Source organism: Vibrio kasasachensis (assembly GCF_050337565.1).
Lineage (GTDB): Bacteria > Pseudomonadota > Gammaproteobacteria > Enterobacterales > Vibrionaceae > Vibrio > Vibrio kasasachensis.
In genome coordinates this window covers 230,686-553,698 of record NZ_JAKJTB010000008.1, presented here as the reverse complement: position 1 = coordinate 553,698, position 323,013 = coordinate 230,686, and the positions used below count along the sequence as shown (strand labels likewise).

Genomic DNA, 323,013 nt, shown 5'->3' with positions numbered 1-323,013 from the left:
GTACCAGAAAAAGGTAGCGGAGAGTGGGTTAACGCAAAGCATGTCGAGAAAAGGTAACTGCTTGGATAATGCTGTTGCTGAAAACTTTTTTGCTTTACTCAAAACAGAGATGTATCACAACCAAAGCTTTGAAGATGCAGATGATTTGATAGAGCAAATTAAAGAATACATCGAGTACTACAATACCAAACGTATAAAAGTGAAACTAAAAGGCCTGACTCCGATAGAATATCGAACTCAGGCCTTGAAAGCCGCTTAACAGAAATGTCCAACTTTACGGGGTCACTTCAATTCGGCTGGCTTTTCTTTTTACAGCTAGAACAGACTTAACGCTTGGCAATAATATCTCTTACCGCTTCTAGATCTTCAGGCGTATCAACCCCCGCAGACGGCGCTTCTTTTGCCACGGCGACATGGATTTTTTCACCATACCAAAGTACACGTAGCTGTTCGAGGCATTCAATCTTTTCTAAAGCACTAGGTTGCCAATTGATATAGGTATTGATAAAACCTGCTCGGTAGGCATAAATGCCTATATGACGAAGTAGAGGCTGAACAATGGTGTTGCTCTTAGCGAAATTATCACGATCCCATGGAATCGTTGCACGGCTAAAATACATCGCGTAGCCATCTTTGTCAGTCAGCACTTTCACCGCATTCGGGTTAAACACTTCAGCTTCATCGGTAATTTCCAACGCTAATGTTGCCATAGGTGCTTGGCTATTGGCGAGGTTGTCGGCTACCTGAGCAATAATCGATGGTGGAATTAATGGTTCATCCCCCTGCACATTAACAATAATGTGGTCATCAGCAATACCCATCAGCTTAACCACTTCTGCCAAACGCTCAGTACCTGATTCATGATCTGGTGAGGTCATACAAACTTGGGCGCCAAACTCTTTTGCTGCAAGTTCAACACGCTCATCATCAGTGGCAATAATTACATTATCGGCCCCCGCTTGAATCGCTTGTTCATACACCCACTGGATCATTGGCTTACCAGCAATATCTGCCAGCGGTTTACCCGGCAATCGCGTTGATTGATAGCGAGCAGGAATAACAACCGTAAACGACATTATCTGCCCTCATCCATACCCATAGTGCGTGCTTCAGGTTCTAGCAGCACAGGAATACCTTCTTTAATCGGGTAAGCAAGACGATCAGCCTTACAAATCAATTCTTGGTTATCTTTATCATAAGTCAATTTGCTTTTGCATACTGGGCACGCAACGATTTCAAGCAGACGGTGATCCATAATATTCCTTTGTTCGTTTAATTTGTTCTAAGATGCGGTTCTCATCATGTTGAGAAAAACTTGCTGAAACAGGCAAATACCACCAATTCCCCTCAGCATACTCAGCACATTTGACTGCATCTTTTTCAGTCATAATTAGATGTGTACCACGCGAAGCTAGCTCTGCCAATTGTGATACTTGGAAATCTTGATGATCGGCAAAACCTTGGCAATGAACAAGATCGGCACCCAACTGGGTCAATGTATCGAAGAATCTTGGTGGATGACCGATACCAGCCATAGCTACCAATTGTCTTAACTGAGTTACAGGTACTTTTTCGTGCGTCTTTAAATTCACAGCCAAGCTTGGTTTAAGCGTCATTGCCGCTTCATTTTCCTGTGCTTGACCGCCATTAGTAACGATAAAGTCAACCTCGTCGAGGCGTTCAACACACTCACGAAGGGGACCTAAAGGTAACAATTGTTGATTACCAAAACGACGTTTTCCATCAACGACCGCAAACTCAATATCACGTTCCAACGCATAATGTTGCAAACCATCATCGGTAATAATAATGTCGACACCTAAAGGCAAAAGCGCTTGAACCGCGTTGGCTCGAATAGGATCAACCGCAACGGCTGCGTTAGTGCGTTTAAAAATCAGCTTTGGTTCATCACCACAATGCAATGTTGAGGTTGTTTCATCAACAATCAATGGGTAAGTCGGCGCTTTCGCGCCATAACCACGCGATACCACGCCAGGGGTATACCCCAACGCTTGTAGCTTTTCCACCAGCCAAATCACCATCGGCGTTTTACCATTACCACCAGCGGTAATATTACCAACAATGATCACCGGAACAGGTGCTCGATAGGTCTCTTTGCTTCCTAACTGGTAGCTTTGGCGTCGTGAGCGGCTGATTATTCCAAATAGCTTACTGAGCGGCCACAACAGTGGCCACAATAAATACCTAAGCGGATGATTTTCAAACCAGATTTTTTCAATCATGGTTTAGCCACCAAACTGAATTCGATGCAGTTGAGAGTATGCACCTTCTGGCATAGCAATGAGCTCTTGATGGCTACCACACTCAATGATTTCACCTTCGTCAACCACGAGAATTTGATCCGCTTTTTCAATGGTCGATAGACGATGAGCAATCACTAATACCGTTTTGTCTTTTTGCAGTTCATCTAGCGCCGCTTGGATCGCTTTCTCTGATTCAGTATCAAGTGCTGATGTTGCCTCATCTAGAATCAAAACTGGCGCATCGCGTAATAACGCTCGCGCAATGGCAATGCGTTGGCGCTGACCACCCGATAGGCTTGCACCATTCTCACCAATTACGGTATCGAGACCGTCATCCATCTTGTCGATAAAATCCATCGCATGAGCTAAACGAGCTGCGCGCTCAATATCTTCACGGCTGTATTTTTCCGTCGCGGCATAGGCAATATTGTTCGCAATAGTGTCATTGAAGAGGTGAACGTTTTGAGACACGAGCGCAAAATGACTGCGCAGATTCGACAGTTTGTAGTCACGCACGTCATGATCGTCTAAGTAAATTGCCCCTGAATCAACATCATAGAAACGAGTGAATAGGTTGGCAATCGTGCTCTTGCCTGAGCCAGAACGCCCTACCAGCGCCAATGTTTTGCCTTGTGGAATAACAAATGAAACATTCGAAAGCGCCGGTTTTTCTTTGCCTTCGTAAGTAAAAGTTACCTCTTTAACTTCGACCACACCACGAGTAACAGCTGTCTCAAATTTACCATTGTCTTGTTCTGTCTCTAAATCCATTAGCGCAAACAAGGTCTGGCTCGCTGCCATACCACGTTGGAAATCAGAGGTCACGTTGGTCAACGCTTTCAACGGACGCATCAAACCAAACATTGCAGAAAACACCACGGTAAAGGTACCTGGCGTCAAGGTTTCACGAATAGAATCCACACTAGCAAGGAACAGTACCGTCACCAATGCGACTGAAGCAATAAGCTGAATGACTGGGTTGGCAATTGCCTGCGCACCGACTAACTTCATTGATTGTTGGCGCATTTTGTTGCTCACCACATCAAAGCGTCCACGCTCAACGTCTTGACCACCGTAGCTTAATACCACTTTGTGACCTTTGAGCATCTGCTCAGCGGATGAAGTCACATGCCCCATCGCCTCTTGCATGTTCTTTGATACTTTTCTAAAGCGCTTAGAAACAAAGCCTATCGCCCACGCTACGATTGGCGCAACCACGATCAATACAAGCGATAACTCCCAACTGTTCCAAAACATCAACGTTAGCAAGCCGATAATACTTGCACCTTCACGAACAATACTCACTAACGCACGGCTGGTAGCCCCCGCTACCTGCTCTGAATCATAAGTAATACGAGAGAGCAAACCGCCCGTTGATTCTTTGTCAAAATACGATACAGGCATATGCATAAACTGGTTAAATATGCTACGGCGCATTTCCATAACCACATTGCCCGAAACCCAGCTCAAGCAGTAGGTTGAGACAAAACCGCTCAAACCACGAACAATCATCATGCCAAAGATTATCATCGGTAAAATACGCAGAAAATTGGACTCTGCGTTACCGAAACCTTCATCCAAAAGGGGTTTCAAAAGCGATACCATATAGGTATCAGCGACAGCATTAATAATAAGCGCGACAACTGCCGCAGATAAACCTAATTTGTATAAGCGAATATACGCCCACAAACGTTTAAAGGTTTGCAACGTAGTTTCATCTTGGTCAACAGACATAAAATTGCTTTAATCTTTTTTACAATAATCTTTCTATTCTACTCGCTTACGCAGCATCTGCCTATACCAAGCCCGTCCTTTCGCTATTCGCATAGTTACAATACGCAAGTTTTGCCCTTGGTAAAACAAACTGGTTTGTCCCTCTGCACCAGTTTCTAACCATTGTGCCCCTAGATCGATGTAGCGCTGTTTCACCTTCGGATGCGGCAGCGTCCAGCGTCCTTGATAAGCGGTTGAAGCAATCGCAACATTGGCATCCACAGCTTCAACAAAATCGGGCAATGAAGAGCTTCTGCTACCGTGGTGTGGTACCAAAATTACATCATTTTTAAGCAGATTTGGCTCTCTAAGTAGCAACCATTCAGCCACACCTTCAACATCGCCAGTAAGTAATACACTATGCCGATTCACATTATCCATTATTCTAATCACGCAAGAGTGAGGATTGTATGCACGAGTAACAGCTTTCGGCGGCCAAAGCACCTCAAAGGTCAATTGCTGCCAATACCAACTGTCGCCTTTAATGCAGAATATCGATTGAGCATTCTTTTCATGGAAAACTTGGCTTGAAATAACCTTTGCTAACGGCCAACTTTGTAGAAGATCCCGCAAGCCACCAGCATGGTCATTGTCAAAATGACTAATGATAATAGTATCGAGCGTCAAACCACGTGAATGCAGATAAGGGACGATGACGCTCTTGGCATAACTACCATGTTCCCATGACGCACCTGTATCATAAACTATCGCCCTTTGATTACTTTCGATAACGACGGCAAGACCGTGCCCTACATCTAACACATCTAACCGCCAATCAAAATCATCTCGACGGGCGGCAATGCCCAATATTGTCAATAGCAAGGCGACAGCAATAAAGCGTGAATCAAAGAATGCCCTCATCAGCGAGAAGACCGTGATAAACAGTATGCATGAAGCCGTATACATTGATACCGGAAGCCATGAAAAATGACTTAGATTAGTCGCACTAATGACGGGAATTAAACTCAAATCAGCAAGAGAATAGAGCGGCGCTGCTACTTGCGGGGCAATAGCGGAAATTGCCATCGTCGCTAAAAGCAATGGAATCACGAACAAACTGAACCAAGGCACAAACAATATGTTATAGATGAACGAGCCCAAACTGACACCATGAAATATCAGCGCAATGACAGGGCTCATCAATAACACTAACCCAAATTGAATTAAAAGCGCTTGCTTAAACTTGGAGCCTTGCCCTAGCCGCAACGACAGCATCAAAAACACAATCGCAACTGCACACACTGAAAGCCAAAAACTATTTGAATAAACAGAGAACGGATCATAAAGCAATAAACCAGCAAGCATTAGCAGCCATTTGTAGCGATTACTTGCGGCAATATTCAACAGTCTTAAGCAGACAAAGATCGTCAGTAAAATTACCGCTCGTTCGGTTGGTAATGAAAAGCCAGAGAGCCATGCATAACTCCAAGCAAACAGCATCGAAGCGATCGTTGGAACCCACAAACTGGTGACACCAAAGCGAATAAACTGAAAACCAACTAACCAACCAAAACCAAAGGCAATACCAATATGTAATCCTGAAATAGCCACTAAATGGCTTAATCCACTTTGCTGTAGCCTCAACCATTGATTTTTGTCGACATAAGCCCTTTCACCAAACGTCAACGCCAACAATAGACCTCTATGCTCTAAGCCATTGGTTAACTCGATTGCTTTTGCAAATAATGTTTGCCGCCAAGACGTTGTACTTTCGATAATGATAGACGCCTTCGAACCTATCGAAACCTGACCGACAACTCGTTGGCTAACCACATATTTTTCTTTATCAAAACCAACTCGATTGAGGACACCAATGACAGGCTTCAACTTGACTCGCGCGGTAACATTTTCGCCCAATTTAAGATGATGTGGCGCAGTGAGGTACACTCTTGGTCGTGAAAAATAGTCTATTTTATTACCATTGATTGATCTGATCACGACTATGCCGTGAAAGCCATGATTTATTGGTTTAAAAAGACTGTCAACTTCGGCATTTATGGTAAGATCTAAACTGGCATTGAACAGGGTGTTCGTCTGATGGCGCAATAGATTGCCGCTCACTATCACGACCAATAGCGCAGCGATCAACCCACAGCCCCATCTCAGCCATCTAAACTTAATACAAAGCAAGAGCCACACTAGGCATGGAACTGACCAAAACCACCCCGGTAACTGCCACCAGTGAGGAGTGGTTATGATGAGTATTGCGAACGACGACAACGTCCAATAATTAACAAAGAGAGTCATATTCCCTTATGCCAAGAAAATTCATAAAACGCTTTATGCCTGACCACGAAGTAATAAAACGTCAAAAGGCATTAAAGATTTTTGGCAACGTGCTTTATAACCCAAACCTATGGTGTCTCAACCGACGCTCAGCCGCGGGCGCTTTTGCGGTAGGTTTGTTTATGGCTTTTGTTCCATTACCAAGCCAAATGCTTATGTCGGCAGGGTTAGCCATCCTCTGCGGCGTAAACTTACCCCTCTCCGTTGCATTAGTGTGGGTCAGTAATCCAATTACTATGCCCGTGCTGTTTTACTTCGCCTACAAAGTTGGCGCTTGGGTAATGCATGTACCGCCACAACCTTTTCACTTTGAACTTTCGTGGGATTTTATCCTGCACCAAATGAGCACCATTGGTCCTCCATTCTTACTTGGTTGCCTCATTTGTGGCGTTATATCAGCAATGGCAGGCTATTTTGGCATTAAAGGGCTTTGGCGCTATTCGGTAGTGCGCAGTTGGCAACAACGTCGTTCAAGATAAAACGCCTTTGCTTGTGTATCCACTGTTGAATACCAATTTGAATAGTCACTCGTAGCTCACGCCACAAAGACTGAAGAACAAGTATGAAAAAAGGACCAATAGGTCCTTTTTTCATACTTGTTAGGCTAAGCGCGTTGAAGTTACTTTGAACTAAGCACAGTTGCAGGATTTAGCTGACTAGCTCTAGACGCCGGGTACCATGTCGCTAATAGGCTTAAGATAATCGCAGTCGAAGATACCAATATCACATCTCCCATTATTACTTGAGAAGGCAAGAAATCGACAAAGTAAATGTCTCCTGACAAGAACTGATGCCCCATCAATGACTCTAGTCCTTTAATAAGACTAGTCAGGTTCAACGCTACCAGTACACCAAGCACGCTACCGACAATACTGCCCAATACACCAGAAAAAACACCTTGCCAGACAAAAATACGTTTAATCAAACTATCCGTTGCACCCATGGTTCGTAAAATAGCGATTTCTGCCGCACGATCTTTTACTGCCATCATTAAAGTAGAAACAATATTGAAACTCGCTACGCCAATGACTAAAACCATCACCAAATACATAATGGTCCGGACCATTTGGATATCTCGGTATAAGAATCCATATTTAGTCTGCCAGCTACGTAAGTAAACAACCACATTTAGAGTGTTGCCCACTTCTCGCACTATTTGATGGGCATCCAACACGTCAGTAACCCGCACTGAAACCCCTGTCACCGCCTCACCCAACTTGGCATAGCTTTGCGCATCTTCCAGTGGGATCAACGCCAAACTATGATCTATCTGCCCATTAAGCTTGAGTAACCCAGCAATTTTTACGCGAACACGTTTAGGTGCCTGTACTTGGCTCGTTCCACCCGTTGACGGGATCATCAAGGTCAAATAATCCCCTCGCTTAGCTTTGAGCAAATCGGCAACACCTTGTCCTAGAATGACCTGCTTTTCTCCAGCGCGGAAATTATGCCAAGTGTCGCTATCAATAAATTGGCTTAAATTCGACACCGATGATTCTTTAGTCGGATCAATACCTCGTACTTCTATCGCTTTGAGTTGCTGCCCACGCTCTGCCAAAGCCGTCATTTTGATATAAGGAGCAGCCGCTTCAATTTTTGGATGTTTTTCAACTTGATCGATCACCTGCGACCATTCTTTGATAGGCGCATTCACTCCTTCGAACTCACCATGAGCAATCACAGACAACACACGATCTTTTAGCTCACGCTCAAAACCATTCATCGCAGATAGACCAATAATGATCACTGCTACACCCACTGCAATACCAATGGTTGATGATAGTGAGATAAACGACACCATTTTGTTACGCTGCCTTGCGCGGCTAAATCGTCTACCGATAAATAACGAAAGTGACGAAAACACTAAGCGTCCCCCACATCGACCAATAGCCCATCTTGCATGTGCAGTTTTCGATCCATTTTCCCTGCCAGTTCACCGTCATGGGTCACCACCAAAAATGCCGTACCCGATTCACGATTTAGCTCACGCATCAAATCGTAGATCGCCAAGGCTGTTTTATGATCGAGATTACCAGTTGGCTCATCAGCTAATACCAAATCAGGGCTATTGACCAACGCTCGAGCGATGGCGACACGCTGACGCTCACCACCAGACAATTCTGAAGGTCTGTGTTCTACACGATGTGACAAGCCCACTTTTTCTAGCAAAGCTTGCGCTTTTTGCTTCGCTTCAGCGACTTTCATGCCACCAATTAGCAAAGGCATAGCGACGTTTTCTAACGCACTAAAATCAGCTAATAGGTGATGAAACTGATACACAAAGCCTAAATGACGATTACGCAGTTTTGCTTGTTTATTCGAGCTAAGTTTAGACAGTTCTTGTCCTAGAAATGTCACCTGACCTGCGCTTGTATCATCCAATGCGCCGAGTACATGCAATAACGTGCTCTTTCCTGAACCTGATGTACCAATAATTGCGACCAATTCACCACGTTTAAGATCAAAACTGACGCCTTTTAATACTTGAGTCTCTAGCGCGCCCTCGTGGTAGATTTTTGTCACATCACGACACTGTAGTAGATCACTCATATCTTAATGCCTCAGCAGGTTTTACAGATGATGCTCGATAAGAAGGGAACACAGTTGCAATTAAGCTGAGCATCACAGCTAAAGTTACTACAATCATAATTTGAATTGGGTTAATCACGACAGGCAATGAGCCGCCAATAGAAAAGAGTGCAATACCAGCGCTTTCCAAGAGGCTATTGAGATTACTGGCAAGTAATACGCCAAACACCCCACCAATACAGGCTCCCATGACACCACTACTGGCGCCTTGCACCATGAAAATAGCCATCACTTGTCGATCGGTCATGCCTTGTGTTTTAAGAATCGCCACTTCAGATTGCTTTTCCATGACGACCATGATCAAAGCCGAAATAATGTTAAACGCTGCAACACCTACAATTAGTCCAAGCATTAAGCCCATCATATTTTTCTCCATCCTTACGGCTTGGAAAAGCTCACCACGCTGAGCGCGCCAATCTTGCCATTGCCAGCCATCGGGCAAAGGCTGCTGGCTCATCTCACTAACCACAAAAGGGTCATCAAAGAATAAGCGCCAACCTGTGATAGTTTGCTTATTAAAACGCATAAGGCGCGCAGCGTCATCAATATGAGTCAGCATAAGCTGCCCATCGACGTCAGAACCTGTATTGTAGATACCAGCTACAGTAAATAGACGTTGGCTAGGAATACGACCTAACGGAGTAAATTGGCTGGCACTGGTCACCATCAAGCGCACTTTATCACCTGGACCAATATCCATTGAACGTGCCAACGTACTACCAACAAAGACTTGATATGTGCCCGCTTTGAGATTTGAAAGTCGACCAGCGATCAAGTGCTGTTCAATCGGATCATGCTCATTTGGCTCAATACCAATCAACAAACCAGCACTCAACTGTTTTGCACTTTGGATCACAGCTTCACTTTGCACGATCGGCTCAGGTTTGCCTGCGGTCGACATAGCTTGAATAAAATCAGGTGCTTGTTCAGTTCGAAGCGTTTTACCATCATTTTGGGAAACAATGGCTTGCGGTAACACACCTAAAATGCGACCTTTTAACTGTGCTTCGAAACCATTCATAACCGATAACACAGTAATTAGCGACATCACACCAATAGTGATGCCAGCAGTAGACATATAAGAGACGAAACGGCTGAACCTATCACCGGAGCGGCCTCTAAGGTAACGCAATCCGATATAGGTCGACACTGGATGAAACATAAGAAAAACCAAAACCTATTAATGGCGAATACTGTAACGGTTAATTTGAGAGGCTGATACCCCTAAATGGTCATTTCGCGGTGAAATGAGTAATTAAGTCTGCTATTAACAATGACATATCTTGATTAGTTGGTGTGTATGACGATAATCAGAACATCAATAGAAGGAAAAGTTCATGTCTGACCAAGAATACTTCACTGTACATCACCAAATGACCGTCAATGTCGAACCCTTGGCTAGCGATTTTGCTTATCCGACTTTCGAGGCATTTACAGATGAAATTCCAACTCCGTTTCTCGTCGCCAGTGAGTTCAGTTCACTTGACCAGCTAAATGATGCTGCACGTGCTGAACTCAAATCAAACGATTTCAAACACGTTATCAACCTACTTGATACTCAAAATGCGAAACTCAATCTTCTGCTAACCTTTATGTTATCGCAGCAAGATGATTCTGCTGTTCGTCATCAAACCGTATCATTTGGCGCGAGCCAATTTAACTACCGAGCTCTAGAGCCATTGGCTGTCGATCGCAAAGTACGAGTAAAGCTGTTTCTTGACCATCCTGCGGCCGCGATATATTGCTATGGTTCCATTTTTGACTGCACAAATGAAGATGAACAGTATACGATTTCAGTCAAATACGACCTGTTACGTGATATAGACCAAGATCTACTCATCAAGGCAGCTCTATATCAGCAACAAAAACTGCTTCGTCAACGCTCACTGAATCGCGAAAAATAAACTAAGATATGTCAAAATCATCATTACTCAATCTTATCAACCCTGCCGGTGCTGGTGATAAAAAGCACGTAGGTAACTTACCGGGTTCTGCGCTTGCGCTCGCCATTGCAGAACTGGCAGAGCAGCATAATGGACACACACTACTCGCCACATCTGACCCTCAAAGCGCACTGAAACTGCAACAAGAGTTGGAACAATTTTCTAGCGAAAGCGTTACCTTGTTCCCCGATTGGGAAACACTCCCATACGATAATTTTTCACCTCATCAAGAAATTATCTCCGATCGTATTGCCCGCCTCTATCAACTGCCAACACAAAATAGCGGCATTACGATTGTGCCAATTAGCACATTACTCCAGCGTCAGTCGCCGCGTGACTATTTGATGCAACATACGCTCATGGTCAAAACAGGAGATCTGTTTTCGTTAAACAAACTCCGCATACAGTTGGATAAATCGGGTTATCGACATACTGACCAAGTATTTGGTCCTGGCGAATACGCCAGTCGCGGTTCGATCATTGATCTGTTCCCTATGGGCTCAACCGACCCATACCGTATCGACTTCTTTGATGATGAAATTGATACCATACGTACTTTCGATCCAGAGAACCAACGCTCTATCGATGACGTGAGCGAAATTCGCTTACTGCCAGCCCATGAATTCCCAACCTCAGAGACAGCGATTGAAGACTTTCGTATTCGCTGGCGCCAACGTTTTGAAGCGCGCAGAGAACCCGAATCAATCTATATGCAGGTAAGTAAGGGCACATGGCCTTCAGGTATCGAATATTGGCAGCCACTATTTTTTGAGCAAACAGAAACGTTATTCGACTATATTTCCGATGACACTCAATTGATCAGTGTTGGTGATTTGGAAACGGCGATTGATACCTTCTTAACTGATGTCGACTATCGTTATGATCAGCGCAATGTCGACCCACTGTGCCCGTTATTGCCACCGCATGAGCTTTGGCTAAAGAAGGACGAGCTGTTTAGCTACTTTAAAACGCTGCCGCAGGCAGTGCTATCAGTTGACTCTATCGTAGAGAAGCAAGGTCGTATTAATCCAAATATATCACCACTGCCAGAGCTCAAAGTTCAGCATCAAAACAAAGAACCAATGGCGGCACTTCGTCAGTTTAGTGAAAGCTACCACGGTAAAATCATCTTCTCTGTAGAATCAGAAGGTAGACGTGAAGCGCTGTTAGAACTTTTGCAGCGTATCAAATTGCGTCCAATTGAATGCGACAGCTTCTGTGATGCCCTAGCCCATAAAGAAGCATTCACTTTGGTGCTAGGCGCTGCCGAACATGGCTTCCTCTATGGTGATGAACAAATTGCGTTTATCTGTGAAAGCGATCTGCTTGGCGATCGTGTTATTCAGCGCCGTCGTAAGGATCGAAAGGCCACCAACAGTGATGCGGTAATCCGTAATTTAGCCGAACTAAAACCAGGGCAACCTGTAGTACACATTGATCACGGGATTGGTCGCTACCTAGGGCTACAAACCCTAGAAGCTGGTGGTATGACTACCGAATACGTAACTCTCGAATACCAAAATGAAGCGAAACTCTACGTTCCGGTAGCCTCACTAAACCTAATCAGCCGCTACTCTGGCGGCGCTGAAGATAGTGCACCGCTGCATAAATTGGGTGGCGAATCTTGGATAAAAGCACGTCGTAAAGCCGCAGAAAAAGTTCGTGATGTCGCCGCAGAACTGCTGGACGTATATGCCAACCGTGAGTTAAAGACCGGCTACAAATTTGCTTTAGATCGCGACCAGTATGCAACGTTTAAGTCAGGTTTCCCATTCGAAGAAACCGACGACCAATCAATGGCGATTAATGCCGTGCTGTCCGATATGTGCCAAGCCAAAGCAATGGACCGCTTAGTCTGCGGTGACGTCGGCTTTGGTAAAACTGAAGTTGCCATGCGTGCCGCTTTTGTTGCTACCGATAACGGCAAACAAGTTGCAATTTTAGTCCCGACAACCCTACTTGCCCAGCAGCACTTCGAAAACTTCCGCGATCGTTTTGCAAATTTACCAATCCGAGTTGAAGTTTTATCACGATTTAAAACCGCCAAAGAGCAAAAAGTAGTGCTGCAAGATCTCGCGGACGGCAAAGTAGATTTAGTTGTCGGCACGCACAAATTACTTTCTAGCGATATTGTATTTAAAGATCTCGGTCTGTTGATAGTCGACGAGGAACATCGATTTGGCGTACGCCAAAAAGAAAAAATGAAAGCGATGCGTGCAGATGTCGATATCCTCACACTGACAGCAACACCTATTCCTCGAACATTAAACATGGCGATGAGTGGTATGCGCGATCTTTCGATTATTGCCACTCCGCCTGCGCGAAGACTGGCAATCAAAACTTTTGTTCGTCAGCGAGAAGACGCTGCAATCCGCGAAGCCGTATTACGTGAAATCATGCGCGGGGGACAAGTTTACTTCTTGCACAATCAAGTTGAAACGATTGAAAAAATTGCAGAAGATTTGGAAAAACTAGTCCCAGAAGCGCGAATCACTGTCGCTCACGGTCAAATGCGCGAGCGTGAACTTGAAAAAGTGATGAACGATTTCTATCACCAACGCTTTAACTTGTTGGTGTGTACCACCATCATAGAAACAGGGATTGATGTCCCCACCGCCAACACCATTATTATGGACAGAGCAGATCATCTCGGCTTAGCACAGTTACACCAATTGCGAGGGCGCGTTGGTCGATCGCATCATCAAGCATATGCATATTTGCTTACTCCACATCCAAAAGCGATGACGAAAGATGCAACTAAACGATTAGACGCCATCGCATCACTTGAAGATCTCGGTGCAGGCTTTACACTTGCGACTCACGATTTAGAAATCCGTGGCGCAGGTGAACTACTTGGTGATGAACAAAGTGGTCAAATTCAATCCGTTGGCTTTACTTTGTACATGGAAATGCTTGAGCAAGCTGTTGAAGCTCTTAAACAAGGTAAAGAGCCTTCACTCGATGATTTACTGCGCGAGCAAACCGAAGTCGAAATGCGTATTCCATCTCTGCTACCGGAAGATTACATTCCTGACGTTAACACTCGCCTGTCTATGTACAAGCAGATAGCGAGTGTTTTGGAAAAAGACGAGTTGGACGGTTTGAAGGTGGAGCTTATCGACCGATTTGGCTTGTTACCTGATGCGACTAAAAACTTACTTTCAATTTCAGAGCTGAAGCTTTCAGCCGCAAAATTAAAAGTGAAGAAAATTGAAGCTCAAGATAAGGGCGGATATATTGAGTTCTACCCAAATGCTGACATTAATCCAATGTACTTAGTTAAACTGTTACAATCTCAGCCACAAAAATTTGCGATGGAAGGGCCGACTAAATTTAAGTTTACGGTACCATTAGTAGATAGGCGTAAAAGAATTCAGTTTGTTACTGACATGCTGGGAGAATTCCAGCAAAACTTATTACCAAAACAAAACTAAATATTCCGGGTGGCTACTCACCCGTATATGGAGATGTAATGAAAAAGCTGATCCCACTGCTTCTCTTCTTCGTTGCGCTGCCAAGTTGGGCACAGCGACAATTTGATATAGAAGTGATCATTTTTAAACGTGCAGTGGATGCAGAGCAAGTGACCGAGTCATGGCCAAATACTCTGCCTGAAATTAACATGGAAAAAGTAGGTAGCTTTGCCGATAGCAACTACCGTGCTCGTAAAGGTGTACAAATGCTGTCACGTTCAAGCTACCAACTTGATAGTGAAGCACAAAAACTACGCAATCATGCCGGTTTCCAAATACTTATGCACAAGGCATGGCGCCAAGGTGACAAAGGGCGTTTGTCTGCACCTGTTTTCCAGATCACAGCGGGTAAAAACTATTCCGGTCAATTCAATCGTAATGGTTCACCAATAGGCTCTCATAACGAGTCAGTGATTGAAGGTGTTCAAGAGCAGAGCATTCCGGGACCTCTCTACGAGTTGGACGGCAAGCTACAGATTTATGTAGAACATTACTTATACGCCGATGTTCAACTCGATCTGAAAGAACCAAGTGTACGGGATGTTATACTTGAAGACCGCCAAGTAGAGATAACTCAAGATATTGATTTTAATAGCAATAACACTGTGCAAGCGGGTTTAATGACAGAGGTAACACCCACGGTACATACTGAAGAGTTTTTAAAAAGCTACCGTATGGATCAGAAACGTCGAATGCGCAGCAGTGAAACTCACTTCCTTGATCACCCTCTAATGGGGATGATCATTCAGGTACGCCGAGTTAACTAGTTATCAGCTTATCATTTTGATAGCCACTCAATACTCTAAACGCCCAGTCTATCTGGGCGTTTTTCTTTCTAGAAGCTAGCTTTAAATCTTTCTATCATCTAACTTTTCACCACTGAATCTGTTGCGAGCAAAATCAGTACTATATACTTTAAACTCTGTATATAGTTACCTGTAGATAGCATGAGCCCAGATTATCAAATCATTACTCAAGAATTTATATTGCGCTTAATTGATGCAGAGGAAGGCAAAAAGTTGCAACAACTAGTCAGCAACTCTCCCAGTCTTCATCGTTGGATTGAGTGGTGTCACGAAGATTTTACCTTACAAGAGGCAGATCGATTTGTACTAGCAACCCGATTAAATTGGGTAAAATCTGAAGCTTACGGATTTGGCATCTTCCGACGCGGCGATGACAAATTACTTGGAATGGTAGCCATTAATGAGCTATATCAAACATTCAATATGGCTAGTTTAGGTTATTGGCTTGCGGATGAATTCCAACATCAAGGGTATGCGCGCAAGGCAGTACTGGCATTGTGTGAATTCTGTTTTGATGTTCTCAAGCTTACCAGGTTGGAGATTGTCTGTGATCCCAAAAACCTTACCAGCCAAAAGTTAGCTATCGCTTGCGGAGCTCGATTTGAAACGCTCGCAGATAATCGATTTATATTCAATACTGAACCCCAGCAAGGGGCGGTTTACTCAATTATCCCAACCTAAATCGCTCTCTTTTTCACTCCACGAGAACGAATACATCGCCAGATAAATTAGAGCCCCTAAAGGGGCTCTTAGTGCTTCATATTAATATGAAGGTATCAATTAGTGCAGCTTAAGGTTCGGGCGAAGCACACGGTTAATACGTCCCATCAGGACAATCAGCGCCGTTTTAAACACACCGTGTAACGCCATTTGATGCATGCGATAGAGCGAGATATACACGATACGTGCAATACGACCTTCAATCATCATTGAACCCTTAGTCAAATTACCCATCAAGCTACCAACGGTAGAGAATTGGCTTAAAGAAACGAGTGAGCCTTTATCTTGATAAACATATGACTTCAGCTCTCGCCCTGCCATCATGGCTACAATATTTCCAAACGCGCGGCTAGCCATTTGATGTGCTGCTTGAGCGCGTGGTGGAACAAACGATCCATCGGCTTGTGTACATTGTGCCAAGTCACCAATAACAAAAATGTTGTCATCACGAGTCGTTTGCAACGTATCTTTAACAACTAATTGGTTGATTCGGTTACTTTCAAGCCCACCAATCTCTTTCATAAAATCAGGAGCTTTAATACCCGCAGCCCAAACCATAATTTTTGCTGAAATTTTCTCACCATCTTTGGTTGTAAGACCGTCATTATCCGCTTGAGTCACCATAGTTGCGGTACGGACATTGACACCCAATTTAGTCAGCTCTTGGTGCGCAGAACCAGAAATGCGAGGAGGCAATGCAGGAAGAATACGCTCTCCAGCTTCAACAAGGTTTACGTTTAGCTTGCTTGAGTCTAGATCCCCAAAGCCATAAGTACGTAGTTCTTTCACCGCATTGTGCAGCTCTGCCGACAACTCAACGCCTGTCGCACCTGCACCAACAATCGCGATATCGACCGTACCTTGGCCATTTTTGGCATGCAGCTTCAAAAACTCATTATTCATTTGAGTACGGAAACGATGTGCCTGTTCTGGGCTATCTAAGAAAATACAGTGCTCACGAACACCTGGAGTGTTGAAATCATTGGACGTTGAACCAATAGCCAAAACGAGAATATCGTATTCAAGATCTCGATTTGGCATCAACAATTCGCCTTGCTCATCCTTCAATTCTGCTAATGAAATGACTTTGCGCTCGCGATCAATCCCTTCCAAACTGCCTAATTGGAAATCAAAATGATGATTCTTAGCATGAGCGCGATAACTTAATGCATCAACTCCCTCATCTAATGAACCTGTCGCAACTTCATGCAACAACGGTTTCCATAAATGACTGGCTTTACGATCAACCAAAGTAACCTTTGCACGACCTTTACGACCAAGAGTACGACCTAGCTTTGTTGCAAGCTCTAGGCCGCCTGCGCCGCCACCTACTACGATAATTCGTGTCACAACAACTGTCCTCTAAAATAAAAAACGTATAAATTGGTTTAGCTCGCTTGGCGAACTAATAAAAATTTCTAGGGCTTCGCACATTGAATGCGATAGAGGTTCTTTCCGTAAACACGCGATTAGCAATAGTTTGCAAAGTGCAAACTGGCAGTTGACCACGAAAAACACGTGCTAAACTGCAAATTCTGGGCAAGTTTTTCACTCGCTCTCAATTTTTTTTGATTTCAATCAAATAAATTTTATGTAAGTCATTATATATGGCAAAAAGTACGACGCAACAAGAGATTGCAATAAACTCATTAGAAAATGTATGGATTTTTAAAGACCTACACCTCATTGGTTATACCCAAGTAACCTCAAGATGCTTGGATATATATTACGTTTTGACAGCGAGCGAATTGAACATAAAAAAACGGCACCCTCAGGGTACCGTTAGAACTCAGTGCAGCTAAACTCTATTGTTAAGGGAACTGAGTGTTAGTGAGCCTCTTTAAAAGCTTTCATTACTTGTAGGTGATGAGAGATTTTTTTGAACTTATGCGTTTGCACGTCATCCCAAACAATATCGTAATAACTGTTAAGCTCTTGCGCAGTATTTTGATTGTTATTAATCTCATCTTCTTTCGATAAAATGACTAAACAGCGCTTACTATTACTAGTTCGAAACTCTGCCACACACTTAGTGGCTATATCTTCGTACTCTTCCGGTCGATCAATACGCCCTTGCATGTTTTGCTCTGGGTGTAAATTCGGATTAAATAGGACTTGCTTAATGCCACATAAATAACCGATCCGTTCTGACCAATAACCGCCCAAACCGACACCACAAATAATCGGATTGGCATCGTCCGATTGCTCGATCACCTTATGCACTTCTTTAAGCAAATGCTGCATATCATGTTTTGGGTGTAACGTACTGTAGTTGATGAAACGAACGTCATCATCAATAAACTGGAGTTGAAGTACCTTTTCGTGGTTGCCTGGGCTGGTGCTATCAAATCCGTGTAAGTAGATAATCATATTTAATCCCCGATTGAACTGCAGGCTCGTTGTTAAAGACTAGTTCGGATTGACTAACTAAATCGCAACAAGCTCAATTTAATCTAACATGAAAACAAGGGTTTTAAAGGGCTAGAGAAAACATTCTAACTAGCTTTCAGCAAAACAGTGATCTCACGAGCAAAACTGCTGCTTTAATTGTTCTGCTTGATGTAGATAGTATTCATCTCCCCAAAGCTGATACGCTAGCAAATACCAAAGCATCGCCATCGTATTCGCTCTGGGACGCCAAGCCTGAACGCCTTCAAACCAATCATCAATCCCCTCCAACTGCCGCAGTTTGCAGTAGCGATGAATCGCATCCATTTCATCCACACCCGCCACGTCAATGCTCAATGTTAAGTCCAGCCGCGGATCACCGATGGTTGCGTATTCCCAATCAATAATCTGCACCCCTTGTTGCGCATCAACCATGTTGTAACCAGCGAGGTCAAAATGGCACAAGGTATACCCGACATCGGCTAAGCTTGGGGCGTTACGCCAATCGCGATAGATTGATTGATACTCTTCATTTTTCAGATCAGATCTTATCTGCATCCAATAATGGTCAACACGTGCAGTATAATTAAATGGAGCAACAGGTATACGTGTTGTCGGGAGGGTATGTACGGAGACGAGCGCTTCAAGAATTTGCGTAAAGGTTATTTCTTCTGAGAGTGATGTCCCTTCAAGCCATTCGACCAACAAGCCCTTTTCGTTAATAAAAATAGGTTTAGGGCTGATACCCGAATCTTGGATGGTGGAGAGGATCTGATACTCCTGGAAACGTGAGATAGAGAATGCTTGAGTAATCGCTGTTGTTGGTCGCCACACATAAGCTTGACCATTATTTTCAACTACTTTCCAGCAACGATTGGTTAACCCACCAGTCAAAGTTTGGGCGTAGTCAGGGGGTACAGTAAAGAAACGTTCTAAAGCCACTAATGAACCGTCGAGCTGACAAGCTTCACGCCATGACATTCGCGCCATATAACGTTCCTTCTACTGTTTAGTTTTTATAAGCCCAAAAAGCTTTTTGATTCTTGTTTACGAATCTCAGTTTCATCGGCCCATTCAATAAGACCGCTCTCAAGATCCATCAAGCGCATAGTCATTTTGTAGTAAACATCTTTGTCGCTACCAGCGTTTTTGGCAATGCTTGATAGGTTGCCATAAAGCATGTATTGCGCACCGACCATTTTACCAAACTGAATCGCATTACTTTGATTGACTAACTCATCGTTGTTTTGGAAGTTCAGTTGATCACGAACAGCCTCTACTCGCCCCATATCAACAAAGCGGAATTTACCCGAATTAAGCATCTTAGTACTGATGGTATCAGTAATTGACTCCGTATCAATGTGCTCGCTAGTTTTGTTTTTAACTCGCTCAACAAATACGATTGGGCGAGAATCACGCGTAATCGCAGATACGGAACCCGATTGCAGCATGCTGTCTACCATTTCGCCAGCGATAGTTTGTAGATCCGTAGAACCAAAATCTATCGTCGTTGTTTCCACCGCCTGCGCATCACCGTAGTTCACTTGACTTGAACAGCCACCTAACATGACAGCAAGACCGAGTAGTGCTATTACACTTTTGTTCATTCTATGTTCCTTCGCTTTTAACCGGTTTGACCAAATCTATTAGAGATTGGTTCCCAAAATTTTTAGTCGTTGTTATTTCTTATTTGAACTCGAAACTGAGTGGCATTTGGATTAACTGATATTTCGGAAATCGATACCGTTTCTTCACCGCGAATGATTAATCGTCTCCAATTTCCCAGCTTACTCACTTCCAACCCTTGAGCGTCATACCAATAAAATCGGTACAGCAAATCGTGATCAGAGCTAATGTTACTCGTCAGACTGACGATACCTTGTGTATGGTCATCTACCACCGTGGTGGTAATATCGTTAACTTCGAGACTCCGAGACATCGAATCATTGGCAAAAAGTACTTTTTGCGCGTTGCCATCAATGCGCAACCCAGAGGTATTGGTGGTGCACCCCGCTATTGCAAATATTGATAAGATCACTAAAACGAATTTCTTCATTACAATCTTCCTAATTGCTTATGCCACACCGTGGCACTGTTTCCTTGTCTAGATAGCCAAACCAAAACTGTATTTCCTTCTGAAACATTGAATTGATATGACTGCCCCCCGATATCTAAATTTTGCGCTCCCGCTTCTACCATCAAACTGCTGCTGTAAATAGCCGCTGGCAGAGTTTGCCAACTGCGAGTATCCGGCTGTTCTGTAAGCGTATTCCATACATTAAAAAGCAAATTACCCACATCATCTTTGCTTGCGGTTTCTTTGCGGATCCGATCTTTAGCCACAACCCTTAATGCTTGTCGAATAACGATATTCGGCATGCGCTCTGACAAATTCTGCTGCGCCATTAAATTGGTATCTGCAAGCAGATCTGATGCTATTGCTTGTTGGTTAACGCGTAAAGATGAAAACGTTACCAAACTTGCAGACGGGTAATAAGGCAGTGCTAAAGAATACACTGCTCCGTTACCGCGACTGTCAAAGAGCGGTAAAGAAAGCTTCCAGCCCTGCATCGCCTCAACCACATCTTGCTCTTGCAAAATAATGACACGCCCGCTTCCGGGAGTGTTTGCATCAAATTTTCCATAACGCTTCTCTAAAAGACGTAAATCGTCACTCATTCCGAGGCGCTTTGCGGTTCGCATAGTACTGTCAACAACCGCTCGGTTATCTGGCATTACTGCAAGTGCTCGTCGATAATCGACATACGCACTATTAAGATCCTTATCGGCTTCAAACAACAGCGCAGAAACATACAACAAGTATGCATTCTGAACCGCCTGCAGTTTTTTCCCCGCATCAGGATACTTTGACAACACACTACCAAGATTGGGCGTTAAACCTTGCGCTTGCATCTCGGATTCAGCGGCGTTAAGTTGGCGTTCCCGCTCCGCTTTTGCGCGCTCTTGAACCTGATTTGCTCGACGCATTTCCACTAACGCATCATCTAACTTATTCTCTTTAACGTAGTTTAAACCTAAGTATAGATGGAGAAAACCAAGTTCATAATCGGCAGGTTGGTAGACATTGAGGTTATCGTTGACCGCAAGCGAACCAATACTAGTCGCTGTGTCTGAAATTGAAACTGTGGCTTTGTCTTGCTCTGTTCGAACAGCTTGATCACTTACTTCTAACGCATTTAAGCTTTGCTCATCATCATTATTAAGCAGGTATACTCGACCTTTTTCAAAGTTATCGAGAATATCACCTGCAACTTCATCTGGCAGCGCTTGCTGTGCGGCAAGATAATCGCCTTTTTTTACAGCTTGATACATCGTTTGATTTTGAGCGCTGTAGTGGCTAAATAGATTACCAGCAGAGAAGTTGGCACACCCCGCAAGAAGAATAATGCTACAGCTTAATACTATGAGTCGAATAGTTATTTTCAATTCGTACTCCATCTGTGTTTGTGTTTGTGTTTAACAAAAAGCACAATCCGAACGATTGTGCTTTTATGTAGACCTTACAAAGTCTAGTTTAGTTCATTAGCATAGGACCCAAAGGACGACCACCTACTAAGTGCATATGAATGTGGTAAACCTCTTGCCCGCCATGCGCATTGCAGTTAATAATCAGGCGATAGCCGTCTTGATCGACCCCTTCCTCTTTTGCCAATTTCTTAGCAACCGTAAACATGCGTCCCATTGTTAGCTCATCATCAGCTTCAATGTCATTAATCGTGGAAATCAGTTTGTTTGGTATAATAAGGATATGACTTGGTGCTCGCGGATTGATGTCGCGAAACGCCGTTACAAGATCATCTTGATAGACAACATCTGCCGGGATTTCTTTGCGGATAATCTTACTAAATATGGTCTCTTCAGCCATGCTGGACTCCATCATATTTGACCTAACTTAATGATATTACGAGTATGCGTCATGCGTCACTAAATCACAATTAAAAACAATGTTCGGTAAGATTGACGAATTAAGAATTACCGGCCGTAGAACTTATTTTTGTCTTGTGCGTCATAAAACGTATGTATCACTATCAAAACAATCGTCCTAACTCTGATAATTTGCACTACAAATTATCAGAGTAAGGAGAGATCCATGAAAGGCTCAGTGATCCGACGAATGTACGCTGGCTTTGCATTGATCATATTGATGTTTGCAGTGTCTACGTTTCTGGCAGTGCGCAGCATGGAACAAATTCATGTTAATTTTGCGAGTGTCACTAATACTTCTCTACCGCTCGTCTCATTGTCTAACGATACCAACGTTGCATTGCTTTCTGCAGACAAGCTTTTTAAAGATTACCTCACCACACAAAGCTTTGAGCGCATGGATAAGATCCACACACAGTTCATCGAATCACAAGTCCACTACGATCAAACCTTACTACAACTTGAGGCGGCTAGCGGCAATAACCCTGAGCTGGCTGAACGAATCGAGCAAGTCAAACAACTTAAACAACGCTACTTCTCAGAAGCCGATGAGGCCATGGGAAATTATCGCAGCATGTTTGAATCCCAAGCCCAAGTTCAACTATCAACTCGACAATTTCAACGTTTGCACTCAGAGCTGAGTGCTGGCATGAAAGAGTACGTCGATAAGCAAGACAATATTGCCGTCAAGATAATGTCCAAAAGCTACTTCGTTAAATTAACAGATGCAGAAGTGATCACGTCGGATGCCCTCGCCAGTAGTGATACTGAATTTGTCGCGGAAGCGGTAATCAAAAACAAGAAAGCAGTTACACACCTCAACTATGCATATCGCGGGCTAACGTCACAGATGCCAGAGTTGAAAGAAAAATTCGATGCACCGGTTGCTCAGTTCACGATTGATATTGGTCGCAAAGGTGGCGTACTTGATCAACACAATAGCTACCTAATTGCACGTAAAGCCTTGTATGAAAATATTGCGAATTTGACCAACGAAGTCGACACTTCACGAACTTTACTACTGTCATTTAGTGACAATGCTCAACAGAGCCTTAACCAATCGCTAGTTGAAGCTGGTAAAGTTTACGATTCAGGCTTAATTCGTTCTATTTTCCTTTGTATTTTCGTCGTCGCTTTGGCTGCTAGTATTGGCTACCACATCGCCCATAGTGTGCGTACGCCACTTCATAGCATACTAAAAACGTTAGAGGCACTGAGTGATGGCGACATGACTCAACGAATCGACATTCGCTACAACAACGAATTTAGCCGCGTAAGTGGGCACATCAATACTTTGGCTGATAACTTGCACAATATCATTATACGCCTGAATGATGCCTCTGATGACCTCACCAATACTGCCAATACCAACCAGCAAACACTGTCAGGTGCACAACACCAGTTGAATCAACAAAGACAACAAACCGCTAGTGTGGCAACGGCAATGAATGAGATGAGTCAATCAGTCGATGAAGTCGCACAAAGTGCACAAAGCTCATTGCAGATGGTCGAACAAGTTGAGGTCGCCTCTGAGCAAGGTCGTAGAATAATGAGCACCAACATTACTACCATCAATCAGCTTGAACTTCGATTAACCGATTCGGTCAGTGCGGTAAAAGAATTGCAAAACATGAGCAGTAAAATTGGCTCGATACTTGATGTAATTCGTAATATCGCCGAACAAACCAATCTACTAGCGCTTAATGCGGCAATTGAAGCAGCTCGAGCCGGTGAGCAAGGTCGTGGTTTTGCAGTCGTGGCCGATGAAGTTCGCGTGCTTGCAAAGCGCACGACCGAGTCCACATCTGAAATTGAAAATATGATTAGCGCGCTGCAAACCAGTTCTAGTTCCGCTAACAGTGTGATTCAAAGTTGCATGGATGATATGACCTTGTCTGTCGATCACGCTTCCGAAGCCAACAGCGCTATGGAGGAAATCCAATCTCTCATTATGCAGATCAGTCAGATGAGTGGTCATATTTCAAGTGCCGCAGCAGAACAGAACAATACCACTACCGAGATTGCACAGAGTATTGAGGAAATTAATGAAATTGCAGACTCAAGTTATCGGGCGATGACTGAGATAGCAGAAGCTAGCAGCAACTTGACTCATTTAGCGAACCAGCAAGGAGAGTTAGTCCATCGATTTACTGTCTAATGTCAATTTCTGGCTAAATAATTGAACAAGGGCGATTAAATTGACTAATCGCCCTTGTTTTTTATACGTCTGAACATTATATGGATATTAAGGCTTGCTCGTTGATTCACCTTAATACCCCGTTTTGCAAGCCAACCATGAGGAACAACTATGGCAATTCATGTTGGCATAATCGACCAAGACCCAATCCGGTTGGTCACACCATTATTAGACAATCGAACCCTTAGCCAACACATTGTGTTTATCGGCACTGAAACTCAAAAAGAGATTTATGATCGTCTACACAGTGTGTTAGCAAAGCGCCAGATCACCTCTGAGTTCTTCGAAATACCCAATGTAGCAAATACTTCTCGAATTAAGCACGCAGTAACTCAACTGGCTGAGGAACTAAAAAACCGCGGCGAAGCAATTAAACTCAACGCAAGTTGTGGTCTGCGTCACCGTCTACTCTCCGTTTATGAAGTATTTCGCAGCTACCACTGGCCAATTTTTGTCGTTGAACCAAATAGCGATCGCCTGTGCTGGCTTTACCCTGAAGGCAAAGAAGATACCCAAGTTGAAGACCGCATCACTATTGATGACTACCTTACTATTTTCGGTGCGCGTGGTGAGTTTTCCGAACATAACCTCCCCCCACAGCTCGATAAAAAACTGTATGAATTAGGTGAACGATGGGCGAGCAACGCGCTAGAGTTGGGACCGGGGCTTGCAACACTTAACTATCTTGCGACCACTTGTCGTAAAGAGCAGCGCCTCGATGTAGAATTATCTGAAAAGCAACAAGGCTACCGCGAGTTGAATATGTTGCTTTCCGATATAGTTGGAGCGCAAATCGCTACCTATCAAGACGGTATACTCACATTTGCCAGTGAGGAGGCGCGTCGTTTCTCTAACGGTGAATGGCTAGAAACTCTCGTTCACAGTACGGTTCGTCAAATTCAACAAGACATGCCAACCATTCAAGATCGCTCACTTAACGTTCAGGTTTATCGTCAACTCGGCGAGCGTGAAGTACGCAATGAACTTGATGTTGCGTCGGTTGTGAACAACAAACTACATATCATTGAATGTAAGACGAAAGGTATGCGTGATGATGGTGATGATACCTTGTACAAGTTGGAATCTCTACGTGACCTTTTAGGCGGCTTACAAGCACGCGCTATGTTGGTGAGTTTCCGTCCGTTACGCTATAACGATATCACCCGAGCAGAAGATTTAGGTTTAGCTTTAATTGGTCCTGATGAACTGAAAGACCTCAAAAATCACTTAAGTCAGTGGTTCGCTGAAGCTGGCGGTTCGGAAGACTGCTCTGACTGCTAGTCTAATCTACCGTTTGAAAAGCCTCGCTCGTGCGAGGCTTTTATTTTTGATCACTGTCAAACGTACATCATTCCCCTCTATCTTGTGATGTAATTTTCACATCATCCTGTTAGCATGCTGGCTCTTTAATCAATAAGAGCTTTGTTATGCCTTCTCCTGTCGAGCAAACACTACTTAATATCGCCCTTAACCTAAGCGCTAATCTTACTAGTGAAGAGCAATATCAACACTTGGTCGATGGGATCAGTCAAGTTTTTCCTTGTGATGCTGCTGCATTGTTTATCCTTGATGAACAAGGTTTTCTGACCCCTGTGGCGGTAAAAGGGGTCTCAAATTCAATATTAGGTCGACGGTTTTTTCCCAGTGCTCATCCTCGATTACAGCAAATAATGCAAACTAAAACACCCGTTCGTTTTGATGCAGACTGCGCACTACCCGACCCTTTTGATGGCGTCATGCTAACCGCAGAACAAACGATTGATGTACATGACTGCTTAGGTTGCAGTTTATACGTTGAAGGGCAATTGGTCGGTGTTTTAACAATGGATGCACTTAACGTTGGCGCATTTGATAAGCTCGATACCGTTATGGTCGACACTTTCGCCGCCTTAACCGCTGCTACTCTGCGCAACATCGCACAGTTCAATGCACTTAAGACTCAAAACCGAAAGCACCGTTCAGTCACGCAAACACTGATTCAACAAGCGCGCACCCAACAAGGGGAAATGATTGGACTCAGTCCACAAATTGAAAAGCTGAAGAACAATATTGCCACGGTTGCCAAATCAGATTTCGCGGTTCTGATTTGGGGGGAAACGGGGACAGGTAAAGAACTTGTCGCTCACAACCTTCACGCTCAATCACATCGTGCCGATAAGCCGATGATTTACGTAAACTGTGCCGCGCTACCGGAAGGACTAGCTGAAAGCGAACTATTTGGTCACGTAAAAGGAGCGTTTACTGGTGCCAACAGCCACCGTTCAGGTAAATTTGAGCTCGCAGATGGAGGAACAATTTTCCTCGATGAGATCGGTGAATTACCTTTAATCTTGCAAGCCAAACTATTGCGAGTAATTCAACAAGGTGAGTTGCAACGCGTAGGTAGCGACCAACACTTAACGGTAAATGTCCGAATCATTGCCGCAACAAATCGCGAGCTAGACGTTGAAGTGGAACAAGGACGATTTCGGGCTGACCTCTACCATCGTCTCAATGTTTTTCCTATTTACGTACCACCACTTCGCCAGCGCGAAGGCGATATAGCGGTGTTATCTGGCTACTTACTGGAAAAAATGCGGACTCAATTCAATGCACCTAATTTGCATGTTCACCCTAAAGCTCTACAAGTATTAGAGAGCCAGTCATGGCAAGGCAATGTTCGAGAATTAGAGCACAGCTTAACTCGCGCCGCGCTCCATGCGATACAGAACGAGCAGACAACCATTACATTGCAGCACTTCGACGACATACAAAATCATGACGATGTAAAAATAACATCGCACTTTTTCCCGTCAGAAAGCCAACCAATGCGTGAATTAGTCGAGCTGTATCAAAAGAACCTCATTGCTCATGCTTTAGACCGTTCGAACAACACTTGGTCACAAGCCGCTGATTTTCTTCAAATGGATCGCGGTAATCTCTATCGAATGGGGAAAAAACTCGGCATTAAATAATCCAGCCACGCCCCCTTTGTTGTCATAAATACATCATCGTCGTTGTATTTATGACAACAAGCACCTGACTAACAATCAAAATATCTATTATTTATCAACAAGATACAAACTGGCACACTCCATGCTTTACAGCCTCATTGCAACATCAAAACGGCGATGAGCCGTATGATAATTATTACAAGTAAACTGGAGAATCAATATGTTCTGTATTCAATGTGAACAGACAATTCAAACACCTACAATTAAAGGCTGTTCATTTACTCAAGGCATGTGCGGTAAGACTGCTGAAGTTTCAGATCTACAAGATGTTCTGGTTTACACACTTCAAGGCGTTTCTTACTGGGCTGAACAGGCACGCCAATTTGACATTATCGATCACGAAATTGACACGTGGGCACCACGCGCTTTCTTTGCAACGTTAACCAATGTTAACTTCGATCCTGAGCGAATCCTTGAATTCACTCACCAAGCGGCTCTTTACAAAGCACAGCTCAAGCAAAAAACCATCGCGGCGGCTCAACTTAGCAATATCATTCTAGCAGAAGCGCCTCCAGTGGCTGAATTTGAGCTACCGCAAAACGCAGAACAAATTCTGGCATTCGCACCAGATGCAGCAGTAAACCGTGGCAAAGAAGAAGTAAATGAAGATGTAATTGGCTTGCGCCTATTATGCCTATACGGTTTGAAAGGCGCCGCTGCATACATGGAACATGCGTATGTACTTGGTCAAACTGATGTTGCTGTTCATGGTCAGTTTCACAAAATAATGGCATGGCTTGGCACAGAACCAACAGACCTAAACGCACTATTGGAGTGCTCAATGGAAATTGGTCTGATGAACTACAAAGTCATGGAGATACTTGATCTTGGCGAGACGGTAACGTTCGGTCACCCTGAGCCAACCACAGTCAATGTAAAACCGGTAAAAGGCAAATGTATTCTAGTATCGGGGCATGACTTACATGACCTAGAAAAAATCCTTCAACAGACCGAAGGTAAAGGCATCAATGTCTACACTAACGGTGAGATGCTGCCAGCTCACGGCTACCCTGAACTTAAAAAGTACCCTCACCTTGTAGGGAACTACGGTAGTGCGTGGCAGAACCAACAAAAGGAGTTTGCTAACTTCCCGGGTTCAATCGTAATGACATCTAACTGCCTACTTAACCCAGATCTTGGGCAATATTCTGAGCGCATTTTTACTCGTAGCATCGTAGGTTGGCCAGGTGTTAGCCATATTGAAGGTGATGATTTCTCAGCAGCAATCGAATCGGCACTGGCACAACCAGGCTTCCAGCACGACGAGATCGAGCATATGATCACTGTTGGCTTTGGACGCAATGCATTAATGAATGCGGCTCCAGCCGTCATTGACCAAGTGAAACAGGGCAATATTCGCCACTTCTTCCTCGTTGGCGGGTGTGACGGTGACAAAGCTGAGCGTAGCTACTTTACTGATTTCACAGCAAACACCCCTGAAGATACACTGATTCTTACTTTGGCGTGTGGTAAATTCCGCTTCAACAAAAATCAGTTTGGTGACATCAATGGCATTCCTCGTCTATTGGATGTAGGTCAATGTAACGATGCTTACTCAGCGATTCAACTTGCGCTTGCACTAGCCAAAGAATTTGACTGTGACATCAATGAACTGCCTCTTACTCTTGTACTATCATGGTTTGAGCAAAAAGCGATTGTTATTTTGCTGACTCTGTTTGCACTCGGTGTAAAAGGTATCTACACAGGACCAACCGCTCCTGCGTTCTTAACCGACAACCTACTCGCTATCATCCAAGAAAAGTTCGACATGCGCTCTATCTCAACCGTTGAACAAGATCTTAACACTATTCTAGGTTAAGCCACTGCCGCGCAAGACCTATCCGCCATACTTTGCAAATCACCGTATTGTATGGCGGTTCTTTTCCTATCATTTAATAGAGATATGTTATGCCCTTTTCGTTGAATCCAAATCAACCGATCAAACTTCGCTGTATCGAAAAATGGTTTGAAACTGAAGATTGTGTTTCGATTCTTCTCAGCGCTGAAGGTGAACAAGCTTTCCAATTCAAACCCGGCCAGTTTGTTACCCTTGGGGTAAAGATTGATGATAAGACGGAATACCGCGCTTACTCAATTAGCTCACTAGCAGGTGAAGCATTTTTGCAGTTAACGATTAAGCGAGTTGTTGACGGTGTCGTATCAAATTATATCGTCGATACACTCTCGGTTGGTGATGAAGTAGAGTGCCTAGCGCCTACTGGTGACTTTAACTGTGTCGACCACCCACCTATTGAAATTGATCAGCAGAAAAAAGTGTTGTTGGTAAGTGCAGGCTGTGGGATCACACCTGTCTACGCAATGGCAAATGCTTGGTTACGTGAAGACACCCCAGTTGATATTACTTTCTTACACATCGCTAGGTCGACTCAGCAAACGATTTATCTTGATAAGCTTGAAGCGTTCGCAAAAAATCACTCTCAATTTAATTTGAAACTGTTGCTGAAAAACGCCGAGTCTAGTGGCTATCCACAAGGTCGTTTAAGTGCGGATTGGCTAAAGACGCTCGTTCCGGACATAAAGCAACGTACAGTTTATCTATGCGGACCTAGCCAATTTATGTTGGATACAGCCGATTACTTACAGCAAATCGATTTTGATATGAGCCAGTTTTATCAAGAGAGCTTTACACCGCGCGTAGAATCCGAAGAAGCAAGACTAGTTGATGAATCTGTGTCCATCTCTGTACCTAGTTTCGGTAAAACCCTGCAAGCAAACAAAGGTGCGCTTCTCGCGGATGCTCTAGAACAAGGCGGAGTGCCTTTAATCGTCGCTTGCCGCAGCGGCATCTGTGGTTCATGTAAATGCAAGGTGACTGTTGGGCTGGTAGAAAGCAGTAGCAGTTCTCCTCTAACCCCAGAAGAGATTGACCAAGGTTATGTGCTTGCTTGTTCTTCAACACTAAGCAGTGATGTAAGTATCGAACTCTAAAACGCAAAACGCCCATCTTTTGATGGGCGCTTTGTTATTGTTTGGCTTTCTAACTGTCGTCTTCAGTGAAGTTAGTTGGCAAGGTTGTTTTCATCTCAAGCCAAATTTGTCCGCTATCAATACCATAATTACGGACAATAACCAGAATCTGCTCACGATTACCTGATTCACACACTTCTAAAAGATCACGATAGAATTGCAGTGCAAGATTTCGTGCTTCCGGTTTGGAGAAGTAGTAACTACCAACACGATCATAAAGCTTTTTCAAACCATTAAAGATCAAACCATAGATTTGATTGCCTGAATGGAAGGCTAAACGTTGAAACAACATGTAGTCGTAAAAGTTAAACGTTTTAGCTATCAAGATCTCTTCACGTTTTGCTAAATCTTTCTCACCATCATCTTTAATGTTTTGTGTGATTTTTTCTGCGTATGGTGAAGTTTGCTTAAAGTGGTCCCACGATTCTGCATTTAAAAGCGCTTCACATGAATCAATAACGTTTTGAATCGTTTTTTCCGAGCTCTCTTTATTCGCTTTAAATGCATAGCGCATAAAAATAGGACTGATATTTGTACGTGCTGCAAGTAAATCTTCAACAATAGATGTCGCATTACCAGCATCAAGCGTCATTAAGGTGTCGAGAATATGCAACCCTGAGGTCTCCATAAACTGGTTTACCTTAGTTGGTTTCCCGTGTTGGATCGTCAACCAGCCATCTCGAGCCAAGCGCTGTAGCACCTCACGCAACGTCGTTCGTGTGACACCGATAAGCTCAGACAGCTCTCGCTCAGCTGGTAGAATGGAACCTGGAGGGAAGCGCCCTTTCCAAATACTCTCAATAATGTATTTTTCTGCAAATCCTGCAGGGCTCTTTGCCTTAATGACCATTAAACTGCGTCCAATATTCTATTATAAGGGGGTTCAATAAGACTCATCATACCACTAGTTATTACCTAGCGGAAACAAACTGATAGTAAACTTCTCGCAAAACATAAGTAGAGTAATAACACTATTTCTATCAATACCAAAGTGAGTAAGATCCATCGCATAAACACAGGAAAAAGTAAGTTTTCTTTTTTTAATGCAATCAAAGTTCCCGCCAATGCAGACTCAAAACAGAAATCTAATTTTCCATAATACGCAAACTTTATGGCTGTATTGTGCTTGATATGTGAAAGTTAGCTTCTTTATTCTTTGCTTTCGCTTACCATGAGAATAAAAATGGATTTTATTACAACTCTTATGTTATGCATACGTAACTTTGATCGCGTTTTCAGAAGAAAAGCACCACGTGCCTTATCAATGAGAACATATTCATTGACTCTATAATCTTGCAAAGAGTAGAGTGACGTTCAAAGAATTGGAGTGCTTGTCATTCTCAGGGAGTAGCTTGGCAAGACCACATTGCAATTACGGAATGTTGTTTTTCTAAGTAGCTGTTAGTCCGGATTATTTCTCATCTATCCCAAAAACATAGACTCAAATGCAAGCAGTGTTTAGTTGTAACAATAATTAGAGTAGTTGTATTATGCCAATGTCTATCGGAAATGCCTTTATCAAGAATTTCCTTGGTAAAGCGCCAGACTGGTACAAAGTCTTAATTATCGCTTTTCTCATCATTAACCCTATCGTATTTTTCTTCGTCGACCCATTTGTCGCGGGTTGGTTACTGGTAGCAGAATTTATCTTCACTCTGGCGATGGCGCTTAAATGCTACCCACTTCAGCCTGGTGGTCTTTTAGCTATTGAAGCTGTCGCCATTGGCATGACAAGCGCAGATCAAGTGAAACATGAGCTTGTGGCGAACATTGAAGTATTGCTATTGCTTGTCTTCATGGTTGCTGGCATTTATTTCATGAAGAATCTTCTGCTATTTATCTTCACTAAAATATTGCTAGGTATTCGTTCAAAAATTTGGCTTTCTGTCACGTTCTGTTTCGCGGCAGCTTTCCTATCGGCATTCTTAGACGCACTAACCGTAATTGCGGTTGTTATCAGCGTCGCTGTCGGGTTCTATGCTATTTACCACAAAGTAGCGTCCGGCAACACTATCGGTGATCATGACCATACCCATGATGGGACGATCCCTGAACTGACTCGTGACAACTTAGAGAACTACCGCGCGTTTTTGCGTTCACTACTAATGCATGCAGGTGTCGGTACCGCACTCGGTGGTGTAATGACCATGGTAGGTGAACCACAAAACCTTATCATTGCCGATCAAGCAAGTTGGCAATTTGGTGAATTCCTAATTCGTATGTCTCCTGTAACTGTGCCAGTTTTTTTCTGTGGTTTGATCACATGTGCATTGGTAGAGAAGTTTAAAGTGTTCGGCTACGGTGCAGAACTACCCGATAATGTTAGGAATATCCTTGTCGATTTTGACGCAGAAGAACGCAAAACACGTACCAAACAAGATGTGGCTAAACTTTGGATTCAAGGTGCTATCGCAGTATGGCTAATCGCCGCACTTGCACTTCACCTTGCAGCTGTTGGTCTAATTGGTCTGTCAGTAATTATTTTGGCAACAGCATTTACTGGTGTTATCGAAGAACACTCAATGGGGAAAGCCTTTGAGGAGGCACTGCCGTTTACAGCGCTTCTTGCGGTATTCTTTGCTATTGTTGCAGTAATCATTGACCAAGAGCTATTTAAGCCTGTTATCGATGCTGTATTAGCGGTTGAAGATAAAGGAGCTCAACTTGCGCTGTTCTACATGGCAAATGGTTTGCTCTCAATGGTGTCAGACAACGTATTTGTTGGTACGGTTTATATCAATGAAGTTAAAACTGCGCTGGTAGAAGGTGTGATCTCTCGTGACCAGTTCGATATGCTTGCAGTGGCGATTAATACCGGTACTAACTTACCTTCAGTTGCAACGCCAAACGGCCAAGCAGCATTCTTATTCCTACTAACTTCAGCGTTAGCACCGTTAATTCGTTTGTCGTACGGTCGAATGGTCATCATGGCGCTGCCATACACTATCGTTCTAGCGCTAGTTGGTTTAGCGGGCATCGTATTCTTCTTAGAGCCAACAACAGCTTGGTTCTATGATCTTGGTTGGATTCAACATCATTCAAGCAAAGCTCTCACTGATGTGATTACAAGTGGGCACTAATATTTTTTCTTGATTAACAGACCGATCCAAGCTAAAAAGCTCTGAGCAATCAGAGCTTTTTTTATTTCTGAACAAGGACACTACTTTGAACTTTCTAGCAACATTGAAGAGCTTCTCTCAAAGCCGCCTTTCTTGGGCGGTACTACTCGGCTTTATCATTTTCTTTGAAGCTTGTGCCCTTTTCTTTCAACACGTAATGCTATTGCCACCCTGTGTGATGTGCATTTACGAACGAGTTGCAATGATGGGCATTGCTGGTGCAGCTATTGTTGGCTTACTTGCACCGCAAAATTTGGTTATTCGTTGGGCTGGATTAGCGGCATGGGGCTACAGTGCTTATCGTGGTTTAGAACTCGCGATGCAGCACGTTGACTATCAATTTAATCCATCACCTTTCGCTACGTGTGATCTGTTTGTGCGCTTCCCTGAATGGGCACCATTAAATAAATGGGCACCTTGGATGTTTGAAGCAACTGGAGATTGTTCAAAAGTTGTTTGGCAATTCTTAACCTACTCAATGCCTCAATGGTTAGTGGTTATTTTTGCCGCCAATTTAGTGGCTCTTGCAGTAATTGTGGTTTCACAGTTTGTGAAAAATAAATAGCGCAACGACCTTAACCAATTTGTGGGGAAGCTGGTCATCAAGCCAGCTTTTTTACCCATTCAATATAAAAAAGGTCACACCGTTTCACCGGTGAACAAGACATGAGATCCCTCAGGAACGATCACTGGTAAATCCGTACAACCAAAATCCAATCCCAATTGACTCAACACGCAAGTTAGCTGTCCTCGATGATGAGTTTGGTGATTGAAAATATGTTGATAAAACTCGCCCGTCTTTCTTTCAATTAATCGCCCTTCAGTAGTGGTGTAACGCACTATTTTCGAACAATCAAGATCAGTTAAATCCGCCATAATTTGTAAATAGATTAAATCAATCAAAACTCGTAACGACTTAAGCTCATCCATATTTGAGACAAACTGATCATTTACTGATTTCGATTTAGGCAAGGTTTTTAGCACGGCAGGGTCAACGCTAACTAAGTCGTTATCCACTAGGCGTTGAAGCATGATTAAGTCAGCAAACAGAATATGATTCCAATGAGCCATAACACTAGGAAAAAACGATTGAGTCTGTTGGTGTAACTGCTCCATAGAAAGTGGCTCACATACCGTTAAAAGCTGTTGATTCATTCGCTGATTGTATAGCGCTAACATTCTAAAATTTGAGGATAAGTCCATTTTTGCCTCTATTACTTTCTATAACACGAGTGACACATGAGCCAGCGTCAGTCTAACTCGTAAGCCAACTAAAAGAGCGCAGGATTAACCTGCGCTCTTTCCTAATCCAATGCCACGTTAGTTCATATCTCTACTCGGTGCTGGAGCCAATACTTCTCGATTACCATTGTGACCCGGAGCACTTACAATCCCTTGCGCCTCTAACTGCTCCACTATACGAGCGGCACGGTTGTAACCAATCTTGAAACGACGTTGCACCCCGGATACTGAACCACGGCGTGACTGCACCACATGTTCAACTACTTGGTCAAACAATGGGTCCATCTCTTCATCACCGTCCATTTTTTCCCCCGGAAGCAAGGTGTCTGGAGATTGATCGCCACTGATAATATCTTCAATGTAATTCGGTTTACCACGCGCTTTCCAGTTGTTTACCACCGCATGAACGTCATCATCGGATGCAAACGCACCATGAACCCGTTCAGTGTGGCTTGAGCCGGGCGCTAGATACAACATATCACCCATACCCAGCAGTGATTCAGCGCCACCTTGGTCAAGGATAGTACGTGAGTCAGTTTTGGTCGATACTGTAAATGCTACGCGCGTTGGAATGTTAGCTTTTATCAAACCAGTAATAACGTCAACCGAAGGACGTTGTGTCGCAAGGATCAAGTGAATACCCGCCGCACGTGCTTTTTGTGCCAATCGAGCAATCAGTTCTTCAACCTTCTTACCCACAACCATCATCAAATCAGCAAACTCATCAACCACAACAACGATATACGGTAGTTTCACTAGCAAGGGGGCTTCTGCATCCATACTATCACCCGGCTTCCATAGCGGGTCATGGATAGGATGCCCCGCATCTGCAGCCATCTTGAGCTTGTCATTAAAACCTTTGATGTTGCGTACACCAAGCAGCGACATCAATTTGTAACGACGCTCCATCTCGCCAACACACCAGCGAAGCGCATTGGAAGCGTCTTTCATATCCGTTACGACTTCAGAGAGTAAGTGCGGGATACCTTCATAGATTGATAGCTCCAACATTTTCGGGTCGATCATGATAAAACGTAAATCTTCCGGTGATGCTTTGTACAGCATACTTAGGATCATGACGTTTACACCAACCGATTTACCCGAACCTGTGGTACCGGCTACAAGCACATGCGGCATTTTGGCAATGTCGGCTATCACGGCTTCACCCGCAATATCTTGGCCAAGCACAACGGTTGTCGGTGAGGTAGCATTAATAAAGGTTTGGCTCGCGACTACATCAGAGAAGTACACCGTCTGACGGCTCATATTTGGCAATTCTAAGCCTATGTATGGCTTTCCAGGGATAACTTCGACTACACGTACTGCCATCGCCGACAATGAGCGTGCTAAGTCCATAGAAAGGCTAGATATACGGCTTACTTTTACGCCCGGCGCCAAATCCAACTCAAAACGAGTGATCACAGGTCCAGGGAAGATGTCGACAACCGTTGCTTGGATTTTGTAATCAGCAAGTTTCGATTCAACTAAGCGTGCAATCGCTTCCAACGCATCACGATCAATAAAGTTCTCACGTTTTTCTGGGTGGTAAAGCAAGGCAAGTGTTGGCAAGGGTTCAGCTGGCTTTGGTAAGTTTATCTCACGCTGCACTAAAAATGGGTTGTGGTGCGCCACCACTTTCGCTTGAGCATCAGCCACCAATGACTGGAAAGTTTCCACATCTTGATCTTGCTCTACTTCATCACCTTGCTGATGCGTTTCTGAACTTGCCTGTTCAAGCGATAACGGATCTTGCGTATTCGTGCTTTCTTCAACGTCAGCGACCTCAAATGAGCTGATTGTTGGTTCAACGTGGTTAAGATCTGGCTCAACGTGTTCACTGATCGACTCCAGTGTAGCTTCATCAATGAGAGGTTGCTCCACAGTAACCACACTGTTCCATGGCAGTTCTTCAGCAGGCATGGACTCTGGTGCAGGCGTCAGTTCAGTTTTTGGCTGTACCGCTTCGTCTTGTTGCCAAGTAGATAATTCTTGGTCAGCCATATCATCTGAATTCAATGCCGCTTCTTCTAGCTGCTCAATCGTTGCATCCAACTGGCAAGTTCTTTCAACTAGGTTATGTGGTTCTTCTAATGGCGTCGTAGGCTCTGACTCAGAAGATTCAGACACAGCAGACTCAAGTTCAGAATAATAAGGAGGTTGAGCAATTGGCAACGGGTCCACTGATTCAATTTGTTCAATTGGCACTGCATTGGTGAGTTGGGCACTTGCAACCGTATTTACCGCCTCTGGCATATGAATGTTGTATCGACGAGGCTCTGCTGTTTGCTCAATTGGCGTAATATCGGGTTGGACAGAGGCAGAGTTTGTCACATCAAAATCTTCAACCTCTTTCAATTCTGCTTCTATGGTTTCATCACGCTCACCTCGAATGAGATTAACTAAGCACGTAAAACCGCGAATGGTCAGCTCACCCAAACGGTCAACAATGGTCAGCCAGGAAATTCCAGTTAGAAGAGTTAATCCCGCACCCCATAGAAATAGCAGCACCAAGGTGGAGCCAAGTACATTCAATGTTGGTAATGCCAAGCTCGTTAGAACATCACCAATCACACCACCGGATGAGAAGAACCAAATGTCATCGAAGTTTATATCGGCTAATGCACAGCTGGTTAACATTAGGACCGTTAAGCCAAGTAAACGAGTACCCCACAGCATGAAATCAAGAGGTTCGTCTTCACCACGTTTACGTAGTAATACCCATGAAGCAATGGTAATGATGATGGGCAAAGTATAAGCCAACGAACCAAATGCAAAGAAAAGTGAATCAGCTAGCCAAGCTCCAACGACACCACCTGCGTTCGCAATCTCGCCGCCCCATGCCGTTTGAGACCATGACGGATCGGCAGGGCTAAATGAAAGTAATGCAATAGAAAGTAAAATAGAGCCAAGCACAGCTACGATTAGGCTGCATTCCTTAAGGCGCTCGGGACCAGTCAAACGAGAAGCTTGGGACTCTTCTCCAGTCTTAATTATTGTTTCGATTTTATTGCTGTTCTTCTTGAACATAGCCCACTTATCTTTAATAGAAAAAAAATAGCCCGAGCGGTACTACCACTCGGACTATAGATTTAACCATATCAAGGTCAAAAACCCAATTGTCTAACGTCAGAATATGGGAAGGATTTTATCCTGACACCTTATTTGATTCGAATAAAGTGAACTTGTGCCATAAAGGAGTTCAGTTAAAGGTATGGCGTTCCATCCCTATCACTCAAAATTAGAAGGCGGTTCACTCTATTTTTCACAGACTATCGTGTTTTGATTACCAACTGGTTTGTTTGCTTCACTTCTTCCATTACTACGTAAGTACGAGTGTCATTTACACCCGGCAAACGCAACAACGTATCGCCTAACAGCTTACGGTATGCACCCATATCTGCTACGCGAGTTTTTAATAAGTAGTCAAAGTCGCCGGAAACAAGGTGACATTCTTGTATATCATCCAATTTTTGAACTGCTGTATTAAATTGTTCAAATACGTCAGGCGCACCACGATTTAACGTAATTTCAACAAATACCAATAGTGACGCATCTAGGTATTGAGGGTTAAGAAGAGCGGTATAACCCGTAATGTAACCTTGACGTTCTAAGCGGCGAACGCGTTCCAAACATGGTGTTGGTGAAAGCCCTACACGCTTAGAGAGTTCGACGTTTGAAATTCGACCATCTTTCTGCAGTTCATTAAGAATATTGCGATCGATACGGTCTAGATCCTTGGACGGCTTCTTATTGTTGTCTGCCATTTTTTATTCCACCTTATTACTTCCTTGCAAAAATATATACTACATCTTTTAAATATTTAGTAACAAATGTCAAACATTTGTTTATATACTAGATATTAACTCGACAATACTACCCCACACACAGTCATTACAACCAAAAAAAAATGAGGAGTCAGGATGATCATTGGCGTACCTAAGGAAATCAAGAACCATGAGTACCGAGTAGGCATGATTCCAGCTAGCGTTCGCGAGCTAGTATCTCAAGATCACCAAGTTTTTGTTGAAACCCAAGCCGGCGTAGGCATCGGATTTTCTGACGATGATTACATCGCTGTAGGCGCATCCATTCTTCCTACGGCTGCTGACGTTTTCACGAAAGCAGAAATGATTGTTAAGGTCAAAGAACCACAATCTATCGAGCGTTCAATGCTTCGAGAGGGACAAATATTATTTACATATCTGCACCTAGCACCAGATTTTCCACAAACTGATGAGCTAATCAAGAGCAAAGCGGTCTGCATAGCCTATGAGACTGTAACAGATAATATGGGTCGCTTGCCACTACTAGCTCCAATGTCAGAAGTTGCTGGTCGCATGTCAATTCAAGCTGGCGCGCAAACATTAGAGAAATCTCATGGTGGTCGTGGGCTTTTACTGGGTGGGGTTCCGGGCGTTGAACCCGCCAAAATTGTCATAATTGGCGGGGGGGTTGTTGGTGCTAATGCAGCTAGAATGGCAATTGGTTTGCGTGCAGATGTAACGATTCTCGATCGAAATATCGACACGCTTCGCAAATTAGATGAAGAATTTCAAGGACGTGCAAAAGTCGTTTATTCCACCGAAGATGCCATTGAAAAACATGTACTAGAGGCAGATCTAGTGATCGGTGCTGTACTTATCCCTGGAGCAGCCGCGCCAAAACTTGTAACAAAACATCACATTACCAAAATGAAACCTGGTGCGGCGGTGGTCGATGTGGCGATAGATCAAGGCGGCTGTTTTGAAACTTCTCACGCAACGACTCACGCTGACCCGACTTATATTGTTGATGATGTAGTTCATTACTGTGTGGCAAACATGCCTGGAGCAGTGGCACGTACCTCAACTTTCGCTCTTAACAATGCGACGTTGCCTTATATTGTCAAACTAGCAAACAAAGGCTACCGCCAAGCGTTGCTTGAAGATAAAGGCTTCTTGGAGGGGCTAAATGTGATTCACGGTAAAGTCACTTGTAAAGAAGTGGCTGAAGCATTCAACCTTGAATACATTGAACCAACCACTGCAATTGAGATGTATAACTAAACTTTCTCTCATATAAAGACAAAAGCGCTCACTTTATTAATGAGCGCTTTTTTTAAACTTCAGGTTTTTATCGTCGCGTTTAATTAAAACCAGCGTTCCAGCGAGGTTTTATCCAATTGGCGAAAGGCGCGATTTAGAATCTGCGCTAGCTCTTTATAACGAGGGCGAGATTTCATTGGTTCAAGAGCGAACCCACTTTCAACAATCTTCTGATAAAGCTCTCTGTACCATCCAGCTAATGCTGGTGGTAGCTGCGTATTAGAGCGGTTACCAAGCCACCACATACCTTGAATTGGCATACTAATCGCGAACAAAGCGATGATGACAGCCTGCGGCAGGCTTTGATAGTTAGTAAACACCATTTGAGTAAGCACACTTATTGCGGCAACTGCAGGCATAACCTTCATACCAAACCGCGTGGCTTTAATAATGCGCTGCTCCAAAAATATTGGCGCTAGCTCTTTACGCATCGGCCAAGTATCCATGTACTTTTGTCCGTCACGCAAGCTGTGAACGATACCGACTTTATTACTCATATTACTCTCTCACTTCCAGTACAGGGCGACTTACTAAAAAAGAGTTGAAAGTTTCAACTAATCACGTAAAAATTTGACTAAAGTTAATATTCTTCCAAAATTTTTTTGTTATATTGCTTTATTATCGCTATCCTTTGCACACCCTCAATCACATTGTTGCTCTTATTTACAAATTAGGCAACTTTGAGAGACGTCTGCAAGGATTGCACAAGTTGATTGCTTGGTAAAGCAACCTCTTTTTATATACGGATTTTAAAAATTTTTAGTCACAAGTGGCACGCAGTTAATTATAAGAGACTCGGCTATTCTTGTGATATTTTTCATCCCAACTGATTTGATATCCAACGCAAGTGGAATCAAAGCTAGGCAACAAGAGTTCAGGTTCACGCCTTTGGTTGTGAACCTTTTTCAAGTTTGCCAAGTAATGAACTCTATTGCCTCGGATATTCCAGACGATTAACAGGTAGTCATACATGTCTAAGCTAGTTTTAGTTTTAAACTGTGGTAGTTCTTCTCTTAAATTTGCTGTTGTTGATGCAGAAACTGGTGCAGAGCACCTAACCGGTCTTGCTGAGTGTCTTGGTCTTCCAGAAGCTCGCATGAAGTGGAAACTTGATGGCAAGCACGAAGCTCAACTAGGTGAAGGCGCAGCTCACGTTGAAGCACTATCTTTCATGGTAGAAACTATTCTTGCTTCTAAGCCAGAGCTTTCTGAAAACCTTGCAGCTATCGGTCACCGTGTAGTTCATGGTGGTGAGCAATTCACTCAATCAGCTCTAATCACTGACGAAGTTCTAAAAGGTATTGAAGACTGTGCAACACTAGCTCCTCTTCATAACCCAGCAGCAATCATTGGTATCAAGGCAGCTCAAAAAGCATTCCCTAACCTACCAATGTCTGCAGTATTTGATACAGCTTTCCACCAAACAATGCCTGAAGAAGCGTACCTATACGCTCTTCCATACAACCTATACAAAGAGCACGGCATCCGTCGTTACGGCATGCACGGTACTTCACACCTATTCATCACTCGTGAAGTTGCAACTCTACTAGACAAGCCAGTTGAAGAAGTAAACATCATCAACTGTCACCTAGGTAACGGTGCTTCTGTATGTGCAGTTAAGAATGGTCAATCTGTAGATACTTCTATGGGTCTAACTCCTCTAGAAGGTCTAGTAATGGGTACTCGTTGTGGTGACATCGACCCTGCTATCATCTTCCACCTGCATGACAACCTTGGTTACTCTGTTGAAAAAATCAACAACATGCTAACTAAAGAATCTGGTCTAGCTGGTCTAACTGAAGTGACTTCTGACTGTCGTTTCGTTGAAGAAAACTACGGCGAGAAAGAAGCTGCAACTCGTGCGATGGATGTATTCTGTCACCGCCTAGCTAAATACGTAGCTGGTTACACTGCTTCTCTAGAAGGTCGTCTAGACGCAATCACTTTCACTGGCGGTATCGGCGAAAACTCTGGTCCAATCCGTGAAATGGTTCTTAACCGTCTAGCTATCTTCGGTATCGAAGTAGACAGCGAAGCAAACCTAAAAGCACGTTTCGGCAAAGAAGGCGTTATCACTACTGAAAACAGCCGTATCCCAGCGATGGTTATCTCTACTAACGAAGAGTTAGTTATCGCAGAAGACACTGCTCGTCTAGCAGGTCTTTAATCGAATTAACTGGTTAGCCATTGGCTAGCCAGTTTTTCTTAGGATGGAAGGTAACGGGGGCACAAGTGTTTCTTCTCCTTGGTCCCATGCATGGAATGCACATTTAAGCTTTGATCACAATAGCAAAAGGTACCCATACGAATGTCTCGTACTATTATGCTTATCCCTACTAGCGCTGGTGTTGGTCTAACTAGTGTAAGTATGGGCGTACTTCGCGCCATGGAGCGCAAAGGCGTAAAAGTTTCTTTCTACAAGCCTATCGCACAGCCACGCAGTGGTGGTGACGAACCTGATCTAACTTCAACTATCGTTGGCTTTAACAGCGATATGAAGATTGGCGAACCAATGATGATGTCTGTAGCTGAACATATGATCGGCAACGACAACATGGACGAGCTGCTAGAGACGGTTGTTGAACGTTACAACAGAATCAATAAAGATGCAGACGTAACGCTAATCGAAGGTCTTGTACCAACTCGTAAACACCCATTCGCTAACCAATTGAACGCAGAAATTGCTGCTACACTTGGCGCAGAAATTGTTCTAGTTGCAACGCCTGGCACAGATAACCCATCTCAGCTAAAAGAGCGTATCGAAGTAGCATGTTCTAACTTCGGCGGCACTAAGAACAAGAACATCTCAGGTGTTATCATCAACAAGCTAAACGCTCCTGTTGATGATGCTGGTCGTACTCGTCCAGATCTTTCTGAAATCTTTGATGATGCAGATGTTGCGAGCCAAAACCAACTTGAAGTAATGCAGATCTTCAATACTAGCCCAATCCGCGTACTTGGTTGCGTGCCTTGGTCTATCGATCTAATTGCTACTCGTGCAATTGATATGGCACAGCACCTAAATGCTGACATCATCAATGAAGGTGACCTTAACACTCGTCGTATTAAGAGCATCACTTTCTGTGCGCGTTCTCTACCGCACATGATTGAGCACTTCAAACCAGGTTCACTACTAGTTACATCAGCAGACCGCCCAGACGTTATCGTTGCCGCTTCTCTAGCAGCAATGAACGGCGTGGAGATCGGTGCTGTACTACTAACTGGCGGTTACGATATCCCTGCTGAAATTGAAAATCTATGTAAGCCAGCGTTTGACACTGGTCTACCAATCTTCAAAGCACAAGGTAACACTTGGCAGACTTCGCTGAACCTACAAAGCTTCAGCCTAGAAGTTCCAGCAGACGATAAAGAACGTATCGAGTTCATCAACGATCACGTTGCAGGTCACATCGACGGCAACTGGATCGAGTCTATGACTGAAGGCACTCAAAAGTCTCGTCGTCTAAGCCCACCGGCATTCCGTTACCAACTTACTGAGTTCGCTCGTAAAGCTGGTAAGCGCATCGTTCTACCTGAAGGTGACGAGCCACGTACAGTAAAAGCAGCTGCAATCTGTGCAGAACGCGGTATTGCTGAATGTGTGCTTCTAGGTAACCCAGAAGAAATCAAACGCGTTGCAGCACAGCAAGGTGTTGAGTTAGGCGCTGGCGTAACGATCATCGATTCTGATTCAGTTCGTGAAAACTACATTGCTCGTCTAGTTGAGCTACGTGGCGCGAAAGGCATGACTGAAGTTGTTGCTCGTGAGAAGCTACAAGACTCTGTATTCCTAGGTACAATGATGCTTGAAGCGGGTGAAGTTGACGGTCTAGTATCTGGTGCGGTTCATACCACAGCAAACACTATCGTTCCACCGTTCCAGATCATCAAGACTGCACCTAACGCGTCTATCGTTTCTTCAGTGTTCTTCATGCTACTACCTGACCAAGTATTGGTTTACGGTGACTGTGCGATCAACCCTGATCCTACTGCTGAACAGCTAGCTGAAATCGCAATCCAATCTGCTGACTCTGCAGCTGCATTTGGTATCGAACCACGCGTAGCAATGATCTCTTACTCAACTGGCGAGTCTGGTAAAGGTGCTGACGTAGATAAAGTACGTGAAGCAACCAAACTAGCTCAAGAGAAACGTCCTGATCTAATCATCGACGGTCCTCTACAGTACGATGCAGCGATCATGGAGAACGTAGCGGCTTCTAAAGCACCTAACTCTCCAGTAGCAGGTAAAGCGACTGTATTCGTATTCCCAGACCTAAACACTGGTAACACGACTTACAAAGCGGTACAGCGCTCAGCAGACCTAGTTTCTATCGGTCCAATGCTGCAAGGTATGCGTAAGCCTGTAAATGACTTGTCTCGTGGTGCTCTAGTAGACGATATCGTGTACACAGTAGCTCTAACGGCAATTCAAGCTGATCAAGCTGACCAAGCGCAAGAGAAAGTGGTTAACTAATCACCTCGCTTCTGCATAAGTTCGAAACCCTCGCTCTTGCGAGGGTTTTTTTATATCCGAATCAGTAAACAGCTAAGAACATCAACCCGCCGACTCCAACGCAACTTATCATCACGGGTGCAACGCGCTTCCAGAGTTGTTTATCTCCAATACTCACCACCATCCCCATTTTAACGATCGTATTGACCGAAGCCGCGATAATAATGCCCAATGCTGCTGTAGTAACACTTAAGTGCTGAGTACTTTGTCTCCCTAACGCCAATGAAATCGCATCGACATCGGTAATACCCGAGAGCGCCGCCAAAATCAGAGTACCTGCACTGCCAAACCAGTCCGACAATGCGTGAGAAAGCAACATAATTACCGCCAAAACTACGCCGAAAAACAGTGCCGATTGAAGAGCCAAAGGATTCGATTTCTGATTTAACTGCTCTACTGTACTCACATCGCTCGTTCGCCATATCCACCAAGCTGGAAAGTAAAGCGCAACCATCATTGCCAGGACAATTGGCCACAACAACTTAACCAATTGTGGATTTATCACCGTGAGAACGATAAGCAAACGAGGAAACATAGTGCCACAACTGATCAATATTCCACTGGCGAGCAGAGGGCTAATATTGGGTTGCTCTCGCGAGAGATGAGAAAACTGTAAAGTTAATGCGGTTGAAGAACTTAAACCAGCAAACACAGAGGTAAACAAAATCCCCCGTTTTGCACCTCCAATTTTAATCGCGAAATAACCAACAAAAGAAATACTGGCGATCAATACTACCATCCACCAAATTTCATATGGGTTAAGCGCATTCCACGGACCAAAAGATTGATTTGGCAATAAAGGCAGTAATACGATCGAAATTAGCAGTAATCTTAATGCCGCATCCAATTCATATTCTTGTAGTTTTTGTAATGCTTGATGTAACTCTTTTTTGTTATCCAACACCATCGCGGTGATCACCGCTGCTGCTGCGGCTAAAACCGCCTCACCAGAGACAGCTAAGGTGCCCAAAACATAAGTAACAATAAGGCTGACCACACCCGTGATACTGATGTCTTCGCTCTTTTTTTGCTGAATTACAAACGCGATACACGCTAAGATAACCAAGGCAATTAAAGCAAAACCAATCAACAACGGCGAGTAATGTTTCGCAAGAATACCCACTAAACCACCCAGCAATCCGACAAGTGAAAATGTGCGAATACCCGCAACTCGGCTACCATCCTCGTTATTACGCATCACCCAGCCACGCTGCGTTCCGACTATCGCACCTAACAGCAAGGCAATAATAAGGTTCCAAATAGTGTGTTGTTCACCGACAAATGTACTTAACTCCATAGCCACCTCGCCAATTCACGCTGTTACTTAGGAAAATAAAACACTCTCGTTATCTTTAGTTTAAGCCTATCGCCAAATTGAACTGTGAATTGGTTAATAGTTTGTACGATGATGAGCCATTTGTTCGCCTATTTGGTTGGCGCGTCACTAAATATTTAACCATACTAAAATTGTGTACTTTGGCGAGGAAATCACGATGAAAAACGAGCTGGATCCGAGAATTGTATTGCAGGCGTATGAGTGTGTAATGAGTAACGGCACACCAACTGAATATGGCAAAATTTACGAGGGTGTAGAAGCGTTTTCAGATTTTGATGGATACAACGTCTTTCTTCGCGGAAATGGAGTAGAGCTTAAAGTAGGCTTTCATAATACCTACCATTTACAATACGACCAAGAACACCTCAGAGATAGCTTCCTCAAAAAAGTAACCACGCTTGCTAAGTAGAGCGAAGAATTGATATCACTCAGACGAGTATTAGCAAAAGAAAAGCCCCAGTACTTTACGTGTTTGGGGCTTTGTCCTATAGGGAGCTATTATCGCTTTTGGTTATAGCTATGGGTTATGTACAACTACATACCAGCTGTCATGTGCATGCCGTAAAACACTCCACGACCAATCAGCTCTGATGCCACTATCATTACAAATGCAATAAACATTGGTGCGATTGTTACTGAAGTACGGCGCACCAGTGGCAATAACCACAATGCAACGCCCACAGAAAGTAACACTAAGCGTGTTGTTTGTAGCGAGGTGTAGTCTGGTACAACAGCCAATGCCGTTGTTACGCTGGTTTCAATTGAACCTAAGTGAGCAGAAAGCTGCACAACTATAATCGCAACTGCAAACAAACCAACAAGACCAATCATTGGCAACGCTTTGCCTGCACATGCGCTATCGTGTTTAGCAATCGCGAGTAACAGTTGTGCTAAAGCCGCACCACTGACCACCATTGTTGCAACAAACGCTGCTGGCGTAAGGCTTGTATACCAAGTAGGCACGGTATCAATCATATACACCATTGCCATTGCATACATAAACACAACACCAACGACCATTGCGCCTAGCATTAAGCCTTTGCGAATCGCTTCGCTGCCTTTATCTAGCACTGATAGCAACCAGAACAAACCACCTAGGGCGAAAAATACGCTACCGGAAGCAATCTCGTTAGACAACCAAGAGCTACCAACCATATTCAGCGAATTCATTGCTCGCAATGGGCTACCTAAGTGCATAATAGATGCTAAGAAACCTAGCCCCATTACCGCCCAAAGACCGAACATAGCTTTATGAAGGCGCTCTTCCGCGCCTGTCGATAACTGCTTAGTTAGCAACATTGTTGCCAACACCAAAAACGCACCAACTGAAGTTTGAGCCAATACCGTAAAAACGATGAGCGGCCATTCATGCCATGCCATATTAGACCTCCTTCGGGTTAGCCAAGTAACCAGTGGTATCTCCACATGGTCGAGCATGGCGGTTTGGTTTAATCACGATATTAGGTTGAGTCAGTGATGCTTTTGGTAATGGTGCTACTTCAGCATTGTCACCGTACTTAGCACGCAGTTCGTCAATTGGACCAAATTCTAGTGCACGTAATGGGCATGACTCGATACAAATTGGTTGTAGACCTTCTGCTACGCGCTCATAACAACCATCACACTTAGTCATGTGACCTTTTGCTGCGTTGTATTGCGGTGCGCCGTAAGGACAAGCCATTGAGCAGTACTGACAACCAATACACTTATCGGTATCAACCACAACGAAGCCATCTTCACGCTTGTGCATTGCACCACTTGGACACACTTTGGTACAGGCTGGATTGGTGCAATGGTTACATGCCATTGATACATAGTATGAGAACACGTCTTGACGCCAAGTGCCGTTATCTTCAACCCAGTTGCCGCCAGCGTATTCATACACGCGACGGAAGTTAACGCCTACATCTAAATCTTTGTTGTCTTTACAAGAAAGCTGACAAGTTTTACAACCGGTGCACTTACTTGAATCAATATAAAAGCCGTATTGTTTCATGGTTTAACCTTATGCCTTCTTCACCAGTTGAACATCTACTAAGTTAGTGTGCTGAGGGTTCCCCTTAGCCAGTGGACTTGGACGCTGTGACGTTAGAACGTTAATACAGCCGCCTTTGTCTACTTTGTTCTTATCTGGTGCGTACCAAGCGCCCTCACCCAGAGCAACAACACCTGGAAGAATACGCGGTGTCACTTTGGCTGGAATATGCACTTCGCCACGGTCATTGAAAATTCGAATTAAATCGCCATTGTTGATACCACGTTGATTAGCATCGACTGGGTTAATCCACATTTCTTGTGGCGCAGCTTCTTTAAGCACAGCAACACTGCCATACGTCGAGTGGGTACGTGCTTTGTAGTGGAACCCGGTTAGCTGCAGTGGGAATTTGTCACGCAGTGGTGCATCCCAGCCTTCAAATTCTGACACTTGGATCGGCAGAGGATGAATGACGTCACCTTCAGGTAATTCCCATGTCGCGGCTATTTCCGCTAGACGCTCAGAGTAAATTTCAATCTTGCCTGAAGGCGTACCTAGTGGGCTGGCTTCTGGATTGATGCGGAAGTCTTCATAGGCGACGAATGTGTCTTTCGGCGCTTTTTGACGGAAGATACCCATCTCGCGCATCTCTTCGTAGCTTGGTAATGCAGGGTTCATCTTCAAGCTTTCAGCGTAAAGATGCTTTAACCACCCTTCTTGATCTCGTCCTTCAGTAAATTCTTGACCTACTCCCATGCGCTTTGAGATTTCCGCACACATTTCGTATACACCACGACATTCGAACTGCGGTTTGATAGCTTGGCTGGCAAAGATCATAAACGGCATGAAATCCGCTTCAGAAGACATCAAGAAATCCGATTGCTCTGAGGTGGTTAAATCTGGTAGTAAGATATCTGCGTACTTCGCCGATGCTGTCATGTGGTTTTCAATCACCACAATCATTTCACAGTCATCTTCTTTTTGCAGAATGTCGTGGGTACGGTTGATATCTGAGTGTTGATTGACCAAACAGTTACCTGCGTAGTTCCAGATAAACTTAATTGGCACTTCTAACTTTTCGCGTCCGCGAATACCATCTTTTAGCGCCGTCATATCATCAGCACGATGAATGGCATCAGACCAACCAAACACAGGAATCGACGTTTGGATAGGGTTGGACAGTGTTGGGAATGAAGCAAAGTTAAAGTAGTATGAACCCGGCATACCACCTGTACCACCTCCTGGAATGCCAACGCTACCAGTAAGAATCGAAAGCATTGCCACTGAACGTGCTGCTATTTCACCATTCGCATGACGTTGAATACCTAAGCCTTGGTGAATTGCGCATGGCTTAGTAGTAGCGATCTCGCGACCGGTTTGGATGATGATATCCACCGGTATACCCGTAATTTTTGATGCCCACTCTGGTGTTTTTTCAATGCCGTCAGGACCTTCACCAAAGATATAAGATTTGTAGTCACTCTTCGCAGGAGCTGATGCTGGCAATGTTTTCTCATCGTAACCAACGCAGTATTTATCTAAGAATGGCTGATCAACCAGATTTTCGGTGATCATCACATGTGCCATACCAGCGATGAACGCCGCATCTGTTCCTGGACGTATAGGAATCCATAGGTCTTCACGGCCACCAGCAGTGTCGGTATAACGAGGATCAATGATAATTGTACGCGCTTTCGATTGTTCTTTGCCTTCCATGTAGTAATGGATGATACCGCCGCCCGACATATTCGTTTCAGCAGGGTTATGACCAAATTGAACAATCAGTTTACTGTTCTTCATATCAGAAAAAGAGTTGCCGTATGCCCAGCCACCACCGTATGTGTAATCAAGACCATGGGTATACTGCGTTGAAGAATAAGTACCGTAGTGATTTAAATAACCACCCACAAGGTTCATCATACGAGCGATAGGGCTTGCACCTGGAGGCCATGATTTAGTAACCGTACCACCCAGAACACCAGTGCCGTAATTGATGTAAACCGCTTCATTACCATAGTCTTTGATTACTCGTTGCAGATTTGCAGCAACTTCATCGTATGCTTCTTCCCATGTAATGCGCTTAAACTTGCCTTCACCACGCTTGCCAACACGTTTCATTGGGTATTTAAGACGATCAGGGCTGTAAACACGGCGGCGCATAGAGCGGCCACGTAAACATGCGCGCACTTGGTGGTCACCATAGACATCATCGCCATAGGTGTCCGTTTCAAGCGATTTGATTTCACCATCTACGACGCGCATTTTCAGCGGGCAGCGGCTACCACAGTTTACTGGGCACGAGCTCCATACCGTCTTTTCTTCATGTGAATCGGGGGATGCAGCCTCTACAGAAGAGGATTTAAATGGAAGGGACAGGGCACTGGCGGTTGCTGCCAGTCCACCAGCCGCACTGGAAGACTTGATAAAATCACGTCTTGTCAGTCCACCGGTCATTAGTGCTTTCAGTGTGTTTTTCATAAGACAACTTCTCATTGGTTGTGAGAAAAGACTCTTTGGTCTTTGCTGCCCCTCTTTTACCCCTTAAGTAGTAGGGTTAATATTGCGCTTAATCAATAAATTTCATGTGTTCATCGCCAAAGCGTCAGATAAGTTTCAAACTTGAGATCTTGGTCATAAATTTGATTTAGTTAACATATTTGGAAATATTAATTAGAAATGAGTCTCATTTTTAACTGATATATCAGTAACGAATCATTGATCTATCTCCTTTCTTTAAATTTTTGAACTGGTATGCTCAATTAAAAATAAAATAATTAAAGTGAAATCATGCAAAATGAATCAACTGTTTTTCGCCTACTAGGTGGTCTGTTCTTCTATTCACCAAACTCAGAAAATGGCAAAACCATCCTCAGTGCATTTGAGTCACAAGATGACGAATTATTAAAAAATCTTGCACAACTGGCTATGGGGGGCGACAGCGAAGAATTAGACGCTGATTACTTCAATCTATTACAAGGTAGCGGTGACATGCCGTCTCCACCTTGGGGTTCTGCGTATTTAGATAAAGAGAATGCTCTTTTTGGCTCGTCGACCATGGAGTATCGCGAGTTTACTCGCGCTCATGGTTTGGCTTGTGATACTGGCATGCGTGAACCGGAAGACCACATTGGTTTAATGCTCATGTTAGTATCATTACTACTAGAACAAGACCATCAAGCAGCAGCCAACCAATTGCTATCCGAGCATCTGATGCCTTTTGCACCCTATATGCTAGAAGGTATGCAGCGCCACGCCGCAACAGCTTTTTACCAACAATTAGCTGTTTTCATGTTGGGTTGGTTGGAATTCTACTGCGAAGAACATCAGCTTGCTGTTATTGAGCGCCGCAATTACTGGCAAGAGAGCGAATAATGAAACCAGATAGCACTGAATTAGCCATTGAACTTACTGAGATAAACAGCAGTCGACGAGGTTTCTTTGAAGCCGTGTCGCGGGGTGTCACTCATGCTATTGGAGAGCCCAAAGCTGCCGATGTAAATCCGGGTAGACCATTGGGTGCTGTCGAGGAAGCATTGTTTGCACGCTTATGTAATCAATGTGGTAATTGCGTTGCTGCCTGCCCACAAGGAGTGCTCAGTATAGGTGACGGCGGTGCTGTAATGGATTTAAGCCTAAGTCACTGCACGTTTTGCCAAGACTGTATTTCTGTTTGCCAGACCCATGCCCTAAACCCACTCAACACGACCGATACTGGGTGGCGACCAACATTCAGCCAAAGCTGTAACGCCCGTTTATTTAATAACTGCCAAGAGTGTATCGATGATTGCCCAAGCCAGGCAATTAGTCTCACAGCTAACAGTACTCCTACTCTTTTGGAAAACTGCAACGGCTGTGGTGAGTGCTTATCAAGCTGCTACATCGGCGCGATCACTTTAGTTGAAAAGCATTAGGCTCCCCATTTAAAAGCATTCGATAAAAAAGCCACCGCAATTGCGGTGGCTTTTCTTTTCTCGGCTCTATCAACCTTATTGGCGCTCTACTTTGACTCTAAAAAAGAGAGCATAGAACAACGGGATCACCACAAGAGTGAGGATGGTAGCAAACAGCAAACCAAACATAATAGTCACCGCCATACTCTTGAAGAACGGGTCAACAAGAAGCGGTGCCACCCCCAAAATCGTAGTTAATGCGCCAAGTAATACTGGGCGCGCGCGACTCGTCGCCGCATCGATAATCGCAAAGTACGGCAGTTTACCTTGCGCTACCTCAACATCAGCTTGATCCACCAGTACGATGGCATTTTTCACCATCATTCCGATCAAGCTAAGGAAGCCTAAAATAGCCATAAACTCGAATGGAGTTTGGAATACAATCAAACCAACCGTGACACCTATGACCGCTAGCGGTGCCGTTAGCCAAATCACTAATGGCTGGCGAATAGCATTAAACATAAAGATCACGGAGAGAATCATCGCGGCAAAACCATAAGGCGCGGAAATAACCAAGCCTTCGTTTGCATCTTTTGAGGCTTTGTATTCCCCATACCAGATCAGTTTATAGCCCGGTGGCAGTTCGATTGCATCAATCTTACTGCGCACGTCACTAAACGCATCAGCGGTAAGTACTCCCGGAGCGGGATCGGCTTGCACCAAAATCGTCGGCATACGGTCAATACGTCGTAAAATCGCGTCTTGCCACACCACATCAACAGAATCGACCAATTGGCTAACAGGGACAAATCCACCTACTGATGCACTGTATACTTCGGTATTCTCAACTGCACGCTGGTGATCACGCTCATTTTCAGGAGCACGCACTACAATTGGGATCAAATCGTTACCTTCACGATACACACCAACATTACGACCAGATAATGTCTGAGCAATCGCTTGGTTGATCTCCTGTGTGGTTAAACCAAAACGCTGAGCTTCTTCAGCTGAGTATATTGGGCGAAGTACTGGCACTTGTTGACGCCAATCGTCTTGTACTGCTATTAGGTTACTATCAGCGTACATGATCGCTTTTGCTTGCTCTGCCAACTGGCGTAAAACATGACTATCCGGACCTTTAAAACCAGCTTCAATCTTCTTACCGCCACCGCGACCTAGCATGAACTTCCATACTTTGATCGATGCGTCTGGGTATTTCGCTGATAGCTCTGCTTGCAACTCCACCAATAATGGTGCGATCTTTTTATAATCGTCAATATCAATCAATAATTGCCCATAACTGGTATTGCGGGCTTCTGGGGCATAAGTCAGCATGAAGCGCAAACCGCCACCACCTATGAAGCTGGTAATATTAGTCACACCCTCTTTAACTTTTACATCTTGCTCGATGCTGGCAATAACACGCTCAGTACGACTAATATCTGAACCTTGTGGTAAGGAAACATCCACCACAAACTGAGGACGTTGTGAATCTGGCATAAAACCTGGTGGCACAAAACGTAAACCAAAAATTGCTGTAGCCATTAACACGAATAGCATCATGAGGCTGGCAATACGATGTCTCAGTACCCATGCTAGCAGTACTTTGTACATTGCCATCATACGACCATCTTTGTGCTCGCCATCGATCGCTTTCACTTTCAAAAAATCAAAGCAGAGCATCGGTGTTACGGTAACGGCGAATACCCAACTTAAAAACATTGAGTAAAGAATTACCCAAAATAGCGAGCCGGCATATTCCCCCATATCAGATGGCGAAAGACCAATCGCACTGAAAGCAAAGATACCAACCACTGTACCGCCAAGTAGTGGCCATTTCGTCGCATCCACCACTTCTGTAACAATCGTTTGTTTGTCTTCATCAGGGTTTTGCTGCAAACGAACGAGAATACCGTCGGTTACAACGATTGCGTTATCCACCAGCATACCCAGAGCAATGATCAGCGCCCCCAGCGAAATCCGTTGCATGGCGATATCTTCGATCAGCATGATACAAAGCGTACCCGCGACAGTGAGCAAAAGGACAAAGCCGATAATCACGCCCGAGCGAACACCCATAAAGACCAGCAGTACGATAAACACAATCACCACTGCGGCGATCAGGTTATCGATAAAGTTTGCAACCGAGTCACGCACCGAGTCTGACTGCATCGAAATAATCTGCAGTTCCATACCCAAAGGGCGTTGACCTTCAAGCTCTGCTATACGTGCTTTTACTGCATCCCCCATATCGACGACGTTACCGCCAGTGATATTAGAAATACCAAAACCAATCGCACGTTGACCGTTATAGCGCATCAACATACTGGCAGGTTCTTGATAGCCACGTGTCACCGTTGCAATATCACCAAGCCGCATTACGGCATTGTCTTGCCCAACGCCTATTTGCAAATTGCGTAAATCGTCAAATGAACGAATATTTGAGCTGGGGATAACGGGAATACGCATGTCTCGCGTTTCAATCGCACCTGATACGGTTACCAAGTTTTGCTTTTGCAGCACTTGGAACACTTGCTGTATCGAAACACCAAATGTGGCAAGGCGCTCACTGGAGATTTCAACAAAAATAGTTTCTTGTTGTTCTGCCAATGTTGCCGTTTTCGCCACGCCCGGAACAAGGACTAACTCTCGACGTAAACCATCGACATAGTCTTGTAACTGTTTGTCAGTAAAACCTTCACCCGTGACAGCAAAGAAGAGTGCATACACATCGGCAAAGTCATCATTAACGATTGATGGTCCTGCTCCCGGTGGTAATTGACGTTGTGCATCAGAAACTTTTCGGCGTAATTTGTCCCAAACCTGTTGCAGCTCTGCTCCGCTTTTGGCGAACTCTAGCTTTATTTCAACCGTCACTTCAGACATACCCTGCTTGGAAACTGATTTGACTTCTTTCAGTTCTTGCAGAGATTGCACTGCGCCTTCGATCACATCCGTGACTTCATCAGACACTTCTTGTGCCGTTGCGCCAGAATAAGCGGTATTAATTACTGCCTGACGAATAACAAATTCAGGGTCTTCAAAGCGCCCAAGTTTAAGGTAGCTGATGTAGCCACCGAGTAAAATCAATGCGATAAATACCCAAACGCTGGTACGTTTGGCTATTGTATAACGAGCAATATTCATCATTGAGCCTCGCTGTTACCGTTGCTCATAGGGCGGATTTGCATGCCTTCCTGTAAGCTAGACATTCCTGCAATCACCACTTGCTCGCCGACCTTCAAATGGTCTTTGATTACAACTCGATCTCGGCTAAGTGCTCCTACATCGACGTAGCGCTTACTCACTTTATTATCAGCGCCTACTACCCACACGTACTGCTTGCCCTGATTATCAGGAACAACAGCAATAATAGGCAGGGTAATCGTGGTGCTTGTCTGCTGATCATCTGAATCCGCTGGAAGTACTTTCACCGCCATGCCCGGTAGCACTCGGTAACCTTGCAAGTCATCAAAACCCAGTACTACTGCATAGGTTTGACTAATTGGATCAGCTTGAGTGGCATAGGTTCTTAGGGTCAAATCAAACAGGTGATTTGGAATCGCATTAATTTCTGCTTTCGCTTTTGTGCCATTTACTGATGACAACATCACGCTATCTGGAATATAGATAACCACTTCCAAATCATCTAAGTCATGCAAAGTAAATACGGGTGTATTGGCTTGAATTTGTACGTAATTATCGACAAATCGACGACCGATAATGCCATCAAACGGCGCTTTAATTTCCGTGTAATCTAGCTGACGCTGCGCATCATCACGACGGTTTTTCGCTAAGTTATAACGCGTAGTAATCTCATCAAGTTGGCTTTTAGATATCGCCTTACTTTTCTCGTAAATCGCCTTAGCTCGTTGGTATTCTACTTCGGTATTTTTCAACTCGAGCTTTGCCGATGCTAATGCGGTTTGCGCATCACGTGAATCTAAACGCGCCAATAATTGCCCTTCGCGGACACGATCGCCTTCATTAACTAACAGCTGTGTAAGCATTCCACCGACACGAAACGATAAATCTGCTCGCTCAGCGGCTCGTACAACGCCGTTAAAGCTTAGGCTGTCGCCACGGGTAGCTGAGACAAGTTCTGTTAATGCCGGCTTCACCACGGGAGCGATTACCGTTGGTTTAACTTCTTCGCCACAGCCAACAAGAGCCAAACTAGCGATTGATAAACTCACTGCCATCGCTAGCGCCTTTAACGAAACCATGACCGATAATTTGTGCGCGTTTTTCACAGAATTCTCCAATTAGGAAAGTATTGACCCGCTCTTTAACGAGCGTCTCAAAGTAAACTTATGTGTCTATTTTAGGATTCTATTTCAGGACTTCAACAAAGTAAACTCTCAAGTTTACCTTTTATTAAACTATTGCTAAACTAGCCCTAGATTCAACTAGGAGTGAACCTATGACACGCTCAGAACAGAAGCGGCTCGCCATCATCAACGCGGCAAAACTGGAATTTATAGAAAACGGATTTTCTGCTGCCAATATGAATAATATCTGCACTGTGGCTGAAGTCTCAAAGCGCACCTTATACCGACACTTTGAGAGCAAAGAGTTGCTGTTTGAAGAAGTATTAGCTGACGTACAAGAAAGTACAATTCGCGATGGGTGTTATCCTTTCAATGCCGATCTCCCTCTCGAACAGCAGCTTAAAGCCATCACTGTACGTGAAGTGGATGTGATGTATAACACCTATGGAATTGCGCTCTCACGCACTATTGTTATGGAGTTTTTCCGTCAACCTGAGTTAGCAAAGAGCATTACCCATCGTTTGTATCGTAACCGTGCAGTGAATCGTTGGTTTGAACAAGCGGTCCAAGCGGAGAAGCTAATCGCTCCTGATGTGCAGACCATCACCAGCGTTTATTTCAGTGTTTTCCAAGGATTACTGTTTTGGCCACAGGTACTTGATCTATTACCATTGCCAGAAGATGAGATGTTGGAACAAAAGATCGACATCATCGTAAGCACAGTATTGCGAGCTTTTGCCCCACAAATAAATTAATTTTTTTAGATGCCAAATACAGAAAAAGCCCCGAAGGGCTTTTCTTATTGATAGCGTTCCATAAAGTAAATCACATTGTTAGAACCGCCTGATACGCCAAATGTGGCTAGCGCTTTTGGTGGCTGCCAGAAACCACTTTGCCCAGTACATTCACTTGGTATCGCTGTACTTAAATCACTATCCACTTCCCAGCAGTACCCTAACCATTTCTCTACGCCCGCACTAAATTGCATTGGCACTAGCGCACTACCTGGTGCATCGGCACCTATATTGGTGCTCATTCTGCGATTCGAGGATGGATTACTTTCCATTGAACTACCCATTAATACAGGCATTGCTTGACCCACAACAGCAGGTTCAGTCACGACGTCATTCACCTCTGGCAACTGGGCTTGATTACTTTGACCTATTTGCGTCCAGTCATCCCAATCATTGATTGAAAACTGATTGCTATTCCAATACTCGGTTTGAATAGCCATTGGGAATAGTTGATTAATCGGACCTGACGCATTTTTAATCACCAAACGCCCAAAGCGCACATCAATTGGCTCACCCAACAGTATCTCTTGCCCACTGAAATCTTCTGTCATGTCACTTTGTTCATAAACCGGCACCGATAATCCAGCAATATTATCTTCAACCGTCGCTTGTAGTTGAACATTGCTCAGCTCTTGCTTGCAGCCAACATCACGATAGAACTGATAAGGCTGGCTAGATAACTGCCACTGTCCATTTGACCAAGTATCATCAAATTCGATCGACTTCATCTCTTCATCAACCAATAGAGATCGGCTACAAGCGGGCAAAGAAGAGTCGCCATAATCAAAGCTGAGATCAGCTAAAGCAGGCAACTCGTTACTCGCCAATTTAGATGCATCATAAAAACTCAAATCTCGGTTGTTTGCGCTTTTTGCTTGCAGGGTAAAAACCACGTCTACATCTGGTTTGCCAAAGTAAGTCCACGGTTCACCACTGTGATCCATAGGAACCTCATAGCGGCGAGTCATTGAATAGTGATCAGGGTAGAAATACCCAACGACATCATGATTCGCCAAATCCGTCACTTTGCTGGTATCAAGAAAACTATTTAGATTGGTTAATCCATTATAGCTACCCACAACCCAACGAGTTTGAAGCGAACCCACGTTGTCGTACTCAAACTTGTTCTGCAATATGCCATCACTAAATTCACGGTTAAAGCCACTTGGCGAAGTCAACGCTGGTTTGGTTGCCGACTGACTAGCCGGTACAGTAATACTCGCGCTGTGACCTGTTGCACCTGAAGACAATTGCGCATCGAAGTTTTGCGTAATCACGCCATCTTTGGCAACGGCTGCCACCTCTACTATGAATGGTGTTCCAGCTGAAACAAATGGAGAAGAACCATATTGGCTCACTACATTCTCATCATCGGCTTGATAATTTTGTCGGACCACCAAAGCGTAAGGAGCAAAGTTCTCGCTAAATTCAGCTGATTTCAAGGTTCCTTCTTCTGGCAAATAGTCAGCCTTGATATTTAGTCTCCCTGACTCTGAGTAGCTGGTTGGCAAAACCTCACTGACACCATTTGAAAATGAGATAGTGCGATCTTCACCGCTTGTATTGAGTGCTTTACCTTTAAGCGCAAGATTGCCGAGTACTTTCTCTAACCCTTGGTCGTAACGGAGAGTAAAAGTTTTATCGCCTTGGTAATCTGGGTCAATACGACATTGTGTTTGATCTTCTAACGCAACATTACGCACAAGTTGGATGTTAAATTCCTCACCCGCTTTGTAATAGCTTGGCGCTTGGTACGGTATTATCTTGAAACCTTCTTTGCTAAACCGCGCAGAATCACTATCAGAGCCGACATTGACGGCATTAGCTGTTAGCGTGACATTTTGCAACTCTGAATCTGTCGCCACCCAAATCGTACGTTCCAAATTACTGCCTTTGCTGAACAATATGGTTTTGCCATCATTACAATGTGTTTGTGATGTTGCATTGCCTCGATAAAATGGCGCTGCATTGAACCAACAACCTGCGGGAGGGGTGTCAAAGCTCACATCAACATTGATATCTTCAGATAGTTGACCACCGTCGACATCCAACAAAATTTTGTATTGCGCGACTTCACAGGTTAGCGGCGATCCCGGAGCGTTAACTTGGATACCTTTAACTGGATTACCGATTTCGAAGCTGTGGTCTTCAACTTCACCATCATAAGCTTCGCCATATGGGCTTTGAACTAGCGAGCTTGCATATCGAACACGCAAATAACCTCGACTACCATGACTGGTTGGTAAAACTGGCACACTAATGCCGCGACTTAGGTCATTGATCACGTACCATTTGCTGTCATTGCCCCAATTTACCCAAGCAGATACATGACCACTACCACGCTTATCAACATGAATAGAATAGTTGCGACCAGGAATTAAAGGCTCTTCATCAATATTTATGATTGTGCCAGTTGTTCGATCTGAAACTTGTACGCCGTCATCAGACAAATCCGAAGCTGCTTCAGGATCATGACCCGGTCCAATATCCGCTGACCACGTATTACCCAATTTCAAAAATTCTGAACTGCCTAGATGACGAGCAGGGTTACCACCTTCTAACGCTTCTGGTACATCACCATAATCGGCATGGATCGCACAGCCCCCCGCATCATTGCTGGTAGTGGATTCATCGACGCCTTTTAGTTCAAAGCGAATCTCTTGCTTGGCGATATCAATAGAATAGAGCGCAGTGGTTGGTGTTCTCTGTTCAAATGAATCTCGTTTGCCATTTTGGTTCAAATCATGAATACCACCATTGGTCATGGCAAACATGATACCGCCTTTGTTGATGGCAACTCCGCCGGCACCAAGCTTGCCAGTACTGCCCTCAACTGGCCAGACTGGTTTCGCGGCACTAGAACTGGAGTTAAGCTTAAGCTCTAAGCCTAAGTATGTATAACTACCCGCGGGTTCAGAGCTGGAAACATCTCTGATTGCAATACGATAAAGCCCTCTTAAATTTCCTGCCAAAGCATACACATAAGAACTATTCGATTCTTTTGGATTAAAAGCAAAATCGGCGCTCCAAGGTACATTCTCTCCATTGGGAATATCTAGCTGAATCGTATCAAATAGACCGGTAGCGAGATCAATTCGAACCAGGCTATGCCAAGATCCTCTCCCGATGATCATATAGCGACCATCAATACTCACATCGCCTGCGTTAGCACGAGACAGGCGTCTACTGGCGTAACTAGCCTGCTTTTTAGTATCCAAGACTTCATTTTGAGCAAAGGTATACGTGCTGCCTAACTTGTCACGAATAACAACATCACTACGAGCAGCTCGAATTGGTGTTAGATGATGAAACTCAGCACCTTGACTTTGGTCGGCGGCGAATAGATGAATCTCGCAACCAAAACGGCTACCCGAAGCACAACCATAACGACTATCTGAGCCAACACCATAAGTCAAACCATCTGCTTGGCTCAAACCAACCACTTTAATCTCATCGGTAGATAGTGACGCATTGATATTTTCAATTGCCAACTCACCGCCACTCGCTACCCACTTAGCGTATTGGTAATTTCCATCGTGTTCCTGAGCTTTCACTTGAATGAAACCATCACAGCGGCCGGGTTGCGGAAGTAAGTCACCATTTGTGACATACACTAAATGGTCTTCAACTTCACCATATGTAGCTTGCCCTTCCTTTAATTCTAGGGCTAAGCGTAAGTAGGTATTATCAATTTCATCGGGCCATTTGTGGTTGCCATTCCAATTAACCGAAACGCTCTGCATCTGATTACTGGATTGAATAATTACTTGTTTCCATTCGTCTTTGCTCATTGCCTTATTAGAGTCAAAGTCAATCCAAGCGTGAAGCTTTGCGTTCCGCCCCGTATTGTTAAAGATTTGAATATCTTTAACCTCAACCAGATTTTGTTTTTTGATAATAATCGGCGAATCAAAGGTTAACTCATCATTAAAACCGGCTTGGTCATCACCAATAGCATAGTCAGAACTGTGTGCAGAACGTTCTACATCTGGCGCTTCTTTACCAATATAAAGATTTGGAACCACACGATATCCTACCGATAATTCTTTGTGGTACTCACTTGGTAAATCACCGTAATCTAATCCCACTTCACAGCCGAATTTCACATTATCAAGAATATTACCTGAAGAGCTTTTGTCTGGCAGATTACCTCTAAACGCAATGCGCGTGACGTACTGACCTTGGGGAACAGTATAGACTTCGGAGTGGTTCACCCAACGATCCTGACCGTCAATGATTTGATCTTCCGTTAGCTCACTATTTGGGCTACCAAACAATAGCGATATCTGATCGTTATTGGCACTGTTTGGATAAGTACGGTTTGAATAGTCAAACGACCAACGAATCTTATCTCCCGGATTGGTCACTATGTCTTGATACAACATAGTCGGATTGTAGACATTCATTTCAGCCACATTAGCACTGCCATCAGAAGATGGAGTATTGACGTAGTAGTCATAACGGTTAAATTCGATATGGTTACGGCGTGGCTGAGGTGGAAGGTAGTTTTGAGGGTTTGCCGCAGGATCTAATTGTTGAATAGACCAACCGGCCACTGAGCTTTCAGGGGTATCCCAACCATTGTGGTCACGCTCGACAAAAAATCGCTCAAACGAGCCGTTTTGCAAACCGGCTTCACAGCCGACCACCTTCAAGGAAGGCGCGGCAAGCCATACTTGGTAGTCTTCTACTTCACCATCTGGAGCGACCCCTGTAGGGTTGGAAATCGACTCTTTATCCGTTGAATAGCGAACTCTTAAAAAGCTTTCACCGTGTACGTCATAAGCTGATAGATAAATATCATCAATTAAGTTATCACCCGCTTGAACAGCCAGACGATCAACGATTTTTTCCGAAACAAACTGTTGGTTGCGCTGAAAACCTTGCCAACTGCCATCTTGATTTTTATCTAACCAAATAGAGACATAGCCCGCTTTTGATGTTCTGACCGAGATCTGGTTGGCTACTTGCTGCTCGACACCATTTTGCTCGAGATAGCTTGTAACTAACACTCTCATTGATGGCAAGTCCGACTCATCATTAAAAGGGGGAAGTTCTGTATGATTTGGGTTAATAACAATGCCATCATCCCCCTCATCACTAGTCGCATAGCGAGATGGGGTTGCCTCACTCTCTTCCGTAATGTGAGGCGAACAATAGCTTGCTGCCATCGGTAACAAACAAACACCTGATTTGACTGTATGTCTTGCACCATTATCGGTCTTCGTCACTTCGAATCGAGCATCATCCCAACCTGTGAGTAGGTCTTCGTTCGGCGCATCACCGTAATCATATTTACCACCGCCAGCAATGACCGTCTGCCCCATTTCTGAGGTATTACCGCATTTATCAATCGCAATGGAGGTGATTGAATCACCACTATTGAACCGTGACGTGTCTAAATTACAGCTGTTAATATCACCGTTATTGTCTAACCCACAGGTACCAAGGAATATGGTCCCTTCCAGAGTATTGTTGGTTGCTTGACCGTCGGCTTTGTAAAGTTCAATGGTGATATCGTCGATACTTCCATCACACTGTTTAGTAAAATGATCAATGTTAGTTAAGGTAACTCGACCAATCGTAACCCCTTGAGTAGAAACACTTTGTAAGATTGGATAGTCAATACCGTAGTTACTGATCCCTCCCGACCAAAGATACTGTTGATCATTAGGCGAGTGGTGACCAATCATGTGAGTCATACGCAAATCAATAGCTAGACCGCTCGTGTTCGAGAAGGTGTTATGGCTGATTCGGTTACTGTTACCTTGGTATATACGAACGGCAGACGCAACAGGGTACGAATCACCCACAACTTCGCCACCAGTACCTGTATGATAAAACGCATTTCCCTCAATCGCATTACCTGAACCACTATATATAAACAGTGCAGCATCTTCATACGGGGACGTTTCATTATTAACCGTATCATTAAAAATATTGCGGGCAATGATATTGTCTTCGCCGCTCACAATCTTTACGCCAGAATCTTTCGTGTGATTAAAGCTATTCCCAATCAACTTTATTTCATCACTGCCATTTATATAAATGGCATCATCAAAGTAGTCCCAATTAGTCCCTGAAATACGAATGTCTTCACTGCCAATGATTTCTAAGCCATAGTCACCTTCAACTGGGTTGGTTCGACCATTTCGCATGGTAAGTGGTCGTGACCCTCCTAGTCTTACCGTGGCATCTACATTAGTATCCTCAGTATCAATGATTTGCAGCTTAGACTGCAGAACAATGTCGTGGATTTGGTTAACGAAAATCGCGTTATCGACCTTGATTAGATGCCCTTCTTGACGAAGTTTCTCTTTAGTAAGATAGCTACCCTTGCGACCATTAACCAAGTAACGGGTATTAATTAGAAACTGGCGTAATGTACCAATACCAGCATCATGGTGGTTGCTCACTACGCTATAGCTAAATCCAACGCTAGCATCGACATCACGACCTCGAACATGTACTTCACGCTCGTATTTTTCACTCAGCGACGGATAAACCCGAACAGGTAAGCATGGGTTGCAATCACCACGTTCAGAATAAAGGTCGCCATCTAAATCATCCCTGCTCGAACCTTTACCTGGTAACGTTAATGTATATTTACCATTAGGAATGTCATCAAATTCGAAGTAGCCATCGGAACCCGTATATGCTGTCCAATAATAATTAGGATGGTTCTTTCTAGCTAAACGCACCTCGATACTAAAATCACTCATGGCTGACATACCATAAATTGGATTAAAGTTACGCGATATCCCACCATAGTCATAGTGTTCGAAAACAAAGCCTCTAACATCACCATTATTGTCAGCAAACGAAAGCGGAGAAATAAATAGTGCTAGAACGAATACAATCCATTTGTTTTTCATGGTCTCACCTCTACTTCAAATTTTCGGCTTACTCGGTAGGCTTGTTCTGAACAGGTTGCAGTGGAAGTCACAATGGTGGCATCACCATTGAGTGTGCAGGTAGCTTCAATTCGGCAACCAGGAAATGCATCTAACTGATATAACGGTAAACATGATGCGGTTCGTGTCCCCTCAACGGGCACCAGTTCATAAACTAATCGTTCAACCAAAGAGCGGGATGCCCAGTAAGCACGAGTACTGAGTACTTCATAGGTATTGGCTTGGGCACTTTGTTGGTTCATGTTGATAAGTTGTCCGGCAAAGAAAGTCGCGATAATCATGACAAATAAAATCACCACTAACGCACTGCCTTCTTGCGCTTTATTGGCTATTGAGAATTTGCGCATTTTGCATAAACTCCACGGCTTCTTTGCCTTGATTAATGTTCAGTGAGAATCGTAAATTCGCGGTGCTCGAATAAGTCCCATTAAAACCCAAAGAAAAAACGTTCTGTGTTTCATTTACTCCTTGGGCAAATTTGACTGATGGTTGGCCGTTGTATTGTCCAAGCCCCGCAAATGAAATGGGGTAACTCGGGTAATAACGCAATTGCTTATTCTCAACACAAAACTGCCGCGCAAACGGTTGATACACAAATAAGCGGTTTGAAGGCGTTAAAGGAAGGCGAGAAAGAGTTTCAGCTATGGTTAACGATTGAGCCTCAGCCGATTTTAAGGTGTAGATTTGCTTTTCATCATTAGCACCTTGATAAAGATCAGCCGATGCTGTTGGGTAGATGCTGACAAAACAAGGGCTCGCAGGGTCAATAAAACAGCTTGCGAGTTGGTTTTTAACGGGATACGCCATCGGGAACGCTGCATCAGATTTGGTAATATCAAGTTCCATCTGTTCAGGTAAAAACTCACCGACATACAATAATGGTATGTATTCCATACAACGGCCATCATCAAGCATTCGAGAGCTTAGCGGCACGGTGTTCGCCAATTCACGCCCAAAACGAGCCAATACGAAGCGTGCCTCTTCTAGAGCATGAAGGCGGTATTTATTCTCAACAAATAGCGAAGAACTGATCACGCCAAAGTTAATTAACCCTAGAGAAATAATTCCAATGATGATCATGCTGACCACCATCTCAATCAAGGTAAAGCCTTTCACTTTCATTAGTAATTACTCCGAAAGGCGTTAAAAGTAAGTGGTTGCCCACTCGCTCCATTTGTAATCGACAACGTCACTTGTTTGGTCGGTGTTGGCGTACTTCCCGCTGGTAATGCTTGGAACTGGTCGTTTGCGTAGCGAACCGTAATCGTGACGAGGAACCCTGCAAACGGTCCATCGATATCCAAACCAAAATCGACGATAGCGATAGCCTTGCCGTCTGTATCGTAGTCATCAAAATCGTCACGGATGCGGTTTAGATCGTTACTATCTAAGCCAAGCTGAGTGGAACAAGGTAAGTCCACACTACCGCAGCGATCAACATGCTGAATGTTCACTTCGTCAAATTCACGTGAATACATCTCTTGCAGCAACCACGTAGCGACTTGTGATGCGCGCTGTTGCGTTAGCGCATCGGCAGTCTGTGCTGTTGTGGGAGCTAAAAGTGAGGAGAATGCGAGCATTAAAAAACCCGCCAACGTAATGGCGATGACATTCTCAATCAGAGAGAAGCCTTTAGCTCTAGTTGCAGCCATCTACATAACCCTCTCTATGGACTGTTATGCGTTTATCGCTGCCTTGTGCTGCTGTGATATCAATAGTGATGGTTTGATTGCTTTCGGTGGCGGCACTGACGTAGCGCCCCATCGAGTCAAAATAAAATTGATTGGGTGAAAAGCGAATCCCTCGATTAATATCTTCGTCGCTTAACTGCACTAATTGGCTACATTTAGAACCAATACAGCTTTCACTGTGATCGAGATTTAAGCTGCTGTTGCGCCATTCCACCTTAGTTGGGCTGACGACAATTTGGTAAGCAGACGTTGTAGCGACGTCATTCATTGCCTGTGTTTGCACACGACGAATGGCTGATTTCGCTGTCGCGCAATAAGCTGGAACAGAAAAACCAGAAAATGACGGAAATTTGGTGTACGCAACTACCCCTACAATTGAGAGAATGATGATAGTCACGACTAACTCCACCAACGTGAAGCCAGTGGTATAACGATTATTTGACAGCATGGGCAAGTATATTGAGCGTTTATTGTTCTAATTTTTTCCGTCTCAATTGTAACCTTATTAGCCAATTGTTACATTTTATTTTTCGGCGAATGTCACATAAATCATTCGTACGTAAACAATTCCGGTTAGATTTGTGTGTGTGATAACATTTCTACATATTGCTTATATTTTCAACACCCTACCTCTATAAAGTAAAAAACTCGCACAAGGCGAGGTTTTTTCATTATGTCACCAGTCAATCTCTTATAGGTGGTCGCGATCATGCGGCGACTCTAAATCAAGTTCCGGTCCTTTTGGAACAACTTGAGTTGGATTTATCCCTGTATGACTGAAATAGTAGTGACGCTTTATGTGGTAAAAGTCCGTTGTCTCTTTAATCCCTTCCACTTGGTACAACTCTTTCAAGTAACCTAGCATATTGGGGTAATCGGCAATTCGCTTTTTATTGCATTTAAAATGCCCCACATAAACCGCATCAAAGCGTATTAGAGTAGTAAATAATCGCCAATCTGCTTCTGTTATTTGATTACCCGCTAGATAGCGATGCGTTTGCAAATAGCGCTCAACTTTATCTAAGGCATTAAACAAATTATCGTACGCTTGTTCATAGGCATCTTGCGAAGAAGCGAAACCACAACGATAAACGCCGTTATTAATATTGGGGTAGATGTAATCATTCCATTCATCAATCAAGCTGCGCAATTTTTCAGGATAGAAATCAAGATAATTATCCGCGACTTGATTAAATTCAGAATTAAACATGCGGATGATTTCAGAAGATTCGTTACTAACGATGGTGCCAGTCTTTTTATCCCATAATATTGGCACTGTAACTCGCCCCGTATAATCAGGCTTTGCTTGCGTATATAATTGATGTAATCGAGTATGACCAAAAAGCGGTTCTGGCAACCCCATCTGCCAACCTTCTGACAGCATGTCTGGGCAAACAACTGTCACATCAATATGCTTTTCTAACCCTTTTAAGCTACGGAAAATAAGCGCTCGGTGCGCCCAAGGACAAGCCAATGAAACATAAAGATGGTAACGACCACTCTCTGGTTGAAACTCCGCTTCCGAATTGTTCTCAACCGATTGTCGGAAACCGGCGTCTTCTCTAACAAACTGTCCACGACTGGACTTTGTGTCATACCAAACATCGTGCCAAACACCTTCAACTAGCTTTCCCATATTTACCTCCCCTCTATCTATTAAACTCAGTATAGAGCGCTACAATAATCAGTTAAGGGGAATAAATTGCGGGAGATGTTCAAGTTTTTCTAACGAAATATCCCCGTCATACTTGAAGTTGCAGCGGTGTTGGCTGTATTCGTGCGCCCCAATCACATAGTTCACCTATGCTCAGGGGACTTTCTTACTTGCCGCCTACCTGCATCTTCAAATTTTTGGGGTTTAGAGGATGAGAAACGCCCTTGCTTTCCTCAAGTAAGGGCGTTTTTTTTGATTAGTTCATGAAGCCATCAAGCACTGCAACTGTGTTGTATCCAAGGTCTTCTACTGCGTAGCCACCCTCAAACACAAACAAGGTCGGAATACCTAGCTTACCCAGTTGCTCACCGATCACTTGGTAGTCTTTGCGCTTGAGCTTGAAGTAACTAATTGGATCATGCTCGTAAGTATCCATACCTAATGAGATAACTAAAGCCTCTGCACCAAACGAGCGAATTTTATCAAGCGCAGTGCTTAATGCTGGGGCATACAATGACCAATCTGTTTTTCCTTGGGGTAACGGTAAGTTAAGGTTGTACCCTTTGCCCTTCCCTTCACCTGTTTCGTCAGCAAAACCCAGATAGTGCGGATAATCGTAATCAGGGTCACCATGAATCGAAACAAACAATACATCATCACGATCGTAGAAGATGCTTTGTGTCCCATTGCCATGATGGTAATCCAAATCCAATATCGCCACTTTGTGCTTGCCATTGCGTCGCAGTGATTCAGCGGCAAGTGCTGCATTATTAATATAACAATAGCCACCCATCATATCAGGTGCAGCATGGTGACCCGGCGGACGACACAGTGCAAAAGCCGAAAACTCACCGTTACTAATCAAACTCGCCCCCGTCAACGCACAATCTGCCGCTGATTGAATTGCTTCCCAGCTGGTTTTAGTGATGGCAGCCGTCATATCAAAGCTGTAATAACCCAACTTACCTTCAATATCTTTGGGAATTCGGTGACGTAGGTAGCGAGGGCTAACAAAACAATAAGGTGACGCGTCATGCTTGTCACCAAAACGCTCTTCCCACTCAGACCAAGCAGATTGCAGAAACTCGACATAATCTTGCGTATGAACCAAAAGCAGAAGTTCCGTTCCATAGCTATCTGGTTCTCTAACCGTAAAACCACCATGTTCGTTGAGTGCATTTAGCACCATATCAGCACGTTCAGGTTTTTCAAAACATGCCGTTGGCTCCCCAGAGAGGAACTCATACTTAACACTATGAAGGCGCTGCTTCTCGGTATAGATAACTTTCACTATTTCTTCAGCTCCATCCAGTAGCGCTCATATAAACTGACTGCTTCACCAACACTACCTAAAAACTGACCTTTTTGCTTAACATCAGCAGGTGGGAAAATAATGTCACTTTCGCGAATATCTGATGGTAAGAATTCCATCGCTTGCAAGTTTGGAACAGCATAACCAATCTCTTTTACTATGATAGCTTGGTTTTCTGGCTCTAACAGGAAGTTGATGAATGTGTATGCCGCCTCTTTATTCTCTGATTGCTTTGGAATCACAATGTTATCCATCCAGAAGATTGCTCCTTCAGTTGGGTAAACAAAGCGAATCGCAGGGTTCTCTTTCTGCGCACGGTAAGCCGTACCATTCCATTGCATACCAACGTTCACTTCGCCCGTAACAAGTGGAACATGAGGCGCATCTGAGTTAAATACTGTCACGTTTGGTTTAATTTTCTGCAAACGTTCAAAAGCTTGTTTCAGTTCATCTGCATCTTGAGAGTTTACTTTATGACCATCAAGAATCAACGCCATCCCCATAACATCACGCACATCATCAGTAAGTAATAGTTGACCTGCATACTCGCTATTCCACAAATCAGCCCAGCTATCAAGCTGGCTACCGTCAATAAAATCAGCGTTATAAGCAATGGCCGTGCTGCCCCACATATATGGGATAGAGTAGCTATTTTCACGATCAAAACTTTGATTCAAAATCGTTGAGTCTAGCTGTGAAAATTGCTCTATTTTTGATTTATCTAACTTATGTAGCAAGTCATCATTTGCTAATTTAGAAACGTAGTAAGTTGATGGCACGACAATATCAAACCCTTTGCCATTGAGCAGCTTTAGCTTGGCATACATGGTTTCGTTACTTTCAAAAGTCGCGTAATTAACTTTGATCCCAGTTTCTTTAGTGAAATCTTCGATAATTGATTGTGGTAGGTATTCAGACCAGTTGTACACATTAAGTGTGGTTGAAGCAAAAACTGGAGAGGAAGCAATTAAGCCAGTTACGGCTACTGAAACAAGTGATTTTTTCATTTACGTTAACATACTATCAGTGAGTCATGACGCAGGATTACGCCAAGAAAGATTAAATAGCATGCATGACTTTAAATCAAGAAAGCATAAATTAAACAGCTGACTCAAATCAAGGTTATCACTTTCTTGACCAAAAACTAGCCAAGCAAAACCTGCGAACATAAAAAAAGCGCGACCTACTAAGAAGTCGCGCTATAGCCCGTCACAGGCTGAATTTAATTAAAGATTGACATGTAAGCAGGAGACCGAATGAACGGCTGAGCCTTGAATACTTGGTTTCTGGTTAGCACACAACTCAGTTGCCTCTGGACAACGAGTGCGGAAAACACAGCCTGATGGCGGATTGATCGGTGATGGTAAATCCCCTTCAAGCATCTGAATCTTTTTCTTACGTTCAAGTGCTGGATCAGGAATCGGAACCGCCGACATCAATGCACGCGTATATGGATGCTTTGGATCAGCAAACAATGCGTCGGTTTCACCAAGTTCTACCGCGTTACCCAAATACATCACTAAAACACGATCCGATATGTGTTTAACAACCGATAAGTCATGGGCAATAAATACCAGCGACAAACCAAGCTCTTTTTGCAATTCCTTAAGAAGGTTAACCACCTGAGCCTGAATCGATACATCAAGTGCAGATACAGGTTCATCACAAATAATCATCTTAGGCTTTAGGATCAAGGCTCGGGCAATACCGATACGTTGACATTGACCGCCAGAAAACTCGTGAGGATAACGATTGATAACGTTAGGCAATAAGCCCACCTTCATCATCATTTCTTTAACTCGGTCTTTCACTACTTGCTTTGAAAGCTCTGGGTAGAAGGTTTCTAGCGGTTCTGCAATGATGTCGCCCACTGTCATACGCGGGTTCAATGAAGCCAACGGATCTTGGAAGATCATCTGAATCTCTTTACGAGTTTCACGGCGCTTCACTTCTTTCATTTTCGTCAGATCTTGACCTAACCAAACGACTTCACCATCAGTGGCCTCAACCAAACCGATAATCGCTCGCGCAAAAGTTGACTTACCACAACCGGATTCACCAACTACACCAAGTGTTTCGCCCTCGTACAGGCGCACATCAACACCGTCAACGGCTTTGAGATTTAGTGGTTTTGTCCATGGCCAAGCAGACTTAGGAGCAATACTAAAGTGTACTTTTAATGCTTTTATATCTAACAATAAATTTTTATCTACGCTCATTTGCTCCAAGCCTCCCATGTAGAAAAACATGCTCTTTGGCGACCATCACCAAATGGCGTCAAAATTGGTGCGTCACGTTTACAACGATCTAATACGCGATGACAACGCTCTTGGTAAGGACAACCCGTTGGTAAACGCAGCAAGTTAGGCGGATTACCTGGAATGGTTGGCAAAATCTCACCTTCCATGTCTAAGCGTGGAATCGCTTTTAGTAGACCTTCCGCGTACGGGTGGCTAGGGTTGTAGAAAATATCATCGACAGAACCGTATTCCATGGTACGTCCTGCATACATAACTAAAACCTTGTCACATGAGCCCGCAACTACACCCAAATCGTGGGTGATCATGATAATCGCGGTATTGAACTCACTTTTTAGTTCATTAAGCAAATCCATGATCTGCGCTTGAACTGTTACATCAAGCGCTGTCGTTGGTTCATCAGCAATCAGCAATTTAGGGCGGCACAACAACGCCATTGCGATCATTACACGCTGACGCATACCACCTGAAAATTCATGCGGATACATGGTGATGCGCTTACGCGCTTCTGGAATTTTTACCGCTTCCAGCATGCGTACCGATTCTTCAAACGCTTCAGATTTACCCATGCCTTTGTGCAGCATTAACACTTCCATAAGCTGATCGCTTACTTTCATATAAGGGTTAAGTGAAGTCATCGGATCTTGGAAGATCATTGCAATCTGCTCTGCACGAACTTTATTGAGTTCTTTCTCGCGCAGATTGAGAATTTCTCTACCTTCGAACTTTGCGCTACCAGAGATGATGCCGTTCTTAGCCAGCAAACCCATAATAGCGAAAACTGTTTGTGATTTACCTGAACCAGATTCACCCACGATACCTAAGGTTTCACCTTGATTCAGTGAAAAATTCAAATCATTTACTGCGGTGACAATTCCATCTTGAGTGGTAAATTCTACGCGCAGATCTTTGACATCTAATAAGCTCATCATTGCTTCCTTAATCTTAGAATTTTAATTATCTGTCTTTAGGATCAAGCGCATCGCGCATGCCATCACCAACGTAGTTAAAGCAGAATAGAGTCACAACCATGAACAGCGCAGGGAATGCTAACTGCCAAATTGCCACTTCCATTGTTTGCGAACCTTCTTGAAGTAACGCGCCCCAACTCGTCATAGGCTCTTGAACACCAAGACCAAGGAATGAAAGGAATGATTCAGTCAGAATCATGCTTGGGATCAGCAGCGTAGAGTAAACCGCAACAATACCCAAAACGTTCGGTACAATGTGACGAGTAATAATTTTCCAATTACTCACGCCCGATACATGTGCCGCTTCGATGAATTCTTTGCTGCGCAAGCTAAGCGTTTGACCACGCACGATACGAGCCATATCTAGCCAAGCGATCGCACCGATTGCAACAAAAATCAAAATGATATTACGACCAAAGAACGTCACTAGTACGATTACTAGGAACATAAATGGTACTGCGTAAAGTATTTCCAGAATACGCATCATAATTCGGTCAACACGCCCGCCAATAAAGCCTGACGTTGCACCGTATAACGTACCAATCAATACCGCCACAAAGGCGCCCATTACGCCAACCATTAGCGAGATTCTACCGCCAATTAATGTGCGTACAAATAGGTCACGACCGAGAGAATCGGTACCAAACCAATGCTCAGCATTAGGTGCAACGTGCATTGCGTACCAATCGGTATCATCAAAAGCATACGGTGCCACCATTGGTAAAATAATCACTGCTAGTGTCATTAGTACCAGAATAAACAAGCTCACCATCGCCGCTTTATTGCGCATAAAACGAATACGGGCGTCTTGCCATAAACTGCGACCTTCAATTTCTAAGTTCTCTGAGAACTTCTCGATCGCTTCAAGGTTTTCTTTTTTAGTTAACATAACAATACGTCCCTGTTTAGTAGCGAATTTTCGGGTCGATCATTGCTAGTAAGATGTCAACGATAGCGTTGAACAGAATGAAGAGGAAACCAATCAAAATGGTTACACCCATTACTAGCGAATAATCTCGGTTAAAAGCTGCATTGACGAACAACTTACCGATACCAGGTAGACCGAAAATAGTCTCAACCACAACCGAGCCAGTAATGATACCGACAAATGCAGGTCCCATATAAGACACAACAGGGAGCAATGCAGGTTTTAACGCATGCTTAATCACGATGTAGCGATAACTTAAACCTTTCGCACGTGCGGTACGTATAAAGTTACTATTCAGCGTTTCAATCATCGAACCACGGGTAATACGTGCAAAAGTAGCAACATACAGCAGTGACATGGCAATCACGGGCAGAACAATGTATTGCCAACCTCCGTCATTCCACCCCCCCGCAGGTAATATCTTCAAATTAAGGGCAAAAATATAGATCAAGAGTGGCGCGAGAACAAAGGAAGGTAATACCACGCCCAACATGGCAGTAGACATAATGGTGTAGTCTTTCCACGTATTTTGTTTCAACGCGGATATGGTTCCGACTGTGACCCCAAGTAATACGGTAAAAATAAACGCGATTACACCAATTTTTGCCGAAACAGGTAAAGCAGCAGAGATCAATTCATTTACTGAGTAATCTAAGTACTTAAATGACGGTCCAAAATCACCTTGGATCACGTTAGTTAGGTATGTGAAGTATTGCTCCGATACAGGTTTATCAAGCCCATATTTAGCCTCGATGTTAGCCATTACTTCTGGTGGTAAAGGACGCTCACTTGAGAATGGGTTACCCGGTGCGAAACGCATGAGAAAGAAGGATACGGTGATCAAAACCAACATTGTTGGGATCGCCTCAAATATCCTTTTTGCGATAAATTTAAACATAAATTCGCTCTTTCAGTCTGTGACAGTTAAATGTAACAAGACCCTGCGCATGAATAATCACGCGCAGTGTCTGTATTTTATAGTTCTATTTATTAGATCAGTTACTTAATGAGGTATAGATCTTTAGAGTAGATTTTCTCTTCTGCGTTTCCGACAGGGAAGCCGCCAACTTTTTCAGATAGTAGACGCGATTTCACGTATTGATAGATAGGCGCTAGTGGCATATCTTTCGCTAGCATGATTTCAGCTTCGCGGTATAACGCGGTACGCTCTTCTTCTGAAGTAGAATTGATCGCCTGCTCCATCACCTTATCGTATGCTTTGCTGTCATAGTGGATACCACCTGTAGTGTTACCGCTCTTCATCAAAGTCAAGAAAGACGACGCTTCGTTGTAGTCACCACACCAACCAGCACGAGCAACTTCGAAGTCACCTGCATCTTTAGTAGATAGGTATGTTTTCCACTCTTGGTTTTCTAACGTTACGTCAAGACCAAGCGTTTTCTTCCACATAGAACCCAGTGCTACTGCAATCTTTTTGTGGTTTTCAGAAGTGTTGTAAAGTAGAGAGAACGATAGTGGATTATCTTTCCCGTAACCCGCTTCTTCAAGTAGGCGAGCAGCTTCTGCGTTACGTTCTTTTTGAGTCAACTGACCATACTTTGGTGCTTCTGGAGCAAAACCCGCTGTAATTTCAGGTGTTAAGAAGTAAGCAGGCTTTTGACCTTGAGCAAGAATAAGATCAGTGACTACGTTACGATCAATTGCGTAAGAAATCGCTTTACGTACGCGAACATCGTCAAATGGCGCTTTCTTAGTATTGAATAGGTAGTAGTAAGTACATAGGTTACCTACTACCGAAACAGATTCAGGATGCTCTTTCTTCAAGCGTTTAAAGTGCTCAACAGGCAATTCCATTGTAAAATCGATTTCACCAGACAAGAAACGGTTCATTTCCGATACTGGATTTTCAATCGGCAGGAAAGTCACTTGATTGATAACCGTTTTGTCGTTATCCCAGTACTGCTCATTGCGCTTAAGCACTAGTCGCTCATTCACAACCCACTGATCAACCACGTAAGCACCATTACCAACGAAGTGCTCCGGTTTGGTCCATTGATCACCATATTTTTCAACGGTCGCTTGATGTACAGGCGAAGTTGATTGGTGGCCCATCATCATTACGAAGTATGGTACTGGCGAATCAAGTTCAACAACGAGAGTTTTATCGTCTAACGCTTTTACGCCAAGCGTTTCTTTGTCGGCTTTACCAGCGATGATCGCTTTCGCGTTCTTCATCTTGGTGTATTCCATGTACCAAGAGTACGGAGACGCGGTATTAGGATCAACTAAACGTTGGAAGCTGAAGACAAAATCTTGCGCAGTCACAGGGTCGCCATTTGACCATGTTGCGTCTTTTCGGATATGGAAAGTGTAAGTTTGGTTATCAGTCGTTTCCCAGCTTTCAGCAGCACCTGGGATAGTGTTGCCGTCAGCATCTTGGTTCACCAAGCCTTCTAGAAGATCACGAATAACGTGAGATTCTGGAACACCTTGCGATTTATGCGGGTCAATTGTTGCTACTTCCGTACCGTTACCACGAACTAAATCTTGTGTATCAGCTAGCTGAACACCTGCTGGAACTTCAGCAGCAAGAGTAGCGGTAGAGGCCATTGCTAGACCAGCACCTAAAAGAAGGGCTTGAGTGATTTTATTCTTATACATGCGTAAAACTCCAAGTTTTTCATTTGCATCCATGACTCCTCTGCATGATTTACTCAACGGCAGTGATTTAAAATTACCATGCTCACATTTGAAGCAGATAACTCTAAAAGCATACAGAGATTGCCGCACACATTATCAATCATCGAAGTAATTTGCCATTAAATTGTATTAAAAAAAAGAATAATTCTTTCAATAACGCCAATGAATAGCGAATAATTCTAAATAATGTTTAATGAATAATATTATTCATTAATATTACTCACACCAATAGACTGAACTGCCAAATAGTCTACAAAAATACTTTTTCCTAGCATTTTATACCACACAAACGGCAATAAAATTAACAACCCACTTACATCTAGCTTCACAGATAACATAATCAATTGTCAGGAAATTAATTAATGCGAGGTGTATCACTACTAATTTGTTGGCTAACGTAGCGTGTATCTAGCTTATCAACATCTCTTTTCTGCCAATATTCTGGCTCCAAACGAAAAAGAGCCCCTTAAATTTAGGGGCTCTTTGTACAAAGGATTCTATTACGGTTCTTGGCGAGTTGGTGCAATCACAATTTCACGTACACACACACCTTGTGGCTGCATGTAAGCATATTCAACCGCTCTTGCAATATCGTCTGCAGCTAGCACACCGCCCATTACTTCTTTCCAACTATCGTAACCGGCAATGATTTCACTAGAAGTGGTATGAGAAAGAAGTTCAGTTTCCACCGCTCCTGGGGCAATGGTTGTTACTCGAACATCGAAATTCGCCACTTCTTCACGAACATTTTCTGAAATTGCGTGTACAGCATACTTAGTACCGCAATAAGCCGCGTGGTTAGGGAATGTTTTTCTACCAGCAACCGAACTGATATTAATGATGGTACCACTGCGGCGTTGCTTCATTGGTGCGAGTACCGCCTGCATACCGTTCATCAATCCGATCACGTTCACATCAAACATGCGCTTCCATTCGGCGGGATCTTGCACATCCAATTCGCTAAGCAGCATCACACCTGCGTTGTTAACAATACAATCGGTTGGACCAAACTTGACTTCTGCTTTCTCGATTGCCGCTTCAAATGATGCCTTATCTAACACATCAACCTTCTCACATAAAGTGTTCGGTAAATTCAGTGCTTCAAGACGCTCCATGCGACGTGCAACGAGTAATAGTGGGTGCCCAGCATCACTCAAACGACGAGCAATCGCCTCACCAATACCCGAACTCGCACCTGTAATCACAATTAGCTTTTTCATTTTGATCTCCAATCATTATTGAATAGCCGAAGATTCTCTGCGGCAATAGCGTTATCTTACTTAGCGCTTGATCGTTGATATATAGCATTTAAGTTCAATCACTGTTGCACCAGTGCAACAATCTGCCATACTTGGAAAAAATTTGGCGTCTTCTCATGATAAACCACATCAACCTTTCAGATATCCGCTCTTTTATATTGATAGCTCAATTAGGTAATTTCACCAAAGCTGCAGAAGCACTTGAAGTCTCTCGTTCACACGTATCTCGCCAAATAGGAGCATTGGAGAAACAGATGGGGGTCACCTTGCTGACGCGCACAACCAGAACCTTACGTTTAACTCAGGCTGGTGAACGATTCTTCCATCAATGTGAAGCCGCATTAAAGCAGATAGATCAGGCTCTGATCGCTGCGGTTGATGATACTCAGCAAGTTCAAGGGTTAATACGAGTAAACTGCGTAGGCGGATACCTAGGTGAAGAGATGATTGCACAGGCTATCGCCGAGTTTATGAAACAATACCCTCAAGTAACGGTCGATCTTGATTTCTCCAGTCCAAGAATCGATTTAATCGAAGACCAATTTGATGTCGCCTTTCGCATGGGTGAACTAGAAGACGCTGGTTTTATTGCCAAGCGCTTAATGAATGTAGAAATGGTGACACTAGCAAGCCCCTGCTATATCAAAGCTTATGGCGCGCCATTGCACCCTAGAGAGTTGTCGCAGCATCGCACGCTTACTGGCTCTGTTACTAAATGGAGTTTCGTCAACACTGATGCCGAAGGCAAGCACTACGATGTCCATATAAAAGGCAAGTTCACCTGTAAAAATGGTCGAGCATTAATAAAAGCAGCGCTTGTTGGCAACGGATTAATTCGCGTCCCAAAAATCTACTGTGAGGATGAGATCTCCAAGGGGGAACTGATTGAAGTCATGCCTGATTGGAATATTGCGATTATCCCATTCTCTACGATATTCCATAAAGATCGCTATCAACCAAAGCGTATTAGGGTCTTTGTCAATTTTGTAACAAGCTGGTTTCAAACAAACGTTGATTAGCCATGACTAGACTCTCGATAGAAACTATTACGACAGCAAAACGTGACAATATAATCCCCTATCCATAATGAGCATTTGTGTTTATCTTGTTGAATATTGGTTGATTTTAATACATATGCAATTTGCTTTGACAGCCAGATAAATGCTGCTAAAATCGCCGCCTTTATTGTTATCTAAACAACTCTTACCGTGTCGACATTTGTATTAATAACCTTATTATTTCCTAATACAATTGCCTTTTCCGTTGCCTGCATTGCATCAAACACTCCTGACAAAGTGTTGGTTATTGGCATAACCGAAGGTATCGCAACGGGAAAAATCACTGTATTTCAGTTTCCTAGCTGCAGTGGTACTTTAGCCAATCGATACTTCCCCATTCATCATCGAAAGAGCCCCCCAACATGGTTCAAAACGTAATAGAACCATAATTGATAGCAACCTAGTAACACTAATCTCGTAGCATGAAAGCCCTCAATGTTGATCCAAGTCGATCAATACAGAAGGGTGTTGCCTCTGAACTATATACCATACAAACCAACACTAAACTACGGCTCAACGAAAGGCAAAACATTGAAAATACTGATTATTGAAGATGATATTATTCAAGCAACAATGCTGAAATTATCTATTAACGCTTTGGGTTATCAGCAGGTTTCAATTGCGAGAGAAGCGAGTGTCGCCCTCGACATTTGTAAAAAACATCCTATTCAATTCATTATCTGTGACATTAACTTACCGGATATGGACGGCATACAGATCCTATCTAAGCTTTCGGTATTCTCAACCAATGTTGGCATCGCCATCCACAGTGCAATGAAAGAAGATGTTATCGAATTGACCAGTAACATGTGTATAGCCGCTGGTTTTAAGTTCGTTGAAACCATCTCAAAACCTCATACTATTGCTGGGCTAGAGAAAATGTTTGAACGATTCAAAAGTGGTGCAGAAAACTCGACTGAAGACGCAAAACATATTCAGTTAAGTGAGCACGAAATTGTAGCTGCTTTCGATCAAAACTGGTTTGCGAATTTTTATCAGCCTCAATTTAATGCTAAAACTAAACAAATAGTGGGGGTAGAAGCACTAATTCGCTGTAATCACCCTCGCTATGGGGTGCTCACTCCAGCGAGTTTTCTCGACACCATCCACCAGCTTGAACTCACCGAACGTTTGTTTTGGCATGTTGCAGAAAAAGCGATTTCAGCTATCGCACTATTAGGACGAGACATCAGTCTTTCGATTAATTTAAGCCAATCGAATTTTGAGCACGATATGTGTGACGATTTGCTCGAACTATGTCGTCGCCATGATTTTGCTCCATCACGCTTGATACTCGAACTAACTGAGCACGAAGCATATGCATATTCACGAAATTCGCTCGCAAATTTGGCGCGCCTTCGCATGCATGGCATATGTTTATCGATTGATGATTTTGGTACCGGGCATGCGTCATTAAGCCAATTATCACTACTTCCTTTTACTGAATTGAAAATCGATCGCAGTTTCATCACTAACCTTACGACCAATTTCCGTAACCAACAACTAACAAGCATGTGTGTCCAATTGGCTAATTCACTCGGTTTAAACTGTGTAGTTGAAGGGATTGAAGACGAAGCGACATTGCAGTACCTGATTGGGCTTGGCATTGATTGCTATCAGGGTTTTTATGCATGTAAACCCCTGCCAATATCTGCGCTGTGGGAATATATAGGGCAATCGGTGGATACAATCTCATTAGAACAGGCACAGAACCAACACAATGCCACTATTCTTAGCCCTAATATCGCGTCCGCGCATGCGATCAGTAAAACCATGGAAAAAGATGGCTTGTTTGGTTCGGTAAACACAGTTAAGTCTGTTTACCAATTACTCGATTGTCATGATATCCAACAGATTAGCTTAGTGGTGCTTGACCTTGATTTTATCGACTCAGATGCCAATGACATACTGTCCCAATTAAGCTCAACTAATTTTGTTGGTTCAGTATGCCTACTAGAAGGAAGCCAACCAATTCAAAGCGTGATCACCAATCAAACGTATTATTGCTTTGTTGCAAATAAGAACCCTCGCTATATCAATACTATCTCTTCAATTCTTTTAGACCGAGGCAAAACAAGTCTGCAAAAGATCTATCAGATGCTTTCAACTCAAGAGATTAACGTCGCTAATCTACTTCTAAATGGACTTAATAATAAAAAAATCGCTGCCACTTTAGAAATCAGCGAGAAGACCGTTAGCACATACAAAAATCGTATATTTAAGAAGCTGGATATCCAGTCTGTAGTTGAATTGGCACAATTTAGTAAATAATGAAAACCTTCTCTAATTTAAAAGTATTGATCATCGATGATGCCTCTATTGTTGTCGTGACATTAAAGAGCATGCTGATCAAAATCGGCTTCAATGACCGATTAATTAGCTATTGCTCCAGTGCAAAAGCAAGCATTCAGCTTGCTCGACAAGAGCCCTACGACCTCATTTTATGTGACTATAATTTGGGTCGCAGCATGAATGGTAAACAGGTGTTTGAAGAAATGAAACACTTAGGTTTACTGCATGAAAAATCAGTATTTGTTCTAATTACCGGAGAAAACTCCTCGACTGTTGTGCATTCGATAGTCGAACTGAAACCCGACGACTATCTGCTCAAACCCTTTAATGTACTGTCACTTAAAGAGCGAGTTAACGCAGCGATTAATCGAAAGCACGCCTTGTATCAAATATACCAAGCGCAAGCCAAACACCAATTTGAAGAAGGGCTCGAACGGTGTGATGAACTTCTACCGTTTTATCCAGAATATCATTTCATTATTGCTCGCTTTAAAGGTGAATTCTTAAATCGTTTACAGCTACACGATGAGTCTAAAAAACTCTATGAGAGTATTCTCGAACGTAAGCACTATGATTGGGCTACGATTGGACTTGCGAATTCTTTGATGCATTTGGGTGAGAAAAATACCGCGCACAATATGCTAAGTAAGCTGCTCGCTTCTAAACCCAATAGCACGGTTTTACGCACAGCTGCAGCCAATTTAAGTCTAATCAACAATGAGATTCCTGCGGCTATTCGCCATTTTGAACTGGCCAGTAAAATTGTACGAGGTAACTCAGAGCGAGAATTAGTGATTTGCAACTTATGCTTAGGGGTTGGTGACTATCAGAATGCACTGCAACGCTATCGTATCTACATGGAGATCAATAAAGAGACTTTCCGAAATACAATTTTCGCTAAAATCAATTTGGTCCGAATTATTTTGTATTCTTGCTACGACAACTCTGCTGAAGAAAATGTCGCACGTTTGAACGAAGCAAAAACCTTATATAGTCAAATCATCGGCATGAAGGAAGCGGCAAAACTACAAGTAGAACTAGACCTCATTCTCGCGCATATCGCCATGCAAGAGCAACAATATGGTCTGGCAATTAGTAAACTCAACCAAGTGCATCGACAACTTGATTTAGCGCATTTCTACCCACTGTATCAATTTGCTTGGCTATTAAACCATATGAATTTTGATACCGAATTCACTAAGCTGATACCTAGATGCAGTGAGATAATTCAGCGTAATCAAAGTGAAAATGTCTGCGCAAGCCAAATAACAATGCTGAATCAATTGCAACAGACAAATACGGAAAAACTACAGTGGCTTGAAAGTAAGCACCAGTACATCAAAGCCAATAAAATGACCTTGAGTGAACTGCTTAAGATCTACATTGAAATCAACCGCCGCTGCCCATTTTTGCAATCGGTGTGTATGAGTATCATTAAATTACTTGCTCGCCGACTGCCAAAAGATGCCGATGTAAGTGTATTACTCAAGGTAGTGCACCAATGTGATACGGTAATCCGTCAACTGGTGGAGCCGGAAGAGTTGGCGAAATCCGACTATGATCAACTCTATAACTCGATTATCACCAATTACATTGTCGTCTAAGTCCCTTCGGGGACTTTTTCCCAGCCTCGCTTCACAAGTAGACATGCTGCTCACGCCATCAGCACACCGCTCAATTTTTGTAAGGGATTACCTACAAAATACACGTATTTTCACGTATTTCCCTTATCGAAAAGACAAATTCTATTGATTAGTTAAGCGTGTGCTACAGATGTAAAATTTCAACAGATACAATAACTTACAAGAATAAATCTTTGGAATGAATATCAAAATTTTTGCCACCATAATATCATCAGCCCTCCTGTTTGGCTGTAATGATGACAGTTCAAATATCACCTCTGACGAGCCTGAATTAGTACTACCAACCCACTTTAATGCGGTGGTTAAAAGCGGCTTACAAATAATCACAGGGGATGTGAAATGTAATGGTATTCCATTGGATCATGAAGGCAGAGTTAAACTCGCTTTTGATGAACCAATCAACTGTACTTTCGTCAGTATCGAACTAGCTGATATGGACGCTCAAACTTATCAGCCACCTTCAATTCGCTCTACCTCACTGCCTTTTATCGAACTTACTTTTAAAAAGGGTGAGCACACAACGCAAGCGCAACAAGTTTTACAAAAATCGATGCTTGCCCAACAGAAAGTAAAATTTGCCTTGAAACCTTCGACAGCTATGACATCGAAAAGGTTTATAGCAATCTTAGTAACGCTGAGATCGTCAACGAATTTCTAACACCAAAGCCCGAAGATAATGCAGGTGAATTGCCTTCATCACACGTTGATAGCACGGTTGTACCGGAAGTTTCTACCGGTACTGAAGATAGTAGTTTTGGACAATCAGACGCTTTTGTTTCTGCAAACGTAGAAGAGAGCTTGGCCTACAAACCTAGCGCAGAAAGTGCGGTCGCTACCGTTGCCTACCTTAAAGATACCAATGGATATCCGATCGCAGGAGTACAGTTTTATACTCGTAGCAAGCAAGGTATTACCGATGAAGCGGGAAAATTTCAATATATCTGGGGTGAAGAGATCACCTTTGGTATCGATACATTTACCTTTGGCAAAGTAAAAGGTAATCAACTTGAGTATAAGCTGACCGATGTCAGCAACAATGAAATCATCAAACAGAACATTCAGCACTTAGCGGAACGTTATGATACAGACAACGCACCAGATACCATTACCTTCGGTCCCAAAGTACATGAAGTATTTGCCCTATACCCGAACGTCATCAATGAAGCGATCAGCTTCACCCTGCCCAATGGTGCTGAGCTTCTAGATGATAAAGGGCAATCTACTGGTTTTAAAACCCCTGATGAATTCAATGCACAATTTGAAGTTGGCATTGCTGCTTTAATTGAAGCAGATTTAAAAGCATCTGATGAATATTACTTCAGCCAATTATTTCGCCAACCTCAAACGATTCCAATGAGCACTGGTGGTTACGTAACAAACACATTGAAGGCTCTTTACCAAGGCGTAAATCAATTCCACGTATTCCACGATAGTTACTCATGGTACGGCGCAAGTGGTGATCCTCGCGGACAACGAGCCCTCAACCTTTCCAACCGTGCCTTCCCTATCATGATGGCACGTAACGACAACAGTCATTGGCTAGAATTTGGTAGCGAAGCGGCATGGACTCGTGGTTCAGGGACGGATAAAAAAGCCTACTTCGTCAACGCAACCGTACTCGACGAAAACTCCACAGCAACACTAGAGCGCCCAATCACATTAGACAAAGACAACGTGACTTTCAACTTACCGTTTGTCACCGCTGGTGAGATTGGAGCTGGCAAAGTTGTCTATATGGGTAACTCCATGTACCCAAGCATTTTGTCGTGCCCTAGCAATTATTGGGCAGGAGCAGAGCTTAGTATCAACGGGGAAGAAAACACCTGTACTTACAGCAGCTCCGATAAACAGCAAGCTGACGATTCACGTAATGATGACGGTGCAATGGCACAGTTCTTTACCAACATGTTCAAATGGCTCACACCTGATTACCAAGGAAAGAGCATTGCTACGAACATCGAACTTGCTTACGCATTTGAAGCATGGAAAGCAAATAAAACCTATCCATTCTTCATCGACCCGAGTTTTGGTTTTAGTCAGTTAGAGCACTATACATCGAAGCAATACGGCTCGCTCAACCCTACGGTGACTCCGATCATTATCCTTCAAGGGTACGAGCAAATAACTGAAGGTTACGATACCAAATTAACCCACGCGAATATCAAACTTCCATTGCTTAACCAAGATGACATTACTGACCTAATTCGATATGTATCAAAGGGCGGTAACATTGTCATCATGGAAGCAATTGGTCCGCGTAACCCCGAGCCGATTGCTCGCCTCTTTGACTCTGCTGGCATGGTCGTAGGTGAAGCAAACACTATTATTACACGCCAAGCACACTGTGGTTCTAGCTATTATTGCCCCGATAAAAGACCAAACCTGCACGCGCAATTACAGACAGGTTTAGTGGTTTACGAACGCTACGATGATACCTCTAAGATCACCATCGAAAACACAAGCAATGATGAAAGCTCTGTCGTATGGCCTGGCCCCGTCGATATGCCATCATTAGAAATCGCGCGTTTCAAAGACAAAAATGGTGAAGCCAAGGGAGAATTCGCCTTCTTCGCGGTCAACAATGAACAAGAAAAACTCGATGCGATTGCCAAGATTCAACAAGAGTTTCCTCTGGTTCCCGTCTGCACGGATAACTATCAATACGAAGTAAACTGTATCGAATATCGCGAAGGGCACGGCATTCAAACTCGTGGCAATTACGAGCGCCCGGATTTTACTCGTATTCCTATGAATAATGACGTTGTGGAAGCCATGGTCAAAGCGGCCAACTTAGGCGATAACATAGTCTCATTGTACAACCATGAACTGTATTACCGAACCAAAGCAGCACAAGGTCATCGACTGGCAAGTGCCGAATTAAATGCTGTCTATGACAACCTTTCCATTTGGCTTTGGAATAACGAAAACTATCAATACGATAGTCAAGTAACAAACGATGAACTCGGTTTTAAAACACTCGTTCAATTCTTAAATTGTTATACCAACAACACACACCAAACTGATGACGCAGAAGTATTATGTCCAACAGAACTAGGACAATCATTGGTTAAAAACAACTTAATACACGGAAATGGCGAGCTAAATCCGAGTTACCCGCTGAACTATATGGAGAAACCTCTAACACGCATCATGCTTGGTCGTTCATTCTGGGATCATGATATTGTGGTTGATACTACCGTCTATCCGGGGCGACCAACACAAACTGGAACAACGGCTGAAATTGATATTGAAACTTACCGTAACCCGGTGACGTTTGCAGCAGGTAACCGACAAGCAACGGGGTTATGGGCTCCTCAACTTCAAAACGTTGAAGTCTCAGGCGGTGTTGCAGCAACCATTACCGTAGCCTTGGTTGATGATTTAACTGGACGCAACAACCATGAGTTAGCGTTGAACCGCCCACCTCGTGTTGAGATGAACTTTACTTACAACGGAACCGGTCTAACACTTAAAGTCCCTTATGGAGGCTTGATTTACATCACGCCGGCGGCAAGCAAGGAATCAAGCGTTGAAACCTTCACCTTCTCTAACGTAATTAAAGGATCTTATTGGAAAAAAGGGGCATGGGTTCACGGTTACAACTCTGACGTACCTTTAGCAGACATCGATACCGGGCATTTCATCTACACCACTCCGGTGCTAAATGCAGTTGATGCTACAAATGTTGCTCAGTTTGCAGAGCAAATCAATGCGTTTGCAGAAGCGGCAAGTGATTTCTATGGGCGTGATCAGAGAGAACTCACGGGTGATCATCGTCGATTTACGGCGCCCGATGTATTGTTAGAACATCGCCATCACTTTGTTAACGATAAGCAAATTTCAATTGGTGCTGCTCACTCAGGCTACCCTGTGCAAAGTTCCTCATTTAACGTTAAATCACAAACGATCCCGACCAACCCAACCGATGACTGGTTACTATGGCATGAGGTAGGTCATAACTTAGCAGCAGCGCCGTTCAGCCTGACTGGTTCAACAGAAGTCACCAACAACATCTTAGCCTTGTACATGCAGGAGCAACGTGCTGAAAAACCAACTATGGAACGTATTACCGCCGATCTTAAAAAGATCCCACTATGGATGACAAACCACAGCGGGCACGCTTGGAGTGAAGCTGACGCTGGAATACGTCTGGTAATGTTTGGGCAACTTAAACTTTGGGCTGAAGAGCATTTTGAAATCAACAAATGGTATGACGTAAATGCTATTCCACATATTTTCGATACTGAGAAACAAGGCTGGAACCTGTTCAAGCTCATGCATCGTATGGCGCGCGGTGAAACCTTCAATCAAGGCAGTAATTACTGTACAACCCAAGCGACAGGGCTTAACGCAAATGACACGCTAATGGTGTGTGCATCTTATGCTTCTGGTTATGACTTAAGTGATTTCTTCGAACAGTGGAACCCTGGTGAAACGAAAGCAGACATGCCTAATGGCGAAAGCGACTACAGTGGTGGTATCACCTCACAAGGTCTAAATCTACTTCATAGTTTGGAGCTGCCTACACCCGCAAAGTCACCATTAACCTACATAACGCTATCAAATAACTAGCTTATCTATCGCTGCCAATGAGCCATGCTCGTTGGCAGCTGTTTAACTAGGCTACACTTCTATTGCCAACTGCCTCAGATACGCCTTCATAAATTCGGTTCTCTTGGTCGCTTCTATTCTCGCGGACGTTGTATTCATGGTATCTGCCAGTTTTAGGAGCTTTACGTAAAAATGGTCAACCGTATTGTGGCGGTCATTCGGTTCGCGTTCAACGCAGAATGGGTCAACATCATTGTAAAGCTCTACCCCCAGGCTTACGCTTACCTGTATGCAACGAACAATACCAATCGCACCTAACGCATCAAGGCGATCCGCATCTTGCACTATCTGAGCTTCTAAAGTTCTAGGCTTCACATTGGCACTAAAACTATGGGCAATAATAGCGTGACTTATCTCATCTAAATGTTGTTTTGGGTAACCAATAGACTGTAGGAACTGATTGGCTTTTTCGGCTGCTAACTCTGAACTTTTGGCACGCTCAGGGTGATTTTTGGGCAAAGAGAAACAATCATGCAAATACGCTGCGGGTAAAACAACCTCAAGTTTTGCACCTTCGCTTTTGCACAAACTTTTCGCGCTCTTTACAACTCGGCTAATATGGTGGATATCATGCGCTGGGTCTTGATTCATTTCAGACTGAATATAGACAAAAAACTGACTTTCAAATTGTTCAATCATTTCTATCGCTCAAAAATGTATACCCAAGAAACTTGAAGATGCAGGTAGGCGGCAAGTAAGAAAGCCCCCTGAGCATAGGTGAACTATGTGATTGGGGCGCACGAATACAGCCAACACCACTGCAACTTCAAGTATGACGGGTATAAATGGTTAATGGAAAATTCACAGTGACCTTAAAGCATTATACTGGGGCGGTTCTTGTCAGCTCCGTGATTCCCCAGAATCCGCTATTATTAGCTTGTACTTCCCAGCCACGACGTTTGAGCTCTTTAGCAATAAGCCTGTTGGCGACGCCATGCCCAAATACCGCTATGTTTGGTGTGATCGAAGCTTGCTCGATAATTTGCTCAGTGGCGCGCACCGCTCGTTCGCGACCAGAGAGAAAAGACTCACTCTTTGCTGAAAAGCCGAGTAGCCAACAAACACGAGACAACACAAGCCACTTATTAATCGACATAGTTAAGGGCCATCTAAACCTTGGAATATCCATTTCCCTCAACTCACTCATAATTGCGTCGGGTTGCTTACCCAAACACAATTGAGCGGAATGATGCGCTCGATTTAAATCACTGGAAAAAATATAGTGACCCATCAATTGTTTAGCCAACTGATCCGGTGGCAGGCTAGTTTCCTCAATGTAGGAAAGATTATAAGCCCTTACCCATTTTGCAAACCCAGATGAAGTCACTCTCTCATTCGAACTCGCTGCAGGCTTACCATGCCGTACTAACGTAATTTTCACTCAACCTTCCTTGTTATAACCGCATAGAGTTAAATCGGTTTATCAAAACGGATAAAATGCATTTCCAAGTCAACATCGTTATCCAATTCGATCTTAAAATCATCTCCAACAATATCACTCACCGCAGACTGCCAAAACGCGAGAGCGCCGCTGTTTTCTTTGAGCACTCTTACTTGCCAGCAGCCTGGATGCCGATCGACTACCTGCAAGAAGGCATTTCTCCCTACGCCTTTCCCCTTAAATTTACGTAATACAAAAAACTGCTCCACATCGAAAATCGCTTGCTTGGTCGGATATTTTCGCACCAAAACAAAGCCCGCCAATTGGTCACGCCAGTAGATAAAATAAGGCGTATGGTCATGCGCTTGCCAATACGGGTCTAAACTTTCAACTTTAAATGTGTAGCATCCATCGGCGTCAGGGTCCCAGCCCATAAACTCCGACATATCGTAAACATAATAGGGAAACAAGTTATCCAATATATATCGCGAACCAATATCAACTTGTTTGAGAAATACGTCCATTTTGCCTCTATCAATATCGTCCTATCATCCTGCTGTTAATATACAGGTTACAGCGTGTTGTTCATCCTTAGAGCAAAGGAAAAACTCACCAATAGAGAAAAAGAAATATAGAATTTGGACCAAGTAGGCAAACTACTCTAGATTTATGGGAGCAGAAGAGAAGATTACAAATTTTAGATAGCAAAAAGCCGCTATGACAGCGGCTTCTTTAAATTGGGTGGGAGCCCCAGCCACATCCCGGCACACAAGTCACTCGCTGCGGCTGCTTCCTTCCGGATCTGACCGAGTTCACGAGTTATTGTTGCGGGAGGACCAGAGCCCCCATAGAGCATCTCTGTGTAACCAGAGAGTGATGCGATTATCTGGCATCATCGCAGGTATTGCAAGCCCAAGCGGTGATAAAAATAAGGTTTTTAAACCAAGTGCCTAGCAATTAATCGATTAAGCCCATATTTAGCGCTAGAGCGCCAAAAGACGACTTACATTTCAAATTACTAGCTTACGCTTAGGCTCTCTTTGATGCTGCTATTAGAATGCTGAAAAGATTCCATTAAATTCACTTTGCGCTTATTCGCGTACATCGACAAATCCGCTTCGTGCATCACATCTTCTAACGACATGTACTCTCCACGTGGTTTCGAAATACCAAAAGCTAGCGATATATTTAACGCAATTGCATTCTGATTTGAAATAAATTTGATATTCTGTAAATGGATTAATGCATGGCACAAATCCACGTTATTTACGGTGCCGACCAAGATAAACTCATCACCACCTATACGGTAACTCTGCCCTTTCCAATATCGCACTATGTTTTTCGCAATCTCTTTCAATACTTGATCGCCAACTTCATGCCCGAAGGTATCATTGATAGGCTTAAATTTATTCACATCCAAATAAACTAACGTAAGTTCAGGGGGAATGCCCTTACTATATCGACGTTTGAGTGCTCGGCGATTTTTAAGCCGTGTCAGGTTGTCCGTTTTCGATTGTTGATTGAGATAGAAACTGACCCATATTGATGCGAACAACACCAAGACAATAATAGAGATACTCAAACGAGCTAATCTTTGCTCGCTTTGTAATGTTTCCCGCCAATCTGGCAAAACATAGTAGTGACTAATAATCCTATCCAGATCAAGCATTGTTATCGCTTGTGTGAATAGTGGTGCTAACGCCTTACCTGTCTCAGTCTTAGAGAATCCTACGGTTATATCAGTGTAGTAAAACTCGCCTATCAAACTGTCTTCTACTAAGGGCAACAAGGTTTGGGACTCTCTCAGTACCTTATTAAAGCCTGAGCGACTAATCACAATATAATCAATTTCTTTTTCGAGTAGAGCAGTGACGCGCTCACCATCATTTCTGTAGGTATAGAGTTTTTTTTGCGGCAATAACTCTGATAAAACTTCATGATATATATCATCTTTCACAACGCCAATTCGTTCAACAATTAGCTCTGAAACGTTGCTATACACATTTTTTTTGTAACCTTCACGTTTTACGATGATTGCGGTTGAGGTGTAATACGGCTCGCTAAAATAAGCCACCTGCTTACGCTGCTCAGATATCGCGATCGGTGAAATAATGTCGATTTTCTTGGCTAAAAAATCTCCATACATTTCTTCCCACGTCTCATCGGCATAGCTCACCAACTGGCAATTAAGCTGCAAAATGTTACACGCAGAAAAAAGTACTTCCGGCGTTATGCCGGTTACTTTACCTGTACCATGATACGTAGCGTATTGCCCAATCTGCTCAATTTTAACTTTAAGAGGTATTGTTCTATCAATACCTACTTCCGCCACCATCGCCCGCAATGCCTCACGGCGTAAGTCAAACTGATATTGACTAACCGACTCACGTAACGCTTTTTGAACTTTCGCAGAATGGATGTGTGTCTGGAATTTTATCAACGCCTCTTTGTGCTTGTTTTTAGTTGCAATCATAGAAACAGGTTTGATAGAAATTTGATGGTTAAGTAGCTGCGCATCAAACCCCGCCAATAGCATTGGTTTTAGTTGGTTGATCGCATCGACGACACCGTCAACGCGACCTTGCTCTAGCAATTGGCGAGCTTCAATATGCCCACTGTACTCAATCAACTTTAGTTCGGGGTAATTTTTAGCTATGAGTTCTCCGTAAATAGTGCCATGCGGCACTCCCACACTTTGAATGGTATCAAGCGTTGCGCTAGTTGAACTATAAAGATAAGTGTATTCAATATTGGTAGGGCTAGAAAAATCAAATCGCTCTGCACGTTGCTCGGTGTAAGTAACATTTACTGCGAAGTCACTCTCTCCGGTTTCAACCGCGATTAGAATATCGTTAAAGCTCGGATAATAGATGAACTCAACAGGAACCTGAAACTGCTCTGAAATCGAATTGAATAGAGTACGCGTTACAATATCATCAGCCTCCATACCAACTCTGATACTATTGGCTGCATAGAGGGGGAACGCGAAGCTGAATGTAACAATCAGAGAGAATAAATATTGTCGCAATCTTGACCTAACCACTGTTCAAATTATAGTGATGGTTTTACTGGCACAAGCTCACTAAAGATACATCTAAAGCCTATACGCCAAGTCCATTTGAGCCTTTCAGTGTCTATTGTGTCATAAGAATGTTATATACCACAAATTTTAAACGCCATGTAATTCATATTTCTTCATTATATTCAGCATTATGTAATATGTAATCTGTTATCCAAGCGGTACCCAGTAGGCATAGCCAAACGACAAACACAGGGTTGGGAACTTCAACCTGCGGGCTAACGACTAAAGCGGCAAATCCCACGGTAGGTAGCGTCCAACACAGCAATTTACCCCATTTAAAGCTTTTGATTTTTAATAAATTTTCCAATACTGACATGATGCCAATGGTCGAAAGAGCAAACAAAATTCCGTAAGTAAACTGAGCAACCCAGAGCGGGATCAGCAACAGCAAGACCCACCATCGATGGTAAGAACTTGGCTTCCAATGACTTGCAGACCACCACATCAGGACAACCGAGAGAGTTTGGAACATCGTCATAGTCGCAGAGCCATCAAGTTTTCCTGAATTTTGCGTGGTGATAATACCTAGTTGCAAGGTAATGACGATTAGCATCACAATGGCAACAGCAACCCTATTCGATCGGCGTGAGAAAATAACCATTAGTAATGGGAAAAATATCCAGACACTGACGGATAGCGCTATCGGCTGATACGGTAAAGTCTGCCCATAAGCGAGAATCGAAATGAAAAAGACAGCGGATGCAAAACTGAGTTTTTTAATAAGCCATAGCGCTGGCACTATAAATGCCACCAGTGGGATATCTCCCTCACTGACACCAAGCAATCTTGCACACAATACAGCAAGTAATGTGGCTATGAAAAACTGTATAGTTGAAAACAGCATTCCCGCTCCTTGTTCCATCCTGGAATTTTCGAAATCGGATATTGATTTAGATTGCAATCATTGCAAAATAGTATCGATGCATCACTTCGCTTTTTCCGACACCCTAAAACCAATGTTATCAATAAGTATGGACCAATTCTTAGCGCAAATCTTTGCAGTAATTCAACAAATTCCATTTGGACATGTAACGAGTTATGGAGAAATTGCCAAAATGGCAGGTTATCCAGGGTATGCTCGCCAAGTCGGTAAGGCTCTAGGTAAGTTACCAGAAGATTCAAAGTTACCATGGCATCGAGTGGTCAACAGCCAAGGAAAAATATCATTAAAAGGAGTGGATTTACAAAGACAGCGAAAGCTATTGCTTGAAGAAGATATTGAATGCAGTGAGCTAGGGAAAGTTAATCTACGAATGCACAAATGGCAGCCCTAAATTAGGCTGCCATTAATAATCTATTTAACTTAACGTACGCCAATAAGCATTAAATCACGACGATGAGTTAGGCTTTCGTCAGTGATCACTGGGTACACGGTGTCAGTGATAAAACGCAGCTTGCCGTTAACTTCGATACGCGCGCTCACACTATAAGTGTGACCGGGTTTAATTGTTTCTGCATCGTAAGATAGTTGATACGGAAACGGAACTTGGGCGCCTTTCGTTTCCATCACTTGCTCTGCCAGAAGGACCGCAGGTGCATCCGCTAGGGAAATATCTTGCAAACGAACAGTTACGACTGCGTTATCTGGTAAAAGAATACGTTCACGGTAAGCAACGGTACCAGTCACTGACTGCTGGAATTGCTGTTGAGATGTTGGTTCGCTTTGACAACCAATTAGGGCGGTCCCAAATACAACCGACGTCATTAACATCAGTGCTCTTTTCATAATTCCTCTCTATGAGAATAAAAAACGGTGTACTGCGAAATTATAGTGGTGTTCATGCATAGTGTCATGGGGATTCAACTATTCTTAACCGATTCCTGACTGTGTAAATTCTTGTATCAAACAACTAGGAAATAGATGGCTATTCCACGTCGTTGTTTTCCTTGAACTGGTACCAGTGACAATACTCTGAATCCTGCACCTTCAAGTCACTTGGGTATACACTGACGTATATTTTTGTAGAATACACTCAGAACTTTTATTGGATAACAACACTATGAGTAAACCACTAAACGAGCTGCTTAGTCTGCTTCAATTGGAAAAGCTAGAAGAAGGCTTATTCCGAGGTCAGAGCGAAAACCTTGGGCTACCTCAGGTCTATGGTGGTCAAGTTATTGGACAAGCTCTCTCCGCTGCGCGTTATACCGTTGATCCCGATCGAACGGTTCACTCATTCCACAGTTACTTCCTCTACCCTGGCGACTCTGAAAAACCTATTATCTACGATGTAGAAAATCTACGAGATGGCAGAAGCTTTAGCACGCGCCGCGTAAAAGCCATTCAAAATGGTCGACCTATTTTCTACTTAACGGCCTCTTACCATGGCGAAGCTCCAGGGTTTGAACATCAAAGCACCATGCCTACGATCCCAGGGCCTGAAAATTTTGCTTCTGAATCTGAACTGGCAGCTAAAATTGCTCACTTCTTACCAGAAAAAGTGCAAAAAATATTTTGTGGTGAAAAGCCAATCGAAATGCGCCCTGTCACGGTTGTTAACCCACTTAAACCAGAGAAAGCCGAACCTAAACAATACTTGTGGGTCAAAGCCAATGGTGAAGTACCTGACGACCAGTTAATTCACCAATACCTACTAGCGTACGCATCTGATTGGGGTTTTCTTGTCACCGCTTTGCATCCGCATGGAGTTTCTCTACTCACACCAAAACTCCAGGTGGCAACCATTGACCATTCAATCTGGTTCCACCGTCCATTTAAGATGGATGAATGGCTGTTATATGTCATTGAAAGCCCAACCGCGAGTAACACTCGGGGATTAGTCCGTGGAGAAATCTACAACCGTCAGGGCGATCTTGTGGCAACCGCAGTACAAGAGGGTGTGATGCGTTTTACTAATTAGCCTGCAACGACATCACGCTGCAATCACTTGTCGTGGCGTGATGTATTTCTCTTATATCGCCCTCTAACTTTGATTCATCAAAATACCTTAAGGAGAAAATTATTCTCCTTTCGTGCTAAATCACGCTATATTTAGCAAAGGTTTTCTCTCGTTTTATAGGTAAATTATTAACATAACGAACCTTAGGAGATAGCCGATATGTGTACTAACTATGACTGGATTAACCATGCTATTGGTAAAATCGAAGCCGACTACCAACGATCAGCTGATACCCACTTAATCAAACTCGATTTACCTTGCATAACCGGCATTGATGTCTATCTCAAAGATGAAAGCACTCACCCTACTGGCTCGCTTAAACATCGATTGGCTCGCTCTCTTTTCCTTTACGCTATTTGCAATGGCTGGGTTGGTCCAAAAACGACCATTATCGAATCATCGTCTGGCAGCACTGCGGTATCTGAAGCCTATTTTGCTCGTTTGCTTGGTCTCCCATTTATCGCTGTCATGCCTAAATCGACTGCTCGTAGAAAGATTGAACAAATTGAGTTCTATGGCGGCAAAGCACACCTCGTTGACCGTTCTGACCAAATCTACGCAGAATCACATCGTTTGGCGCAAGAGTACAACGGTCACTATATGGATCAATTCACTTACGCAGAACGCGCGACTGACTGGCGCGGTAATAACAACATTGCCAACTCAATCTTTAGCCAAATGACGCTTGAGAACCACCCTATTCCAACATGGATAGTAATGAGTCCAGGCACAGGCGGTACGTCTGCGACTATTGGTCGCTTCATTCGTTTTCAAAAACACGAGACTAGATTATGTGTGGTCGACCCTGATAACTCTGTTTTCTACGATTTTTACAACACTCGCGATACCAAGCTAACGGGTGAACTAGGCAGTAGAATTGAAGGCATCGGTCGCCCACGCGTCGAACCAAGCTTCATTCCTGGCGTGGTCGATGAAATGCGCAAGGTACCTGATATCGCATCCGTCGCAACGGCTCATTGGCTTGAGAAGATATTAGGTCGCAAAGTTGGAGCTTCAACTGGTACTAACGTATACGGCGTACTGCAACTTGCATGCGAAATGAAACAACGTGGCGAGACAGGATCCATTGTTACGCTGTTATGTGACAGCGGTGAGCGCTATCTCGAGACTTATTATAATCCAGAATGGGTAGCCGAAAATATTGGTGATCTACAACCGTACCTGGCGAAACTTGCAACCTTTGAAGCAACAGGGTCTTTAGAGTAGCGCTATTTAGTAAACAGTAAAACGGGCATCAGTTGAAGCCCGTTTTTATATTCGATAACCAAACAATGTAGAGATAGATTTGATACTACGGCAATATCAAAGTAGCCAGCAGAGAGGATTACTTTTTCTGGCGCGCTTCAAAAGCAGCTAGCTGCTCCGGCGTTGCCGCAGGTTGGTGATTTTGCTTCCACTCATCGTAAGTCATGCCATAAACACGCTCACGAGCATCATCAATGTCTAATTCCAAATTCTGAATTTCTGCTTCAGCTTTATACCACTTACTAAAACAATTGCGGCAGAAACCAGCCTGAATCATCAGGTCAATATTTTGCACTTCTTTATTCTCATCAAGGTGCGCTAACAGCTTACGAAATACCGCAGCATCAAGCGAATCTTGTTGCTGTTGAGTCAGACTTTTGTATTTAAATTGAGCCACTTTGCTTTCCTTATTATTGGTTTTTCTCTCGCTATTATACGCGCCGGATAAAAAAATGCCCAAGCAAGTTACTTGGGCATTTTTTCTAATCGTTCAGTTCAATTAACCTTGAATACCCACGATAAGCCATGGCGCATTCGGAACTGTTAAGTCTCGCTCTAAGTGCCAAATATCATCAATATTTTCTTCAACACCTTCTACCGAATCACGGTAACGACCACTGAACTGCAAGCTAAGTTGAGCTTTACTTGCATCGTAATCTGCGCGAACAATTTCAGCATCCACATACATCACGTCGGTATGCTGGTCACCTTCCAATTTAGAGCGTTCTTCTATCAAGTCTGCTAGCAGACTTGGAGATACATACTCTTCAATGGTGTCTAGTTGATTGTGGTTCCATGCACCTTGTAAAATTCGGTAATGCTCACGAGAACCATTAACAAATGCCGCTTGATCAAAACCTGGTGGGTAATTGTGTGGAACATCTGACTGTGTACCAAAACCGCCGAAGCCACCTTGGTTAACATTTTGTGGTTGCTCAAAGTTATGAACATTAGGTTGTTCAAACTTCGGTGCAGAACCGCTGTCGTACGCATGCTGCTGGCGATGCTGATTCATACTACCCTGCTTAGAACCAAGCATTCCGCGCATCAATTTGAAGATAACAAAAGCTATCAAACCCATGATCAGAATATCCATGAATTGGATACCCTCAAACGCACCACCAAAGAAGGCAGCAAGTAAACCACCCGCTAACAGACCACCTAAAATACCACCCATCAAGCCTTTTTTGCTTGACGCTTTTTTCGTGGTTTGCTCCTTACCAATCGAACTAGTGTTCTGTTGTTGCTGTTTTGGTGCCGGCGCCGTCTTAAAGCTTTTACCAAAAGACTTACCACCACCAAACCTTTTAGCTTCAGCTATAGGCGTAATGGCGACTGAAACCATCAACAACGCCACGAGAGAAAAAAGTCGTTTCATGTGTTTCCTTTAGGGTACGAGGCTGAGTCTGTAACCCACTCGAATTAGTTTTAGTTAGGATCTTAATCTTAGCTTTATAGCTACAAGAAAGATAGATTCCGCAACTGATATCATGTATCAGAATATTGCAAATTTGCGGCGCTGTTTAGTTGACGCTCTATCAACTGCCCCATAGAATATCGAACAATGTTCATTTTTGTCTATTCACTATGGCTCGAAGAAACGATCACACTCGCGAACAACTCGTTGCACTTACGCTAAAAGCCGTTAAGCAATTCCTTAACGAAAGCTCACACCACGAATTGAGCTTGCGCAAAATTGCCCAGATGATTGGTTATGTACCAAGTACGCTGGTGAATGTTTTTGGCAACTATAATTTACTTTTGCTTCATGCTGTTGCTCAAACTCTTGACGAGCTTTCCGGTGAAGCTAAAGCTGTGGTGCGGAAAAGTAATGACCCAAATGAAGCTTTGTATCAACTGGCGTACTGCTACCATGACTTTGCCCAACGACATCCACACCGTTGGCAGCTCATTTTTGAGCACAATATGAATGGTGAGCCATTACCTGATTGGCAAAATGATCGCATAGATAATATGACAGGTATGCTTGAAGGTCTACTCCGACGACTTGCGCCAAATCGCACAAACAACGAAGTGATTCAGGCTAGTCGTGTTTTATGGTCTGGCGTGCATGGCATTACGCTATTGAGTGTCGATGATAAGTTTTTTGCCTCTGAGCCAATCGACGGTAAAGAACTGATCAAAAACCTCCTCTCTAACTATTTGAAAAACTGGTAACGCAAAGGGAAATGCAATGCCCCATCAACGCCAAACGTCACTGCTTCGTCAACGACGTTTTCTTCCTTATTTTGTAACTCAGTTTTTTGGGGCCTTTAACGACAATATCTTCAAAAATGTCTTATTGTTGTTTGTTGCCTTTGCTGGAGTAGGGGTACTTCCCGTCTCAAGCAACTTGTTCATTAACCTTGCTGCGGGCTTATTCATCCTGCCATTCTTTTTGTTTTCTGCTTCTGCTGGCGTATTAGCCGATAAGTATGAAAAGTCCGGGTTTATTCGTAAAGTAAAGTTGGCTGAAATTGGCATTATGACGCTAGGTGCCATCGGGTTTATAACCGAAAGCTACATAATCTTGTTGATATTACTGTTTTTGATGGGTACGCAATCGGCCTTTTTCGGACCAGTGAAATATGCGCTATTGCCTCAACAATTAAAGCCAAATGAACTGGTACCCGGCAATGCCTTGGTCGAGACTGGGACCTTTCTCGCGATCCTAATGGGGACAATTGGCGCAGGTATTATTGCATCGCTGGAACACGCCAACTACATCGCTGCAGTCTGTGTGGTACTGTTCGCTCTATTGGGTTATGCCGCTAGCCGTCAAATACCCAAAGCGCCAACTGCCGCACCTAATCTGACTTTTCGTTGGCGGCCCATCCAACACACAAAGCAGACAATTTCGATAGCTAAATCCGACCGAGTGATCTTCCAATCAATCATGGCAATTAGCTGGTTTTGGTTCCTTGGCGCGGCCTACCTAACCCAATTTCCTAACTTCACCAAGGTTTACCTCAATGGCAATGAAAGTGCAGTTTCGTTTTTGCTTGGGCTCTTTTCCATTGGTATTGCTGTAGGCTCATTAACTTGTGACAAACTTTCCCGCCACCGAATCGAAGTTGGGATTGTGCCACTAGGAAGCTTGGGGATTACTCTTTTTGGTTGGCTGATGGCAAGCTCTATCCCGGGCAATTTGCCTCAATTTGACAGCTTTTCACAGTTTATTGCCTACCAAGAACTCTGGCCATTATTTGCTTATCTATTATTGCTTGGTGGATCTGGCGGTGTCTTTATCGTTCCACTTTATGCTTTGATGCAACAGCGAGCCAAAGTGACCGAGCGTGCCCAAGTTATTGCAGCGCTCAATATCTACAACTCCCTCTTTATGGTCTGTAGTGCGGTCCTTGGGATTGTGTGCCTTTCTCTACTTGAGCTCACCATTCCACAACTTTTCTTACTGCTCTCGACACTCAACTTTCTCGTCGCTTGCTATCTATTCTTCCAAGTGCCCGTGTTCGTAGTACGCTTCTTAATGTGGGTTGTCACCCATACTATGTACCGTGTTAGACACAAAAACTTGCACCATTTGCCGGAAAAAGGCGGTGCATTGATCGTGTGCAATCATGTCAGCTATATGGATGCCTTATTGATCAGTGCGATATGCCCACGCCTAATTCGATTTGTTATGGAAGAAGACTACGCCAACTTACCGCCATTGCGCCGTTTCTTAAAACGTGCCGGTGTTATCCCTATCTCCGCAACGCGCAAAGGCAGTATTCGCCGCGCGTTTGCTGATGTTGAACAAGCCTTAAATGATGGTCATATCGTTTGTATCTTCCCTGAAGGTCGATTAACCAGTGATGGTGAAATGAACGACTTTATGCGTGGAATGGATATTGTCTTGCGCCGCAGTCCTGTTCCCGTCATACCTATGGCTCTAAAAGGTCTATGGGGCAGTTATTTCAGCCGATATAAAGGCAAAGCCTGTCAAGGACGACCAAATCGCTTCTGGTCAAAAATTGAAATTGAAGTAGGTGAACCCGTTTCACCACAAGACGCAAATACACAATTGATGCAAAAAACAGTGGCCGAACTGCGTAGTAATAGGCGTTAGCAAGACATTCATCATCTCACCTAGGAAGTTGTTCAGTTTTTCTTAACGAATGTTCAAAACATTCAGACTTACTGACCTCATTAAGTTGGTTAGAATGCCATCCTTTATGCAAGTGAGGCTGTTCTCGCTTGCGGTCACCTTTGAGTTTTCTTCAAATAATGAACAACTATAAACACTCTTTTGTTTTTTTCCTGGCTCTGCTTGCCTGCTTAACGCCTTGGGTAACCTCTCCAACCGCATTAGTTATTGGTTTTTTCCTGGCTTCGTTTGGCTTAGTTCCTAGTCACTTTAACGTTGCTAAAATCACCAAAAAACTGTTGGCATATTCGATTATTGGTCTTGGCTTTGGTATCCATTTCGAACAAGCTTTAGCCGTAACCTCCAATGGTATCGGTCTGATTATCACCTCAATTGTTGGTACATTGGTCATTGGTTGGTGGTTTGCAAAACTACTCAAAATTGAGAAAAAACTGGGCTATCTGATCTCTGCCGGTACCGCTATTTGTGGGGGCAGCGCCATAGCAGCTATCTCCCCTGCGATTAAAGCCAAAGACGAAGAAATCGGCTTAGCACTGGCTACCGTATTTGTGCTGAACTCAATTGCGCTATTTGTGTTCCCGGTAATTGGGCATGCATTAAACTTAGATCAACAAACTTTTGGGACATGGGCTGCGATTGCCATTCACGATACGTCATCAGTTGTCGGGGCTGCATCTGCATACGGTGAAGACGCGCTTACCACCGCAACAACATTGAAACTCGCTCGTGCTTTGTGGATCATCCCTGTTGCGTTTGTCAGTGCCTTTATTTTCCGTAACGATTCAAAAAAAATCACCATCCCTTACTTTATACTTTTTTATTGTGCAGCCATCGCGTTCAGTGATCTGCTGCCGCAGTTTGAAGCTGCGTATAACATCATTTTCGATGCGGCAAAGCGCGCATTAGTGGTGTGTTTATTCTTGATTGGCTGCGGTATTTCTGTTTCTAAATTAAAGGCTGCGGGCATGAAGCCGCTTATTTTTGGCGTGACACTGTGGGTACTGATTTCAACCAGCTCGCTAGCATGGCTGATGTTGAAATAAAAATAACCGACGGAAGAGTCTTTGTATTAAAGCTCTTCCGGTTCTATAACGACCTTTCTAAGCTTCTGTTTACGATACAGAACCACCAGCGCGATAACACAAACAAACGCGCCCAGTTCAGCTAATGCTCGATAAAGCCCGTCAGTTTGGAGTGCTATCCCAATTTGCAAAACCACAGAAAAAGTGAGTAAGAGCTTCATTTTTATATCCATATAACCAGTATCTAAAGCCAATTATGATTTACCAGCATATGAATTAGAAATTCAGTTTCGCTCTATCAAATAACTTCAAAGTCTGTATGGTTTGAAACCCACCGTTTCAACTCGCTTCGCGACATCTTAATTCCACTATTTAGCACGCTTGCAGGTAATGACAAGAATTGTTGTGGATGCTTAAAACGCTCCAAGCGATCCGATAGCCATACTGAAAAATCAATCTCTTCTCGTGGTTTATTGGTACTCACAAATGCAATTGGGCGAGCGCCATATTGAGCATTCACAACGGCAACAACCATCGATTGCAGTACATTAGGGTGAGCATTGAGTACTTGTTCAATCTCCTCACAGTGAATATTCTCACCACCTGAAATAAACTGATTATCCGCCCGTCCTTGAATGACTAACTCACCATTCTCTATCCAGTAACCCAAATCCTTACTATCAAACCACCCTTCCACATCCTGAATTGGGGTTATCTGTCCCTGACAATAATAACCACTAGCTAGCGTCTCCCCCCCAATAAAGACATGCCCGTCACGAAGTTCAACCTTTCGCTTTGGCAGCACTCTACCTGCACTGTAATTGCCATCAATACGTTTTGCAGTGACGGTCGAAGCCGCTTCTGTCATACCATACCCTAGCCAAGTCTCAATGCCTTTCTTAGCCGCTTGCTGGCTTAAGGTTAGTGGCACGTGACTTCCGCCAAGCAATACATGAGTAAGGCTTAGTGGGGTATTCGCATCAAGCAGTCGATTGAGTTGAGTCGCCACCAACGAGACATGGGTAACGTCTTGGATATCTTGTAGCAAGTCACCGATTCCAACCTTTAGCGAAGCTCCTGCATGCAGCCAGCGATAAACTATCGCTAAACCCGAGACGTGGTACATAGGTAAGCTCAATAACCAAGTATCATTCGAGCGAAAATGAAATCCTGCTAACAAGCCTTGAGCTGAAGCCAAGTGTTGCGCATGAGAATGAGCCACGGCTTTAGGCTTACCCATCGAGCCCGAGGTAAAAATAATCGACGCGAGCGCATCCACTTGGTAAGCACTCTTAACACATGGATTACGCAGCATAGATGTGTGGTTAAAAATTATCGCCCCTGCGAAGCCCTGACCGTCAGAACACCACAGGTGTTGGCTTCGATTGTCGGCATAGAGTGTATTGAGTTTCCCGTGTAGTGTCGCTTGTGGTTGAGGCATTGTTATCGCACAAACAACACCAAGCTCCATACACGCTAGGTATATCAACACTAATTCAGCTGAGTTTTTACCCACGCAAGTAACGACATTACCGGGTTTCACATCCTGTTGGGTAAGAGTATCTACGTATTTTAGAACTGTTTGATAGAGTTCTGACCAAGTATATCGCCGGCTTGGTGTGATAAGTGCTAAATTATTTGGGCTCAATTGAGCCCAATTTCGTAGTGGTGAGTATGGCATCACACTTGCCAAATCAAAGCTTGGTCGGTGAGTTTGCGTAGAGGTAACTGACATTCAGGCCAAGGGACTTCAAGCTGTTCAGCAAATAGACCTACCGTATCAAGCCCCGGCACTTCGTCCGGCAATTGCCACTTAGCAAAGCGTGCTAGCTGAGTTAAGCCTAAGCTTGACTCGATACTTGAGCTAATCACGGCTTTAATACCGAGTTCCTTCGCTCTCGCGATTAACTCGATACACAGTTGCACAGAACCTATCAAAGTTGGTTTGATGATAATAGTTTTAACCCCATTGAAATCATCCAATTTAAAGTCTGGCTTGCGTACTGAGTGCTGTAGTGTTTCATCCCAAGCTATAGCAATCCCCGTGCTAATAGCAAATGAAAAACTATCTCCTGGTGTTTCACAAGGCTCTTCAATAAATTCGATTCGTTGGCGGAAAGAGGGGGTTATGTAGCTAGCAAATTTAAGCGCTTTCTCTTTAGTCCACGCTCGATTAGCATCCAAGCGTAAATTCAAATCTGGAATCGATTCTAAAAATAGGTTAGCAACCATGCCATCTCGAATCGGTTCATACAAACCCACTTTGATCTTAGCGACTTTCTTGCCTTCCATTGCCATCAATTTTGGCAGCAACTCATCAGGATCTCCGCTGCACAGGGGCGCGGAACGATACACGCCTTCAATTGGCAAGCCACCCTCTAATTCAAGTAACGCCATTGAAAGCCCAAAGGCTACCGAAGATGAAAGCAGTTGGTAGTCAGGCGTATTGCCTTGCTTCCAACTAGTAAGTTGTTCGACCAACTGAGTGTACACTTCATCCATAGTTTCGGTACTGAAACCTGGCAGTGGGGCTATCTCTCCTCGACCTACCCGACCATTATCGGTCAGTTCGATAATAAACCCTTCACGTTCTTTTAAACGGTTATCACGTAGAATCACACCACTGTCCATCGGTAACGCATAGCGATACAGCTTGGCTGATTTCATTCCAATATTTCCCTTACTCATCGTACTTCGCAACCTTTCTCATCGGTCATCAAAAATGAGCCATCAAAATAGATTTTTATTCATTGTTTGAATGATGGCTTTAGACCATTGAGCAACAGCAAACAATAAAGCGTGCGTACCTTGAATACACACCTTTACCTCCGCTGCCGCTCTAATGGTGACAGAGACGAAACGAAATTATGGATTACGAGGAAACTTATTGAAGTCCGGACGACGCTTCTCGTTGAATGCATTGCGTCCTTCTTGACCTTCTTCAGTCATGTAAAACATCATAGTCGCATTACCGGCAAGCTCTTGTAGACCCGCTTGACCATCACAATCCGCATTCAATGCAGCCTTCAAGCAGCGCAGTGCCATAGGGCTATGTTGGAGAGTTTCACGACACCAACGAACGGTTTCTTTTTCAAGGTCTTCAATAGCGACAACGGTATTCACCAGCCCCATGTCCAATGCTTCTTGTGCATCGTAAAAACGACATAGGAACCAAATTTCACGCGCTTTCTTTTGCCCAACGATGCGTGCCATATAAGAGGCACCCCAACCGCCATCAAAAGATCCGACTTTAGGACCAGTTTGACCAAATTGAGCGTTTTCTGCAGCAATCGTTAAATCACACATCATATGCAGAACATGACCGCCACCCACCGCCCAGCCGGCAACAGAAGCGATTACTGGCTTTGGACAAGTTCGGATCTGACGTTGAAAGTCCAGCACGTTTAAGTGGTGGGTACCGCCGTCATCTTGGTAACCGCCGTAATCGCCGCGAATTTTCTGGTCACCACCAGAGCAGAAAGCGTTTTCACCAAGACCGGTTAAAATGATCACACCCACTTGCTCATCATAACGAGCGTCAGCCAGTGCAGTAATCATCTCTTTGACGGTTTGAGGACGGAATGCATTGTGTACTTGCGGACGCGCGATAGTGATTTTTGCAATGCCGTCATCCGATTTATGATAATGAATATCTTCATATTCACCGCTGCAGTCATTCCAGTTTACTGGTGCGTATAGTTCTTCTTCTGAAATACCTACTGTTTTAGCCATGGTGATTCCTGTTGTTGTTAATTACTCGCCTATGCGAGCTTTGATTTGATTCAGTATGTCGATTGCAAAAGCTTTCGGGTGCTCGAAATGAACGTTATGCCCAGCCTGCGCAATTTGACTAAAAGACAAATGACTCTGCTCGGCCATCTGGCAGAACTTGCTGTCTTTCTCGCCACAAATATAGTGTATATCGATACCACTGCTACTCAACTCAGGTAACAGTGATGGTTGTTTAGCTAAAGAGGTCGCGAGCAACATGCGACCAATTGATCCGCCTAGATTAGCACTGCGCTTAGTAATCAGTGTTTGTCTTTGCTCATAATTTAATGAAGAAAATACCGATTGTTGATACCAATCGTCTAATACCTGACCAATCGGCTCAATGCTAAAGCGGTTTGCCCAATGACAATCATTTTTCCAACGCTCAGCGCGTGATGCTTCATCCTGTAAGCCAAAATTACCCCCTTCGATGATTACCTTGATAAGGTTTAGTCCATCAAAATGATGCTTGGCAATACCATACATTGCAATTCGGGCTCCTAAAGAGTAGCCGATAATAATGACAGTTTGATTGGGCGATAAAACAAAATTTAAGGTATCTATGATTTGCTGACAAACTTGATCGAAATCTTCACAGACAATATCTTGGCTGCGTCCGTGACCAGGGAGATCAAGAGTAAGGATTGAATAGCTTTTAAGATGTTTCGTGCAGGCTTGCCAATCATCACCACAGCCCAATAAACCATGAAGAAAGACCAAGGTTGGCATATCTTCTGTCTGGTTCGTTGAACGATGGTAACTATAAGCTAGCATGAAGCCCCATCACCACGGCTTTAATCTGTTGTGAAGCTTGCTCGGGTGGGGTTTGTACTTCAATTATCAAACAGCCTTTGCCATTAAGTAAGTGCTGCTCCAATTTTGCTTGATAGACCTTCAATGAATCAGCTAGATAATAATCGAGCTTAAATTGCTGCGCCGCTGCGGAAAACTCGTAGCCGTGCGGCATCTGATACAAACTTTGCTTTTGTTCTAGAGGAACCGGCAACAAATCGAAAATAGCACCACCATCGTTATTGGTGACGACGATGACGCATGGGACCTCATGGGCAGTAAATAGTGCTAACGAATTGAGATCATAAAGTAGCGATGTATCGCCAATGTAAAGCACACTTGGTTTGCCTGTTGCTCTCGCCGTACCCGCAGCGGTCGCGACTAAGCCATCAATACCGGATGCGCCACGATTGGAATAGACCTCACTGCTAACTTGCCCAAACATATCCACCAAGCGAACAAACAAACTATTGCCCAAAAACACATTGGTATTGGTTGGCAGCTTAACCAAGGTTGTTGCTAACGCGATTTCGCTCAAATGGCTATCAGTCTTGATCTGATTATCCACCGATTGCCGAACTGATTTGCTCAATTCAAGCGCGAAACTCGCCCAGGAGTTACTGGTACTGGCTTGAACGTTCTGCGACAGAGCCTGTTCCAACCATGTTGTCACTTCACAAACGTGCTGCATTTGCATCAAGTGATCTTGATTATTGCGTGCCAAACTCGGGCTAACATAATGATATTCAACATCAGCGGTTGCTAACCATTGATTGAATCGTTTCGAAACAATACGCGAGCCAATCTGCACAACCAAATCAACTTTTTCTACCAGAGACTTACCCGATTGTGTCTGTAGCCACACATCATAATGCGCCCACTCGCTACTCTCTCCTGACTGTGGGTCACACAATACTGGCCACCCCAAGCTCTTCGCCAATTGTTTTGCCAGCTGAGCCTGCCGACGACTTACACTGCCGACAATGATCACGCCATTGCGTTCTTGCCAATCATTCACATCAAACGTATTAACTGCGCTTGGCACGACCTGCTGGCTATAACAGCCCTCAGCCATCTGCCATTTAGCCACTGCATCAATATAGTCTTGATAGATTGATTTAGGCTGATCTGAATACAAGGGTTCTGGAAATGCACAATTGATGTGAACAGCACTGCCTTCACGCGATTGTTTAAACATCACTTCATCAATCGAAGTCAGTAACCAGCGCAGTGACACATGATGTGACGGACTTGGTAGTTGTAGTTCTGCACTCACGTGATTTGAGTAAATACCCTGCTGAACAATCGCTTGGTTAGCCCCACAGCCAATCAATTCAATCGGACGATCTGCGGTGAGTACTACCAATTTTTCGCCGGTCAGCTTTGCTTCTGCAATAGCTGGCAATAAATTGGCAACCGCGGTACCGGAAGTGACGATAAGTGCAACTGGCTTATCACTGGCTTTTGCTAAACCCAGCGCAAGGAAACCCAAGCCTCGCTCATCAAAATGCGTATGCAGCGTGAGTTTGCTATTAGCATCGGCTTCTAATGTTAAAGGCGTTGAACGAGAACCAGGTGCGAGACAAATATGCTCTACACCAAAACGCGTCAACTCTTCAAGTAACGTTTGGCACCAAATACGGTTCAATACTGCTTGGTTGTGCATTACGACGCCACTCCAAGCGGTGGGTGATCAGTAATCAAAGAAAGTAATGTCGACATTTTTTTATCCAGTTCTTGCCATTCATGTTCAGCAATTGAGCCAGGAACAATCCCCGCTCCCGCATAAAGTTGAATGTTGTCACCCACAATTTGTGCACTACGAATAGCGACACAGAATTCCGCTCGTTCAAGGCTAATGTAACCCATAGAACCAGCATACCAACTGCGCTCAAAAGGCTCATACTTCTGAATGAATGCCATCGATTCTCGGCGAGGCAAGCCCGCGACAGCCGCGGTAGGTTGCAGTGCTGATAAAAGTTGAACACCATTAACACCATCATACAAATGAGCATGAATACTGCGCTTCAAATGCTGTACTTTGCGTAGGCGTACCAAACGGGCATCTTGCTCTACTTCGACTAAATCAGAATATGGACTGAGACGATCAATAATGTCATCCACCACATATTGGTTTTCATTGAGATTTTTTTGGTCTTGAGACAACCAATTAGACAACGCCATATCGTGGCTAGCGTTGTCACCGCGCCCAATAGTGCCAGCCAGTGCTTCGGTATAAAGATCTTTGCCTTGTCGGCAATACAAACGCTCTGGGGTCGAGCCGATAAAACTGTGGCTTTCATTTTGCGCCAACATAAAGTGAAAACTATGTTGGTTATGTTCAGTACTGGATTTCAATAATTGGGCTGCGCAAATCGCGGCATGCAGTTCAATTGTCGTTTTACGTGCTAGAACCACTTTTTTAAATTCATTTGCTTGTATACCATCAAGCACTCTTTCGACTAACGCATCCCACTCAAATTGAGTTGGCGTGTGCTCGATATGATCAATATGTGCGGTAAGTGGCAGTAGGCGTGGAACATCACACCTTAGTTGTTGTAAGCTTTCAATCACACGCTGTTTTGAAGCGTTAATATTAACCATCAAAGACCATTTGTGATCTTGGCGGATAAGTTCGATTTGCGGCAAAAAGAAAAAAGATTCCGGGCAATGCGGGTTTTTTGCACTTTGTCCATCAAATGAACGCCCACCCCAAATTCGCTGCTCGCCTGATAAAAAAGCATAAGCAGGAGCGGGATCCGTAAATGTGTGCAGTTGTCCTAGCGCGACAACTTCTTCTCGAGTATCACGAGATTGCCAATAAAACTTTGGATAAATCGGCTGAGCTTGCAACCAATCAATGAAAGCAAAATCAGGCTTGTACTCCAGAACTTGAACCAAACGAGTCACCTCGTCCGTTGCATCCTTTACTCGTTCAATCAGTTCGGTAACGGCTTGCTGAAAATATGACAAATAAACCTCGTTGACTGGAGATTTCTAAAATTACGGATTAATTGAGTAATGTATTTCTACCGGGAGTCCAAATCAAGGTTGTACTCAATTTTTTACAGAATCCTGTGATAACACACAAACCTATCAAGATGAAAAAAAGCGACTTTTATAGATTTTAATTCTACCAAACCCTGTTTTGGTGTACTTTAATAAAAGATTTTAATTATTTTTAGGTTTTACACAATGCAAAATATCGGGATGTCATCAAAACTCGATAATGTCTGCTACGACATTAGGGGACCAGTACTCAAACATGCTAAGCGCATGGAGGAAGAGGGGCATAAAATACTAAAGTTGAATATCGGTAACCCTGCCCCATTCGGTTTTGATGCCCCAGATGAAATTTTAGTTGATGTAATTCGAAACTTGCCAACTTCACAAGGTTATTGTGACTCGAAAGGTATCTATTCAGCGCGTAAAGCCGTTGTTCAGCACTACCAGAAAAAAGGCATTCGCTCCCTTGATGTTGAAGATGTGTATATCGGCAACGGTGCGTCTGAGCTGATCGTTATGTCAATGCAAGCGCTGCTAAACAACGGCGATGAAATGCTTGTGCCATCACCTGACTATCCACTATGGAGTGCGTCTGTTGCGCTGTCAGGCGGTAAAGCAGTGCATTACATGTGTGATGAAGAGTCGGATTGGTACCCAGACCTAAACGATATCAAGAGCAAAATCACGCCTAAAACACGCGGCATTGTACTGATTAATCCAAATAACCCGACAGGTGCGGTCTACAGCCGTGACTTCCTATTGGAAGTGATTGAAATCGCCCGTCAACATAAGTTGATCATCTTTGCCGACGAAATCTACGACAAAGTTTTGTACGATGGCGCAACACACACTTCCGTCGCAACACTGACCGAAGATGTGTTAGTTGTTACGTTCAACGGGCTATCTAAAGCCTACCGTGTCTGTGGTTTCCGCGGTGGTTGGATGTTCCTTACAGGTCCAAAACATTGTGCTCAAGGTTACATCGCTGGTCTAGAGATACTCTCCTCGATGCGTTTATGTGCCAACGTACCAATGCAACACGCAATTCAAACAGCACTCGGCGGATACCAGAGCATTAACGAGCTCATCCTTCCGGGCGGTCGTTTGCTTGAGCAACGTGACCGTGCGTGGGAACTGATCAACCAAGTACCCGGTGTTTCTTGTGTGAAACCTAAAGGTGCGATGTACCTATTCCCTAAGATTGATACCAAGAAATACAAAATCCATGATGACCAAAAAATGGTATTCGATTTCTTAGTTCAAGAAAAGGTACTCTTGGTTCAAGGATCTGGCTTCAACTGGCCAAAACCGGATCATTTCCGTATCGTGACACTGCCGCACGTTGAAGACTTGGAAACGGCAATTGGTCGCTTTGAGCGCTTCCTATCGACTTACAGTCAGTAGATATTTAAGTTCAAATTACATATTCTTAAAGGCACTCGTTGAGTGCCTTTTTTATAGATATAAGGAAGTACTATGCAAGAAAGTCATTTTTTCGCCCACCTAGCCCGTATGAAACTAATTCAACGCTGGCCTTTAATGCGCTCTGTTTCTAGCGAAAATATCTCAGAGCACAGTTTACAGGTTGCGTTTGTCGCCCACGCACTCGCGCTAATCAAAAATAAGAAGTTTGGCGGTACGCTGAACCCCGAGCGTATTGCAATACTTGGTATGTACCATGACACCAGTGAGGTTATTACTGGCGATTTACCAACACCGGTAAAATACTACAACCCTGAGATTGCCAAGGAATACAAAAAAATTGAAGCTGCAGCAGAACAGCGATTACTCTCAATGCTACCCGAAGAATTTCAGCAAGACTTCGCACCGTATTTGCTTACCCAATCTGCTCACCAAGACGACGCCGAGATTGTTAAGCAAGCCGACACTATTTGCGCCTATCTGAAATGTTTAGAAGAACTCAGCGCGGGGAATCATGAATATGCACTGGCGAAGAAACGCCTTGATGTAACGCTAAGAGAACGCCATACAGCAGAAATGGAATACTTTTTGAACACCTTTGCACCGAGCTTCGAGCTCTCTCTCGATGAGATAAGCTAACCCAGATAGCACTCAACCGCGCTGTTGAAACGCATCTAATAGGTAATCGATCAACGCCTTTTTGCGTTTCGGCATCAATTGTCGGTCTGCGTAAACCAGACTCACTTCGACCTCAGGCATCTCGTAACTTGCCAATAGACGAACCAAATCTCCATTAGCAAAGTGCTCTCGGCAAATGAATTCTGGCAAAATCGCCACACCCAATCCATCGAGACAAGCCTTTAGACAAGCGGTAATAGTATTCACCTTAAGACGATTTGGCAGTTCGAACAGGCAAGTTTCGCCATTATCCGCTTTAATCGTCCACTTAGGGATCCGTGCTGCCTTATTAACTACCTCAACTTGTTGGTGTGGCAACGAGAGATCTTTATGAGTGTCGATCGCACCAAATTTTCGCAAGTATTCCGGACTAGCGACTAAGACTCTAGGAGACTTGGTTAGGTGACGAGAAACCAATGTTGAATCCACTAATTCACCAATTTGAGCATAGAGATCAATCCCTTCTGAAATAATATCCACCTCTCGGTTTGTCAGTTCCAAGTTCATTGTCACTTGTGGATATTGATGCAAAAACTGATGAATGTAAGAGCCAAGGACTTGATGCCCCAGCTCGACTGGCAATACTACTTTCAAAGGGCCTCGCACTAAATCCTGATTGGCAGAAACTTCCAGTTCAGCTTGATTCAATATCTCCAACATCTGCAAGCTCGATTGATAGAACTTTTCTCCTTCTGCAGTGAGCACTAAACTGCGGGTAGATCGTGTGATCAACTTAACACCTAAATGCAGTTCGAGTTCGGCAACTTTTCGGCTTACCGTTGACTTAGTCATATTGAGGGTTTCAGCCGCTTGAGTAAAACTCCCACAATCAACAACTTGGGAAAAAACAGTAATCGCATTTAAGTCCATACGTTGGCTCAATTTCTTATTGGTTATAATTTTGCAACAGTGTTTCTTTTTTTTCCTATCTTATCAACCAATGTTGAACAAATTACACTTCGGTCCCTTCATAATAACGTTAGAATGAGACACGACATGGCTGATATCAGTGCTGCTACCCAATCAGTAACCACTCCCAAAAGGAAAAAAGCACCACTTGTTGCCACCGCAATTATGCTATCACTAGGTCTTTTGGGCTCGGGTTATTGGTTTGGTTACGGTCAATACTTTGAGTCAACCGACAATGCTTACCTACAAGGTGATATTACTAATATTAGCCCCAAGGTGTCAGGCTATATCGCTAAGTCTTACGTTTCAGATAATCAGCCTGTCACAAAAGGCGACTTGTTGGTCGAAATTGATGATCGGGATTATCAAACTGCATTGGATCAAGAACTAGCGCACATTAATGTCGCCAAGGCCAGTGTTGATAACTTGTTGGCTCAGCAGAACCTGCAAAGAAGCCAGATCAATCAGGCACAAAGCCGGGTAGATTCAGCCCAAGCGGAATACGATAGAGCAATTCAGCAAGTCGCGCGTTCTCGCAGTCTTTTAACACGTAATTACGCTTCACAGGATGAAGTAGACAGTAAGCTAGCACAACAAAAAGTGACGCTTGCCGAGCTTGAAGAAGCCAAAGCGAATTGGGTCGCAAGTAATGATCAGCTCGTGGTGATCGCTAGTCAAATAAAGCAGGCAAAAGCCTCTGTCACCGAAGCGAATGCGCAACTTGAACAAGCACAACTCAATCTCGACTACACCAAAATTTATGCACCAGCCGATGGCATTATCGGCAAACGCAGTGTGCGCCAAGGGTTACTAGTGCAAGCGGGAACACCTTTGATGAGCTTGGTACCAAACAATGAAGTTTGGATCGAAGCCAACTTTAAGGAAACCCAATTAAATGGTATTCACAAAGGGCAAACAGTGAAAGTCGAGTTAGACGCTTTTCCAGACCAACCTTTAGAAGGTATTGTTGATAGCTTTTCGCCGGCGACTGGAGCAAAATTTGCGCTACTACCACCTGAAAACGCCACTGGCAACTTCACCAAAATAGTCCAACGTGTGCCGGTAAAAATCATACTGCCGACACAAAATGCATTAACAGGGCGACTATTGCCCGGGTTATCTGTTGTAGCAACGATCGATACTCGAGGCTAAGCCATGAGCAGTACGATCAGTATGAATAACTCCCTTTCTGGCGACGCCGTGCCTCTGGAATCAACACAAGTGCCTTTGCGCAATTGGATCGCCTTGTTTGGCGGTTTGATTGGTGCCTTTATGGCGATCTTGGACATTCAGATCACCAACTCATCATTGAAAGATATTCAGGGAGCTTTATCGGCAACATTAGATGAGAGTTCGTGGATCTCAACTTCCTATCTTGTCGCTGAAATGATTGCAATTCCGCTAAGTGGTTGGCTATCAAAATCGCTAGGTAAGCGTCGATATATTACATGGACGACTGTCATTTTCACGCTGTCATCCCTACTGTGTTCGTTTTCGTGGAACATGACATCGATGATCGTATTTCGCGCCATGCAAGGCTTCAGCGGTGGCGCTCTGATCCCTCTCGCCTTTTCATTGGTTATACAGCTTCTGCCCGTTAATAAGCGCGCCATCGGCATGGCCTTGTTTGGCATTACAGCAACTTTTGCACCATCAATAGGACCAACCTTTGGTGGTTGGCTTACTGAGAACCTGTCTTGGCACTATATTTTCTATATTAATATTCCACCCGCTTTGCTGATGGTTTCAATGGTCCGCTATGGTCTAGATGATGAGAAGGTCGATCTAAATCTACTCAAAAAGGCTGATTGGCTAGGCATTGCTACCATGGCATTAGGACTTGGTTGTTTGGAGGTAGTACTTGAAGAAGGCAACCGCGAGGAGTGGTTTAGCTCTGGTTTTATCGTCGCTTTAAGCATTATTTCTACGGTCAGCTTGGTCTATTTCATTATCAATGAACTGCAACATAAAAAGCCATTGGTCAATTTGCGGCTACTTGCTAATAGGCAATTTGCCATGGCTTGTATCGCCTACTTAATTTTGGGGATGGCGTTATTGGGGTCGATTTACGTCTTACCTTTATATCTCACCCAAATCCAGCATTACAATGCCATGGAAATCGGTGGTGTATTGATGTGGATGGGGTTACCTCAATTACTGATTTTCCCATTGGTACCCAAGCTAACCCAAATTATTAAACCTAAGTATCTGGTGACATTTGGCTTTGTTATGTTTGGATTTAGCTGTTACGTCAATACTCATATGACGGTCGATTATGGTGGTCAGCAACTCATTCTATCGATGGTATTACGCGCGATTGGTAGCCCATTCATTATGGTGCCACTGTCTCTTGTAGCGATGAAGCATATTAGCAAAATTGACACTCCTGACGCCTCTACACTAACCAATGTGATGCGTAACTTGGGCGGAGCATTTAGTATTGCTATTATCGCCACCTTATTAGACAACAAAACCCGTGAACACCTCGCTCATATCAGAGAGTCAGTCACATCGGTCAGCCAGTTAGGTTGGCAAACACTGCATCAGCAGCAAGCATTCTTTATTCAGGCTGGTAGTGATGCCGCCACCGCAATGCATCAGGCGCAAGCAAGCTTGCTTGGTACCATGCAGCGAGATGCCGCAATAATGGCATACAATGACGTATTCCTCGTCATGACAGCCTTTTTGGGGCTTGCAGCGGTAATGATCTTATCAATGGAAGATTAATGATTACCACTGTGTGATAATTATACTCGTTGGCTTGAACTCCTTTGCGTATGGGTGTACGTTAAGAAAAAACAAGGGAGAGCAGCTATGACGTTTAAAATCAGTCCCTTATGGACACAACGTCATGATGACGAGCATAAGATCCGCCGCGATGATCATCGCAGCCCGTTTCAACGCGATCGGGCGCGTATTCTCCACTCTGCGGCATTCCGACGACTGCAAGCTAAAACTCAGATCCATGACACCAGTATTAACGACTTTCATCGCACGCGTTTAACCCACTCTCTTGAAGCCGCACAGTTGGGGACTGGCATCGTTGCACAAATCAAGAAAAAACAGCCGGAGTTCCACTCGCTATTGCCATCAGATAGCTTGATCGATTCATTGTGCTTAGCCCACGACATTGGGCACCCTCCGTATGGGCATGGCGGCGAAGTGGCACTTAACTACATGATGCGCGACCACGGTGGCTTTGAAGGCAATGCACAAACTTTTCGTATTGTGACCAAACTTGAGCCATACACCGAGCACTTCGGTATGAATCTCGTTCGGCGTACCCTTCTTGGCTTAATCAAGTACCCAGCACTCATTAGTGAGGCTCAAGCGCAGAGCAAACCAACACCTGTCACCCACCAACGTAAGCTGCGTGCGAAGGATTGGTCGCCTGCGAAAGGCATTTACGACGGTGATAAAGCTCTATTTGAGTGGGTATTAGAACCGATTACGACTGAAGAAAAACGGCTTTTTTCGCAAATGCGTGAAGAACATGTCGACGATCATCAGCATCAGAAAACGCGCTTCAAATCACTCGATTGTTCAATCATGGAATTGGCTGATGATATTGCTTACGGTGTGCATGACCTAGAAGATGCGATTGTACTCGGCATGGTCACTCGCCATCAATGGCTTGAAGCAGCAGCGAGCCAGCTTGCCGAATGTGGTGACCCATGGTTTGAAAAACACATCGCCTCCGTAAGCGACATGTTATTTGCGGGTACACACCACCAGCGTAAAGATGCAATTGGTGGAATAGTCAATGCATTACTAACGAGTATCTCGATAAAACCCATTGATGCGCCATTTTCAACCCATCTATTGGCATTCAACGCCGTTTTAGAGCCAAGCATGGCTAATGCACTTGATATCCTAAAACGTTTTGTTAGCCAGTACGTTATCCAAGCGCCACACGTTCAGGTTATGGAGTATAAAGGTCAGCAAATTATTATGGATATCTTCGAAGCACTCAGCGCCGACCCTGAGCGTTTACTGCCTGTCGAAATACGTAAGACATGGCAAGCCACCGAGTGTGAGGCACAAGAGATGCGTATCATTGCCGATTACATTTCTTCTATGACTGATGGCCATGCAAAACGGCTGCATCAGCAGTTATTTTCGGCCCATTAACAAACCGGTCCAACGTTGCTTAGGCGGTTTTTAAAACCATCAAAGCAACGTTGGCATTATGTTTCTATCAAAAATTTGTCATCAACCATTAAGCTTGAGCGATATAATTCTCAAGTTTTGTCATCAAAAGGTATTTTTCGGCTTCACTGATAAAACTCGCTTCTATTGCATTGCGAGTAAATTGTGCCAACTCCTCATAAGTCAAAGGATGGCTTTGGGCTACAGCAAGAAAATTGTCCGTCATATACCCACCAAAATAAGCAGGATCATCCGAGTTTATCGTTACTTTGACGCCTTGTTTAAGCAACTCAACAATATTGTGCTGCCCCATCTCCTCAAATACCTTCAGCTTAGTATTGGACAACGGACAAACAGTCAGTGGCATTTGGTTGTCAATTAACTTCGCAACAAGCGCTTCATCATCGGAGCAACGCACACCGTGATCAATGCGCGAAACTTTAAGTAACGTCAAGCTATCATAAATGTTGCTAACTGGTCCTTCTTCTCCCGCGTGGGCAACGGTTAGATATCCCTTTTCACGTGCTTTCGCAAAGACACGCGCAAATTTCTCTGGTGGGTGACCAAGCTCTGAAGAATCTAGCCCAACAGCAACGATTTTATCTTTATAACAAAGTGACTGTTGCAAAATATCAAACGCACTTTCTTCATCAAGATGACGTAGAAAACACATAATTAGTCGGCTACTGATGGAGAGCTTTTCTTGCGCATCATCAAGCGCTCGAGAAATACCATTAATCACGATCGAAAACGCAATTCCGCGGTCTGTGTGCGTTTGTGGATCAAAGAAAATTTCGGTATGTATGACGTTATCTTGGTGGCAGCGCAGTAAATAGGCCCAAGTAAGATCATAAAAATCTTGCTCATGCAGTAACACGTTTGCACCTTGATAGTAGATATCTAGAAACGACTGTAAATTGGAAAACTGATAAGCAGCTTTGATTTCTTCTGGTGTGGAAAAAGGCAGTTTAATTTGATTACGCTGGGCAAGAGCGAACATCATCTCAGGCTCTAAAGATCCTTCAATGTGCAGGTGAAGCTCAACTTTGGGCAGTTGTTGGATAAAATGAGTTTGGTTCACGCTTGTCTCTCCATTCAATACGATTGGTATATAACAAGCACTTTTCTCGACAAAATTTTGCAGCATACAAAGAGAAAAGCGCCATGCACTTTACTCTTCGTAATCTGGAATTTGTGGTTCCAGGTAGAGACTCCCACCCCATATCAGCAGGATTATACGAAGCACCGCTAATAAACGTAATACCTTAGAAAGGATTGTCGATTAACGGTTGCGCTGGAGTATAAACAGAGTACGCAAGGGTTACAAGCTTCATATACCCAAGTGACTTCAAGATGCAGGATTCAGAGTCTTGTCACTGGTACCAGTTCAAGGAAAATAACGACGCGGAATAGCCATCTATTTCCTAGTTATTTGACGATAATCCTCATGGCATCACGAACGGTAATTTTTTTCAAATACACCTTGTGGCATCTGTTCAATTTGAAATTGAACCATGTTATCAAATGCAACCAACAAGGGCGTAAAATCACCTTGGGGTTCGAATAAACTCAAAATATGGTAACCCGCCTCTACCGTAGAAAGTGCATTATCACTCGGCGCTTTGCGAATCCGATAGTTGCCTTTAAGTAAAGTGGGTAAACGCAGTAAAGGCAATGATTGCAAGTTACTCGACAATTGCCACATTTTGTAAGCTTTCTTCCATGTGCCATCGAGCAGTATCACACGAACTTTTTGGCACGAATCGGCGAGTCCCGGCGAGACTTCTTGAGATGCCTCCCCCGGATAAAGAACAAAGTGCTGCACATCGCTCTGCTCAAGCAACCTATTTAGCTCAGCATGCTGGCTAAAATTCTCACCAACGAAATGGTGGCTGTTTGGCAACGAAAGCGTCAAAATACGAGCGGTACCCATAGGTCGCTTAGTTTCAGACTCATGTTGAAGGATGATTAACTCAACATTCGATGTTAGGCTTTGTATCCATTGACAAATACACGCTTTGAGTGACTTTCTACATTGAGAACAATATCGAGACATGATGTGCAGTTAATCTTTCTGTTATTGGCGGTTAGTTTACTGTGCCTAACACTTCAGTTGCCTAGCCTCACCGCTTTGGCTGAGTGGCGGGCTGATTATATTGAGCAAGGACAGTGGTTGCGCATCCTATCAGGAAATTTTACACATACCAACTCTGCTCACTTAACAATGAATCTTGGCGCTCTATGGATTATAGCGTTTGTCTTTCGCCCCAGTCCTCGTTCATATGCGGCGTTGCTGATATTTCTGAGCATTGGTGTTGGTATAGGCATTCTTTATACTCCGATCCAAAGCTATGTTGGCTTGTCTGGAACATTACACGGCTTGTTTGCTTATTATGCTTTAAGAGAAGCACTGCAAGGTAGGCTTAGCAGCTGGATTTTAGTCTTAGGAATAGTCGCAAAAGTTGTTTGGGAGCTCACCATAGGATCGCCAATATCAACAGCTGAACTCATTAACGCACGAGTGGCGGTTGAAGCGCACCTTTTGGGTGTCGTTAACGGGATAATTTTTGCGCTAATCTCCTACCCACTATATAAAAATGCACATTGAGTCGCAGCTATTCTGGTGTTTCTTATTGCCTTAGATTGAAAGCTTGATATGCTTTTTGTCCCATAGCGACACGTAATTAAAAATGACCACCACAGCACAAAGACGTGAAGAGATTCTTCACTACATTCAAAACCACCAAAAAGGTGAAGTAAACTTTTTTTCTGAACACTACAACGTATCAGAAGTCACTATCCGAAATGACCTCAATCAACTGGAGAAAAAGGGGTGCGTCACTCGCTGCTATGGCGGTGCATTGCTGAACAACCAATTTGCATTTGACCAACCACTTAATGATAAGAAATTGATCAACTGTAACGTCAAAGCAAAGCTAGGCGAATATGCCGCCTCTTTGATCAAAGATGGTGACAAAATCATTCTTGATTCAGGATCAACCACCGAACAAATTGCCTATCATCTAAACGACAAGCACAACCTTGTCGTCATGACTAATGGTATCAATATCGCCTACCACCTCGCCAATCAATCCAATGTATCAGTGATGATCACCGGTGGGGCGATGCGTGAAAACTCATACTCTTTACATGGTGCTGGCGGTGAGGATTTTTTATCCGGCTTTCGTTTCAATACACTATTTTTGGGCGTAGATGGGTTTGATAGACACGCTGGTGTGACAACGCCTCATAGAGGTGAAGCCGACATTAACCGAAAAATGGTGGAAGCAGCACAAACTGTTATTGCAGTGACCGATTCATCGAAATTTGAGCGCCAAAGTTTCTGTTTGATTGCTCGCCCAGAACAACTCAATATGCTGATCACTGACAGCGGTATCCCTCAGGACTACGTGACCACGCTCCGTAAGCTAGGTGTGGATGTTAGGATCGTAGATGTGTAACAAAAGCAGTAGTTTGCTGACCCATGCTTTAAGCAAATGAATCATGACAAGCAGGGTTGGGTTAAAAAATAACCTCAAAATCACCAATCACTTCATTTTGAGTGTTAATGATTTCGCCATGTTGCGCGATTTCGTCATAGGTAAAACTGAGGTTGATATCTGACACTTGCCCTTTCGCAAGTACATTCCTAATTAAGATATCACTATTGATTTGGTGAGAGATTGCAGACCAATTTTTATTCCCGGCAAAAATTTTAAACTCTATTCTCATTTATATTCCTGTAATTTGTTAGACGAGTGACTCTTTACTTTTGCTTTTTGAAACCAAAAACGGTGACGACCAGATGATTTAGACATATGTATTCCTTATGTTTTTACTTTTTGTACCAGATTTAGCCAACGAATACGCGGCACTCTATCGAAATGACGATAAGCACTATTGAGATCGATGATTAAAGGTATGAACGAAGCGGTATATTTCAGATGCGCAGTAACTCATCACAATTTAAGTGCGTGACAAGGCGACTAATATAGAAATTTATTAACGGGAGGCGTTGAAATAGAAGGCTTAGATTATCAGAAGAAGAAACGCAAGCTAGGCAAGCTAGCTCGCGTCATCAAAAGTTATGCAGGTACTACGTTAGCAGCCTGAAGACCTTTTGGACCTTGCTCAATTTCAAAAGACACTTTTTGGCCTTCTGTAAGAGTCTTGAAACCTTCTGAAGCGATTGCACGGAAGTGTACAAATACGTCTGCACCGCCGTTGTCTTGAGAAATGAAACCGAAACCTTTCTCTTCATTAAACCACTTTACAACACCTGTAGATTTATTAGACATGTAATGCCCCTTTTTTAAAATTTGATTGATTATTACTATAGCTATAAAAAATAGCCATATATAAAAAACTGTGTGAGGTATTATTTAATTTACATATGAAGCGAAGGGAAGAACAGAGGTTTACAATGAAGAAATTTTCTGAAGACTTACTTTACTAACAAACTTTAAATAACTCTACCTAACAGAGCTTGAAGACATAATACACCGTTGATTCCGTTTGTAAAGCACTAGTTAGCATAAAATATCACTTTTCTATCGCCCCCATCTTAGGCGATTTACAACCGTATCTTTTAACATCGCCGCAATTATTAACCTACATTTCTCATTTTGTGATCTCTATCGTGTCACAGTTCGAAACCCGTTCAACCAGATGCATTATACACTCGCTTTCGGTATAGCAAGATTGAAAACCAGTCTTAATGCCACTTTCAATGTGAAAACCAGCCTTTCAATTGAAAGTGACACCTTTCACTTATCATCAAACGAAAGCATTAAAGCTCTAGAAACGAAAGGTTCTCTTGTGTGATCTAGCATTCACTTTTGTTTCGCTTGCCCTGCTTTAATACCAATCAAAGGAAATCGAAACATTTCAAGGACCAAACTGAAATGCAACGAAAGAGGATTCGGTAAATGACGAGTGCAGAACGAAGACAGCAAATCATGGTGCATATTCGCACCCATGGCTCAGGCAAAGTCGATGAGTTTGCTCATCACTACAATGTCTCTGCTGTAACAATTCGCCATGACCTCAATCTGCTTGAAAAAGAGGGGTGTGTATTTCGTTGTTACGGTGGCGCAACGCTTAACCCTAATTTTGCTTTCGATCAGCCGTTATACCGAAAAGATCAACTTAACCGCAGTGCCAAACAGAGCATTGCTCAAGCCGCTGCTAAGTTAGTCAATGATGGTGAAGCCATCATCTTAGACTCAGGCACTACCATCGGCTTAATGCCTCAATATCTCGCAAATAAACAACAACTGGTGGTGATGACCAACGCCCTCAATACCGCTTACCAACTTAGCAATATCGAAAGCATCGACTTGCACGTTGTTGGTGGCAGTTTACGCCGTGCTTCGTGTTCGCTGATTGGACACCATGGCGAGCAACAAATCCGCTCTTATTTGTTCGACAAACTATTTTTGGGCGTGGATGGTTTCGATCTGCAAGCAGGCATCACCACACCAGACAATTACGAAGCTCAAGTCAACCGCGCAATGTGTGATGTTGCACGCCAGGTCATCGCCGTTACCGACTCAAGCAAGTTTGGCCGCAAAAGTTTTTGCATGATTCGTGCGGCCAATCAAATCGATGTGTTAGTGACCGATAGCAATATCCCTCATGCCACACACCAAGCTCTAATTGAAATGGGTGTTGAAGTCATTCTCGCCGACCAAACTGTTAACTAGGAATCACCATGAAATCGTTACTTTCTCTCATCGAACAACACAGGCTAGGAAGCGCGACTGGGATCTACTCGGTCTGTTCTGCGCACCCTCTGGTTCTTGAGGCGGCAATCAAACAAGCGGTTCAAGACAATCAGCTTGTACTGATTGAAGCGACATCAAACCAAGTAAATCAATTTGGTGGTTACACAGGTATGACACCAAAAGACTTTGCCCAGCACGTGTTTGCACTGGCAGAGCGTTTAAACTTCCCTGCGGAACACATTGTACTCGGTGGCGATCACCTTGGTCCTAACTGTTGGCAAAATCTTGGCGTGACAGAAGCGATGGAATACTCAGCGCAGATGATTCATGACTACGTTTGTGCCGGTTTTAAAAAGATTCATCTCGATTGCTCAATGCCTTGTGCAGGTGAACAAACGCCACTGAGTGAAGCCGTTATGGCAGAGCGCGCGGCGCAGCTTTGCTTAGTAGCAGAAAATGCATGGAAGATTGTCGGTGGCGAATCCCCTGTTTATGTTATCGGCACCGAAGTACCCACTCCGGGTGGTGCGCTGGAATCTTTAGAAGATGAAGGTATTGAAGTCACTAAACCGCAAGAAGCGTTAGCTACGTTAGATGCCCATCACCAAGCGTTTAGCGATATGGGCTTAGGTTATGTATGGCCACGCGTCATCGGTTTAGTCGTCCAACCCGGCGTAGAATTTGACCATCACAGTGTTCATCATTACAACAGCGCCGAGGCACAATCACTTAGCCAATTGATTGAGAGCCAACCAAACCTAGTGTTTGAAGCGCACTCAACCGATTACCAAAACCCAACCGCATACCACCAATTGGTTGCTGATCATTTCGCGATATTGAAAGTCGGTCCCGCTTTAACTTTCGCTTTGCGCGAGGCGCTCTACGGGCTAGATCGTGCAGAAAAAGAATGGCTGGGCACGCATCACGCATCACACCTACGCGACACCATTGAACAGGTTATGCACGAGCAACCGAATTACTGGCGCTCACACTACTCAAGTAAAGGGCACCAGCAATACCTTGATTGCAGTTACAGTTTGAGTGATCGAATTCGTTATTACTGGACTCATCCAGAAGTAAAAGCGGCACAGCAAACCCTGTTTGACAACCTCACTGCCAAGCCGTTGCCAGTGACTCTCCTTAGCCAATATCTACCAAATCAAGCTAAGGCTATTTCTCAACATCAAATTCAGAATCAACCCGCTGATATTGTCATGCACAAGATTATGGAAGTGACCGAAGTCTATTCCCAAGCTTGTTATGCCAACACAGTGGCTCGCAAGGAGACTATCAAATGAGTTCGTTTTTAGGCTATGAGTTACCGTGGCTAGAACAGCACAACGGCGTTCACACTGCTCAGGAAATCAGCCACCAGCCTCGTTTATGGCGTGCTCTTTCCACCATCTTGGAGCAGCAATACGATACGGTTAGCGCCTTTCTTAACCCGCTATTGGCTCGACAAGATTTACGCATAATCTTAACGGGTGCTGGAACATCAGCGTTTGTTGGTGATGCCGCTGCGCCCTTTATTCAAGCGGGGTTACGCTTCCAAGTAGAAGCAATCCCAACCACTGATTTGGTGTCAAACCCTGAGCAATATTTGGACCCGAGTCGCCCAACACTACTCATCTCCTATGCTCGTTCAGGCAATAGCCCTGAAAGCGTGGCAGCGGTCGCGCTGGTCGATCAGCTTATTCCTGATTGCCACCATCTATTTTTAACCTGCAATGCAGAAGGCAAACTCTCTCAACATGCGGAAGAGGCACAAAACGCTTATTGCATGCTAATGCCAGAAGGCTCAAACGATAAAAGCTTCGCTATGACATCGAGCTTCAGTTGTATGCTGATGTCAACGCTAGCACTATTAGGCGGTCAAACACCAACGCAATGGCATACTCAAATTGAAACGACTGCCGCATTGTGTGAAACCAAATTAGAGCAGTGGCAACAAGCAATCAAAGCATTGGCAGACCAACCTTATGAGCGCTTAATCGTGTTAGGCAGCGGCGGTTTTGCAGGTCTAGCTCGCGAAGCCTCTCTTAAATCCTTGGAATTGAGTGCAGGCAAAGTGATGACCGCATTCGACTCATCGCTTGGTTTCCGCCACGGTCCTAAATTCACCATCAATGATAAAGCGCTAGTTATTCAACTGCTTTCTAGCGATAACTACACCCGTCAATACGATATGGATCTATTCAACGAAATCCGTCGTGACAAGCAGGCACTTGCTCACGTCGCTATCACGGAAATAACCCTCAATGAAGAAGACGTCTTCGAGCTCGGTCAACTCGGTCTTGGCGACCAATGGCTCTGCTTCCCGTACATCTTATTCTGCCAAATGTTGGCATTTGAAAAGTCACTTCAGCTTGGCTTTGGACCAGATAATCCATGCCCGACTGGTGAAGTAAACCGTGTGGTGCAAGGCGTCACCATCTACCCACTTGATAAATAAAGAATCTTATAAGGAATTGACCATGCCAAATATCGTTTTAAGTCGAATTGATGAGCGCCTTGTTCACGGCCAAGTCGGCGTGCAGTGGGTAGGTTTTGCGAATGCCAACATCGTTGTTGTGGTTAACGACGAAGTAGCAGAAGACACGATTCAGCAGAACCTAATGGAAATGGTACTTGCCGATGGCATTGCTATCCGTTTCTGGACAGTGCAAAAGACCATCGACACCATCCATAAGGCAGCAGATCGTCAACGTATTCTATTGGTTTGTCGTACACCAAAAGACTTCCGTCAATTAGTGGAAGGCGGCGTACCAATTAGCAATATCAACGTAGGTAACATGCACTACGTGGAAGGAAAAAAACAAATTGCCAAAACAGTTTCAGTTGACACTGAAGACGTTGCGGAGTTTGAACGACTAAAAGCGTTAGGAGTGAAGTGCACCCTTCAAGGTGTACCAACTGAAAGCGCAACCGACCTCTTTACTCTTATCTAACTAATAAGGACACCAATCATGGAAATAGGACTCTTACAGGCGTTGATGCTCGGCATCCTGGCCTTCTTTGCTGGCCTAGATTTATTTAACGGTCTCACTCACTTCCACCGCCCTGTGGTACTTGGTCCACTCGTTGGTCTAATTTTAGGCGACTTGCAAACCGGTATTTTAGTTGGTGGTACGCTAGAACTGATTTGGATGGGGCTTGCACCTCTTGCAGGCGCTCAGCCACCAAACGTAATCATCGGTACTATCGTCGGTACGGCTTTCGCTATCACCACCAAAGTTGAGCCTAATGTCGCGGTTGGTGTCGCGGTGCCTTTCGCTGTCGCAGTACAGATGGGTATTACCCTACTCTTCTCAGCAATGTCTGCGGTGATGTCTAAATGTGATGAGTACGCGCAAGACGCTGATACTGATGGTATCGAACGCATCAACTACATGGCGCTTGCTGTACTAGGTACTTTCTACTTCTTGTGTGCGTTCTTACCTGTCTACCTTGGTGCAGAACACGCTGGGAAAATGGTTGAAATTTTACCTAAAGATCTCATCGACGGTTTAGGCGTTGCCGGCGGCATCATGCCTGCTATCGGTTTTGCTGTACTGATGAAGATCATGATGAAAAATGCCTACATTCCGTACTTCATTCTTGGTTTCGTTGCCGCAGCTTGGATAGAGCTACCAATCCTTGCTATTGCAGCTGCAGCCACGGCTATGGCAATCATCGACTTTATGCGCAAAACCGAACCAACCCCTGTAACTGCACCAGCTGAGGACTTTGAAGATGGAATCTAATGTAAGCAACGAACTCGACCTCCGTAGCCAAAACGCTGATGTGCAACCCGCTCCAGGCGTGGCTCAAGATGAATACGAAAATAAAGAAATTGGTGCAGAGCTAACCAAAGCGGACATTAACCGCATGGCATGGCGCTCACTACTGCTGCAAGCATCTTTCAACTACGAACGTATGCAGGCTTCAGGCTGGCTATATGGCTTACTCCCTGCACTGAAAAAAATCCACACCAATAAAGCTGACCTATCAAAAGCGATGCAAGGTCACATGGGCTTCTTCAATACCCACCCATTCTTGGTGACATTCGTTATGGGTATCGTACTGGCGATGGAACGTTCAAAGCAAAACATCAACAGTATCCAAAGTACCAAAATCGCGGTTGGTGCACCTATGGGCGGTATCGGTGACGCGATGTTCTGGCTAACCCTGCTACCTATTTGTGGTGGTATCGGTGCTGACCTTGCGCTGCAAGGCTCCATCATGGGCGCAGTGTTCTTCATCGTGCTATTTAACGTGGTGCACTTTGGTCTGCGCTTTGGTTTGGCGCACTACGCTTACCGCATGGGTGTTGCCGCTATCCCGGTGATAAAAGCCAATACCAAGAAGGTCGGTCACGCCGCTTCAATGGTTGGTATGACGGTAATCGGTGCTCTAGTAGCCACGTATGTTCGCCTATCTACGACTGCTGAAATCACCGCTGGTGACGCAGTAGTAAAACTGCAAGCAGACGTTATCGACAAACTTATGCCTGCGTTCTTACCACTGATTTACACCTTAACTATGTATGCACTCGTTAAACGCGGTTGGAGCCCACTAAAACTAATTGGTATCACCGTAGTACTTGGCGTTGCTGGGCGCTTTATGGGCTTCCTATAAGCAGCGTTATTTATACACACCATTCTCCAGACTATAACAACGGGGCTAGCTCGCTAGCCCCATAAGGAAACAGACATGATTGCAGTAATTTTATCTGGCCATGGTGGCTTCGCTTCAGGTCTTGCGCAAGCTGTTCACCAAGTAATTGGCGAGCAAGATCAATTTAAATTTATCGACTTTCCAGAAGAGATGACCACACCACAACTTGAAGTGGCGATGCGCAGTGCCATTGCTGACATCGACTCAGGAGAAGGGATTGTTTTCTTAACCGACCTGCTAGGTGGCACACCATTTCGCACCGCCTCACTACTAAGCCAAGAACGTGATGACATTCAAGTGGTCACTGGCACCAACATGCAAATGGCAGCGGAAATGTTGCTCGAACGAGACGAACTCAACCTAATTGAATTTCGTGATCAAGCAGTCGAATGTGGACACCGCGGGATCACCTCTTTAGCCGCTGAAATGGCGACTAGAGAACAACAAACAGCCGTGGTAGAAGATGATGGAATCTAACCAAAACCGCACTAATCAACATAGCACCAACCAACATAGCTACCGCGCTCAACGAGTGCTGCATGGTGAGACATGGCTTGATGATGCGCTGATCACCATTGATAGCGACGGTATCATTACCGCGATTGAAACATTTGATGCGACTCAGCATGCGAATTTTACTGATTTAGGCAAGGTCAACCTACTACCGGGTATGGTCGATACCCACGTACATGGTGCAAAAGGTTGTGATGTCATGGACGCTAGCCATGAGAGCTTAGATACCATGTCATGCTATTTCGCCAGTTTAGGCGTAACGGCGTTTGTCCCGACAACCATCACAGCACCCGTAACTAAAGTGCGTGCAGCGCTGCAACAAGTGGCGAAAAGTAAACAACGTGGTGTTGAAGGCGCCGAAATCCTTGGCGCATATTTAGAAGGTCCCTATTTCACTGAAAAGCACAAAGGCGCACAACCAACCAAATGGTTCCGTGACCTGTCTGTTGAAGAGCTTGATGACTGGATCTCTTATTGTGATAACAACTTGATCACTGTGGCGCTTGCTCCAGAAAAAGCCGGCGCGATTGATGCGATTCGCCACCTATGCAAGCAAGGTATCAAGGTAACGCTTGGGCATAGCGACGCCAGTTATGAACAGGTAAAACAGGCGTTCGATGCCGGCGCAAGCGGTGTTGTGCACTGCTACAACGGTATGCGTGGTTTGCACCACCGAGACCCCGGAGTTGTCGGTGCAGGTCTAACTCACCCCAACTGCTATGTCGAAATGATTGCCGATGGTCACCATGTTCACCCTGCAGCCATAGATATCGCGCACCGCTGCTGCGGCTCTCGATTGACATTGATCACTGATGCAATGAGCGCCACCGGCATGCCTGACGGTGAATATACCCTCGGCGAATATACCGTACACATGAAAGACGGCGTAGTAACTACAGATGCGGGTGGATTAGCCGGTAGCACACTCACTTTGCTAACCGCAGTGAAGAACATTCAACAGTGGCTCAACCTGCCGCTAGAGCAAGCGTGGCTGATGGCATCTTTAGCACCAGCACAATCGTTAGGCTTACACCATCAAATCGGCACTTTAGAAGTGGGCAAACGCGCTTCAATGGTCGCCGTTAAATCAGATTTCTCAATTGAAAGAACTTGGGTTAACGGACGCCTTGTTTTTAAGGCTGAATCAGTACCAAGTCAGGAGGCTTTATGTATCTAATCTCTTCTCGTGAAATGCTTAAACGTGCTCAGCTAGGTGGCTATGCGGTTCCTGCATTTAATGTCCATAACTTAGAAACTGTGCAAGTCATTGTCGAAACAGCATCAGAGATGGGCTCTCCTGTCATTTTGGCTGGTACGCCAGGCACATACGATTATGCCGGTACTGATTACTTGATTAGCATCTGTAAAGAAGCAGCGCACAAGCACTCGATTCCTTTGGTGCTGCATCTCGATCACCATGAAGATTTACAAGACATCCGCACCAAGGTGGAGCACGGAATTCGCTCTGTGATGATTGATGGTTCACACCACGCTTTTGATCAGAATATCGACATCGTTCGTTCAGTGGTTCAATACTGCAACCGTTTTGATGCCAGTGTAGAAGCAGAGCTTGGTCGCTTAGGCGGTCAAGAGGATGATCTTATCGTTGATAGCGCCGATGCACTAATGACTGACCCCGCATCCGCGGCTGAATTCGTTCGTCGAACAGGCATTGATTCACTCGCCGTCGCGATTGGTACGGCACACGGACTATACAAAGCAGAGCCAAAATTAGACTTTACCCGCTTAGAGAAAATTCGTTCAGTGGTTGATATTCCGCTGGTACTGCATGGTGCGTCAGGCGTGCCTGATGAGATGGTTCGTCGCTGTATTGATCTAGGTGTGTGTAAAGTTAACGTCGCGACAGAGCTTAAGATTGCTTTCTCAAATGCAGTAAAACAGCATTTTGCTGAGCACCCAGATGCCAACGACCCGCGTAAATACATCACTCCAGGTAAAGCGGCAATGAAACAAGTAGTGATGGATAAGATCCGCATGTGCGGTAGTGAAGGCAAACTTTAATCGTTTCTAACTCCCCCAAACTGCTAGTTATGGTAGCGCGGGGTTAACACCCACCCCCTATTTCCGGTGTTATTTTCAGGGAGCCTCTAGTCAAGGCTCCTTTTTTTATATGCGCCCACAGTACACATTCGTTCAGCATGCTCACTGAGGTGAACATCAGCTCTGGGATTTTTTAGACCACAATATCTTGCGTCATTTGTCGAATGGTTAGCGTGTATGTGTCATCCACTATCGACAACACTAAAGCTTCAAAACCATCAATGATTAAGTCGGCATCCGCAAGTTCATCGGCTTTATGGCTAGTCATAAGCGCAATAGTATAACACCCCGCCGCCTTTGCAGATTTGATGCCGGCAGGTGAGTCTTCAAATACTACACATTTTTTAGCAGGCACTTTCAATGCGTCCACCGCCGCTAAAAACGGTTCAGGGTCCGGCTTTCCTTTTCCTACGTCTTCCGCGCAAATCATCACTGACGGTAATGAAAATCCCGCCGCTTTTAAGCTCGTCGACGCGACATGTCTTGGACCACTTGTCGCAATGCCCCACGCGCCATTCGCGATCTTGGCAACAAACTGCTGAGCTCCAGGAATGGCACTTGCCTTCTTCATTTCTTCAACCGCGATGGATTGTACTGTCAAAAGCTGTTCGTGATTGGCAAAATGTTCATCCACGCATCTTAAGGTTTCTTCGATTTTACGACCATGGACGTGTGGTTGTACAAGGGTAAAATCAATATCAACACGCTTTGCCCACGCTCTCCAAATGTTCTCAATAACCATTTCGGTATCGACGAGAGTCGCATCCACATCAAATATAAAACCATTGCAACTCACCATACATTCACCATCTCTACGTTTTCGACTCAGGAAACATTGCTAAATTTAATCATAGCCTTACATATAATTCTCACCAAAAACTAACTTATCAAACTTTCTTACATCTGTTACTCACTATTCTGTGCCAAGGGGGATTATGATAAACAGCACCCACATTAAATTGTGTTATTCTTATACACCCATATTAAAAATGGCTTATTGCACACGAATCACGCAGACAATAAGCCATCCGGCTAAGCACTCGTAATTAAACGATTGGACGTTGACCACGGTCGATCAATTTCATCAATACGTTATCAGCCGCTTCGCCCATTAGCGCCGCTAACTTAGAAGTGATTTTTTTCTTCTCTACGTAATGAATCGCCAATACTGTCTTGTCTTTACAGGCATCGACCACGATGTCATCTGAGGTTTTAATCTCATCGACTAAACCTAGATTCAATGCTTGAGTTCCAAACCAATGCTCACCCGTTGCCACTTTTTCTAAGTCTAGATCTGGGCGGTGATCACGGATGAAGTCTTTAAACAGAACATGAGTTTCTTCAAGCTCTTCTTTAAATTTCTCACGCGCTTTGTCAGTATTTTCGCCAAACATGGTTAGCGTGCGTTTGTATTCGCCCGCCGTCAGTTGTTCGTATTCAATATCGTACTTCTTCAGTACCTTATTGAAATTTGGTAACTGCGCGATAACACCAATTGAACCAACAATAGCAAACGGGGCAGACACGATTTTGTCGGCAATACACGCCATCATGTAACCGCCACTCGCCGCAACTTTATCTACTGAAATAGTCAAAGGAAGACTTGCTGACTTAAGGCGATCCAATTGCGATGACGCCAAGCCATAGCCATGCACCATGCCACCACCCGATTCAAGACGAAGCAGTACTTCATCCCCTTCGTGTGCCACAGCAAGAATAGCAGTTACTTCTTCACGTAGAGACGCCACTTCTTTCGCATCGATACTGCCATTGAAATCAAGAACAAAAAGATGCGCTTCACGCTTACTTTCAAGCTCGCCTTCTTTCGCCGCTTTCTTTATCTCTTTTTCACGCGCTTTATTTTTTTCTTTGTCACTTTTCTTTTCTGCTTTATTACGCGCTTTCAAAAACGCGTCATCATGCAAATAATGTTCTAACTGCTCAACCGTTTGTTTGTGTTGTTCGGTTAGATCGGTGATTTCCAACTCACCCTTTGCCGCGCCACTTCTACCGCCAACACTTTTAACAATGATTATAATCGCAACCAATGCGACTACCACAGTCACAATCTTGGCTAAAAATAGCCCGTAGTCCAACAAAAATTCCAAGCTGAATATCCTCTCAATATGCGAATTGGTGTATTGTAACCATCTTGTCACGAAGACTAAAAGTAGTTCATTACAATAAGGAAGCATAGCGTGGATTATTCAGTGGCTGATAACGCCCTAAAAGACAAAGTCATTCTCGTTACTGGCGCAGGTTCCGGCATTGGTAAACAAGCCGCTATCAGTTTTGCAGAGCACGGTGCAACGGTAATTCTACTTGGGCGTACGGTGAAAAAACTAGAGCAGACTTACGATGAAATTGATGCTGCTGGTTACTCCCAACCAGCCATTATCCCGCTTGATATGAAAGGGGCGAGCAAACAAAACTACTTAGACATGGTTGATACCATTGAAAGTCAGTTTGGTCGTCTTGATGGCGTTCTTCACAACGCGAGTCTTTTGGGAGTGATTAGCCCATTTGATCAAATTGGCGAAGACAGCTACGACGACGTGATGCAAGTAAATGTCAAAGCACAATTTTTAATGTCGCAAGCGCTATTACCACTGCTACACAAATCGCCAGATGCACGCATGATCTTTACATCATCAAGCGTTGGTCATGTTGGACGAGCATTCTGGGGCACTTACGCTATTTCAAAGTTCGCCACTGAAGGCATGATGCAAGTACTAGCCGATGAGCTGAGCGATAGTACGATTCGCATCAATGCGATTAACCCTGGCGGTACCCGTACCGGTATGCGTGCAACAGCCTTCCCTGCTGAAGATGTTGATCGACTCAAGACACCATTAGATATTATGCCTCTGTATCTCTATTTAATGGCCCCAGAAGGGCAATCGGTTCATGGGCAATGTATTGATGCCCAACCCAAAAAATAATTCGTATTACATCAACGCCTTGTGACTTCACAAGGCGTTTTTCTTTGTGCTGGCTATTGCCGTGTGTCCAAGATAATTTATACTGTACAAATATACAGGTTAATTAATTAGCGACAGCCTATGTACGAACTAATTGAACATCTAAAACAGAAACAATGGTTATGGCAAGGAACTGCCCAACATCAAACGCTTGAGACATACAGTACTGGTTTTCCACTACTAGATAGCAAACTGGAAGGTGGCTTTCCCAAGCATGGTGTTGTGGAGTTACAAAGCGCTTCTGGTATTGGTGAGTTAAGGTTATTGATCCCTCACTTACTGGCTTCCAGTGAGAATCTTTTGAGCGTCTTTATTCAGCCTCCCGGTTACCTATGTGCTGAAATGTTGGCTGAGCAAGGCTTCGATCTTAACCAAATACTCCTCCTCTACCCTAAGAACTCACAACACGCTTTGTGGGCGGCAGAACAATGCCTAAAAAGTGGGGCTTGTAGCAACGTGTTGCTATGGCAAAGCGAATTAGAAGTGCACCAAGCACGTCGCTTACAAGTGGCGAGCGAAACTGGCAGTTGCTTGCACTTTCTGTTTAAACAACCGCAAGAGCATCTGTTTTCGCTGCCTGTTAGTCTTTGCATGCGTCTAGAGCCACACAACTATGGGCTGAGTGTGACCATCACTAAGCGCAAAGGCGGCTGGGCACACGGTAGCTTTGTGCTTGATATGCGCTCACGTTGGTCTCAGTTGGCTGTAGAACAAGCTGATCCTGTGGTGATCCCTTTCCCGCTGCGTAAGCAAGGCTAATGATGCAGCTATGGCTCTATTTACATTTTCCAACCTTGCAGTTGGACGCGCTATTTTCAGAAACATCGCTTTCTCATCTAGCCGAACAACCTATTGTTATCGTCGACGGGCAACATTTCCAGATAGTGCAAGCGAATCAACACGCTTTAAAACTTGGCATCCAACTTGGTATGGGATTAGGCAGTGCCAGTGCGCTTTGCCATGAATTACAAGTGCATCCCTATCAACAAAAACTAGAACAACAAACACTGACCGATATTGCGCAATGGCTCTACATTGTCACCTCCGATATTGTACTGCTCCCACCACAAGGGATATTACTAAAAGTCAGCGACATGCTCTGCCTTTACGGCGGTATCGATGCCTATTGGAAAGCGTTATCACAACACCTTGATAAATTAGGCTATCAATACAGTTTTTCTACTGGATTTTCCCCATATTCGGCGATATTACTCGCTAAATCGGCGACGATGATCATCTCGGATGATAAAGATATCTTGATGAATACCCTTCGGTCTTTCCCGCTAACTCGAACCGAGTTAGCACCCAAGCAGGTTGCAGCATTACTGCGCGTTGGAGTAAATACCTTAGATGATTTACTCCACTTACCAATGGCAGAATTGGCACGCCGCTTCGATATCGATTTGGTCAACTATGTGGGGCGGTTACTAGGGCAATTCAAACACCCCGTCGACTTCTATCATCCACCTGAAAAATTTCACAGCTATCTAGAGCTACTGTATGAAATTGAAAATATCCAGTGGCTGGAAAGACCACTCAAAAAGCTACTCGAACGTTTGGAGCTATTTTTAACCCTACGCAATCATGTTGCTTACGAGCTTGATCTGCAACTGCATCAACGTGACAACAAAGCCAACAGCATTCGCTTTACTTCTGCTAGTGGCGACTACACAGCAAAACAATGGTTAAAGCTATGCCAACTCACATTAGAGTCGATCAAACTTGATGCTCCAGTACAAGGTTTAACTCTTTCGATTATGCGTGGTGGGCAGTTAGATGCCAGCAGCCGAGATATGTTTAATGGTCCACAAGATATGCAATCTCCGCTTGAGTTAATCGGACTTTTGCAAGCAAAACTCGGTAAAGACAAGGTACATAAAGTCACATTAAGCAACGACCCTCGGCCAGAAAAAGCCACTCAGCTATGTGATCCAAGCCTAGTGATTTCTGACCAAAAACAATCCGCTCGCTGTAGACCAAGTTTTATTTTGCCAACGCCTGAGCCTTTGCAAGATAACATCTCTATTGTTCAAGGACCTGAGCGTTTTGTGACAGGTTGGTGGGATGGTGAAGAGATCACCCGTGATTATTTTATCGCCCGTAGTGATAAGGGACGCTGGCTATGGGTCTTTCGTAACCAAGAAAAACAGTGGTTTCTTCACGGTCAATTTAGCTAAACAGGCAAACCTATGTCATACGCTGAACTTTTCTGCCAAAGTAATTTTTCTTTTCTAACTGGTGCTTCACATGCTGAAGAGCTGATTTTACAAGCTGACTTCCTTCGTTACCGCGCTTTAGCCATCACAGATGAATGCTCTGTCGCTGGTGTCGTTAGGGCGCACACCGCCATCAAGACCCACAAACTCGCTCTAAAACTTATTATCGGCAGCATGTTTTGGCTTGATGATGAGTGCCAAGTGGTGCTGCTATGCCCCAATCGACAAGCATATGCCGAGCTGTGCCGAATTATCACCAATGCAAGACGCCGCACTGAAAAAGGACACTATCAACTTTCTGAATGGGATTTGATGTCGATTCGTCACTGCTTTGTTCTTTGGTTGCCTACCCATCAAGATTACGACCGAAAATGGGGACAATGGCTTTATCAGCACCACCAATCTCGTTTATGGCTTGGCGTACAGCGCCATCTCCGTTCGGAAGACCGCCAATACCTCATGTACTGCGAAACCTTAGCAACAGAGTTACAACTGCCTATTACGGTCTGTGGGGGCGTTCTCATGCATACTGCGACGCGCTTACCCTTACAGCATACCCTTACAGCGATTAAACATGGTGCCAGTATCGATACAATCGGCAGCCATCTACTGGTCAATACTGAACGTACGCTGCGCAGTATCGACAAACTTAATAAGCTGTTTAAACCTCAATGGTTACAAGAGAGTGTGCAAATTGCGCAGCGCTGTACCTTCTGCCTTAGTGAACTGAAATATGAATACCCGAGTGAGTTAATTCCTAACGGTGAAACACCAATGAGCTACCTACGCAAGCTAGTTGAGCGGGGTAAAAAACTGCGTTTTCCTGAAGGTGTAACGAGCGATATTGAACAGACAATAGAAAAAGAACTCATCTTAATTGACGAACTCAATTACCCTTTCTATTTTTTGACTATCCACGACATCGTAATGTTTGCTAAACGTAGTCATATTCTCTATCAAGGTCGCGGCTCAGCGGCAAACTCGGTGGTGTGTTATTGCTTAGAAATTACCTCTGTTGATCCCCGCCAAATATCGGTGCTATTCGAACGCTTTATCAGTAAGGAGCGCGATGAGCCACCCGATATTGATGTCGATTTCGAACATCACCGTCGTGAAGAAGTGATTCAATATATCTATCAGAAATATGGTCGAAAGCGTGCTGCACTGGCAGCTACCGTGATCTCTTACCGTTTTAAAAGTGCGGTGCGCGATGTCGGAAAAGCGTTAGCTATTGAAGAGAGCCAACTCGATCACTTTATTAAAAACGTCAATCGGCGCGATCGAGCTCAAGGTTGGCAAGCTCAAATTGTTCAATTAGGTATTGAACCAAACTCACTCAAAGGTGAGCAATTTATCCAACTGATTAATGAAATTATCGGGTTTCCTCGTCACCTATCACAGCATGTTGGCGGCTTTGTTATTTCATCTGGTCCCTTATATGAATTAGTGCCTGTCGAAAATGCTTCGATGCCCGATCGCACCGTCATTCAATGGGACAAGGACGATTTAGAAAGCCTGGCGTTACTCAAGGTGGATATTTTGGCATTAGGTATGCTCAGTGCTATTCGCAAGTGCTTTGAGCTAGTAGAGCGCTTTCATGGCGAATCACTGAGCATTGCAGGCATTGCTCGCCGGCAAGATGATGCCAATGTTTACGGCATGATACAACGCGCCGATACGGTTGGCGTTTTCCAAATTGAATCACGTGCACAAATGAGCATGTTGCCGAGGCTAAAACCCGCTAGCTATTATGATTTGGTGATTCAGATTGCCATCGTTCGTCCTGGTCCCATTCAAGGTGACATGGTGCACCCATTTTTGAAACGCCGAAACGGTGATGAAGCTATCACTTACCCTTCAGAAGAAGTCAAACAAGTGCTTGAGCGCACCATGGGTGTACCGATCTTCCAAGAACAAGTCATCAAACTTGCAATGGTTGCTGCAGGCTTTAGTGGTGGTGAAGCTGATCAGTTGCGCCGTGCAATGGCATCTTGGAAGAAAAATGGTGACTTAGTAAAGTTTCGAACTAAGTTAATCGAAGGAATGCTTAGCCGTGGCTATGACGTCGAATTTGCCGAACGAATATTCGACCAGATCCTTGGCTTTGGCGAATACGGCTTCCCTGAGAGCCACTCCGCTTCCTTTGCCGTTCTCGCCTATTGCTCTGCATGGCTTAAATTCTATTATCCTGAGGCATTCTATACCTCATTACTCAATAGCTTACCTATGGGCTTCTACAGCTCATCACAGTTAGTACAAGATGCCAAGCGACATGGTTTAACTATCTTGCCTATTTGTATCAACCACTCACTTTATGATCATCAAGTCACTGTTCAGCATCATGGACTCGCAATTCGGCTCGGTTTTCGTCAAATAAAAGGGCTGAGTAAAGAGAGCTGCGACAAGCTGATTGATGCCCGATCAACGCAAGGGTTTCACCACCCTAACCAACTCAAGCATATTGGGATCAACAGACGGGATATTGAATTACTAGCTTCCGCAAATGCCATGCAAACCATTGCTAATAACCGTTACCAAGCGCGTTGGGCAATGATGGACTCACTATCAGATTTACCTCTGTTTCAGGCACTCGAAGAGCAAAACCTAGCCCCGATTAGCGCACCAAGTGATGTGCAAACACTGTTGGAAGACTACGCTGCAACAGGGTTATCTCTTACTCAGCACCCTGTCAGTTTATTAGATCAGGCTGGGTTATTAGGACGTTTTACTCGTATGAATCAGTTAATAACCAGACCTCATCAATCCTTAGTCACAGTCGTAGGCGTAGTGACAGGCAGGCAATCTCCCGGTACTGCAGCAGGCGTAACCTTTTTCACATTAGAAGACGATACTGGCAATATTAACGTTGTCGTTTGGCAAGCAACCGCAAGAGCGCAACAGCAAGCCTATTTGACCGCAAAAATATTACAGGTGAAAGGTATTTTAGAGCGAGAGGGTGACGTGACACACGTCATTGCAGGAAGGTTAGAAGACTTAACCGACTCACTAGAAGGGTTACACAGTAAATCTCGGGACTTTCACTGAGAGGCTGTCAATCGTATTCTGATTTATATAAAACGAAAGGGAGCTGAGTGCTCCCTTTTTTAATTTACATCGACAAGTTACAACTCGTCTTCAGCTTCCGTACTTCTTTGTTTGTATTTCCTATACAGTAAAATACCTAAAGTCATCACAACTTTAGACGTAAACCATATCATTTTAGGAATTACCTTAAGGTTTCTGATGAAAAGTTGTAGTTGTTACCCTTGTTACTTTGTGCAACAAAATTGCACCGAAATAGTATCACCATGTTAACTCGATTGCTAACAATCACAGCGCTAATTATCACTGCGTTAAACATTATTTGCTTACTATCTGTGCCTTTCCAAATGCCAGAAACAAAAAAGGGAGCGTATTTGCTCCCTCTTACAATCAAACCGTAGCTTACAAACCTAACACAGTTCTTAACCGATTCTGTGTTACCTCAACCAACAAGTCTGGTTGGAATTTAGAGATAAAGCGATCACAACCTACCTTCTTAACCATAGCGTCGTTAAAACTACCACTTAAAGAAGTATTCAGGACAACATGCAGATCTTTCATTCTCGGATCATTGCGAACTTCATGTGTGAGCTTATAGCCATCCATTTCAGGCATTTCCGCATCTGTAATCATCAGCAGTAATTCCTTCTCGATGTCTTTACCTTCGTCACACCAAGATTGAAGCAACCTTAACGCTTGAAGCCCGTCACAGCACTCTATAATGTTCAGCCCAAGCTGAGACAATGTCCCTTTAACTTGAGAACGTGCTGTGGATGAATCATCAACGATTAAGACATTACGACCGATCATTTCGGTACTAAGCTGCTCATCCAATACGCCTTCGGAAATAGAAACATCATAATCAATGATTTCAGCCAGCACTTTTTCTACATCAATAATCTCGATGATCTTTTCACCTTCATCATCTTTGATGCGAGAGATCGCCGTTAAATAATTGGAACGACCCGTGGTTTTTGGCGGTGGCTGAATCTCGCTCCACGTCGTATTAACAATATTGCGAACTTGACCAACCAGAAACCCCTGAACCGTGCGGTTATACTCGGTGATAATCAGGTTTTCTTCTTGATTTTCAAGGCGTGACGGTGGGAAACCTATTGCGGAGCGTAAATCTATAATCGGCACCGACACACCACGTAGAGAAGCAACACCAGTGATATTGTAGTGAGCCCCTGGCAATTTAGTCAGTAGTGGCACTTTAATTACTTCACGCACTTTAAACACATTAATAGCAAACAATTGACGACTATTTAAACTAAATAGCAGCAATTCTAAACGGTTTTCACCGACCAACTTTGTTCGTTGGTCTACAGTGTTTAATACTCCGGTCATATCGATTCTCTACAGCAGGTTTCTGGATCGCACGATTCTTGTACCTCATTGAACAACAAGACTAAATCACTGACAGTTCAACGAGATAAATTCATTACCCTTCTATCACTTTCATAAGCAATAAGCCATCATATAGTGCCTGTTTTACGAGGGCAGCACCAGTCATAGTTGCTTGTTTGTAGAAGCGGGACTCAACTAACTCCAAATCTTGATGATAAACAGGCAAACTTTGTTCCTTTATGCACTTCTGAATCGCAGGATAAAGAACTTCTTTAGCTTGGTTGATTGCTCCACCTATGAGGATTTTTTCTGGGTTAAATAGGTTGATAACCAATGCCGCAGCTGCCCCTAAATATCGCCCCAAATTCTCAATCACATCGATAGCAAGTGCATCACCGTTCACCGCAGCTTCACAGATGTCTTCAACCGAGACGTCTTCGATAGCCGCCAACACAGACTCTTCACCGTTGGCAATGCGTTCAGTCACTTCGGTACGTATGGCTTGCGAGCTCGCAACCGTTTCTAAACAACCACGATTACCGCAATGACATAACCTCCCCTGAGGGTCAATCTGGATATGTCCTAATTCACCAATGTTACCGTGTCGTCCTTGAAGCACGCGACCGTCAAGAATAATCCCCGCCCCTAAACCATGGTGAATGGATATCAAAATTGAGTTATCGTTTTCTTGTGAATGACCAAATAACTTTTCAGCCAATGCCCAAGCACGGGTGTCATTAGCAACAAAAACAGGTAAGCCTGTCGCTTTGTATATTTCAGGACCAAGCGCGAGGTTTTCTACATTATAATGCGGCATTTGCAGCACAATGCCTTCCTCAGAATTCACTAAGCCAGGCAGCGTAATAGCAATACTAGTAACACGATCAAGTTGGTCCGAATAGGTTTGAAAGAACTCTTCGATTTCATGTAGAAGTCGAGCGAGTACGTCCTCCTGATCGATTTCGTGAATATCGATCTTCGTATCAATAAGAACATCACCACCTAACTCGTGTAGTGCAATGGTGAGATATCCACGACCAAGACGCATTGACAAAAACTGCCAGCCCTCGTTATTCACTTGTAGACCTACCGCAGGACGACCACGACTGATCGATTCTTGCACTGTCGTTTCGTGAATAAGATGGGCCTCGATTAACTCGCGAGTGATCTTCGTAATACTTGCCGGTGCAAGTAAACTCTGTTTCGATAAGTCGATTCGAGAAATGGGACCTTTTTGATCAATGAGTTTGTATACACGGCCAGCATTGACCTGCTTGATATGATCAATATGGCCTGGTTGAGCCATGTACATGAAAGAAACTCCGAGAATCAACAACTAATTAATTTTTTTACTTTGCGAAGTAATTGTGAAGCGCCTTGGTAGATTGCCGTGACAGGCATCACGTATAATACTAATTGTTTGTGTTCCCTGTCATATAGCTCAGCAAAAATTTGTCATGCGATCATGTTATTTTGCGGCGAGAAAAAAATAGAGTTTTAGATGCTCCGCACAATTTTGAACGAGTTTTAACCACAAATTCATCAAGAAACTTGCTGTTGATCGGAAGCTATTTCAAATTGAAAGGCATATTCAGTTGTGTCACGCCACACTGATCGAATGTCTCTACGCAGCGAAAACCAGCATCAAGCCCAAGTTGATAATCATGTAATAACTCTTCCCTATCGCTCATCAAAGAACTTGATAACAGCGGCTGAGCTGGCTTAATTTGAACGATATAGCAATCGTCTGGAGGGGTAAGTAAGAATTTTCGAGTGAGTGAATAAGTCTGATAATGGACCATCAACATATCCATTAAACTGGAGTCAAAATTATCACCTAATAGATGACTTATACGGTAAATATCATCCGCTCCAAATAACCATCGTCCTCCGTTAAGTGATGCTAACAGCTGTTGTTGTTGCTTTGAACGTTGAATACGGTCATTAAAAAAATCGTTCCAATCCGTCTTCCACTGCGTTAACTTCTGTTGCCAATGATCTTGAACCAGATTTAAGGGATCTCGATACCACTCAACATCATCTTGAGCACTAACTAAAGGTTCAGGGACTGGCACTTCATCCCCTTCGGTGCGAATCACAACAATACAGCGCGCACCTTGGCGCCATGCTTCTTGGACTGGAATGGAAGCTGAAACGCCACCATCAATGTAGCTGCCATGCTGAAACTTAACTTCATTGTCATATAGGCGCGGAATAGCGCAGCTGGCGATCAATACCTTTTTCCAATCATCATCAAGCATCGGCAAATAGCGATCTATCAAAAGCGAAGAATCTGTCACCGCCGCATACGCCTGGCGTGAACCAAGCACTCTACGACCCATGTCTATATCAAGCTGGTAAGGATATTCACTGATTTTATCTAACGCCCAATCTAAGCCTAAATATTGCTTACGACGAATATAGCTAAATAAGTGAAAGAACTCCGAAGAAGTGGTGAGGTCAAGAATAAATGAGCGCCCGATCCCTTTCTGACGGCACAGATAAGCCGATAAATTAAGTGCCCCGGCAGAGGTGCCGTAAAAGCGATGGAATGGGTCAAAATCAGAGAGGAGAAAAGCGTCTAATACACCAGCGGTGAAGATTCCTCTTTGCCCACCACCTTGGGCGACTAGAGCGTTAAGTCCGTTGGTGTACTTGGAGAGTCGATCGATGTCGACCAAACTAGCAGTGTTAGTAATTACACCACTGTTATTCATGACTAAAGTCTCTAAGCTGCCGCAATAGCAACAACACCATAGCTAATTAAAATAGCAAAAATCGTTGCTGTGATAATCAAAGCATATTTTAGATCAGATTCCATAAGCACCTCCATATAAGCTTAACAAAAAAATAACACTCGTTCGGTAAGCATTCAATTTATGGTTTTTTTTCGTGCACAAATATGACGTTAGTATCACACTTAGACGAGATCAAGTTAAGGGATAGGCATATGAAAATATTAAGCCAAAGTTTGCTGGTAGGTATTAGCATTTTTTGTTTACAGCCAGCAGCCAATGCTAAAATTCACATTACGCCGTTGTTGGGCTTCTCCGGCGGTGGCGAAGTTGAGGACGAAAATGGTAGTGCTCTAGATATTGTACCTAGCGTTAGTTTTTCTATCGCGACGGAGCTAGAATTTCAAACTGGTCGATTGGGGTTATATTATTCACAACAATCAAGTGAGGTTGAGTCACTAGAGTTGGATACCACCATCCAATATCTGATGTTTCAAAGCAGTATTTATTACGACTTACCCAACCGTGCTTATGCCTACTTAGGTGTCGGAATTGGAGGCTCTTATATTGATGCTGATTGGGTGGATAATCATGCCGGTTTTGCAGGTAGCATATTTGGTGGCTTTGAATACCCGATAACCCAAAGTATTAGTTTAACATCTCAAATACGTTGGTTAGGTACTGTCGTCGACAATGATACGGCAGCAGCGTGCAACTTACCTTCAGGGTCTTCGGGAGATTGCATCATCCGGTTTAAAACTGATTGGATGAACCAATTTACTATGGGGGTCGGGTTGGTAATGACATTCTAACAACCGGTACTTTCCAACTGATATTCCGGCACATCACCAGCAAATCCCGGTTGATGATATAAAGCCCAGCAATTTCCTTCAACTAAATTGCTCGCGTTCCCACGCTCAAACCCCAAATAATAATTTTCTCTACCCGTCACCATTTCCGCCACATCACCATTGACAGAAATCGCCGCGGACATATGCGTATTATCAAGATAGCGCCAAATCAAACTCCACTCGCCTTGGTCCTCTTGCTGTATTCCATCACGGTTAAGATCGATAAATTGCAAACGGCTGTCTGGGCTATGCCCTGCCCTTACCACGACATAATCAAGATGAGACATCAAATTAACTTGGTTGTTAATCGCTTTCATACTGGCCAAGGCACTTTCCAATACAGCAATACGCGCATCCTTCTGAAAACTTAAGATCCGCGGCAAAGCGGTGACTGCAAGTATCGCAACAACTAGAACAACGACCACCATCTCAATCAAAGTAAAACCAGACAGCTTTGTTACCTCTTTCATTTCACCCTCGACAGTCTATAAATAGAACTAAAGGCTTAATGATACGACAAACTAATGCGTTGAATGAATCATCTCATCTCCGAAATATAGGCTGTCATTTTGATTGTTTTTCCATTTTGCGAGTTATTAGTAATAAACCAAGTGGGCTGTTCAAAATTCAGTCAGACACTCTATTAAGTAAAACCGCATTTAATCTCGCTGTTATCATCTTTGTCAGAATTTTAGTTAGGTCATGATTGCACTGAACATTAGTCATTAACTAAAAAAATGCCAAACAAACAATTTATGCACCACTTTTAAACTTATCATTAACAGTTGGAATCTATTGCGTTAACGAAACTTAATCGTTAATCTTTGTCTCACGCGTAGTTGAAAGTTTCAGTTCACGCAAACACACATCATATTTTTAAGAATAATATTCTGAGTTTTCTCTAGACTAACAAAATTTAAATCCAAACTTTTGCCGATTCACGGATGAATGAGCAAAGCAAATCGCAGCCCTTATAGCACTTTGTTTCCTCCCATCCCTCTTTCAGGCGATATAGTCTAAGAAAAGCTTCATATCTCAGGAAGTTGTATACAGGAGTTCACTATGAAGCGAGAACAATGGGGATCCCGTGCTGGATTTATTCTAGCCGCAGTAGGATCGGCTATCGGTTTGGGCAACATTTGGCGTTTCCCTTACATGGCCTACGAAAATGGCGGCGGCGCTTTTTTCATTCCTTACCTATTTGCCATGATCACCGCTGGTATTCCATTCATGATATTGGAATTCAGCATGGGACAAAAATATCGCGGTAGCGCGCCAAAAACACTGTCAAAAATCCATTCTAAGTTTGAATGGCTAGGCTGGTTCCAAGTCGGCGTAGCGGCTGTAATCGCCGTTTACTATGTTGCTGTTATCGGTTGGGCTATTTCCTACTTTGGTATGTCATTTACCCAAAGTTGGGGAACAGACACTAACGCGTTTTTCTTTGGTGAATACTTACAGCTAGGCGGTGACAATTCACCAACGGCACTAGGTAGCATCCAATGGAAAATTGCAGGTGCTATGCTCCTTGCTTGGGCAATCACCTATGCAGCGATTGTGAGTGGCGTAAAATCAGGTATTGAGCGCGCATCAAAGGTTATGATGCCAATTCTATTCATCATGGTTGTGCTATTGATCGGTCGTATGATTATGTTGCCGGGTGCTTTAGATGGCGTTAACTACATGTTTGAACCCGACTTTAGCAAAATCTGGGATGTGAAAGTATGGGCTGCCGCTTACGGTCAGATTTTCTTCACTCTTAGTATTGGTTTTGCCATCATGCTGGCTTATTCAAGTTACCTACCAGAGAAATCAGACATCACTAACAATGCTTTTATGACTGTGTTGATTAACTGTGGTTTCTCAATTCTAGCCGGTATCATGATCTTCTCTGTCCTTGGTTACATGGCACAAGAGCAAGGCAAACCGTTGACTGAAGTAGTCACCGCAGGTGTTGGTTTAGCATTTGTTACGTTGCCAGCGGCAATTAACCTACTTCCAGCACCATACATTCTCGGTCCTCTATTCTTCTTTGCCTTGGTTGTCGCAGGTCTAAGCTCACATATTTCCATCATGGAAGCGGTGACATCCGCTATCATCGACAAGCTTAACTGGAGCCGTAAGAAAGCTGCAAACGTGGTTATTGGTATTGGTATCGTCGTATCCATGGCATTCGCAACCAATGGTGGTCTACTGTTACTTGACTTAATCGACCACTTTGCCAACAACGTGGGTATTATGCTGGGCGCTCTGGTAGAAGTTATTTTGATGGCGTGGATGCTAAATAAAGTGCCGAGTGTGCGTGAATACGTTAACTCCACATCAGATTTCACCATCGGCCAATGGTTTGACGTATGTATCCGCTTCATCACACCAGTGATGCTAGCCATCATTCTCGCAACCAAGCTGCAAACATTATTCACTGAAGGCTACGGTGGCTACGACCTAACCATGGGTTGGGCTGTAATTGCTGCCTTATTTGTCTTTGGACTTATAATTAATTCTACAAATCGCCAGCAGGAGGCATAGTTATGACTACAGGTGCAATTATAATGATGGTCATTGGTCTTACTATTACTTGGGGCGGTGCAGCTATTTGCATCAGACGAGCAATGAAGAAGCAATAAATTTGACTCTCTATCGATAAAAATGCCGGCTAACATGCCGGCATTTTTGTTTCATTGATATATAAACTTATAATTAAAAGTGATATTTCGCGCCCAGAGCTGCGCCAATACCGAGCTCCCATCCTTTATGCATATCAAGCTCTGGCTGTACTTGACCATATACTTGCCAACCAGGACTCACCTGATAGTTAACGCCCAATGGGATACGTACACCAAATCCATCATCCCACTCGCCCCAACCGCCAATACCAGCATACCAACTAATCGGTTCTTGCGTATCAAATTGGCCACGCTTGGCAATATAGTCAAATGCCGCGCCTTGATTACCTACAATAAATCGATATTGATTGTCGAGCTCAACCACCACACTCAACTGCTGATCCACCGCAAGACCTACAGCAAGATCTGCTGGCTTATTATTACTCGTATTCGCGTGTGCAGTTACGCTCGTGAGTATAACCCCGCACCCTATCGCGACTCTTCTTACCACTAATTTCATCACTCCCTCCAGCAATGCAATATTAAACAGGCATAGTTGACCATTCCTAAAGAGGTTAGGTCAGAGGAAGGTTAACTACACGCCAAGATCGCGAAAAGCCCATAAACTTTGGTGTCATTTAAATGAGAAATAGTGGTAGAGGGGCAATCAATAGACATGAAAAAAGGAGGCCGAAGCCTCCTTTGTATACCTATAGGGGAAGGTATAATCTGTGATTAGTGGTTACGAATCCACTCATCCATATCGGTTTTTAGGTTATCTGATTTAGTACCAAAGATAGCCTGAACACCGCCAGCAACAACGACAACACCAGCAGCGCCTAGCTGTTTTAATTTATCTTGGTCAACAGCTTCTGTCTCGGCAACGGCCACACGTAGACGAGTGATACATGCATCTAGACCCGTGATGTTTTCTTTACCACCAAATGCCGCAACTAATTCGCCAGCCATTTCTGTACCTGTAACCGCAACAGCATCATCAGACTCGTCTTCACGACCTGGAGTCTTAAGATCTAGTGTAGTGATTACCGCACGGAACACGATGTAGTAGATCGCCGCGTAAGCTAAGCCACAAGCGAACATTAGACCCATTTTTTGGGCATTGCCAGATAGAACGACAAAGTCGATCAAACCGTGTGAGAATGAAGTACCGTGAACAAAACCTAGTGTATTCGCTAATACGTAAGCAGAACCCGCTAATAGAGCATGGATTGCGTATAGGATAGGAGCAACAAAAAGGAATGAGAATTCGATTGGTTCAGTGATACCAGTAAGGAATGAAGTCAACGCAGCAGATGCCATGATACCCATTACTTTCGCACGGTTTTCTGGCTTCGCACAATGTGCAATAGCGATTGCTGCCGCTGGTAGACCAAACATCTTGAACATGTAACCACCAGCCAATTGACCGAAGCCATTACCTGCTGCACGAGAAGCTTCATCAGCAACTAGGTAACATGTAAGAACGCCGTTCTGTATATCGCCAGCAGCGTTTACACAAGTACCTGCTTCGAAGAAGAATGGTACGTTCCATACATGGTGAAGACCAAATGGGATAAGTGTACGTTCAACAACACCGTAGATACCAAACGCTAGTTGTGGATTTTGGTGTGCAGCCCAATCAGAGAATGCAGAAATTGCACCGCCGACTGGTGGCCATACTACAGATAGAACGATTGCAAGACCGATAGCTGTGAAACCAGTGATAATCGGCACAGCGCGCTTACCAGCAAAGAAGCCTAAGTATTCTGGAAGCTGAATCTTATAGAAGCGGTTAAATGCCCAAGCAGCGACACCACCAATAAGGATACCACCTAGTACACCTGTGTCGATTTTCTCAACACCCATCACACCAGCCATTACGCCAAGCGTTGCTGTCATGATGCCGTAACCAACGATTGCCGCAAGACCTGCAACACCATCGTTATTTGTAAAGCCAAGTGCTACACCTACAGCAAATAGCAATGCCATTTGACCGAAGACTGAACCACCAGCTTGTTCCATTAGGTTTGAAACTATATCTGGAATAAAACTAAGATCGGCCGCGCCTACACCAAGTAGGATACCTGCAACCGGTAATACTGATACTGGTAGCATCAGAGATTTACCGACTTTTTGCAGGTTAGCAAAAAGGTTCTTAAACATGTTTATGCTCCTGAAAAAATTATTAGATTTATCTGGGCCCTAACGGCACACCCCCGTAGCCTAAATGTTAGCACCCATTGAAAATGTAACCACTTGTTGCGTTATATTTTCCGCCTCTAAATATATATTGAGGCTCGTCGCATTTACTAGTGCACCATGTGTTTTTATTGCAAACTAATAGATAGATCACACGCAAAATAGTGATTTTGTAAAGGTAAAACCCCTCTATCTGATTGATAAAAAAGGGATTAGATCAAGAAAACATTAATTTTACCCATCAAATAAAATACGCCTTGATGTTATTTTTTATAACAAATTTACAATTGCTTATTTATTACTCAATTCATTCAACATTTTAGCAAGGCAACCAACATCAAATCGATTACATGATGTTTCAGGCACAAAAAAAGGAGCTTTCGCTCCTTTTATATTCGAATTCCTTTTTTTATCTCAAAAAAAGTTTTCGGAAGTTTTCGCTGGTTTTTCGCCCAACTTCTGAAAGAGCCGCTCCTTTCAATTGGGCAATGTATGCTGCAACTTCTACAACATAGGCAGGTTGATTTTGTTTACCACGATGAGGGACTGGTGCTAGATATGGAGAATCAGTCTCGATGAGTAGTCGCTCCAATGGTATCGCTTTCACCACTTCTTTTAACTCTGTGGCCTGTCTGAATGTAACAATACCTGAAATTGATATATAGAAACCGAGTTCCATTGCCGCCTCAGCAAAGGCGAGATCTTCAGTAAAACAATGAATCACACCCCCACATAGCTCTGCTCTGCCGTTACGAAGCATATCCAAGGTATCCTGACGAGCGTTACGAGTATGAATGATGAGTGGCTTATTCAATTCAACCGCAAGAGCAACTTGCTGTTCAAACCGCTCTCGTTGCAGCCGTTTTGTTTCAGGCTGGTAATGATAATCTAACCCAGTTTCACCAATCGCAACCACTTTCGGATGTTTCGCGTACTCTCGCATTAATTCAAACGAAAAATCGCTTTCAACGTCTAATGGATGTACACCGCATGAAGCGTGCACATTGTCGAATGGCTTAATCATTTCGAGCATATTTGGAAAGGCGTCAAGAGTAACACCAACCGATAATAATTCGTTTACATTTGCCGCCTTAGCTTTAGCGACAACATCTGCAATCCCTTGATGTAATTCTTGATAATCCAGTTTATCGAGATGGCAGTGAGAATCTACAAACATGCTTCCCCATTAAATTTAAATAACCAGTTTAAAATAAGCAGCTCACGATTGAGCCCAGTATGTTGATGCAATTGTTCAATCAGCTTTTGCAGAGCATCGGTCTGAGTATAGAGCAAGTTGTAATCGATACTATTTACCAAGACTGACGCCCCCGGAACTGCGGAGGTAAGCTGCAACCCAAAGTGTGCTTTTTGCGTATCCGTAAGCAAATACCATAACCACAGTAGCGACTTTTCAACATCCGAACTAAGTTCTTTCGCCAACTTGACCGCATCACCACGCTGCGACGCAATTTCAATCAATTGCTTTTCGACCGATTCATAACGTTTTTGCTCACCGTCTTCAATAAACTTAAGCGTGTTAAGCGGCGAATTACCATTAATATGTGCGGCATAACTAGGCACGCTTCGCTGAGTCTGACTTGATAGCCACAGGGCAAGCTGCTCTGCTTCTGGCGAGCTAATGTGCCACTGTTGACAGCGACTCGTAATCGTTGGGAGCAAATGGCTTACTGACGTACTGATGAGCAAAAACAAACAGTTTGAAGCTGGATTCTCTAACGTTTTCAATAAAGCGTTAGCTGCCGATTCATTCATAGAATCAGCAGGTTCAATCACGATAAGGCGATACCCTGACAGCTGAGACGACTCCTGAGCAATGCGATTACATTGGCGAATTTGATCAACCGTAATCGCCTTACCCTCTTTCTCTGGTTTAACCCAATGAAAATCAGGATGAGTCTGTGATTCCATCAATTGGCAGCTATGACAAAAGCCACAAGGCTCAGAAGCATAGTTGCTGCACATCACCGCACGGCTAAATTGTGTCATTAACTGCTCTTGCCCGAACCCTGCCTTAGCAACCAACAATGCCGCATTGGGAAAGCGTTCGGCTTCAAGCTGCACCTGCCATTGTTGCCAAAGCGGTGTGAGCCAAGGATATAGCTGCACCATTATAATGCTTCCAGCCATTGTTGAAGCGCCGTTGCAATATTAGCAGCGACTTTATCCATGTCTTGCTCGGCATTGATAACCACAATGCTGCTATCCGCAGCGGCTATCTCTAAATAGCGCTCACGTGTGCGATCGAAAAAGCCCATATCCATCTTTTCAATTCGGTCCAGTTCACCGCGTCCACGTGCACGCTCTAGACCAATACGAGGATCGAGATCGAGGTACAAAGTAAAATCAGGAGTAAAGTCTCCAAGAGTAGTTTCTCGCAGCGCTTGCATGGTTGTGCGTGGAATTTGTCGACCACCACCTTGGTACGCTTGAGAAGACATATCATGGCGATCGCCAACGACCCATGTCCCCGCGCTCAATGCTGGCTTAATCACGTTTTCGACCAACTGTACTCGCGATGCGTACATCAGCAAAAGTTCCGTCATATCTTGCAGTACTTCGCCTTCATGCTCTTGCTTAACAAGATCGCGTAGCTTTTCCGCCAGTAACGTGCCACCCGGCTCACGAGTGTGTCTAATAGACTCAACACCCGCTTGCTCAAGTACATTTAGTACCGCATTAATAGCCGTACTCTTGCCTGCGCCCTCTAGGCCTTCTACAACAATAAATTTTGCTTGTTTCATAAGTTATTTGTTACTTCTTAATTGTCTTAAGTAAGCGCGAACTGCTCGGTTGTGTTCAGCTAGTGATTTAGAAAACACATGCCCACCCTTGCCACTCGCAACAAAATAGTAGTAATTGCTGTCTTCTGGATTTAGCGCAGCCTTTATTGAGGCTTCACCCGCCATCGCAATTGGTGTAGGTGGCAAACCAAAGATCACATAAGTATTATATGGGGTTGGAGTACGTAAATCTTTCTTACGAATGTTGCCATCGTAATCGTCGCCCATCCCATAAATCACTGTCGGGTCTGTTTGCAAACGCATACGCTTATTCAATCGGTTAACAAAAACCGAAGCCACTCGCTCGCGCTCCGATTCAACCGCCGTTTCTTTCTCGATAATTGATGCAAGAATTAACGCATCATAAGGTGTTTTTAGTGGCAGCTTATCTTGGCGATTTTTCCATGCGCTATCCAGTACCGATTGAAGTTTATCGGAAGAGCGTTTTAGGATATCTAGATCCGATGTACCAAAGGTGTAATGAAAAGTTTCTGCTAAGAATAATCCTTCGAGCTTATCGTTCGTAAGTCCCAGTTCTTGAGCGATTTGTGCCTCGCTCATATCCTTGATCTTGTGCTCTAGATAAGGAGCCGATTCGAAGATTATGCGCCATTCACTGAAGCGTGAACCTTCGACAAACGTCAAAGAAAACTGGTGCTCTTTACCGGTTTTAAATAATTCTAACGCCTGAGTTAGATTCATTTCCGGCACGATTAAGTAAGTTCCCGCTTTAAGCTGAGTTAACTCTGGGTGAAAGTGACGAACTGCTCTTATTATATCACTTGATGTGATCAGGTCTTGCTCAGTCAATTGTGACAGAACGCGCTGGAAGCTACTGCCTGGTTTGACCGTAAAAATCTGCTGTTCGGAAAGCTGCAAAGGTTGTTGCACAAACTGCTCAACCTGCTTCGTAACGTAGAAAAATATACCAACGGCGAATGCCACAGCCAGTACAAGCAAAAAGGTGATTTTCTTAATCACGGGGATAACGTCTCCTGAATACTTCTTGTCATCGTTCCAATGGAAAAACTCTGACTTTCAATTGCCTTAATTGGGGCGATACCTAATAAAGAATTTGTTATGAATACTTCATTGGCTCTTAATAAATCCGCGAGTTCAAATTGCCCCAACTGAACCGGGATATTCTGCAACTTGGCGTGCTCTAATACGCGTCGTCTCGCAACACCGGCAACACCCGACACATCCAAGTCCGGCGTGTAAAGGATTTCGCCTTGACGCCAAAAAAGATTTGCCATACTGGTTTCAATTACATTGCCGGAAATATTCAGCACCACAGCATCTGCAAGAGCACGCTCATCGAGCTCAGTCTTAACCAGCACTTGCTCTAAGCGGTTATTGTGCTTGTGACCCGCAAGCAAAGGGTTAATGCCTAGTCGAGTGCGACAAACGCCTAGCTCAATACCCTGTTCTTGCCATTGAAGATAATGAGCAGGGTACGCAAAGTCGTTAATAGTAACATTAGGGGCACTCACTTGAGTAGCGCTATAGCCTCTGCCCCCTTCTCCCCGACTGATATGTAGTTTCAACCCTGCGAGCGATTCGTTATTGGCAGCCAAATTTAACCAAGTTTCAACTTGATTCCAATCCGGTTGTGGGATGGCAAGTGCGTCTAAGCACGCTTGCATACGCTGAAGGTGATACGACCAATACATCAGCTTTCCTTGCTTGGTCAGCATCGTCGTAAAACAGCCATCACCGTACTGAAAAGATCGATCCAATAGTGAAATTGAATCGGCGGTTTGTCCGTTGAGCCAATACACAATATATCCCTAAATAAAAACGGCCTAATGCTAAATGCATCAAGCCGTTTTATCACAATTTAGTGTCGGTTACTCGGTTAAATCTTTTTAAACACTAGCGAGCCGTTTGTACCACCGAAACCAAAAGAGTTACAGATAGCGTATTCCATATCTACTTTCTTAGCAGTATGTGGAACAAGGTCGATATCTAATCCTTCTTCTGGGTTATCTAAGTTGATCGTTGGAGGAACGATTTGCTCAACCAGAGATAATACCGTGATAATTGCTTCAACTGATCCTGCGGCACCTAGCAGGTGACCCGTCATTGATTTAGTTGAAGAAACTTTAACTTGCTTAGCGCCTTCTTCACCAAGAGCTCGTTTAACACCTTTGATTTCCGCTACATCACCAGCTGGGGTCGATGTACCGTGAGCATTTACGTAACCGACTTGAGTACCAACGATACCCGCGTCACGCATTGCTGCTTCCATAGCTAGTGCACCACCAGAACCATCTTCACTTGGAGAGGTCATGTGGTAAGCGTCACCAGACATACCAAAGCCAACTAGCTCTGCGTAAATCTTAGCACCGCGAGCTTTCGCGTGTTCGTACTCTTCGAGTACCACCATGCCAGCACCGTCACCTAGTACGAAACCATCACGATCTTTATCCCACGGGCGAGACGCTTTTTGCGGCTCATCATTGCGAGTTGATAGTGCTTTAGCAGCACCAAAACCCGCCATGCCTAGTGGTGTTGAAGCTTTTTCAGAGCCACCTGCGACCATTGCATCTGCATCACCGTAAGCGATCATACGCCCTGCGTGACCGATGTTGTGCAAACCTGTCGTACACGCTGTAGAGATAGCGATGTTCGGACCACGGAGACCTCGCATGATAGAGAGGTTACCTGCAACCATATTTACAATGGTTGACGGCACGAAGAATGGGCTAACTTTACGAGGACCTTTATCAACAAGTGCTGTGTGACCTGTTTCAATTAAAGCAAGACCGCCGATACCAGAACCAATAGCAACGCCAACGCGCGGTGCATTTTCTTCGTTTATTTGTAAGCCTGAGTCGTCTAATGCTTGAATACCAGCAGCGATACCGTATTGGATGAATAGATCCATTTTACGAGCATCTTTCTTAGACATGTACTCTTCGCAGTTGAAATCTTTGACCAGACCTGCAAAGCGTGTAGAGAAATTAGTAGCATCAAAGTGATCGATATTAACGATACCACTTTGACCTTCTAGCAGGGCCTTCCATGATGATTCTACAGTGTTGCCTACCGGTGACAACATACCCATGCCAGTGACAACAACACGACGCTTGGACACGATTTTATTCTCCGGAAATGAAATAATTCTATGAGAGATATAGAAGAGTTATAAAAAACTCAGGCGACCGGAAGGTCGCCTGGGGGGAGATATTACTGAGCGCTGTTCACGTAGTCGATTGCAGCTTGAACAGTAGTGATCTTCTCTGCTTCTTCATCTGGAATCTCAGTGTCGAATTCTTCTTCTAGAGCCATTACTAGTTCAACAGTGTCTAGAGAATCAGCACCTAGATCATCAACAAATGAAGCTTCGTTCTTAACTTCTGCTTCATCTACACCTAGCTGTTCAATAATGATTTTCTTTACGCGTTCTTCGATGTTGCTCATTTTTTCTTTTCCTTTACAGATTTCGCTCAATGCGATAGTTCCGTAGTTTATTAGAACTATTGAAAGTTGCAAGAGGGACCTTGCTGGTCAAACCACAATTTTAGCGATTTTAACCGAAATTCAATACATGTTTGACTTAAATCATGCACAAATCTTGTGCAAACTAACAGTAAGTTTTACAGATTAATGGCGAGAAGCCTACAAGTTTACCGCCGTTTATGTACAAACTCAGCTATTAGACCATATACATACCGCCGTTAACATGCAAAGTTTCGCCTGTGATGTACGCCGCTTCTGGCGATGCCAAAAATGCAACAGCTGCCGCAATTTCACGCGGATCACCTAAGCGACCAGCAGGCACGTTAGCTAAAGTTGCAGCACGTTGCTCATCATTCAGCGCCTTAGTCATATCTGTTTCGATAAAACCAGGGGCTACTGTATTAACTGTCACACCACGTGAAGCAACTTCACGAGCCATCGATTTGGTAAAACCAATCACGCCCGCTTTTGCTGCTGCGTAGTTAGTCTGACCAGCGTTACCCATAGTACCCACAACTGAACCGACATTGATGATACGACCTGCACGCTTTTTCATCATGCCACGCAACACTGCTTTTGACATACGGAAGATAGGTGTTAGGTTAGTATCAATGATGTCATTCCACTCATCATCTTTCATGCGCATCAGCAAGTTATCACGAGTAATACCAGCGTTATTAACTAGGATGTCAATTACACCAAACTCATCATTGATGGTTTTAAGTGTTGCAGCAATAGACTCAACGTCAGTCACGTTAAGTGCTAAACCTTTACCATTGGCACCAAGGTATTCGCTAATAGCTGCTGCGCCACTTTCAGAAGTCGCGGTACCGATAACGGTTGCACCACGTTCAACAAGTAGCTCAGCGATTGCACGACCAATACCACGACTCGCACCTGTAACTAGGGCAATCTTGCCTTCTAGATTCATCATTATTTACGTCCTTTTGCTTTATTACTAGCAGGTTACTTCGCGGCTTCTAGTGAAGCTACATCATTTACCGCTGCTGCATCTAAAGATTTAACGATACGTTTAGTTAACCCAGTCAGTACTTTACCTGGTCCAGCTTCGAATAGTTTTTCAACACCTTGCTCACTCATTAACTGTACGATCTCAGTCCAGCGAACTGGGCTGTATAGTTGACGTACCAGTGCAAGTTTAATCTTAGCAGGATCAGTTTCAGCAATAACATCAACATTGTTGATCACTGGTAACTGAGGAGTGTTGAATTCGATATCTTCTAGTGCGATAGCCAATTTGTCTGCTGCAGGCTTCATTAGTGCACAGTGAGAAGGTACTGATACTGGTAGAGGAAGAGCACGTTTTGCACCTGCTTCTTTACATAGCACTCCAGCACGCTCAACCGCATCTTTGCTACCGGCAATGACTACTTGACCAGGAGAATTAAAGTTTACTGGCGAAACTACATCACCTTGCGCCGCGTCTTCACACGCTTTAGCAATCGCTTCATCATCTAAGCCAATGATTGCGTACATTGCACCGGTACCTGCAGGTACTGCTTCTTGCATTAGCTGACCACGTAATTCAACTAATTTGATTGCTTGCTTAAAGTCAACAACGCCAGCACAAACTAGTGCCGAGTATTCACCTAAACTGTGACCCGCTAGGTTAGCAGGCTGTTCAAGACCGAGTTCTTGCCACACACGCCAAATAGCGACAGACGTTGCAAGTAACGCAGGTTGCGTACGGAAAGTTTGGTTTAAATCTTCTGCTGGGCCATTTTGAACTAGTGCCCAGAGGTCGTAACCTAGAGCATCAGATGCTTCTGCAAAAGTTTGTTTAACTACGTCATATTGCTCGCCGAGTTCTGCAATCATACCAACGACTTGCGAACCTTGACCTGGAAACACGATAGCAAACTTGCTCATGTTCTTTTCCTTAAAACAAAGTAAGAAAGAAAAGATGCACTAACGTGCATCTTAAATTGAATTCTATTGTTTAGAACTTCACCAGGGCTGAGCCCCAAGTGAAACCGCCACCAAAGGCCTCTAGTAGAAGAGTCTGACCGCGCTTAATTCGACCATCACGTACTGCTTCATCAAGGGCTGTTGGTACCGTTGCCGCCGACGTATTACCGTGACGATCTAGAGTAACAACCACTTGATCAAGTGACATAGACAGCTTCTTAGCTGTCGCCGATATAATGCGGTAGTTAGCTTGATGTGGTACTAGCCAATCCAGCTCAGATTTGTGCATGTTATTGGCTTCTAGCGTATCTTTTACCAGTCTCGATAACTGTGTTACCGCCACTTTAAAGACTTCGTTACCCGCCATATGCAACCATTTATCGACATCTGCCCCATTGCGGTCTGCGACTGGTAGGCTCAATAAATCACCGAAAGCGCCATCAGCGTTAATATGGGTAGAAATAATGCCCGGCTCTTCGCTTGCACCAACCACGACAGCACCCGCACCATCACCAAACAAGATGACAGTCGAACGGTCTGTTGGATCACATGTTTTCGACAAAGCATCAGCACCAATAACCAATACGTTTTTACACATACCCGTTTTAATATGCTGGTCGGCAACAGAAAGCGCATAAACGAAACCAGAACATGCAGCCGCTAAATCAAACGCTGGACAGCCTTTGATCTCTAGCTTTGCTTGTACCTGACACGCTGACGAAGGAAATGTATGACTACCACTTGTCGTAGCCAAAATAATCAAATCGATATCGTTTTTATCAATACCGGCCATTTCAATCGCATTGACAGCTGCGAGATAGCCCATGTCGGCAACAGTTTCGTTTTCAGCAGCGATGCGGCGCTCTTTAATACCAGTACGCGCAACAATCCACTCATCAGATGTTTCTACCATTTTCTCTAAGTCTGCGTTAGTACGCACTTGAGATGGCAAGTAGCTGCCAGTACCTAAAATTTTGCTAAACATGAAGACTAATAATGCCTCTCGAGTAAAACCGCTTCCAAACGATCGCTTATACGGCTGGGTACTTGTCGTTTGACCTCGTGTAGGGCTTCGCCAATGGCATTAACGACCGCCTCTACATCTGCACTTCCGTGGCTTTTGATTACAATGCCGCGCAATCCTAGCAAACTTGCACCGTTATACTGGTCGGGGTTCAATGTTTTTAGTTCATTAATTAACCCAGAAAACAGTTTTCTTGCTATCCAACCCTTTATTGATGAGGTCATCATGTAAGTTTTCAACTTATCTATAAAAAGCTGGGCTGTGCCTTCGCTGGTTTTTAAGCAGATATTACCGACAAAACCATCACAGACCACAACATCAGCATAGTCATGAAAAAGCTGGTTACCTTCAATATAACCAATAAAGTTCACCGACTCAGTGTTTGATAACATTTCTGCACAGCGTTTGACAAGATCATTGCCTTTAATTTCTTCTGCGCCGATATTTAAAATTGCAACACGTGGTGGGCGATTTAGATATTGTTCAGCCAAAGCACTGCCCATGACGGCAAATTGAAATAACGAATCAGCGTCACTAGACACATTCGCGCCTAAATCCAACATCCAAGTACGATTACCCGATACAGTCGGTAGTGCAGAAATCAATGCAGGACGTTCAATGCCAGGCAGTAATTTAAGACGGAACCGAGATAGTGCCATCAATGCGCCTGTATTACCTGCGCTGACGCATGCATCTGCTTGCCCTACGGAAACGAGATCGATCGCTCGCCCCATTGAACTGTTTTGTCCATTACGAAGTGCTAGAGAAGGTTTTTCTGAGTTTGAGATCACTCGGTCACAGTGTTTAATGCTCAGCCGAGCATCTGCCTGATAACCAAGAGAGGATAATTGAGTTGTGATCGAAGTCCGATCACCTATTAAGATTACTTTGAGCTCTGGGAAATGCGACAGTGCCTGCACGGCGGCAGGCACTGTTACGCGAGGACCGAAATCCCCGCCCATTGCATCAAGTGCAACGGTAATATTTTGCAAAGGTCAACCTTACTTGTTGATAACCTTTTTGCCGCGGTAGTAACCTTCGGCAGTCACATTGTGACGTAGGTGAGTTTCACCTGAAGTTGCGTCTACAGAAAGTGCAGCTGTAGTAAGCGCATCGTGTGAACGACGCATGCCACGCATTGAACGTGATTTCTTGCTCTTTTGTACGGCCATTGACCCTACTCCTATGTAAATTCTTAAAGAATTACTTCTTTAAGTTCTTTAAAACATCAAATGGATTCGGCTTTTTCTCTTCCTCAATTTCTTCAGGAATTTCACCAAACACCATATTATTTGAGTTAACGCTACAGTCAGCGTCGTCGTGCATTGCTATTTGTGGCAATCCAAGGATGAACTCGTCTTCAACTAGTTTAATAAGGTCTAACTCACCGTACTCGTTCAGATCTACCAAATCGTACTCTTCCGGGGCTTCTTCTTCACTTTTCTCGCTGTAAACAGGAGTACAAGTAAATTGGATATCACACTTACGTGCAAAAACCTCATTACAACGTTGACACTCAAAATCAACTTCGACGTTAGCTTTACCAGAGATAACGACGAGTCGCTGTTCATCAAGCCCAAATGACAATGAGACTTGCGCGTCACGCTTTACGCCTTCAGTTGCTTCGCTTAAACGCTTTAAAAGACTAGATTGGATGATACCATCTACATCAAGTCGTTTTTGAGCGGATCGCGCTGGATCAACCGTTCGCGGTATTTTTACCTTTTGCATAGGGCGCAAATTCTATCTTCCAAATTGTTTAGAGTCAAAGAAAAAGGGTAAAAAGTTATACTTTTTTTCCTTTCCACCAAGAGCACTAGGATATGCGTCATAATATCTATTATGCTGCTCACTAAGCCCATTTTGATTGTAAATAAAAATGCCAAATTACCAACTAGTTTTAGCCTCAACCTCACCTTTTAGGCAACAACTGCTCAATAAACTAGCAATTCCATTTCAAACCACCAACCCTGATTTTGATGAGACGCCACTCAAAGGTGAAGCACCAAGTGCTTTAGTTAAACGCTTAGCCAAAGGCAAAGCTGAATCATGCCAAGTCACTCAACCAAGCTTAATCATAGGCAGCGACCAAGTCTGCGTAATCAATGGTGAAATCATTGGCAAACCGCACACACGTCAAAAGGCAGTTGAACAACTAAGCCGACAAAGCGGAAAAAGTATTACATTTTATACTGGTCTTGCGCTTCACAATACAGTCAGTGGCGAAACTGACTGTAAAGTTGATACATTTATTGTCCACTTTCGTCAGCTGACTCAACAACAGATCGAAGCCTATGTTGACAAAGAGCAGCCATTTTATTGTGCTGGTAGTTTCAAAAGCGAAGGGCTTGGTATTGCACTATTTGAACACTTAGAAGGCAAAGACCCAAATACTCTTGTTGGTCTACCACTGATTGATCTTGTCGATATGCTAAGCGCACAAGGTGTTAGTGTTTTATGATTTAACGACAAAACAAAGCGCACCCCATAGGATGCGCTTTGTTGTTTGGTACATTCTAGTGATTATTTTCTCAAACCAGCCAAAACTCTTTCTAGCTTGGCATCGAGAGGGGCATTAATTTCCACCCACTCTTCTGTACCAGGGTGAGTAAATTTGATGTTTGCCGCATGTAAGAACAAGCGGTTAAGCCCGACTTTTGCAGTATAGGCGTCAAAACGACGATCTCCATAACGGTCATCCCATGCGATTGGGTGCCCCGTATATTGCGCATGAACACGAATTTGGTGCGTACGCCCTGTGATTGGGCTTGCTTGTACCAAGGTAGCTTCAGCAAACTTTTCGATCACTTTGAATCGAGTTTCTGATAATTTGCCATTGGGATTAACACGCACGATGCTATTCACTTCATTTTTTAATAAAGGCGCGTTTACCACTTTGCAGCTTGGCTTCCACTCCCCCATCACTAAAGCGAAATAGTACTTTTGTACTGTTTTTTCGCGGAACTGAGCTTGAAGATGACGCAATGCCGAGCGCTTTTTCGCAACCAGCAGAATTCCTGATGTATCACGATCGATTCGATGTACGAGCTCTAAGAAGCGCGCTTGAGGTCGTAGTGCGCGAAGTGCTTCAATCGCCCCGAACTTAAGCCCACTGCCGCCATGAACCGCAGTACCTGATGGCTTATTTAGGATTAACATGTGGTCATCTTCAAAGATAATCATGTTTTCTAGTTCAGCGACCTTGTTTAGCTTTGTACTTGGCGCAACTTCTTCCGCTTTCTCTTCTATAGTGACAGGAGGTATGCGTACTACGTCATCCGCTTGCAGTTTATATTCTGCTTTGACACGTTTTTTGTTCACTCGCACCTCTCCTTTACGAAGAATGCGATAAACCATGCTTTTCGGGATACTTTTCAGATGGTTGCGTAGAAAGTTATCTATACGCTGGCCAGCCATATCTGAATCTATGTCAACAAACTGGACTTGGGTTCTAATTTCACTCATGAGGATATTCTAACATTCAAAACTGCGCAATTTCACATTTTCTTCGCAACAAGTGCTCAGTTTACTTGTTTTCAGTCGTGCTACGAGCAATTTTTCCAAAACTCATTTATAAAACTGGCATTATCTAGTTCAAACTCACAGAAAAACAAAAACTTAAGTAAAATAAAATCAGATTATTTGCCGTTTTATTATAAAGCAGATTGCTGTGTTTCATGGGTACTGCTATAGTTCACTCCTGCAATGATTGATTTGGTTGACTTTTGTGCTAACTAAATCGTCGGAGCAAAAAAAGAGTAGATTGCCGATTAATAGAAAGTGCAGCATACGGCGTAAGACCTTTCGAATATTAGCTACTTGTTGCTCTACTCGTCACCTTTCACGTTGAGTAAATTCCGCCGATATCGCGGCTCACAGACCAAAGTCTGTGAGAACTGGAGTGCCCCAGAGCATCCCTCCAGCCGGGAGGCTGCACTGTACAAACCATGGGATCAGGCACCGTGAAAGAAGAAAATAAGCAGCAAGCACACAAAGAATGACAACGAGATTATTAAATGAAAAGAATGCTAATCAACGCAACTCAAAAAGAGGAGTTGCGCGTTGCTTTAGTGGACGGTCAGCGCTTATTCGATTTAGATATTGAAAGCCCTGGTCACGAATCTAAGAAAGCAAACATATACAAAGGACGTATCACTCGAATCGAACCTAGTCTTGAAGCAGCCTTCGTTGATTACGGAGCAGAAAGACACGGTTTCCTTCCTCTAAAAGAAATTGCTCGCGAATATTTCCCTGAAGGTTATACATATCAAGGTCGTCCAAGCATCAAAGAAGTGCTAACGGAAGGTCAAGAAGTAATCGTACAGGTAGAGAAAGAAGAACGTGGCAGCAAAGGCGCTGCACTTACTACGTTCATCTCTCTTGCGGGTAGTTACTTGGTACTTATGCCTAATAACCCTCGTGCCGGCGGTATTTCTCGTCGTATCGAAGGTGATGAACGTACACAGCTAAAATCAGCGCTAAGCACTCTTGAACTACCGCAAGGTATGGGTCTTATCGTTCGTACTGCTGGCGTAGGTAAGAGTGCGGAAGAACTCGAGTGGGACTTAAATGTACTCTTAAATCACTGGGGAGCAATCAAACAAGCGTCTGATACAAACCCAGCACCATTCCTAATTCACCAAGAAAGTAACGTCATCGTTCGTGCGATTCGCGATTATTTGCGCCGTGACATTGGCGAAATCCTGATCGATAGCAACACTATGTATGAGCGTGCGCTCGATCATATTCGCCTCGTCCGCCCAGATTTCGTTAGCCGTGTTAAGAAATACGACGGCGAAGTGCCTCTATTTAGTCATTACCAAATAGAAAGCCAAATTGAATCTGCATTCCAACGTGAAGTTCGCCTGCCTTCTGGTGGTTCGATTGTTATCGATCCTACGGAAGCGCTAACTTCAATCGATATCAACTCTGCTCGCGCTACTAAAGGCGGCGATATCGAAGAAACAGCACTCAACACCAACCTCGAAGCCGCCGATGAAATTGCTCGTCAGCTACGCTTGCGTGACCTTGGTGGTCTAGTGGTTATCGACTTTATCGATATGACGCCAGTTCGTCATCAACGTGAAGTTGAAAATCGCCTGCGTGATGCTGTACGTATGGATCGTGCTCGCGTTCAATTCGGTCGCATTTCTCGCTTCGGTTTACTAGAGATGTCGCGTCAACGTCTAAGCCCATCACTAGCGGAAGCAAGCCACCATATTTGTCCACGCTGTACAGGTACTGGCGTCATTCGTGACAACGAATCTTTAGCACTTTCTGTTCTTCGTCTGATCGAAGAAGAAGCACTAAAAGACAATACAGCACAAGTGCTGGCAGTCGTACCTGTGCCAATCGCATCTTACCTACTGAACGAAAAACGTCCTTCAGTAAATCACATTGAACGTAATCAAGAAGTTAAGATTACAGTGGTTCCTAATTCCGATATGGAAACCCCACACTTCGAAGTGATTCGCGTACGTGAAGGCGAAGAGTTTGACTTACTTTCATACCTAGTCCCTAAAAAACTAGAGTCAATGAAAGAAGCCGAAGGTAGAGAAGTACCGGATGCCGAATACAAAGCTAAGAAGATTGAAGAGCCCGCTCTTAAAGGCTTTGCAGCTCCTGCTCATTCAGCACCTGCGCCTACCCCAGCTCCAGCTCCTGTAGAGAAGGCACCTGCGGCGAAAGCAGCGGTTACTGCCAAACAGCCTACAGAAGCGCAACCTGGTTTAATCAGTCGTTTATTCAAAGCTCTAAGTGGCTTCCTATTTAGCTCTGACAAACAAGAAGAGCCAAAGAAAGAAGAAACCATAGAGCAAGAAAGACCTAATCGAAACAATCGTAACCGCCGTAATAATCGCAACGATCGTAACGATCAACGTCGTCGTAATAACAACCGTGACAATAATCGCGACAATAACCGTGATAATACACGTGACGAAAAATACGATAACAAACGCAAACCAGTAGTACGTGACGAAGCGAATACTGAACAGAAACCTGCAGAACGCAAGCAACAAACTCGCAAGCCGAAACAAGAGCGTCGTAACAAGCGTGACGAAGCTAAACCAAGTAAGGTAGCGGAAGAAGGCTTGAAACTTGCTGCAGAAGCTCATGACGAACAAACCGATACTCGCGCAGAAGGAAAAACTGTAAAAGTAAAAGAGCGTCGTCAACGCCGTAAGCTTACCAAGCAAGTACGCGTTAAAGACCAACAAGCAAAAGCAGAAAATGTTGAAGAAACTTTAGTTGAACAACCTATTGCTGCTGCAGTGGAAGTAAAAGCAATTGTTGAATCTCCTGTAACGGTAGAACCAGTAATTGAAGCTATTGACACTGACAATGAAAATGCACAAGAAGAAGGTAAGCAACGTCGCAATCGTCGCTCACCTCGTCATCTACGTGCTAGTGGTCAGCGTCGCCGTCGCGGTCGTGATCGTCGCCCTAACCCATTCCGCCTACGTAAGGGTGGTGTAGCCTCTCCTGAGATGGCAATGGGTAAAGTGATGCCTCGTTACGACTTGCCACAACCTGGTCCTCAATACAAACCAGCAGTAGAGCAAAAACCGGAAGCGCAAGCTGAAACGACAGAAGCTGTATTAGGTGGTTACGCGAGTCCAGAAATGGCGATGGGTAAAGTGATCGTGCATCACGAAGAAGCCGTTGTTGTTGAGCCAGTAATTACTGAGACCGTGGTTGAAACAGTGGTTGCAGAAACTGTTGTCGAGGCTCCAGTTACTCAAGAAGCAACACCGGTTACGCCAGTAGTCGAAGCTGATGAAGCACCGGTAGCGGTTGTCGAGCCAGTAATCGAGATCATCGCAGAAGAAGCTGTAGTTGAAGAGACGGTTAAACCTGTTGCAACTGAAACTAAAGTTGAAGCTAAGCAACCGGTGAACACTACAGTTAAAACTGTGAAAGCTCATGCAAGTGCACCAATGGCGAAAGCGCCAGGTACTCAAGAGCTGAAAGAAATCACGATCAATGCTGCTCCGATGCGCACTGAGAGTTACCAAGCGAAAGGTGCTGGTAGCCAAGTAGCAACAAGTCGAGCAAGCGCTGGAATGACGAAACCTTCGGGCTTCTAATCTCCTGATCAAAGAATCAAAGGCTGCTAGTAATAGCAGCCTTTTCTTTTGTCTGCGCTGTCCTAAAGTAAGCTGGTATGAACGTCAGTTATGTATTTCCTATTTATATCGGTTAACATCTGCTTCATTCTTGAACTTAATCACAGTTTTCGGTAGCATGCGCCGACCCGAGCTGAATTATTGATTTTGTCACTTTGCTCTTTTATATTTCATTTTGCTCCAGTGACCATTCAAAATTAAATTCAGAGTAGTTTTAAACACTTAGACTAACTGAGCAATTATGTTTGAATTCCCACAATTTTCGAAACACTCCGTAAAAAACGATGTGTTATCAGGATTAACCGTCGCTCTCGCGTTGGTTCCTGAAGCCGTTGCCTTTGCATTCGTTGCGGGCGTTGACCCAATGGTCGGTCTTTATGCCGCATTCATCGTGGGTCTGATCACTTCTATCTTTGGTGGGCGTCCTGGAATGATCTCTGGCGCAACAGGCGCTATGGCGGTTGTCATGGTGAGCCTTGTTGCAACACACGGCGTACAATACTTATTTGCTGCTATCCTACTTGCCGGTATTCTACAAATCACAGCAGGTCTATTTAAGTTGGGCAAATTCATTCGTATGGTGCCGCACCCAGTAATGATTGGTTTTGTAAATGGCTTAGCCATTGTCATCTTCCTAGCTCAGCTTGGTCAGTTTAAAGGACCCGATCTTAGTGGCGGTCTAACTTGGTTGCCGAGTGGGCAGCTGTTCCTAATGCTTGGTTTGGTTGCACTAACGATGGCAATCATTCACTTCTTACCTAAATTTACCACTGCGGTACCATCGTCTCTAGTTGCTATCGTGACAGTCACCGCTCTTGTGGTTGGTTTGGATTTAGAAACACGCACTGTTGTGGACTTCCTGCGTACAATGTCGGGTGACGAAGGCGCAACACTAGCTGGCACATTACCTACGTTTTCTATTCCAGCCGTTCCATTTACACTTGAAACACTGCAAATCATTTTGCCTTACGCCATTATTCTTGCGGCAATTGGTCTAATTGAATCATTGCTAACACTGACTGTATTGGACGAAATGACCAACACCCGCGGTCAATCTAACCGTGAGTGTGTCGGTCAAGGTATCGCTAACGTAACGTGCTCAGTATTTGGTGCGATGGGTGGTTGTGCGATGATTGGACAATCGATGATCAACATCAACTCTGGTGGTCGCGGTCGACTTTCAGGCATAGCTGCTGCTGTCATGCTATTGGTCTTTATTCTATTCGCTTCTTCACTGATAGAGATGATCCCGCTTGCGGCATTAGTCGGCGTTATGTTTATGGTTGTAATTGGTACGTTTGAATGGGCAACCTTTAAACTCGCTCGTCGTGTACCAAAACAAGATTTCTTTGTTATCGTACTAGTAACTGTCGTAACAGTGCTAACTGATCTTGCGGTTGCGGTTGCGGTGGGTGTGATTACCTCGGCGCTTATGTTCGCTTGGGAGCACGCTAAACACATTTATGCATCAAGCAAAACCAATGATGAAGGTTCGAAGGTATACCACATTCACGGTCCTATTTTCTTCGGTAGCGCAGCTAACTTCCTAGAGTTATTCAACCCGAAAAATGACCCAAATGATGTTATCGTCGATTTTGCTAATTCACGAGTGACTGACCACTCTGCAATTGAAGCCATAGAGACTTTAGCAGAGCGCTACACTGCTGTAGGCAAAACTCTGCACCTACGTCACTTAAGCCAAGATTGCCGAGCACTGCTTCATAAAGCTGGCAGCTTAGTTGAGATCAACGTAAAAGAAGATCCTAGCTACAAAGTGGCAACCGATGTGTTAGCTGGCTAACCGCTAGCATACTGCTACTAAAAAGGCTTCCAAATGGAAGCCTTTTTTAATGTCGATCCCCGAGTGACTTCAAGATGCAGGAACTAAGCTTCTTGAGGTTACTTGGGAATTCACTCAAGTATGAGCTTTGTGGTTATGCTTAGTGATACACCGATTCCAAACAAAAAAACCACTGAATGTTCACTGGTTTTTTTATCATCAATACAAGGCTAATTAACCTCGGTTTGCGCTCACTGGGCGAGGTTTGCGGCTTTGTTGTGGCTTACCCGTCGCATTGGATTTGTTATTTGTGCGGTCACGATTAGCATTTGGCTTACTCTGCGCATTACCCTTTGGCTTCTCGCCTTGGTTCTTTTTATTATCATCACTCTTCGGACCAAAGTGACGCTTGTTCTTTCCTGCTGGCTTATGACCGCGTGCATTATCACCAGAACGTTGACCATCAGCATGGTTAGTTCTCGGTTTCTTCGGCTTTTTAGCTTTGATCGGGCGCATATCTAACGACGATTCAGCCAGTTGATTGACTGGTTTGAACCCTTCTAGCTCCAAACGCGGTAACACACTTTTGATTAGGCGTTCAATACCGAACAGATCGATTGCTTCATCTGCACACACAAGAGAAATGGCCTTACCGACCTCACCAGCACGACCTGTACGGCCAATACGGTGAACATAATCTTCTGATACATTTGGCAATTCAAAGTTCACTACTTGTGGTAATTGAGGTATATCAATACCACGTGCGGCAATATCCGTAGCAACTAGAACTCGAACCTCACCGGATTTAAAATCAGCAAGCGCTCTGGTACGTGCGCCTTGACTCTTATTACCATGAATTGGCGCTGCAGTGATGCCTTCATTATTAAGATGCAAAGATAAGCGGTTTGCACCGTGTTTGGTCCGACAAAATATCAACACTTGTCGCCAATCACCGTCTTTGATCAGTTTGACCAACATCGGAGCTTTTTTCTTCTGATCTGCTGGATAGATAAACTGCTCGATAGTTGGAGCGGTCGAGTTCGCAGTGCTAACTGAAATCTCAACTGGGTTATTAACCAATCCTTTCGCTAAATCGCGAATCTCGTGAGAGAACGTCGCTGAAAAGAGCAAATTCTGACGATTTTTCGGCAACAAGTCCAAAATCTTACGAATGTCACGAATGAAGCCCATATCTAGCATGCGATCTGCTTCATCCAACACCAATACTTCAAGTTGCGAAAACTTGACTGCATTTTGGTTGTAAAGATCCATTAAACGCCCTGGTGTCGCTACCAGTACGTCAACGCCTCTACTCAACTTGACCATTTGAGGGTTGATTTTCACACCACCAAATACCACAGCGGAACTTAGATTCAAGTAACGACTGTAGTTGTGTACGTTTTCATGTACCTGAGCAGCTAATTCACGAGTTGGCGTTAGAATCAAAGCACGAACATGGTTGTTCTTGACTGGAGAGCCTTTACTTAAACGTTCTAGGATAGGTAAAGTAAAGCCTGCTGTTTTACCTGTGCCTGTCTGGGCTGCTGCCATGACGTCCTTCCCTTCAAGTATCGCAGGGATAGCCTTTGCTTGGATTGGCGAAGGTGTATCATACCCTTGTTCTTGAACAGCCTTGAGGATAGGAGCAGAAAGAGCGAGCGAGGTAAAACCCATATATTTGATTCTCAATAAGTAGTGGTTCATGCCGAGCAATTCACGCAAGTTTCGCTCGGGTAGAAAAGTGCGACATTCTGAGGCTTTTGCCTATCTGTAGCAACAAATCAATGACAGTAAGGTGCGAAAAGTTTTCGCTACCAAAGTTTGTTCAAACAACAAAACAGCTAACTCACTATTTCATCACCCTTTTTTCGAATTTTGGCTATTCGAACTCAATCATTGGGTGCAAGTATCGTTAAGTCATTTGAGGCGAAAAATAAAGGCTGGGTCATTTTCCCAGCCTTTATTGTTTATTTAATTAGCTTATCAAGCTTTTCACCAAGTAACTCAAGGCGCCAACCTTGCATTACATCTGGTCGTTTTTCTTGGTCACGCTGACGCTTCCATACCCAACTAATAATGCTATTTAGTTGTTTCTTAGAAGCCAAAAACTCGCTGGCTAAACCACTGCTCTCTGATGCTTTCTTGACTTCATCTTTAAGCACTTTAAACAGTTGCTTGTAGCCTGGTTTATCCATCAAACGTTCAATAGTTTCAGGGTACTGGTCAGCAGGTGTTGCTTTAGCCGCCTTCACCAGCGAAATAATACGAGTACTATGACGCTGAGCAGAACGAGGGTCGACTCCCTCTTGTTCCATTTGATGGCGGTTCTGAATGCCTAAGCGAGCAACCGTCAACAAATCATTTTCTTTGAAAACGAAATTTAACGCTAAGTCACGACGCATCGCTTCTTTATAACGCCAAGTTGCTAACGGCTTCAATATTGCGAGCTCTTTCGGTCTTAATTGCCAAGCGCCTTTAATATCAAGATAGGCGTTGTCAGCATCGACCGTTTTAATACGTTTTGAGGCAATCAAAGTGCACTCTTGTTGAGCCGCTTGCCACCAACCCGCTTGCTCTACTTGATCAAGCAGCTTCTCATACAAAGGTTTTAGGTAGTAAACATCCGCTGCAGCATAATCAAGCTGTTTCTGTGTTAGCGGACGCGCCATCCAATCGGTTCGTGATTCGCTCTTATCCAGCGCAACACCTAAGTTTGCTTCAACTAAAGCAGCAAAGCCTGTCGATAAACCATTGCCTAAGAATGCCGCCATGATTTGCGTATCTACCATCGGTGTTGGTAAGCAGCCAAAGCTATTAAAGAACACTTCTAAATCTTCACCGCAAGCATGCAGTACTTTCATCACTGAAGTATCTTTTAGCAATTCGACAAATGCCGTCATATCATCGATCTCAAGGGGATCAATCAAAGACAAAGTTTCACCGTCATACAACTGAATTAGACCCAGTTGTGGGTAATAAGTGCGCGTGCGAACAAACTCAGTATCGAGCATCACTGCACCGACGTTTCGAGCTTTGTGACAAATAGTGGCTAGCTCAGCGCTTTGGGTAATAATTTGATAGTTCACTTATATCTCGCATTAAAAATGCCGGCATGGCGAGCCGGCATTCTATCATTAATCATCTTACACTGCTTGGCTTACTCAGCTTTCGCTTCAGCCTTCTCTGCTAAGATCGCCTCGTTCTCTTCACGAAGTACTCGACGTAGAATTTTACCTACGTTCGTTTTTGGTAAATCCTCTTTAAACTCAACCAATTTAGGGATTTTGTAACCCGTTAGATGTTGACGGCAATGAGCGATCACTTCTTCTTTGGTTAAGCTTGGATCACGTTTAACCACATAAAGTTTAACGATTTCACCTGAAACTTCGTGATTTTGACCTATCGCAGCGACTTCTAATACTTTGCCGTGTAGAGAAACCACATCTTCAATTTCATTTGGATAGACGTTGAAGCCAGATACCAAAATCATATCTTTCTTGCGGTCAACGATATAAAGCAAGCCTTCATCGTCAAACTTAACGATATCACCAGTAGATAGCCAACCATCTTCCGTTAACACTTCTTTGGTCGCTTCAGTGCGTTGCCAATAACCTTGCATTACCTGCGGACCGCGAACTTGTAGCTCACCAACTTCAGTATTTGGTAGTGGATTACCCTCTTCATCAACGATACGAACATCTGTAGATGGGACAGGTAGACCAATTGCGCCAGTGTAGTCGGTTAGATCATACGGGTTACCAGTAACAAGAGGTGCACACTCAGTTAACCCATAACCTTCCAACAAATGGATGCCCGTGATTTTTTTCCACTTCTCCGCCACGCCACGCTGCACTGCCATACCGCCGCCTACTGAAAGCTTCATTCGGCTGAAATCCAGTTCGTGGAAATCTTCATTGTTAACCAATGCATTGAACAGAGTATTTACACCGGTAACGGCGGTAAATGGGTACTTTTGCAGCTCTTTGATAAAACCCGGAATATCACGAGGGTTAGTAATAAGTAAGTTGGCACCACCGATTTCAATAAACAGTAAACAGTTCACTGTCAAAGCAAATACATGGTAGAGCGGCAAAGCCGTAACCACTAACTCACGCCCTTCGGATAATACAGGGCCGTATGCACCCTTGGCTTGAAGTACGTTCGCGACCATATTGCGGTGAGTCAGAATTGCGCCTTTTGCTACACCCGTAGTACCACCAGTGTACTGTAGGAAAGCAATATCATCGCCCGTCATAAACGGCTTAACGTATTGCAAGCGTCGACCTTTGTGCAATGCTTTACGCATTGATATTGCGCCAGGGAGATCGTACTTCGGTACCATGCCTTTTACATATTTGACCACGAAGTCAACAATCGTACCTTTCGCCCTCGGCAACATTTGACCAAGGCTAGTAAGAACGACATGCTTAACCGGCGTATTCTCAACAACTTGCTCAAGAGTATTGGCAAAATTAGATACAATTACGATCGCTTTTGCGCCTGAATCGTTTAATTGATGCTCAAGTTCACGAGGCGTATAAAGCGGGTTTACGTTTACAGCGATAAGACCTGCACGCAACACACCAAACAACGCTACTGGGTATTGCAGCAGGTTTGGCATCATAAGCGCGACACGATCGCCTTTTTGCAGTTTTAAATCGTTTTGTAGATACGCGGCAAAAGCACGGCTACGCTCTTCCAATTTACGGAAGGTCATTACCGAACCCATATTCATGAAAGCAGGCTGATCAGCGTATTTTTGTACTGATTGCTCAAACATTTCCACCAATGATGGATATAGGTCTGGGTTGATGTGCTCAGGCACTTCGCTTGGATAACGAGATAACCAAGGTTTATCCACGATACTACTCCTCGAATTAGGCAGGTATTGTAATCCGCAACTTAGCGTCTCAACGTGCTATATAGCACGTCATTCATACTGTATTACAACACAGGCTAAGTGTTCGAGCACCAAATGCTCAAACACTTGTTTAAATTTTGTTAACTAAAGCAAAAATCTGTTGCGCGGTAAGCATTGGCTGCTGTAAATGGCAATGATGCCCACCTTCAATGCAGACAAAGTCCGCTGAAATGTGGCTATCTTGCTGCAAGCCTGGATACCCCTGATCACCCATAATAATGACTTGAGGGCAACGGATATGCTGTCGAATTTGAGCCGCATGAGCGAAAGACATCCGATATAAAGAATCACTCTTTAATTTAGAGTCATGCCTTAAATGCCAACCTCGTTGTGATGCTTCACTGCCTCTAAAAACCACAGGAGCGATTTGATCTGCGGCCAATCCATTGAGCGATGCTCTGCGAGCGATCATGTCATCTAACGAGGTAAATTCACGGGCTGGTTTAGTGCGAATACGACGACGGCTTATTATTCCTTCACGCAGTCTTTTTACGCTATTTTCACTCGATTCTGCCAGTGGACCGTTTGCTTCGATTTGAATCAAACCTGCCACATGCTCAGGAAAGGCGGCACTATAACAACTTGCAATCAAAGCACCAAGCGAATGTCCTACTAATAGCAACTTGTTTGGTGAAAGATTAAGCAAAAGCTGGTGAACATCATCAATATAGTCATGAAATGGATAATAGTTACTAGCAGGTTTATGGCTTGACAAGCCATGTCCAGGGAGATCGATGGCACACAAGTGCAGTTGTGGGGCGAGTTGATGTAACTCCACCATGACAGATTCGAAACTCGCAGCGTTATCTAGCCAACCATGCAAGAAAACCACACTACAATGAGCGGTAGCAGCATCACCAACTTCTCTCGCGGCAACATCCCCGTCTAAGAGTTTATATCGAGTATCTCTTAACATTTCTTAATGTTACTTAACATCTTGAATAACTCTGCCTTGACGAGTGCTGTAATGAATATCACGGCAGTAGATGCCTCGACATGGATAGAGATAACTGCCAGTTTCATTAATAATTACCCGCTCTTCGATGCGCCACAAACGGAAACCTTTAACTGCCATAACTGGAAAGTCATACTCGTATTCTCCAACAGGAGAGACTTCACTGCCCGTCGATTGACCTAGCAGAGTAATCAATCGCCCTTCAGAGAAAGCAACCGGATCTTGAAACCCGTTGATATACGCAACAAATCGACCATTCGGTTCTTGATTAATGTCAGGTTTTCCCACTGAATTAATTGGCAAGTTGACCACTTCTATACGAGTGCGATCTTCTAGGTTCTTAACATTTGCAATAACCCCTCCCATGCGAACATCAACAGGGTTATCTAACTGTTGCTGCCACACCAGATAATCAGTCACTATATTGGGGTTATCCGAGGCTAACTGCTCCGGTATTGAAGTACAGGCAGTAAGAGCGAACAAAGCGAGAACACAAATGGCTCTTTTTATAAATCGCAGAGATATCATAGGGATTTAGACTCTTTAAGATGTTTATCTAACTATAGTCAAGCTGCCAGCCAACTACATCATATATAGATATCGACACCAAGCATTTGAATCAGTTCATCTCGCTTAGCTTGATTCATCACCCTCATGTACTCTTCCAACGCTTTGCGATTTCGCCCTTCGGGTAAATCGTATTGAATTTGAGCTTGATGAATATCAGATTCTTGGACATGGCGAATAGTATGAGCAACCGCATTGGCCACCTTGGAAGGCTGCCCAACATCTTGCTTCTGCTGTGATTTTCTTACCTCATTCTTCTTGCTAACTCGATTGGTTTTATTCGAGCTAGGTATCGAAGGAGGCAAACCATTAATGGATACCATACTATTCGCTATCTACCTGTAGGGGGTTACTCTCTGCCTGGCAGTTTTTTCCACGTCACATTATCACGCAGGTACACAGGGCTAGACTCTTCTACCGCAACGGTTTGGCCTTTTTCCAACATATATTTCGCGACTTGCACGACGTCCTGCGCATCAGGATAAAGAATATCACCTTGCACACAATTAAGTGCCAATGTTTCCAGTTGATCAGCATAAGCATCCCAACCAGTCCCTGCCATAACCCATTGTGACCCATCAGCAACAATTTGCTCTGTCAGTTTCGTTGGCGGAATCACACACTCAGCATCCACAGCCAACCACTCGCCATTCTCTTCGCGGCTATAGCGCCCCCAATACACTTCACTCATGCGTGCATCAATGGCACACGCCACTTGGGTTGCGCCATTGGCACGAAATGAACCTTGCGCCATCGCTTCTAAGGTTGAGACAGCAATCATTGGTAGCTCTGCGCCATACGCCAAGCCTTGCGCGATACCAATACCGATGCGAACACCAGTAAAGCTACCCGGACCACGACCAAACGCTAGGGCATCCAATTCAGCTAGCGTAACACCGGCTTCTTTTAGCACTTCATCAACCATAGGCAGGATTTTTTTGGTGTGATCACGAGGTGCCACTTCACTACGACAATACACTTGATCGTCAACTAACAGTGCAACTGAACAATTTTCTGTTGCCGTGTCTAGGGCAAGAATCTTTACGCTCATTAAATTCTCTAATCTTGGTTATTTGTGTCTGAAATTTGTTGAAGGAAATCCTCGATTACCCCTAAATCGCGGGTGCGAGGAATGGAAGGCAAACTGGCGAGAAATACACCGCCATATTCGCGCGTCACTAATCGGTTGTCACAAATGATCAGTGCTCCCTTATCTTTCTTGTCTCGAATTAGCCGCCCTACCCCTTGCTTAAGCGTGATAACAGCATCAGGCAATTGAACCTGAGCAAATGGATCGCCCCCTTTCATTCGGCAATCTTCTATTCGTGCTTTAAGTAGTGGGTCATCCGGGGCGGTAAACGGTAATTTATCGATAATAACACAGCTCAGCGTGTCACCTCTAACATCAATCCCTTCCCAGAATGCACCTGTCGCGACCAATAATGCATTGCCTCGCTCCATAAACTCTGCCAACGTCTTTTGTTTACTGGTTTCACCTTGCATTAGAACAGGCAAGCTCAGTATTTCTCGAAACTTCTCACCCAGTTCTCGCATCATGCTATGTGAGGTACAAAGGAAAAAACAGCGTCCCTGATTTTGCTCGATCACCGGCGCTAGCATATGCACGAGTTTATCGGCTAATCCAGCGCTATTTGGCTCTGGTAGATACCGTGGCACACAAAGCCGAGCTTGGGTTTGGTAATCAAATGGACTTGGCAAAGAAAATTGTGCGGAAGGTTTAATTCCAAGCCTCGAGGTAAAGTGCCCGAAATCATCATTGACCGCTAAAGTCGCTGACGTAAAAATCCAAGTACCTTGCTTTTGTTCAATTTGTTCATGGAATTTATCCGCCACGCTCAATGGCGTGATGTGCAAGCTAAAGTGCCTTGGTGTGGTGTCAAACCAATATGAATAACCCGTAATTGACACATCGCACACCCTGTCGATACGCGATTTTATGGTATGAGCGCGCTCAAACGCTACATCCAACAGTTGGCTGCGACCCAGAGCGATTTTGAGCACTTCAATAGCAAAATCGAGTGATTCTCGAACTCTCTCGATTTCTCGAGAAATAGAAGGAGAATTAATCGCCTCCCGCCAATTACCGCGAAATCCAGAATCGCCCAAACAGATCCGTAAATCCGTCGAAGATTGAACCAGTTTGTCAGCAACTTTTTGCAACTGACGCATATCCTTCGCTTCGATGCGATAGCCAATTTCAATATCTTTAGCGAGCTCTTGAATTTGCCTACTCGACACGGATTGTCCGAAATACTGGCTCGCGATATCCGGTAATTGATGCGCCTCATCAAAGATAAACACATCCGCTTCGGGGATTAACTCACCAAAGCCCGTTTCCTTAATTGCTAAATCCGCAAAAAATAGATGATGGTTGACTACCACAACATCTGCATCTAATGCTCTTTTTCGTGCTTTTAACACAAAACATTCGGTGTAGTTTGGGCATTCTTTACCCAAGCAGTTGTCATTGGTTGAAGTAATGGTTGGGATAACAGGGCTATCTTCAGCAATCGCGTCACACTCGCCCAAATCACCACTTTTACTGGTCGAAGCCCAAGCTCGAACTTTGACTAACTGGCTTAGTAAAGCGGGATCGGTGTGCGTACCGTGGCTCTCTATCATCTGTCGGCCTAAACGCTCGGTACATAGATAGTTCGAACGCCCTTTCAATAGCGCCACTTGACCATAAAAGCCTAATGCTGATGTCATCAACGGGAGATCTCGATGGAACAATTGTTCTTGCAAGTTCTTTGAACCCGTACTGATGATAGTCTTTTTTCCACTAAGCAAAGCCGGAACAAGGTAAGCAAATGTCTTGCCGGTTCCCGTACCCGCTTCGATCACCAACTGGTTTTGATCTCGAATTGCTTTGTATACTGCATCAGCCATATCGAGTTGCGCCTGACGAGGTTGAAAACCTGGTATTGCTTTACCTAGTGCGCCATCTTTAGAAAAGGTTTTTGTGATCATGCGAATGGAAAGAATGTTGGAAAAAGCTAATTATACCCTAATCAAGCAAACCTTAAGGTAAAAAAAGCGACTCCTAAGAGCCGCAGTGACAATTTGTGTTACAGCGAATACTATCGTTTATGTAAGTAACGAGATAACCATGCTGGTCCATCAAATTCATTTTGACTATCGATGATAGCTCTGGCTGCTTCACTAGGCGATGCTTTGGTTTCCCACATCTCGGTCAGGATTGATTCGTTTAGCTGGCAGTCACCTAACAGGGTACTAACTCTTTCAGAATATAATTTGCGGGCTAATAGCTCTTTATCCATAACAACCACCTTAAGACGCTCAATGAGGAAAGAAATCTTCAACATTAGCTAACTAACTCAGTTTTAAGTAGATTACTTGTTGAATTCAATTCAATATTAGTTTAATTGTAAACCTATTATTGCGGGTTACCTCACCCTTCGTAATCCTCGAAAAATTTCATAATACGAAAAAAATAAATCACGGAAGTACATACGAAATGGAAAAGAAAACACTGCTTACGCACTGTAGTGACGCACCAGGACTTATCTCAAAAATCACCAATATTTGTTATAAGCACCAGTTGAACATCATTCACAACAATGAATATGTTGATAATTCTAGCGGTCACTTCTTCATGCGTACCGAGCTAGAAGGCTACTTCAACGATCAAACGTTTCTCGCCGATTTAGATCAAGCTCTACCAAGTGGTGCAAAACGTAAGCTGGTTGATTCAAGCCGCAAACGTATTGTGGTACTGGTAACTAAAGAAGCACATTGCCTTGGCGATATTCTAATGAAGAATTTCGATGGCAGCTTAGATATCGATATCGCAGCAGTTGTGGGCAACTATGATACGTTGCAAGGGTTGACGGAGAAATTTGATATTCCTTATCACCACGTCAGCCACGAAGGGTTGTCACGCGAAGAGCACGAGCAAGCGATCCTACAAGTTATTGGTCAATACCAAGCGGATTTCCTCGTGCTAGCAAAATATATGCGTGTATTGACTCCCGGCTTTGTTGAGCAGTACCACCATAAAATAATCAATATTCACCATAGCTTCTTACCCGCCTTTATTGGCGCAAAACCATATCAGCAAGCGTTTGATCGTGGTGTGAAAATCATTGGTGCGACCGCTCACTTTGTGACTAACGATTTAGATGAAGGCCCAATCATCAAACAAGATGTTATCCCCGTCGATCATACCTTTACCGCACGAGACATGGCACAAGCAGGGCGTGATGTTGAGAAAAATGTTCTTAGCAAAGCCCTCAACAAAGCAGTCAATGACCATGTGTTTGTTTACGGCAACAAAACCGTAATCTTGTAAGAACAGAGTCTCATTAAAAAGCTGGTTCCATCAGGTAACCAGCTTTTACTTCAAGAAAAAATGCGCACACCGCTCGTAATACAGTGCTATAAACGCAGTCCCAATTCAACACCTTGCCTGATCGCTCTTACAGCATCAAGCTCACCTGCGTGGTCAGCACCGCCAATCACATGCAGTTTCTCGCCTAATTGTGTCCATTTATCTTCAAAAGGACGCACTGAAACCTGCCCAGCACAAATCACTACACTGTCAGCTGGAATCATCATTTGTTCGCCTTCATATTTGATTTGTAATCCTTCATCGGTGATAGCTTGATACTCCACCCCCCCCATTAGATTCACACCGCGTTTTTCCAATGTACGCTTATGGATCCAGCCGGTGGTTTTACCCGGACCTTTGCCCACTCTGCCTTTACGGCGTTGCAAGACCCACACTTCTTTATCACTAAAGGAATCTGGATACGGGTATAAACCGCCTGGGTGAGCCATCTCTTTGTCAATGCCCCAATCGTGTAGCCAATCATCCAATTGATAATTTTCAGGTTCGGTAATCATTGTTGCTACATCAATGCCAATACCACCAGCCCCCACGATAGCAATCTTATCGCCCAAATAGGTTTTCTCTTTAATTAACGTCTGATAATCAATCACTTTACCTGACTTGTTACTACCTTTAAGTTCAACCTTACGAGGCTCAACACCCGAAGCAATGATCACTTCATCATATTCTTTAAGTAAGTCGAAATTGGCGTCGGTTTCCAAATGGAGCTTAACGCCAGTTTCATCCAACTGATTAGCAAAGTAGCGAATGGTTTCGCGGAACTCTTCTTTACCCGGGATCTGCATTGCCAAGCGGAATTGCCCACCAATACGGTCATTACGTTCAAACAGATCCACTTGATGTCCTCGTCCAGCAAGTGTTGTCGCACAAGCAAGACCAGCAGGTCCTGCGCCGACAACCGCAACGTTTTTTACCGTCATTGCTGGTGTATCGACCAGCTCGGTTTCTCGGCACGCATACGGGTTGACTAAACAACTCGCCGCTTTGCCTTTAAATACGTTGTCTAAACAAGCTTGATTACACCCGATACAGGTATTGATAAGACGAGATTGCTGCTTCTCAGCTTTAATCACAAAATATGGGTCGGCAAGGAAAGGACGCGCCATCGAAACCATATCAGCCTGACCGGAAGCTAAAATGCGTTCAGCCTCTTCAGGCATGTTAATTCGATTACAGGTGATAATAGGCACGGATACATGTGGGCGAACTTTTTCCGTGACCCATGTGAATGCACCTCGAGGCACTTGAGTAGCAATAGTCGGAATACGTGCTTCATGCCAACCTATCCCAGTATTAATGAGTGTAACGCCTGCTTTTTCTAATGCTTGTGCTAACTCGATAACTTCATCAAAAGTACTGCCCTGCTCAACTAAATCCAGCATAGAAAGACGGAAAATAATAATGAACCGCTCACCCACTTGTTTGCGAATCGCTTTGACAACTTCTAATGGGAATCGAATCCGGTTTTGATAGCTGCCACCCCATTCGTCGTAACGAGTATTAGTGCGCTGACAAATAAATTGGTTGAGCAAGTATCCTTCAGAGCCCATAATTTCAACACCATCATAGCCAGCTTCTTGGGCTAATGCCGCGCTATTGGCAAATGCGTCAATGGTCTTATTGATTTGTCGGGTACTCATTTCACTAGGAGAGAATTTAGCGATAGGTGCTTTGACCGATGATGCACTTTGCGAAAACGGATGCATTGCATAACGACCAGCGTGCAGCAACTGCAACGCAATTTTACTGCCATGTTGATGGACCGCCTGAGTGACGACTTTATGCGCCTGAGCATGTTTAGGCTTACTAAACTCAGCAGCAAACGGGTGTAAGCGCCCACGCAAGTTAGGCGAAAATCCGCCAGTAACAATCAGACCAACACCGCCTTTAGCTCGTTCAGCATAGAATGCAGCGAGTTTATCTAAACCTTGTTTGTCTTCTTCCAGACCCGTATGCATCGAGCCCATTAACACGCGATTTTTTAACTGGGTGAAACCTAAATCTAGTGGTTTAAGTAAGTTTGGGTACATGGCAGACATCACTTTCACTATTATCGTTATGGTCAGACCAGATTATGCGCATTTAAAACAAAAATCAAACATGTGTTTACATTTTTGAAACATTACTCACTTTAACAGATAATATCGGATATTTAACGCGCGTAGCGCAGCTAATTGACTAAATTTAATAGTGTAGAGAATTAAAGGCTTGGTGATACCCCTTAACATTCAGTAGGATGTAAGGATTATCATTAGCACTGGCGGGAGCACAGCGGAGAGACGATGAAAACGATATTTAAATACATAGGGTTATTTTTTAAAGGTATTTGGAAACTAATCACCTTTACACGCATAGCGCTAACCAACCTCATTTTTCTTGCTGTCATTGCATTGATGTATTTTACTTACACTAACGTAGAGACACGTGTAACCCCACCGGATCCAACGCCTTCAGCGTTGATTGTAAATATCTCAGGTCCTATTGTTGAGCAAACCACCTATCAAAACCCGATGGACTCATTAACGGGAAGCCTATTTGGGCAAGATCTCCCTAGAGAAAATGTGCTTTACGATATCGTCACTACTATTCGTCATGCTAAAGACGATAAAAACGTCACTGGTATTGTTTTGGCACTGCGCGATATGCCCGAAACCAGCTTAACCAAATTACGTTACATCGCCAAAGCCTTGAACGAATTCAAAGCATCTGGTAAGCCAGTCTACGCGGTAAGCGATTTTTACAATCAAAGCCAATACTATCTGGCAAGCTATGCCGATAATATTTCTCTAGCGCCTGATGGCGCAGTAATGATCAAAGGCTACAGCGCGTATTCCATGTATTACAAAACGCTATTGGAAAAGCTCGACATCAATACGCATGTATTCAGAGTAGGTACTTACAAATCGGCTATTGAACCGTTTATTCGCAATGATATGTCCGATGAAGCCAAAGAGTCTGCCTCGCGTTGGCTAAGCCAACTTTGGGGGGCTTATGTCGATGACGTCTCCACCAACCGCTCTATTGACGCACAAACTCTAAATCCGAGCATGGATGAGTTTATCAAATTGATCGAAAGTACCAATGGTGACTTAGCCGCTCTTTCTCTAAAACTAGGTCTAGTGGATAAACTCGCGACACGTCAGCAAGTTCGTGAAGATTTAATCGAAGTCTTTGGTAGTGATGGCAGTGACAGCTATCCACATATCGGTTACTACGAATACGCATCTTCAGTGGCTGCAAACTTTAATAGCAACGATAACGATGTTGCCGTTGTCGTCGTCAACGGCGCTATTATGGATGGCTCCCAACCCCGCGGTGCGAGTGGCGGTGATACCGTAGCATCACTACTCCGTGAAGCTCGTAACGACAACCAAGTAAAAGCCGTCGTACTGCGCGTTGACAGCCCAGGCGGCAGTGCTTTTGCCTCAGAGGTGATCCGCAATGAAATTGAAGCACTGAAACAAGCTGGCAAGCCTGTTGTGGTCTCAATGTCGAGCGTTGCCGCTTCTGGTGGTTATTGGATTTCAATGAGCGCTGATAAGATTGTTGCTCAACCAACAACGATTACTGGCTCAATCGGTATTTTTAGCGTAATTACAACATTCGAAAAAGGACTCAACAACATTGGGGTTTACACTGATGGTATTGGAACTTCGCCACTATCAGGTATTGGAATCACTACGGGTATCCCAGAACAAGCCGCGGATGCGATTCAAATGGGTATAGACCACGGTTACAGCCGCTTTATCAACTTAGTCAGCAGTAATCGTGACATTTCACTATCCGAAATGGATAACATTGCTGAAGGTCGAGTATGGACAGGTCAAGACGCAATGAACCTAGGCTTAGTGGATAAGATGGGTGATTTTGATGATGCTGTAGCACTAGCTGCAGAGCTGGCAAAACTAGAGAGCTACAACATCTACTGGGTAGAAGAACCGTTATCACCTGCACAGCAATTTATTCAAGACATAATGAATCAAGTACGTGTTTCAATTGGGCTTGATGTCAGCACTCTGGTTCCTGCTGCATTACAACCGGCGGCGAAGCAGATGGTACAAGATATGAGTTTAATGCAAAGCTTTAATGACCCTAAAGGACAATATGTATTCTGTTTAAATTGTCAGATTCAATAAACAGAAACGTTCAACTCTTAACCAGTAGGGTTAGTTAGCACTCCAAATGGGGGCATGTCTGCGGTACATGCCCCTTTTTATTGGTCAGTATTTCGTTATAATCCCCCGCTCTGTTCCCCCTACAACTTAACTGGTTTCGCGCAATGGCAAGAAAACACATCTATATCTCGTACACTGGCGGTACCATTGGTATGCAGAAGTCTCATGACCATGGTTACGTACCCGTTGCCGGTTTCATGGAGAAACAGTTAGCGAGCATGCCTGAATTTCATCGTCCTGAGATGCCTGAATTCACCATCCATGAGTACGAGCCACTGATTGACTCATCAGACATGACTCCAGCAGATTGGCAACAGATCGCTGATGATATCCGTAATAACTATGATAAATACGACGGTTTCGTCATCTTACATGGTACCGATACCATGGCATACACCGCATCTGCCCTCTCTTTTATGCTAGAAAACTTAGGCAAGCCCGTCATCATTACCGGCTCGCAAATTCCACTGGCAGAATTGCGATCCGATGGCCAAGCTAATTTGCTAAATGCGCTGCACATTGCCGCTAACTATCCAATAAACGAAGTCACGCTATTCTTCAATAACAAGTTGATGCGTGGTAATCGTAGCACTAAATCTCATGCAGATGGCTTCAATGCTTTTACCTCGCCAAACTTACCGCCTCTGCTCGAGGCGGGTATCAATATCCAAATCAGCAATGAGATTAAAGTGGGTGAAATACCTAGCGGTGATTTCAAAGTACACGACATTACGCCACAACCTATTGGCGTGATTACCATGTATCCAGGGATCTCCCACGAAGTAATTCGTAATACACTGCTACAACCCGTCAACGCAATGATTTTGCTAACATTTGGCGTGGGTAATGCACCACAAAATCCTGAGTTATTGTCACACCTAAAGAATGCCTCAGAGCGTGGTGTGATCGTAGTTAATTTAACTCAATGTCTATCGGGCAAGGTCAACATGGGTGGCTACGCGACAGGTTGTGCATTAGCAGAAGCCGGCGTGATCAGTGGTTATGACATGACTCCTGAAGCGGCATTGGCGAAGTTGCACTATTTACTCAGCCAAGATTTGAGCTACGAACAAATCAAAGTAAAAATGCAGCAAGTACTGCGCGGTGAAATGAGTATTTAGTTTTGCTGATTGATTAAATAATTGAAGCCGACACTAGGGTCGGCTTCAATTTATCTAGAATTTGGTAGGGAATACTTAGAACTTATATCCACCAGAGATCATAAATACCCACGGGTCGATATCGACATCAACATCTGCATCTATACCCCCCCTAATCTCTGCTGTGGTACCAATATCGGCATACCAAATTGAGCCATTCACGAACCAATCATCATTGATCATATAGTCTAAGCCGATATTTGCAGCTAACCCTAATGAATCGTCTAAAGATAAGGTGGTGCCAGCCACATCAATTTTCTCGTCAAAGAAAATCGTGTAGTTAATACCAGCACCGACATATGGGCGGAAGTCACTCTCTGACGTACCAAAGTAGTATTGAACCATAAAGGTAGGTGGAAGATGCTTAGTTTCCGCTATATCAACACCTTGTAAAGAAATATCGTGGGAGAAAGGCGTTGCGGCTAAAACTTCAAAGCTAATGTTATCAGTAAACATGTAACCAAAAGTCAAACCTAGTTGGGTATTTGAATCAACTTCTAACTTGGCGCCAAGAGTCTCATCACTATCATCATTTGGCACCACTGATGCCAAACCTGCACGAACGATAAAATCACCTTCTTTATGAGCAAATGCTTGAGCTGAGGAAAGGGCTGCTAATACCGCTAAACCACATATTACTTTTTTCATTGTTATTTCCTTGTAGGGCTTTGTTTTTAACTTCTCCTATATATGTGAGGAAGAGACACCACTGCTTTAACTCACACATACAAGACTAAAGTTTTTATAATGGCGAGCAAATTAACACACAAAAACCTTACAAAATTGATGGAAATCAATTGCACACTTTTCATTCACAATTAACCAGCAATTCCAATAAACCGATCACAACTTAGTGTATGGAATGCAACAAGCATGTAATGCGAACTTTATGTGTATCACACTAATATCAAACATAAATCTTGATTATTAAGGTAGGGTTAGCTTAAAAATTGCCAATTACTTATTTTAAAGAGATAAATAACTACAAGAAGCGAAGTCGTCACCTACTGTTAATTTCAACAGTAGGTGACGGCAAAAGAAGAAGATTTAACCGCGGCGAAACAAAGTGTCAAACTTGCCATCGGTTCGATATAAGATCAGTGAGAAAAAAATCAAGCCACAACCGACTAGTTTATTTAAAGATAACTGCTCACCGTACCAAGCAATACTTAAAAACACCGTCCAAATTGGCTCCAGAATCATAATTAGAGCGGCATTACCTGGAATAATATGTTTTTGAGCCGTGGTCTGCATGACATAACGCATCGCAGTCGCCAAAATGGTACTTGCTGCAAACCAGCCCCAAATAGAAGGCTCAATATGCGCGGGAACCGATTCAAAAATAGCGCTGGCGGTTATTGCAATCGTACCGGTAACGAACAACTGAATACAGGTAAGTAATAGAATTGGCAGGGTTTGTGAATACTTACTATTCACGTTGAAGTGAAGTGCCAAAATAACGGCATTGAACAGAAACCACAATTGGTTGATTGAGCTTTGCCAGCCATCTTTTAGCGAAAGAAAAGCCAGCCCACTAATAGCAATTGGCAAAGATACCCAAAATATACGCTTTGGACGCTGTCCAAACAAAACCCACGCGACAAATGGGACCAACAGCATAGATAGACTCAAAATGAATGCGCCTTCACCGAGTGTATCACTGATGGATATCGCATGTATCCAACTCAATAGCGCCGTTGCCAATAAGCAGCCAACTAAAGCAGCCGAACGTATATCATGCCAACTAGCTCGTCTCAGGGCACCATAGCAAAATGGTAACAAACAAAAAGAAGCCAGTAGAAATCGTAAGCCAACAAAACCAAAAGGCGGTAAACCTTGGATTGCCTCTTTAGAGAAGATCCAACCAAAAGCCGACAAGATCGTCGCTAATACTAAAATAGTTGCGGCTTTTCGTTCTGATTTCACTATCATTTCTCTGTTTCATTTGATGTTTTTTATGGCTGGAGATCGCCAGTGAACCAAGAATTTGGCTCGATCAATAAAATGATGCCAGTTTGACTAAAAGAGAGCGACCTAAGCTACAAATTATTTCTCACACAGTGAGAATGCATATTAATAAAGTGTGACTCAAGTAAAATCATTCAATACTCGTGGTAGATTGATTATCTAAACGCCGGATCAAGATCGCGGGAGTACCCCCGTACAAACCATCTGCGGCAAGATCTTTGGTTACCACAGAATTAGCAGCAACAACGGAACGAGCGCCAATCGTCACACCTTGGTTAATCACAACGTTTCCGCCGATCCAAACATCATCTTCAACAATTATTGGCTTACAGAATGTTTCCCACTTTCGGCGGCTCAAATAGTCCAAAGAGTGACCCGCAGTGTAAAACTGTGCATTCGGTCCGATCAGTACGTGGTTACCAATCGTGATTGGCGCCCCATCCAAAAAAGTAGCATTCATATTGATAAAGGTTTTCGCGCCAATTTTAATCGTCTGACCAAACTCACAAGAGAATGGTGAGCGAATAATACTGCCTTGACCATACTGAGTGAAAAGCTCTTGATACAATACTTCTCGACGTGATTCTTCGGCAGCTTTATTCAGTTGTGCGAGTAAAAGCGCCGCGCGGTCACGAACACGATTAATCGACTCGTCACCACCGTCAAATGCAAACCCCGCAATCATTTTTTCAAATTCAGTCATTCACCCTCCCCAACGCGACACGACAACTAACATAATTAACAATAATCTATTTAAGCTATAAAAAAACCGGCTTAAAGCCGGTTTTTTTATTGTCCACTGCGATGTTAGCCGCCAATGTACTCGGCGCCACCCATGTATCTTTGCAGTGCCGTTGGGATGCGGATACGACCATCTGCTTCTTGATTGTTTTCAAGAATAGCAACCATAGTACGACCTACAGCAAGACCAGAACCGTTTAGTGTATGTACAAGCTCAGGTTTTTTCTCGCCTTTACGACGGAAACGAGCCTGCATACGACGAGCCTGGAAATCCCACATGTTTGAACATGAAGAGATCTCACGGTAAGTTTCTTGTGCTGGAACCCACACTTCTAAATCGTAAGTCTTACGCGAACCGAAACCCATATCACCGGTACAAAGTACAACTTTACGGTAAGGCAATTCTAGTAGTTCAAGTACTTTTTCTGCATGACCAGTCAGCTCTTCAAGAGCAGCCATTGAATCTTCAGGTTTGGTGATTTGTACTAACTCAACTTTGTCGAATTGGTGCATGCGGATTAGACCACGAGTATCACGACCGTAAGAACCTGCTTCAGAACGGAAGCATGGTGTGTGAGCCGTCATCTTCAGTGGCAGATCTGCCTCATCAGAGATAGTGTCACGCACTAAGTTCGTTACTGGCACTTCAGCTGTTGGAATAAGTGATAAGCGACGAGGCTCTTCATCATTCACTTTTTCTACTAATGGTTCAGTGTGGAAAAGATCTTTACCAAACTTAGGTAGCTGACCAGTACCAAATAGGCTGTCAGAGTTAACTAAGTAAGGTACGTACATCTCTGTGTAGCCGTGCTCTTCTGTGTGAAGATCGAGCATAAACTGAGCAATTGCGCGATGAAGACGAGCAAATTGACCTTTCATTACGATAAAGCGTGCACCCGTGATTTTCACAGCACTCGCGAAATCTAGACCGTCAGCCATTTCACCTAGATCAACGTGATCTTTTAATTCAAAATCGTAAGTTTTTGGCTCACCCCAACGAGAGATCTCAACGTTGTCGTCTTCATCTTTGCCATCTGGCACGTCATCAGCAGGGATGTTCGGTAGTAGTTGCGTGATGTCATCCAGTTTTGTCATCACCGCATCTAGTTCTACTTTTTTCGCGTCTAGATCTTCACCAAGTGTACCAATTTGTTTCTTGATCTCTTCAGCACCCTCTTTATCACCAGCCGCCATTTTTTGACCGATCTGCTTGGAGATGGAGTTACGCGTGGATTGTAAATTTTCAACTTCGACTTGAATGGACTTACGTTGCTCTTCAAGTGTACGGATTGTCTCTACGTCTAGCTTAAAGCCTCGACGTGCTAATTTAGCAGCTGTTTCATCCAGCTCTGTACGAAGTAATTTAGAATCCAGCATTGTTAATCCTATGCTTTGAGTTTTGAAATCGCGTGCTCGCATCGTGCGTGCACATTAAATAATTTACCGGACAAATGTATCCAAAAATCACGGCTTTTCATAGCGCTTTTGTGGGCTATTTGCGTCTAAAGTAGCCAAGTAATCTAACTTTTCGCCAATTTTCGTTTCTAAGCCCCGATTAGTCGGCTGATAGTAACGAGTTGCTAACATTTGCGGAGGTAAATATTGCTCTCCGGCAGCGTATGCCCCCGGCTCGTCATGAGCATAACGATACTCAGCGCCATAACCTAAATCTTTCATTAAACTGGTTGGCGCATTGCGTAAATGATGCGGAACTTCATATTCAGGTAGATTATGTGCGTCGGTAAGTGCTTGTTTCCATGCGGTGTATACGGCATTACTTTTCGGCGCACAAGCTAAATAGACAATCGCCTGAGCAATAGCTCGCTCACCTTCAGCAGGTCCAACACGTGTAAAACAGTCCCACGCCGAAAGCGCGATTTGCATCGCGCGCGGATCAGCGTTACCAATATCTTCCGAAGCAATGGCAAGTAGACGACGCGCGATATAAAGAGGATCACAACCCGCGGCAATCATTCTAGCCGACCAGTACAAAGCACCATCAGGATTAGAGCCTCGAATCGACTTATGCACCGCAGAAATCAAGTCGTACCAGATGTCACCTTTATTATCAAAACGAGAGACCTTTTCACCCGCAACTTCTGCCAATAATCGCAAGGTAATTTGCTTCTCTCCCTGTTCATTATCCTCTGCCATATCATATAACAGCTCAAGATAATTAAGAGACATTCGCGCGTCACCGTTAACGAGCTCAGCCAGTCGGTCTAAAGCATTGTCTAAGAACTTCGCAGGTACATTACCCAAACCACGCTCTTTGTCGTCAATGGCTTGTTTAAGTGCCTGTTTAATGTCATCGGTTGCAAGGGAAGTTAGCTTATACACTCGTGCTCGTGAAAGCAGTGCATTATTGAGCTCAAATGACGGGTTCTCGGTTGTCGCGCCAATAAAGGTTACTGTGCCATCTTCAATATGTGGCAGAAATGCATCTTGCTGAGATTTATTGAAGCGATGGACCTCGTCTACAAATAAAATCGTCCGCCGACCCGCAAGTTTATTCTCACGTGCTCTTTCAATCGCAGATCGAATTTCCTTCACGCCAGAAGTGACAGCAGAGACACGCTCTACTTCGGCATTGGCATAATTCGCCGCTACTTCTGCCAGCGTAGTCTTACCGGTACCAGGAGGTCCCCACAATATCATCGAATGAATATGCCCGGCTTCTAAAGCTCGACGTAATGGCTTGCCTTCCCCCAAGATATGCTGCTGACCAATATATTGATCCATAGTTTGTGGGCGCATTCTAGCAGCAAGGGGACGAAAATCTTCGTCCCCTGCAAAATCAAACGAGAAATTACTCACTTGTTAGTTCCTTTGATCGTCAACCTCTACTCCCTCAGGGATAGTAAAGGTGAAGCGATTTGCATTCGGTTTATTCAAATCGATGTTAGAGAAATCAAATGAGCTGATTTGTCCATCTTGTTCAATCACACTAAAGCCTTTCACCGCTCCTTTTTCATCAATTTCAAGCTTGAACTGACCTTGATTACTGTCTACGGCTGTTGGCGTAAGGATAAACATATCGCCTTGTTGTACAACATGGTAGTTATCCCAGTCGCTCGCTCGATTGCGAGTCAATAACACAAATGGTGTTTGCTCTGTTGCCTGCTCCTGCCAGTAAATGCTCACTTGCTCAATGAACGGGCTGTAGTACCACAGTGTTTTGCCATCAGAAACTAAAGTATTTTCATCAGGAAGGGTTGTCGTCCAACGGAATAGACTTGGGCGCGCAATTTCAACATCCCCTTCGCCTTCCATTACAACATCACCTTCTGGGCTTGTGACACGCTGCGAAAAGTCAGCACTGAAACCTTCCGTCAATTGTAAACGGTCGCTCAGTTCTTGTTGAGGCGTCGCCCAAACCGAAAAACTCGCCAATAACAGCAGTAGTGTTTTCTTCATTATCTTTGTCCCTGAATTACGTTGACCTTGAGTTATGACCGAATATAGTCAACTTTGTTGCGTCTATTTCCCGCAACACTGCTTAAATTTTTTGCCACTACCACATGTACATGGGTCATTACGCCCCATTTCTTTATATGGGTTCACGCTTTGAGCTTTAGCACCAACTTGTGCCTCATCCGCAGCTTGCGCTACTTCATTGATCATTAAATCAAGTTGGTCGATAAAATCAGCAAGTACAGGTGGTGTCTCGATACCGGCTTGCTTCATTTCAGCATGAGTTTGCTCTTCATCAATCGCCAGCATAAATGTGGTTAACATAGCCTGTAGCATGCGGAGTGTGCCGTCACTAATATTTGCTTCAAGCCATTGTGGTTCAATCGTTGCCCACAACGCCATAAAACCTTCTGAAAAATCAGCTAACCGCTCAGCTTGGCTATCGCCATCGACTAAATTGAGTAATGAATATTCGTTACATTTCAGAAAGCTGAACTGATGGTTAATCTGCCCCACTACCAGCGCTTTCAATTCGCTAGCATTCTCACCAAACACCTCTTGCAACCATGATTCAGGCTGTAAGGGCTTAGTTGCCATATTAGCAGCAAGTACTACTCCTTCGATAAACATCGGAGACTCTTGGCATTGGGTATCGGCTAAAGAAATAAGGTGATAATTCATTACGCTATCTGTTTATAAAATTGAATCGATAATTATACCCTGCCAATACAGCTGGGTCACTGACTAGCATGAAGTAAAAAACATGAACAGAGTGTGAATTATTGACATTTGACGAAATATTGACTGTTTATTCATCTGGCAATAGTGCATTATTTCATTGAAACATTTCCTTACATTTACCATTTACTGCGTAAGTCCTATGAAAAACAATAAAAATTCTGGTTTTACCTTAATAGAGCTGGTTGTGGTCATCGTAATACTAGCTGTGCTGGCTGTAGTTGCACTGCCAAGATTTATCAGCTACCAACGAGATGCGCATTTAGCCCGCGCAGATGCTGCATTCGCAAGTTTTGAAAGTGCTGTTCAAATGTACCATTCGAAATGGTTGACTGAAGGCGAGCCTGACTCAACACAGACCGTTGATTACGGTAACGGAGATATCTATCCTTCCGATACTGGATTCCCCGTAGCCGTGGACGAGATCCCTAATCCAAATTATCCTTTACGTGGAACGGACTGTTCAAAGCTTTGGAATGCACTTATGAATGTTGATCTAACCATCAGTGACATGGATGCGAATAAGCCAGTACTTCCTTCTGAGACAGATATCGTTGCTTGGTATAACGGGAATAACGAATGCATCTATCATTACACCACTGGGTTTAACGAAGATGAAAAAATGCCTTTAATGACATACTCCCCGAAGACTGGCGATGTGACGATAAGTGAAGCAAATAACAATCCAAATGAAAAACCAGACCAGCCATAAATCGTGACTTCCAAGCACTAAATCATTAAAATCACGCCTCCCTAATCAGAGGCGTTTTTTATGCGAGTTGTTTTGGGCCCTATGGAGGGCGTTTTAGATCACTTAATGCGTGAGATTTTAACAGACATCAATGACTACGATTTATGTGTCACTGAGTTTGTGCGTGTGGTGGATCAACGTTTACCAGAACACGTATTCAAACGTCTTTGCCCAGAATTAGATCAGGGTTCTCAGACCAAATCAGGTGTACCTGTTCACATTCAACTGCTTGGGCAAGACCCATATTGGATGGCAGAAAATGCGGTTGTGGCAGCAGAACTCGGTGCTAAAGGTATCGACCTTAACTTTGGCTGCCCAGCAAAATTGGTCAACAAAAGCAAAGGTGGCGCAGCGCTATTACAACATCCTGAGCTTATCCACAACATCGTCAAAGCGTGTCGTGATTCAGTAGATAAGAGCATACCCGTTACCGCAAAAATTCGGTTAGGTTGGGACAACCCCGAAGATTGTTTTGAGATCGTCAGTGCGATTGAAACCGCTGGAGCTAACGAGCTTACGGTGCACGCTCGCACCAAAAGTGGTGGCTATAAAGCCAGCGAAATAAAATGGGATTACATTAACCAGATCCGCCAACGTAGCTCCATACCATTAATCGCCAATGGTGAGATTTGGAACTATCAAGATGGGCAATCTTGCATTGAAACCACCAGCGTTGATTCTCTGATGGTATGCCGTGGCGCGTTCAACGTGCCTAACGTTGGTAATGTGGTAAAACATAACCACGCGGTTATGCCATGGGAAGATGTAGTTGACTTGCTACTCGTCTACTCGCAATACGAAATCAAAGGTGACAAAGGCTTGTATTACCCTAACCGCGTTAAGCAGTGGTTCTCTTATCTACGTCAGCAGTACCCACAGGCAGCAGAGTTGTTCCGTGAGATTCGTATCTACAATAAAGCTCCGCAGATTGTTGAACATTTACAACGCTACCGCGACACGCTCAAAGCCGCATAAAATTAGAAAGCCCATCAATCTGATTCATTTCATAAAAGATGGGCTTTATCGTTCCAGTAAGGCATGACCGTTACATATTAACTAATTCAGTAGCAAGCTATCATCGGCTAACTCCTCACCGCGAACTTTAGAAAACATCTCCAGCAAATCGGGGACCCCCATATTTGCGCGCTGTTCTCCTGCGACATCCAACACGATTTCACCTTGATGAAGCATCACGGTACGATCACCACACGCCAAAGCATCTTTCATTGAGTGGGTAACCATCATTACAGTGAGATCGAAATCATGAACGATACGTTTGGTCAAATCGATGATAAACGCCGCCATGCGGGGATCAAGTGCCGCTGTATGCTCGTCAAGCATCAAAAGTTTGCTATCAGACAACGTCGCCATCACCAAGCTAACGGCTTGACGTTGACCACCAGAGAGTAAGCCAATGTTATCCCCTAGCCGATCTTCTAAGCCTAAACCGAGAATACTGATACGCTCTTGAAATAGCTTACGACGCTTAGTTGACAAAGAATGACTCCAACCGCGACGTTTACCTCTCATATACGCCAACGCCATATTCTCTTCAATGGTTAAATCGCCACATGTTCCTGCCAACGGGTCTTGAAATACTCGCGCACATTGAGTCGCGCGTTGGGCGACCGTTTGTTTGGTCACATCTTGCTCATTGATCAATACCCTTCCGCCAACCATCGGCGTTTCACCTGTAGCGGCTCCAAGCAACGTCGATTTACCTGCACCATTAGAACCAATCACGGTTAGAAACTGATGCTCTGGCACTTCCAAACAGACACTTTTCAATGCTCGGTTTTCCAAAATAGTCCCAGGATTAAAAGTGACTTGGATATCTTCTAAACGAATCATATCGCCTCCCCTGAACCATTGCTTTGTTTATTCGTCACTTTGACAGTACTAAGCTTTTTTGATCGAAAATGGCTACGAATTTTTGGCGCAATCAATGCAATAGCGACTAATACCGCGGTCACTAAGTTTAAATCGGAGGCTTGTAAACCGAACATGCCAGAACTGAGCGCAAAAGCCACCGCTAAACGGTAGAGTACCGAGCCAACAATGACCGCCACAACCGCAATCCAAATCTTACGACCCGGAATTAAGGTTTGCCCCAAAATTACTGCAGCCAACCCAACGACAATGGTACCAACACCAGAGGTCACATCAGCAAAGCTGTTGGTTTGCGCAAACAGTGCCCCTGCAAAGCCAACAAAACCATTGGATAAGGCCAAACCAAAGTAGGTATAAAACGAGGTGCTTCCACCTTGTGCCGAGACCATGCGTGCATTAACACCCGTCGCTCGTAAACCCAAGCCAAAATCACTATTGAGTAAACGCACCACAAACCAAGCGGAGATGAGAACTAACACACCCACCACTAATGGACGGATAAATACAGGATCACCCAAGGATTCAAAGGGCGTCAAAATCGTAACTTCACCGAGCAACGCAATATTTGGGCGCCCCATAATACGAATATTGATGGAAAATGCAGCGATCATGGTAAGTATCGAAGCGAGGAGATGCAAAATGCCGCACTTCACCGCTAAAAAAGCCGTCACCCAACCAGTCATCGCTCCAGCAACAATCGCCATGCCGGTTGCAACCCATGGGTCGATACCTGAAACAATAGCCGTCGCAGCGACGGCTGCACCCATAGGAAAACTACCATCAACACTTAAGTCAGGAAAATCAAGTACGCGAAAAGTCAGGTAAACACCAAGTGCTACCAAACCGTAGACAAGTCCTATCTCAAGCGCACCAAAAAAAGCAAAAGCAGACATACATACTCCCTTTCTGCTTACTTTGGGCAGTGGAAACTGCCCAAATTTAAACGATGCTTATTTAACGCTTGTCGCGCGTTCCAATACTGATTGTGGAATCTCGATACCAAGCATTTCCGCTACGCCGCTATTCACAATTAAGTCTGAACCTTTTGCTACTTTAACATCTAGCTCACCGGGTTCTTGACCTTCAAGGATCGCAGCAACGTAATCAGCAGTTTGTACACCAACTTGATAGTAGTCAAAGCCGAGACCTGCAATAGCCCCTTTTTCAACGTAAGATGTCGCACCACCAAGTACTGGTGTTTTTGATTGATTCGCAGCCACGATCATCCCCTCTATTGCACTAGCAACCGTGTTATCCGTTGGTGCATAGAGAATATCGGATTTAGATGCAATCGCTTGTGTTGCTGATTGAACGTCAGCACTTTTTAGCGCGGTCGCTTCGACTACTTCAATACCCTGCATTTTCGCATGCGTTTTAAGCAGTTCAACCAAGGTGACAGCATTCGCTTCACCAGGGTTATATACGACACCAATGCTTTTGACATTTGGTAAGATTTCTTTGATTAACTCAACATGTTGAGCGACAGGAGAAAGATCGGATAAACCCGTTACATTTTTCCCCGGTTGTTCGAGCTGGCTAACCAGTTTCGCACCGACTGGATCGGTGACTGCAGTAAATACCACCGGGATATCACGAGTAGCTGAAACTAAAGCTTGAGCGGTAGGGGTAGCAATACCGACGAGCACATCCGGTCTCTCACCCACATATTGGCGAGCGATCTGAACAGCGATCGCAGGGTTGCCTTGTGCAGTTTTGTAATCAAAATCTAGGTTTTTACCTTGCTCATAACCTTTCGCTTTAAGACCATCAATCAGACCTTGTCGAGTCGCATCCAATGCTGGGTGCTCAACTATCTGTGAAACAGCCACTTTCGCTGTTTTTGCCATGATGCTATTAGAAGAGAGTAGTGCTATACCTGCAAGAACGGCGGTTGCAATTGCTTTGCTTGCTTTCATCTTAACTCCTTGATTTAAGCAATTATTCGGGATGTTGTATGTTTGCCAATCAAGTTGGCTTTAATTATTTTTGTTTTTCATCTGCACATTTTTTGTGCACACCCTTCATTATTACCAATAAGTTACATAAATTGGAAGCAAGAATTAACAATAAAGCAACAAAAAGAGAACTACCTTTTTATCGCTTGGAGCAATATATTACGCGGTGTGACTTCACGAGAACAAAACTCAGTTATTGTGACCCGATAACCGTGTTGTTCTAAGTACAATGCTTTATCAAGTACGAGCCACAACTCTAGCCCTCGTTTAAAGAGCTGCTGAACTAAACTCAATCGTTCCATGTTCCAGAAACGCTCAACGCCTCGTTGCAAGTAATATTGGTAGTCGCAATTTGGCAAAGTCAGCGATTTTTTAACTGCAGCCCAGCGGCAAAAATCTTCAAACCCATCAGAGAGCTGGGACTTTTTCACGCTAGGCACTGACAAATAGCTCTTTTGTCCTAATTGCTCGCGCAGCAAGATATCCAAACCTAAACGATAGCTCATCTCTTGTGTTCGATGGCGTTTAACACGTTCGCCACCTGTAACCAATTCTTGCAGTGGAATACGCAATTCCGTTTGAGTAAGGTCTAATTGGGAACGCTTAGCCAATTCAGAAAGTGGCTGATATTGAGTCGAGTTAATTAAGTGATAGCAGCATGGCGAAATACTCAGTGCGGGAAGGTGATGCTGAACAGCTTTTTCAATCAAAGTAACGTGTAAGTCGCCACAAGCGTGCAAAGCAACTGCATGCTGTTCTGAATTGAATACTTCATTTGATTCTGCTTTAAAAGCATCACCTTGTACAAAGTCCATGTTCAACCCCTGCTTATCTGCATCGGCTTGCCCAGCCAAACAAAGATCGTGTTGATATTCAAAACTGGTCACTTTTTGCTGACTTTGGCTCGCTAGAATTCTACCGAGAAAGCCTTTACCTGAGCACCATTCTAGCCATTCACTGCTTTCATGTTTCAGCAATGACGCCTCTCCCATGGCTACAATTTGCCTCAACTTACGTCCCGGAACACCGACATCAATACCACGTTCTAGCTTAAGTCCAGAGAGCGGAAGAGAAGCCAAATCTAATTGTTGTAAAAACAATTCAAGTTGCGGGAAAAATTGGCTAGTCGTTGCCACTAGCGAAGCAAAATCTTGCTTATAATACTCGATTTGTTCTTCTGTGAGATTTTCAAGCCACTGACAAAGGGAAGGATGAGTTGAGACCCAAGGAAGTGTTTGCTGCTGCGAGACCAAAAACGGCTCGAAACGCCAAAAATCTTGGTTATTAGCTAGGTATGTATCAATAGATTCAAACAAGGTTCGCATACTTCCCTCTTGGTCAACGGCTCAGAGATCGCCAATTCTAGAGGGAAGTGAGCATTTTGAGTAGTAATTTAGCGCACTGGTAGTTCGATGTCTTTGAACATCTCTTCAATCTCAGCGTTGGATTTTAATGACAACGCTTGCTCAACCACAGGTCGCGTTAAATGCGGAGCAAAACGCTCCATAAAGTCGAACATATATGAACGTAAGAATGTACCACGACGGAAACCGATACTGGTGGTACTCGCGCCAAAAATATGGCTTGCGTCGATTGCGACCAAATCCTCGTCTTGGGCTTTATCAATCGCCATACTGGCAATCACACCAACCCCCATCCCCATACGGACGTAGGTCTTAATGACATCGGCATCAGTGGCAGTAAAGACAACCCGAGGTGTTAATCCAACTTTGTTAAAAGCAGTATCAAGTTCAGATCTCCCAGTAAACCCGAATACATAAGTCACCAAAGGGTAGCTTGCTAAATCTTCAATCGTGATATGAGCTTTCTGCGCCAAAGCATGATCTTTAGGTACCACTATTGAACGATTCCAGTGATAACAAGGCAGCATTATTGCGTCTTGGTATAAATGCAGCGCTTCCGTTGCGATGGCAAAATTTGCTGTGCCTTTTGCGATCGCCTCCGACATCTGGCTCGGTGTGCCTTGATGCATGTGCAGCGATACTCGCGGGTAACGATTGGTAAAACCTTTGATGACATCAGGCAATGCATAACGAGCTTGAGTATGTGTGGTTGAAATATTCAACGTGCCCATTTCTGGATGAGTATGCTCGCCAGCAACGGCTTTAATGCTTTCCACTCGGGCAAGAATTTCTTGAGAAATACGAATGATATCAACACCAGCAGACGTCACTTGAGTTAAGTGCTTACCACTTCTTTCAAAGATCTGAATACCCAATTCATCTTCGAGAAGACGAACTTGCTTACTGATCCCTGGTTGAGAAGTATATAAACTCTCAGCCGTAGCTGATACATTCAAGTTATGGTTGCCTACTTCAACAATATATTTCAGTTGTTGTAACTTCATTCGCGACCTCGTAATCCCTTTCGATATGCTGGTGGATATAACCAAGTCATTTGGCGACTATATTTAGTTAACGACTTAGCTACATACTTTATAATATTTAGTTATAACGTCTCTTTCAGTAAATTGGTAGTTAAATTGGCAATTTAGCCGAAACACGTTAAGTCGATTAGGTTTACAAAGACAAAATTTGCAATCGAAAGCTCAGTTTCTAGCCTGAAATTGGCTTTTACATATTATTCAAAGTTTCAACAAGCAATAATACTCACGTGTTGGAATATTTGGTGCCGTCGGTCTACAGAATCGTGTATCCTTAGCGGCTAGCCGTAATAAACATAAGATAACGGAATTTATGAATATTGGTTTAATCATTGCTCTCGTCGCGATTTTGTTGGTGCTTGTACTCGGTTACAACATCATCCTGCAATATAACGCGAAAATTGCCACAGCAAAAAAGCAAGAAAGTGCTAGATACATAGCCATTATCGATGCTACCGAAGATCTTATTGGTCATGCTCATCACATGCCTTTTAGTAAAAACCTTCTGCTGTGTCTGAATAACCGTATTCTTGACGCAGTACAAAGCATGTCTGAGCTTGATCCAAAGAACAAGCAACTTGAACAACGAGTCGAACATGTAAAGCAACAAATTGAAAACTTGAAAGCAAACTTTCAAGGCGGCGAAAGTACTACATTTAAAGTGCCAAGTAATGATAAGCAAGCCATTGTGATGCTGAAATTGGTTAAGCGCCTTAGAGACACCATTCGCAATGAACATAACAAAGGGCGTTTTGATACCGAAGGTTATGTGGTTGAGAACGCACGCTTAGAGACCATTCAAGTACGTATTAACATAGAGAATGTTGTCAAACGTTCAAATGATGCGATTGTGCGTGGGCAGCCAGGTACCGCAATCCAGTTGCTCCGTAAGGGATTGGATGTATTAAGCACAAAGAACGATGCCTACTCTACGCAAGCGAAAGAGAAGCTACAGGCAATGTATGATGATATTGAAAAACGCAGACAAAACCAAAGCGCCTCAGATCAACAACAAATTGTCGATAAGCAGCGCGAAGAAGATATGGATGCGCTCTTTGGTGAAAAGAAAAAATGGTAATAGCTATCTAATTGCCTTTGAAAAGGTCGCTTCTGCGACCTTTTTTATTCTTAAGCAAATCTAATACTCTACAAATACAAAAAGTCAGCGATTGCTGACTTTTTCTTTATCACAAACTAATTAAACTAATGTGGCATTTATCGCAGCTAGAACAGCGGCAGGTTGTTCCGCTTGAGTAATAGGGCGTCCAATGACTAGATAATCAGAACCCGCTTGAATTGCTTGAACTGGCGTCATAATGCGGCGTTGGTCACCTTGGTCTGAACCTTCAGGACGAATCCCGGGAGTGACCAACTTAAACTCTTTACCAAGCTCACTCTTTAGCATAGAAGACTCATGAGCTGAACATACCACACCATCAAGACCTGCATTTTTAGTCAAGCTAGCCAAACGGATAACTTGATCTTTTGGTGCTATATCAAGGCCAATACCAGCCAAATCATGCTGCTCCATACTGGTTAATACTGTCACACCAATAAGTAACGGACGGTCTTTGCCATAAGGCTCAAGAATCTCACGTGATGCCGTCATCATGCGCTCGCCACCACTAGCGTGTAAATTGACCATCCACACACCCATTTCTGCTGCTGCACGTACAGCTTTCGAACATGTGTTTGGAATATCATGAAACTTGAGGTCAAGGAATACAGAAAAACCTCGCTTGTGAAGCTCTTTGACGAAGTCAGGACCAAACAGCGTAAACATTTCTTTGCCCACTTTAAGACGGCACGACGCTGGGTCAATACGGTCTACAAAAGCTAATGCGTTCGCTAGGTTGTCATAATCCAGTGCTACGATAACTTTTTGGTCAATCATTTCATCTCCTAATTAACTTATTCTTATCTAAAATGTTTTTGTTAAAAAAATGCAGCTAATAAATTAGCTGCATTGAAAATAAACTATTCACCGTCCAAACCGCGGATTGGTTTAATCGTCCCCCACCCTTTACATGAAGGACAATGCCAATACATCGAGTGCGTTGAGAAGCCACATTTACGACAACGGTAGTGTGGTTTAACTTTTAATTGCTCACCAACCAGTTTTTGTAGTGTCGCCAAACTTTCTTTCGCTCGCCCTTCTTCTGCATTCATTAGATGGTAATCCATCAAACGGAAGAAGCCTTTCATGGTTGGATTTTTCACTAGCTGCCGAGTTAGTAATTCTTGCGCAGCAGCAGAACCGTCATGTTGTGCGACTAACTGAGCCAACATCAATTCAGCAGACACTCCTGCTTTATTGGCGATACTCTGGCGTAAAAAGTCGAGCAGTTCGTCTTCTTGCCCTAAGTGATGATAGCAATCAGCCAATGTAGGCAATACTTCACTGATAAACTCAGAATCTTGATCCAGCACCATCGTCATATATTTAATCGTGTGGAGATAGTCTTCACTTTCAAGATAGAGCTTACCCAGTGCAATGCTAGCACGTACACATTTAGGGTCTTCGCTCAACGCTCGTTTGAAATGTCCTATAGCCTGATTGCGCTCACCATCAGCTTGATCTTGCATTGCCATTTCACAATAGAAATGAGCAATACTGATGCGCATACGCTTACGCCCCAACTTAAATAGTTGGTTCGCATAGTAAATAGCTTTATGCCACTCTTTGGTTTGCTGATAGATCGCGACTAACTGCTGCAACGCAGCTTCTCGATGGTCTGGCTCTTCTACTAATTGCTCGAAAATCTTTTCTGCACGATCTAGAAATCCTGACGCCATGTAGTCTTTTGCTAACTGCTGCAGCGCGATATTTTTCTGATCAATAGTTAAACCTGAACGAGAAATTAAATTTTGGTGAATACGAATTGCACGATCAACCTCGCCTCTAGAACGAAACAAGTTACCCAAAGCCAAATGCGTATCGATGGTGTCATTATCAACTTGAAGCAGTTCAATAAAGTGATCAACCGCTTTGTCAGACTGATCTGATAGCAAAAGGTTAAGACCCGCTACGTATTGCCGGGAGATTTGGTTTGAGTGCTTTTGCTTGTCTTGTTGCGCGCTACGATTACCCATGTACCAGCCATAGGCTGCGGCAATCGGCAACAACAAGAAGAGTATTTCTAGCATTGAGGAAAAAGCCTACTTATCTCGATTATGCTTTACTTTGTTCAACCCCAGTAGGGGTAGGAGTGAGCTTTTTAAGTTGCTTATTTAATTTGCGTACTTGCATTTTTGATTTCAGGTGAAGGCTACCAAAGATAACCCACGCAATAACAAAGCCAGTCACAAAAACAACGCCAAGTAGCGTAGACAAATGGAAATCGCCCTGAGCCAACAGGTAATTAAAAGTCACAACAGCTTGGTTTTGCGAACCCAAAGCTAAAGCTATCAGGAACAAAGCCAATACGATAACGATTTTTATAATTTTCATAGTCCATTACCTATTCTAAAATCGACAGCTAAGATTATGCAGTAAAATGGACATTCAGACCACGGATATTAGCAATAATCTCCAATTTCAGTGTGATATGTTCATCTCGACACCAGCTTTAGTCGCGTTTCGTTTCACAATCTTTCATTGAGTAACTTTGCAATCAGCGGGTTATTTGCATCTCTAATCGTTGGTAATTGGAAGCGTGCATTGATGATATCGTCGATATAAATATCAGCAATCAGCAATTCTTCCTCATCCCCAGCTTCGGCTAACAGATGACCAAATGCGTCTAGAATTCTCGACCCTCCCCAAAAACGGCTGCTTCCTTCCAAAGCACAACTGTTTGCCATTAAAAGGGGGACACCATAAGTCATAGAGATAAAATCAGTGTTGGTCTTCCACCCACTTGGGTTGGAAAATTCATCAGAAACAATGTCTGCTGCCGAATTGACAGGCGCAAGTAACAGCGTCGGCTTATCAAGCATAGCGAGATGCGGTAATGCCGGATTCCATAAATCGGCGCAAATCAAAGTATGTACTGGCCAGCCTTCCATGTGTGAACACATCGTAAGCTGTTGCCCTTGTCCGTACCATTTGCCTTCCTCAAGACCACCATACGTCGGCAAATTGAGTTTTCGATGAACGTGCACAACTTGTCCTTCACCCAGAGTCGCTTGTGCGTTATAAAATTCTCCCGGTGCCGCTTCTTCAACAAAACCGACACTGATTAGCATTTCAGGTGCAACTTCTGAGAGCAATGAAAACATCTTAGCATCGCGCTTTGCCGCCACATTGGGCACTTCATTATTCAAGCTATAACCCGTTAGAGAGAGTTCAGGGAAAAGGAGCACATCAACTCCTTCCGCCCTAGCCTTCAATATATACTCAATATGTTTAGTACAGTTTTGTTCTACATCTGCCAATTTCGGGGCAATCTGTGCAACGGCAACCTTCAACTGTTTTTTCATCATTCAATTAGTCCTAACAATAAGAAAGGGTCAACGTTATCGTCGACCCTTTTAGTCTGCGTGGCTCGTTACCCTTGATTAGATAAGCTTGTTATCTACCAAAAATTGCTTCGCGACTGATTCGATGCTTTTACCTTCAACATCAACTGCTGCATTCAGCGTCGCCATAACCTCATCATTAAGCAATGCTGATAGAGTATTTAATTGTTCTGCCAGCTTTGGATTTTTGTCGAGAGTATCTTTGCGTACGACTGGAACCAGAGCGTAGTTCGGGAAAAAGCCTTTATCATCTTTTAGGACAACAAAGTTAAACGCTTTGATACGACCATCTGTGGCAAATACAAGAGATACATCAACATCGCCTGTTTTTAATGCTTGATAGGTTAAGCCTGAATTCATTTTTTTCACGTTTTTACGTGTAAATTTGAAATCGTACTCTTTTTGCATTGGCTTTAAGCCATCAGGACGTGCCGCAAATTCAACATTTGAAGCGAAGATCGTATCTTTGCCATCACTGTTAACATAGGCTGCGAAATCTGAAATAGTCACTATGTTCTTTGCTGCAGCATCGTCTGCACGCATAGCCAGCGCATAAGTGTTATTTGCTTGGGAGCGTTCTAACCATACAAGACCTTTCTTACCATCAAGTTCTTTGATTTTGGCATAGGCGTCATCTGCTGACATACGCTCTTTGATCTTGTTGAAAGTGATCAAAGAAGTACCGGTATACTCCCAATACAAATCGATTTGACCATTCTCTTGCGCTTTACGAAGGACGGTTGAACCCATGCCGTCGCGTTTATCAACGTCGTAACCTTGACCTACTAGGTATTGTTGCGTCATAGAAGCAACCAGTAGTTGCTCTGTAAATCCTTTTCCACCAACAACCAGTTCATCTGCCTGTGAAATTGTTGATGTAAGCGCAATTACAGCTGCGCAAAACAGTGTTGAAAATTTAGACATTTTATTCCATTCCTATATGTTGTAATTTCTCAATGCTTTTTTGTAATCAGCATTTCAAATGCTATTTACGTAAAGGATTTACACCCTTTTTAACGACGACAAACGTGAGCATGCCAAGCATCATGTCGATAATAACGGCCAAGCTTGCTGTCGGAATTGCTCCTGCCAACATCATGCTTAGCTCATCCAAATCAATACCTGTGAAAATCAATTCTCCCAGACCAGTACCACCGATCAAGAATGCGAGTGGCACTGTACCAATATTGATAGCAAACGCCGTTCTAATGCCCGCCATAATGACGAACATTGCATTGGGTAACTCAACGCGAAAAAGTTGCTGTAAAGGAGTAAGCCCCATGCCTGTTGCTGCTTCTTTAAGGTACTCTGGTACCGAGATGAGACCTGTGTAGGTATTTCTTACGATCGGTAAAACTGTGGCTATTGCGAGAGCAAAAATAGCCGGTGTATTACCAATACCAAGTAATGTCATCGATAAAGCGAGAACTGCAAGTGTCGGTACTGTAGTACCAATATTAAACACCTGCATTGCGGGTTCCGAAAAACGGCGCATAGACTGGCGACTTAATATAATACCCGCTGGCATACCAATAAAAATGGCAATGGTACCAGAGATCAAAGTCAGCTTTACGTGTTCACTCGCTAGGTAGACAATGTCTTCCTTATAGTACATAAACTCTTCGATAAAGCCGTTGGCTTGCAAGGTCGCACCAAGAAGAAAGGCGGCAACCAATAAAGCGAACTGCAAGATATTGCGGATCTTTTCTTGCTTCACACTTTACCCCTTCGTCTGATATTTCGCGCCAAGGTGATGCGTTATGCCACGCTGTGACACTTCACCACATAAACGACCTTGTGCATCAACGACAGGAATCCAAGACGTGTCAAACGCAAACATCTTGGATACAACAGCACGCAAGTCTTGATTTTCCTGCATAACAATTGGAACCCCCGCATAATGCTCACCACAAAGACCGCGCTGTGAAACCGCCATTTCTTTCGTGATCATCCCTACAGGTTGATATTGCTTGTTCACCATTACGATCATGCCATGACCATATTCATCCATTTTTGCCGCTGCTTGTGCTAAGGACTCTTCAGCCGTTACAACCGGGACCAACGCTTCCATAACATCACCAGCGGTAGCCAGTTGTAAACGCTTCAATGTTCGGTCTGTACCAACAAAGTCAGCAACAAAATCCGTTTCCGGTTTTGCAAGCAAACGGTCAGGGCTTGAGTATTGCTCCAACTTTCCATCGCGGAAGATAGCTATTTTATCCGCCATTTTTACTGCTTCATCAATATCATGAGAAACAAACATGATGGTTTTTTTCAGTTCCTTATTCATTTTAAGGAACTCATCTTGAATCACTTCGCGGTTTATCGGGTCAATTGCACCAAATGGTTCATCCATTAGTAATACAGGAGCATCCGCTGCAAGTGCTCGAATAACACCGACACGTTGCTGCTGACCGCCTGAAAGTTCATTTGGAAAACGCTTCATGAAAGTATTCGGTTCAAGCGCAACCATATCTAAGAGGTCTTTCGCTCGTTGGTGGCAGCGTTTTGCATCCCATCCCATCAATTTAGGCACTAGCGCAATGTTTTCTTCGATGGTCATATTTGGAAACAAACCAATCTGCTGGATCACATAGCCGATATTTCGGCGTAGTGTCACGGTATCGATGTCCGTTGTATCTTCGCCATTGATCAAAACTCTACCCGAAGTTGGAGTGACAAGGCGGTTGATCATTTTTAACGTCGTTGTTTTGCCACAGCCTGATGGTCCCAAAAGCACACAAATTTCACCCGTAGGGACTTCCATGCTTATATGGTCTGCTGCTGTAGTGACACCCTGCGGTGTTTCGAAAATCTTGGTTAGGTTTTCTAGTTGGATCATAAAATCAGTCTCTTCGAATCTCTGAGTGTTACACAGGTTTAGCTGTCAACAACAACACCATTTGGTGTCAATTTTTTTTGAACTTTAGCAAGTCCCATATCTGCAATGATGGCTAGTACACTAACGGTCACGGCACCAACAATAAGCTGGCGTGGATCGGATTGACTGATGCCACGTGCGATGAAGGTGCCTAAACCACCTGCACCGATATAAGTCGCAATAGCCATTACACCTATGTTCATCACCACTGCCATTCGAACGCCCGCCATGATAACTGGGATAGCAAGTGGAATTTCAACTAGGCGTAGACGCTGCATACTGGTTAATCCCATTCCTCGCGCGGCTTCGCGCAAAGCTGGGTCAACATTGTTGATCGCTGTATAAGTGTTGCGAATAATGGGCAACTGCGAGTAAAGCAGTACCGCTATCACCGCGGGTAAATAACCAATACCCTGACCAATCAAAGAGAGTGTTGGGATCATAATGCCAAAAAGGGCAATTGACGGTATGGTGATAATTATCGAGGCAACATACAGTACGATGTTGGCTGCTCGTTGGCTTTGGGTGATCGCAATACCAATTGGTACGCCTGTCAATATCGCTAATCCGACAGCTAAGCTCACAAGTGATAGATGCTCAACGGTTCGCGATACAATGATCTCCCAATTCTCCAGAAAAAAGGTGAATACTTCCAAATTAAACCTCTGGATAATGTTAAAATCGAACTATAAATATAGTCCGAGAAGGGGTGCTAGCTACAATGTGCTTTGTATATGATTAAGGCGGTATTTCAGCCTTAAATGTCTGATGTGCTTCAAATTATGTGAAGCAATTTTAACGTCTATATAACCAACAAATGGCATATTCATTAGACTGGAAATTGTAATAATTTCGGAATTACTGCGCGGCGAATGATAGCAATACGATATATTTTGTCAAATCCGCTTCAAATATGTGTGATAATTGAACGATTAATCGTCAAAAATTTGCCATTGACAGCTCAATTATCAAACAAAGATTCCAGTGTGACTTTCATTTTTGTATAAAAAAACGGCACACTTTGAAGGTGTGCCGTTTTACTATAATTAACAGCTAAGATCACATTTATAAAAAATAATCTCGCCTTAAATTCGTTTGTATTAACCCAGATTTACGCGTTCACGCAACTCTTTGCCTGGTTTAAAGTGAGGCACATGCTTGCCCTCTAGTTCAACTTTCTCACCCGTTTTAGGATTACGTCCAACCCTAGGCTCGCGGTAGTGAAGAGAGAAACTGCCAAAACCACGAATCTCAATGCGTTCACCGCTATCAAGTGTAGATGCCATATGCTCAAGAATATCTTTCACAGCATCTTCGACTTCTTTAGCTGAAAGATGAGTTTGCTCAGCGCAGAGTCTTTCAATCAATTCAGACTTAGTCATAGTTTCCCTCTTAGAGTAATTTATCATTTATTATAGTAACTAATACCAATTCCAACAAACACTTGCTAGTAATTCTAGACAATATTTGTACAACATGTGCGACTATAGATCGCTTTCTTTAAATCTGGTTGCAGAAATTGGTATTAGCCCATAAAAATAAAAAAGGAGCCTTTCGGCTCCTTTTTGCTATAAGGGAATAAAATTATTCGCCTTTAGCTGCTTTGAAAGCGTCAGCCATAGCGTTGCCGAATGCATTGTCATCTTGCTTGTTGATAGATGCCATTGCTTCTTGCTCATCAGCTTCATCTTTAGCTTTGATAGATAGGTTGATTACGCGGTTCTTACGGTCTACACCAGTGAACTTCGCTTCAACGCTGTCACCAACGCTTAGGATTAGAGATGCGTCTTCTACGCGGTCGCGAGCGATTTCAGAAACGCGGATGTAACCTTCTACGCCTTCTTCAAGCTCGATAGTTGCACCTTTAGCGTCTACTGCAGTTACAGTACCGTTAACAAGAACGCCTTTCTTCTTCTCTGCAACGTAAGCATTGAATGGGTCATTTTCCATTTGCTTAACGCCTAGAGAGATGCGCTCACGCTCTGCGTCTACTGCTAGAACAACTGCAGAGATCTCGTCGCCTTTCTTGTACTCACGTACAGCTTCTTCGCCAGCAACATTCCAAGAAATGTCAGATAGGTGAACTAGACCATCGATGCCGCCGTCTAGACCGATGAAGATACCAAAGTCAGTGATTGACTTGATCTTACCAGTAACTTGATCGCCTTTAGCTTGCGCTTCAGCGAATGACTGCCATGGGTTAGCTTTACACTGTTTTAGACCTAGAGAGATACGACGACGTTCTTCGTCAATCTCAAGAACCATAACCTCAACTTCGTCGCCAACATTAACAACTTTAGATGGGTGGATGTTCTTGTTAGTCCAATCCATTTCAGAAACGTGTACTAGACCTTCCACGCCTTCTTCGATTTCTACGAAACAGCCGTAATCAGTTAGGTTAGTAACACGACCAGAAAGCTTGTGACCTTCTGGGTAACGTTTAGCGATTGCTACCCATGGATCTTCGCCAAGTTGCTTAAGACCTAGTGATACACGAGTGCGCTCACGGTCGAACTTAAGAACTTTAACTAGGATCTCGTCACCTACGTTAACGATTTCTGATGGGTGCTTAACGCGTTTCCAAGCCATATCTGTGATATGTAGAAGACCGTCAACACCACCTAGATCAACGAATGCACCGTAGTCAGTAAGGTTCTTAACGATACCTTTAACTTCTGCGCCTTCTTGTAGGTTTTCAAGTAGCTCGTCACGTTCAACACTGTTTTCAGATTCGATAACAGCACGACGTGAAACAACTACGTTGTTACGCTTCTGATCAAGTTTGATAACTTTGAACTCTAGCTCTTTGTTTTCTAGGTGAGCTGTGTCGCGAATAGGACGTACATCTACTAGAGAACCAGGAAGGAAAGCACGGATACCGTTAAGTTCAACAGTGAAACCGCCTTTAACTTTACCGTTGATGATACCAACAACAGTTTCAGCTTCTTCGTAAGCCTTCTCAAGAACGATCCAAGCTTCATGACGCTTCGCTTTCTCACGAGAAAGTTGAGTTTCACCGAAACCGTCTTCCACAGCGTCTAGAGCAACGTCAACTTCAGAACCAACTTCTACTTCAAGTTCGCCAGCAGCGTTCTTGAACTGTTCAGCTGGGATAGCAGATTCAGACTTAAGACCAGCATCTACAAGAACGTAACCGTTCTCGATAGCTACTACAGTACCTTTAACGATACTGCCTTGTTGGAATTCAGTTTCACTTAGAAACTCTTCAAAGAGTTGAGCAAAAGATTCAGTCATTTATTTAATCTTCAATAAATTAAACGTCCACGGGTATCCTACCGCATGGGGTTATTAAATTCGCCAGTCATCATCCTTGCGACCGACGCTCCGAGCTGACCCCGTCTATTACGCAGTCAGTTTAGATTCAATATATTGTAGTGCCTTTTCGACAACTTCGTCGATACTCATTAACGTAGAGTCAAGCACTAGAGCATCATCAGCAGGGCGCAATGGCGCCACTGGGCGATTACGATCTCTATCGTCTCGCTCTTTGATCTCGCTCAAAAGGTCGTCAAATTTAACATCTAAGCCTTTGCCTTGCAACTGTTTAAGACGGCGCTGTGCGCGCTCTTCAGCACTAGCATCTAGGAAAATTTTCACTTCCGCTTGTGGAAATACAACGGTTCCCATATCACGACCATCGGCAACTAAACCGGTACCATCTACAAAAGCTCGTTGACGACGCAATAACGCTTCGCGAACGCGAGGTAATGCCGCTACTTTAGAAGCCGCCATACCAGTTTGCTCTTTGCGAAGCTCATCAGAAACATTTTCACCCTCCAGAATCACTTTGACTAACTCGCCTTCAGCAATAAACTGGACATCAAGGTGGGTGGCTAATGCCACTAGTGCGTCTTCTGATTCGAGATCAACACCATGATGAATAGCAGCGAGTGCAAGAACTCGATAAATTGCACCTGAATCGAGTAGATGAAAGCCGAGCTTGTTTGCTAAGCGCATACAAAGCGTGCCTTTACCCGCACCACTTGGTCCATCTACAGTAATGACTGGTGTGTGAGAGGACATGAAATTCTCCAAGTTGCTTGTCGCCAGAACGATGCTGCCCTGGCTTTTTCGGCGAGAAATTATAGAGCGAAATGGACTTAGGTTCTAGGGAAGTTTTTGTTTAAATGAATATCAAATGCAAACAAAAGAAACAACCCAAGGAGTAACGATTCACCCCCTGAGTTAAGTTAGGCTAAAGTTCTATGCGTGCAATGTTTTTTGCTACTGTTGCCTCACCAATTCCGTTGACCTTAGCTAAATCTTCAATTTGCTTAAAAGGACCTTGCTGGTCACGATATTCAACTATTGATTGAGCTTTCTTTAAACCAATCCCTTTCAGTAAATCAGCAATCTCCTGAGCAGAGGCTTGGTTTACATTAACAACAATATCTATACCGTCGTATTTAGGATCTTCTACTGCTTTATCAGCAGCGAAAGTAAATGGTGTAGCCAAAGCAAGCAGTAACGTTAAAAAAACAGCTTTGATTTTCATTGCAATTCCTCATTAACAGTTTGGTGGCTCTTCACCATAAGCTCTGAAGAAGGCAATGTTAATTGCAACTTTGAGAAACAAAACGGGCAGCTTAAGCTGCCCGTTTTGATATTAATGTGAATTACATTGTTACGCGCTATTGCGTCACGGCCGTATACTCAATATCGATCGTCTTGCGTAGAATACTAATCAGACCTTCTAAGTTCTGCTGAGCATTCATCTGCACTAGTTGATTTGCAATCTGTTCGTTGTATTGAGTGTTGAACACATCTGAAACTGCATCTAGTTCAACAATTACTATGTCACCATTGAAAGATTTAGACTGAGCGAACTCAACATTGCCAGCAACAGGTTTAGGCATTGCGAAAGCCACTTTTGCTAACGGAGAACTACGGTCGATGGTAGTCGCCTCACCAAAAGCTAGCATGTTTTCAGCCAAAACAGATTGGTTACCCGCTTTTAGCTCAGTAACAACTTGTGTCGCAAGAGCAATCGCGTTTTGCTCTCCTTTCACGCGAGAAAGCTGAGCAAGCACTTGCTCTCGAACTTCTTCAAGAGGTTGTACTGTCTCATCACGAGTATCATTAACTCGTACCACAATCACATGCTCAGGAGCCACTTCGATCACTTCTGAATTAAGACCATCTTCTTTGACTTCAGGGCTTAGAATCGCTTGCATTACCGCAGGGGTAGTTAGCAACTCAGGCGCATCTGTTTGAGAGATAAAATCAGTTGTTACGATCTTAGCACCAATTGCTTCCGCCGCATCGTCTAGAGAATCTGGGAATTCGAATGCCACTCTCTCCAAATCACTTTGCAATTCATAGAACTTATCAACCGCTTGTTGATCGCGAAGATCTTGCTTGATTACTTCAGCTACTTCGGCATAAGGTTTCGCAACAGAGTCTTTTAGTTCATCCAATTTGATAATATGGTAACCGAAATTAGATTTAACCAGCCCAGTAACCTCACCCGATTTTTCAAGAGCAAATGCCGCTTCTTCAAACGCAGGATCCATCACACCACGTTCAATCCAGCCTAGAGAACCCCCCTCTTCCGAGCTGCCGATATCTTCAGACTTCTCTTCAGCTAAAACAGCAAAGTCTGCACCAGCATTTAACTCGTCAAGAATTGCTTGAGCTTTGGCTTGATCATCACCCTGCACCAAAATATGGCTAACTTTACGCTGCTCATCTGATGAATACTTATCAAGATGCTCTTGATAGTACTGCTGTGCTTGCTTGTCACTGACTTCAATCGAGTTCTTTAGCAATTCGGCTGATAGTTCGATGTATGCCACCTTCGCCTGTTCAGGACGAGTGTAACGATCTGGGTTTTGTTGGTAGTACTGATTAATTTCGTCTTCAGAAAGCTCAACCTTCTCAGCAAAATCTGCGAGCGCTAGGTTAATCGTTCTGATTTCACGAGTTTGCATAATGAGTTTGCTTTGCGCAGACACTTCACCCGGTAGAGAGAAATCACTTGCTTGTACTGCTGATAGCAGTTGATTGCGCACTAAGTCACGGCGGATAGACTCTGCATAACCTTCTGGAGTAAGACCGCCACGGCGTAGTGCTGATTGGTAAACCTCTTGGTTAAACTTGCCTTCGACTTGGAAAGCTTGCGTCGTGAGTAGCAAATTACGAACTTGCACATCGCTTACGCGTAAACCGAGTGCTTTAGCATGTTGATCTAGCAAAGCGCTATTAACCAAACGGTCTAGAACCGACTGACGGAAAGACGCAACGTAACTAGGGTCAGCTAGTAGATTTGAGAAATAATCGCCAAGCTGAGCTTGCATACGATTACGTTCGTTTTGGTAAGCTTGCTCGAATTCACCACGACTGATTTCAATATTACCAACTTTCGCAGCAACATTACTGCCACCGCCTACGATGTAACTACCTACACCCGCAAATACGAAAGATAGAATAATCAGGCCTAGGATAATTTTAACCGCGATGCTATTCACGCCTTCGCGCAATCGTTCCATCATACTTTTGTTACTCTCCGCGTATGACCCGCAATTACCTCAGCATGAGGCAACACGATGTACATTAATTTAAATTCAGTAGCGCTGATAATATCAGAAAAAGAAAAGCGCATCAGTATGATGCGCAGAATTTAAAAAGGTTCTATCAAACTACTTAAAAGTAGCCTATTTAGATTAGTTGCAAGAATCTTTTAACGCTTTACCAGCTTTGAACGCAGGTACTTTCGCTTCAGCGATTTGGATCTCTTCACCAGTCTTAGGGTTACGGCCTGTGCGCGCTGCACGAGTACGTACGCTAAAAGTACCGAAGCCTACAAGTGCAACTTGATCGCCAGACTGTAGCGTACCACTTACCGCTTCAATAAATGCGTCTAGTGCACGGCCAGCGGCTGCTTTAGATAGATCTGAATTTTCTGCGATTGTTTCTACTAATTGAGTTTTATTCACGGTGGTTCCCCTTTAACGTCGCCTGTTATTATTTTGTGAGACGACTTTTCGTTCCATTTCATTTTCAAATTCAGCTTCAGCCCTTATCTAGCAAGGCTTTAAGCTACAGAGGCTAAAGTTAGCGTTCAAAAAAAACGCTGACAAGCATTTTTCGGCATATCAGCGTAATCTTTTACTTATTTTTGCTGCACATCACTATTTTTCTACAGCAAACTCCACACCTGATGGATCTCTTTCAAGCGCAACTCGAAGAACCTCATCGATCCACTGCACTGGAATCACCTTCAAGTCTGCGATCACGTTCTCAGGAATTTCTTCCAAATCACGTTCATTATCTTTAGGAATCAAGACTGTTTTAATGCCGCCACGATGGGCTGCCAATAATTTTTCCTTCAAACCACCGATTGGTAAAACTTCACCACGAAGGGTTATTTCACCTGTCATCGCCACCTCAGCTTTCACTGGGTTACCAGTTAGACTAGAGACCAATGCGGTACACATTGCGATACCTGCACTTGGACCATCTTTCGGAGTTGCACCCTCAGGAACGTGGACATGAATGTCACGTTTCTCGTAAAAATCAGGATTGATGCCCAATTTCTCTGCACGAGTGCGTACGACAGTCATCGCAGCCTGAATCGATTCCTGCATTACGTCACCAAGCGAACCAGTCTGAATAAGTTTTCCTTTACCCAGCATGGATTCAGTTTCGATAGTCAGCAGATCGCCACCGACTTCCGTCCAAGCAAGACCAGTTACTTGACCAATACGGTTGCGATCATCGGCTTTACCGTAATCAAAACGTTGAACACCTAAGTACTCTTTTAGGTTGTCCATCGAGATAGTTTCTTGTTTGATGTCTTTATTAAGCAGAATATTTTTCACTGCTTTACGACAGATTTTAGAAATCTCGCGTTCTAAACTACGCACACCTGCTTCACGCGTATAGTAGCGAATGATGCCAATAATTGCTGAGTCCTCAATTAGGATCTCTTTTGGCTTCAAACCGTTACGCTGTACCTGCTTATCGACCAAATGACGCTTAGCAATATTAAGCTTTTCATCTTCGGTATAGCCAGATAGGCGAATCACTTCCATTCGATCCAACAAAGGTCCCGGAATATTCATCGAGTTTGACGTAGCAACGAACATAACGTCAGACAGATCGTAATCCACTTCCAAGTAGTGATCGTTAAACGCATTGTTTTGCTCAGGGTCGAGCACTTCAAGTAACGCTGACGATGGATCACCACGCATATCAGATGACATTTTATCAATTTCATCTAACAGGAAGAGTGGGTTTTTAACACCAACTTTTGACATCTTCTGAATCAACTTACCCGGCATAGAACCAATGTAAGTACGACGGTGACCACGAATCTCAGCTTCGTCTCGTACGCCGCCAAGAGCCATTCGCGTGTATTGACGCCCCGTAGCTGAAGCAATTGAACGACCTAATGACGTTTTACCAACACCCGGAGGACCAACAAGACAAAGGATAGGTCCTTTTAGCTTATTGATGCGGTTTTGCACCGCTAAATACTCAAGAATGCGTTCTTTAACCCGCTCTAGACCGTAATGGTCTTCATTAAGGATCTCTTCGGCTTTCGCTAAGTTCTTCTTAACTTTTGAACGCTTGCTCCAAGGCACACCTAGCATCCAATCAATATAACCACGCACTACGGTTGCTTCCGCAGACATTGGCGACATCATTTTCAGCTTTTGTAACTCTTGTTCTGTCTTCTCGCGCGCTTCTTGTGGCATCTTCGAGTCAATAATTTTTTGCTTTAGAACTTCGAATTCATCTACGCCACCTTCGCCTTCGCCAAGCTCTTTCTGAATCGCTTTCATTTGCTCATTCAGATAATACTCACGTTGAGATTTTTCCATCTGCTTTTTAACGCGAGTACGAATACGTTTCTCTACTTGTAGGATGTCAATTTCAGATTCCATTTGTCCCATAAGGAACTCAAGACGCTCTGATACATCCAGAATTTCGAGTACTTTTTGCTTATCGACCAATTTAAGTGGCATATGAGCAGCAATGGTATCAGCCAAGCGTGCCGCTTCATCGATTCCGTTCAATGAAGTCAATACTTCTGGCGGAATCTTATTATTAAGCTTGATAAAGCCTTCAAATTGATTGATTGCACTGCGAACAATCACTTCTTGTTCGCTTTCATCAGCGTCATTGGTGATCAGGTATTCCGCATCTGCAACAAAGAATTCATCTTCAGTAAATTTATAAATTTTTGCGCGTTGTTGACCTTCAACCAACACTTTCACAGTGCCATCAGGTAACTTAAGCAATTGAAGTATGGTAGCAACTGTACCAACATCGAATAAATCTTCTTTAGTTGGTTCGTCAGTTTCGGCTTCTTTTTGAGCAACCAAAAGCACTTGCTTGTTGGCTTCCATTGCTGCCTCTAGGCAAGCAATCGACTTTTCACGACCAACAAACAATGGAATTACCATATGCGGGTAAACTACTACGTCTCGTAGAGGTAGTACTGGGATCTCGATACGTTCGAAACGTTCCAAGTTCATATTATTCTCTCTTCCGCTTAGTCTTATGAACCAGTATATGGGGGCTAATTGATTGGAATCAATGGAGGAATAAAAAAAAGGAGGATTTTACATCCTCCTTTTAGTAACACGTACCTACCAGCAAATTACGATTCAGCGCCCGCTGCTTGATTATCTGAATTACTGTAGATTAACAGTGGTTCAGATTCGCCATTGATCACTGACTCATCAATCACAACTTTGCTTACGTTGTCCATTGATGGCAATTCATACATGGTCTCAAGTAACACTGCTTCAAGAATTGAACGTAAACCACGAGCACCGGTTTTACGATCCATTGCTTTTTTCGCAATAGCTCGAAGTGCATCTTCGCGGAATTCTAGCTCTGAGTCTTCAATCTCGAATAGTGCTGCATACTGCTTAGTAAGCGCATTCTTTGGCTCACACAGAATCTGAATTAACGCTTCTTCATCTAATTCAGTTAGCGTCGTCGTTACAGGAAGACGACCAATGAATTCAGGGATCAGACCGTATTTCACTAAATCTTCTGGTTCAACTTGAGTGAACAGCTCACCGATGGTTTTGCTCTCGTCTTTTGAACGCACTTCTGCGCCAAAGCCGATACCAGCACCCGTTGCTACACGTTGATCAATAACTTTATCCAAGCCGGCAAATGCGCCGCCACAGATAAACAAGATCTTAGATGTATCAACTTGCAAGAACTCTTGTTGAGGGTGCTTACGACCACCTTGAGGTGGAACTGAAGCTACCGTACCTTCGATCAGTTTCAGTAGTGCTTGCTGTACGCCTTCACCGGAAACATCACGAGTAATCGATGGGTTTTCTGCCTTACGTGAAATCTTATCGATTTCATCAATATAGACAATACCTCGCTCAGCTTTCGCTACGTCGTAATCACATTTCTGCAGTAATTTCTGAATGATATTTTCAACGTCTTCACCAACATAACCTGCTTCAGTCAGGGTAGTAGCATCCGCCATTGTAAATGGAACATCCAAGAAACGCGCTAATGTTTCAGCTAGTAAAGTTTTACCACTACCGGTAGGACCGATAAGTAGGATATTACTCTTACCTAGCTCAACACCTTCGCTCGTTGTATCACCGTTACGTAAACGCTTATAGTGGTTGTAAACGGCTACGGCTAGCACTTTTTTAGCGTAATCTTGGCCAATCACATAATCATCAAGGTGCTCACGAATCTCGCGCGGCGTTGGCAACGCTTCAGATTGTTTCTTAGGAAGCACATCTTTGATTTCTTCGCGAATAATGTCGTTACATAGATCGACACATTCATCACAAATGTATACTGATGGACCGGCGATCAGCTTGCGAACTTCGTGCTGGCTTTTACCACAGAAAGAACAGTAAAGAAGCTTACTACTACCGCTCTCTTTGCTTTTATCTGTCATTCGCTAACCTCTTAGCCTTAAATCTATACGTTTTGAGTGTATATCAATTTAGGTCAAATTGCCCCCGTGAATTGGACTAAACACTGTCTCAATTCAGCTAAATCGAACTCAAAACCTGTTGAATTAACCGCGGTGGGTTAACACTTCGTCAATGATACCGTATTCCGCGGCTTGTTCTGCAGACATAAAGTTATCACGATCAGTATCGCGCTCAAGAACTTCAAGCGGTTGACCAGTATGCTCAGCCAGTAATTTGTTCAGTTTTTCTTTGATGGACAAGATTTCTTGCGCATGTATTTGAATATCAGACGCTTGACCTTGGAAACCACCTAAAGGCTGATGAATCATAACTCGAGAGTTTGGCAGCGCAAAACGCTTGCCCGGAGCACCACCTGCAAGCAGGAATGCACCCATTGAACAAGCTTGACCTGTACATAGCGTGCTCACATTAGGTTTAATAAACTGCATGGTATCGTAAATAGCCATACCCGCAGTCACACTGCCACCTGGTGAGTTAATGTAAAGGTAAATATCTTTGTCTGGGTTTTCAGACTCAAGAAAAAGCAATTGGGCAACAACAAGATTTGCCATATTGTCTTCAACTTGACCCGTCAAGAAAATGATGCGTTCTTTCAGCAAGCGTGAATAGATATCGTAAGAACGTTCGCCACGGGAAGTTTGTTCAACCACCATCGGCACAAGTGCATTCATGATTGTATTTTGTTCTTGGTAGCTCATATTCTGATGTCCCTAAAATAAATGGCCCGGATGATAAATATCATACGGACCATTGTTAGCAGAATAGTTAACGTTTAGTCAACTTTTCTACGCAAGATCTTGCTTATTAAGCAGGTTGGTTCATTAGCTCGCTGAAGCCAACTTCTTTTTCAGAAACCTGAGCTTTAGCGATGATTGCGTCAATTGCTTGCTCTTCTAGAGCGATATTGCGCACGTTGCTCATCATTTGCTCGTTTTGCTCGTAGTAAGCAACAACTTCTGATGGATCTTCGTAAGCGGTCGCCATCTCTTCGATTAGCGTTTTCACTTTCTCATCATCAGCTTTAAGCTCTTCAGTCTTGATCACTTCGCCAAGAAGAAGACCGACAACTACGCGACGTTTTGCTTGTTCTTCAAATAGCTCACGTGGAAGTTGAGCTGCTGCTTCAGGGTTGCCACCGAAACGTTGAGCCGCTTGTTGACGCAGAGTACCGATTTCTTGGTCAATAAGAGCAACAGGTACGTCGATGTCGTTTTCTTTAACTAGACCGTCAAGAGCTTGCTCTTTAATGCGGTTCTTAACAGCTTGCTTAAGTTCGCGTTCCATGTTCTTACGAACTTCAGCTTTAAGTGCTTCAACGCCACCTTCAACAACACCGAATTTAGCAACGAATTCGTCAGTTAGTTCTGGAAGTTCACGCGCTTCAACTTTGTTTACTTTGATTGCAAACTTAGCTGCTTTACCTTTTAGGTTTTCAGCATGGTAATCTTCTGGGAAAGTGACTTCGATTTCGAATTCCATACCAGCAGTTTTGCCTGCGATACCATCTTCAAAACCTGGGATCATACGACCAGCACCCATTTCTAGTGGGAAGTTTTCAGCTTTGCCGCCTTCAAACTCTTCACCGTCGATAGAACCAACGAAATCGATAGTTGCACGCTTGCCTTCTTCAGCAGCTTCTTCTACTTCAGTCCAAGCAGCTTGTTGCTTACGTAGAGTCTCGATCATCTCTTCAACGTCAGCGTCTTTAACTTCTGCTTGTGGCTTTTCTACAGTGATGTTCTCAAGACCCGCTAGTGCGATCTCTGGGTACACTTCGAAAGAAGCAGTGAATACTAGGTCTTCACCAGCTTTAACCGATACTGGAGCAAAAGTTGGTGCGCCTGCTGGGTTAATTTTTTCTTTAACGATTGCTTCGATGAAGTGACGTTGCATAACTTCACCCATCACGTCTTGACGTACTGCTTGACCGTACATCTGCGCAACGATTTTAAGAGGCACTTTGCCTTTGCGGAAACCATCAAAACGACGATTTTTTGCGATGTTGCGTAGTTCAGCTGTTACAGCATCTTCGATGTTTGCAACTGGAACAGTAATGTTTAGACGGCGCTCTAGGCCTTCTAGCGTTTCAACAGTAACTTGCATTATTCATTAACCTCAATACTGGCTCAGCCACGCTGAGCGTATGAGTTACCTAAGCTTAGCTTGGTAACTGCATCCTTGTTTGTACTCTAAGAGCACCTATTTAAGTTCGAGCATCAACAGCGCACAAATTGGCTGTCGAACTAATTAGCGATATCTTTTACTTCACTTTTCATTGATCAGCTAAAGGTATCTCCGATTAGTCTCAGGATATAGATTTAGACGCAGCATTCTAACGACCTTGACAATGGCTGTCGAGCCGAACCCCTGCATACATCAGCGAATATCCTAAATTCTCAGTTAACTGCTCCATATTTAATCTATAAAACTACTAACCGTGTCAGAAATGGGGACATTAATGCGTTTTTCAAGAGAAACTAGCGTTTTTTTCAATTCAAGTAATAAAAGGAGATCTAAGTCCGGTTTTACCCCCCAATTTGGCAACCTCCAACAACACCTTGATAACAAAAAACGATAGGCTAAAGTTTCGGTTCACTCACAAGGATTCGGCATGCTTTTCAACCAACGCGCCTATTTGTATTCGCTGGTGTTGTTTTTGCTTTGCGCGATTCTTGGTGGTCGCTGGATTTGGAATACTAATTACCAAAACCAATTAGAGCAACATCAATCACAATTAGATCGTTTTGCCAGCCATATTGCGACAAAACTGGATAAATATGCCCATCTACCGAAATTACTGGCTCAAGACAAAGAAGTTATTTCAGCCGTTCTACACCCGAATAATTCAGCACAGCAAGACATCACTAACCGCTATCTTGAAGATGTTAATCAAGTCATTAATGCATCTGATACCTATTTACTAGATGCGCAAGGTACCACGCTAGCGGCAAGTAATTGGAATATTTCTCGTAGTTTTGTCGGTCGAAACTTCTCATGGCGCCCATATTTTTCACAAGCGATACAAGGTGAAACAAGCCAGTACTTCGCTTTGGGATCAACTTCCGGTCAACGCGGTTATTATTATAGTTACCCTGTGGTTTACGCAGCCGAAATCATAGGTGTTATCGTGATTAAAATGGATTTATCGGCGATAGAAGCCAACTGGCAAAGTGAGAAAAACTTTTTTGTCGCGACCGATGAAAACAACATTATCTTCATGTCGAGTAATCAAAAGTGGTTATTCCAGAGTTTGATTGACCTGACACCAGAAATAAAACAGAAAGTATTAAGTAGCCGTCAATATCTTGATACGGATATCGTTTCATTGGGTCTACTTGGCGACTTAAACCTACAACAAACTGAGCTAAGTAACTTACGCATGGGTGGTGGACAAGGTGATTTTATTGTTACCTCACGCGCTATCCCGGAGCTGCAACTTACCATTCGCGTGCTGACGCCGAAACATACTATTTTATGGTCTACATTAAGTTTTCTGCTGGTGTTAACTTTGTTGTTTACGGTCGCCTTCCTCTCCATGCAACTTGTTCATCAAAAGCAAATAAAACAAAGACAATTTGAACAAATACAATCTGAGGCAAAACAAAAACTCGAGTTTTTGGTGATGGAAAGAACAGCCGAACTCCACGCAGAAATTCATGAACGAAGTAAGACAGAGCTGGCATTGCGACGTACTCAAAATGAACTGATTCAAGCTGCTAAACTTGCAGTGCTCGGGCAAATGTCCGCCAGCATCAGCCATGAACTCAATAACCCCCTAGCCGCAATAAGAAGCTTCGCTGACAATGGCAGACGCTTTTTGATCAAAGAACAAAATGAGCGTGTAGATGACAACCTTGCACGAATTTCTGCACTGACAGAGAGAATGGCTAAAATCAGTGAACAGCTAAAGTCTTTTACGCGAAAGTCAGACAGCCTAGAAAAGCAGCAGCTCGCTCTTACCCCAATGATCATTGCAGCTAAAGAGCTCATCGCACCGCAGCTTAAAGCGCAGCAAACCACGCTTACATTGCAATTAAGTGAAGACCCGATCAGCGTTAACGTAAACTCAATTCAACTCGAGCAAGTTCTGGTCAACTTACTCAGCAATGCTATTCATGCTGTGAGTGAGCAACCCTCTCGTACCATTATGCTCTTGGTTGAAAAACAAAACGAACAGGTATCGATTCACATAGATGACAGCGGTAAAGGAATTAACCTTGAACATCGCGATAGATTGTTCGAACCATTTTATACCACCAAGAAAAATGGGCTCGGGCTTGGCTTATCAATCTCACAACAAATTCTCCAAGCGATGAATGGAGAGCTAACTGCGGGTGAATCTCCATTAGGGGGCGCTCGATTTACTATCACCCTGCCGTTTAAGGATGAGTAATGGAAGACGTATTCTTTATTGATGACGAATGCGATATTCGTATAGCGATAGAACAAAGCTTTGAATTAGAAAATATTTCAGCGCGCTTTTTTGCCGATGCCGAACAGGCATTACTTGCCATTAAAAGCGGCGGACTTCCCAAAGTCGTTATCACGGATATCTGCTTGCCCGGGATTTCTGGAGAAGATCTGCTAAACAGCGTGTTGCGACAAGACCCAGATCTCCCCGTAATTCTTATCACTGGTCATGGTGATATTGAAATGGCTGTTAATGCACTTAGAAATGGCGCCTATGACTTTATCGAAAAGCCATTTGCTATCGACAGGCTCATCGATACCACTCGTCGCGCATTGGACAAGCGTAACCTCACGATTGAAAACCAAGCGCTTAAACGTAGCCTCAAAGCCAGCCAAGCACTCGGACCTCGCATCATTGGCGATAATGCTTCCATTCAGACTCTGCGTAGTACCATCACGCATATCGCCGATACTAGCGCTGATATACTGCTTTATGGCGAAACAGGGACAGGCAAAGAACTCGTAGCACGCTCAATTCACGAGCAGAGCTCTCGCCGTGAGAATAACTTTGTCGCGATTAACTGTGGCGCCGTTCCCGAAAACTTAATTGAAAGTGAACTCTATGGGCATGAAAAAGGCGCTTTCACTGGCGCAGACAGTAAACGGGTGGGTAAATTTGAACATGCTCACGGTGGCACTCTGTTTTTAGACGAAATTGAATCTATGCCGATGCAAGCACAAGTTCGATTACTGCGGGTCTTACAAGAGCGGGTAATTGAACGCGTTGGCTCCAACCAGCTAGTTCCGATTGATATTCGCGTAATTGCGGCAACCAAACTTGACCTAAAAGTTGCGGCAACTCAAGGAAGCTTTAGGGAAGATCTTTATTATCGACTCAATGTTGTCACGCTCGATTTGCCACCGCTTCGCCTGAGAAAAGAAGATATTCCTGCCCTATTCCACCACTTTTTACTGGTTGCCGCCGCACGCTATGGCAAAGACGCAGCCTCAATACCCAGTGCCGATTTACAAGTTTTACTCGGACACGATTGGCCCGGCAACGTACGTGAATTACGTAACTGCGCTGAACGTTTTGTATTGCTCGGTAAATTAGGTGAATTTTCACTTGAGAACAATGTTAGCCAGAGTGGGCTGTCACTTTCGGAGCAAGTTTCTGATTTTGAAAAGATGTTGATTGAACAAGCGCTCACCGCCAACGAAGGTCGAATCAATGAGACTATGTTGCAGTTGCAAGTGGCGCGTAAAACTCTCTACGATAAAATGCAAAAATTTGGCTTAGATAAACGCGATTATAAAGACGAAGGCTAACCGTTGGTGGAAAACTCTATACTCAAGAAACTTGAAGATGCAGGTAGGCGGCAAGTAAGAAAGTCCCCTGAGCATAGGTGAACTATGTGATTGGGGCGCACGAATACAGCCAACACCGCTGCAACTTCAAGTATGACGGGTATAACGAGATCAAACTGCCAAAGTATCGATGAGAAATTATTCTCATATTTGTTTTTGTCATTGAGAACCCCCCGCTATCTTTGGCACCACAACTATTTGTAACCCATACTGATAGAAATAGCCTCGGGGGGACAGCCTATGGGTGAAAAAACCAAATTTACTGTTATCACTGATACGACTCTAATTGATGGCGTATACAGAACAGAACTACGCTCTGGTAAAGACAGACGAAAAAACCGCCATGTAGTGTGGCGGTTTTATGAACGTAGACGAGGGAGTGACCCTCGAAATGTACAATCCAAACACATCAATGAGGAGATCTAACTCCTCCTCATTGTCGCTGAAATTGTTTACTTGGTTATGATTTCAGGTCCCATCAAAGTGGTCGGCAACCAAGTTGATACCCAAGGAACGTAAGTGACAATAATGAGGAAGAGGAACATTACCCCGACCCAAGGCAGGGCTGCTTTCACTACTTGCATCATCGACATCTTCGCTACCCCCGCTGTAACAAATAAGTTGAGCCCCACCGGTGGGGTTATCATGCCTATTTCCATATTCACCACCATCATAATCCCTAGGTGAATTGGGTCGATACCGAGTGCAATTGCGATTGGGAATACCAAGGGTGCCACAATGATCAGCAAACCTGATGGTTCCATGAATTGACCACCGATCAACAGCAGCACGTTCACGACGATGAGGAAGGTAATAGGACCAAGACCCGCTGACATCATCGACTCTGTAATCATTTGCGGAATGCGCTCTTCCGTAAGAACGTGTTTAAGTATCAATGCATTAGCAATGATAAATAGCAACATGATTGACAGTTTACCGGCATCGTACAGTGTGCGTTTAGTATCTTTATGCACGAACGTTTGCAGTATTTTTACCACAGCCGGCTTAGTATTTTGTTTATCCGAAAATGGTCCCATGTCCTTATATACAAAATTCGCGATAAAGAATGCATAAACGGCTGCTACAGCTGCCGCTTCTGTTGGGGTGAATACACCACCGTAGATACCACCTAAAATGATAACCACCAGCAATAAGCCCCAACTTGCATCTTTTGCAGAATCAAACATCTCTTTCCAACCAACGAAAGGCTGTTTAGGTAGTTTTTTTATACGAGCTGCAATATAGATAGCAATCATCAACATAACACCGGCGAGCAGCCCCGGAATAACCCCACCAAGGAACATTCGACCAACGGATACATCGGTTGCCGCCGCATAAACAACCATTACAATTGATGGCGGGATCAAAATGCCTAAAGTACCAGCATTACAAATGACCCCAGCCGCAAACTCTTTTGAGTAGCCATTCTTGATCATACCAGCAATAACGATACTACCAATCGCAACCACGGTTGCCGGAGAAGAGCCCGATAGTGCCGCGAACATCATACACGCCACAACCGAAGCCATTGCTAAACCACCTCGAAACCAACCAACCATTGCGATTGCGAAGCGAATAATGCGTTTTGCAACCCCGCCAGTAGACATAAAGCTTGAAGCTAAAATAAAGAATGGAATAGCCAGTAGGGTGTAGTGTCCAGCAAAAGCGTTAAACAGAGTCTGAGCAACTGAAGCCAACGATGCGTCGGAATGCATCATTAAGAACAACATACTAGACAAGCCCAGTGAAACGGCAATTGGCACACCGATCAACATAAAGCCAATCACCATAACGAATAGCAATAAAATATCCATTGATTAGCTCTCCTTGTCGTGGTTATTATTTTTAGGATCTAAGGCATCTGCAGCATCAGACATCTCCGTTTTCAACGCTTCTAACTCTTCTTCACCTTCGTGACCTGCAATTAGGCGATCCAGTTCGCCTGTCGCGATCTGCCAAGTGGCTTGAGCAAAGCGCAAAGTCAGAAGAGCCATACCAATAGGCAGTGCCATGTAAGGGATAAAGCGCGGCATTTTTTCATAACGCTCCCCTTCATTTAGCCAATCAGCCAGAAACTGTAATATTTCCGGCATAGGGATATCGTCGGTTTCATACCAAGCGCGTTCAGAAACAAATGGATACCAGTAATTCCATGAACCAATCAAAAGGAGAATAGAAAAGGTTAAACAGCACGCCGCGGCTAAAAGGGCATAGACTTTTCGCAGCTTATCCGGCGCCATGTTGATTACAACATCCACACCAATATGGAAGTGCTTTTTCACACCATAGGAAGCGCCAACCAATACCATCCAAGCAAACATGAAAACTGTTAATTCCAATGCCCAGAGAATATTGCCATTGAACACATAGCGAGAAATAACATTAGCAAAGGTAAGTAGAGTCATTGCGCCTAAGAAAAAGGCTATCAAGGTCTCCTCAATGGCGTCAGTTACCCGACCAACTTTGGTAAAAATTGACTGTTCCATAGTAATTCGCTTCTAAACAGTTTTTCCTGAGAGAGAAAAAGAAAAATGGGGAAAGGCCCTAGTCTCAAAGACAGGGCCGAATCGTTTTTATTAATTATTAGAATCTAGTGCCGCTTGAATAAGATCGGATCCAATATCTTTTTCAAACTTACTCCACACTGGTTGTAGTGCCGTCACCCACAACTGGCGCTGCTCTGGCGTTAAGGCACGTACTACACCACCCGCTTCAATGATGTTGGCTTTATTTTGGTTGTTAACCTTGGTGGATTCAGCGTTACGCGCTGTGGTTACTTCTTGGATGATAGTGTTTAACTGCTCACGTTGTTCTACTGGCAAATTTTTCCAGAAATCCGTCGACGTTACCACTAAGTAATCTAGGATGCCGTGGTTGGTCTCAGTAATACCATCTTGAACTTCAAAGAATTTTTTGCCGTAAATATTTGACCAAGTATTCTCTTGCCCATCGATAACCTTAGTTTGCAGACCACCGTATACTTCTTTAAATGACATCTTCTGTGGATTTGCGCCCAACTGTTCAAACTGAGCTACCAATACATCAGAAGCTTGTACGCGGAACTTCAAACCCTCTGCATCAACTGGTGATATCAATGGCTTGTTGGCAGACATTTGCTTCATGCCGTTATGCCAGAACGCCAGACCCTGTAACCCACGGCGATTCATTGCATTTTTCAGTTTCTCACCGGATTCAGAGTTTTGGAAACGGTCTACAGCGTCGACATCATCAAAGAGGAATGGAAGGTCAAAAATACGATATTTCTTAGTGAATTTTTCAAACTTCGAAAGAGAAGGGGCAGCAAGATGCACGTCACCGTTTAGTAGCGCTTCCAATACTTTATTATCATCGTATAGCGTTGAGTTAGGAAAAACCTGCATACAGACTTGACCGTTCATCTCATCGTTTACACGTTGCTCAAGCAATGAAGCGGCAATTCCTTTTGGATGCTTATCTGTATTAGTTACGTGACTGAATTTGATTACGGTTTCACCCGGGTCACAATTCGCCATAGCATTAAAACTGGTCGCAGCAAGAACAGAGACAGACAGTAGGGTCAAAGGCTTAAACATTATTATTCTCCTTGTTAAGTGGACAACCCCCATCACTGGGTGTTGATACTTACCTAAGGGCAATAAGCGAGCCAAGTTAAAATTAATGTTAATAAGTTATTAATTTAAAATAACATTACACCAAACAGCGCAACATAATATAAGCTATCTAACCAAGAGTTCTCTCTACTAATGAGTCATAAACCACCCAAAAAATTCAGCTTATGGGTCATAATCCCTCTCCACCCAGTTTCGATCAGAGTAATCTCAACTAAAAGGCGTCACAAGCTCAACCCATGACGCCTAGTCCAAATTAGACCTCTGTTTTTCAACACTCAATTTGAGCTTGTCTCATTAACCTACCTCTAATCTCAGCTCTGTCTTTGCATCAAAAAAAACGGCTTTCGATAAATCGAAACTAAGCGGTACAACCTGCCCTGCTTTAGCTGAGAAAGTAGGAGCCAAACGACATGCAATCTCTTGCTCATTAAGAGTAAACATCGCAATAACATCGGGGCCGGTCGGTTCCAGTACATCAAGTGAAAGCTCAAGCCGCGTTAACGTATTAGACTCTTGCATCACTTTGTCAGTAATGTGCTCAGGGCGAAGACCCACGACGATGTCTTTACCTTCATATTTGGACATAACCGAAGGTAAATTCAGTCGCTTAGGTTCTCGCTCGCTATCTAACATTTCAATATACGGCTGATCCGCATCATTTCTTTGCACACAGCCAGCGATAAAGTTCATCGATGGTGATCCCATAAAACTCGCGACAAACATATTGTTAGGCGCTGAATAGATTTCATGCGGTGTGCCGAGTTGCTGAACCTCACCATCTTTCATTACTGCAATTCTATCGGCTAACGTCATCGCTTCAATTTGGTCATGAGTTACATAGACAATGGTGGTATTTAATTGCTGATGAAGACGCTTGATTTGATGGCGCATTTCCACCCTAAGTTTCGCGTCAAGATTAGATAAGGGTTCATCAAACAGATACAGCTTAGGTCTTCTCGCTAACGCACGCCCCATTGCCACACGCTGCCTCTGTCCACCAGAGAGCTGAGATGGCTTTCGATCGAGCAAATGGTCAATTTGCAGCATTTTCGCTACCCGCTGCACTTCCGCATCGATTTCTTTTACCGGCATCTTGCGGATCTTTAACCCAAAAGCGATATTGCCGTAAACCGTCATGTTCGGGTAGAGAGCGTAAGACTGAAACACCATCGCAATGTCGCGATCTTTTGGCTCTACTTGAGATACCTCTCGCCCATCAATCACGATGTGCCCTGAACTGATATCCTCCAGACCCGCAATCGTGTTCATTAACGTAGACTTTCCACACCCAGACGGTCCGACCAAAATCAAAAACTCGCCTGACTCGATACTGATATCTATCCCTTTTAGGGTTTCTTGATCCGCCTTAGGGTAAGTTTTACGGATCTGTTTTAAATCTAAAGTTGCCATATCGTTATCCCTTCACTGATCCTGCGGTTAATCCACGTACGAAATATTTTCCTGCCAGTACATACACCACCAAAGTCGGTAAGCCTGCGATGATGGCTGCTGCCATATCAACGTTGTACTCTTTCACTCCGGTACTGGTATTGACTAAATTATTGAGTGCAACTGTAATTGGCTGAGTATCTGAACCGGAATAAACCACGCCAAAAAGGAAATCATTCCAAATCGAAGTAAACTGCCAAATCACGGTTACCATAATGATCGGTGTAGAAAGGGGCAGTAGAATTTTAAAGAAAATGGTAAAGAACCCCGCGCCATCTAGTTTTGCCGCTTTAACCAACTCATCAGGGATACCAATGTAAAAATTCCTAAAGAACAAGGTGGTAAAAGCCGCACCATAAATGACATGTACCATTGCCAAGCCCATGGTGGTATTCGCCATACCAAGCTTGCCCAGTACCGCTGCCATTGGGAGTAAGATCACTTGAAACGGAATAAAGCAGCCAAACAACAGCAAGCTAAAAAATAGGTTTGAACCCCGAAACTGCCATTTGGTCACAACGTAACCATTAAAAGCACCGATCAGCGTCGAAATGATTACCGCTGGCACCACCATTTGGAATGAGTTCCAAAAGTACCCTTTTACACCTTCACAGGTGATTCCAGTACATGCCCCACCCCATGCTTTGTACCAAGCATCAAATACCCACTCCTTGGGTAAACTCATAATGTTGCCCGCTTTGATATCTGGTAATGTTTTCAACGACGTCATTAACATCACAAACAGCGGCATCATATAAAACAAGCAAAAGGCTATCAGGACGGTGTATAAAAAGGCTCGTGAGAGCTTTAAATTATTCACGATTTTTCTCCCTCAATTCTGAGTAAAGATAAGGCACCAATATCGCCAAAATGCCCGCCAGCATCATCATTGCACTGGCTGCTCCCAGCCCTATTTGCCCTCGCGTAAACGAGTGGGCATACATAAATAGCGCCGGTAAATCAGAAGAATACCCCGGACCTCCAGCTGTCATCACAGTAACTAAGTCAAAGCTCTTAATTGCGATATGAGATGTAATGATCACTGCGCTCAAAAAGACCGGACGAAGGCAAGGCAATACAATCCGCCAATAGATAGTAGGCAAACTGGCACCATCAATTTGAGCAGCTTTAACAATCGATGAATCAATACTACGCAGACCGGCTAAAAACATCGCCATCACGAAACCAGATGATTGCCAAACCGCAGCAATCACCAGTGTATACACCGACATTTCTGAGTTTACTAACCAGTCAAATTTGAATGACTCGAACCCCCAATCATGCATTAGTTTTTCAATTCCTAACCCCGGGTTCAATATCCATTTCCATGCAGTGCCCGTTACGATAAAAGACAATGCCATTGGATAAAGATAAATGGTTCGAATTGCGCCTTCTTGGCGGATGTTTTGATCAAGTAAAATGGCGAGCGTAACGCCTAGCGCAATCGACACTATGATGAACAAAAGCCCAAAAATGCCAAGGTTTGCTATCGACGTCATCCAACGGTCGTTATCCAGTAACTTTTCATATTGGCTAAAACCAACGAACTGGAAGCTAGGAAGAAAGCGCGAGCTAGTGAGTGATAATAATCCGGTCCAAAATATATAACCGTAGATACACACCACAGTAATGAGCATTGTCGGCGCAAGTACAATTTTTGGCAGCCAATGCTGCAATCGGTCGGCAAAGCTCGACCGCACCACCACTGGCGTGGTGGAGGAGTTAATCGTTTGTTCCATAACGAATCCTTGCAAAGAAAAGCAACCAAGGAAGAGATAGTTAGGCTCGACACAAGCCTAACTAAGTTGAGAAAAGCTATATTGCGATTAGATGGCGGCTTTAACCGCTTTCGCTAACTTACCTGCCGCTTGCTGTGGGTCGGCGTCATTATCGTTAAAGAAGTTGGTTACGACATCAAAGATAGCGCCTTGAGCATAGCTAGTTGTCGCCATACCATGAGCCATACTTGGTACTAAATCACCCGTCTTGGCCGTTGATTTGAAATCTGCCATCGAATCCAGTGCACAAGAATCAAACTTGGACATATCCATATCTAAGCGGACAGGGATTGAACCTTTATTAAGGTTGAAGACTTCTTGGAACTTCGGATCAAGAATAGTCGCGGCCAACGCCTTTTGCGCTGTACGACTTTTCTCATCGCTTAGCTCAAAAAAGGCAAAACTATCAACGTTGTGAGTGAATTGACCCGCGGTACCTGGCGCAGGTACACACACGTAATCTTTACCCGCCACTTTACCCGCAGCTGAGAATTCGCCTTTCGCCCAGTCTCCCATGATTTGCATCGCGGCTTCACCGTTAATCACCATTGAAGTGGCGACGTTCCAATCACGCCCCGGAGAGTTTGCATCAATGTATTCGCGCATCTTTTTGAATTGGGTGAACACTTGCACCATTTTGTCGCCAGATAAGATGTCCATATCCAAATCAACAAAGGCTTTCTTGTAATCCTCGCTCCCTAACACATCCAAAGCGACAGCCTCAAATACCGTCGCGTCTTGCCATGGTTGGCCACCGTGCGCCAGCGGAATGATACCAGCCGCTTTCAATTTATCGCCCGCGGTGAAAAACTCTTCCAAGGTTGTCGGTACTTTAGCTCCGGCCTTTTCAAACGCAACTGGATTTGCCCATAACCAGTTAACGCGATGAACGTTTACCGGTACGGCAACATAGCCATTATTGAACTTCATAATGTCGGTCACCATAGGCGGAACCACGTCATCCCAACCGCCTTGTTTGGCTACGTCATCTAAATTAGTTAAAAAACCTAACCCACCCCATTCTTGGATATCATGTCCCACGATTTGCGCGGCTGAAGGGGGATTGCCCGAGACAGCACGGGTTTTAAGTACTGTCATCGCACTTTCACCACCACCACCAGCGACTGCAAAATCTTTCCAGTCATGACCTTGTTCTTCAAGCATATCTTTTAGTTCATTGAGTGCTTTCGCTTCACCGCCAGAAGTCCACCAGTGGAGCACTTCAACTTGCCCAGCATGAGTGAATGTGGACGCAGTGAGAAGAGATAGGGTCAGTAAGGTTTTGTTCAGTTTCATCGTTATCTTCCTTGTTAGGACTAGACTCTGGGCTCACTAAGTTTGGGAACACATCCTAGCGCTAAGCCTGTTACCTACTACAGCCAAAATGCTGTCTCTGGTAAGCAAGTAAAGCACGTCCCCTATCTGTCTTAGAGCCCGACTTTTTATTCAAAATTGAGTCTAACCAATCAAAGGATGGCAGTTTGAAACAAAAGGTAAATTTAATGTAACACAGATGTTACATTAACTATCTAAGCCCGATGGTAGATAGATCATAACTTGGAGCCCACCCTGCTCGCGATTACTTAAAGTGAGATCTCCACCATGCCCATTAACGATGTTGCGGCAAATGCCTAGCCCTAGCCCATGCCCCTCTTTATCATTCGCCAGTCGATAATAAGGATCAAATACCGCATCGAGTTGTTGCTTTGGGATGCCTGGTCCCCAATCTGAAATCGAAACAAGCACTCCCTGATCGACCTGTTTGGCAACAACCAATGCACGGTCTCCATACTTCAAAGCATTATCAATTAAGTTGCTGAACACGCGTTTAATTGCTAACGGCTTAGCGACAATAGATAAAACGGCACTGGATTCAATTTCAACACGTCTACTCGATTGATTGTGTGGCTCCACCAACGAATAAAGTAATGCATTTAAATCAATATCTGCACTGTTCTCATGCAAATCAGTGTCACGAACGCACTGTAACGCGCCTTTCACCAACAGCTCTAAGTCATCTAAATCTTTATTAAATTTATCTCGCTTAGGTTCATCTTCAAGTAGCTCAGTCCGTAAACGTAAGCGGGTGATCGGGGTTTTAAGATCATGAGAAATAGATGAAAACAGCAAGTCTCGATCGGCAATGTAACGCTGAATGCGCTGCTGCATGCGATTAAACGCTCGTGTGGCAGTGATAAGCTCACTCGCACCTTCTTCTTTCAATGCAGCCTGCTGAACGTTCATGCTCATTTCATTTGCCGCTTTGGCTAAACGCTTCAACGGCTTCACTTGTTGACGCACAAGTAGATAAGTCAATCCCAGCAATAATGTTGTCGAAATCATGAGAAACCACCATTGCTCTTGGCTAAAAATACTGTCATCTAACGTCATATAAGGGGCAGGCAATAGCGCGGCTATATATAGCCACTGCCCCTCTGCTAACTCAATTTGAACCACCAGCACGGGAGGCTCTATAGGGCTAAGCGTTAATGTATGATGCGCCCAAGATTTGGGTAAATCGGCGAGATAAAGGTCATTTTTTAGCAAACGTAAATTTTGCTGTAATGAAAAATCAACCAATATAGATTTTACGCGCGGTAAATCTGATTTAAGCACCTGCTCAATAGCACTGACTGATGCTTGCTTCAGTGCATTGTTGGCAATAGGTTCAACAATCAATTTCTGCTTATTGAATGAAACAAAAAAACGCGTACCGCCCATATTGCGAATTTGGTTTAAAACAATATGGCGATAACTAACAGGGAGTGATTCAAAAAAAGTAACCGTCGAGGCAAACATACTAGCCATACTTGCCGAGGTGGAAGTAATGCCCTCTATTTCACGCTTCTTAGATTCCGTGTACCAAATCGTCGTTGCGATAATTTGCGCGACTAAAGCCGCAAACAGAGTCAAAGCGAGCGTTCTGGACACCAAAGAATTCAGTCTCATAGGCTCACCTTATGCGATTAATGCTCATAGCTCACTGGCACGGATAGGATATAACCATTACCGCGCATAGTTTTGATGTAACTGGGGTATTTACCGCTGTCACCTAATCGTTGACGCAAGCGGCTAAGCTGGACATCTATTCCACGTTCTAGCGGTAAGGCTTCTCTCCCTCGCGTCGCATAAGAGATCGTATCTCTATCCAACACCTCATTTGGGCGTGAAAGAAATAGCATCAACAAGTTAAAATCGCTCCCCGATAAATCGTGCTGCTGATCCCTTGTTAGGTGAGTAATTTTATGTGCAAGTGTATCTAAACTCCAATCACCAAACGTAATCGACTTCGGTAAGGCGTCGCCTATCCGTTCACTACTTACTTGGCTGCGGCGAAGTACCGCTTTGATACGTGCAATCAAATGGCGAGGGCTAAAAGGCTTGGCAATATAGTCATCCGCACCGATTTCTAAGCCAATGATCTGATCGGTATCATCGGAAACGGCCGTTAGCATAATGATGGGAACATCTGATTCACGCCTTACTTGCTGACAAAGCGCAAAGCCATCATCACCTGGTAGCATCACATCAAGCAATATAAGGTCAGGGTAACCTTGTTGGAGTTGGGATTTAAGCTCCAACCCATCCTTTACCGTCGTGACTTGAAAGCCTGATTTCGTCAGGTATTCATCGAGCAGTTCGCGTATCTCATGGTCGTCATCAACAACCAATATGTGTGTATTTATCAATGACCAGTCCGTGTCAAATTATACTGCATACTCAAATATTATGAATTCAGACCTTAAGTAAGAGCGATATTTATCAATAGTTTGAAGTGACCTCGTACATTGTTCACATTTAATTAACAATTATTGTTACCGTACGATATCTCAAGCAACTTTAACGCGCAAACTCGCCAAATACCGGGTTAAGAAGAGCAACTAATTTCCATACCTTTCCCCCATTCCGGAGGTAAGTTTGCGTATGCTTCAAACTCAGGGTGTTCTGCAAAAGGACTGGCGAGTAATGTGGCGAGTATCTTTACTTCACTAAAATCCCCTTCCTCTGCTTTATCTATCACAAGTTGAGCCAAGTAATTGCGTAAAATAAACTTAGGATTTACTTGCCTCATCTTTTCACAGCGCTGCTTCGCGGTGATCAATGTCCCTTTGTCATCCACTTCTTTGCTGGCTCGAATAAGATATCCATCAAGCCATAATTTCGCGCTGTCACGATCAACAAATAGATCAATCACGTTCGCTGTGGTGTGATTATCCAAATTGGATAACTCACGCATAAAGCGCGTGTAGTCCACTTGCGTTTTCTCTAGCAATTCAAATAGAGTGACAAAAAATTCACCGTCTTCTTCTCGAGTATTGTTCAAGCCCAGTTTTGCACGCATTTGTTGGCTATAGTACTGCTGCAACCTTACTTCAAATTGCTCAAGTGCCTGTTCAATGTCCGCTTTATCAACAATGGCAGAAAGTGCATGCCCAAGTGCACTTAAATTCCACAATGCTATTCTAGGTTGATTATTAAATGCATACCGCCCTTGGTAGTCCGAGTGGTTACAAATATAGTTGGGATCATAATCATCAAGGAAGGCGAATGGGCCATAATCAAAGGTTTGACCCATAATCGACATATTGTCGGTATTCATTACCCCATGACAAAAGCCAACTGCTTGCCATTGAGCAATCATCAATGCGGTTGAGTCCACCACTTGTTCGAACATCGCTGCATACGGCTTTTCAGCGCTGGCCAAATCAGGCCAGTACCATTCAATAACTTTGTCGGCTAACAACTTCAGCTCTGTCAGTTGATTGGTATAGAAGAAGTGTTCAAAGTGACCAAAGCGTACATGGCTTTCAGCCATACGTAACAGCAATGCCCCACGCTCTTGTTTCTCACGGTAGACTGGCGTATCACTCACCAACATCCCCAAAGCACGGGTAGTCGCAATACCAAGACCAGCCATCGCTTCACTACACAGGTATTCACGTATAGTTGAGCGTAATACTGCTCTTCCATCCCCCATTCGTGAATAAGGCGTAAGCCCTGCGCCTTTTAGGTGCAAATCGAACACGTTCCCTTGCTGGTTGGTCAGTTCACACAGCAGTAGCCCTCGTCCATCCCCTAAGTCTGGGTTGTAAACACCAAATTGGTGTCCAGCGTATTTCATCGCAAGTGGGCTAAAGTCGGGATGGTCCATTTCACCCGCGAGCTGTTTTTTTAAGTCACCGCTAGGGGCATCAATTGGCAAACCAAATTGTTGTGCAAGTAAGCCGTTCCACAATACCCAATCGGTATTGCCTAATGGTTGCGGGGCAACAGCGGTATAAAAGCTCTGTGGAAGTAGAGCAAAACGATTTGATATAGAGGGAAGCTGATAGTTAGCCATTTACAATCCATTTTTATCGCTAAGACTATAAGCAAACTATCAGAACAAATATGCAGGTTCTAGTAAAAATAGGACAACGGTTAGTACCCACATACTTGTTAGGGCAATACCATAAAGCCGTCATACGATTAAGAAGATGCTTAGAATACCTGCTAATGAAAAAAGACAAGTACGGCTAATCACGCCAAAGTTGGACGGTTGGATCATTTCTTGTTCTCTCATAATTACCTCTCTCAATATGACATCTTAATTACAATAATATGAAATTTGAGAAAATTAACAATTTGTTTATGGTGAACTTTTTATGACACAGCCTAAGAAAGAGAACGCATTAACGCCTTTCTTTTTTGAAGTTTGTTTTGTGGTTATTCTTCAAATAAGTAGTCCAACCCGTTGGCGATAGTTACGCGCCAACTGTAATAATCATGTCCACTCGCCAGCTCATCAAATTTCACGTCATATTGTTGTTCCGTCAAGACATTGTAGAGCTTTCGATTGGTATCAATGATATTCACTTGTTCTGGTTTCTGTTCGAATACACCTGCGTTCATATATATTTTTAGTGAACGTTGAGGAGATTGAGCAATTTGCTTGGTTAACCACTCTTTTTGTTGCGTGCTGTCCGCCCACCAAAATGAACCGGACTGGCTAAGTACATTGCCAAATACGTGAGGGTATTGGTGCGCTATGTACATAGAAGCTAAACCTCCGTAGCTCGAGCCCGTCAAAATGGTCTGCTCTGTTTGAGGCGAAAGATCAAACTCTTCAACTAACCAAGGCATTAACTCGTTAGCCATAAAGTGAGCAAAATTTGGATTAGGAGGAAGCTCTTCCGCACGAGACTCCGAGGTAGGGTTATTAATGAAAACGGCTCTAAGTGGCGGAATTTTGTTCTCCGCAATCAAGTTATCTAAAATGATTGGCGTTGGTACTCTAGTGAGGTATTGATCGCCGTCGAAAATGAGCAGCAAAGGAGAGTTTGGCAAAATAGGATAATGACTATTTGGTTGGTATACCTTAACAGAGCGGCTATTACCTAGCGTTTTGCTTGTCACAGTATGAGCGGTCATATTTCCCACCAGCGCGCCAAGATCACGTGTGAACCGATCAGAAGGGACATCGCCATACTCTAAAGTTGATGCTTTCCCAAACTTATCGTCACTTGAGCCAAATGTTGGATGAATGTTTAACGGGTCAATTTGCGACGTTGCTAATACTGCCCTTTTTTGATCATAACCGCTAAATTCGGAGAGCTGAGGAACATTCGGGGCTAGGCGATAGGATAAGCGTGTTCCATTCGGTACTCGATAACTTTTATACCAAATGTCGCTACCTTCAAGGTTCGATAGATAAACATGCCCATCATACGGTGCACCAAAAAGACGAACATTACTTTCATTGCCTCGCCATAAAAAGGTGACAAGAGCACTACCATCTTTCTGCACTTCAATTAGTGGGGTACCTTCTTTTTCCATCTCAAGCCAAAACTTAGCGATCTCGACCTCCCGCCTCTCAGCCTTCGTTTCTGCAATATCAATTAACTGGGGGCTGATGATTGTTTCTTTGGGATTGACAGTTTGATCGTTCTTTAATTTTTTTTCTTGCATGATAACGTGAACGTTACTGGATGTTTTGATAGGTACAATCTTTAGAAAATACTTCCCATCTTTATCTACTGACCAAAATAGCCTCCCATCTCTTTGGTTAGTGTCCACTATCGATTTAATAAGATTACCTTTGGCATCCCAAATAGCAGCCGAATTTAGAGGAGCATCGCTTAAAATAGAGCCTTGGATATAACTCCCAGCCTGTACCTCAATCGACATTGAATAAGCACTTGAAACATTGATAGTTTCATCGATTGAAGTCGACGCATAAGCAGGGGAAAAACCAAACACTAAGGGGAGAAACCAGAACACCTTCATTAAACGCAAATACCAATCATTAACACTTGCGTTTAGATTAATAGATCTGTCACTTGTAACTCAAATCATTCCAGCTTGCTTGTTATCTGCTTCCTATTTCTTATGTAAACTCATTCGATAATTACATAATAACGTTAGCTTTATTTACATATCAAACAATCCCCCACCACCCTAGCGGGTGGTTTAGAACGGATATGTTAAAAACCCTCCGAAGAGAGCTTTCAGACTGCTGACGAACCCCACTTTTTAGTAGGATACCTCTACTAAATCAAAGGTCTAGCATAATAGCTAGACCTTTGTCAGCCGTCTGAGCCACCTGCCGGTGGCTTTTGAGAGCAGTTAAAGCGCACACGGCTACTACTTAATAAGATAGCTTGCTCTATCACGCACCTGTTTCGCTTCACGTGTAGATGCTGCAATACGGCGCTTTTGTGTGTTTAGATTTTTGATTTGATCTTTCTTTGCTGCCCACTTTTTATTCAACTCAGTTGTCTTCGCCTCAAATTGAGCTTTAAGATCTACTTTTGCCGTTTTCTGCTGAGTTTCAAACGCAGTCTTTAACGCTTCATACTCGCTAGAAACCCGCTCATCTTCTACGTCTTGGTCTTTACGCGACTGATCTACAGCTTGAACCAATTGCTCTAGCTCAACGTTGGCTTTGGCCACTGCTTCTTCAAATTGTGGATAAACGGCTTGCTTAATCTGATCTTGCTGCTTTTTACTTTCTTCGCCAATGCTCGTCACTTCTGCTTTTTCTTGCGCTTTATACTCAGAAACTAACTGTTTGTATTGCGCATTGATTGCGTCTTTACGCGCCTTAAAATCTGCTTTTATCTCGCTTCTTGCCGTTTTGTATGCATCTTTATCTAGGGACTCTTTCTTAGCACTAAGCAAACTTTTCTCTTCTGATTTAAGTGCAGAAAGCTGGGATTTCTTGTCACTTGAAGCATTCGCTTTTAACTGTTTGTACTTCGCTTTTACTTCTGAGGACGCTTGTTTTGCTTTTGCTTTCTCATCATTTCGTAATGTCGCAATATGTGATTTTTTATCTTTCTCAATCGTTTTTATCTGAGTTTTAAGCGCACTTTGTTGATTTTTAAGTTCAATGCGCTTTTGCTTAAATGATTCTTTGAGATCTTTTACTGACTGAACATACATAGCCTTCTCAGTATCTGAAAACGTTTGTTTTTGCGCATCAAGACTCGCGAGTAGCTCTTGCGTTGCCTGTGTTTTTTCTTGTCGTAGTGCATCACGACGTTGTTCAAAGGCTGTTATTTCTGGCTGGCGCTGTTCCAATTTCGCTTGAACATCCGCCTCGGTCTTATCACCCGTCTTTATTGCCGCTTCAGCCACTTCAATAACCTCATCTAAATCGCCTTTACTGACCATTTGGTGAGGGTTCTGCATTGCCTTTAATGCTTGAGCATGCTGCTTTTCAGCTTTGCTAAAAGGTTTCGTGTTAAAAATAGTACCAAATTCGTCTTCACTTTCTGAGTAATCCACGAAGACCATTGCACCATTGAATTTGTGGTTCTCACCCGATTCAATCGCAGGAGTGACATACACATTTCCTGATACCTTTCCAAGAGTCAGCAGCAGATCTTTATCACCAACATACTCAACTTCTACCTTTAAACGAAATTGAGTAATTTTGCTCTCTTCTCCGCCCAATGCTGTACCCAATTTGTGTATCAATAACCAATCCTTGTCTACAGGCATTTCACCACCCACATCAACATCAACTACTTTCCAGTTAGGGAAAAATGCCATTTCTTGTTGCAGTGATTCTTCAATTTCAGACTCGCTAGGCATACCAGATCCAAAAAAAGCATAACTTGGTGCCGACAACATTGAGCTCATCGTAAGGATGGAAAGAAGAGTGTGTTTAATTCGCATGTTTAGTCCCTTATAAAATCTAGCTGTATTATGAAATGTCACAACAAATTGTCATCTGCCATATGGCTTTATAGTTCTCAGTTTGATGGCTCACTATTATCAAAAATATCAATACAGACTTATGTTTCTATAACTTTTGAGCTATGTCTCATATAAGCACTAAGTTTAAATAATGTACTTTAACATTAACGAATAGCTTCACTTAGGTACTAAATAGGCAGTAGTAAGCCCTCATGTGAGGGCTTAAAGAAAGGAAATATTGACGACTGGCGAACACTTTATTTTGGTTGTTTTGCCAACGCTTGATCTATGTCATCAGCGCTATGTCTTTCTAGTACCTGCTCCCACTCTTCACCCCAAGACTTATTGACAATTCGCCCACGTTGTACAGCGTGACGATCGGAAACCTCTCTTGCCCAACGAAGCAAATTTGGGTAGCTCTCGACATCAAGAAACTCTGCGGCATCATACAAATTGCCTAGCACTAAATTGCCATACCAGGGCCAAGTAGCAATATCTGCAATCGAATATTCGTCACCCGCAAGATAGTGATTCTCAGCCAAATATTCATCGAGTAGATGGAGCTGGCGCTTGGTTTCCATAGTAAAACGATTGATTGGGTACTCAAATTTCTCTGGAGCGTAAGCATAAAAATGCCCAAAACCACCGCCAAGGTAAGGCGCGCTGCCTTGAAGCCAGAACAGCCAATTCATAGCAACGGCTTTGGTTGCCTGATCCTTTGGTAGCAAGCAACCGAACTTTTCAGCCAAATACAGCAGAATATGACCTGATTCGAATACATTGATTGGAGGATTAACGGAAGTATCAACTAACGCGGGTATTTTTGAGTTCGGGTTAACGGCAACAAAACCAGATGAGAATTGATCCCCATCACCAATGCGGATCAGATGCGCATTATATTGCGCGTCAGTCATACCAAGCGCCAATAGCTCCTCTAACATAATGGTGACTTTTTGACCATTTGGCGTACCCATTGAGTAGAGCTGCAATGGATGTTCTCCAACTGGGAGAGCTTGCTCATGGCGTGCTCCTGCAGTTGGTCGATTAATGCTCGCCCAAGTACCGCCGGTTTCGGTATCGATTGTCCATACTTTTGCTGGGATGTATTCGCTTGCCATGACCATTCCTTCTTTTTACATTCTTATTTACTGTAGAAGATCTGGTGGCTATATAAACAAAAAACAACCACTGTTAACAAAATTGTTAACATCATGATAAAGCCAACAGCTAAGACGAAGATTTGCAGCATTTCCACTTGACCCATCTACCCGTGTAAGGTTTAGTGTGCGCCCCCTGTTCCCTTACGTTGAGGTAAAAATGTCCATTGGATTTGATTTCGGTACTGCAAATTGCTGCGTTGCTCACCTAGTTAACGGTAAAGTAGCTCCAATTCCACTCGTGGGTGATAGTGTTTACTTACCCTCTACCCTGTGTGCACCCAATGCCGAATCTGTTTCTGAGTACCTTTTCCGCTGCTTGAACATTCAACCAAGTAACGAAACGAATCAAGCTGTACTAAGAAGAGCAATCAAAATCAACCGAGAAGAAGGGCTTGAAGTTCAAACTGATGATGTAAAATTTGGTCAGCAAGCACTTGAGCTTTATTTGGAAGATCCAAAAGACGTTTATTTCGTAAAATCACCGAAGTCATTCTTAGGCGCCATGGGGCTTAGAGACATGCAACTATCTTTTTTTGAAGATTTGGTTTGCGCCATGATGAGCAATATCAAAAACCGAGCTGAGATGGCAATTGGAAAAGAATTCAGCCAAACCGTCATTGGCAGACCGGTTAACTTTTTAGGTCGCGGTGGTGAAAGCTCTAACATTCAAGCAATCGATATTTTAACCCGCGCGGCCACACGCGCTGGCTTTAAAGATGTTGAATTTCAATATGAACCAGTTGCGGCAGGGTTGGATTTTGAAAATACACTCAACACGGATAAGAAAGTACTCGTGGTGGATATTGGTGGCGGCACGACAGATTGTTCAATGATCCAAATGGGACCAACATGGCGTGGCCAAATTGACCGAAAAGAGTCATTGCTTGCTCATACAGGGCAAATGGTCGGCGGTAATGACTTAGATATCTTTATTGCGTTCAAATGCTTGATGACTGAGTTTGGTCTTGGCACCAAATTAAAAAATGGCTTAGATCTACCGTTAGTTCAGTTTTGGAATGCTATTGCCATCAATGATGTTCAAGCTCAACGTAGCTTTTATGCACACGATAACCTAGCAACACTGCGTCAATTTCACAAAGATGCCATGCTACCTGAAAAACTCAACCGCTTGGTCAAACTACACCAAGAAACGCTCGGGCATGGCGTAATACATCAGGCCGAATTGGCAAAGATTGCTATGTCTGACAACGACGTTTTCACCACATTAATTGACCTTGTCTCAGAAGCATTTAATGTAGCTACGACTCGAGAAAATATTGACGCAGCGATCGAAAATCCAATGAATAAGATTCGCAGTTTAGTCCAAGAAGCCGTAACGCAAAGTGGTATCGAACCCGATGTTATTTATATGACCGGTGGCTCATCACGCTCACGCGCGTTAACCTCAGCAGTAGCGACAGTACTACCGAATACTGAAATAGTCAGTGGTAACTATTTTGGTTCAGTAACCGCCGGGCTCACTCACTGGGCTAATCTGATCTATCGCTAGTCATTGTATAGATTGAAGCGTGTCTTTCACTATTGGTTCAATTTGCCTCAAGCTGGTGCCTAACCATCGATACGCAACAAAAAGCGATGCGCTTTAATCTTACATGCTCACCTAACACATCACACATTGTTTAAAAGTCACACAATTGCGATTGGTGCTTTTCGATTCATACAGTGCTTCATCAGCTGCTTCCGCAAGATAACGAGAAGATAGATCTCGATTTGGGAAAATAGAACTCACACCAAAGCTAGCAGTGACAATACTTCTTCCTGATGCGTCATTATGTGGAATACGCAGATCAGTGATCACTTTCCTCACTCTTTCCGCCACTAACTCAGCTCCTAGTTGATCGGTATCTGGCAAGACAATAGCAAACTCTTCCCCACCAACACGCGCTATTCGATCGAGCTCTCGCAATTCCATCTGACGAAGCGCTTTAGCAACCGTTCTCAGACAATCATCGCCTAAGTGATGCCCAAAGGTATCGTTGAACATTTTAAAGTGATCAATATCTAACATGATTAAAGACAGCGAAGTTTCTGTTCTCGATGCTCGCTCCCACTCTTCGGTATAGAGCTGTTCAAACCTCCGTTTATTGAATAGACCCGTTAAACCATCAGTGGTTGAGAGCATCAGCAACTGTTCATTGGTCTCTTCAAGCTGTTGTTGAAGCTCTTCCAACTCAGCTAACTTTTGGTCAAATTCTATTGTTTTTCTACTTAGCGCTTCTCTTTGCTCAAAAAGATCAATAAAGACACCCACTTTGCCTCTAAAAATGACTGGCTCAATCGGCTTGAACATATAGTCAACCGCACCAGACTCATAACCTCTGAAGATTTGAGTCTCTGTTTTGGAACGAGCCGTCACAAAAATTATTGGAATTGACTTGGTTTTTTTATTGCCGCGCAATAACTCCGCCACCTCATAGCCATCCATCCCTGGCATCTGTACATCAAGTAACACCAATGCAAAATCGTGGTCCAGTGTATGAGCAAGCGCTTCCGCACCCGATATTGCACGGACGATCTCGACATCAAATGACTCTAATAATACTTCCAAGGCAATTAAATTTTCAGGACGATCATCCACGATTAAAACACTAGGACGTTGCGTCATTTCAACACTCACATATATTATTTAAAAATTCACCTATTTTTTCCAACGGAATAATATGGTCTACGTCAACAGCATCAATAGCTGCTTGTGGCATAGCTTGTGCCTCAGCGGTTTCTACCGACTGTACAACAGCTATGCCCCCTCTTTGCTTTATTCGCTGTAGCCCCTTCGCACCATCCGAATTAGCACCAGTTAGCACTACTCCGACTAACTCTTTGCCAAAGTAATCTGCGGCAGTCTCAAACAATACATCAATAGACGGGCGAGAATAATTAACTGGCGCATCGATAGAGAGTGCAATCGAACCATCCACTTCCACCATCATGTGATAATTGGGAGGGGCTATATACAAGGTTCCTCTGCGAATCGGTTCTTTGTCTTCACCTTCTTTTACACTTAAATAAGAGCGGCTTCCCAAATGGGTTGCGAGGTAGCTTTCAACGTTTGGGCTAATGTGTTGCACCAGTAATATGGGAAGACAAAAACTCGGGCTCAAGTTTTTCAGTATCTCTTCCATTGCCAACAACCCACCCGCAGAGGCACCTATCACGACCGCGCGATGCATTGTATTTCCACAGTTAACTTCCATGGAGCAGCTCCTCAATCATTGCGAGTGATACGCCTCTTGCGATAAATTTTCTCTCGTTCACACACCAACTCAAATTTGTTTGCTATATCAGCGAATCTTAGACTCTCTTTTGAGCCGAGACATAGAAAACCGCCAGGCACTAAGCTGTCATAAAACAGCTGAAAGACTTTATTTTGCAACTCACGGTTAAAATAAATCAGTACATTTCGGCAGAAAATAACATTCATTTCACCAAAAACGCCATCGGTTGCTAGATTATGAGGCGTAAATAAAACTCTCTCACGCAGACGATTTTGCATGATCACATGGTCATAATCGGCGGTGTAATAATCCGAAAATGAATTCGTTCCACCAGACGCTTGGTAATTAGTCGTGTACTGGCGTACTAAGTCCATCGGGTAGATGCCTTTTTGGGCTTTCTCCAAAATAGCCTCGTTAAAGTCCGTCGCGTAAAGCTGTGTTCTATCCGTCATACCTTCTTCTTCAAGTAGGATACTCATCGAATAGACTTCTTGCCCAGCCGAGCAGCCGGCATGCCACACTTTGACAAAAGGGTAGGTTTTCAAATGCGGAAAAACCACTTGTCTTACTTTCTTATAGAACCAAGGGTCTCGGAACATCTCAGTGACATTTATCGAAAGATCGAGCAATATTTGCTCAAAAAATCGTGGCTCATAAATCACTTTATGCTGCATTTCAGAGTAGTTGCTCATCCCTTCTAATGCTCTGCGGTACTCAAGCCGACGTCGAGTATGCGCAACCGAGTATTCCCTAAAGTCATAACCATACTTCAAGTAAATAGCTTCAAGAAACAGCTGTATCTCTAACTGTTCGTCATCAAGGTTAATACCATATGTCATATCAGTACAACCACACTCTCATCATTGAAATCAGTTTATTGGTATCAATCGGTTTTGCTAGGTAGTCACTCGCTCCCGCTTCGATACATTTACTTCTATCCCCCTTCATCGCTTTAGCTGTCAAAGCGATGATCGGCAGTGATGTGTATTTTTTCTGTATTCTGATGCCCTGCATCGCTTCGTAACCATCCATTTTGGGCATCATGATATCCATCAAAACCAAGTCAATATCGGGGTTATCTTTAAGCTTATCTAAACTTTCAATACCATTTCGGGCGATGGTGACATTCATCCCTTTATCTTCCAGCACATTGGAAAGAGCAAAAACATTTCTCATATCATCATCAACTAAAAGAATATTCTTATCTTTCAGTATTGATTCTTTATCATGTACCGCTTTAAGTATGTTGCGCTGCTCAACGGGCAGTTCTGCTTCAACACGATGCAAAAATAGGGCCGACTCATCAAGTAACCGCTCTGGCGATTTCACCCCTTTAATAATGATACTTTCTGCATACTGATTAAGTTGACTCTCTTCTTCCCGAGAAAGCTCTCTACCGGTATTAACAATGATAGGGACTCGTGCGGCTGTTTCACTGCGACGAATTTGCTCAAGTAGATCAAATCCTGTCATATCGTCTAAGCCAAGGTCGAGAACCATGCAGTCATAGCTGTGTGCCTCTAACTCCGCAAGTGCCTCTTTACCTGATGATACGTCGACGATGTGCACATCATCTTCACCAATCAATTGTTTGATACTATCTCGCTGTATATCGTCGTCTTCGACAACCAGTAGGCGTTTCACTGGTTTGGAGATAATATTTTCGATACTTGAGAAAGTGCTATCCAGCTTTTTCATATCGACTGGTTTGGTCAAATAACCAATTGCGCCCATGCGCATGGCATCTAAATTCGCATCATTAGCCGACATGAAGTGGACCGGAATATGTCGAACAGCAGGATTATCTTTAAGCCTTTCCATTACCGTCCAACCATCTATCCCTGGAAGCCCAATATCCAAGATGATTGCACTTGGTTTATAGTATTCAGCGAAGTGCAAACCTATCTCGCCAGTTTCAGCGACAATACACTTAAAGCCTCTCTCCCTACCAAAATCACGCATTACGCCAGCAAAAGCCCGATCATCTTCGATGATGAGCAAGGTTCGATCTTCTGCAATGATACTTTGACGATCATCATCTACGTAGCTGTCATTTCGAGGGAATGGGGTAGTCGAGCTAGGCTCTAATGTCTGTATTGATTGAATCTCTCCTGCTACGTTTTGACCCTCAGTCGCTAGAGCGTCATCAGCAAGCTCCTCTCCTAGGCTACCTTCTTGAGGCACTATTTTGACTACAGGAGTCAACGAGGATTCAGTGCTTCCACCCTCTTGCTGTTTATTGACGTACGCTAGCGGCAGAACAATGCTGAAAATACTGCCTTTGCGCTCCCCGCTCTTGAGTAAAATCATGCCGCCAAGCAGATAGGTGAGTTCTTTAGATATCGATAATCCTAACCCAGTACCACCAAATTTTCGGCTAGTACTACCGTCGGCTTGTTGGAAGGCTTGGAAAATGGCCAACTGTTGCTCTTCTTTAATACCAATCCCATCATCTTTTACATGGAAAACAACCAAAGATTCCCTTGGCTTATTCATTCGCTCTGCAATCTCTGCCGATGGCTGTGCCATGCTGAGTGATACCGATCCTTCGTGGGTGAATTTGATGGCATTAGTTAGGAGGTTACGCAGGATTTGCTGCAGTCGTTGTGCATCGGTTTCAATGCTATTGGGTAAATTGCTCGCTATTGATACTGAGAAATCCAACCCTTTATCGATAGCGATGTCATTGTAGAGGCGACGAATATCTTGTTCGATTGCCGTGAACTCAACATCTTCAATGTGAAGTTCAATTTTCCCAGCTTCAACTTTGGACAAATCCAAAATCTCGTTGATCAGGGAAAGTAGGTCCGAGCCCGATGAGTTAATCGCCTTGGCCGATTCAATTTGTCTATCGTTTAAATTACCGTCTTTGTTGTTAGCGAATAGTTGTGAAAGAATCAAAATACTATTGAGCGGTGTCCTTAGCTCATGTGACATATTAGCAAGAAATTCAGATTTGTATTTACTCGCTATTTCAAGTTCTTTCGCTTTGTCTTCGACAATTTGTTGTGCGCGATTTAACTCATTATTTTTGTCGAGCATTTCGATTTTTTGATCTTCTAATGCTTTGGTTCTTTCTTCTAATTCTTCATTGGTCACACGCAACTCTTCTTGCTGTGCTTGCAGTTCTGCTTCTGACTCTTTAAGTACCTTGGTTTGCTCTTCGAGTTCTTCATTCGTCACTCGAAGCTCTTCTTGTTGGGTTTGCAATACCCGTTCAGATTCTCGTAGTGCTGCCGCCTGCTCTTCAAGATCATCATTGGCTTGAGTTAAGTTCAATTGTTGTTGCTGTGATTGCTCTAGCAACTTGCCTATCATTTCGCGAGCATTAGCCGCATCAAAAACCACTGCGGCATTGGCACATGCTTCGTGAACATAACGTTTTTGCAATGGAGTGAATGGAGTTAACGAACCGAGCAGCATTACGCCAATCAAATGAGAATCCGTCACTAACGGAATCGACATAAAATTAGATGGTGTCACCTCCCCCGCACCATAATTTAGAGAAGGAGCATTGTGAGTGATATCGGAATAAGCAATGACTTCCTGCTCCATCGCTGCTTGTCCAACCATCCCCTCACCAAGTTCAACCACGTTAAAGTTGCCACTTCTATCACTAAAGGCATAGCTCGACGTTAAAGTCAGTTGTTTACTTTTTTCATCGAATAGATACAAGGCACCAAGTTCACCATTCATGTGCTTAGTGAAGAAAGAGACAAAACGTTTTGCCAACTCTGATAGCGTTAAATCACCTCGTAATTGGTCATCTAAGCTTTCTTTACCAGTATTTAGCCAGTCAAGATCTCTCAACTGCACCGCCATATCATTTAAAGCCTTTGACAGTTGTCCTAACTCATCTCGGCGTTCAAGTTGGAGTGTTGAATTTAACTTTCCGGACGCAATGTCATTAGCAAAGTCCATTCCTTGCAGTAATGGCTCGGTGACCGACTTAGCAAATTTCATTGCGACGAAACCGACAAATGCTACCAGTATCAGTGACGCAAAGAATAAGGCGACATAAAGAAAATAAATCGGTTTGGTGACTTCTTCTTGATCGATTTTAGAGATCATATACCAGTTGTGACCCGGCACCGGTATTTTGCGATAAGCAATTAGTACATTATTACCAGCACTATCAACATACGTATCGTAGCCACCGAGATCCCCTGCCACTTTAGCGTCACGCCAGTAAGGCAAATCACGTTGCAAACGGAAACCAACCACAAACTCCCCATCGCCCATCGACATGACATCACTTCTCAGTTCAAATTCCCCCGTGAGACGATCAGTGCCAATTAGGTATGATTCACCCGTATCGCCTAAGCCAACACGTGAATCGAGGATTTGATTAATTAATGCAGGGAGAATTTTCACCACAACAATGGCGCTAATATGATCATTGCTAGCGATAATGGGCACGGCAATATAAGAGACTTGCCCTTGATCATATTCACTAAAAGAGAAATCTGAATAAACCGGTTTTCCAGTTAGCTCAACTTCAGACCACGCTCTGCTCAAGGCAAGATCCATCGCTTTATTGGCTATGAGAGAAGTGCCCACACGTTGGGTATCACCGTGGGAATAGATAATCTCACCCTCATTTGGGCTGAGTATCAGTAGATCGCTATAACCAAAATTACGAATGAACTTTCCGACAAGTTGGTTATAAGCTTCCACCTCATGACTATCGTCTTGTTTCTTAATACTCGCTAATAGTGACAAAGAAGAGATTTGCTCACTGGCAGAAAACATCTCGATATCTATGATTCGTTCAAGAAAGAACGCTTCTATTTCATTACTTCTTAGTAATTGAATCGCACTTAATTCATCAAATGATTTCTCAACGAGTGCTTTTGAAGCGATCTGCCCATTAAACAGCGTCGCAACGAGTAAAGGCACAACCCCAAAAAAAATTAAAATTGAGACTAATTTGGTTCGAATTCGAATGTCAGAAAACTTAGGCATATAAAAAATAATGATTTTATTAACAATTAACTCAAATTCTTGCAAAGCAACAGCACATTCTCAATTACAGAACCATCTCATTTTGATGTGTATCATACGAATTCAAAAAACATTGCCAGAAGTTTTGCGCTTGGACTCGTTTAGAAGAAAAGAATATGAGGAACAATGAATAGATATCTGCTATTAGCTGAATAAACAAGCACGTACTTTTCGTGCATGAACTGCCGTATATTAATTTTCTCCTTTAAATTTAGGTTATGATTAAAAAGCCTACGAAAGGTAGGCTTTTATGGTTACTTGATTGCAGTACAAAAGCTGACATCCGCATGCTGCGTTTGCGGATCAAAGCTGTGATAAAGCTCGAAGCACGGGCGATCATCACTTTCAATGCCTGACTCAATCACTTTACCCATCAAATCGTCCCACGCCTTCGAATACAAATTAAACCCGGTGATCTGTTGACGCATCACCGCATACTGACCACCAGGAAAATCCTGTAATTCAATGCCACTTGGGACTTCTGTTCCTTCCGGAACCATCAAGCATATATCAGTGCGACACTTATCATTAGGGGTGATTTCTGGGTTGTCATGATAAATAAATATGCAAGAGTTGCCTGCGAGTCCTTTCATTCCAGCCCATTGATAGAGGCGACCACTAGGCTCTTCATAACCGACTCCATAAGGACCGGTTACGCGAACGTAAGCAAGTATTGATGGTTCAAAATGTTGCGTTTCCATTGCTGTGCTCCATGTGAAAAGTTCAGAACCAGTATATGGATTGCCAGCGTCCACTTCGTTTCCAATCTTGCGCAATGAGTGTCCAATCTTGCTGTTTCGCGTCAGTTCCGAAAACTCGCTGTAGTCATCGCAATCACGAAACGCTGTTGGTGTTACACCGAAATGCTGCTGAAAAGCTTTGGCAAGGCTTTGAGAAGAAGAAAAACCAAACTCCAGCGCAATATTGAGCACGGGTCGCTTGGATTTGAACAGTTCATCCGCTGCGGCTTGCAGCCTTAAACGTCGGATGAAATCTGCCAATGTTTCACCCTGGACCGCTTTAAAAGTACGGTGGAAATGATAAGGAGAAAAGTTTGCTAACGCAGCGACTTCAGGCAGGTTAAGTGGTTGGTTAAAGTGCTTTTCCAGATAGCGAATAACGGGCACTAGTCGCTTTTGATAATCAACGCGCATAACTTTACTCATAGTTGTTTGATTAGAAAATAGCCTAACCGATCCAAACTGAGTTTCAATCTGGTAAGGGTAAAGTTGGGATTAGAAAGTAATCTTTTACTAACTCACATTCATCACTTCTCATTATCTACTGATTCCATTGCTTACGTTATTCCAACAATGCTGGTATTTATATTGACTAACATTGTTAATAGAATGAAAAGTCATTTACTCCAATCCTATTGCTCGTAGTCAGTTAAATAAACTATTAATATATCAATCACTAACCATATCAACTTAATTCCTGTTTTGGACTTGTATCAATAGCTAGATCTTGGTTAGGGTAAAGAACACCAAGGCAAACGTATCCCTTGGTAATATCTCACTATTAAGGGTCATTCATGTCAGCAACTGCGCAATCACAATTCGCTTTAAAACGCCCATCAGGCGTTGCTGCTTCGATCCTCCTGCTCTCTCTGAAACTGATTCAGGGCTGACAGGCTAAATCTAAAATTTCTGTCGGCTTGATAAGAAGCTGACAGGAATACCACATGATCTTCTCTCCTATTCCTTTCAGTTTCTTCCAAGCGAAACTTAAGAGGAATAACAATGTTAAGCGCACGCAACATCGCCGCCTTAGGCTTTATGACTTTCGCCATGTATTTAGGCGCTGGTAACCTTATCTTCCCTCCATTTTTGGGTTATCAAGCAGGTGAGAACTTCCTGAGCGGAATGTCTGGCTTCCTCTTAACTGGAGTGGGTCTACCAGCAATGGCACTGGTTATGGTGGCTATCGTAAACGGTTCTGACAAATTAACCGCAGCGCTACCAAAGCCATTAGCAACTAGCTTCTGGGTAATGCTATTTATCGTGATTGGCCCTGCATTCGTGATCCCACGAGCGATTACCGTCGCTTACCAATTTAGCTTTGCACCAATTTTCGGTGAGGCAGCACTGGTCCCGTTTACCATCGCATTTTGTGTTATCACCATTTTATTCGCACTTTATCCAGGCAAGTTAATCGATAACTTAGGCAAAATATTAACGCCGGCTTTAATGGCGATCTTGCTCATTATGTCTGTGACTGCTTTGGTTTACCCTACGGGCGAGCTTACTACGGCAAGCGGTCCATACGTAAACGGTGCGTTTGCAGAAGGTTTGACTCAAGGTTACATGACAATGGATGCACTTGGCTCAATCGGCTTTGGTTGGATCATCTTTCGCGCTATTCGTAGTATGGGTGTGGACTGCCCGAAGGCGACGGCAAAGTACACACTTATTGCTGCTTTGATGTACGCAATCGCAATGGCGTTTGTTTACATCTCACTGTCTTACATCGGTTCAACAAGCGCTTACCTAGGCTCTGAGTTCAGTAATGGCGGCGACATTTTAACGGCATTTACTTTTGCTCATTTCGGCACATTTGGTTCTGTATTGTTAGGTGCAGTCATGGTACTTGCTTGTTTAACAACCGCGATTGGCGTAACCACCGCAGGCAGCGAGTTCTATGACAATACCTTTAGCAAAGTGAACTACAAAGCTTGTGTCATCACCACGATGATCCTTGCCGGCTTCGTGGCTAACATCGGTCTAGAACAGCTACTGACTATCACATTACCGGCGGTTGTCGTGTTGCATCCCGTCGCCATTGCACTGATGATCATGGCACCAGTTCGCAACAAGATGTCACAAGTGATGGTCGTCTTAACCGCCTTTACCGCACTTGTCTTTGGTTGCGTGGATGCTATACATATCCTTGGTTACATGCCAGAAGCTACCGACCTATGGTTAAACCAAAATATGCCGCTATACCATTACTTCGCCAGTTGGATTGCTCCAACCATATTGATGGTGTCCTTGGGGTTGGTGCTGTGCAAATATGCCTCTAGCCAGCCATCACTAGTGACAGAATAGCCATTTCGTGAAGTGATAAATTGATTATAAAAAAGCGCTAGCAAACAATACCTTGCTAGCGCCTTAACTATTTTAAACGCCATATTACTTATGATGAATATGGATAGCGATTAAAGATGAGATAGCACATTACCGCTTTCGCACGCTGGCTAACGCGTGCACAGGCTTAATTATTGCGCTTGGTTTGACTCATCGTCTTGGATAACGCAATCGGTGCAGATTTGTAACGCAATTTCATGCTCAAATACTGCTGCATCGTTACCTTCTGCCAATAATTCTGCTAATTCATCAGCCACTTCTTTCGCATCTTCAGCTTCAACTTGATTAGCTAATTCTTCTTCTGCGTAACCGTAGAAGTTTAGCAACAAGTAATCACGCGCTTCAGCTTCAGTACAAGTTACGTTCACTGAAAAATCTGTCTCAACGTTACCTTCCGCAATCGTCGCAGCCACTTGCGCTAGAACGTCATCTTTCATTGCTTCAGTTAACCAACCAAGATCAGTGTTCACTGTGGTTTTTTGACAGTTAAAACAAGGTAGTTGATGGAAGTAGTATTGAAAATCAGTCATAGGAAATATCTTCTTTGAGTTTTATATAGCAAGATTATGCGCGTTTTCGAGCAAAATACTATCTCTAAGGGCTTTTGATGATTGTATGACTCTGATTGATTTCGCGTAGAGTACAGATCGGAGCTGACACCTAAATAAAACAAAACTCGGCTACAATCCTTTAAATAACACTCCACGGCGGTATCCAAGGTAATGCTTGTGCTCTCGCATGATATTAAAGGACATGCTTTCATCTAACCCTAGCACTTCTGGGCTTTCTAAGTCTTTATAAATCGTCACCTTGCCACCATCGTCAAATGATATCCAGCTTGGTCATATAAAACGATAACAACTTACAAAAGTATGGCGTAATGTGAGCCAAGCCAACAAAAATACGGACGGTACTGAGTGATGGGTGAGGTTCAGGAGATCAAAACGAGATAGCCAGAGCAGAGCTCTCTGCTCTGGCTATTCACGGTTCACTAACAAAGATTATGCTTCATAATGAGACAGTGGCAATTGACGGATTTCATCCAAACGCCATGCGCCTTTTTCATATATGAACACGAGAGTATGAAGCGCATCTCTAAACTCATACCTTGTGGTTGAGTCGGGCAAAGCATTATTAAACTCAACTTGAATGGCTTGATAACCTTTGGCTGGCGAAATTGTGCCACCTAATACCGAAGGTAACGCCATCACTCGACTTAACGCTTTATCTGTTTCGCGATCAAGCGGTAATTCTTGCTTTTTAAAACGCTCAGAAAATAGCGCAGCGAACTTCTGCTTGTCTTCCGCATTGGTGTAAGCAGAGATAGTCCAATTAGCTAAAACGAGCTCAAAAGTACTTTTGGCCTGGGTTAAATTCGAAAACGGTATAGCCTCATCATTGGAAAGAAAAACCTCGGCAGCGCGATCCGCCTGTTGAGTGCTCTCTTTCAACGTATCAATAATAGCTGGGGCAGCAACACCGTTCTGCTTGCTCAATCGAGCAATCATTTCATCAATCTTTTTCTCTCGCTGCGGCCAAGTGTCGTTTCCATCCATCAGTGATTTCAACTGTTCTGCATAGCCTTCAACCAATGGTAACAATTCTGCGTCTTTATCGATCTTAGTGCCCATTGAGCTTCTGAAAGTTTCTTTAAATACACCAATTTTCACAAATCGTTCGCTAAAAAAATAACGGCTCGATCCACTATAAGGATCAACCCCAATGGACGAATTTTCAATTTCAGTAATCGAGGCAAGTTCTATTCCTGCACCGTACAAGGCTTCTAATTTCGGGTTATTTTCCTTAAAAAAAGCTCTTCGTGATTCTTTTCCTTTGGGAAAAGTACTTTGATATTGTTGCGCGAAAGATTGCAATTCAGGAGAGGCTTGAATATGACGGCTGGCATAGTAGCCACAACGATTCTGACAAATGCCATTAATAAGCGAAGAAGCAGCATCGAGATGAAGTTCTTTAGTCTGAATGAAAGCTAATGCATGGTAGAGGTAGTCTGGCATCTCACCACTTCTATCGATGAGGTATACCTTATTATTCGGTGATACCCGCGCAAAGACGGCAAGATCTTGCTTACTCGCGCAAATTGAGAACTCACGGCTCGTGATAGGAAAAGTAGTATTGTAAGTAGCAACCTCAACGTTCTCTAAACTGACATGTTCTGGCACTTTGCCACTGATACGCACATCACATTGTTGTGCAGCCGCAACATGGTGAAAACCACTTGCCATAATAATGGCGAGCAAACCGAGTCTTTTTCCAACGCGATTTTTCATAAATATCCTTATTCAAGTAAAGCCGTGCGATAACACTAACGTCCATTTGCGCATCTAGTAGCACGTGATTCTACGGCATCAAATAATAGCCATACAGCAAGGAAATCAATTTTCTTACTGTAATCATCGAGAATGAGGGATTACTCCGAAGAACGACGATTTTCTCCTCTATGTTTTCATTCAAAAACCGTCAAATAGTGTTGTGGTACGATGAATTTGGTCACTTAGTTGGAGGGGATATCTGCATCCCATAAGTTAACAGTCGGCATTATGAAAAAACGAACATAGCGTCGCCAATGACGCCAGAACGAATTGAAATTCGCGAGTTGAAAAAGAAATTGGCAACGTTGATAAAAAGGAACTTCGCAAGCGACATCTGTAGCCATTAATTTCCCTTCATTAATATCAATCAGGCAGCTCTATACTCATCACCCGTATTTTAATTAATAGCCATATTAACCGCGATAACTAACAACAATGCTGCGAAGATCTTTTTGATCGTAGCAACAGGTAAGTAATGGGTCGATCTAGCACCTAACGGCGCAGTAAACCAAGATGTGGACACAATACCGAATAAAGCCGGTAAATAGACAAACCCAGCAAACCCCTCTTGCAAAGAAAAATGACTGCTGCCTGAGCTGATGTAACCTATTGAACCGAATAAGGCGATGACAATGCCACACGCGGAGGCACATCCGATGGCTTTTTTCATGTCGACAGAGAAAAACGTCAACAAAGGTACTAAAAGAGCACCGCCACCAATTCCTATCATGGCAGATAAGCCACCAGTAATCGTTGTGAAGATCGTTAATAGACCTTTGTTGGGTATTTTACGTTCTTTCGGTGAGTCATTTTTACTGCTTAGAAACATCTTTATGGCGATAAGAACAACACTCACAGAAAACACCATTCTAACCACTTGTTCCGGTAATAACGCCGCCATAAAGCCACTGATTAGCGCACCAAAGGCAACGCCTATCATAACCCAAGGCGCGAGATCCCATGGGACATTACCATTTTTATGGTGCGCGATTGCTGAAGATGTTGAGGTAAATAATATCGATGCCAGCGAAGTGGCTATCGCAGCAACGACGACTTGCTCTGGCGGTAACACCTCAAAATAAAGCAAAATACTGCTCAGGACAGGGACAATAACCAACCCTCCGCCAATGCCTAATAACCCTGCCAAAAAACCAACGCCACTCCCCAGTAGTGCGCAGTATATAACCAATAATAGCAATTCACTCATCCAGTTCATCTCTTAATATAATTAAGTGGATATAACACCACATATACCCAAGTAACCTCAAGATGCGTAGTTCAGCGAGAGTTGTTAGGTTTGCAGGCAAGGCATCGATTTGCAAATCTAGTCGCTCTAAATTAAGAATCGATAACGTAGTCTGCGAACCTAACAAACTCGCCCTTCGGGAGCCTGTCACTGGAACCATATTCTCGTCAAACAACTAGGAAATAGATGGCTATTCCACGTCGTTGTTTTCCTTAAACTGGAGCCAGTGACAAGGCTCTGAATCCTGCGTCTTGAAGTCACTTGGGTATAAACGTATTTATGTTCGCACCAAGCCAATTAATATAACTGACAGCAACTTAAATATTCAAACTTATAGAACGTGAATATTTCTCATGTTGACTATGAAGTGAAAGAATTTTTAATCACCCCCTCTTCAACGTATAAAACAAATCATACCGCAAATATTTAAACACACTCACTTTCGACGTTTTATTAGTTAGCAGACAAGAAAATTCGTTGGAAAATATAATAATAACCCATATTAAAAGTAAGTGTTTAATTCAGCTTTCACTTCAGGAACAGGTTAACAATTCACCATGAATAACGATTTCACTTTTGCTATAAAAAGCGTTTGTCTTGATGAAAACTATCACCCTTCAGACAGCACTCGCATTACAACTAACTTTGCTAACTTGGCTAGAGGCAACACCCGCCAAGAGAACCTGCGCAACGCTTTAAAGATGATGGATAATAGCTTTAATGCATTAGCACATTGGGATAATCCTAATGCCGATCGTTACTCTGTCGAACTTGAAATTATTTCCGTTAATATGGATATCAAAGACGGTGATTATTCATTCCCATCAATTGAAATATTAAAAACAAATATTGTTGACCACAAAACAAAAAAACGTATTGAAGGTATTGTAGGGAATAATTTTTCCTCTTATGTCCGTGATTATGATTTCAGCGTACTGCTACTCAATCATAATAAAAACCAGCCTAAATTTAGCATTCCTGATAATTTTGGTGACCTACACGGTAAGCTGTTCCAATATTTCGTTAATTCAAACGCTTACAAGAATAATTTTAATAAGCCACCGGTTATATGCCTTAGTGTTTCAGATACCAAAACCTATCATCGCACTGAAAATCAACATCCAGTTTTAGGTGTTGAGTATCAGCCAAATGAATCATCTTTGACTGAGCAGTATTTCCAAAAAATGGGATTGCAGGTTCGTTATTTCATGCCACCAAACAGTGTTGCACCATTGGCGTTTTATTTCTTTGGTGACTTGCTTAATGATTACACGAGTCTTGAGCTCATAAGCACTATCAGCACGATGGAAACGTTCCAAAAAATCTACCGCCCTGAAATTTATAACGCCAATGCGGTTGCCGGAAAGTGCTATCAACCAAATTTGAAAAACTTAGATCATTCGTTAACTCAAATTATTTATGACCGAGAAGAGCGTAGCCAGCTAGCTATCGAGCAAGGGAAATTTGCGGAAGAGCACTTCATCAAACCATACCAAAGTGTACTTGAGCATTGGTCTGCGAATTACGCTGTTTAATTAATGAACATCAAAAACAGAATCTATTATGAAAATACTACTACCTACGTCAACGGCTGGCAGCCTTCCTAAGCCCTCTTGGCTTGCACAACCTGAAACCCTTTGGTCACCTTGGAAATTACAAGATAAGGCGTTAATTGAAGGCAAGCACGATGCTTTACGGGTGTCATTACATGAACAACAACTATCGGGCATTGATATTGTCAGTGATGGCGAACAAACACGCCAACATTTTGTGACGACGTTTATTGAACACCTCAACGGCGTGGATTTCGAGCAACGTAAGACAGTTAAAATTCGCGATCGCTATGATGCGAGTGTACCAACAGTGGTTGGTGCTATTTCTCGTCAAAAGCCCGTTTTTGTGGAAGATGCCAAATTTTTACGCCAGCAAACCAAACAACCGATTAAATGGGCTTTGCCAGGCCCTATGACTATGATTGATACGCTGTTTGATGACCATTATAAAAGCCGTGAAAAGCTCGCTTGGGAGTTTGCCAAAATTCTCAATCAGGAAGCGAAAGAGTTAGAAGCAGCTGGTGTTGATATTATCCAATTTGATGAACCTGCATTTAATGTATTTTTTGATGAGGTTAATGATTGGGGTATCGCGACTTTAGAAAGAGCTATTGAAGGGCTTAAATGTGAAACTGCCGTGCATATTTGCTACGGCTACGGTATTAAGGCCAATACCGATTGGAAAAAGACGTTAGGAACAGAGTGGCGACAATATGAACAGGCTTTTCCTAAACTACAAAAATCTAATATCGATATCATCTCGCTAGAGTGCCACAACTCCCATGTCCCACTGGATCTACTTGAACTCATTCGAGGCAAAAAAGTGATGGTCGGCGCTATTGATGTCGCAACCAATACCATTGAAACCCCAGAGGAAGTAGCTGATACCCTACGCAAAGCACTTAAGTTTGTCGATGCCGATAAACTCTACCCTAGTACGAACTGCGGCATGGCTCCTCTACCCCGCTCAGTCGCAACAGCTAAATTAAATGCTTTGAGTGCTGGCGCAGAAATCATCCGCAAAGAGCTCTCACACTCGTATTAACGGATACGGTGACGAGAAAATGAGTGGCAGATCCTGACTTTGCCACTCATTACTTTTGGCATATCAAACAGGCAAACTAACTACAAAATAGTAACCAGTTTACTTATTCACTACAGATTCAACGACCCGCCTTTGATAGCAGGCTAAAAAATGGTCGCCAATTCTTTGGTCACCATAGCGAGGGGCGATGGCATCGTTACCTAACATGGTTAAAAAGAACTCTGGAGGGCCTACCCATTTTTCAGGCAGTTTAGCAAAAAGCCAAAGTAAGGTTCGGCGAAACACATCAGGCACTGAAACAATTGAGCACGGTTTCTTCTGAGCTTGAAAAGCCAATTGAGCCAGTTGATTAATGGATAGTATCTCTGGGCCGCCAATATCATATTCGTTCTGCTCTAACTTAATAATATTTAAACAAAACTCAGCTAGATCCTCTCCTGAAATAGGGTTCAATCTCACTGCACCGTGACCAAACTGATAGATCTTTCCTTTCTCAGCCATACGATAGAACTCTTCCAAATCGGCAAAAAATCCATTCGGTCTGACAACACACGGAGATAAGTGTTTGGAACGCAGAAGTCGTGCTGAAAATTTCTCTTTAGCACTCAGCAATCGTACTTGAGGGTAATCTTGCGCTTTAAATGCTGAAATATAGATAAACCTTTTTACCCCTGCACTTTCAGCTTCTTTCAACACATTTAGGTTCGCTTGATAATCGACATCCATGTAGCCTAAACCATCTTGCTGACGTGTAATTCCTAAGCAAGAGATAACAACATCGACACCGTTGCAAATACCATTCAGCTGACTGGGATCAGTGACTTGTGCTTCAACAATTTGTGCTCCAGGTACGCCAATAGATTCTAGCTTCTTCTTGTTTCGTGCGAGCGCGACGAAATTTTGATTTTGGTCTTGCAACTGTCTAATGATGTGCATGCCCAAATACCCCGTAGCGCCCACCAGTAAAATCTTTTGTGATGTTGTCATCTCATGCTCCTTACCAATTTATGTTTTGACGTTCACTATTGAGATAGAGATGGTCGGTAAGGCTCTTCTCTTACGCCATGCGATAACACCAGTTTGATAATGAAAAGAGGTGCTAGCCACTCTAATCCAACAGGGGCTGGGGTCAATGTGGCAAGAATAATCGCTAGCATGACCACAAGTAACGCAACTGGGCGATGTAGGTACATAGGTAAAAAGTGAATAAACACGATAGAGAGCATCATTGCGCCATACCAAAAGAACGCATAAGACCAAGCGATATCAAAACATAAAGGCACAGCAAACAATTGAAAGTGGACAGCAGGAAACAAGAACTTACTACCGACAAACCTACCCATCCATGAGAGCTCAAGTGATTGATCCGTATGCAAGAACCGCTTCATCGAACCGAGTGAATTTGTAAGCACGCCACCAACCATATCTAGCGTAAGAAATGCCGCAACAATAATCTGAATCCAGCTCCAATCTAACGTTTGCCATGCAAAAAAGTAGAGGATGACTGGCGCAATAAACACAGCATAGTTGGTAATAATGGATTCTACTTTCGTTGCGCCAAATCCGGTCGTGAAGTTGAACTGTCCTTCACAATCCCAATTAATATGGGCGTTTTTTATCGTCGTTTTGCTAGTAGACATCATTTGATTCCTTTCCATTCGTTCATTTTTTGATGCGAGCAGGTTTTAAAGACCATTTGGTCTAAAAAGAATAATCGATCAAAAGTTAACCTGTCAAGGTTATAGACCGAGTGTACTATAATAAAAGCTTGTTAGACTTTGAGCGGAGAAATCAATATAGTCCATCTGGACTTAAAAAAGAGGAAAGTGGTAATGCCAAAGATTGTTGATCACGAAGCATACCGACGAGAACTGGCAATTAAAGCGGTCGACATTTTTACCGAACATGGTGTGAATGGTCTTGGCATGCGCGGCATTGCTGAAATTCTTGGTATTTCAAAAAGCGCTTTGTATCACTACTTCTCAAGTAAGGAAGAGCTATTTAAGGCAAGTACTGAAGTGTTTTTGGAGCCTCGTTCACTTTACGGTTTAGAGGAAGGTGAAACGGTCCCACAAGATAAAGAGCAGATGCTAAGCAAGTTGATTTCAACCTTAGACAGTTACTTTCGCGGTGAACTGACCTTAATGCTTGATTACACCAAGAACAAAAATACTCAACAAGTAGAAGATGACAGCCTGCTCGCGCTAGCTAACCAACAGTTTAAGCGAGAGCTTGGTAAAGTTGTTGGAAACGAGCACGCAGATCAAGCCTTTGCTTTGCTGTTTGGCGGGCTCACGATGCGCCTTTTTGATGGTAATAAGACCCAACTGGCCACGATAGTTCAGTGGGTGCTAGCTCTTTCCTGCAACGAAAAAACGCAAATTTAGTCAAAGTGTTAAATGTTTAAATCTAACCCTTCTAATGTTAGTGAAATAATTGATAATTTTGTTGCACCTGAGTGCCAAGATCAGGTGGGAATTCTTTATCAAAATCATGATATTACATTTATTAATAGCGCCCATTCACACAAGCTTTGGTAGGGCAAATGCGTATTAATAGGATGTGAATGAGTTTTAAGATATCAGCCAACAAAGTTGCCTATATGGTCTTACATCTGGACAACGTATGCCATTAGTTTGGTACAACAACGCTAAAAAGGAGATACGTCCATCACATCAAAGCCACGATTATTGTTTAAGATAAAATAGGGGCTTGAGTAACCCCATTCATCCCATAATTTAGAACATGTAACTAATACCAACATTGCCAGTCACTGATGTTGTACTCGCTAATATTGGGCTTTTTTCAATCTCAGAATCTAGATTCTCATAGCGTACACCGCCAGTTAGACGTAAGCTTTTAGATAGATACATATAACTAGATAGACCAACAAAGTAACGACCGCTCCAATTCGGTTTAAACTCGTCAAAACGAGTGATGGCAGCCTCTGAACTTGAGACCCCATAAAGGTGCTCATTGAGCTTGTCACTATTGATTGAATAGCCAATTGCAGGAATCAAGCCTACCGGACCCATATTGATGTGGTAACTGTATCTCATCTCAGCGTATGCACCATCATGAACGGACCCAATATCAGTACCACCACCGACACGAAGTTCACCAACATTTGTGGTGAGGACATAAGCAATCCCCCCCATAAAAGAAGCATCTCTATCATTTAGTTTTTTCATATCAACATCATTCGATGAACTTGCCTCCAACGTTCGTGGGTCGTAGGCAGCAAAAAAGACCACATTATTAATCGAGCCTTTTGGAGCAAGTCGATATCCCATTTGAACACCTTCAATGAAAAAGCGGTCATTATCGTAGCTAAGAAGAGGAAATGGTGTCACTTTCGTGTCTCCACCTATGTACACATCAGGAGAATAACTGGCAGTCAGGCCAATACCAAACTCAGCACGAGACGGAGTCGAAATAGTCAGGGCGACAGAAATAGCCGCAATAATAATTTTTTTCATTATACAAACCATAAAATAAAAAGGGCAACGCCCTTTTTGTGGGTAAATAAAATACTTACTACGTTCGTGTTGATCAAACCATAAGCCACGAAGGAATGGAACGACGAGTAGACGAAGTAAATCCGATATGCAGCCTCTTTCACTTTACACAAAAAGGACACCATCCTTTTTTGAATTATAACAGCTTGTAAAACGAAGGTATATACGAACAATCCATAAATTGCATACTCATACTTTACCGACACACATACATGGAAAATTAAACCGATAAGGTTGGAAGATGCTTAAGGTAAAAAGCGATAGCAGAGGACATAAACGGCAACATCCGAGCGTAAAAATTATTCACTGTGACCTTTTGTGATTAATATTGCAATTGTGTATTAGTTATTTTGAATCAACAACATTGCCCGAGATGATGGTTGTTGAATAACATAAAATCAAAGACTTTCTCTTCGCGAAACTCCACAATATTGCTATTATTTGCCCATAAGAAACCCGTACCCTCGAGCGAAAACCAATGGTCATTGCAAAGACAGATAAAGCAGAAAAAACCATCAATAAAATTATTGAAACCACCATGAATATTACTCTCAATGAAGGTTTTGATAAGGCTACGTTCGCATATATCGCTAAGCTCGCCGGAATTTCAAAGTCTGGTATTAATGCGCATTTTGATCGAAAGTCGGATATCGCAGCCGCATTAGCGCCTCTCTATGCAGAGATCATTAAGCGTCCACTGAAATTTGATTCTCCTGAAGAGTTCTATTGCTCTTGGGTAGAAGCATTCAACAATGATTCAACCTTTAAAGCGGCGATTCTGACCGCTGAATCAATCATCCCTCAACTTGATGGGGTGAAAGGATTATTTGACGCGATCAATGGTGATCCCGATGAGGTCCAACGTTGTGTGTATATGTGTGTAGGGTATTCGGTAATCAATCGCTAAAAACCAACTTCGTTCTTTATCACTCATTGCTTCATATCTTCAGCCATAAAAAACAATCAGTGCACAGGCTCTGTTGAGACCTCGAAAAGATAGCGGCTATACGTACGTATCGATCCGTGAATGACTCATTTTTTTAGCGACATCCACACCTTCAATACGTTTTAGTATCACGCCGTTATCCGTTTTTACTTCAATTTGATTTCTACTGTTTAGGTTGGCTGTTAATTCAGAGCGGCTCAATTGTCCATTGATATAGCTGGTCGCATTTCTTAGATCTTGTTGAACGTTAGGTTGGTAAATACTACTTATTGTCATTTATCACTTCCTCCGTTGTATCGACTTTTAATTCTTAGTTCCGTTCTATATCTACTAGAATATTTTCTATGCTTTGTTCAGACAAACATGATATTTAGCTTTCGATTCTGGATAGCACCTACTGCGGTCAGCATTATTATCATAGTGAGTATGATGGCGAACACAATGATGGGCGAGCCAAACGCTATCAATAATAACCGAGTCATTTTAGGTGTTAATTCCTGATTTTATTAATGTGTTATTTTACTCTTAAAACGAACTATCGCTGAAATCGTAGGTTATATTACCTCAAAAAAAGGATAACGACCTTTTTATGGTAATATAACCTATGAACGTCCGTCAAATTTATTCCCTCACCCTCAACACAACGCCAAATTTAAGGTGAATTTTGTGCCTAATTTTCCGCTTCTATGGTGCCTTTAAAGGTGGAATTTAAGACGTTATTAATCTCTTGAGACTGATAAATTGAGGCAGTCTTTTCAAATACTTCTTTGTTTTTCTCTTCAGCTCGTGATGTAAAAAAGGGCACATGCACTAAAGTAACCTTTTGCATATCAACATTACCTGACCATCTTTATTCAAACTTCGAGGGGCAGATCAGAGTTCGCCATGATAGCCAGCTTATTACTAGACAAAAACGTGTTTCAATTTGGTCTAGTGAATGTCCGGAAGTGACACAGAATTCCCCCCTTTAGCAACTAAATCTCTACTACGTTCTCCCCCAATAGTGATAAAATCTCCGCACCAGAATTACCGAGAAACTCTATGTTTATCCATCATGTTAACGGCATCGACTGGCTAGTGATTACAGCTTTTGAAGAACTGAAAACTATATTTATCGAAGAAGCCGGTGCGATCCCCTTTTGCTTCTCTACCGGCAGCGAATTGAGCCTGATTGATCAAGCCAAGCGCACTTATGGATATTTGCCTACACTCAGCGGCGTGATCACCGATACCGGAACTTTTCAAAGCCAGGATAACGAAGAAGATTTGAACCCACAGCTTGCCTGCCTAGTTGAGGGGCGTGGTCGGATGTTTATCTATCACGGCGGCTTTGTGGCTTTTGTGGATGACGAGCAAACCTTTATTACCCGAATGGACTGAAAATTATTTAGTAAGTTGAAATCGGCGAATTGGCATACCTAGCCGTTCATCCGCAAGCGTTTCGTTTATTAACAAGATGCGAATTGAATGGAGCCGGATCCTAGCTTCAATAAGATAAGCAATGCTGCGGTTAACTGGCGAGCTGTATCCCTAGCAAGAAATGGGGCAGAACCGAATTAAGATTATTTCAATCTCAAAGAGGCCTTCCAATCAGCAAAAGACAAACCCAAGATCAAAAAAGGCGAACCAATCGATTCGCCTTTTATTTGCTGAGAACTTGATGACTCGCTTTGAAACACAACCTTATCGCGAGCCGAAATAACGTTATTTGTGTATTGGTGCTGCGTGCTGCTCAACCATGAACGCGATCACCTCTTCATTTAAGCAAGATTTACTCACATATTGACGTTGTTTACCCATATGAAGGATGAAACCTAAGTCGGTTTGTTCAAGTTGGTCGATTTCACTCCAGGCGATTTTGCGGTCGATTTTACCACTTTTATAAGTCACCCCGTCAGCGTTCACTTGAAGCACCACTTTGCTGTTACGGCTAGAGCTTATGGTTTGTCGCCATAGCCACCATGTTCGCTTGCAATAAATACTGAACGCTTCAATAACACTCAATACGATAAAGAACCAACCGACATAACCGTTAGGTAATAGCTCAAACTCTAATAAAACCACACCAAAAATAAGAAAGAATATTCCTTTTAAATACGCGTGTGGGAACTTAGCAGGTTGGCTAGTTTGATCATAACACTCAGCAAAGAAAGGCTTGTCGAGCGTATATTCTGTGGTGAAATCGAAATCTTTAGACATGTATGGTTACTTTAGGTTTCTGTGAATGAGTATTCCATGTTGCGCTCTTGCAACGCGGGCATTGTATCGCTTCTCCGAGCTTACCATTAACAATTGTTTTGTAAGTCAATAATACCGCGCTCTACAGTGCGTGTCCCTTTGCTCTGAACAGCTTAACCAAAGCCAGAAAATTTTCGTAGATAAACAGATCCCCCCAACATTATAGAGTGAACTGTTTCCACAGATACATCGATACTGAAATTTTCTTTATGGTGTATGTCCTTCTAATCTTTTTTTAAGTGCTCCACAAGCAGCCTAAGTGGCAGCATCGACTTATACTCCTTGGGGAAATATATATTCATACTAGGGAGTGTGCTCAAGTGCTCTGGTAAAACCTCAACTAACGCACCATTTGCTAATGCGTCGGTACAGTAATCTCGAAACGTATAGGTCAACCCAAGCCCTTGAAGTGCTTGATCAATTGTTGCAGTGGATGAATTGGCAATCAAATTACCCTGTGCTTCTACCGGATAAGCGCCGTCATCACCTTCAAATATCCATGGGGCTAATTGCCCTGAACTTGGGAAGCGATAACGCAAACAATTGTGATTGAGCAATTCGCTTGGCTCTTGTGGAGTACCATTTTTTTCAAGATATTCAGGGCTGGCTACAAGCGTTGTTTTCAAAGGGTCGCTTAAATTTATCGCGACCATATCTTCTGAAATCAAACCACCTATTCGAAAGCCGGCGTGGAAACCTTCCTCAAGAATATCGGTCAAGGTATCGGTTATTGATAATTCCACCTCAATCTCTGGATATCTTTTTTGGAAACCAGCAAGTTTGTTCCGCACTAACAGAAAATAGGCAAACTCAGGTATCGCAAGTTTTAGTGAGCCCCTCTCTGTGTGCCCCACCGTTTTCGCACTGTACAAACCTTCGTCTAGTTGTTCAAAAGCAGGACCCGTTCGTCGGGCTAGCGCTCGCCCTGCTTCAGTCAGGCTAATTGATCGGGTAGTTCTAATAAATAGCGCAGTCCCGAGTTGTTCTTCCAACTTTTTTAACTGATGGCTCACTGTTGAGGGCTTAACGCCAAGCTCTTGTGCTGCTCCACGTAAACTTTTGTGGTTGGCAATGGCATTGAATATTTCAAGTGTGGCTAAAGGCAGACGCATTGTTAGATTTTATTCACTAGTGAGTTAGATATTCGGCGTATTGTTAATGTTATTGGCATTAATTAAAGTTAGCAACAACAAAACGAACTATTGAATTTCAACCGAGGTCAGATTCATGAACACACTTGTGCTTACCGCTCACCCCGATCTTTCTACCTCAACGGCTAACCGAACGTGGTTTGAAGCTCTGTCAGATATTGAAGGTATCGTAACGCGTGATTTAATGACAGTGGGTGGCGCAGAAATGCGCTTTGATCCAGCCACGGAACAGGCTCTTATTGAGCAAGCCGATCGCATTGTGATGCAGTTTCCATTCTATTGGTACTCTTCTCCCCCCGTGCTAAAGGCGTGGATTGATCAGGTATTTCTATTTGGATTTGCCTACGGTCAAGGTGGCAACAAATTACAAGATAAAGAGTTAATCCTTGCTATCACGACAGGAGGTCCAATTGAGAGCTTTCAGCCAAGTTCATATAATCACTTTAGCATGAATGAATTCCTCACTCCCTTTGAACAAACAGCAAAAATGATCGGCATGCACTATTTACCTCCGTTTGTATTTCACAGCGCAATGAGTCGAGACAAAACCAAACTCAATGCCAGCACTAGCAAGCTAATTACTTATATAACCAAGCCACACCTCAAGTCTCATGAAGGGATCTTATAAAGAAGCTTAAACAAAGGTACACAACTTACCCTATCGGTTGCACTTTGTAGTCGAGAGCAGCCAATTATTTGGAATTTGGAGAATAGAATGGAAAATTTTGAGAAAAAAATAGTATTGGTTACAGGGGGAGGAACTGGCATTGGTAGAGCAACCGCATCGGCTTTTATTGCAAAAGGCGCCACAGTAATCATAACGGGGCGCAGACAGGAAGTACTTGAACAAACAGCACAAGAATTAGGAACGCAATGCTATGCCATTGTCAGTGATATCAGTGAAAGCGGTGAGGCTAGCCGAATTATTGATGAAGTGATTAGCCAGTTTGGACAACTAGATGTAGTCGTTAACAACGCGGGAACAGGCAGCATGGGACCACTATCACAAACAACGGATGACATTATTGAAAATATTTATCGTACCAATGTATTTGCGCCTTTGGCACTGATCCGAGAAGCAACCATTCACCTTGCTGAAACTAAAGGTACGGTGATCAATATTTCGTCTGTAACGGCAAGTGGAATGATGCCAGGCGTTGCAGCTTACGCTTCCTCAAAAGCTGCAGTGGAGCATGCCACTCGATTACTTGCAGTAGAACTTGGCCCAATGGGTATACGAATCAATGCGGTTGCACCTGGTCTTACAGACACAGATATCACCGAAGAAGTTAAGGCAAACGAGCAAATGTTGGGGATGATCATCGCGCAAACACCAATGGGACGCTTAGGCGCTCCTAAAGATATCGCAAACGCCGTCATGTTACTTGCTGATAACCGCGCTGGTTGGATCACAGGTCAGTGTGTTCAAGCCGGTGGCGGTTATTTACTGTAACGAAACTCAGAGATAGTTTTAGTTGTTCGCTCAGATAGGGATAATCAAATTACTTGCAACTGTACAATACTCGTTGCAACTTGCCTTGGGGCATAAATCCGTTAGCTAACTTGTTAACGTTCACTGATTGGAAGGTGAATAGTGGTGGTTCGGCGCCACCAGATAGCAAAAACCCCGACAACTCATTGAGTTATCGGGGTCTTTAAATATGTGGTACGCCCTGCAGGATTCGAACCTGCGACCACATCCTTAGAAGGGACGTGCTCTATCCAGCTGAGCTAAGGGCGCGCTACAGGGACAGGATTATACGAGTTAGAACGGGTAACACAAGGGATTTTAATAACATTCCGACCTGAATGCTTAAAAAAAGTGCATTATGAGTATTACTGATTAAAAACAACCCGACGCAAACGTTTGCTTATAGAAGTTTATTAATTTTTTTGCGACAATGCATCGCGTATTTCTCGCCATTCGATTCTGAAGGAAAGACATGACTGCTCAAAACATAGATGGAACGTTGATATCGCAAACTGTGCGTTCTGAAGTCGCTGCACGGGTAAAGGCTCGCAAAGAAGTTGGTTTACGTGCTCCCGGTTTGGCCGTAATTCTAGTGGGTGAAGATGCCGCTTCACAAGTATATGTAGGCAGCAAGCGCCGTGCATGTGAAGAAGTGGGCTTTATATCCAAGTCATTCGACCTGCCAACCACCACGACAGAAGACAAGTTATTAAGTCTAATCGATGAGTTGAATGGTGATGATACGATCGATGGCATTTTGGTTCAGCTCCCATTACCTGCCGGTATCGACACCACACACGTGTTAGAACACATCCACCCAGAAAAAGATGTTGATGGTTTCCACCCATACAACGTAGGTCGCCTTGCACAACGCATTCCTAAGCTACGCTCTTGTACACCTAAGGGTATTATTACCCTGCTGGGTCGTTACAACATCGATCTACGCGGTAAACACGCTGTGGTCGTTGGTGCATCCAACATTGTTGGTCGTCCAATGACGCTAGAGTTGTTACTGGCGGGTTGTACTACAACTACCTGTCATCGTTTTACCAAAGATTTGGAAAGTCACATTCGTCAGGCTGATGTTGTGGTGGTAGCAGTCGGTAAGCCTAATTTCATTCCTGGTGAGTGGATTAAGAAAGGTGCGGTTGTGGTTGATGTGGGTATTAACCGCTTAGAATCTGGCAAGCTAGTTGGTGATGTGGAATACGATAAAGCCAAAGAAAACGCGAGCTTTATTACCCCTGTTCCTGGTGGCGTGGGGCCTATGACGGTTGCAAGCCTTATTGAGAACACTATGCTTGCGTGTGAGCAGTTCCATACTAAGTAACTGGCTCCACACCAAATAGTTGAATTGAAAAAAGGGATGACATTGTCATCCCTTTTTTATTTAGGCTAGAAGAATCAAGCTAAGCGAATCACGAATACCCAATTGTCCAGAAGGAGTATTCGCGGGTTTCGCTAGCTTTGATAATCAATGAGCAAACTAGAGAGATAAAATCACACCCGCCAAAGAGGCACTCATTAGGTTCGCCATTACACCCGCAGCAATTGCGCGGAAACCATATTGAGAGATAAAGGTGCGCTTTTCTGGAACAATACTGCCCAAGCCACCAATCAGCATCGCCATAGTCGAAATATTGGCAAAACCACATAGCGCAAATGTCACAATCGCTTGTGAGTGCTCACTCAGTAATGGTTTAACTTCCATCAATTGAATGAAGGCTACGAACTCATTCACAACGATCTTATTACCAATTAGAGAGCCTGCGATGGTCGCTTCGCTCCATGGCACACCCAGTAGCCAAGCTACAGGGGCAAACAAATAGCCAAGGATCAGCTCAAAGCTTAGGTCGATACCAACTAAACCACCAGCCCAGCCTAACATGCCATTCAGAAGTGCAATCACGCTAACAAAAGCCAACAAGGTCGCGCCAACTGCCACTGCAATGCGCAAGCCTGCCATTGCGCCATCAGCCATAGCTTCAACTACGTTAGTTGCTTTTGGCATCTCAACGTTTTCTAGCTCAACTTCCGGTGCCAGTGTTTCGCTTTCTGGCATCATGATTTTTGCCATCAACAAACCTGCTGGCGCAGACATAAATGCCGCAGCAATCAGGTAGTTCAGATCAACCCCTAATGAGGCATAACCGACTAACGTACCACCAGCAACCGATGCCAAACCACAAGTCATCACAGTAAAGAATTGCGAATCCGTCATGTGCTTTAGATAAGGCTTAACCACAAGAGGTGCTTCAATCATACCAACGAAGATGTTAGCCGTTGCCGAAAGAGATTCAGCGCGCCCAATGCCTAATAGCTTTTGTAAACCACCACCGATCAGGTTGATCACTTTTGGCATCAAGCCAATGTGGTACAAACCTGAGATAAGCGCCGAGAAGAAGACGATGATACCCAATACGTTAATCGCGAAGGTGAAACCACCAGTCGCTAGACCACCGAAAAGAAAAGCGATGCCCTCTTGCCCGTAGTTGATTAGATTTGAAACTGCACCTGTCACGCTGTTTAGCGCGTCTTTGCCCGCCGGAACATAGAGAACAAGTAGAGCAAATGCAATTTGTAGCGCAAATGCCAACGAAACCGTTCGATAGTTAATATTTTTTCTATTTGTAGATAGTAGCCATGCAGTAAGCAAAATCGCTACGATACCAAAGATTGAGTTCATAAAATGAATCCGACAAAAAGGGGGGAACTGGAAGGCGTCGGATAATAGCGCCTAAAAAATGAGACGCAAGTCACGTTTGTTGCGAGGTTGTATAATCGGTTGTTTGTTTTATGAGCAATCATTTAACGTGCTGTTTTATAACAAGATAAACGATTGCTAAATGACATTATTTCCAAACGGAAAATATGTTTCTAGCTTCAGAAATAATAGTTAAACATTCGGGCGGCTAATATAAGGCGCTAATTGGTTATCCCAATGGCAAGGTGAGCCGATTTTTTGTTTGATGAACTCGATCACAGCTGAGGTCTTTTTCGGCATGTAATGGCGGCTCGGGTATACCGCATAAAAAGGCATACTTTGGCTCGCTCGCCATTCTGGCAGTAATTGAATAAGTTGGCCTTGCTTGAATTCATCACGGATCAGATACGTAGCTAGGTAGGCAATCCCCCACCCTGCAACGGCAGCATCACGTACTGCCTCGGCAAGATCAACCGAGTAATTACCGGTTACTTTCACGGCTAACTGCTGTTGTGCGTTACTAAATGTCCAGTTGGTATAATCTCGTTCCCAGCTACGGTATATCAAGCAGTTGTGCTCTGCTAATTCTTGCGGGTGCTTGGGTGCGGCATTGTGCATCAAGTAATCTGGCGAAGCTGCTACCACAAATTGGCAGTCCGCAATGCGTTGCGCCACATAGCCTTCCGGCAAGCGTTCATTATTGGTGATCCAAAGATCCAACCCTTCTTCGAGCATATCGACCTTATAATCAAACAGATGTACTTCGACTTGCAGATCAGGGTGCTGTGCGCGCAGCTCTTGAATCGCTGGGATGATGTGCAGCGTACCAAAAGATTGCGAAAGACCAATTTTAACCAAACCTTCTACTTCGTCTCGCTGGCTTTCAATTTCTGTTTGCGCTTCATCAATGGTTAAAACGATCTGTTGGCAATGGCGATAAAAACGCTCACCCGCCTCTGTTGCGGTGAAGCTGCGAGTGGTGCGCTGAACTAATTTGACCCCAACCGATTTTTCTAAAAGCGCCAGTTGTTTACTCACATGCGAAACTGACACGCCTAAACTTTTAGCCGCTAGGGTGAAATTTTTATGTTTCAGTAACGCAGCAAACACGACCATTTGAGCAGCTCTATCTGACAGCACATTGTCTCCTAGAAAAACAAAGGGGCTCAATGAGCCCCAAAAAATCGTTTAAACTAACAATCTAATCTAACGTTATACGATCAGCCAAATGGCTTACCGCCAACGCGAAGTAGTAAGAGCGGTTCCACTTCATTAGCACATTGTAGTTGTTGTATACCAAGTAAACGCGGCCATTGGCATTGTCAGGTGCGGTTAACCACGCGTCGATATCGTTATCGAGCTTAGGTAACGCGCGACCATCGTAGCGAGTGATGCCAAGCGTATTCCACTCAGTCAACGTTTTCTCTTTGCCTTGTATACGACCTTCTAAGCTCATATCAAAGCCGTTCGGCAATTTCACTTGGCGACCCCAAGTAAAGCTATCATCCCAGCCTGATTGGCTTAGATAGTTGGCTGCTGAGGCAAAAACATCGGCTTCGGTGTTCCAAATGTCTTTTTTGCCATCACCATTACCATCCGCAGCAAAATTGATGAACGAGCTTGGCATGAATTGGCATTGCCCCATCGCACCAGCCCAAGATCCTTTCATATCTTCAACTTCGATATGCCCTTGGTCTAGAATAGTTAATGCAGCCATTAGCTCTTTACGGAAGAATTCTTCACGACGACCTTCATACGCCATGGTTGATAAGGCATCAACCACACTGTAATTACCGGTAAACCGCCCGAAATTACTTTCAATGCCCCATAGCGCGACAATAAATCTTGGTTGTACCCCGTATTCTTCACCAATACGAGTTAACTCGGCGTAGTGTTTTTTATAAAGCTCTTTCGCTTGCTTAACCTTCCAGTCTGGCACGGCTTTAGGGATATATTCATCCAATGTTAGGCGTTTTTCAGGTTGGTTTCGATCCGCTTTCACCGCTCGTGGCTTGTAAGTCACCTCAGCAAACGCACGATCAAGGATTGGCTTTGAAATGCCCTTTTCGATTGCTTCCGTTTTTAACCCTTCAACATATTGATCAAAGTCTTTGTCTTGCGCAAACGCTGTAGAGACCAAGGTTAAGCCCAACACAACTGACAGTAATTTTTTCACTATTGCCCTCCTTGAGCAATGGCTCATTATTCCGATTTTTGACGCGCTTTCTGTTCTTTATATTCGTCTAATAGATTCTTAGGTGGCGGAGGCAATTGCAAGAAAAAACCGTCGTCATTAATCGACTGTTTCACTTTTTCTATATCAACATTAGCCAGAGTACGACCAGCCAAATTCACCATCATAGCCATGATCGGTTTACCAAACATTTGCATTAATTGGTCAGGAACTTGTGAAAAATCGTCTCTCTTTGGCAAATATAAGTATGTGCCTTCTTTTTTAGAACTTTTGTAAATCGCACAAAGCATGGGAAGCCTTTAGTCTATCTATCATTGAGAACAAGCATGTTTTGTCTTTTTTTTTAGCAAAACACACAATTGACAGCAAGATAACTTGCTGACCGTATTGTGGGAATATAACATGAGACCCCTACTCGCAGGCAACGTCATTTCTGCAATAGCGATTTTCAAACGAGGTCCAAAGTAAAAGATGTCACATACCCCAGATTTGAAAGGTAGTAGTTTTACTTTGTCAGTTTTGCACCTTTCTGACAACGATGTCGAAAAAACTATCCATTTTCTGAAAGAAAAGGTCGAACACGCGCCGACTTTTTTTACCTCAGCGCCAGTCGTGATTAATGTTGCGCTAGTCACAGGCGACATCGATTTTGCCGCGCTAAAACAAGGTATTTCAGATGTAGGGATGATTCCGGTCGGAATCACTGGTAGTAAAGACAAACGAACAAAGAACATGGCTTCAGAAGCGGGTTTTGCCATTATGTCGGCCAGTAAATCACCCGCTCAAGCTCCTGCAAAAATGGCACCAACCAAAATCATCCGCACGCCGGTTCGTTCTGGCCAGCAAATATACGCTAAAGATGCGGATCTCGTGGTACTTAACCATGTAAGTGAAGGTGCTGAAGTCATTGCTGATGGCTCCATCCATATTCTTGGTACGCTACGTGGACGGGCTATTGCCGGAGCAAGTGGTAACACGGGTGCCGTCATTGTATGTAATAAATTGCACGCAGAATTAATGTCTATCGCTGGTCATTATTGGCTGACAGAGCAATTCGCTGAAGAATTTTGGCAACAAAAAGTTTTATTTGGTTTAGAAGATGACTCGCTAAAGTTCGAGTTGTTAACGATTTAAAGATTATAAGGAATAGAGAATGGCACGCATTATTGTGGTCACTTCAGGCAAAGGCGGTGTAGGTAAAACCACATCAAGCGCTGCGATTGCCTCTGGTCTTGCTCTCAAAGGTAAGAAAACTGCGGTTATCGATTTTGATATTGGTCTGCGTAACCTTGACCTGATCATGGGTTGTGAGCGTCGCGTGGTTTATGATTTTGTCAATGTAATCAATGGTGAAGCAACACTTAACCAAGCAATGATCAAAGACAAGCGCACAGACAACTTATTTATTCTTCCAGCTTCACAAACTCGTGATAAAGACGCCCTTACGAAAGATGGTGTAAAACGTGTACTTGCAGAACTAGACGAGATGGGTTTTGAGTTCGTTATTTGTGACTCACCAGCCGGTATTGAACAAGGCGCCCTAATGGCACTTTACTTTGCTGATGAAGCCATTGTGACGACTAACCCTGAGGTTTCTTCAGTACGTGACTCTGACCGTATTCTAGGCATTTTAGATTCGAAATCTGTACGAGCAGAGCAAGGTATGGAACCGGTTAAACAGCATCTACTTCTTACGCGTTACAACCCAGCGCGAGTGAATTTAGGCGAAATGCTTAGCGTGGAAGATGTTGAAGAGATCCTGCATATTTCTCTACTTGGCGTTATTCCTGAAAGCCAAGCGGTACTGAATGCTTCCAACAAAGGCGTACCAGTAATTTTTGACGAACTGTCTGACGCAGGCCAAGCTTACGAAGATACCGTTAATCGTTTATTAGGTAATGAAATCGACTTCCGCTTCCTTACAGAGCAGAAGAAAGGGATTTTCAAACGACTATTTGGAGGCTAATACGGCATGTCATTATTAGAATTTTTCCGCCCACAGAAGAAGAGTTCAGCGAACTTAGCCAAAGAGCGTTTACAGATCATTGTTGCTGAGCGTCGTAGCCATGACGATCCAGCACCATCTTATTTGCCACAATTGAAAGAAGACATTTTAAAAGTGATCAGTAAGTATGTTGATATTGATCCTGCGATGGTTGACCTAACTTTTGAACAAAAAGATGACGACATTTCAGTTTTAGAGCTTAACGTTAAGCTACCAGACGAAGAAAAATAACTCCGTTTTCGCGGGTAATGATGAAAAGGTTGATGTGAAAGCATCGGCCTTTTTTTTGTGGCAGCGTTAGCCACCGTGAATCAATATAGCGACAAAAAAAAGCCTCTGTCTTACGACAGAGGCTTTGAACCTTTTTCCCAAGTAAGGTTACGTGCTAGCGAAAACCATACTCATAACTCACGCTTACTGATTAAGCGTCAGATTTCTCTTTCTTAGCTTTAGCTGGTTTAGCAGCTTCTTGGTCGGCTTTTTTCTTGATAACAGTTGTACCTTCGAAAGTTTCGCCTTCAACAAATGCTGTACCAAAGTAAGAAGAAGTTAGTACTTCTTTTAGCTCAGTGATTAGAGGGTAACGTGGGTTCGCACCTGTACATTGGTCATCAAACGCTTCAACTGACAGTTCTTCAAGTTTAGAGATGAAGTCAGCTTCGTTAACGCCAGCAGCTTGAATTGATAGTGGGATATCCAAATCAACTTTTAGCTCTTCTAACCACGTTAGTAGACGTTCAATCTTCTGAGCAGTGCGGTCACCAACTTGGCTTAAGCCTAGGTGGTCAGCAACTTCAGCGTAACGACGACGTGCTTGTGGACGGTCGTATTGAGAGAACGCAGTTTGTTTTGTTGGATTATCGTTCGCGTTGTAACGTACAACGTTAGAGATAAGTAGTGCGTTAGCAAGACCGTGTGGTAGGTGGAACTCAGCACCTAGTTTGTGAGCCATTGAGTGACACACACCTAGGAATGCGTTCGCAAACGCCATACCAGCGATAGTTGCTGCGTTGTGTACTTTCTCACGAGCGATTGGGTCAGCTGCACCATTTTTGTAGCTTGATGGCAGGTATTCTTTAAGCATCTTAAGCGCTTGAAGAGCTTGACCGTCTGAGTATTCGTTCGCTAAAACAGATACGTAAGCTTCTAGAGCGTGAGTTACTGCATCGTAACCACCAAACGCTGTTAGAGATTTAGGCATGTTCATTACTAGGTTAGCATCTACGATAGCCATGTTTGGCGTGATTTCGTAGTCAGCTAGTGGGTACTTAGCACCAGTCTTGTCGTCTGTAACAACAGCGAATGGAGTAACTTCTGAACCCGTACCTGAAGTTGTAGTGATACATACAAGCTCAGCTTTTTGACCCATTTTAGGGAACTTGTAGATACGTTTACGGATGTCCATAAAGCGCATTGCTAGTTCTTCAAAGTGAGTTTCTGGGTGCTCGTACATAACCCACATGATCTTAGCCGCGTCCATTGGAGAACCGCCACCTAGAGCAAGAATTACGTCAGGTTGGAAGCTCTTCATTGCTTCAGCGCCTTTCTCTACTACAGATAGAGTTGGATCCGCTTCTACATCAAAGAATGTTTGAACTTCGATACCTTGAGCTTTAAGTAGGCTAACTACGTCATCAGCGTAACCGTTGTTGAATAGGAAACGGTCAGTTACTAGGAACGCGCGTTTCTTACCTTCTAGGTCGCCAAGAGCGATTGGAAGGCTACCACGACGGAAGTAGATTGATTTAGGTAGTTTGTGCCACAACATATTTTCAGCTCGCTTCGCAACAGTTTTCTTGTTGATTAGGTGCTTAGGACCAACGTTTTCAGAGATAGAGTTACCACCCCATGAACCACAACCTAGCGTTAGTGATGGTGCAACGTTGAAGTTGTACAGGTCACCGATACCGCCGTGAGTTGTTGGGATGTTGATAAGAATACGTGCAGTTTTCATCTTGTCACCGAAGTAACGGATGCGGTCTGCGTTCACGTCTTGGTTAGTGTAAAGACCAGATGTATGGCCGATACCACCGATTTCTACCATTGTTACTGCTTGAGCAACGGCGTTTTCAAAAGAAGACGCACGGAACATACCAAGAGTTGGAGATAGTTTCTCGTGAGCGAACTCGTCATCGTAAGATACTTCGCCTAGACCTTCACCAACTAGAATCTTAGTATCAGCTGGCACTTTAACACCCGCCATTTCAGCGATTGCAACAGCAGGTTGACCAACGATTTTTGCGTTTAGCGCGCCGTCGATAAGAAGAACTTTACGAACTTTATCTGCATCAGCTTTGCTTAGTACGTGACCTTTGTGAGAAGCAAAACGTGCTTTCACTTCGTCGTATACTTCATCCATTACGATAACTGCTTGCTCAGAAGCACAAACTACACCGTTATCGAATGTTTTAGACATAAGGATAGATGCAACAGCACGTTTAATGTCTGCTGTTTCATCGATAACTACAGGAACGTTACCTGCACCTACGCCGATTGCTGGTTTACCAGAAGAGTAAGCTGCTTTAACCATGCCTGGACCACCAGTTGCAAGGATAAGTGCGATACCATCATGCTTCATAAGAGCGTTTGAAAGCTCAACTGAAGGTTGGTCGATCCAACCGATGATGTCTTTTGGTGCGCCTGCTGCTACCGCTGCATCTAGAACAAGTTTAGCTGCATCGTTAGTTGAGTTTTTAGCACGTGGGTGTGGTGAGAAGATGATACCGTTACGAGTCTTCAAAGAGATTAGAGACTTGAAGATCGCTGTAGAAGTAGGGTTTGTTGTTGGTACGATACCACAGATGATACCTACAGGCTCAGCGATAGTCATTGTGCCTAGGTTGTCGTCTTCTTCAAGGATGCCACAAGTTTTTTCGTCTTTGTATTTATTGTAAATAAACTCAGACGCAAAGTGGTTCTTGATTACTTTATCTTCAACAATACCCATACCAGACTCAGCAACCGCTTGTTGTGCTAGCGGAATACGAGCATGGTTAGCTGCTAGAGAAGCTGCACGGAAAATCGCATCTACTTTCTCTTGAGAGAACGTTGCGAATTCTTCTTGAGCCGTTTTTACACGAGCTACGAGAGCATCTAGTTCAGCCAGATTAGTTACAGGCATAGGGAATCTCCTAAAATTAACAAATATTAAAAACTTTTTATTAAGTTCGTTGTTTTTTACTCTGACACCACTCAAGTGACTCGACTTACAACACTCTTAGTAAATTGCTTTCAGAGCTGAGTATATTATTTCAAGTTGTGAAAAAAATTGACCTTGATCAGTTTTGACGATCTAATTAACCCTAAAGTGGTGTCGTGTCGCAAAATCAAACCATAAACACTTGATAAATAGAGAATTTAAGCAAAAACAAAAATTGAACAAAAAAGTAGCAAACAAACCACAATCCATAGGATATGACAATATTCTGTAAAAAAGTTTCATTTTTTAGCCATATACTTTCATGTAGACCCTATATTTTGTGCTACTAAGAGTATATCTGAACTACATTATCTCTCTACAAGTCGACATAAAATTTATCAAAAACGTGCGAATGTTAACATTTGTGAAATCAAGCGTCGTTTCTGCGCGCCTCAAATTAACATCCGCCTCTCACCTAATTCACAACATCTGTTAACGATAAGATTTTCTCAGTCGTAGCCCGTTTTATACGTTAGTTTTTTTCATTCGTTTAACTGAGCGGAATGAACTACATTATGCGCGAAATCTTATCCCAATTGTTTTTCAACTCTGTGAATCTTTGAGTACCAACATGCAGACTATCGAGCTCGCTATTTTCCTTCAGTTTTTTCTAGGTATGGTCGCGGCGGTTAACCCGATCGGCATCATGCCTATTTTTGTTTCTTTAACTGGTCATATGACTCTAGAAGAGAAACGCAAAACCGCATTAACTGCGCACATCGCCATCGCCAGTATTTTGATCACTTCTTTATTGGCTGGTCAGGCATTGCTGGATATGTTCAGTATTTCCCTGGACTCATTCCGAGTGGTGGGTGGGTTACTGCTACTGAGTATCGCCTTCTCTATGATGAGTGGTAAGCTGGGTGAAGATAAGCAAAACAACCAGGAACGGACCGAGTCTATTAGCCGCGAACAGATCGGTGTAGTACCACTGGCAATGCCTCTATTGGCTGGCCCTGGTGCAATCAGCTCAACCATCGTTTATGGTGCTCGCTACCCAAATATGCTTGATACCGTCGGTATTTCGATGACCATCATCGTCTTCTGTATCTGTTCATGGTTGCTTTATCGTTCAGCTCCTTTGATTGTTCGATTCTTAGGTCAAACTGGTATCAACATCATCACGCGTATTATGGGTCTGATCTTAGGTGCGCTTGGTATTGAGTTCATCGCTAACGGTCTTCGCGCTTTATTCCCTGGTCTAGCATAATTTAGCCCTCCACTCCTTTCTGGTATGATGTGACATTAATCAATCAATATGACACATCATGCCAAAATCATCTTTGAAGCATCATTTATACGTCGTTATTTTTGGTACTCATACGCCCGCTGGTCGAGCCTTTGATATCGCGTTAATTGTCGCGATCCTTGTTTCGTTAGTTGTATTCACTCTCGAATCGATTCCAAGTATCGGGCCAACATGGACCAAGCCGCTACGTTATGCTGAGTATGCATTTACCGCTATATTCACCATAGAATACCTTCTGCGTCTCTATTGCTCACCCAAGCCAAAGTCATACGCCACCAGCTTCTACGGTGTGATTGACCTACTCGCCATACTGCCGACTTACATAGCGTTTTTCTTCCCATCCGTTGCATTTATGGGTGTGGTGCGCTTGTTAAGGGTTATGCGTATTTTCCGAGTATTGAAATTGGTCCGTTACCTGCAGGATTCCAATATTTTGCTCCGCTCACTGTTGATGGCGAAACGTAAGATATTCATCTTCTTTAATACCGTCGCTATTTTGGTAACTATTTTAGGCTCGCTGATATATGTGATTGAAGGACCAGCCAATGGCTTTACCAGCATCCCACAAAGTATTTATTGGGCTATCGTCACCATTACTACGGTGGGCTACGGTGATTTAATACCACAAACCGCGCTGGGAAAAGCGGTGGCATCTGTCACCATGTTATTAGGCTACTCAATCTTAGCTGTTCCAACGGGCATCATTACTGCAGAACTCAATAATGAAATGAAATCTCACCGAACTTTGGTTAAATGCCCTAACTGCTCTAAAGCAGGACATGAGTCAGATGCGATGCATTGTAAACACTGCGGCAGTGATTTAGCCGAACCTGACCAGCGTGTTGCTTCGTTCGAAGAAAAGTAAAAGAGCTTCTAGGAGCTCTTCTACTATTCAAAAAACAATGCCGTTTCAATTCCCTTTCGCATCTAGCAGCCATCGGTAATGGTTTCAATGGTATACTCTGCGCCAGCCTCCATTGCGGCGATATATTTTACATAGCACTGGGTTGACTCAATCTCGGTATTGAAATCGCTTCCGCTATAATCGCTAAGATTGTCCGAACGAGTCACGATCCAATAATCAGGGTCAGCAACACTACCATGGTTCTGTGCAGCCCAAACCCATTCTTTATCTAAGTCGTGGTAGCCTTCATCAAGATCTAAAAACATTACCAGACCTTGTTTGTGGACCGCAGGGTAACCAAACTTCAGGATACCGAACCCTTCAATTTCAGATACAGCTTCATCTTGCTTACCTTCCACTAGCGCTTTGCTATGAGCCAGGTCAACGGCATTGTGCACCGCACCCGATACTCCTAAGGTTGCAGCAGTATTCGCATCATCTTTTAAATTGATAAACTTTGGCATCGCCACGACAGCAAGAATGCCTAAAATGACAATCACGACCACCAATTCAATCAGTGTAAAACCTTGCTTGCGCACCCTCATTACTTTCCCCAATACTTAAAATTGACTCACTAGCCTAACGAGCCGAAGTCAGAGCTAAGTCATTGGTTTGTAAATATCCGAAATGCAATTTGGTTACACTTAGTTTGTAATTTTGATCTGGGTTACAAGCAATTTTTCATAAATGGCATCTCGACAAACAATTATCATCGTCATTGAAGGTGGTTTAAAGAAATAAAACGACAAAGGCTACCGCGAAGGTAGCCTTTTTAACTGAAGAATCGAAGAAAGTTACTGTTTTTCAGTTAGGATAATACGCAGTGTGCGACGTAGAGGCTCTGCTGCACCCCATAGAAGTTGGTCACCGACAGTGAATGCATTTAGGAAGTCATCCCCCATTGCCATCTTACGTAGACGACCAACTGGAACAGACAATGTGCCAGTCACTTTAGCTGGAGTTAACTCTTGCGCGGTAATATCACGTTCATTGGGGATCACTTTCACCCAATCATTGTGAGTTGCGATGATTTCTTCAATCTCATCCATTGGCACATTCTGTTTCAGCTTAATAGTTAAAGCTTGAGAGTGACAACGCATCGCACCAATACGCACACAAGTGCCATCAATTGGAACTGGTGAATCTTGGAAACCAAGGATTTTGTTTGCTTCAACACCAGCCTTCCACTCTTCTTTGCTTTGACCATTGTCACGCTTAACGTCGATCCATGGAATCAATGACCCAGCAAGAGGCACTCCGAATTTACTTGTAGGGAATGTACTGCTTCGCATGGTATCAACCACTTTCTTGTCAATATCAAGAATTGAACTGGCAGGGTTAGCGAGTTCAGAGCTGACTGAATCATTAATTACACCCATTTGTGAAATCAGCTCACGCATATTTTGCGCGCCTGCGCCAGAAGCAGCTTGGTATGTCATGGCACTTGTCCATTCAACTAAACCTTTTTCAAATAGTCCGCCCAAACCCATTAGCATTAAGCTCACAGTACAGTTCCCACCAACAAAGGTGTTAGTACCAGCATGAATACCTTGCTGAATTTGAGCATGGTTTACCGGATCGAGCGTGATGATAGAGTCTTGTGCCATACGAAGCGTAGACGCTGCGTCGATCCAGTAACCTTTCCAACCAGCTTGACGAAGAGCTGGGTATACTTTTTCAGTATAGCTACCACCTTGGCAGGTAATAACAGCATCTAGTTGCTTTAAACTTTCAATATCAAATGCATCCTGCAAGTTACCCGCATCTTTACCCAAAAACGGCGCTGGGATACCGATTTGAGATGTGCTGTAAAAAACGGGTTCAATGAGGTCGAAATCGCCTTCTTCTACCATTCGTTGCATCAACACAGAACCTACCATGCCGCGCCAGCCGACTAAACCTACTCTCATCATCAACTCTCCATGTAATAACTAAAAACGTCTTCCCTTCATATTTCATTTTTCAAACCAAAATCTCAAGCTAAAAATCGAACTTTAATAAGTTATTTTTAAAATAATGTTGTGATAGAGCATTTTTAGAGGTCATTTTTGATAAACAAGCGTTGAAAACGAAAACCAACACTCAATCATTGTTTAAGAGAAACTTGTAGCACATTTATGTTACGCAACAATTAAATTTAACCCTGCAAAACCTGCGCAAGGTTAACATCTTTAACTGTTTATTTACCGCCTAACAGGCATTACACACAAAAAGATGACATTTACTCGAATTATTCACTCACCTAATGTATTGTCCCTCAGCAAAAAAAAAAGGAGTTAACACTCAAGTTCTTCACCAAAGCCGCTAATTGCACAAATAAATGTAACAAAGGTTTCATTTCATTTGATATATACGGCTAATCCGAAGCTTACTCTAAAGTAAGTATGGAACGATTGGTGTTGAACATTCAGTTTCAATTCGCAAAGAGGCTCGCTATGACGCAACTTACCCCTCGACTGCCAAGCTTGACACAAGTAATTGTTTCACTTGGTTTATTTCTACTGATGGCATTTTCCTTTACTGCCCAGTTAAATCTACCAATTCAGCTCGCACTTTATATCGGTTGGTTCATCATTATTACGTTGGGTCTTAGACTCGGTCACAAATACAAAGAACTTGAACAATCGGCACTCAATGGCATATCAAATGGTCTTGGTGCAGTGCTTATCCTACTCGCAGTTGGTGCTCTAGTCGGTACCTGGATTTCCGGTGGTATTGTTCCAACAATTATTTACTATGGTTTAAAAGCAATTCATCCTTCGATCTTCCTTCTCGCTACCATGGTAATCTGTTCACTGACTGCATTGGCTACAGGCACATCTTGGGGGGCTGCTGGTACAGCTGGCATCGCAATGATGGGGATTGGTCAAGGTCTTGGTGTACCTGCTCCGGTCACAGCTGGTGCTATTTTATCGGGCTGCTATTTTGGTGATAAAATGTCGCCACTCTCTGATTCCGTAATCCTTGCTTCTTCAATGTCTAACGTTGAAGTTATGGAGCACATCAAAGGCATGTTGCCGATTGCGCTAATCAGTTACGTTATCACTGGTATTTTATTTACCCTGTTTGGATTCCATTACGCGGGTAACGTCGATATGTCACAAGTGCAAAACGTTATCGCAGCGATGGACAAACAGTTTTACATCACGCCGATGTCATTCGTGCCAGTAGTAGTGGTTCTTGCTCTATTGGCAATGCGCATGCCTTCTTTCCCAGTAATTAGCTTTGGCTCTCTACTTGGAATAGTTTGGGCTGTCATGGTTCAAGACGTGGATTTCCTAACCGCGTTTAATACGGCATGGGCACCATTTGCGATTTCATCTGGTGTTGATTTTATCGATTCAATCTTAAACCGCGGTGGCATGTCATCAATGCTAGGCTCGGTAGCGGTGATTGTATTTGGTTTAGGCTTTGGTGGTCTGCTTGATAAAGTGGGCGTGCTTGAAACGGTAGCAAAATTATTTGAACGCCGTGTAAAAAGTGCAGGTTCGCTAGCAACATCAACTATTGCAACCGCCTTCATGGGTAACATTTTTGGCTCTGCTATGTATGTTTCTTTGATTCTTACACCAAAAATCTGTGCTAAAAACTATGACCGTTTGGGCTTCCAGCGTAAGAACCTATCACGTAACGCGGAATTCGGCGGCACGTTGACCTCTGGCATGGTGCCTTGGAGTGATAACGGTATTTATATGGCGAGCATACTCGGTGTTGCTACCTTATCTTACGCGCCATTTATGTGGCTAAGCTTCGTATGTATTTTAGTTACTATCGTTAGCTCTTATATGGGCTGGTTCGTTGACCGTTGCGAACCTAAAGTTGAATTGGACACTGAAAGCAGTGACAGTGAGTTAAAACAGCAAACTGTTTAACTCATCAATTCCAACAAAAAGAGCGCTTTCGCGCTCTTTTTATTTAGCTTCACAACGATATTTAGCTCTCTTCGCTGCAACTCTGTTGTTCAATAAACTGCTCAGCTTCTTTGATAGCCTTGCTTAAACACTTATCTAACTCTGACAAGAGTGTTGCCACTTGAGTGACATCTTGTACAAGAGCAATCTCTAGTTTCGAAGCGACATCTCGCAATTGATTTGCACCTAAATTCCCCCCCACTCCCTTTAAGCTATGCGCTTTGCGGAACGCTTCATCAGGGGAATCACTCAGTAATTGAGTAATCAGAGCAACGTCATTTTTATGATCTGCAATAAATACGCTAAGCAACATACATAAGGACTCGCTATCGTTATCAAGAGACTCCAACATTCCTGCAAAATCAATCTGTTTCGCTTCAATTATATTGACGATATTTTTTGGCTCTGGTTGCTCTACAGCGACAACTTTCGAAGAGTCCTCTATCGATTCACTTTCATCACGGGGAGAATCCGCTTGTTTGCTCGCTTTATAGCCCTTTAATAACGCTCGTTGATAGTAAGCCATATTGAAGACCATCAACAAACAACTGAACACCACACCCAAGCCAAGTGTGCGCTCTAAAGAACGATGAAACTGCTCTTCAACTAGCGTAATTTCATTATGTACAGAATGATTAATTAACCGCTCAACCAAGTACATTCCTTGTGCAAAACTTCCCATAACGCGAGATGTATCAGCTAAAGCCATCTGCAACTCTTGCTTATCTTGATGGCTCAGAGAAAGCGATTGAGTATAGAGTTCATCGAGATCTCTGTACGCCATTGAGCTAGAGGCTTGGGATGAGAACAACGCTTCAAAAGTATAGGCACTCAGTTGGTAATAGTAGACCGCTATTTCTGAACGTTTGCTATATTGCTGACGTTTCTCTTGTATCTCTATGATCAGGTCTTTTATTGCCAACTCAGTTGCCATAAATGCTTGGCTTTGTTCAATGAATCGATCCGTAGTAAACAATAATTGTTGAATATCGGGTTGGAACCAAGTGAATGTCGGTTGTTGCCCTAGCTCAATTCGCAAATCAGCGATATCTTCTAACTGTTTAATCTGCTGCTCAGAAAGGTGTGCTCGGTACGGAATATCAAAATAAAGTTGGCTACGAAACTCTTCAATACAACCACCCAGCAGTTCAATCTGTTGAACTCTACGATCTATCGAATAGTGGTTGAGCATCATCATCGACACACCGACAAGCCAAAGCATTACCAGCCACCACCCAAGCCTCAATTGACGCTTATCCATATGCTAATTATTCACTCCTATCTTCCTTTATAACAAGCATATACATAAAAGAGTAGATAGGGAGAATTGAATTAGTAATTTGTCGATAAGCTCTAGTTATACAAAAAAGCCCCGCATGTTTGCAGGGCTTTCAAAGTGATGATTCTATTATCGACTACGCGTTAATTGATCACGCAAATTGGGTGGTGTTCCTTTGATGGTCAAGGTATCTGTTTCTGGATCATAGAAGACACGTTCACCAAGCAACAAACTCTCGAAGTTGATCGTTAACCCACCACCAGCACCAACATATTTGGTTAGTTTTCGAACTGTACTACGATCCGCAGGGAAGCTTTCTTCCAATTCATAACCATGGTCTTGAGTGTAATTTAAAAAACTGGTGCCATCTTGCGCCGATGGCAACTCGCCAGACAATTCTTTAATATAGACTTCATCACCCGACTTTAGTTGATCATTGCAGTAATCGTAGACCTGCTTTTTATAACTATTCGCGTCTGACTTCTCTAGTTTCGAATCCGAACAAAAATCTTCAACCGCTTGCATCAACACTTGGTTTTGCTGCTTAGTATCTAAACCTACGTCGGCTTGTAGAAAATCTAAGAAGAAGTCTGCGATCTTACGACCTACACGACCTTTAATGTACGTCAGATAGCGATTTGAATCTTTATCTGTCTCGAAACTTGAAAGATCAATACGCGCGGCAATATCCATTTTACTCAAATCAAGATATTCAGTCGCACTTATATCCAAACCTTCTGTTACTTTAAGACTTTGATTTGATGGGATAATACCTACAAAAAGATAGTCTGTCGCAAGTGATTGATACTCAGCAAAAACTAAAATACCTTCATCGGCAAATGGGTATTTAGACAACTCATCTTTTAAACGGTTAGCGCTCACCTGCGAAAAATCATAGAAATCGCGATCTTTTTGACGAAGTTCTTGCAACCAGACCTGAAATTCACTGTCAGACTTAAATGAGCCGAAGCCTTTACTTCCTTTAGAGTTAAAAACTCGATGTAGCTCAGCAACTAGGTTTTCAGCTGAGCTATCATTAGCTAATGCTTCAACGCGGAAGTTAACCACCAACTCATCAGATTCGTTTTTTTGCAATTGATGTAAAATTACGTTTGAAAGGTGTAGGCTCATGTTAAATTTATCGTCGTTCTAGGATTCAGTTGCTCGGCATTGTAGGTTATCATAAGCCGCTTTACTATCTTCATTCGAGTCTTTTAATGCCGATTACATCTAAATACAGTGACGAAAAATACGAAAACATTCTGACGGAAGTAGCTGCCGTGCTACAAAAGCATGGTGCTGGTCCTGATTTGTCACTAATGATCGCTGGCAACCTTGCAACTAATGTGATTAACGAAAACGTGGCTATTGCTCAACGCAAAGCTATCGCAGAAAAATTTGCTCAAGCACTGCTGTCATCAATCGACGACAAAGCACACTAATTTAACACCGGAAAATAGAACTTTACATGGTAGATAACGGAAATACATACGCAGAGCGGGTTTCGCGTTTAGTAGGTTGGGGGCACTGGTTTGCCTTTTTCAACATTATCGCAGCCATGCTCATCGGGACTCGATATATCACTCAATCGCCGTGGCCTGAAACATTACTTGGTCAAATATATTTGGCGGTTTCATGGGTTGGTCACTTCGGCTTCTTAGTGTTCGCGGTTTACCTCTTGGTTCTATTTCCGTTAACCTTTGTTATACCGTCACGTAAGTTATTCCGCTTACTGACGGTATGTTTAACAACTATAGGTTTAACCCTATTATTGATTGATACCCAAGCGTATCAATCCATTAACCTGCACCTAAATCCTGTGGTTTGGGAAGTCCTATTCTCAGACAGCGGGGATAATGTAAGCAGCGCCAGCGCCGACTTACAGCATCTATTTGTGGTATTGCCGCTCATTTTCTTGGTCGAACTTGCGCTCTCTGAATGGGTTTGGCGCAAACAGCGTAAACTCTCGCACAAGCATGTTGGTCGCCCAATAACAGCGGTGTTCTTCCTGTGCTTCATTTCAAGTCATATGATTTATGTTTGGGCTGATGCCTATTTCTACAATCCTATTACTTCTCAGCAATCCAATTTCCCGCTGTCCTATCCTATGACAGCCAAATCCTTTATGGAGAAACATGGCCTGCTTGATCGCGAAGAGTACTTAAAACGCCAACAAGCTAACTTAGGTGAAGCTGAATTAGTTCGCTACCCATTAGAAAAAATGGCGTTTAGCCGCCGTGCAAATCCACTTAATGTTTTAGTGGTCAGCGTGAACAATTTGCGTGCAGATGCACTTAATGCCGCAAACATGCCAAATACTTTCCAATATTCATTGGATAACTTGAGTTTTAACAATCACTTTAGTTCGAGCAACGATAGTACTGGTGCCTTTGGTTTGCTTTACGGTCTACCTACTAGCTACGCAAGCAGCATTAAAGCTCAGAAATCCCTACCCGTCCTATTAGATACTTTGGGAAATAAAAACTACCAAATTGGTCTATTCAGTGGCGATAACTTTAGTGACCCGCTGTACAAGGAAATCGTCTTTAATGGCTTACCTATCACACAGATAGAGGCTGATGCGTCAACGTCAGGTGACAAGACTGCTATCAGCACTTGGGCGAACTGGGTACAAGAACAAGGCAAACAACCTTGGTTTAGCTTCATTGAGCTAACCACATTGGATGACTTTAACGACTATCACTCAAAATCTGGCAATGCTGAAAATGATCTTATTAGCAATTATCAGCAGTCAGTTCAAAGTGCCGACAACGAGCTAGCAGAACTCTACAAACAAATTCAAACGCTGGGGCTTTCCGATTCGACAGTAATTGTTATCACTTCAAATCATGGTACTGAATTCAATGAAACAGACACCAATACTTGGGGCTCGAGCACCAACTACAGTCGCTACCAACTTGAAGTACCGATGATCATTCATTGGCCTGGCAAAGTTGCTGGTCAATATAACCATCGCACCAGCCACTTAGATCTTTCTGTCACACTATTACAAGACCTATTTGGTGTATCTTCAAACCCTGCTGATTACAGCAGTGGCAGAAACCTATTTGATGAGCGCGCACGTAGATGGATTTTAGCCGGTGACTACCATGAACTTGCATTAATCACCAATAGCAATACGACGGTGATTGATAAGTTTGGTAATTACAAATTGTATGATGCTGAATACAACCGACTACGTGATGAAAACCCTGCACTACCTGTCATAATGCAAGGTTTAACGGAATTGCAGCGCTTCTACACAAAAAGCCAATAAATCATAACGTTATGTTTGACGCTAGTTGGTTAAGACGTTAAGTTATTTACATCGGACTGTAGCGCAGCTTGGTAGCGCACCGTCATGGGGTGTCGGGGGTCGGAGGTTCAAATCCTCTCAGTCCGACCATACACCTAAAAAAGAGAGCTTCTGCTCTCTTTTTTTATATTCAGATAATATTTATCCCTACAAATCAATCTAATAGATCAGAAATTGCTCCATTAAATAAATAAATCACGCAAAACGCTCACAAATAGAGCAAACAGTATAAATAGGGGTTTACAAGATTATCAGACCTCTATAGTATTCGCTTCAACGGAGAGATGGCTGAGTGGTTTAAAGCACCGGTCTTGAAAACCGGCGTGGGTTTATAGCCCACCTAGGGTTCAAATCCCTATCTCTCCGCCACATTCTAAGCCCCTGATTTATCAGGGGCTTTTCGCGTTTTTGGCACTGCATTAAGTCACCACTTAGGATTGACTGAGACAATGTACCTTTTCCGTGCCCCAAACTCGACCTACTACACTCGCATCTGTTTGCCTAAATCCTTAAGAGATAATGGCTTTCCTTTCGATCTAAAAATTTCGCTACTCACTAAGCGACGTGATGAAGCAGTAGAACGCAATTTCATCCTAGTTCCTCCACTTAAAAAACTTATAGATGAAGCCTTTATTGAGAGTGATTCAGTGTCTTTTCGCTTAAAGGTGGATGAACTCGTAAACTATGTTCGAGATGGATTTCCATTGCGTGATACTGTGCGTCTACCTATTCGGCAAGTGCGAACTGTAAGTTCGCTTTCCTCTTCTACAGCTGTGAACGTTGTTGAACCACGAGCTATAAAACCAAAGATCATCATCACACCCCAAAATGCGCTAGAAGAATTTATAGCTTCTAAGCAACATTCCAAAGTGCGTCCACTTACCATCGAGCAATTAAATCAACGTACAAATCATTTCCTTTCCCCTTTAACCATTGATTGTGTATCGAGAATAATAAGTGCTGATGCGGTGCGCTTTCGTGACCGCTTGTACAAGGAAGGGCGAAGCTACAAAACAAACAAAGACTACCTAGCGTCCTGCCGTCAATTCTTCAAATGGTGTAAGCAAATGAATTACATTCCAGAAAATCCATTTCAAGACATCACTGTTCAAGAACAAATGAAGAAGAGAACTCAAGATGAAGAACGTGAACGTTGGTCGATTAAGGACTTATTGAAGCTCTTTAACTCAACTGCATATCAGGCAAAATCTGACGAGTTTAAGTGGGTCACTACTATTATGCTTTATCACGGTCTACGACCTGCTGAAGCTTGTCAGTTACGAGTAGCTGACGTTAGGACTAAAGATGGTTATCAGTGCTTTGTAGTGTCTGAGGATGGTGAAAATCAACATGTGAAGACAGCGAGCAGTGTTCGGTATGTACCTATCCATAGCACTCTAATTGATAGTGGTTTTCTAGACTACGTGGCTAAGCGTAAATCAGCACGATGCATTCAGCTTTTTAACTATAAACCTGATGGTAAGTGGGAAGACTGGTCTAAACGCTACTGTCAGCAGTTCGGACGCTTACAAACAGAAATCGGAATGCCAGCCAAAGCTCGCCCTACCGCTTATGGCTTTAGACATACATTCATTGATGAGTTGAAACAGAAAGGGATTGAAGAATCACTAGTAGCGCAAATTGTTGGTCATACACATCAAAGCATGACATTTGGTCGTTATGGGAAGAAGTATCCAATTCAGAAATTGGCATCATCAATTGAAAAGGTGTTCTTTCCTAATTTAACTGCTCAATTTACAGTGATAGTGTAAAGTTATTGTAACTTGAATTAGATTAGAGAGCATCTAGTTAGAACCTTCTATCGCATAAAACACCATACAGTTGGTATTTCATAACTCGAAGTGCCTTAAATCCTTTAGAGCGATTGATACTCTCGACTTAGTAGACGTGCGTGTTCTCTGCTAATGGCTATCCATTTTTATAGCACTGTTAGCTGTGGATCACCGCACTATAAAGTATCTTGATTACGTAAAGAAAAAAATCATTAGCGTCATATAGTTAAATCCACGATTATATTTTTTACCAACACGCCCATAAATACTCCCTGAATAATAGTAAACTAATGAACCATCAAATAAGGAAAAGAGCCAATAATTGGCTCTTTAAAAATCACAAACTAATAAACTTCGTAGAGTAACGATCCTCAGGAAGTTTATTTCTAAACAAATTGAAAAAACTTCGGTTGTGAGTGGTTATTATTATCTGCTTCTTAAATCGTCTTGAAAATATCTTACATAAATCAATCAAAGCATAGCTATTTAAATCATCCATACTCTGCACGGGGTCGTCGATTACAATTGCATTGATAGCTGATTCAGCCGACCTTGCATGATCAGCGAGGAAAATACAAATCGACAATATATTGATCTGCGCTTCACTTAGGTAATAGATAGGTGTATTGTCATCATCCATTGAGTTAGATCTGGCTTGAATATAAATGCCTTTATTACTACCATTAAGATCTACGCGAAATGATATTTCGTCATATTTTAAATGTGGTTCAACGTACATAAACATATCGTTGAGAACTTCACTATTAATGCTATCGCTTGCCAACTCTGAGAAGTAAGACATTGCCTCATCTAGCGCAAGGATAACCTTTTTCAAATTAGACTTACCTTCGCTTAATTCTCGATTCTTGATTTCTAGTAGTTTTCTATTTTCAATAATACTCTCTTTTTTACTCACTATTTTTTGTGAAGTTAAGAGATTAGCTAAGAAGGCAGAACACTTTTGTTCAATTCGGATTATAATATCCACGAAAAAGAAATTGTTACTAGTTCTATATGATATTATTTGACTTTTTATATAATTATAATCAGCTCTAATAATTCTTTTATTTTTTTTAGATGTTTCAATAACATCCCTCATAATAATATCTTTCGAAAAGCCAGCATAGACTTTTAGGTTGGAAATTTTGTCTTTCAGTTCTGTCAATTGTTTTTCAATAATTTTAACATTATATTTTTCTTTCTCATCAAGAATAGTCAACTTGTTACGTTCAAACAAACAAACATGATATGAATTTGATTTTAAAATTAGTTCATTGATGTTCAAATCAAATTGTACTTTGATTGTATCTTTCAAACATTTAAGGTCGGCTTCATAAATCAATTGCTCTTTTGATTTTTCAGATAAGAGAAAAGCAATTCGTCCTGACCATTTCTCATACTTATCTTTTTTTCTAGAAAGTAAAGATAATCGACTTTCAACATTTTTTTTGATAGATGATATTTCTTTCAACAAACCAATTATATTAACTTCCGTATAATTAATACTTAGATCAGACAAACAAGCGTATAGACTCAATGCTTGTTGTTTACGTTCTCTAAGCTGCTCTATCTCTTTATTAAACCCTTGTTTTAACTCAGAAACCATATTATCGATGGTGTCATTTAAAGTTTTAATTTCTCCGACTAATTCAAGCTTTTGGTTGTTAAGAGTTTCTATAGCCCCATCAATAAGCTGCCTTGAGTCAGTTTTTAAACTGTTTACTGACTCCATTAACTTATTGGTATCATCATAAGCTGTTCCACAAGCTGGACAACTACTCAAAGTTCTTTCATTTATGACTTCAATAACATAGGATTTAATAATACCAAGCTTTTCTTCAAATGAGATTACTTTTTCTTTTTCACTATTCAGGTTTTTGATTTTTATATTTAACTGTTCAAGATTATGTGTTTTTTTATTCAACTCTAACACATGTTTTAGTTCATGATTTTTATCAATAAATGACTTCTTTGTAATTGAGCTAAGTAAACTTGACTTGGACGTGATTTTTTCATTTATTTTACTTATAAATAGATTTTCACTTAAGAGAGTAATTTCTTCATTATCAACCTTTCCAAATAAAGCACTAATCAACCCCTCAGAAGTTGATAGTTTTCTATCTTTGTCTATTAAATCTAATACATTAATGCTTTTTATTTTTTTCTGAACTAATCCATTTACAGTTGAAATTCTTTCAATATAAACTTTACAGTTATCAATACTAAAGATAACCTCATTGAATACTCTTAATTTATTATTTATATTTTCAATATTTCTAGATGAAAGTAGTGTATTTAACTCTTCTTTTTTTGATTCTATACTAATAGACTTTTTTTCAATACGTTCAAGATCTGCATTCTTATTTATAATCTCGCTTTCTAATTCCATTACTTTTGAAGCATTTAACTGATCTCTAGAGTGCACTTTGTACTGTTCCAAATCAAAGTCAATTAGCTTTGATTTTAAGTGTTCAAACGACGTTGTAATTTCAGTAAGATAGCTAATCGAATCGCTTATACTCTTTTCAGTAATATCTTGGAAAAACATAAAGTTTTTCTTAAATAACGTATAATCTTCTGAAGAAAAAAACTCCGCGCCCTCAGTAATACTATCTTCAAGTAATGAAAGATCGTTGCTCTCATTTAATATCAAGGATTCGATATATGATATTTCAGTTCTTTTCTCTGAATTGGACTTATCTATGCTAGTTTTAATAGAGTCGAGTCTATCATATACCTCAATATCTTCTGAATTTCCTTTATTACTAATTAGCGACTGAAATAGACTACCGCTACTAGCTTCATATGAAAATTTGCTAATTGTTCCTTGACTAAGAATATTATTGTTGAAATTTTCTACATCCTTTATAGTACTTTTCAACATTCCTGGACAGTAATCATGATTTCTTCTACTTTTTGGTTTTGTTTCTCTATGTATTAACTTTCCACTTTCGAGTTCTAACTTAACAGAACCTGTATTTTTTCCACTGTATCTGTTTTTTAGAATATTCCCTTCTTTGGGGTTCCTATTTTTTGCATTATTATTAGAAATAATTGTATCTAACCTAGATACTTTACCTGTTGCTGCCCATTCTATACCTTCAATGGTGCTAGTTTTTCCAGTGCCATTAGGTGCATATACAACAACTATATCGGCTATCTTATTATCAATTTCAAAATCCAGCACTTTCTCACCAGAAAAAGCTCTGAAACTATCCAGTGTTATCTTCTTGATTTTGTTTTTATTCATCATTAAATAGCCATTAATTGAAATACATCATTGTGTTCTTTTTCTATTATTTCTTTTAAGGAACTTTTTTTTACGTCTTCTTTTTTCTCTGTTCCATAAAAGATTAGGTCTTTTATACTACGTTCTAGATCCTCAACTTTACTTCTAGCTATCTTTCTACAACAGTAAGTGTCTGACTGTATTTCTTTTTTTGTATCAATATCAATTTCTTCAGTAGAGCAGAATACCAATAGTAGATTTCTAGATATGACTTGGTCTATAAGGTTAGATTGAAAGTCAAGCGCAGTTCTAGTTGTTATGTCATTCCAATTTATCTTGATATCTTCAGGCGAATTCATATAACAAAGAATCAAATCACCCTCATCTGAGAATATTTCAATCTCGTTTTCCAAAATGAATTTTTCAGCAGAAGGCATATCATCAAACTGTAAATCTTTACAATTGATACTATTCATAATGTTTGACTACCTCCATAACTTCTCGTTGAAGATCTTGCTGATTATAACATTCACCATATAGCTCGTTCCTTATCTGCTCTACAACCATTCTCACTAGGAATTTAATGTTTATAATTGAAAACTTCATATCCGCTCTCTTTCGAGTTTCAAGGAAACTTTTTAACTTCGCCTTTTCATTGATTGGAATAGAATCATGATATAGTTCAGGCTCTCTGCCATCTGCAAAGTCAGAAATGACTTTGGAGATTCTTTTTTTCTTTACATAACTTAGGTCATTGTCATCTGTAGAGTAGATTATCATTATTATTGCATTTGAATAGTCAAGACTATTCTCTTGCTTTATTAACTTAGCTATCAGTTGGTGTGTTTCAGTAAAATCCGTTACATGTATAGTGAACAATCTTTTGCTTTCAAATTTAGTCGGATTTAAGCTGACATTCGACAATGTTTCATCCATAACCATGGAGATAATTCTTGAATGTATATATGACTTAAGAGATTCTTCATTTCTTAACAATGATACATGTTGTGTAATTTTATCTTTATCATCAGGAAGGTAAAAGTATTCACAATCTTCCAGTTTATTTAAATCTATACAATTTAGTTTATCTAAAAAGTTACCATTAATAATGTAATCAATTATTTTCTCATCTAGAATCTTACAAGATTTATCCACTATTTCTTCTATGCACTTTTTATTATACAACTCACTAACTATTTCTTTAGGTAATATAGAATATATATCCCTTGATCGCACGCCGTATATTCTTTTATATGAAAAGTTGTCGTCAAAGCTATCAGTAATAATGGCTTTTAAATATATTGCATTCTTTGAAATCTGAAATATTGGTCCACCAGAAAAGCCTTCAACATTATCTTTATCTGCATAGCTCGGAAGATTCTCATCAATCCTAAAAATAATATTATCATTATCAAACAGGATTGTTCCTTCATGTTCAATTGCTTTAAAGTCAGAGATTTTAACCAAAGATTTAGGATGCCCCAATATCCAGCAGGTAGAGCTATTATCTAATCTGGCGGAATCTTCTAGGCACAGTTCAATTTTATTTGTGCACCTTTCATTAATTTTCAGGATCGATATATCCAATCCGTCCAGCTTGCAAACGTAGCTGGAGTCAAGCTTTCTACCTGTACTATCGAAAACTTCAAAATCGTGGTTATTAATATTATGCTCTGCCGTAAGTACATAGGAATGCTCGGCAAATCCTAAGCTAATCCACACGCCGCTTCCAGTTAACTTAGATTTCACCTTAACTAACGCAGAGTGTAAACATCCAATATCAACCATTATAGTTTTACCTTTGTGCCAAACTCATATTCCGAAAAATTCAATTCGATCTCGTTATTTCGACGTTTACTATGAACCCATGAGCCTTTAGGTACGAAAACTTCCGAATGCTTTGAATTTTCCTCTATTAGAGCAATGGTATAATAATTTGGATATGAACTTCTATTTCCAGGTATTAGATACTTAACTGCGGGAAATCTATCCAACAGTTCTTTCGAAATATTGTACTTGCTCCCATGATGCGGAACCTTGAACAAGGTAACTGGTGTACATTCGATGTCAGCACTTAGTATTTGGCTAGGAACGCTGTCCCCACAGAACAACATTTTCTGTTCATCACAAGTTATCAAACAGACAATACTTGATAGATTTTGTGGCTTATCGTCTTCCTTGTACTTCTTAGTAAGTAGCACATCTTTATCGTACTCTTCGTCTTCATCATGTCCGATGTTAGTATCTCGCCAATTATCATGATTAGCTTCCAATGCCTCTTTAGTTGGAGACAGAATATCAATAATGATGTTCTCATCGATCTCAAGCGAGCAGCCTTGATGTGCTTGAACAAGTTCTATATCTTTACTTATGATCAGCCCAAGTAGAGTGTTACCTTCTTGATAGCCGCACTGAGTACTCTTTTCTTTGATTACCTTTATTTCAGCTTCACTGTGAGGCACATTAAAGACTACTTTGCCAATACTCTCACGGTTAACGCTATCACTTTCAAAAAGCGCTAAGAGACCATTAACATGATCTTTATCGACGTGCGTTAAGATGACTAAGTCAATTTTGCCACCTTCTTCAAGTATCTTCTCTATCAGCTTTAGTGCTTTCCTACCATCCCCTTTGAAGCCACCATCGATTAAAATATGTTTATGTCCTGACGCTCCAAACAGTTTTAGTAGGAAAGAGTCTGCATTTGAATCTGTGAGTGTTGTAAGTTCTATGTTTCCAGTCATAATCATTGTGTAGCTTTTAAATTATCTATCAACAATTTATCATAGTTGCATATAGCATAGTTAGTATAATGAAGAGAACTTCAGGTCTAGAGCACTAAAGCAGTAGTTCTATAGTTATCGACGTAAGAGCAAGCATACAATAAATCGCAACCCTAGCGCTGGCAGTCAAATGCAGTGTCGATTTAGTATTGCCATAATATTTAGGTGTGAAAATTACGGGTTTTCCATAACTGAAGTTATTCATTAATCGCTAATATTCGATTTTTCTAAAACAATTTTTATCCATTCTTTACTAGGCATTTAAGGCTTTCATTGAACGCTCTATCTGCGTCCTCATGGAACACTTTTCTTAGGTCACGATGCTGATAGACATACCGCCCTTTCATGTCCTACTAGTGTAACTTTCTGATAGCTTCACTTTGTTTCATCCTAAGTCATCATTAATACACCATATGGTTAGTATTACTGTCCACTTAACTAATTCAGCACTCTTTCTGTAAGGCGTTGGCTTTACGCCATTTTTCCTATTTCAAAGCAGTTTTCACTGTACACAAGTGTGATTAAGATCCCAAAACGTAAAGCTCTCAAAATTTTTTTTTTCCGTTCAGATTACTCACCAATGAGCCAAAAACTCTAAAATGAACTCGGTTGATAAATTAGGGGGAATTTCATTTATTTTTTGTTCTGTTATACATAATTCACGATTACTAGTCATGAATTATATGTTAATTTTCATAAGCTTAGGTGTTTGACGTATTTTCGTCTTCATCGTAATTTCCATTCGAAACGCAGCACTTGAGCTGCTAAATGAGGAAATTATGAAAATAAAAACAATTAACGATTATTTAGGTTCTTACCTTATTGAGCGGCGCTTTAGTGCCTCTCCCTCAACACAAATCTCAGAGGCGAGTAAAGCCAACAACATAAGAAAAGCAATTGGTAAACGTGCTATCAATTCTGTTCTTCATAGCGATCTTCGCCAGCTGATTCTTAAATGGCACAAGCGCTTCTCCAATAAATCTATCAATGGGCATTTAACGATTCTGCGAGCAATCTTTGAGCGAGCTATGCTCGATGGCCTGATAGATCGCAATCCAATGACGGGGCTAGAAAATCTTAAGAACTCGCCTAGTGAGCCAAATCCATTCACTAAAGCAGAAATAGCACTCATGCATGAATGTCTTGATGTGTGTTCACATGGCAAGAATGCGGTACTGCTCAATATATTAACAGGGCTTCGCATTGGTGAATTGATTGCGGCTTCTTGGGATGATATCGACTGGCAACGTAATGTTCTTTATGTTCGTCGCGCTCGTGTACTTAACGATTATAAAGTGCCTAAAACTTCTGGCTCTGTACGTGTGGTTGACTTGAACCCGCTTGCTATCGAAATTCTGAAAAAACAGTTATCGCTCACAGGTAAGCGTCGTCGTAAGACCATTGACGTTTTGCAGCGAGACAACAAGACATTTCAGAGAGAGTCGATTGCATTTATTTTTATCAACAGTAAAACACGTCAACCCTTTCTCAATGCGAAGCAATTCAGCAAAGCCTTTTTCACTCCATTTTTAAAAATTGCTGGTATTGCACATCGTGGTGTCGGACAACTGCGTCATACGTTCGCTTCGCAATGTTTGACTGCTGGTATCAACAAAGAGTGGATATCAAGCCAGATGGGTCATGCTGGCACTCACATGATCGACATGCACTATGGAAAATGGCTACGTGAGGATGCTCCAGATTGCGCTTTGCTCGCTTCTCAGCATCTACAAGATGCATTTGGTATGCCAGTTGCTGAACGTACCATTTCGCTTCCAGCGGTACCTGATGTGGCTTCTTCTATGCTTGGTAAATTGGCAAAAAAGCCCCAGTTGATGCAGTTGATACAAGCTATGTTGGAGGATGCGTGATGAAGATGGTTTCGCTTGAAAACAACTTAAGAATCGTGCATTTGGTAAATGTGACGACAACGCAACCCGCTGCGCTTGCGTCACACTTTTTGTTCCAAAAAGATGCACGCAAGCTGCGGGCAAGAGGAGTGCCTCTTGACTCCCTAACTAGCTCCGTAAGGGAGCTAGTATGAAATCGATTCGATTCTTCCACCGCCGATACAATTTCACTTCAAATCAGAAAGACCGCTCGCGTTGTGAGCGGTCACTGAAGCACTCTTTGCGTATCGTAACCGATGTAAATTCTACCAAGAAGCCTGGGTGGAACGAAAATCTATCGGACGCAAATGTAATATGGATAAATGGTGATATCTCATTACTAGACTCGCTCAGTGATGAACATAAGATAATGCGACTTTATACTACAGCGCCTGATCCGCTAATTCGTGGTTACACTAAAATCAAAACGAGACATCGGCAGTACCGCAAGAAGATGAAAACAGCTATCACCGCTGAGTATAGAAATGGTAATGATACAGCAGCGCAATTTCTAGAAGAGATCCTTGAGTCATCTGGTTATGTCTCCTATAGCAAAATAGACAAATTCAAAATGATGGAAATGTCACGGAAAAACCAGCGAGTCAAAATGTTGGAAACTTATCTTAATGCGCACAATCAGACTCAAAGTTACCCCAATCTAAATTGCACATTTATCCAAGAGGGGATCTTTAAGATCCCTCATCAATGGGAAGTGAGCAATGAGCAAATTTCGTTGCATGAGTATGTGGACTTTACAGTTGAGTTTTTAACCAGTCATTTTCCTGCTTACCCGATCCAGTTAGTTATTGGACATGATGATGAACGCAGCGAGAAAGATAGCACTGGCGCACATACACATTATTTTTTGTCAGGTCGAAACAAAATTACAGGCGAGTTTGATTTGCTGAAGAGCCAAAAGGTAGTTGTTAATCAATATATAGAAAAGCTTGGTTTAAAAGAGAAGGCTCTTCCCATTGATAAAAACCTATCTGTAGAGCAACAAAAATTTTTTGGAGAGATGTTTCAGAAAATGGTTTTTGAGTATGCCAACGAACGTCTGTTTATCCAAAATGACTTGATTGCTGAGTTAGCTCCTGACACAGAACGCCGTTCAAAGGAACGTCAAAAAATGAATCAAGAAGCCAAACGTCCCAAATCCGAGCGAGAGTACAACTACTATAATTTTATGATTGAAAGGCAACAAGAACAATTGCTTGAGCTAAATAACCAAGTGATGCATACGGAGGAAAAACTAGAAAACAGTAATAACCAACTCAATTTTTTGCTTGGTGAGCTGCTGATGTTAAAAGGAGAACAGGGTGAAATACAGCAAGAAAACGACGCATTATCAGAACAATTACAGGTGTTGCGTGCAGAAAAACAAACGCTTTTAATGACGCTGCGCACATTCAACGATGAACTGGTGGCAAAGCTAACTACTTTCTGTTGCAACTTCTTTATGGCTTTACATACAAGCGATCTTGGTTATCAGGAGAAAGCAAAACGCTTTCTTGAAAATACTATGGATGCCCTCTGGGAACTGCCTGATCCATTAAAAATAAAAGTTCAGGCTTTGGTCAGCAATTTATCGCTTCCCAGTAAAGATGGTAGCCTTAAGTCCCCCAGTAAGGAACGCTAATATCACAATGCACTCTAAAGCATAGCGCTACAGAGTGCATTGGGCATTGATATAAATAGCTAGCTGATGATCACATGATTTCAAATCGCCATATTAATAGTAGTTCTTATCCACCATTGCATGTTTGAGTTGGCATTTCTTTGTCAAGATAACAAGTTGCATAGAGAAGTCGCAGATCTGATTAGAAGTCGGTGTCTAGGATGATTTTTTTAACTCTAACTCTTTTGGGGAGCAGTGAGTTAATACTGTTTGAGCTACGTTTAAGATCTTCCAACCTAGATGGATCCGAATCAAAAAGATTAATTCTTAAAATTCGCGCAGCTTCGAAATAGTAACCGATATTGACGGTCGGCTCGCCGCGCAGCATCTTATCAACCGTGGAGCGTGATACTCCTAGCCTGTCAGTCAGGTCAATTTTCGTCATTGACCGATTTTTTCGTGCAATGCTTAGTAAGTTCGCAAAATGCTCTAGCGCATACTTGGTCTGTTTACTAAAACTGTAATTAACTTTGCTCATATAGAACTCACTTTATCAGTCTTGTCTCATTGCCATTATGTCTATTATAACAGGCATTAACATGCTTATCGCCTGTTATAATAGGCGTTGAGGTAATCTTGAGAGCCACTAGCAAGATTTACCAGGTATCAGATGATTTTTTGTAGAGTAAATTTCTATGCGATTGTAGATATGGTCGTGCTTTGTAAACTGGCACTTAAACTTGTCGTGGGTTAAATAATGCCATCTATAACGGACAAAAAAGAATTTTGTTCCAGCTTATGAAGTAGAAGAAAGCGAACGGGAGTTTGTAGAGGGCTCGACCAGTACAGCAGTGTACAGAACATCTTGCAACGTTAAAATCAATGAGGAATGAGGAATGAGGAATGAGGAATGAGAATGCATCTCTACTCAGTGAATTGGAGATTGTTTGACAAAATGAACAGGTTCTAACTCTCACTAAAAAAATGCTGTGTTAGAGACGCAGTTAGATAACTACAGCACCCAAATGCCGGATCAGGAAAGAGTCGAAACGCAATTACAAATCGACTTAGATAGTAGTACACAGTAGTTAACGGTTTTATCAACCAGATACGAGTGCATTATTGAGACGGAAGCAAAAGCGCAAGCGACAACTAGAAGTCATTATGAAGCAGTCTGCAGAATCACAAACGTTGGTTGCGGTTCTTTCTGAGAAGATCAAACTCTTAGAAAAAATGAAAACATCACACAAGCCAACCTTTTACTGCACCGTACCTAATACACCTAATATGTAACTGAGACCTCATTCTTTGGGTATTACTATTAGCAGGTCTCATCCAATCAGGCTCATTAGGCAAGTGACAAAAAGTGCAAATTTGCACTTTTTAGCGCAACAATTCCGTGTGAAAATTCATTTTGTGGTTAATATTAATCCTGATTGGTTGATTTTAAATCGCATAAAGTTGTGATTGGCACTTTTTGTTGACTTGGTTTTTTTTGGCTGTATCGTACGGCAAACTTTGCAACAACAGTAAAAATTATGAGTAGCAAATTACAACTCGTTGAATCAACAACCCTAAATGAAGCTAAAAATGCAGCATATGATGAAGCATCAGCGTCACATAAAAACGTAATGCAGGTAATTATATTCTCTCAGGGAAACCGTATATGTGCATCAGGAACACTGCACCTTGGTCGTATGCTACAAATAACCACAACTGATCCTGTCGTAGTTAAAAATAAAGGTCAGGCTAGCCTGGAACAGGTAAGAAATGCATATAACAGACCAGTAAACAAGGAGCATGTAAGAGCTGTAGCGGATTACTTAGTGGCGAATATTAATGGAAAATACATTTTGCCATCAATTACAGTAAATGCGGTGACAGAGCACACTATATTTACTGTAGAAAATGAAGGAGTCCGTATTGGTTACATGTTGATTGATTTGTTAAGTGCAAATTTAACTGTTACTGATGGTCAGCATAGGTTGCGAGGAATAAAAGATGCTATTGCTTATTTAAAAGTTAATGGGTTCACTGAAGATGCTGAAAAATTAGAAAGCGACGGTATTTCTATCATGTTTTCGTTTGAATCTAACAAGGATCAAATTCACCAAGATTTTGCTGATTGCTCTAAGACAAAAGCGCTTCCTAAGTCCATGATTGCTGTCTATGACAAACGCGTCCCAGTAAACAGGCTTACCATGGATATTATCGACAACTGTGCCCTATATACTGATGGCCGAGTGGACACTGCGAGTAAGTCTTTGGGTGGAACCTCAACTGCATTTGCACTTGCTAACAATGTTCGTACAGCTTTGAAAGCATTATATACGGGAAAACCATCCATGGCGGATGATACATTTGATAATTTAACTAATCATTCGTTAGGTGCAGAAGATAAGTATAAAGAATTTTATTTGAAAGCATTTCATTATCTCAATCTACTGATTGATAATAATAAAATTTTATCCGATATCGCTCGAATCCCGTTCGGTCCTGAACGTGAAAGAATACCTAACTATCGCAGAACTACGTTCATTGCCAACCCCGCTGGTATTAATTTATGTTGTTCTTTAATTAATGAAATTAGTAGTAACCACTACCTAACAAATGAAGAAAAAGACGAATTCATAATTAAGATGGCGAAAGATTTAGATTGGTCTAAGTCATCTCCTTTGCTTGATGGTGCAGTCATTATTCGGAAAGACGAAAAAAACAAGCATGGAGAATGGAAATATGCGATTCAAAGCACCAACTCAGCGGTCAAAAAAGCATCTAACCGAATTAAGGTTGCACTTGGCTATAAAAGTATTGATGAGCTAGAAATAATTAGATCCATTTGATGGTTAAACATCAATGAGTCGCAAAGAGTATTTATGTAAGAGCAAAGTTTCCAATCAGCATTTTCAATTGGACAAAGAACTCTCAATGCTGTAGATTTAAGTCATTGATATAAATCAGCTTAATGCAGGTTTATGAGTAGGGGGTGGCGTTCAAATCCCTATCTCTCCGCCACATTCTAAAAGCCCGCTAAGAAATTAGCGGGCTTTTTCCGTTTCTGACTGCGCACTATCCTTTGCTGCGTAAACTTTACGAAACAATGTTCAGTTATACAAATAGTTAACCACCGACTTACCTCTCTCGATCAATATCACTATAATACCAGCCGTTTGCACTCTGTTCTCATTCACGGCTTGGTTATGACCACTTCAGATTTCAAGTTCTTCTTTACGCGCTTTTTAATCATATTCTTAGTGTTTATCGTCGTTTTTTTTACCCTTTTTTATTACAACGCATCTCAAGAACTAGAGACCAGTAAAAGTAATATTAAAGTTGAGCAGAAAGCGCTATTGGACGGAAAGAAAAACTATATTGAATCGGTGATCGGATCTGTCGTCAAAGAGACCGCCCTACTGGCGGATTTACTCAATCAGCAAGAAATCTACCAAAGTGAAAACACATCGAACCTTCAAGCTAAGAGCATTATTTTAAATCGCGTCAGCAACACGCTGATTTCAATGAGTCAACGAAAAGAAATTTACGATCAAATCCGCTACCTTGATCTTAATGGTCATGAAATTGTACGCGTCAATTTTTATGGTGGTAAAGCGAATGTGGTTCCTAAAGCACAGCTGCAAAACAAAGCAAATCGTTACTATTTTGAAAAAGCCGCACAATTAGACTGCAATCAAGTTTACGTTTCCCCACTCGACTTAAACATTGAGCATGGAATAATTGAATTTCCTCACAAACCAACCATCCGTATGGCTGCGCCTGTTTATGATGACTATGGCAATAAGCGCGGTGTCGTTATCATCAACTATCTCGCTAATTACTTAATGGATGGTTTAAAGCTATTCAATTTAAACAGTGGTACTAATTACATGCTGGTCAATCGAGATGGCTATTTCCTGTATAACGATTTAAAGCCTGAATTAGAGTTTGCTTTTATGTTCAAAGACAAACAAGCGCAGACCATCTACTCTGAGTTCCCATCACTCACCAAACAGCTAAAAGAAACGGTGTCAGGGCAATTCGAGTCCGTTGATGGCATTCTCACTATTGAATCTGTTGGCACCGTTAACGAAGAAAATCCTTACTGCTTTCAGGACTATCACCTTTCCAACACCAGCACCACTGCTTGGAAGTTAGTCTCATACGCAGAATTTGATAAACGCTTAGATGTAAAACATCCCTTCTCTATGCACGATACACTAATGAGACTAAGTACCCTTTTAAGCCTAGCTTTGGCTTATTTTATGGCTCGGTATCAACTCAGGCAGCATCAAGATAACCAACGTATTCACTATTTGGCTCATTACGATTTTTTGACCCAACTATTAAACCGAGGCGCCTTTCAGACCAAATTAGAGCACCTTATTCAAACAGCAAAAAGTACCAATACGTCGTTGTGCTTAATATACATCGACTTGGATGACTTTAAGGCGATCAATGATGAATATGGTCATACTGCCGGGGATAAAGCATTAATACACATCTCAGAGTCGATGAAGGCTATTTTTGGTGAGCAGGCGACGATGGGAAGGCTCGGCGGGGATGAGTTTGCAGTGATAATATCGGAGAGCGAGCATTTAAAACAAACCCAAGGTTACGCCGCTGCACTTTTAGAGTTGGTACAACGACCAACCATCGTGGCAAAAGATGTTTGTATACAGATCAATGCGAGTATCGGCGGGTATTTCTGTAGTGGTAATAGCTGCAACCAAGAAGAGTTAATGCACAATGCCGATATTGCCATGTACCAAGCAAAAAAAGCGGGCAAGAGCCGTATTATAATTGTTGATTAGCTCAGGCTCTGATTACTTTGTAGACTCGATTTTCGGCTATCAATTGCCGCATGCAGGAGCTGTACGTGCATCGAAACAAGATCTTGATGTTCGCTGCGATAGCCGCCCCCAACAACGCATGCCAATGGGAGACCTCGCTCTTGAGCGATATTCATCATAAAAAGGTCGCGTAAGTAGAGCCCATTAGTTGAGACATTAAAATATCCCAATTCATCGTCACAATGGATATCCACGCCAGCGTCATACAAAATTAAATCCGGTTGATGGAGATTAACCACCGTCTCCACAACAGAGTAAAAGTGGTCGAGAAATAGCGCATCCCCCGTCTCTTTCGGTAACGCAATATCAATATCAGAGGCTGGTTTTTTGGCGGGAAAGTTTTTATCACAATGGAAAGAAAGCGTCATGATATCCGCCTCTTCTGAGCACAGTGTCGCTGTACCATCTCCATGATGGACATCACTGTCAATGATCAACACTTTATCTATCCGCTCAAACTCTAGTGCCTTTCTTGCCGCTAGAACCAAATCGTTGATTAAACAAAACCCTGTGCCAAAGTCATAGTGAGCATGATGATAACCACCACTCAAATGAATCGCCACACCATGCTCAATGGCAAGTTCCACCGTTAAACAGGTGCCACCTGCCGATACCTGAGTTCGTTCAATCAGTTGTTTACTCCAGGGAAAGCCTATACGGCGCATTTTCACAGTCGGTAGAGTGCCAGAAAATAGCGCTTGAATGTAATGCGGACAATGCACCTTGGTTATCTCATCGACCGATATAGGGCTTGGCGTAAAAAGACGAAACATCTGCAGCCAAGTTTGATCATGGCTTTGCTGTTCGAGCAACGCTTGATAGAGCAATCTATATTTCCCGATCGGATAACGATGACGATCAGGTAAAGAAAGCTCTGAATAGATAGGATGATAGACAATAGGAATCATGGTTATATCGGATTAAATCGTGTGTCTTTATGTTAACAGCTTGAAATTTTGCTGCAAAACAGATTTAATTGATAATAATTACCATTTGCAATTAAGGCTTATGCACACTTCTACTATTTTCTTTTTCCTGGGCATCGCCACTGGCACTCTTGCCGCCATCATTATTTTTGGTTTGATGATCCTATCAGCTTTCACAATCGTTGATTTTATCGCCTTGAGGTAAGGTCATATCCAAAGATAGCTGACAAACATCTGGGTAATTTTAGCGAATATCATGAACTCACTGGCCACCTCAGAGATACAGGGAAACGGCATTGTTCCAATGCCGCCGAATTTTACTCACTTTTTTGTGCTCGTTTTTTTAAAAGTTCGCTTCTTGCGCTTAAACGGTGACCGTTCTACTTTAGGTAAGTGACGCAGTGATTCGGGTACTTGCCCATGCTTTACTTGTATCATCAAGTTTTCAATTCGCTCTTGTAGCGCACTCATAAATGGTTGGTAGGCTTGATTTCGCTCCGCCATTCCTTGCAGTTGATGCTCCCAATTTGCTGTCATATCTGGGTATGTCGATTCATTGGGTAAGGCTTTAATTAGCCCTCTACCCGCAGGTGAACTCAAAATACTTTTACCTTGTCGCGTTAATAACTGCCGCTTAAAAAGAGTATCTAGAATACCGGCACGTGTTGCTTCAGTGCCCAAACCATCCGTCTCTCGTAGAATTTTTTTCAGTTCTTTATCTTCGACAAAGCGCGCTATCCCTGTCATCGCTTGTAGAAGCGTTGCTTCGGTAAAATGTTTAGGCGGCTCAGTTTGATGCTGTTTAATTTCACCTTCTCGGCAGGTTAAGACAGTTCCGTTAGCTAAAGGCGGAACGTTATCAATACCGGTATTTTCATCGTCTGATTTGCCTAGTAGCGCTTTCCAACCAGCTGAAACCAACTGTCGCCCTTTGGCGATAAACTGCCCACCAACAATATCAAATACCAGCTTCGCTTCCGCATACACTGCGGCAGGATAAAATTGGATCAAATACTGCCTAGCAACCAATTGGTAAATCTTCATCTCATTGGCAGAAAGAGCATTCACCGATGCTTTTTTAGGTGTTGGGATAATGGCGTGGTGCGCATCAACTTTTTTGTCATTCCACGCTTTTGATTTGCGACTGAGATCCGCACCTTTTACTGCGCTTGCCATCTCTTGAGCGTTGTTTGCTATTGCCTCTGTAACACTGCGCGCTTGAGAAAAATGTTCATTCGGCAAATATCGGCTGTCCGATCTTGGGTAGGTGATCAACTTGTGTTTTTCATACAGTGACTGACAAGTATCAAGTACCTGCTGGGCGCTCATCGCATATCGTTTTGCCGCATCAATCTGCAATGCTGAAAGGGAATACGGAAGTGGGGCTGATTGTTTGGTTTGCTTTTGTTCTGATTCAATAACCTGAGCAGGCTGGTTTACAATTCGCCCTGCGACATTTTCAACCAATTTACGGTTAAGGACGCGACCATCCTCATCTTGCCATAGCTGGCATGCTTCACTTGGTTGCCACTTGGCTCGGATATCAAAAGCAGTACCATTATGTTGATAGGGTATAAGAGCGTGCAAACTGAAGAAGTCTCTTGAAACAAAATTCTCAATTTCTTCATCACGACGAACAACCAGGCCCAATACCGGCGTTTGCACACGACCAACAGAAAGCACACCTTGGTATCCCGCCTTTTGCCCAAGCAAAGTGTAGGCTCGTGACATATTCATCCCATACAGCCAATCAGCACGTGAACGTGCTAACGCCGAGACGGAGAGCGGGATGAAGTCACGGTTACTGCGCATTGAGCTCAATGCGCGTTTTACCGCAGGTAAGTTCAAATCGTTGATCAATAGACGTTGAGCATTTTTTTTCTTTGTTTGGCTAACTTTGCAGTAATCCAACACCTCATCCACCAGCAATTGCCCTTCTCTATCAGGATCTCCTGCGTGGATAATTTGTGTCGCATCCTTCAACAACTTTCTTACAACGGTAAGCTGTTTACTGGCAGACTTTCTCGGTCTCAACTGCCATTGTTCAGGCACAATCGGCAGATCGTTAAGATTCCATTTTTTATAACGTTCGTCATAAACATCTGGCTCGACTTGCTCTAGCAAGTGCCCGATACACCAAGTAACGACATCACCATTACCACAACGAACAAAACCTTGATCGTTCTTTTTCGGTCCAGGGAGCGCCGCAGCAATGGCTCGACCTAAGCTGGGTTTCTCCGCGATAAATAAACGTGACATATATACCCAAGTGATCTCAAGATGCAGGATTCAAAGTTTGTCATCAACACAAACAAATAAGGCCACATTATGCAATGTGGCCTTAAAAATTCAAGATAAACTGTAAATTTAAACAGTGTTATAGGTTATTCCGCATCGCCTTGAGTTCGAGCTGTCGCTTCTTTAACTAGTGGCTGAAGCTCACCTTTTTGGAACATTTCCATAATGATGTCACAACCACCAACTAGCTCACCTTCAATCCACAATTGTGGGAAAGTAGGCCACTGTGCGTAAGATGGTAGCTCAGCACGAATATCAGGGTTTTGAAGAATGTCTACATAGGCGAACTTTTCACCACAAGCCATTAGTGCTTGAGCAGCCTGAGATGAGAAACCACAGCTAGGTAGTTTTGGTGAACCCTTCATATAAAGAAGAACTGTGTTTTCTGCGATTTGCTGTTTGATTTTATCAATAGTTTCCATTGCTTCCTCTGATGGGGTTACTGCAAGATATCAGCCCATTTTAAACCATTGCTCAAGAATAAAAAGCACAGAAAAATTACGGTTATTTAAAGGCGACCTGTTACACCATATTAACACGAACTATAAACCGGGTCTGCACCTTCATTTTTGTTGGTATCAGATTGAAAAACCGCGTTTTTCATGTGCCTAAATAAACATTTATAAAACATTTTTTTCCCGCACTATTTACTAAAGCGTACTTTTAATCACGCAAAAACTTGCTAAACTAGGCGGCAAGTCAGTCAAATTGACAACGAGTCGCAAGCTAGCGAGTCGAAAAAAATAATAACATTTGGAAGAAATTGAAAGAGAGTACTCTTTCTATATATATGGAGAAACGAGCAATGGCATTTGAACTACCGGCTCTGCCTTATGCGAAAAACGCATTAGAACCACACATCTCAGCTGAGACTCTAGATTTCCACCACGGAAAACACCACAACACTTATGTTGTAAAACTAAATGGCCTGATCCCAGGTACTGAGTTTGAAGGTAAGACTCTAGAAGAGATCGTTAAAACTTCGACTGGCGGCGTATTCAACAACGCAGCTCAAATTTGGAACCACACTTTCTACTGGCATTGTCTTGCGCCAAACGCAGGTGGTGAACCAACAGGTGCAGTGGCTAACGCAATCAACGCAGCATTCGGTTCATTTGAAGAATTCAAAGCGAAATTTACTGACTCAGCAATCAATAACTTCGGTTCATCTTGGACTTGGTTAGTAAAAAAAGCTGATGGCTCTCTAGAGATCGTTAATACGTCTAATGCAGCAACGCCACTAACAGAAGAAGGTGTCACTCCTCTTCTAACTGTAGACTTGTGGGAACACGCGTACTACATCGATTACCGTAACGTTCGCCCTGACTACATGAATGGTTTTTGGGCTCTAGTTAACTGGGATTTCGTTGCGAAAAACCTAGCTAAGTAATCAAACGATTATTGAATTGATTAAAAAGTCTGCACTTCGCCGACTTTTTTTATCGCTATAGAAAATTTACTTAAAGTTTCTCTCCACTTAGCCGCTATTTTAGATGGCAAGAGAGGAACGCAATGCAAGTCAAAACGATCAACAACGTCAGTGTTATTAACGAAATTCAGTTCGGTACGGAAATCAACCATGCCGTTCACGAAGGGCGTCGTGCTGACTTTTCCTTGCTGCTTTCAATGTTCTCTAATGACGTGAGAGACAACACTCCCGTTGAGCAGATCGATAAGATTGAAATTTCCGATCAAGCACTTCGTCAGCGCTTTGATTTGCAATCACCACAACTGCTACAGTCAGATCAAAGCTCATACCAAATATCAGCTCAACAAGCGCATCAATTTCATCACGGCGGTCTAGCAAGTGCGAAATTAGCGCATTACCTCATTCCAGAAGCTTTGGTTTATCTACCAGAGCAAACCCATAGCCTGCCTGAAGAGCTTTATCACAACTTGTCTCCTCACCAACAGCGCCAGCTTGGTAGTAAAGAGCCGAAGAAATTAATGCCATTTGATCTTTATAATCAACTAGTTGAAGCTCAAAGAACTTTTCAAATCCAAATTCAAGCCTAATATTTCAATCTGTTAGCACAATTTATAGAAAGCAAATAGTTACTCCCCCAGAGTGTGAATGAACGCAAAAAACTGACAACCCATACGATCTATGCACAGCTTATTTGACGTTATTCACATCTAAATAACAATTAATCAACCATTCTTTGTGGACGATTTTTGATCAATTTTTGGACGGAGAGTAAAAGTATGAAAGTAGACAATGCAGTAGTGCTCGTTACATCTGCTGGTTCTAGGGTTGGAAGTACGCTTGCAGCTCGGTTCTCATCTTTGGGAGCACTTGTCATTCTTTGCGATAGCGATAAGCGCTTATTGGATGAGACTTATCATCGTTGCAGTGCAATTAACAATAATGTTTATCAATTTACGCTTCACGACGATTCGCTTGCCTCTATCCGACAGCTGTTCGTATCGATTGAGCAATCTCTTAATCGTTCGCCTGATATTTTGATCAATACCCTTACAACTAAGGCTATTCCCAACATATTTGATCAAAGTGCCTATGACACGTTCACACTTAATCTCACCTCAATGGCAAGTACAATGTTTGGATTTGGACAAGTAACAGCAGAACGGATGAGACAAGAAAACAAGCACGGCGTCATCGTCAATGTCATTGGCTACACCAATTACGAAGACATGGCAGGCTTTGATAATGCCTCGTCTTTTGTCTCTGGATTTACTCAAAGTTGGGCAAAAGAATTAAATCCGTTCAATATCCGTGTCGGTGGCGTCATTCCATGCGGTGAAGCCAATGGACAAAATTGGGTAGAGGTACAAGACGAAGTCATTAGAAATACGGAATATATTATTTCAAATGACTATTTCAGCGGGCGTGTAATGGCAGCTTAATAGCACAGTTTAAAACTGATGTAGTACGCGCTCAGCGGCTTCTTCTATCAGATCGAGTACTCGTTCAAACCCTTGCTCACCACCGTAATATGGATCTGGGATTTCATCACAATCGGATTCGCTAAAGCTTAGGTAAAGTTTTATTTTATGTTGATGTTCTGCCGGGCATATGGACTTCAGGTCATGCAAATTGTCTTTATCCGCTGCTAAAATAAGATCAAAATGGATAAAGTCTCGGCTTTCTACCTTTCTTGAGCGGATACCTTTAAAGGAATAACCACGACGTTCTGCTGCCTGACGCGCTCGTTCATCTGGTAGATTACCTTGGTGGTAACCTATGGTACCCGCAGAATCAATCTCCACCTCAATACCTAACTGCTTTGCTTTAGCACGCAGCACCGCCTCTCCTGTTGGAGAGCGGCAGATATTGCCCATACAGACGACCAGTATTTTTTCCATTTGAGCCTCTGATTTATCAATGGTTTTTCTTATCTCTACATTGTTCTATCATAGCGACAAACCACATACGAAAAAAGGAATTCCCATGTCAGTTGATGGTGATAAACAACAACGCCACAAAGCGCGACAAGAAAAGGTCAAGCAACAAGTTGACGCCAAAGTCGCCGCAGCAACGGAAGTAAAAGGTTTGCTTCTGGTTATTACCGGCAATGGTAAAGGAAAATCTACTTCCGGATTTGGTACGATTACACGTGCTGTTGGACATGGTCTAACATGCTCCGTCGCCCAGTTTATCAAAGGAACATGGGACAACGGCGAACGCAACCTACTTGAAAAGCTCGGCGTCGAATTTCAAGTGATGGCCACTGGCTTTACTTGGGAAACACAAAACAAGACTGCTGATACCGACGCAGCGCAGTTGGTGTGGCAGGAATGCAAGCGGATGCTGAAAGATGAGTCGATTGACGTTATTCTTTTTGACGAGCTAACCTACATGGTGAGCTACGGCTATATCGATCTTGATGAAGTAGTCGAAGCACTCAATAATCGCCCTAAAATGCAGTCTGTTGTCATCACAGGTCGAGCAGCACATCGGACATTGATTGAAATCGCAGATACCGTTTCTGAAGTCAAAAATGTTAAACATGCTTTTGAATCTGGAGTCAAAGCACTCAAAGGTGTCGACTGGTAGCCCTTTAATCATTAACCAAAAAGCTTGGCTCTAGCTAAGCTTTATTTTTATTGACCAATCAAAAGGAACGAAGTACTGCGCAGATAGTGTCGATTGCTATCCAGATTTAATACAAAGTCGTTCTTGTTTCTTCTCCCACTGGAATCAAATTCAAACTTCCCCTCATTCTTTACTTTAGCCCTTTATGCCTATGGTAGCGTATATGCAATTTATTACGCATAAGGAAATTGGTAAATGAAAAAAACATTTTTAACTTTATGTTTTAGTGCATTATTTTCAAGTGGTCTCGCCGCACAAGGATTATCTCTAGAGCTCTCCAACAAAACGACCAATAATAACCTTCCATCTGCTTCTGGCGTTGTAGTAAGCCAAGAAAAAATCTATGCAGTCGGTGACGATTCACCTTGGCTATACCAACTCAGCCCTGAATTTACCATTGTTGAGAAGGAACTCATCAAAGATTATCCAGTCGGTGACAATGGGCGCATACTCAAGAAAGTGAAACCTGATTTTGAAGCACTAGACATTATCTCCGTCAGTGAAAAACCGTCATTTGTCATGCTCGGTTCTGGCAGTAAGCTAGACGTTCGTGAATGGGCATTCATCATTAGCCATGATGGTGAGCTAAAAATTGAACGCTCATTAAAGCCGCTGTACAAAACTCTACGTCAAGCCGCAGGGTACACAGCAGACCAAGAAATTAACGTTGAAGGTTTGGCAACATCGAAAAATTCTGCCTTCATTATTAACCGAGGCAATGGTGGTTCTAACGTAATTTTTGAGCTGGATCTTGAAGACTTCCAAGATTATCTAGCCGGCGAAAGCGAGCTGATTGAAGATGTAAAAGCGTACCATGTGAAACTGCCGATTGTTCAAAATTTTGAGGCGGGGCTTTCTGGTGCGGCTTATTGGAGCGAAACTGACAGCCTAGTTCTTACCGCTTCAATTGAAGCTACAGGTGATGCGTATAATGATGGTGAAATATTGGGGAGTTATGTCGGTTTAGTCGCTCTTGACGATCTTAGCCAAAATCGAACGTTAGATTTGAGCGACAACTTAGTGCCGTTAATGGAAGGCAATAAGCGCCTTATTACCAAGATTGAGTCGGTTGCCTTTACGAGCCAAAGCCAAAACAAAATCGAAGGTTTACTCGCCAGTGACAATGATGATGGCACCAGCGAATTCTTTAACTTCTCGTTAAGCAAATAACTGTCAGTAAGCTGATGTTTCAAAAAAGCCCGCTTGGTTAGCGGGCTCTTTATTGCAAGTGACTTATACCCGTCATACTTGAAGTTGCAGCGGTGTTGGCTGTGTTCGTGCGCCCCAATCACATAGCTCACCTATGCTCAGGGGCTTTCTTACTTGCTGCCTACCTGCATCTTCAAGTTTCTTGGGTATAGACTTAGTTGAACAAACCTTTGATTAAGCTATTAACCGCTTCTTTGGTCTTTTCATCTTTAATCTTATCACCCAGTTTTTCATCAAGTTTTTTTAAACCGCGGTCGATTTCTTTTTCAGCTTTTTGTTTCAATACATCATCAAACACAAGCTTGAATTTAGGATCGCTCCACTGACCAGAAATGTTTACTGGAATGGTAATATCCTTAAGCTCATTGATGTCTTTACCACCCTGCCCTTCTAACGAACCAACGATTGAAGTACTAATGGTAAAGTCTGCAGTTTCATTGATGTAATTCGCACTACCTTCACCACGAACACGCAATAGAGGTGATTGAGCATGCAAATTATTGGTTGTCACCACACCGTTCTTAAGTACTAACGTTGCGGTCATTGCGCTAAAATCGGTTTTCTTAACGCTGTCTTGCTCTTCAACTGACTGACCTTTGAACTTAGCGTAATTCTCACGAATCAATTGCGCTACGTTGATACCGTTCACTGCACCATCCGCAAAGTTAATCTTAATCGTACCTGCTAGGTTCTTCTTCATCGCCGTTGGGGCAAGGCTGCGACCTGTCACGTCGACATCAATATTACCTGTACCTTCCAATTTGTCATTTTGGACAACATCAATCAGAAGTGGCTGTACTTTTACGCCTTTAATGTACTTCTTCGCGTTGTAAGTCGCTGGGGATTTACGTGCATCTAAGGTCGCCGTCGCTTTGATTGAACCATCGTATAGATTAGAGCTGAATGATGTCAGCTTAACTAAACCACGGTTAACACTAAATTTAGCATCAACATTCTGTAGCTTTGCGTTGTTTACTTTAAATTTATCAATGGTAATAGCACCGGTGAGATCTAAACCTTTCAGTGCTGACAAATCCGGTTCTTGCTCATTTTCAGGCGCAGTCGATTCTGTACCCGTATTTGAACTATCACCCTGTTTTGCTTGTTGATCACCTTTTGATGTTAAACCTAAGAATTCATCCAAATCAATATTTGGACTGTGCAGCTTAAATACAATCTTAGGGATATCCGCTAACGTTACATCGAGCTTGCCATCAAATTGAAGTGCGTTCGCCGTTAGCTTCCCTAGAACAAAGCTCAAATGGCTCTTATTGAGATCGAAAGACAGATCCGAAACCATATCTACTTTCATTGGCGTTTGTGGCAGGCTGCTTCCTTCTAGGTTGGCATCAAGAACCAGCTTCTGCATGGTGACTTTACTGATCGCTTTATTAACCGTCAGTTGAGCACTGCCTTTAAAATCAATCGCCAAGTCAGCGGCTTTACCCTGAACCGCGTATTTCAGCGCATTTGGCTGATCGAAAACAAACGTCGCCAGTTCAATACTTGCCGAATCAAGCTGATTCTCTGCGTCGCTATAGCTCGCATCAAAGCTAATATTACGCAGTGCGTAATCTGTAAACCCAGTCGCCAATTTTAACTCGGCGGTACCTTGAGCGGTGAATTTCTGCTGATTGGTTTCACCTTTCATCGCAAAATCAGCTTTGCTCCATGCATCTAACGCAAATTCGGTGAGTGTTAGCGACACATCGTAGAGCTTGGTATGTGTACCGGCTTCATTATCTTGAATATCAAGCAACGCATTATTGATCGCGACCCCAGCTAAACTGATTGTCCATGGCGTGGCTTCACTAGCAGCCACATCATTGGTAGGTTCAGAGTCTGGTGTGTGTATTTCAGCATCCGTTGGTTGCTGGCTTTGACTAAGTGCGTCAATATTTTTCACGCCATCTTTACGTGTTTCGATATAAAATTCAGCACCATCTAGCGCCACATTGCCGATTTCAAGCTGCTGGCTAAATAGTGGCATCACTGAAACATCAATACCGACCTGATCAACTTTGAATAAGTTTGGTTGGTTAAAGCCTTGCGGATTTTTTAATTCAGTTTTACCTAGCGTAAAACCAATTGAAGGGAAAAACTGCCAATCGATATCGCCTTCAATAACAAGCTCTAAACCTGTTTGCTGTTTCGCTTGTTCAACGATCAACGGTTTAAATTGATTGGGATTAACAAGCAGCACCAGTGCCAAAACGACGGCAATGAGTGCCACGATGGGAATGGCGAGTACTAAAGCGATTTTCTTCATCAGCAGAATCCTTGCTTAACAGCCAAACTAGGCTAGTTGAATGAATAAAGTTTACTGAAAGTATAACGGTTTATAGTAATTATTCCGCGAAACCGATTGCTTTGCAGAAAAAAGAAAGTGGCACCTAAAGTGCCACTTATCTTGAAAAAAATAAAGTCTCTAAAGCTAGAATACTGTTAAGATTTCAGCAGTTTAGCGATATGAGCTTTTAACACATCAATAGCAATACGGTTTTTACCACCGCGTGGCACGATAATATCAGCATGTTGCTTTGATGGTTCAATAAATTGCATAAACATTGGACGAACAGTTTGCTGGTATTGCTTTAATACCGATTCCATCGTACGACCACGCTCTTCCACATCACGTTTCACACGGCGTAACAAACAGATATCCAGTGGCGTATCCATAAAGATGGTCGCATGCATCAGTTTACGTAGACGTGGGTCCGTAAGTAGCAAAATGCCTTCTAGAATGATCACCTTTTTCGGTGTCATTGTTGTGGTATTTTCCGTACGCGTATGCTCTGAGTAACTATACTCAGGCACTTCAACTACTTCACCTTTAACTAGTTTTTCTAGATGATCACACAGTAGATCATGATCCAGCGCACTCGGGTGGTCATAATTGGTTTTTACTCGTTCTTCCATGCTCAGATGAGTCTGGTCGTTGTAATAGCAATCTTCCGTAATGACACCAATTTGATGATCGCCTACCTTCTCACGAAGTTCATTGTAAATAGTGCTTGCGATCAAGCTTTTCCCTGAAGCTGACGCGCCAGCAATACCGACGATTACACATTGATTATTAACAGACATTATTCTTGCACCCGATGAATTGATTGGTGAGCTTTGACCTGCTAAAAGTCTGGTATGAAAAGATTAGCAGAGCCAAATTAAACTGCCTGATTATAGGGAGTTCAGTAGCTAGATACCAGAAAGTAATAGTTTAAATCTACTTTCCATACAAAATGGAATAAGTACGATAAAAGCAATCGTTTAACCAGAATAAGACTCGTTAAATACCTAACAACATATGCTTACACCATGGTGATATTGATGGCATCAGGTTGAACGTCTCCACGCCAAAATAGCCGAGCACAAACCGCCTCTGCTAATTCTAGATACTGCTTGGTATGTTCAGAGTTAGGTCTCGCAGCAACAGTCGGGCAACCAGAATCAATGTCTTCCCTAACGTCAATATGCAATGGAATTTTCCCAAGCAGATCTAAACTAAACTCACTCGACATTTTTTCTGCGCCACCAGTGCCAAAGATGTGCTCTTTGTGTCCGCACTGGCTGCATATGTGGTAACTCATATTCTCAACCAACCCAACGATAGGGATGCCCACTTTATCAAACATTGCCGCCCCTTTTCGGGCATCGGCTAACGCTAAATCTTGTGGTGTCGTTACAATAACAGCACCAGTAACCGGAATCTGCTGTGCAAGGCTCAATTGAATATCACCAGTACCCGGTGGCATATCAATCACCAAATAATCTAACGCTGGCCAATCGGTTTCATTTAACAACTGCCCTAGAGCTTTCGATGCCATAGGACCACGCCAAATTGTGGCGTCATCTTTAGAGACTAAGTAACCAATTGAATGAGTATGAATACCGTGAGCCTCAATCGGTTGCATCCATTTATTATCACGCACTTGTGGTTGAGCGTCCTGTTGCCCGATCATCATCGGCACTGATGGTCCATAGATATCAGCATCAAGTAAACCAACTTTTGCACCACTTTGCGCAATCGCCAATGCAAGGTTAACTGAGGTAGTCGATTTCCCCACCCCTCCTTTTGCTGACGTCACCGCAATGATGTTTTTCACACCTTTAATGCTAGTAGCAACATGGCTTTTTAACGTTTTTACTTCAACTGCGATCTGGTAGTTAAACGGGGCGACATCTTGGTTTTGCTGTTGTTGTTTTATCCACGCATCCAGTTCTGTCACTAACTGATTGGCTGCAAATGGCAGCTTAATCGCAAAATAGCCTTGCGCATCGACGCTGACAACGCCCTGAGTTGATGCCCAATCTTGGATCAGATGGTGATGCTCAAATTGACTGAGCCAAGAACAAAATTCTTGCTTGGAATTGAACTGAAGCATAGGTTCTCCTTTATATAGCCAAGTAACCTCAATACATGCGGTTAGATGCGTATTACTTGGTTTAAAGACAAGGTGTTAATCGTTGTCCTAGCCACTTTAAGTACAACAACTCAAAGCCGCTTGATTCTAGTTTCAATCGTAGCACTCCAAGCTCAGATACAGAACCCTGAAAAAACTAAGGGAATGCCAATTAGACTCCTTGGAGTCGCTGTTTGGATCAGGTAGTATAAGTCTCTATTTTTTGTACCTATCGAGAAAAGCGAATATTAAGTATGGCAAACGATCCAAGAACCCTTACACCAAGGAAATTACTGGTAACTTGTGCCCTCCCGTACGCTAACGGTTCGATCCACCTTGGTCATATGCTTGAGCATATCCAAGCGGATATCTGGGTTCGTTACCAACGCCTACGTGGAAACACTGTAAACTTCATCTGTGCTGACGACGCTCACGGCACGCCAATCATGCTTAAAGCTCAACAGATGGGTATCTCTCCAGAAGAGATGATCGCTGCCGTAAGTGAAGAACATCAAAAAGACTTCGCTGGCTTTGACATCAGCTTCGATAACTACCACAGCACACACTCTGACGAGAACCGCGAGCTGGCGTCACACATCTATCTAGAACTGAAAAAGAATGGCTTTATCTCTAGCCGTACTATCTCTCAACTGTTTGACCCAGAAAAAGAGATGTTCCTACCAGACCGTTTTGTAAAAGGTACTTGCCCTAAGTGTAAGTCTGAAGACCAATACGGTGACAACTGCGATAGCTGTGGTGAAACATACAGCCCAACAGATCTGATTAACCCTAAATCAGCTGTGTCTGGTGCAACACCAATTATGAAAGATTCTGAGCACTTCTTCTTCGATCTGCCTCAGTTTGAAAGCATGCTAAAAGAGTGGACTCGCTCTGGTGCGCTACAAACTGAAACAGCAAACAAGATGCAAGAGTGGTTTGAGTCTGGTCTACAGCAATGGGATATCTCACGTGATGCGCCATACTTTGGCTTTGAGATCCCAGGTGAAACCAACAAATTTTTCTACGTATGGCTAGATGCCCCTGTCGGTTACATGGCTTCATTTAAGAACCTATGTAATAAAACAGAAGGTCTAGACTTCAATGAATACTGGAAAAAAGACAGCACGACTGAGCTTTATCACTTCATTGGCAAAGACATCGTTTACTTCCACAGCCTATTCTGGCCAGCAATGCTAGAAGGTTCTGGTTTCCGTAAGCCAAACAATGTCTTCGTACACGGCTATGTAACGGTAAACGGCGCGAAAATGTCTAAGTCTAAAGGTACGTTTGTTAAGGCGAGCACTTACCTAAACCATCTGGACCCAGAATGTCTACGTTACTACTACGCAGCGAAGCTAAACAGCCGCATTGATGACTTGGATCTTAACCTTGAAGACTTCACTCAACGTGTAAACGCTGATGTAGTAAACAAGATTGTAAACCTTGCATCTCGTAACGCTGGTTTCATCGCAAAACGTTTTGAAGGCAAGCTATCAGCTAACTTTGCAGAACCTGAGCTATACAACGAATTCGTTGCAGCCGCAGGTCGCATTGGTAATTTCTACGAAGCTCGCGAATTTGGTCGTGCAATCCGTGAGATCACCGCACTAGCAGACAAAGCAAACCAATACGTTGATGAGAAAGCACCTTGGGTAGTTGCCAAAGAAGAAGGTAAAGATCAAGAACTGCAAGAAATCTGTTCTGTTGGTATCAACTTATTCCGCGTTCTAATGGCGTACCTAAAACCAGTAATGCCTGAGTTAACGGCTCGTACTGAAGCGTTCCTAAATGAAGAATTAACTTGGGAAAGCATTGCACAACCGTTAACCGATCATGAAGTAACTAAGTTTAAAGCACTCTTCAACCGTATTGATCCTAAGAACATCGAAGCGATGATCGAAGCATCAAAAGAAGATGCAGCAATCGAAATGGCAGCAAAAGAGCAGGCAGAAGCGGCAAAATTAGGCGGCGAAACTGAGCTAAGCAAAGATCCACTGGCTGAAGAAATTGAGTTTGATGCGTTTGCACAAGTAGACATGCGTATTGCACGTATCATCTCTTGTGAAGAAGTACCAAAAGCAGACAAACTACTGAAGTTCCAATTGGACATCGGTGGTGAAACTCGCCAAGTATTCTCTGGTATCAAATCAGCTTACAAACCTGAAGAGCTTGAAGGCAAGTTAACCGTTATGGTTGCAAACCTAAAACCTCGTAAGATGAAGTTTGGTATGTCTGAAGGCATGATCTTAGCAGCGGGCCCTGGTGGCAGCGAACTATGGATCCTTGAGCCACATGAAGGTGCTCAACCTGGCATGCGTGTCATGTAAGCTCTTTCGCTTTCTAAAAAATCCTCGCTTTAGCGGGGATTTTTTATACTTGCTATTCCTTTGCTTAGTGACTAATCACCTCGTTCTTATATCAACCCTTAGCTGAGCTTTACCTTCCGAGATCAAAAAAGCCACCTGATGGTGGCTTTTACTGTATTACGATGTTAAAGCGTTAAAGCATCTTACGTGCTGCTTCTACAACAACCTTAATTGAGCGCGCTTCCGTCTCTTTTAACGTGGCATGATCAGGGATCTCTTTTTGTGTACGGTTGATAATCACGCCCGCAACACAACCCGCGCGTAATCCTGAGCTTGCACACATGGTCAGCAGCGTCGCTGATTCCATTTCAAAGTTAAGTACGCCCATCTCTTGCCACTCTTGCATTGAGCCTTGGAAGCGCTTCACAACGCGACCAGAAAACGTATCGTAGCGCTCTTGACCCGGATAGAAAGTATCACTAGATGCTGTCACTCCCATATGGACTGGAGCACCAGATTCTTCTACCGCTGCTTTCATTGCTGTTGTGACATCATAATCAGCCACTGCAGGGAATTCCATTGGCGCGAAGTGCAAGCTTGCTCCATCAAGACGAACAGAACCTGTGGTGACAATCATATCACCCACGTTTACGTGAGGTTGAATAGCACCAGTGGTACCAACTCGTAAGAAGGTACGAACACCAAGCTGGGCTAATTCTTCAACCGCAATCGACGTAGAAGGACCACCAATACCAGTAGAACAAACAACTACTGACTTGCCATCAAGCTCTGCGCGATAAAGGGTATACTCACGATGGCTCGCTAGAAACACAGGATTTTCCATTTCCTCAGCAATCTTTTGTACGCGGGCTGGATCGCCTGGAATAATCGCCAATGTTGCACCAGCAAGATCGGCTTGAGTAATACCTAGGTGAAATACAGCTTGAGACATGCGGAACTCCTTATTACGTCGAGCGCTTCAAATAGGCTCGCTCTATCAATTCATTGGGTACAAAACCACTCTAACCAACTCACCCCACCCAAAGAGTGAGCAAAATCACAGTGCAGAGAGTAAGAAACTTTCGACTTGCACATAAAAACGGTTGGCATCACATTTTAATCGATATGTCCGACAACCCATTGCATAAAAAGGATAGCCACTAAACAGAATTTAGTGGCTACTTTTAACATTAATGTGAGTTAGTCTTGTTTGCTTTTGAATTTAAGCAAACGTAACGCATTCAAGGTCACTATCGCGGTAGCACCGCTGTCTGCCAAAACCGCCACCCATAACCCAGTAATACCAAATAAGCTCGTGACGAGAAATACTCCCTTTAACCCAAGTGCGAGCGCAACATTCTGGCGAATGTTATTCAATGTAGCTCGGGAAAGCTCGATCATCGCCGCCAGTTCAATCAATCGATTATGCGTAATCGCAGCATCAGCCGTTTCTAACGCAACATCAGTGCCGCCGCCCATCGCAATCCCAATGCTTGCCGCTTTCATCGCAGGAGCATCGTTTATACCATCCCCTACCATAGCAACATTGTGTTGTGCCGATAGCTGCTCAACATAATGTACTTTATCTTGCGGAAGTAGACTGGCTTTAAAATCGATATCAATCTGGGAGCTGATCGCTGCAGCACTACGAGGATTATCACCGGTCAGCATAATTGAGTTAATACCTAAGGCTTTGAGTGCTTTTACTGCATTCTTGGCATCTTCGCGCAGGGTATCTTGCCAAGCTATCAGTCCGAGCACTTTGCTATCTTGCAAGGCGACTATGACTGTTTTTCCTTGGTCTTCAAGTTGTGATACTTGCTGACTTAAACTCGCATCCAACTCAACGGCTAATTTGCTCGGGGCCATTGCTTGGTAAAGTATGCCATCAACCCAACCTTGAATACCGCTACCTATAAGTGCTTGCTTGTCGCTCGCTTCCGGTAACTCAATTCCCTCAGCTTGAGCATACTTCACCAGTGAAACTGCCAGTGGATGACTTGAACCCACTTCAATAGCAGCAATATGTTGGAGCAACCATGCTTGATCGGCTCCTTTTGCAGCCACGACGTCTGTCACTTCCGGTTTGCCTTGGGTCAACGTGCCAGTTTTATCAAACGCGACTGATTCAATACGACCTAACTGCTCGAGCGCCGCACCACCTTTGATGAGTGCGCCTCGGCGAGCAGCAGCGGCTAGACCAGATGTAATAGCTGCCGGCGTTGAGATAACCAAAGCGCAAGGACAGGCGATCAGTAACATTGCTAATCCACGATAAACCCACGTTTCCCAAGGCTGAGCAAATAGCAACGGAGGCGTGATAATTACTAACAGTGAAAGCAACATCATTAATGGTGTGTACCAGCGACTAAATCGATCTAAAAATCGTTCTAATGGTGCTTTGCGCGATTCCGCTTCTTCGATCAAATGGAGAATTCGATCAATCGCATTTTCACCTTGTTTTGAGGTAATGGTTAAACGCACCACTTTGTCTACCACTACAGCACCAGCCATAACGGATTCATTTTCGACGCGCTCAACAGGAATCGACTCACCAGTTAGTGCACTTTCATCAAAACTTGCGCCGCCAGAGAAAATTTTACCATCTGCAGGTAAACGTGAGCCTGGGGAAACTTCAATGATATCACCAAGGTTCAGTTCACTTGCCGAGACTTCTATGCGCTTGCCATCTACTATCTTTATTGCGGTTTCAGGCACCAACTCCATCAGAGCCTGCACACCACTTCTAGCCCGCGAGGCAGCAAAGGCTTCTAGGCGCTCACCAATGAGAAAGAGCAACAGTACCATCGCCGCTTCAACCGTTTCACCTAAATACAATGCACCAATGGCGGCTACACTCATTAATGTTTCAATCGCGAAAGGTGTACCTGATTTTGCCAAAGCTAGCGCTTTTTTTGTGATCGGATAGAGACCGACTAAACAGGTTAAGATGAAAAGCCATTCACTAATTTGTGGCTGGGAGGATTTTAAGACAGCAGCAACTGCCATCGCCGATGCGATAGAAACAATCTGTGCGTTTTGCTTAATGATACCAAACCACCCTGTAGGTTTTTCAGGGGCGTTCTTTTGGTCAGAAGAGCGAAATGTAAAACCAGTATCAAGAATAGCTTGTTCGACTAATGCTGCAACACCAACATCATTCGATTTAATCACTAGTTTTTCAGTAGCAAATAGTACCTTGGCTTCTAGAATACCCTCGATCTTATTTACCGCAGTTTCGATTTTTCGAGCACAAGAAGGACAGTCCATACCGTCAACTTTCCAGCTATGATTAAAGCGAGTTTGAAGTGAGCTACCGGAATCGCTTTCCTCATCAGTAGGATCTGCGCCGCTGCTACAAGTAGAGCTTGCACAACACTCCGGCTCTGATGCTGATACAGATGCCATTTTAATACTCGTGATCTTTGGACTAGAGCAAGAACCCGCTTGGGTTGGGTTCAGCACTTTTTTGTTTGAGCGGCACGCTTCATGTTTGGTGCACATAATTGATTCTCCTATCAAAGTACACACTAATCATAAACCTTGGAGTGCACTCCAAGGTCAAGCGTTTAATTAGATAATTTTTCTTTATTCGCAGCTACTTCTTCAATCAGTACCGCATCATGGCTACAAAATGGCGTGGTATTAAGGCTTGTAATAGAAGGATCTTTGGGTTCTAGATCGACTGCGTTACCCTGCACCAGATCTCGTATATGTTTACGAAGCATCCATAAAGCAATAAGACCAAAAACAATCGTTCCTGAAGCTTGCCCATACAACACACCCACGGCACCAAACCAATTGGCACCAATATGTACGAACGGTAGGGTTCCAAGCGTTGCTTTACCTAAGTTAAGCGCAGTGGAATAAAGTGGCTTTCCAAGATTATTGAACGAAGTATTCGCCACAAACTGCATACCATTGAAAATAAAGCTGACTGCGATATAAGTACAAAAGGTTGCGACAATCAACGCGGCATCCCCAGTTAAACTAAAGCTTGCGATGACTTGATCTTGTACTAAGTAGAGGACAATGCAGACAAATATGGTGTAGATGGTAGTCACGAGCAGTGAGTTATTCAGCGTCTCTTTTACTCGGTCAAAACGCTCCGCGCCAAAGTTTTGCCCAACAATAGGACCAACTGCACCTGATAGAGCAAATATCACGGCAAAACAAACCGGAGTTAGACGCCCTATTACGGCAAAACCTGCCACAAAATTCTCGCCAAATTGGGCAATGGAAGAAGTCACTATTGCATTACCAATAGGTGTCGCGATATTGGTAATAACCGCTGGAATAGCTATCGCCAAAATAGCCTTTGCATTGCTCCTCCACGCATAAAATGATGGGATGGCGACCAAATCGTGAGTTCTAATTAACGGATAAATTGAGAAAACCAATACCGCAATACGTGCAATGACGGAAGCCGCCGCTGCACCTTCAACATTCCAATGGAACACAAAAATAAAAATGGGGTCGAGAATCGCATTGACAATGCCACCAGCTAAGGTTGCCCACATCGATCGTTTAGCATCACCGGCAGCACGAAGAGCGGCGCCTGCCGCCATGCCCAGCGCCAGAATAGGACCACTTGGAATGAGAATTTCAAGGTAAGCTTGTGCCCGCTCGGCAACAAACCCTTTAGCTCCAATCGCCGCCAGTAACTCAGGAATAAAACTATACATCACAACGCTAACAACGCAGCTAATTGCAAACGCCGTCAACAACGTACTGCTACTTAAAGCTCGAGCATAGGTGTACTGCTTACTGCCAATAGCTTTTGAAACCAAAGCCCCCATTGCAATCGAAGTACCGATCGAGATAGAGGTAGAGAAAAACACTAATGTACCAGCAAAACCAACCGCTGCTGCCAGTTCAACTTGCCCCAGCATACTGATAAACAGCATATCAAGCAGATCAACCACAAACAGGGCCATTAGCCCTACCGATCCCGCCCCCGACATTACCAATATATGCCGCATGGTCGATCCTTCAACAAACTTGGCGCTTTGATCTACCATTGCATTCCTTTGTGTCAAAAAGCAGAGCCTCTAACCGCTAAAAATAAAAAGGCGCCTTAGCGCCTTTTCTTTACGAATAAACATCATACTGGATGTTTAAAGCATGCATCTATGTTTTTCGCAATCGCTCTTAATACATCCTTGCGAGTAATGATCCCCACCAATTTTCCGTTATCAACCACTGGATACACTTTAGGCTTGCCAATTTTCATCATCTCAGCTAAATCAATGACTGATACCTCTGAAGAAACCGACAGAACATCGGTAGACATACAATCACTTACGATATGAGTATCCTGGCAAAAATAGCTTACTTTAATTAGCTTATCGAGCAAATCTTGACCCGATAGGAAGCCTATCACTTCTTTTTTTTCGTTAATGACAGGTCCGCCAAGATAATCCGAGCCCATTGCTTTGTCTAAAGCTGCACTGAGTGACATCTCTGGCTTAAAAGTAACGGCTTGTAGTGTCATATAATCTTTTACTCTTAACGACTCCATCTTCGTCTCCTTATAATGCAACTGACTTTGACGCACTGCTGCAAAAATGTTCGTTAAGGTAAGTGTCGCCTAATTTCTTGATTTTACTAAATGGAAAGCAGCAATTTTTCTGATAGGTGATACCAATCAATGCTCTTCTAAACAAGAAAAGGGCATATGCTCTCGCTTATGCCCTTGTTCATTTCGTTATCGCTATTTTTGCCAACGCTCTGCTGCTTTGGCATCTGAGTCTCGCGAATCAACCCAACGTGTAGACTCTGTCGTGCGTTCTTTTTTCCAAAACGGTGCTTTGGTTTTAAGATAATCCATCACGAATTCACACGCTTCAAACGACGCGCCTCTATGCGCACTTGCAACACCGACGAAAACAATTTGGTCACCCGTGTTCATATCACCTACGCGGTGAATAACGCGAATACCTTCAAGAGACCAACGCTGCTCAGCTTCATTGCATATTTCAGCTAGCGCCTTTTCCGTCATGCCCGGATAATGTTCCAAAGAGAGACCGACAACGTCATCACCTAGGTTCATGTCACGCACTTTTCCAACAAAAGTCACCACTGCACCTGAAGCATTACTTTTCGCTAACGCTTGGTACTCATCACCCACGTTGAAATCTTCAACCTGTACTGATACACGAGAGTCCATATTAGCCTCCCGTAACTGGTGGGAAAAATGCCACTTCATCGCCACTTGAAATAGAGTGTGTCAACGGAACGATAGATTGATTAACAGCCGCAAGTAGACGACTAGGGTCCATCGCTAAATCCCACTTACCTTTTTGTGAAGCAAGGTGAGAACGCAGTTCTTCTACCGTGTTGAATTCTCCTTCCAACAAAAGCTCATCAGTACTCACTAATTCACGAGTTTGAGCAAAGAATAAAACCTTTATCATGCATCCACCTTAAAGTGACCTGATTTTCCACCCAGCTTTTCAAGCAACCGAACCTGACTAATCACCATGTCTTTTTGTACGGCTTTACACATATCGTAGATCGTCAAGGCCGCAACAGAGGCGGCTGTCAACGCTTCCATTTCAACGCCAGTTTTACCCGCAAGCTTACAGACTGATTCAATGCGTACATAATTTTCAGCCTCATTAGCTTCAAGTTGCACTTCTACTTTAGAAAGCAACAATGGGTGGCAAAGGGGAATAAGATCCCATGTTTTCTTTGCTGCTTGGATTCCAGCGATTCGCGCAGTTGCGAATACGTCACCTTTATGGTGCTGACCTGATGTGATCAGTTGCAAGGTTTCTGGTGCCATATGAACAAAAGCTTCCGCACGTGCTTCACGTACTGTCTCAGCTTTGCCCGATACATCCACCATGTTCGCTTCGCCTGAAGCATTAATATGGGTAAACTGGCTCATGATTGCTCCGCATTAAAAAATCAGACAGCGATTAAACCGATAGATGTGGCATAAAATTACAAGGGCGGTGACTCGCATCAAGTTGTTGCTTGATGATTTTTGTCCATCCTGTACGGCATGCACCAGTAGAGCCCGGCATCGCAAAAATTACGGTGTGATTTGCAAAACCCGCAATCGCGCGCGATTGAATCGTCGATGTGCCGATTTCTTCATAAGAAACCAAACGGAATAGCTCACCAAAACCTTCGACTTCTTTATCAAACAACGGTTTCAATGCTTCCGGAGTGCTGTCACGAGAAGTAAAGCCTGTACCACCAGTAATCATGACTGCTTGCACGTTTTCGTCAGCAATCCACTGAGATACAATAGCGCGAATTTTATACATGTCATCGATAACAATTTGTTTATCTACAACGTTGTGACCTGCGTCTTTGGCGTTTTCTACAAGGTAACCACCAGAAGTATCATTTTCTTCTGTGCGCGTGTCAGACACGGTTAATACTGCAATGTTTGCTGGTTGGAACTTGTTCTCTGCATGACCCATTTAGTCACCTACCTGTTGTGTTTAGTTTTGTTTGCCGGTTAATACCGACTATAAATTATGTGGATGATTACTCAGCTAGCCGCCAATTGACGCGAGATGTGGCGTCATTCCTGTATTCCCATCTTGAAGATAATGGCTAACAGATTTGGTTTGTAACTGCTCTTGAATACGTTGAATCAACAGCGGCTCTTGCTCATCATGTTCTAATAGGTCACGCAGCTCAACGCCATGATCACCAAACAAACAAAGATGCAATTTGCCCAATGCCGACACGCGCAGGCGATTGCAACTTTCGCAAAAACCTTTTTCATACGGCATAATCAATCCTATTTCACCCTGATAATCAGGATGAACGAAAACCTGTGCTGGACCATCATTTTTCTCGCGAATTTTGAGTAGCCAACCATTTGCTATCAATTGATTGCGGATCTGCACACCGGATACGTGATGGTTGTTGAACAACTCATCCATATCACCCGTTTGCATTAGCTCGATAAAACGCAATTGAATTGGTCGATGTTTAATCCAGTCGAGAAATAGCGGCAATTGATGGGAGTTAAGATCTTTCATCAACACGACATTGACTTTGATCTGCGAGTAACCGACTTCGAACGCACGGTCGATACCCGCCATAACTTGGTTAAACTTATTCTCACCGGTAATCTGATGAAACAGACGTGGATCAAGGCTATCAACACTGACGTTAATATGAGTTAACCCAGCTTGCTTCCACTCCTCAACCTGCTTTTCCATGCGGTAGCCATTGGTCGTGGTAGCAACTTTACTGATACCATTTGTGTTAGCAATAGTTTCAATAATTTGAGTAAAATCTTTACGTAGGCTAGGCTCACCACCAGTGATACGAACCTTACTCGTGCCGCAATCGGCAAAGGTGCGAACAACACGCTGGATCTCAGGTAGTGATAAAAAAGACGAGTTTTTCTGCCCTGACGGTTTGTAACCATCAGGTAAGCAATATGTGCATTTAAAGTTACAGACATCTGTAACAGAGAGACGCAAGTAATAAAACTTGCGATGGAATTTATCTTCTAATTGTTGCGCCACGGAACACCTTTCCAAATACGGGAGGCATAATCATTTCCAATTATGCCCTGGTGGCGTTATGCCACTGGCTCACAAAGCTTATTCTATGGTAGAACTTAGCTTAATGAGCTCGGAGTTATGGCAACCGTTGCATGTTCAAAAATCAAACATTAATGAACCCAACGGCAGCTACTTGATAAAATACTTAAAAACGGTAAGTGATTCTACCCTTTGAGCGAAAAAAATTACTTTCAACTCAATTTACAGACTATTGAGTACCCTGTTCAAATGAATTACCTTAAATTGTAGTTGGTATAGCGGGAAATAAGAAAAACAAATGACAATCTACTCTACAAAAAAGGTGGTCGCCATTGGTGGTGGTCACGGCTTAGGACGAATGCTTGCAGCGCTAAACGATTTCGGTTCAAACGCGACTGGTATTGTCACTACCACCGACAACGGGGGGTCAACAGGACGAATTCGCCATTGCCAAGGTGGGATTGCTTGGGGCGATACGCGTAACTGTGTCAATCAGTTGATTACCGAACCATCCATCAGCTCAATGATGTTTGAATATCGCTTTAAAGGTACTGGTGAATTGGATGGACACAATTTAGGTAATCTGATGCTAACGGCACTAGATAATCTATCTGTTCGCCCACTTGATGCAATCAACTTGATCCGCAACATGCTGAAAGTCGATATTAATCTCGTGCCAATGTCAGAACACCCTTCCGATCTCAAAGCTCTGTCAAAAGAAGGCAAATGGGTGACGGGCGAAACCAGCGTTGATGAAATGGAAGCAGATCTACAGCGTTTAGATTTGGAGCCTGAAGTACCGGCAACCAAAGAGGGTGTAACGGCTATCGAGCACGCCGATATGATCATCCTCGGACCTGGTAGCTTCCTTACTAGTATT

Annotated in this window: 277 protein-coding genes, 3 tRNA genes, 1 other RNA gene and 2 riboswitches (1 of these 283 only partly in view); of the genes, 97 read left to right on the top strand and 184 right to left on the bottom strand. The window is 43.2% G+C overall.

The genetic code is table 11. The features are described from left to right. On the top strand, positions 1-259 hold a 259-nt coding region (locus tag L4C38_RS02880), incomplete at its 5' end, for an IS3 family transposase (protein WP_428796005.1). Positions 260-326: 67 nt separating this feature from the next. Here the strand turns inward: L4C38_RS02880 and kdsB are convergent. Genes kdsB through L4C38_RS02855 form a run of 5 tightly spaced genes read right to left on the bottom strand, consistent with a single transcriptional unit; the run spans position 327 to position 6,284 of the window. Next, complete coding sequence (gene kdsB, locus L4C38_RS02875) at positions 327-1,076, bottom strand: 3-deoxy-manno-octulosonate cytidylyltransferase (protein ID WP_428796004.1); 750 nt, start codon at positions 1,074-1,076, stop codon at positions 327-329. Next, positions 1,076-1,255: a Trm112 family protein gene (locus L4C38_RS02870; RefSeq protein WP_428796003.1), complete on the bottom strand. Its 180-nt coding sequence runs from the start codon at positions 1,253-1,255 to the stop codon at positions 1,076-1,078. Before L4C38_RS02870 ends, kdsB begins: the two co-directional genes overlap by 1 nt. Further along, a complete protein-coding gene (gene lpxK, locus L4C38_RS02865) occupies positions 1,236-2,243 on the bottom strand; it encodes a tetraacyldisaccharide 4'-kinase (RefSeq protein WP_428796002.1) in 1,008 nt (335 codons plus the stop codon). Before lpxK ends, L4C38_RS02870 begins: the two co-directional genes overlap by 20 nt. 3 nt (positions 2,244-2,246) lie before the next feature. Continuing rightward, positions 2,247-3,998, bottom strand: a complete 1,752-nt coding sequence (msbA, locus tag L4C38_RS02860) for a lipid A ABC transporter ATP-binding protein/permease MsbA (protein WP_428796001.1) — start codon at positions 3,996-3,998, stop codon at positions 2,247-2,249. A gap of 33 nt (positions 3,999-4,031) precedes the next feature. Continuing rightward, positions 4,032-6,284 carry a DNA internalization-related competence protein ComEC/Rec2 gene (locus L4C38_RS02855; RefSeq protein ID WP_428796000.1) on the bottom strand — a complete coding sequence of 751 codons (2,253 nt, stop codon included), beginning with the start codon at positions 6,282-6,284 and terminating at the stop codon, positions 4,032-4,034. 8 nt (positions 6,285-6,292) lie between these two features. Here L4C38_RS02855 and L4C38_RS02850 point away from each other — a divergent pair, with 8 nt between their 5' ends. After that, positions 6,293-6,802, top strand: coding sequence for a DUF2062 domain-containing protein (locus L4C38_RS02850; RefSeq protein ID WP_428795999.1), 510 nt, complete (start codon positions 6,293-6,295; stop codon positions 6,800-6,802). Positions 6,803-6,942: 140 nt separating this feature from the next. On the opposite strand, the gene lolE is transcribed toward L4C38_RS02850, so the two are convergent. The 3 genes from lolE to lolC are packed head-to-tail and all read right to left on the bottom strand — an operon-like array spanning position 6,943 to position 10,074. Beyond that, on the bottom strand, positions 6,943-8,187 hold the full coding sequence (gene lolE / locus L4C38_RS02845; protein ID WP_428795998.1) for a lipoprotein-releasing ABC transporter permease subunit LolE: 1,245 nt from the start codon (positions 8,185-8,187) through the stop codon (positions 6,943-6,945). Beyond that, positions 8,187-8,873, bottom strand: coding sequence for a lipoprotein-releasing ABC transporter ATP-binding protein LolD (gene lolD / locus L4C38_RS02840; RefSeq protein WP_428795997.1), 687 nt, complete (start codon positions 8,871-8,873; stop codon positions 8,187-8,189). The genes lolE and lolD overlap by 1 nt, the downstream gene beginning before the upstream one ends. Continuing rightward, entirely contained in the window at positions 8,866-10,074 is a 1,209-nt protein-coding gene (gene lolC / locus L4C38_RS02835) for a lipoprotein-releasing ABC transporter permease subunit LolC (protein ID WP_428795996.1), read from the bottom strand. The genes lolD and lolC overlap by 8 nt, the downstream gene beginning before the upstream one ends. Positions 10,075-10,249: 175 nt before the next feature. Between lolC and L4C38_RS02830 the strand changes: the two genes are divergently transcribed. From L4C38_RS02830 to L4C38_RS02815, 4 genes are all read left to right on the top strand, one after another. Then, positions 10,250-10,816, top strand: a complete 567-nt coding sequence (locus tag L4C38_RS02830; protein ID WP_428795995.1) for a PilZ domain-containing protein — start codon at positions 10,250-10,252, stop codon at positions 10,814-10,816. A gap of 8 nt (positions 10,817-10,824) precedes the next feature. Then, complete coding sequence (mfd, locus tag L4C38_RS02825) at positions 10,825-14,289, top strand: transcription-repair coupling factor (protein ID WP_428795994.1); 3,465 nt, start codon at positions 10,825-10,827, stop codon at positions 14,287-14,289. Between the two features lie 38 nt (positions 14,290-14,327). Beyond that, the gene (locus L4C38_RS02820; RefSeq protein WP_428795993.1) at positions 14,328-15,095 is read left to right on the top strand and encodes a peptidoglycan binding protein CsiV; all 768 of its coding nucleotides are present in this window, start codon (positions 14,328-14,330) and stop codon (positions 15,093-15,095) included. Positions 15,096-15,275: 180 nt separating this feature from the next. Continuing rightward, a complete protein-coding gene (locus L4C38_RS02815; protein ID WP_428795992.1) occupies positions 15,276-15,815 on the top strand; it encodes a GNAT family N-acetyltransferase in 540 nt (179 codons plus the stop codon). A 99-nt stretch (positions 15,816-15,914) separates the two neighbouring features. Here L4C38_RS02815 and L4C38_RS02810 read toward each other — a convergent pair whose 3' ends face one another. From L4C38_RS02810 to hinT, 7 genes are all read right to left on the bottom strand, one after another. Then, positions 15,915-17,204 carry an NAD(P)/FAD-dependent oxidoreductase gene (locus L4C38_RS02810; RefSeq protein ID WP_428795991.1) on the bottom strand — a complete coding sequence of 430 codons (1,290 nt, stop codon included), beginning with the start codon at positions 17,202-17,204 and terminating at the stop codon, positions 15,915-15,917. A 477-nt stretch (positions 17,205-17,681) separates the two neighbouring features. Next, entirely contained in the window at positions 17,682-18,224 is a 543-nt protein-coding gene (ycfP, locus tag L4C38_RS02805; RefSeq protein ID WP_428795990.1) for an alpha/beta hydrolase YcfP, read from the bottom strand. A 153-nt stretch (positions 18,225-18,377) separates the two neighbouring features. Then, the gene (locus tag L4C38_RS02800; protein WP_428795989.1) at positions 18,378-19,232 is read right to left on the bottom strand and encodes a phosphotransferase; all 855 of its coding nucleotides are present in this window, start codon (positions 19,230-19,232) and stop codon (positions 18,378-18,380) included. 26 nt (positions 19,233-19,258) lie between these two features. After that, complete coding sequence (lpoB, locus tag L4C38_RS02795; protein WP_428795988.1) at positions 19,259-19,849, bottom strand: penicillin-binding protein activator LpoB; 591 nt, start codon at positions 19,847-19,849, stop codon at positions 19,259-19,261. A gap of 62 nt (positions 19,850-19,911) precedes the next feature. Beyond that, on the bottom strand, positions 19,912-20,298 hold the full coding sequence (locus tag L4C38_RS02790) for a YcfL family putative periplasmic lipoprotein (RefSeq protein ID WP_428795987.1): 387 nt from the start codon (positions 20,296-20,298) through the stop codon (positions 19,912-19,914). After that, positions 20,298-21,701: a COG3014 family protein gene (locus tag L4C38_RS02785; protein ID WP_428795986.1), complete on the bottom strand. Its 1,404-nt coding sequence runs from the start codon at positions 21,699-21,701 to the stop codon at positions 20,298-20,300. Before L4C38_RS02785 ends, L4C38_RS02790 begins: the two co-directional genes overlap by 1 nt. A gap of 76 nt (positions 21,702-21,777) precedes the next feature. After that, entirely contained in the window at positions 21,778-22,128 is a 351-nt protein-coding gene (gene hinT / locus L4C38_RS02780) for a purine nucleoside phosphoramidase (protein ID WP_428795985.1), read from the bottom strand. Positions 22,129-22,353: 225 nt separating this feature from the next. Between hinT and L4C38_RS02775 the strand changes: the two genes are divergently transcribed. The 5 genes from L4C38_RS02775 (at position 22,354) to L4C38_RS02755 (ending at position 30,326) form a co-directional block, all read left to right on the top strand. After that, positions 22,354-24,345: a methyl-accepting chemotaxis protein gene (locus L4C38_RS02775; RefSeq protein ID WP_428795984.1), complete on the top strand. Its 1,992-nt coding sequence runs from the start codon at positions 22,354-22,356 to the stop codon at positions 24,343-24,345. A 150-nt stretch (positions 24,346-24,495) separates the two neighbouring features. Beyond that, complete coding sequence (locus tag L4C38_RS02770; protein ID WP_428795983.1) at positions 24,496-25,665, top strand: DUF1887 family protein; 1,170 nt, start codon at positions 24,496-24,498, stop codon at positions 25,663-25,665. A 146-nt stretch (positions 25,666-25,811) separates the two neighbouring features. Then, positions 25,812-27,338: a nitric oxide reductase transcriptional regulator NorR gene (gene norR, locus L4C38_RS02765; protein WP_428795982.1), complete on the top strand. Its 1,527-nt coding sequence runs from the start codon at positions 25,812-25,814 to the stop codon at positions 27,336-27,338. Between the two features lie 199 nt (positions 27,339-27,537). Beyond that, entirely contained in the window at positions 27,538-29,196 is a 1,659-nt protein-coding gene (gene hcp, locus L4C38_RS02760; RefSeq protein WP_428795981.1) for a hydroxylamine reductase, read from the top strand. Between the two features lie 89 nt (positions 29,197-29,285). Further along, entirely contained in the window at positions 29,286-30,326 is a 1,041-nt protein-coding gene (locus tag L4C38_RS02755) for a hybrid-cluster NAD(P)-dependent oxidoreductase (protein ID WP_428795980.1), read from the top strand. 49 nt (positions 30,327-30,375) lie between these two features. Here L4C38_RS02755 and fadR read toward each other — a convergent pair whose 3' ends face one another. Next, positions 30,376-31,215: a fatty acid metabolism transcriptional regulator FadR gene (fadR, locus tag L4C38_RS02750; protein WP_428795979.1), complete on the bottom strand. Its 840-nt coding sequence runs from the start codon at positions 31,213-31,215 to the stop codon at positions 30,376-30,378. Between the two features lie 640 nt (positions 31,216-31,855). Here fadR and nhaB point away from each other — a divergent pair. Both nhaB and dsbB read left to right on the top strand, forming a co-directional pair. Next, the gene (nhaB, locus tag L4C38_RS02745; RefSeq protein ID WP_428795978.1) at positions 31,856-33,445 is read left to right on the top strand and encodes a Na(+)/H(+) antiporter NhaB; all 1,590 of its coding nucleotides are present in this window, start codon (positions 31,856-31,858) and stop codon (positions 33,443-33,445) included. Positions 33,446-33,530: 85 nt separating this feature from the next. Then, on the top strand, positions 33,531-34,049 hold the full coding sequence (gene dsbB, locus L4C38_RS02740) for a disulfide bond formation protein DsbB (RefSeq protein WP_428795977.1): 519 nt from the start codon (positions 33,531-33,533) through the stop codon (positions 34,047-34,049). Positions 34,050-34,123: 74 nt separating this feature from the next. Here dsbB and L4C38_RS02735 read toward each other — a convergent pair whose 3' ends face one another. From L4C38_RS02735 to lrp, 3 genes are all read right to left on the bottom strand, one after another. Further along, the gene (locus tag L4C38_RS02735; protein ID WP_428795976.1) at positions 34,124-34,687 is read right to left on the bottom strand and encodes a DinB family protein; all 564 of its coding nucleotides are present in this window, start codon (positions 34,685-34,687) and stop codon (positions 34,124-34,126) included. Positions 34,688-34,804: 117 nt separating this feature from the next. Further along, on the bottom strand, positions 34,805-37,753 hold the full coding sequence (locus L4C38_RS02730) for a DNA translocase FtsK (protein ID WP_428795975.1): 2,949 nt from the start codon (positions 37,751-37,753) through the stop codon (positions 34,805-34,807). A gap of 242 nt (positions 37,754-37,995) precedes the next feature. After that, positions 37,996-38,490 (bottom strand): leucine-responsive transcriptional regulator Lrp, encoded by a 495-nt coding sequence (lrp, locus tag L4C38_RS02725; protein WP_006710825.1) that lies wholly within the window; start codon positions 38,488-38,490, stop codon positions 37,996-37,998. 156 nt (positions 38,491-38,646) lie between these two features. Here lrp and ald point away from each other — a divergent pair, with 156 nt between their 5' ends. Then, the gene (gene ald, locus L4C38_RS02720; protein WP_428795974.1) at positions 38,647-39,771 is read left to right on the top strand and encodes an alanine dehydrogenase; all 1,125 of its coding nucleotides are present in this window, start codon (positions 38,647-38,649) and stop codon (positions 39,769-39,771) included. Between the two features lie 83 nt (positions 39,772-39,854). Here ald and yfbV read toward each other — a convergent pair whose 3' ends face one another. Further along, positions 39,855-40,307 carry a terminus macrodomain insulation protein YfbV gene (gene yfbV, locus L4C38_RS02715; RefSeq protein WP_428795973.1) on the bottom strand — a complete coding sequence of 151 codons (453 nt, stop codon included), beginning with the start codon at positions 40,305-40,307 and terminating at the stop codon, positions 39,855-39,857. Between the two features lie 473 nt (positions 40,308-40,780). On the opposite strand from yfbV, the gene L4C38_RS02710 reads away from it, so the two are divergent. Both L4C38_RS02710 and pta read left to right on the top strand, forming a co-directional pair. Continuing rightward, entirely contained in the window at positions 40,781-41,977 is a 1,197-nt protein-coding gene (locus L4C38_RS02710) for an acetate kinase (RefSeq protein WP_428795972.1), read from the top strand. Between the two features lie 141 nt (positions 41,978-42,118). Beyond that, positions 42,119-44,284 carry a phosphate acetyltransferase gene (gene pta / locus L4C38_RS02705; protein ID WP_428795971.1) on the top strand — a complete coding sequence of 722 codons (2,166 nt, stop codon included), beginning with the start codon at positions 42,119-42,121 and terminating at the stop codon, positions 44,282-44,284. Between the two features lie 61 nt (positions 44,285-44,345). Here pta and L4C38_RS02700 read toward each other — a convergent pair whose 3' ends face one another. After that, positions 44,346-45,620: an MgtC/SapB family protein gene (locus L4C38_RS02700; RefSeq protein WP_428795970.1), complete on the bottom strand. Its 1,275-nt coding sequence runs from the start codon at positions 45,618-45,620 to the stop codon at positions 44,346-44,348. A 196-nt stretch (positions 45,621-45,816) separates the two neighbouring features. Between L4C38_RS02700 and L4C38_RS02695 the strand changes: the two genes are divergently transcribed. After that, positions 45,817-46,068: a DUF3081 domain-containing protein gene (locus tag L4C38_RS02695; protein ID WP_428795969.1), complete on the top strand. Its 252-nt coding sequence runs from the start codon at positions 45,817-45,819 to the stop codon at positions 46,066-46,068. A gap of 125 nt (positions 46,069-46,193) precedes the next feature. On the opposite strand, the gene L4C38_RS02690 is transcribed toward L4C38_RS02695, so the two are convergent. The 3 genes from L4C38_RS02690 to L4C38_RS02680 are packed head-to-tail and all read right to left on the bottom strand — an operon-like array spanning position 46,194 to position 50,112. After that, the gene (locus L4C38_RS02690; RefSeq protein WP_428795968.1) at positions 46,194-47,039 is read right to left on the bottom strand and encodes a DmsC/YnfH family molybdoenzyme membrane anchor subunit; all 846 of its coding nucleotides are present in this window, start codon (positions 47,037-47,039) and stop codon (positions 46,194-46,196) included. A 1-nt stretch (position 47,040) separates the two neighbouring features. After that, a complete protein-coding gene (locus L4C38_RS02685; RefSeq protein ID WP_182107355.1) occupies positions 47,041-47,655 on the bottom strand; it encodes a DMSO/selenate family reductase complex B subunit in 615 nt (204 codons plus the stop codon). Between the two features lie 9 nt (positions 47,656-47,664). After that, a complete protein-coding gene (locus tag L4C38_RS02680) occupies positions 47,665-50,112 on the bottom strand; it encodes a DmsA/YnfE/YnfF family dimethyl sulfoxide reductase (RefSeq protein ID WP_428795967.1) in 2,448 nt (815 codons plus the stop codon). Positions 50,113-50,421: 309 nt separating this feature from the next. On the opposite strand from L4C38_RS02680, the gene L4C38_RS02675 reads away from it, so the two are divergent. Together L4C38_RS02675 and napF are read left to right on the top strand one after the other, a co-directional pair. After that, on the top strand, positions 50,422-51,006 hold the full coding sequence (locus L4C38_RS02675) for a molecular chaperone TorD family protein (RefSeq protein ID WP_428795966.1): 585 nt from the start codon (positions 50,422-50,424) through the stop codon (positions 51,004-51,006). After that, positions 51,006-51,545: a ferredoxin-type protein NapF gene (gene napF / locus L4C38_RS02670; RefSeq protein ID WP_428795965.1), complete on the top strand. Its 540-nt coding sequence runs from the start codon at positions 51,006-51,008 to the stop codon at positions 51,543-51,545. The genes L4C38_RS02675 and napF overlap by 1 nt, the downstream gene beginning before the upstream one ends. Before the next feature lie 75 nt (positions 51,546-51,620). Here the strand turns inward: napF and L4C38_RS02665 are convergent, their stop codons facing one another. Both L4C38_RS02665 and L4C38_RS02660 read right to left on the bottom strand, forming a co-directional pair. After that, entirely contained in the window at positions 51,621-54,671 is a 3,051-nt protein-coding gene (locus L4C38_RS02665; RefSeq protein ID WP_428796024.1) for an efflux RND transporter permease subunit, read from the bottom strand. Next, a complete protein-coding gene (locus tag L4C38_RS02660) occupies positions 54,671-55,777 on the bottom strand; it encodes an efflux RND transporter periplasmic adaptor subunit (RefSeq protein ID WP_428795964.1) in 1,107 nt (368 codons plus the stop codon). Before L4C38_RS02660 ends, L4C38_RS02665 begins: the two co-directional genes overlap by 1 nt. 170 nt (positions 55,778-55,947) lie before the next feature. On the opposite strand from L4C38_RS02660, the gene L4C38_RS02655 reads away from it, so the two are divergent. Further along, positions 55,948-56,550, top strand: a complete 603-nt coding sequence (locus L4C38_RS02655; protein WP_428795963.1) for a TetR/AcrR family transcriptional regulator — start codon at positions 55,948-55,950, stop codon at positions 56,548-56,550. 44 nt (positions 56,551-56,594) lie between these two features. Here the strand turns inward: L4C38_RS02655 and L4C38_RS02650 are convergent, their stop codons facing one another. The 14 genes from L4C38_RS02650 to L4C38_RS02585 form a co-directional block, all read right to left on the bottom strand. Continuing rightward, on the bottom strand, positions 56,595-63,464 hold the full coding sequence (locus L4C38_RS02650; protein WP_428795962.1) for a GEVED domain-containing protein: 6,870 nt from the start codon (positions 63,462-63,464) through the stop codon (positions 56,595-56,597). Next, positions 63,461-63,850, bottom strand: coding sequence for an MSHA biogenesis protein MshP (locus L4C38_RS02645; protein WP_428795961.1), 390 nt, complete (start codon positions 63,848-63,850; stop codon positions 63,461-63,463). The genes L4C38_RS02650 and L4C38_RS02645 overlap by 4 nt, the downstream gene beginning before the upstream one ends. Beyond that, complete coding sequence (locus tag L4C38_RS02640; protein WP_428795960.1) at positions 63,825-64,625, bottom strand: prepilin-type N-terminal cleavage/methylation domain-containing protein; 801 nt, start codon at positions 64,623-64,625, stop codon at positions 63,825-63,827. Before L4C38_RS02640 ends, L4C38_RS02645 begins: the two co-directional genes overlap by 26 nt. After that, a complete protein-coding gene (locus L4C38_RS02635; RefSeq protein ID WP_428795959.1) occupies positions 64,625-65,155 on the bottom strand; it encodes a type IV pilus modification PilV family protein in 531 nt (176 codons plus the stop codon). The genes L4C38_RS02640 and L4C38_RS02635 overlap by 1 nt, the downstream gene beginning before the upstream one ends. Further along, positions 65,142-65,642: a pilus assembly FimT family protein gene (locus L4C38_RS02630; protein ID WP_428795958.1), complete on the bottom strand. Its 501-nt coding sequence runs from the start codon at positions 65,640-65,642 to the stop codon at positions 65,142-65,144. Before L4C38_RS02630 ends, L4C38_RS02635 begins: the two co-directional genes overlap by 14 nt. 243 nt (positions 65,643-65,885) lie before the next feature. Beyond that, positions 65,886-66,830: a glutathione S-transferase family protein gene (locus L4C38_RS02625; protein WP_428795957.1), complete on the bottom strand. Its 945-nt coding sequence runs from the start codon at positions 66,828-66,830 to the stop codon at positions 65,886-65,888. 274 nt (positions 66,831-67,104) lie between these two features. Beyond that, the gene (locus L4C38_RS02620) at positions 67,105-68,139 is read right to left on the bottom strand and encodes a histone deacetylase family protein (RefSeq protein ID WP_428795956.1); all 1,035 of its coding nucleotides are present in this window, start codon (positions 68,137-68,139) and stop codon (positions 67,105-67,107) included. Beyond that, the gene (locus L4C38_RS02615; RefSeq protein ID WP_428795955.1) at positions 68,139-69,167 is read right to left on the bottom strand and encodes an ABC transporter substrate-binding protein; all 1,029 of its coding nucleotides are present in this window, start codon (positions 69,165-69,167) and stop codon (positions 68,139-68,141) included. The genes L4C38_RS02620 and L4C38_RS02615 overlap by 1 nt, the downstream gene beginning before the upstream one ends. 219 nt (positions 69,168-69,386) lie before the next feature. Continuing rightward, on the bottom strand, positions 69,387-70,379 hold the full coding sequence (gene oppF / locus L4C38_RS02610) for a murein tripeptide/oligopeptide ABC transporter ATP binding protein OppF (RefSeq protein ID WP_428795954.1): 993 nt from the start codon (positions 70,377-70,379) through the stop codon (positions 69,387-69,389). After that, entirely contained in the window at positions 70,376-71,347 is a 972-nt protein-coding gene (locus L4C38_RS02605) for an ABC transporter ATP-binding protein (protein WP_428795953.1), read from the bottom strand. The genes oppF and L4C38_RS02605 overlap by 4 nt, the downstream gene beginning before the upstream one ends. Before the next feature lie 28 nt (positions 71,348-71,375). After that, the gene (oppC, locus tag L4C38_RS02600; RefSeq protein ID WP_428795952.1) at positions 71,376-72,278 is read right to left on the bottom strand and encodes an oligopeptide ABC transporter permease OppC; all 903 of its coding nucleotides are present in this window, start codon (positions 72,276-72,278) and stop codon (positions 71,376-71,378) included. Positions 72,279-72,294: 16 nt separating this feature from the next. Next, a complete protein-coding gene (gene oppB, locus L4C38_RS02595) occupies positions 72,295-73,215 on the bottom strand; it encodes an oligopeptide ABC transporter permease OppB (RefSeq protein WP_428795951.1) in 921 nt (306 codons plus the stop codon). 101 nt (positions 73,216-73,316) lie between these two features. Then, the gene (locus L4C38_RS02590; RefSeq protein WP_428795950.1) at positions 73,317-74,939 is read right to left on the bottom strand and encodes an ABC transporter substrate-binding protein; all 1,623 of its coding nucleotides are present in this window, start codon (positions 74,937-74,939) and stop codon (positions 73,317-73,319) included. 539 nt (positions 74,940-75,478) lie between these two features. Next, on the bottom strand, positions 75,479-76,198 hold the full coding sequence (locus tag L4C38_RS02585; protein WP_428795949.1) for an SDR family oxidoreductase: 720 nt from the start codon (positions 76,196-76,198) through the stop codon (positions 75,479-75,481). Positions 76,199-76,353: 155 nt separating this feature from the next. On the opposite strand from L4C38_RS02585, the gene L4C38_RS02580 reads away from it, so the two are divergent. From L4C38_RS02580 to L4C38_RS02560, 5 genes are all read left to right on the top strand, one after another. After that, a complete protein-coding gene (locus L4C38_RS02580; RefSeq protein ID WP_428795948.1) occupies positions 76,354-77,256 on the top strand; it encodes a LysR family transcriptional regulator in 903 nt (300 codons plus the stop codon). 570 nt (positions 77,257-77,826) lie between these two features. Then, positions 77,827-79,566: an EAL domain-containing protein gene (locus tag L4C38_RS02575; RefSeq protein ID WP_428795947.1), complete on the top strand. Its 1,740-nt coding sequence runs from the start codon at positions 77,827-77,829 to the stop codon at positions 79,564-79,566. After that, entirely contained in the window at positions 79,566-81,191 is a 1,626-nt protein-coding gene (locus L4C38_RS02570; RefSeq protein WP_428795946.1) for a response regulator, read from the top strand. Before L4C38_RS02575 ends, L4C38_RS02570 begins: the two co-directional genes overlap by 1 nt. A gap of 217 nt (positions 81,192-81,408) precedes the next feature. Continuing rightward, complete coding sequence (locus L4C38_RS02565; protein ID WP_428795945.1) at positions 81,409-81,888, top strand: protein kinase family protein; 480 nt, start codon at positions 81,409-81,411, stop codon at positions 81,886-81,888. Then, positions 81,777-85,802: an SslE/AcfD family lipoprotein zinc metalloprotease gene (locus L4C38_RS02560; protein ID WP_428796023.1), complete on the top strand. Its 4,026-nt coding sequence runs from the start codon at positions 81,777-81,779 to the stop codon at positions 85,800-85,802. Before L4C38_RS02565 ends, L4C38_RS02560 begins: the two co-directional genes overlap by 112 nt. Positions 85,803-85,853: 51 nt before the next feature. Here L4C38_RS02560 and L4C38_RS02555 read toward each other — a convergent pair whose 3' ends face one another. The 6 genes from L4C38_RS02555 to L4C38_RS02530 form a co-directional block, all read right to left on the bottom strand. Beyond that, complete coding sequence (locus L4C38_RS02555) at positions 85,854-86,480, bottom strand: HD domain-containing protein (RefSeq protein WP_428795944.1); 627 nt, start codon at positions 86,478-86,480, stop codon at positions 85,854-85,856. Positions 86,481-86,661: 181 nt separating this feature from the next. Further along, positions 86,662-87,222, bottom strand: coding sequence for a histidine phosphatase family protein (locus L4C38_RS02550; RefSeq protein WP_428795943.1), 561 nt, complete (start codon positions 87,220-87,222; stop codon positions 86,662-86,664). A 29-nt stretch (positions 87,223-87,251) separates the two neighbouring features. Continuing rightward, positions 87,252-87,746, bottom strand: a complete 495-nt coding sequence (locus tag L4C38_RS02545; RefSeq protein WP_428795942.1) for a GNAT family N-acetyltransferase — start codon at positions 87,744-87,746, stop codon at positions 87,252-87,254. A gap of 221 nt (positions 87,747-87,967) precedes the next feature. After that, positions 87,968-88,064: signal recognition particle sRNA small type (gene ffs, locus L4C38_RS02540), an RNA gene on the bottom strand. Positions 88,065-88,240: 176 nt separating this feature from the next. After that, positions 88,241-90,169 carry a GGDEF domain-containing protein gene (locus tag L4C38_RS02535; protein ID WP_428795941.1) on the bottom strand — a complete coding sequence of 643 codons (1,929 nt, stop codon included), beginning with the start codon at positions 90,167-90,169 and terminating at the stop codon, positions 88,241-88,243. 238 nt (positions 90,170-90,407) lie between these two features. Further along, positions 90,408-91,148: a VP0952 family biofilm-associated protein gene (locus L4C38_RS02530; protein ID WP_428795940.1), complete on the bottom strand. Its 741-nt coding sequence runs from the start codon at positions 91,146-91,148 to the stop codon at positions 90,408-90,410. A 127-nt stretch (positions 91,149-91,275) separates the two neighbouring features. On the opposite strand from L4C38_RS02530, the gene L4C38_RS02525 reads away from it, so the two are divergent. Beyond that, the gene (locus L4C38_RS02525; protein WP_428795939.1) at positions 91,276-91,578 is read left to right on the top strand and encodes an MGMT family protein; all 303 of its coding nucleotides are present in this window, start codon (positions 91,276-91,278) and stop codon (positions 91,576-91,578) included. A gap of 29 nt (positions 91,579-91,607) precedes the next feature. Here L4C38_RS02525 and L4C38_RS02520 read toward each other — a convergent pair whose 3' ends face one another. Further along, positions 91,608-92,030, bottom strand: coding sequence for a YbaY family lipoprotein (locus tag L4C38_RS02520; RefSeq protein WP_428795938.1), 423 nt, complete (start codon positions 92,028-92,030; stop codon positions 91,608-91,610). 274 nt (positions 92,031-92,304) lie between these two features. Here L4C38_RS02520 and tesB point away from each other — a divergent pair, with 274 nt between their 5' ends. After that, positions 92,305-93,165 (top strand): acyl-CoA thioesterase II, encoded by an 861-nt coding sequence (gene tesB / locus L4C38_RS02515; protein ID WP_428795937.1) that lies wholly within the window; start codon positions 92,305-92,307, stop codon positions 93,163-93,165. 198 nt (positions 93,166-93,363) lie between these two features. After that, the gene (locus L4C38_RS02510) at positions 93,364-94,431 is read left to right on the top strand and encodes a PLP-dependent cysteine synthase family protein (RefSeq protein WP_428795936.1); all 1,068 of its coding nucleotides are present in this window, start codon (positions 93,364-93,366) and stop codon (positions 94,429-94,431) included. A 118-nt stretch (positions 94,432-94,549) separates the two neighbouring features. On the opposite strand, the gene L4C38_RS02505 is transcribed toward L4C38_RS02510, so the two are convergent. After that, positions 94,550-94,867 carry a DUF1244 domain-containing protein gene (locus L4C38_RS02505; RefSeq protein WP_428795935.1) on the bottom strand — a complete coding sequence of 106 codons (318 nt, stop codon included), beginning with the start codon at positions 94,865-94,867 and terminating at the stop codon, positions 94,550-94,552. Positions 94,868-94,969: 102 nt separating this feature from the next. Next, positions 94,970-95,848, bottom strand: a complete 879-nt coding sequence (locus L4C38_RS02500) for a Tim44 domain-containing protein (RefSeq protein WP_428795934.1) — start codon at positions 95,846-95,848, stop codon at positions 94,970-94,972. A gap of 209 nt (positions 95,849-96,057) precedes the next feature. On the opposite strand from L4C38_RS02500, the gene L4C38_RS02495 reads away from it, so the two are divergent. The 3 genes from L4C38_RS02495 (at position 96,058) to L4C38_RS02485 (ending at position 99,621) form a co-directional block, all read left to right on the top strand. Further along, positions 96,058-96,648 carry a TetR/AcrR family transcriptional regulator gene (locus L4C38_RS02495; protein WP_428795933.1) on the top strand — a complete coding sequence of 197 codons (591 nt, stop codon included), beginning with the start codon at positions 96,058-96,060 and terminating at the stop codon, positions 96,646-96,648. A gap of 16 nt (positions 96,649-96,664) precedes the next feature. Continuing rightward, on the top strand, positions 96,665-98,539 hold the full coding sequence (locus L4C38_RS02490; protein WP_428795932.1) for an MFS transporter: 1,875 nt from the start codon (positions 96,665-96,667) through the stop codon (positions 98,537-98,539). A gap of 158 nt (positions 98,540-98,697) precedes the next feature. Next, positions 98,698-99,621, top strand: a complete 924-nt coding sequence (locus tag L4C38_RS02485; RefSeq protein WP_428795931.1) for a YeiH family protein — start codon at positions 98,698-98,700, stop codon at positions 99,619-99,621. A gap of 26 nt (positions 99,622-99,647) precedes the next feature. Here L4C38_RS02485 and L4C38_RS02480 read toward each other — a convergent pair whose 3' ends face one another. From L4C38_RS02480 to L4C38_RS02450, 7 genes are all read right to left on the bottom strand, one after another. Then, on the bottom strand, positions 99,648-99,821 hold the full coding sequence (locus L4C38_RS02480) for a hypothetical protein (RefSeq protein WP_428795930.1): 174 nt from the start codon (positions 99,819-99,821) through the stop codon (positions 99,648-99,650). A gap of 77 nt (positions 99,822-99,898) precedes the next feature. After that, positions 99,899-101,281 (bottom strand): o-succinylbenzoate--CoA ligase, encoded by a 1,383-nt coding sequence (menE, locus tag L4C38_RS02475; RefSeq protein WP_428796022.1) that lies wholly within the window; start codon positions 101,279-101,281, stop codon positions 99,899-99,901. Beyond that, positions 101,281-102,267, bottom strand: coding sequence for an o-succinylbenzoate synthase (menC, locus tag L4C38_RS02470; protein WP_428795929.1), 987 nt, complete (start codon positions 102,265-102,267; stop codon positions 101,281-101,283). The genes menE and menC overlap by 1 nt, the downstream gene beginning before the upstream one ends. Before the next feature lie 198 nt (positions 102,268-102,465). After that, the gene (gene menB / locus L4C38_RS02465) at positions 102,466-103,332 is read right to left on the bottom strand and encodes a 1,4-dihydroxy-2-naphthoyl-CoA synthase (protein ID WP_428795928.1); all 867 of its coding nucleotides are present in this window, start codon (positions 103,330-103,332) and stop codon (positions 102,466-102,468) included. 21 nt (positions 103,333-103,353) lie between these two features. After that, complete coding sequence (gene menH / locus L4C38_RS02460) at positions 103,354-104,145, bottom strand: 2-succinyl-6-hydroxy-2,4-cyclohexadiene-1-carboxylate synthase (protein ID WP_428795927.1); 792 nt, start codon at positions 104,143-104,145, stop codon at positions 103,354-103,356. Continuing rightward, positions 104,132-105,829 carry a 2-succinyl-5-enolpyruvyl-6-hydroxy-3-cyclohexene-1-carboxylic-acid synthase gene (gene menD / locus L4C38_RS02455; protein ID WP_428795926.1) on the bottom strand — a complete coding sequence of 566 codons (1,698 nt, stop codon included), beginning with the start codon at positions 105,827-105,829 and terminating at the stop codon, positions 104,132-104,134. The genes menH and menD overlap by 14 nt, the downstream gene beginning before the upstream one ends. Then, entirely contained in the window at positions 105,829-107,136 is a 1,308-nt protein-coding gene (locus tag L4C38_RS02450; protein ID WP_428795925.1) for an isochorismate synthase, read from the bottom strand. Before L4C38_RS02450 ends, menD begins: the two co-directional genes overlap by 1 nt. Positions 107,137-107,358: 222 nt before the next feature. On the opposite strand from L4C38_RS02450, the gene L4C38_RS02445 reads away from it, so the two are divergent. Next, the gene (locus tag L4C38_RS02445) at positions 107,359-108,573 is read left to right on the top strand and encodes a pyridoxal phosphate-dependent aminotransferase (RefSeq protein ID WP_428795924.1); all 1,215 of its coding nucleotides are present in this window, start codon (positions 107,359-107,361) and stop codon (positions 108,571-108,573) included. A gap of 72 nt (positions 108,574-108,645) precedes the next feature. After that, positions 108,646-109,230 (top strand): 5'-deoxynucleotidase, encoded by a 585-nt coding sequence (gene yfbR, locus L4C38_RS02440; protein ID WP_428795923.1) that lies wholly within the window; start codon positions 108,646-108,648, stop codon positions 109,228-109,230. 12 nt (positions 109,231-109,242) lie between these two features. Here the strand turns inward: yfbR and L4C38_RS02435 are convergent, their stop codons facing one another. Then, the gene (locus tag L4C38_RS02435; RefSeq protein WP_428795922.1) at positions 109,243-110,139 is read right to left on the bottom strand and encodes a LysR family transcriptional regulator; all 897 of its coding nucleotides are present in this window, start codon (positions 110,137-110,139) and stop codon (positions 109,243-109,245) included. Positions 110,140-110,265: 126 nt separating this feature from the next. On the opposite strand from L4C38_RS02435, the gene L4C38_RS02430 reads away from it, so the two are divergent. The 3 genes from L4C38_RS02430 (at position 110,266) to L4C38_RS02420 (ending at position 114,309) form a co-directional block, all read left to right on the top strand. Beyond that, a complete protein-coding gene (locus tag L4C38_RS02430) occupies positions 110,266-111,330 on the top strand; it encodes an HlyD family secretion protein (protein ID WP_428795921.1) in 1,065 nt (354 codons plus the stop codon). A gap of 21 nt (positions 111,331-111,351) precedes the next feature. Further along, on the top strand, positions 111,352-112,905 hold the full coding sequence (locus L4C38_RS02425) for a DHA2 family efflux MFS transporter permease subunit (protein WP_428796021.1): 1,554 nt from the start codon (positions 111,352-111,354) through the stop codon (positions 112,903-112,905). Positions 112,906-112,992: 87 nt separating this feature from the next. Continuing rightward, positions 112,993-114,309, top strand: coding sequence for an anti-phage deoxyguanosine triphosphatase (locus L4C38_RS02420; RefSeq protein ID WP_428795920.1), 1,317 nt, complete (start codon positions 112,993-112,995; stop codon positions 114,307-114,309). A gap of 88 nt (positions 114,310-114,397) precedes the next feature. On the opposite strand, the gene L4C38_RS02415 is transcribed toward L4C38_RS02420, so the two are convergent. Together L4C38_RS02415 and L4C38_RS02410 are read right to left on the bottom strand one after the other, a co-directional pair. Beyond that, complete coding sequence (locus L4C38_RS02415; protein ID WP_428795919.1) at positions 114,398-115,408, bottom strand: adenosine deaminase; 1,011 nt, start codon at positions 115,406-115,408, stop codon at positions 114,398-114,400. A gap of 80 nt (positions 115,409-115,488) precedes the next feature. Next, positions 115,489-115,588, bottom strand: a riboswitch (purine riboswitch). Positions 115,589-115,780: 192 nt separating this feature from the next. Continuing rightward, positions 115,781-116,383, bottom strand: a complete 603-nt coding sequence (locus L4C38_RS02410; protein ID WP_428795918.1) for a tRNA-uridine aminocarboxypropyltransferase — start codon at positions 116,381-116,383, stop codon at positions 115,781-115,783. 3 nt (positions 116,384-116,386) lie between these two features. Between L4C38_RS02410 and rrtA the strand changes: the two genes are divergently transcribed. Beyond that, complete coding sequence (rrtA, locus tag L4C38_RS02405; RefSeq protein ID WP_428795917.1) at positions 116,387-116,935, top strand: rhombosortase; 549 nt, start codon at positions 116,387-116,389, stop codon at positions 116,933-116,935. Between the two features lie 82 nt (positions 116,936-117,017). Continuing rightward, positions 117,018-117,788: a transcriptional repressor AgaR gene (gene agaR, locus L4C38_RS02400; protein WP_428795916.1), complete on the top strand. Its 771-nt coding sequence runs from the start codon at positions 117,018-117,020 to the stop codon at positions 117,786-117,788. Between the two features lie 61 nt (positions 117,789-117,849). On the opposite strand, the gene L4C38_RS02395 is transcribed toward agaR (L4C38_RS02400), so the two are convergent. Together L4C38_RS02395 and cspE are read right to left on the bottom strand one after the other, a co-directional pair. Next, positions 117,850-118,059 (bottom strand): hypothetical protein, encoded by a 210-nt coding sequence (locus L4C38_RS02395; protein ID WP_428795915.1) that lies wholly within the window; start codon positions 118,057-118,059, stop codon positions 117,850-117,852. Positions 118,060-118,412: 353 nt separating this feature from the next. Next, the gene (gene cspE / locus L4C38_RS02390; RefSeq protein ID WP_428795914.1) at positions 118,413-118,625 is read right to left on the bottom strand and encodes a transcription antiterminator/RNA stability regulator CspE; all 213 of its coding nucleotides are present in this window, start codon (positions 118,623-118,625) and stop codon (positions 118,413-118,415) included. A gap of 630 nt (positions 118,626-119,255) precedes the next feature. Here cspE and agaR (L4C38_RS02385) point away from each other — a divergent pair. The 9 genes from agaR (L4C38_RS02385) to L4C38_RS02345 all read left to right on the top strand — a co-directional run bounded on the left by agaR (L4C38_RS02385) (position 119,256) and on the right by L4C38_RS02345 (position 127,244). Further along, complete coding sequence (agaR, locus tag L4C38_RS02385; protein WP_428795913.1) at positions 119,256-120,032, top strand: transcriptional repressor AgaR; 777 nt, start codon at positions 119,256-119,258, stop codon at positions 120,030-120,032. 8 nt (positions 120,033-120,040) lie between these two features. After that, positions 120,041-121,351, top strand: coding sequence for a D-tagatose-bisphosphate aldolase, class II, non-catalytic subunit (locus L4C38_RS02380; protein ID WP_428795912.1), 1,311 nt, complete (start codon positions 120,041-120,043; stop codon positions 121,349-121,351). Beyond that, positions 121,348-122,505, top strand: coding sequence for an SIS domain-containing protein (locus L4C38_RS02375; RefSeq protein ID WP_428795911.1), 1,158 nt, complete (start codon positions 121,348-121,350; stop codon positions 122,503-122,505). The genes L4C38_RS02380 and L4C38_RS02375 overlap by 4 nt, the downstream gene beginning before the upstream one ends. A 22-nt stretch (positions 122,506-122,527) precedes the next feature. Further along, positions 122,528-123,001, top strand: coding sequence for a PTS N-acetylgalactosamine transporter subunit IIB (gene agaV, locus L4C38_RS02370; RefSeq protein WP_428795910.1), 474 nt, complete (start codon positions 122,528-122,530; stop codon positions 122,999-123,001). 18 nt (positions 123,002-123,019) lie between these two features. Next, positions 123,020-123,796 (top strand): PTS N-acetylgalactosamine transporter subunit IIC, encoded by a 777-nt coding sequence (gene agaW / locus L4C38_RS02365; protein ID WP_428795909.1) that lies wholly within the window; start codon positions 123,020-123,022, stop codon positions 123,794-123,796. Next, complete coding sequence (gene agaE, locus L4C38_RS02360) at positions 123,786-124,670, top strand: PTS N-acetylgalactosamine transporter subunit IID (RefSeq protein ID WP_428795908.1); 885 nt, start codon at positions 123,786-123,788, stop codon at positions 124,668-124,670. Before agaW ends, agaE begins: the two co-directional genes overlap by 11 nt. Before the next feature lie 75 nt (positions 124,671-124,745). Further along, positions 124,746-125,186, top strand: coding sequence for a PTS galactosamine/N-acetylgalactosamine transporter subunit IIA (gene agaF, locus L4C38_RS02355; RefSeq protein ID WP_428795907.1), 441 nt, complete (start codon positions 124,746-124,748; stop codon positions 125,184-125,186). Next, positions 125,176-126,399 carry an N-acetylglucosamine-6-phosphate deacetylase gene (gene nagA, locus L4C38_RS02350; protein ID WP_428796020.1) on the top strand — a complete coding sequence of 408 codons (1,224 nt, stop codon included), beginning with the start codon at positions 125,176-125,178 and terminating at the stop codon, positions 126,397-126,399. Before agaF ends, nagA begins: the two co-directional genes overlap by 11 nt. Next, the gene (locus tag L4C38_RS02345; protein WP_428795906.1) at positions 126,390-127,244 is read left to right on the top strand and encodes a tagatose bisphosphate family class II aldolase; all 855 of its coding nucleotides are present in this window, start codon (positions 126,390-126,392) and stop codon (positions 127,242-127,244) included. The genes nagA and L4C38_RS02345 overlap by 10 nt, the downstream gene beginning before the upstream one ends. A 172-nt stretch (positions 127,245-127,416) precedes the next feature. Here L4C38_RS02345 and L4C38_RS02340 read toward each other — a convergent pair whose 3' ends face one another. Then, positions 127,417-128,082, bottom strand: coding sequence for an HAD-IA family hydrolase (locus L4C38_RS02340; RefSeq protein WP_428795905.1), 666 nt, complete (start codon positions 128,080-128,082; stop codon positions 127,417-127,419). 247 nt (positions 128,083-128,329) lie between these two features. Next, entirely contained in the window at positions 128,330-129,391 is a 1,062-nt protein-coding gene (gene sohB / locus L4C38_RS02335; RefSeq protein WP_428795904.1) for a protease SohB, read from the bottom strand. A 90-nt stretch (positions 129,392-129,481) separates the two neighbouring features. Here sohB and L4C38_RS02330 point away from each other — a divergent pair, with 90 nt between their 5' ends. The 4 genes from L4C38_RS02330 to L4C38_RS02315 all read left to right on the top strand — a co-directional run bounded on the left by L4C38_RS02330 (position 129,482) and on the right by L4C38_RS02315 (position 135,525). Further along, positions 129,482-130,225 carry a YciK family oxidoreductase gene (locus tag L4C38_RS02330; RefSeq protein ID WP_428795903.1) on the top strand — a complete coding sequence of 248 codons (744 nt, stop codon included), beginning with the start codon at positions 129,482-129,484 and terminating at the stop codon, positions 130,223-130,225. 120 nt (positions 130,226-130,345) lie between these two features. After that, the gene (gene imuA / locus L4C38_RS02325) at positions 130,346-131,023 is read left to right on the top strand and encodes a translesion DNA synthesis-associated protein ImuA (protein WP_428795902.1); all 678 of its coding nucleotides are present in this window, start codon (positions 130,346-130,348) and stop codon (positions 131,021-131,023) included. 2 nt (positions 131,024-131,025) lie between these two features. After that, entirely contained in the window at positions 131,026-132,441 is a 1,416-nt protein-coding gene (locus L4C38_RS02320; RefSeq protein ID WP_428796019.1) for a Y-family DNA polymerase, read from the top strand. Positions 132,442-132,453: 12 nt separating this feature from the next. After that, entirely contained in the window at positions 132,454-135,525 is a 3,072-nt protein-coding gene (locus tag L4C38_RS02315; RefSeq protein ID WP_428795901.1) for an error-prone DNA polymerase, read from the top strand. Positions 135,526-135,924: 399 nt separating this feature from the next. On the opposite strand, the gene L4C38_RS02310 is transcribed toward L4C38_RS02315, so the two are convergent. The 4 genes from L4C38_RS02310 to cydH form a co-directional block, all read right to left on the bottom strand. Then, complete coding sequence (locus L4C38_RS02310; protein ID WP_428795900.1) at positions 135,925-136,872, bottom strand: chemotaxis protein CheV; 948 nt, start codon at positions 136,870-136,872, stop codon at positions 135,925-135,927. Positions 136,873-136,966: 94 nt separating this feature from the next. Beyond that, on the bottom strand, positions 136,967-138,184 hold the full coding sequence (mlc, locus tag L4C38_RS02305) for a sugar metabolism global transcriptional regulator Mlc (protein WP_428795899.1): 1,218 nt from the start codon (positions 138,182-138,184) through the stop codon (positions 136,967-136,969). Between the two features lie 256 nt (positions 138,185-138,440). After that, positions 138,441-139,589, bottom strand: a complete 1,149-nt coding sequence (locus L4C38_RS02300) for a patatin-like phospholipase family protein (RefSeq protein WP_428795898.1) — start codon at positions 139,587-139,589, stop codon at positions 138,441-138,443. A gap of 11 nt (positions 139,590-139,600) precedes the next feature. After that, complete coding sequence (gene cydH / locus L4C38_RS02295) at positions 139,601-139,693, bottom strand: cytochrome bd-I oxidase subunit CydH (protein ID WP_428795897.1); 93 nt, start codon at positions 139,691-139,693, stop codon at positions 139,601-139,603. A 129-nt stretch (positions 139,694-139,822) separates the two neighbouring features. Here cydH and L4C38_RS02290 point away from each other — a divergent pair, with 129 nt between their 5' ends. Continuing rightward, entirely contained in the window at positions 139,823-140,419 is a 597-nt protein-coding gene (locus tag L4C38_RS02290) for an outer membrane protein (RefSeq protein WP_428795896.1), read from the top strand. Here L4C38_RS02290 and L4C38_RS02285 read toward each other — a convergent pair. Continuing rightward, positions 140,416-140,928, bottom strand: coding sequence for a prepilin-type N-terminal cleavage/methylation domain-containing protein (locus L4C38_RS02285; protein WP_428795895.1), 513 nt, complete (start codon positions 140,926-140,928; stop codon positions 140,416-140,418). The genes L4C38_RS02290 and L4C38_RS02285 overlap by 4 nt on opposite strands. Positions 140,929-141,520: 592 nt before the next feature. Between L4C38_RS02285 and L4C38_RS02280 the strand changes: the two genes are divergently transcribed. Both L4C38_RS02280 and L4C38_RS02275 read left to right on the top strand, forming a co-directional pair. Then, positions 141,521-142,987 carry a sodium-dependent transporter gene (locus L4C38_RS02280; RefSeq protein WP_428795894.1) on the top strand — a complete coding sequence of 489 codons (1,467 nt, stop codon included), beginning with the start codon at positions 141,521-141,523 and terminating at the stop codon, positions 142,985-142,987. 2 nt (positions 142,988-142,989) lie between these two features. Continuing rightward, entirely contained in the window at positions 142,990-143,085 is a 96-nt protein-coding gene (locus L4C38_RS02275) for a MetS family NSS transporter small subunit (RefSeq protein ID WP_428795893.1), read from the top strand. A 73-nt stretch (positions 143,086-143,158) separates the two neighbouring features. Here the strand turns inward: L4C38_RS02275 and L4C38_RS02270 are convergent, their stop codons facing one another. The 15 genes from L4C38_RS02270 to yceD form a co-directional block, all read right to left on the bottom strand. Further along, complete coding sequence (locus L4C38_RS02270) at positions 143,159-143,584, bottom strand: hypothetical protein (RefSeq protein ID WP_428795892.1); 426 nt, start codon at positions 143,582-143,584, stop codon at positions 143,159-143,161. Between the two features lie 215 nt (positions 143,585-143,799). Beyond that, a complete protein-coding gene (ptsG, locus tag L4C38_RS02265; RefSeq protein WP_428795891.1) occupies positions 143,800-145,227 on the bottom strand; it encodes a PTS glucose transporter subunit IIBC in 1,428 nt (475 codons plus the stop codon). Positions 145,228-145,672: 445 nt separating this feature from the next. Next, positions 145,673-146,440, bottom strand: a complete 768-nt coding sequence (locus tag L4C38_RS02260) for a TatD family hydrolase (RefSeq protein WP_428795890.1) — start codon at positions 146,438-146,440, stop codon at positions 145,673-145,675. Next, on the bottom strand, positions 146,431-147,393 hold the full coding sequence (locus L4C38_RS02255) for a DNA polymerase III subunit delta' (RefSeq protein ID WP_428796018.1): 963 nt from the start codon (positions 147,391-147,393) through the stop codon (positions 146,431-146,433). Before L4C38_RS02255 ends, L4C38_RS02260 begins: the two co-directional genes overlap by 10 nt. After that, a complete protein-coding gene (gene tmk, locus L4C38_RS02250; RefSeq protein WP_428795889.1) occupies positions 147,393-148,025 on the bottom strand; it encodes a dTMP kinase in 633 nt (210 codons plus the stop codon). Before tmk ends, L4C38_RS02255 begins: the two co-directional genes overlap by 1 nt. A gap of 3 nt (positions 148,026-148,028) precedes the next feature. Further along, a complete protein-coding gene (gene mltG, locus L4C38_RS02245; protein WP_428795888.1) occupies positions 148,029-149,045 on the bottom strand; it encodes an endolytic transglycosylase MltG in 1,017 nt (338 codons plus the stop codon). Next, on the bottom strand, positions 149,042-149,845 hold the full coding sequence (pabC, locus tag L4C38_RS02240; RefSeq protein ID WP_428795887.1) for an aminodeoxychorismate lyase: 804 nt from the start codon (positions 149,843-149,845) through the stop codon (positions 149,042-149,044). The genes mltG and pabC overlap by 4 nt, the downstream gene beginning before the upstream one ends. A 77-nt stretch (positions 149,846-149,922) precedes the next feature. After that, entirely contained in the window at positions 149,923-151,164 is a 1,242-nt protein-coding gene (gene fabF, locus L4C38_RS02235) for a beta-ketoacyl-ACP synthase II (protein WP_428795886.1), read from the bottom strand. A gap of 92 nt (positions 151,165-151,256) precedes the next feature. Further along, the gene (acpP, locus tag L4C38_RS02230) at positions 151,257-151,490 is read right to left on the bottom strand and encodes an acyl carrier protein (RefSeq protein WP_225473360.1); all 234 of its coding nucleotides are present in this window, start codon (positions 151,488-151,490) and stop codon (positions 151,257-151,259) included. A gap of 235 nt (positions 151,491-151,725) precedes the next feature. After that, entirely contained in the window at positions 151,726-152,460 is a 735-nt protein-coding gene (gene fabG, locus L4C38_RS02225; protein ID WP_428796017.1) for a 3-oxoacyl-ACP reductase FabG, read from the bottom strand. 35 nt (positions 152,461-152,495) lie between these two features. Beyond that, a complete protein-coding gene (gene fabD / locus L4C38_RS02220; RefSeq protein WP_428795885.1) occupies positions 152,496-153,419 on the bottom strand; it encodes an ACP S-malonyltransferase in 924 nt (307 codons plus the stop codon). Positions 153,420-153,489: 70 nt separating this feature from the next. Beyond that, positions 153,490-154,443, bottom strand: a complete 954-nt coding sequence (locus tag L4C38_RS02215) for a beta-ketoacyl-ACP synthase III (protein ID WP_428795884.1) — start codon at positions 154,441-154,443, stop codon at positions 153,490-153,492. A 5-nt stretch (positions 154,444-154,448) separates the two neighbouring features. Further along, entirely contained in the window at positions 154,449-155,474 is a 1,026-nt protein-coding gene (gene plsX, locus L4C38_RS02210; protein WP_428795883.1) for a phosphate acyltransferase PlsX, read from the bottom strand. 9 nt (positions 155,475-155,483) lie between these two features. After that, positions 155,484-155,654: a 50S ribosomal protein L32 gene (gene rpmF / locus L4C38_RS02205; protein ID WP_004414666.1), complete on the bottom strand. Its 171-nt coding sequence runs from the start codon at positions 155,652-155,654 to the stop codon at positions 155,484-155,486. A 31-nt stretch (positions 155,655-155,685) separates the two neighbouring features. Then, positions 155,686-156,213: a 23S rRNA accumulation protein YceD gene (gene yceD / locus L4C38_RS02200; RefSeq protein ID WP_428795882.1), complete on the bottom strand. Its 528-nt coding sequence runs from the start codon at positions 156,211-156,213 to the stop codon at positions 155,686-155,688. Between the two features lie 148 nt (positions 156,214-156,361). Between yceD and L4C38_RS02195 the strand changes: the two genes are divergently transcribed. Beyond that, positions 156,362-156,943 (top strand): Maf family protein, encoded by a 582-nt coding sequence (locus L4C38_RS02195; protein WP_428795881.1) that lies wholly within the window; start codon positions 156,362-156,364, stop codon positions 156,941-156,943. A 62-nt stretch (positions 156,944-157,005) separates the two neighbouring features. On the opposite strand, the gene rluC is transcribed toward L4C38_RS02195, so the two are convergent. Continuing rightward, positions 157,006-157,947, bottom strand: a complete 942-nt coding sequence (gene rluC / locus L4C38_RS02190) for a 23S rRNA pseudouridine(955/2504/2580) synthase RluC (RefSeq protein ID WP_428795880.1) — start codon at positions 157,945-157,947, stop codon at positions 157,006-157,008. Positions 157,948-158,498: 551 nt separating this feature from the next. On the opposite strand from rluC, the gene rne reads away from it, so the two are divergent. Both rne and L4C38_RS02180 read left to right on the top strand, forming a co-directional pair. Further along, positions 158,499-161,570 carry a ribonuclease E gene (gene rne / locus L4C38_RS02185; RefSeq protein ID WP_428795879.1) on the top strand — a complete coding sequence of 1,024 codons (3,072 nt, stop codon included), beginning with the start codon at positions 158,499-158,501 and terminating at the stop codon, positions 161,568-161,570. Between the two features lie 280 nt (positions 161,571-161,850). Further along, positions 161,851-163,410, top strand: coding sequence for a SulP family inorganic anion transporter (locus L4C38_RS02180; RefSeq protein ID WP_428795878.1), 1,560 nt, complete (start codon positions 161,851-161,853; stop codon positions 163,408-163,410). A 213-nt stretch (positions 163,411-163,623) separates the two neighbouring features. On the opposite strand, the gene L4C38_RS02175 is transcribed toward L4C38_RS02180, so the two are convergent. The 9 genes from L4C38_RS02175 to L4C38_RS02135 form a co-directional block, all read right to left on the bottom strand. Continuing rightward, complete coding sequence (locus tag L4C38_RS02175) at positions 163,624-165,063, bottom strand: DEAD/DEAH box helicase (RefSeq protein WP_428795877.1); 1,440 nt, start codon at positions 165,061-165,063, stop codon at positions 163,624-163,626. 293 nt (positions 165,064-165,356) lie between these two features. Next, complete coding sequence (gene rnd, locus L4C38_RS02170) at positions 165,357-166,475, bottom strand: ribonuclease D (protein ID WP_428795876.1); 1,119 nt, start codon at positions 166,473-166,475, stop codon at positions 165,357-165,359. Positions 166,476-166,546: 71 nt separating this feature from the next. After that, complete coding sequence (gene fadD, locus L4C38_RS02165; protein ID WP_428795875.1) at positions 166,547-168,250, bottom strand: long-chain-fatty-acid--CoA ligase FadD; 1,704 nt, start codon at positions 168,248-168,250, stop codon at positions 166,547-166,549. 130 nt (positions 168,251-168,380) lie between these two features. Next, complete coding sequence (locus L4C38_RS02160; RefSeq protein ID WP_428795874.1) at positions 168,381-169,226, bottom strand: alpha/beta hydrolase; 846 nt, start codon at positions 169,224-169,226, stop codon at positions 168,381-168,383. Between the two features lie 9 nt (positions 169,227-169,235). Further along, positions 169,236-169,793: a Slp family lipoprotein gene (locus tag L4C38_RS02155; RefSeq protein WP_428795873.1), complete on the bottom strand. Its 558-nt coding sequence runs from the start codon at positions 169,791-169,793 to the stop codon at positions 169,236-169,238. 59 nt (positions 169,794-169,852) lie between these two features. Further along, a complete protein-coding gene (locus tag L4C38_RS02150) occupies positions 169,853-170,155 on the bottom strand; it encodes a chromosome partitioning protein ParA (protein ID WP_428795872.1) in 303 nt (100 codons plus the stop codon). A 26-nt stretch (positions 170,156-170,181) separates the two neighbouring features. Further along, positions 170,182-170,883: a tRNA (adenosine(37)-N6)-threonylcarbamoyltransferase complex dimerization subunit type 1 TsaB gene (tsaB, locus tag L4C38_RS02145; RefSeq protein WP_428795871.1), complete on the bottom strand. Its 702-nt coding sequence runs from the start codon at positions 170,881-170,883 to the stop codon at positions 170,182-170,184. An 8-nt stretch (positions 170,884-170,891) separates the two neighbouring features. Beyond that, a complete protein-coding gene (gene yoaA / locus L4C38_RS02140; protein ID WP_428795870.1) occupies positions 170,892-172,823 on the bottom strand; it encodes a DNA repair helicase YoaA in 1,932 nt (643 codons plus the stop codon). 110 nt (positions 172,824-172,933) lie between these two features. Continuing rightward, entirely contained in the window at positions 172,934-173,134 is a 201-nt protein-coding gene (locus L4C38_RS02135) for a hypothetical protein (RefSeq protein ID WP_428795869.1), read from the bottom strand. Between the two features lie 197 nt (positions 173,135-173,331). On the opposite strand from L4C38_RS02135, the gene purU reads away from it, so the two are divergent. Further along, a complete protein-coding gene (purU, locus tag L4C38_RS02130) occupies positions 173,332-174,165 on the top strand; it encodes a formyltetrahydrofolate deformylase (RefSeq protein WP_428795868.1) in 834 nt (277 codons plus the stop codon). 86 nt (positions 174,166-174,251) lie between these two features. Here purU and L4C38_RS02125 read toward each other — a convergent pair whose 3' ends face one another. Beyond that, positions 174,252-176,264, bottom strand: a complete 2,013-nt coding sequence (locus L4C38_RS02125) for an FAD-dependent oxidoreductase (RefSeq protein ID WP_428795867.1) — start codon at positions 176,262-176,264, stop codon at positions 174,252-174,254. Positions 176,265-176,507: 243 nt separating this feature from the next. Here L4C38_RS02125 and sppA point away from each other — a divergent pair, with 243 nt between their 5' ends. Together sppA and ansA are read left to right on the top strand one after the other, a co-directional pair. Beyond that, a complete protein-coding gene (gene sppA / locus L4C38_RS02120) occupies positions 176,508-178,361 on the top strand; it encodes a signal peptide peptidase SppA (protein ID WP_428795866.1) in 1,854 nt (617 codons plus the stop codon). A 143-nt stretch (positions 178,362-178,504) separates the two neighbouring features. Further along, positions 178,505-179,521 carry an asparaginase gene (ansA, locus tag L4C38_RS02115; RefSeq protein ID WP_428795865.1) on the top strand — a complete coding sequence of 339 codons (1,017 nt, stop codon included), beginning with the start codon at positions 178,505-178,507 and terminating at the stop codon, positions 179,519-179,521. Between the two features lie 75 nt (positions 179,522-179,596). On the opposite strand, the gene ompW is transcribed toward ansA, so the two are convergent. The 7 genes from ompW to L4C38_RS02080 all read right to left on the bottom strand — a co-directional run bounded on the left by ompW (position 179,597) and on the right by L4C38_RS02080 (position 186,364). Next, the gene (gene ompW, locus L4C38_RS02110) at positions 179,597-180,208 is read right to left on the bottom strand and encodes an outer membrane protein OmpW (RefSeq protein WP_428795864.1); all 612 of its coding nucleotides are present in this window, start codon (positions 180,206-180,208) and stop codon (positions 179,597-179,599) included. 399 nt (positions 180,209-180,607) lie between these two features. Beyond that, positions 180,608-181,486 carry a DMT family transporter gene (locus L4C38_RS02105; RefSeq protein WP_428795863.1) on the bottom strand — a complete coding sequence of 293 codons (879 nt, stop codon included), beginning with the start codon at positions 181,484-181,486 and terminating at the stop codon, positions 180,608-180,610. A gap of 172 nt (positions 181,487-181,658) precedes the next feature. Beyond that, positions 181,659-182,231, bottom strand: a complete 573-nt coding sequence (locus tag L4C38_RS02100) for a sugar O-acetyltransferase (RefSeq protein ID WP_428795862.1) — start codon at positions 182,229-182,231, stop codon at positions 181,659-181,661. 104 nt (positions 182,232-182,335) lie between these two features. Then, positions 182,336-183,646 (bottom strand): serine--tRNA ligase, encoded by a 1,311-nt coding sequence (gene serS, locus L4C38_RS02095; protein WP_428795861.1) that lies wholly within the window; start codon positions 183,644-183,646, stop codon positions 182,336-182,338. Between the two features lie 87 nt (positions 183,647-183,733). Then, entirely contained in the window at positions 183,734-185,026 is a 1,293-nt protein-coding gene (locus L4C38_RS02090; protein WP_428796016.1) for a replication-associated recombination protein A, read from the bottom strand. A 63-nt stretch (positions 185,027-185,089) separates the two neighbouring features. Further along, positions 185,090-185,686: an outer membrane lipoprotein periplasmic chaperone LolA gene (gene lolA / locus L4C38_RS02085; RefSeq protein WP_428795860.1), complete on the bottom strand. Its 597-nt coding sequence runs from the start codon at positions 185,684-185,686 to the stop codon at positions 185,090-185,092. A gap of 63 nt (positions 185,687-185,749) precedes the next feature. Further along, the gene (locus L4C38_RS02080; protein ID WP_428795859.1) at positions 185,750-186,364 is read right to left on the bottom strand and encodes an SEC-C metal-binding domain-containing protein; all 615 of its coding nucleotides are present in this window, start codon (positions 186,362-186,364) and stop codon (positions 185,750-185,752) included. 199 nt (positions 186,365-186,563) lie between these two features. On the opposite strand from L4C38_RS02080, the gene L4C38_RS02075 reads away from it, so the two are divergent. Then, the gene (locus tag L4C38_RS02075) at positions 186,564-187,133 is read left to right on the top strand and encodes a prepilin-type N-terminal cleavage/methylation domain-containing protein (RefSeq protein WP_428795858.1); all 570 of its coding nucleotides are present in this window, start codon (positions 186,564-186,566) and stop codon (positions 187,131-187,133) included. Positions 187,134-187,193: 60 nt separating this feature from the next. Continuing rightward, positions 187,194-188,147, top strand: coding sequence for a tRNA dihydrouridine(16) synthase DusC (gene dusC, locus L4C38_RS02070; protein ID WP_428795857.1), 954 nt, complete (start codon positions 187,194-187,196; stop codon positions 188,145-188,147). Positions 188,148-188,228: 81 nt separating this feature from the next. Here the strand turns inward: dusC and L4C38_RS02065 are convergent, their stop codons facing one another. The 5 genes from L4C38_RS02065 to cysB form a co-directional block, all read right to left on the bottom strand. Then, positions 188,229-189,023: an ABC transporter ATP-binding protein gene (locus L4C38_RS02065; protein ID WP_428795856.1), complete on the bottom strand. Its 795-nt coding sequence runs from the start codon at positions 189,021-189,023 to the stop codon at positions 188,229-188,231. Beyond that, on the bottom strand, positions 189,020-189,955 hold the full coding sequence (locus L4C38_RS02060) for an ABC transporter permease (RefSeq protein WP_428795855.1): 936 nt from the start codon (positions 189,953-189,955) through the stop codon (positions 189,020-189,022). Before L4C38_RS02060 ends, L4C38_RS02065 begins: the two co-directional genes overlap by 4 nt. Before the next feature lie 57 nt (positions 189,956-190,012). Further along, on the bottom strand, positions 190,013-190,978 hold the full coding sequence (locus L4C38_RS02055) for an ABC transporter substrate-binding protein (RefSeq protein ID WP_428795854.1): 966 nt from the start codon (positions 190,976-190,978) through the stop codon (positions 190,013-190,015). A 170-nt stretch (positions 190,979-191,148) separates the two neighbouring features. Continuing rightward, the gene (locus L4C38_RS02050; protein WP_428795853.1) at positions 191,149-192,342 is read right to left on the bottom strand and encodes a methyltransferase; all 1,194 of its coding nucleotides are present in this window, start codon (positions 192,340-192,342) and stop codon (positions 191,149-191,151) included. 68 nt (positions 192,343-192,410) lie between these two features. Next, a complete protein-coding gene (gene cysB, locus L4C38_RS02045; protein WP_428795852.1) occupies positions 192,411-193,385 on the bottom strand; it encodes an HTH-type transcriptional regulator CysB in 975 nt (324 codons plus the stop codon). Between the two features lie 349 nt (positions 193,386-193,734). On the opposite strand from cysB, the gene L4C38_RS02040 reads away from it, so the two are divergent. Next, a complete protein-coding gene (locus L4C38_RS02040; protein WP_428795851.1) occupies positions 193,735-194,499 on the top strand; it encodes a DNA repair protein in 765 nt (254 codons plus the stop codon). A gap of 120 nt (positions 194,500-194,619) precedes the next feature. Here the strand turns inward: L4C38_RS02040 and pyrF are convergent, their stop codons facing one another. The 18 genes from pyrF to tig form a co-directional block, all read right to left on the bottom strand. Continuing rightward, positions 194,620-195,315 (bottom strand): orotidine-5'-phosphate decarboxylase, encoded by a 696-nt coding sequence (pyrF, locus tag L4C38_RS02035; protein ID WP_428795850.1) that lies wholly within the window; start codon positions 195,313-195,315, stop codon positions 194,620-194,622. Between the two features lie 83 nt (positions 195,316-195,398). Next, the gene (gene lapB, locus L4C38_RS02030; RefSeq protein WP_428795849.1) at positions 195,399-196,568 is read right to left on the bottom strand and encodes a lipopolysaccharide assembly protein LapB; all 1,170 of its coding nucleotides are present in this window, start codon (positions 196,566-196,568) and stop codon (positions 195,399-195,401) included. 25 nt (positions 196,569-196,593) lie between these two features. After that, positions 196,594-196,872 carry a LapA family protein gene (locus L4C38_RS02025; RefSeq protein ID WP_428795848.1) on the bottom strand — a complete coding sequence of 93 codons (279 nt, stop codon included), beginning with the start codon at positions 196,870-196,872 and terminating at the stop codon, positions 196,594-196,596. 134 nt (positions 196,873-197,006) lie between these two features. Further along, positions 197,007-197,846, bottom strand: coding sequence for a nitrilase-related carbon-nitrogen hydrolase (locus L4C38_RS02020; protein ID WP_428795847.1), 840 nt, complete (start codon positions 197,844-197,846; stop codon positions 197,007-197,009). Between the two features lie 75 nt (positions 197,847-197,921). Continuing rightward, positions 197,922-198,806 (bottom strand): glycine betaine ABC transporter substrate-binding protein, encoded by an 885-nt coding sequence (locus tag L4C38_RS02015; RefSeq protein ID WP_428795846.1) that lies wholly within the window; start codon positions 198,804-198,806, stop codon positions 197,922-197,924. A 61-nt stretch (positions 198,807-198,867) separates the two neighbouring features. Next, entirely contained in the window at positions 198,868-199,599 is a 732-nt protein-coding gene (locus L4C38_RS02010; protein WP_428795845.1) for an ABC transporter permease, read from the bottom strand. 3 nt (positions 199,600-199,602) lie between these two features. Next, positions 199,603-200,724, bottom strand: coding sequence for an ABC transporter ATP-binding protein (locus tag L4C38_RS02005; RefSeq protein WP_428795844.1), 1,122 nt, complete (start codon positions 200,722-200,724; stop codon positions 199,603-199,605). A 38-nt stretch (positions 200,725-200,762) separates the two neighbouring features. After that, positions 200,763-201,419, bottom strand: coding sequence for an ABC transporter permease (locus L4C38_RS02000; RefSeq protein ID WP_428795843.1), 657 nt, complete (start codon positions 201,417-201,419; stop codon positions 200,763-200,765). A gap of 444 nt (positions 201,420-201,863) precedes the next feature. Then, positions 201,864-202,145 carry an integration host factor subunit beta gene (gene ihfB, locus L4C38_RS01995; protein ID WP_428795842.1) on the bottom strand — a complete coding sequence of 94 codons (282 nt, stop codon included), beginning with the start codon at positions 202,143-202,145 and terminating at the stop codon, positions 201,864-201,866. A gap of 202 nt (positions 202,146-202,347) precedes the next feature. Beyond that, on the bottom strand, positions 202,348-204,018 hold the full coding sequence (gene rpsA, locus L4C38_RS01990; protein WP_428795841.1) for a 30S ribosomal protein S1: 1,671 nt from the start codon (positions 204,016-204,018) through the stop codon (positions 202,348-202,350). Positions 204,019-204,126: 108 nt separating this feature from the next. Beyond that, the gene (cmk, locus tag L4C38_RS01985) at positions 204,127-204,807 is read right to left on the bottom strand and encodes a (d)CMP kinase (RefSeq protein WP_428795840.1); all 681 of its coding nucleotides are present in this window, start codon (positions 204,805-204,807) and stop codon (positions 204,127-204,129) included. 172 nt (positions 204,808-204,979) lie between these two features. Beyond that, positions 204,980-205,279, bottom strand: a complete 300-nt coding sequence (locus tag L4C38_RS01980) for a ComEA family DNA-binding protein (protein ID WP_428795839.1) — start codon at positions 205,277-205,279, stop codon at positions 204,980-204,982. A gap of 136 nt (positions 205,280-205,415) precedes the next feature. Continuing rightward, positions 205,416-207,275, bottom strand: coding sequence for a peptidylprolyl isomerase (gene ppiD / locus L4C38_RS01975; protein WP_428795838.1), 1,860 nt, complete (start codon positions 207,273-207,275; stop codon positions 205,416-205,418). Positions 207,276-207,446: 171 nt separating this feature from the next. Then, positions 207,447-207,719: an HU family DNA-binding protein gene (locus L4C38_RS01970; protein ID WP_428795837.1), complete on the bottom strand. Its 273-nt coding sequence runs from the start codon at positions 207,717-207,719 to the stop codon at positions 207,447-207,449. Between the two features lie 195 nt (positions 207,720-207,914). Beyond that, positions 207,915-210,266 (bottom strand): endopeptidase La, encoded by a 2,352-nt coding sequence (lon, locus tag L4C38_RS01965; protein ID WP_428795836.1) that lies wholly within the window; start codon positions 210,264-210,266, stop codon positions 207,915-207,917. 125 nt (positions 210,267-210,391) lie between these two features. Beyond that, on the bottom strand, positions 210,392-211,675 hold the full coding sequence (clpX, locus tag L4C38_RS01960; RefSeq protein WP_428795835.1) for an ATP-dependent protease ATP-binding subunit ClpX: 1,284 nt from the start codon (positions 211,673-211,675) through the stop codon (positions 210,392-210,394). A 123-nt stretch (positions 211,676-211,798) separates the two neighbouring features. After that, on the bottom strand, positions 211,799-212,413 hold the full coding sequence (gene clpP, locus L4C38_RS01955; protein ID WP_428795834.1) for an ATP-dependent Clp endopeptidase proteolytic subunit ClpP: 615 nt from the start codon (positions 212,411-212,413) through the stop codon (positions 211,799-211,801). A 106-nt stretch (positions 212,414-212,519) separates the two neighbouring features. Beyond that, complete coding sequence (tig, locus tag L4C38_RS01950) at positions 212,520-213,818, bottom strand: trigger factor (RefSeq protein WP_428795833.1); 1,299 nt, start codon at positions 213,816-213,818, stop codon at positions 212,520-212,522. A 508-nt stretch (positions 213,819-214,326) separates the two neighbouring features. Here tig and L4C38_RS01945 point away from each other — a divergent pair. Further along, positions 214,327-216,108, top strand: coding sequence for a sensor histidine kinase (locus L4C38_RS01945; protein ID WP_428795832.1), 1,782 nt, complete (start codon positions 214,327-214,329; stop codon positions 216,106-216,108). After that, a complete protein-coding gene (locus L4C38_RS01940; RefSeq protein WP_428795831.1) occupies positions 216,108-217,454 on the top strand; it encodes a sigma-54-dependent transcriptional regulator in 1,347 nt (448 codons plus the stop codon). Before L4C38_RS01945 ends, L4C38_RS01940 begins: the two co-directional genes overlap by 1 nt. A gap of 491 nt (positions 217,455-217,945) precedes the next feature. On the opposite strand, the gene L4C38_RS01935 is transcribed toward L4C38_RS01940, so the two are convergent. The 13 genes from L4C38_RS01935 to yghU form a co-directional block, all read right to left on the bottom strand. Further along, entirely contained in the window at positions 217,946-219,307 is a 1,362-nt protein-coding gene (locus tag L4C38_RS01935) for a TRAP transporter large permease (RefSeq protein ID WP_428795830.1), read from the bottom strand. Between the two features lie 3 nt (positions 219,308-219,310). Continuing rightward, complete coding sequence (locus L4C38_RS01930) at positions 219,311-219,979, bottom strand: TRAP transporter small permease (protein ID WP_428795829.1); 669 nt, start codon at positions 219,977-219,979, stop codon at positions 219,311-219,313. A gap of 90 nt (positions 219,980-220,069) precedes the next feature. Then, a complete protein-coding gene (locus tag L4C38_RS01925) occupies positions 220,070-221,065 on the bottom strand; it encodes a TRAP transporter substrate-binding protein (RefSeq protein WP_428795828.1) in 996 nt (331 codons plus the stop codon). A 333-nt stretch (positions 221,066-221,398) separates the two neighbouring features. Then, a complete protein-coding gene (locus tag L4C38_RS01920) occupies positions 221,399-222,514 on the bottom strand; it encodes an ABC transporter ATP-binding protein (protein ID WP_428795827.1) in 1,116 nt (371 codons plus the stop codon). 4 nt (positions 222,515-222,518) lie between these two features. Beyond that, the gene (locus L4C38_RS01915; RefSeq protein ID WP_428795826.1) at positions 222,519-223,373 is read right to left on the bottom strand and encodes a carbohydrate ABC transporter permease; all 855 of its coding nucleotides are present in this window, start codon (positions 223,371-223,373) and stop codon (positions 222,519-222,521) included. Further along, on the bottom strand, positions 223,366-224,292 hold the full coding sequence (locus L4C38_RS01910) for a carbohydrate ABC transporter permease (RefSeq protein ID WP_428795825.1): 927 nt from the start codon (positions 224,290-224,292) through the stop codon (positions 223,366-223,368). Before L4C38_RS01910 ends, L4C38_RS01915 begins: the two co-directional genes overlap by 8 nt. 87 nt (positions 224,293-224,379) lie before the next feature. Continuing rightward, a complete protein-coding gene (locus L4C38_RS01905) occupies positions 224,380-225,627 on the bottom strand; it encodes an ABC transporter substrate-binding protein (RefSeq protein WP_428795824.1) in 1,248 nt (415 codons plus the stop codon). Between the two features lie 225 nt (positions 225,628-225,852). Next, complete coding sequence (locus L4C38_RS01900) at positions 225,853-227,280, bottom strand: ATP-binding protein (protein ID WP_428795823.1); 1,428 nt, start codon at positions 227,278-227,280, stop codon at positions 225,853-225,855. A 17-nt stretch (positions 227,281-227,297) separates the two neighbouring features. Continuing rightward, on the bottom strand, positions 227,298-228,017 hold the full coding sequence (locus tag L4C38_RS01895; RefSeq protein WP_428796015.1) for a response regulator: 720 nt from the start codon (positions 228,015-228,017) through the stop codon (positions 227,298-227,300). A gap of 182 nt (positions 228,018-228,199) precedes the next feature. Further along, positions 228,200-229,672 carry a protein adenylyltransferase SelO gene (locus L4C38_RS01890; protein WP_428795822.1) on the bottom strand — a complete coding sequence of 491 codons (1,473 nt, stop codon included), beginning with the start codon at positions 229,670-229,672 and terminating at the stop codon, positions 228,200-228,202. 365 nt (positions 229,673-230,037) lie between these two features. Further along, complete coding sequence (locus tag L4C38_RS01885) at positions 230,038-231,597, bottom strand: alpha/beta hydrolase-fold protein (RefSeq protein ID WP_428796014.1); 1,560 nt, start codon at positions 231,595-231,597, stop codon at positions 230,038-230,040. 357 nt (positions 231,598-231,954) lie between these two features. Beyond that, complete coding sequence (locus tag L4C38_RS01880) at positions 231,955-233,493, bottom strand: coiled-coil domain-containing protein (protein WP_428795821.1); 1,539 nt, start codon at positions 233,491-233,493, stop codon at positions 231,955-231,957. A gap of 278 nt (positions 233,494-233,771) precedes the next feature. Next, on the bottom strand, positions 233,772-234,632 hold the full coding sequence (gene yghU / locus L4C38_RS01875; protein WP_428795820.1) for a glutathione-dependent disulfide-bond oxidoreductase: 861 nt from the start codon (positions 234,630-234,632) through the stop codon (positions 233,772-233,774). A 199-nt stretch (positions 234,633-234,831) separates the two neighbouring features. Between yghU and yegD the strand changes: the two genes are divergently transcribed. Further along, on the top strand, positions 234,832-236,184 hold the full coding sequence (gene yegD, locus L4C38_RS01870; RefSeq protein WP_428795819.1) for a molecular chaperone: 1,353 nt from the start codon (positions 234,832-234,834) through the stop codon (positions 236,182-236,184). 111 nt (positions 236,185-236,295) lie between these two features. Here the strand turns inward: yegD and L4C38_RS01865 are convergent, their stop codons facing one another. The 5 genes from L4C38_RS01865 to L4C38_RS01845 form a co-directional block, all read right to left on the bottom strand. After that, positions 236,296-237,300 carry a GGDEF domain-containing response regulator gene (locus tag L4C38_RS01865; protein ID WP_428795818.1) on the bottom strand — a complete coding sequence of 335 codons (1,005 nt, stop codon included), beginning with the start codon at positions 237,298-237,300 and terminating at the stop codon, positions 236,296-236,298. A 1-nt stretch (position 237,301) separates the two neighbouring features. Then, complete coding sequence (locus L4C38_RS01860; protein WP_428795817.1) at positions 237,302-237,889, bottom strand: chemotaxis protein CheB; 588 nt, start codon at positions 237,887-237,889, stop codon at positions 237,302-237,304. Between the two features lie 11 nt (positions 237,890-237,900). Next, complete coding sequence (locus L4C38_RS01855) at positions 237,901-238,749, bottom strand: CheR family methyltransferase (RefSeq protein ID WP_428795816.1); 849 nt, start codon at positions 238,747-238,749, stop codon at positions 237,901-237,903. A gap of 1 nt (position 238,750) precedes the next feature. Further along, a complete protein-coding gene (locus L4C38_RS01850; protein ID WP_428795815.1) occupies positions 238,751-242,875 on the bottom strand; it encodes a response regulator in 4,125 nt (1,374 codons plus the stop codon). A gap of 293 nt (positions 242,876-243,168) precedes the next feature. Next, a complete protein-coding gene (locus L4C38_RS01845; protein WP_428795814.1) occupies positions 243,169-244,068 on the bottom strand; it encodes an AraC family transcriptional regulator in 900 nt (299 codons plus the stop codon). 588 nt (positions 244,069-244,656) lie between these two features. Here L4C38_RS01845 and brnQ point away from each other — a divergent pair. Beyond that, the gene (brnQ, locus tag L4C38_RS01840; protein WP_428795813.1) at positions 244,657-245,961 is read left to right on the top strand and encodes a branched-chain amino acid transport system II carrier protein; all 1,305 of its coding nucleotides are present in this window, start codon (positions 244,657-244,659) and stop codon (positions 245,959-245,961) included. Positions 245,962-246,131: 170 nt separating this feature from the next. Here brnQ and L4C38_RS01835 read toward each other — a convergent pair whose 3' ends face one another. The 4 genes from L4C38_RS01835 to L4C38_RS01820 all read right to left on the bottom strand — a co-directional run bounded on the left by L4C38_RS01835 (position 246,132) and on the right by L4C38_RS01820 (position 249,537). Further along, a complete protein-coding gene (locus L4C38_RS01835; RefSeq protein ID WP_428795812.1) occupies positions 246,132-246,530 on the bottom strand; it encodes a hypothetical protein in 399 nt (132 codons plus the stop codon). A 150-nt stretch (positions 246,531-246,680) separates the two neighbouring features. Continuing rightward, complete coding sequence (locus L4C38_RS01830) at positions 246,681-246,809, bottom strand: hypothetical protein (protein WP_428795811.1); 129 nt, start codon at positions 246,807-246,809, stop codon at positions 246,681-246,683. A 192-nt stretch (positions 246,810-247,001) separates the two neighbouring features. Further along, entirely contained in the window at positions 247,002-248,288 is a 1,287-nt protein-coding gene (locus L4C38_RS01825) for a hypothetical protein (protein WP_428795810.1), read from the bottom strand. Positions 248,289-248,727: 439 nt separating this feature from the next. Further along, on the bottom strand, positions 248,728-249,537 hold the full coding sequence (locus L4C38_RS01820; protein WP_428795809.1) for a sulfite exporter TauE/SafE family protein: 810 nt from the start codon (positions 249,535-249,537) through the stop codon (positions 248,728-248,730). A 596-nt stretch (positions 249,538-250,133) separates the two neighbouring features. Here L4C38_RS01820 and L4C38_RS01815 point away from each other — a divergent pair. Next, on the top strand, positions 250,134-251,111 hold the full coding sequence (locus L4C38_RS01815) for a DUF1852 domain-containing protein (protein WP_428795808.1): 978 nt from the start codon (positions 250,134-250,136) through the stop codon (positions 251,109-251,111). A 28-nt stretch (positions 251,112-251,139) separates the two neighbouring features. After that, positions 251,140-252,174, top strand: a complete 1,035-nt coding sequence (locus L4C38_RS01810) for a methionine synthase (RefSeq protein WP_428795807.1) — start codon at positions 251,140-251,142, stop codon at positions 252,172-252,174. 99 nt (positions 252,175-252,273) lie between these two features. Here the strand turns inward: L4C38_RS01810 and L4C38_RS01805 are convergent, their stop codons facing one another. After that, positions 252,274-253,161, bottom strand: coding sequence for an SDR family oxidoreductase (locus tag L4C38_RS01805; RefSeq protein ID WP_428795806.1), 888 nt, complete (start codon positions 253,159-253,161; stop codon positions 252,274-252,276). A 35-nt stretch (positions 253,162-253,196) separates the two neighbouring features. Then, positions 253,197-253,814: a hypothetical protein gene (locus L4C38_RS01800; protein ID WP_428795805.1), complete on the bottom strand. Its 618-nt coding sequence runs from the start codon at positions 253,812-253,814 to the stop codon at positions 253,197-253,199. Between the two features lie 192 nt (positions 253,815-254,006). Between L4C38_RS01800 and L4C38_RS01795 the strand changes: the two genes are divergently transcribed. Next, positions 254,007-254,561: a TetR/AcrR family transcriptional regulator gene (locus L4C38_RS01795; protein ID WP_428795804.1), complete on the top strand. Its 555-nt coding sequence runs from the start codon at positions 254,007-254,009 to the stop codon at positions 254,559-254,561. Positions 254,562-254,912: 351 nt separating this feature from the next. On the opposite strand, the gene L4C38_RS01790 is transcribed toward L4C38_RS01795, so the two are convergent. Next, positions 254,913-255,653 carry a MipA/OmpV family protein gene (locus L4C38_RS01790; protein WP_428795803.1) on the bottom strand — a complete coding sequence of 247 codons (741 nt, stop codon included), beginning with the start codon at positions 255,651-255,653 and terminating at the stop codon, positions 254,913-254,915. A 517-nt stretch (positions 255,654-256,170) separates the two neighbouring features. Between L4C38_RS01790 and L4C38_RS01785 the strand changes: the two genes are divergently transcribed. Then, the gene (locus L4C38_RS01785) at positions 256,171-256,599 is read left to right on the top strand and encodes a TetR/AcrR family transcriptional regulator (RefSeq protein WP_428795802.1); all 429 of its coding nucleotides are present in this window, start codon (positions 256,171-256,173) and stop codon (positions 256,597-256,599) included. Positions 256,600-256,695: 96 nt separating this feature from the next. On the opposite strand, the gene L4C38_RS01780 is transcribed toward L4C38_RS01785, so the two are convergent. Both L4C38_RS01780 and L4C38_RS01775 read right to left on the bottom strand, forming a co-directional pair. Then, positions 256,696-256,914 (bottom strand): hypothetical protein, encoded by a 219-nt coding sequence (locus L4C38_RS01780; RefSeq protein ID WP_428795801.1) that lies wholly within the window; start codon positions 256,912-256,914, stop codon positions 256,696-256,698. Positions 256,915-257,308: 394 nt separating this feature from the next. Further along, complete coding sequence (locus L4C38_RS01775; RefSeq protein WP_428795800.1) at positions 257,309-257,467, bottom strand: hypothetical protein; 159 nt, start codon at positions 257,465-257,467, stop codon at positions 257,309-257,311. 212 nt (positions 257,468-257,679) lie between these two features. Between L4C38_RS01775 and L4C38_RS01770 the strand changes: the two genes are divergently transcribed. Further along, entirely contained in the window at positions 257,680-258,018 is a 339-nt protein-coding gene (locus tag L4C38_RS01770; RefSeq protein ID WP_428795799.1) for a cytosolic protein, read from the top strand. Positions 258,019-258,342: 324 nt separating this feature from the next. Here L4C38_RS01770 and L4C38_RS01765 read toward each other — a convergent pair whose 3' ends face one another. Further along, positions 258,343-258,837 carry a YcxB family protein gene (locus L4C38_RS01765; RefSeq protein WP_428795798.1) on the bottom strand — a complete coding sequence of 165 codons (495 nt, stop codon included), beginning with the start codon at positions 258,835-258,837 and terminating at the stop codon, positions 258,343-258,345. A 263-nt stretch (positions 258,838-259,100) separates the two neighbouring features. Continuing rightward, positions 259,101-259,988 carry a LysR family transcriptional regulator gene (locus L4C38_RS01760; RefSeq protein ID WP_428795797.1) on the bottom strand — a complete coding sequence of 296 codons (888 nt, stop codon included), beginning with the start codon at positions 259,986-259,988 and terminating at the stop codon, positions 259,101-259,103. A 115-nt stretch (positions 259,989-260,103) separates the two neighbouring features. On the opposite strand from L4C38_RS01760, the gene L4C38_RS01755 reads away from it, so the two are divergent. Then, positions 260,104-260,655 (top strand): NAD(P)H-dependent oxidoreductase, encoded by a 552-nt coding sequence (locus L4C38_RS01755; RefSeq protein ID WP_428795796.1) that lies wholly within the window; start codon positions 260,104-260,106, stop codon positions 260,653-260,655. Between the two features lie 87 nt (positions 260,656-260,742). Beyond that, entirely contained in the window at positions 260,743-261,480 is a 738-nt protein-coding gene (locus tag L4C38_RS01750) for an SDR family NAD(P)-dependent oxidoreductase (RefSeq protein WP_428795795.1), read from the top strand. A gap of 211 nt (positions 261,481-261,691) precedes the next feature. On the opposite strand, the gene L4C38_RS01745 is transcribed toward L4C38_RS01750, so the two are convergent. Next, positions 261,692-261,768: transfer RNA gene (locus L4C38_RS01745), tRNA-Arg, on the bottom strand. Positions 261,769-261,970: 202 nt separating this feature from the next. Between L4C38_RS01745 and folD the strand changes: the two genes are divergently transcribed. Then, the gene (gene folD / locus L4C38_RS01740; protein ID WP_428795794.1) at positions 261,971-262,828 is read left to right on the top strand and encodes a bifunctional methylenetetrahydrofolate dehydrogenase/methenyltetrahydrofolate cyclohydrolase FolD; all 858 of its coding nucleotides are present in this window, start codon (positions 261,971-261,973) and stop codon (positions 262,826-262,828) included. A 156-nt stretch (positions 262,829-262,984) separates the two neighbouring features. Here the strand turns inward: folD and L4C38_RS01735 are convergent, their stop codons facing one another. The 4 genes from L4C38_RS01735 to L4C38_RS01720 form a co-directional block, all read right to left on the bottom strand. Then, a complete protein-coding gene (locus L4C38_RS01735) occupies positions 262,985-264,184 on the bottom strand; it encodes a NupC/NupG family nucleoside CNT transporter (protein ID WP_428795793.1) in 1,200 nt (399 codons plus the stop codon). 210 nt (positions 264,185-264,394) lie between these two features. Beyond that, positions 264,395-265,342, bottom strand: coding sequence for a LysR family transcriptional regulator (locus L4C38_RS01730; RefSeq protein ID WP_428795792.1), 948 nt, complete (start codon positions 265,340-265,342; stop codon positions 264,395-264,397). A 61-nt stretch (positions 265,343-265,403) separates the two neighbouring features. Further along, on the bottom strand, positions 265,404-266,378 hold the full coding sequence (locus tag L4C38_RS01725; protein WP_428795791.1) for a lytic murein transglycosylase: 975 nt from the start codon (positions 266,376-266,378) through the stop codon (positions 265,404-265,406). A gap of 26 nt (positions 266,379-266,404) precedes the next feature. Further along, a complete protein-coding gene (locus L4C38_RS01720; protein ID WP_428795790.1) occupies positions 266,405-266,686 on the bottom strand; it encodes a YcgL domain-containing protein in 282 nt (93 codons plus the stop codon). A gap of 181 nt (positions 266,687-266,867) precedes the next feature. On the opposite strand from L4C38_RS01720, the gene minC reads away from it, so the two are divergent. Genes minC through minE form a run of 3 tightly spaced genes read left to right on the top strand, consistent with a single transcriptional unit; the run spans position 266,868 to position 268,632 of the window. Then, positions 266,868-267,530, top strand: coding sequence for a septum site-determining protein MinC (minC, locus tag L4C38_RS01715; RefSeq protein WP_428795789.1), 663 nt, complete (start codon positions 266,868-266,870; stop codon positions 267,528-267,530). A 19-nt stretch (positions 267,531-267,549) separates the two neighbouring features. Next, a complete protein-coding gene (gene minD / locus L4C38_RS01710) occupies positions 267,550-268,362 on the top strand; it encodes a septum site-determining protein MinD (protein ID WP_428795788.1) in 813 nt (270 codons plus the stop codon). Between the two features lie 6 nt (positions 268,363-268,368). Continuing rightward, the gene (minE, locus tag L4C38_RS01705; protein ID WP_428795787.1) at positions 268,369-268,632 is read left to right on the top strand and encodes a cell division topological specificity factor MinE; all 264 of its coding nucleotides are present in this window, start codon (positions 268,369-268,371) and stop codon (positions 268,630-268,632) included. A 190-nt stretch (positions 268,633-268,822) separates the two neighbouring features. Here minE and adhE read toward each other — a convergent pair whose 3' ends face one another. After that, the gene (gene adhE / locus L4C38_RS01700; RefSeq protein ID WP_428795786.1) at positions 268,823-271,522 is read right to left on the bottom strand and encodes a bifunctional acetaldehyde-CoA/alcohol dehydrogenase; all 2,700 of its coding nucleotides are present in this window, start codon (positions 271,520-271,522) and stop codon (positions 268,823-268,825) included. 649 nt (positions 271,523-272,171) lie between these two features. Here adhE and L4C38_RS01695 point away from each other — a divergent pair. Together L4C38_RS01695 and L4C38_RS01690 are read left to right on the top strand one after the other, a co-directional pair. After that, positions 272,172-272,810 carry a YchE family NAAT transporter gene (locus L4C38_RS01695; protein ID WP_428795785.1) on the top strand — a complete coding sequence of 213 codons (639 nt, stop codon included), beginning with the start codon at positions 272,172-272,174 and terminating at the stop codon, positions 272,808-272,810. 58 nt (positions 272,811-272,868) lie between these two features. Continuing rightward, complete coding sequence (locus L4C38_RS01690; RefSeq protein WP_428795784.1) at positions 272,869-273,714, top strand: ion transporter; 846 nt, start codon at positions 272,869-272,871, stop codon at positions 273,712-273,714. Between the two features lie 62 nt (positions 273,715-273,776). Here L4C38_RS01690 and L4C38_RS01685 read toward each other — a convergent pair whose 3' ends face one another. Next, positions 273,777-274,298, bottom strand: a complete 522-nt coding sequence (locus tag L4C38_RS01685) for a type II secretion system protein (protein WP_428795783.1) — start codon at positions 274,296-274,298, stop codon at positions 273,777-273,779. 249 nt (positions 274,299-274,547) lie between these two features. Then, entirely contained in the window at positions 274,548-275,663 is a 1,116-nt protein-coding gene (gene asd, locus L4C38_RS01680) for an aspartate-semialdehyde dehydrogenase (RefSeq protein ID WP_428796013.1), read from the bottom strand. A 525-nt stretch (positions 275,664-276,188) separates the two neighbouring features. On the opposite strand from asd, the gene nhaC reads away from it, so the two are divergent. Beyond that, positions 276,189-277,625: a Na+/H+ antiporter NhaC gene (gene nhaC, locus L4C38_RS01675; protein WP_428795782.1), complete on the top strand. Its 1,437-nt coding sequence runs from the start codon at positions 276,189-276,191 to the stop codon at positions 277,623-277,625. Between the two features lie 61 nt (positions 277,626-277,686). Here nhaC and L4C38_RS01670 read toward each other — a convergent pair whose 3' ends face one another. Together L4C38_RS01670 and yejK are read right to left on the bottom strand one after the other, a co-directional pair. Beyond that, positions 277,687-278,925, bottom strand: a complete 1,239-nt coding sequence (locus L4C38_RS01670) for an Hpt domain-containing protein (RefSeq protein WP_428795781.1) — start codon at positions 278,923-278,925, stop codon at positions 277,687-277,689. A gap of 147 nt (positions 278,926-279,072) precedes the next feature. Then, positions 279,073-280,074, bottom strand: a complete 1,002-nt coding sequence (gene yejK, locus L4C38_RS01665; protein WP_428795780.1) for a nucleoid-associated protein YejK — start codon at positions 280,072-280,074, stop codon at positions 279,073-279,075. Positions 280,075-280,160: 86 nt separating this feature from the next. Between yejK and L4C38_RS01660 the strand changes: the two genes are divergently transcribed. The 5 genes from L4C38_RS01660 (at position 280,161) to L4C38_RS01640 (ending at position 284,031) form a co-directional block, all read left to right on the top strand. Continuing rightward, entirely contained in the window at positions 280,161-280,385 is a 225-nt protein-coding gene (locus tag L4C38_RS01660; RefSeq protein ID WP_428795779.1) for a YejL family protein, read from the top strand. A 26-nt stretch (positions 280,386-280,411) separates the two neighbouring features. After that, positions 280,412-282,220 (top strand): DUF3413 domain-containing protein, encoded by a 1,809-nt coding sequence (locus L4C38_RS01655; RefSeq protein WP_428795778.1) that lies wholly within the window; start codon positions 280,412-280,414, stop codon positions 282,218-282,220. Positions 282,221-282,272: 52 nt separating this feature from the next. Then, positions 282,273-282,349, top strand: a tRNA-Pro gene (locus tag L4C38_RS01650). Between the two features lie 188 nt (positions 282,350-282,537). Next, positions 282,538-282,628: transfer RNA gene (locus L4C38_RS01645), tRNA-Ser, on the top strand. A gap of 80 nt (positions 282,629-282,708) precedes the next feature. Continuing rightward, on the top strand, positions 282,709-284,031 hold the full coding sequence (locus L4C38_RS01640) for a tyrosine-type recombinase/integrase (RefSeq protein ID WP_428795777.1): 1,323 nt from the start codon (positions 282,709-282,711) through the stop codon (positions 284,029-284,031). A 358-nt stretch (positions 284,032-284,389) separates the two neighbouring features. On the opposite strand, the gene L4C38_RS01635 is transcribed toward L4C38_RS01640, so the two are convergent. From L4C38_RS01635 to L4C38_RS01620, 4 genes are read right to left on the bottom strand one after another with little or no spacing between them, the layout of a single operon-like run. Then, positions 284,390-287,305, bottom strand: coding sequence for an AAA family ATPase (locus L4C38_RS01635; protein WP_428795776.1), 2,916 nt, complete (start codon positions 287,303-287,305; stop codon positions 284,390-284,392). Continuing rightward, complete coding sequence (locus L4C38_RS01630; RefSeq protein WP_428795775.1) at positions 287,305-287,757, bottom strand: hypothetical protein; 453 nt, start codon at positions 287,755-287,757, stop codon at positions 287,305-287,307. The genes L4C38_RS01635 and L4C38_RS01630 overlap by 1 nt, the downstream gene beginning before the upstream one ends. Next, entirely contained in the window at positions 287,750-289,069 is a 1,320-nt protein-coding gene (locus tag L4C38_RS01625; protein WP_428795774.1) for a S1 family serine peptidase, read from the bottom strand. The genes L4C38_RS01630 and L4C38_RS01625 overlap by 8 nt, the downstream gene beginning before the upstream one ends. Continuing rightward, entirely contained in the window at positions 289,069-290,025 is a 957-nt protein-coding gene (locus L4C38_RS01620; RefSeq protein ID WP_428795773.1) for an MBL fold metallo-hydrolase, read from the bottom strand. The genes L4C38_RS01625 and L4C38_RS01620 overlap by 1 nt, the downstream gene beginning before the upstream one ends. An 818-nt stretch (positions 290,026-290,843) precedes the next feature. On the opposite strand from L4C38_RS01620, the gene L4C38_RS01615 reads away from it, so the two are divergent. Together L4C38_RS01615 and L4C38_RS01610 are read left to right on the top strand one after the other, a co-directional pair. After that, on the top strand, positions 290,844-291,935 hold the full coding sequence (locus L4C38_RS01615) for a tyrosine-type recombinase/integrase (RefSeq protein WP_428795772.1): 1,092 nt from the start codon (positions 290,844-290,846) through the stop codon (positions 291,933-291,935). A gap of 169 nt (positions 291,936-292,104) precedes the next feature. Beyond that, on the top strand, positions 292,105-293,592 hold the full coding sequence (locus L4C38_RS01610) for a hypothetical protein (RefSeq protein WP_428795771.1): 1,488 nt from the start codon (positions 292,105-292,107) through the stop codon (positions 293,590-293,592). Positions 293,593-293,773: 181 nt separating this feature from the next. Here the strand turns inward: L4C38_RS01610 and L4C38_RS01605 are convergent, their stop codons facing one another. After that, positions 293,774-294,109 (bottom strand): helix-turn-helix transcriptional regulator, encoded by a 336-nt coding sequence (locus L4C38_RS01605; RefSeq protein WP_428795770.1) that lies wholly within the window; start codon positions 294,107-294,109, stop codon positions 293,774-293,776. 1,000 nt (positions 294,110-295,109) lie between these two features. Between L4C38_RS01605 and L4C38_RS01600 the strand changes: the two genes are divergently transcribed. Together L4C38_RS01600 and L4C38_RS01595 are read left to right on the top strand one after the other, a co-directional pair. Then, entirely contained in the window at positions 295,110-296,414 is a 1,305-nt protein-coding gene (locus L4C38_RS01600; protein ID WP_428795769.1) for a DNA sulfur modification protein DndB, read from the top strand. Positions 296,415-296,771: 357 nt separating this feature from the next. Continuing rightward, a complete protein-coding gene (locus L4C38_RS01595; protein WP_428795768.1) occupies positions 296,772-298,379 on the top strand; it encodes a cache domain-containing protein in 1,608 nt (535 codons plus the stop codon). On the opposite strand, the gene L4C38_RS01590 is transcribed toward L4C38_RS01595, so the two are convergent. From L4C38_RS01590 to L4C38_RS01580, 3 genes are all read right to left on the bottom strand, one after another. Further along, positions 298,376-299,326 (bottom strand): histone deacetylase family protein, encoded by a 951-nt coding sequence (locus tag L4C38_RS01590; protein WP_428795767.1) that lies wholly within the window; start codon positions 299,324-299,326, stop codon positions 298,376-298,378. The two genes, L4C38_RS01595 and L4C38_RS01590, sit on opposite strands and share 4 nt — an antisense overlap. Positions 299,327-299,665: 339 nt before the next feature. Then, positions 299,666-301,603, bottom strand: a complete 1,938-nt coding sequence (locus L4C38_RS01585) for a DNA topoisomerase III (protein WP_428795766.1) — start codon at positions 301,601-301,603, stop codon at positions 299,666-299,668. Positions 301,604-301,728: 125 nt separating this feature from the next. Beyond that, entirely contained in the window at positions 301,729-302,064 is a 336-nt protein-coding gene (locus L4C38_RS01580; protein WP_428795765.1) for a Grx4 family monothiol glutaredoxin, read from the bottom strand. A gap of 383 nt (positions 302,065-302,447) precedes the next feature. Here L4C38_RS01580 and sodB point away from each other — a divergent pair, with 383 nt between their 5' ends. From sodB to L4C38_RS01565, 3 genes are all read left to right on the top strand, one after another. Further along, positions 302,448-303,032, top strand: coding sequence for a superoxide dismutase [Fe] (sodB, locus tag L4C38_RS01575; RefSeq protein ID WP_428795764.1), 585 nt, complete (start codon positions 302,448-302,450; stop codon positions 303,030-303,032). Positions 303,033-303,154: 122 nt separating this feature from the next. Further along, positions 303,155-303,658: a VC2046/SO_2500 family protein gene (locus L4C38_RS01570; RefSeq protein ID WP_428795763.1), complete on the top strand. Its 504-nt coding sequence runs from the start codon at positions 303,155-303,157 to the stop codon at positions 303,656-303,658. Positions 303,659-303,847: 189 nt separating this feature from the next. Further along, positions 303,848-304,510 (top strand): SDR family oxidoreductase, encoded by a 663-nt coding sequence (locus L4C38_RS01565; protein WP_428795762.1) that lies wholly within the window; start codon positions 303,848-303,850, stop codon positions 304,508-304,510. Positions 304,511-304,519: 9 nt separating this feature from the next. On the opposite strand, the gene L4C38_RS01560 is transcribed toward L4C38_RS01565, so the two are convergent. Beyond that, a complete protein-coding gene (locus L4C38_RS01560; RefSeq protein WP_428795761.1) occupies positions 304,520-304,969 on the bottom strand; it encodes a low molecular weight protein-tyrosine-phosphatase in 450 nt (149 codons plus the stop codon). Between the two features lie 19 nt (positions 304,970-304,988). Here L4C38_RS01560 and cobO point away from each other — a divergent pair, with 19 nt between their 5' ends. Next, the gene (gene cobO, locus L4C38_RS01555; protein ID WP_428795760.1) at positions 304,989-305,660 is read left to right on the top strand and encodes a cob(I)yrinic acid a,c-diamide adenosyltransferase; all 672 of its coding nucleotides are present in this window, start codon (positions 304,989-304,991) and stop codon (positions 305,658-305,660) included. A 234-nt stretch (positions 305,661-305,894) separates the two neighbouring features. Beyond that, positions 305,895-306,869, top strand: coding sequence for a DUF6929 family protein (locus tag L4C38_RS01550; protein ID WP_428795759.1), 975 nt, complete (start codon positions 305,895-305,897; stop codon positions 306,867-306,869). A 193-nt stretch (positions 306,870-307,062) separates the two neighbouring features. On the opposite strand, the gene L4C38_RS01545 is transcribed toward L4C38_RS01550, so the two are convergent. The 3 genes from L4C38_RS01545 to apbC form a co-directional block, all read right to left on the bottom strand. Continuing rightward, entirely contained in the window at positions 307,063-309,177 is a 2,115-nt protein-coding gene (locus L4C38_RS01545) for an AsmA family protein (RefSeq protein ID WP_428795758.1), read from the bottom strand. 176 nt (positions 309,178-309,353) lie between these two features. Further along, positions 309,354-309,995 (bottom strand): uridine kinase, encoded by a 642-nt coding sequence (gene udk, locus L4C38_RS01540; protein WP_428795757.1) that lies wholly within the window; start codon positions 309,993-309,995, stop codon positions 309,354-309,356. Positions 309,996-310,216: 221 nt separating this feature from the next. Next, complete coding sequence (gene apbC / locus L4C38_RS01535) at positions 310,217-311,290, bottom strand: iron-sulfur cluster carrier protein ApbC (protein ID WP_428795756.1); 1,074 nt, start codon at positions 311,288-311,290, stop codon at positions 310,217-310,219. Positions 311,291-311,562: 272 nt separating this feature from the next. Here apbC and metG point away from each other — a divergent pair, with 272 nt between their 5' ends. Then, positions 311,563-313,635 carry a methionine--tRNA ligase gene (metG, locus tag L4C38_RS01530; RefSeq protein ID WP_428795755.1) on the top strand — a complete coding sequence of 691 codons (2,073 nt, stop codon included), beginning with the start codon at positions 311,563-311,565 and terminating at the stop codon, positions 313,633-313,635. Positions 313,636-313,807: 172 nt separating this feature from the next. On the opposite strand, the gene udp is transcribed toward metG, so the two are convergent. The 9 genes from udp to moaA all read right to left on the bottom strand — a co-directional run bounded on the left by udp (position 313,808) and on the right by moaA (position 322,115). Further along, entirely contained in the window at positions 313,808-314,566 is a 759-nt protein-coding gene (gene udp, locus L4C38_RS01525; RefSeq protein WP_428795754.1) for a uridine phosphorylase, read from the bottom strand. Positions 314,567-314,814: 248 nt separating this feature from the next. Further along, positions 314,815-317,118, bottom strand: a complete 2,304-nt coding sequence (locus L4C38_RS01520; protein WP_428795753.1) for a zinc/cadmium/mercury/lead-transporting ATPase — start codon at positions 317,116-317,118, stop codon at positions 314,815-314,817. 65 nt (positions 317,119-317,183) lie between these two features. Then, the gene (locus L4C38_RS01515) at positions 317,184-318,635 is read right to left on the bottom strand and encodes an MATE family efflux transporter (protein ID WP_428795752.1); all 1,452 of its coding nucleotides are present in this window, start codon (positions 318,633-318,635) and stop codon (positions 317,184-317,186) included. Between the two features lie 83 nt (positions 318,636-318,718). Further along, a complete protein-coding gene (locus L4C38_RS01510) occupies positions 318,719-319,135 on the bottom strand; it encodes a CBS domain-containing protein (RefSeq protein ID WP_428795751.1) in 417 nt (138 codons plus the stop codon). A gap of 192 nt (positions 319,136-319,327) precedes the next feature. Then, positions 319,328-319,783 carry a molybdopterin synthase catalytic subunit MoaE gene (gene moaE, locus L4C38_RS01505; RefSeq protein WP_428795750.1) on the bottom strand — a complete coding sequence of 152 codons (456 nt, stop codon included), beginning with the start codon at positions 319,781-319,783 and terminating at the stop codon, positions 319,328-319,330. A 1-nt stretch (position 319,784) separates the two neighbouring features. Next, complete coding sequence (gene moaD / locus L4C38_RS01500) at positions 319,785-320,030, bottom strand: molybdopterin synthase sulfur carrier subunit (protein ID WP_428795749.1); 246 nt, start codon at positions 320,028-320,030, stop codon at positions 319,785-319,787. Then, complete coding sequence (gene moaC, locus L4C38_RS01495) at positions 320,027-320,506, bottom strand: cyclic pyranopterin monophosphate synthase MoaC (protein WP_075708487.1); 480 nt, start codon at positions 320,504-320,506, stop codon at positions 320,027-320,029. Before moaC ends, moaD begins: the two co-directional genes overlap by 4 nt. A 31-nt stretch (positions 320,507-320,537) precedes the next feature. Next, a complete protein-coding gene (moaB, locus tag L4C38_RS01490) occupies positions 320,538-321,050 on the bottom strand; it encodes a molybdenum cofactor biosynthesis protein B (RefSeq protein WP_428795748.1) in 513 nt (170 codons plus the stop codon). Between the two features lie 75 nt (positions 321,051-321,125). After that, the gene (gene moaA / locus L4C38_RS01485; protein ID WP_428795747.1) at positions 321,126-322,115 is read right to left on the bottom strand and encodes a GTP 3',8-cyclase MoaA; all 990 of its coding nucleotides are present in this window, start codon (positions 322,113-322,115) and stop codon (positions 321,126-321,128) included. Continuing rightward, a riboswitch (molybdenum cofactor riboswitch) is annotated at positions 322,104-322,242 on the bottom strand. It overlaps the preceding gene by 12 nt. 189 nt (positions 322,243-322,431) lie before the next feature. On the opposite strand from moaA, the gene L4C38_RS01480 reads away from it, so the two are divergent. Continuing rightward, a protein-coding gene (locus tag L4C38_RS01480) for a YvcK family protein (protein ID WP_428795746.1) crosses the window boundary here: on the top strand, positions 322,432-323,013 show its 5' portion. 306 nt of this gene lie beyond the right edge of the window; only the first 582 of its 888 coding nucleotides appear in the window; its start codon is at positions 322,432-322,434; the stop codon falls past the right edge of the window.

What these genes read in the sequence shown, in the direction of transcription:
- kdsB (WP_428796004.1), bottom strand. Translation starts at nt 1,076, where the DNA reads ATGTCGTTTACGGTTGTTATTCCTGCTCGCTATCAATCAACGCGATTG.
- L4C38_RS02870 (WP_428796003.1), bottom strand. Translation starts at nt 1,255, where the DNA reads ATGGATCACCGTCTGCTTGAAATCGTTGCGTGCCCAGTATGCAAAAGC.
- lpxK (WP_428796002.1), bottom strand. Translation starts at nt 2,243, where the DNA reads ATGATTGAAAAAATCTGGTTTGAAAATCATCCGCTTAGGTATTTATTG.
- msbA (WP_428796001.1), bottom strand. Translation starts at nt 3,998, where the DNA reads ATGTCTGTTGACCAAGATGAAACTACGTTGCAAACCTTTAAACGTTTG.
- L4C38_RS02855 (WP_428796000.1), bottom strand. Translation starts at nt 6,284, where the DNA reads ATGACTCTCTTTGTTAATTATTGGACGTTGTCGTCGTTCGCAATACTC.
- L4C38_RS02850 (WP_428795999.1), top strand. Translation starts at nt 6,293, where the DNA reads ATGCCAAGAAAATTCATAAAACGCTTTATGCCTGACCACGAAGTAATA.
- lolD (WP_428795997.1), bottom strand. Translation starts at nt 8,873, where the DNA reads ATGAGTGATCTACTACAGTGTCGTGATGTGACAAAAATCTACCACGAG.
- lolC (WP_428795996.1), bottom strand. Translation starts at nt 10,074, where the DNA reads ATGTTTCATCCAGTGTCGACCTATATCGGATTGCGTTACCTTAGAGGC.
- L4C38_RS02830 (WP_428795995.1), top strand. Translation starts at nt 10,250, where the DNA reads ATGTCTGACCAAGAATACTTCACTGTACATCACCAAATGACCGTCAAT.
- mfd (WP_428795994.1), top strand. Translation starts at nt 10,825, where the DNA reads ATGTCAAAATCATCATTACTCAATCTTATCAACCCTGCCGGTGCTGGT.
- L4C38_RS02820 (WP_428795993.1), top strand. Translation starts at nt 14,328, where the DNA reads ATGAAAAAGCTGATCCCACTGCTTCTCTTCTTCGTTGCGCTGCCAAGT.
- L4C38_RS02815 (WP_428795992.1), top strand. Translation starts at nt 15,276, where the DNA reads ATGAGCCCAGATTATCAAATCATTACTCAAGAATTTATATTGCGCTTA.
- ycfP (WP_428795990.1), bottom strand. Translation starts at nt 18,224, where the DNA reads ATGATTATCTACTTACACGGATTTGATAGCACCAGCCCAGGCAACCAC.
- L4C38_RS02800 (WP_428795989.1), bottom strand. Translation starts at nt 19,232, where the DNA reads ATGGCGCGAATGTCATGGCGTGAAGCTTGTCAGCTCGACGGTTCATTA.
- lpoB (WP_428795988.1), bottom strand. Translation starts at nt 19,849, where the DNA reads ATGAACAAAAGTGTAATAGCACTACTCGGTCTTGCTGTCATGTTAGGT.
- L4C38_RS02790 (WP_428795987.1), bottom strand. Translation starts at nt 20,298, where the DNA reads ATGAAGAAATTCGTTTTAGTGATCTTATCAATATTTGCAATAGCGGGG.
- L4C38_RS02785 (WP_428795986.1), bottom strand. Translation starts at nt 21,701, where the DNA reads ATGGAGTACGAATTGAAAATAACTATTCGACTCATAGTATTAAGCTGT.
- hinT (WP_428795985.1), bottom strand. Translation starts at nt 22,128, where the DNA reads ATGGCTGAAGAGACCATATTTAGTAAGATTATCCGCAAAGAAATCCCG.
- L4C38_RS02775 (WP_428795984.1), top strand. Translation starts at nt 22,354, where the DNA reads ATGAAAGGCTCAGTGATCCGACGAATGTACGCTGGCTTTGCATTGATC.
- L4C38_RS02770 (WP_428795983.1), top strand. Translation starts at nt 24,496, where the DNA reads ATGGCAATTCATGTTGGCATAATCGACCAAGACCCAATCCGGTTGGTC.
- norR (WP_428795982.1), top strand. Translation starts at nt 25,812, where the DNA reads ATGCCTTCTCCTGTCGAGCAAACACTACTTAATATCGCCCTTAACCTA.
- hcp (WP_428795981.1), top strand. Translation starts at nt 27,538, where the DNA reads ATGTTCTGTATTCAATGTGAACAGACAATTCAAACACCTACAATTAAA.
- L4C38_RS02755 (WP_428795980.1), top strand. Translation starts at nt 29,286, where the DNA reads ATGCCCTTTTCGTTGAATCCAAATCAACCGATCAAACTTCGCTGTATC.
- fadR (WP_428795979.1), bottom strand. Translation starts at nt 31,215, where the DNA reads ATGGTCATTAAGGCAAAGAGCCCTGCAGGATTTGCAGAAAAATACATT.
- nhaB (WP_428795978.1), top strand. Translation starts at nt 31,856, where the DNA reads ATGCCAATGTCTATCGGAAATGCCTTTATCAAGAATTTCCTTGGTAAA.
- L4C38_RS02735 (WP_428795976.1), bottom strand. Translation starts at nt 34,687, where the DNA reads ATGGACTTATCCTCAAATTTTAGAATGTTAGCGCTATACAATCAGCGA.
- L4C38_RS02730 (WP_428795975.1), bottom strand. Translation starts at nt 37,753, where the DNA reads ATGTTCAAGAAGAACAGCAATAAAATCGAAACAATAATTAAGACTGGA.
- lrp (WP_006710825.1), bottom strand. Translation starts at nt 38,490, where the DNA reads ATGGCAGACAACAATAAGAAGCCGTCCAAGGATCTAGACCGTATCGAT.
- ald (WP_428795974.1), top strand. Translation starts at nt 38,647, where the DNA reads ATGATCATTGGCGTACCTAAGGAAATCAAGAACCATGAGTACCGAGTA.
- yfbV (WP_428795973.1), bottom strand. Translation starts at nt 40,307, where the DNA reads ATGAGTAATAAAGTCGGTATCGTTCACAGCTTGCGTGACGGACAAAAG.
- L4C38_RS02710 (WP_428795972.1), top strand. Translation starts at nt 40,781, where the DNA reads ATGTCTAAGCTAGTTTTAGTTTTAAACTGTGGTAGTTCTTCTCTTAAA.
- pta (WP_428795971.1), top strand. Translation starts at nt 42,119, where the DNA reads ATGTCTCGTACTATTATGCTTATCCCTACTAGCGCTGGTGTTGGTCTA.
- L4C38_RS02700 (WP_428795970.1), bottom strand. Translation starts at nt 45,620, where the DNA reads ATGGAGTTAAGTACATTTGTCGGTGAACAACACACTATTTGGAACCTT.
- L4C38_RS02695 (WP_428795969.1), top strand. Translation starts at nt 45,817, where the DNA reads ATGAAAAACGAGCTGGATCCGAGAATTGTATTGCAGGCGTATGAGTGT.
- L4C38_RS02690 (WP_428795968.1), bottom strand. Translation starts at nt 47,039, where the DNA reads ATGGCATGGCATGAATGGCCGCTCATCGTTTTTACGGTATTGGCTCAA.
- L4C38_RS02685 (WP_182107355.1), bottom strand. Translation starts at nt 47,655, where the DNA reads ATGAAACAATACGGCTTTTATATTGATTCAAGTAAGTGCACCGGTTGT.
- L4C38_RS02680 (WP_428795967.1), bottom strand. Translation starts at nt 50,112, where the DNA reads ATGAAAAACACACTGAAAGCACTAATGACCGGTGGACTGACAAGACGT.
- L4C38_RS02675 (WP_428795966.1), top strand. Translation starts at nt 50,422, where the DNA reads ATGCAAAATGAATCAACTGTTTTTCGCCTACTAGGTGGTCTGTTCTTC.
- napF (WP_428795965.1), top strand. Translation starts at nt 51,006, where the DNA reads ATGAAACCAGATAGCACTGAATTAGCCATTGAACTTACTGAGATAAAC.
- L4C38_RS02665 (WP_428796024.1), bottom strand. Translation starts at nt 54,671, where the DNA reads ATGAATATTGCTCGTTATACAATAGCCAAACGTACCAGCGTTTGGGTA.
- L4C38_RS02655 (WP_428795963.1), top strand. Translation starts at nt 55,948, where the DNA reads ATGACACGCTCAGAACAGAAGCGGCTCGCCATCATCAACGCGGCAAAA.
- L4C38_RS02650 (WP_428795962.1), bottom strand. Translation starts at nt 63,464, where the DNA reads ATGAAAAACAAATGGATTGTATTCGTTCTAGCACTATTTATTTCTCCG.
- L4C38_RS02645 (WP_428795961.1), bottom strand. Translation starts at nt 63,850, where the DNA reads ATGCGCAAATTCTCAATAGCCAATAAAGCGCAAGAAGGCAGTGCGTTA.
- L4C38_RS02640 (WP_428795960.1), bottom strand. Translation starts at nt 64,625, where the DNA reads ATGAAAGTGAAAGGCTTTACCTTGATTGAGATGGTGGTCAGCATGATC.
- L4C38_RS02635 (WP_428795959.1), bottom strand. Translation starts at nt 65,155, where the DNA reads ATGGCTGCAACTAGAGCTAAAGGCTTCTCTCTGATTGAGAATGTCATC.
- L4C38_RS02630 (WP_428795958.1), bottom strand. Translation starts at nt 65,642, where the DNA reads ATGCTGTCAAATAATCGTTATACCACTGGCTTCACGTTGGTGGAGTTA.
- L4C38_RS02625 (WP_428795957.1), bottom strand. Translation starts at nt 66,830, where the DNA reads ATGGGAAAGCTAGTTGAAGGTGTTTGGCACGATGTTTGGTATGACACA.
- L4C38_RS02615 (WP_428795955.1), bottom strand. Translation starts at nt 69,167, where the DNA reads ATGAAAAAATCACTTGTTTCAGTAGCCGTAACTGGCTTAATTGCTTCC.
- oppF (WP_428795954.1), bottom strand. Translation starts at nt 70,379, where the DNA reads ATGAGCGTAGATAAAAATTTATTGTTAGATATAAAAGCATTAAAAGTA.
- L4C38_RS02605 (WP_428795953.1), bottom strand. Translation starts at nt 71,347, where the DNA reads ATGAGCTTATTAGATGTCAAAGATCTGCGCGTAGAATTTACCACTCAA.
- oppC (WP_428795952.1), bottom strand. Translation starts at nt 72,278, where the DNA reads ATGTTAACTAAAAAAGAAAACCTTGAAGCGATCGAGAAGTTCTCAGAG.
- oppB (WP_428795951.1), bottom strand. Translation starts at nt 73,215, where the DNA reads ATGTTTAAATTTATCGCAAAAAGGATATTTGAGGCGATCCCAACAATG.
- L4C38_RS02590 (WP_428795950.1), bottom strand. Translation starts at nt 74,939, where the DNA reads ATGTATAAGAATAAAATCACTCAAGCCCTTCTTTTAGGTGCTGGTCTA.
- L4C38_RS02585 (WP_428795949.1), bottom strand. Translation starts at nt 76,198, where the DNA reads ATGAAAAAGCTAATTGTGATTACAGGTGCGAGTTCGGGTATTGGTGAG.
- L4C38_RS02580 (WP_428795948.1), top strand. Translation starts at nt 76,354, where the DNA reads ATGATAAACCACATCAACCTTTCAGATATCCGCTCTTTTATATTGATA.
- L4C38_RS02570 (WP_428795946.1), top strand. Translation starts at nt 79,566, where the DNA reads ATGAAAACCTTCTCTAATTTAAAAGTATTGATCATCGATGATGCCTCT.
- L4C38_RS02565 (WP_428795945.1), top strand. Translation starts at nt 81,409, where the DNA reads ATGAATATCAAAATTTTTGCCACCATAATATCATCAGCCCTCCTGTTT.
- L4C38_RS02555 (WP_428795944.1), bottom strand. Translation starts at nt 86,480, where the DNA reads ATGATTGAACAATTTGAAAGTCAGTTTTTTGTCTATATTCAGTCTGAA.
- L4C38_RS02545 (WP_428795942.1), bottom strand. Translation starts at nt 87,746, where the DNA reads ATGGACGTATTTCTCAAACAAGTTGATATTGGTTCGCGATATATATTG.
- L4C38_RS02535 (WP_428795941.1), bottom strand. Translation starts at nt 90,169, where the DNA reads ATGGAGGCTGATGATATTGTAACGCGTACTCTATTCAATTCGATTTCA.
- L4C38_RS02530 (WP_428795940.1), bottom strand. Translation starts at nt 91,148, where the DNA reads ATGCTGTTTTCAACTATACAGTTTTTCATAGCCACATTACTTGCTGTA.
- L4C38_RS02525 (WP_428795939.1), top strand. Translation starts at nt 91,276, where the DNA reads ATGGACCAATTCTTAGCGCAAATCTTTGCAGTAATTCAACAAATTCCA.
- L4C38_RS02520 (WP_428795938.1), bottom strand. Translation starts at nt 92,030, where the DNA reads ATGAAAAGAGCACTGATGTTAATGACGTCGGTTGTATTTGGGACCGCC.
- tesB (WP_428795937.1), top strand. Translation starts at nt 92,305, where the DNA reads ATGAGTAAACCACTAAACGAGCTGCTTAGTCTGCTTCAATTGGAAAAG.
- L4C38_RS02510 (WP_428795936.1), top strand. Translation starts at nt 93,364, where the DNA reads ATGTGTACTAACTATGACTGGATTAACCATGCTATTGGTAAAATCGAA.
- L4C38_RS02500 (WP_428795934.1), bottom strand. Translation starts at nt 95,848, where the DNA reads ATGAAACGACTTTTTTCTCTCGTGGCGTTGTTGATGGTTTCAGTCGCC.
- L4C38_RS02495 (WP_428795933.1), top strand. Translation starts at nt 96,058, where the DNA reads ATGGCTCGAAGAAACGATCACACTCGCGAACAACTCGTTGCACTTACG.
- L4C38_RS02490 (WP_428795932.1), top strand. Translation starts at nt 96,665, where the DNA reads ATGCCCCATCAACGCCAAACGTCACTGCTTCGTCAACGACGTTTTCTT.
- L4C38_RS02485 (WP_428795931.1), top strand. Translation starts at nt 98,698, where the DNA reads ATGAACAACTATAAACACTCTTTTGTTTTTTTCCTGGCTCTGCTTGCC.
- L4C38_RS02480 (WP_428795930.1), bottom strand. Translation starts at nt 99,821, where the DNA reads ATGAAGCTCTTACTCACTTTTTCTGTGGTTTTGCAAATTGGGATAGCA.
- menE (WP_428796022.1), bottom strand. Translation starts at nt 101,281, where the DNA reads ATGCCATACTCACCACTACGAAATTGGGCTCAATTGAGCCCAAATAAT.
- menC (WP_428795929.1), bottom strand. Translation starts at nt 102,267, where the DNA reads ATGAAATCAGCCAAGCTGTATCGCTATGCGTTACCGATGGACAGTGGT.
- menB (WP_428795928.1), bottom strand. Translation starts at nt 103,332, where the DNA reads ATGGCTAAAACAGTAGGTATTTCAGAAGAAGAACTATACGCACCAGTA.
- menH (WP_428795927.1), bottom strand. Translation starts at nt 104,145, where the DNA reads ATGCTAGCTTATAGTTACCATCGTTCAACGAACCAGACAGAAGATATG.
- menD (WP_428795926.1), bottom strand. Translation starts at nt 105,829, where the DNA reads ATGCACAACCAAGCAGTATTGAACCGTATTTGGTGCCAAACGTTACTT.
- L4C38_RS02445 (WP_428795924.1), top strand. Translation starts at nt 107,359, where the DNA reads ATGCAAAATATCGGGATGTCATCAAAACTCGATAATGTCTGCTACGAC.
- yfbR (WP_428795923.1), top strand. Translation starts at nt 108,646, where the DNA reads ATGCAAGAAAGTCATTTTTTCGCCCACCTAGCCCGTATGAAACTAATT.
- L4C38_RS02435 (WP_428795922.1), bottom strand. Translation starts at nt 110,139, where the DNA reads ATGGACTTAAATGCGATTACTGTTTTTTCCCAAGTTGTTGATTGTGGG.
- L4C38_RS02430 (WP_428795921.1), top strand. Translation starts at nt 110,266, where the DNA reads ATGGCTGATATCAGTGCTGCTACCCAATCAGTAACCACTCCCAAAAGG.
- L4C38_RS02425 (WP_428796021.1), top strand. Translation starts at nt 111,352, where the DNA reads ATGAATAACTCCCTTTCTGGCGACGCCGTGCCTCTGGAATCAACACAA.
- L4C38_RS02420 (WP_428795920.1), top strand. Translation starts at nt 112,993, where the DNA reads ATGACGTTTAAAATCAGTCCCTTATGGACACAACGTCATGATGACGAG.
- L4C38_RS02410 (WP_428795918.1), bottom strand. Translation starts at nt 116,383, where the DNA reads ATGTCTCGATATTGTTCTCAATGTAGAAAGTCACTCAAAGCGTGTATT.
- agaR (WP_428795916.1), top strand. Translation starts at nt 117,018, where the DNA reads ATGACCACCACAGCACAAAGACGTGAAGAGATTCTTCACTACATTCAA.
- L4C38_RS02395 (WP_428795915.1), bottom strand. Translation starts at nt 118,059, where the DNA reads ATGAGAATAGAGTTTAAAATTTTTGCCGGGAATAAAAATTGGTCTGCA.
- cspE (WP_428795914.1), bottom strand. Translation starts at nt 118,625, where the DNA reads ATGTCTAATAAATCTACAGGTGTTGTAAAGTGGTTTAATGAAGAGAAA.
- agaR (WP_428795913.1), top strand. Translation starts at nt 119,256, where the DNA reads ATGACGAGTGCAGAACGAAGACAGCAAATCATGGTGCATATTCGCACC.
- L4C38_RS02380 (WP_428795912.1), top strand. Translation starts at nt 120,041, where the DNA reads ATGAAATCGTTACTTTCTCTCATCGAACAACACAGGCTAGGAAGCGCG.
- L4C38_RS02375 (WP_428795911.1), top strand. Translation starts at nt 121,348, where the DNA reads ATGAGTTCGTTTTTAGGCTATGAGTTACCGTGGCTAGAACAGCACAAC.
- agaV (WP_428795910.1), top strand. Translation starts at nt 122,528, where the DNA reads ATGCCAAATATCGTTTTAAGTCGAATTGATGAGCGCCTTGTTCACGGC.
- agaW (WP_428795909.1), top strand. Translation starts at nt 123,020, where the DNA reads ATGGAAATAGGACTCTTACAGGCGTTGATGCTCGGCATCCTGGCCTTC.
- agaE (WP_428795908.1), top strand. Translation starts at nt 123,786, where the DNA reads ATGGAATCTAATGTAAGCAACGAACTCGACCTCCGTAGCCAAAACGCT.
- agaF (WP_428795907.1), top strand. Translation starts at nt 124,746, where the DNA reads ATGATTGCAGTAATTTTATCTGGCCATGGTGGCTTCGCTTCAGGTCTT.
- nagA (WP_428796020.1), top strand. Translation starts at nt 125,176, where the DNA reads ATGGAATCTAACCAAAACCGCACTAATCAACATAGCACCAACCAACAT.
- L4C38_RS02345 (WP_428795906.1), top strand. Translation starts at nt 126,390, where the DNA reads ATGTATCTAATCTCTTCTCGTGAAATGCTTAAACGTGCTCAGCTAGGT.
- L4C38_RS02340 (WP_428795905.1), bottom strand. Translation starts at nt 128,082, where the DNA reads ATGGTGAGTTGCAATGGTTTTATATTTGATGTGGATGCGACTCTCGTC.
- imuA (WP_428795902.1), top strand. Translation starts at nt 130,346, where the DNA reads ATGTACGAACTAATTGAACATCTAAAACAGAAACAATGGTTATGGCAA.
- L4C38_RS02320 (WP_428796019.1), top strand. Translation starts at nt 131,026, where the DNA reads ATGCAGCTATGGCTCTATTTACATTTTCCAACCTTGCAGTTGGACGCG.
- L4C38_RS02315 (WP_428795901.1), top strand. Translation starts at nt 132,454, where the DNA reads ATGTCATACGCTGAACTTTTCTGCCAAAGTAATTTTTCTTTTCTAACT.
- L4C38_RS02310 (WP_428795900.1), bottom strand. Translation starts at nt 136,872, where the DNA reads ATGACCGGAGTATTAAACACTGTAGACCAACGAACAAAGTTGGTCGGT.
- mlc (WP_428795899.1), bottom strand. Translation starts at nt 138,184, where the DNA reads ATGTACATGGCTCAACCAGGCCATATTGATCATATCAAGCAGGTCAAT.
- L4C38_RS02300 (WP_428795898.1), bottom strand. Translation starts at nt 139,589, where the DNA reads ATGAATAACAGTGGTGTAATTACTAACACTGCTAGTTTGGTCGACATC.
- cydH (WP_428795897.1), bottom strand. Translation starts at nt 139,693, where the DNA reads ATGGAATCTGATCTAAAATATGCTTTGATTATCACAGCAACGATTTTT.
- L4C38_RS02290 (WP_428795896.1), top strand. Translation starts at nt 139,823, where the DNA reads ATGAAAATATTAAGCCAAAGTTTGCTGGTAGGTATTAGCATTTTTTGT.
- L4C38_RS02285 (WP_428795895.1), bottom strand. Translation starts at nt 140,928, where the DNA reads ATGAAAGAGGTAACAAAGCTGTCTGGTTTTACTTTGATTGAGATGGTG.
- L4C38_RS02280 (WP_428795894.1), top strand. Translation starts at nt 141,521, where the DNA reads ATGAAGCGAGAACAATGGGGATCCCGTGCTGGATTTATTCTAGCCGCA.
- L4C38_RS02275 (WP_428795893.1), top strand. Translation starts at nt 142,990, where the DNA reads ATGACTACAGGTGCAATTATAATGATGGTCATTGGTCTTACTATTACT.
- L4C38_RS02270 (WP_428795892.1), bottom strand. Translation starts at nt 143,584, where the DNA reads ATGAAATTAGTGGTAAGAAGAGTCGCGATAGGGTGCGGGGTTATACTC.
- ptsG (WP_428795891.1), bottom strand. Translation starts at nt 145,227, where the DNA reads ATGTTTAAGAACCTTTTTGCTAACCTGCAAAAAGTCGGTAAATCTCTG.
- L4C38_RS02260 (WP_428795890.1), bottom strand. Translation starts at nt 146,440, where the DNA reads ATGTTTGTAGATTCTCACTGCCATCTCGATAAACTGGATTATCAAGAA.
- L4C38_RS02255 (WP_428796018.1), bottom strand. Translation starts at nt 147,393, where the DNA reads ATGGTGCAGCTATATCCTTGGCTCACACCGCTTTGGCAACAATGGCAG.
- tmk (WP_428795889.1), bottom strand. Translation starts at nt 148,025, where the DNA reads ATGAAACAAGCAAAATTTATTGTTGTAGAAGGCCTAGAGGGCGCAGGC.
- acpP (WP_225473360.1), bottom strand. Translation starts at nt 151,490, where the DNA reads ATGAGCAACATCGAAGAACGCGTAAAGAAAATCATTATTGAACAGCTA.
- fabG (WP_428796017.1), bottom strand. Translation starts at nt 152,460, where the DNA reads ATGAATCTAGAAGGCAAGATTGCCCTAGTTACAGGTGCGAGTCGTGGT.
- fabD (WP_428795885.1), bottom strand. Translation starts at nt 153,419, where the DNA reads ATGAGCAAGTTTGCTATCGTGTTTCCAGGTCAAGGTTCGCAAGTCGTT.
- L4C38_RS02215 (WP_428795884.1), bottom strand. Translation starts at nt 154,443, where the DNA reads ATGTTTAGCAAAATTTTAGGTACTGGCAGCTACTTGCCATCTCAAGTG.
- rpmF (WP_004414666.1), bottom strand. Translation starts at nt 155,654, where the DNA reads ATGGCCGTACAAAAGAGCAAGAAATCACGTTCAATGCGTGGCATGCGT.
- yceD (WP_428795882.1), bottom strand. Translation starts at nt 156,213, where the DNA reads ATGCAAAAGGTAAAAATACCGCGAACGGTTGATCCAGCGCGATCCGCT.
- L4C38_RS02195 (WP_428795881.1), top strand. Translation starts at nt 156,362, where the DNA reads ATGCCAAATTACCAACTAGTTTTAGCCTCAACCTCACCTTTTAGGCAA.
- rluC (WP_428795880.1), bottom strand. Translation starts at nt 157,947, where the DNA reads ATGAGTGAAATTAGAACCCAAGTCCAGTTTGTTGACATAGATTCAGAT.
- rne (WP_428795879.1), top strand. Translation starts at nt 158,499, where the DNA reads ATGAAAAGAATGCTAATCAACGCAACTCAAAAAGAGGAGTTGCGCGTT.
- L4C38_RS02180 (WP_428795878.1), top strand. Translation starts at nt 161,851, where the DNA reads ATGTTTGAATTCCCACAATTTTCGAAACACTCCGTAAAAAACGATGTG.
- L4C38_RS02175 (WP_428795877.1), bottom strand. Translation starts at nt 165,063, where the DNA reads ATGGGTTTTACCTCGCTCGCTCTTTCTGCTCCTATCCTCAAGGCTGTT.
- L4C38_RS02160 (WP_428795874.1), bottom strand. Translation starts at nt 169,226, where the DNA reads ATGTTAAGAGATACTCGATATAAACTCTTAGACGGGGATGTTGCCGCG.
- L4C38_RS02155 (WP_428795873.1), bottom strand. Translation starts at nt 169,793, where the DNA reads ATGATATCTCTGCGATTTATAAAAAGAGCCATTTGTGTTCTCGCTTTG.
- L4C38_RS02150 (WP_428795872.1), bottom strand. Translation starts at nt 170,155, where the DNA reads ATGGTATCCATTAATGGTTTGCCTCCTTCGATACCTAGCTCGAATAAA.
- tsaB (WP_428795871.1), bottom strand. Translation starts at nt 170,883, where the DNA reads ATGAGCGTAAAGATTCTTGCCCTAGACACGGCAACAGAAAATTGTTCA.
- yoaA (WP_428795870.1), bottom strand. Translation starts at nt 172,823, where the DNA reads ATGATCACAAAAACCTTTTCTAAAGATGGCGCACTAGGTAAAGCAATA.
- L4C38_RS02135 (WP_428795869.1), bottom strand. Translation starts at nt 173,134, where the DNA reads ATGGATAAAGAGCTATTAGCCCGCAAATTATATTCTGAAAGAGTTAGT.
- purU (WP_428795868.1), top strand. Translation starts at nt 173,332, where the DNA reads ATGGAAAAGAAAACACTGCTTACGCACTGTAGTGACGCACCAGGACTT.
- L4C38_RS02125 (WP_428795867.1), bottom strand. Translation starts at nt 176,264, where the DNA reads ATGTCTGCCATGTACCCAAACTTACTTAAACCACTAGATTTAGGTTTC.
- sppA (WP_428795866.1), top strand. Translation starts at nt 176,508, where the DNA reads ATGAAAACGATATTTAAATACATAGGGTTATTTTTTAAAGGTATTTGG.
- ansA (WP_428795865.1), top strand. Translation starts at nt 178,505, where the DNA reads ATGGCAAGAAAACACATCTATATCTCGTACACTGGCGGTACCATTGGT.
- ompW (WP_428795864.1), bottom strand. Translation starts at nt 180,208, where the DNA reads ATGAAAAAAGTAATATGTGGTTTAGCGGTATTAGCAGCCCTTTCCTCA.
- L4C38_RS02100 (WP_428795862.1), bottom strand. Translation starts at nt 182,231, where the DNA reads ATGACTGAATTTGAAAAAATGATTGCGGGGTTTGCATTTGACGGTGGT.
- serS (WP_428795861.1), bottom strand. Translation starts at nt 183,646, where the DNA reads ATGCTGGATTCTAAATTACTTCGTACAGAGCTGGATGAAACAGCTGCT.
- L4C38_RS02090 (WP_428796016.1), bottom strand. Translation starts at nt 185,026, where the DNA reads ATGCGCCCACAAACTATGGATCAATATATTGGTCAGCAGCATATCTTG.
- lolA (WP_428795860.1), bottom strand. Translation starts at nt 185,686, where the DNA reads ATGAAGAAAACACTACTGCTGTTATTGGCGAGTTTTTCGGTTTGGGCG.
- L4C38_RS02080 (WP_428795859.1), bottom strand. Translation starts at nt 186,364, where the DNA reads ATGAATTATCACCTTATTTCTTTAGCCGATACCCAATGCCAAGAGTCT.
- L4C38_RS02075 (WP_428795858.1), top strand. Translation starts at nt 186,564, where the DNA reads ATGAAAAACAATAAAAATTCTGGTTTTACCTTAATAGAGCTGGTTGTG.
- dusC (WP_428795857.1), top strand. Translation starts at nt 187,194, where the DNA reads ATGCGAGTTGTTTTGGGCCCTATGGAGGGCGTTTTAGATCACTTAATG.
- L4C38_RS02065 (WP_428795856.1), bottom strand. Translation starts at nt 189,023, where the DNA reads ATGATTCGTTTAGAAGATATCCAAGTCACTTTTAATCCTGGGACTATT.
- L4C38_RS02060 (WP_428795855.1), bottom strand. Translation starts at nt 189,955, where the DNA reads ATGTCTGCTTTTGCTTTTTTTGGTGCGCTTGAGATAGGACTTGTCTAC.
- L4C38_RS02055 (WP_428795854.1), bottom strand. Translation starts at nt 190,978, where the DNA reads ATGAAAGCAAGCAAAGCAATTGCAACCGCCGTTCTTGCAGGTATAGCA.
- L4C38_RS02050 (WP_428795853.1), bottom strand. Translation starts at nt 192,342, where the DNA reads ATGCGAACCTTGTTTGAATCTATTGATACATACCTAGCTAATAACCAA.
- cysB (WP_428795852.1), bottom strand. Translation starts at nt 193,385, where the DNA reads ATGAAGTTACAACAACTGAAATATATTGTTGAAGTAGGCAACCATAAC.
- L4C38_RS02040 (WP_428795851.1), top strand. Translation starts at nt 193,735, where the DNA reads ATGAATATTGGTTTAATCATTGCTCTCGTCGCGATTTTGTTGGTGCTT.
- pyrF (WP_428795850.1), bottom strand. Translation starts at nt 195,315, where the DNA reads ATGATTGACCAAAAAGTTATCGTAGCACTGGATTATGACAACCTAGCG.
- lapB (WP_428795849.1), bottom strand. Translation starts at nt 196,568, where the DNA reads ATGCTAGAAATACTCTTCTTGTTGTTGCCGATTGCCGCAGCCTATGGC.
- L4C38_RS02025 (WP_428795848.1), bottom strand. Translation starts at nt 196,872, where the DNA reads ATGAAAATTATAAAAATCGTTATCGTATTGGCTTTGTTCCTGATAGCT.
- L4C38_RS02020 (WP_428795847.1), bottom strand. Translation starts at nt 197,846, where the DNA reads ATGATGAAAAAACAGTTGAAGGTTGCCGTTGCACAGATTGCCCCGAAA.
- L4C38_RS02015 (WP_428795846.1), bottom strand. Translation starts at nt 198,806, where the DNA reads ATGTCTAAATTTTCAACACTGTTTTGCGCAGCTGTAATTGCGCTTACA.
- L4C38_RS02005 (WP_428795844.1), bottom strand. Translation starts at nt 200,724, where the DNA reads ATGATCCAACTAGAAAACCTAACCAAGATTTTCGAAACACCGCAGGGT.
- ihfB (WP_428795842.1), bottom strand. Translation starts at nt 202,145, where the DNA reads ATGACTAAGTCTGAATTGATTGAAAGACTCTGCGCTGAGCAAACTCAT.
- rpsA (WP_428795841.1), bottom strand. Translation starts at nt 204,018, where the DNA reads ATGACTGAATCTTTTGCTCAACTCTTTGAAGAGTTTCTAAGTGAAACT.
- cmk (WP_428795840.1), bottom strand. Translation starts at nt 204,807, where the DNA reads ATGTCCTCTCACACACCAGTCATTACTGTAGATGGACCAAGTGGTGCG.
- L4C38_RS01980 (WP_428795839.1), bottom strand. Translation starts at nt 205,279, where the DNA reads ATGAAAATCAAAGCTGTTTTTTTAACGTTACTGCTTGCTTTGGCTACA.
- ppiD (WP_428795838.1), bottom strand. Translation starts at nt 207,275, where the DNA reads ATGATGGAACGATTGCGCGAAGGCGTGAATAGCATCGCGGTTAAAATT.
- lon (WP_428795836.1), bottom strand. Translation starts at nt 210,266, where the DNA reads ATGAACTTGGAACGTTTCGAACGTATCGAGATCCCAGTACTACCTCTA.
- clpX (WP_428795835.1), bottom strand. Translation starts at nt 211,675, where the DNA reads ATGACAGATAAAAGCAAAGAGAGCGGTAGTAGTAAGCTTCTTTACTGT.
- clpP (WP_428795834.1), bottom strand. Translation starts at nt 212,413, where the DNA reads ATGAGCTACCAAGAACAAAATACAATCATGAATGCACTTGTGCCGATG.
- tig (WP_428795833.1), bottom strand. Translation starts at nt 213,818, where the DNA reads ATGCAAGTTACTGTTGAAACGCTAGAAGGCCTAGAGCGCCGTCTAAAC.
- L4C38_RS01945 (WP_428795832.1), top strand. Translation starts at nt 214,327, where the DNA reads ATGCTTTTCAACCAACGCGCCTATTTGTATTCGCTGGTGTTGTTTTTG.
- L4C38_RS01940 (WP_428795831.1), top strand. Translation starts at nt 216,108, where the DNA reads ATGGAAGACGTATTCTTTATTGATGACGAATGCGATATTCGTATAGCG.
- L4C38_RS01935 (WP_428795830.1), bottom strand. Translation starts at nt 219,307, where the DNA reads ATGGATATTTTATTGCTATTCGTTATGGTGATTGGCTTTATGTTGATC.
- L4C38_RS01930 (WP_428795829.1), bottom strand. Translation starts at nt 219,979, where the DNA reads ATGGAACAGTCAATTTTTACCAAAGTTGGTCGGGTAACTGACGCCATT.
- L4C38_RS01925 (WP_428795828.1), bottom strand. Translation starts at nt 221,065, where the DNA reads ATGTTTAAGCCTTTGACCCTACTGTCTGTCTCTGTTCTTGCTGCGACC.
- L4C38_RS01920 (WP_428795827.1), bottom strand. Translation starts at nt 222,514, where the DNA reads ATGGCAACTTTAGATTTAAAACAGATCCGTAAAACTTACCCTAAGGCG.
- L4C38_RS01910 (WP_428795825.1), bottom strand. Translation starts at nt 224,292, where the DNA reads ATGGAACAAACGATTAACTCCTCCACCACGCCAGTGGTGGTGCGGTCG.
- L4C38_RS01905 (WP_428795824.1), bottom strand. Translation starts at nt 225,627, where the DNA reads ATGAAACTGAACAAAACCTTACTGACCCTATCTCTTCTCACTGCGTCC.
- L4C38_RS01900 (WP_428795823.1), bottom strand. Translation starts at nt 227,280, where the DNA reads ATGAGACTGAATTCTTTGGTGTCCAGAACGCTCGCTTTGACTCTGTTT.
- L4C38_RS01890 (WP_428795822.1), bottom strand. Translation starts at nt 229,672, where the DNA reads ATGGCTAACTATCAGCTTCCCTCTATATCAAATCGTTTTGCTCTACTT.
- L4C38_RS01885 (WP_428796014.1), bottom strand. Translation starts at nt 231,597, where the DNA reads ATGAAGGTGTTCTGGTTTCTCCCCTTAGTGTTTGGTTTTTCCCCTGCT.
- L4C38_RS01880 (WP_428795821.1), bottom strand. Translation starts at nt 233,493, where the DNA reads ATGCGAATTAAACACACTCTTCTTTCCATCCTTACGATGAGCTCAATG.
- yghU (WP_428795820.1), bottom strand. Translation starts at nt 234,632, where the DNA reads ATGGCAAGCGAATACATCCCAGCAAAAGTATGGACAATCGATACCGAA.
- yegD (WP_428795819.1), top strand. Translation starts at nt 234,832, where the DNA reads ATGTCCATTGGATTTGATTTCGGTACTGCAAATTGCTGCGTTGCTCAC.
- L4C38_RS01865 (WP_428795818.1), bottom strand. Translation starts at nt 237,300, where the DNA reads ATGACGCAACGTCCTAGTGTTTTAATCGTGGATGATCGTCCTGAAAAT.
- L4C38_RS01860 (WP_428795817.1), bottom strand. Translation starts at nt 237,889, where the DNA reads ATGGAAGTTAACTGTGGAAATACAATGCATCGCGCGGTCGTGATAGGT.
- L4C38_RS01855 (WP_428795816.1), bottom strand. Translation starts at nt 238,749, where the DNA reads ATGACATATGGTATTAACCTTGATGACGAACAGTTAGAGATACAGCTG.
- L4C38_RS01850 (WP_428795815.1), bottom strand. Translation starts at nt 242,875, where the DNA reads ATGCCTAAGTTTTCTGACATTCGAATTCGAACCAAATTAGTCTCAATT.
- L4C38_RS01845 (WP_428795814.1), bottom strand. Translation starts at nt 244,068, where the DNA reads ATGCGCGTTGATTATCAAAAGCGACTAGTGCCCGTTATTCGCTATCTG.
- brnQ (WP_428795813.1), top strand. Translation starts at nt 244,657, where the DNA reads ATGTTAAGCGCACGCAACATCGCCGCCTTAGGCTTTATGACTTTCGCC.
- L4C38_RS01835 (WP_428795812.1), bottom strand. Translation starts at nt 246,530, where the DNA reads ATGACTGATTTTCAATACTACTTCCATCAACTACCTTGTTTTAACTGT.
- L4C38_RS01825 (WP_428795810.1), bottom strand. Translation starts at nt 248,288, where the DNA reads ATGAAAAATCGCGTTGGAAAAAGACTCGGTTTGCTCGCCATTATTATG.
- L4C38_RS01820 (WP_428795809.1), bottom strand. Translation starts at nt 249,537, where the DNA reads ATGAGTGAATTGCTATTATTGGTTATATACTGCGCACTACTGGGGAGT.
- L4C38_RS01815 (WP_428795808.1), top strand. Translation starts at nt 250,134, where the DNA reads ATGAATAACGATTTCACTTTTGCTATAAAAAGCGTTTGTCTTGATGAA.
- L4C38_RS01810 (WP_428795807.1), top strand. Translation starts at nt 251,140, where the DNA reads ATGAAAATACTACTACCTACGTCAACGGCTGGCAGCCTTCCTAAGCCC.
- L4C38_RS01805 (WP_428795806.1), bottom strand. Translation starts at nt 253,161, where the DNA reads ATGACAACATCACAAAAGATTTTACTGGTGGGCGCTACGGGGTATTTG.
- L4C38_RS01800 (WP_428795805.1), bottom strand. Translation starts at nt 253,814, where the DNA reads ATGTCTACTAGCAAAACGACGATAAAAAACGCCCATATTAATTGGGAT.
- L4C38_RS01795 (WP_428795804.1), top strand. Translation starts at nt 254,007, where the DNA reads ATGCCAAAGATTGTTGATCACGAAGCATACCGACGAGAACTGGCAATT.
- L4C38_RS01790 (WP_428795803.1), bottom strand. Translation starts at nt 255,653, where the DNA reads ATGAAAAAAATTATTATTGCGGCTATTTCTGTCGCCCTGACTATTTCG.
- L4C38_RS01785 (WP_428795802.1), top strand. Translation starts at nt 256,171, where the DNA reads ATGGTCATTGCAAAGACAGATAAAGCAGAAAAAACCATCAATAAAATT.
- L4C38_RS01780 (WP_428795801.1), bottom strand. Translation starts at nt 256,914, where the DNA reads ATGACAATAAGTAGTATTTACCAACCTAACGTTCAACAAGATCTAAGA.
- L4C38_RS01775 (WP_428795800.1), bottom strand. Translation starts at nt 257,467, where the DNA reads ATGCAAAAGGTTACTTTAGTGCATGTGCCCTTTTTTACATCACGAGCT.
- L4C38_RS01770 (WP_428795799.1), top strand. Translation starts at nt 257,680, where the DNA reads ATGTTTATCCATCATGTTAACGGCATCGACTGGCTAGTGATTACAGCT.
- L4C38_RS01765 (WP_428795798.1), bottom strand. Translation starts at nt 258,837, where the DNA reads ATGTCTAAAGATTTCGATTTCACCACAGAATATACGCTCGACAAGCCT.
- L4C38_RS01760 (WP_428795797.1), bottom strand. Translation starts at nt 259,988, where the DNA reads ATGCGTCTGCCTTTAGCCACACTTGAAATATTCAATGCCATTGCCAAC.
- L4C38_RS01755 (WP_428795796.1), top strand. Translation starts at nt 260,104, where the DNA reads ATGAACACACTTGTGCTTACCGCTCACCCCGATCTTTCTACCTCAACG.
- L4C38_RS01750 (WP_428795795.1), top strand. Translation starts at nt 260,743, where the DNA reads ATGGAAAATTTTGAGAAAAAAATAGTATTGGTTACAGGGGGAGGAACT.
- folD (WP_428795794.1), top strand. Translation starts at nt 261,971, where the DNA reads ATGACTGCTCAAAACATAGATGGAACGTTGATATCGCAAACTGTGCGT.
- L4C38_RS01735 (WP_428795793.1), bottom strand. Translation starts at nt 264,184, where the DNA reads ATGAACTCAATCTTTGGTATCGTAGCGATTTTGCTTACTGCATGGCTA.
- L4C38_RS01720 (WP_428795790.1), bottom strand. Translation starts at nt 266,686, where the DNA reads ATGCTTTGTGCGATTTACAAAAGTTCTAAAAAAGAAGGCACATACTTA.
- minC (WP_428795789.1), top strand. Translation starts at nt 266,868, where the DNA reads ATGTCACATACCCCAGATTTGAAAGGTAGTAGTTTTACTTTGTCAGTT.
- minD (WP_428795788.1), top strand. Translation starts at nt 267,550, where the DNA reads ATGGCACGCATTATTGTGGTCACTTCAGGCAAAGGCGGTGTAGGTAAA.
- minE (WP_428795787.1), top strand. Translation starts at nt 268,369, where the DNA reads ATGTCATTATTAGAATTTTTCCGCCCACAGAAGAAGAGTTCAGCGAAC.
- adhE (WP_428795786.1), bottom strand. Translation starts at nt 271,522, where the DNA reads ATGCCTGTAACTAATCTGGCTGAACTAGATGCTCTCGTAGCTCGTGTA.
- L4C38_RS01695 (WP_428795785.1), top strand. Translation starts at nt 272,172, where the DNA reads ATGCAGACTATCGAGCTCGCTATTTTCCTTCAGTTTTTTCTAGGTATG.
- L4C38_RS01690 (WP_428795784.1), top strand. Translation starts at nt 272,869, where the DNA reads ATGCCAAAATCATCTTTGAAGCATCATTTATACGTCGTTATTTTTGGT.
- L4C38_RS01685 (WP_428795783.1), bottom strand. Translation starts at nt 274,298, where the DNA reads ATGAGGGTGCGCAAGCAAGGTTTTACACTGATTGAATTGGTGGTCGTG.
- asd (WP_428796013.1), bottom strand. Translation starts at nt 275,663, where the DNA reads ATGAGAGTAGGTTTAGTCGGCTGGCGCGGCATGGTAGGTTCTGTGTTG.
- nhaC (WP_428795782.1), top strand. Translation starts at nt 276,189, where the DNA reads ATGACGCAACTTACCCCTCGACTGCCAAGCTTGACACAAGTAATTGTT.
- L4C38_RS01670 (WP_428795781.1), bottom strand. Translation starts at nt 278,925, where the DNA reads ATGGATAAGCGTCAATTGAGGCTTGGGTGGTGGCTGGTAATGCTTTGG.
- yejK (WP_428795780.1), bottom strand. Translation starts at nt 280,074, where the DNA reads ATGAGCCTACACCTTTCAAACGTAATTTTACATCAATTGCAAAAAAAC.
- L4C38_RS01660 (WP_428795779.1), top strand. Translation starts at nt 280,161, where the DNA reads ATGCCGATTACATCTAAATACAGTGACGAAAAATACGAAAACATTCTG.
- L4C38_RS01655 (WP_428795778.1), top strand. Translation starts at nt 280,412, where the DNA reads ATGGTAGATAACGGAAATACATACGCAGAGCGGGTTTCGCGTTTAGTA.
- L4C38_RS01640 (WP_428795777.1), top strand. Translation starts at nt 282,709, where the DNA reads ATGTACCTTTTCCGTGCCCCAAACTCGACCTACTACACTCGCATCTGT.
- L4C38_RS01635 (WP_428795776.1), bottom strand. Translation starts at nt 287,305, where the DNA reads ATGATGAATAAAAACAAAATCAAGAAGATAACACTGGATAGTTTCAGA.
- L4C38_RS01630 (WP_428795775.1), bottom strand. Translation starts at nt 287,757, where the DNA reads ATGAATAGTATCAATTGTAAAGATTTACAGTTTGATGATATGCCTTCT.
- L4C38_RS01625 (WP_428795774.1), bottom strand. Translation starts at nt 289,069, where the DNA reads ATGGTTGATATTGGATGTTTACACTCTGCGTTAGTTAAGGTGAAATCT.
- L4C38_RS01620 (WP_428795773.1), bottom strand. Translation starts at nt 290,025, where the DNA reads ATGACTGGAAACATAGAACTTACAACACTCACAGATTCAAATGCAGAC.
- L4C38_RS01615 (WP_428795772.1), top strand. Translation starts at nt 290,844, where the DNA reads ATGAAAATAAAAACAATTAACGATTATTTAGGTTCTTACCTTATTGAG.
- L4C38_RS01610 (WP_428795771.1), top strand. Translation starts at nt 292,105, where the DNA reads ATGAAATCGATTCGATTCTTCCACCGCCGATACAATTTCACTTCAAAT.
- L4C38_RS01605 (WP_428795770.1), bottom strand. Translation starts at nt 294,109, where the DNA reads ATGAGCAAAGTTAATTACAGTTTTAGTAAACAGACCAAGTATGCGCTA.
- L4C38_RS01600 (WP_428795769.1), top strand. Translation starts at nt 295,110, where the DNA reads ATGAGTAGCAAATTACAACTCGTTGAATCAACAACCCTAAATGAAGCT.
- L4C38_RS01595 (WP_428795768.1), top strand. Translation starts at nt 296,772, where the DNA reads ATGACCACTTCAGATTTCAAGTTCTTCTTTACGCGCTTTTTAATCATA.
- L4C38_RS01590 (WP_428795767.1), bottom strand. Translation starts at nt 299,326, where the DNA reads ATGATTCCTATTGTCTATCATCCTATCTATTCAGAGCTTTCTTTACCT.
- L4C38_RS01585 (WP_428795766.1), bottom strand. Translation starts at nt 301,603, where the DNA reads ATGTCACGTTTATTTATCGCGGAGAAACCCAGCTTAGGTCGAGCCATT.
- L4C38_RS01580 (WP_428795765.1), bottom strand. Translation starts at nt 302,064, where the DNA reads ATGGAAACTATTGATAAAATCAAACAGCAAATCGCAGAAAACACAGTT.
- sodB (WP_428795764.1), top strand. Translation starts at nt 302,448, where the DNA reads ATGGCATTTGAACTACCGGCTCTGCCTTATGCGAAAAACGCATTAGAA.
- L4C38_RS01570 (WP_428795763.1), top strand. Translation starts at nt 303,155, where the DNA reads ATGCAAGTCAAAACGATCAACAACGTCAGTGTTATTAACGAAATTCAG.
- L4C38_RS01565 (WP_428795762.1), top strand. Translation starts at nt 303,848, where the DNA reads ATGAAAGTAGACAATGCAGTAGTGCTCGTTACATCTGCTGGTTCTAGG.
- L4C38_RS01560 (WP_428795761.1), bottom strand. Translation starts at nt 304,969, where the DNA reads ATGGAAAAAATACTGGTCGTCTGTATGGGCAATATCTGCCGCTCTCCA.
- cobO (WP_428795760.1), top strand. Translation starts at nt 304,989, where the DNA reads ATGGTTTTTCTTATCTCTACATTGTTCTATCATAGCGACAAACCACAT.
- L4C38_RS01550 (WP_428795759.1), top strand. Translation starts at nt 305,895, where the DNA reads ATGAAAAAAACATTTTTAACTTTATGTTTTAGTGCATTATTTTCAAGT.
- L4C38_RS01545 (WP_428795758.1), bottom strand. Translation starts at nt 309,177, where the DNA reads ATGAAGAAAATCGCTTTAGTACTCGCCATTCCCATCGTGGCACTCATT.
- udk (WP_428795757.1), bottom strand. Translation starts at nt 309,995, where the DNA reads ATGTCTGTTAATAATCAATGTGTAATCGTCGGTATTGCTGGCGCGTCA.
- apbC (WP_428795756.1), bottom strand. Translation starts at nt 311,290, where the DNA reads ATGCTTCAGTTCAATTCCAAGCAAGAATTTTGTTCTTGGCTCAGTCAA.
- metG (WP_428795755.1), top strand. Translation starts at nt 311,563, where the DNA reads ATGGCAAACGATCCAAGAACCCTTACACCAAGGAAATTACTGGTAACT.
- udp (WP_428795754.1), bottom strand. Translation starts at nt 314,566, where the DNA reads ATGTCTCAAGCTGTATTTCACCTAGGTATTACTCAAGCCGATCTTGCT.
- L4C38_RS01520 (WP_428795753.1), bottom strand. Translation starts at nt 317,118, where the DNA reads ATGTGCACCAAACATGAAGCGTGCCGCTCAAACAAAAAAGTGCTGAAC.
- L4C38_RS01515 (WP_428795752.1), bottom strand. Translation starts at nt 318,635, where the DNA reads ATGGTAGATCAAAGCGCCAAGTTTGTTGAAGGATCGACCATGCGGCAT.
- L4C38_RS01510 (WP_428795751.1), bottom strand. Translation starts at nt 319,135, where the DNA reads ATGGAGTCGTTAAGAGTAAAAGATTATATGACACTACAAGCCGTTACT.
- moaE (WP_428795750.1), bottom strand. Translation starts at nt 319,783, where the DNA reads ATGGACTCTCGTGTATCAGTACAGGTTGAAGATTTCAACGTGGGTGAT.
- moaD (WP_428795749.1), bottom strand. Translation starts at nt 320,030, where the DNA reads ATGATAAAGGTTTTATTCTTTGCTCAAACTCGTGAATTAGTGAGTACT.
- moaC (WP_075708487.1), bottom strand. Translation starts at nt 320,506, where the DNA reads ATGAGCCAGTTTACCCATATTAATGCTTCAGGCGAAGCGAACATGGTG.
- moaB (WP_428795748.1), bottom strand. Translation starts at nt 321,050, where the DNA reads ATGGGTCATGCAGAGAACAAGTTCCAACCAGCAAACATTGCAGTATTA.